Source organism: Streptomyces sp. NBC_00654, assembly GCF_026341775.1.
Taxonomy (GTDB): Bacteria; Actinomycetota; Actinomycetes; order Streptomycetales; family Streptomycetaceae; genus Streptomyces.
In genome coordinates this window covers 2,357,430-2,735,361 of record NZ_JAPEOB010000002.1, presented here as the reverse complement: position 1 = coordinate 2,735,361, position 377,932 = coordinate 2,357,430, and the positions used below count along the sequence as shown (strand labels likewise).

327 protein-coding genes, 9 tRNA genes and 18 pseudogenes (1 of these 354 running past the window's edge) are annotated in these 377,932 nt (G+C 70.9%); 193 read left to right on the top strand and 161 right to left on the bottom strand.

Going from position 1 to position 377,932, the window contains the following annotated elements; translation table 11 throughout:
* From OHA98_RS32455 to OHA98_RS32445, 3 genes are all read right to left on the bottom strand, one after another.
* On the bottom strand, window positions 1-1,861 hold a 1,861-nt coding region (locus OHA98_RS32455), incomplete at its 3' end, for a hypothetical protein (protein ID WP_266930815.1).
* A gap of 11 nt (window positions 1,862-1,872) precedes the next feature.
* Window positions 1,873-3,390 carry a hypothetical protein gene (locus tag OHA98_RS42785; protein ID WP_323179661.1) on the bottom strand — a complete coding sequence of 506 codons (1,518 nt, stop codon included), beginning with the start codon at window positions 3,388-3,390 and terminating at the stop codon, window positions 1,873-1,875.
* 125 nt (window positions 3,391-3,515) lie between these two features.
* Window positions 3,516-4,790: a DUF2637 domain-containing protein gene (locus OHA98_RS32445; protein WP_266931008.1), complete on the bottom strand. Its 1,275-nt coding sequence runs from the start codon at window positions 4,788-4,790 to the stop codon at window positions 3,516-3,518.
* Window positions 4,791-5,063: 273 nt separating this feature from the next.
* Here OHA98_RS32445 and OHA98_RS32440 point away from each other — a divergent pair, with 273 nt between their 5' ends.
* Both OHA98_RS32440 and OHA98_RS32435 read left to right on the top strand, forming a co-directional pair.
* On the top strand, window positions 5,064-5,267 hold the full coding sequence (locus OHA98_RS32440) for a hypothetical protein (protein ID WP_266930813.1): 204 nt from the start codon (window positions 5,064-5,066) through the stop codon (window positions 5,265-5,267).
* 91 nt (window positions 5,268-5,358) lie between these two features.
* On the top strand, window positions 5,359-5,583 hold the full coding sequence (locus OHA98_RS32435; RefSeq protein ID WP_266930812.1) for a hypothetical protein: 225 nt from the start codon (window positions 5,359-5,361) through the stop codon (window positions 5,581-5,583).
* Window positions 5,584-5,586: 3 nt separating this feature from the next.
* Here OHA98_RS32435 and OHA98_RS32430 read toward each other — a convergent pair whose 3' ends face one another.
* The 26 genes from OHA98_RS32430 to OHA98_RS43015 all read right to left on the bottom strand — a co-directional run bounded on the left by OHA98_RS32430 (window position 5,587) and on the right by OHA98_RS43015 (window position 19,363).
* Window positions 5,587-6,546, bottom strand: a complete 960-nt coding sequence (locus OHA98_RS32430; RefSeq protein ID WP_266930811.1) for a hypothetical protein — start codon at window positions 6,544-6,546, stop codon at window positions 5,587-5,589.
* Between the two features lie 98 nt (window positions 6,547-6,644).
* Entirely contained in the window at window positions 6,645-6,965 is a 321-nt protein-coding gene (locus tag OHA98_RS32425) for a hypothetical protein (protein WP_266930810.1), read from the bottom strand.
* Complete coding sequence (locus OHA98_RS32420) at window positions 6,962-7,318, bottom strand: hypothetical protein (RefSeq protein ID WP_266930809.1); 357 nt, start codon at window positions 7,316-7,318, stop codon at window positions 6,962-6,964. Before OHA98_RS32420 ends, OHA98_RS32425 begins: the two co-directional genes overlap by 4 nt.
* 34 nt (window positions 7,319-7,352) lie before the next feature.
* Window positions 7,353-7,559: a hypothetical protein gene (locus OHA98_RS32415; RefSeq protein WP_266930808.1), complete on the bottom strand. Its 207-nt coding sequence runs from the start codon at window positions 7,557-7,559 to the stop codon at window positions 7,353-7,355.
* Window positions 7,556-8,143, bottom strand: a complete 588-nt coding sequence (locus tag OHA98_RS32410; protein WP_266930807.1) for a hypothetical protein — start codon at window positions 8,141-8,143, stop codon at window positions 7,556-7,558. Before OHA98_RS32410 ends, OHA98_RS32415 begins: the two co-directional genes overlap by 4 nt.
* A complete protein-coding gene (locus tag OHA98_RS32405) occupies window positions 8,140-8,370 on the bottom strand; it encodes a hypothetical protein (RefSeq protein ID WP_266930806.1) in 231 nt (76 codons plus the stop codon). The genes OHA98_RS32410 and OHA98_RS32405 overlap by 4 nt, the downstream gene beginning before the upstream one ends.
* Window positions 8,367-8,870 (bottom strand): hypothetical protein, encoded by a 504-nt coding sequence (locus OHA98_RS32400; protein WP_266930804.1) that lies wholly within the window; start codon window positions 8,868-8,870, stop codon window positions 8,367-8,369. Before OHA98_RS32400 ends, OHA98_RS32405 begins: the two co-directional genes overlap by 4 nt.
* Window positions 8,867-9,799 carry a hypothetical protein gene (locus OHA98_RS32395; RefSeq protein ID WP_266930803.1) on the bottom strand — a complete coding sequence of 311 codons (933 nt, stop codon included), beginning with the start codon at window positions 9,797-9,799 and terminating at the stop codon, window positions 8,867-8,869. Before OHA98_RS32395 ends, OHA98_RS32400 begins: the two co-directional genes overlap by 4 nt.
* A 10-nt stretch (window positions 9,800-9,809) precedes the next feature.
* A complete protein-coding gene (locus tag OHA98_RS32390) occupies window positions 9,810-10,184 on the bottom strand; it encodes a hypothetical protein (protein WP_266930801.1) in 375 nt (124 codons plus the stop codon).
* Window positions 10,184-10,627, bottom strand: a complete 444-nt coding sequence (locus tag OHA98_RS32385) for a hypothetical protein (RefSeq protein ID WP_266930799.1) — start codon at window positions 10,625-10,627, stop codon at window positions 10,184-10,186. The genes OHA98_RS32390 and OHA98_RS32385 overlap by 1 nt, the downstream gene beginning before the upstream one ends.
* A 7-nt stretch (window positions 10,628-10,634) precedes the next feature.
* Window positions 10,635-10,910, bottom strand: coding sequence for a hypothetical protein (locus OHA98_RS32380; RefSeq protein WP_266930798.1), 276 nt, complete (start codon window positions 10,908-10,910; stop codon window positions 10,635-10,637).
* Window positions 10,907-11,113 (bottom strand): hypothetical protein, encoded by a 207-nt coding sequence (locus OHA98_RS32375; RefSeq protein WP_266930797.1) that lies wholly within the window; start codon window positions 11,111-11,113, stop codon window positions 10,907-10,909. The genes OHA98_RS32380 and OHA98_RS32375 overlap by 4 nt, the downstream gene beginning before the upstream one ends.
* Window positions 11,110-12,219, bottom strand: coding sequence for a DNA cytosine methyltransferase (locus tag OHA98_RS32370; RefSeq protein ID WP_266930795.1), 1,110 nt, complete (start codon window positions 12,217-12,219; stop codon window positions 11,110-11,112). Before OHA98_RS32370 ends, OHA98_RS32375 begins: the two co-directional genes overlap by 4 nt.
* Window positions 12,216-12,842 (bottom strand): crossover junction endodeoxyribonuclease RuvC, encoded by a 627-nt coding sequence (locus OHA98_RS32365; protein WP_266930792.1) that lies wholly within the window; start codon window positions 12,840-12,842, stop codon window positions 12,216-12,218. The genes OHA98_RS32370 and OHA98_RS32365 overlap by 4 nt, the downstream gene beginning before the upstream one ends.
* Window positions 12,839-13,309: a phiSA1p31-related protein gene (locus OHA98_RS32360; RefSeq protein WP_266930791.1), complete on the bottom strand. Its 471-nt coding sequence runs from the start codon at window positions 13,307-13,309 to the stop codon at window positions 12,839-12,841. Before OHA98_RS32360 ends, OHA98_RS32365 begins: the two co-directional genes overlap by 4 nt.
* Window positions 13,306-14,121, bottom strand: coding sequence for an exonuclease domain-containing protein (locus OHA98_RS32355; protein WP_266930790.1), 816 nt, complete (start codon window positions 14,119-14,121; stop codon window positions 13,306-13,308). The genes OHA98_RS32360 and OHA98_RS32355 overlap by 4 nt, the downstream gene beginning before the upstream one ends.
* Window positions 14,118-15,209: a hypothetical protein gene (locus OHA98_RS32350; protein ID WP_266930788.1), complete on the bottom strand. Its 1,092-nt coding sequence runs from the start codon at window positions 15,207-15,209 to the stop codon at window positions 14,118-14,120. Before OHA98_RS32350 ends, OHA98_RS32355 begins: the two co-directional genes overlap by 4 nt.
* 17 nt (window positions 15,210-15,226) lie before the next feature.
* A complete protein-coding gene (locus OHA98_RS32345; RefSeq protein WP_266930787.1) occupies window positions 15,227-16,054 on the bottom strand; it encodes a hypothetical protein in 828 nt (275 codons plus the stop codon).
* Window positions 16,051-16,626: a hypothetical protein gene (locus tag OHA98_RS32340; RefSeq protein ID WP_266930786.1), complete on the bottom strand. Its 576-nt coding sequence runs from the start codon at window positions 16,624-16,626 to the stop codon at window positions 16,051-16,053. Before OHA98_RS32340 ends, OHA98_RS32345 begins: the two co-directional genes overlap by 4 nt.
* Window positions 16,623-16,901, bottom strand: a complete 279-nt coding sequence (locus tag OHA98_RS32335; RefSeq protein WP_266930785.1) for a hypothetical protein — start codon at window positions 16,899-16,901, stop codon at window positions 16,623-16,625. Before OHA98_RS32335 ends, OHA98_RS32340 begins: the two co-directional genes overlap by 4 nt.
* On the bottom strand, window positions 16,898-17,380 hold the full coding sequence (locus OHA98_RS32330; RefSeq protein ID WP_266930784.1) for a hypothetical protein: 483 nt from the start codon (window positions 17,378-17,380) through the stop codon (window positions 16,898-16,900). The genes OHA98_RS32335 and OHA98_RS32330 overlap by 4 nt, the downstream gene beginning before the upstream one ends.
* On the bottom strand, window positions 17,377-17,772 hold the full coding sequence (locus OHA98_RS32325; protein WP_266930783.1) for a hypothetical protein: 396 nt from the start codon (window positions 17,770-17,772) through the stop codon (window positions 17,377-17,379). Before OHA98_RS32325 ends, OHA98_RS32330 begins: the two co-directional genes overlap by 4 nt.
* Window positions 17,773-17,851: 79 nt before the next feature.
* Window positions 17,852-18,355 (bottom strand): hypothetical protein, encoded by a 504-nt coding sequence (locus OHA98_RS32320; RefSeq protein ID WP_266930782.1) that lies wholly within the window; start codon window positions 18,353-18,355, stop codon window positions 17,852-17,854.
* Window positions 18,352-18,705: a hypothetical protein gene (locus tag OHA98_RS32315; protein WP_266930781.1), complete on the bottom strand. Its 354-nt coding sequence runs from the start codon at window positions 18,703-18,705 to the stop codon at window positions 18,352-18,354. Before OHA98_RS32315 ends, OHA98_RS32320 begins: the two co-directional genes overlap by 4 nt.
* 102 nt (window positions 18,706-18,807) lie before the next feature.
* A complete protein-coding gene (locus tag OHA98_RS32310; RefSeq protein WP_266930780.1) occupies window positions 18,808-19,008 on the bottom strand; it encodes a hypothetical protein in 201 nt (66 codons plus the stop codon).
* A gap of 28 nt (window positions 19,009-19,036) precedes the next feature.
* Complete coding sequence (locus OHA98_RS43015; RefSeq protein ID WP_353962260.1) at window positions 19,037-19,363, bottom strand: helix-turn-helix transcriptional regulator; 327 nt, start codon at window positions 19,361-19,363, stop codon at window positions 19,037-19,039.
* A gap of 303 nt (window positions 19,364-19,666) precedes the next feature.
* Here OHA98_RS43015 and OHA98_RS32300 point away from each other — a divergent pair, with 303 nt between their 5' ends.
* The gene (locus tag OHA98_RS32300) at window positions 19,667-20,041 is read left to right on the top strand and encodes a hypothetical protein (protein WP_266930778.1); all 375 of its coding nucleotides are present in this window, start codon (window positions 19,667-19,669) and stop codon (window positions 20,039-20,041) included.
* Window positions 20,042-20,238: 197 nt separating this feature from the next.
* Window positions 20,239-20,421, top strand: coding sequence for a hypothetical protein (locus OHA98_RS32295; RefSeq protein WP_266930776.1), 183 nt, complete (start codon window positions 20,239-20,241; stop codon window positions 20,419-20,421).
* Between the two features lie 74 nt (window positions 20,422-20,495).
* On the opposite strand, the gene OHA98_RS32290 is transcribed toward OHA98_RS32295, so the two are convergent.
* Window positions 20,496-21,440 (bottom strand): tyrosine-type recombinase/integrase, encoded by a 945-nt coding sequence (locus OHA98_RS32290; protein WP_266930775.1) that lies wholly within the window; start codon window positions 21,438-21,440, stop codon window positions 20,496-20,498.
* Window positions 21,441-21,582: 142 nt separating this feature from the next.
* Window positions 21,583-21,655 (bottom strand) — tRNA-Arg (locus OHA98_RS32285).
* A gap of 317 nt (window positions 21,656-21,972) precedes the next feature.
* On the opposite strand from OHA98_RS32285, the gene OHA98_RS32280 reads away from it, so the two are divergent.
* The 7 genes and pseudogenes from OHA98_RS32280 (at window position 21,973) to OHA98_RS32250 (ending at window position 30,795) form a co-directional block, all read left to right on the top strand.
* Window positions 21,973-23,616 (top strand): dynamin family protein, encoded by a 1,644-nt coding sequence (locus OHA98_RS32280; RefSeq protein WP_266930774.1) that lies wholly within the window; start codon window positions 21,973-21,975, stop codon window positions 23,614-23,616.
* Window positions 23,613-25,552 (top strand): annotated as a pseudogene (locus OHA98_RS32275) (GTPase). Before OHA98_RS32280 ends, OHA98_RS32275 begins: the two are co-directional and overlap by 4 nt.
* Before the next feature lie 89 nt (window positions 25,553-25,641).
* The gene (locus tag OHA98_RS32270) at window positions 25,642-26,112 is read left to right on the top strand and encodes a single-stranded DNA-binding protein (RefSeq protein ID WP_266930772.1); all 471 of its coding nucleotides are present in this window, start codon (window positions 25,642-25,644) and stop codon (window positions 26,110-26,112) included.
* Between the two features lie 301 nt (window positions 26,113-26,413).
* Entirely contained in the window at window positions 26,414-27,808 is a 1,395-nt protein-coding gene (locus tag OHA98_RS32265) for an LAETG motif-containing sortase-dependent surface protein (protein WP_266931007.1), read from the top strand.
* Between the two features lie 163 nt (window positions 27,809-27,971).
* Window positions 27,972-29,636 carry an energy-dependent translational throttle protein EttA gene (ettA, locus tag OHA98_RS32260; RefSeq protein ID WP_266930770.1) on the top strand — a complete coding sequence of 555 codons (1,665 nt, stop codon included), beginning with the start codon at window positions 27,972-27,974 and terminating at the stop codon, window positions 29,634-29,636.
* Window positions 29,637-29,641: 5 nt separating this feature from the next.
* Window positions 29,642-30,064 carry a thioesterase family protein gene (locus OHA98_RS32255; RefSeq protein WP_266930768.1) on the top strand — a complete coding sequence of 141 codons (423 nt, stop codon included), beginning with the start codon at window positions 29,642-29,644 and terminating at the stop codon, window positions 30,062-30,064.
* Entirely contained in the window at window positions 30,061-30,795 is a 735-nt protein-coding gene (locus OHA98_RS32250; protein WP_266930767.1) for a hypothetical protein, read from the top strand. Before OHA98_RS32255 ends, OHA98_RS32250 begins: the two co-directional genes overlap by 4 nt.
* On the opposite strand, the gene OHA98_RS32245 is transcribed toward OHA98_RS32250, so the two are convergent.
* From OHA98_RS32245 to OHA98_RS32225, 5 genes are all read right to left on the bottom strand, one after another.
* On the bottom strand, window positions 30,776-32,350 hold the full coding sequence (locus OHA98_RS32245) for an alpha/beta hydrolase (RefSeq protein WP_266930765.1): 1,575 nt from the start codon (window positions 32,348-32,350) through the stop codon (window positions 30,776-30,778). The two genes, OHA98_RS32250 and OHA98_RS32245, sit on opposite strands and share 20 nt — an antisense overlap.
* 173 nt (window positions 32,351-32,523) lie before the next feature.
* Complete coding sequence (locus OHA98_RS32240; RefSeq protein WP_266930763.1) at window positions 32,524-33,489, bottom strand: ABC transporter ATP-binding protein; 966 nt, start codon at window positions 33,487-33,489, stop codon at window positions 32,524-32,526.
* Window positions 33,486-36,353, bottom strand: coding sequence for an FtsX-like permease family protein (locus tag OHA98_RS32235; RefSeq protein WP_266930761.1), 2,868 nt, complete (start codon window positions 36,351-36,353; stop codon window positions 33,486-33,488). The genes OHA98_RS32240 and OHA98_RS32235 overlap by 4 nt, the downstream gene beginning before the upstream one ends.
* A 1-nt stretch (window position 36,354) precedes the next feature.
* The gene (locus OHA98_RS32230) at window positions 36,355-39,687 is read right to left on the bottom strand and encodes an ABC transporter permease (RefSeq protein ID WP_266930759.1); all 3,333 of its coding nucleotides are present in this window, start codon (window positions 39,685-39,687) and stop codon (window positions 36,355-36,357) included.
* Between the two features lie 145 nt (window positions 39,688-39,832).
* Window positions 39,833-40,237 (bottom strand): globin, encoded by a 405-nt coding sequence (locus OHA98_RS32225; protein ID WP_266930757.1) that lies wholly within the window; start codon window positions 40,235-40,237, stop codon window positions 39,833-39,835.
* A 159-nt stretch (window positions 40,238-40,396) separates the two neighbouring features.
* Here OHA98_RS32225 and OHA98_RS32220 point away from each other — a divergent pair, with 159 nt between their 5' ends.
* Window positions 40,397-41,389, top strand: coding sequence for a methyltransferase domain-containing protein (locus OHA98_RS32220; RefSeq protein WP_266930755.1), 993 nt, complete (start codon window positions 40,397-40,399; stop codon window positions 41,387-41,389).
* Window positions 41,390-41,405: 16 nt separating this feature from the next.
* Here the strand turns inward: OHA98_RS32220 and OHA98_RS32215 are convergent, their stop codons facing one another.
* The 14 genes from OHA98_RS32215 to OHA98_RS32150 all read right to left on the bottom strand — a co-directional run bounded on the left by OHA98_RS32215 (window position 41,406) and on the right by OHA98_RS32150 (window position 60,726).
* The gene (locus OHA98_RS32215) at window positions 41,406-42,815 is read right to left on the bottom strand and encodes an FHA domain-containing protein (RefSeq protein WP_266930753.1); all 1,410 of its coding nucleotides are present in this window, start codon (window positions 42,813-42,815) and stop codon (window positions 41,406-41,408) included.
* Between the two features lie 74 nt (window positions 42,816-42,889).
* The gene (locus OHA98_RS32210; protein ID WP_266930752.1) at window positions 42,890-44,245 is read right to left on the bottom strand and encodes a VWA domain-containing protein; all 1,356 of its coding nucleotides are present in this window, start codon (window positions 44,243-44,245) and stop codon (window positions 42,890-42,892) included.
* A 77-nt stretch (window positions 44,246-44,322) separates the two neighbouring features.
* Window positions 44,323-45,744 (bottom strand): PP2C family serine/threonine-protein phosphatase, encoded by a 1,422-nt coding sequence (locus OHA98_RS32205; RefSeq protein ID WP_266930751.1) that lies wholly within the window; start codon window positions 45,742-45,744, stop codon window positions 44,323-44,325.
* A gap of 2 nt (window positions 45,745-45,746) precedes the next feature.
* On the bottom strand, window positions 45,747-48,548 hold the full coding sequence (locus OHA98_RS32200) for a serine/threonine-protein kinase (protein WP_266930750.1): 2,802 nt from the start codon (window positions 48,546-48,548) through the stop codon (window positions 45,747-45,749).
* On the bottom strand, window positions 48,545-49,891 hold the full coding sequence (locus OHA98_RS32195; RefSeq protein ID WP_266930748.1) for a hypothetical protein: 1,347 nt from the start codon (window positions 49,889-49,891) through the stop codon (window positions 48,545-48,547). Before OHA98_RS32195 ends, OHA98_RS32200 begins: the two co-directional genes overlap by 4 nt.
* A gap of 48 nt (window positions 49,892-49,939) precedes the next feature.
* A complete protein-coding gene (locus tag OHA98_RS32190; protein WP_266930746.1) occupies window positions 49,940-50,986 on the bottom strand; it encodes a glutamate ABC transporter substrate-binding protein in 1,047 nt (348 codons plus the stop codon).
* A gap of 11 nt (window positions 50,987-50,997) precedes the next feature.
* A complete protein-coding gene (locus OHA98_RS32185; RefSeq protein WP_266930744.1) occupies window positions 50,998-52,428 on the bottom strand; it encodes a hypothetical protein in 1,431 nt (476 codons plus the stop codon).
* 332 nt (window positions 52,429-52,760) lie between these two features.
* Complete coding sequence (locus OHA98_RS32180; protein WP_266930742.1) at window positions 52,761-53,735, bottom strand: N-acetylglucosamine kinase; 975 nt, start codon at window positions 53,733-53,735, stop codon at window positions 52,761-52,763.
* Window positions 53,726-54,991: a 6-phospho-beta-glucosidase gene (locus tag OHA98_RS32175; RefSeq protein ID WP_266930740.1), complete on the bottom strand. Its 1,266-nt coding sequence runs from the start codon at window positions 54,989-54,991 to the stop codon at window positions 53,726-53,728. Before OHA98_RS32175 ends, OHA98_RS32180 begins: the two co-directional genes overlap by 10 nt.
* 2 nt (window positions 54,992-54,993) lie before the next feature.
* Complete coding sequence (locus tag OHA98_RS32170; RefSeq protein ID WP_266930738.1) at window positions 54,994-55,890, bottom strand: carbohydrate ABC transporter permease; 897 nt, start codon at window positions 55,888-55,890, stop codon at window positions 54,994-54,996.
* 3 nt (window positions 55,891-55,893) lie between these two features.
* A complete protein-coding gene (locus OHA98_RS32165) occupies window positions 55,894-56,835 on the bottom strand; it encodes a carbohydrate ABC transporter permease (protein WP_266930736.1) in 942 nt (313 codons plus the stop codon).
* Between the two features lie 7 nt (window positions 56,836-56,842).
* Window positions 56,843-58,174 (bottom strand): ABC transporter substrate-binding protein, encoded by a 1,332-nt coding sequence (locus tag OHA98_RS32160; protein ID WP_266930734.1) that lies wholly within the window; start codon window positions 58,172-58,174, stop codon window positions 56,843-56,845.
* An 83-nt stretch (window positions 58,175-58,257) separates the two neighbouring features.
* Window positions 58,258-59,463, bottom strand: a complete 1,206-nt coding sequence (locus tag OHA98_RS32155; protein WP_266930733.1) for an ROK family transcriptional regulator — start codon at window positions 59,461-59,463, stop codon at window positions 58,258-58,260.
* Window positions 59,464-59,661: 198 nt separating this feature from the next.
* Window positions 59,662-60,726 carry a mechanosensitive ion channel family protein gene (locus tag OHA98_RS32150; RefSeq protein ID WP_266930732.1) on the bottom strand — a complete coding sequence of 355 codons (1,065 nt, stop codon included), beginning with the start codon at window positions 60,724-60,726 and terminating at the stop codon, window positions 59,662-59,664.
* A gap of 328 nt (window positions 60,727-61,054) precedes the next feature.
* Here OHA98_RS32150 and OHA98_RS32145 point away from each other — a divergent pair, with 328 nt between their 5' ends.
* Window positions 61,055-61,591 (top strand): HNH endonuclease, encoded by a 537-nt coding sequence (locus tag OHA98_RS32145; RefSeq protein WP_266930731.1) that lies wholly within the window; start codon window positions 61,055-61,057, stop codon window positions 61,589-61,591.
* A gap of 46 nt (window positions 61,592-61,637) precedes the next feature.
* Here OHA98_RS32145 and OHA98_RS32140 read toward each other — a convergent pair whose 3' ends face one another.
* Window positions 61,638-64,631 (bottom strand): beta-N-acetylglucosaminidase domain-containing protein, encoded by a 2,994-nt coding sequence (locus OHA98_RS32140; RefSeq protein ID WP_266930729.1) that lies wholly within the window; start codon window positions 64,629-64,631, stop codon window positions 61,638-61,640.
* Between the two features lie 296 nt (window positions 64,632-64,927).
* Between OHA98_RS32140 and OHA98_RS32135 the strand changes: the two genes are divergently transcribed.
* From OHA98_RS32135 to OHA98_RS32110, 6 genes are all read left to right on the top strand, one after another.
* A complete protein-coding gene (locus OHA98_RS32135) occupies window positions 64,928-65,263 on the top strand; it encodes a hypothetical protein (RefSeq protein ID WP_266930727.1) in 336 nt (111 codons plus the stop codon).
* The gene (malQ, locus tag OHA98_RS32130) at window positions 65,264-67,504 is read left to right on the top strand and encodes a 4-alpha-glucanotransferase (protein ID WP_266930725.1); all 2,241 of its coding nucleotides are present in this window, start codon (window positions 65,264-65,266) and stop codon (window positions 67,502-67,504) included.
* Between the two features lie 20 nt (window positions 67,505-67,524).
* On the top strand, window positions 67,525-67,755 hold the full coding sequence (locus OHA98_RS32125) for a hypothetical protein (protein WP_266930723.1): 231 nt from the start codon (window positions 67,525-67,527) through the stop codon (window positions 67,753-67,755).
* 110 nt (window positions 67,756-67,865) lie between these two features.
* On the top strand, window positions 67,866-68,774 hold the full coding sequence (locus OHA98_RS32120; RefSeq protein ID WP_266930721.1) for a LysR substrate-binding domain-containing protein: 909 nt from the start codon (window positions 67,866-67,868) through the stop codon (window positions 68,772-68,774).
* A gap of 63 nt (window positions 68,775-68,837) precedes the next feature.
* Window positions 68,838-69,986, top strand: a complete 1,149-nt coding sequence (alc, locus tag OHA98_RS32115; protein ID WP_266930720.1) for an allantoicase — start codon at window positions 68,838-68,840, stop codon at window positions 69,984-69,986.
* A gap of 90 nt (window positions 69,987-70,076) precedes the next feature.
* Window positions 70,077-70,538, top strand: a complete 462-nt coding sequence (locus OHA98_RS32110; protein ID WP_266930718.1) for a hypothetical protein — start codon at window positions 70,077-70,079, stop codon at window positions 70,536-70,538.
* A 112-nt stretch (window positions 70,539-70,650) separates the two neighbouring features.
* Here OHA98_RS32110 and pepN (OHA98_RS32105) read toward each other — a convergent pair whose 3' ends face one another.
* The 5 genes from pepN (OHA98_RS32105) to pepN (OHA98_RS32085) all read right to left on the bottom strand — a co-directional run bounded on the left by pepN (OHA98_RS32105) (window position 70,651) and on the right by pepN (OHA98_RS32085) (window position 82,443).
* Window positions 70,651-73,227: an aminopeptidase N gene (gene pepN, locus OHA98_RS32105; RefSeq protein ID WP_266930717.1), complete on the bottom strand. Its 2,577-nt coding sequence runs from the start codon at window positions 73,225-73,227 to the stop codon at window positions 70,651-70,653.
* Between the two features lie 249 nt (window positions 73,228-73,476).
* Entirely contained in the window at window positions 73,477-74,505 is a 1,029-nt protein-coding gene (locus OHA98_RS32100) for an aspartate-semialdehyde dehydrogenase (RefSeq protein ID WP_266930715.1), read from the bottom strand.
* Window positions 74,506-74,750: 245 nt separating this feature from the next.
* Complete coding sequence (locus OHA98_RS32095) at window positions 74,751-78,053, bottom strand: S8 family serine peptidase (RefSeq protein ID WP_266930713.1); 3,303 nt, start codon at window positions 78,051-78,053, stop codon at window positions 74,751-74,753.
* Between the two features lie 303 nt (window positions 78,054-78,356).
* Window positions 78,357-79,427 (bottom strand): hypothetical protein, encoded by a 1,071-nt coding sequence (locus OHA98_RS32090; protein ID WP_266930711.1) that lies wholly within the window; start codon window positions 79,425-79,427, stop codon window positions 78,357-78,359.
* Between the two features lie 415 nt (window positions 79,428-79,842).
* Window positions 79,843-82,443 (bottom strand): aminopeptidase N, encoded by a 2,601-nt coding sequence (pepN, locus tag OHA98_RS32085; protein ID WP_266930709.1) that lies wholly within the window; start codon window positions 82,441-82,443, stop codon window positions 79,843-79,845.
* A 146-nt stretch (window positions 82,444-82,589) separates the two neighbouring features.
* Here pepN (OHA98_RS32085) and OHA98_RS32080 point away from each other — a divergent pair, with 146 nt between their 5' ends.
* From OHA98_RS32080 to OHA98_RS32055, 6 genes are all read left to right on the top strand, one after another.
* Complete coding sequence (locus tag OHA98_RS32080) at window positions 82,590-83,240, top strand: DsbA family protein (RefSeq protein WP_266930708.1); 651 nt, start codon at window positions 82,590-82,592, stop codon at window positions 83,238-83,240.
* Window positions 83,241-83,457: 217 nt separating this feature from the next.
* Window positions 83,458-84,642: a serine hydrolase gene (locus tag OHA98_RS32075; protein WP_266930707.1), complete on the top strand. Its 1,185-nt coding sequence runs from the start codon at window positions 83,458-83,460 to the stop codon at window positions 84,640-84,642.
* Window positions 84,643-85,249: 607 nt separating this feature from the next.
* Window positions 85,250-85,591, top strand: coding sequence for an RNHCP domain-containing protein (locus OHA98_RS32070; RefSeq protein ID WP_266931006.1), 342 nt, complete (start codon window positions 85,250-85,252; stop codon window positions 85,589-85,591).
* Between the two features lie 42 nt (window positions 85,592-85,633).
* The gene (locus OHA98_RS32065) at window positions 85,634-86,056 is read left to right on the top strand and encodes an RNHCP domain-containing protein (RefSeq protein WP_266930706.1); all 423 of its coding nucleotides are present in this window, start codon (window positions 85,634-85,636) and stop codon (window positions 86,054-86,056) included.
* A gap of 206 nt (window positions 86,057-86,262) precedes the next feature.
* Window positions 86,263-86,940 (top strand): hypothetical protein, encoded by a 678-nt coding sequence (locus OHA98_RS32060; RefSeq protein ID WP_266930704.1) that lies wholly within the window; start codon window positions 86,263-86,265, stop codon window positions 86,938-86,940.
* A 136-nt stretch (window positions 86,941-87,076) separates the two neighbouring features.
* Window positions 87,077-87,814 carry a VOC family protein gene (locus OHA98_RS32055; protein WP_266930703.1) on the top strand — a complete coding sequence of 246 codons (738 nt, stop codon included), beginning with the start codon at window positions 87,077-87,079 and terminating at the stop codon, window positions 87,812-87,814.
* Between the two features lie 101 nt (window positions 87,815-87,915).
* Here the strand turns inward: OHA98_RS32055 and OHA98_RS32050 are convergent, their stop codons facing one another.
* Together OHA98_RS32050 and OHA98_RS32045 are read right to left on the bottom strand one after the other, a co-directional pair.
* Complete coding sequence (locus OHA98_RS32050) at window positions 87,916-88,497, bottom strand: DinB family protein (RefSeq protein WP_266930701.1); 582 nt, start codon at window positions 88,495-88,497, stop codon at window positions 87,916-87,918.
* Window positions 88,498-88,687: 190 nt separating this feature from the next.
* Window positions 88,688-89,191 carry a hypothetical protein gene (locus OHA98_RS32045; RefSeq protein ID WP_266930700.1) on the bottom strand — a complete coding sequence of 168 codons (504 nt, stop codon included), beginning with the start codon at window positions 89,189-89,191 and terminating at the stop codon, window positions 88,688-88,690.
* A gap of 107 nt (window positions 89,192-89,298) precedes the next feature.
* Between OHA98_RS32045 and OHA98_RS32040 the strand changes: the two genes are divergently transcribed.
* A complete protein-coding gene (locus tag OHA98_RS32040) occupies window positions 89,299-89,676 on the top strand; it encodes a nuclear transport factor 2 family protein (protein ID WP_266930698.1) in 378 nt (125 codons plus the stop codon).
* 72 nt (window positions 89,677-89,748) lie between these two features.
* Here OHA98_RS32040 and OHA98_RS32035 read toward each other — a convergent pair.
* Both OHA98_RS32035 and OHA98_RS32030 read right to left on the bottom strand, forming a co-directional pair.
* Window positions 89,749-90,441: pseudogene (locus tag OHA98_RS32035) on the bottom strand (transposase); the annotation flags it as partial.
* A gap of 79 nt (window positions 90,442-90,520) precedes the next feature.
* Window positions 90,521-91,165 (bottom strand): CatB-related O-acetyltransferase, encoded by a 645-nt coding sequence (locus tag OHA98_RS32030; protein WP_266930696.1) that lies wholly within the window; start codon window positions 91,163-91,165, stop codon window positions 90,521-90,523.
* A 227-nt stretch (window positions 91,166-91,392) separates the two neighbouring features.
* On the opposite strand from OHA98_RS32030, the gene OHA98_RS32025 reads away from it, so the two are divergent.
* From OHA98_RS32025 to OHA98_RS32015, 3 genes are all read left to right on the top strand, one after another.
* Window positions 91,393-92,307 carry a DUF3626 domain-containing protein gene (locus tag OHA98_RS32025; RefSeq protein WP_266930694.1) on the top strand — a complete coding sequence of 305 codons (915 nt, stop codon included), beginning with the start codon at window positions 91,393-91,395 and terminating at the stop codon, window positions 92,305-92,307.
* Between the two features lie 160 nt (window positions 92,308-92,467).
* On the top strand, window positions 92,468-93,070 hold the full coding sequence (locus OHA98_RS32020; RefSeq protein ID WP_266930692.1) for a GNAT family N-acetyltransferase: 603 nt from the start codon (window positions 92,468-92,470) through the stop codon (window positions 93,068-93,070).
* A 209-nt stretch (window positions 93,071-93,279) separates the two neighbouring features.
* Complete coding sequence (locus OHA98_RS32015; RefSeq protein ID WP_266930690.1) at window positions 93,280-93,954, top strand: O-methyltransferase; 675 nt, start codon at window positions 93,280-93,282, stop codon at window positions 93,952-93,954.
* Between the two features lie 32 nt (window positions 93,955-93,986).
* Here OHA98_RS32015 and OHA98_RS32010 read toward each other — a convergent pair.
* From OHA98_RS32010 to OHA98_RS31960, 11 genes and pseudogenes are all read right to left on the bottom strand, one after another.
* Window positions 93,987-94,730 (bottom strand): annotated as a pseudogene (locus tag OHA98_RS32010) (DUF2071 domain-containing protein); the annotation flags it as partial.
* 57 nt (window positions 94,731-94,787) lie between these two features.
* Complete coding sequence (locus OHA98_RS32005) at window positions 94,788-95,429, bottom strand: superoxide dismutase (RefSeq protein WP_266930688.1); 642 nt, start codon at window positions 95,427-95,429, stop codon at window positions 94,788-94,790.
* 129 nt (window positions 95,430-95,558) lie between these two features.
* The gene (locus OHA98_RS32000) at window positions 95,559-96,635 is read right to left on the bottom strand and encodes a glycerophosphodiester phosphodiesterase family protein (RefSeq protein WP_266930686.1); all 1,077 of its coding nucleotides are present in this window, start codon (window positions 96,633-96,635) and stop codon (window positions 95,559-95,561) included.
* 141 nt (window positions 96,636-96,776) lie between these two features.
* Entirely contained in the window at window positions 96,777-98,264 is a 1,488-nt protein-coding gene (locus OHA98_RS31995) for an FGGY-family carbohydrate kinase (protein ID WP_266930684.1), read from the bottom strand.
* Between the two features lie 91 nt (window positions 98,265-98,355).
* Window positions 98,356-99,378, bottom strand: a complete 1,023-nt coding sequence (locus OHA98_RS31990; RefSeq protein ID WP_266930682.1) for a 2-hydroxyacid dehydrogenase — start codon at window positions 99,376-99,378, stop codon at window positions 98,356-98,358.
* The gene (locus OHA98_RS31985) at window positions 99,375-100,451 is read right to left on the bottom strand and encodes an ABC transporter ATP-binding protein (protein ID WP_266930681.1); all 1,077 of its coding nucleotides are present in this window, start codon (window positions 100,449-100,451) and stop codon (window positions 99,375-99,377) included. The genes OHA98_RS31990 and OHA98_RS31985 overlap by 4 nt, the downstream gene beginning before the upstream one ends.
* Complete coding sequence (locus OHA98_RS31980) at window positions 100,444-101,343, bottom strand: DeoR/GlpR family DNA-binding transcription regulator (RefSeq protein WP_266930679.1); 900 nt, start codon at window positions 101,341-101,343, stop codon at window positions 100,444-100,446. The genes OHA98_RS31985 and OHA98_RS31980 overlap by 8 nt, the downstream gene beginning before the upstream one ends.
* The gene (locus OHA98_RS31975; protein WP_266930677.1) at window positions 101,340-102,500 is read right to left on the bottom strand and encodes an ABC transporter ATP-binding protein; all 1,161 of its coding nucleotides are present in this window, start codon (window positions 102,498-102,500) and stop codon (window positions 101,340-101,342) included. Before OHA98_RS31975 ends, OHA98_RS31980 begins: the two co-directional genes overlap by 4 nt.
* Entirely contained in the window at window positions 102,497-103,504 is a 1,008-nt protein-coding gene (locus tag OHA98_RS31970; protein ID WP_266930675.1) for a carbohydrate ABC transporter permease, read from the bottom strand. Before OHA98_RS31970 ends, OHA98_RS31975 begins: the two co-directional genes overlap by 4 nt.
* Window positions 103,501-104,451, bottom strand: a complete 951-nt coding sequence (locus OHA98_RS31965) for a carbohydrate ABC transporter permease (RefSeq protein WP_266930674.1) — start codon at window positions 104,449-104,451, stop codon at window positions 103,501-103,503. The genes OHA98_RS31970 and OHA98_RS31965 overlap by 4 nt, the downstream gene beginning before the upstream one ends.
* A 15-nt stretch (window positions 104,452-104,466) precedes the next feature.
* Entirely contained in the window at window positions 104,467-105,906 is a 1,440-nt protein-coding gene (locus OHA98_RS31960) for a sugar ABC transporter substrate-binding protein (RefSeq protein WP_266930672.1), read from the bottom strand.
* A 146-nt stretch (window positions 105,907-106,052) separates the two neighbouring features.
* Here OHA98_RS31960 and OHA98_RS31955 point away from each other — a divergent pair, with 146 nt between their 5' ends.
* Together OHA98_RS31955 and OHA98_RS31950 are read left to right on the top strand one after the other, a co-directional pair.
* Window positions 106,053-107,477 carry an FGGY-family carbohydrate kinase gene (locus OHA98_RS31955; RefSeq protein WP_266930671.1) on the top strand — a complete coding sequence of 475 codons (1,425 nt, stop codon included), beginning with the start codon at window positions 106,053-106,055 and terminating at the stop codon, window positions 107,475-107,477.
* Window positions 107,474-108,109 (top strand): histidine phosphatase family protein, encoded by a 636-nt coding sequence (locus OHA98_RS31950; RefSeq protein WP_266930669.1) that lies wholly within the window; start codon window positions 107,474-107,476, stop codon window positions 108,107-108,109. The genes OHA98_RS31955 and OHA98_RS31950 overlap by 4 nt, the downstream gene beginning before the upstream one ends.
* A gap of 105 nt (window positions 108,110-108,214) precedes the next feature.
* Here OHA98_RS31950 and OHA98_RS31945 read toward each other — a convergent pair whose 3' ends face one another.
* A complete protein-coding gene (locus OHA98_RS31945) occupies window positions 108,215-109,636 on the bottom strand; it encodes an amino acid permease (protein WP_266930668.1) in 1,422 nt (473 codons plus the stop codon).
* A gap of 119 nt (window positions 109,637-109,755) precedes the next feature.
* Window positions 109,756-111,243, bottom strand: a complete 1,488-nt coding sequence (locus tag OHA98_RS31940; RefSeq protein WP_266930666.1) for an amino acid permease — start codon at window positions 111,241-111,243, stop codon at window positions 109,756-109,758.
* A 395-nt stretch (window positions 111,244-111,638) separates the two neighbouring features.
* Here OHA98_RS31940 and OHA98_RS31935 point away from each other — a divergent pair, with 395 nt between their 5' ends.
* On the top strand, window positions 111,639-112,232 hold the full coding sequence (locus tag OHA98_RS31935) for a biotin transporter BioY (RefSeq protein ID WP_266930664.1): 594 nt from the start codon (window positions 111,639-111,641) through the stop codon (window positions 112,230-112,232).
* A 184-nt stretch (window positions 112,233-112,416) separates the two neighbouring features.
* Here OHA98_RS31935 and OHA98_RS31930 read toward each other — a convergent pair whose 3' ends face one another.
* Complete coding sequence (locus OHA98_RS31930; RefSeq protein WP_266930662.1) at window positions 112,417-113,862, bottom strand: amino acid permease; 1,446 nt, start codon at window positions 113,860-113,862, stop codon at window positions 112,417-112,419.
* A 223-nt stretch (window positions 113,863-114,085) separates the two neighbouring features.
* On the opposite strand from OHA98_RS31930, the gene OHA98_RS31925 reads away from it, so the two are divergent.
* Window positions 114,086-114,574 (top strand): ribose-5-phosphate isomerase, encoded by a 489-nt coding sequence (locus OHA98_RS31925; protein ID WP_266930661.1) that lies wholly within the window; start codon window positions 114,086-114,088, stop codon window positions 114,572-114,574.
* A gap of 218 nt (window positions 114,575-114,792) precedes the next feature.
* Window positions 114,793-115,605, top strand: coding sequence for an Fpg/Nei family DNA glycosylase (locus tag OHA98_RS31920; RefSeq protein ID WP_266930660.1), 813 nt, complete (start codon window positions 114,793-114,795; stop codon window positions 115,603-115,605).
* Between the two features lie 107 nt (window positions 115,606-115,712).
* On the opposite strand, the gene OHA98_RS31915 is transcribed toward OHA98_RS31920, so the two are convergent.
* Window positions 115,713-116,945: a GNAT family N-acetyltransferase gene (locus OHA98_RS31915; protein ID WP_266930659.1), complete on the bottom strand. Its 1,233-nt coding sequence runs from the start codon at window positions 116,943-116,945 to the stop codon at window positions 115,713-115,715.
* Between the two features lie 105 nt (window positions 116,946-117,050).
* On the opposite strand from OHA98_RS31915, the gene OHA98_RS31910 reads away from it, so the two are divergent.
* Window positions 117,051-118,196, top strand: coding sequence for a PP2C family protein-serine/threonine phosphatase (locus OHA98_RS31910; protein ID WP_266930657.1), 1,146 nt, complete (start codon window positions 117,051-117,053; stop codon window positions 118,194-118,196).
* Between the two features lie 128 nt (window positions 118,197-118,324).
* On the opposite strand, the gene OHA98_RS31905 is transcribed toward OHA98_RS31910, so the two are convergent.
* Window positions 118,325-119,563, bottom strand: coding sequence for a cation:proton antiporter (locus OHA98_RS31905; protein WP_266930655.1), 1,239 nt, complete (start codon window positions 119,561-119,563; stop codon window positions 118,325-118,327).
* Window positions 119,564-119,802: 239 nt separating this feature from the next.
* Here OHA98_RS31905 and OHA98_RS31900 point away from each other — a divergent pair, with 239 nt between their 5' ends.
* From OHA98_RS31900 to OHA98_RS31890, 3 genes are read left to right on the top strand one after another with little or no spacing between them, the layout of a single operon-like run.
* A complete protein-coding gene (locus OHA98_RS31900; protein ID WP_266930654.1) occupies window positions 119,803-120,750 on the top strand; it encodes an ABC transporter ATP-binding protein in 948 nt (315 codons plus the stop codon).
* Window positions 120,750-123,212: an ABC transporter permease gene (locus OHA98_RS31895; protein WP_266930652.1), complete on the top strand. Its 2,463-nt coding sequence runs from the start codon at window positions 120,750-120,752 to the stop codon at window positions 123,210-123,212. The genes OHA98_RS31900 and OHA98_RS31895 overlap by 1 nt, the downstream gene beginning before the upstream one ends.
* A gap of 28 nt (window positions 123,213-123,240) precedes the next feature.
* Entirely contained in the window at window positions 123,241-123,741 is a 501-nt protein-coding gene (locus OHA98_RS31890; protein WP_266930650.1) for an HD domain-containing protein, read from the top strand.
* A gap of 111 nt (window positions 123,742-123,852) precedes the next feature.
* Here OHA98_RS31890 and OHA98_RS31885 read toward each other — a convergent pair whose 3' ends face one another.
* Window positions 123,853-125,034, bottom strand: a complete 1,182-nt coding sequence (locus OHA98_RS31885; RefSeq protein ID WP_266930648.1) for an acyltransferase family protein — start codon at window positions 125,032-125,034, stop codon at window positions 123,853-123,855.
* Window positions 125,035-125,587: 553 nt separating this feature from the next.
* On the opposite strand from OHA98_RS31885, the gene OHA98_RS31880 reads away from it, so the two are divergent.
* Window positions 125,588-125,764, top strand: a complete 177-nt coding sequence (locus OHA98_RS31880) for a hypothetical protein (protein ID WP_198953235.1) — start codon at window positions 125,588-125,590, stop codon at window positions 125,762-125,764.
* 115 nt (window positions 125,765-125,879) lie between these two features.
* On the opposite strand, the gene OHA98_RS31875 is transcribed toward OHA98_RS31880, so the two are convergent.
* Window positions 125,880-125,953 (bottom strand) — tRNA-Gly (locus OHA98_RS31875).
* A gap of 193 nt (window positions 125,954-126,146) precedes the next feature.
* Here OHA98_RS31875 and OHA98_RS31870 point away from each other — a divergent pair.
* The 5 genes from OHA98_RS31870 (at window position 126,147) to clpX (ending at window position 130,937) form a co-directional block, all read left to right on the top strand.
* Window positions 126,147-126,223, top strand: a tRNA-Pro gene (locus OHA98_RS31870).
* A gap of 150 nt (window positions 126,224-126,373) precedes the next feature.
* Entirely contained in the window at window positions 126,374-127,795 is a 1,422-nt protein-coding gene (gene tig, locus OHA98_RS31865; RefSeq protein WP_266930645.1) for a trigger factor, read from the top strand.
* A 315-nt stretch (window positions 127,796-128,110) separates the two neighbouring features.
* Complete coding sequence (locus tag OHA98_RS31860) at window positions 128,111-128,716, top strand: ATP-dependent Clp protease proteolytic subunit (protein ID WP_073723895.1); 606 nt, start codon at window positions 128,111-128,113, stop codon at window positions 128,714-128,716.
* Between the two features lie 79 nt (window positions 128,717-128,795).
* Window positions 128,796-129,479: an ATP-dependent Clp protease proteolytic subunit gene (locus OHA98_RS31855; protein ID WP_323179675.1), complete on the top strand. Its 684-nt coding sequence runs from the start codon at window positions 128,796-128,798 to the stop codon at window positions 129,477-129,479.
* A gap of 156 nt (window positions 129,480-129,635) precedes the next feature.
* On the top strand, window positions 129,636-130,937 hold the full coding sequence (clpX, locus tag OHA98_RS31850) for an ATP-dependent Clp protease ATP-binding subunit ClpX (protein WP_073723175.1): 1,302 nt from the start codon (window positions 129,636-129,638) through the stop codon (window positions 130,935-130,937).
* A 91-nt stretch (window positions 130,938-131,028) separates the two neighbouring features.
* Here the strand turns inward: clpX and OHA98_RS31845 are convergent, their stop codons facing one another.
* The gene (locus OHA98_RS31845; protein WP_266930643.1) at window positions 131,029-132,057 is read right to left on the bottom strand and encodes a hypothetical protein; all 1,029 of its coding nucleotides are present in this window, start codon (window positions 132,055-132,057) and stop codon (window positions 131,029-131,031) included.
* Window positions 132,058-132,194: 137 nt separating this feature from the next.
* Between OHA98_RS31845 and OHA98_RS31840 the strand changes: the two genes are divergently transcribed.
* The 20 genes from OHA98_RS31840 to OHA98_RS31745 all read left to right on the top strand — a co-directional run bounded on the left by OHA98_RS31840 (window position 132,195) and on the right by OHA98_RS31745 (window position 162,784).
* On the top strand, window positions 132,195-134,816 hold the full coding sequence (locus OHA98_RS31840) for a valine--tRNA ligase (protein ID WP_266930641.1): 2,622 nt from the start codon (window positions 132,195-132,197) through the stop codon (window positions 134,814-134,816).
* A 255-nt stretch (window positions 134,817-135,071) separates the two neighbouring features.
* Window positions 135,072-136,595 (top strand): folylpolyglutamate synthase/dihydrofolate synthase family protein, encoded by a 1,524-nt coding sequence (locus OHA98_RS31835; RefSeq protein ID WP_266930639.1) that lies wholly within the window; start codon window positions 135,072-135,074, stop codon window positions 136,593-136,595.
* Between the two features lie 2 nt (window positions 136,596-136,597).
* Window positions 136,598-136,948 (top strand): DUF4233 domain-containing protein, encoded by a 351-nt coding sequence (locus OHA98_RS31830; RefSeq protein ID WP_266930637.1) that lies wholly within the window; start codon window positions 136,598-136,600, stop codon window positions 136,946-136,948.
* Between the two features lie 146 nt (window positions 136,949-137,094).
* Complete coding sequence (gene ndk / locus OHA98_RS31825; protein ID WP_266930635.1) at window positions 137,095-137,508, top strand: nucleoside-diphosphate kinase; 414 nt, start codon at window positions 137,095-137,097, stop codon at window positions 137,506-137,508.
* Between the two features lie 290 nt (window positions 137,509-137,798).
* Window positions 137,799-138,818 (top strand): rod shape-determining protein, encoded by a 1,020-nt coding sequence (locus OHA98_RS31820; RefSeq protein WP_037698738.1) that lies wholly within the window; start codon window positions 137,799-137,801, stop codon window positions 138,816-138,818.
* Window positions 138,819-138,916: 98 nt separating this feature from the next.
* On the top strand, window positions 138,917-140,023 hold the full coding sequence (gene mreC, locus OHA98_RS31815; protein WP_266930633.1) for a rod shape-determining protein MreC: 1,107 nt from the start codon (window positions 138,917-138,919) through the stop codon (window positions 140,021-140,023).
* A gap of 5 nt (window positions 140,024-140,028) precedes the next feature.
* Window positions 140,029-140,691, top strand: a complete 663-nt coding sequence (gene mreD / locus OHA98_RS31810; protein ID WP_266930632.1) for a rod shape-determining protein MreD — start codon at window positions 140,029-140,031, stop codon at window positions 140,689-140,691.
* Window positions 140,692-140,752: 61 nt separating this feature from the next.
* On the top strand, window positions 140,753-142,927 hold the full coding sequence (mrdA, locus tag OHA98_RS31805; RefSeq protein ID WP_266930630.1) for a penicillin-binding protein 2: 2,175 nt from the start codon (window positions 140,753-140,755) through the stop codon (window positions 142,925-142,927).
* Window positions 142,927-144,120 carry a rod shape-determining protein RodA gene (rodA, locus tag OHA98_RS31800; protein WP_266930629.1) on the top strand — a complete coding sequence of 398 codons (1,194 nt, stop codon included), beginning with the start codon at window positions 142,927-142,929 and terminating at the stop codon, window positions 144,118-144,120. The genes mrdA and rodA overlap by 1 nt, the downstream gene beginning before the upstream one ends.
* A gap of 74 nt (window positions 144,121-144,194) precedes the next feature.
* The gene (locus tag OHA98_RS31795) at window positions 144,195-145,763 is read left to right on the top strand and encodes a CYTH and CHAD domain-containing protein (RefSeq protein ID WP_266930628.1); all 1,569 of its coding nucleotides are present in this window, start codon (window positions 144,195-144,197) and stop codon (window positions 145,761-145,763) included.
* 52 nt (window positions 145,764-145,815) lie between these two features.
* The gene (locus OHA98_RS31790) at window positions 145,816-147,741 is read left to right on the top strand and encodes a TIGR03960 family B12-binding radical SAM protein (RefSeq protein WP_266930626.1); all 1,926 of its coding nucleotides are present in this window, start codon (window positions 145,816-145,818) and stop codon (window positions 147,739-147,741) included.
* Between the two features lie 68 nt (window positions 147,742-147,809).
* Window positions 147,810-148,382, top strand: coding sequence for a GNAT family N-acetyltransferase (locus OHA98_RS31785; protein ID WP_266930624.1), 573 nt, complete (start codon window positions 147,810-147,812; stop codon window positions 148,380-148,382).
* 62 nt (window positions 148,383-148,444) lie between these two features.
* Window positions 148,445-149,425 (top strand): hypothetical protein, encoded by a 981-nt coding sequence (locus OHA98_RS31780; RefSeq protein ID WP_266930623.1) that lies wholly within the window; start codon window positions 148,445-148,447, stop codon window positions 149,423-149,425.
* A 123-nt stretch (window positions 149,426-149,548) separates the two neighbouring features.
* Complete coding sequence (locus tag OHA98_RS31775) at window positions 149,549-150,331, top strand: TIGR03936 family radical SAM-associated protein (protein ID WP_266930621.1); 783 nt, start codon at window positions 149,549-149,551, stop codon at window positions 150,329-150,331.
* A gap of 227 nt (window positions 150,332-150,558) precedes the next feature.
* Window positions 150,559-154,749, top strand: a complete 4,191-nt coding sequence (locus OHA98_RS31770) for an Rne/Rng family ribonuclease (protein ID WP_266930619.1) — start codon at window positions 150,559-150,561, stop codon at window positions 154,747-154,749.
* A gap of 330 nt (window positions 154,750-155,079) precedes the next feature.
* On the top strand, window positions 155,080-156,198 hold the full coding sequence (locus OHA98_RS31765) for a DegT/DnrJ/EryC1/StrS aminotransferase family protein (protein WP_266930617.1): 1,119 nt from the start codon (window positions 155,080-155,082) through the stop codon (window positions 156,196-156,198).
* Window positions 156,195-157,220 (top strand): Gfo/Idh/MocA family protein, encoded by a 1,026-nt coding sequence (locus tag OHA98_RS31760; RefSeq protein ID WP_266930616.1) that lies wholly within the window; start codon window positions 156,195-156,197, stop codon window positions 157,218-157,220. Before OHA98_RS31765 ends, OHA98_RS31760 begins: the two co-directional genes overlap by 4 nt.
* The gene (locus OHA98_RS31755) at window positions 157,217-158,836 is read left to right on the top strand and encodes a glycosyltransferase family 2 protein (protein ID WP_266930614.1); all 1,620 of its coding nucleotides are present in this window, start codon (window positions 157,217-157,219) and stop codon (window positions 158,834-158,836) included. The genes OHA98_RS31760 and OHA98_RS31755 overlap by 4 nt, the downstream gene beginning before the upstream one ends.
* Before the next feature lie 5 nt (window positions 158,837-158,841).
* A complete protein-coding gene (locus OHA98_RS31750) occupies window positions 158,842-160,125 on the top strand; it encodes a nucleotide sugar dehydrogenase (RefSeq protein WP_266930612.1) in 1,284 nt (427 codons plus the stop codon).
* A gap of 46 nt (window positions 160,126-160,171) precedes the next feature.
* Window positions 160,172-162,784 (top strand): glycosyltransferase, encoded by a 2,613-nt coding sequence (locus OHA98_RS31745; RefSeq protein ID WP_266930610.1) that lies wholly within the window; start codon window positions 160,172-160,174, stop codon window positions 162,782-162,784.
* Between the two features lie 103 nt (window positions 162,785-162,887).
* Here the strand turns inward: OHA98_RS31745 and wecB are convergent, their stop codons facing one another.
* Entirely contained in the window at window positions 162,888-163,979 is a 1,092-nt protein-coding gene (gene wecB, locus OHA98_RS31740; protein WP_266930608.1) for a non-hydrolyzing UDP-N-acetylglucosamine 2-epimerase, read from the bottom strand.
* A 173-nt stretch (window positions 163,980-164,152) separates the two neighbouring features.
* Here wecB and OHA98_RS31735 point away from each other — a divergent pair, with 173 nt between their 5' ends.
* Window positions 164,153-165,760 (top strand): glycosyltransferase family 4 protein, encoded by a 1,608-nt coding sequence (locus tag OHA98_RS31735; protein ID WP_266930607.1) that lies wholly within the window; start codon window positions 164,153-164,155, stop codon window positions 165,758-165,760.
* Window positions 165,761-165,845: 85 nt separating this feature from the next.
* Here OHA98_RS31735 and OHA98_RS31730 read toward each other — a convergent pair whose 3' ends face one another.
* The gene (locus OHA98_RS31730; RefSeq protein ID WP_266930605.1) at window positions 165,846-166,997 is read right to left on the bottom strand and encodes an acyltransferase; all 1,152 of its coding nucleotides are present in this window, start codon (window positions 166,995-166,997) and stop codon (window positions 165,846-165,848) included.
* Between the two features lie 81 nt (window positions 166,998-167,078).
* Entirely contained in the window at window positions 167,079-167,681 is a 603-nt protein-coding gene (locus OHA98_RS31725) for an acyltransferase (RefSeq protein WP_266930603.1), read from the bottom strand.
* 337 nt (window positions 167,682-168,018) lie between these two features.
* Here OHA98_RS31725 and rplU point away from each other — a divergent pair, with 337 nt between their 5' ends.
* The 12 genes from rplU (at window position 168,019) to OHA98_RS31665 (ending at window position 184,357) form a co-directional block, all read left to right on the top strand.
* Window positions 168,019-168,339, top strand: coding sequence for a 50S ribosomal protein L21 (gene rplU / locus OHA98_RS31720; protein WP_073723125.1), 321 nt, complete (start codon window positions 168,019-168,021; stop codon window positions 168,337-168,339).
* A 14-nt stretch (window positions 168,340-168,353) separates the two neighbouring features.
* Window positions 168,354-168,611: a 50S ribosomal protein L27 gene (gene rpmA, locus OHA98_RS31715; protein WP_124268213.1), complete on the top strand. Its 258-nt coding sequence runs from the start codon at window positions 168,354-168,356 to the stop codon at window positions 168,609-168,611.
* A 145-nt stretch (window positions 168,612-168,756) separates the two neighbouring features.
* Window positions 168,757-170,193 (top strand): GTPase ObgE, encoded by a 1,437-nt coding sequence (gene obgE, locus OHA98_RS31710; protein ID WP_266930601.1) that lies wholly within the window; start codon window positions 168,757-168,759, stop codon window positions 170,191-170,193.
* Between the two features lie 349 nt (window positions 170,194-170,542).
* Entirely contained in the window at window positions 170,543-172,042 is a 1,500-nt protein-coding gene (locus OHA98_RS31705; RefSeq protein WP_266930600.1) for a bifunctional cytidylyltransferase/SDR family oxidoreductase, read from the top strand.
* Between the two features lie 226 nt (window positions 172,043-172,268).
* Window positions 172,269-174,326 carry a hypothetical protein gene (locus OHA98_RS31700; protein WP_266930599.1) on the top strand — a complete coding sequence of 686 codons (2,058 nt, stop codon included), beginning with the start codon at window positions 172,269-172,271 and terminating at the stop codon, window positions 174,324-174,326.
* A gap of 225 nt (window positions 174,327-174,551) precedes the next feature.
* Window positions 174,552-175,790, top strand: a complete 1,239-nt coding sequence (locus tag OHA98_RS31695; protein WP_266930597.1) for a glycosyltransferase family 2 protein — start codon at window positions 174,552-174,554, stop codon at window positions 175,788-175,790.
* 267 nt (window positions 175,791-176,057) lie between these two features.
* Entirely contained in the window at window positions 176,058-178,808 is a 2,751-nt protein-coding gene (locus OHA98_RS31690; RefSeq protein ID WP_266930596.1) for a CDP-glycerol glycerophosphotransferase family protein, read from the top strand.
* A 214-nt stretch (window positions 178,809-179,022) separates the two neighbouring features.
* Complete coding sequence (proB, locus tag OHA98_RS31685; protein ID WP_266931003.1) at window positions 179,023-180,141, top strand: glutamate 5-kinase; 1,119 nt, start codon at window positions 179,023-179,025, stop codon at window positions 180,139-180,141.
* Between the two features lie 130 nt (window positions 180,142-180,271).
* Window positions 180,272-180,760 carry a hypothetical protein gene (locus OHA98_RS31680; protein WP_266930595.1) on the top strand — a complete coding sequence of 163 codons (489 nt, stop codon included), beginning with the start codon at window positions 180,272-180,274 and terminating at the stop codon, window positions 180,758-180,760.
* A gap of 80 nt (window positions 180,761-180,840) precedes the next feature.
* Window positions 180,841-182,124: a glutamate-5-semialdehyde dehydrogenase gene (locus OHA98_RS31675; protein ID WP_266930593.1), complete on the top strand. Its 1,284-nt coding sequence runs from the start codon at window positions 180,841-180,843 to the stop codon at window positions 182,122-182,124.
* A 267-nt stretch (window positions 182,125-182,391) separates the two neighbouring features.
* Window positions 182,392-183,009, top strand: coding sequence for a hypothetical protein (locus OHA98_RS31670; RefSeq protein ID WP_266930592.1), 618 nt, complete (start codon window positions 182,392-182,394; stop codon window positions 183,007-183,009).
* Between the two features lie 217 nt (window positions 183,010-183,226).
* Window positions 183,227-184,357: a hypothetical protein gene (locus OHA98_RS31665; protein ID WP_266930590.1), complete on the top strand. Its 1,131-nt coding sequence runs from the start codon at window positions 183,227-183,229 to the stop codon at window positions 184,355-184,357.
* Here OHA98_RS31665 and OHA98_RS31660 read toward each other — a convergent pair.
* Window positions 184,290-185,396: a M48 family metallopeptidase gene (locus tag OHA98_RS31660; protein ID WP_266930589.1), complete on the bottom strand. Its 1,107-nt coding sequence runs from the start codon at window positions 185,394-185,396 to the stop codon at window positions 184,290-184,292. The two genes, OHA98_RS31665 and OHA98_RS31660, sit on opposite strands and share 68 nt — an antisense overlap.
* A gap of 111 nt (window positions 185,397-185,507) precedes the next feature.
* Here OHA98_RS31660 and OHA98_RS31655 point away from each other — a divergent pair, with 111 nt between their 5' ends.
* The 17 genes from OHA98_RS31655 to OHA98_RS31575 all read left to right on the top strand — a co-directional run bounded on the left by OHA98_RS31655 (window position 185,508) and on the right by OHA98_RS31575 (window position 201,713).
* Window positions 185,508-185,660: a hypothetical protein gene (locus tag OHA98_RS31655; protein WP_198953220.1), complete on the top strand. Its 153-nt coding sequence runs from the start codon at window positions 185,508-185,510 to the stop codon at window positions 185,658-185,660.
* Window positions 185,661-185,744: 84 nt separating this feature from the next.
* Window positions 185,745-185,906, top strand: coding sequence for a hypothetical protein (locus OHA98_RS31650; RefSeq protein WP_266930587.1), 162 nt, complete (start codon window positions 185,745-185,747; stop codon window positions 185,904-185,906).
* Between the two features lie 38 nt (window positions 185,907-185,944).
* Window positions 185,945-186,562 carry a nicotinate-nucleotide adenylyltransferase gene (gene nadD, locus OHA98_RS31645; protein ID WP_266930586.1) on the top strand — a complete coding sequence of 206 codons (618 nt, stop codon included), beginning with the start codon at window positions 185,945-185,947 and terminating at the stop codon, window positions 186,560-186,562.
* A 19-nt stretch (window positions 186,563-186,581) separates the two neighbouring features.
* On the top strand, window positions 186,582-188,399 hold the full coding sequence (locus OHA98_RS31640; protein WP_266930584.1) for an LCP family protein: 1,818 nt from the start codon (window positions 186,582-186,584) through the stop codon (window positions 188,397-188,399).
* 139 nt (window positions 188,400-188,538) lie between these two features.
* Window positions 188,539-188,970 (top strand): ribosome silencing factor, encoded by a 432-nt coding sequence (gene rsfS / locus OHA98_RS31635; RefSeq protein ID WP_073765960.1) that lies wholly within the window; start codon window positions 188,539-188,541, stop codon window positions 188,968-188,970.
* On the top strand, window positions 188,967-189,620 hold the full coding sequence (locus OHA98_RS31630; protein ID WP_266931002.1) for a histidine phosphatase family protein: 654 nt from the start codon (window positions 188,967-188,969) through the stop codon (window positions 189,618-189,620). Before rsfS ends, OHA98_RS31630 begins: the two co-directional genes overlap by 4 nt.
* Before the next feature lie 116 nt (window positions 189,621-189,736).
* Window positions 189,737-189,809, top strand: a tRNA-Ala gene (locus OHA98_RS31625).
* A gap of 235 nt (window positions 189,810-190,044) precedes the next feature.
* The gene (locus OHA98_RS31620; RefSeq protein ID WP_266930582.1) at window positions 190,045-190,233 is read left to right on the top strand and encodes a hypothetical protein; all 189 of its coding nucleotides are present in this window, start codon (window positions 190,045-190,047) and stop codon (window positions 190,231-190,233) included.
* Window positions 190,234-190,236: 3 nt separating this feature from the next.
* Window positions 190,237-190,470 carry a hypothetical protein gene (locus OHA98_RS31615; RefSeq protein ID WP_073216832.1) on the top strand — a complete coding sequence of 78 codons (234 nt, stop codon included), beginning with the start codon at window positions 190,237-190,239 and terminating at the stop codon, window positions 190,468-190,470.
* Window positions 190,471-190,595: 125 nt separating this feature from the next.
* Window positions 190,596-190,668 (top strand) — tRNA-Ala (locus tag OHA98_RS31610).
* A gap of 324 nt (window positions 190,669-190,992) precedes the next feature.
* Window positions 190,993-193,866 carry a leucine--tRNA ligase gene (gene leuS, locus OHA98_RS31605; RefSeq protein ID WP_266930581.1) on the top strand — a complete coding sequence of 958 codons (2,874 nt, stop codon included), beginning with the start codon at window positions 190,993-190,995 and terminating at the stop codon, window positions 193,864-193,866.
* Between the two features lie 182 nt (window positions 193,867-194,048).
* Window positions 194,049-194,849 carry a hypothetical protein gene (locus tag OHA98_RS31600; protein WP_266930580.1) on the top strand — a complete coding sequence of 267 codons (801 nt, stop codon included), beginning with the start codon at window positions 194,049-194,051 and terminating at the stop codon, window positions 194,847-194,849.
* 147 nt (window positions 194,850-194,996) lie between these two features.
* The gene (locus OHA98_RS31595) at window positions 194,997-195,842 is read left to right on the top strand and encodes a DegV family protein (protein ID WP_266930579.1); all 846 of its coding nucleotides are present in this window, start codon (window positions 194,997-194,999) and stop codon (window positions 195,840-195,842) included.
* A gap of 728 nt (window positions 195,843-196,570) precedes the next feature.
* Window positions 196,571-197,287 (top strand): ComEA family DNA-binding protein, encoded by a 717-nt coding sequence (locus tag OHA98_RS31590; protein WP_323179657.1) that lies wholly within the window; start codon window positions 196,571-196,573, stop codon window positions 197,285-197,287.
* Window positions 197,284-200,001 carry a ComEC/Rec2 family competence protein gene (locus OHA98_RS31585; protein WP_266930577.1) on the top strand — a complete coding sequence of 906 codons (2,718 nt, stop codon included), beginning with the start codon at window positions 197,284-197,286 and terminating at the stop codon, window positions 199,999-200,001. The genes OHA98_RS31590 and OHA98_RS31585 overlap by 4 nt, the downstream gene beginning before the upstream one ends.
* A 220-nt stretch (window positions 200,002-200,221) precedes the next feature.
* On the top strand, window positions 200,222-201,106 hold the full coding sequence (locus OHA98_RS31580) for a YceI family protein (protein ID WP_266930576.1): 885 nt from the start codon (window positions 200,222-200,224) through the stop codon (window positions 201,104-201,106).
* A gap of 64 nt (window positions 201,107-201,170) precedes the next feature.
* Window positions 201,171-201,713: a hypothetical protein gene (locus OHA98_RS31575; protein WP_266930574.1), complete on the top strand. Its 543-nt coding sequence runs from the start codon at window positions 201,171-201,173 to the stop codon at window positions 201,711-201,713.
* Here OHA98_RS31575 and OHA98_RS31570 read toward each other — a convergent pair.
* Complete coding sequence (locus OHA98_RS31570; RefSeq protein WP_266930572.1) at window positions 201,710-201,955, bottom strand: hypothetical protein; 246 nt, start codon at window positions 201,953-201,955, stop codon at window positions 201,710-201,712. The genes OHA98_RS31575 and OHA98_RS31570 overlap by 4 nt on opposite strands.
* Before the next feature lie 83 nt (window positions 201,956-202,038).
* On the opposite strand from OHA98_RS31570, the gene holA reads away from it, so the two are divergent.
* Entirely contained in the window at window positions 202,039-203,025 is a 987-nt protein-coding gene (gene holA / locus OHA98_RS31565; RefSeq protein WP_266930570.1) for a DNA polymerase III subunit delta, read from the top strand.
* Between the two features lie 324 nt (window positions 203,026-203,349).
* Here holA and rpsT read toward each other — a convergent pair whose 3' ends face one another.
* Window positions 203,350-203,616 (bottom strand): 30S ribosomal protein S20, encoded by a 267-nt coding sequence (gene rpsT, locus OHA98_RS31560; protein ID WP_030077886.1) that lies wholly within the window; start codon window positions 203,614-203,616, stop codon window positions 203,350-203,352.
* 215 nt (window positions 203,617-203,831) lie between these two features.
* On the opposite strand from rpsT, the gene lepA reads away from it, so the two are divergent.
* The 4 genes from lepA to hemW all read left to right on the top strand — a co-directional run bounded on the left by lepA (window position 203,832) and on the right by hemW (window position 211,558).
* The gene (gene lepA, locus OHA98_RS31555; RefSeq protein ID WP_266930568.1) at window positions 203,832-205,706 is read left to right on the top strand and encodes a translation elongation factor 4; all 1,875 of its coding nucleotides are present in this window, start codon (window positions 203,832-203,834) and stop codon (window positions 205,704-205,706) included.
* A gap of 351 nt (window positions 205,707-206,057) precedes the next feature.
* A complete protein-coding gene (locus OHA98_RS31550; RefSeq protein ID WP_266930566.1) occupies window positions 206,058-207,947 on the top strand; it encodes a long-chain fatty acid--CoA ligase in 1,890 nt (629 codons plus the stop codon).
* 257 nt (window positions 207,948-208,204) lie between these two features.
* Entirely contained in the window at window positions 208,205-210,148 is a 1,944-nt protein-coding gene (locus OHA98_RS31545) for a SpoIIE family protein phosphatase (RefSeq protein WP_266930564.1), read from the top strand.
* A 168-nt stretch (window positions 210,149-210,316) separates the two neighbouring features.
* Complete coding sequence (hemW, locus tag OHA98_RS31540; RefSeq protein ID WP_266930562.1) at window positions 210,317-211,558, top strand: radical SAM family heme chaperone HemW; 1,242 nt, start codon at window positions 210,317-210,319, stop codon at window positions 211,556-211,558.
* A gap of 36 nt (window positions 211,559-211,594) precedes the next feature.
* On the opposite strand, the gene OHA98_RS31535 is transcribed toward hemW, so the two are convergent.
* The 3 genes from OHA98_RS31535 to OHA98_RS31525 form a co-directional block, all read right to left on the bottom strand.
* A complete protein-coding gene (locus OHA98_RS31535) occupies window positions 211,595-214,498 on the bottom strand; it encodes a hypothetical protein (RefSeq protein WP_266930561.1) in 2,904 nt (967 codons plus the stop codon).
* A 121-nt stretch (window positions 214,499-214,619) separates the two neighbouring features.
* Window positions 214,620-215,438: a DUF3097 domain-containing protein gene (locus tag OHA98_RS31530; RefSeq protein ID WP_266930560.1), complete on the bottom strand. Its 819-nt coding sequence runs from the start codon at window positions 215,436-215,438 to the stop codon at window positions 214,620-214,622.
* Window positions 215,439-215,479: 41 nt separating this feature from the next.
* Complete coding sequence (locus tag OHA98_RS31525) at window positions 215,480-216,211, bottom strand: MBL fold metallo-hydrolase (protein ID WP_266930559.1); 732 nt, start codon at window positions 216,209-216,211, stop codon at window positions 215,480-215,482.
* A 164-nt stretch (window positions 216,212-216,375) separates the two neighbouring features.
* On the opposite strand from OHA98_RS31525, the gene hrcA reads away from it, so the two are divergent.
* From hrcA to OHA98_RS31480, 9 genes are all read left to right on the top strand, one after another.
* On the top strand, window positions 216,376-217,392 hold the full coding sequence (gene hrcA, locus OHA98_RS31520; protein WP_266930557.1) for a heat-inducible transcriptional repressor HrcA: 1,017 nt from the start codon (window positions 216,376-216,378) through the stop codon (window positions 217,390-217,392).
* Entirely contained in the window at window positions 217,393-218,532 is a 1,140-nt protein-coding gene (gene dnaJ, locus OHA98_RS31515) for a molecular chaperone DnaJ (RefSeq protein WP_266930555.1), read from the top strand.
* A 131-nt stretch (window positions 218,533-218,663) separates the two neighbouring features.
* A complete protein-coding gene (locus tag OHA98_RS31510) occupies window positions 218,664-219,737 on the top strand; it encodes a nitronate monooxygenase (RefSeq protein ID WP_266930554.1) in 1,074 nt (357 codons plus the stop codon).
* Window positions 219,734-220,480, top strand: a complete 747-nt coding sequence (locus OHA98_RS31505) for a 16S rRNA (uracil(1498)-N(3))-methyltransferase (protein WP_266930552.1) — start codon at window positions 219,734-219,736, stop codon at window positions 220,478-220,480. Before OHA98_RS31510 ends, OHA98_RS31505 begins: the two co-directional genes overlap by 4 nt.
* 91 nt (window positions 220,481-220,571) lie before the next feature.
* A complete protein-coding gene (locus OHA98_RS31500) occupies window positions 220,572-221,879 on the top strand; it encodes a 26S protease regulatory subunit (RefSeq protein WP_266930550.1) in 1,308 nt (435 codons plus the stop codon).
* Entirely contained in the window at window positions 221,876-222,940 is a 1,065-nt protein-coding gene (locus OHA98_RS31495; RefSeq protein ID WP_266930548.1) for a lipopolysaccharide assembly protein LapB, read from the top strand. The genes OHA98_RS31500 and OHA98_RS31495 overlap by 4 nt, the downstream gene beginning before the upstream one ends.
* A 61-nt stretch (window positions 222,941-223,001) precedes the next feature.
* Complete coding sequence (locus tag OHA98_RS31490) at window positions 223,002-223,361, top strand: histidine triad nucleotide-binding protein (RefSeq protein ID WP_266930547.1); 360 nt, start codon at window positions 223,002-223,004, stop codon at window positions 223,359-223,361.
* 14 nt (window positions 223,362-223,375) lie between these two features.
* Window positions 223,376-224,284 carry a ribonuclease Z gene (locus OHA98_RS31485; protein WP_266930546.1) on the top strand — a complete coding sequence of 303 codons (909 nt, stop codon included), beginning with the start codon at window positions 223,376-223,378 and terminating at the stop codon, window positions 224,282-224,284.
* Window positions 224,285-224,409: 125 nt separating this feature from the next.
* Entirely contained in the window at window positions 224,410-225,402 is a 993-nt protein-coding gene (locus tag OHA98_RS31480; RefSeq protein ID WP_266930545.1) for an adenosine deaminase, read from the top strand.
* On the opposite strand, the gene OHA98_RS31475 is transcribed toward OHA98_RS31480, so the two are convergent.
* On the bottom strand, window positions 225,366-226,724 hold the full coding sequence (locus OHA98_RS31475) for an MFS transporter (RefSeq protein ID WP_266930543.1): 1,359 nt from the start codon (window positions 226,722-226,724) through the stop codon (window positions 225,366-225,368). The genes OHA98_RS31480 and OHA98_RS31475 overlap by 37 nt on opposite strands.
* A gap of 409 nt (window positions 226,725-227,133) precedes the next feature.
* Here OHA98_RS31475 and OHA98_RS31470 point away from each other — a divergent pair, with 409 nt between their 5' ends.
* From OHA98_RS31470 to era, 10 genes and pseudogenes are all read left to right on the top strand, one after another.
* The gene (locus OHA98_RS31470; RefSeq protein WP_266930541.1) at window positions 227,134-228,237 is read left to right on the top strand and encodes a carbohydrate kinase family protein; all 1,104 of its coding nucleotides are present in this window, start codon (window positions 227,134-227,136) and stop codon (window positions 228,235-228,237) included.
* A gap of 132 nt (window positions 228,238-228,369) precedes the next feature.
* Window positions 228,370-229,386: a PhoH family protein gene (locus OHA98_RS31465; protein ID WP_266930540.1), complete on the top strand. Its 1,017-nt coding sequence runs from the start codon at window positions 228,370-228,372 to the stop codon at window positions 229,384-229,386.
* A 12-nt stretch (window positions 229,387-229,398) separates the two neighbouring features.
* Complete coding sequence (gene ybeY / locus OHA98_RS31460; protein WP_266930539.1) at window positions 229,399-229,896, top strand: rRNA maturation RNase YbeY; 498 nt, start codon at window positions 229,399-229,401, stop codon at window positions 229,894-229,896.
* On the top strand, window positions 229,893-231,176 hold the full coding sequence (locus OHA98_RS31455) for a hemolysin family protein (RefSeq protein WP_266930537.1): 1,284 nt from the start codon (window positions 229,893-229,895) through the stop codon (window positions 231,174-231,176). Before ybeY ends, OHA98_RS31455 begins: the two co-directional genes overlap by 4 nt.
* Window positions 231,173-231,526, top strand: coding sequence for an MmcQ/YjbR family DNA-binding protein (locus OHA98_RS31450; protein WP_266930536.1), 354 nt, complete (start codon window positions 231,173-231,175; stop codon window positions 231,524-231,526). The genes OHA98_RS31455 and OHA98_RS31450 overlap by 4 nt, the downstream gene beginning before the upstream one ends.
* Before the next feature lie 137 nt (window positions 231,527-231,663).
* Window positions 231,664-232,293, top strand: a pseudogene (locus tag OHA98_RS31445) (XRE family transcriptional regulator); the annotation flags it as partial.
* Window positions 232,294-232,342: 49 nt separating this feature from the next.
* Window positions 232,343-232,696: a cytidine deaminase gene (locus OHA98_RS31440; protein WP_266930535.1), complete on the top strand. Its 354-nt coding sequence runs from the start codon at window positions 232,343-232,345 to the stop codon at window positions 232,694-232,696.
* 244 nt (window positions 232,697-232,940) lie between these two features.
* Window positions 232,941-234,005: a beta-xylosidase gene (locus OHA98_RS31435; RefSeq protein WP_266930534.1), complete on the top strand. Its 1,065-nt coding sequence runs from the start codon at window positions 232,941-232,943 to the stop codon at window positions 234,003-234,005.
* A gap of 104 nt (window positions 234,006-234,109) precedes the next feature.
* Window positions 234,110-235,096, top strand: coding sequence for a DUF916 domain-containing protein (locus tag OHA98_RS31430; protein ID WP_266930533.1), 987 nt, complete (start codon window positions 234,110-234,112; stop codon window positions 235,094-235,096).
* A gap of 61 nt (window positions 235,097-235,157) precedes the next feature.
* Window positions 235,158-236,132 carry a GTPase Era gene (gene era, locus OHA98_RS31425; RefSeq protein ID WP_266930531.1) on the top strand — a complete coding sequence of 325 codons (975 nt, stop codon included), beginning with the start codon at window positions 235,158-235,160 and terminating at the stop codon, window positions 236,130-236,132.
* 146 nt (window positions 236,133-236,278) lie between these two features.
* On the opposite strand, the gene OHA98_RS31420 is transcribed toward era, so the two are convergent.
* Both OHA98_RS31420 and OHA98_RS31415 read right to left on the bottom strand, forming a co-directional pair.
* The gene (locus OHA98_RS31420; protein ID WP_266930999.1) at window positions 236,279-236,545 is read right to left on the bottom strand and encodes a protealysin inhibitor emfourin; all 267 of its coding nucleotides are present in this window, start codon (window positions 236,543-236,545) and stop codon (window positions 236,279-236,281) included.
* Between the two features lie 41 nt (window positions 236,546-236,586).
* Window positions 236,587-237,663 carry a M4 family metallopeptidase gene (locus tag OHA98_RS31415; RefSeq protein ID WP_266930529.1) on the bottom strand — a complete coding sequence of 359 codons (1,077 nt, stop codon included), beginning with the start codon at window positions 237,661-237,663 and terminating at the stop codon, window positions 236,587-236,589.
* Between the two features lie 295 nt (window positions 237,664-237,958).
* Here OHA98_RS31415 and leuA point away from each other — a divergent pair, with 295 nt between their 5' ends.
* The 4 genes from leuA to OHA98_RS31395 all read left to right on the top strand — a co-directional run bounded on the left by leuA (window position 237,959) and on the right by OHA98_RS31395 (window position 242,389).
* Window positions 237,959-239,749, top strand: coding sequence for a 2-isopropylmalate synthase (gene leuA, locus OHA98_RS31410; RefSeq protein ID WP_266930527.1), 1,791 nt, complete (start codon window positions 237,959-237,961; stop codon window positions 239,747-239,749).
* 204 nt (window positions 239,750-239,953) lie between these two features.
* Window positions 239,954-240,658, top strand: a complete 705-nt coding sequence (locus tag OHA98_RS31405) for a TerB family tellurite resistance protein (RefSeq protein WP_266930526.1) — start codon at window positions 239,954-239,956, stop codon at window positions 240,656-240,658.
* Window positions 240,659-240,805: 147 nt separating this feature from the next.
* Window positions 240,806-241,552 carry a DNA repair protein RecO gene (gene recO, locus OHA98_RS31400; protein ID WP_266930524.1) on the top strand — a complete coding sequence of 249 codons (747 nt, stop codon included), beginning with the start codon at window positions 240,806-240,808 and terminating at the stop codon, window positions 241,550-241,552.
* A gap of 21 nt (window positions 241,553-241,573) precedes the next feature.
* Window positions 241,574-242,389, top strand: coding sequence for an isoprenyl transferase (locus tag OHA98_RS31395; protein ID WP_266930523.1), 816 nt, complete (start codon window positions 241,574-241,576; stop codon window positions 242,387-242,389).
* Window positions 242,390-242,501: 112 nt separating this feature from the next.
* Here the strand turns inward: OHA98_RS31395 and OHA98_RS31390 are convergent, their stop codons facing one another.
* The 4 genes from OHA98_RS31390 to OHA98_RS31375 all read right to left on the bottom strand — a co-directional run bounded on the left by OHA98_RS31390 (window position 242,502) and on the right by OHA98_RS31375 (window position 245,852).
* The gene (locus OHA98_RS31390; protein ID WP_323179655.1) at window positions 242,502-242,936 is read right to left on the bottom strand and encodes a transcriptional repressor; all 435 of its coding nucleotides are present in this window, start codon (window positions 242,934-242,936) and stop codon (window positions 242,502-242,504) included.
* Window positions 242,937-243,004: 68 nt separating this feature from the next.
* On the bottom strand, window positions 243,005-243,904 hold the full coding sequence (locus OHA98_RS31385) for a metal ABC transporter permease (RefSeq protein ID WP_266930998.1): 900 nt from the start codon (window positions 243,902-243,904) through the stop codon (window positions 243,005-243,007).
* A complete protein-coding gene (locus OHA98_RS31380) occupies window positions 243,904-244,686 on the bottom strand; it encodes a metal ABC transporter ATP-binding protein (RefSeq protein ID WP_266930518.1) in 783 nt (260 codons plus the stop codon). Before OHA98_RS31380 ends, OHA98_RS31385 begins: the two co-directional genes overlap by 1 nt.
* 152 nt (window positions 244,687-244,838) lie before the next feature.
* A complete protein-coding gene (locus OHA98_RS31375; RefSeq protein ID WP_266930516.1) occupies window positions 244,839-245,852 on the bottom strand; it encodes a metal ABC transporter substrate-binding protein in 1,014 nt (337 codons plus the stop codon).
* Between the two features lie 220 nt (window positions 245,853-246,072).
* Here OHA98_RS31375 and OHA98_RS31370 point away from each other — a divergent pair, with 220 nt between their 5' ends.
* The 3 genes from OHA98_RS31370 (at window position 246,073) to OHA98_RS31360 (ending at window position 248,241) form a co-directional block, all read left to right on the top strand.
* The gene (locus OHA98_RS31370; protein ID WP_266930514.1) at window positions 246,073-247,455 is read left to right on the top strand and encodes a glycine--tRNA ligase; all 1,383 of its coding nucleotides are present in this window, start codon (window positions 246,073-246,075) and stop codon (window positions 247,453-247,455) included.
* 125 nt (window positions 247,456-247,580) lie between these two features.
* On the top strand, window positions 247,581-247,784 hold the full coding sequence (locus OHA98_RS31365; protein WP_266930512.1) for a hypothetical protein: 204 nt from the start codon (window positions 247,581-247,583) through the stop codon (window positions 247,782-247,784).
* Window positions 247,785-248,013: 229 nt separating this feature from the next.
* Window positions 248,014-248,241 (top strand): DUF6243 family protein, encoded by a 228-nt coding sequence (locus OHA98_RS31360; protein WP_266930510.1) that lies wholly within the window; start codon window positions 248,014-248,016, stop codon window positions 248,239-248,241.
* A gap of 238 nt (window positions 248,242-248,479) precedes the next feature.
* On the opposite strand, the gene OHA98_RS31355 is transcribed toward OHA98_RS31360, so the two are convergent.
* Window positions 248,480-248,869: a hypothetical protein gene (locus tag OHA98_RS31355; protein WP_266930508.1), complete on the bottom strand. Its 390-nt coding sequence runs from the start codon at window positions 248,867-248,869 to the stop codon at window positions 248,480-248,482.
* A gap of 210 nt (window positions 248,870-249,079) precedes the next feature.
* On the bottom strand, window positions 249,080-249,232 hold the full coding sequence (locus OHA98_RS31350; protein ID WP_266931020.1) for a hypothetical protein: 153 nt from the start codon (window positions 249,230-249,232) through the stop codon (window positions 249,080-249,082).
* Here OHA98_RS31350 and OHA98_RS31345 point away from each other — a divergent pair.
* Window positions 249,180-249,851, top strand: a complete 672-nt coding sequence (locus OHA98_RS31345; protein WP_266930996.1) for a tectonin domain-containing protein — start codon at window positions 249,180-249,182, stop codon at window positions 249,849-249,851. The two genes, OHA98_RS31350 and OHA98_RS31345, sit on opposite strands and share 53 nt — an antisense overlap.
* A gap of 192 nt (window positions 249,852-250,043) precedes the next feature.
* Here OHA98_RS31345 and OHA98_RS31340 read toward each other — a convergent pair whose 3' ends face one another.
* The 4 genes from OHA98_RS31340 to OHA98_RS31325 all read right to left on the bottom strand — a co-directional run bounded on the left by OHA98_RS31340 (window position 250,044) and on the right by OHA98_RS31325 (window position 253,574).
* Window positions 250,044-251,621: an MFS transporter gene (locus tag OHA98_RS31340; RefSeq protein WP_266930506.1), complete on the bottom strand. Its 1,578-nt coding sequence runs from the start codon at window positions 251,619-251,621 to the stop codon at window positions 250,044-250,046.
* Between the two features lie 344 nt (window positions 251,622-251,965).
* Window positions 251,966-252,574, bottom strand: coding sequence for a hypothetical protein (locus OHA98_RS31335; protein ID WP_266930504.1), 609 nt, complete (start codon window positions 252,572-252,574; stop codon window positions 251,966-251,968).
* Window positions 252,562-253,320 (bottom strand): hypothetical protein, encoded by a 759-nt coding sequence (locus OHA98_RS31330; RefSeq protein ID WP_266930502.1) that lies wholly within the window; start codon window positions 253,318-253,320, stop codon window positions 252,562-252,564. Before OHA98_RS31330 ends, OHA98_RS31335 begins: the two co-directional genes overlap by 13 nt.
* Entirely contained in the window at window positions 253,317-253,574 is a 258-nt protein-coding gene (locus OHA98_RS31325) for a hypothetical protein (protein WP_266930501.1), read from the bottom strand. Before OHA98_RS31325 ends, OHA98_RS31330 begins: the two co-directional genes overlap by 4 nt.
* A gap of 103 nt (window positions 253,575-253,677) precedes the next feature.
* On the opposite strand from OHA98_RS31325, the gene OHA98_RS31320 reads away from it, so the two are divergent.
* The 4 genes from OHA98_RS31320 (at window position 253,678) to OHA98_RS31305 (ending at window position 255,581) form a co-directional block, all read left to right on the top strand.
* Window positions 253,678-254,493: a helix-turn-helix transcriptional regulator gene (locus OHA98_RS31320; RefSeq protein ID WP_266930499.1), complete on the top strand. Its 816-nt coding sequence runs from the start codon at window positions 253,678-253,680 to the stop codon at window positions 254,491-254,493.
* Window positions 254,494-254,504: 11 nt separating this feature from the next.
* Window positions 254,505-254,714: a DUF397 domain-containing protein gene (locus tag OHA98_RS31315; RefSeq protein WP_266930497.1), complete on the top strand. Its 210-nt coding sequence runs from the start codon at window positions 254,505-254,507 to the stop codon at window positions 254,712-254,714.
* A gap of 234 nt (window positions 254,715-254,948) precedes the next feature.
* Window positions 254,949-255,158 carry a DUF397 domain-containing protein gene (locus tag OHA98_RS31310; protein WP_266930496.1) on the top strand — a complete coding sequence of 70 codons (210 nt, stop codon included), beginning with the start codon at window positions 254,949-254,951 and terminating at the stop codon, window positions 255,156-255,158.
* A gap of 213 nt (window positions 255,159-255,371) precedes the next feature.
* Window positions 255,372-255,581 carry a DUF397 domain-containing protein gene (locus OHA98_RS31305; protein WP_266930494.1) on the top strand — a complete coding sequence of 70 codons (210 nt, stop codon included), beginning with the start codon at window positions 255,372-255,374 and terminating at the stop codon, window positions 255,579-255,581.
* Between the two features lie 60 nt (window positions 255,582-255,641).
* On the opposite strand, the gene OHA98_RS31300 is transcribed toward OHA98_RS31305, so the two are convergent.
* From OHA98_RS31300 to OHA98_RS31285, 4 genes are all read right to left on the bottom strand, one after another.
* Window positions 255,642-255,776, bottom strand: a complete 135-nt coding sequence (locus tag OHA98_RS31300) for a hypothetical protein (RefSeq protein WP_266930492.1) — start codon at window positions 255,774-255,776, stop codon at window positions 255,642-255,644.
* Between the two features lie 102 nt (window positions 255,777-255,878).
* A complete protein-coding gene (locus OHA98_RS31295; protein ID WP_323179653.1) occupies window positions 255,879-256,352 on the bottom strand; it encodes an ATP-binding protein in 474 nt (157 codons plus the stop codon).
* A gap of 652 nt (window positions 256,353-257,004) precedes the next feature.
* Window positions 257,005-257,631, bottom strand: a complete 627-nt coding sequence (locus OHA98_RS31290) for a hypothetical protein (RefSeq protein WP_266930488.1) — start codon at window positions 257,629-257,631, stop codon at window positions 257,005-257,007.
* 145 nt (window positions 257,632-257,776) lie between these two features.
* Window positions 257,777-258,019 (bottom strand): hypothetical protein, encoded by a 243-nt coding sequence (locus tag OHA98_RS31285; RefSeq protein WP_266930486.1) that lies wholly within the window; start codon window positions 258,017-258,019, stop codon window positions 257,777-257,779.
* An 88-nt stretch (window positions 258,020-258,107) separates the two neighbouring features.
* Between OHA98_RS31285 and OHA98_RS31280 the strand changes: the two genes are divergently transcribed.
* From OHA98_RS31280 to OHA98_RS31255, 6 genes and pseudogenes are all read left to right on the top strand, one after another.
* A complete protein-coding gene (locus OHA98_RS31280; RefSeq protein ID WP_266930484.1) occupies window positions 258,108-259,124 on the top strand; it encodes a helix-turn-helix transcriptional regulator in 1,017 nt (338 codons plus the stop codon).
* Between the two features lie 115 nt (window positions 259,125-259,239).
* Window positions 259,240-259,358 (top strand): annotated as a pseudogene (locus tag OHA98_RS31275).
* A gap of 285 nt (window positions 259,359-259,643) precedes the next feature.
* Window positions 259,644-260,792 (top strand): tRNA dihydrouridine synthase DusB, encoded by a 1,149-nt coding sequence (gene dusB / locus OHA98_RS31270; RefSeq protein WP_266930482.1) that lies wholly within the window; start codon window positions 259,644-259,646, stop codon window positions 260,790-260,792.
* 636 nt (window positions 260,793-261,428) lie between these two features.
* A complete protein-coding gene (ppdK, locus tag OHA98_RS31265; RefSeq protein WP_266930480.1) occupies window positions 261,429-264,140 on the top strand; it encodes a pyruvate, phosphate dikinase in 2,712 nt (903 codons plus the stop codon).
* 620 nt (window positions 264,141-264,760) lie between these two features.
* Window positions 264,761-265,795, top strand: coding sequence for a helix-turn-helix transcriptional regulator (locus OHA98_RS31260; protein WP_266930478.1), 1,035 nt, complete (start codon window positions 264,761-264,763; stop codon window positions 265,793-265,795).
* A gap of 195 nt (window positions 265,796-265,990) precedes the next feature.
* Window positions 265,991-266,404, top strand: coding sequence for a VOC family protein (locus OHA98_RS31255; protein ID WP_266930476.1), 414 nt, complete (start codon window positions 265,991-265,993; stop codon window positions 266,402-266,404).
* Window positions 266,405-266,495: 91 nt separating this feature from the next.
* Here the strand turns inward: OHA98_RS31255 and OHA98_RS31250 are convergent, their stop codons facing one another.
* The gene (locus OHA98_RS31250; protein WP_266930474.1) at window positions 266,496-267,659 is read right to left on the bottom strand and encodes an alkaline phosphatase PhoX; all 1,164 of its coding nucleotides are present in this window, start codon (window positions 267,657-267,659) and stop codon (window positions 266,496-266,498) included.
* A 91-nt stretch (window positions 267,660-267,750) separates the two neighbouring features.
* Window positions 267,751-268,000 (bottom strand): annotated as a pseudogene (locus tag OHA98_RS43010) (nitrite reductase (NAD(P)H) small subunit).
* 338 nt (window positions 268,001-268,338) lie between these two features.
* On the opposite strand from OHA98_RS43010, the gene OHA98_RS31240 reads away from it, so the two are divergent.
* Entirely contained in the window at window positions 268,339-269,130 is a 792-nt protein-coding gene (locus OHA98_RS31240) for a TSUP family transporter (RefSeq protein WP_266930472.1), read from the top strand.
* 139 nt (window positions 269,131-269,269) lie between these two features.
* Here the strand turns inward: OHA98_RS31240 and OHA98_RS31235 are convergent, their stop codons facing one another.
* From OHA98_RS31235 to OHA98_RS31220, 4 genes are all read right to left on the bottom strand, one after another.
* Complete coding sequence (locus tag OHA98_RS31235) at window positions 269,270-269,902, bottom strand: class F sortase (RefSeq protein WP_266930470.1); 633 nt, start codon at window positions 269,900-269,902, stop codon at window positions 269,270-269,272.
* Window positions 269,903-269,956: 54 nt separating this feature from the next.
* Window positions 269,957-270,529, bottom strand: a complete 573-nt coding sequence (locus OHA98_RS31230; RefSeq protein WP_266930469.1) for a hypothetical protein — start codon at window positions 270,527-270,529, stop codon at window positions 269,957-269,959.
* Window positions 270,530-270,904: 375 nt separating this feature from the next.
* The gene (locus OHA98_RS31225) at window positions 270,905-271,366 is read right to left on the bottom strand and encodes a DUF5990 family protein (RefSeq protein ID WP_266930467.1); all 462 of its coding nucleotides are present in this window, start codon (window positions 271,364-271,366) and stop codon (window positions 270,905-270,907) included.
* Window positions 271,367-271,513: 147 nt separating this feature from the next.
* Window positions 271,514-272,308, bottom strand: a complete 795-nt coding sequence (locus OHA98_RS31220; RefSeq protein ID WP_266930465.1) for an aminotransferase class IV family protein — start codon at window positions 272,306-272,308, stop codon at window positions 271,514-271,516.
* Between the two features lie 75 nt (window positions 272,309-272,383).
* Between OHA98_RS31220 and OHA98_RS31215 the strand changes: the two genes are divergently transcribed.
* The 3 genes from OHA98_RS31215 to OHA98_RS31205 all read left to right on the top strand — a co-directional run bounded on the left by OHA98_RS31215 (window position 272,384) and on the right by OHA98_RS31205 (window position 274,002).
* Window positions 272,384-272,998: an NADPH-dependent FMN reductase gene (locus tag OHA98_RS31215; protein ID WP_266930463.1), complete on the top strand. Its 615-nt coding sequence runs from the start codon at window positions 272,384-272,386 to the stop codon at window positions 272,996-272,998.
* Between the two features lie 75 nt (window positions 272,999-273,073).
* Complete coding sequence (gene cutA / locus OHA98_RS31210) at window positions 273,074-273,412, top strand: divalent-cation tolerance protein CutA (protein WP_266930461.1); 339 nt, start codon at window positions 273,074-273,076, stop codon at window positions 273,410-273,412.
* Between the two features lie 8 nt (window positions 273,413-273,420).
* The gene (locus tag OHA98_RS31205) at window positions 273,421-274,002 is read left to right on the top strand and encodes a gamma-glutamylcyclotransferase family protein (RefSeq protein ID WP_266930460.1); all 582 of its coding nucleotides are present in this window, start codon (window positions 273,421-273,423) and stop codon (window positions 274,000-274,002) included.
* Here the strand turns inward: OHA98_RS31205 and OHA98_RS31200 are convergent.
* The 3 genes and pseudogenes from OHA98_RS31200 to OHA98_RS31195 all read right to left on the bottom strand — a co-directional run.
* A pseudogene (locus OHA98_RS31200) lies at window positions 273,962-274,936 on the bottom strand (molybdopterin oxidoreductase family protein); the annotation flags it as partial. The gene OHA98_RS31205 and the pseudogene OHA98_RS31200 overlap by 41 nt on opposite strands.
* 22 nt (window positions 274,937-274,958) lie before the next feature.
* Window positions 274,959-275,105, bottom strand: a pseudogene (locus OHA98_RS43005) (hypothetical protein); the annotation flags it as partial.
* Between the two features lie 188 nt (window positions 275,106-275,293).
* On the bottom strand, window positions 275,294-275,989 hold the full coding sequence (locus OHA98_RS31195) for a vancomycin high temperature exclusion protein (RefSeq protein ID WP_266930995.1): 696 nt from the start codon (window positions 275,987-275,989) through the stop codon (window positions 275,294-275,296).
* A 448-nt stretch (window positions 275,990-276,437) separates the two neighbouring features.
* Here OHA98_RS31195 and OHA98_RS31190 point away from each other — a divergent pair.
* From OHA98_RS31190 to OHA98_RS31180, 3 genes and pseudogenes are all read left to right on the top strand, one after another.
* Window positions 276,438-277,370: pseudogene (locus tag OHA98_RS31190) on the top strand (sirohydrochlorin chelatase).
* 118 nt (window positions 277,371-277,488) lie between these two features.
* Complete coding sequence (locus OHA98_RS31185) at window positions 277,489-278,835, top strand: deoxyguanosinetriphosphate triphosphohydrolase (protein ID WP_266930458.1); 1,347 nt, start codon at window positions 277,489-277,491, stop codon at window positions 278,833-278,835.
* A 345-nt stretch (window positions 278,836-279,180) separates the two neighbouring features.
* On the top strand, window positions 279,181-280,440 hold the full coding sequence (locus OHA98_RS31180) for an NAD(P)/FAD-dependent oxidoreductase (protein WP_266930457.1): 1,260 nt from the start codon (window positions 279,181-279,183) through the stop codon (window positions 280,438-280,440).
* 158 nt (window positions 280,441-280,598) lie between these two features.
* Here the strand turns inward: OHA98_RS31180 and OHA98_RS31175 are convergent, their stop codons facing one another.
* On the bottom strand, window positions 280,599-281,177 hold the full coding sequence (locus tag OHA98_RS31175) for a hypothetical protein (RefSeq protein WP_266930455.1): 579 nt from the start codon (window positions 281,175-281,177) through the stop codon (window positions 280,599-280,601).
* Window positions 281,178-281,342: 165 nt separating this feature from the next.
* Between OHA98_RS31175 and dnaG the strand changes: the two genes are divergently transcribed.
* Together dnaG and OHA98_RS31165 are read left to right on the top strand one after the other, a co-directional pair.
* Window positions 281,343-283,262 carry a DNA primase gene (dnaG, locus tag OHA98_RS31170; protein WP_266930453.1) on the top strand — a complete coding sequence of 640 codons (1,920 nt, stop codon included), beginning with the start codon at window positions 281,343-281,345 and terminating at the stop codon, window positions 283,260-283,262.
* A 253-nt stretch (window positions 283,263-283,515) separates the two neighbouring features.
* Complete coding sequence (locus OHA98_RS31165) at window positions 283,516-284,598, top strand: RNA polymerase sigma factor (protein WP_266930451.1); 1,083 nt, start codon at window positions 283,516-283,518, stop codon at window positions 284,596-284,598.
* A gap of 130 nt (window positions 284,599-284,728) precedes the next feature.
* On the opposite strand, the gene OHA98_RS31160 is transcribed toward OHA98_RS31165, so the two are convergent.
* The 4 genes from OHA98_RS31160 to OHA98_RS31145 all read right to left on the bottom strand — a co-directional run bounded on the left by OHA98_RS31160 (window position 284,729) and on the right by OHA98_RS31145 (window position 290,617).
* A complete protein-coding gene (locus tag OHA98_RS31160) occupies window positions 284,729-286,654 on the bottom strand; it encodes an ABC transporter ATP-binding protein (protein ID WP_266930449.1) in 1,926 nt (641 codons plus the stop codon).
* A complete protein-coding gene (locus OHA98_RS31155; protein WP_266930447.1) occupies window positions 286,654-288,387 on the bottom strand; it encodes an ABC transporter ATP-binding protein in 1,734 nt (577 codons plus the stop codon). Before OHA98_RS31155 ends, OHA98_RS31160 begins: the two co-directional genes overlap by 1 nt.
* Window positions 288,388-288,757: 370 nt before the next feature.
* Window positions 288,758-290,203 carry an FGGY family carbohydrate kinase gene (locus OHA98_RS31150; protein WP_266930445.1) on the bottom strand — a complete coding sequence of 482 codons (1,446 nt, stop codon included), beginning with the start codon at window positions 290,201-290,203 and terminating at the stop codon, window positions 288,758-288,760.
* A 108-nt stretch (window positions 290,204-290,311) separates the two neighbouring features.
* Window positions 290,312-290,617 (bottom strand): YtxH domain-containing protein, encoded by a 306-nt coding sequence (locus tag OHA98_RS31145; RefSeq protein ID WP_266930994.1) that lies wholly within the window; start codon window positions 290,615-290,617, stop codon window positions 290,312-290,314.
* Between the two features lie 181 nt (window positions 290,618-290,798).
* Between OHA98_RS31145 and OHA98_RS31140 the strand changes: the two genes are divergently transcribed.
* The 5 genes and pseudogenes from OHA98_RS31140 to OHA98_RS31120 all read left to right on the top strand — a co-directional run bounded on the left by OHA98_RS31140 (window position 290,799) and on the right by OHA98_RS31120 (window position 292,202).
* A tRNA-Asn gene (locus tag OHA98_RS31140) sits at window positions 290,799-290,871 on the top strand.
* Between the two features lie 5 nt (window positions 290,872-290,876).
* Window positions 290,877-290,949 (top strand) — tRNA-Asn (locus OHA98_RS31135).
* Between the two features lie 223 nt (window positions 290,950-291,172).
* Window positions 291,173-291,246, top strand: a tRNA-Ile gene (locus OHA98_RS31130).
* Window positions 291,247-291,563: 317 nt separating this feature from the next.
* Window positions 291,564-291,797, top strand: a complete 234-nt coding sequence (locus OHA98_RS31125) for a type II toxin-antitoxin system VapB family antitoxin (protein ID WP_266930443.1) — start codon at window positions 291,564-291,566, stop codon at window positions 291,795-291,797.
* Window positions 291,794-292,202: pseudogene (locus OHA98_RS31120) on the top strand (PIN domain nuclease). Before OHA98_RS31125 ends, OHA98_RS31120 begins: the two are co-directional and overlap by 4 nt.
* 225 nt (window positions 292,203-292,427) lie before the next feature.
* Here the strand turns inward: OHA98_RS31120 and OHA98_RS42780 are convergent.
* A pseudogene (locus tag OHA98_RS42780) lies at window positions 292,428-292,975 on the bottom strand (transposase family protein); the annotation flags it as partial.
* 75 nt (window positions 292,976-293,050) lie between these two features.
* On the opposite strand from OHA98_RS42780, the gene OHA98_RS31110 reads away from it, so the two are divergent.
* Window positions 293,051-294,255, top strand: a protein-coding gene (locus OHA98_RS31110) for an IS3 family transposase (RefSeq protein WP_266930439.1) whose coding sequence is annotated in 2 segments (ribosomal slippage) — window positions 293,051-293,339 and window positions 293,339-294,255 — 1,206 coding nt in all. Because the reading frame shifts where the segments join, the coding sequence is not laid out codon by codon here.
* 33 nt (window positions 294,256-294,288) lie between these two features.
* Here OHA98_RS31110 and OHA98_RS31105 read toward each other — a convergent pair.
* A complete protein-coding gene (locus OHA98_RS31105; protein ID WP_266930438.1) occupies window positions 294,289-297,990 on the bottom strand; it encodes an ABC transporter ATP-binding protein in 3,702 nt (1,233 codons plus the stop codon).
* A gap of 529 nt (window positions 297,991-298,519) precedes the next feature.
* Between OHA98_RS31105 and OHA98_RS31100 the strand changes: the two genes are divergently transcribed.
* The 4 genes from OHA98_RS31100 (at window position 298,520) to OHA98_RS31090 (ending at window position 303,086) form a co-directional block, all read left to right on the top strand.
* Window positions 298,520-299,023: a hypothetical protein gene (locus OHA98_RS31100; RefSeq protein WP_266930436.1), complete on the top strand. Its 504-nt coding sequence runs from the start codon at window positions 298,520-298,522 to the stop codon at window positions 299,021-299,023.
* Window positions 299,001-299,657 (top strand): Crp/Fnr family transcriptional regulator, encoded by a 657-nt coding sequence (locus OHA98_RS43000; protein WP_353962256.1) that lies wholly within the window; start codon window positions 299,001-299,003, stop codon window positions 299,655-299,657. The genes OHA98_RS31100 and OHA98_RS43000 overlap by 23 nt, the downstream gene beginning before the upstream one ends.
* A 63-nt stretch (window positions 299,658-299,720) precedes the next feature.
* Entirely contained in the window at window positions 299,721-300,260 is a 540-nt protein-coding gene (locus tag OHA98_RS31095; protein ID WP_266930435.1) for a hypothetical protein, read from the top strand.
* A 1,530-nt stretch (window positions 300,261-301,790) separates the two neighbouring features.
* Complete coding sequence (locus OHA98_RS31090) at window positions 301,791-303,086, top strand: MFS transporter (RefSeq protein ID WP_266930433.1); 1,296 nt, start codon at window positions 301,791-301,793, stop codon at window positions 303,084-303,086.
* Between the two features lie 118 nt (window positions 303,087-303,204).
* On the opposite strand, the gene OHA98_RS31085 is transcribed toward OHA98_RS31090, so the two are convergent.
* Window positions 303,205-304,533: a carboxyl transferase domain-containing protein gene (locus tag OHA98_RS31085; protein WP_266930431.1), complete on the bottom strand. Its 1,329-nt coding sequence runs from the start codon at window positions 304,531-304,533 to the stop codon at window positions 303,205-303,207.
* Between the two features lie 37 nt (window positions 304,534-304,570).
* A complete protein-coding gene (locus tag OHA98_RS31080; protein ID WP_266930429.1) occupies window positions 304,571-306,076 on the bottom strand; it encodes an acyl-CoA synthetase in 1,506 nt (501 codons plus the stop codon).
* Between the two features lie 160 nt (window positions 306,077-306,236).
* Between OHA98_RS31080 and OHA98_RS31075 the strand changes: the two are divergent.
* Window positions 306,237-306,437: pseudogene (locus tag OHA98_RS31075) on the top strand (ThuA domain-containing protein); the annotation flags it as partial.
* A 141-nt stretch (window positions 306,438-306,578) separates the two neighbouring features.
* Here OHA98_RS31075 and OHA98_RS31070 read toward each other — a convergent pair.
* Window positions 306,579-307,790, bottom strand: a complete 1,212-nt coding sequence (locus OHA98_RS31070; RefSeq protein WP_266930427.1) for a NarK/NasA family nitrate transporter — start codon at window positions 307,788-307,790, stop codon at window positions 306,579-306,581.
* 198 nt (window positions 307,791-307,988) lie between these two features.
* Between OHA98_RS31070 and OHA98_RS31065 the strand changes: the two genes are divergently transcribed.
* Window positions 307,989-308,420, top strand: coding sequence for an Lrp/AsnC family transcriptional regulator (locus tag OHA98_RS31065; protein ID WP_266930425.1), 432 nt, complete (start codon window positions 307,989-307,991; stop codon window positions 308,418-308,420).
* A 6-nt stretch (window positions 308,421-308,426) separates the two neighbouring features.
* On the opposite strand, the gene OHA98_RS31060 is transcribed toward OHA98_RS31065, so the two are convergent.
* The 3 genes from OHA98_RS31060 to OHA98_RS31050 all read right to left on the bottom strand — a co-directional run bounded on the left by OHA98_RS31060 (window position 308,427) and on the right by OHA98_RS31050 (window position 311,875).
* Window positions 308,427-309,947 carry a GAF domain-containing protein gene (locus OHA98_RS31060; protein WP_266930424.1) on the bottom strand — a complete coding sequence of 507 codons (1,521 nt, stop codon included), beginning with the start codon at window positions 309,945-309,947 and terminating at the stop codon, window positions 308,427-308,429.
* A 230-nt stretch (window positions 309,948-310,177) separates the two neighbouring features.
* Window positions 310,178-311,215: a rod shape-determining protein gene (locus OHA98_RS31055; RefSeq protein WP_266930422.1), complete on the bottom strand. Its 1,038-nt coding sequence runs from the start codon at window positions 311,213-311,215 to the stop codon at window positions 310,178-310,180.
* Between the two features lie 222 nt (window positions 311,216-311,437).
* On the bottom strand, window positions 311,438-311,875 hold the full coding sequence (locus tag OHA98_RS31050) for a MarR family winged helix-turn-helix transcriptional regulator (RefSeq protein ID WP_266930420.1): 438 nt from the start codon (window positions 311,873-311,875) through the stop codon (window positions 311,438-311,440).
* A gap of 137 nt (window positions 311,876-312,012) precedes the next feature.
* Between OHA98_RS31050 and OHA98_RS31045 the strand changes: the two genes are divergently transcribed.
* The 4 genes from OHA98_RS31045 (at window position 312,013) to OHA98_RS31030 (ending at window position 315,174) form a co-directional block, all read left to right on the top strand.
* Complete coding sequence (locus OHA98_RS31045) at window positions 312,013-313,032, top strand: NADP-dependent oxidoreductase (protein WP_266930418.1); 1,020 nt, start codon at window positions 312,013-312,015, stop codon at window positions 313,030-313,032.
* Window positions 313,033-313,209: 177 nt separating this feature from the next.
* Window positions 313,210-313,638 carry an organic hydroperoxide resistance protein gene (locus tag OHA98_RS31040; RefSeq protein ID WP_266930416.1) on the top strand — a complete coding sequence of 143 codons (429 nt, stop codon included), beginning with the start codon at window positions 313,210-313,212 and terminating at the stop codon, window positions 313,636-313,638.
* An 81-nt stretch (window positions 313,639-313,719) separates the two neighbouring features.
* Window positions 313,720-314,550, top strand: a complete 831-nt coding sequence (locus OHA98_RS31035; RefSeq protein WP_266930414.1) for an EI24 domain-containing protein — start codon at window positions 313,720-313,722, stop codon at window positions 314,548-314,550.
* Window positions 314,551-314,565: 15 nt separating this feature from the next.
* Window positions 314,566-315,174 (top strand): LysE family translocator, encoded by a 609-nt coding sequence (locus OHA98_RS31030; RefSeq protein WP_266930413.1) that lies wholly within the window; start codon window positions 314,566-314,568, stop codon window positions 315,172-315,174.
* A 33-nt stretch (window positions 315,175-315,207) separates the two neighbouring features.
* Here the strand turns inward: OHA98_RS31030 and OHA98_RS31025 are convergent, their stop codons facing one another.
* The gene (locus OHA98_RS31025; protein WP_266930411.1) at window positions 315,208-317,190 is read right to left on the bottom strand and encodes an FAD-dependent oxidoreductase; all 1,983 of its coding nucleotides are present in this window, start codon (window positions 317,188-317,190) and stop codon (window positions 315,208-315,210) included.
* Window positions 317,191-317,686: 496 nt separating this feature from the next.
* Between OHA98_RS31025 and OHA98_RS31020 the strand changes: the two are divergent.
* Window positions 317,687-318,902, top strand: a pseudogene (locus OHA98_RS31020) (IS110 family transposase).
* A 76-nt stretch (window positions 318,903-318,978) separates the two neighbouring features.
* Here OHA98_RS31020 and OHA98_RS31015 read toward each other — a convergent pair.
* Both OHA98_RS31015 and OHA98_RS31010 read right to left on the bottom strand, forming a co-directional pair.
* Window positions 318,979-320,010, bottom strand: coding sequence for an aldose epimerase family protein (locus OHA98_RS31015; protein WP_266930409.1), 1,032 nt, complete (start codon window positions 320,008-320,010; stop codon window positions 318,979-318,981).
* A gap of 11 nt (window positions 320,011-320,021) precedes the next feature.
* On the bottom strand, window positions 320,022-320,945 hold the full coding sequence (locus OHA98_RS31010; protein WP_266930407.1) for an SGNH/GDSL hydrolase family protein: 924 nt from the start codon (window positions 320,943-320,945) through the stop codon (window positions 320,022-320,024).
* Between the two features lie 372 nt (window positions 320,946-321,317).
* Between OHA98_RS31010 and OHA98_RS31005 the strand changes: the two genes are divergently transcribed.
* Window positions 321,318-321,812, top strand: coding sequence for a DUF3145 domain-containing protein (locus OHA98_RS31005; protein WP_266930405.1), 495 nt, complete (start codon window positions 321,318-321,320; stop codon window positions 321,810-321,812).
* A gap of 69 nt (window positions 321,813-321,881) precedes the next feature.
* Here the strand turns inward: OHA98_RS31005 and fabF are convergent, their stop codons facing one another.
* From fabF to OHA98_RS30980, 5 genes are all read right to left on the bottom strand, one after another.
* The gene (gene fabF, locus OHA98_RS31000; protein ID WP_266930403.1) at window positions 321,882-323,144 is read right to left on the bottom strand and encodes a beta-ketoacyl-ACP synthase II; all 1,263 of its coding nucleotides are present in this window, start codon (window positions 323,142-323,144) and stop codon (window positions 321,882-321,884) included.
* A gap of 79 nt (window positions 323,145-323,223) precedes the next feature.
* Window positions 323,224-323,472, bottom strand: coding sequence for an acyl carrier protein (locus tag OHA98_RS30995; protein ID WP_032761948.1), 249 nt, complete (start codon window positions 323,470-323,472; stop codon window positions 323,224-323,226).
* A 63-nt stretch (window positions 323,473-323,535) separates the two neighbouring features.
* Window positions 323,536-324,537: a ketoacyl-ACP synthase III gene (locus OHA98_RS30990; protein ID WP_266930400.1), complete on the bottom strand. Its 1,002-nt coding sequence runs from the start codon at window positions 324,535-324,537 to the stop codon at window positions 323,536-323,538.
* Window positions 324,538-324,550: 13 nt separating this feature from the next.
* Complete coding sequence (locus tag OHA98_RS30985; RefSeq protein WP_266930398.1) at window positions 324,551-325,465, bottom strand: ACP S-malonyltransferase; 915 nt, start codon at window positions 325,463-325,465, stop codon at window positions 324,551-324,553.
* 89 nt (window positions 325,466-325,554) lie between these two features.
* Window positions 325,555-326,754 (bottom strand): CdaR family transcriptional regulator, encoded by a 1,200-nt coding sequence (locus tag OHA98_RS30980; protein WP_266930396.1) that lies wholly within the window; start codon window positions 326,752-326,754, stop codon window positions 325,555-325,557.
* A gap of 58 nt (window positions 326,755-326,812) precedes the next feature.
* Between OHA98_RS30980 and OHA98_RS30975 the strand changes: the two genes are divergently transcribed.
* Window positions 326,813-327,469 carry a pirin family protein gene (locus tag OHA98_RS30975; RefSeq protein ID WP_266930394.1) on the top strand — a complete coding sequence of 219 codons (657 nt, stop codon included), beginning with the start codon at window positions 326,813-326,815 and terminating at the stop codon, window positions 327,467-327,469.
* 38 nt (window positions 327,470-327,507) lie between these two features.
* On the opposite strand, the gene OHA98_RS30970 is transcribed toward OHA98_RS30975, so the two are convergent.
* Window positions 327,508-328,323, bottom strand: coding sequence for a serine hydrolase (locus OHA98_RS30970; protein WP_266930392.1), 816 nt, complete (start codon window positions 328,321-328,323; stop codon window positions 327,508-327,510).
* A gap of 128 nt (window positions 328,324-328,451) precedes the next feature.
* Between OHA98_RS30970 and OHA98_RS30965 the strand changes: the two genes are divergently transcribed.
* Together OHA98_RS30965 and OHA98_RS30960 are read left to right on the top strand one after the other, a co-directional pair.
* Window positions 328,452-328,913, top strand: coding sequence for a MerR family transcriptional regulator (locus OHA98_RS30965; protein ID WP_266930390.1), 462 nt, complete (start codon window positions 328,452-328,454; stop codon window positions 328,911-328,913).
* Window positions 328,913-329,926 carry an aldo/keto reductase gene (locus OHA98_RS30960; RefSeq protein ID WP_266930388.1) on the top strand — a complete coding sequence of 338 codons (1,014 nt, stop codon included), beginning with the start codon at window positions 328,913-328,915 and terminating at the stop codon, window positions 329,924-329,926. Before OHA98_RS30965 ends, OHA98_RS30960 begins: the two co-directional genes overlap by 1 nt.
* A 161-nt stretch (window positions 329,927-330,087) precedes the next feature.
* On the opposite strand, the gene OHA98_RS30955 is transcribed toward OHA98_RS30960, so the two are convergent.
* The 7 genes from OHA98_RS30955 to OHA98_RS30925 all read right to left on the bottom strand — a co-directional run bounded on the left by OHA98_RS30955 (window position 330,088) and on the right by OHA98_RS30925 (window position 338,059).
* A complete protein-coding gene (locus OHA98_RS30955; protein WP_266930387.1) occupies window positions 330,088-331,296 on the bottom strand; it encodes an acyltransferase in 1,209 nt (402 codons plus the stop codon).
* Entirely contained in the window at window positions 331,293-332,456 is a 1,164-nt protein-coding gene (locus OHA98_RS30950; RefSeq protein WP_266930386.1) for an alpha/beta hydrolase, read from the bottom strand. Before OHA98_RS30950 ends, OHA98_RS30955 begins: the two co-directional genes overlap by 4 nt.
* A gap of 309 nt (window positions 332,457-332,765) precedes the next feature.
* Window positions 332,766-333,455: a response regulator transcription factor gene (locus OHA98_RS30945; protein ID WP_266930384.1), complete on the bottom strand. Its 690-nt coding sequence runs from the start codon at window positions 333,453-333,455 to the stop codon at window positions 332,766-332,768.
* A complete protein-coding gene (locus OHA98_RS30940; RefSeq protein ID WP_266930383.1) occupies window positions 333,452-334,783 on the bottom strand; it encodes a sensor histidine kinase in 1,332 nt (443 codons plus the stop codon). Before OHA98_RS30940 ends, OHA98_RS30945 begins: the two co-directional genes overlap by 4 nt.
* A 116-nt stretch (window positions 334,784-334,899) precedes the next feature.
* On the bottom strand, window positions 334,900-335,868 hold the full coding sequence (locus tag OHA98_RS30935; RefSeq protein WP_266930381.1) for a DUF4429 domain-containing protein: 969 nt from the start codon (window positions 335,866-335,868) through the stop codon (window positions 334,900-334,902).
* A gap of 86 nt (window positions 335,869-335,954) precedes the next feature.
* Window positions 335,955-337,166: an alpha/beta hydrolase gene (locus OHA98_RS30930; protein WP_266930380.1), complete on the bottom strand. Its 1,212-nt coding sequence runs from the start codon at window positions 337,164-337,166 to the stop codon at window positions 335,955-335,957.
* Between the two features lie 125 nt (window positions 337,167-337,291).
* The gene (locus tag OHA98_RS30925; RefSeq protein WP_266930378.1) at window positions 337,292-338,059 is read right to left on the bottom strand and encodes a TetR family transcriptional regulator; all 768 of its coding nucleotides are present in this window, start codon (window positions 338,057-338,059) and stop codon (window positions 337,292-337,294) included.
* 134 nt (window positions 338,060-338,193) lie between these two features.
* On the opposite strand from OHA98_RS30925, the gene OHA98_RS30920 reads away from it, so the two are divergent.
* Both OHA98_RS30920 and OHA98_RS30915 read left to right on the top strand, forming a co-directional pair.
* On the top strand, window positions 338,194-339,813 hold the full coding sequence (locus OHA98_RS30920) for an MFS transporter (RefSeq protein ID WP_266930377.1): 1,620 nt from the start codon (window positions 338,194-338,196) through the stop codon (window positions 339,811-339,813).
* 188 nt (window positions 339,814-340,001) lie between these two features.
* Entirely contained in the window at window positions 340,002-340,463 is a 462-nt protein-coding gene (locus tag OHA98_RS30915; RefSeq protein WP_266930375.1) for a peptidase inhibitor family I36 protein, read from the top strand.
* Window positions 340,464-340,575: 112 nt separating this feature from the next.
* On the opposite strand, the gene aceE is transcribed toward OHA98_RS30915, so the two are convergent.
* On the bottom strand, window positions 340,576-343,317 hold the full coding sequence (gene aceE, locus OHA98_RS30910) for a pyruvate dehydrogenase (acetyl-transferring), homodimeric type (protein ID WP_266930373.1): 2,742 nt from the start codon (window positions 343,315-343,317) through the stop codon (window positions 340,576-340,578).
* A 482-nt stretch (window positions 343,318-343,799) separates the two neighbouring features.
* Here aceE and OHA98_RS30905 point away from each other — a divergent pair, with 482 nt between their 5' ends.
* The 6 genes from OHA98_RS30905 (at window position 343,800) to OHA98_RS30880 (ending at window position 348,605) form a co-directional block, all read left to right on the top strand.
* Window positions 343,800-344,237 carry a DUF3052 domain-containing protein gene (locus tag OHA98_RS30905; RefSeq protein ID WP_266930372.1) on the top strand — a complete coding sequence of 146 codons (438 nt, stop codon included), beginning with the start codon at window positions 343,800-343,802 and terminating at the stop codon, window positions 344,235-344,237.
* Window positions 344,238-344,383: 146 nt separating this feature from the next.
* Window positions 344,384-344,842 carry a peroxiredoxin gene (locus OHA98_RS30900; protein ID WP_266930370.1) on the top strand — a complete coding sequence of 153 codons (459 nt, stop codon included), beginning with the start codon at window positions 344,384-344,386 and terminating at the stop codon, window positions 344,840-344,842.
* 261 nt (window positions 344,843-345,103) lie between these two features.
* Window positions 345,104-345,679: a TerD family protein gene (locus tag OHA98_RS30895; RefSeq protein WP_266930369.1), complete on the top strand. Its 576-nt coding sequence runs from the start codon at window positions 345,104-345,106 to the stop codon at window positions 345,677-345,679.
* Between the two features lie 169 nt (window positions 345,680-345,848).
* On the top strand, window positions 345,849-346,424 hold the full coding sequence (locus OHA98_RS30890; protein ID WP_266930367.1) for a TerD family protein: 576 nt from the start codon (window positions 345,849-345,851) through the stop codon (window positions 346,422-346,424).
* Between the two features lie 70 nt (window positions 346,425-346,494).
* The gene (locus OHA98_RS30885) at window positions 346,495-347,646 is read left to right on the top strand and encodes a DUF475 domain-containing protein (RefSeq protein WP_266930365.1); all 1,152 of its coding nucleotides are present in this window, start codon (window positions 346,495-346,497) and stop codon (window positions 347,644-347,646) included.
* A gap of 224 nt (window positions 347,647-347,870) precedes the next feature.
* A complete protein-coding gene (locus OHA98_RS30880; RefSeq protein WP_266930993.1) occupies window positions 347,871-348,605 on the top strand; it encodes a Tellurium resistance in 735 nt (244 codons plus the stop codon).
* A 57-nt stretch (window positions 348,606-348,662) separates the two neighbouring features.
* On the opposite strand, the gene OHA98_RS30875 is transcribed toward OHA98_RS30880, so the two are convergent.
* Entirely contained in the window at window positions 348,663-349,649 is a 987-nt protein-coding gene (locus OHA98_RS30875) for a TerD family protein (protein ID WP_266930363.1), read from the bottom strand.
* A 213-nt stretch (window positions 349,650-349,862) separates the two neighbouring features.
* Here OHA98_RS30875 and OHA98_RS30870 point away from each other — a divergent pair, with 213 nt between their 5' ends.
* The 3 genes from OHA98_RS30870 to OHA98_RS30860 are packed head-to-tail and all read left to right on the top strand — an operon-like array spanning window position 349,863 to window position 354,506.
* The gene (locus OHA98_RS30870; RefSeq protein ID WP_266930361.1) at window positions 349,863-351,026 is read left to right on the top strand and encodes an HpcH/HpaI aldolase/citrate lyase family protein; all 1,164 of its coding nucleotides are present in this window, start codon (window positions 349,863-349,865) and stop codon (window positions 351,024-351,026) included.
* Between the two features lie 10 nt (window positions 351,027-351,036).
* Window positions 351,037-353,652 carry a phosphoribosyltransferase gene (locus OHA98_RS30865; protein ID WP_266930359.1) on the top strand — a complete coding sequence of 872 codons (2,616 nt, stop codon included), beginning with the start codon at window positions 351,037-351,039 and terminating at the stop codon, window positions 353,650-353,652.
* Complete coding sequence (locus OHA98_RS30860) at window positions 353,649-354,506, top strand: HAD family hydrolase (protein ID WP_266930357.1); 858 nt, start codon at window positions 353,649-353,651, stop codon at window positions 354,504-354,506. The genes OHA98_RS30865 and OHA98_RS30860 overlap by 4 nt, the downstream gene beginning before the upstream one ends.
* A gap of 22 nt (window positions 354,507-354,528) precedes the next feature.
* On the opposite strand, the gene OHA98_RS30855 is transcribed toward OHA98_RS30860, so the two are convergent.
* The 4 genes and pseudogenes from OHA98_RS30855 to OHA98_RS30840 all read right to left on the bottom strand — a co-directional run bounded on the left by OHA98_RS30855 (window position 354,529) and on the right by OHA98_RS30840 (window position 357,892).
* Window positions 354,529-354,750 carry a zinc ribbon domain-containing protein gene (locus tag OHA98_RS30855; RefSeq protein ID WP_266930355.1) on the bottom strand — a complete coding sequence of 74 codons (222 nt, stop codon included), beginning with the start codon at window positions 354,748-354,750 and terminating at the stop codon, window positions 354,529-354,531.
* 87 nt (window positions 354,751-354,837) lie between these two features.
* A complete protein-coding gene (locus tag OHA98_RS30850; RefSeq protein ID WP_266930353.1) occupies window positions 354,838-355,416 on the bottom strand; it encodes a DUF4383 domain-containing protein in 579 nt (192 codons plus the stop codon).
* 273 nt (window positions 355,417-355,689) lie between these two features.
* Window positions 355,690-357,066 carry a hypothetical protein gene (locus tag OHA98_RS30845; RefSeq protein WP_266930351.1) on the bottom strand — a complete coding sequence of 459 codons (1,377 nt, stop codon included), beginning with the start codon at window positions 357,064-357,066 and terminating at the stop codon, window positions 355,690-355,692.
* Window positions 357,067-357,137: 71 nt separating this feature from the next.
* Window positions 357,138-357,892, bottom strand: a pseudogene (locus OHA98_RS30840) (DUF4097 family beta strand repeat-containing protein).
* Between the two features lie 407 nt (window positions 357,893-358,299).
* On the opposite strand from OHA98_RS30840, the gene OHA98_RS30835 reads away from it, so the two are divergent.
* Window positions 358,300-358,374, top strand: a tRNA-Val gene (locus tag OHA98_RS30835).
* A gap of 216 nt (window positions 358,375-358,590) precedes the next feature.
* Here the strand turns inward: OHA98_RS30835 and OHA98_RS30830 are convergent.
* The 3 pseudogenes from OHA98_RS30830 to OHA98_RS30820 form a co-directional block, all read right to left on the bottom strand.
* Window positions 358,591-359,028: pseudogene (locus tag OHA98_RS30830) on the bottom strand (site-specific integrase); the annotation flags it as partial.
* Between the two features lie 2 nt (window positions 359,029-359,030).
* Window positions 359,031-359,222, bottom strand: a pseudogene (locus OHA98_RS30825) (helix-turn-helix domain-containing protein); the annotation flags it as partial.
* A pseudogene (locus OHA98_RS30820) lies at window positions 359,219-359,612 on the bottom strand (replication initiator); the annotation flags it as partial. The pseudogenes OHA98_RS30820 and OHA98_RS30825, both read right to left, overlap by 4 nt.
* Here OHA98_RS30820 and OHA98_RS30815 point away from each other — a divergent pair.
* The 6 genes and pseudogenes from OHA98_RS30815 to OHA98_RS30790 all read left to right on the top strand — a co-directional run bounded on the left by OHA98_RS30815 (window position 359,511) and on the right by OHA98_RS30790 (window position 363,334).
* Window positions 359,511-359,930 (top strand): hypothetical protein, encoded by a 420-nt coding sequence (locus tag OHA98_RS30815; protein ID WP_266931019.1) that lies wholly within the window; start codon window positions 359,511-359,513, stop codon window positions 359,928-359,930. The pseudogene OHA98_RS30820 and the gene OHA98_RS30815 sit on opposite strands and share 102 nt — an antisense overlap.
* Window positions 359,931-360,098: 168 nt before the next feature.
* Entirely contained in the window at window positions 360,099-361,157 is a 1,059-nt protein-coding gene (locus OHA98_RS30810; protein WP_266930349.1) for an HNH endonuclease, read from the top strand.
* 394 nt (window positions 361,158-361,551) lie between these two features.
* Window positions 361,552-361,812, top strand: coding sequence for a hypothetical protein (locus OHA98_RS30805; protein ID WP_266930347.1), 261 nt, complete (start codon window positions 361,552-361,554; stop codon window positions 361,810-361,812).
* Between the two features lie 175 nt (window positions 361,813-361,987).
* Window positions 361,988-362,116: a hypothetical protein gene (locus OHA98_RS30800; RefSeq protein ID WP_266930345.1), complete on the top strand. Its 129-nt coding sequence runs from the start codon at window positions 361,988-361,990 to the stop codon at window positions 362,114-362,116.
* 22 nt (window positions 362,117-362,138) lie between these two features.
* Window positions 362,139-362,462 (top strand): hypothetical protein, encoded by a 324-nt coding sequence (locus OHA98_RS30795; protein WP_266930343.1) that lies wholly within the window; start codon window positions 362,139-362,141, stop codon window positions 362,460-362,462.
* A 53-nt stretch (window positions 362,463-362,515) separates the two neighbouring features.
* A pseudogene (locus OHA98_RS30790) lies at window positions 362,516-363,334 on the top strand (IS5 family transposase).
* 453 nt (window positions 363,335-363,787) lie between these two features.
* Here OHA98_RS30790 and OHA98_RS30785 read toward each other — a convergent pair.
* Complete coding sequence (locus OHA98_RS30785; RefSeq protein WP_266930341.1) at window positions 363,788-364,000, bottom strand: hypothetical protein; 213 nt, start codon at window positions 363,998-364,000, stop codon at window positions 363,788-363,790.
* A gap of 189 nt (window positions 364,001-364,189) precedes the next feature.
* Here OHA98_RS30785 and OHA98_RS30780 point away from each other — a divergent pair, with 189 nt between their 5' ends.
* Genes OHA98_RS30780 through OHA98_RS30770 form a run of 3 tightly spaced genes read left to right on the top strand, consistent with a single transcriptional unit; the run spans window position 364,190 to window position 365,829 of the window.
* Window positions 364,190-364,453, top strand: coding sequence for a hypothetical protein (locus OHA98_RS30780; RefSeq protein ID WP_266930339.1), 264 nt, complete (start codon window positions 364,190-364,192; stop codon window positions 364,451-364,453).
* The gene (locus OHA98_RS30775) at window positions 364,422-364,952 is read left to right on the top strand and encodes a DUF6879 family protein (protein WP_266930337.1); all 531 of its coding nucleotides are present in this window, start codon (window positions 364,422-364,424) and stop codon (window positions 364,950-364,952) included. The genes OHA98_RS30780 and OHA98_RS30775 overlap by 32 nt, the downstream gene beginning before the upstream one ends.
* Before the next feature lie 25 nt (window positions 364,953-364,977).
* Window positions 364,978-365,829 (top strand): helix-turn-helix transcriptional regulator, encoded by an 852-nt coding sequence (locus OHA98_RS30770; RefSeq protein ID WP_266930335.1) that lies wholly within the window; start codon window positions 364,978-364,980, stop codon window positions 365,827-365,829.
* A gap of 405 nt (window positions 365,830-366,234) precedes the next feature.
* Here OHA98_RS30770 and OHA98_RS30765 read toward each other — a convergent pair whose 3' ends face one another.
* Entirely contained in the window at window positions 366,235-367,194 is a 960-nt protein-coding gene (locus OHA98_RS30765) for a nitronate monooxygenase family protein (RefSeq protein WP_266930333.1), read from the bottom strand.
* A 160-nt stretch (window positions 367,195-367,354) separates the two neighbouring features.
* A complete protein-coding gene (locus tag OHA98_RS30760; RefSeq protein WP_266930331.1) occupies window positions 367,355-368,803 on the bottom strand; it encodes an MFS transporter in 1,449 nt (482 codons plus the stop codon).
* Window positions 368,804-368,976: 173 nt separating this feature from the next.
* Here OHA98_RS30760 and OHA98_RS30755 point away from each other — a divergent pair, with 173 nt between their 5' ends.
* The 4 genes from OHA98_RS30755 to OHA98_RS30740 all read left to right on the top strand — a co-directional run bounded on the left by OHA98_RS30755 (window position 368,977) and on the right by OHA98_RS30740 (window position 370,732).
* Window positions 368,977-369,777 (top strand): helix-turn-helix domain-containing protein, encoded by an 801-nt coding sequence (locus OHA98_RS30755; protein ID WP_266930329.1) that lies wholly within the window; start codon window positions 368,977-368,979, stop codon window positions 369,775-369,777.
* 88 nt (window positions 369,778-369,865) lie between these two features.
* Window positions 369,866-370,084 carry a hypothetical protein gene (locus OHA98_RS30750; protein ID WP_266930327.1) on the top strand — a complete coding sequence of 73 codons (219 nt, stop codon included), beginning with the start codon at window positions 369,866-369,868 and terminating at the stop codon, window positions 370,082-370,084.
* Window positions 370,085-370,089: 5 nt separating this feature from the next.
* Window positions 370,090-370,434, top strand: coding sequence for a hypothetical protein (locus tag OHA98_RS30745; RefSeq protein WP_266930325.1), 345 nt, complete (start codon window positions 370,090-370,092; stop codon window positions 370,432-370,434).
* A gap of 76 nt (window positions 370,435-370,510) precedes the next feature.
* Window positions 370,511-370,732, top strand: a complete 222-nt coding sequence (locus tag OHA98_RS30740; RefSeq protein ID WP_266930323.1) for a DUF2277 domain-containing protein — start codon at window positions 370,511-370,513, stop codon at window positions 370,730-370,732.
* 11 nt (window positions 370,733-370,743) lie between these two features.
* Here the strand turns inward: OHA98_RS30740 and OHA98_RS30735 are convergent, their stop codons facing one another.
* The gene (locus OHA98_RS30735) at window positions 370,744-371,427 is read right to left on the bottom strand and encodes a DedA family protein (protein WP_266930321.1); all 684 of its coding nucleotides are present in this window, start codon (window positions 371,425-371,427) and stop codon (window positions 370,744-370,746) included.
* 199 nt (window positions 371,428-371,626) lie between these two features.
* On the opposite strand from OHA98_RS30735, the gene OHA98_RS30730 reads away from it, so the two are divergent.
* A complete protein-coding gene (locus tag OHA98_RS30730; protein WP_266930319.1) occupies window positions 371,627-372,337 on the top strand; it encodes a superoxide dismutase family protein in 711 nt (236 codons plus the stop codon).
* Window positions 372,338-372,429: 92 nt separating this feature from the next.
* On the opposite strand, the gene OHA98_RS30725 is transcribed toward OHA98_RS30730, so the two are convergent.
* The 3 genes from OHA98_RS30725 to OHA98_RS30715 form a co-directional block, all read right to left on the bottom strand.
* Entirely contained in the window at window positions 372,430-372,888 is a 459-nt protein-coding gene (locus tag OHA98_RS30725) for a DoxX family protein (protein WP_266930317.1), read from the bottom strand.
* 113 nt (window positions 372,889-373,001) lie between these two features.
* Window positions 373,002-374,672, bottom strand: a complete 1,671-nt coding sequence (locus OHA98_RS30720; protein ID WP_266930315.1) for an alkaline phosphatase D family protein — start codon at window positions 374,670-374,672, stop codon at window positions 373,002-373,004.
* 204 nt (window positions 374,673-374,876) lie between these two features.
* Window positions 374,877-375,521: an HNH endonuclease family protein gene (locus OHA98_RS30715; protein WP_266930313.1), complete on the bottom strand. Its 645-nt coding sequence runs from the start codon at window positions 375,519-375,521 to the stop codon at window positions 374,877-374,879.
* Between the two features lie 305 nt (window positions 375,522-375,826).
* Between OHA98_RS30715 and OHA98_RS30710 the strand changes: the two genes are divergently transcribed.
* Window positions 375,827-376,561, top strand: coding sequence for an ABC transporter permease (locus tag OHA98_RS30710; protein ID WP_266930311.1), 735 nt, complete (start codon window positions 375,827-375,829; stop codon window positions 376,559-376,561).
* Between the two features lie 236 nt (window positions 376,562-376,797).
* On the opposite strand, the gene OHA98_RS30705 is transcribed toward OHA98_RS30710, so the two are convergent.
* The gene (locus OHA98_RS30705; RefSeq protein ID WP_266930309.1) at window positions 376,798-377,460 is read right to left on the bottom strand and encodes an HAD-IA family hydrolase; all 663 of its coding nucleotides are present in this window, start codon (window positions 377,458-377,460) and stop codon (window positions 376,798-376,800) included.
* A 232-nt stretch (window positions 377,461-377,692) separates the two neighbouring features.
* Window positions 377,693-377,932, bottom strand: partial view of a peptidoglycan-binding protein gene (locus OHA98_RS30700; protein ID WP_266930307.1) — the 3' end only. It continues 999 nt past the right edge of the window; only the last 240 of its 1,239 coding nucleotides appear in the window; its start codon lies beyond the right edge, outside the window; it ends in the stop codon at window positions 377,693-377,695.

The following is a 377,932-nucleotide window of genomic DNA, read 5'->3' as shown; positions in this document are numbered from 1 at the left end:
CGGCGGGCGGCGTGTAGCCGAACCCGCTCGCCTCGAAGATGCCGCGCACCTCGGCGTCGAGGTCGGGGTCGCGCCCGGTCGTCTCGTCGATCTCGCCCCGGATCCGGCGCATCGTGGCGTCGGCGTCGGCGATCGCGTCCTCGCCGGTCGGCACCGGGGCGGGTGCCGTCGGCTCGGGGTCGTCCCAATCGGCGGTTGGGTCGCTGTAGCCCTCGCGTACCGGCCGCTCGGCGGGCGGGTCGGCGACAGCGGTCGCGGCGGGTGCGGCGCTGCCGTTGAACAGGTGGTCGGTGTTCTCCCACCTGCGGGCGTACGGCTCGCCCGCGGCGAGGCGGGACAGCTCGTCGAGTTCGGGCCGGTACTCGGCGGTCGCGACGACGATCTTCGCGATCTCGCTCGGCGTCATGCGGTACACGACCAGGGCGCGGGCGGGGTCGTCGAGAACCTTGATCGCGCCGGTACCTGCGACGGGCATGTCTTCCGGCGAGATCTTGTCGCCCCACCCGAACAGGTACGCGACCTCTCGCTCGTCCGACTTCATGGCGATCTTGAGGCCGGACTGCACGACGAGCTGCGGCTCTTCGAGCACATCCTGTGTCGCCCGCAGCGCCGAGGCGATGACGTTGCACGCGACAGCGCGCGCGAGTTCGACGACCTGCAGCAGCACGTCGCCGGCCTTGCGCAAGATCGGGTGCTTGCGAGCCTTCGCCGAGTACAGCTCGGCGACCTCGTCGGCGTTCGCGACGATGCCGGGCACGGCGGCCGACACCGGGATCTTGTCGTCGTCCGCCTCGATCTGCAGGTCGGCGTATCCCGGCTTCCTGGCCTTAGCGATGCGCAGCAGCGCCTCGGCCATGGCGAGCACCTTCTCGGGGGTGTCCGCGACCCAGTCGATCGGCGAGCGGCCGGGCCGTCCGGCTTTCGCCCACGCGCGCAGCCACGGCAGCGCGAGCGAGCCGCCGTTGAGGTCGATCACCCACACGAGGACGTCGACCATGCGGAGTTGCCCGGCGATCGCCACGTTCATCAGGTTCGACTTGCCCGACCCCTTGCGGCCGGTGAAGATCGCCGTCAACTGCCGGATGCACGGCGCGGCCTCGCTGCCGTCCTTGTGAATGCCGAGCTGCAGCCCGTCGTTCAGCGAGCGGGGCGAGTAGTCGTCGGGGTACATGGTCGGGCCGGCCGCGACCTGATTCGCGGTCTCGATGTTCGCGAGGAACGAGCCGCGGTCGGCCCCCTCGGTGATCTCGACCGAGCAGCCGTTCGGCAGCCGAGCGTCGCCGGCCAATCCGTCTTGGTGCCGCTGAATGTCGCGCCACGTATACCCGCCCTCGGGCAACCGCCCTTCGAGGGTCATGCCGCCGCTCGGCCACATCTCGACGCCCACGACGAGCACGCCCTCGATCCCGCTCACGCGCGAGAACCGCGCCGACCACTGCTCGGCGAGCGCCCGGTACCCGCGCATGATCCCGCTGTGCGCGGCCGCCGTGTCCTCGGCCGCGGCCGCCGCCTCGGCCCGCCGCCGCGCAGCCCGGTTGCCCGCCATGGCGGCGCCGAGCCCGACCGCGCCCGCCGCGAGGGTGGCAACGCAATTGACGGTCCACGGACCGGCGTTCAGCGCCCACGAGCACCATGCCCCCGCGCCGACCCATGCGGCCGCGCGGAGTACGAGACTGCCGCGCCCGGCGCCGGACTGCCGGCCCGCGATGTGCGAGCCGACGAGCCCGGCGCCTGCGACGCCGACACCCCACCAGGGGGACGCGCCGGCCGCGTTCGCCGCGTATGAGGCGGCGAGCGCGGAACCGGCGGCGCTGAGCGGGGCAGTGAACGGACCGTGCCCCGACTCCCAATCGATCTGCACTGTCTGCCCTTTCACAGAGAGGTGTCGGCGTTCGCGCGCACGTCCCACTCGCGCTCGCCCTTGCGCTGGTTCTGCAGGCGCTCGATGTCGACGTGATGCAGCTTCTGAAACGCGCCGGGCAGCTCGCGGGCGAGTTCGCTCGCCTTCATCTGCAGGCGGTAAATGCCCTGCATGATCTCGATGATCCGGGGGTCGAGCGGCTGCTCTTCGTGGGCGCGTGCGGTCGAGATCTTCATCGCGTTCGCGATGTGTTCGAGGGCGTCGGGCAGCTTCCCGAAGTCGCGGCCGACCTGCATCATGCCGTCGGGCGAGTAGGTCGTCGCGATGCGTTCGAGTTCCATCGCAGGTGCAAGGAAGTGGTGTCCGCCGGACATGGCGTGTCCTCCGTGAGTCGAGCGGGAACCGCCGGCGAATGCCGGGCGGCGTACGAATGTGGCGACGGGCGGCGGCGACGAGGCGACCGTCGGGCCCGTCATGGCCGGACCGCCGGCCGTACGGCGAGTTGCCCGACGCTGTCGGCGGCGCTGCCAGACGGCGCGCAGCGTGGCGAGGCCGGCGCGCACGCTGCGGTTCCACACGAACGAGGCGGCGCCCGCAATCCCGGAAAGGGCGCCGTCCCACAGCGCGCCCGCGGCACGGCCGATGCGGCGAGCAGCAGCTCGTCGTGCCGTCGCGGTGTTGCGCCACAGTGCGCGGGCGGGGGCGGCCGCCCACCGACCGGCGCGACCTATACCTCGGGCAGTGCGCGCGATGCCGCGCCCCGTGGCACGGATGCCGCGCCCCGTGTTGACCATGCCGCGACGGGCTGCGCTCGCGGCGGGGCGCACCCGCCCGAGCAGGCTGCGCGAGCGGGGCGTGCGCGTCCTGGTCGACGAGGTCGAGGGCGACGTCGAGGGCGAGGTGCCGCCCCGCTTGGGGCGCTTGTGCTTGCCCCCGCTCGTGGGCGTGGGCAGCCGGGGCGACTTGAGCCGCCCCGCGCCCCGACCGCCGAGTGAGCCGAGGGCGCCGAGGGCGCCCCGCCGGGTCCGCCCCGGTGTCCGGGGCGCCGCCCCGCCCTGCGCCCCGGCGGCCGCCCCGCGGGATCCGCCCCGACGGGGCGCCCCGCCCCGCCCCGAGGTGCCGCCCCGCCCTGCGCCCCCGGACGCCCCGCCCCGAGTACGCCCTCGGTTCGAGGTGCCCGCCCCGCCCCGAGTGCGCCCTGCGACGGCGGTCGTACGACGGCGGACGGAACGGCGGCGCTGCAGGGCGCCCCCGGCCGCGAGGGCGACGACGGTCGCGGCCGCGCCCGCCAGTCCAGCCGGGCCGGCTGCCTGATACGCGGCGGTCGCCACCATGGCCGAGGTGTTGCTGACGCCGATCACGAGCGGCTCGACCGGCACGCCGCGGCTGCGGGTGGCGCGCGGTGCGGGCTCGGTTGCAGCCTCGGCAGCCGGCTCGGGCGTGGGTACGGGCGGCGGCGCTGCGGCCGCCTCGACGGGCGGTTCGGGCGCGGCCGCGGCGGGCGCGGGCGGTGCTGCGGTGTCTGACACCGGGGTTGCTCCTTCACTGCGACTGCGGTCGTTGTGATCGAGGGGTGGGTGCGAGGGGGGTGTATCGGCCGGTCAGAGGGGGGCGGGGTCGAACTGTGACTGCAGTCGCGGTCACAGTCAGACCGTCATGTGCCGGTGAGCGCCCGCACGTTGGGCGAGCCGAGTTCGAGCAGCTTCGGGTCGTCCGCCTCGACCTCGTCGCGCAGCTTCTGCGCGTGGCGGCGGGACTTGTACGGGTAGCCGAGCGCGTGCTCGGACTGCAGCAGCTTGACGATCACGCCCTCGCCGGGCCGGCCGTTCAGCTCGGCGTACAGCGCCTTGATCTTCTTCTTCACCTCGGCTCGGGTCGGCGGCCGCTGCTCGTCGCGGGGCGCCTCGGTCTCGTCCTCGTCGGCGGGGCGCTCCGGGGCGCCCTCGTCGTGCGGGGCGGAATCCTCGGGGGCGCCCTCGCTGTCGGGGGCGCCGCCCTGCGGGGCGCCCTGGTCGTCGGGGGCGGGGCGTTCGGGGGCGCCCTCGTTCTGCGGGGTGGACTCGGCCGGGGCGCCCTCGGGTTCCGGGGCGGGGCGCTGCGGGGCGCCCTGCGCCGGGGCGGCCGGGGGCGGGGGCGGCAGCTCGGGGGCGCCCTGCGGGGCGGGGGCGATCGCCGGGGCGCCCTCCCGTTCCGGGTCGTCGAACGGGGCGGCCTCATCCCATGCCGGGTCGTACCCGCCGGCGTAGTCGATCGCCGGGGCGGGGGCGGCCGGGGCGGGCTCGGCGACGAGGGCGCCCTCGACCGGGGTGAGGGGGCGCCCGTACCGGGTGAGCCGCAGCGCGAGCACTTCCTCGAACGGCGCCTTGCTGCGCCACCTGCGCCCGTACCGGTGCCGCAGCCGAGCCCGCTCGGTCAGCCGCTCCTGTTCGAGGGCGATCACCTGCTCGTACGACCGCAGTTCCCACAGCTTCATGCGCCGCCACAGACGGAACGTCGAGATCGGGTCGAGCAGCCACCGCGACAGGCGTACCGACTCCATGTGCTTCGCGGCGCTGATGTCCGCGGCGATGCCGATCGCGTGCCGCGCCGCCTCGACGACGACCACGAACAGAATCGGGATCACGGCATGCATGCCGACGCCGATCGGGTCGGGCCACGCGGCCGCCCCGTTGAACGCGATCGTCGCGACGGTCAGCAGCCACGCGGTTTGACGCAGCAGCCCGAGCGGCATACGCAGCCATGTGAGCAGCAGATCGAGCGCGAGCAGCACGAGAATCCCGGCGTCGAGCCCGATCGGGAAGAGCAGCGCGAACGAGCCGAAGTGCTTCGCTTCCGCGAGGGTGCGAACCGCGGCGTACGAGCCGATGAACCCGATCAGGGCGATCACGGCAGCGCCGAGCGCTACGCCAGCGATGAGCTTGCGCTGCAGGGCGGTGAGCTGCGGTCGGTCACGCTCGGGTTCGGTGCGGCGCTCGCCGTTACTATCAGCCACGGATCGGCCCTCTGCTCGACAGTTGGGGGCACGGTCCGCCCCGACCACATGGCGTTCGCGGCGCCGGCCGGGGCATTCCGTTGTGCGGGTTCGACCGTAGGTGAACCTGCTTTACAGTGTCAACAAGGTTAGGGCAGGATGAGCGCCATGCCAGAGCGGGAAGAGCCGCCGACACACGGTGCGGGCGAGGGAGAACCGAGGTTGGGGAACATGTCCCAGGTTGCTGCCGAACTCGGTGTGTCGCGGCAGTACGTGCACACGTGGCGCCGTACACACGAGGACTTCCCAGCGCCCCGCCGTCGGCCCGGCAGCACCCGTGACGAGTGGGATCTCGACGAGGTGCGTCGCTACTGGGATGCGCGAGACCTACGGCCCGGCGAGCGCACCGACCTACACGCCGACGACGAGCAGTGACCCGGACCCCGCCCGATGTGGCGGGGTCTCGTCGTACCCGGACGGGGCACCTCGCGCTGCGAGCGGCGGCAGCCGGCCGGACCATGACCGTATGGACGCGCAGCGCCCCGTGATCGTGAACCCGCCCTCGCCGACCGGCGGCCGCCGCGTGCGGGTCGACGGCGAGATTCTCGGGCTCGCGCACAGCCTCGTCGACGTCGCCGAGTTCCTGCGCCGAGCCGGCCTCGAACTCGAACCGAGCGAGGTCGCCGAGTCCGGCCTGATCGAATGGCGAGGCGGCGGCCCCCAATCGTGGGGAACCGCCGCCGACGGGTGAGTGCTACGCGGCCGCGCGATCCCGAGCTGCTGCTCGCTGTCGAGCCCGGTCGTCGGCCCGCTTCCGGCGCCGAGCCGCCCCGTCGAGTTCCCGCTGCAGGGTGGCGAGCTGCGCGGGCGTCGACCACGTACGGCGGCCGCCGTCGAGCCCGACCGGCGCCGAGCAGTCCGGACCGGCACACGTCACCGCGTCGTTCTCGCCGCCGCCCGCGTGCATCGTGAGCGCGCTGCCGCAGTACGGGCACGGCCGATCCATTGTCACGGCGTACCGGTCGATAGTGCCGCCGATCGTCCGCTCGATCCGGCGCGCAGCCTCGCGGGCGACGAGCCCGATCGCTGCCCGGTGATGGTCGCGCAGCGGCATGCACGGCCCCTCGTCGCCGCGCAGCCGGCCGAGCAGCCACTCGGCCGCCCGTACCGCGCTGCGGTCGCCCATGGTGAAGTGCCACCGGGCAGGGTCGGCCTCGTCGCGTGCGGCGAGCATGGCGAGGGCGAGCCCGACCGGGTCGCCGGGGATCGGCCGGCGCAGCGCCTTGACCGTGTCGCGCTGAATCTCGGCGGCGACCTGATCGGCGATCGAGCACAGAGCGACCTCGACCGCGCGGCACGCGTCGACGACGTGCAGCCGCAACGGCACCGGGCGCTCGCCGAGCTGTCCGGGGTGCCGGTCGGGGCGCGGCAGGTGACTGCGCCCCTCGCCGACGTACTCGCAGTGCAGGCACTCGTACCGCGGCCGGCCGTGCTCGTCGGTCTTGGTGACGAGGTGCTGCGCGTGCTGCAGCAGTAGGGCGGTCTCGTCGCGGTCGTGCTCGTCGAGGGTGCGCAGGTACTCGGCCTTGCCCATGGCGGGCGGCCACGAGTCCGAGGTCTGCGAGGTGTCGATCAGGGCGCGCAAGTGGGTCCAGTGGTCGACGACGACCTGCAGGTCGTCGAGGGCGGTACGGGGGCGGGCGGTGTGCTGCATGGTGAGCGCTCCTGTGGTGCGTGGGGCGTAGGCTGATCACACCGCGAAGGGGAACGGGGCGCCCGGTGCTTGCCGGCTTGGGGCGCCCCTTCGTCGTGTCAGACCGTTCGGCGCCGCTTGTCGCGAGCCCGCCGACGGGCAGCTCGCAGTTCGCCGCGCGCGAGCACGCCGTGCCGCTCGTTCGGCTGCGAGGGCGGCAGATGGTCGACCGGGCTGTACTCGACCCGCCCCTGCGCGTCCCACACATAGTTCCGGTACCGGTGCATCCCGCGGTGCCCGCGCCGGTAGGCGCAGCGCCAATGCCGGTATCCGCCGCCCGCCTCGTCCGTGCGCGGGCAGTGATTGCAGTAGCCGCGCGCGACGGCGAGCAGATCCTGCAGGCGGTCGTGCCACACCTTCCGGTAGATGCGCAGCCTCATGACGCGCCCCTCTCTCCCTGCTCTTCGGCACTGGCCTCGGCGGGCGGCATGAACCGCGCGATCTGCCGCATTGCTCGCGCCTCGACGAGATCCCACGCCCGCGCGGCGTCGGCGAGGATCCGGCGGCGCAGCGACATGACCTCGTGGTGGGCGTTGACCGCCTCGGGCAGCGAGGTCGCCTCGGGCAAGTCGAGGCGGCGCTCGATCCGGCCGACGGCGGCACGGTCGAGGATCGCGTCGAGCCCGGCGAACTGCGGTGCGTCGAAGTGCGGGTGCTGGTGTCGCCATGCCCGGATCTCGTCGAGCGCGGCGGTCAAGTGGTCGGCCGCCGGGGCGGTAGTGGTGTTGTCCACGGGGTTCCTCACAGTCTGTGGATGGCGGGCGGGACTACAGGGGCGGGAGGTCGACGACGCTGCGGCCGATCGCGTCCGGCTTGCGCCGCCGGGTCACGGGAGTGCAGTAGCCGGCGAGCGGGTTTTTCTCGTACAGCCAGTCGAGGGCGGCCGCGAGGTCGTCGTCGGAGAGGTCGGCGAGCTGCTCGACGTCGGCCTCGTCGAGGTCGTCGAACTCGTCGGGCTCGAACTCGTCGCTCATGCCGCCTCTCCTGTACCGGTGTTGAGCCATGGGGCGAGGGCGCCGAGCACGACGTCGATGCGGGCCTCGGTCCGGTCGGCGATGCACCTGCACTGAGAGGTGCGCTCGCACTTCGGGCACGGAACGGGACGGCGTAGGGCGTGTTCGAGGACGCGTCGAACGACGAGCGGGGCGGCGCCCACCTTATCGCCCACGCCCATGGGCATGGGCAGTACCTGCTCGTCGTCCTGGTCGACGAGCACGATCTCGGTCGCGCCCTGATGTCCGTGGATGAACTCGACCGACACGCGCCCCCGGTCCCAGAACACGGCCGAGGGGTGCTCGCCGCGCCACCGGACGTTCGCGGTTCCGTCCGGCCACAGCACGCCGTCGGCGACCGACCCGTCGCCGCTCACTCCGCTCACGTCGTGATGACGGCGCAGGGTGAACCGCAGCGGCACGAGCTGCTGATCGGGGCGTACGACGCGGCGCCCGGTGAGTTCGAGGGTGGCCTCGTCGAGCAGTGCCCGCGCGGCCTCGTCGTCGACGACGCGACGGGCGAACGCGAGCAGCGCCTCGACGGCGGTCATTGGCTTCTCGGTCATGCTGCTGTCTCCCTGGTCTGTCGGTAGCGGTTGTTCACGCCGTAGCCGTTCGAGTGATCGATCTCGGCGACAGCGGCGCCGAGTTCTGCCCAGTGGCGCGCGGCGTCGGGGTCCGGCTTGCGGCGCTGCTGCTCGCGGGCGCGGCCGCGGCGGGGTCGGGGTCGGGCGCCGCCGAACGTGCCGTCGGGCACGGTCTCGGCGAGCTGCTTGTCGACGGACACCTTCACGAGGACACCTCGCATTCCTGGGGTGCGGTGCGCGCAGCCTCGCGGGCAGCCCGTACCGCCTCGCGAGCCTGCAGGTACGTGTCGTTCGGACGACCGGCGGCCGCCGGCTCGGATCCGGTGAGCAGCGCCCGCAGCTCTACCGGATCGGCGCCGCCGCGGCGTACGCCCTCGCGTTCGGCCCGCAGCGCCGCCCGGTAGCCGGGGATGTTGTCGGGGTCGAGGTGCGGGTGCGAGGTCGGCTCGAAGGTGCCGACGTGCCGGTCGAGCCGGCGGCGAGCCTCGGTGCGCCACCGGGCGGCGATGTCTTTCGGCATGACCGCCCACGCCGACTCGGCGTAGTGGTCGCCGACCGCCCGGCCGGCGAAGTCGAGGGGGACGTCGCGCAGGATCGCCGCCCACATCGTGAGCTGCGCAGCCTGCTCGGTCTCGTTCACCTTCACGACTCGGTCGTCGACGAGGGAGATCTGCGAGAGCAGTTCGAGGGTCTCGTCAAGGGTCACGACGCGGTACCTCCGTTCAGGCGCTCGCGCAGCCGGTCGAGCCCGGCGCGCTGCTGCTGTGACTTGGTCATGGGCTGCTGCGCGAAGGGGACGACGACGCCGCCCGGCCCCTGCGCCGCCTCGGTGCGCTCGTTCTCGGCCCACTGCTGCCAGCGGCCGCCGAACCCGGCGGCGCGCACCTGGTCGTCGAGCATGCGCTGCCGGAACTTGCGGGTGACGGCGTCGATCTGCTGCCCGGTGAGCTGCTCGCGGCCGCTGTCGGCGCGGGCGAGCTGCGCGGCGCGCACGTCGTCGTCGCTCGGCTGCCAGTCGGCGGCGATCTGAGAGAGAGCCGCCCGGCCGCGCATACCGCCTGCAGGTGCCTCTCTACCTTCACCCCCCTCGTGGGAGGGGAGGGGAGGGGAGGGGTTCGCGTGCGCACGAGTCCCCGAGCTGTCCCCAGGGGACGCACCGCCGCGACCTGCGTAGTCGTCATATTCCGGCGTACGGTCCGTCGACGAATCGTCGTCGAATCGTCCGCGGTTCTCGTTCAGACCGTCGGCGAATCCGCCACGGTTCGGCAGCGGATCTTGCACGGCGCGCTGCCGCCGCTTCTTCTCTGCAGCCCGCTCGCGCTTGCTCTCTACCTCGGCGCGCGACGGGTTGTACGGGGCGAGGTAGTCGTGAATGAAAAAGTCGCCGGGCGCCGGCTGCGCGCACTTCGGGTGCCTGCACGAGTGCCCGCGTTCGTGCCACAGCCCGGCAGCGACCAACTTCGCGATCTGCGGCTTCGAGCCGTACATCTTCGCGATGACGCCGGGCACGATGCCGTCGGTCAGGTGCTGTGCGGCGTAGGCGCCGCAGCGCAGCCACAACCCGAGCGCCGCGTTCCCGGCGGCGATCATCTTCGGGTGGCTGTGGGCGTTGTCGTCAACGACGAACCATGGCATCGGGGTTCTCCTATCCGAGGGTGAGCTGTCCCTCGGGAACCGAGGTCGTACGGGGGCGGCGCCCGCCTCGCCCGCGCCCGTGGGCGTGGGCGCCAGTGCCGGGGGGCGCCGTGCACTGATGGTCGATCACGTGCGGGCGGGTGCACTCCGCCTTGCGTCGGTGGCAGTCGGCCCACTGCAGGTCGGGTCCGCCCGCCGAGGTGCGTACACACCAGTCGAGCCGGTTCGGCTCGCGCAGCAACGCGGCCGCCGCGGCGGTCAGTTCGTCGGCGTCGGCGGTCACAGCGAGCGCCGCACGGTTGCCGACGAGCTGCCGCAGTACGGTGCGGCCGCAGCGGCAGCGCTCACGACGAGCGCCGCCACTGCTGCTCGGGGGGCGGGGCATCAGAACTGCTCGGCTCGGTTTCCGCCTCGCTGCGCACGCTTGCGTTCCTCGTGCACCTCGAACTCGACCTCGGTCGGCTGCTCGGCGAGCAGCGCGGCGACGGTCGCCTCGACGTCCTGCGAGCCGGGCCCGATCTCGTCGAGCGTGCCGTTCATCTTGCGCTGCCGGTACATGGCGCGCTGCACCTCGCGCAGCAGCCGTATCGTGTCGCCCTCGGTGGCGACCTCGGCGAGCTTGACCCTGAGCTTTACCTGCGGGTCTTTGTCCTCGTCGGCCGCGTGCCCGGTGTACGTCGTACTCGCGAACTCGACGACCGCGACGATCCTCGATCCGGGCGCCTCGAACAGCCCGCGGCGCAGGATCGCGGGAATCGCCTGCTGCAGCATCGCGCCGGCACTGTCGAGCTTGACCTCGACCTCGGCATCTTCGTTCAGCCTCGGCATGGGTGAGTCACTTCCTTCGCTTCTTCTTCATGGACCGCTCAAGAGCGGCGTACTGGCGTGCGCCTTCTTCTCTGACCTCGGGGATCGGGCACTCGTCGCGGCGGTGCCGGCCGTAGCGGACGGCGAGCAACTCGACCTCGGCGTATCCGACGGCGTCCTCGGCGTGCCCGCACGGGCACGTGAAGTCGCCCGAGGCGAGGCTCTTCGCCTTGTTGCTGTCGAGGCGGACCCGCAGCCCGTAGCCGGGGTGCGGGTTGCCGATGGTCGGCCCGAGCCCCTTCACGGCTGCTCGCCGCCGAGGGCGTCGACCGCCTCGTCGTCGAGCAACCCGCAGTCGCGCCAGTGCTCGACGAGGTCGCCCTGATCAGGGACCGGCGGAACCGGCCGCGACATCGCCGCGGTGATCTCGTCGGACGTCCGGCGGCGCGGCTTCACAGCCGTGCCGGGGATGGTGGGGGCGCCGGCCGCGGCGCAGCGGCGCCTCATACCGCGACCTCGACGCGTAGCTCGCTGCCGTCCCGATCGACTACCGGGCCGGCCGCGGCCTCGAACACGACCTCGGCGAGCAGTGGCGGTATCGCGTTCCCGACCTGCCTGAACTGCGAGGTGCGGGTTCCGTGGAACGGGTGCCCGGCCGGGAACGTCTGGAGAGTCGCCGCTTCCGCCAACGAAAGGTTGCGCTCCTCGATGCCGTCGCCCACCCATTTGCAACTGATCGCCGACCCGGTGATGGTGAAAGCGGGTGCGCTGATCGCGCGTTCGTACCGCTCGACGGGCTGATCGGGGCGCGACTTCCAGACTTGACCGGAGCGGAGTTTCCAGGAACGGGCCCGGCCAGTAAGGGCGTTACTCGGGCCGTCGGCCGGGAACTCGTTCCCGCCCGCCGCCCGCCCCCGCTCGTCCTTCGGCCGGTCACCGCGGGTGTTCACCACCACGCCGGGCGGCAGCCCGAGCGCCTCGGCCATCGACACCCACGGCGTCCCCCACAACCAATCGCCGCGTGCCGGGTCGTAGTGCGTCGGCTCGGGCCACACGACCTCGCGGATCCGCGAGGCGGCGAGAACCGCCCGGCGACGGGTCTGCGGCACGCCGTAGTCGGCAGCGTTCAGCACGCGCGCCGACGCCGAGTACCCCCAGCGGGTGAGCACCTCGACGTACTGCTGCCACAGCGGCAGCACGTCGGGCACCTGTTCCATCACGATCCACTCGGGGCGCAGGTCGTGATGCCACCGCATCGGCTCGGCCGCCAGGATCGACAGCTTGTCGGCGCACTCGGCCCGCAGCGCGGCGCGGGTGTCCCGGCCGTGCGCGAGGTCGTCAATCGCCTGCGCGACGACCGGCTGATCGACCTTTCCGAGCCCCTTCCCGGCGCGCGAGTACGGCGTGCACACCGGTGAGTCGACCTTGCCCGTGATCCGGTCGCGGAACGGGGCGGTCGGGTAGGCGGTCACGTCACACCGGATCGTCGGGTGGCCGGCCGCGGCACGCGTGGCGCACGCGTCGCGGTCGGTCTCCATACCGACGTGCCGCGCGCCGCGCCGCTTGAGTGCGACGGCCCAACCGCCGGGCCCCCCGAATCCCTCGACGATCATGCGGCCGCCCCCATCACGTAGCGCTGCACGTACGCGTCGGGCCAATCCGCCTTGCCGAGGGCGTCGCGCTGCGCCTGCGGCATCGAGAACCGCGGCAGCCCGCACCAGTCGTAGCCGGCCGCGCGCAGCCACCATGCGTCGGCCTGGTCGGCGCCCTCGTCGTTCTCGAACTGCGCGCCGTCGGCGAGGAACGCGGCCGCGGTCATGTCCCGTTTCGAGGCGGCGCCGTTGTCGGCGGCGTACTTCTTCAACGTCGCCGGGGCCACGTACGCCCACGGCACGTCGGCGTCGAGCAGCAGCGCTTGCACGACGCCGTGCAGGGCGGCGATCGGCTTGAGCGACCTCGGGTGCATGCGGGTCGGCAGATCCTCAATCACGGCGAGGTGCGGCCGGTGCTCGGCGATCTCGGCGATCAGGGCCCCCCGGATGTGCAGCAGCCGGCGCGGTCCGTCCTTCTGCCGGGTCCGGATCCGGAACGTCGAGCCGTCGGGCCTGCACACGCCGGTCGAGGTGATTGAGAGGTCGAGCCCGAACACGCGGAACTCGTCGGGGCTGCCGGTGCGGCGGTCGGCGAGCAGCGGCTCGTCGCCCACGGCGATCAGTCCGGGGATCGAGTGCGTCATGCCGCACCGCCCGAGCGCGGACTGATCGGGCCGTACAGGGCGCGCAGCACGCCGAGCGGCTGCACCTCGCCGTCGTCCTCGGCCCGCAGCAGCGGCTCGCCGAGCCGGTCAGTGCTGCCGTGCCACTTCCACTCGCGGTCGAACTCGTCGCCCCACAACAGCGACAGGTCCCACGAGTCCCCGCGGGGGTCGCGGTACACGCCGCGGTCGCGGTCGAGGCGGCCGCCGCGCGGGTCGGCCGGCCGGTCCTCGCGCGGCCGGTCGTGCTGCTCGGGCGCCGGGGTGCAGGGGAACGGGCCGTGTTCGGCGTCGAGCCGGTCGGCGATCCCGCGCAGCAGCTCGGCGGCGAGCGACTTGCACACGCCCGGCGTGCGCACGGTGTACGAGCCGTCGCGCTGCACCGCGACCACGATCACGGCGCTGCCGTTGCGGTCGACGTCGAATCCGATGATGTTCCGGTCGGTCATGCGGGTGCCCCTTCGGTGCTCGGCTCGACCCACGGGCGCAGCGGCCACGCGCGGTCGACGACCGCGTTCGGGTCTGTCTTCCGGAAGTGCTTTTCGAGCCCGGCCGCCTGCTCGGCCGCCCACTCGATCTGTGCGGCGTGCAGCTCGGCGAGCGAGAGATCGCGGAACGCGTAGAACCGCGGCCGCCGGATCGCTTGGATCCGCTCGGGCAAGTCACGCCACCGCGTGTGTGCGATCTCCGCGATCGAGCGGGCGATCTGTGCGGCGGCGAGTGCGTCGAACGAGCAGCCGTGCGCCGCCTCGTCGTCCCACGGCACGCCGTAGACCTGCGCGAGCGTGACGAGCTGCCGCGCCCCTTGCTGCTCGCTCGGGCGCTTGCGGAACTGGTCGGCGTGCTGGTCGAGCACGCGAGTGTCGATCACGTGCAGCGGGGTGCCGTCGAGCCGGTCGTGCAGGGTCGGCAGTTCGTACCGGCGGCACTCGCGGTCGAGCAGCGTCAAGTCGTACGACACGTTGTGCCCGACGATCGCCGAGCCGGCGAGCAGCACCTGCCCGGCGAGTTCCGCGGCGATCTCGCGTACGACGTCGCGCGCCGGGTCACCCTTCGCTCGCGCATGCTCGGTCGTGATCTTGTGTACCTCGGTCGCCTCGGCGGGGATCTCGACACCGGGGTCGGCGAGCCATTCGCCGGCCTCGGCCTCGATGCCGCCGCCGCGCGAGAGCACAGCGCCGGTCACGATCCGGTCGTTCTCGACGTCGACGCCCGTCGTCTCCAGATCGAACGCGGACCATCGGCCGAAGTGCCACGTCATCGGCGTGCCCCCGATCCGGGCTGCGCCGCCGCCGGCCATGAGGTCGCGGGCTGCGCGGTCGGCGGTTCGGTTGCGTCCTGGTCGCCCTCGCCGAGCACCTCGACGTCGTACACGCCGTCGTCGTCCGGCCCGAGTTCGTCGCCCTCGCCGCCGTCGTCCTGGTCGCCGACCTCGCCCGTCGTCGGGTCGATCCCCTTGTCGATGTCCTCGGCGATCCGCATGAGGTCGCGCGACAGCTCGTCGGACCCGTCGCGGGCGACGTGCCCGGCGCGGTTCGCCCGGTGCCACACCTCGCGCACCTCGGCGGACGTACGGCACGCGCGGGCGTCGGCGAGGTAGTCGGGCAGCTCGGCGGGCGCGGCCTCGATCGCGGGCCGATTGAGGCTTGCCGGATCGAGGGCGGCCGCCGTGCTGATCGGACCGGTAAGGGCGTGCCGCAGCTTCGGCAGCGACGGCACGATCATGATCACTTGGAACTGCTTTGTCTTGCCCTTGCGCAGTGCCTTGCGCTGCTCGATCCACATGCGGACGGGCATCATGCCCTTGCCGCCCGTCGCCTGCAGCACGGTGTCGAGCCCGCCGGCGAGCGCGTCGGCCGCGTAATACGACTTCGTCTCGATCCGCCACACGCCGAGGTCGGGAAGATCGGGCAGGAACACGCCGACGCGGGACGTCGGGCGGCACACCTCGTCGGCGGGGCGCTCGTGCCAGTCCTCGCCGTACCGCGCGAGGCAGATGCACGGGTCGCCCGACAGGCGCTCGGTCACGCCGTCGCAGCGCCGCGCGCAGCCGCCGCCCGTCCACATCTCGTTTGACTGGTCGAGCGGGTCGCCGGCGGGCAGGATCGCCCGCAGCTCGGTCGCCTCGGTGATGACCCGCCACTGCGCGACGGGCTGCCCCTGCGGGGTCCACTGCTCGACCCGGCCGCCGTACAGCTCGGCCGCGGCCGCGACGTACTCGCGCGAGTGCGACGTGAGGATGAACGTCTTGGACTTGACCGGGATCGGCCGCCCGTTCGGCTTCGGGTTGGGCCGGCTGTAGCCGGTGCGGATGCGGCCGAGTTCGGCCGCCTGCCGCTTCATGGTCATGATGCGCGATCCCATGGTCACGCTGCCTTTCGATCGGATGCGCCCGGCGCCCACGGCGGGTCGACCGCCGGATACGAGGTCGGGGCGTCATGCAGGTAGCGGGAGGTTTCGAGAGCGCCGAGGAACGCCCGGAACTGACGCCGGCCGGACGGCACTTCGATGAGCCGACGACTGCGCGTCCGCAGGTTCAGGAGCGCCGTACGGTGCACCCGCGGCGCCGGCTCGCTGCTGTCGTCCGGCAGCAGCCACTCGGGGGCGTGCCGCAGGCCGGCGAGCTGCAGCGGCTGATCGTCGTAGACCGTGCTCGCCGGCTTCTTCGCGCTCGTCTTGTAGTCGATGAGCCACAACTGCCGCCGCCGATACCGGCCGGTCGGCAGCCACACCCACAGATCGCCGGTCCCGGCGTACCCGCGCTTGCGGTTCATGACAGTCATCTCGACCGCCAACACGTCGCGCTCGAAGTCGACGCGCCACAGCCGGAACCACGCGGCGAGCTGCACCGCGTACGGCTCGACCTCGGGGTCGTACGGGTAGGGCGTGTTCAGCACGAGCGACACGGCCCGCAGGTGCACCCGCGTGCCGAGGTCGCGAGCCTTGTCGGTGTACTCCCGTGACACCGCCACGAGTTCGCGTCGCAGCGCGGTCGGCTCGGTCCGTGCTCGCCGGGCGGTCGCGATCGGGTCGGCGATGACGGCGTCGGCGGTAAGGCCGGCTGCCCACGGCACGAGCGCCGGTTTCGCGATGCTCGACAGCGCGTTCGTGACGCTGATCAGGTCCGGCCCCCCGGCGGGGTCCTGGTAGTACCGACCCCGGTCGGTCGCGACGGCCCACTTCGGGTCGGTCACCGCAGCTCACCCACCCACAGGTGCGCGTCGCCGTGCCCGTTCTTGACGCCCGCGGAGAACGCGCCGATGCGGGCGCGGTACCGGGCTCGGATGAACGACGACTCGGGCAGCGCCGACGGGCGCGGGCACTGGCACGGCAGCACGGTCGGGAACTCGCACGGGCGCGGGTGCCGTTGCTCGTGAGTGGACTCGCCCTGTTGCGGCGATCCGCCGCGGGTGTCCTTCTCACTCGGCTCGACGCTGATCTGCCAAACGGCGCCGCCGGTGTAGCCGATGGGCGAGTCGTCGTCGGGGTGCGCCCAGAACTGCCGATCGACGTCGCCGTCTTCAGTCCGCCAGTCCCAATACCGGCCGTGCGCGTCCACCTCGGCGACGTCGTCGCAGGCGGCGCGGGCGGCCTCGCGGGTCAGGTGCAAGGTCAGCGGGGCGCTGTCGTAGTCGGCGACGTACAGCGGCGAGATCGCGCGCTCGGCGTCGTACTGCGCGAGCAGCCGCTCGACGACGTGCTGCGGGTCGCGGCTGTCGGCGTAGTACACGCGCAGCGCGTGCTCGATCACGGTCCGGGCGCTCACGACTGTTCACCCGCCCCGCGGTCGTCATTGAGCAGCGCGACGAGGTACTCGGCGAGCACGCGGTCGCCGACCTCGACGACCGGTCCGGGGCAGCACGAGTACACGCTCGCGTCGACCCGCTCGTGCTCCGGGTCGGGGCACACGGGCGCGATGCACCGCGGCTCGGTCCGGCCGGTGTCGTCGTCGGCGGCGAGGCGCCACTCGGGCAGTCCGTCGAGGTCGTACTCGCGCAGGCACTCGGCGGCCGCACGGCGGGCGTTGGGGAGCGGGATCACGCGCGCTCACCCGCCTCGGCGAGCTGCGGAATGCCCCGCTCGGTACGGAACTCGGCGATCGCCTCGCCGCAGCACACGGGCTCGCCCTCGACGCTGCGCTCGTCCTGATTCGTCGAGTCGTCGGCCGCCTCGTCTGCGGTGAGCACCTCCCACCGCAACCGGCAGTACGAGCACGTGTGCGTCTCGCTGCAGGTGACGGTCACCTCGTCGACCTGCGGGCGCTGCCGCAGCTCGGCGGCGATCTCGTCGCAGCGTCGCCGGTAGTCGCCCTCGACGTCGCGGCTCACGAGGCTGTCACTCATGGACAGGGCGCCGAACCCGAGGCTGCCGAGGCGGCGCGGCAGAACCGCGACCGTGATCGGCCCGCTCGCGGCGACGAACTCGGCGAGTTCGTCGAGGCCGGTGAGCCCGAGGTCGGCGGGGCGGCGAGGCTTGAGAGTGACCATCACTCGCCACTCGTCGCGATACGTCAGCTTCACGCGGCCGCGCCCCTCTCGGTGCGCTGAGCGGCGGCCGCCCGGCGGTCGGCGAGGGACTGCAACTGCCCGGCGAGGCTGAGCGTCAGCAGCCGCTCGGCGAGGCGCCCGCACTGCCGGCCGTAGACCGGCAGTTTCGTGCGCACCTCGGCGACGAGGTCGTCGACGAGCCCCTCGAACGGCAGATCTTGCGGCCGCTCGATCAGGTGCGGGTCACGCGCCTGCATGTCGACGAGCCCGTCGAACCGGTCGAGGAACCGGTCGGTGAGCAGCGCCTCGACGACGTCGGTCACGATGCCCTGCACGAACGGCTCGACGTCGAGCGTTACGCCGGTCGGAATCGGCTCGGTCGTGATGCGGTACGGCCCGTCAACGGGCCTGTTGGTGTTGGTCATCGGGAACCCCCGGCAGAAGAAGCGAGCAGCAGAGCGATCGCGACGAGCGCGATGATCACGGCGCTGATGACGTTGTCGATCACGGCCGGACCGCCATCCGGCGACCGAGGTCGGCGAGCTGCTCGCCGTACAGCGCGGGCACGCCGACGCCGACGAGGCGGGCACGGACACCGCCGTACGTGCAGCGGACGGTCATCGACACCCCGGTCGAGTCGGCTCGCGAATCGCCGACGCCGAGGGCGTGCATCCACTGCTTCCAGTCGGCGAGTGACCTCGGGTGAACGACGAACCGCACTTCGCCGCCGACCGAGGACACGTCGGGCGTGCCCGGCATGCCGTCGATCTGCGCGCGGGCGGTGTCGGCGATCCGCTTCGCCTTGCCGCACTCGGCGAGGGCGGCGACGGCGGCCGGGCTCGGCGCGGGCCGGTTCTTACCGGGCGTCGAGAACGGGTCGGTCGACCGGGTGAGCAGTCCCAACTCGTCGAGCTGCTGCGCCGCTTCGAGGGCGGGGTCGCCCGTCGTGCCGTGCACGACGGCGGCCGCGATCGCGCGGGCTGCCCGTTCGATGTTCGTGTTCGTCATGCCGACGCCGCCCCTCGGAACTCGGCCGGCACGAACTCGTCGTGCACGAGGGGGACGTGTACGAGGATCCGAACGGTCGAGCCGTCGGCGCGCTGCGGTGTCTCGGTGCGCAGCGTCCACAGCGACGCCCCGTCGAGGGCGGGCGCGCGGTTCACGTCGCCGCCGAGGGCGTACGTCCACTGTGCGAACTGCTCGCCGTCGGCGACGACGACGTGTACGCCGTCCTCGCGAACGAGCGGCGGCCGCACGGTCGGCAACATCAGGTAGTCGATCGCCGCCTCGACCGCGACGAGCTGCGGGTCGATCTTCGGCGCTTTCGCGGAACGGAGCGGGATAGGCTGTGCGCTCAAGGCACTCGCCTCGCTTTCTGCAGTAGTTGAGTGGGGCGCGAGCCGACAGGGGTCGTTCCGGATGCCGGTCCGGGTCGGCCCCGACTTGCGTCCGGGGTGATGTCAGGCGGCGGCCGAGCCGGGGCGGTACTGCGCGAGCTGCTGCCGCGCCTCGGCCCGCTTCTTCTCCTTCGCGGCCTCGCTCTTCGCGCGGCGGGCGGCCGCCGACTTGAGGGCGAGCGCGCTGTAATGCGCCTTGCGCAGCGACTCGGCGACCTGCGTGATCTCTGCCTCGGTCGCGTCGGGGTGCTGCTCGCGCGCCATGGCGAGGAACCGCGTGTGGTGCGACGCCCTACGGGCGGCGGCGGTACGGGCCGACCGGTTCGGCGTGTTCGCCCAACTCATGTGGGCCGCGAACCTCATCTGCTGCGAACGCTCGCTCGTGTTCACTTCGAGCCCCTTCCTTCGGATGACCGCCCACGCCCATGGGCGTGGGCAGTGGGTCGTAAAAAAGAGCGTCTCGGCGTACGTCGAGCACCTCGCATATGCGGTCGGCAACGTCCTCCGTGACCGAAGGTCGTTCACCGGACAGCAGCGCGCCGATCTTGCTCTTCGAGACGCCGACGGCGTCGGCGAGCTTCCGGATATCCAGTGAGCTGCCGCCCGGCGCCCATGTCATCAGTCCGCGCAGCACGTACCTGTCGGTCAGATGCAGTCGCCGGGCATGAGCCATGGATGAGCCTCCGCTTTGCTGCCCACGATCGTGGACAACGCCAGTACAGCACATCGTTCGAGCGGTGTCCACGATCGTGGGCAGCTTATGCGGGGGTTAAGAATCAGCCGGGAATCCCCCCCGGCCCCCATAGCTGCCCCTGATCGTGGACAATGTCTGCCAAGTGAAAAAGGTTGTACGCCCTGACCTGCGAATTCGCATATTCGCCCGGTTTTGGGCGTGGACTTGTGAGCCTTGAGAGGCGGAGGGATGCCACAGCAGCGGGACGCGCTCACGGAACTCGTGAAGGCGCATGTCGGCCGAGACCGACGCATGTCGACACGCGAGTTCTCCGCTGTCGCTGTGGACCCGGATACCGGATGGTCGCCGAGCAAGAGCCTTACGGCGAAGATCATCGGTGATCAGGGGTACGACATCACGCCGCAGCTCGTCGGCGCCGTCGCGATCGGCCTCGGCCTCGACCGCGAGATCGTCGCGGCGGCGGCGCACCTGCAGGTGATCGGGTACACCGACGCCGAGCTGTCGGCCGGCGCACCCGCGCGGCTGATTCGCGCCATCGGCGCAGAGGGCGAATCGACCGATAAGGCGCAGGCTGTAGCAGATCGGTGGGACGCCGAAAAGTAAGCGCTCACCCGAACGGGTGACGCTGCCGGGAACTGCGTTTAGCTTGCATATATCTGGTGACGAGGTCACCCACTGTTGCGTGTGATACGCCCTGTGTTTACGGCTCGCCTCGTCGTAGAGTGATCAGACCTCGCGCGTGTCGAACGCCGGTTCGATTTGTGGTGCTCGTAAATCGGACGGCGGGAACAGGGGGTCACGTGACAGATGTGCGGGTTGAGCAGGTCGAACTCGACCGCGGTACGCCAGTGGTGTACCGCGACTTCGGCGGGTACGTCCGGCTCGCTCATGATCCCCAGCAGATCGACGAGGCTGCGGCGCTCGCACTCCTGTGCCTCCGTATGCCACAGCTCGTCGGGAACCTCGAAGTGCAGCGAGGCTAACCCCCCACCCTGCACAAGTACGCCCCGGTAGCCGGCTCTCGTCGACGAGCCGGGCACCGGGGCGCAGTCGTTTTTCAGCCGAGGCGGTCGGCCGGGCTGAGACGAGCGTGAGCGGAGCGGGCGCGCTCGGCGCCGGCCGACGACGCGTATCGGGACAGCATCTGCCGGGAACTCCACCCTGTGATGCGCATGAGGTCGTCCTCGTTCCCGCCGTTCACCTTCCACAAGTGTGCGAACGTGTGCCGGAATTGGTGGGGGTGGATCGGGTCGATCTCCGCCTCGGCGCACCGCCGCTTGAGCATGGTCCCCACGCCCCAGATGGTGAAGCGGTGCATCTTCTGCCCGCGGTCGCCCCACCACAGCCACATGTCCTCTTCGAGCGCCTTGCCCTTGTGCTTCGCCGCCGCCCGCAGGTACCGGTCGAGGGCGGTCGCCGCGGTCCGGCCGAACGGCACTGAACGCCATTTGTCCTTCTTCCCGAGGACGCGCAGCACCATGAGGTCGAGGTCGAGGTCGACGACCTTGCGGTCGGTGAGTTCCGACAGCCGCACGCCCGTGTCGAGGAACAGCAGCAGGATCGCCGTGTCTCGACGGTCGGCGTACGTCTTGCCCTTGCACGCCCGGAACAGCTTCACGAGGTCGGCCTCGGGGATGACGGGCACCTCGTTCTCGGTGACCGTCGGCGGTTTCATCGTCCGCATGGGGGTGCGGTCGATCTCTTCCTCGTCCGTGAGCCAGTTGAAGAAGGTTTTCAGCGCCCGGAAGTGCTGGTGTGCGTTCGCCGGCGACGTACGCGCGATCGTGGCGGCGATGTACGCCTGCACATGCTCGCGGTGCACCTCGTCGAGTTCGGACGGCGCGGGCCGTCCGGGTGTTCCTTCCTCGTCGGCGACCGGCCGATACCCGGCGTCCTGGTCGAGCAGGAACCGCGCGAACGAGTTCACGGCGTTCGCGTAGATACGAATGGTGTTGTCACTCTTGTTCTCTGACTTGAGGGCGCGCAGCCAAGAGGCAGCCATGGGCCCGATGTTGTACCGCTCATCTGCCATGAGAACACCATGTGCCCACGATCGTGGACAGTCAAGGCGCTTGGCCCGAAAGCGATGTGCATAGGTCGGGAAAAAGAAATGACCAGCGTTTCCGCTGGTCAGAAGGCGTTTGCGCCCCCGGCAGGACTCGAACCTGCGGCCAAGCGCTTAGAAGGCGCCTGCTCTATCCACTGAGCTACGGGGGCCGGGCGGTGGCCTCGACGGCCCGGAGTCCTTGATCGATCGGTTCCGTGGCCTTGCCGGGACAAGGATAGGGCTCCGATCCCCTCGACCCGGTTGCTTCACCTGCGTGGCACGATGTGGAGGTTCGGTGAAGCGAACCGATAATCGCAGGTAGGTGCGATTCATGCACCGCTTTTGGCGCCTGACGCCACGGGTGTTGTGCAGTCGTTATGCCTGCGCCCCACTCGTCCCCTCTGTCCGGAGGGTGGAACCGCCGCGCAGAGGTGTCGATACGCTTCAAAAAGGCTTCAAAATTGGGCATTCTTCGCATGTGGCGACCATGGACGCACGGCCTCAGCTCATCGACGCACTTTCCGCCCTGCGCGACCGTGTCGCCGCCGTGCGTCTTCCACTCCCGCTTCCCGGGACGGCACGCGCCCGGCAGACCCGGCTGGAACTGCTCGCGCAGCTCGACGACTACCTGGTGCCACGGCTGAAGGACCCCGAGGCGCCGCTGCTCGCGGTCATCGGGGGATCCACCGGGGCCGGCAAGTCGACGCTCGTCAACTCGCTCGTGGGATGCCGGGTCAGCGAGGCCGGGGTGCTGCGGCCCACCACGCGGACGCCGGTGCTCATCTGCCATCCGGACGACCACCACTGGTTCGCCGGGGTACGGGTGCTCCCGCAGCTGACCCGGATCTGGCTGCCGCCGGGCCAGGCCCCGGACCCGGACGGGCTCGACGACCTCGCGGCGGGCGGCGACGAGGAGGGGACCGTCCTGCGGGTGGAGACCGCGGCCAGCCTGCCGCGCGGACTCGCGCTGCTCGACGCCCCCGACATCGACTCCCTCGTCGTACGCAACCGGGTCCTCGCCGCCGAACTCATCTGCGCCGCCGACGTATGGGTGATGGTGACCACCGCGTCGCGGTACGCCGACGCCGTGCCCTGGCATCTGCTGCGTACCGCCAAGGAGTACGACGCCTCCCTCGTCACCGTCCTGGACCGGGTGCCGCACCAGGTGAGCGTCGAGGTCTCCCGGCAGTACGCGGCCCTGCTCACCCGGGCGGGCCTGGGGGAGGTGCCGCGCTTCACCATCCCCGAACTGCCCGAGTCCGCGGGCGGCGGCAGCGGACTCCTGCCCACCACCGCCGTGGCCCCGCTGCGCGCCTGGCTCACCCACCGCGCCCAGGACCCGGCCGCCCGGCAGCAGGCCGTGGGGCGTACGGCGTCCGGGGTCATCGAGTCACTGAACGTACGGGTCCCCGGGCTGGCCGGGGCCGTCGCCGCCCAGCACGCGGCGGCGGTGCGGCTGACCGGGGTGGTCGAGGAGGCCTACCGGAAGGAGGAGTCCCGGATCCGCCGGCGGCTCCAGAGCGGTGCCGTGCTGGCCGGGGACGCGCGGACCCGGTGGCGCGGCTTCCCGCTGTACAGCTCGGCCGGGGAACTCCTGGAAGCGCTGGTGGACAGCCTGGCCGCACTCCTGCGGTGCGCCGTGGCCGCCGCCGACGAGCAGATCCGTACGACCTGGCGGCGCGAACCGGCCGCCGGGCTCTTCCACTTCGAGACCGCCGGCCGGGAGGCCGGGGGATGGGGCCCCGCCGAGGACATCGAGGGCCGGATCTCCATGGCCGTACGGCGCTGGCGGCGCGTGCTCGAAGAACTGGCGGAGGAGGAGGTACGGCTGCTGGAACGTAACGCCGCACCCGACCCCGAGACGGTGGCCGCACTGCTGACGGCCGCCCTCCTCGGTGGGCGCCGGGCCCGCACCGCGGGGGAGCAGCTCGCCGAACGCATCGGCGCGCAGGGCGCGCTGCGGCTGCGGGACAGGGGCGGGGCGCTGCTCACCCGCTATCTCGACCAGGTGCTGAACGGTGAACGCGACCGGCGGCTCGCCCCGCTCGACGCGCTCGACGTAGCTCCCGAACCACAGGCCGAACTGATCGCCGCGCTTTCCCTACTGCAGAAGGAGAGGTGGCAGCGATGACTGCCGTCACGGGGCAGGGCCAGGGGCAGGACCGGAAGCGGGACCCGGCGCGGGACCAGGAGCGGGACGGGAAGCGCGAACCGGGGGGTGAGCCGGTACCGGACCAGGGGCGGCAGGACGCGGGCGGGGGACCGCGGAGCGCGGACGGGCGCTGGGACGACGGGCTCATCGCCCGGCGCGCGGCGGCCGTCGTCCCCGTGGACGCCGGGCCCGGGAGCGCGCCGGACGACGATGTCCGGCCCCAGGCCGAGGCGTATGTGACGCCGGGCGGCCCGCTGCCCACCCGGCTCGACGCCCTGCGCGAACTGGTCGGACTCTCCAGGGCCCGCCTCGACCGGGCCACCCTCGCCGAGGCGGGGCGGGTGCTGGACGAGGCCGCCGCCCGTCAGCGGCTCTCCTCCCGGCACACCGTCGTCGCCATCGCCGGAGCCACCGGCAGCGGGAAGTCGACCCTGTTCAACGCGCTCGCGGGCGCCCAGATCTCCGACACCGGGCTGCGCCGGCCGACGACCGCCTCGCCGATCGCGTGCAGCTGGACCGACGGCGCCGCCGGGCTGCTGGACCGGCTCGCGATTCCCGGGCGGCTGCGGCGCAGGCCGCAGCAGGGGTGCCTGGAGGCCGACGAGGCGCTCCAGGGGCTCGTCCTGGTGGATCTGCCCGACCACGACTCGGCGGCGGCCGGCCACCGCGAGCAGGTGGACCGGGTGCTGGCGCTGGTCGACGCGGTGATCTGGGTCGTCGACCCGGAGAAGTACGCCGACGCGGCCCTGCACGAGCGCTATCTGCGCCCGCTGGCCGGGCACGCGGAGGTCACCTTCGTCGTCCTCAACCAGATCGACCGGCTGCCCGGCGAGTCCGCCGACCTGGTCCTCGACGATCTGCGGCGGCTGCTGGACGAGGACGGCATGGCCCTGGGGGAGCACGGCGAACCCGGTGCCACCGTCATGTCCCTGTCCGCGCTCACCGGTGACGGCGTGGGCGAACTGCGCGAGATGCTCGGCCGGTTCGTCCAGGAGCGCACCGCCGCCGCGCGCAGGCTCTCCGCCGATGTGGACGCCGCCGCGGCGCGGCTGAGGCCGCTGTACGTGGCGGAGGGGCGCCCGGGGCTCGGCGAGCGGGCCCGGGAGGAGTTCGCCGACCGGCTCGCGGAGGCCGTCGGGGCGTCCGCCGCCGGACAGGCCGCGGAACGCGAGTGGCGCAGGAACGCCGGGCGGGCGTGCGGGACACCGTGGCTGCGGCTCTGGCGCTGGTACGAATCGGCCCGGCAGCCGGGCAGCCTGGACCGGATGGCGCAGGTGTTGGCGCCGCCGGAGGAGGAGCTGACCGCCAGGCAGCGGGTCGAGCAGGCGGTACGGACCGTGGCGGACGAGGCCGCCGCGGGGCTGCCCGACCCCTGGGCGCAGGCCGTGCGCGAGGCGGCGGTGAGCGGGGCGCGGGGGCTCCCGGAGGCGCTGGACGGGCTGGCGGTGAAGGCGGGCGCGGGCGGCACGGCCGCCTCGCCGGGCCGGACGGGGGCGCGGCGGACCGGGAGCCGGGCTCCGGTCCGCCGCTGGGCGTGCGCGGGGGACGGCCGCCGCGCCCGAGGTGGTGGCCCGCCGCGGTGCTGGCCCAGGCGTCGATGACCCTGCTCCAGATCTTCGGCGGACTGTGGCTGCTCGGCCAGATCGTCGGTTTCCTGGAACCGGGCCTGGTCGTCCCGGCGCTGATCATGCTGGCCGGAGTCATCGGGGGGCCGCTGGTGGAGTGGTCCTGCGCGGCGGCCGCCCGGGGACCGGCGCGGCGGTACGGGCAGGAGGCGGAGCGCCGGCTGCGGGAGGCCGCGGCGGGCTGCGGGCGGGCCCGGGTGCTGGACCCCGTGGCGGCGGAGCTGGTGCGCTACCGCGAGGTGCGGGAGCGCTACGTGGCGGTGACGGAGTTTTCCACAACCGGCCGGTAGTCCACAGGCTCCGGCACGGGTCCCGGCTTCCGTCCACCATGAAGTCAGCACGCGGAACGGCGTGATGACAGGGCAGACGGGGGACGGACATGAACGAGACCTTGGTGACCGTGGTGGGAAACGCCGCCACGGGCGTGGAGTTCCGGGAGACGGCCACCGGCCCGATGGCGCGGTTCCGGTTCGCCGCGACACCGCGCCGCTGGGACCGGGAGAAGCAGCAGTGGGCGGACGGGCACACCAGCTTCTACACGGTCTGGGCATGGCGGGCGCTCGCGTCGAATCTGGCCGGATCGGTATCGGTCGGCGAACCCCTGCTCGTACACGGCCGGTTGAAGGTGCGTGAGGAGGAGCGGGGCGGTCAGCGCCGCACCTTCGTGGACATCGAGGCCGTGGCGGTGGGGCATGACCTGGGCCGGGGGACCGCCGCGTTCCGCCGAGCGGTGCGGGCGGAGCCCACTCCGACGGCTCGTCCGGCACCCGGCGAGGGCGGCGCGGAGGGGAGCGCGGCCCCCTCGCCGGAGATCCGGGAACAGGCCGCCGAATTGGCTTCGGTGTCCTGAAACAGCAGGTGAGCGGGGTGACGGCGGCGATAACGATTCCGATTCGGAATGGTTGTCGGAGGCTGGGACGGGGGACTGTGCATGGTCCCGTTCCTTAGGATTCCCCAGTACTCACGGGGCACTTGAGTCTGCTGGCGGGGCATTCCCCACATGCGCACCCTGCGCGAGGTCCCGCCCGGAGGGGAATTCTGTGTTTTCTGCGTCTTCAGCGTCCACCTTGCCGTCCGATCCGACCGCCGTGCACCGCGGTCACGGCAGAGCGGGGCGGAGGGGGAGAGCGCATCGCCGTGGGTTCGCACGACTGGGCGCTGCGGCGCTGGTCTCCGGCCTCCTCGCGGCCGGCACCCTGGCCGGCGCGGGCGCGGCGGCGGCCGAGGTGGTACCCCAGCACCAGGGCGGCGCGAGCGCGACCCTGGACGGGCTGAAGACCTTCGACAGCGCCGTGCTCCATGTGGAGGGCCGGGACGGTCAGCCGGACCGGACGCAGCAGCTGCCCGCCGGGCTCTTCGAGATGACCGTCGACGGCGGCGGCAAGCTCAAGACGTACTGCATCGACGTGCACAACCCCACGCAGGACCAGGCGAAGTATCTGGAGACACCCTGGGCCCAGACCTCGCTGGGCGCCAACAAGAACGCCGGCAAGATCCGCTGGATCCTTCAGCACTCCTACCCGCAGGTCGACGACCTCGCGGCCCTCGCCGAGGAGGCCGGCACCGGTCCGCTCACCGAGCGGACCGCGGCGGCGGGCACCCAGGTCGCCATCTGGCGCTACTCGGACGACGCCGATGTCAACGCCTCCGACAAGCAGGCCGAGAAGCTCGCCGACTGGCTGGAGAGCCACGCCAGGAACGTCGCCGAGCCCAAGGCGTCCCTGACGCTGGACCCCGCCGCGGTCTCCGGCCGGGCCGGGCAGCGGCTCGGGCCGGTCGTGGTCCGCACCGACGCGGACCAGGTCTCCGTGGCGCCCTCCGCCGACGCCGCGGCCAGCGGCATCAAGGTCACCGACGAGGCGGGCAAGCCCGTCACCGCGGCGGCCGACGGTGCCCGGCTGTACTTCGCCATACCGAAGGACGCCGCCGACGGTTCCGCCTCGCTGACCGTCCAGACCACCACCTCCGTGCCGGTGGGCCGGGCCTTCGCCGGGTTGACCCGGAGCCAGACCCAGATCCTGGCCGGGTCCAGCGAGTCCACGGTCTCCGCGCGGGCCACCGCCACCTGGGCCGAGACGGGCGCGCTGCCCGCCCTCACCGCGAAGAAGAACTGCGCCAAGGGCGGCGTGGACATCACCGCGGCCAACCCGGGCGACGAGCCGTTCACCTTCGAGCTGGCCGGCTTCGAGCACACCATCGCCCCCGGAGCTGCCAGGACGGTCACCATCCCGGTCGCCGAGGACCAGGCGTACGACTTCACCATCACCGGCCCCGGCGGGTTCGCCAAGAACTTCAAGGGCACCCTGGACTGCGCCACCAGCGGCAGCACCAAGGACACCGAGGGCGGCATCGACGTCCAGAGCGCCAAGCAGCCCGTCCCCGCCTCGACCGGCACCAGCTCGGCCGGGATCGAGGGCGACCTCGCCGCGACCGGCGGCTCCAGCGCCACCCCGATGATCGCGGGCATCGCCATCGTCCTGGTGGTCGTCGGCGGCGGCGCGATCCTCCTCCTGCGCAGGAAGAAGACGCACACCGACGGTGAGTAGGGATGCGCGCACCGTGCGGGTGCGCTGATCAACGGCCCCGGTACGCCACCCGCGTACCGGGGCCGCCGTGTACCGGGGACCGGACGGGTTTCCTTTGGGGGATGGACGTCAGGCAAGATGGGGTGTATCTGCCCACACCTCTATTGCTGCCGGACGGTTTCTCTTGGCTGAGTTCATCTACACCATGCGCAAGACGCGCAAGGCGCACGGCGACAAGGTGATCCTTGATGACGTCACCTTGAACTTCCTGCCCGGCGCGAAGATCGGTGTCGTGGGGCCCAACGGCGCCGGCAAGTCCACGGTGCTGAAGATCATGGCGGGCCTGGAGCAGCCGTCCAACGGTGACGCGTTCCTGTCGCCCGGGTTCAGCGTCGGCATCCTCATGCAGGAGCCGAAGCTGGACGAGGAGAAGACGGTCCTGGAGAACGTCCAGGACGGCGCCGCCGAGATCATGGGCAAGCTCACCCGCTTCAACGAGGTCGCCGAGCTCATGGCGACGGACTACTCCGACGCGCTGATGGAGGAGATGGGCAAGCTCCAGGAGGACCTGGACCACGCCAACGCGTGGGACCTGGACGCCCAGCTGGAGCAGGCCATGGACGCCCTGGGCTGCCCGCCCGGCGACTGGCCGGTCACCAACCTCTCCGGTGGCGAGAAGCGCCGCGTGGCGCTCTGCAAGCTCCTCATCGAGGCCCCGGACCTGCTCCTCCTCGACGAGCCCACCAACCACCTCGACGCCGAGTCGGTGAACTGGCTGGAGCAGCACCTCTCGAAGTACGCGGGCTGCGTCATCGCCGTGACCCACGACCGGTACTTCCTGAACAACGTCGCCGAGTGGATCCTCGAACTCGACCGCGGCCGCGCCATCGCCTACGAGGGCAACTACTCCACGTACCTGGAGAAGAAGCAGGCGCGCCTCAAGGTCGAGGGCCGCAAGGACGAGAAGCGCCAGAAGCGGCTCAAGGAAGAGCTGGAGTGGGTCCGCTCCAACGCCAAGGGCCGGCAGACCAAGTCCAAGGCACGTCTCGCCCGTTACGAGGAGATGGCGGCCGAGGCGGACAAGATGCGGAAGCTGGACTTCGAGGAGATCCAGATTCCGCCGGGCCCGCGGCTCGGTTCCATCGTCGTCGAGGTCGAGAACCTCTCCAAGGCCTTCGGCGACAAGGTCCTCATCGACGACCTGTCGTTCACGCTGCCACGCAACGGCATCGTCGGCGTCATCGGTCCGAACGGTGCGGGCAAGACCACGCTGTTCAAGATGATCCAGGGCCTGGAGACGCCGGACACCGGCTCCATCAAGGTCGGCGACACGGTCAAGATCTCCTACGTCGACCAGTCCCGCGCCAACATCGACCCGAAGAAGACCCTCTGGGCCGTCGTCTCGGACGAGCTGGACTACATCAACGTCGGCCAGGTCGAGATGCCCTCGCGCGCCTACGTCTCCGCGTTCGGCTTCAAGGGCCCGGACCAGCAGAAGCCCGCGGGTGTCCTGTCCGGTGGTGAGCGCAACCGCCTCAACCTGGCGCTGACGCTCAAGGAGGGCGGCAACCTGCTGCTCCTCGACGAGCCCACCAACGACCTGGACGTCGAGACCCTGTCCTCCCTGGAGAACGCCCTCCTGGAGTTCCCGGGCGCCGCGGTGGTCATCTCCCACGACCGCTGGTTCCTCGACCGCGTCGCCACGCACATCCTGGCGTACGAGGGCGACTCCAAGTGGTACTGGTTCGAGGGCAACTTCGAGTCGTACGAGAAGAACAAGATCGAACGCCTCGGTGCGGACGCGGCCCGCCCGCACCGCGCCACGTACAAGAAGCTCACGCGAGGCTGATCGTCTTGGCTCGTCATATCTACAGCTGCCCCCTGCGCTGGTCGGACATGGACGCCTTCGGCCATGTGAACAACGTGGTCTTCCTCCGCTACCTGGAGGAGGCGCGCATCGACTTCATGTTCCGGCTGGCGCCGGGGGACGGCTCGCCGTCCTTCGCGGGCGGGTCCGTGGTGGCCCGGCACGAGATCGACTACGTACGGCCGCTGGTGCACCGGCACTCGCCGGTGACCGTCGAGTCGTGGGTCACGAAGATCGGCGCCGCGTCGCTGACGATCTCGTACGAGATCAAGGACCCCGAGCAGGTCTACGTGCGCGCGTCGACCGTTGTCGTGCCGTACGACCTGGCCGCGGAGCGGCCCCGGCGGATCTCCGCCGAGGAGAAGCTCTTCCTCCAGGAGTACCTGGCAGAGGAGCCCGCAGCAGCATGACGGTGCCCGTGCGGTCGCTGCGGTTCGCCGACCCGAGTCAGGCGGCGGATCTCGCCGCCTTCCTCGGCCGGCTGCTCCACTACGACCGGGCCGCCGCGGTCCGGTTGCAGGCGGGCGGCGGCGACGCACTGGCGGTGTTCGGCCGGCCGCCGTCGTTCGAGGTCCTCGCGATCCGGACGGCGCGGCTCGCCCGGCCCGAGACGCTCGACATCACGGTGTCGGCCGGAGAACTCCTCGAATCGCTCGACGTCGGGGAGCCGGCCGGCACCGCTGCCGGGACCGGTTCGGCGACCGGCCCCGGTCCCGGCGCGGGCGGCCTGCCCGAGGCCGTGACCGGGCCGCCCTGGACCGGAGTCCTGCCACCGCGCGGCCCCTGGCGGGAGCTGCCCGGCCTGCCGGGTCCGCTCGCCCTGCGCGCCGCGCTCACCGTCGCGGTCGCGGAGTTCCGCAGCCGCGACGAGGCGCTGCCCGAGGGGCGCCGCAACCGGGCCGAACGCGACCGCATCGGCCGGGAGATCTGGTCCCGGCCGGTCGGCGGCACGGAGCTTCCGCTGCGCGCCGTCCACGCCGCCCAGTCCCTCGGCTTCCTCCGGGCCGCCCGGGACTTCCCCGTATCGCTGCTCACCTCGGGGACCTGGCTCCGGCTGCGCACCCCGTACGGTTCCACCGCCCTGCGCCGCGAGGCGAGCGGCGGACTCGGCACCTTCGACCTCACCGTCGGCCCACGCTGACACCGCCGCCCGCGGAGCACGTGATGTCGTGTGCGGGCAGCGTGCCGTCGCGCAGGTAGTCGTTGACGGCCCGGTCGGCACAGGGGACCGGGCGCAGCCCGTCGACGCCACGGCCGTAGACCCCGTGCGAGCGGATGTCCGCCGTCACCAGCCGTGAGCCGGTCAGCCTGCGGTGCAGGGCCAACGCCCCCGCGTACGGGACGTTGTTGTCGCGCAGCGCCTGGAGCATCAGCACCGGTACGCCGTTGCCGATCCTCGTCCCGGGCTCGGCCGGCTCGGTCTCCCAGAAGGCGCAGGGAGCGATCATCCCGTTCACGAACGGTCCGAAGACGGGCTGCCGGTCCCGGCTGCGCTGGGAGTTGCGCCAGTAGGCCGCCGGGTCCCCGGGCCAGCCGCCGGACGGCCAGCCGCCGTCCCCGCACATGAACAGCGCCCCGCCCAGCATGCTGTCCGCCAGGTCCGGCGAGGCGAGCAGCTCCAGCATCGCGGCCAGTTCCGGACCGGGTTCGACCGGCTTTCCGGCGGCCGCGTCCACCAGGTCCCGTACCGTACCGGCGAGCCCCGCGTCGTACTCCTCGTGCTGGATCAGCTGCCGGAGGACGAGCCGCAGGGCCGGCGCGTCGACGCGGGTTCCGGCGATGGCCACCGGGCGGCGCTCCGCTCCGTCCACGAGCCGCTCCACCCGGGCCCGCACCTCGGCGGCCGTGCGGCCCAGCGCGTAGGTGCCGTGGTGCCGGGCGGTCCAGCCCGCCCAGGCGTCCAGGGCCTCCTCCAGCGGCTTCCCGGCCGACCGGAACAGCTCGTACTGGGTGGCCGCCGGATCGGTGCTGGAGTCCAGGACCATCCGGTCGGCCCGCCGCGGGAACAACTGGGTGTAGACGGCGCCCAGATCGGCGCCGTACGAGATGCCGTAGTACGAGAGCCGGCGCTCGCCCAGCGCCGCCCGGATCGCGTCCATGTCACGGGCGACATTGCGCGAGGAGGCGTGCGGGAGCAGCGCGGCGTTGTCCCCGTGCCGGCCGCAGCGGCGCGCGGTGTCACGGGCGGCGGCGACCGACTTCTCGAAGTCCTCGCGGGCGGAGGTGACAGGGCCCGGCGGCACGGCCGGTGCCGCCGGGGCGCAGCCGATCGGGGTGGAGTCGCCGAGGAACCGCGGATCGAAGCCGATCAGGTCGTAGCGGTCCGCCACGTCCCCCAGCGCCGGGCGCAGCCGCAGGGTGCTGTCGAGTCCGGTGCCGCCCGGTCCGCCGGGGTTGGAGAGCAGGATGCCGCGCCGCCGGGAGGGGTCCGCGGCCTTGACGCGGGAGACCGCGATCCGGATCGTACGGCCGCCGGGATCCCGGTGGTCCAGGGGCACGGTGACCTCGGCGCACTGCCCGCCCGCCGCGTTCAGCTCCTCGTACCGCTCCGGGCAGGGGGCCCAGCGGAGGCGCTGCCCGGGGGACGCGGCGGACGTCGGGGCGACGGGGCCCGGAGGCACCGCCCCCGCGGGCACCGCGCCCGCGAGCAGACCGGCCAGTCCCAGGCCGACGACGGACAAGGAGGTGACGCGCATGATGCTCCTCGGAACAGGGGGATGACCTGTCCGACGCTACGAGCGCGCGCGGGCGGTCACCATCGGGCCACCCCCTCGAACCTCCCTGGTGCCAGCCCTACTTGCCCGCGCGTGCCGGTCCCGCGTGGTCCCGTCCCGCGTGGTCCCGTCCCGTACGTGTCCGCCTCGCCGGCCTACTTGACCGGGCCCTCCGGGGCGTCCGGCCACACGCCGATGTGGTCCTGCTCCAGCTCCAGCATCACCCGGTGCTCCATGCCCAGCGCCTCGGTGTAGTCGGCGGGCAGCTGGAGGCGGCCCGCGCGGTCGAGCATCGCGTACTCCCGGGCCACCTGGGACTCCTGGCCCGTCGCCGCGTCGACCTCCGTGCGGCGCAGCACCTCGGAGGACGTACGGCCGTCCCGGATCGCGACCGTACGGCGCACCTCGCTCGCCACCGCCTGGTCGTGCGTGACGATCACGATGGATGTGCCGAGCTCCTCGTTGGCGCGGCGGAACGCGGCGAAGACCTGCTCGCCGGTGGCCGAGTCCAGTTCGCCGGTCGGCTCGTCGGCGAGCAGCACCGAGGGGCTGTTGGCCAGGGCCACCGCGATGGCCACCCGCTGCTGCTGCCCGCCGGACAGCTGCTGCGGCCGCCGGTCACGGCAGTCCTCGATGTCGAGCATCCGGAGCAACGACTCGGCACGGGCGGCCCGTTCGCGGTTGCGGCCGCCGCCGCGCAGCTGCATCGGCAGCGTGATGTTCTGGACCGCGGTGAGGTACGGCAGCAGATTGCGGGCGGTCTGCTGCCAGACGAACCCGACCACGTCACGGCGGTAGCGGAGCCGTTCCTTCGGTCCCATCGACAGCAGATCGCAGCCCGCGACCTTCGCCGATCCGGCCGTCGGCACGTCCAGGCCCGCCAGGATGTTCATCAGCGTGGACTTGCCGCTGCCGGACGCGCCGACCAGGGCCATCAACTCGCCCTCGGTGACCAGCAGATCGAGGCCCTGGAGGGCCTGCACCTCCACCCCGTCCGTGGTGAAGATACGTACCAGGCGGTCGCACGCGATCAGCGCGTCATGCCCGTACGAGGGGCGGTCCCGGCGTGTCGCCGCCCGCTGTTCGAGTTCCGCCAGAGTGGTCTCGGTGGACGACGTCATCGGGTGTCTCCTGCCCTGAGTTCGGTGATCGATCCGCGGCGGCTCGCCCACCAGGCCTGGACGCCCGCCACGGAGGCGGCGAGAACGACCACCCCGAGCGCCGGGAGCACCAGCGACCAGGGATCGGCACGCAGCGAAACGGTGAGCGGGGCGGCTCCGGCGGTGCCGGACATCGCCAGCGAGGCCAGGTCCACCCCGGGGGCCAGCAGGGTGATGGTCGCCCAGCCGACGAGCAGACCGCCGACGGCGGCCAGCAGCGCCTGCGGCATGGCCTCGAACGCGAGGAGCCGCCTGCCCTGCCGGGTGGTGAGCCCCATGGTGCGCAGCCGTGCCAGCAGCGTGGTGCGCTCCGGCGCGGTCTGGAGCAGCGACAGCAGCACGGCGAGCAGCGCGTAGCCGGCGCCCGCCGCGATGGCCGCCGTGTAGATCCGCCCGGCGCCCTCCTGCATCGGGCTGTCGACGAACGCCTCGCGCTCCACGGACCGCAGCCGGACGACGAGGTCCTTGCCCGCGTCCCGGGTCGCCGCGCGCAGCTCCTCGGCGTCCGGCTGTGAGCCCGTGACGAACAGTGCCGTGGTCTGCCGCGAGGTGAGCGAAGCGCTGTTGACGATCATGAAGTCGGTGTTGGGCACCGCCGAGGTGAGCGGCTGGACACCCACGACCTTCACCTTGAAGTCCCCGGCGAGCGCGTCGACGGCGTGCGTGCCCTTCCCCAGCCGTTCGGCCACCGACGGCGAGGCGATCACGGGGAGCACCCGGTCGCGTGAGGGATCCGTGCCCTCGGGGACCGGCGCCGCCGAGCCGGTGGCCTTCAGCCGGTGCGCGGGGAAGGACTTCAGGCCCGTGGACCGTGCCAGCCGTGCGTACGACTGGGGATCGACGCCCAGCAGGGCGGCGGTCTTCGTCTGACCGCCGTCGCCCGGGGCGGCCGGCAGCACGACGCCGAACTCGACCTGGACGGCCGCCACATCATCGACACCGTCCACCCTGCGCACCCGCTCGGCGAGGCCGTCCGGCAGCGGAAGAGGCCCGTCCGGACCGCTGATCCGCGCGTCCGCCCCGACCGCCGCCAGCGCCGCGTCGTCACGGGCGTCCCCGATCCCCGCCAGCACCGAGCCGCCGAACGCCGCCGTGGTCAGCGCGATCAGCAGCGCCAGCAACGGCAGTGTGCCGCTGGAGGAGGCGCGCCCGGCGCGGGCCAGCGACAGGAAACCGATGGCACCGCGCAGCCGGGCGACGGGGCGCGAGGCCAGCCGCAGGGGCAGCGGATAGAGCCGTACGAGGACGAGGGCCGCGATCAGCCCGACGAGTACGGGTGCCGAGCTGACCAGCAGGTCGGTGCCGCCGCCCGCGCCCGTGCCCCGGCGGCGCAGCGCGGCGACCGCGCCGATCGCCAGGACCAGCAGGGTCAGTTCGGCGATGGTGCGCCGCTGGGAGGGCCGGGCGTTCATCATGTCGTCCCGGGCGCCGTGCAGTTGCGGCCGGACGTGCTGCAACGTCGTACGGAGCGGCAGCGCGACACAGACCAGTGCGGCGGTGACTGCCGCGGCGGTCACCGCGGGCCACAGCCGGGCCTGCCCGACGGTCAGTACGGCGAGCAGCAGCCCGAGCGCCGCCGCGGGCAGCACGGTCACCGCGGTCTCCGTGAACAGGCGCCGGCCGATGCCCCGCAGGGAGCCGCCGCGCGAGCGCATCAGGGCCAGTTCGCTGTGGCGGCGTCCGCCGATCAGGGCGCCCGTCATCAGCAGGACGACGGCGGCGACCGCCCCGATCCCGACCCCGGCGACCGTCACGACGGGACCGATCGCGGACCGCATCTGCGCATGGCTGAGGACGATGTCGTCCAGCGAGGTGGTGAGCGCCGCGGTGGGGCCCACGGTCTCCCGCACGTTCAGCAGCTCCGGTCCGCTCTCCAGCGAGGCGACGGCGGACCGGAGCCCGGCCACGTCGAGCCCGGTGAGCCGCGAGGTGTCCGGAGCGATGCGCCAGTACACCTCGGGCTTGTTCATCGTGGCGAGCAGGGCGGGCGCGGCGTCCTGCGGCAGCAGCAGCGCGGCCGTCCAGAAGAACAGCGGCTCCCCCCCGCCACGCGGCGTCGGGGGCGTCGGGGTCAGCACCGGTGCCTTGAACAGCGGCTCGACGGACCAGTAGCTCTCGGCGGGCCGCAGGGGGGTGATGATGCCCGTGACGCGTACGGTCAGCGGTTCACCGGTGCGGGTGGGCACCGCGATCGTGGAGCCGACCTTGATCTTCAGGGCGGACGCCGTCTCGGCGGTGACCGCGGCCTCCACCTCCCGGCTGTCCACGCTGACATCGTCCCGGACCTTCGGCCACTGTCCGGAGCGCAGCCTGCTGTGCTTGTCGAGCGCCGACGGGGTGGCGAAGGTGAGCTTCGGGTCGAGCCCGTTGGGCCGGTCCAGCCACCGCTCGGTCGCGGCGGCGGGGTTCGTGGTGTGCACCCCGTAGGAGGACCTCGGGAGGTCGGGCCGTACCGGCTCCGGCAGCATCTGCTTCAGCGCCGTGTCGACCTCGGCCAGCCCGGCGCCCCGCACCGCGGCGTCCTGCGTGTCCGGGCTCAGATCGGGATCGGGGAGCGGCGAGGTCACTTCCAGGATGCTGCGCGCCGGTGAGGCCGAGACGATGTCGTGCCGCAGCCCCCGCGTCTCGTACGCCTCCACCGAACGCGGGAACGCGGCGGCGAGGAACGAGGTCAGCAGCACCAGCCCCGCGAGCGCCGCCGCGGCGCCCGGAGCGGTACGCAGCCGGGTACGGATCCAGGGGGCGCAGGCCGCGCCCCGTGCGACGGCCCCGGTCCTGTCCGTGCCCCCCGGGGCTCCGGGGGTCTGGTTCTGGTCGGCACTCATGTCAGTTGTCCCCCTGGTGGCGCAGCGATACCGCCGGGTCGGCGCGGCGCAGCGCGATCGCCGCTACGGTCAGCAACGGCAGCGCGGCGACCCCGGCCAGCAGTGTGGCGACCTGGCCGGCCGGCAGCTGCACCAGGACCTCGGGCACCGGCTGGGCCGCCTGCCTGGTCAGCACGATGAGTGGCACGACTGCCCTGGTCAGTGCGGCTCCGAGGGCCAGCCCGACCAGCAGCGCGATCGTGATCAGCACGCCCTGTTCGGCGGCGATCATCCGGGCCAGCCGGCGGCGCGGTGCCCCCAGGGCCCGCAGCACCGCGAACTCCGCGGACCGTTCACGCTGCGAGCCCGCCGCGCTGACCGCGAAGCCGACCGCCGCCAGCGCGGCGGCCACCACGGTCACGGCGAGGAGCGCGGACTGCGGCCCCGCCCCCAGCGGGTCGTTGACCAGGTCCTGGGCGGTCTCGTCGCGCACCTGGACCTGGGCCGGGTCGGTGTCGGGCAGCTCGCGCAGTGCGGCGGCCACCTTCGAGGAGTCACCGGGGTCCGTGCTCATCCACCACTCGGTGGGGGAGATGGTGGCACCCGCCCGTTCGGCGAGCAGTGCGGTGACGGACCGGAGGTCGAGCAGCATGCCGCCGCCGTCCTTGGCCCGGGACGCGGAGTCCCCGGATTCCGTCAGGGCGTCGGCGTCGGCGCCGGTCGTGGGCAGCTGGCGTACGGACTTCACGAGCGCCACCCGCACCACGTTCCCGGCCAGGTTGAGGTCGACCTCATCGCCCAGCTTCGCGCCCGCGGCCTTCAGATACGCGTCCGTCACGACCGCCTTGAGCGGTGCCGCCTTCGGGCGGACGGTGGCGATCCGCAGGCTGCTGGTCGCGGGGATGTACTCCGACGGTCCGTCCGCGGAGATCCCGGTGTTGTAGTCGAAGGCCGGGGCGTCCCCGGACGTCTTCGCCTCGGCCGGAACCGGACCGGGCCGCTCCTCGCCGAGTTCGTTGATCGTCGTGACGGCCTGCCAGCGCAGTCCGTCCTGCGCGCGCAGCGGCCGTTGCCCGCCATCGGCGGTCGTGGCGGCCGGCCCGCTCACGGTGAACCGGCGCTGCCGGGTGCGGTCCCCGGCCGGCTGGTCGTCGATCTCGAAGCCGGTCACGGCCAGTTCGGCCGTGGCGGCCACGGGGAGCGAGAGGGTGTGCGGCTTGCCGTCGATGGGTATCTGCCCGGCGAGTATCCGGTGCGGAAGGCCGTAGCGGTCCTCCAGCAGCACGGTGACCGTCGGCCCCGGCTCCGGCGGCCCCGCGGCCCGCTTCTTCGCGGCCCGGCCGTCGATCCGTACGTCGAACGTCAGCCGCTCGCTGCCCTTGGGCAGCAACAGCCCGGTACGGACGGTCTTCGCTGGGGCGATCGCGTCGAACAGCTGCCGCGGCTTCCCGTCGGCGAGGTCGGCGCGGATCAGCATGCCCTCGTCGGCGTGCCCGGTGTCCAGGGCGATGACCTGGCCCATGCGCTGGCCGGAAAGCTCCACCTCGGTGCGGTAGGCGGGTGCCGCCTCCCGCACGCCGGGAAGTTCCAGGTAGGTGGCGGCCTTCGCCGGATCGCCGCTGAGCCCGCCCACCATGCGGACCGAGGCGCCGGAGCGGAAGTCCGCCTGGTCGCCCTGCGAGCGGTTCCACGAGGCGCTCTGACCGATGGCCAGCATGCCCATCGCGACCGAGAGGACGAGCAGCAGCACCGGTCCGGCACCGCGCAGCGGCCGACGGCTGAACTGCCAGCCGGCCAGCGCGGCGGGCAGCCCGCGGCCGCTCGCCGCGCGGCGCTCCGCGAGCTTCGCGGCCGGGGGCAGCAGGCGCAGGGTCAGTACGGTGCCCGCGAGCAGCGCCAGCGCGGGGGCGGCCACCAGCAGCGGATCGATGCCGAGGTCCCCCTCCCGGTCACCGCTGAGCGCCCCGCCGCCGGAACCGCCGGTCTGGCGGTCCAGCTGCCAGTACGCCACCGCGGCGATCAGCAGCAGTCCGAGGTCGGCACCCGCGCGCACCGGGCCGGGGAGGGCGGCGGCGCGCGTTCTGCGGCCACCGCCGCCCGCACTGGCGGCCAGCGCGGGCGCCACCACGGCCAGTGCGCAGGCCAGCGCGACGGCGGCGGCGACCAGCCACACCGTGCCGGTGGTCGCCTCCCCGAACCGCAGCCCGATCCGCGAGAGTTCGCTGCGCTCCGCGAGCAGCCGGGTCAGCGGCCCCGCGAGCAGCGGGGCGATGACGGCGGCGGGCACCGCGAGCATCAGGGCCTCGATCGCCGCGAACGATGTGATCCGGCCACGCGAACCGCCGCGGGCCCGCAGCAGTTCGGTCTCGCCGCCGCGTTCGCTGCTCAGCAGCCGGGCCACCAGCAGCAGGGCGTACGCGGCGAGCAGTACGAGCTGCACCGCGACGATCATCAGCGTCGAGCGGGCGACGAGGAGCGCCCGGTCGGTCTGGTCGAGAACGGTGGGGAGCCCGATCCGCGCGGTGGCGCTGTTCTTGAACACCGGGGTGGCCAGCAGGGCCTTCGGCCCGTTCGTGGACGCCTCGCGCAGCGCGTCCATGGAGTCGGTGGTCACCGTCCGGAAGTCGGCCGTGGCCAGCCAGGACGTGTCGCCGGTGCTGAGCCGGCCGGAGCCGAGCAGAGCGGGATCGGTGAGCAGCGGGCCGTAGGTGGTGAAGACGACCTTGCGGACCCCGCGCCCGTTGAGCGAGTCCAGCTGCCAGTACGCGTCGGACTGGTCGGACACCTCGTACAGGCCGGTGATCAGCACCTGCTGCCGGGTTTCGCTCAGCCGGTCGGTGAGGGTGAGCCGGGAGCCCGGCTTCAGCTTCAGGATCTCGGCAGCGACACCGGGCAGGGCCACCTGTACGGGGCCCTCGCCCTTCGTGGCCACCGGCAGCCGGCCCGCGGTGAGCCGGACCCGGCTGCGGTCGAGCGCGGCGAAGTGGGTGAGGTCGGGTTCACCGCGCCGGGCGGCCGGGGCCTGGAGGTCGCGCGGCAGCGCGTACGGCCCCGAGCTCTCCAGCTTCCGTACGGTCACGGGCAGCCCGCCGAAGGTCTCGCGGGCCGCCTTGCGGGCGGCCTGCTCCGCCTGCTCGCGCTCCTGCCGGTTCTGCTGGTCCACCTGGGCGGAGACGACCAGGGAGGCGGAGGCGGCGGAGCGGTTGGTGAGCGTGTGACGCAGCGCGGCATCGCCCACGGAACCGGAGAACGCGGTGAGCGCCGCCAGCACCGATGTGGTCAGCAGCACCGCCAGGAGCGCGGCGGCGAGAAGGAGCCGGTGCGCCCTCACCCGCAGAAAGACGAAACCCGTCACCTGACCCCCCAGAACCCCTGAACCCGCACGCCCCCCGACGTCCAGGTGATGCTTTCAGAGGGCACAGGGTTATGGAAACCGCTTGCGGGGTCACCTTGATCCGATCGTGACCGTTATCCGGGGATGGAGTCCTGCATTCCGGATATCAGTCCGCAGTATTGATCATCGAGGCGGCGGCGTAGGTGAGGTATTTCCACAGCTGCTGCTCGTGTTCGGGCGCCAGGCCGAGCTCGTCGAGCGCGACCCGCATATGGCCCAGCCAGGCGTCATGAGCGGCCCGGTCGACCCGGAACGGCACGTGCCGCATCCGCAGCCGGGGGTGCCCGCGCTGTTCGCCGTAGGTCCGGGGGCCGCCCCAGTACTGGATCAGGAACAGCGTGAACCGCTCCTCGGCCGGGCCCAGATCCTCCTCCGGGTACATCGGCCGCAGCAGCTCGTCGTCCGCGACCCCCTCGTAGAAGCGGTGGACCAGGCGCCGGAAGGTCTCCTCGCCGCCGACCTGCTCGTAGAAGGTCTGCTCCTGAAGCGTGCCGTGCGGAATCTCTGTCACCCGTCCATGGTCGCAGACGCACCGGCCGAGGACCCGGGTCCTAGGACCCTTGCCCGTACACCCGCCCGTACACCCGCCCGGCCGCCCCCGACCGCAACACCCGCCGCGGAGTCCGTCGCGGTACTCGCCCCCGGAGCGCCGCCGCAGGACAGTGGGGGCATGGGCGCACACCACGAACAGTTCGCGGCCGACGTCGAGGCGGCGCGGTGGTCCCTGGCGCGGGCGGTCGCGGCGGCCGGAGCGCTCGGGGACCCCGCCTGGCGGGCCGCCTTCGAGGACGTACCGCGCCATCTGTTCGTGCCGTACTTCTACATCAGCGGGTCCCGGGGGTACGAACGGCTCTGGGGCGAGGACCCCGATCCCGCGCGGCGCGGACGCTGGCTGCGCGGGGTGTACGCGGACGCCCCGCTGGCCACCCGGATCCGGGACGGCGAACTCATCTCGTCGAGCAGCCAGCCCTCCCTGATGGCCCGGATGCTCGACGAACTGGACGTACGGGACGGGCACACGGTCCTGGAGATCGGCGCGGGCACCGGATACAACGCGGCGCTGCTCGCCCACCGGCTCGGCGACCGGGCCGTGACCACCGTCGACCTGGACCCCGAGATCACGGAGTCGGCCCGCCGCCACCTGGCCGCGGCCGGCTACCGCCCGGCGGTGATCACGGGCGACGGGGCGCGCGGCTGCCCGGCACGGGCCCCGTACGACCGGATCATCGCCACCTGCACCCTGCCGTCCGTACCGCACGCCTGGCTGGCCCAGTGCCGGCCGGGCGGACGGATCCTGGCCCCGTTCGCGACCGGGCTGATCTCCCTGCGCGTACGGGAGACGGCGCACGGCCGGTACGCGGAGGGCCGGTTCCTGCACACCCCGGCGTACTTCGTGCACCTGCGCGGTGCGCTGCCCCCGCCCGCCCGGAGCCGGCCCCTCGGCGGACTGCCGAGGGACGTGTTCGACGAGGAACTCTTCCACTTCCTGCTGACCCTGACCGAGGGCAGTCTCGATCCGCACGAAGCACTCTCCCTCTGGCGGCGCGAGCGGCGCCCCCGGAGGGAGAGGTACGGCATCACGGTCGGGCCGGACGGGCAGTGGGCCTGGCTGGACGACCCGGAGGGGCCGTACGCCTGGCCGCTCGCCGAGGTGGACCCCTGATCCGGACCGGTCCGGATCAGTCCCGGCGGACCGTGATCGTCGTCCAGGCACCGACGTGCACCTGGTCACCGTCCTGGAGCGGGACGGGGACATAGGGCTGGATCGGGTCCTCGGCACCGTTGAGCGTGGTGCCGTTGGTGGAGTTCTGGTCGACCACGGCCCAGCTCCCGTCGGGCTGCTGCACCAGCACCGCGTGCTGGTGCGAGACGCCCGGGTCCTCCGGCGGCACCGAGAGGTCGACGTCGGGCGACTCCCCGGTGCTGTGCCGGCGGCGCCCGATGGTGATCTGGTTGCCGGTGAGCGCGAGGCGCTGCTCCGGGGAGTACGCGGGCAGATTGAGCCCGGTCGCCTCGGGGCCGCTGCGCTGCATCATCGCCAGGAAGTACTCACGGTCCGGGGCGATGACGGCCGTCCAGGTGGTGGCGCCGTGAGCGGCGGGCGGCTGGTGCTGCCCCTGCTCGTGTCCCTGCCCCGGGAACTGCGGTGCTCCCTGCGGCCCCTGGGACGTCTGGGGCGTCTGCGGAACCTGCGGCTGGTATCCCTGCGGCAGCTGCGGGACGGGCGGCTGAGGTGCCTGGGGCGCCTGTGGTGCCTGTGCCTGCGGTGCCTGTGCCTGAGAGGGAGGTGACAGCATCCAGTCGTCCCCGCCGGTCTGCGGGGCCTGCGGCTGCGCGGGCGGTGCCGACTGCTGCTGGTGCGGCGGGAACGGCGAAGGCGCCGACTGCTGCTGGAACGACGGCGGGGCGGGCTGCTGCTGGAACGACGGAGGGGGCGGCGCACTCTGCTGGAACGACGGCGGAGGCCCCTGCTGGAACGACGGCGGAGGCGGCGGCCCACCCTGCCCACCGGGACAGGGCTGCCCACCGGGACCGAGCTGCCCACCGGGGCCGGGCTGCCCACCGGGGCCGCCCAGCCCGGGACCGGGCTGCTCCGACGCGAGCGGTTCGGCCGGGCGGTTCACCTGCGAGGGGCGCGAGCCCTGGTACTCGAACGGATCACGCGGCTGCTGCGGCGGTGCCGACTGCTGCTGCGGAGGCTGTGGGGGCGACGCCTGCTGCGGCGGCTGCTGGGCCTGGAAGCCGGGCGGCAGGTTGAGCCCCGGCACCGGGCTGCCGCTCTGAGCGCCGTGCGGCGGGGCGATCGGGGTGTACGAGGTCGCCGTGTTGGTGAGGAAGTTCCAGCGGCACTCCTCGCAGAACGGCGCCATCGCCTCACGCGGGGTGCGGCACTGCGGGCACAGCTCGGCGTGCACGGTCGGCTGCGAGCCAGGGCCGGGGCCCTGTGGGAAGCCGTATCCGGGCGCGGGCGGCGGGGGAGGCGGCGGCGGTACCGCGCCGGCGGGCGCACCCGCTCCGGCCATGCGGTGTCCGCAGACCTCGCACCAGTCCTCGGAACCCGACTGGTGTCCGTTCGGGCAGGTCGGCATGTCGGCGCTTCCCCCTCTCCTCGTCCGGCCCGCAGGCCGTCATGCTCATTCGGTCGCGGTGTGTTGCGCTCTCGTTACTTCTTGACGCGAACGGTCTTGGTGGAGCGCGTTTCGAGGGTCATCTCGTCCGCCTCCGCGACCTTCGCCTTCAGTCGCACAGTACCGGTCGCCGCGTCGACGACGTCGACCACCTTCGAAAGCAGTTTCGCGGTGTCCTCGTTCCCGGAGGCCGACGCGAGCTGCACCGCGCGGCCCAGTTTCGCGGTCGCGCCGTCGAAGTCGCCCGACTTGCGTGCGTCGAGCCCCTGCTGGATGACTTGTGCCAGTTCCGCCTGTCCCGTGTAGTGCGCGACCTGCGGATTGATCGACGTGGACGCGGCCATGTCGTCCGTCCACACCGCCCGTACGAGTCCCTGCGACAGGGCCTGCGGGGCGCCGCCGGAGGGGTCCGGAAGGATCAGCGAGACGCGGGCCGCCAGCATCTCCTGTCCGATTCCGGCCTGGGGGACCCGGACACACACGTGGTAGTCGCGGGACTCGTCGCCCCAGGAACCGGTGGGGTAGTCCCCGGCGCGGGGCCCCGCCCCGGTGCGCCTGCCGGTCAGATCGGCGACGGTGGGCGCCACCTGCTTCACGAACCTGATCTCGGCTCCGACGGGCGTCCAGAGCCGCAGCGCCACGTCCGCGACCTCCTTGCCCATCGCGTTCTCCATCATCTGTGTGAAGTCCGCGGCCAGGCCCGCCGGGTCGGCGACGATGTCGGCCGTTCCCAGGAGCGCGGAGGCGATGGAGGTGACCTCCTTCACCTCCCAGTCGGTGCCGACCCCGCGGGCGTCACAGGTGAAGCGGCCCGCACAGGATTCGAGGGCGGCCCGCAGGTCCTGCGGGGACTCGTGCTCGTTGCGGCCGTCGGTCAGCAGGATGCCGTGCCGGATGTCCACATCGGCGGCGGCGAGCAGCCGGTCGGTGAGCCGCAGCCAGGTGCCGATCGCGGTGCCGCCGCCCGCGCTGAGCCGGCGCAGCGCGTCCTTCGCCTGCGCCCTGGTCCGCGCGTCGGCGGTGGCGAGCCGCCCGTTGCCGGGATAGATGTCCTTGGCCACATGCGTACCGGCGACCACCGAGAACCGGGTGCCCTCGCGCAGGGTGTCGATGGCCGCGGCCGTCGCGTCACGGGCGTTGCGCATCTTCGTCGGCGGGTAGTCCATCGACCCGGAGCAGTCGACCATGATCACCACGGCGGCGTCCGCCTGCCCGGGAAGGCGCGTGGGCGAGGCCGACGCACCGCTCAGCGGTATGCCGCCGGTGGTGCCGCCGCCGGTCGAGGTGACCGTGACGATCGCGTTGACCTCGCGGCCGCCGTCGGGCAGGAACTCGTTCTGGTACACCTCGACCGAGAACTGCGGCACGTTCGACTTGGAGAAGTTGGCCATCTGATCGGCTCCTAGAGGCGGGAATCAGCCGGAGGACTGGGATGCGGCCGGAGGACCGGTGAAGCAGGAACCGGGGCTCACGCGGTGCTGTGGGCCGATCCTGCCCTCTGCGCGGGTACGGCGAACGGCAGCAGCGCCACTGTTACGTTGTCGTGGCCCCCGCCGTCGAGCGCGTGCCCCACCAGTACCCGGGCACCGTGCAGCGGCCGTGCGTACGCGTCCGGAGGTACGGCCGCGGCCATCTCCGCGGCGGACTCCGCGTAGTTCCAGAGCCCGTCCGTGCACACCACCACCAGACCCGGCCGGTCCGGCTTGAACGAGGCGGTGTGCGGCTCCAGTTCGTAGCTGTCGGCGCCGAGCCAGCCCGTGATGGCGTGGGCGCGCTCGTCCGCGTACGCCTCCGCCTCGTTCATCAGGCCGGCCGCCACCATCTGCGCGGCCCACGAGTCGTCCTCGGTGAGCCGGGCGGGCGGGTTGGTGCGGTCGTCCGGGACCCAGTAGACCCGGCTGTCACCGACCCAGCCGATCACCAGCAGACCGCCCGCCATGATCGCGCCGACCAGCGTGCAGGCCGGGGCGTTCTGATGCCGGTGGGCCTCGTGCTCCGGCACCCGGCCCGGCTCCTGGGCCAGCGCGTTGACCGCCTCCGACGCGGCGATGATCGCGTCGTGCATGGCCTGCTGGGGATGCGTACCGCGCGGCAGCGACTCCAGCAGTGCCTCGTTGGCGCAGCTCGCGGCGGCGGCCGAGGCCTCGTCGGGGCGGCTCGCGGAGGAGACGCCGTCGCAGACGATCGCGACGACGGCCGGTGAGCCGTCCGGCAGGGCGGTCGAGGACACCGCGAAGGAGTCCTCGTTGCGGTGGTGGCGCAGACCCCGGTCGCTGACCGCGGCCACCGAGCCCAGTTCCTGTTCCATGTGGTCACGCTCGCGGGGCTGCGCGTGGCCGCAGTTCTCGCAGTAGCCGTCGGTGTCCACCCGGCCCGAACGGCAGGCCACGCAGAGCTTGGTGCCCGCCGCCGGGGTGGTGGTGTGCTCCGCCGTACGGGGGTCTGGCGCCGCCAGCGCGAAGTCGCCCGAGTCGTCCGGGGGGACTGCGCCTGCCGGGCCGCCCGGGGCGTCATGGCGCACCGGGGCCGGGCCGGGGTCCGGGTCCGTGGTGGGCAGCGGCTTGCCGCCCGAGTCCGTACCGGGCAGGTCGGCCGCACGGTGCAGGGGAGCGGGCAGATCGGAGCTGTCGACCTCGGACGCCGCGGGCCAGTCCACCGCACCGGCACCCGGAGCGGCACCGGCACCCGCGTCCGGACCGGCGCCCGGGGCACCGGCCGCGGGCGCGCCCGTCACCGGCACGGCGATGGGCACCGTCGGCCGGTCGCCCGGCGGTGGGGGTACGGCCGACAGGTCGTACCCGCACGCACCGCAGAACAGGTCGCCCGACTCCAGCGGCTCCTCGCAGCCGGGGCACCTCGACAAGGAGGTCTGCTGGTGGATCTGTGACATCTTCACACCCACGTCCGGGGGCGGAAACGGTTGGCCCGCTCCACCAGTTCGATCCTCTCGTCGCCCCGCTGGGCGAGCCGGGCGAGCATCCGGTACGAGCGCTCCAGCCCGAACCGCAGTCCCCGCTCGTCCAGTTCGGTGCCGAGCAGTCTGTGTGTGCCCGGGGCACCGGCGGACGGACCGACCGGGGACGCACCGGGACTACCGGAGAGTACCCAGTCCAGTGCCTTGCCCAGTACCTCGGTCGACAACTGCTCGCGGCGCACCGGGTCCAGTCCGAAGCCGGCCAGCGCCGACACCTGGATCGCGGCGGCCGTCAGGTCCGTCAGCAGGGGTTCCCCGGGGGCACGTTCACGCAGCCGGGCCCGCACGGCGGCGACCCGTGCCGCCGTGTAGTGGATCGACGCCTCCGGCACCGACTCCAGGGTGCGCACCGACCCGGCCCGGTCCCCGGCGGCGATCTGCACCCGGGCCAGGCCGAAGGCGGCGCTGACGAAACTCGGGTCCGTCGCCCACACCAGGCGGTAGTACTCGGCGGCGTTGTCCAGCTGGCCCAGCACCTCCGCGCAGATGCCCAGCGCCAGCTTGGGCGCGGGCTCCCCGGGAAAGGCGTCGTAGACCGCGTCGAAGGACAGCGCGGCGTTCTCGTTGTCCCCGGTCACCAGCGAGGTGATGCCCCGGTACCAGACGACCCGCCAGTCGTCCGGGTGCTGCCCCTCCAGAGCGCTCAGCGTCTGCGCGGCGGAGTCCGGTTCACCCATCTCCAGCCGGGCCCGCAGCTCCCGCAGCCGGGTCTCCAGCGAGGCGGCGGGCACGGAGTGGAGCGCGGCGATCAGTTCGGCGGGCGCGGACGCCATCAGCCCGGCGAGGAAACCGGCGTTCGGGTCGGCGGTGTCGACCCGGGGCACCGGCAGCGCGAGCGAGGTGCCCCGCGCGTCGAGCCCGGGGAGCCGGACGCCCTGACCGGCGCCGGCCGCTCCCGGTGGCCGGGCCGGGCCGGCCACCGCCGTCCGGGGTGCCGGAACGGCGGCCTGGACCGGTGTGTACGGGGGCGCCTGAACGCCACCCGCGCCGTACCCGGGACCGCCGGAGCCGCCCTGCACATGGGTGAGCGGCGCCGACAGCGGCGCCGACAGCGGGGCGCCGCCCGCGGCGTGGTACCCGGGCGCCGGCGGCAGCCCCGTGGCCGGGCCGCCCGCCGGAGGCGCGCCCGCCACCGCTGTCGCGGCCGTACCCGGGGCCGGGGGCGGCGCGGCACCGGAGCCCGCGCGGCGCTTGCGCCGGCCCGGCCGCGCGCCGCCCACCGGATCGGCCCGGACGCCCAGCCGGGACACGTCTCCCGTCAGCTCGAAGAACAACTCCGTGTCCGTCACCCGGAGTTCCGTACCGAAGAGCGTCGACAGCGCCGGCCGCGGCCGTCCCGTCTGGAGTGCCACGACCTCCCGCAGCACCCCCGTCAGCTGCTCGGCCATCTCCGTCGCCGAGGCGAAGCGCCGCGCCGGATCCGGGTCGGTGGCCCGTACCAGCAGCCGGTAGAACGACTCGTACGTCCGGAACACCTCGATGTTGTCCGGGTCCGGCAGCGAGTCCACGAAGACGTTCGTGTACCCCTGGAAGTCGAAGGTGAGCACCGCGAGCGTCCGCGCGACCGTGTACAGGTCGGAGGCGACCGACGGGCCGACCTCCGCGACCTCGGGCGCCTGGTAGCCCACGGTGCCGTAGATGGCCGACTCCTCGTCGTCCATCCGGCGCACCGCGCCCATGTCGATCAGCTTGAGCTGGTCCTCGGTCTGGATCGCGTTGTCGACCTTGAAGTCGCAGTACAGCAGATTGCGGCTGTGCAGATGGCCGAGTGCCTCCAGGGCCTCGATCCCGTACGCGCACGCCTGCTCGACCGGCAGCGGGTCCCGCTTCCCGGCCGGGGTGCGGCGCTCGTTCGCGATCTCCTTGAGCGCCTTGCCGCCGACGTACTCCATCACTATGTAGCCGTCGAGCGACCCGGTCCGCTGATCGAGGTGCTCGACGAAGTTGTAGATGCGGACGATGTTGGAGTGCTCGATCTCCGCGAGGAAGCGGCGCTCCGAGATGGCCGCGGCCATCGCGTCCTGGTCACCCGTGTCCAGCAGGCCCTTGAGGACCACCCAGCGGTCGGAGACGGCACGGTCCACCGCGAGGTAGACCCAGCCGAGCCCGCCGTGCGCCAGACAGCCCGCGACCTCGTACTGGCCGTGCACGATGTCCCCGCCGCTCAGCTTCGGCACGAAGGAATAGGGGTGGCCGCACTTCGTGCAGAACCCCTCGGTGCGGCCCGGCCGCTCGCCGCGCGCCCGGCCCACCGGCGCCCCGCAGTCGGACCGGGAGCAGAACCGCTTGCGCTCGGGGACCTCGGGATTCTCCATCACGGCGGTACGCGGGTCGGGGCGCGGCACGTCCGGGACCTGCACCAGGCCCGCGCCCAGCCTGCCCCGGCCGGAGGAGCCGGACGCGGTCCCCGAGGAACGCACCGACACCGAACGGGAGGTGGAGGCACCGGACAGCGAGCGCGACAGCCGTCCGGAGACGGAGCGCCGCGAGGTCGAGGACCGTGAGGAGGCCCGTGACGAGGCGCGCGAGGCCGACCGCTGGGAACCGCTGCTGCCCCGGCCGCTCGCCCGGCCGCCGCCCGCGATGCCCGTGGCCGGCGAGGAGACCATGCCGTTCGGTGAGACGACCGGCGCCAGCCCGCAGGTGTCGCAGTACAGCTCACCGCCGCCCATGTCCTCGTAACTGCCCTCGCACGCGGGGCGCTGGCACTGCGTACTCATCGTGTATCCCCCTGTTCGCCCCGACGGTCCTCCGGTGAGGACGGCCGCTGCGGTGTCAGCAGTTCCGCGGCCGTCCGCTGGTAGCGCAGCACCGCCTGCCCGGCGACCCGCAGATCGCACGGGGCGCTCCACAGCATCCGGCGCGCGGCGTCGTACCGCTCGATCAGGAGCGGGTCCTCCGCGAGCCCGTGCCGGGCCACCTTCGCCTTGTACGCGTCGAGCCGGCCGCGCAGCTCCGCGCGGACCGCGAGCGGCGCGGTGACGGACGTCAGCGACTCCCGGGCCCGCAGCAACTCGTCCTCGGCCTCCCGCTCCAGCGACTCCAGGAGCGGCGAGAGCCGGTGCCACAGGGCATGCCTGCGGTAGTCGGACGCGGCCGCCAGCCGCTCCTGAAGAGCCGTCGGCGGGCCGCTCACCGCGGGCACCTCGGACGCGGCGATCTTCGCCAGCACCTCGCCGCGCGCCGCGCGGGCCTCGGCCAGCGTGCGGTCCGCCCGCGAGAGCACGTCCCGCAGCTGGACCAGGCGCTGTTCGGCGTCCTGCCGGACCGCGAGCACCGCCTCGATCTCCCGGCGTACGTCCTCCAGGGCGCGGGCCGCCCGGTCGTACCGGGTGGTGTCCGGGCGCCCGCCGCCGGGCGCCGCGCTGCCGGGGCCCGACAGCCAGAACGCCAGCGGGTCCGAGATCACCTGCACCCGCAGCGTGGTCAGCTCCCGGGTGATCTCCTCCAGGTCGTCGCCCGCCGGATGCTCACCGGGACGTACCCCCACCGAGTGGGCCAGTGAGCGGGTCCGGTGGAGTTCGGCGGCGAGCAGGTCTATCCGGGCGGGCAGCGCGGACCATACGGAGTCCGAGGCGACGACCATGTCCAGCGAGCGGGCGTACAGCTCGTTCATCCGGCCCACCAGCTCCTCCAGCGTGAACCGCTCGGAGAGCCGGGCCGGACCGGTGATCGAAGGAGCGGACAGCGCCGCGGTGTTCGCCACCGTGACGCCCTCCCCGCGCAGCAGTCCGGTCAGGGCGACCAGGTCGTCCCGGTTCGGGTAGCGCCTGCGGGCCCGGACCTCGCGGGCCTGGGCCAGCGCGCCGGCGTACGCGTCGAAGTACCCCCACAGCAGGGTGATCGCCTGATCGGTCGTGGCCCAGCGGTCACGGGTGACCCCGGTCAGCTCGGCGCCCTCCAGGAGCCGGCGGCCGGCATGGTCCTGGAGGGCGAGGAGCGAGGTCTCGATGGCCTCGTGCTCCGCGCCGAGCCGGGCCAGCGCACGGTCCGCCTCCTCCCGGTCCATGACCGGGCCGGGGGGCTTCCCCGCGAAGCTGGGGAAGGATCCCGCCACGCCCATCGATCACCTCTCAGCTCTCCCCGCCGGGCCCATGGGCCCGGAACGGGATCAGTTGCTCCGGTACTTGGGCGCCGGCGGCGCCTTGATCCCGGGCAGCCCGGTCTCCAGCCAGTCGCGGTACGAACGCATCCAGGGGCTGTCGTTCCCGCCCGCGCGGTAGTCGACCAGCACCTGGTTGACGCGGGCCACCAGATCGTCCGCGCCCTTCTTCGCCGCCACGCCGTAGTACTCGGTGGTGAACGGCTTGTCGCCCTTGAGGGCCACCGCCGGGTCCTGCGCCGCCTGGCCCGCCGCCAGGGCGTTGTCCGTGACGATCGCGTCGACCTCGCCGAGCTGGAGACGGACCAGACAGTCCAGCTGGTTGGGCACGGTCAGCTGGTCCTTGTCCCGCCCGGTGCCGTCGGCGTCGTCCTTGAACACCGCGCCGAAGGACTGCTTCTCCAGCGCCTCGTACGCGGTGGAGCCCTCGGCGGTGCAGACGCGCTTCCCCTTCAGCGAGGAGTCGTACCCCGTGATCGTCGAGTCCTTCGGGGCCAGGACCTGCTGCCCGGTCTGGAAGTAGGCCGTGGAGAAGGACACCTGCTCCAGCCGCTTGCAGTTGATCGTCATCGTCCGCACGACCACGTCGACCCGTTCCTGCTCCAGGGCCGTGATGCGCTGGTTGGTGGGAATGGCCCGGAAGATCACCGCGTCGCGGTCGCCCAGGATGTCCTGCGCGATGGCCCGCACCAGATCGATGTCGAAGCCTTCGAGCGAGCCGGTCTCCGGATTGCCCGGGTTGCGGTAACCCCACTGGAAGCTGTTCTGGTCGACACCGGCGATCAGCTTGCCGCGCTCGCGGATCTTCTCGATGTTCGGCCCGCTCTCCCTGGACGCGGGCAGGCTCGCCTCCGGTTCGGTGCACGCCTCCGCCCGCGCGGGCACCGCCGATGTCCGCCCCGTGCCCGCCGGGTCCGTGCCGAACGGTCCCGTACGGCCGTGGGACAGCGGCAGCAGGGTGAGCGAGGCCGTGACGGCACAGGCGACCGCCATGCCCGTCACCCCGCCCCAGCCGCGCAGTCCGCCACGCGCGGCCCAGTCCTTCGCCCCGGTCATCGCTGCCCCTCTCACCGGTACTCCGAGAGCCTGCGGTTGACGCCCACGACGACGGCCGCCGCGCCCAGCACCGCCAGCGCGGCGGCCCCGACCGGCAGCCCGCCCAGCGCGCCGCGCCCGTCCGTCGCCGACCGGGTGAACTCGCCCTGCTCATGGGCGAGCGCCTTCTCCAGCGCCGTGTCCACCTGGTGGAACGACTCGCCCGTGGTGTCCTCCGGGCCGATGATCTGCTTCAGCGCACCGTCGTAGTCGCCGTTGTCGTCGGTCGCGCGGGCCTCGCGGTGACGGGCCTGCCACTCGGTCACACTGGTGATGGCCTGCGCCACCGGCTCTCTCCCCTGGGGGTTGTCGGCGAGCTTCCCGGCCTTCTCCAACTGCGTGCCGAGCGCCTTCATGCCTGTGGTGTAGTCGGTCTCGTACTTGTCCGCGGTGCCGTCCTCGGTCAGTACGGCACCACGGGCGACCAGGGTGAGGTTCTCATTGGCGCGCGCCTTCAGGGAGCTGATCCGCGCGTTGTTGAGGACATCGAGTGACTCCTGCCCGTGAACCATCGCGGCACGCAGCTCGGTCCGTGCCACCGTGTGCCCCACCGCCGTCCACAGCAGCAGCACGGTCGCGGCGGCCGTGGCCGCCAGCAGGCCGTGGTTGAAGACCCGGTTGGTACGACGGTAGTTGCGCCGCTGGAGCCACACCAGCGCGGCCAGCACCACGACCCCGGCCACCAGGGAGAGATACGGGAACTGCCGGGCGTCGGCGGAGTCACGGCCGAGCCGCCCCGTCTCCGCCACGTACAGCCGCTCGGCGGCCGGCAGCAGTTCGTCGCTCATCTTCTGGTTCGCGTACCGGAGATAGGCCCCGCCCAGCGGCAGGCCCTGCCGGTTGTTGGCGCGGGCCCGCTCGATCAGACCGGTGTACACCGGCAGCGTTTCGTTCAGCGTGGCGATCTCGTGCCGGGACCTGGTCGTGGCGTCCGTGCCCGCCGCGGCCTTCACCAGCAGCCGCGAGGCGTCCCTGATGTCCCGCTCGTACTGCTCGTGCACGTTCCTCGGCTCCTGGGCCCCCGCCAGGAACCCGCTCGCCGCCATCGTGTCCGCGTCGGCGAGCGAGCGGTAGATGGCCGCCGCGTCCGCGCTCAGCGGCTGACTGCGGCTGACCACGTCGTCGGCGGCGGAGGCCCGGCCCGAGATCTCCATGGCCGTCACCGCCCCGAACGTCACGACCAGCAGCGCCAGTACGGCTCCGATGATCTGCAGCCGGCCGGGTTCGGTCGTCGCCGCGGCCCGCAGCCGCTCCGTCTGCCCGGTCCAGGCACCACGGCGCCGCGCGGGTACGGAAGGCTGAGCAGGCGCGAAAGGCTGAGCGGGCACGGAAGGCTGAGCGGGCACGGACGGCTGAGCCGGTGCCCGCTCCGCCCGCGAGCCCCCCATCGGCGGGTGTGTCACTCGACCTCCCCCTCGGTCACTGACGGTGGCCCGGCCCCCCGGCCGGTCGGGGAACTGGTACCCGGCCAGAAGTATGGCCGCAGGGAACGGAGTCCACATGACGAACGCCTGGATCCTGCATCGGTCCCCGCATTCGATCAGGGCGAGCGCAGCCGATCAAGACGATCACCGTAACAAGCCCCGAACATCCCCGCGAGCGACGCGGAGCGTCCCCGCGCGCACCGATCTCCCCACCAGGAACACGTCCCTGACCACTGATCGGTTCCCTCGGAGCAGTGGGGGCGTCCCCCGGCGCGAACGCTGGGAGACGCCCCCACGGAGTGCTCAGTGTGTCAGGTGTACTGGGCGCGCAGCCTCCGGTGCACCTCGGGCGCCGCACCCACATGGTCGAGACCCAGCAGCGCGGCCCCCAGGACCGGCGGCTGCGACACCACCCGGACCACCGCCTTCGGGGCGCGGGCCGCGAGGAGCCGGGCGATCCCGTCGTCCAGCTGGGGGTGGCGTGCGGCCAGCACACTGCCGCCCAGGACGACCGGCGCCTCCTCGTCCAGCAGACCGAGACGGCCCAGCGCGACCGAGGCCATCGCGACCACCTCCTCCGCCAGCCGGTTCACCACGGAGCCCGCCACCGGGTCACCGGCCGCGCTCGTGGCGAACAGCACCGGGGTGAGCTCATGGCGCCGCTCGTACGGGACCCGCCCCCGGTGCAGCGCCTCGATCAGCGCGTACATCGTGTCGAGCCCGAAGTGGCCGGGCAGTGTACGGACCAGCTCCGTGGGCTCACCGCGGCCGTCCTCGGCCCGCGCGGCGAACCACATGGCCTCCTCGGCGATCCCCGCGCCGCCGCCCCAGTCACCGGAGATCCGGCCTATCGCGGGGAAGCGGGCGGTGCGTCCGTCCGGCACCATGCCGACACAGTTGATCCCGGCACCGCAGACGACGGCCACGCCCCTGGGCTCGTCCACCCCGGCCCGCAGTATCGCGAAGGTGTCGTTGCGCACCTCCACGGTGCCGGCCCAGCCGCGGGCGAGCAGAGCCTCGGTCAGCTCCGCCTCCTCGACCGGCAGATCGGCGTTGGCCAGGCACGCGGAGACATGCCCGATGTTCCCGACACTCCCGCCGGCCGCCGCGACCGCCCGGTCCAGAATCCCGGACAGCACGTCGAGCGCGGCGGACACCCCGACGGCGGGCGGCTGGAAGCCACCGCCGCGGGCCGTGCCCAGCACGCTCCCGTCCTCGCCGATCAGTGCCACATCGGTCTTGCTGTTTCCCGCGTCGATGGCGACGACCGAGACATTCACGCCCACGCGAGGTGCTCCCGGTTGTGGGCGATCAGCCGGTCGGTGAGGCCCTCGGCGTACTCGTACTGCCCGACCAGCGGGTGCGAGAGCAGCGCCTTGAAGACCCGGTCCCGGCCGCCGCGCAGCGCCGCCTCCAGGGCGAGGTCCTCGTACGCCGTGACGTTGGCGATGAGACCGGCGTACAGCGGGTCCAGCGACGGGACGGCCAGCGGGGTGGCGCCGGTGCCGTCGATCCGGGCCTGCACCTCGATCACCGCGTCGTCCGCGAGGAACGGCAGTGTCCCGTTGTTGTACGTGTTGACGACCTGCACCGCGGAACCGGTGCCGCCGAGCAGCGAGGCCGCCAGGTCCACGGCCGCCTCCGAGTAGAAGGCGCCGCCGCGCTTGCCGAGCAGCGTGGGCTTCTCGTCGAGCGCCGGGTCCCCGTACATCTCCAGGAGTTCCTTCTCCATCGCCGCGACCTCGGCGGCCCGGGACGGCTTGGTGCCGAGCTCCCGGACGACCTCGTCGTGCGAGTAGAAGTACCGCAGGTAGTACGAGGGGACGACGCCGAGCCGGTCCACGATCGCGCGCGGCATCCGCAGGTCGTCCGCGATGGTGTCGCCGTGCTCCGCGAGCAGCTTCGGCAGGACGTTCTCGCCCTCGGAGCCGCCCAGGCGCACCCCGAGCTCCCAGGTCAGGTGGTTCAGCCCGACGTGGTCCAGGTGGACCTCGCCCGGGGTGACGTCGAGCAGCCGGGCGAACTTGCGCTGGAAGCCGATGGCCACGTTGCACAGGCCGACGGCCTTGTGGCCGGCCTGGAGGAGCGCCCGGGTGACGATGCCGACCGGGTTGGTGAAGTCGATGATCCAGGCGTTCGGGTTGGAGCGGCGGACCCGCTCGGCGATGTCGAGGACGACCGGCACCGTGCGCAGCGCCTTGGCGAGGCCGCCGGCCCCGGTGGTCTCCTGGCCGACGCAGCCGCACTCCAGCGGCCAGGTCTCGTCCTTGTTGCGCGCGGCCTGTCCGCCGACGCGCAGCTGGAGCAGGACCGCGTCGGCGTCGGCGACGCCCGCGTCCAGGTCGGAGGTCGTGGTGATCTTCCCCGGGTGGCCCTGCTTGGCGAAGATCCGCCGGGCGAGTCCGCCGATCAGTTCCAGCCGGTCGGCCGCCGGGTCGATGAGCACGAGCTCCTCGACCGGCAGGGTGTCGCGCAGCCGTGCGAAGCCGTCGATCAGTTCGGGGGTGTAGGTGGACCCGCCACCAACTACTGCGAGCTTCATGGTCAGCCCTTTACTCCGGTCAGTGTGACGCCTTCGACGAATGCCTTCTGGGCGAAGAAGAAGACGGCGATCACAGGGGCCATGACCAGTACGGTCGCGGCCATGGTCAGATTCCAGTCGGTGTGGTGCGCGCCCTTGAAGGACTCCAGGCCGTAACTGAGCGTCCAGGCGGCCGGGTTCTCCGAGGCGTAGATCTGCGGGCCGAAGTAGTCGTTCCAGGCGGCGAAGAACTGGAACAGCGCGATCGCCGCGATGCCGGGCTTGGCCATCGGCAGAACGACCCTGATCAGCGTGCGGAATTCGCCGCAGCCGTCGACCTTGGCCGCATCGAGGTACTCGTTGGGGATGGTCAGGAGGAACTGCCGCAGCAGGAAGATGGAGAACGCGTCGCCGAAGGCCATCGGGATGATCAGCGGCCAGAGCGTGCCGGACAGGTCCAGCTGCTTCGCCCAGAACAGGTACATCGGGATGATGACGACCTGCGGCGGCAGCATCATCATCGAGATGACGAGCATCAGCGACAGCTTGCGGCCGCGGAAGCGGAACTTGGCGAGCGCGTACGCCACGGGTACGGACGACACCACCGTCAGCACGGTGCCGACCCCCGCGTACAGCAGGGTGTTGCGCCACCAGGTCAGGAAGCCCGGGGTGTTGAAGACCCGCTTGTAGTTGTCCCACTCCCAGGTGTTCGGGGTGAGGTCGCGGGTCAGCGCCTGCTGGTCGCTCATCAGCGAGGTCAGCACGACGAAGACGAACGGCAGCACGAAGAAGAGCGCGGCGGCGATGCCCAGCGAGTGCACGGCGATCCAGTGCAGCAGCGCCTTGCGGCGTGCCACCCGCTCGGCGGGCGTCGGCTCGTCGGCCACCGGGGCCGCGGGCTTGTCGAGGAGTTGGGTCATGACTCAGTCACCGGCCTGGAGAAGGTTGTTGCGGCCCCGCATCAGCAGCGCGGTGAAGGTCATGGCCAGGGCGAACAGGACGAGGGCCACGACACAGGCGGAGCCGTAGTCGAAGCGCTGGAAGCCGAGGTTGTAGACGAGCTGCGGAAGCGTCAGTGTCGACTTGTCGGGATAGCCCGGCTCGAAGGACTGGCCGGAGCCGCCGATGATGCCGGAGGCGACCTTCCCGGCGACCAGGGGCTGTGTGTAGTACTGCATGGCCTGGATCACTCCGGTGACCACGGCGAACATCACGATCGGCGAGATGTTCGGCAGTGTCACGAAGCGGAACTTCTGCCAGGGCGAGGCACCGTCGAGCTCGGCGGCCTCGTACTGCTCGGTCGGCACGTCGAGCAGGGCGGCCATGAAGATGACCATCAGATCGCCGATGCCCCAGACCGCGAGCATGGTGAGCGCCGGCTTGGACCAGGAGGCGTCGTTGAACCACCCGGGCGTCGGCAGCCCCAGGTCCCCGAGGATCGAGTTGACCGGCCCCGTCCCCGGGTTGAGCAGGAAGACGAAGGCCAGCGTCGCGGCGACCGGCGGTGCGAGGTAGGGCAGGTAGAACAGGGTGCGGAAGACTCCCGTGCCCGTCTTGATCTTGGTGATCAGCAGGCCGACGCCGAGGCCGAAGACGACCCGGCAGGTGACCATGACGAGCACCAGCCAGAGCGTGTTGCGCAGCGACGGCCAGAACATGGGGTAGTCCTCGAAGACATACGTCCAGTTCGTGAGGCCGTTGAAGACCGGCGCGCCGAAACCGTCGTACTCCATGAAGGAGAAGTAGACGGTCGAGACCATCGGGTACGCGAAGAAGACGGTGAACCCGATCAGCCACGGCGACATGAAGGCCGCTGTCCGAAGGGCCGACCTGCGGCGCTTGGCGCGGAGCGTGTGCGTCGTCATCGTGCTGTTACTTGGCCTTGGCGATGTCGGTGTCGATCTGCTCGGCGGTCTTCTCCAGACCGGCCGTCAGATCCTTCACCGAGCCCTTCTCGTACTGGTAGCCGAAGTCCTGGATGGTCTGCTGGTACGTCGAGCCGTTGATGGCCCCGTCCGGGGTGTTGGACCCGGGGTGCTGGGCGATGTCCAGGAAGGTCTTGAAGCGCGGGTCGAACTTCAGGTCGGGGGAGTTCAGCGCGGCGAAGGTGGAGGGCACGTTGCGGATGCCGTTGGCGAAGTCGACGACGGCCTTCGTGTCGCTGGTCATGAACTCGACCAGCTCCCAGGCCGCGTTCTGCTTCTTGCTGGCCGGGGCGATGCCCATGATCGTGCCGGAGAGGAAGCCCTTGCCGTAGCTGTCGGCCTCGTCGTCGGCGACGGGCATCGGCGCGACACCGATCTCGAACGGCACCTTGGCGTCCAAGGCCATGCCCAGACGCCACTCGCCGTCCAGCTGCATGGCGACCTGGCCGGTGTGGAACGGGTGCTTGGAGCCCCACTCGTCACCGAAAGTGCCGCGGTACTTCTCCAGCTTCTGGTAGCCGCCGAGGTCGGCGACCAGCTTCTTCTGGTACGTGAACATCTCCGCGAACGCCGGGTCCTTGGCGACGTTGGACGTGCCGTTCTCGTCGAAGTACTTGTGGTCCCACGAGGACATGTAGTGGTCGGCGACCGTCTCGTAACCGTGGAAGTTCGGCATGAAGCCGAGCTGCTGGTAGCTGTCGCCCTTCTCGACGGTCAGCTTCTTCGCGACGCTCGCCAGCTCCGACATCGTCTGCGGCGGCGCGGTGATCCCGGCCTTCTCGAAGGCGTCCTTGTTGTAGTACAGCCCGTACGCGTCGGCGAGCAGCGGCAGGGCGCAGCGCTTGCCCTCGAACTGCGTGTAGTCCAGCAGGACCTTCGGGAAGGTCTTCTCCAGGTCGAGCTTCGACTTCTCGATGAAGGGCTTCAGATCGGCGAAGGCGCCGGACGAGCAGAACTTGCCGACATTGGCCGTGGTGAAGGACGACACCACGTCGGGCCCCTTCGAACCGCCCGCGCGCAGCGACTGGTTGAGCTTGTCGTCATTGATGTTGCCGACGACGTTGACCTTGATGTTCGGGTGGGCCTTCTCGAACCGGTCGACGTTGTCCTGGACCGCCTTGACCTCGGCGGGCGCGCTCCAGCCGTGCCAGAAGTTGATCGTGGTCTTCGCGTTCGGGTCGTCGTTCGCGGCGGACCCGGACTGGCCGGTACACGCGGAGGCGAGAACCGAGATCGCCGCGACGGCGACAGCGGTGGTGGTCAGACGGCTGGTGCGCATGACGGAACTCCCAGGGACAGGGAAAGGGGCAGGGGATGGAAGCGGGGGACAAGCGGTACGACGGGTGAGGCGGTGTGCGGGACTCAGCGAGAGGTGTCGAACACTTCGTCGCGGGTGTCGGCGAGGGCCCTTTCCAGGGCACCGCGCAGGACCGGATGCCGGTCGATCTCGCCGAGGACGAGACGGGGCCGGGACGCCGCGAGCTCGGCGAGCTCGGACTGGATCAGGGACCGCAGGAGCTCACCGCCCGAGGAGACCAGCTCACCGGAGAGCACGATCAGCCCGGGGTCGAGGACGGCGGTGACGGAGGCGAGACCGGTGGCGAGCCGCTGGGCGTACTGGCGCAGCAGCTCCGTCAGCGGCCCGTCCTGCTCGTACGCGGCGACGGCCCGCACGAGCAGGGCCGCGGCGACCTCGGAGTAGGGCTGCTGCGGGGTGTCGATGCCGAGCGACCTCGCGAGCCGGGGCAGCGCCTGGGCGCCCGCCAGCTCCTGGAAGCCACCGCTGTTGGCCTTGACGACCTGGCGTACGAGCGGAGTGCCCGGCACCGGCAGGAAACCGACCTCACCCGCACCGCCGGTGAAGCCGCGGTGCAGCCGGCCGTTGATGACCAGGGCGGCGCCGAGGCCCTCCTGGTTCCACAGCAGGACGAAGTCCTCGTCGCCGCGGGCCGCGCCGAGCCGCTGCTCGGCCACGGCCACCAGATTCACATCGTTCTCGTACTCCACCGGCATCGGCAGGAACGCGGCCAGCTCGTCCAGCAGGGTGGTGGAGTGCCAGCCGGGCAGGTGCGAGGCGTAGCGCAGCCGTCCGGTCCCGGGGTCGAAGGCCCCCGGCGTCCCGATGACGACCCGGTGCACATCGGCGCGGGTCAGCCCGGCGTCCTTGACCGCGCCGTCCAGCGCGTCGGCGACCTGCCGCACCACGCCGACGGCGCGCCGGCCGGGGGTGCGCAGCTCGAACTCGCCGACGGTCTCACCGGTCACATCGGCGACCGCGGCGACGATCCGCTGGGTGCTCACATCGAGCCCGGCCACATGGGCGGCCCGCGCGTTCACCGTGTACAGCTGCGCGTTGGGCCCGGGGCGCCCCTCGCTGGTGCCGGTGGCCACGACCAGTCCGGCCGCCTCCAGCCGCGCCAGCAGCTGGGAGGCGGTGGGCTTGGACAGACCGGTCAGCTTCCCGATCTTCGTCCGGGAGAGCGGGCCGTGCTCCAGCAGCAGGTCGAGGGCGGCCCGGTCGTTCATCGCGCGCAGGACGCGTGGCGTACCCGGTGTGGTCCCCGCCATGATCGATGCACCCGCCCTCTGTTAGGAAACTTTCCTATTCGGTGAGAGGACGGTATGGCGCAGGTCACCGCACCGTCAATGGTTCACACCCCTGTGGCAACCAAAGCGTTACCTGAAGGGTGGCCGTACCCGCCCTACGCCGGAGGGGCGCCCCGCGAACAGTCGCGGAGCGCCCCTCACCGTTCACCCGGACGGGTGCTACTTCGTGATGTTCGGCGGTGTGATCGGTGTCGCGGCCATCGACTGCGGCGAGGTGGAGGAGGCGTACGCCGACGGGGCGGCCATTCCGGCCGTCGGGTCCGGGGCCGGAGCGCCGTCCGCCTGGACGGGCAGGGTCCCGACCATCCGGATGCCGGCCTCGTCCAGGGACCGCTTGATCCGCCAGCGCAGCTCGCGCTCCACGCCCAGCGCCTTGCCCGGCATCGTCTTCGCGGTGACCCGGACCGTCATGGAGTCCAGCAGGACGGCGTCCAGCCCCAGCACCTCCACCGGGCCCCACAGCCGCTCCGACCAGGGGTCCTCCTTCGCCATGGTCCCGGCGGCGGCGGTGATCGCCGCGCGGACCTCCTCCAGGTCCTCGGTGGGACGCACCGTCACATCCACACCGGCCGTGGACCAGCCCTGGCTGAGGTTGCCGATCCGCTTGACCTCGCCGTTGCGGACGTACCAGATCTCGCCGTTGTCGCCGCGCAGCTTGGTGACCCGCAGACCCACCTCGATGACCTCACCGGAGGCGACGCCCGCGTCGATGGTGTCCCCGACGCCGTACTGGTCCTCCAGGATCATGAAGACCCCGGAGAGGAAGTCGGTGACGAGATTGCGGGCGCCGAAGCCCAGCGCCACCCCGGCCACACCGGCCGAGGCCAGCAGCGGCGCCAGATTGATCTGGAACGCGCCGAGGATCATCAGGGCGGCCGTGCCCAGGATCAGGAACGAGGTCACCGAGCGCAGCACCGAGCCGATCGCCTCGGAGCGCTGGCGTCTGCGCTCGGCGTTGACCAGCAGGCCGCCCAGCGCGGTGCCCTCCACCGCCTGGGCGCTGCGGTTCATCCGTTCTATGAGGTTGGTCAGGGCACGGCGGATCACATAGCGCAGCACGATCGCGATGGCCGCGATGAGCACGATGCGCAGACCGGTGTTCAGCCAGGTGGACCAGTTCTCCTCGACCCAGCCCGCGGCGTTGCCGGCCTGCTCGGCGGCTTCGTCCAGCGAGCCGCCCGGCCCGGGTGACGGAGCTGCGGCCAAGAGGGCTGACAGGGACACGGTGAGGACCTCCAAGGGGTACGACGGCTGAGAGCCTGGTCAACCACACTAACGAAGCCGGTGCGGCGGATCGTTGCCGTGTTCGCGGGAGAGAGACACGTCTCACCCGCGCATACCCGTTCTGTGGCCGATCGCACAATGCCGCTCCCCACTCCGGTGAAGCCGCTGTTCCGGTGGGCCGCGGCGGTGCGTCCGGGCGGGTGGTGAGGAAAATCCTCCCGGCCCGTTACCCGTACGTGGTGGCGCTCCGACCAGGCCGGAGGAGAGACTGAGACCGGATCGTCCCGGCGCGAGCCACGCGCCGCCGGCGTACAAGGAGGCATCCACCGTGCCGCACGTCCTGGTTCTCAACGCGTCGTACGAGCCGCTCGGCGTCGTACCGCTCCGCCGCGCGCTCGTCCTCGTGCTCGAAAACAAGGCGATCTGCCTGGAGGAGTCCGGCTCCCTCCTGCGCAGCGCGACCCGTGCCGTACCCGCGCCCAGCGTCGTCCGCCTCAAGCGGTTCGTACGGGTCCCCTACCGGGGGCCCGTACCGCTGACACGCCGGGCGCTGTTCGCCAGGGACGGCGGACGCTGTATGTACTGCGGCGCCGCCGCGACCAGCGTCGACCATGTCATTCCGCGCAGCCGGGGCGGACAGCACGCCTGGGACAACGTGGTGGCGGCCTGCCGCCGCTGCAACCACGTCAAGGCGGACCGGCATCTGCCCGAGCTCGGCTGGCGGCTGCGCCATGAGCCCGCCCCGCCGACCGGCCTGGCCTGGCGGATCATCGGGACCGGACACCGGGACCCGCGCTGGCTGCCGTATCTGCAACCGTTCGGCGCGGACGACGCGATGGCCCGGATCGACGGCGTTTCCGCCTGAGACCCGGGCCTTCGCCGTGCTGGACGCGCTCGGTACGGGGCGCGCCTCAGGGGCTGTCCGGAGCGACGGCGTACGCCTCCACCGACCAGAGCGAGTAGCCGTACTCGGTGGCCCGGCCGTCGCCCTGCACCCTGATGAACCGGGTGTCCTTGGCGTCCATCCGGACCGACTCGCGCCCGCCCCTGCCCTCCCGCACGGTGGCCGCCGTACGCCAGCTGCGGCCGTCCGCGGAGACCTGTATGCGGTAGCGGGAGGCGTGCGCGTCCTGCCAGCGCAGCACGACCTGGCCCAGCCGTACGGGCTCCGCCAGCTCGGTCTGCCACCAGGCGCCGTCCTCGACCGGTGAGGACCACCGGGTGGCGGGGTCCCCGTCGGAGGCCGCCGAGGCGGGGAAGTCCGGGGTCTCGTCGCCGGACGAGGACGCCGTGGCCGTACGGGCCAGATCGGGCCCCGCCGTCCGCGGGTAGGCCCGCACCGTCAGGGTGCTCTCCTCGCCGCCGAAGGTGAACGGCACCGCGTACTCGCCGGCCGGGGTGTCCGCCGGGACCGTGATGTCCACGGGGACCTCGGTCCGGGAGCCGCGCGGCACCGTCGTCCGCTTCGGGACCCGCACCTCGATGCCCTTGGGGGCCTTCGCGGTGAGCGCGCCGTGCACCTCCTCGGGCCGCTGTCCGGCCAGCCGGGCCGCCACGCGCTGCGGGCCGCCGCCGATCTCCGCGTCCGTCTCGCCGCGTGCGAGTTCGAGCTTGGCCGCCGGTTCGTCACCGAACCACGGGATCAGGTTCCGCACCTTCAGGGCGTCCGGGTCCACGCGCGGGGCGGCGGGCAGGGCCGGGCTCATGAAGGCCGGGGGAGCGTTCCGGGCGGCCCGGGGCACGGTGACGCGCACCGCGTCCGCCCGCAGCCCCTTCGCCGCCGTCTGGGTCCAGCCGGCCGCCGAGAGCCTGCCCAGGGGGCGCCAGCCCTCGCCCGGTACATGGGCCTCCAGGACGGCGTCGGTGAATCCGCCGCCCGGCTCCGTCATCGTGGTCACGGCCTCGACGGGACGGGCCCGGTTCAGCCGGACGGTGTAGCTGTGCGCGTCCCTGGTGACCGTCCCGGCCGTGCGGTCGGCACCGTTCCAGCCGTCGGCGGCCTTGCGGGCCCGGTCCAGGAAGGGGCCCAGCACACCCTTGCCGACGGTCGCGCCGCTCGCCGCGATCCTCTCGCGCAGGGGCTCCAGGGCGAGCTGCGCCCGCCAGGCGGCCGCCCCGTCCCCGCGCGCCTGCGCCTGGAGCAGATCGACGGCCAGTTCGCCCGCCTCGCCGTACCGGGCCAGCTGCTCGGTCCACGGCCGCACTTCCTCGTCCAGCCGTCCGTCCGCCGGGGCCTTCAGCCGCTCGGGGGCCTCCCGCATCACGGAGAAGGCCGCCCGCAGCTCGCGCGCCGCCTCGTCGCGCACCGTCACGTCCGCCGCACGGGACTTCCAGAACGCGGCGAGCAGCGGCCGGAGATAGGCGGACTCGTCGCCGCCGAGCACGGAGGCCGCGCTGTTGCCCGCGAGGGCCCGCAGCGCGTCCCGGGTCCGGGCGTCCCCGCCCGCCAGGTCGTCGATCGCCGCATGCCACGACTCCTGCGGCCGGTACCCCTTCGGGTTCCAGGCGAAGTCGGCGGCGGTGAACAGCGGGATGCGGGAGGCGGACGCCTGCTCCATCGCGTTGGCGAGCAGCGCGGCCGAACCGCTCGCCACCGCCGGTTCCCGGCCGGTGTACGGGCCCAGGAAGATCCGGTCCTGCGCGTAGTCGTTGACCGGGTAGTTGTCCATGGTGACCAGCGGGTGCCGGAACGCGGCACGGGCCCCGGCCAGTTCCCGCCCGGTGATGGTCCTCGGCACGACCCCGACGCCGGTCCACGCCACCTGCACCCGGTCGTCCAGCTCTGCGGCGAGCGCCGTGCGGTAGTCGGTGGCGCCGTCCTGGTAGAACTCCGTCGGCAGCACCGACAGCGGAGCCGAGCCCGGGTGACGGTCCGCCAGGTGCTGGGCCAGCGCGCCGGCCACCCGGGCCTGCGCCCTGGCCGCCGCCCGGGGGCCGCTGCCGAAGGTCTCCGCGTCCTGGTCGCAGTGCCACTCGCTGTAGCTGACGTCCTGGAACTGCAGCTGGAAGACCCGTACGCCCAGCGCCCACATGGCGTCGGCCTTCCGGGCCAGTGCCCTGATGTCACTGTCCGACGACATGCACATCGCCTGGCCGGGGGAGACCGCCCAGCCGAGCGTCACATGCTCGGCGCGGGCCTTCTGGGCCAGCGCCCTGAACTCGGCGCGCCCCTCGGCCGGGTACGGGTCGCGCCAGCGGGCCAGCCGGTAGGGGTCGTCGCCCGCCGCGTACAGGTAGCGGTTCTGCTTCGTCCGCCCCATGAACCCGATCTGCGCGAGCCGCTCCTCACGTGTCCACGGCTGTCCGTAGAAGCCCTCGGCCATGCCGCGTACGGCGGTGCCCGGCCAGTCGCGCACCACGACCCCGGCCACCGATCCGTCCCGCACCAGCTGACGCAGCGTCTGGACACCGTGGAAGAGGCCGTCCTCGCCGATGCCGTCCAGCGCGACGGTGGAGCGCCCCGCGACCTGGCCGACGGCGATCCGGTAGCCGCCCGGGGGCAGGTCGGCGCGCTCCGGCGCGCGCAGGGACCGCAGCGCGTCCAGGGCGCCCGCGCCGCCGATCCGGAAGACCGGGCCACGGCCGGGCAGGGCCTCGTGCAGGGTCCGTACCCCTGCCTGGCGCAGCACGCCGCGCAGCGCGTCCACGGCGTACGGATCGGCGTCCGCGCCCACGACGACGGTGGCCTCGGTGCCGAGCGGCACGGCCTGCCCGGCGGGCTTGATGCTCTGCGGCCGGGGCCAGACGGACGGCAGCCGCGCGCTGTCGGCGCGGTCGGGCGAGGTGGCGGCCCGCTGACCGGGTACGACGGGGGCGGCCGTCGCGGCCGGGGCGACGGCGCCGAGGAGTCCGCCGATCACGGCGACGGCGACAGCCGTCGCGTGCCTTCTGCGCCCGAACTGCACGTCGCTCTCCCCTCGTCCCACCGGTGGGCTCCGAGCCCACCACCCGGGACCGAGGGTGTCAATGTGCGTGGCTGTTCTGTCGGATATGACCGGAGTGTTGACGGGTGCGGTTCCTGATGACCTGTAGGCCTGGCTCCGACCGGCCGAAAACGCCGCATAGTCGCCGTACGGGGGAACGGAATGTGACCTACGGCACGTCGGGCTCGTTGTCATAACGCCTACGTCTCGTCCACGTCTGCTCCCGCTGGGGCTGGGTAGGCCTGCTGTGTCCTGTTCTCCACGGCCAGGAGGCCACCATGCCCGCCGCCGCGCAGCTTCTGCTCTCCGCCCTCTCCAAACAGGTCCCCGGACACGTCCCCGGACAGGTGGCCGGCCCGCCCGGCTCCGCTCCGCTCACCAGTGAACCGCCCCTGGCGGAGGTGGCTCCGCTGATCAGCGGGCCGCCGCTCGCCGATGTCCCCCGGCCGATCGGTGAATCCTCGTTCGCCGACGCCGCACCCCTGACCAGCGAGCCCCCGCTCGCCGACGCCACCCCGCTCACGAGCGAGCCACCGCTCGCCGCCGTCGCCCCTCTGACCAGCGAGCCGACCGCACCCGGCACCGCAGGGGGCATGGAGTTCCCTGGAGTCTGAATGGGCTTGTCCCGGCTCGCCGCACTGCACGGCGTCGCCACCTCCTGCTCCCCGTCCCCGGATGTCACGGTGTCCGTCCCCGACGGCACGGTCACGGCCGTGCTCGCCGCGCTGGGCGTGGACGCCGGCACCCCCGAGGACGTACGGAGATCGCTGACGGCGGCCGAATCGGCGGCGGCCTCCCGGCTGCTCCCGCCGACGGTGGTGATCTGGTCCGGCGAACCGCTGCCGCCCGCCCTCACCGAGCTGCCGCCCGGAACGATGCTGACCGTCGACCCGGAGCCCGAGCCCGGCCGGGACGACGGCCCCGCGCCGCGGCCCCTGCTGATGCGGGTGTCACGGGGGGCGGTCCGGGCCACGGACCGCCCGGACCGCCCGCCCGCCGCGGACGGGGCGGAAGCCCCACCCGTCGCGGACCGCCCGCCCGGACCGCCCGCCCCGGACCGGGCCGAGGGGCTGCCCGCGCCCTCCTGGTGGACCGACCCGCCGCTCGGCGTCCACCGCCTCACCGTCCACACGGCCGGCCTCGCCCGGGCCACCACCACGCTCGTCGTCGCCCCGCCCCGCGCCCCGCAGCCGCCCGCCCGCACCCATGGCTTCCTGGTCCAGCTCTACTCCCTGCTCTCCGCGCGCTCCTGGGGCATGGGCGACCTCGGCGACCTCGCCGACCTCGCCGCCTGGTCCGGGCGGACCCTCGGCACCGGCTTCGTCCAGGTCAACCCGCTCCACGCGGCCGTACCGGGCAGACCCTCCGACCCGTCCCCCTACCGCCCCTCCTCGCGCCGCTTCCCCGACCCCGTCCATCTGCGCGTCGAGTCGATCCCCGAATACGGGCTCGTCCAGGGCCGGACCACCCTGGACGACCTCCGCCAGGACGCCGCCTCCCTGCGCGAGGCCGTGCTGAACAAGGGCGCGCTGATCGACCGGGACGCCGTCCGTGAGCTCAAGCGGCAGGCCCTGGAGCTCATCCACGAGGTGCCGCTGACCCCCGGCCGGCGGGCCGCCTACTGCGACTTCCTGGCCGAGCACGGACAGGCCCTGGAGGACCACGCCCTGTGGTGCGCCCTCGCCGAGGTGCACGGCCCCGACTGGCACACCTGGCCCGCCGCGCTGCGCGACCCCCGCTCGCGGGAGACCGCCCACGCCCGCACCGGGCTGCTGGACCGGGTCGACTTCCACAGCAGGCTCGCCTGGCTGACCGCCACTCAGCTCGCCGACGCCCAGCGCGCCGCCGAGGACGCCGGGATGGGCATCGGGATCGTCCACGACCTGGCCGTCGGGGTGCACCCCCGGGGCGCCGACGCCTGGGCCCAGCAGGACGTCTTCGCCCGCGGGATGTCCGTCGGCGCGCCCCCCGACGCCTTCACCGCGCACGGCCAGGACTGGGGGCTGCCCCCGTGGCGCCCCGACGTCCTCGCCGCCACCGGATACGCCGCCTACCGCGGCCTGCTGCGCGGGCTGCTCCGCCACGCGGGCGCCCTGCGCATCGACCATGTGATGGGCCTCTTCCGGCTCTGGTGGGTCCCCGAGGGCCGCCCGCCCACCGAGGGCACCTATGTCGCCCAGGACGCCGAGGCGATGCTCGCCGTCCTCGTCCTGGAGGCGCACCGGGCCGGGACCGTCGTCGTGGGGGAGGACCTGGGCACCGTCGAACCCGGCGTGCGCGAGGCACTCGCCCGGCGGGGCGTGCTCGGCACCTCCGTGCTCTGGTTCGAGCGCGACTGGAACGGCACGGGCCGGCCGCTCCCGCCGGAGAGCTGGCGCCGGGACTGCCTGGCCACGGCCACCACCCACGACCTGCCGTCCACCGCGGCCCGGCTGACCGGCGACCATGTGACACTGCGCCACCGGCTCGGCCTGCTCACCCGTCCCCTGGAGCAGGAGCTGACCGAGGACGCCACCGGCACCGCCGAGTGGCTGGCACACCTCGCCCGGCTCCGGCTGCTCCCCGAGGGCGAGGGGCAGGAGGAGGCCGCCGTCCGGGCCGTCCACCGCTTCCTGCTGAGCACCCCGGCCCGCATGGTCGGCGTCTGGCTGCCCGACACGGTCGGCGACCGCCGTCCGCAGAATCTCCCCGGCACCTGGGACCAGTACCCCAACTGGCGGCTGCCCGTGGCCGATGCCGAAGGACACCCCGTCACCCTGGAGGAGCTGGCCCACTCGGCCCGACTGCACGGCCTGATGGACGTTCTGAGGCCCCGAAAGGGTCATACGGCACCCCCGGGCGCGCGTCGCTCCTAGGCGTTCGCTACGTTTGCACCGTGGACAAGAAGAACGCTATGCGCGCCGGCGCCGTCGCGGCCGGTACGACGCTGATGATGCTGCTCATGTCGTCCCCGGCGCTCGCGCTCACCCGCGATGACGGCGACGACCCGGGCCCCGGCCTGAGCGCGATGGAGACCATCGGCCTCTATGTCGTGGCGCCCATCGCCCTGTTCGTGGTGATCACGGGCCTGGTCATGGTGCTGGACAGGTCCAAGAAGCAGGCCTGAGCACTGCCGCAATCCCTGACGGGTGCGCCGCCGGTACGAGCTACCGAGCGGCGCTTCCGTGTGTCCGGGCACCGGGGCCGGCGGGCGTACCCGCCCGGTAGGTTGCGCCCATGACCCAGTGGGACGTCAAGAAGCTCCGCATCCTGCGCACCCTGCGCGACCGGGGCACGGTGACCGCGACCGCCGAGGCACTGCTGATGACCCCGTCCGCGGTCTCCCAGCAGCTCAGCAATCTGGCCGGACAGCTCGGTGTGCCGCTCCTGGAGGCCCGGGGGCGACGGGTCCGCCTCACCGACGCCGCCCACCTCGTCCTCCGCCACGCCGAGGCGGTCTTCGCCGAACTGGAGCGCGCCGACGCCGCACTGGCCGGCTATCTGCGCGGCGAGGCGGGCGAGGTCAGGGTCGGCGCGTTCTCCACCGCCGTACCCGCCCTCGTCGTACCGGCCGTCCGGCTCCTGCGCGCCGAGGACCGCCCGGCGCCGGACGTACGGGTCCGGGAGGCCGAGGCGGCGCAGGCGTACGAGCTGCTCACCTCCGGCGACGTGGACCTGGCCCTCTCCCTCGCCGCGCACGCCCCGACGGAGCGCGATCCCCGGTTCACCCTGCTGCCCCTGCTGGCCGACCCCCTGGACGTGGCCCTCCCGGCGGACCACCGGCTGGCCCGCGCTCCCGCCCTCCGGCTGGCGGACCTGGCCGGTGACCCATGGATCTTCGGCGGCTCGGGCCCCTGGTCGCAGATCACGACGGCGGCGTGCGAGGCCGCCGGGTTCGTGCCCGAGCAGGCGCACAGCGCCGCGGGCTGGACGGCGATCCTCTCCCTGGTCGAGGCGGGCATGGGCATCGCCCTGATTCCCCGGATGGCCTCGCGGGAGCGCCGGGAGGGCGTGGTGCTGCGGGTCCTGGAGGCGGACCGGCCCCGGCGGCATGTGGTGGCGGCGGTCCGGCAGGGGGCGGAACAGGGCCCGGCCGTGGCGCGGGTGCTGGAGGCCCTCGTCACAGCCGCCCGATCGTTCAGCTGAGCTGAACACGATGTGCGAAAACTTTCGATGGACCTGATGGATTCGGCGTAGGACAGTCGGCCCATGACCTTCGACGCGAGCGGGACCACATTCCAGGACACCGACCCCCATGCCCGTGACGCGGCTCCCTACGGCGGTGGCGACCCGTACGCCGACTACCGCACGGCCGGCGACCTCTCCTTCACCGACCTCGTCGACCTCGCCGACCGCCGCCTCGGCGCGGGCGTGATCGCCGCCAACGACGAGTTCTTCGCCGAGCGCGAGAACCTCCTGGTCCGCGAGCCGGCCGTCTTCGACCCCGAGCGATTCGGGCACAAGGGCAAGATCATGGACGGCTGGGAGACCCGCCGCCGGCGCGGTGCCGACGCGGCCCACCCCTTCCCCGCCCCCGGGGAGCACGACTGGGCCATCGTCCGGCTCGGCGCCCCCGGCATCATCCGCGGCATCGTCGTGGACACCGCCCACTTCCGCGGCAACTACCCCCAGCGCGTATCGGTCCAGGCCACCGCGGTCGAGGGCGCGCCCGGCCCCGCCGAGCTGCTGGGCGACGACGTGAAGTGGGACGAGATCGTCCCGCCGGCCCCCGTACGCGGCCACGCCGCCAACGCCTTCGAGATCACCGGCGGCCGCCGCTACACCCATATCCGCCTCTGCCAGCACCCCGACGGAGGCATCGCCCGCCTCCGGGTGCACGGCGAGGTGATCCCCGACCCGGCCTGGCTCGCCGCACTCGGCACCGTCGACCTGATCTCGGTCCTGAACGGCGGTACGTACGAGGACGCCTCCGACCGCTTCTACTCCTCGCCCACCCAGATCATCCTGCCCGGCACCTCCCGCAAGATGGACGACGGCTGGGAGAACCGCCGTCGCCGGGTCCGCGACTCGAACGACTGGGTCCGCTTCCGGCTGCCCGCCCAGGGCGCGGTCCGCGCGGTCGAGATCGACACCGCCTGCCTCAAGGGCAACGCGGCCGGCTGGATCGCCCTCCAGGGCCGCAACGGGGAGACGGGCGAATGGTTCGAGATCATCCCCCGCACCGCGCTCCAGCCGGACACCCCGCACCGCTTCGTGCCGCGCGCCCGGGCCGTGGTCACCCATGTCCGCCTCGACACCTTCCCCGACGGCGGAGTGGCCCGGATGCGTCTGCACGGCACGTTCACGGAGACGGGTGCGGCCGAACTGGCCCGCCGCTACGAGGAGTCGGGCGCCTGAGGGGCTACGGGGAGCCGGGCGTCCGAGGGCTTTCGGAGGACGGACTAGTCTGCCGTCGGTCCCGTTACTTCGCTCCCGTGGGGATGGCAGATGGCAGAGCTCGTACTGTGCACCGGGCTGGATCCGGACGATCCGGATTCCGTGACGCTCGTGGTGACCGCGGCCGAGGGGAGGACCCCGGGCGAGGACGCCGTCGCCCGGCTCGGTATGTACGGATACGAAGGCGACGGCTGCCTCCACTTCGTGCAGACGGACGGCTGGGCCGAGCGCCGGCTGGACGGTGAGCTGCTGACCGTGGACATCGTCGCGTACCCCGCCGTACTGAAGGGGCTGGAGGCCGACGCGGACCGGTTCCCCGAACGGGCGGCGGCCGATCCGGAGGCGCTGCGGCTGCTGCGGGTGAGCGCCCGGGTCAGTCCCGCCACCTACGCACGGGCCACGGACATCACCGCCGTACTGACGGCATCCGCCGGGACGCCGGCCGAGGAGGTCGTGGCGGAGGCCCGGTCGGGCGAGAGCCGGCCGCTGATCCTGGCACCGCGGCCCGAGTAGCCCGGGAACGGCCCGGATCACCGGGAAAGCGGCCCGAGCGGCCCGAGCGGCCCGAAACCGAAGGGGCGCCCCCCTCAGGGAGGCGCCCCTCACGTGTGCGGCGGTGCGGCGATTACGCGGTCGCCGCCTCCGCGTCCGCGGCCTGGGCCTTCAGCGCGCGCTCCACGCCCGACCGGGACTCCGACATCAGCCGGCGCAGGGCCGCGCTCGGCTCCGCCGAGGCCAGCCAGGCATCGGTGGCGTCCAGGGTGGCCTGCGAGACCTGGAGGGCCGGGTAGAGGCCCACCGCGATCTGCTGGGCCATCTCGTGGCTGCGCGAGTCCCAGACGTCCTTCACCGAGGCGAAGAACTTCTCCGTGTACGGCGCCAGCAGCTCGCGCTGGTCGGTCTGGACGAAGCCGCCGATCACCGCCTCCTGGAGGGAGTTCGGAAGCCGGTCGGACTCGACGACCGAGGCCCACGCCGCGGCCTTCGCCTCCGCCGAGGGCTGCGCGGCACGGGCGGTCGCGGCGTGGCGCTCGCCCGCCGCCGTCCGGTCGCGCTCGTACTCGGCGGCGATCTCCTCCTCGTCCAGCAGGCCGGTCGCGGCCAGCCGCTGCACGAACGCCCAGCGCAGCTCGGTGTCGATCGCCAGCCCCTCGATGGTCTCCGAGCCGTTCAGCAGGGCCTGGAGCAGGTCCAGCTGCTGCGGGTTGCGGGCGGTCGCCGCGAAGGCGCGGGCCCACGCCAGCTGGTGGTCGCTGCCCGGCCGCGCGGCCCGCAGGTGGGCCAGCGTGGCGTCCGTCCACTGGATCAGGACGGCCTCACGGGACTCCGGCGCCGCGTACAGGTCCAGAGCCATCTTCACCTGCCGGTGCAGCGACTGGACGACGCCGATGTCCGACTCCTTGCCGATGCCGGACAGGACGAGGGAGAGGTAGTCCCGCGTCGCCAGCTCGCCGTCCCGGGTCATGTCCCAGGCGGAGGCCCAGCACAGGGCGCGCGGCAGCGACTCGGTGAAGTCGCCGAGGTGCGCGGTGACGACCCGCAGCGACTCCTCGTCGAGCCGGACCTTCGCGTACGAGAGGTCGTCGTCGTTGAGCAGGACGACGGCCGGGCGGGCCGTGTCCGCCGGGAACGGGACGGCGGTGCGCTCGCCGTCGACGTCCAGCTCGATCCGCTTCGTCCGGACCAGCCTGCCGTCCGCGTCGAGGTCGTAGCAGCCGATCGCGATGCGGTGCGGGCGCAGCGTCGGCTCGCCCTTCGCGCCGGCGGGCAGGGCGGGAGCCTCCTGGAGGACCGCGAAGGACGTGACGTGACCGTTCTCGTCCGTCTCGATCTCCGGGCGCAGGATGTTGATCCCCGCCGTCTCCAGCCAGGCCTTCGACCAGGTCTTCAGGTCACGGCCGGAGGTCTCCTCCAGCGCGCCCAGCAGGTCCGACAGGCGCGTGTTGCCGAAGGCGTGCGCCTTGAAGTAGGCCTGCACGCCCTTGAAGAACTCGTCCATGCCGACGTACGCCACGAGCTGCTTCAGGACCGAGGCGCCCTTCGCGTACGTGATCCCGTCGAAGTTGACGAGGACGTCGTCGAGGTCGTTGATCTCCGCCATGATCGGGTGCGTGGAGGGCAGCTGGTCCTGCCGGTACGCCCAGGTCTTCATGGAGTTGGCGAACGTGGTCCAGGAGTGCGGCCACTTCGAGCCCTCGGCGTACGCCTGGCAGGCGATCGAGGTGTACGTGGCGAACGACTCGTTCAGCCACAGGTCGTTCCACCACTCCATGGTGACGAGGTCGCCGAACCACATGTGGGCCAGCTCGTGCAGGATGGTCTCGGCCCGCACCTCGTACGCGGCGTCCGTCACCTTCGAGCGGAACACGTACTGGTCGCGGATCGTGACCGCGCCCGCGTTCTCCATCGCGCCCGCGTTGAACTCCGGGACGAAGAGCTGGTCGTACTTGGCGAAGGGGTACGCGTAGTCGAACTTCTCCTGGAACCAGTCGAAGCCCTGCCGCGTGACGGCGAAGATCTCGTCCGCGTCGAGGTACTCGGCGAGCGAGGGACGGCAGTAGATGCCGAGCGGGACGGACTGGCCGTCCTTCTCGTAGCTGCTGTGCACCGAGTGGTACGGGCCGGCGATCAGGGCCGTGATGTACGTCGAGATGCGCGGCGTCGGGTCGAAGGACCAGACGTTGTCCTTCGGCTCGGGCGTCGCCGAGTTCGAGATGACGGTCCAGCCCTCCGGCGCCTTCACGGTGAACCGGAAGGTCGCCTTCAGGTCGGGCTGCTCGAAGCTCGCGAACACGCGGCGCGCGTCGGGCACCTCGAACTGCGTGTACAGGTAAGCCTGCTCGTCGACCGGGTCGACGAAGCGGTGCAGACCCTCACCGGTGTTGGTGTACGCGCAGTCCGCTACGACCTTCAGCTCGTTGGCGCCCGCCAGCAGGTGCGGCAGCGCGATCCGTGAGTCCCGGAAGACGGCGGCGACGTCGAGCGACTTCCCGTTCAGCTCGACGTCGTGCACCGCCGGGGCGACCAGGTCGATGAAGGACTCGGCACCGGATTCGGCGGAGTCGAAGCGCACGGTGGTGACGGACCTGTAGGTACCGCCCTCCTGCGCTCCGGAGAGGTCGAGATCGATCTCGTACGCGTCCACGGTCAGCAGGCGCGCCCGCTCCTGTGCCTCTTCGCGGGTCAGATTCGTGCCAGGCACGCGGTCATCTCCTTGGTATGCGACGTTTCCGGCCATCCTTCCACGCGGCACGCACCCCGCGCGATGTCCGTTTTCCGCCGGACATGGACGGCGGCCCGCACGGCCCCCCGAACCATGCGCGGCTCCGTATGCCGATGCGCCTGAGCACGCCGATGGGCCTGAGCACGCAGATGAGCCTGAGCACGCCGATGGGCGGCCACCGGAACCCGGTGACCGCCCATCGGCGTGCGGGACGTGAGGCGCGAAGGATCAGCCCTGGAGCTCGGCCGCCACCAGCTCCGCGATCTGCACGGCGTTCAGCGCCGCGCCCTTGCGGAGGTTGTCGTTGGAGACGAACAGCGCGAGGCCGTGCTCGACGGTCTCGTCGACCCGGACGCGGCCCACGTACGAGGCGTCCTTGCCGGCCGCCTGGAGCGGGGTCGGGATCTCCGAGAGCTCGACGCCCTCCGCGTCCTTCAGCAGCTCGTAGGCGCGCTCGACGCTGATCGGACGGGCGAAACGGGCGTTGATCTGGAGCGAGTGCCCGGAGAAGACCGGGACCCGGACGCAGGTGCCGGACACCTTGAGGCCCGGGATCTCCAGGATCTTGCGGGACTCGTTGCGGAGCTTCTGCTCCTCGTCCGTCTCGTACGAGCCGTCGTCGACGATCGAACCGGCCAGCGGCAGCACATTGAAGGCGATCGGGCGCTTGTAGACACCCGGCTCGGGGAAGTCCACGGCCTCGCCGTCATGGGCGAGCCGGTCGGACTCGGCGACGACCTTGGACACCTGGCCGTGCAGCTCGGCGACCCCGGCGACACCGGAGCCGGACACCGCCTGGTAGGTGGCGACCGTCAGCGCTTCGAGGCCGGCCTCGGTGTGCAGCGGGCGCAGCACGGGCATCGCGGCCATCGTGGTGCAGTTCGGGTTGGCGATGATCCCCTTGGGCCGGATGAGCGCCGCGTGCGGGTTGACCTCGGAGACGACCAGCGGGACCTCGGGGTCCATCCGCCAGGCGGACGAGTTGTCGATCACGACGGCGCCCTGGGCGGCGACCTTCCCGGCCAGCGCCTTCGAGGTCGCGCCACCGGCGGAGAAGAGCACGATGTCCAGGCCCGTGTAGTCGGCCGTGGAGGCGTCCTCGACGGTGATGTCCGTGCCCTGCCACTCGATCGTGGAACCGGCCGAGCGCGCGGAGGCGAACAGCCGCAGCTCGGCGACCGGGAACTTCCGCTCGGCCAGGATCCTGCGCATGACTGTGCCGACCTGACCGGTGGCGCCGACGATTCCGACCTTCACAGGAGCTCCTCTGTACGTTTGTGCGGCCCGCTTGCCGCTCCATGATGCGTATGTCCCTGCCCGCCTTGTCCAATCCATTGTCCGGCCTGCGGAATCCTGGGACACGGACCGGACATTCTGTGGCGTTCCGGCCCCGGAGGGGGAACATCTCCGGGGCCCCGGGACCGGGCGGCGTACGACGTACAGCGGGGCGGGAGCTCCCGGGAGAGCGCCCGCCCCGCTGGTTGTTCCATGGATCACACGCGTTACGGCGCGACCTTCTCGATCACGACGCTGCCGGTGCCCGCCGCGGTTCCGCGGGGGTTCACCAGCCGGACCTCACCGAAGAACTGCCGGCCCTCGGGAGCCGCTCCGGCGACCAGGACCTCGGCGCCGACCTGGGCCGAGGCGCCGTTGGCCAGGTTCACGGCCTTCGACTCGTCGACCTTGAGCGTGCCGAGCGACGGCGAGTAGAACACGTCGCGGTAGTCGTACTCGGTGGTCCCGGCCGGGACCGAGTAGCCGTCGATGACGACGGTGTACGTACCGGCGGCGGGCTTGACCAGGCTGACGGCCTCCTCGGAGCCCGCGGTGGTCGACTTGCCGACCTCCGCGCTGCCCTTGAAGACGTACAGGTCCAGGTCGGCGTTGGCGTCCGAGGTGCCGCCGATGGCGACGTCCAGCTTCTCGACGCCCTCACCGATGGTGACCGTGGTCTCGTAGGTCTCACCCGTGGAGATCGACGGACGCTCGACGTTGGCCGAACCCAGCGAACCGCCCTTGAGCTTGCCCTCCAGGGCGGCGGCGTTGTTGGTGACCGTCCAGTCCACCGCGGCCGGGCTGCCGATCTTCGCCTCGGCGATGGTCTGCACGGCCGGGTCGAAGGACGCGCCGAGCAGGCTGACATCCAGCTTGTACGGGTTGTCCAGCAGCGGCGACGTACGACGCGACTCGACCTCGATCTCCCAGACGCCGGGCTGCGGGTCCTTGTAGGACCGCACGTCCGGGCGGCAGGTGTTGGCCGGGTTCTCGTAGTTCGGGTAGCAGTAGATCGTGGCGCTGTCCTCCATCGCGACCCCGTACGGGTGCAGGGAGATGAACCGCGTCTGGCTGCCCGAACGCAGGGCGCTGAGGGCGACCTCAAGGGTCTTGGCGCCCTCCGGCACGTTCAGGAAGTACGACGTGGAGCTGTTGCGCTGCACCGAGCCGGACGCCTTGAACGCGTAACCCGGCTTCTTGAGGTCGGTGGCCACGACGACGGTGGTGAGGATCTGGTGGTCCACACCGACGGTCTTCTTGTCGTCCACCGTGAGGATCGCGCTGTGCACGCCGGCCGAGCCGGGCTTCGCCTGGACCTTGACGGTCACCGGCTTGCCGAGCGGCAGCGAGACGGTGCTCGGGCCGGTCAGCTTGAAGGTGCCGTCGTTGTTCTTCCACTTCAGCTTGTGCTTGACGTTGCGGTCCGGACCCGTGGTGCGGGTGACGGTGACGTCGTACGACTTCTTCTGGCCGGCCTTGAGGCCGCCCTCACGGTCGTACAGGCCCGTGCCGAAGCCCGGGTCCTTCAGCGCGAAGTCGATCGCGGTGTCGACCGGGGCCTTCACCGAGTACTCGTGCGCGGTGGCGCCCTTGCCGATGGCCTTCCAGGCACCGACGATGTCGATGAGACCGGCACCCTGGGCGTGCGCGGGCACTCCCTTGATGTGGGTGGCGGTGCTCGTCAGCGCGGTGCGCAGATCGGCCGGCGGCAGCTCGATGTTCTGCTGCTTCGCGGCGGACAGCAGCAGCGCGGTGGCACCGGCGACCTGCGGCGAGGACATCGAGGTGCCCTGGAGCATGGAGTAACCGGCCGGCAGGCTGTAACCCGCCTCCTTGACCGGTCCGCCCGGCAGCCAGGTCTGGGTGGTGTTGATGGAGGAGCCCGGCCCCGTGATGACCGGCGCGAAGCCGCCGTCCTCACGCGGACCGCGCGAGGAGAAGGGCAGCATGTCGTACTTCTTGGTGACGTTCGAGCCGTAGTTGGCGGCCCACGTCTCCTTGGAGATGGACGCGCCCACCGAGATGACGTGGTCGGCGAGACCGGGGTCACCGATGGTGTTGACACCCGGACCGTCGTTGCCGGCCGAGATGACCAGCTGGACGCCGTAGATGTCGATGAGCCGCTTGTAGAGCTCGGCACGGGCGTTGTTGCCGTCGTTCAGCGGCGGCAGGCCGCCGATCGACATGTTGACGACATCGACACCGCGGTTCACGACGAGGTCGATCATGCCCTCGGTGAGCGCGATGTTGGTGCAGCCGCCGGTCCAGGTGCAGGCGCGCGAGGAGACGATCTTGGCGCCGGGCGCCGCACCGTTCATCTTGCCGCCGAACAGGCCGTTGGCCGCGGTGATGCCCGCGACGTGCGTGCCGTGCGCGCCCTCGATGACACCGATGCTGACGAAGTCGGCCTTGGCGCCCGCGGCGTTGTAGACGACGTTCTTGCGGGTCTCGACGACGAACGGGATGCGCTCGACGACGTCGGTGCGCGGGTCGTCCTTGCCGAAGTAGGAGACCTGGTGCTTGTCCTTGTACGGCTTCAGGACGGTGTCGTTGGAGAAGTCCGCGTCGCTGTTCAGGTCGACGCGGGTGGTGCCGGTGACCGGGTCGTACAGCACGCCCCACGTGTCGGTGGTGTCACCGTCACGGTTGAGGTCGCCCGCCATCTCGCCGCCGAGCGTGGCGGACTCCTTGAACAGGCTGAACCGGTACGAGCCCGCGGGCGCCGAGTACGTCTTGCCCTGGGCGGTGAACGTCGGGCCGGAGACCGACTCGGTCATCCGCAGCCAGGTGCCGTCCTCGTCGTCGACCGGGTCGGTCGCGGTCACCCAGTCGACGATCTTGCGCTCGCCGGTGGTGGTCTTCTGGAGGGCCGGGTGACCGAGGTCGACGCCGGAGTCCAGGACACCGATGGTGATCCCGCGGCCGTCGGCCTTCGGGTGCTGCGCGACGAAGTCGACCGCGCCCGTCTCGAAGGACGGGTTGTACGGGTTCTTCGCCGGAGTCTTCTTGCCGGGGGCCGGGTAACTGCCCGTGGCCTTCGCCTTCTTCGCCCCGGCGGCCCGGTCGCCCGAGGGCGTCGGGTCGTCCAGCTTGATCTCCTGCTTGAGATCGATGCCGAGGACGGACGACAGCTTCGACGCCGCCTTGATCGTCGACTCGGCCGAGGCGGTCGGTACGGTCGCGCGGACATAGCCGAGCTTGTCGTACGTCTGCCCCAGCACGGACCCCTTGACGGCGTCCAGCTGCTTGGTGACCTGCTCGGTCGCACCCGGAGTGGTGGCGACCATCATCGTGACGTTCTTCTCGCCCTTGGCCTCGGCCTTGGACAGCACGTCGGCGTCGGCCTTGCCGAGCTTGTCGGTCTTGCCGCTCGTGGCGGACGGCTTGACGGCGGGGGCCGGGTCGTCGGCGGCGAAGACCGGGGCGGCACCGGAGGCGGCCAGTGCGGCCACCAGACCGGCAGCGGCCGCGATACGGGCGGCGCGTCTCGCCCCGGGTATGGAGCTGGGGGATTCCTTGGTCATCAGCATCCCTGGTATCTGAAAGAGAGAGTCCGGAATTCGGTACCGGATGACCGCTCACCCTTTCGTAAATGACAGGGGTTTGTGGAGAGTTGACGGAGACGAGAATTGGACATGGCAGAGATCCGCCAACGCGGCTGATGCGTCACGGGGGATGAATGGGGTGAAAGTCGACTCCCTGGAGCCCTGGGGCCCTGGGGCCCCGGAGCCCCGGAGCCCGCCCGCGCGGCCGGCGGCTCCCGGCGCGGAGGGATCACCATGTGCGCGGCCCGGGTTCGGCGCGGAGGGGACCATCACGTACGCGGCCGGGGTTCAGCGCGGAAGGATCATCACGTACGCGGCCGGCTCGCGGTCGGCCGCCGCCTTCAGCGCCGTACGCACCACCGTCGCCTGCTGCTCCATCGCCTCGCGCAGCTTCTTCGGGGTGACATGGACGACGGTGATCCCGAGCCCCTCCAGATGCTCCCGCCCCGTGGGGTACGCGGACCACCACGCGTCGTGCTCCTTCCGGTCCTCGGCGTCCGGCGCACCGTGCCGGGGCGCGCGGGTGTCCAGCACCACCGCGACGGCCTGGTCGGGCCAGTAGGCGTCGACCCCGCCCAGCCCCGGGCCGCCCGGCATCCGCAGCTCCACGTTCCACAGCGGGTCCGGCAGCGCCTGGTCTCGCACCATCGCGTACAGCCTCCGCTCCGCCACCGCCCGTCCCTCGGCCAGCAGCGAGTCCACGGCATCGACCACCGTCGCCCGGCTCAGCAGCTTCGCCGCGCTCAGCTCCCGTACGACCGCGGCGGGCTCGCTGTGCCCGCCCCGGACCGCTTCGGTCAGCAGCCGGCGCACGGCCGCCGCGTCCGTCAGCTCCGCCACCGCGTCGGCGAGCGCCCGCTCCACCGGCGCGACCGGCACCCCGGCGACATGCCCGGGGCCGGGCAGCCCGGCGGACCGCAGCACCTGGACGAACCGGGTCGAGCGCAGCCGCCGGGTGCGGGGCACGAGCACATCGATCCGGCGCAGTGACATCAGTGACGGGGCGGACTCGAAGCCGTACAGCGTGAGCGCCGCGAGCCCCGTGACCATCGCCGCCCCGTACCCGGACCCCGCTTGCGCGGCCGCGGCCTGCGGGGAAGCCGCCCGTCGTCCTGGGGCCGGCGTACGCCCTGCGTAGAGGAGGGCGCCGTGCAGCCGGTCCGCACCGGTGGGCGGCTCCCGGTGCAGCAGATAGACCCCCGGCAGTAACTGCTGCCAGGGGCCGCTCGGCAGACACTGCGAGGCGGCCTGTGTGGCGGACACCCCGCGCGCCCGCAACTGGGCGGTGGACAGCACGCGTTGGCGGACCTCGCGGAGGTGGTTCAGGGGGCAGGAGGAGAGCGGGGTGTTCTGGGTCATGTCCCGGGGTTTCCCGCTCGACACGGGAGCGCTAACCCCTGTTACACACCCGTCGACAATTCAGGACAACGCTGTCCTAAAGGACGGATGTTCGACGGCCGAAAAGAGCCGTGACACAGCGGATTGTGCCGGGGCGCCACGAGCGGATGTGCGAGCGTCGAACGAGCGCCCCTCGCGCACCCCTTTACACAAATCCTTCGCGCAATCCCCTCATGCGGGCTGCTCATGCCGACGCGCCCGTGCCGCCCGCTCGTGCAAGCCGCCTGCGCAACCGCCTGCGCAACCGCCCGTGCCGGCCGCCCGTGCCGGCCGCCCGTGCCGGCCGCCCGCGCAGCCTCGCGGGCAGAGACGCGCTCGCGCGGAACCCCCTGTGCATGAGGGGGTGTTGCGCGAGCGCGTCTCTGTCCCGTGCGGCTCAGGCCTTCTTGTCGCACTCCTGGGCGCGCAGCGCACGCGCCAGGTCGTCGCGGGCCTCCAGCACCAGACGGCGCAGCGCCGGTGCCGCGTCAGGGCGTGCGGCCAGCCACGCGTCCGTCGCCGAGAGTGTGGCCGGGTCGTCCTGGAGCCCCGGGAAGAGCCCCTTGACCACGTCCATGCCGATCTGGATGGAACGCTCGGTCCACACCCGCTCGATCGCCTCGAAGTACGCGGCGGAGTACGGCGCCAGCAGTTCGCGCTGCGAGGGCTGCACGAAGCCCGCGATCGTCGCCTCGACCAGCGCGTTGGACAGCTTGTCCGACTCCACGACCGCCGCCCACGCCTGCGCCTTCACCGCGGCCGAGGGCCGCGAGGCCAGAGCGCGCACCTGGTGCCGCTTGCCGGAGGCCGTGTCGTCGCGGGCCAGTTCGGCGTCGATGACCGACTCGTCGGCCACTCCGTGGGAGGCCAGCGGGGACAGGAACGCCCAGCGCAGCTCCTGGTCGACGTCCAGCCCCTCGATCCGGGCGGTGCCGTCGAGCAGCCCGCCCAGCAGCTGGAAGTCCGCCTCCGAGGTGGCGGTCGCCGCGAAGAACCGGGCCCAGGTCAGCTGGTGCTGGCTGCCCGGCTCGGCGAGCCGCAGCTCGTGCAGGGCGCCCTCGGCGAGTGCCGTGCCGCCCTCCTCGCGCCAGGCGGGAGCGGCGTAGTGCACCAGCGCAGACTGCGTCCACGCGTGCAGCATCTGGAGCACGCCGATGTCCGACTCCCGGCCGGAGAACGCCAGCACCAGGTGGACGAAGTCGCGGGCGGGCATCAGCCCGTCGCGCGTCAGGTTCCACAGGGCCGACCAGCACAGCGCCCGCGCGAGCGGGTCGGTGATGTCGCCGAGGTGCTCACGCAGGGTGGCGAGGGAGTCCTCGTCGAAACGCACCTTGCAGTACGTCAGGTCGTCGTCGTTGACCAGGATCAGCTCGGGCCGCTCGGCCCCGGCCAGTTCCCCGACCACCGTGCGCGGCCCGGCGACGTCCACCTCGGCGCGGGCGTAGCGCACCAGGTCGCCGTCCGGGTTGCGCCGGTACAGGCCCACCGCGACGCGGTGCGGGCGCAGCTCCGGGTGCGACTCCGCGGCCTCCTGGACCACGGCCAGCTCGGTGATCCGCCCGGCCTCGTCGTACGTGGCGACGGGGGTGAGCACATTGACACCCGCCGTCTGGAGCCAGGAGCGCGACCAGGCGCTCATGTCGCGGCCGGACGTCTCGGCCAGCACCGAGAGCAGGTCGCCCAGCTGGGTGTTGCCGTACGCGTGCTGCTTGAAGTAGCGCCGGGCGCCTTCCAGGAACGCGTCCCGGCCGACGTACGCCACCAGCTGCTTCAGGACGGAGGCGCCCTTGGCGTACGTGATGCCGTCGAAGTTCAGCTTGGCGTCCTCCAGGTCACGGATGTCGGCCGTGATCGGGTGGGTGGAGGGCAGCTGGTCGGCGCGGTAGGCCCAGGCCTTGCGGTTGTTGGCGAAGGTGATCCAGCCGTTGGTGAAGCGGGTCGCCTCCACCATGGAGAAGGACCCCATGAAGTCGGCGAAGGACTCCTTCAGCCACAGGTCGTCCCACCACTGCATGGTGACCAGGTCGCCGAACCACATGTGCGCCATCTCGTGCAGGATGACGTTGGCCCGGCGCTCGTAGGACGCCGAGGTGACCTTGCCGCGGTAGATGTACTCCTCGCGGAAGGTGACACAGCCCGGGTTCTCCATGGCGCCGAGGTTGTACTCGGGCACGAAGGCCTGGTCGTACTTCCCGAACGGGTACGGGTAGTCGAAGTGGTCGTGGAAGAAGTCCAGCCCCTGCTTGGTGACGAGGAAGATGTCGTCGGTGTCGAAGTGGCGGGCCAGCCCCTTGCGGCACATCGCCCCGAGCGGGATCTCCAGCTTGGAGCCGTCCTCGAAGGTACGGGTGTAGTGGTCGGTCTCGTAGTGGTACGGACCGGCGACGACGGTCGTGATGTACGTGGAGATCGGCTTCGTCTCGGCGAAGGTCCACACCTCGCCCTCGTGGGACTCCTCGGCCCCGTTGCTCCACACCCGCCAGCCCTCCGGCGCCGTCACCCGGAAGCGGTACGGAGCCTTCAGGTCGGGCTGTTCGAAGTTGGCGAAGACCCGCCGGGCGTCGGCCGGCTCGTACTGCGTGTAGAGGTAGACCTCGCCGTCCTCCGGGTCGACGAACCGGTGCATGCCCTCGCCGGTCCGGCTGTACGCGCACTGCGCGTCGACCACCAGGACGTTCTCGCCCTCGACGAGGGAGTCCAGCGCCACCCGGGTCCCGTCGAAGACGGCCGCCGGGTCCAGGGCCGTACCGTTCAGCGTCACCGCGTTGACGCTCGGCGCCACCAGGTCGGCGAAGGACGGGGTCCCGGCGCGGGCCGCGCGGAACCGGATGGTGGTCAGCGAGCGGAAGGTCCGCGGGCCGGTGCCGCCGGCCTCCCCGTCGCCCTCGTCGGGCTCACCGAGGGCGGAACGCAGGTCGAGCGCGACCTCGTATCCATCGACGGTCAGCAGCTCGGCCCGCTCATGGGCCTCGTCGCGGGACAGGTTTTCACCAGGCACGGGCACTCCTTCGTGACGCGCGTTTTGTGTCGTGTTCGAACGCCTTTGATCCTCGCATGCGGCCCGGAGCGCCGGTATCCGGGAATGGGTGAACCGCCCTGCGGTGTTCTGCCGCACAGGTGGGAACCGCCCTCTTGAGGAGAGACATGTCTGACAACAGCACGGTGAACGGCAGAACTCCGGCCGACTTCTGGTTCGATCCGCTCTGCCCCTGGGCGTGGATGACCTCGCGCTGGATGCTGGAGGTGGAGAAGGTCCGCGACGTCGAGGTCCGCTGGCACGTGATGAGCCTGGCCGTCCTGAACGAGGACAAGATCGACGAGCTGCCCGAGGAGTACCGCGACCTCCTGGCGAACCAGGCCTGGGCGCCGGTCCGCGTCGTCATCGCCGCCCAGCAGAAGCACGGCGACGCGGTCGTCGGCCCCCTCTACACAGCGCTCGGCACCCGTATCCACAACAACGGCGAGGGCCCGACCCGCGAGGCGATCGCCGGCGCCCTCAAGGACGTCGGCCTGCCCGCGGACCTCGTGGAGTACGCCGACTCCGACGCGTACGACACCGAGCTGCGCGCCTCCCACAAGGAGGGCATCGACAAGGTCGGCCAGGAGGTCGGCACCCCGGTGATCGCCGTCCCCGGCGCGGACGGCGAGCAGATCGCCTTCTTCGGTCCCGTCGTCACCCCGGCCCCGAAGGGCGAGGAGGCGGCGAAGCTGTGGGACGGCACGCTGCTGGTCGCGTCGATCCCGGGCTTCTACGAGATCAAGCGCACCCGGACACAGGACCCGATCTTCGACTGAGTCCGTCTCGCGGTCCGTTTCGCGGTCCGTGTCCGAGGGCGGGCGTTGCGGGGTTCCGGCCGGAGCCCCCGCACCACCCCGGGGCCGGCGGCGGCTGCGGGGGATAGCCCCACCAGGAACGGGCAGCTAGCGGGATCGCTCCGGGCAGCCGTGTCCGGAAATGCTGGGGGCCCGGCGACAACGCCGGGTTTCCCCACGTTTCCCCAGGAGTTGGCACGTGCGCGAGCAGGCGAGGCAGAAGTTCCGTTCTTCCGGGCGGCGGCAGCGGGGTGGCCGGCGCGGAGCCGTGTCCGCCGCGGCGGCGGTGGTCGTGGGCGTGATGACGGTGGGGGTCCTCGCGCCACCGGCGGCGTTCGCCGCCTCCCGGCCGGACGCCCCCGGGCCGGACGCCGTCCAGCAGGACCTGAACGCGCTGGTGAACACCCATGGCATGCCCGCCGCGCTGGCGAGCGTCACGGACCGCGCGGGCCACCACCGGACCTACACGGCCGGGGTGGGCGACCTGGCCACCGGGGCGGCGGTGCCCAGGGACGGTCAGGTGCGGGTCGGCAGCAACACCAAGACGTTCACGGCCGCGGTCGTGCTGCAACTGGTCGCCGAGGGGAGGATCCGCCTCGGCGACCGGGTCGAGACCTATCTGCCCGGCCTCGTACGCGGGGACGGGATCGACGGACGCCGCATCACCGTCCGACAGCTCCTCCAGCACACCAGCGGACTGCCCAACTACACCGACTACGACATCCAGCCCCGGTACTACGACCCCCGGGAGCTCGTCGGTATCGCCCTCCAGCACAAGGCCGAATTCGCCCCCGGGAAGAGCTGGAAGTACAGCAACACGAACTACGTGCTGGCCGGCCTGATCATCCAGAAGGTCACCGGCCGCCCCCTCGCCGAGGAGTTGGACCGGCGCATCATCAAGCCCCTCGGGCTGCGCCACACCTACTTCCCCGCCCCCGGCGACGTGACCATCCGGGAACCCCACCCCAAGGGTTACTACCCGCTCTCGGAGGGCGCGCCGCTGACCGACTTCACGGAGACGGACCCCTCCTGGGGCTGGGCGGCAGGCCAGCTGATCTCCACCAACTCCGATCTCAACCGGTTCTTCTCCGCGCTCCTGGACGGACGCCTCCTCCCGAAGGCCCAGCTCGCCCAGATGCGTACCAACACCCGCCCCGCCGAAACCACCTTCGGCGCCGGCGCCCGCTACGGACTGGGACTCATGAGCAAACCCCTGTCGTGCGGCGGTGTCTACTGGGGCCACGGCGGCAGCTTCCCGGGATACGAGACCCGGGGCGGCGTGACCCGCGAGGGCCGCGCCGTGAATATCGCGGTGACCACCCAGCCGACCGCCGAGGCGGACAAGGCGCTGGAGAAGGCCGTGGACACGGCACTGTGCGGCTGACCGCCGAGTAGACCGTCGGTCAAGGAAGCGTTGGCGGGCCCGGCCGCCCTCCCGGATCCGGGAGGGCGGCCGGGCCAGGAGGACATCGCGGTCCGCGAGCTGATGGCGCGCAGGACCGAGGGGTACGCCCGTCACCGCGGACACCGCTTCCGGGTTTCCCATCGTGCGCCGCATGGGGCCGTCGTCCTCCGGTCCGCCGGAGCGGACGTAATTCGGTGGAGCCGGTCCCGCGGCCGTTGCTACGGTGCTCGTACCTCCGCCGCGGTACCGACCGCAGGCGACCTCTGGGCGCACGGCGCCCTGGAAAGCAGTTGATGTATGCCCCGGCCAGTAATTCCGAGCTTCCCTCGCCGCGCCTTCCGCGCCGGGGCGACCGGGTCTGACCGCATGCCACTGTTCACGGCTTCCTGCTGACCGACTGACGCAGTACGCCGTACGCCGTCCGGCCCCGTTTTCCGCGCCCCGTCCTTTCGCGCCCGCGCTCCGTGCCCCGCACTTCGCGCCGGGTGCTTCTGAGGGTTGCTCGGTACTTCCCTGCTGCTTTGTTCCTCACCTTCGGCAAGGAGTAATCCGGGTGTCCAACGACAACCCCCAGAACCGTTCAGCCATGTCCTTCATCGACACCTTCACCTGTGTGCGCTGCGGACTGACCGTCGCCGCGCACGCGCCCGGCGGGGACCGGCGCAACCACTGCCCCAGCTGCCTGCACTCGAAGCACCTCATCGACCACGTCGAGGGCGGGCCGTCCGACTGCGAGGGGCGGATGACCCCCATCTCCATCGCGGTGCTGCGCACCGGTGACTGGATGGTCGTCCACCGCTGCACCCGCTGTGACGAACTGACCTCGAACCCGGTCTGCGGGGACGACAACCAGCTGATCCTCATGCGGATGGCCGTACGGCCGCTGGCCCAGCCACCGTTCCCGCTCGAAGCGTTCGGTGACCTGTGAACCGGGACCGAAGGCTCCGTGGGAGCGGAACGGGAGGCGACCGTGCCACGGCGTAGACCACGGCAGTCCGGGCGACAGCACCGCCCCCAGCGGCCCAAGGACGTGCTCCACGGACCGGCGGGGGTACGTGGTGACGCGTTCCGGTGCGTCGGCTGCCGGCTCGATGTGCCACTGGCGGCGCCGGGTACGGCACACCGCAACCACTGCCCGTCCTGCCTGGCCAGCCTGCACGTCGACCGGCGGACACCGGGCGACCGGGCGGCCGGTTGCGGCGGACGCATGGAGGCGCTGAGCCTGTCGGTGCGGCAGGACGGGGAGTGGACGCTGATCCACCACTGCCTTACCTGTGGGGAGTTGAGCGCGAACCGCATCGCGGGCGACGACAACGCGCTGGCTCTGATGCGGCTGGCGCTGCGGCCGTTGGCGGACGCCCGTATCCCCGTACGGGCGCTGTTCGCGCTGTGACACGGCGGGGCGCCCGGAACTCTCCGGGCGCCCCTGGGCCGGTGGGCCCGCAGCGCCCACCGAGTGTTCGCCCGATGCATGGGTCCACGGCGGGACCTGGCCCTGGCCCCGGTCTCGCCCCGCCCATGGCGTCGCCGCGCGCCTGTTCTGATCCGCGCGGATAATGGGACTGTCTCCCGAGGGGGCAAGCGGGCAAGGCGTCGTCCATGACGGCCTACTGGAAGAGGCGCCGCGCTGCCTGCGCGGTTGTTGCGTTGACGCTCGCCCTTGTCAGGAACGTCGGCACCGTGCCCCTCCAGCTCTGGAGCGACAACGGCAGCGTGATCGGTGCGCCCGCGCATCCCGCGACCCCGGCGGGTTGGGCCGCCGAAACCGCCGCCCGGCAGATCCTGCTCGGGCTGCCTCAGGGAAGGGTGGTCGTCCTGCCCGGAGAACAGGCGGTGCTGTACCAGCCACCACCCGGGTACACCGTGGATGTGGTCCCCCTCGAACTTACCCAGGAGGCCGTTTTCGCGGCGCAGTACGCCGGCTTGGCCCGGGATCTCGCCGAGCGCGACGGAGTCCAAATCGTTCCGCTCCCGCTGTACAACCGCTTGGGCAACGCCATCAACAAGTGCGCGAAAGCCGCAGCCGGTACGTGGAACGAACTGGGGCAGGAGGGGGGCGTGAACTCGCTGGCGGACATCTTCGACCAGGCGAAGGGCCTCCCCTCGTGCAAGACCGCCTACAGCATGCTCGACCCCAGCTCCACAAGCGCCGACAAGCCCTCGCTCCAGGAGAAATGGCGCAAGCAGGTCACCCGCTTCAACGTCAAGTGGAACACCCAGCTGGCGTACGACATCATCACGCGCTACGCCAGCAACCTGGGAAAGCTCTTCAGATGACATCCGCGTCCGGAGGAACGAGCCTCCTCCGCACGGTGACCAGAGAACCCGACTCGTCCTCTACGACCGCCTTGGGACTGTGCGGTTCGGATGGCCGCGACGGCCCGGGGCGGCGGCAGCTTCTAGGATCTGCGGCATGGCAACAAGACTCGTGCAGATCAATATGAAGGCCCATGACGACTCCGCGCTCGGCCGGTTCTGGGCGGAGGTACTCGGTTGGGGTCTCGACAGCGAGGGACCCGGCGTGACCAACCTCGAACCCGTGGGTTTCGCCTACCCCGACCCCGTGGCCGTCTGCATCGACATCGTCGCCCGCCCGGAAGCCAAAACGGTGAAGAACCGGGTGCACCTTGATCTGGCCACCACCTCCACCGCCCAACAGACGGAGTTGGTTGAGCGCTTGAAGGGTCTCGGCGCGAGACTCGCCGACGTGGGGCAGGGCGACGTCCCCTGGACGGTCATGGCCGACCCGGAGGGCAACGAGTTCTGCGTCCTGGAGCCCCGTCCGATCTACCAGGACACCGGGCCGATCGCCGCGGTGGTGGTCGACTGCGCCGACCCACGAGCCATGGCCCGGTTCTGGGGCCAGGCGATGGACTGGACGCCGCACGAGGTCACCGACGACCACGCGACCATGCGCTCCGCCCAAGGCGTCGGCCCCTACCTGGAGTTCCTCCGCACCCCCGACACCAAGAGCGGGTGGAACCGCGTCCACCTCGACGTCCGCCCCTACCCCGGTGACGACCTGGCAGCAGAAGAAGCCCGACTGCGCGCCCTGGGCGCCACCGATCCCGGGATCGACCAGTCCACCATCTCCTGGACGATTCTGGCCGACCCGGAAGGCAACGAGTTCTGCCTCCTCACGCCTCGCTGACCTTGAGTGGCTCCGGCCGGTTTCGGACAGCGGCGAAGACCGCGTGGCGTCAGCGCGTGCAGCCGGAGACTGGGATGGTGCCCCCGGTGATCCAGTGCACGTCATCCGCCCGGTGCGGCCGACCTGGCGGCCTGCTCGATCTTCGCGCAGTAGGCCGCACGGGCTTCCTCGTCGATCCGCTGCTCGTGTTCGGGGCGCACCCCGGTCCGGCCGTCGAGGCCCTCGCGCAGGATATCGGCGTGCCCGGCATGCCGGTTGGACTCGCCGAGGACATGGACCATGATGGCGAACAGGTTCGTCTCGGCATGGGGCTCCGGCCACCACGGCACGTGGCCGGGGGCGTCGAGGGGAAGCTCGTTGATCGTCGCGTCCGAGTGTTCCCACGTGCGCCGGTAGAACTCGATGATCTGATCGCGGGTCTCGTCCTCGGCCGCCCACAGATCGCTGCCGTTGGAGTCCTGCCACCGGGGCAGCGGTTCCGGGGAAGGGCGGTCGAAGACCTCGCCGAAGTACCCGGCCTCGACGGTGGCCACGTGTTTGACCAGGCCGAGGAGGTTGGTCCCGGTCGCTGTCAAAGGCCGGCGAGCGTCGTATTCGGACAAGCCGTCGAGTTTCCAGAGCAGCGCGTTGCGGTCCCGCCGCAGTCTCCCGTGCAGGTTCTCTTTCGCGAATTCATCGATCATGCGGCATGAGCCTGCCACGGGCTGCTCGTGGTCTCAAGATCCCGGCCTGGCCATGGCCGCCGCCCTGACCTGCACGCGTTGGAACAGCCTTGTGTCGCGTGGAGCAGGACGTGCGCTACTGCGCTGCTCAGTGGTCGGCTGCCGCGGCCCCGCCCAACGGCTCCGGGCCGCGACGGCCACACCCGGTCCGTCAGCGGCGCACCTGCAAGCACTCGTCGCCTATTTCAGCGTTGAGGCGCCCGTGGAACTCGAACGCGTGCTCCTCGGTCAGGACAACCTCGGCGCGGGTGTCGCCCTTGATGACCGTGAGACCGTGGTTGTAGATACCGGCGAGAGTCTGTGCGACCTCCAGATTTCCCTCGACAAGGACTTCGCTGCCCGAGGTGCCGAAGTTTTTCGCGCGCACATCACCGCGTAACAGGAGAAACGGTCTGAAATCCATCTCCCAGTTGGTTATCCAGTCAGTGACGGTGAGGTCGCCGTCGACGACGAGACCGCTGAAGGACGCCGAGTTGGTCGCCGTCAGTCCGGACCAGGTGTCGAGATAGGAGAAATCGAGTGACAGGTTCTCCAGAGTGACGTCGCCCGAGACGACGACGACCTCCGCGTCGTCGTCCGCTCTGCCGAGGCCGAACAGCGACCGCAGCCGGAATCGCTCATCGGCCTCTCGCAACGTGACCACCGTGATCTCCATGTCAGGCTCTCCCCTTCGTACCCTTGTGCTGTGACCGGGATGGTCCACCGTGATCGGAAGGCGGCTCGCGGGACGAGCGCACGCGCAACGGCTGGTATTACTGGGGCATGCAGGAAGAGACGGCACGCTCCGCGATCGACACGTTCATCTCCGCGTTCAACGCCTCGGACGACAGCTATGTGACTGGCCTGCTCTCCCAGGCCCTGACCTCGGACGTGGTCTTCTGGGGGCCGTTGGGTCGCAGCGAAGGAATCGCGGCGGTCGAGCGGTTCGTGCTGGACATCCGGCGCCACCCGGCGGGGACCGGCACGATGGTGCGCTGCTCAGCGGTGGACATGCCTAACGAGTGGGCCCGGTACCAGTGGGTCTTCACCACGCCGGATGGAGGCCCCCGCCTGGCGGGAACGGACGTCGTCCATCTGCGGCGGAGCCTCATCGACCAGGTCATCGTCTTTGCGGGGGAGATCGAGCCGTCCGCCTCCTGAGTCGTCCTTCTGTCGCTGTCCTTCTCGTGAACTTGTCCCCTTCGGCACTCCGGGGCTGCGGTTCGCGGTCGGTCAGGCTGCGGCGTTGAGGGGGCGTCCGCCCCAGCGGATGCCCTTCTCGCTGCGGATGCGGGCGCGTTCCTTGCGTTGGGCGGCGAGTACGTCGGGGTGGCGGGCGTTGGCGTTGCGCCAGCGCAGGTAGCGGTGCGGTGCCTGGGTTTGCGTGGGGTGGCCGCGGTGGTGGGAGTTGGCCAGGGTGAACTGCCGCAGCGGGCCGAAGTGGGCCTCGATCGGGTTGGCCCAGGATGCGTAGGCCGGGGTGAAGCGCAGCTCGACCTTGTTCTTCTTCGCCCAGCGGCGGTTGTCGGCGCCGGTGTGGGCGGAGAGGTTGTCCAGGATGATGTAGATCGGGGCGCCGTCGGGTCGGGCGGCGCGGATCGGCTTCAGCGCGGCCAGGGTGTTGGCGGTGCCCTTGCGGCGGCGGCTGACGCCCCACAGGCGGTCGTCGCCCACGGAGTAGCGGCCGTGGAAGTAGGTGACGCCGTGGGTGCGGTGGTAGGTCGCCGGAAGGCGGTCGGGGTTGCCCTGCTTCGCCCAGCAGGAGCCTGCGGTGGGCCGGATCCCCAGCGGCCCGAACTCGTCGAAGGCGAAGCCCCGGTCCGGGAAGCGTTCCAGCACCTGCTCGATCCGGTCGACCTTGGCGTCGCGATGAGGGTCGGGTGACTCCTTCCATGTCTTGGTGCGCTGGAAGGTGATGCCGCGGCGCCGGCTCGCGGAGCGTGCCAGTGGGATGCGGATGCGGCGCCCGGCCATCGCCGGGCGCCCCGTTGTCCGGGGGTGCCGCTCACGCGCCGGGCGCCGCGGCCTCCAGTTCGTCGAGGGTGCCGGACATGACGGTGCGGATGTGCTGGGTGAGGTGTTCGGTGGGCCAGTCCCACCAGGCGACCGCCAGCAGGCGCGCGACGTCCCTCTCCTCGTACCGGGTCCGGATCAGCTTCGCAGGGTTCCCGCCGACGATTCCGTAGTCCGGTACGTCCGAGACGACGACCGCCCGCGAGCCGATGATCGAGCCGTGCCCGATGCGGACACCGGGCATCACCGTGGCCCCGTATCCGAACCAGACGTCGTTGCCCACTACGGTGTCGCCCCGTCCGGGCAGGCCGGTCAGCAGGTCCATGTGCTCGGACCAGGCGCTGTCCATGGAGGGGAAGGGGAAGGTGGACGGGCCGTCCATACGGTGGTTGGCGCCGTTCATGATGAAGCGCACCCCCGTGCCCAGGGCACAGAACTTCCCGATGACGAGCCGCTCGGGCCCGTAGTGGTACAGCACATTGCGGGTCTCGAACTCCGTGGCGTGCTCGGGGTCGTCGTAGTACGAGTACTCCCCGACCTCGATCAGTGGAGAGGTCACCAGCGGCTTCAGCCGCACCACCCGTGGCTGACCGGGCATCGGGTGGAGGACGGTGGGATCGGCGGGCGCGGGGCTCATACGTGTCGCTTTCGGGTCGTACGTCGGCGGATCGGGGGAGGCGGGGACGGGAGGCAGAAGGGCGGAACGCACAGGGACGGACCGCACAGGGACCGTGCCGGCGGCACTACCCCCCCATCGTTTCAGCCCGGTGATCGTCGCGGCACGGATTTTCTCTCCGTCCGCGAACGGCCCCAGGCAGGCTGAACTCAAGTGAACCGTTTGACCGGTGGGGGGATACTGCGCGGATGAGCGCCGAAGCCCCCAGGACGGAAGCCCCCAGGACCGAAGCCCCCAGAACACGGCAGGAAAGGGCCCTTCGCCATGTCGGGCAGCTCTCGTCGGGCCCTCCTCTCGACCCGGCGCTCCGGGTGACCCTCAATTTCCACCCGGACCGTTCGATACGGGGCAGGCCGATCCTGGGCGCTCTGGCCGAGGACGGGACCTACCGCTCGCAGTTCGTCACGGGCACGAGCAACGGGGGCCTGACCGCCCACCCCGGTGGGGACCGATGGCGCTGGGAGAGCCGGATCTTCGACGGAGCGTACGACGACGCGCCCGCACATGACCGGCCCGTGTACGGAGCCCTGAACTTCCGGCACACGTCGTACGGCGCGGCACCGCGGTTCGGCTCGGCGCACTTCCGGCTGACCGTTGGGACAGCGGCGCGGACCACGTTCTGCTACCCGGACAGCCTTCTCGAACCTTCCGACTTCGGCGTCGCGGGCCGCATGCGGCTCATCGAACTGGCCCGGACCGGCGGTCGGGACGCCCTCGACGACTACATCGAGGCACAGATACACGGCCCGGTCCGGCTGGACCGTGATGTGGAGGCGCTGGTCCTGGACCCCTGCTACCGGGGTACGGCCGTCGAAGCCGCAGCGCGGCGTCTTGCCTGCCCCGTGGAGTGGCACCCCGGGTTTCGGCTCACGGTCGAGGAACTCCGCCGCCATCCCGGTTACCGAGGCCGGCCGTACGTCGATCTGGGCACGCGCCTCGCGGTCGACGGCGCACTGGATCCGCGCATCGTCGGGGACGCCGCCCGCCTCGGCCACTACGACCCGCAAGCGGTCAAGAAGGTGTGGCACTGCCTCGCGCGCTTCGGGGCGCCGCCGGAGTCGCATCCCGGCGCACGGGATGCCGGACAGCGGTCGGTGGGGTGAAGGCGACGGTCGAAGCCCGGCGCGTTCCCGTCGAGGACGTTCCCATCGAGGGCTTTCACGGCGAGGGTGCGGTCGGCCGACGGGGACCGCGGGGCGGGCCGATCTCCCGGTGTGCCGCGCCGTCCGGGAATTCTTCTGCCGCCCGGATCGTCTCACAGGTATGTCACAGCACCAGAACGACGCTTCCGTACGCCCCATCACCGACGCCGATGTCCCGACCGCGGTCGACTCCCTCACCTGGGCCTTTGCCGACTACCCCTATACGCGGTACGTGATCGCCGCGGACGACCACGAGGGCCGGATCCGGCAGTTCCAGGAGCTGTGCCTGACGCGCATCGGGATGCCGTACGGCCGCGTCTGGGTCGCCGAAGAGGGCCGCGCTGTCGCTGTCTGGGCCACTCCCGACCAGGACCCCTCGCCCGCCTTCGCCGAGATCGGCCCACTGATCGGTGAGCTCGCCGGTGACCGGGCGGCCGCCTTCGAGGCCGCGGAACAGATCGTCGCTCCCCATCGGCCCCAGGAGCCGGTGTGGTTCCTCAACACGGTGGCGGTGGCTCCGGAAGCCCAGGGACGGGGTCTCGGCAGCGCGGTGCTGGCTCCCGGCATCGAGGCGGCCGAGCGCGCCGGGCACCCGGCCTTCCTGGAGACCTCCAGTGAGCGGAACGTGGCCTTCTACGAGCGCCTCGGCTTCAAGGTCACCGCCGATGTCCAGCTTCCCGACAACGGCCTCCGCACCTGGTGCATGCGCCGGGATCCCCGCTGAGGGCGTGACCCGCGGACCAGCCGCTCGACATCCCCGTCCGCCACTCGTGCGCCTGCCACTCGTAGGTCTCTCACCCGTGCGCCTCCCACTCGTGTGTCCGCCACTCGTAGGTCCCCACCGCCGGGCCGGGAGGACACGGTGTGGCCTCGTCTAGTAGGTTCGGGTGAGTTCCCTATGGGAACTCACCCGTTACGGAGCAGGGAGAGCGCATGACGCAGGCACGGTGGACCGCGGTCGACAATTACTTCAACGGCTTGCTGGTGGGGCCCGACGAGGCTCTGGACGCCGCCGTCGAGGCGAGTGGGGCGGCGGGGCTGCCGGAGATCCAGGTCGCCCCCAATCAGGGCAAGCTGCTCAACATGATGGCCCGGCTCCAGGGGGCGCGGACCATCCTGGAGATCGGCACCCTCGGCGGCTACAGCACCATCTGGCTGGCGCGGGCGCTCCCGGAGGGCGGCAGGCTCGTGACGCTGGAGGCGGACCCGGCGTACGCCGAGGTCGCCCGCGCCAATATCGCGCGGGCCGGGCTCGCCGATGTCGTCGAGGTCCGGGTCGGGCCGGCGCTGGAGACGCTTCCCGTGCTGGCCGCCGAGGGGTACGGGCCGTTCGACGTCGTGTTCATCGACGCCGACAAGCCCAGCAACCCCGACTACCTCGCCTGGTCCGTCGAGCTGACCCGGCCGGGCAGCCTGATCATCGCCGACAACGTCGTACGCGACGGTGAGGTCGTCGACGCCGAAAGCACCGACCCGAAGGTGCAGGGAGTGCGCCGGTTCACCGAACTCGTCGCCGCCGACCCGACCCTGAGCGCCACCGCGCTCCAGACCGTGGGGGACAAGGGGTACGACGGCCTGATGGCCGTGCTCGTCACCGAGGCCGGGTAGCCGGGGCGGGGAGGGGGGAAGGGGGCTCGCGGCGACCGGTCGGCCGGGACACCCCGCATGGCCAGGACGCTGTCCAGCGTGGCGCTGCCCGCCGGGAAGCGCTCGGTGTCCTCGAAGAACGACGACCGTACCGAACGGGCCCGCCCGGCCGTGACCCGCCAGGCGGAGGTGTTCATCTCCAGTACGTCGAGACGGCGGCCGGTGGCGTTGGGCGAAAGGCCCCTGGCACCCGCGCGGAAGAAGTCCGATGCCTGTTCCAGGTCCGTGAACAGCTCGCTGCCCCGCAGCTCGTCCGCGGTCTCCACCGCGGCGTCCACCCGTACGGCACCGTCCCGGGTCGCGAACGCCACCCGTACCTCGTCGGCGGCCTCGCGCACCGTGAAGTCCGCGTGCCCGTGCTCGCCGGGGAAGATCCGGCCGCCCGCGAGGACGTTGAGCCGGGAGGCGCTGACGCGGCGCGGGATGTAGACGCCCGTTTCGGCCCCGTCCGGGCCGTCCCACTCCACGGAGATCCGGTGCGCCGCGTTCTCGCTGCGCAGTCCGAGCGGGGCCGGACTCCAGCCGGGGCGTACGCCGCCGACGTGCAGGAGGCAGATCCCGGCCACCGCCCGGCCGCGCACGAGCTGGGGGCGCAGGGGGGCGGGCAGCAGGCCCGCCGCGATGCCCGGGTCCACCCGGTAGTTCACGAGCAGGCGGCGTTCGATGACGCTGGAGAGCCGGGGGTGGGCAGAGAAGAGCCCCCGCGAGTCATGTCCTCGCGGGGGCTCCTCGTCCATCCGCCTGCCCGGGTGAAGGTTGAGAAGACGATCACGAGGCAGGACGTCCGCGCTGGATCAGGGGGCGAGCAGGAGCACGTTCACGCGCTCCTTGGCGGCGGCGTACCGCTTCGCCACGTCCTGCCAGTTGACGACGCGCCACATCGCCTCGATGAAGTCCACCTTCTGGTTCTTGTACTGAAGGTAGAAGGCGTGCTCCCAGGCGTCGAAGACCAGGACCGGGACCGAGCCCTGGCCGACGTTGCCCTGGTGGTCGTAGACCTGCTCGACGATCAGCTTGCCGCTGACGGGCTCGTACGCGAGAACGCCCCAGCCGGAACCCTGCGTGGTGGCGGCGGCCTTCGTCAGCTGGGACTTGAAACCGGCGTAGGAGCCGAACGACTCGGTGATCGCGTCGGCCAGATCGCCGACGCCGTCCGCCGCGAGGGGCTCGCCGCCGCCGTCGCCGGTCATGTTGTGCCAGTAGATCGAGTGCAGGATGTGACCGGAAAGGTGGAACGCGAGGTTCTTCTGGAGGCCGTTGATGGCGCCCCAGGCCTCCTTGTCGCGGGCCTCTTCCAACTGCTCCAGGGTGTCGTTGGCGCCCTTGACGTACGCGGCGTGGTGCTTGTCGTGGTGCAGCTCGATGATCTGCGGATTGATGACCGGTTCGAGCGCCGCGTAATCGTAGGGGAGCTCCGGGAGCGTGTACGTGGCCATGATGCGAACCCTCCGACTGCTGGAAATGCCGTCCAGTTGTTATTGCAACCTATGTGCAAGAGCAGGCTAACAGCAGGAGGGTTCGCGCGTGATCAGTCCTTCGGCCTAGGACTCAGGAGGTGGCGGGAACTATGCCCACAGGTCTTCCCGCGCTGCCGCCGCGATGTCCGGGAAGTCCGTCACCACCGCGTCCACGCCCCGCGCGAAGTGGAAGGCGTACTCGGCGAACGCGTCACCGAAGTCGTTCGGCGCGGTGCCCCGGCGGTACTGCGCGGGAAGGTACTGGTTCTCGGCGCGGAAGGTGTACGCACCGACCTTCAGACCCGCCGCGTGCGCGTCGGCCAGCAGCGTGAGCGGCGGCACCAGCGAGGACTTGTCCGGGCCGATCCAGTCCGCGTACGAGGCGATCTCCCGCAGCCCGGCCGGGGTCATCATCTCCTTGTACGTGATCCCGTGGCCGTACGGGCCGCCGCCGGTGCCGAGCGCCTGCCAGAGCGGCAGACCGAGCCGGGCTCCGGCGATCCGGTGCAGGCTGGACGGTTCGAAGGACTGGACGACGCACTCCCGGGGGGTGAGGCGGTTGCGGCGGATCACCCGGACCAGCTCCGGCTCCAGCGGCAGGCCGATCGAGCGGAAGTACGTGGGGTGCTTCGTCTCGGGGAAGACCGCGATCCTGCGGCCGTACTCCTTCGACAGCGCACGCGCCAGATCGATGACCTCCTGGAAGGTCATGATCTGCTGGCGGCCGTCGAAGACCGTGTTGCGGTTGCGGATCAGCGGAAGCCGCTCCACCGCCCGCAGCGTCCTGAGTTCGGCGAGGGTGAAGTCCTCGGTGAACCAGCCGGTGACGGCCTTCCCGTCGACCGTCTTCGTCGTGCGGCGGCCGGCGAACTCCGGGTGCCCGGCGACATCCGTCGTCCCGGATATCTCGTTCTCGTGGCGCACGATCAGGACGTGGTCCTTGGTCGGTACGAGGTCCGGCTCGATCCAGTCGGCCCCGCACCGCACACCGAAGGTGTACGCGGCAGCCGTGTGTTCGGGGCGCCAGCCCGCCGCGCCCCGGTGGCCGACGACCACCGGGCCCCGGGGCCGGTGCGGGCCGCGGTCCGTGGCGTCGGCGGTGGCGGCGGTGGCGGGCGCTGTCGCCGCCGCGGTCACCGCGGCGGTGGCCAGAAGGATCGAACGGCGGCCGGGGACAGGGGACATGGGAACTCCTCAGGTGGGCGGAAGGACCACCAAAGCGATGGGGGGTTACGGCCGGGCGGACTGGGGCTTGCCGGTTCATGTACGGCCGTGGGGAGGGGGGTCGGAGCTCCGCGGGCGTGGGGCGCGGTGTCCGCGCGGGGGTCAGCCGGTACGGGTACGGGTACGGGCGCCGGGACCTCCGTCGGCGCGTGCGTGGGTCCGGGCCTCGGCGAGCCGCGCCAGATGGTCCTCGTACGCTTTCGCGTAGAACGCCGCCCGCCGGGCGTCCGGCGTCACCACCGAGGCCGGCGCCGTCCACGACGCCGTGTCCAGCTCCACCCCGAAGCGTGCTCCCGCCGCCAGCACCGCGCCCCGGGCACCCACCTCGCCCTCCACGATCCGCACGGGCCGGCCCAGCACATCGGCGAACAGCCGCGTCCAGGCGGGCGAGCGGGTGCCGCCGCCGCACAGGGCGAGGGTGCCGGTCAGCCCCGCCGCCTCCAGGCAGTGCCGGGCGGCGAAGGCGATGCCCTCGCAGACGGCACGGATCAGATCGGCCGGGGTCGACTCCAGGGTGACACCGGTGAGTTCGGCCCGCAGCCGGGGCTCGACGAACGGCGCGCGTTCGCCGGACGGCGCGAAATAGGGCAGCACCCGGACGCCGTGAGCCCCGGGCGGTGTCGTCTCCAGCAGGGCGTCGACCTGATGGAGGCGTACGCCGGTGGTGTGCAGCACCCAGTCCAGGGCCGCCGTGCCGACCATCGCGGGCATGGCGCGCAGCCAGTGGCCCGGACGGTCGGTGGAGATGTGCAGCCCGGCCGGTTCGCCGGTCAGATCGAGACGGTCGGTGGCGACCAGCGCGGCCAGGCAGGTGCCGACGATCAGCAGACCGTCGCCGGGCCGGGTGACACCCGCGCCGAGCGCGGCGGCCGGCAGGTCGTACGGACCGTTGGACACCCGTACCCCGCTGGGCAGCAGGGCGGTCGCCACCGGGTCGCTCACCGGCGGCAGCAGCCCGGCCCGGTGGGAGAGGCCGAGCGCGGCCAGCACCTCGGGGGAGTACGCCCGGGTCACCGGGTCCAGGAACGGCATCGAGGCGTCGGAGACATCGGTCGCCCGGACCCCCGTCAGCCGCTGGAACACCATGTCCTTGCAGTACAGGGCGGTGGCCGCCGCGTCCAGGGAGGCGGGTTCGCAGCGGTCCAGCCAGGCCAGCACCGGGCCGGGGCAGCCCGGGAACATCGCGCTGCCGGTGCGCCGGTAGACCTCCTCGAAGGCGCCCGACACCAGCCAGTCGTCGACCAGTTCATGGGCGCGGCCGTCCATCCAGGAGATGGCCCTGCGCACCGGGCGGCCCGCCGCGTCCACCAGCCAGACCCCGTCGCCCTGCCCGGTGAGGCCGGTGAACGCCACCCCGTCCGGGCCCAGCGCGTCCAGGACCTCGACGACCGCCCCGTACACCTCGTCCATGTCCTGCTCGACGTGGCCGTCATGGATGTCCAGCCCCACGGGGCGGGACTCGACGGCCAGTGTGCGGCCGCGCTCGTCGAAGGCGGCGGCCTTCACCAGCGAGGTGCCGACATCGATCCCGACGTACCTGGTCCCGACGTACCTGGTCCCGACGTACTGGGTCCCGGTGTACCTGGTCACGGCGCACGACCTCCGGTCAGAGGAGTTTCGGGGAAGCCGCGTCAGCGGTGTTCCGGAGGAACCGCTTCGGCGGAGTTCTTCGGGCGAGGGCTCACAGGGCGTTGGCCGGGGGCTCGCCCCGTACGTAGCGGGCGACCTCCGCCGCCGCGATCCGGGCCGCCTTCTCCGCGACGGCACGGCTGGCGCCCGCCACATGCGGGGTCATCAGCAGGCGCGGGGTCCGGAACAGCCGTGAGCACGTGGGCGGGGGCTCCTGCTCGTACGTGTCGAGGGCCGCGGCCGCCAACTGCCCCGAATCCAGCGCGTCGCACAGCGCGCCCGTGTCCAGCAGCCCGCCCCGGGCCGCGTTCACCAGGACCGCGCCCCGGGGCAGCAGCGCCAGTTCGCGGGCGCCGATCAGATGCCGGGTCTCCGGGGTCAGCCGGGCGTGCAGCGTCAGGACCCGGGAGCGGGCGAGCATCGCGTCCAGCGACGTGGCGCGCATGCCGTGGACGTCGCCGCGCACATAGGGGTCGTACACCTCGACCTCGGCACCGAACGCGCCGAGCGCCCTCGCCACCCGGCTGCCGACCGCCCCGTAGCCGATCAGGCCGACCGGGGTGTCCTCCAGTTCGAGGCCGGCGCTCTCGTACAGGAAGTGCGTGGCGTCCCAGCGGCCCTGGGTGCGCAGGGTGTCGTGGGCCTCGGGGATGCGCCGCAGGGCCGCCAGCAGCAGCCCGACCGTGAACTCGGCGGTCGCCGCCGCGTTGCGCCCGGGGGCGAAGCAGACGCGTACACCCCGGTCCCGGGCCGCCTGCGCGTTGACGTTGACCGGGCCGCCCCGGCAGACGACGACGAGCCGCAGCGCGGGGGAGGCGGCCAGCACCCGCTCGGTGAACGGGGCCATCTGGGTCACACAGACCTCGACCCCTTCCAGGGCGCCGATCAGGGCGTCCTCGGCATCGCTGGCCTCGTCGACCTCGCCGACCCTGCCGAAGGGCTCCAGGGGCCAGGGAAGGGTGAGTTCGGTGATGTCCGCGTCCGCGGCCGCCGTCCGGCGCAGGGCCTCGGTGATCAGCGAACTGCGGACGAAATGGTCACCGGCTGCCAGAATCCTGATCGCGGGGTGGTTCATCGGAGGGCGTCTCCTGTCTCGGCGTCGAAGACATGGATGTGCTGCGGGTCGGCGGTGATCCGGACGGTGTCGTCGCGGTCGAGCCGTATCCCGGGCCCGGTCAGTACGACGACGGGACCGGCCACCCCCTCCAGGGCGAGGGTGGCGATGCCCGATTCCAGAAGGGGTTCATGGGCGGAGACCCTGGCCGGTGTGCCCGTACCGCCCAGGGTGAGGTCCTCGGGGCGGATGCCCAGGACGACCGCGCGCCCCGGGGCCGCCCGCCCGTGCGGCACGGGGAAGCGCACGGAGTCCGAGAGCCGGACGCCCCCGCCGTCCATGACCCCCGGGAGCAGATTGACCGCCGGTTCCCCGACGAAGTCGGCGACGAACACATTGGCCGGGGCGTCGTAGATCTCCTCGGGGGTGCCGAGCTGCTGGATCTCCCCGTCCCGCATCACCGCGATCCGGTCGGCGAGCGACAGTGCCTCCTCCTGGTCGTGCGTGACCAGGATCGCGGTGTGCCCGGAGTCCCGCTGGATGCGCTTCAACTCCCGTCGGGTGGAATCCCGTTCGGCCGCGTCCAGATGGGACAGCGGCTCGTCGAGCAGCAGTACGTCGGGCTCCCGGATCAGGGCGCGGGCCAGCGCCACCCGCTGCTTCTGCCCGCTGGAGAGTCCGGCCGGGCGGGCGCCGAGCAGGTCGGTGATCCCGAGGCGGCCGGCCATGGCCGCGACCCGGCCGCGGATCTCGGCCCGGCCGTACCGCCGCCGCGCCGACAGCCCGAAACCCAGGTTCTCCGCGACCGTCAACGGCGGGTACAGCGCGTAGTTCTCGAAGGCGACCCCGATGTTGCGCCGCTGCGCCGGGAGCCCCACGACGGAGGAGCCGCCGATGAGGATGTCGCCGCCGGTGACGGACTCCAGACCGGCGATCATCCGCAGCGTCGTGGACTTGCCGCACCCGGACGGGCCCAGCAGGCCCAGCAGTTCCCCGGACCGCAGCTCGATGTCGATGGCCCGTACCGCCTCGACGGCTGCCCGGCCCCGCCCGGTGTACGTCTTGCGCAGGGCACGCAGGGCCAGTTCAGTCACCGTTCATCGCCGCCTCCCGGTGCCGTGCCGATGCGGTGCCCGCGCTGCCTGCCGTGCCGACCGTGCCGCCCGGTGCGGTGCCGGCACCCGTGCTCGCGGCGGTCCCGGGGCCCGTCGCGCAGACCTCGTAGGGGACCTTGTGCTCGTCGAGGTCGCGCAGCGCCTCGGCGGACGCCCCGTCGTCCACCAGCACCAGATCGAACCGGGACAGCGGGGCGAGCCGGTGCAGCGCCACCCGCCCCAGCTTGGAGTGGTCGAGCAGCAGGACGTTACGGGCGGCCGAGTCGAGCATCGCCCGCTTCACGGAGACGATGTGCTGCTCCTGGTGGTAGGCGAAGCCGCCGGACACCGCGGAGGTGGAGGTGAAGCAGACATCGACCTGGAGGGACTGCACGGCTTCCACGCAGGAGACCCCGAGGAAGGAGGAGTGCAGGGGGTCGTAGTCGCCGCCCAGCCCCATCAGATGGATGCCCCGCTCCTGCGACAACAGCGTTATCGCTTCGAGGAAGTTGGTGACGACGGTCAGCGGGGTGATGGTCCGCAGCCGCCGCGCGATCTCCAGGGTGGAGGTCGAGTCGTCGAGCATCACCGCCATGCCCGGCTCGATGAGCCCCACCGCGCGTTCGGCGACGGCGGCCTTCTCGGCGCGCATCGTCTTCAGCCGGTAGGCGACGTTCGACTCGAAGACGCCGGACGGCTGGGCCGTCACGCCGCCGCGGAACTTGCGCACGATGCCCTGCCGTTCCAGCTCGTCGAGGTCGCGGTGGATGGTCATCAGACTGACGTCGAACCGCTCCGCCAGCTCGGCCGCGCTGACCTCGCCCTCGGCGAGGACGTACTCGGCGATGGACGCCTGACGGGGGGCGGGGCCGCGCTGCTGAAGACTGCTCATGGGCTGATCCTTCGTCCTGGTCTGTCCGGCCGGTCGGCCTCGAACAGCAGCAGTCTCGCCCGCTCCGCCCGCAGCCGCACGGGATCATCGGGACGCAGGCCCGCCGCCTCGGCGCGCGGCACGACGAGCGACAGCTGCTGTCCGCCGGCACTGACGGTGACCTCGGCCGCCCGGCCCAGCACCTCGGTGATGTAGACGGAGCCGGTGAACGCGATGACGGAGCTGTCTTCACGGCCGCTTCCGTGCCCGCCGGAACGCGCACCGGAGTCCCCTGGGCCGTGACCGTCGCCCAGCCCGATGTCCCTCGGCCGCAGACCCAGTTGGACCTCCGTTCCCGGCGGGGCGGGAACCGGCAGCGGCAGCTCGAAGGACCCGTCCGCCGCCCGGAACCGCCCCTCGGCCGCCACCGTGCCCGGCAGCAGATTGATCCGGGGCCGGCCGAAGGCGCGGGCGACGAACGTGTCGTGGGGCCGGTGCCACAGCTCCTCGCGCGTGCCGCTCTGCACCAGACGGCCGTCCCTGATCACCCCGATCCGGTCGCCGAGCGCCAGCGCCTCCACCGAGTCATGGGTGACGTACAGCGTGGTCGTGTTGCGCACCGCGCCGATCGCCCGCAGCTCGGCCCGCATCGCCTGGCGCAGCTTGGCGTCCAGGTGCGACAGCGGCTCGTCGAGGAGGAAGGCCCGCGCCGGGCGGACCAGCACCCGGCCGAGCGCCACGCGCTGCCGCTGTCCGTTGGACAGGGCCCCCACCGGCCGGTCCAGCAGGGCGCTGATCCCGAGGAGTTCGGCGGTCTCCCCGATCCGGGCCCGCACCCGGTCCGCGGGGAGGCGGTGGCGGGGCGACCGGAGCGGGGAGGCCAGATTGTCGTACGCCGTGCGGTGCGGGTAGAGCGCGTACGACTCGAAGCACATGGCCACGCCCCGGTCGTACGGCTCGACGCCCGCCATGTCCGCCCCGCCCAGCTCCACCGACCCGGACCGCGGCTCCACCAGGCCCGCGACGGTCTTCAGCGTGGTCGTCTTGCCCGCGCCCGAGGGGCCGAGCAGACAGTAGAACTCGCCCTCGGCCACCTCCAGGTCCAGCCCGTCCAGCGCGACGCTCCTGCCGTAGGACAGATGGACGGAGCGCAGGGCGATGGCGGCCGGGGCGGTCATGACTTCACCGCCCCGAAGGACAGGCCCCGCACCAGATACCGCTGGATGGTCAGTGCCAGCAGCAGCGGCGGGACCACCGAGACCAGGGCGGCGGCGGCCGTGAGGTTGTACTTGGGGCGGTCGCCGCCGAGGAAGGACAGCGCGCCTACTGTCACCGTCTGGGCGTTCGACGAGGTCAGGATGAGCGGGAAGACGAAGTTGTTCCACGCGAAGATGAACGCCAGCAGGGAGACGGCCGCGATGCCCGGTTTCACGAGCGGCAGCGCGACCTTGAAGAACGCCTGTTTACGGGTGTAGCCGTCCAGCAGCGCCGCCTGCTCCAGCTCGGGCGACAGATCGGAGAAGTACGAGCGCATGATCCAGACGATCAGCGGCAGCGTCACCAGCTGGAGGACCCACACCATACCGACGTAGGTGTCGAAGAGGCCGAGCTGCTGATAGAGCACGAACAGCGGGATGATCACGGTCAGTTCGGGGGCGAAGCGGAACGAGAGCAGGGTGAACATCAGGTTCTCCGAGCCGCGGAACCGCCAGCGGGCGGCGGCGTACGCGGCGGGCAGTCCGATCACCAGGGACAGGGCCACCGCCCCCACCGAGACGACCAGGCTGTTGACGAAGAAGCGCAGGAACGGCACCCCCTGGTCGTCCCCGGCACCGAGCACCGTGCGGTAGGAGTCGAGGGTCGGGGTGAACGAGAAGTACGTACTGAACAGCTCGTCGGCCGGCTTCAGCGACAGGATCACCATCCAGGCGACCGGGAACAGCGCGAAGACGAAGTAGAGGATCAGCGCCCCGTCCGCGGCGACCGCCGACAGCCTCCGCCCGCCGCTCCCGCCGTTCCCGCCGTTCCTGCCGTTCCCGCCGGACGGCCTCCGCCGGCCGCTCCCGCCGTTCCTGCCGGACGGCCTCCGCCGGCCGCTCCCGCCGTTCCCGCCGGACAGCCTCCGCGCTCCTGAGCCGGACGGCTTCCCCGCTCCCGCGTCGGTCCGCGGCTCGCGCTTCACTTCGGCACCTCCGCCGCACGGCTCTGAATCCGCCCCAGATAGCGCACCAGCACCATCGTCACCAGGTAGACCACCGCCCAGAGCACGATCATGTAGCTGATGCCGAACGAATAGCGCTGGAAGCGGATCGCCTCCAGATACGCCCGGATCTGGAGCACCACCGTCGAGTCGCCGGGGCCGCCCTCGGTCAGCGCGTAGATGATGTCGAAGACCTTCAGGGAGTCCATGAACCGGAAGATCACCGCGACCAGGACGTACGGCCAGAGCATCGGCAGCGTGAGCCGGCGGAAGGTGAACCACCAGCCCGCCCCGTCCACCGCGGCGGCCTCGAACGGCGACGCGGGCAGTGAGCGCAGCCCGGCCAGGGCGAGGATCGCGACGAACGGCGTGTACACCCACACATCGACGGCGATCGACGAGAGCAGCGCCCCGGTCGGGGTGTCCGTCCACTGGACCCCGCCCAGCCCGATGGGCTCCAGCAGATGGTTGACCACCCCGACCGAGGGCTGGAGCATCAGCTTCCACATGATCGCGGCGATCACCGGCGCGATCATCAGCGGCAGGATCAGGATCTTCTCCAGCACCCGCCCGACGGCGCTCGCCCGGTGCAGCAGCAGCGCCACCGACACCCCGAGCACCGTCTCCACGGCGGCCGCGCCCACCGCGTACAGCACGGTGACCCGGGCGGAGTCCCAGAACGAGGACTGGGTGAAGATCCGCCGGTAGTTCTCGAACCCCACCAGGTCCGGCTGCGGTTTGCTCGCCGCGAAGTCGAACAGCGTGTAGTAGAGGCCCAGTCCGAACGGATAGAGGATGCCGCCGGTCAGCAGCAGCGCCGGAACGATCAGGAGATACGGCCGCAGCGAGCGGCGCCACGCGGGCACCGGCCGGGCTGCTGCCGCCTCCTCGCGAGGGCCGGCCGCGGGCTCCGGGGGCGCCGATGGCATCGTCAGGGGCACCGGTCAGCCGATCTTCGAGGCCAGATCGCCCGCGAGACCGTTCAGCACGGACGAGGCGTTCTTCCCGCCGTAGATCTCCTGGAGCGCCGATGCCCAGCTCGTCGTCGCGTCGAAGAACTGCTCCTGCGGGGTGAACTGGATCTTCGTCTGGCCGACGACCGCCTCGAACGTGTCGATGAATCCAGGGATCGCCCCCATCTTGTTCCGGTACGCTGCGGCCTCGCTCACCGAGGTGCGCACCGGGTCGATGTGGTTGCCCTGGACCGCGGCCCTCAGCAGATGCTCCTTGCCGGTCGCCCACTGGAGGAACAGCCAGGCCGCCGACTTGTTGCGGCTCCTGGCGTTCATGCCCAGCGACCAGATCCACATGTTCGTCGCGAGCGAGCCGCCCGGCCCCTTCGGACCGGGGTGGAAGGCGATCTTCCCGGAGGCGGGCGAGGCCCCCTTCACCGCCTGGAAGTACGCGGCGGTGTCCGCGTCGAAGAGCATCGCCGCCTTCTTCGCACCGAGGTCGCTGGAGCACTGGTACCAGGTGTACGAGGTCCAGGACGGCGGGCCGCCCTTCCTGACCATCTCCGCCCAGTCCCGGGTGAAGGCGACCGCCTCCGGGGAGTTCATCGCGGGCTTCACCTCGTCGCCCTCGACGGTGAAGTCCTTGAGCCCGTTGCGCGCGTACATCGTCATGAAGCCGGGGTGGATCGTCGCCCAGCTCCGCGAACCGCGCACCGCGACCCCGTACATCCCCTCGAAGCCGGCCCCGGGCGCCTTGCGGGTGATCGTCCCGGCCAGCTCGCGCAGTTCGTCGAAGGACTCGGCGGGCCTCACCCCGAGCTTCTTGAACACCTCGGTGTTGTACGCGACGACGTTCGTCTCCCAGCCCCAGGGCAGCGCGTACTGCCCGCCCCGGCCGAGCGGGGCGCCCGCCTTCAGCGACCACTGGCCGGCCTGGAGCAGATTCGGGAAGAAGTCCGCCTGGTCCCATTCGGCCCCGGTCGCCGAGGAGTTGCGCATCCACGGTCCGAGGTCCTCCAGCCAGCCCGGCGGGCCGTACTGCCACACCATGTACGCGCCCAGCATGAACACGTCGTACGAGGCGCGCCCGCTGGACAGGTCGACGGTGAGCTTGTCGAAGTAGTTGTCCTCGGGGAAGACGTCGTACTCGACCTTGATGCCGGTCTTCTCGGTGAACGCCTTCAGATCGGCGATCAGGGCATCGGTGTACGGGTGTTTGTTGAGCAGTGCCTTGACGGTCCTGCCCTCGGCCCTCTTCCAGTCGAAGGAGCCGGTGATGTCATCGGCGGCGGAACCGTCGCCGCCGGTGGCGCCCCCGCCGCCGAAGCCCGTCCCGCAGGCGCTCAGCAGCGGAGCCGCGGACAACGCCGCCGCCGCGCCGAGAGCGACCAAGCGGCGCCGGTCGTGCCCGATCCTGTCCATCCGTTCCATCCGTGACCTCCACGGTCCGGCCGGAGATGCTGTTCACACGTTTCGTCGACTGGTTAACAGAGCTTGGAACACCACAAGTTGCGCGTCAATCCCTCGCGCAAGTGAAATTCTCAGTGCACAGTGAGAAGTTCACAGAGGGAGCCGATATGTGGATGGGCATCGATCTCGGCACACAGAGCGTCCGCGCGGTCATCGCCTCGGACAGCGGGAAGATCCTCGGCAGCGGATCCGCCCCGCTCACCGGCGTACGCGACGGGGTACGCCACGAACAGCTGCCGGACCACTGGTGGACGGCGGTGTGCGCGGCGGCCCGTCAGGCCCTGCGCGACTGCCCCGCCCCCCGCGCGCTCGCCGTCTGCTCCACCTCCGGCACCGTGCTGCTCACCGACCGCACCGGCCGGCCGCTCACCCCCGCGCTGATGTACGACGACGGGCGCGCGGGAGCCGAGGCGGTACGGGCCCGGACACCACCGGCCTGGGCCCTGCCCAAGGTGATGTGGCTGCTGGCGGAGTACGGGGGGAGGGACGACGGCGCCCGTGTGACCCACCAGGCCGACTTCGTGGTGGCGCGGCTCGCCGGGCATCCGCTGGCCACCGACTCCAGCCACGCGCTGAAGACCGGCTACGCCCTGGAGCGGGAGGACTGGCCGCACGGCAGACTCGCCGGACTGGGGCTGCCCGAGGGGCTGTTCCCGCCGGTGGTGCGGCCGGGGCGGCGGATCGGCACGGTGGGCGCCGCGGCGGCCGCGGAGACCGGGATCGCGGTCGGGACGCCCGTGATCGCCGGGATGACGGACGGATGCGCGGCACAGATCGCCTCGGGGGCGCTCACCATCGGCTCCTGGAACGCGGTGCTCGGCACCACCCTGGTCCTCAAGGGGGTCACCCGGGAGCCGGTCACCGATCCGACCGGGGCCCTCTACAACCACCGGGCCCCCGACGGGAACTGGCTGCCCGGCGGGGCGTCCGGGGCCGGCGGCGGAGCGCTGACCGCCGCGTTCCCGGGGGCCGACCCGGCCCGGCTGGACGAGGCGGCCGCGGCCGGGGGGCCGGGGGACGTGGTGGCGTACCCGCTGGCCGCGCACGGCGAACGCTTCCCGTTCCTCGCCCCCGGCGCCCACGGCTTCCTGCTCGGCGAACCCGCGTCGGACGCCGAGCACTGGGCGGCCCTCCTGACGGGCGTCGGCCTCGTCGAACGCCTCTGCCTCGACTACCTCGACCTGCTCGGCGCCCCCGTCCGCGGCCCGCTCACCTTCACCGGCGGCGCGGTCCGCAGCGACCACTGGAACCGGCTTCGCACCGACATCCTCGGCCGCACCGTCCGCATTCCGCACCACACCGAGCCCGCCCTCGGCATGGCCGTCCTCGCCGCGTACGGGGCAGGGGCGGCCGGCACCGTGCACGAGGCCGCGGGCCGGATGGTGCGGCTGCGCCGGACCCTGCACCCGGACCCGGCGCGTACGGCCCGTCAGCTGGGGCCGTACCTCAGGCTGGTGGACGAACTGGAACGGCGCGGCTGGCTCCCGGCCGCCCTCGCCGCACACGCCCGCACCCGAACGGAGCACCCATGACCGCGAGCCCGCCCGCCACCACCCTGCTGCTCGCCCGCCACGGGCAGACCGTCTGGCACGCGGAGAACCGCTACGCCGGAGTCAGCGACATCGCCCTCACCGACGAGGGGCGCCGCCAGGCCGGGCAGCTGGGCCGGTGGGCGGCCCGGAACCCGGTCGACGCCGTCTGGACCTCCACCGTCTCGCGCGCCATGAAGACCGCCGAGCCGGCCTGCCGGGCGCTCGGCCTCGTGCCGCTGCGCGAACACGCCCTGCGCGAGTGCGACTTCGGGACGGTGGAGGGGCGGACGCTCGCCGAGTTCGCCGCCGAGGACCCCGCGCGCGCGGAGGCCTTCCGGGCCGACCCGGTGGCACATCCGTTCCCGGGCGCCGAGGACCCCCGGGCGGCGGCGGCCCGGGGGACGGCCGCCCTGCGCCGTATCGCGGAGGGCGGCCGGGGAGGCCGGATCCTGGTCGTCGCGCACAACACCCTGCTGCGCCTGGTCCTGTGCGAGCTGCTGGGCATCCCCCTGGGCGCGTACCGCAGGGTCTTCCCGCGACTGCGCAACGCGGCGGTGAGCGAGATCAGGCTGGCGGGCGAGGGCGGCGCCGGCGCGTCGCTGCTCTCCCTGAACGTGCCGTGCGACGACTGAGACCGACCGGCGGGCGGGGGAGAGGGAACGGGGAGTGAGGGAAGGAACGGAGGGCGGGGCGGGAACGGAGGGCGGGGGCAGGAACGGGGCGGGGCCGCGCGGCGGTTATCGGGCGGTGTCCGCCGCGGCCCGCCGCTGGCGCAGCAGCCCCACGACGATCAGTACGACGGTCAGCGCACCCGTGGCCAGCAGCTGATCGCGGGTGTCCGGCTGCCGCAGCATCAGCAGGAAGATCCCGGCCATCGCGGCCAGCGCGACGATCGTCCCCACGGGGAACAGCCACATCCGTACCACCAGCTTCTGGGGCTCCTCCCGCTCCAGCCGGGTGCGCAGGATCAGCTGTGAGACGGCGATGAAGATCCACACCACCAGGATCACCGCGCCGATCATGTTGAGCAGCCACGGGAATACGTCGTCCGGCCGCCAGTAGCTGAGCAGCACGCACAGGAAACCGAAGACGGAGGAGACGAGCACGGCGGTGCGCGGCACCCCGGAGGAGATCCGGCCGAGCCGCTTCGGACCCTGGCCGCGTGCGACGAGGGAGCAGGCCATGCGCGAAGCGCCGTAGATGTTGGCGTTCATCGCGGAGAGCAGGGCGACCAGGATGACCACGTTCATGATCTCCGCGGCGCCGCTGATGCCGAGGTGGTCCAGCGCGGCGTAGAACGGGCCGACCTCGACGACCTTCGGGTCGTCCCACGGCACGAGGGTGACAATGACCGCCATGGAGCCGACGTAGAACACCGCGATGCGCCACATCGCCGTCCGCACGGCCTTCGCGACGCCCTGCACCGGGTTCTCGGACTCGGCGGCCGCGATGGTGACGGTCTCCAGACCGCCGTAGGCGAAGACGGAGGCGAGCAGCCCGATGATGAAGCCGTTGGAGCCGTTGGGCAGGAAGCCGCCGTCGCCCGTGAGGTTGGAGGTGCCGGGCGCGTCCGTGCCGGGCAGCACCCCGAGGATCGCCAGTACGCCGAGGACCAGGAAGAGCGTGATCGCGACGACCTTCAGCGCGGCGAACCAGAACTCGAACTCGCCGAACTTCTTCACGGCGGCCAGGTTCGTCCCGAGGAACATCACCATGAACAGCGCGACCCAGGCCCATTCCGGGGTGCCGGGCAGCCAGCCGGTGACGATCTTCGCGGCGCCGATGCCCTCCAGCCCCACGGCCACGCACAGGAGCACCCAGAAGGCCCACCCGGCGGTGAAGCCCGCCCAGGGGCCGATCGCGCGTTCCGCGTGGACGGAGAAGGAGCCGGAGGCCGGATTGGCGGCCGACATCTCGCCGAGCATGCGCATCACGAACATCACCAGCAGCCCGGAGATCCCGTAGGCGATGACGATCGACGGCCCGGCGGCGGCGATACCCGCGCCCGAGCCGACGAACAGCCCGGCCCCGATGACCCCGCCCAGGGCGATCATCGAGAGGTGGCGCTGCTTGAGGCCATGGGTGAGCGCGGAGTCGGCCGGTACGGTGCCGGTGGCTGCGGAGTCAGCGGTGGGGGGAGACGCGGAGGTCCGAGGCATGGACGGGCTCAGTTCGGTAGGTGAGACGTGGACGAGCCCACAGTCTGAGCACGGCCGCCGCTCACAGGGAACCGCTGTCCGCTGTACGGTCACGAGGCTCACACAAGGTGCGCACGCGCCTACTTCCGAGTAACTTCCGGGCTCTCCGGCCGGACCCTGTACTCCCGCACCACGGACACCAGCAGCACCAGAGCCGTCGCCCCGCCCGACCACAGCACCTGCGGGCGGGTGGAGCTGTCCGTCAGCATCAGCAGCAGTACGCCGAACAGCCCGAGCAGCGTCAGCCAGGTCAGATACGGGAAGCACCACATCCGCAGCGTCAGCGCCGCCGGCGCCTCGCGCTCGATCCGGGCGCGCAGCCGCAGCTGCGAGGCGGCGATCATGGCCCAGACGAACAGCAGCACCGCGCCGACCGAGTTGAGCATGTAGAGGAAGACCGTGTCCGGCCACAGCAGATTGAGCAGGACGGACACGAAGCCGAAGGCGACGGACGCCAGCACCGCGCGCCGCGGCACACCACCGCCCGTACCTCCACCGCCCGTGCCTCCACCGCCCGTACTTTTACCACCCGTACTTTTACCGCTTGCCGTATTGCCGCCGCCCGACACCTTGAGCAGCCCGCGCTGCGCCTCGCCGCGCTCGGCCAGCGAGAAGATCATCCGCGAGGACCCGTACAGATTGGCGTTCAGCGCGGAGAGGAGCGCCACGAACACCACGATGTTCATGATCTGCGCCGCCGACGGCACCCCGATCGCGTCGAGCACCTTCACATACGGGCTGAGCCCGGCCCGCTGCGCGGTCCACGGCAGCACGGTCACGATCACCAGCATCGAGCCGACGTAGAAGAAGAGGATGCGCACCACCGCGCTGCGCACCGCGCGCCCGACCGCCCGCGCCGGATCGTCCGTCTCGGCCGCCGCGATGGTCACGACCTCCAGACCGCCGAAGGCGAAGACCACGGTCAGCACGCCGGAGACCACCCCGTCCCAGCCGTGCGGCAGGAAGCCGCCCTGCCCGGTGAGGTTGGTCATCCCGACCGGATCGGTGTCCGGGAGCAGCCCGAAGACCGCCAGCAGGCCCAGCACCAGGAACAGCACGATGGCGCCGACCTTGAGGGCGGCGAACCAGAACTCGAACTCGCCGAAGTTCTTCACGGCGGTCAGGTTGGCCACGGTGAACACCACCATGAACACCAGCACCCAGGCCCACGGTTCCACGCCCGGCACCCAGCCGTGGGCGATCTGCGCGGCGGCCGTCGCCTCCACGGCGAGGACCACCACCAGCAGGAACCAGTAGAGCCACCCGGCACTGAAACCGGCCCAGCGGCCGAGCGCCCGTTCCGCGTGCACGGAGAACGAACCGGACGCGGGCATGGCGGCCGACATCTCGCCGAGCATCCGCATCACCAGCATCGCGAGCGCCCCCGCGATGAGGTACGAGACGACGATGGCCGGGCCCGCCACCGCGATCCCGGCGCCGGAACCGACGAACAGCCCGGCCCCGATCACCCCGCCCAGGCCGAGCATCGTCAGATGCCGCTGCTTCAGACCGTGGGAGAGCGGCTCGGCGGGTACGGGGGAGTGCGTGGGGGGAGGCACTTCGCGCATGGGTGCGGGTCACTCTCGGATCGGTCAGACCGACCCGGTCGGTCTTATGGGGAACCTACAGTCTCACGCCGCACGACCCCGCCCGGCGAAAGGAGCCCGCTCCGCCCCTGCCTCAGTGACGAGTCTCACGCCGACGGATGATTGTGTGCCGGTCTTTGTGCGATTCCCACCACGCGCTCGCACGCCGCTTTGTGGGCGGCTGACGGTGATCGAGCGTTAACCGGTGGGCTAACGTCAACTGCAGTCTGTCTCCACCCTGCTGTTCCACCCCGGCTGTGCCACCCCGGCGTTCCCACGCCGGTGTTCCCGCCCCGGTGTCCTCAGCACGCGTGCACCCACCGTGCTCGCGTCCACCCGGCCTGCACCCACTGCCTGCCCTCACCCGCGGAGTCCCGATGAGCACTGCTGTCGCCCCCGTCCGTTCCGGAGCGGTCCTCGCCGACCTGCTGCCCGCAGCCCGGCACCGCTACGCCGTCGACACGGCCCTGGTCGTGGGCGGCGCCGCCCTCACCGGCATCGCGGCCCAGATCGCCGTCCCGGTCCCCGGCTCCCCGGTCCCCGTCACCGGCCAGACCTTCGCGGCGCTCCTCATCGGCACCGCTCTCGGCGCCCGCCGCGGCTTCCTCTCGCTCGCCCTGTACGCGCTCGTCGGCATGGCCGGCATGCCGTGGTTCTCCGAGGGCACCTCCGGTCCGGGCGGCGCCTCGTTCGGCTATGTGCTCGGCATGCTGCTCGCCGCCACCGTGGTCGGCGGCCTCGCCCGGCGGGGCGGCGACCGCTCCGTGCTGCGCACGGCAGGCACGATGGCGGTCGGCTCGCTGATCATCTACGCGGTCGGCGTGCCGTACCTCGCGCTCTCCACCGGGATGTCGATGAGCGCCGCCGTCGCGGCGGGCCTGGTGCCGTTCCTGATCGGCGACGCCCTCAAGGCGGCGCTGGCCATGGGCGCGCTGCCCGCGTCCTGGAAGCTCATCGGGCGTCGCGGCTGACGCCCCGGGCCGCTTCGGCGGCCCCCGCGGGAGGCTCGCCGGTCGTACGGGGAAACCCGGCCGGCGAGCCTTTCGTGTGTCCGGGAGCCGTCCGTCGCCCGTCGGCGGTCACCGCGGCGGTCACCGGGTCCTTCACCACGTGGTCACGCGGCGAAGGACCCGGTGACCGCCGTCAGCCGTCGGATCACCTGTCGGCCGGCGCCTTCGCGGCCCTGTGCCCGCGCCGGTCCCGTACCAGCGAGATCGCCACCACCAGCGCCGCGACCAGCAGGGAGAGCAGCACCTGCTCGCGTCCGGTGTCGTCGGTCAGCATGTAGACGAGGACGAAGGAGATCATCGCGATCGTCGCCCAGGTCAGATACGGGAACAGCCACATCCGTACGACGAGCTTCTCCGGGGACTCGCGCAGGATGATCCCGCGCATCCGCAGCTGGGTGAAGCAGATGACCAGCCAGACGAACAGGGCGACGGCGCCCGAGGAGTTCAGCAGGAACTGGAAGACGCTGTCGGGCCACTGGTAGTTGAAGAACACCGCCACGAAGCCGAACACCACGGAGGACAGGATCGCCGTCTGCGGCACCCCGCGCTTGTTCACCCGGGCGAAGGCCTTCGGCGCGTCCCTCCGGCCGCCGAGGGAGAACGCCATCCGGGAGGCGGTGTAGAGGCCGGAGTTCAGACAGGACAGCACGGCCGTCAGCACGATGACGTCCATGACCTGGCCGGCGTGCGGGATGCCGATGGAGTTGAGGGCGGCGACGTACGAACCCTCCTCGACGATCGACGGGTCGTTCCACGGCAGCAGGGTCAGCACGACGAGGATCGAGCCGAGGTAGAAGACCGCGATCCGCCAGATCACGCTGTTGGTCGCCTTGGACACGGCCCTCTGCGGGTCCTCGGACTCACCGGCCGCCAGGGTCACGATCTCGCTGCCCATGAACGAGAAGACGACCATCAGCACACCGGTGAGGACGGCGCCGGGCCCCTCGGGGAAGAACCCTCCGCTGTCGGTGAGATGCGCGAGGCCCGACCCCGGGTTGTCCGACCCCGGCAGCAGGCCGAAGACGGCGAGCAGACCGACGACCACGAAGGCGCCGATCGCCACGACCTTGATCCCGGCGAACCAGAACTCGAACTCGCCGTACGAACCGACCGAGACCAGGTTCGTCGCGGTGAGCACGAGCATCACGATCAGTGCCCAGGCCCACTGCGGCACACCGGGGATCCAGCTCTCCAGGATCTTGGCACCGGCCGTCGCCTCGACGGCGAGCACCACGACCCAGAAGAACCAGTACAGCCAGCCGATCGAGAAGCCGGCCCAGCGGCCCAGCGCCTGGTCGGCATAGGCGGAGAACGAGCCGGAGCTCGGCCGGGCGACGGCCATCTCGCCCAGCATCCGCATCACGAAGACGACCATCAGGCCGACCAGCGCGTACGAGAGGAGGATGGCCGGACCCGCGGCGGCGATGCCCGCGCCGGAGCCCACGAACAGGCCCGCGCCGATCACCCCGCCGATCGCGATCATCGAGAGATGGCGGTTCTTCAGACCGGCCTGGAGCCCGTCGGGGGATTCCGGCTTCTCCGGCTCACCGGGCTTCTGGCCCGACTTCGCCGTCGTCGTCTGCGACGTCATGGAACGGATCCTTACGTTTGCGGTCACGCGGGTCGGCTCCCGCTCCGCACGGTGTGCGGAGGCGAGGCCACGCATTCAAGCCCGGGACCTGCCCAAAGCGGAACCCCTGATTCCGGATCGTTGACCGGATCGTTGCCCGTGTGTTCCTGCCCACACCGGCGACCTGGAGGGGTCCCGACCCCGCTGACGGTTACCCCGCGATGTTCGTGCCACACTTCGGACCATGCGCGTGTACCTCGGATCGGACCATGCCGGTTACGAACTCAAGAACCACCTCGTCGAATGGCTCAAGGCACACGGCCACGAGGCCGTCGACTGCGGGCCCCACATCTATGACGCCCAGGACGACTACCCGCCGTTCTGCCTGCGTGCCGCCGAGAAGACGGCCGCGGACCCGGACAGCCTGGGCATCGTGATCGGCGGCTCCGGCAACGGCGAGCAGATCGCCGCCAACAAGGTCAAGGGCGTCCGTGCCGCACTGGCCTGGAGCGAGCAGACCGCCGCGCTCGGCCGTGAGCACAACAACGCCAATGTCGTCGCCATCGGCGGCCGGATGCACACGGTGGAGGAGTCGACCAAGTTCGTCGAGATCTTCCTCAGCACCCCGTACTCGAACGAGGAGCGTCACACGCGCCGCATCGAGATGCTGTCGGCGTACGAGAGCACGGGCGAACTCCCCCCGATCCCGGCCCACCACCCGCAGCAGGGCTGACCAGGCCCGCGCCGCCCCACCACGTCACCGTGCCGCCGGGTCCGCCCGGCGGCACGGTCGTTCCACGACCACCGACGACACGACCGTCGACGACACGACCGTCGACGACACGACCGTCGACGACACGACCACCGACGAGACACGACCGTCGACGTCACGCCACCGACGTCACGCACCGCACAGCACCGAACCGCACCGCATCGCACAGGGAGCCGACCGTGCCCGAGGGACACACGATCCACCGTCTCGCCGCGGACCACCGGGACAGATTCGCCGGGCGGCCGGTGCGGGTGAGCAGCCCGCAGGGCAAGTTCTCCGACAGCGCCGCGCTGCTGGACGGGCACGCGCTGGACGCGGTGGACGCCCATGGCAAGCACCTCTTCCTCGGCTTCGGGGACACCGGCTGGGTCCACATCCACCTCGGGCTGTTCGGCAAGCTCGGCTTCGGTACGGCCCCGGCCCCGCCGCCCACCGACACCGTGCGGCTGCGCCTGGTCAACGAGGACCACCACGCCGATCTGCGCGGGCCCACCACCTGCGCCCTGATCACCGAGCCCGAGAAGCGCGCGATACACGACCGCCTCGGCCCGGACCCGCTGCGCACCGACGAGGACGGCGAGCGGGCCTGGCAGCGGATCTCCCGCAGCCGGATCACCGTCGCGGCCCTCCTGATGGACCAGAAGGTCGTCGCGGGCGTCGGCAATGTGTACCGCGCCGAGGTCCTGTTCCGGCACGGCATCGACCCGTACCGCCCCGGCAGGGACCTCACCCGCGAGGAGTGGGACGCGATCTGGGCCGACCTCGCGATGCTGATGCGGGAGGGCGTACGGAACAACCGGATCGACACGGTCCGCCCCGAGCACCTGCCCGAGGCGATGGGCCGCGCGCCCCGGGTGGACGACCACGGCGGTGAGGTCTACGTGTACCGCCGCACGCACCAGCCCTGCCACATCTGCCACACCGAGATCCGCACGGCCCCGCTGGCGGCCCGCAACCTCTTCTGGTGCCCGGTCTGCCAGCCGGCCGACTGAGGCGGTACGGAACCACCGCAAGCCGCCGGCCCCGTACCGCCCGGACGAGAGCCCGCCCGGACGAGAGCCCGCCCGGACGAGCCGCCCGACGGCTCGGAACCGACGGCTCAGAACCCGTGCGGCAGCCACGGCTCCACGTCCCAGGAGAACGCCGCCCCGGCCTCCGCCAGCGCCCCCGGCCGCAGCTCCCGCACCCGCCCGGCCGCCGCCAGCGAGGCCAGCGACACCCCGCCCAGATAGGCCGACCCCAACTCCCGTACCGAGAGCTCCAGGTCGGCCCCGTCCTCCGTCCGCCGGCACGTGGCCCCGCCCTCGCTGTCCGCGGTGAGGCGCCAACGCCCCGCGTTCCAGGGGCAGAACGCGTCCTCGACCTCCAGCACCACGTCCACCGGCGTCCGGTAGGTCCGCGCCTCCAGGGCCGCGCCCACCTCCACCAGCCGGACGTACAGCCCGTCCAGCACGTGTACGTCGCAGCGCCGGACATCGTCGACGAGGTGCAGGAGCGCGTCGTCCGCGGGCCGGTTGTGGCACTCGACCCTCGTCATCAGGTCGATGTCGAAGAGGAACTGCCACAGCGAGGCGTACGAGGCGGGGTCGAGCGCCCCCAGATCCCGCAGCGTCACCGTGCCGCGGGGCCCGGTCGCGCCCCAGTCGGGCTTGGTGCGGAAGGTGGCGTACCCGACGACCTCGCCGTCCCGCTCCGCCAGTACGCACTGCAACGGCGAGGCGCCCGACCGCTCCCGCTCGGGGTCGACCACCGCCGTACGGTCCCAGTTCGGCCTGCGCACGGGAGTCCCCGGGCGCCCCGGCGCCAGCCGCGCGTACACCGCCTCGCAGGCGGCCAGGGCCTCCACCGGATCCGCGTACCGCAGCCGGACCCCGTCCGAACCGGCCGGCCGGGCGAGCCGCACGTGGGAGGTCTCGATGTCCAGACGCATCTCCCGGGCGGCGGCCCCGTAGCCGAAGCGCCCGTAGATCGCGGGTTCCGAAGCCGTCAGCACGGCCAGCGGCTCACCCCAGGAACGGACGTCGTCGAGCTGGCGCCGCATCATCCCGGTGAGCGCTCCGCGTCTGCGGTGCGTCGCGGCGACGCTCACCATCGTGACCCCGGCGGCCGGGACGGCCGCCCCGCCCGGAACGGTCAGCCGGAAGCTGTACGCCCCCGTCGTCCCCACACAGTCGGCGCCGTCCCACAGCCCGAGGAACCGCTCGTACTCGGCGAGGGAGAGCCAGAGTTCCCGGGACTCCGGCGCGGAGGGCACGGCGCCGAAGCCACGCTCCAGACAGCTGAACCAGCCGTCCCATTCGGAAGGTCGCAGTACCCGGAGTTCTGTTGTCATATGCCATCCCTACCAGGGGCGCGACGGGTGGGCGACCCGATTTCGAACGCATTGTCACCGGGGTCCCCCTGCACCGGAGGCGGCCGGGTGGATAAAGTCCCCGCAATGGCCCGTCGCGGAGAAGTGGACGCGTACCTGGCCCGGTGGCGGAAGTCCGCGCACCGGGCCCGCGTCGCGCTGCGCAAATCCGGGGTCGACTACTTCCGGGGCGACGGCTCCGACTGGATCGCCCTCGCCGGCCTGCTGCTGACGATTCCGGCGATCACCTGCGCCACGGTGCTGAACCCCGTGTGGTTCGCCCCCGCCGCGCTCGTCCTGCCGATCGTCGCGGGCGGACTGCTGCTGCGGCCCGCCAGCCTGCTGGGCCTGTACGCCACGGCGGCCGCCGCCCTGATCGTGGAGGCCCTCACGCTCGGCCCGTACGAGGACGGCCCGTCCCGGGTCACCCCGGGCACCGTCCTGGTGGTCGCGGCGTGCGGGTTCTTCGGGCTGGTCCTCGCGCAGTTCCGGGCCCGGGTCGGGGTGCCGTGGCGGCGCGGCGGCACGATGCTCTTCGACCTGCGCGAACGCATCCGGGTCCAGAGCGCCCTGCCCCGGCTGCCGCAGGGCTGGCACCGCGAGATGGCGCTGCGCCCGGCGGGCGGCCAGTCCTTCTCCGGTGACTTCGTCGTCGCGGCGCGCACCAACGGCGGCCGCACCCTGGAGGCCGTACTCACCGATGTCTCCGGCAAGGGCATGGACGCGGGCTCCCGGGCCCTGCTGCTGTCCGGCGCCTTCGGCGGGCTCCTCGGCTCGCTGCCGCCGCACGCCTTCCTCCCCGCGGCCAACGGCTATCTGCTGCGCCAGGACTGGGACGAGGGGTTCGCGACCTCGATCCATCTGGTGCTGGATCTGGAGTCCGGCGACTACGAGATCCTCTCGGCCGGCCATCCGCCCGCCCTCCAGCTGCACGCGGGCAGCGGCCACTGGGAGGAGAAGGCCGCCGAGGGGCCCCTGCTCGGGGTGTACGACGGGGCGGAGTTCGACGCGGTGAAGGGCTCGCTGGCCCCCGGAGACGTACTGATGCTGTTCACCGACGGGCTGGTGGAGGCGTCCGACCGGGACATCGCCGAGGGCATCGACCGGCTGACCGGTGAGGCAGACCGCTATGTCACCACCGGCTTCGAGGGTGCCGCCTGGCATCTGATCGAGGCCTGCGCGAAGGACGTCAACGACGACCGCGCGCTGCTCCTGCTGTCCCGCCGCGCCTGATCCCCGCGCCGCAGGCCCGTGCGGGCCTGTCCGTGAACCGTACGCAAAACCGGGTATACCGCACGGGCGTCAACGCGGGGCGCCCCGTCACCGGAAGGTGCGCAATTGGGGCGCCCCACACGTTCGTCTCAGGCGGTGACCGGAACCTTGCCCGGATTCGGACCCCCGTTCCCGTCATTGCCGCCGCCTCCGGCGCCGTCCGCGTCTCCGCCGCCGCCCCGGCTCCCGGTCCGCCCGCCGGGCAGAATCCGGGCCAGCCAGTGCGAGCGTCCGGCGGCGAGCGGGGCGAGGACGGCGAGGACGAGCACATAGCCCGCGATGAACGGGGAGAGCCGTTCGTCCAGACCGGCGCCCGCCGCCATCGTGGCCAGGATCAGGGCGAACTCGCCCCGGGCCAGCAGCGTGGTGGAGATGTTCGCCGTGGCCTGCGCACCGAAGGAGTACACCTTGGCGGCGGCGAGCCCCGCGAACACGTTCATCGCCACGGTCACCGCGACAGCCGCGAGCACCGGCCACACCACGCTCGGCAGGTCGCCCGGGTTGATGGAGAGTCCGAAGGCGAAGAAGAAGATCGCCCCGAAGGCGTCCCGCAGCGGATGGACCAGCTTGAGGATGCGGCCGCCCGAGGTCGTGCTGCCGAGCATCAGGCCGACCATGAACGCGCCGATGGCGTCGGCCACACCGAACCACTCGGAGACCCCGGCGACGAAGACCGCGGCACCGAGGAAGGAGATGACGAGGAGTTCGTCGTCCTTGGTGTTGATCAGCTTGGAGACGACCTTGGTGCCGAAGCGGGCGGCCAGGGCGAGGAGCAGCAGGAAGCCGAAGGCCTTGCCGCCGTCGACGACCGCGGCCGAGAGGCTGTCCGCACCGGACAGGATCGGCTGGAGCGCCGCCAGGTACAGGGCGAGGAAGACATCCTCGACGACGATGATGCCGAGGATCGGCCTGGTCTCCGGATTGCCGACGCGTCCCAGGTCGACGAGGACCTTGGTGACGATGGCGGAGGACGAGATGCCGAGCACCCCGGCGAGGACCAGCGCCTCGGAGGTGCCCCAGCCCAGCGCGAATCCGAAGCCGAGTCCCGCGCCCACGTTCAGGGCGAGATAGGCGCCGCCGGCGAGCGCCATCTTGCGCCCGCCCGCTTTGAGGTCGTCGAGGTGGAACTCAAGTCCCAGATAGAAGAGCAGCAGCACGAGGCCGAGTGCGGAGAGCATCTCCAGCTCGTGCGGGTCGGCGACGAGAACGATGCCGGGGGTGTGCGGGCCGAGCAGAATCCCGGCCAGGATGAACAGGGGAATCGTCGGCAGGCCGATGCGGCCGCCGACACGGGCGAGGACGGCGGCGGCCAGGAAGGCGCCGCCCATGGCTATGAGCGTGTCTGCGTGTCCGATGAGCTTGGTCCTTCGTTAGGTCAAGGGCGCGTCAAGAATGCGTCAGTAATTAGTTTACCGAACGATTGACGTCGCAACTATGCCCCGTCGTATCCGCCGGGGGTGGGGCAATCCCCACCCCCGGTCCACCGGCAGCCGCCATGGCCGGTGACACCCCGTGATCCGTACGTTCGAGGTATCGATTCGGACATGGCTACGGAAGGACACACACCATGGGGCTGCGACGCACGAAGCGCATCGCGCAGGGCTCACGGGAGGCCGGGAGCTCGCGGGACGCGCGGAGCTCGCAGGCCGCACGAGGCCCGCAGGACGACCGTGGGGCGTACGGGGAGCGCGGGGAGTACGGGGAGTACGGGGAGCGCGGGGCGTACGGGGAGCACGCCCGTTCCGACGCGGCCGTCGAACTGCGCGGCGTCCGGCGGCAGTACGGGCGGGGCTCGGGCACCGTCCACGCCCTGCGCGGCATCGACCTCACGCTCCCGCGCGGCAGCTTCACCGCCGTGATGGGCCCCTCCGGCTCCGGGAAGTCGACCTTCCTCCAGTGCGCGGCCGGACTCGACCGCCCCACCGAGGGATCCGTACGCCTCGGCGGCACCGAGATCACCGGCATGAGCGAGAACAAGCTCACCGAACTGCGCCGCAGCCGCCTCGGCTTCGTCTTCCAGGCCTTCAACCTGCTGCCGTCCCTGACGGTCGAACAGAACATCGTGCTGCCCATGCGCCTCGACGGACGGCGCACCGGTTCCGCCGCGGCCCGCCGCAGCGCCGCCGACATGCTCACCCGCGTCGGCCTCGGCGACAAGGGCAACCGCCGCCCCGGCCAGCTCTCCGGCGGCCAGCAGCAGCGCGTCGCCATCGCCCGCGCCCTGGTCACCCGGCCCGACGTGGTCTTCGCCGACGAGCCGACCGGCGCCCTCGACACCACCACCGCCGCCGAGATCCTCGCCCTGCTCCGGCACGCCGTGGACAGCCTCGGCGCGACCGTCGTCATGGTCACCCACGACCCGGCGGCCGCCGCCTGGGCCGACCGCGTGCTCTTCCTCGCCGACGGAGAGATCGCGGACAGCCTGCCGCACGCCACCGCCGAGCGGATCGCGGCCCGGATGACCGCCCTCACGGCCCCCGCCCACGCGCACGCACACGCCGGAGCGGCGGCCTGATGTTCACCCCGCACCTCCCGAACGGCCTGGCCCGCGCGGCCGTCCGCTTCCGGCCTTCCTCGTTCGCCGGGACCTTCGTCGCGCTCCTGATGGCCGCCGCGATCGTCTCCGCGTGCGGCATCCTGCTCCAGACCGGCCTCACCGCCTCGGTCCCCGCCGACCGCTACGCCAAGGCCCCCGTCCTCGTCGCCGCCGACCAGCAGGCCCGCATGACGTCCGGCAGCGGCGAGGAGGCCTACGAGGCGACCGCAGCGCTCCCGGACACCGCACGACTGCCCGCGTCCCTCGTGAAGAAGGCCGCGGCGGCCCCCGGAGCGGCCGCCGCGATCGGCGACCTCACCTTCCCGGTGCACCAGGACCGCACCCCCCTCACCGCCCACGGCTGGGGGTCCACCGCGTTCACCGGTACGGAACTGGTCACCGGCGACGCGCCGGAGAGCGGCGAGGCCGTCATCGGCACCGGCATCGAGGGCCGGGTCGGCGACACCGTCACCCTGGACACCCCGGCCGGCGCACGCGAGTTCCGCGTCTCGGGCACCACCGGCACCGCCGCCACCCTCTGGTTCGCCGACCGGCAGGCCGGCGCCCTCTCCGGCCACCCCGGCACGGTCGACGCCATCGCCGTACTCGCCGCCCCCGGCACCACCCCCGACGCCCTCGCCGACGAGGTCGGCCGGGCCGTCGGCGGCGCGCACTCCGCGAAGGTCCACACCGGCGACGACCGGGGCGGCGTCGAGGACCCCGGCCTCGCGGGCGCCGAGGAACTGCTCGTCGGACTCGGCGGCTCCTTCGGCGGCGTCGCCACCATGGTCGCCGTCTTCACCGCCGCCGGTACGGTCGCCCTCTCCGTCGGTCAGCGCAGCCGCGAATTCGCCCTGCTGCGCGCCATCGGAGCCACCCCGCGTCAGCTGCGCCGCACGATCGCCACCGAATCCCTCCTCGTCGCCCCGCTCGCCGGAGCCCTCGGCACCCTGCCCGGAATCGCCCTGGCGAACTGGTGGTTCGGCCGGCTGAAGGACAAGGGCGCCATCCCCGACGCCGTACGGCTCGACATCGGCCCACTGCCCCTGGGCATCGCCGTCGCCGCCACGGTGCTCACCGCGCTGCTCGCCGGCTACCTCGCCGCCCGCCGCCCGGCGAAGATCAAGCCGGGCCTGGCCCTGGCCCGGAGCGCCGTGGAGGGCGCCCCGTTCGGCTGGATCCGTACGCCCCTGGGCATCCTCTCCCTCATCGGCGGGGGCGTCCTCGCGGGTGTCGCCGCCTCCCGGACCGGCGCCGACGCCGCCAACGCCGCGCTCGGCGTCGTCATGCTCTTCATGCTGGCCGTAGCCCTGCTCGGCCCGCTGATCGCCCGGGTCTGCGCGGGCGTCCTCGGCCTCCCGCTGCGCGCCGCGGGTGCCTCCGGGGAACTGGCCGCCGCCAACTCCCGTGCGAACGCCCGCCGGCTGGCCTCCGCGATCACCCCGATCGTGCTCGCCATGGCCTTCTCCTCGACCCTCGTCTTCATGCACACCAGCGAGAACCGGGCCGTCGAGCACCAGCAGCGCGACGGCATCACCGCCGACCACATCGTCTCCGCCCCGGCGGGACTCGCCTCCGACGCCACCGGGCGAGCCGCCGCGACCCCCGGAGTCTCCACCGCGGTCGGCCTGCTCCGCACCTCCGTCGTGGTGCCCAGCGGAAGCGGTGGCGACCGATGGCTGGCCACCGCGTCCGTCCAGGGAGTCATCGGCTCGCCCGCCGACCTGGCCGAGGTCCAGGACCTCGACATCCGTACGGGGACGCTCGCCGCCCTCCGCCCCGGCACGGTCGCCATCGACACCACCCTGGCGGACTCCGCGAACGTCGCCACCGGCGACCGGCTCGCACTGCGCCTCCCGGACGGTACGAAGGCGTCCCCGAAGGTCGTCGCCGTCTACGGCCGGGGCCTGGGCATCTCGCTCGTCACCCTGCCCGCGGCCGACCTCGGGGGCCATGTCACCTCGCCGTACGCCTCCGACGTCCTGGTCCGCGCCACCCCGGAGGCGGCGGACGCGCTCACCGCGCTGGGCACCGTCACCGACCACTCCGGCTACGCCGCCGCGCAGAACCAGCAGCGGGAGCTGAACGCCTGGGCCAACACCACCATGGCCGCCGTCCTCGGCGGATTCGCCGCGATCGCGGCCGTCAACACCCTGGTCATGACGGTCCTCGCCCGCCGCCGCGAGCTCACCGTGCTCCGCCTCGTCGGCTCCACCCGGCGCCAGGTCATGGACATGATCCGCTGGGAGGCCCTGCTGGTCACCGGCGCCGGGATCGTCCTCGGTACGGGCATCGCCCTGGCCACACTCGTCCCGATGATGAAGGGCCTGACGGGCGAGGCACCGTACATCCCGCCGATGCTGTACGGCTCGTTCGCCGCGGCGACCGTGCTCCTGGGGCTCGGGGCCTCCACCATCCCGGCCCGCGCGGCCCTGCGCTGAGACGCTGCCGGGCCGTACAGTCGGGGCCGTGCCCACCCCACAGCTGACCCTGGCCGAGATCGAGGCGATCGCCCGCACGGCCCACGCGACCCAGCGGGACAAGGCGGGGCGCCCGTACACCGAACACCTCGCGGCGGTCGCCGAGGGGGTACGGATCCGGGGCGGCAGCGACGAACAGATCGCCGCGGCCTGGCTGCACGACGCGATCGAGGACGACGCGCTCTCCGCGGGCTGGCTGGCCGGGGCGGCACTGCCGCAACCGGTCAAGGACATGGTCCTCGCCGTCACCAAACGGACCGGCGAGGACCTGTCCGCGTACACCGGACGGATCCTCGCCACCCCGGGCGCCCTGCTCGTCAAGGAGGCGGATCTGGCCCACAACGCCGACCCGGCCCGCCTCGCGGTCCTGGAACCGGCGACCCGTACCCGGCTGACAGCGAAATATGCGCAGGTACGCGGCCTGTTGGGTCTCACCGGGCCGGAATCGCCCGCCGACCGTCAGGATCAAGCCAACCCGGCGACGCACTGACGGAAGCGCCACCGCCGCACCCGCACGCCGTACCCGCAACCCGTACCCGCAACCGCGTGGGCCCGGCCGGAAACCCGGCCGGGCCCACGTGATCGCGCGACGACCGGCGCCTCAGCGCCCGGCGGCGTCCCGGCGGAACGCCCAGTCCATGTCCGGCTCCGTCGCGAAACGCAGCGCGCGCCGTACCGGCGGAGTGCACAGGAGCGTCACAGCGGCGGCGGCGACGAGGGAGACGACGACCAGCCCGGCCGGCCCGGCGAGCCACTCCTGCCGGTCGAACAGCCCCGCGTACCCGGCACCCTTGATCAGGAAGCCGTGCAGCAGATAGCCGCAGATGGTGCCGGCGCCCAGCACCGTGAACCACATGCGGCGGCGCGGCACCCAGGCCAGGAACCCGGCGGTCAGCACCAGCGCGCACCCGAACATCGCCAGGGACATCACCGCCCCCGACCACCACGGAGCGCCCAGCTCCTGCGCGCTGCTGCTGCGGTAGAACCAGCCGAGCTGCATACGCGGGGCGGCCCAGTAGGCGAAGAGCAGGGCCCCCGCGAACAGCGGCAGGGACAGCAGCCGCACCTCGCGGCGGCGGATCGTCTCGAAGTGCTCGGGCTTCATGACCAGACCGAGCACGAAGAACGGCAGGAACTGCAGAACCCTCTGGAGATCGAGGTCGTCGCCGATGTCCGGCGACACCGAGGCGAGCACGGCGATCGTCAGCGCGACGGGCAGCGGGTGCCGCAGCGCGCGCCAGATCGGCGTGGTGATCCGCCAGACGAAGAGGGCGACCAGGAACCAGGTCAGGAACAGCGGATCGAGCAGGCTGACCGCTTCGTCGGCCGAGCCGCCCGCGTACCGCTTGAACAGCGCGTACGCGGTCTCGAACAGCACGTACGGAACGGCGACCCCGGTGACCAGGCGTTTCACCTTGGCGGGGGTCATGTCGAAGGAGCGGGAGAAGTAGCCGGAGATGAGGATGAAGGCCGGCATGTGGAACGTGTAGACGACGAGGTAGAGCGCCCGGGTGGCACGGCTGTCGTCCATCACCGGTTCCCAGGCGTGCGCCACGGCGACCAGCACGATGGCCAGATACTTCACATTGTCGAAGTAGGGGTCACGTTTCTTCGAGGGTGCGGCGGACGACGCCGACGTGGACGAGGGGGTGACCGAGGGCGTGACCGGAACCGCTGTGGGGGAGGTCCGGACGGCTGTCATGGTCTGTTCGTGTCGGGGCTCCGACTCCCGGGTCGCTGGGGGGAGCGGGGCCCTCTTGAATGCGCTCGGAGCTTGGAACATCTAAGGCACCTTAGACCCGTTGATTGGCGTTCGTAAAACGACCACGAGATATCACGTGTTCCCGCCCATTCGAAAGTGAAACTACCAAAAACCGACCGTTATGACACGACTGATCCCGCTTAAATAGGGCATATCGCCGGGCAGTTGAGGTCAGTGAATTACGTCGCACTTGGCGTCGGCAAAAGCCTGTGAACGAAGTGTGGGGATACGGAAACGATCACTGTGATTCATATTCGGCCCCGTGTCCCCGGTGGTGGATTCACAGTTCGCCCACAGCGCCCGTACAGATTTCGGTGAATCCCCGGCGGTACCGCCCGTGCCGGGATCCGGAACCGGTCCCCGGATCCGCCCCGGATCCGCCCCGGACCCCGCCGAGTTCACCCGGTCCGGCTCCGAGGATGGCGGGATCCGGTCAGGTCGGTTCATCAGGCGGCAGCAACCACAGGGGAGTTGGTGGCACGATGGACGCGACGGGGCGCGCTCTGGTGCACGCTTCCGGGCCGGCAAGGCGGACCGACCGAGGGTGTGATCAGACGTGGCTATTTCACTGTCTATGGTGCTGCTGTTCGCGGTCATCCTGGTGGTGCTGATCCGTGGAGGATCGATCAAGGCCGGGCCCGCGATCGTGGCAGTGCTGTTCGGCTTCTTCCTGGCGTCGACCGGCATGGCGCCGTCGATCAACAGGTTCATGAACTCGATAGCGGACACCATCAACCAGATCAGCTTCTGACCGCGCGCCCCCGCCCGGCATCCCCGGGCGGGCGTGGCGCGTGATCCGCGGCACGCGAGCGCATGCATGCAAAAGGCCCGGTCCGACGAGGTTGTCGTCGGACCGGGCCCAGGCATGGAGCGGGCGACGGGAATCGAACCCGCGTAGCTAGTTTGGAAGACTAGGGCTCTACCATTGAGCTACGCCCGCAAGCGCCGCACCGGAGGTCGTTGCGACCTCGGCACGAAGAGCATCGTAGCGGGTCCGTGACCCGCTCCGCACACCCGTTGTCCTCCGGCTGTTGTTCCGGCCCCGCGAGGGCCGGGTCCGGGCCGGGTGCCCGGTCGCCGGGGAAAGCGGCGGATGCACCGCCCTTCTGCATGTACCCTACGTGTCGCACCGACGGGGTGTGGCGCAGCTTGGTAGCGCGTCCGCTTTGGGAGCGGAAGGTCGTCGGTTCGAATCCGGCCACCCCGACCACCGGCAAGATCGCATTGTGGGAGTCATCCCCCTTGCCGTTACTATGCAAAATGCGTGCCCGTGTGTCTGATGTACCGGGCTCGGTCCGCGAAGCCGCCTCTCGGCGGCCCAGCAGAACCCCAAGAAGTCAGCCACCAAGGAGACCGAACCGTGAAGAGCGCCGTGGAGACCCTGAACCCGACCCGGGTTCGGCTCAGCATTGAGGTGCCCTTCGAGGAGCTCAAGGACAGCCTCGACGCGGCGTACAAGAAGATCAACCAGCAGGTCACGGTGAAGGGCTTCCGCAAGGGCAAGATCCCGGCCCGGGTCATCGACCAGCGGTTCGGCCGTGGTGCGGTGCTGGAGGAGGCCGTCAACGACGCCCTCCCGAAGTTCTACACCGAGGCCGTCAACGAGGGTGAGCTGAACGTCCTCGGCCAGCCCGAGGTCGACATCACCGAGCTGAAGGACGGCGAGCTGCTGGCCTTCACCGCCGAGGTTGACGTACGCCCCGAGATCGAGATCCCGGACTACTCCGGCATCGAGGTCACCGTGGACGCCCTCGAAGTCACCGATGAGGACGTCGAGAAGGCCGTGGAGCAGCTCCGCGAGCGCTTCGCCTCCACCAACCCGGTCGAGCGCGCCGCCGCCGAGGGCGACGTCGTGACGATCGACCTGGAGGCCAAGGTCGACGGAGAGGTCCTGGAGGACGGCGTGGCCGCCGGTGTCTCGTACACCATCGGTTCCGGCGAGCTCCTCGACGGCATCGACGAGGCCGTGACCGGCCTGGAGGCCGGTGGCGAGGCCACCTTCACCTCCGAGCTGAAGGGCGGCTCCGCCGAGGGCAAGGAAGCGGAGGTCACCGTCAAGGTCACCGCCGTCGCCGCCCGTGAGCTTCCCGAGCTGGACGACGACTTCGCCCAGATGGCGAGCGAGTTCGACACGCTCGACGAGCTCAAGGCGGACAGCCGCAAGCGCCTGGAGAACACCAAGCAGTACGACCAGGCCACCCAGGCCCAGGAGCGCGTCCTGGACGAGCTGCTGAAGCTCGCCGAGGTCCCGATCCCCGAGAAGCTCCTCGCGGACGAGGTCCAGACCCGCAAGCACAACCTGGAGCACCACCAGCTCGGCCAGATGGGTCTCGACCTGGAGAAGTACCTGGAGATCCAGGGCAAGACGCTCGAAGAGTTCGAGGCCGAGACCGCCGAGCAGGCGATCAAGGGCATCAAGACCCAGTTCATCCTGGACGAGCTCGTCAACAAGGAGAAGCTGAACGTCAACCAGGAGGAGCTCACCGAGCACCTCATGCGGCGTGCGGCCTCCTCCGGCATGAGCCCCGACCAGTTCGCCCAGGCCGTCGTCGAGGGCGGCCAGGTGCCGATGCTCGTCGGCGAGGTCGCCCGCGGCAAGGCGCTCGCCGTGGTCGTCGAGGCCGCCAAGGTCACCGACACCAACGGTGAGATCGTCGACCTCGAGGACGAGGAGGCCGAGGAGAGCACCGAGGCCGCCGCCGAGGAGAGCACCGAGGCCGCCGCCGAGGAGAGCACCGAGGCCGCCGCCGAGGCGCAGTCCGCGGAGAAGACCGAGGCCTGAGTCCCGCGCTGATCGGCACCGGCCGATCGGCACGGAACGGTTCGTACGACGGGCCCCGGACGCGATGCGTCCGGGGCCCGTCGCCGTACCGGGTCCGAGGGCCGCCGTCGTATCGCCGTGCGACCACCGGAACCCTTGTGCCCACTGCGGAGCTTGCGCTCCCAGCGAACAGTTGGGGAAGCGGGATGGCGTTGTCCTACCTGCGCGTTAGGGTCCATGAATAGGAAGGGTGGGGGAGTCCCCGCCCACCCGGTACGAAGACGCTGAGACGGCCGGAGCCGTCAGAGACGAGCAGGTGGATACGTGACGAATCTGATGCCCTACGCCGCCGGAGAGCCGTCCCTCGGTGGAGGCCTCGGTGACCAGGTCTACAGCCGACTGCTCGGCGAGCGCATCATCTTCCTCGGTCAGCAGGTCGACGATGACATCGCCAACAAGATCACCGCACAGCTTCTCCTCCTTGCCGCCGACCCGGACAAGGACATCTACCTCTACATCAACAGCCCCGGCGGCTCGGTGACGGCAGGCATGGCGGTCTACGACACCATGCAGTACATCCCGAACGACGTGGTCACGATCGGTATGGGCATGGCGGCCTCGATGGGCCAGTTCCTGCTCACCGGCGGCTCCACGGGCAAGCGCTTCGCGCTCCCGAACACCGACATCCTCATGCACCAGGGTTCGGCCGGCATCGGCGGTACCGCCTCGGACATCAAGATCCAGGCCGAGTACCTGCTCCGCACGAAGAAGCGGATGGCGGAGATCACCGCCCACCACTCCGGCCAGACCGTGGAGACGATCATCCGCGACGGCGACCGCGACCGCTGGTACACCGCGGAGGAGGCCAAGGAGTACGGCCTCATCGACGAGATCATCACGTTCGCGTCGGGCATCCCGGGCGGCGGCGGCACCGGTGCCTGATCCGGTCTCCACCGGACCGGCAGCACCCACCGCGCACCTCTCGTACGCCGAGACCCCCAGCCCACAGAACGCCACCAGGATGGTGAACACCCACATGAACAACTTCCCCGGCGCCTCCGCGAGCGGCCTCTACACCGGCCCGCAGGTGGACAACCGTTACGTCGTCCCGCGCTTCGTGGAGCGCACCTCGCAGGGTGTGCGTGAGTACGACCCGTACGCGAAGCTCTTCGAGGAGCGCGTGATCTTCCTCGGCGTCCAGATCGACGACGCCTCGGCCAACGACGTCATGGCGCAGCTGCTGTGCCTGGAGTCGATGGACCCGGACCGCGACATCTCGATCTACATCAACAGCCCCGGCGGCTCGTTCACCGCGCTCACCGCGATCTACGACACGATGCAGTTCGTGAAGCCGGACATCCAGACGGTCTGCATGGGCCAGGCGGCCTCCGCCGCCGCCGTCCTGCTCGCCGCGGGCACGCCGGGCAAGCGCATGGCGCTCCCGCACGCCCGGGTGCTCATCCACCAGCCGTCCTCGCAGACCGGCCGCGAGCAGCTCTCCGACCTGGAGATCGCCGCCAACGAGATCCTGCGGATGCGTACGCAGCTGGAGGAGATGCTGGCCAAGCACTCCACCACCCCGCTGGAGAAGATCAGCGAGGACATCGAGCGCGACAAGATCCTGACCGCCGAGGACGCCCTCGCGTACGGTCTGGTGGACCAGATCGTCTCCACCCGTAAGACCACGGCCGGCGCAGCCGTCTGACGTCGGTCTTTCCCCTTGGCACAGTCCGATCGCACGGCCCGGACCGTGTGAACCGTGCCAAGGGGGGCCCGAACGGGGGGCCAGGCAAGGTACCGTCGGATAGAGGCACCAGGAGTCGCTGAACCAGGCGTCTCCCAGGCGAAGGGGAAGCACCTCGTGGCACGCATCGGTGATGGCGGCGACCTGCTCAAGTGCTCGTTCTGCGGAAAGAGCCAGAAGCAGGTGAAGAAGCTCATCGCGGGACCCGGTGTGTACATCTGCGACGAGTGCATCGATCTCTGCAACGAGATCATTGAGGAGGAGCTCGCCGAGACCTCCGAGGTGCGTTGGGAAGAGCTTCCCAAGCCTCGGGAGATCTACGAGTTCCTCGAGGGGTACGTCGTCGGGCAGGAGCCCGCGAAGAAGGCCCTCTCGGTCGCGGTGTACAACCACTACAAACGGGTCCAGGCCGGGGAGAACGGCGGCGGCGCGAATCGCGAGGACGCGATCGAGCTCGCCAAGTCCAACATCCTGCTGCTGGGCCCCACCGGCTCCGGCAAGACACTCCTCGCGCAGACGCTGGCCCGCATGCTCAACGTCCCGTTCGCCATCGCCGACGCGACGGCGCTGACGGAGGCCGGCTATGTCGGCGAGGACGTCGAGAACATCCTGCTCAAGCTGATCCAGGCGGCCGACTACGACGTCAAGAAGGCCGAGACCGGGATCATCTACATCGACGAGATCGACAAGGTCGCCCGCAAGAGCGAGAACCCGTCGATCACCCGCGACGTCTCGGGCGAGGGCGTCCAGCAGGCCCTGTTGAAGATCCTGGAGGGCACCACCGCCTCCGTGCCGCCGCAGGGCGGACGCAAGCACCCGCACCAGGAGTTCATCCAGATCGACACGACGAACGTGCTGTTCATCGTGGGCGGCGCCTTCTCCGGTCTGGAGAAGATCATCGAGTCGCGGGCCGGCGCCAAGGGCATCGGCTTCGGCGCGACGATCCGTTCCAAGCTGGAGATCCAGGCGAGCGACCAGTTCCAGGAGGTCATGCCGGAGGACCTGGTGAAGTTCGGGATGATCCCCGAGTTCATCGGCCGCCTCCCGGTGCTGACCTCGGTGCACAACCTGGACCGCGAAGCACTGCTCCAGATCCTGGTCGAGCCGCGCAACGCCCTGGTGAAGCAGTACCAAAGGCTGTTCGAACTCGACGGTGTGGAGCTGGACTTCGAGCGCGAGGCCCTGGAGGCCATCGCCGACCAGGCGATCCTGCGCCAGACGGGCGCGCGCGGTCTGCGCGCCATCATGGAGGAAGTCCTCCAGTCCGTGATGTACGAGGTCCCGTCCCGCAAGGACGTCGCCCGCGTCGTCATCACCCCGGACGTCGTCCGCAACAACGTGAACCCCACGCTGGTCCCGCGCGAGCCGCGCACGATCGGCAAGAACGACGGCGGCGGCCGCCACGAGAAGTCCGCGTAGCGGCAGAGCAGTACGACGTACGCCGAAGGGGCGCCCGGCCGGTCAACCGGCGGGCGCCCCTTCGCTGTTGCTCGGACCAGGTATATGGGCGTCAGATCTTGGTGCGCGAGGCGTTGTAGAGCTTGGCGGCGAGAGCGGCCGTCTCCTCCTGCGCCACGCCCTTGCCCGTCAGGGCGCCGCCGACGTCGATCGCGACGACGATGCCCACGGTGCTGTAGTCGGACCAGACACAGACCGGCGTGATCATCTCCTTCGGCCCGCCCGCCGCGGTGCCGTCGGCCTTGTCGTTGACCATCTTGAGGTCCTGGCACTTCATCAGCGCGCCCTCGAAACCGGCCGGCTTGACGTTCTTGGCACTGCCGACCAGGGAGACCTTCTGGCCGCCGCTGCTCCTGGACATGTCCTTCTCGGCGTTGTTGAACGCGTTGTCGACGACCTTCGCCGGGTCGGTGACCTCACCCCAGAAGCCCGTGAGCATGAGCATCTTCATGGTGAGCGGGTTCTCCTCGGAGCCGCTCTTGTACGTGGCGCCCGCCTGATTGGCGTTCTTGATGCCCATGGCCTCGGCCTTGGCCTTGTCCGACCCGGTGACGGGGCCGGAGGGCGCCGACTCCGAGCTGTCCTTCTTGTAGTCGTCCACCGCGGCCGCGGGCGTCAGCTTGTAGCCCTTGGTGGAGTCCGCCACATCGCTGTTGCTGGAACCGCCTGAGGTGAGGAAGTACACCCCGCCCGCGATGACCGCCAGTGCCACCACGGCCACGCCGATGACCAGGCCGGTCTTCTTCTTCGGCTGGGCCGGGGGGAACGGGGGCTGGCCGCCGTAGGCCTGCTGGCCGCCGTAGGGGGGCGCGGGGGGCTGCTGGCCGTACGGGCCCGGCTGCTGGCCCTGCGGGTAGCCGTAGCCCTGCGGGGGCTGCTGCGGGGGAACGCCCTGGGGGGCCTGCTGCGGGTAGCCGTAGCCGGGCTGGTCCTGCGGGGGACCCGGCGGCGGGCCCTGGGGCGGCTGGCCGCCGTACGGTCCGGGCTGCTGTCCGTACGGTCCGGGCTGGCCCTGACCGTAGGGTCCGGGCTGGCCCTGCGGCGGCTGCCCGCCGTACGGGCCCGGCTGGTTGTAGCTCATTGCGCTGTCCCCTCCAGAATGCTTATGCGTTCCGAACATCCTGGCGGAAGCGGCACTGGCATGGGGCATCGCGGATCACACCGTTACTGAACAATCCCGTTTCAGTGCAGGACTGTGACGGCCCTAAACTGTCCCCCGTGACCGAGAACACTCAGCAGCAGCCAGCCAGCAACCCCGAACTGCCGACCCAGTACGCGCCGGCCGATGTAGAGGGGAAGCTGTATGAGCGCTGGGTAGAACGCGGGTACTTCGAAGCGGACGAACACAGCGACAAGCCGCCCTTCAGCATCGTCATCCCGCCGCCGAACGTCACCGGAAGCCTCCACCTCGGGCATGCCTTCGAGCACACCCTGATCGACGCCCTCGTCCGCCGCAAGCGCATGCAGGGCTTCGAGGCGCTGTACCAGCCCGGCATGGACCACGCCGGGATCGCCACCCAGAACGTCGTCGAGCGGGAGCTCGGCAAGGAGGGCAAGTCCCGCCACGACCTGGGTCGCGAGGCCTTCGTCGAGCGCGTCTGGAAGTGGAAGAAGGAGTCGGGCGGCCAGATCGCGGGGCAGATGCGCCGCCTGGGCGAGGGCGTCGCCTGGTCCCGTGAGCGCTTCACCATGGACGAGGGCCTGTCCACCGCCGTCCAGACCATCTTCAAGCGGATGTACGACGACGGCCTGATCTACCGCGCCGAGCGCATCATCAACTGGTGCCCCCGCTGTCTGACCGCGATCTCGGACATCGAGGTCGAGTACCAGGACGACGACGGCGAGCTCGTCTCCATGACGTACGGTGAGGGCGAGGAGACCATCGTCGTCGCCACGACCCGCGCCGAGACGATGCTCGGTGACACCGCTGTCGCCGTCCACCCCGACGACGAGCGCTACCGGCACCTCGTCGGCAAGCGGATCAAGCTGCCGCTCACCGACCGCACGATCCCGGTCGTCGCCGACCACCACGTCGATCCGGAGTTCGGCACCGGCGCCGTCAAGGTGACCCCCGCGCACGACCCGAACGACTTCGAGATCGGCAAGCGCCACGACCTGCCGTTCCTCACGGTCATGGACGAGCGCGCCGTCATCACCGTTCCCGGCCCCTTCGAGGGCCTGGACCGTCTGGAGGCCCGCTCCGCCATCGTCGCCGCGCTGCGCGCCGAGGGCCGGATCGTCGCCGAGAAGCGGCCCTACGTCCACTCGGTCGGCCACTGCTCGCGCTGCAAGACCACCATCGAGCCGCGCCTGTCCCTCCAGTGGTGGGTCAAGGTCGCGCCGCTCGCCAAGGCGGCCGGTGACGCCGTCCGCGACGGCAAGGTCAAGATCCACCCGCAGGAGATGGAGAAGCGGTACTTCGACTGGGTCGACAACCTCCACGACTGGACGATCTCGCGCCAGCTCTGGTGGGGCCACCGCATCCCCGTCTGGTACGGCCCGAACGGTGAGGTCGTCTGCGTCGGACCGGACGAGGCAGCGCCCACGGGCGAGGGCTGGACCCAGGACAGCGATGTCCTGGACACCTGGTTCTCCTCCGGCCTGTGGCCGTTCTCCACGCTCGGCTGGCCGGAACGGACCGACAGTCTCGCGAAGTTCTACCCGAACTCCGTCCTGGTCACCGGCTACGACATCCTCTTCTTCTGGGTCGCCCGGATGATGATGTTCGGCCTGTACGTCAATGACGGCGTCCCGCCGTTCGAGACCATCGTCCTGCACGGCATGGTCCGCGACGAGCACGGCAAGAAGATGTCGAAGTCCTTCGGCAACGTGGTCAATCCGCTGGACTGGATGGACAAGTACGGCTCCGACGCCCTGCGCTTCACGCTGGCGCGCGGCGCCAACCCGGGCACCGACGTCCCGATCGGTGAGGAGTGGGTCCAGGGTTCGGCCAAGTTCGCCAACAAGATCTGGAACGCCACCCGCTTCGCGCTGATGAACGGCGCCACGATCGAGGGCGAGCTGCCGCCCGCCGACGAGTTGTCGGTGACCGACCGCTGGATCCTGTCCCGGCTGAACAAGACCGTGGCCGAGGTCGACGCGTTCTACGACGACTACCAGTTCGCCAAGCTCAGCGAGGTGCTGCGGCACTTCGCGTGGGACGAGGTCTTCGACTGGTACGTCGAGCTGTCCAAGACCACGTTCTTCGCGGGCGGCCGGCCGGCCGAGGTCTCCGGCCGGGTCCTCGGTGAGGTCCTCGATGTGATGCTGCGGCTGCTGCACCCCATCGTCCCGTTCGTCACCGAGACGCTCTGGACCGCGCTCACGGCCCGGGAGTCCGTGGTCATCGCCGACTGGCCGGCCGACTCCGGCTTCCGGGACGACGCGGCCGAGCGGGAGATCGAGCTGGTCCAGCAGGTCGTCACCGAGGTCCGCCGGTTCCGCTCGGACCAGGGCCTCCAGCCCGGCCAGAAGGTCCCGGCCGAGCTGACCCTGACCGGCACGGCGCTCGCCCCGCACGAGGCGGCCATCCGCCAGCTGCTGCGGCTCCAGCCCGCCGGGGACGGCTTCCATGCCACGGCGACGCTGCCCGTCGCGGGGGCCACGGTCGCCCTCGACCTCTCCGGCACGATCGACATCCCGGCCGAGCGCAAGCGCCTCACGAAGGACCTGGAGGCCGCGGGCAAGGAGAAGGCCCAGGCCAACGGGAAGCTCGGCAACGAGGCGTTCCTGGCCAAGGCCCCGGACAACGTGGTCGACAAGATCCGCGGCCGGCTGGCCAAGGCCGAGGCCGACATCGAGCGGATCACCGCCCAGCTGGCGAGCCTGCCGCAGGGATGATGACCTGAGGGCGAAGCCCCCGCACCCCCGACCGACCGGGATTGCGGGGGCTTCGTCGTACCCGGGCACGGCTCAGGACTCCCGCCGCTCGGGACCCCTGCCGCTCAGGACCCTCGCCGTTCAGGACTCCCGCGCGGCCGGACGAGGCCGGTGGGGCCGCCGGCGGAGGTCAGGACGGCCGATCCGCCCGTCGCTCCCGCGCCGACGTCGCCGGGCGCTGCGCGCGTTGTCCGTGCCCATCCGTAGACTGGTCCCGTGAGTGAGCCCCGCCCTTCAGACCGGCACGACGCGTCAGAGTCCGACGACACCTTCGCGGAGATCGTCGACGAAGCGACCCAGCGCGACCCCGACCTGGCGGTGATCGAGGCCGGGAGCCGCACCCTGCGCACCCAGTCCGGACCGCCCCAGGGCGATACCGTCCCCACCCGCCCGGCCGATCCCGAGACCGACAGGGCGCTGCACGCCGTGGAGCAGGAGCTCGCCGGCCGCTGGGGCGAGACCAAGCTCGAACCTTCGGTGACGCGGATCGCGGCCCTGATGGACGTGCTCGGCGAGCCGCAGCGCGCGTACCCCTCCATCCACATCACCGGCACCAACGGCAAGACCAGCACGGCCCGCATGATCGAGGCCCTGCTCAACGCCTTCGAGCTGCGCACCGGCCGCTACACCTCGCCGCACGTCCAGTCGATCACCGAGCGGATCAGCCTGGACGGCGCCCCGATCGAGGCCACACGCTTCATCGAGACGTACGAGGACATCAAGCCGTACGTCGAGATGGTCGACGCCCAGCAGCCCTACCGGCTGTCGTTCTTCGAGGTGCTGACCGGTATGGCGTACGCGGCCTTCGCCGACGCGCCGGTCGATGTCGCGGTCGTCGAGGTCGGCATGGGCGGCACCTGGGACGCGACGAACGTGATCGACGCCTCCGTCGCCGTCGTCACCCCGATCTCGCTGGACCACACCGACCGGCTCGGTTCCACACCCGCCGAGATCGCGGGGGAGAAGTCCGGGGTCATCAAGCAGGGTGCCACCGTCATCCTGGCGCAGCAGCCGGTCGACGCGGCGCAGGTGATGCTGAAGAAGGCCGTCGAGGTGGACGCCACCGTCGCCCGCGAGGGCATGGAGTTCGGCGTCGCCTCCCGGGAGATCGCGGTCGGCGGCCAGCTGCTGACGCTGCGCGGTCTCGGCGGTGAGTACGACCAGATCTTCCTCCCGCTGTACGGGGCCCACCAGGCGCACAACGCGGCGGTGGCGCTCGCCGCGGTCGAGGCGTTCTTCGGCATCGGCGCCGAACAGGCCCGGACGCTCGACATCGACGCGATCCGCAAGGCCTTTGCCTCGGTGCTGTCGCCGGGCCGCCTCGAAGTGGTCCGCTCCAGCCCGACCGTCGTCCTGGACGCCGCGCACAACCCGGCGGGTGCCCGTGCGGCGTCGGAGGGGATCTCCGAGGCGTTCAGCTTCTCCCGGCTGATCGGTGTGGTCGGGGCGAGCGGCGACAAGGATGTGCGGGGGCTGCTCGAAGCGTTCGAGCCGATCTTCGCCGAGGTCGTGATCACCCAGAACTCCAGCGCCCGTTCGATGGACGCGGACGAGCTGGCCGGTATCGCCGTCGAGGTCTTCGGCAACGACCGGGTCCAGGTCGAGCCGCGGCTGGACGACGCGCTGGAGGCGGCGATCACGCTCGCCGAGGAGCACGAGGAGTACGCGGGCGCCGGGGTCCTGGTGACCGGATCCGTGATCACGGTCGGCGAGGCCCGGCTGCTGCTGGGAAGGGGCTGAGGGTGCGTACGCTCTGCGCGTCGACGCTGATCGGCGAGTTCTTCGTGATCGGCTTCGCCGGTCTCGTCGCGATGAAGTCCGACGACCTGACGGCGGCCACGGTCTGGACGGTCTGCGGCATCGGCATGCTGCTGTCCGTGCTGCTGTGCGGGATGATCACCCGCCCCGGCGGTGTGCAGCTTGGCTGGGTGCTCCAGGTCGCTCTGGTGCTCAGCGGTTTCGTGGTCCCGATGATGTTCATCCTCGGCCTGGTCTTCGGCGGTCTGTGGTGGGCCTCGGTGCACTACGGCCGCAAGATCGACGAGGCGAAGGCCCGCTGGGCGGCTCAGGAGGCCACCGAGGCCCCGGCCTGACGCCGGGCCCTGGCCCCCGCCGCTTCCGGGCCCCTGGCCCGCCGCTCCGGGCCGGAGGATGACGCTGCGTAAACCCGGGCGCCGGCCCGTTCCCGTACCCCTGTAATCTCGCCTCACCGCACCCGTATGCCTGCAAGGAGCCGCACATGACTCAGCGCACCCTCGTCCTTCTCAAGCCGGACGCCGTCAGGCGTGGGCTGATCGGCGAGATCGTCGGCCGTATCGAGCGCAAGGCCGGCTGGCAGATCACCGCGCTGGAGCTGCGTACGCTGGACCAGGAGACGCTGGAGCAGCACTACGGCGAGCACAAGGGCCGCCCGTTCTACGAGCCGCTCGTCGAGTTCATGGCCTCCGGGCCCGTCGTCGCCCTGGTGGCCGAGGGCGAGCGGGTCATCGAGGGTGTCCGTGCCCTGGCCGGCCCCACCGACCCGATCGCCGCCGCGCCCGGCTCGATCCGCGGTGACTTCGGCACGATCACCCGGGAGAACCTCATCCACGCCTCGGACTCCGAGGAGTCCGCGGAGCGAGAACTCAAGCTGTTCTTTCCGGGACTTTCCTGACTTCGGATCGGCCAATCAGCGCTCATGACCTGGGGCGACCGAAGTAATTCGGTCGCCCTTCGGCATAGGGTTCGGGATCGCGGGAACGCATCCCACCGACGTAACGTCACCATGGGTGGAACGCGAACCCGTTCCGCTCACCATGGCGAAGGACCCTCGCGCTGTGTCCGTGCATACGGCACTACGATGGAAGCCTCCACGCCCGCAGCGCCAACCCTCGCCTACCGAAAAAGCCATCTCCGCTTCTTGGGAAGGCCCGACGCATCCTCATGGGGAACAAGGGGAACTCAATGTCGTTCATCGGCCGTGACATGGCTATCGACCTCGGGACTGCCAACACGCTGGTGTACGTCAGGGGGCGCGGCATCGTTCTGAACGAGCCGTCCGTCGTGGCCATCAACACCAACACCGGCGGAATTCTCGCGGTCGGCTCCGAGGCCAAGAAGATGATCGGCCGTACGCCGGGCAACATCGTTGCCGTGCGGCCTCTGAAGGACGGCGTGATCGCCGACTTCGAGATCACGGAGCGGATGCTCCGCTACTTCATCCTCAAGATCCACAAGCGCCGCTATCTGGCCCGCCCGCGGGTCGTCGTCTGTGTGCCCTCCGGTATCACCGGGGTCGAGCGACGCGCCGTCATCGAGGCATCGACGCAGGCCGGCGCGCGCCAGGTGCACATCATCGAGGAGCCCATGGCAGCGGCCATCGGCTCCGGTCTGCCGGTCCACGAGGCCACCGGGAACATGGTCGTCGACATCGGTGGCGGCACCACCGAGGTCGCCGTGATCTCGCTCGGCGGAATCGTCACTGCCCAGTCGATCCGGGTCGCCGGTGACGAGCTGGACAACGCGATCATCCAGCACATCAAGAAGGAGTACTCGCTCCTCCTCGGTGAGCGGACCGCCGAACAGATCAAGATCACGATCGGTTCCGCGTACGACATGGACAAGGACGAGCACACCGAGATCCGCGGCCGCGACCTGGTCTCGGGGCTGCCCAAGACCGTCGTGGTCTCGGCCGCCGAGGTCCGCAAGGCCATCGAGGAGCCGGTCAACGCGATCGTCGACGCCGTGAAGACGACGCTCGACAAGTGCCCGCCGGAGCTCTCCGGCGATGTCATGGACCGCGGTATCGTCCTCACCGGCGGCGGCGCGCTCCTGCGCGGACTCGACGAGCGGCTGCGCCGCGAGACGGGCATGCCGATCCACATCGCCGAGGACCCGCTGGACTCGGTGGCGCTCGGATCGGGCAAGTGCGTCGAGGAGTTCGAGGCGCTCCAGCAGGTGCTGGACGCCCAGCCCCGACGGTAGAAACTCCACGATCCGACGTGCGGACGCTGCGGCTCCGTACGTCGGATCGTTGATATACAGGCACGAACATTCCGACGAGGAAGGCACGGCCGCCGCACGTGAGGGACACACGAGAGAGCCGGCTGCTCCTGGTGCTGCTGATCGCCATCGCATTCGCTTTGATCACGGTGGATATCCGCGGCGGCGAGGAGTCACCGGTGGACGGCGCCCGGCAGGCCGCCGCAACGGTCTTCGGACCGGTCGAGAACGGCGTGGCGGCAGCGGTCGACCCGGTGGGCAACGCCATCGGTGCCGTACGGGACTCCGGCGACCGGCACGACCGGATCGCGGCGCTGGAGCGGGAGAACGCCGCCCTGAAGGCGAGGCTCGGCAGCGACGACCGCAACAACAGCCGGGTCCGCCAGCTCGACGCCATGATGAAGAACGCGGGCGCGGGCCAGTACGGCATCAAGGGCGCCGAGGTCATCGCCATAGGAGCGGCCCAGGGCTTCTCCTGGACGATCACCATCGACGCCGGGAGCAATGACGGCATCAAGCGCGACATGACGGTGCTCAACGGCCAGGGGCTGGTCGGCCGCGTCACCACCGTCGGCCCGGACACCGCGACCGTACTGCTGGCCAGCGACCCCGACTTCACCGTCGGCACCCGGATGGAGAGGACCGACGAGCTCGGCTTCGCCACCGGCCAGGGCTCCCGGCCGCTGTCGGTCCAGTTCCTCAACGGCAAGGCGAAGGTGAAGAAGGGCGACCGGCTGGTCACCTTCGGCTCCAGCAAGGACAAGCCCTTCGTACCCGGCGTCCCGGTCGGCGAGGTCGTCCGGGTCGACCCGTCCGGCGGCGATCTGACCCGGACCGTCTATGTGAAGCCGTACGTCGGGTTCACCAAGCTCGACATCGTCGGCATCGTGGTCCAGGCACCGCGCGAGGACCCCCGCGACATGGTGCTGCCGAAGAAACCCGAAAAGCCGAAGCCCACCCCCACGGTCACCGTCACCCTCCAGCCGAACGGCGATCTTGTCGACGGCGGCGGAAAGGTCGTCGGCAACATCCACGAGAAGCCCGGCACGAAACCCACGGGGAACACCACGGGCGAACAGGCCGGGAACACCGGGAACAGCACGCGGAATCCCGCCGGGAATTCCACCGCCAACGCCGACAACGCGGCGGATTCCGGCAATGCGGCAAACGACCAGGAGCAGGGCTGATTCCCATGCGATTCAACCGGACTCTGCTCTCGGTCACCCTGGTCGTGGTCGCCCTCGTCATCCAGGTCTCCGTACTCGCGCGCCTCCAGCTCCCCGGCGCCGTCCCCGACCTGCTGCTGCTCACCGTCCTCGGACTCGCCTTCGTGTACGGGCACGTCAGCGGCGCCCTCATCGGCTTCGGCGCGGGACTCCTCGCCGACCTGGCACCGCCCGCCGACCACGCCGCGGGGCGCTACGCCCTGGTGCTGTGCGTCATCGGCTACCTCGCGGGACTGGCCCGGCCCACGAACGGGCAGCTCAAGTCGGCGCTCGCCCCGATGGCCGTCGTGGTCGCCGCGGCCATCGGCTCGACACTGCTGTACGCGGGTGTCGGCGCCCTGGTCGGCGACACGGCCGCCCGCCATGTGGGGCTGGGCAGCCTGCTGTTCACCGCCGCGGTCTACGACCTGCTGCTGGCACCGTTCACCGTGCCGCTGATCATGGCCCTCGCCAGACGTACCGAGAACGACCCGCTCACCGAGTCCTCCGGCGGCGGCGATGTCGCCGCGGGGTGGCTCACCTCGGGCACCGGGCTGCGGATCGGCAGCCAGCGCGGCGGACTGCGCGTCAAGGCCGCCCGCAACCGTGCCGCACGCGCAGGAAGGATCAAGGGGGTCAAGCGACTGTGACGCCGTACTTCCCGGGGCGGGAGCCCCGTACCACCGGCCGGACCACCGCCGGGGGTGACCGGTGAGCAACATCCCCGAGACCGGCCGGACCCAGCGGGTCCAGATCCGGCTCATCGTCATTCAGGTCCTCGTCTTCTCCCTGCTGTTCACCCTCGGCGGCCGCCTCTGGTACCTCCAGATCCGCAACGGCCAGGAATACACCGACGAAGCGAAGAACAACCACGTCCAGCAGGTCGTCCAGCCCGCCGTCCGCGGCTCCATCCTCGACGCCCGCGGCGTACCGCTCGCCGACAACGAGACCCGGCTCGTCGTCTCCGCCAGCCGCACCGAGCTGATGAAGATGGAGGACAAGGGCAACAGCGTCCTCACCCGGCTCGCCGAAGTGCTGGACATGAAGCCCAAGGACGTCCTCGACAAGGTCCGGCTCTGCGACGCGAAGACCCCGCAGCCCTGCTGGAACGGCTCGCCCTACCAGCCGATCCCCGTCACCGACGAGGCCACCACCCAGCAGGCCCTCCAGATCCGCGAACGCGCCGAGGACTTCCCCGGCATCACCGCCGAGCCCACCGCCGTACGCCGCTACGCCGCACCCGGCAAGGCCAACACCGCCCAGGTCCTCGGCTACCTCTCCCCGGTCACGGACGACGAGATCACCAAGGCGCAGAACACCGACTCGCCGTACCTGCGCTCCGACCAGGTCGGCCGCTCCGGGCTGGAGCGCACCTACGACAAGGCGCTGCGCGGCAAGGCGGGCGTCACCCGCTACGAGGTCGACAACCTCGGCCGGGTCATCGGCCAGGCGGCGAACGACAAGGCGGAGCCCGGCGCGAGCGTCGTCACCTCCATCGACGCCCGGGTCCAGGCGGTCGCCGAGTACGAGCTGAACCAGGCCATGGAGACGGCCCGCAAGGAGCTCGACCGCAACACCGGGGTGAACTACAAGGCGGACTCCGGAGCCGTCGTCGTCATGGAGGCCAAGACCGGCCGCATCGTGTCCATGGCCTCCCTGCCGAACTACGACCCGAACTCCTGGGTCGGCGGCATCTCCGGCAAGGACTACGCCAAGCTCACCAGCAAGAAGTCCAACTTCCCGCTGCTGAACCGGGCCATCCAGGGGCAGGCGGCCCCCGGCTCCATCTTCAAGGTGATCTCCTCCACCGCCGCCGTCAACGCGGGATACGACTTCGACGGCAACTACCCCTGCCCCAGCTCGTACTCCATCGGCGGCCAGACCTTCAAGAACTTCGAGTCCCAGGGCTACGGCAGCATCTCCCTCGGCCGCGCCCTGGAGGTCTCCTGCGACACCGTCTACTACGGTCTCGCGCACAAGGAGTGGCAGAAGGACGGCGGCACTCTGCCGAAGAAGAACGCCAACGACTGGTTCTACCGGACGGCCCACGAGTTCGGCCTCGGCAAGGAGACCGGCATCGACCTCCCCAACGAGGTCAGCGGCCGTGTCCCCGACCGCAAGTGGAAGCAGGACTTCTTCAAGGCGAACAAGGACGCCTGGTGCAAGCAGGGCAAGAAGGGCGGGACGTACGTCGAGCAGATCGCGTACGAGAACTGCCTCGAAGGCAACAAGATGCGCGCCGGTGACTCCGTCAACTACTCCATCGGCCAGGGCGACACCCTCGTCACCCCGATCCAGATGGCGACCATCTACGCCGCCATCTCCAACGGCGGCACCCTGTACGACCCGACCGTCGGCAAGGCGATCGTCAGCGGCGACGGCAGGACCGTGCAGAAGATCAAGCCCACGTCGCACGGCAAGCTCCCCTTCACCGGAGACACGCGCGACAAAATAGACGAAGCCCTCGCGGGTGTCGCGACCCGGGGCTCGGCCGCCTGGCGCTTCGGCGGCTGGCCCCAGGACAAGATCCCGATGCACGCCAAGACCGGCACCGCCGAGGTCTACGGCAAGCAGACGACCTCCTGGTTCGCCACGTACACCAAGGACTACTCGATCGTCATGACGATCTCCCAGGGCGGCACCGGCTCCGGTGCCTCCGGGCCCGCCGTGCGCAACATCTACAACGCCCTCTACGGCCTCGACACCGCGGGCAAGCAGGACCTGAAGAAGGCACTGCTGCCCAAGCCCCAGAAGGCCCTGCCGAAGATCCAGCCCGACGGCTCGATCGACGCCCCGAGGATCAAGCCGTACGACCCGAACTCGCAGAAGCCTCCCCTCGAAGAGGGACAGCAGGCACTCGCCGGAGCACCGGGAAGGCGGGACTGATGGCCGGCGGCTTCTCCGTCTCCCGGTACGCCCCCGAACGCGGTTCCTGGGCCAAGCTCACCGCCCGGGACTCCGTCGTGCGCCGGCTCGACTGGCCGCTGCTCGGCTCGGCGCTCGCGCTCTCCTTCATCGGCTCGCTGCTCGTCTGGTCCGCCACCCGCAACCGCGACACGCTCACCCACGGCGACCCGTACTACTTCTTCTTCCGGCACGCCCTGAACACCGGCATCGGCGTCGCCCTGATGATCGGCACGATCTGGCTCGGCCACCGCACCCTGCGCGGGGCGGTCCCGATCCTGTACGGCCTCTCGGTGCTCCTGGTCATGGCCGTGCTCACCCCGCTGGGCGCCACGGTCAACGGCGCCCACGCGTGGATCATCGTCGGCGGCGGCTTCTCCCTCCAGCCCTCCGAGTTCACCAAGATCACCATCATCCTGGGCATGGCGATGCTGCTCGCCGCCCGGGTCGACGCGGGCGACCAGCTGCACCCGGACCACCGGACGGTCGCCAAGGCGCTCGGCCTGGCCGTCATCCCGATGGCCGTCGTCATGCTGATGCCGGACCTCGGCTCGGTGATGGTCATGGCCGTCATCGTGCTCGGTGTGCTGCTGGCCTCCGGAGCCTCCAACCGCTGGGTCTTCGGACTGCTCGGAGCGGGCACCGCGGGCGCGGTCTCCATCTGGCAGCTCGGGCTGCTCGACGACTACCAGATCGCGCGCTTCGCGGCCTTCGCCAACCCGGCGCTGGACCCGGCGGGCGTCGGCTACAACACCAACCAGGCCCGCATCGCGATCGGCTCCGGCGGCCTCACCGGCACCGGGCTGTTCGAGGGCACCCAGACCACCGGCCAGTTCGTCCCCGAGCAGCAGACCGACTTCGTCTTCACCGTCGCCGGTGAGGAACTGGGCTTCCTCGGCGCCGGACTGATCCTCGTCCTGCTCGGCGTCGTCCTGTGGCGCGCCTGCCGGATCGCCCGCGAGACCACCGAGCTGTACGGCACGATCGTCGCCGCGGGCATCATCGCCTGGTTCGCCTTCCAGGCCTTCGAGAACATCGGGATGACCCTCGGCATCATGCCGGTGGCGGGTCTGCCGCTGCCGTTCGTGTCCTACGGAGGGTCCTCGATGTTCGCCGTCTGGGTGGCGATCGGGCTGTTGCAGTCGATCAGGGTGCAGCGGCCGATAACGGCCTGAGACGTGCGGACACCACGCCCCGCCCTCGTCGCGGACAACGCGTCCAAAGGCTGTCCTGCCTCTAGATTCGGTACATGGCGGACTCGAAGCGTGAGATCGAGCGGAAGTACGAAGCGGCTCCCGGAACCCGGCTGCCCGACCTGACCCGCGCGGCCGGGGTCCTCGAAGTCGCCCACCGAGGCGTCCATGAGCTCGACGCCGTCTACTACGACACCGAGGACCTCCGGCTCGCCGCGGCCTCCCTCACCCTGCGGCGCCGGACCGGCGGCGACGACGAGGGCTGGCACCTGAAGTTCCCCGTCGCCACCGGCATCCGTGACGAGATCCGCGCCCCGCTCGCCGACACCCTGCCCGCCGGGCTCGCCGCACTGCTCCGCTCCCGGGTCCGGCACACCGCACTCGTCCCCGTCGTACGGCTGCGCTCCGCCCGTGACGTCCACCATCTGCTCGCCGCCGACGGCACCCTCCTCGCCGAGCTCAGCATCGACCGGGTCCGCGCCGAACGGCTCACCGAGGACGGCGGCGGCGCCACCGCGGAGTGGACCGAGCTGGAGGTGGAACTGGCCGACGACGGCGACCCCGCCTTCCTGGACGTGGTCGAACGCAGGCTGCGCGAGGCCGGGGTACACCCCTCGGCCTCCGCCTCCAAGCTGGCCAGAGCCCTCGCCGAGACCGCCCCGGCGACGACGCGCCGAGGGAGCGGGAACGGGAGCGGGAGCGGAACCGGGGACGGGCGGGGCAGCGGCCGGAAGGCACGGGCCACCGCGGGCGACCACGTCCTCGCCTACGTACGCGAACAGATCGAGGCGATCATCTCCCTCGACCCCGCCGTGCGGCGCGACCTGCCCGACTCCCTGCACCGGATGCGCGTCGCCACCCGGCGGCTGCGCAGCGCCTTCGCGACGTACCGCAAGGTGCTGGACCGCGCGGTCACCGATCCGGTGCGCGAGGAGCTGAAGTGGCTCGCCGCCGAGCTCGGCGTCGAGCGCGACCGGGAAGTCCTCGACGAACGGCTGCGCACCGCGCTCGCCGAACTGCCCCGCACCCTGTGCCTCGGCCCCGTCCGCGGCCGGCTGCGGATCTGGTCGGCGGCCCGCCGCGCCGGCTCCCGCCGCCGCACCGTCGCCCTGCTCGACGGGCAGCGCTACCTCACCCTCCTGGACTCCCTGGACGCGCTCCGCGCGGACCCGCCACTGCTGCCCGGCGCGGCCAGCAAGCCTGCCAAGGCCCTGCCCCGCGCGGTGCTGAAGGACCATGACCGCCTCGCCGCCCGCATCGGCCACGCCCTCGCGCTCCCGCCCGGCCACGAACGCGACCTGGCGCTGCACGGGGCCCGCAAGGCGGCCAAACGCGCCCGGTACGCGGGCGAGGCGGCCAGGCCCGCGCTGGGCAGGCCCGCCAAGCGGTTCGCCCGCAGGACCAAGGCCGTACAGACCCTCCTCGGCGACCACCAGGACAGCGTCGTCGCCCGCGCGGCGCTGCGCGACCTCGCGGTCCAGGCACACGCGGCGGGGGAGTCCGCCTTCACCTGGGGACTGCTGTACGGCAGGGAGGAGGCGCGGGCGGCGGCCGGTGAGAGAGAGCTGCCGGAGGTCTGGCGGAAGGCGTCCGGGCCGGAAGTGCGGGCGGATCTGAAGGGCTGAGCAGCGGGGTACGCTGGATGGTCACCCCTGCCAGCTCACGAAGGTTCGCGAGATGTCTGCCGAGTCGGTCTTCCCACAGCTCGAAGCTCTGCTCCCGCATGTGCAGAAGCCCATCCAGTACGTCGGCGGTGAGCTGAACTCCACCGTCAAGGATTGGGACAGCTGCGACGTCCGTTGGGCCCTCATGTACCCCGACGCCTACGAGGTCGGACTGCCCAACCAGGGCGTCATGATCCTTTACGAGGTACTCAACGAGCGCGAGGGCGTCCTCGCCGAGCGCACCTACAGCGTCTGGCCCGACCTCGAAGCGCTGATGCGCGAACACCGGGTCCCGCAGTTCACCGTGGACAGCCACCGTCCCGTCGGCGCCTTCGACGTCTTCGGGCTCAGCTTCTCCACCGAGCTGGGCTACACCAACATGCTCACCGCCCTCGACCTCGCGGGCATCCCGCTGGAGGCCGCGGACCGTACGGTCGACGACCCGATCGTCCTCGCGGGCGGCCACGCCGCGTTCAACCCCGAGCCGATCGCGGAGTTCATCGACTGCGCGGTCATCGGCGACGGCGAGCAGGCGGTCCTGGAGATCACCGAGATCGTCCGGGCCTGGAAGGCCGAAGGCCGTCCCGGTGGCCGTGACGAGGTGCTGTTCCGGCTGTCCAGGACGGGCGGCGTCTACGTCCCGCGCTTCTACGACGTCGAGTACCTCCCCGACGGCCGCATCGGCCGTGTCGTGCCCAACCGGTCCGGCGTGCCGTGGCGCGTGTCCAAGCACACCGTCATGGACCTCGACGAGTGGCCCTACCCGAAGCAGCCGCTGGTCCCGCTCGCGGAGACCGTCCACGAGCGGATGTCCGTCGAGATCTTCCGCGGCTGCACCCGCGGCTGCCGTTTCTGCCAGGCCGGCATGATCACGCGCCCCGTGCGGGAGCGAAGCATCACCGGCATCGGCGAGATGGTCGAGAAGGGCCTCAAGGCCACCGGCTTCGAAGAGGTCGGCCTGCTGTCCCTCTCCTCCGCGGACCACACCGAGATCGGTGAGATCGCCAAGGGCCTCGCCGACCGGTACACCGAGGACAAGATCGGCCTCTCGCTGCCCTCCACCCGCGTCGACGCGTTCAACGTGGACCTGGCCAACGAGCTGACCCGCAACGGCCGCCGCTCCGGGCTCACCTTCGCCCCCGAGGGCGGCTCCGAGCGCATGCGCAAGGTCATCAACAAGATGGTCTCGGAGGAGGACCTGATCCGTACGGTCTCCACCGCGTACGGCAACGGCTGGCGCCAGGTGAAGCTGTACTTCATGTGCGGCCTGCCCACCGAGACCGACGAGGACGTCCTCCAGATCGGTGACATGGCGGTCAAGGTGATCGCCAAGGGCCGCGAGGTCTCCGGCCAGAACGACATCCGCTGCACCGTCTCCATCGGCGGTTTCGTGCCCAAGCCGCACACCCCCTTCCAGTGGGCCCCGCAGCTCAGCGCCGAGGAGACCGACGCCCGGCTGACGAAGCTCCGCGACAAGATCCGCGGCGACAAGAAGTACGGCCGCTCCATCGGCTTCCGCTACCACGACGGCAAGCCCGGCATCGTCGAGGGCCTGCTCTCGCGCGGTGACCGCCGGGTGGGCTCCGTCATCCGCGCCGTCTACGAGGCCGGCGGCCGCTTCGACGGCTGGCGCGAGCACTTCAGCTACGACCTCTGGATGGCCAGCGCCGAGAAGACGCTGCCCGGGTTCGGCGTGGACGTCGACTGGTACACCACCCGGGAGCGTACGTACGAGGAGGTCCTGCCCTGGGACCACCTCGACTCCGGCCTCGACAAGGACTGGCTCTGGGAGGACTGGCAGGACTCGCTCGACGAGACCGAGGTCGAGGACTGCCGCTGGACCCCGTGCTTCGACTGCGGCGTCTGCCCGCAGATGGACACCAGCATCCAGATCGGCCCGACGGGCAAGAAGTTGCTCCCACTCACCGTGAAGAAGTAGCCGTGACCAGCGGTGATGCCGGCCGTCCGGGGGCTCCCGCCCGGCAGGCGCGCGAGAGGATGCCCGCCATGACCGGGCTGGGACCCGACGCCTGGCCGCCCGCCCCGATCAGGACGGAGAGGCTCGTGCTCCGCGAGTCCGAGGCCCGCGACCGTGCGGCGTTCGTCGAACTCTTCGCCTCGCCGGAGGTGGGTACCCACATCGGTGGTCACCGGCCGCGCGGCGAACTGGAACGCGCGGTGCCCGAGGTCCCCGGCCGGCGCCCCGGCCTCTTCGTGGTGGAGCTCGACGGAGCGATGATCGGCATGACCACGCTCGACCGGCGCGACGCGGAGCGCCCGGGGCACGTCCGCCCGGACGGCGGTGAGGCCGAGCTGGGCTACCTGTTCCTGCCGCGGGCGTGGGGCCGCGGGTACGCCGCCGAGGCGTGCTCGGCGGCACTGGACTGGTTCGCCGACGCGCTTCCCGGCGAGCCGGTGGTGCTCTGTACGCAGACCGCCAACGACCGCGCGATGCGTCTCGCGGCGAAGCTGGGGTTCACCGAGCTGGAGCGGTTCGAGGAGTACGGCGCCGAGCAGTGGTTCGGTGTGCGGTCGCCGGTGACACCGACCGGTCACTCCGCCCCTGCTCCCGCCGGGTGACAGCTCGGTGACGATGGCCCGGTCCGGGAAACTCCGGACCGGGCCGTCGCGTCATTCACGGCATGGAACACGGCAAGCACCAGGCACCACAGGCGTACGAGCCCGGTGAAGGCTGCCTGACCACCCTGATCAGGATTCCGGTACGGATCGTGGTCCTGGTGATCGTGCTGCCCGTACGCATGGTCCGGGACGCGCTCGCCGTCGCCTGGCGTGCCGCCGAACGGGTACTGCTGCGCCCGCTGGGCCGGGCCCTGGGCCTGCTGTTCGACACGCTCGTCGCGGTCCCGTCGGCCTGGCTGTACCGCACCGTCCTCACCCCGCTCGGCCATGGCCTGCTGTGGCTGGCCACCGCACTGTTCATCCGGCCCTGGATCGGCCTGTGGCGGTACGTGGTGGTGCCGGTGGTGCGGTACGGACTGGTCGTACCGCTGGCGTGGCTGTACGGGACGGTCCTCACTCCGGTCGGACACGGCGTCTCCTGGCTGCTCGTCATGGTGGGACGCGGCATCGCGGCCGCCGCGCGGGGCCTGGCGGCAGCCCTCGTACGGCTGGTCCTGACGCTGCTGGTCGCCCCCGTCTCCTGGCTGTACCGGCGGGTGCTCGCCCCGGTCGGCCGGGAGATCGGCGCCGCGATCGAGGTCGCCTGGCGGGTCGCCGGATACCTCTCCCGGGCCATCGGCCGGGCCCTGGCCTGGCTGGCCCGGCATCTGGTCGGCGCCCCGGTGGCCTGGGCCTACCGCTCGGTGTGCACCCCGGTCGGGCATTTTGTGCGCGACGCGGTCTGGGCCCCCGCCAAATGGGCCGCTGTGGAGGCCGGGCGGGCCGCCCGCGACGCCCTGCGAGCGGCCCGCGAGAGCGTACGGCAGGCCCGCCGGGACGCCTGGCGGGCGCTGGTCGGGGGAGGAGCGGACCCCCGGGCCGGGGAACGGGGCACGGTTGCTGCGCGTACGCTGGGCAGTGCGCAACAGACAGCGACTGTCCCCAGCGCGGCGCAGGCACCCGAGATCTCCCCGCTTGGAGCGGAAACCCTCAAGCGGGGGTGAGCCGGGGCGGGCGCCCCGGGGTCACCCGTATTTCGTGGGCGGCGCTCCACCGAGCCCGCCCCGCACCGAGGAGAAGAACCACTGGGCAAGCGACAGCCCGAAGGCCCGCCGCCCGCACCGGCAGTGCAGCGCATCCGCCTGCGCTACACCAAGCGCGGCCGCCTCCGGTTCACCAGCCACCGAGACTTCCAGCGGGCCTTCGAGCGGGCACTGCGCCGCTCCGAGGTGCCGATGGCGTACTCGGCCGGCTTCACCCCGCACCCCAAGGTGTCGTACGCCAATGCCGCCCCCACCGGCACGGGCAGCGAGGCCGAGTTCCTGGAGATCGCCCTCACCGAGGCGCGTGACCCCGATGTGCTGCGCGCACTGCTCGACGAGTCGCTGCCGGACGGGCTCGACATCACCGACGCGGTGGAGGCCCGTACCTCGGGTCTCGCCGACAGACTGACCGCGTCCGTCTGGGAGATGCGCCTCGACGGAGTGACGCCCGAGGACGCCCGCAAGGCCGTTTCCGCCTTCAACGACGCCGGGACCGTCGAGGTCCAGCGCCGGGCGAAGAACGGGATGCGGACCTTTGACGCCCGTGCGGCCGTCGCCGACCTGCAGGCTCTTGATCCACAGCCTGATAGGCCCGGGGACAAGCCCTGTGCGATACTGCGGCTGGTTGTTCGGCACGTGACACCTGCCGTGCGACCCGACGACGTCCTGTCCGGTCTCCGAGCTGTGGCCGACCTCGCGCCGCCGGTTGCCGCAGCGGTGACCAGGCTGGAGCAGGGGCTCTTCGACGAGGAGTCCGGCACGGTGACCGACCCGCTCGCGCCTGACCGCGAGGCAGCCCCGACCGCTCAACCAGCGGTCGCCCAGGCAGCCGTCGCGACGGCGCCGGAAGGTACAGGATCCGCGTAAGGCGGTCGTTGTAGCGCAGCCCTTGGACTCGGGAGCCACCTGGGTCGGGCCGCGCACTGACCAGAAGACTTTCGCCAGGCCGTGCGTACAACGCGTACGGAACCGGCGAGCCAGACATCAGCTCCCGTGCGGCGCCCGCGCCCCGGACGGCGGTACCGCGTATCAGCGGACCGTGCCGGACCGGAATCAGGCGCGGCGCCCGGGAGCGTGACGGGAGAACCGCCCGCATGAGTGAGCCGAACGAACCCGGTACGACCGGGAACACCGAAGACAACACCCCCGGGGACAAGCTGCCGCCGCGCCGCAGGCGCCGCGCGGCCTCCCGCCCCGCGGGCCCGCCCACCGCGGGCGTACCGGGCACCGAGGACAGCACGCCGGCCGTCGAGGCCGAGGTCTCCGCGAGCACGGACGCCGCGCCGGACGAGGCCGAGGCCCCCGCACCGCGCGCCCGTCGCCGTGCGACCCGTAAGGCGACGGCTCCGGCCGGTGCGCCGCAGGCCGCGGAAGCCGCTGTTGTGGCCGAGCCGGTGGTCGCCGAGGCGCCCGTCGCCGAGGTCGCTGAGGTCGTCGAGGAGGCCGAGGCTCCGGCGCCGCGTGCCCGTCGCCGTGCGACCCGTAAGGCGACGGCTCCGGCCGGTGCGCCGCAGAGCGCCGAGGCCGTGGAGATCGTGGAGCCCGCGGTGGCCGCCGAGGTCGTCGAGGAGCCGCCGGCTCCCCGCGCCCGTCGCCGTGCGACCCGTAAGGCCACCGCTCCGGCGGGTGCCCCGCAGTCCGCGGAAGCCGCTGTCGTGGCCGAGCCGGTGGTCGCCGAGGCGCCCGTCGCCGAGGTCGTCGAGGAGGCCGAGGCTCCGGCGCCGCGTGCCCGTCGCCGTGCCACGCGCAAGGCCACCGCTCCGGCCGGTGCGCCGCAGAGCGCCGAGGCCGTGGAGAGCGCCGTCGAGATCGTCGAGCCCGTGACCGCGCCTGTCGTCGAGGAGGCCGAGGCTCCCGCGCCGCGTGCCCGCCGCCGTGCGACCCGTAAGGCCACCGCTCCCGCCGGTGCCCCGCAGCCCACCGAGGCCACCGCCGAGGAACTGGCCGCCGAGACCGGCGAGAGCCTCCCCGAGGCCGTCGCCGAGGAGCTGGCCGCCGAGACCGCCGAGGTCGAGGAAGCCGCACCGCGCGGCCGTCAGCGCCGTCGCGCCACCGCCGCCGCGGGTCGGCCGGAGTTCACCGGCAAGACCGAGGAGCCCACCCGCAAGGGCCGCCGTGCCGCGCGCCCCGCCGTGGCCGTCTTCCAGGCGCCGGTCTTCGCCGAGCCGATGTTCCAGACCCCCGAGACCGCGGCCGCCGCCGCTGCCGCCGCCGGTCCGGTCACCCCGTACGACGAGATCGACGAGGCCGAGGAGGAGCTGACCGCCGAGGCCGAGACCGCCCAGCCGGCCGCGCCCGCCGAGGCCGAAGCCCCCGAGGCCGCGCCGCAGGGCGGCTCGCGCCGCCGTCGCCGCCGTCGCGGTGAGGCCGCCGAGCCCGAGCAGACCGCCGCTCCCGCCGCCCCGGTGGAGGAGCCCGTCGAGCAGCCCGCGCACGAGCAGGACGAGCCCGAGACCGGTGCGGACGCCGAGCACGAGGGCGAGGGGGACGACACCGACGAGTACGGGGACCGGCCCTCGCGCCGTCGCCGTCGTGGTGGCCGCCGCCGTCGCCGCGGTGAGACCAACGACGCGGACGACGCCGAGCAGCACACCGACGAGGCACCCGCCGACCGCTCCGACCGCTCCGACCGCTCCGAGCGTTCCGAGCGTTCCGCCGAGGACGAGCACCAGGGGCAGGACGCCGACGAGGCGGAGGACGAGGAGGACAACGACTCCTCGGCCGCCGGTTCGAGCAGCAGCCGTCGCCGCCGTCGCCGCCGCCGTCGCAGCGGTGACGCCTCCGCCGAGGCCGACAACGGTCAGGACGACCCGGAGCGTACGGTCGTCAAGGTCCGGGAGCCCCGCAAGAAGGAAGAGCGCGAGCCCGGCACCGGCTTCGACGAGGTCCAGTCCATCAAGGGCTCGACCCGTATGGAGGCGAAGAAGCAGCGCCGCCGCGAAGGCCGTGAGCAGGGCCGCCGCCGCGTCCCGATCATCACCGAGGCGGAGTTCCTGGCCCGCCGCGAGGCCGTCGAGCGGGTGATGGTCGTCCGCCAGAGCGGCGAGCGCACCCAGATCGGCGTCCTCGAGGACAACGTGCTCGTCGAGCACTACGTCAACAAGGAGCAGGCCACCAGCTACGTCGGCAACGTCTACCTGGGCAAGGTGCAGAACGTTCTGCCGTCCATGGAGGCCGCCTTCGTCGACATCGGCAAGGGCCGCAACGCCGTCCTGTACGCCGGTGAGGTCAACTTCGAGGCGCTCGGCATGGCACACGGGCCGCGCCGGATCGAGACGGCTCTCAAGTCCGGCCAGTCGGTCCTCGTCCAGGTGACGAAGGACCCGATCGGCCACAAGGGCGCCCGCCTGACCAGCCAGGTCTCGCTGCCCGGCCGCTACCTGGTGTACGTGCCCGAGGGCTCGATGACCGGGATCAGCCGCAAGCTGCCCGACACCGAGCGGTCCCGGCTGAAGACCATCCTCAAGAAGATCGTTCCCGAGGACGCGGGCGTCATCGTGCGCACCGCCGCCGAGGGCGCGAGCGAGGACGAGCTGCGCCGTGATGTCGAGCGGCTCCAGCAGCAGTGGGAGGAGATCCAGAAGAAGTCGAAGAACAGCGGCAGCTCCAACGCGCCGACGCTGCTCTACGGCGAGCCGGACATGACCGTCCGGGTCGTCCGCGACATCTTCAACGAGGACTTCTCGAAGGTCATCGTGAGCGGCGACGACGCGTGGGAGACCATCCACGGCTATGTCTCGCACGTCGCGCCGGACCTGACGGAGCGCCTGTCGCGCTGGACCTCCGAGGTCGACGTCTTCGCGACGTACCGGATCGACGAGCAGCTGATGAAGGCGCTGGACCGCAAGGTCTACCTGCCCAGCGGCGGCTCGCTGGTGATCGACAAGACCGAGGCCATGGTCGTCGTCGACGTCAACACCGGAAAGTTCACCGGTCAGGGCGGCAACCTTGAGGAGACCGTCACCAAGAACAACCTGGAGGCGGCCGAGGAGATCGTGCGTCAGCTGCGGCTGCGCGACCTCGGCGGTATCGTCGTCGTCGACTTCATCGACATGGTGCTGGAGTCCAACCGGGATCTGGTGCTGCGGCGACTGCTGGAGTGCCTGGGCCGCGACCGTACGAAGCACCAGGTCGCCGAGGTCACTTCGCTGGGCCTGGTCCAGATGACCCGCAAGCGGGTGGGCCAGGGTCTGCTGGAGTCCTTCTCCGAGACCTGCGTCCACTGCAACGGGCGCGGTGTGATCGTGCACATGGAGCAGCCGACGTCCGCCGGTGGCGGCGGTGGCAAGCGTTCCAAGAAGCGCGGCCGCGGCGGCGCGGGCCAGGAGCACGAGCACGAGCAGTACGCCGAGCACCACGAGCACGGCGCCGAGCACGCGGACGAGACCGAGGCCGAGCTGGCCGCGGAGGTCGCCGCCCCGGTGGCGCTGCCCGAGCCGGAGTTCGTCGCGGACGAGGAGCTGTACAGCAGCCCGGCCGAGGCGGAGGCCGCCGCCACGCGTGGACGCGGCCGTCGCCGTGCGACCCGCAAGGTGTCGGCCCCGGCCGGAGCGCCGAAGGCCGCCGCTCCGGCGCCGGTCGCGGAGACCGCCCCGGTCGCGGAGGCCGCTCCGGCGGAGAGCGCCCCGGTGAGCGAGGCGCAGGCCGGGCCCGAGCCGGTCGTCGAGACCCCGGTGGCCGCTGCGGCCCCCGAGGCCGAGGCGGCACCGCAGGGCCGGACGCGTCGCCGTGCGATCCGGAAGGCGTCCGCCCCGGCGGGTTCGCCGAAGCAGGCCGAGGCGGCGGAGCCGGTCCGGCCGGCCGAGCCCACCGCGGAGCCGGTCGCCGCCGAGGACCCGGTCGTCGAGGCGCCCGCGCCCGAGGTCACCGAGGCCCCGGCCGCCCCGCCGCGTGCCCGGCGCCGGGTGACCCGTAAGGTCACCGCTCCGGCGGGCTCGCCCGCGGGTGCCGAGGAGCAGGCGGTCGTGGTCGTGACCGGTACCCCCGCGTCCGGGGCACCCGCCGCCGAGGCACCTGCCGCCGACGCACCGGCTGCGGAGGCCCAGGCCGCCGAGGCGCCGGCGAAGAAGACGGCACGCAAGACCGCCAAGAAGGCGCCGGCCAAGAAGGCCGCCGCCACGAAGACGGCTGCGAAGACCGCCGCGAAGAAGACGGCCGCCAAGAAGACCACCGCGAAGAAGACGACGGCGAAGAAGGCCACGAAGAAGACGGTCGCCGCAGAGCAGTCGTCGCCTTCCGTGACCGCTTCGGCGCCGTCAGCGGAGGGCACGGAGTCCGGCAGTTGATGATTCCGTAACCGACAGTTCAACTCACGTGTCCCGCCCCGAAGCCTTCGGGGCGGGACACGTGCTTTGTTTCAGAACTGATGCAAGCACGGGTTAACGGGCCCGAAATCGCCTGAGAAATCCCTGATAATGTGACGGCGGTTGCTGGCCTGTAGCGGTTCTGAACAGAAACTACAATCGGTGACCGGCCCGGTGGCGGACAGACCGGACCCAGAATCCTCGGCAGGGCGTCGGCATTGTGCCGGTGGGGTTAGGCGCGGCCTCGTGAGACGTCCCGCACCCCAGACCTCTGCCTGTTAAGAGCTCTTGCGGTGTTCAAGGAGGACGTCCATGACGAGCATCAACGAGCAGCCGATTCCTGCTGCCCGCCCGGTCATCGGGGAAGACGAGATCGAGGCCGCGGTACGCGTACTGCGCAGCGGCCGCGTGGTGCAGGGGCCCGAGGTCGCGGCCTTCGAGGAAGGCTTCTCGGACCTGGTCGACGGCCGGCACTGTGTCGCCGTCAACTCGGGCACCTCGGCACTTCACCTGCTGCTGCTCGCCCTGGGCATCGGTCCGGGCGACGAGGTGATCGTCCCCTCCTTCTCCTTCGCCGCGTCCGCGAACGCGGTCCGCCTGGTCGGCGCCGACGTCGTCTTCGCCGACATCGAGCCCGGCAGCTTCGGCCTCGACCCGGCCGCGGTCGAGGCCGCGATCACCCCGCGCACCGCCGCGATCATGCCCGTGCACCTCTACGGTCACCCGGCGGCGATGGACAGGCTCATGCCCATCGCGGACAAGCACAAGCTCGCCGTGGTCGAGGACGCCTGCCAGGCACACGCCGCGGCGCTGAACGGGACCCCCGTCGGCGCGTTCGGCGCGGGCGGCACCTTCAGCTTCTACCCCACCAAGAACATGCACTCGCTGGAGGGAGGCATGGTCACCACCGCCGACGCGGAGACCGCCCGCACCCTGCGCCTGCTGCGCAACCAGGGCATGGAGCAGCGGTACGCCAACGAGATCGTCGGCGCCAACATGCGTATGACGGACGTGTCCGCCGCCGTCGGCCGGGTGCAGCTGACCAAGCTGGACGCCTGGACCGAGCAGCGCCGTGCCAACGCGGCGTACCTCGACGCGCACATCACCGCGCCGTGCGTCGTGACGCCGCCGGTCGCCGAGGGCGCCCGTCACGTCTACCACCAGTACACGATCCGGGTGCGGGGCGACCGGGACGCCGCGATGGCGAAGCTCACCGAGGCGGGCGTCGGCAACGCGGTCTACTACCCGACGCCGATCCACCGGCTCAAGCCCTACTGGGAGCCGGACCAGAAGGCCGGCCGCACCTGGGATCTGCCGGAGACCGAGCGGGCCGCCGCCGAGGTCGTCTCGCTGCCGGTGCACCCCTCGCTCACCGAGGGCGACCTGGCGCGCATCGCCGCCGCCGTGAACGCGCTGGGGGAGAACCTGTGAGCGCCGTACTGAAGGCCGGCCTCATCGGGCTCGGCTCCATGGGCCGCCACCACGCCCGGGTGCTCGCCGGCCTGGAGGGTGTGGACCTGGTCGGCGTCGTCGACCCGATGGGCGACAAGAACGGCTGGGCGCAGGGCGCCCCCGTCCTGTCGACCGTCGAGGAACTCATCGCCCTGGGCATCGACTACGCCGTCGTGGCCTGCCCCACCGGGCTGCACGAGGAAGTCGGCCTGCAGCTCGCCGACGCCGGTGTCTGCGCGCTGATCGAGAAGCCGCTCGCGGACACCGTGGAGGGCGCCCGCCGGCTCGTCGAGGCCTTCGAGGCGCGCGGCCTGGTGGCCGGTGTCGGCCACATCGAACGCTGCAACCCGGCCCTGCGCTCGCTGCGCAGCCGTCTGGAGGCCGGCGAACTCGGTGATGTGTACCAGGTCGTCACCCGGCGTCAGGGTCCCTTCCCGCACCGGATCGCCGACGTCGGCGTCGTCAAGGACCTCGCGACCCACGACATCGACCTGACGGGCTGGGTGACCGGTCAGACGTACAACTCGATCGCGGCCCACACCGTGTCGAAGTCCGGCCGCCCGCACGAGGACATGGTCTCCGCCGTGGGCCAGCTCTCGGACGGCACGATGGTCAACCACCTGGTCAACTGGCTGAGCCCGCTCAAGGAGCGGTTCACCTCGGTCACCGGTGAGCGCGGCTGCTTCATCGCCGACACCCTCACCGCCGACCTCACGTTCCACTCGAACGCGTCGGTGACCACCGAGTGGGAGGCGCTGCGCGCGTTCCGCGGGGTCTCCGAGGGCGACATGATCCGCTACGCCATCCCGAAGCGCGAGCCGCTGCTCGTCGAGCACGAGCTGTTCCGGGACGCCGTGCAGGGGAAGTCGTCCGACATCTGCACCCTGCGCCAGGGGCTCCGTACCGTGGAGGTGGCCGCCGCCGTGCTCGAATCGGCGTCGACCGGACTCGCGGTGTCGCTGAAGGACCTGGACGCGCCGTTCGAGGGTGTGGCCAGTTGACCGAACCGGCTGTCACCGTCGTCGTAGCCGTTTACAACACCATGCCGTATCTCACCGAGTGTCTGAATTCGCTCGTGGGACAGAGCATCGGACGGGAGCGGCTCGAAGTGATCGCGGTGGACGACGGGTCCACCGACGACAGCGGTAACGAACTGGACCGTTTCGCGGCGCTTTATCCGGATACGGTCAAGGTTATTCACCAGGAGAATTCCGGCGGGCCGGCCGCTCCCAGTAATCGGGCCCTGGACATCGCCACCGGGCGTTATGTCTACTTCATCGGTTCCGACGACTACCTCGGTGAAGAGGCGCTGGAACGGATGGTGGCCTGCGCCGACAAGCACGACTCCGATGTGGTCGTCGGCAAGATGGTCGGGACGAACGGCCGTTATGTCCACCAGAAGCTGTACACCGGGAACAATCCGGATATCAGCCTCTACACCTCGGCTCTTCCGTTCACGCTGGCCAACACCAAGCTCTTCCGCCGTGAACTGGTGGAGAAGCACGGCCTGCGGTTCCCGGAGGACCTGCCGGTCGGCAGTGACCAGCCGTTCACGATCGAGGCGTGCGTCCGGGCCCGCAGGATCTCGGTGCTCTCCGACTACACGTACTACTACGCGGTCAAGCGCGGTGACGCGAGCAACATCACCTACCGGGCCGACCATCTGGCCCGGCTCCGGTGCACCGCGAAGATCATGAAGCACACGGCCGGTCTCATCGAGCCGGGCCCGCAGCGCGACGCCGTGTTCAAGCGGCACTTCGACTGGGAGCTGTCCAAGCTCCTGCAGAAGGACTTCCCCGCCCTCGACACCGGCACCAAGCGCCTGGTGTGCGAGGGCTTGGCCGCCTTGTTGGACGAGTACTACACCGACGGCCTGCGCGACGGTACGGGGGTGACGCGACGGGTGCGCTTCGGTCTCGCCCGGCGCGGTGCCGTCGAGGAGCTCAGCCGCGCCATCGCGGACGAGACCGAGCACGGGGCCCCGCCGTTCTTCCTGGAGGGCGGGCGGGCCTTCGCCGCCTACCCTGGCTTCCGGGACGACGCGGTCGGCCTGGAGGACCGCTTCTACGAGGTGCTCGGCGAGGCGGTACCGGGCAGGCTCTCGAAGAGCACGGAGCTGGAGTCGGCCGCGTGGGAGCAGGACGGGGCGGAGCTGTCCCTCGCCCTGAGGCTGCGGCTCGGGATCATCGGTGACACGTCCTCGGCCGTGGTCGCCCTGGCGCAGGGCGCGATGCCCAAGAGCGCGGACAAGCCGGGAGCGCTGCGGATGCCCAAGGACGCCCGGTGCCCCGAGGCGGTCGGAGAGTTCGTCAGGGAGCCCGCGGGCGAGGGCCGGGGCACCCTGCTGAGCGCCCGCATCCCGATCCAGCCCGTCAAGGCGAAGCGGGGTGTGCGGGTCTACGCCGATGTGGCGGGCTCGACGTACGAGATCCCCGTGCGCACCGACGGACTGCCGATGCCACTGGCGCGGCGGTGGGGGCGGGCCGTCCCCTATCGCGTCGCCGCGAATCCGAACACCAAGGGCCGGCTCGTGATCACGACGGCCCCGCTGTGGGAGACCAGGCCCGGGATGCTGGCGCGGCTGCGCCGCAAGCTGTCCGGCCGGAAGAGGAAGTAAACCCGATGAACATCTGTGTAGTCGCGCTCGGCAAGATCGGACTTCCGCTCGCCGTGCAGTTCGCAGCCAAGGGCCACACGGTCATCGGCGCGGACGTCAACGAGAAGGTCGTCGAGCTGGTCAACGCGGCCACCGAGCCGTTCCCCGGCGAGCACGACCTGGACGTCATGCTCAAGGAGACGGTGGGCGCCGGTCTGCTCTCCGCGACGACGGACACCACGGCCGCGGTCGCCGCGTCCGACGCCGTCGTGGTCGTCGTCCCGCTCTTCGTGGACGCCGAGGGCACCCCGGACTTCGGCTGGATGGACGCCGCCACCAAGGCGATCGCCGCCGGGCTGAAGCCGGGCACCCTGGTGAGCTACGAGACCACGCTGCCGGTCGGCACCACCCGTACCCGCTGGGCGCCGATGCTGGCCGAGGGCTCCGGACTCACCCCGGGCGAGGACTTCCACCTGGTCTTCTCCCCGGAGCGGGTGCTGACCGGCCGGGTCTTCGCCGACCTGCGCCGCTACCCCAAGCTCGTCGGCGGCATCGACGAGGCGTCCGCCCGGCACGGTGTCGAGTTCTACGAGGCCGTGCTCGACTTCGACGAGCGCGAGGACCTGCCGCGGCCCAACGGCGTGTGGGACCTCGGTACGGCGGAGGCCTCCGAGCTCGCCAAGCTCGCCGAGACCACCTACCGCGACGTCAACATCGGTCTGGCCAACCAGTTCGCCCGGTTCGCCGACCGGAGCGGCATCGACGTCAAGAAGGTCATCGAGGCCTGCAACAGCCAGCCCTACAGTCACATCCACCAGCCCGGAATCGCCGTCGGCGGCCACTGCATCCCGATCTACCCGCGGATGTACCTGTGGAACGACCCGGAGGCGACCGTCGTGCGCTCGGCCCGTGAGGCCAACGCCGCGATGCCCGAGTACGCCGTGGACCTGCTGGCCGCCGCCTACGGCGACCTGGACGGCGTCGGCGTGCTGGTGCTGGGCGCCGCCTACCGCGGCGGGGTCAAGGAGACCGCGTTCTCCGGTGTCTTCGGAGTCGTCGAGGCGCTGAAGGCGCGCGGCGCGGTGCCGTTCGTCTCGGACCCGATGTACACCCCCCAGGAGCTGACCGCGCACGGTCTCGTCCCGCACGAGGGCCAGACCGTCACCGCGGCCGTCCTCCAGGCCGACCACGCCGAGTACCGCGAGCTGGCCGCCGCCGACCTGCCGGACGTCCGCGTCCTGGTCGACGGGCGGCGGACGACGGACCCGGCCCGCTGGGAAGGTGTTCGCCGCGTTGTTATCGGAGGTTGACCTAATATGTCCGGGATAGCTCAGTTTGTCGTGTAAGGATTGAAGCATGTCAACATCTGTCGCCCGCCCCAAACTTGCCGTCATCGTCGCCAACGGCATCACTGGGGACTCCCGGGTGCAGAAGACGGCGCTCGCCGCTGCTCGCGCCGGCTGGGACGTCACTCTCATCGGCCGCAGCCTTTCCAAGCACACCGAGCGCTCCTGGTTCGGACCGGTCAAGGTCGTACGTGTACCGGTCGCCGCCCATATGAAGCGACGGGTGGCGGCCCGCGCCGTCCAGGGCGGCGCCCGCGCGCATCTGACGCAGTTCGGCATCAAGGACCGTGCGGGACTGGAGCAGTTGCGTGCCGCGCACGGCACCTGGGTGCGTGAACAGACCGCCAGGATCGGGTGGTTGAGCCAGTCCACGGCCCTCGGCGGACCGGCTGCCGTCGGGCTCAAGGCCGTGGTGCGGGCCCGCCGCGGCGCGCACAAGCTGCGGCTGAAGGCCTACAAGTGGGAGCAGCGGCGCAAGCCCGAGCAGCAGCCCACCGGCGACTGGCGCAAGGACTGGCCGGCCCTGCTCGACCTGGACCTGGCATTCGGCCCCGTCATCGAGAAGCTCGCGCCGGACGTCATCCACGCCAACGACATCACCGCCATCAACCTGGGTGCCATGGCTGCCGCCCGGCTGCGGGCGAGCGGCCGCAAGTGCGCCTGGCTGTACGACGCGCACGAGTACGTCGCGGGCGTCGAGTGGCCCCAGCCGCTGATGACCACCGCCTTCCCCGCCGTGGAGAAGGAGTTCATCGGCAAGGCCGACGCCGTGGTGACGGTCTCCCCGGAGATCGCCGAGGTCATCCAGCAGGACTACGCACTGGCGAAGACGCCCCTCGTGGTCCGCAACACCCCGATCCGCGAGACCATCGGCGGCGCCGCCGGGCGCGTGTCGGTCCGGCAGGCCTGCGGCCTCGACGACAGCGTCCCGCTGCTCGTGTACTCCGGCTGGATCTCCTCCGAACGCGGGCTCGGCACCGCGGTGGAGGGTCTGGCCGGGCTGCCCGGCTACCACCTCGCGGTCGTCGCGGGCAAGCGCAGCCCGGAGCTGGTCAGACTGCTGGAACTCGCCGAGGAGACCGGCGTACGGGACCGCATCCATGTGGTTCCCTACGTGGCCCAGCACGAGGTGGCGGACTACCTCTCCACCGCGGACCTCGGTCTGATCTGTTCCCAGCGGACGATCAACTACGAGCTGTCCCTGCCGACCAAGACGGCCGAGTACCTGCACGCGGGGCTGCCGATCATCGCCAGCGATGTGAAGACCCTCAGCGCGTTCGTACGGGAGCACGGCGTCGGCGAGGTGTTCGTCTCCGGCGACGCCGCCTCGTTCGTCGAGGCCGTCACCCGTGGCATCGCCGGTGTCGCGGAGATGAAGGAGCACATCACCGAGCCCATCCTCACCGAGCTCTCCTGGGAGCATCAGTGCGAGGGCCTGATGGCGCTCTACAGCGAGATCTCGGGCCTCACCCCGCCCGCGCCCGCGGCGGGCTTCTCCTGGGGAGCCGTCGAGCGCGCCGTCACCGACACCGAGGAGGACGAGGAGCCGCGCGAGGAGCTGGAGCGGGGCTGGACGCCGCTCGGCAAGACCCCGGTCAAGCTCGGTCTGGGCCCGGCCAACTACGCCGGGCAGCTCGCCGCCTTCGCGCAGGCAGTCACCCGTGAGCGCTCCGACGTCTCGGCGGAAGTGGTCAAGCACCGCACCGCGCAGACGCACGAGTACCCGGCCGACGTCTATGTCGACGGCAAGTCCCTCAAGAACCTCGATGTGCAGCTCGAACAGGTGCAGCGGATCGTGCCGCGCTACACGCACCTCATCGCCGACGCCTTCCGCCCCGTCTTCGGCGGACTGAACGGCGACAGCATCGAGGGCGACCTGCCCGCGCTCCTCAACGGCGGGCTGAAGGTCGCGCTGCTCGCCCACGGCAGTGAGGTGCGCGACCCCGCACAGCACCGGAAGCGCAACCCGTACTCCCTCTTCCTCGACGCCCCCGAGGGCTACGAGGACAAGCTGGCGGCGATCGCGGAGCGGAACCGGCGTATCGCGCGGGAGAGCGGGCTGCCGGTCTTCGTCACCACGCCCGACCTGCTGCTGGACCTGCCGATGGCCACCTGGGCGCCGCTCGTCGTGGACGTCGAGGCATGGGCCTGCGACCGGCCGGTGATGCAGCGCGAACGCCCTGTCGTCCTGCACGCCCCCTCGGCGCGCTGGACCAAGGGCACCGACCGGGTGCTGCCGGTGCTCCAGGACCTCCACGACCGGGGCCTGATCGATTTCCGGCTGGCCGAGAAGGTCTCCTGGGCCACGGTCCGGGAGATGGTGATGGAGGCGGACATCATCGTCGACCAGTTCGCCATCGGTACGTACGGGACGTTCGCCTGCGAGGGCATGGCCGCCGGCAAGCCGGTGGTCGCCCACCTCGACAAGGAGTCGATCGCGGCGTGCGGAGTGACCCCGCCGATCGTCAACGCCACCCCGGAGACGCTGGACTCGGTCATGGAGGCGCTGCTCGCCGACCGTGAGGGCACGGCCCGGATCGGCGCCGAGTCGGCCGCGTTCGCACGGGAGTACCACGACGGCACCGCCACGGCCCGCGCCCTGGACGGTTTCCTGAGGCGCTGACCGGCACCGCGAGGACGCCCGTCTTCGCGCGAGGACATGACAGAAGGGGCTCCCCGGCCGCAGTCGGCCGGGGAGCCCCTTCTCGTACGCCGGTTGGCCTCGGTCAGCCGCGCAGCGCCTCCTCCATCAGCTCCACGACCCGTACGGCCGCGGTGCCCTCGCCGTAGGGCGTACCGCGCTCGGTCTCCGGGGCCGGGCGGGTCGCCAGCGCCGCGAACTCGTCCGCGGGCAGCTCGTGCGGGTCCGGGACGAGGACGTTCCAGCCGCCCTCCAGGGTCTCCACCCACTCCGTCTCCGGGCGGACCGTGGTGCACGCCCGGCCGAGCAGGAACGCCTCCTTCTGGAGACCGCCCGAGTCGGTGACCACACCGGCCGAGGCCACCACGGCGGCGACCAGACCGGCGTACGGCAGCGGGCGGCCGACGTGCAGGTTGCCCTGCTCCAGCTTGATGCCGTGCTCCTCGGCGCGCGCCACCAGACGCGGGTGCGCGAGCAGCGCCACCGGCACCGGAAGCGCGGCCAGCGAGGCAAGGATCGCCGACAGCCGCTCCGGGTCGTCGGTGTTGTCCGGCCGGTGGAGCGTGGCGAGCAGGAACGGCGCTGCCGGGTCGATGCCCTCGGGCAGGGCCGGTGCGGGGTGCTCCCCGGCGGCCACCGCGTCACGGATGCGCAGGCAGATGTCGACCATCACGTCACCCGCGAGCCGGGAACGCCCGGCCAGGCCCTCGTTGGCCAGGTGGCGCATGGCCTCCTCGGTGGGGGCGAGCAGCAGGTCGGCGCAGTGGTCGGTGAGGACCCGGTTGTGCTCCTCGGGCATCCGGCGGTTGAACGAGCGCAGGCCCGCTTCGAGGTGGGCGACCGGCAGGTGCATCTTCACCGCGGACAGCGCGCCGGCGACGGTGGAGTTGGTGTCCCCGTAGACCAGGACCCAGTCCGGCCGCTCGTCCTCCAGTACCTTGTCCATGGCGGCGAGCACCGCTCCGGTCTGCACCCCGTGGCTTCCGGAGCCCACGCCCAGGTGGACGTCCGGGGCGGGGATGCCGAGCCCGTCGAAGAACACATCGGACAGATCGGCGTCGTAGTGCTGGCCGGTGTGCACGATGACATGCTGATGGGACGTGCCGGCGAAGGCCGCGGCGATGGGGGCGAGTTTCACGAGCTGGGGCCGGGCCCCGACGACGCTGAGGACCTTCACGTTGTTCTTCTCCTTGGAGGCTGCCGGGCCCGTTGCGGGCCGGGTCCGATGGTACGTGGAGCCTTGCGGGGCACGGTCACCGCAGGGTCCCGGGGGGCCGGTATGCTCGCTGGCTGCGGTATGTCTGCGGCGGGGAGAAGGCCGTGACGGCGGCTATCAGGAAAGGCGCGTACATGGAGCCCGAAAGCACCACGCGGCACAAGCCCCGGGGTCGAGTGGTCATGCTCGTCGACAACGGGGTCAGGGGTGACTCCCGGGTACAGAAGGCGGCCCGGTCCGCGGCGGACGCCGGCTGGGACGTCGTGCTGTTCGGAGTCTCGCCGGACAGCGAGAAGCACTCCTGGAAGGTCGGCAGCGCCGAGGTGCGGCTGATCCCCAAGCCCACCCCGCTCAACCCGCGCCGGCACGACATGCGCCGCCCGTTCCCCCGCCGCCCGCTCGCCTACCGCTCGCCCCAGGTGGCGCGCTACCGGGTGCAGGCCGCCAAGGCGTGGCGCTCGGACCTGAGCTTCCGGCAGGCGGCCGAGAAGGCGGCCAGGGCAGGTCACCCGGGCCGCAGCGCGGGCGGCTCCAAGGCCCGTCTGCTGGTGCCGCGCGTGAGCGCCAAGATCTACAGCAAGTGGGTCGCGCTGCGCGCCCGCGAGACGACGAACCTGCAGAAGCGCCGGTCCATGCTGGACGCCTCCCTGGACCGGACCACGACCGCCGTGTGGCAGACGCTGATGAAGCAGCGCTCCTGGCGCCGTCTGATGCCGAACCTGTGGGACTTCGAGCTGGCCTTCGCCAAGCACATCGACGCGCTGAAGCCCGACCTGATCCACGCCCACGACTTCAAGATGCTCGGCGTCGGCGCCCGCGCCGCCGTGCGCGCCCGCGCGGCCGGCCGGCCCGTGAAGCTGGTCTGGGACGCCCATGAGTACGTCCCCGGCCTGCCCCCGCGGCACGGCCGCTGGCTGCCCGGCCATGTGGCGTGGGAGAAGGAGCACGCCGTGTTCGCCGACGCGGTGATCACGGTCTCCCCGGCCCTGGCGGAGCTGCTCAAGGAGGGCCACGGCCTGTCCGTACTGCCGACGGTCGTGCTGAACGCCCCGGTGCTCTCCCCGGGCGCGGACGAGGTCGCCGGAGCCGACCCCGTACCGGACCTGCGGGAGCTGTGCGGCGTCGGCGCGGACACCCCGCTCCTCGCGTACGTCGGTGGCATCAACCCGGTCCGCGGGGTCGAGACGATCATCGAGGGCCTCACCCGCATGCCGGACGTGCATGTCGCGATGGTCTCCGTGCCGCCGGGCAAGCCGTACGCGGCGACCGCCACGATCCGCAAGCTCGTCGACGAGCTGGGGGTCGGCGACCGGGTGCACTTCCTGCCGTTCGTCCCGCACTGGCAGGTCGCCGAGTTCGTGGCCCCGGCCGACGCGGCCGTCAGCCCGCTCCATCACCTGGCCAACCACGAGCTGGCGCTGAGCAACAAGTTCTTCGAGTACTCGCAGGCCAGGCTCCCGCAGATCGTCAGCGACATCCGCACGATGTCCGAGATGGTCGAGTCGACGGGCCAGGGCGAGGTCTTCCGCGCCCAGGACACCGAGGACTACGTCCGGGCGGTGAAGGCCGTGCTGGCCGACCCCGAGCGCTACCGGGCCGCCTACGACAAGCCGGGGCTGCTGGAGAAGTGGACCTGGGAGGCGCAGGCCGAGGTCCTCGACGGCATCTACAGCCGTCTGCTGCCGGACCGCCCCAAGGTGCCCGCGGCGGCCTCGGAGACCCGGACGGACGCCCACGCGTGAGCCCCTGCTCCGGCTGACCCGACACGAGAAGGGCCCCGCACCGGAAAACCGGTGCGGGGCCCTTCCTCACGCAGTCCGCACGGGGTCACAGCTTTGTACGCAGCCAGCGGACCGAGGGCCGCTCCACGCAGCGGTGCACCAGCCAGGACAGCACCAGCAGAACCAGCACGGTGACGGCCAGCGTGGGCCATGCGCCCAGGTGCCCGTGGAGGGTACGGATCAGGGCCCAGCCCAGCTCCTCGTGGAGCAGGTACAGCGGGTACACCAGCGCCCCCGCCGTGGCCAGCCAGCGCCACCGCACCCCGTCGAGCCGGTGCAGCGCCACCGCGAGCACCAGGAGATAGGAGACCGTCACCACGGCCAGGGCCACATACGGGCTGCGGTCGAACCCCAGGTCGTCCCGCAGCCGGTCCCCGTGTTCCACGAGGTCGCTCTGCATGGTCAGCCAGCTCATGCCGAGGAGCAGCCACAGCTTAAGGCCGGGCCCGAAGCGGTACATCAGGTACATGGTGATCCCGGCGACGAACAGCGAGGTGTTCAGCGCGGGGGCCAGCGTGGTGAGGAGCGGTACGGCGGGGCCCTGCTGGAGCAGCACGGACAGGATCAGCCACGACCAGCAGAAGATGTACACGCGCTGGAAGTCGATCTCCTTGATCAGCACGACCAGGAAGACCAGGTAGAAGCAGAGCTCCAGCCAGAGCGTCCAGTAGGCACCGACCATGTGCTGTGCCTTCAGGGGCACCTGGAACATCGTCAGGTTCGTCAGGGCGTCGCTGAAGCTGGGGGACTCGCGGACCGGGTCCGGCAGCAGCCGGTACAGCGCGAGGGCGACGACCACCGAGAACCAGTAGGCGGGAAAGAGCCGCAGGAACCGGGCGCGGACGAACTGCCCCGGGGTCCGGCCCCAGGCCGACAGACAGATCACGAAGCCGCTGATGATGAAGAAGAGCTGGACGCCGTAGGAGCCGTACTTGGCGAAGGGGAAGAGCCAGGGGAACAGCTCGCGGGGGCTCTCGCCCCAGTTGACCGCGGTCGCCTTGTCGATCCCCGCGAAGTGGAAGGCGAGAACGGCCAGCGCCGCCACGACCCGCAGCGCGTCGAGCGCGTAGAGCCGTGGCGCCGGGGTCCTGGGGGTGCCGCCGCCGTCACCGGAGGCGGCACCGGGGGCCGGAATCTCCGGTCGCGCCTTGTCCGGCGGGTGAGCATCGGTCTTGGCAGACAGAGAAGGAGAGTTCACTGCCTCATCCTCGGCCGAACGTGTCGCTTTCTAGGTGGAACACGTCGGATCGAGATCGAAAGGCGACCCGCCTCGCACCGGTTACGCGGCTCGCTCGCCGAGAACCCCGTCCTTCTCCTCGTACACCGCACCGCTCTGCGGGCACTCCCAGACGCCCGGCTCGCCGACGCGCTCCACCAGGCGCACCCCGCTGCGGCCCACCCAGCCGATCTGCCGCGCCGGTACGCCCACCACCAGGGCGAAGTCCGCCACGTCCTTGGTGACCACCGCGCCGGCCGCCACCATCGCCCAGCGCCCGATCCGCACCGGAGCCACGCAGACGGAGCGCGCGCCGAGCGACGCGCCCTCGGCCACCTTCACACCGACGGCCTCCCAGTCGCCGCCGCGCTTCTGGTTGCCCTCGGGGTCGACGGAGCGCGGGTTGTGGTCGTTGGTGAGGACGACGGCGGGGCCGACGAAGACGCCGTCGCCGAGCTCGGCGGGCTCGTACACCAGGGCGTAGTTCTGGAGCTTGACGTTGTCGCCGATCCGCACGCCGGTGCCGACGTAGGCGCCCCGGCCGATGACGCAGCCCTTGCCGAGGCGGGCCCGCTCACGGATCTGGGCGAGCTCCCAGACGCTGCTGCCGTCGCCGATCTCGGCGGTCTCGTCGACCTGGGCGGTGGGCTGGACCCTGTAGTTCACGCGCGTGTGCCTTCCGGAGAGCTGGTGTGCTGGGAGAGCTTACGATCCCGGGCCCCGGCGGCCGTGGGCGAGGGCGCCCTCGCCCGGCGTACGGAGCCGCTGCCGACCCGGTCCCCGGCGGCCGGGGCCCGGTTTGACCCCCCGAACCCCGCCCCGTAACCTTGACCCTCGGTGTGTTTCCGTACGCACCTACCCCTGAGCACATCCCTTCCGGACCCGGTCGGCGTTCGCGCCTTCCGTACGGGAGAGGCCGCTCATCCTTCCGGATCGTCCCGGGCCCCGGCCCGTGCGAGCGGCTGGCATCAGGGGATCCGTTCCGAGCGAAAGAGAGATCCGCGTGTACGCCATCGTGCGCAGCGGTGGTCGCCAGCACAAGGTTGCTGTCGGCGACATCGTTGAGGTTGACAAGATTCCCACCGCCCAGGTCGGCGACACCGTAGAGCTCTCTACGCTGCTCGTGGTCGACGGCGACGCCGTCACCAGCGACCCGTGGGTCCTGGCCGGGATCAAGGTCCAGGCCGAGATCGTGGACCACCACAAGGGCGCGAAGATCGACATCCTTCGCTACAAGAACAAGACCGGCTACCGCCGTCGCCAGGGTCACCGCCAGCAGTACACGGCGATCAAGGTCACCGGTATCCCCGCGGCTGCGAAGTAAGGGACTGAGGAGACATGGCACATAAGAAGGGCGCATCCTCCACTCGGAACGGGCGCGATTCCAATGCTCAGCGGCTCGGCGTGAAGCGCTTCGGCGGTCAGGCCGTCAACGCCGGTGAGATCCTGGTCCGCCAGCGTGGCACCCACTTCCACCCGGGCACGGGTGTCGGCCGGGGCGGCGACGACACGCTGTTCGCGCTGACCGCCGGTGCGGTGGAGTTCGGTACGCACCGTGGCCGCAAGGTCGTGAACATCGTTCCGCTCGCCGCCTGATCCATTTCGGCGCACGCGGAGCGACACACAGCACCTTCCGAGGGCGGATCTCAGCTTTCCCGGCAAACGGGGAAGCGGGTCCGCCCTCGGCGTGTTACGACAGAGACAATTCCGTATTTTTCCGCTGTACCTGGAGGCACCAACCATGACCACCTTCGTGGACCGCGTCGAGCTGCATGCCGCCGCGGGTAACGGAGGCCACGGCTGCGCCTCCGTCCACCGTGAGAAGTTCAAGCCGCTCGGCGGCCCCGACGGGGGCAACGGCGGGCGCGGCGGCGATGTGATCCTCGTCGTCGAGCAGGCCGTGACCACGCTGCTGGACTACCACCACAGCCCCCACCGCAAGGCCACCAACGGCCAGCCCGGTGCGGGCGACAACCGTTCCGGCAAGGACGGCCAGGACCTGGTCCTGCCCGTGCCCGACGGCACCGTCGTCCTCGACAAGGCGGGCAATGTGCTCGCCGACCTGGTCGGCCAGGGCACCACCTTCGTCGCCGGCCAGGGCGGCCGCGGCGGCCTCGGCAACGCGGCGCTCGCCTCCGCCCGCCGCAAGGCGCCCGGCTTCGCGCTGCTCGGTGAGCCGGGCGAGGACCGGGACATCGTCCTGGAGCTCAAGACCGTCGCCGACGTCGCACTCGTCGGCTACCCGAGCGCCGGCAAGTCCTCGCTGATCTCCGTGCTCTCCGCGGCGAAGCCGAAGATCGCGGACTACCCGTTCACCACCCTCGTGCCAAACCTCGGAGTGGTGACCGCCGGCGGGACCGTCTACACCATCGCGGACGTCCCCGGCCTCATCCCCGGAGCCAGCCAGGGCAAGGGGCTGGGCCTGGAGTTCCTGCGCCACGTCGAGCGCTGCTCGGTGCTGGTGCACGTGCTGGACACCGCCACGCTGGAGTCGGACCGCGACCCCGTCTCCGACCTCGACATCATCGAGGAGGAGCTGCGGCAGTACGGCGGTCTCGACGACCGGCCGCGCGTCATCGTCCTGAACAAGGTCGACATCCCCGACGGCCAGGACCTCGCCGACATGATCCGCCCGGAGCTGGAGGACCGCGGTTACCGCGTCTTCGAGGTCTCGGCCATCGCGCACAAGGGCCTCAAGGAGCTCTCGTACGCGCTCGCGGGCATCATCGCCGAGGCGCGCGCCGCCAAGCCGAAGGAAGAGGCGACCCGGGTCGTCATCCGCCCGAAGGCCGTCGACGACGCGGGCTTCACCGTGGCCGTGGACGACGAGGGCATCTACCGCGTGCGCGGCGAGAAGCCCGAGCGCTGGGTGCGGCAGACCGACTTCAACAACGACGAGGCCGTCGGCTACCTCGCGGACCGGCTCAACCGCCTCGGTGTCGAGGACGCCCTGATGAAGGCGGGCGCCCGGGCCGGCGACGGCGTCGCCATCGGCCCCGAGGAGAACGCGGTCGTCTTCGACTGGGAGCCGACCGTGACGGCCGGCGCCGAGATGCTGGGCCGCCGGGGCGAGGACCACCGCCTGGAGGAGCCGCGCCCCGCCGCGCAGCGCCGCCGGGACCGCACCGCCGAGCGGGACGACGCCCAGAAGGAATACGACGAGTTCGACCCCTTCTAAAGGAGAGGACGGCCCGCGTCCGCGTTCCGGGCGGGCCCGCCGCGCGTGACGCGTGCCGGGCCCGCCGGTCCGGCCGCCGCCGGACCCGCGCGGCTGCCCGCCCGGGGACGTACCGCACCGGAAAAATGCCTGGTGACGGCCGTTGCCCGTGCGGTAGATGTGCGGATTGCGCAACACCTCTGTGGATTCGGTCACCCCGCGTACCGGTCCGGCGGAACCCAATCTCCCTGGCCAGGCAGTGAACTGCGGGTTTCCGCACGGCATGCGGCGACCGACGTCCGCCTTGCGAGACGGTCACGGAGAGTGCGACCATCACACTGTTCCCCCGTCATAGCAAGGTAGGTCGTCTGTGTCTGTGCCGCATGAAGCCAAGCCCCGGACCACAGCAGTCGTGCTCGCCGGTGGTACCGGTCAGCGCGTGGGACTGTCGATCCCCAAGCAGCTGCTGAAGATCGCCGGCAAGGCAGTCATCGAGCACACGCTGACCATCTTCGAGAACGCCGACAGCATCGACGATGTGATCGTGCTGATGGCGCCCGGGTTCGTGCCCGACGTCGAGAAGATCGTCGCCAAGGCCGGACTGACCAAGGTCACCCGGATCATCGAGGGCGGCACCACCCGCAACGAGACCACCGAGCGCGCCATCGCGGCCCTCGGCGAGGGCCTTGCCGAGGGCGAGGACCGCAATGTCCTCTTCCACGACGCGGTCCGGCCACTGCTGTCACAGCGCGTCATCAAGGACTGTGTCGACGCGCTCGACCGCTACCAGGCCGTCGATGTCGCCATCCCCTCCGCCGACACGATCATCGTGACGCGTACCCACGGCGAGGACGGGGAGTTCATCACCGACGTCCCCGACCGGTCCCGGCTGCGCCGCGGGCAGACCCCGCAGGCCTTCAAGCTCTCGACGATCCGCAAGGCGTACCGGATCGCGGCGGGCGACCCCAACTTCCAGGCCACCGACGACTGTTCGGTGGTCCTCAAGTACCTCCCCGACGTACCGATCTACGTGGTCGCGGGCGACGAGTACAACATGAAGGTGACCCAGCCGGTCGACGTCTTCATCACCGACAAGCTCTTCCAGCTGGCCTCCACCGCCGCCCCGCGCCAGGCCGACGAGGCCGCCTACCGGGAGCTGCTCTCCGGCAAGACCCTGGTCGTCTTCGGCGGCTCGTACGGCATCGGCGCCGACATCGCCACGCTGGCCGAGCAGTACGGCGCGAAGGTCTACGCGCTGGGCCGCTCCACCACCGGTACGCACGTCGAGAACCCGGAACACGTCGATGACGCGCTCTCCAAGGCGTACGCCGAGACCGGCCGCGTCGACTACGTCATCAACACCGCGGGCGTGCTGCGCATCGGCAAGCTGGCCGAGACCGACAACACCACGATCCAGGAAGCGCTGAACGTCAACTACCTGGCGCCCGTCCAGATCGCCCGCGCCTCGTACAAGTATCTGGCGGAGACCCAGGGCCAGTTGCTGCTCTACACCTCCAGCAGCTACACCCGGGGCCGCGCCGAGTACAGCCTCTACTCCTCCACCAAGGCCGCCATGGTGAACCTCACCCAGGCGCTGGCCGACGAGTGGGCGGGCGAGGGCATCCGCGTCAACTGCGTCAATCCGGAACGGACCGCGACGCCGATGCGCACCAAGGCGTTCGGCCAGGAGCCCGCGGGCTCGCTGCTCTCCTCGGAGGCGGTGGCGCGCACCTCGCTGGACGTCCTCCTGTCCGAGCTGACCGGCCATGTCATCGACGTACGGCAGCAGGACCCGACGCGCGGTGCCGCCGAATCCTCCGGGTTCGAGCAGGCGCTGGCCTCGGTGCTTGATCGTCAAGAAGATGTGTAATAATTCTTGACAATTGTGATTTTTCGGGCCTCTGTGATCGCTTTGTGCGACCGCAGAGGCCCGAGTGCGTGAAGCCGCACCTTCACATTTCCCTCTATACGTGAATTAACCGGCACCCCCCTGGAGCAGGTTCTTCGTGATCTCGACAGCCATTCGCCTGGCCCGTGTGGGCAGCAGGTCGGAACTGGCGGCAGCATTGTTGATGGGGCTGGGATATCCCTGCGTCATGGTCGCCGCCCTTCTCCCCAACATCTGGTTCTTCGCGGCGGCCACCGCTGTCACGTACGTCACGGACTGGTACCTGCATCAGCGGGGGAGCTATCTGGTCAACCGGCTCGGCAAGGTGCGGGCCGGACTGCCCATCCGCTTCCTGCTCCGCCAGCTGATGCTCATCCTGCTGCTGGCCCGGCTGGACCTCGCGGAGGAGCCGCTGTTCTACACGGCGGTCGCCTGCTTCCTGGTCTTCTACGGACTCCAGGCCCCGCACGGCGCCCTGACGACACTGATCAAGCTGCGCCGCACCATGCCGGTCGTCACCCGCAATGTGGACCTGCACGCCGTCCGCATCCCCGACGCGCCGCCGAACACGCTGCTGCACCGTTCCGCCGAGAAGATGCTCCACCTGGACATCCCGGCCATGGCGGGCATACTGATCGCCGCCGAGACCGGCAGGGACATCGTCGGCTACGTCGGCGCCGGCATCACCCTGGTGCTGGCCGTCCTGTACAACGCGGTGCTCGTCCCGTACCTGCGCCGCGGCCGGCTGGTCCCGTCGGCCGCCGCCGTGCTCAAGGCCGTCGACACCTGGATGCGCGAGTACCAGCCCAGCGTCGTGCTCTACTTCTCCGGCTCGAACGAGTCGGCGTACCAGGGCAACATGTGGCTCGACACGATGGCGCAGGTCGAGGGACGCCCGCTGATCATCATGCGTGAGCGCAGCCTGGTGCCGCAGCTGGCCGAGACCGGCGTACCGGTGATCTGCATGCCCGCGGGCACCCACCTGATGAACCTGGACCTCTCCACCGTCCGGGTCTGCCTCTACCCCGCCAATGTCGGCAAGAACATCCACATGCTGCGGGTCCCGACCATGAAGCACGTCTTCATCGGGCACGGCGACAGCGACAAGCTGGCCAGCGTCAACCCGTACTCCAAGGTGTACGACGAGGTGTGGACCGCGGGCCGGGCCGGACGTGACCGGTACGCCCTGGCCGACGTGGGTATCCGCGACGAGGACATCGTCGAGGTCGGCCGCCCGCAGCTGGCGCCGATCAAGAGCTGGACCGGTACGACGAAGAACCCCGTCCCGACCGTGCTGTACGCCCCCACCTGGGAGGGCTGGGACGACAACCCGGGCAACACCTCTCTGCTGCTGGCCGGCGAGAACATCGTGCGGCGGCTGGTGGCCGCCGACCGGCCGGTCCGGATCATCTACAAGCCGCACCCCTTCACGGGCATCCGCAGCGCCAGGGCCAAGGCCGTCGACGCGCGGATCAAGGCCATGCTGGAGAAGGCCGCCGCCCAGCGCGCCGCCGAACCCCGCTGGGCGAAGGAGGCGGCCTCGGCCGCCGCCGGGCAGAGCGCGGCCAAGGCCGAGCTGACGCGGATCGAGGCCCGTCTCGCCGCGCTGACGGCGACCGGCCGCTCCGGCGGCGACGACGCCGAGGAGTCGCGGGTCTCGCTCGCCGACCCCGCCCGTGAGGCCGAGACGGCCGCCCTGCGGGCCGAGTGGAACGACGCCTACTGGCGTTCCTTCGGCTGGTGGGAGCACCGGACGGTGTCCGGCGCGCAGCCGAAGCTGTACGACTGCTTCAACGAGTCCGACGCGATGGTGTCGGACATCTCCAGCGTGGTCTCCGACTTCATCGCGAGCGGCAAGCCGTACGCGGTCACCGACTCCGCCGAGCTCGGTGCCGAGGAGTTCAAGCGGCAGAACACCGCCGTCCGGGCCGCCGTGATCCTCTCCAACGGTGCCGAGGAGATCGGCGAACTGCTGGCAGCGGTCACCGACCCGGCGGCGGACTCGCTGGCCGGAGCCCGCCGCGAGCTGAAGAGCTACCTCCTGGGTCCGGACGAGCCGACCTCCATGGAGCAGTTCAACGCCGCTGTGCGTGCCCTCGCCGCCAAGGCCGAGGCGCGCAACGCGGGCGTCGCGCAGCGCCTCGGTGAGCAGAGTGCGGCACTGCCCGACCGGGAGGCGGCCTCCAGCGGCGCCGGGACCGGCGAGGCGGAGGTTCTGGCCGAGGCCGGGACCACGGCGGACGCGGACGCGGTGGCCGGCCGCTGAGCGAGGCCTTCCCCGGCCCGCGGGCCAACCCCTGTTGAACAGCCGGCCAACGCCTGACCAACACCTGGCCAAACTGTCCGTGTCGGCCGAAAACGACGCAACCCCGGCAACGGCCCGTGCATCTCTCCCCCTGGAGGGATGCACGGGCCGTTCGGCATATTCATGCACATCAGGTGCGAGAGTCGGACAATTTTGCCTATATCGTGATCAAATCAACAGGTGCACATGGCCGAAATGCCGAACAGGACCAGCGAGCCCGATGTCAGCGTGATCATCGGTGCCTATGAAGCGATGCCCTACCTGATCCGCTGTCTGGAGTCCGTCGAAGCGCAGACGCTCGGCGCCGGGCGCATGGAGATCGTCGCCGTCGACGACGGTTCCACGGACGGTACGGGGGAGTATCTGGAGGAGTTCGCGGCCCGGACGGACATCCCCATGCGGGTGGTCCGGCAGCCGAACTCCGGCGGGCCCAGCGGGCCCCGTAACGTCGGCCTGGGGCTGGCCCGCGGCCGGTACGTCTTCTTCCTCGACGCCGACGACTACTTCGGCGAGGAGGCCCTGGAGCGCATGGTCGCGATGGGCGACCGGGCCGGTACGGACGTGGTCCTCGGCAAGGTCGTCGGCGTCAACCGGGGCGCGGCCAAGTCGATGTGGAAGGAGACCGTCGAGCACGCCGACCTGTACTCCTCCAACATCAAGTTCACCCTGAGCGCCCAGAAGCTGTTCCGGCGTGAGCTCCTCACCCGGCTCGGCATGACCTTCGACGAGGAGCTGAAGACCGGCGAGGACGCCCTCTTCACCATGGAGGCGTACCTGCGGGGCAGCGGTGTCTCGGTCGTCGCCGACTACACCTGCTACTACCTGGTGGGCCGTGACGACGGCAAGCACGTGACCAAGAGCGGCACCTACGTCCTGCGCTTCGACTCGGCCAGGGCGCTCATGAGACTCATCGCCGCCCATGTGCCCGCCGGGCCCCGGCGCGACGCCCTGATGGTCCGCCCGTTCGTCATCACACTGCTGCCGCAGTTCGGCCCGAAGATGCTGAAGCAGTCGGACGCGGTCCACCGGAAGAAGATGGCGCTCGCGGCCCCGCTGATGAAGGCCTACTGGACCCCCGGTCTGGCGCGCCGCCTCAAGGCCCAGGAGCGGCTCCGGCTGGTCTGCGTGGCGACCGGAAGGCTGGACCTGCTGCTCGACGTCCTGCGCTTCCTGCGGGCCAAGGAGGAGCCGGAACTCGTGCGCAGGACGGGCCCGGCCCGGCTGTACCTGGCGTATCCGCACTTCGGGGACGGTTCCGGACTGCCCGACGAGGCCTACGAGGTGACCGTGACCGAATGGGTCGGCGGCAGACGGATCGAGGCGCCGGAGCGGCGGCCCTCCGTGTCCTTCGCCCGGCGGGTGGTCCGCAAGGCCCGCAGGACGGTGCTGGCGGCACTGCGCGCACCACGGGCGCACCGCGCCTGACACCCGGCGCCCGGGGGGCCGTTCGGGCCCGGAACAGGCCCGGAACAGGCCCCGGAACGGACCTCGGGGCAGGGCCGGGGCGGCCCCCGGAACGGCCCCCGGAAATGACCCCGGGGCAGGGCCGGGACGGACCCGGGGGCGGGTCGATCCTGTGACTGGTGTCACGTCATACTGTGGGGCAACCATGAGACCGTTGTAGGCGTCTCATTTACGCCCCGTATTCCAGGGGTTCATCTCTGCACGTCCCCCCGGAAAGGCCCTCCCGCCGTGGCGTCCCTCGAAGCGATTCCCGAAGAGCTCAGCCGGCTCATGAAGTACTTCCCGGAGACCCCGGTCGAGGAGCGCCCCGCATTCCACAGCGCCGCCAAGGACTTCCTGGCACAGGCCGCCCCCAAGCTGGTCCGGAAGTTCTCGCCGATGGCCCGGGTCAAGTGGCACCTGGCGGCCAGCGGGCGCGGTGACGAGCTCGTGGGCCTGCTGCACTACGAGCGGGAGAACCCCGGCGCCTTCTCGGTACGGGGCCTGCGCCGGGCCCGCATCGAACTGCCCGGTGTGGAGAACTCCTCGCTGCCCGCCACGGTGCGCAACTTCAACCGCAGCGAGCTCCCCGTCCGCGGCAAGCTGCTGGACCTGGCCTGGAAGGACGGCAAGCTGGTCGTCCACGGGTACGCCTACATCCCCAACGTCCCCTCCGCGACGGGCAGGCGCTCGCTCCGCGTGGCCGTCCTGCGCCGCCAGGGCAGCCGCAGCACCCTGCCGCTGCGCGTGCGCACCGTCCTGGAACCCAAGGCCACCGCCGAGGCCAAGGGCGCCCTGCACAACTACGACTGGTCGGGCTTCGAGATCGGCATCGACCCGTCCCGCCTGCGCACCCGCGGCCAGTGGCAGCCGGGCACCTGGCGCCTGGGCATCGGCATCCCGCGCCCCGGCGGCATGTCCGTCGGCAGCGTGACCAAGAACAACGCGGGCGCCGCCGGACACAGCCAGGTCCATGTGCTCGACGACGGCGTACGGCTCGTCGCGGGCTTCGACCGCAACCGGCTCAAGCTCACGGTGGACGTCGTGCCCGCCGAGGTCGAGGCCCAGGAGGCGGACGCCGACACCCTCACCGTGACCCTGCGCTCCCGCGCCACGGGCAAGAAGCCCACCGCGCTGCGCATCGACCACGAGGCCACCGGATATGTGACCGACCTCCCGCTGGAGAAGGGCGCCACCGGTACCGACGGCTGGCTCCGCCACACCGCCCGGCTGTCCTTCGCGGACCTCCCGGTGGACGGGGTCACCCCCGGCCGCGCCAGGAAGTACCGCGCGCTGATCGTGTTCGCGGACGGCACCACGCGCCGCGCCACCATCGGCCGCAAGCCGGCCACCGGTGTCCACCCGCTGCCCGACGGCCTCGAATTCGCCGTCGTCACCGACGGCGCGGGCAACTTCACCCCGCAGCTGCGGTGCGTCCAGCCCGTCGTCGACGGCGTCGAGTGGTCGAGCGGCGGCGAACTGGTGCTGTCCGGCACCTACACCGGCCCCGCCGGGGCGATGAAGCTGATCCTGCGTCACACCGGCCGCAACGAGGACCGGCCGCTGGCGGCCGAGTTCGCGGACGGCCGCTTCACCGCCCGCGTCACACCGGACACCATGCCCGCGTACGAGGGCACGCTGCCCCTGCGCGCCGGGCGCTGGCTGCCCTTCCTGCGGGCCCGCACCGAGTGGGACCACACCCGCGACATCCCCGTCACGATCCGCCCCGACCTGGTCGGCACCCTGCCGCTGACGCATAGCGGCGCGCACCGCACGTACACCGTGGAGCGGCTCGACTTCGACCGGATCTTCGTGGAGTCCGGCGCGGTCCTCGCCCCCGAACTCCGCGGCGCCTACCGGCAGCGGCTGATGCGCGATGTGTACACCCCCGAGCAGCGCGAGCTGCCGCTGCGCGAGGCCGTGCTCTACAACAGCTTCGGCGGCAAGCAGTTCTCCGACTCGCCCCGCGCCGTCTACGAGGAGCTGGTGCGCCGGGGGACCGAGGTCGAGCACATCGCGATGGTCCACGACCAGCAGGTCGTCCTGCCGCCCGGCGTACGCGGCGTGGAGTGGGGCAGCAAGGAGTGGTACGAGGCGCTGGCGCGCAGCCGTTACGTCGTCACCAACGGCGGCATCCGCGAGTGGTTCGTCCGCCGCGAGGGCCAGGTCGTCGTCCAGACCTGGCACGGCACCCCGCTCAAGCGCATCGGCGCCGACCTGCTCGGCACCCCGAAGGCCAACCTGGCCTACATCGCGAGCCTGCCGCAGCGCTCCCGCCAGTACAGCCTGTTCATCACGCCCAACTCCTTCACCACCCCGATCATGACCAACTCCTTCCGGCTGGAGTGCGAGGTCCTGGAGGCGGGCTACCCGCGCAACGACGTCTTCCACGCCCCGGACCGGGTCAAGCGCGCGGCGGCGGTACGGGAGAAGCTCGGCATCCCCGCCGGCAAGAAGGTCGTCCTGTACGCCCCCACCTGGCGCGACGACCAACGCTACGGCGGACGCCGCTTCAAGCTGGACAACCAGATCGACGTCGACGCGGCCCGGCGGGAGCTCGGCGAGGACCATGTGCTGCTGTACCGCAAGCACCACAAGGTCCTCGACAGCATCCCCGGCGCCGGACAGGGCTTCGTCTGGGACGTCACGTACTACCCGGACATCGCCGACCTCTACCTGATCGCCGATGTGCTGATCACGGACTACTCCTCGGTGCTGTTCGACTTCGCCCACTCCGGGCGGCCGATGCTGTTCTTCACGTACGACCTGGAGCACTACCGCGACACCCTGCGCGGCTTCTACTTCGACTTCACCTCGCGCGCCCCGGGCCCGCTGATCAAGACCTCCGAGGACCTGGTCTCCGCGATCCGGAACATCGACGCCGTGACGGAGGAGTACAAGGAGAAGTACGCGCAGTTCCGTGTCGACTTCTGCGAGCCCTCCGACGGCCGGGCCGCGGCCCGGGTCGTCGACCGCATGCTGAGCGTCAACGACGGCTGACCCGGCTCGGACCGGCCGGTTCGCGCCGCCGGCCCCTGCCCCCGCGCCGCCCGTCCCTGTCCACCGGACGGAACGGGCGGCGCGGGGGGCCACCCCTCGCGTACTGTGCTGTGCCGGGGGCGGCCCCGGCACAGCGTCACGGCGGCCGCGGCCGGTCCGAGGATCCACCGGGCGAGCCAGAGCGAGGAAGCACGTGACAGCTGCAAGGCCGGGAGTGGCCGAAGCCCACCGGATCGTCGTCAAGGTCGGATCCTCCTCGCTCACCACGGCGGCCGGAGGACTGGACGCCGACCGGGTCGACGCACTCGTCGACGTACTGGCCAAGGTCAGGAGCGGCGGCGAACGGGAGATCGTCCTCGTCTCCAGCGGTGCCATCGCCGCCGGACTCGCCCCCCTCGGACTGGTCCGCAGGCCCAAGGACCTGGCCCGCCAGCAGGCCGCCGCGAGCGTGGGGCAGGGACTGCTCGTCGCCCGGTACACCGCCTCGTTCGCCCGCTACGGCGTACGCGTCGGCCAGGTGCTCCTCACCTCCGACGACACCAGCCGCCGTGCCCACTACCGCAACGCCTACCGCACCCTCGACCAGCTCCTGGACATGGGCGCCCTCCCCGTCGTCAACGAGAACGACACGGTGGCCACCGACGAGATCCGCTTCGGCGACAACGACCGGCTCGCCGCGCTCGTCGCCCATCTCGTCCACGCCGACCTGCTGGTCCTCCTCTCCGACGTGGACGGCCTGTACGACGGCGACCCCAGCACCCCGGGCACCTCCCGGATCGCCGAGGTCGGCGGCCCCGAGGACCTGGTGGGCGTCACGATCGGCAGCGCCGGAAAGGCGGGCGTCGGCACCGGCGGCATGGTGACCAAGGTCGAGGCCGCCCGGATCGCCACCGCCGCCGGCGTCCCGGTCGTCCTCACCTCCGCCAGCCGGGCCGCCGACGCCCTGGCGGGCCGCGACACCGGTACGTACTTCCACCCCACCGGGCGCCGCTCCGCCGACCGGCTGCTCTGGCTGGCCCACGCCTCGACCCCGCGGGGTGCGCTGACCCTCGACGACGGGGCCGTACGGGCCGTCGTCGAGCGCCGCACCTCGCTGCTGCCCGCCGGAATCTCCGCCGTGGAGGGCGAGTTCACCGCCGGTGACCCGGTGGAGCTGCGCGACCTGAGCGGCCGGCCCGTCGCCCGCGGCCTCGTCAATTTCGATGCCAAGGAAATCCCCCAACTGCTCGGACGCTCCACCCGGGATCTGGCCAGGGAACTGGGCCCCGCCTACGAACGCGAGGTCGTACACAGGGACGATCTGGTCGTTCTCGAACCCCGGCTCGCCCCCTGAAACGGCTGAAAGTCCAGCCTCGGGGCAGAGACCTTCACCAAAACCGCCCCAAGCCAGGCCTCGGACTGGTCAACTTTGTAGCGGGGACACCAGGGGTACAGCACGGCAACACATTCACAGGAGGCCGCCGGTGAGACGAGCGCGCCCGGGGGCGCCGCCCCGCGGAACGGGCAGCCGAGCCCTGACCAGCGTCGGAGCGGGGGCCGACTTCGACAGGAGCGTGGCCGCCGACCGCACCGCCGAGCAGGTACCGGTGACGGTGAAGGAGGAGCACACCCAGTCGAAGCTGTGGCACATCACGCTCTCCGTCTCGGGCACGGAGACGCCGCTGAAGGAGGTCAGACGTGGCCTGGAACAGCTGGCGCACGACCATCCCTTCCTGCTGACCAGCCGCTACGCCAACGACCACGCGGAGATCCGCTACTGGGAAGAGGCCCGCGATCTGCACGACGCGGCGGCGGTGGCCCTGCGGCTGTGGGGCGAGCACCGCTCCAGCGCCAAGCTGCCGCCCTGGGAGATCGTCGGGCTGGAAGTGATCGACCGGGAGACGTACCACCAGCGCATCGCCGAGGGCTACGGGCCGCCGCCCGCGGCCCCGGTCGGGGTGCACCCGTACTGACCGGACCACCCCTCGGGGCGGTTGTCTCGCATCACGGGATACGTGACGGATGCCCGCAGTGGGCGCACTACTCTGCGGGCATGACCACGCTTTCGCCGTACGACAACATGTCCCCGGTCGCGCAGGCCGCCTACCGGGCACGCGCCGCGGCCGCCGACATCGCGCCACTTCCGCGCTCCGCCAAGGACGACGCGCTGCTGGCGATCGCGGACGCGCTGGAGGTGCGCACGGGTGAGATCGTCGAGGCCAACGCCGAGGATGTCGCCCGTGCCCGCGAGGCCGGGACGAGCGAGGGAATCATCGACCGGCTCACCCTCACGCCCGAGCGGATCCGTGCCATCGCCGCCGACGTACGGGACGTGGTGGCGCTGCCCGACCCCGTGGGCGAGGTGGTGCGCGGTTCGACCCTGCCCAATGGCATCGACCTGCGCCAGGTCCGGGTGCCGCTCGGCGTGGTCGGGATCATCTACGAGGCCCGGCCCAATGTGACGGTGGACGCGGCGGCCCTGTGCCTGAAGTCCGGCAACGCGGTGCTGCTGCGCGGTTCGTCGTCCGCGTACGCCTCCAACACCGCGCTCGTACGGGTGCTGCGCGACGCGGTCGGCGGCTCGGGCCTCCCGGCCGACGCGGTGCAGCTGGTGCCGGGGGAGAGCCGCGACTCGGTACGCGAACTGATGCGGGCCCGCGGCCTGGTCGACGTCCTCATCCCGCGCGGGGGCGCCTCGCTGATCCGCACGGTCGTCGAGGAGTCCACGGTCCCGGTCATCGAGACCGGCACCGGCAACTGCCACGTCTACGTCGACGCCTCGACGGACCTGGACATGGCCGTCGACATCCTGGTCAACTCCAAGGCGCAGCGCCCCAGCGTCTGCAACTCGGCCGAGACACTGCTGGTCCACCAGGACATCGCCGCCGAGTTCCTGCCGCTCGCCCTGGACGCGCTGGCCGGGGCGGGAGTGACCGTGCACGCGGACGAGCGGGTGCTCGCCCACGCGGAGGGCTCCAAGGCAACGGTGGTGGCGGCGACGGCGGAGGACTGGGAGACCGAGTACCTCTCGTACGACATCGCGGCAGCGGTCGTGGATTCGCTGGACGCGGCCGTGGCGCACATCAGGCTCTGGTCCTCGGGTCACACCGAGGCGATCGTGACCACCTCGCAGGCCGCGGCCCGCCGCTTCACCCAACTGGTCGACTCGACGACGGTCGCGGTGAACGCGTCCACGCGCTTCACGGACGGCGGACAGTTCGGATTCGGTGCCGAGATCGGGATCTCCACGCAGAAGCTGCATGCCCGCGGCCCGATGGGGCTGCCGGAGCTGACATCGACGAAGTACATCGTCACGGGCGACGGCCACATCAGGTAGCCGCCCGGAGGCCGCAGAGGCCCCGGCGGCTCCCGGAGGCCCCAGAAGCCCGGGAGCTCGCGGGCCCCGGGGGCTTCGCGGGTCCTGGGCCCCGGGGCCCCAGGGCGTCAGGGCTCGTGCGGACGCGTCACCCGGGCGGGCGCACGAGCGGCATTCCGCCGGGCCCCGTGATTCTGCGGGCGTCCGGTGGGGCGGACGGGGTGGACGGGGCGGGTGAGTTTGCGGTGATCCCTGCCCAAACCGCCCCACCGGGGCTACGCTGAAGCTGTGCCGGACGACGTGGGGGGCAAGCCGTTCCCGGACGGCTGGGAGCCCGACGACGACCGCGGGGGCGCGGACGAGGACTTCGCCGCCGTGGTGTTCGACGAGGACTTCGTACGGGCCGCACCGGTCCATGAACCCACCGCGGTCGAGAGACTGCTCGCCGCCGCACAGGCACGTGCCGAGGCCGAAGCGGCCCGCTCACGCCGCGGCGTCGGCCCCATGGACGACGACCTCTACGACGACTACGGCCGGGACGGCGCGTACGGCCGCGGGAGGGCGTACGAGGACCCGCTGGACCCCGACTACGGCGACTCGGCCGACAGGGGCCCCTACGGGCGCCACGGAGGCTCCCTGCGCCCGTACCGGGGCGCCGCACGCTGGCACCGCCCGGTGGCCTGGCTGCTCGCCCTGGTCATGGGCATCGGCATGGTCGCGCTGGCCTTCACCGCCGTCTACCGCGGCTCCTCGCCCGGCCGGGGCGAACCGCTCCCGCCGCCGGTGACCAGCGGCGTGGACAAGCCCGGTGCCGCCGAACCGGGGTCCGGGAGGCCCGGTGCCGCTCCCTCCGCCTCGGCCGACTCCTCCCGTCCGGCGGTCTCCGCGGTACCGCGCACCCCCTGAACCGGCTCCCGCGGGGCCTTCACGCGTCGGCTCACCCGTTCGCCCCACCGTCTCCCGGCCAGTTGCCCCCCGCCTCCGCGTTTACGTCCGGGCCGATCGACCTACCCTGAAGATATGGCCCCTCTTCCGAGGGGGCTTCTCACTGCCGTACGCCTCCAGGCCGAAGCAGACCGTTGCACACCGATCTCGGCCGGTGGTGTGGAGATCGGGAGAAGTCATGACAGGCCGCGGAGATCCACCGGAAGGCCCGCCCGAGAATCCCGCGGGCGGCGAGGACGAGTACCGCTCCCTCGTCTTCGACGAATCGTTCGTCCGCGCTGCCCGGCTGCAGGAGTTCTCCGCCCAGGAACGGATGGGCGAGCACGCCCGCGCGGTCCGCTCCCTCCCTCCCGGACACCCTTCCCGCCCTTCCCGGAGCGGCTCCAGGGCCGCCATAGCCCTCGTCGTGCTCATCGCCCTGGCCTTCTCCCTGGCCGTCTACATCGGGTTCCGCCATCCGTACCCCCAGCCCGCCGCCCGGCGCGCCGAAACCCTGCGGTCCACCGTGGTCCCCCTCGCGCCCCGGGGCACCGTGCCGGGCGGCACCCCCGAACGCCTCTACGCGACAAGCCCCGCCGCGGAATACCCGACGGGTGCCGAGGGCATCAACTTCCCCGCGGTGCGGCGGACGCAGAACTTCTCGGACAGCCAGGTGACGGCTGCCCTGGCCACGGCCAAGGACTACCTGGTGGAGTCCTCGCTCAACCCCGACGTCCTGGGCGGTCACGCCCTGCGCCCCGTCGAGCAGCTGCTCGACCCCGACCAGACGGCCCAGTTCGAGCGGAGCATGAAGGCCCCCGCCGACGACGGACAGCACGCCGCGACCGGCTGGCTGGTGCGCTTCGACCCGGCGGACGCGGAGCTGGCGGACCCGCAGGTCCGGGTCCGGGGCACCCTCTCCTACGCCGAGGCGGAAGGCGGCACCCTGGAAGTCGTCTCGGACCACACCTTCACGTACACCCTGCGCTCCGCCGCCGGGGGATCCCACGAGACGGGCGACGCCTCCCTGTTCACCGTGCGGCGCGAGCTGCACTTCCGGTTCGACCGGGAGGACCTGCGGCTGCACCGGACGGAGCTGCGCGAGGCCTATGTGCAGGCCGGGCCGCAGTCCTGCTCGGCGGACACCGCGGGGGCGCTGCGTCCGCTGCTCGCCGGGGAACGGACGGACGACCGCGGACCGGCGGGTACCGACCCGTACACCTCGGGCCGGCCCACGGGGGCGCTGTGCGGGACGCTGGCGATCAGCTCCCCGCCGTCGCCGGCCCCTCCTCAGGGTCCTGAGGGCGGCCGGACCCCTCGGACCCCTTAGCGGGACCGCCGCCGCTGCCTCCGCCGGTGAACTTGTCGCGCAGCTTGCCGCCCAGGTCTCCCGCACCACCGGCGATGTCGCCGACGAGCTTCATCAGCGGGTCCTTGCTGGTGCGCACCGTTTCGGCGTAGTGCGAGGCGGACTCCCTGAACGAGTCCGTCACCGAGGTGTCCTTGTCCTCGTCGCGCCGCGGGTAGTGGCCGTCCATGATCCGCTGGTAGTCGCGGGTCTCCGACCACTTCTTCAGTTCGGCGGCCCGCACCGTGGTGAACGGGTGCGTCCGGGGCAGCACATTGAGGATCTTGAGCACGGAGTCGCGCAGGTCGCCGCCCTTCTCGTACTCGTCGGCCTGTGCGAGGAAGGCATCCACGTTCATCTCGTGCAGGTGATTGCCACCGGCGATCTTCATCAGACCCCGCATCGAGGCCTTGAGGTCCTGACCGACCAGCAGCCCGGCCCGGTCCGCGGACAGCTCGGACTTGCGGAACCACTCGCGCAGCGCCGTCACGATCGCCATGATCGCGACATTGCCGAGCGGAATCCAGGCCACCTTCAGCGCCAGGTTGGTGAGGAAGAGCAATATCGTGCGGTACACCGCGTGCCCCGAGAGGGCGTGGCCCACCTCGTGGCCCACCACCGCCCGCATCTCCTCCTCGTCGAGCAGCTCCACCAGACCCGTCGTCACCACGATGATCGGCTCGTCGAGCCCGATACACATGGCATTGGGCTGAGGGTCCTGGTTGACGTACATCGGCGGGACCTTCTCCAGGTCCAGGATGTAACAGGCGTCCCTCAGCATGTCGTTGAGGTGGGTGAACTGCGCGTCGCTCACCCGGACGGAGTCGGACAGGAAGAGGAGTCGCAGACTGCGCTCCGGAAGCAGCCCGCTCAGGGCCTTGAACACGGTGTCGAAACCGCTCAGCTTGCGCAGGGCGACCAGCGCCGAACGGTCCGCCGGGTGTTCGTACGCCCGGGAGGAGATTCCCGGGAATCGCGTGCGCTGCCTGCTCGGCACGTTCTCGTGACTGCTGTCGGTCATGGATGGCCCCCTGTTCGTACGAGACGTTGCCCGTCCCCCTGACAAATCCCAGCGTATGTGCTGGCGCTACGGTGTGCGGGGGGCTGTGGATAACTTTGAGGAGCGCCCGAAATGCCGCACACCGTCGCACTGCTCGCCGCCGCATCCGAGGAGCAGGGGCCGGGCAACACCCTTCGGATCGTGCTGCTCGTCTCGATCGTCGGAGCGGCCCTGCTCGCCTGGTTCCTGCTGCGCGGATACCGCAACGACGACAACAACGACTGAGTCGGCGTGAGCGTGCCCGGGGCGCCCGCATACGATGTGCCCGACGTCTTCCTTCCGACTCCCGATCGATAGGTCCTGCTGAAGATGAGCCTCACGAGCACCGCACACCAGCTGGTCACTCTCGCCTCCGAGGGGGGCGAGGGCGGCAACCACGAAAGCCTCAACCCCTACCTGACCGGTGGTGGCGCCCTCTTCGCGCTGCTGTTCCTGCTGTGGGTCACCACCCGCTTCAACCGCGACCGCTGAGGCGGGGGCGTACAACCGTGCCAGTAGGCTCTGCACGCATGGGAGAGCAGGAAGTGCCTACCGGCCGCGTCAAGCGCCGACTCGGCGTGATGGGCGGGACGTTTGACCCGATTCATCATGGACACCTGGTGGCGGCCAGCGAAGTGGCCGCCCAGTTCCATCTCGACGAGGTCATCTTCGTCCCCACCGGGCAGCCGTGGCAGAAGAGCCACAAGCAGGTCTCCCCGGCCGAGGACCGCTATCTGATGACGGTCATCGCCACGGCGTCCAACCCGCAGTTCTCGGTCAGCCGCAGTGACATCGACCGTGGCGGACCGACATACACGATCGATACGCTGCGGGACCTGCGCGAGGTCCATGGCGACGCGGACCTCTTCTTCATCACCGGCGCCGACGCGTTGTCCCAGATCCTCACCTGGCGGGACGCGGAGGAGCTGTTCTCGCTCTCCCACTTCATCGGTGTGACCCGGCCGGGTCACGTGCTCACGGATGACGGACTGCCCAAGGGAGGAGTCTCCCTCGTGGAGGTTCCGGCACTGGCGATCTCGTCCACCGACTGCCGCGGGAGGGTCGCGCAGGGGGATCCGGTCTGGTACTTGGTGCCGGACGGTGTGGTCCGCTACATCGACAAGCGCCAGCTGTACCGCGGCGAATGAGCCACGGAGAGGGGCACCGGTGAACGACCGACAGAACCCGTACGACCCGTACTACCAGCAGCCGCAGATCGTCGGCTACGACGAGTACGGGCAGCCGGTGTACCAGCAGCAGGGGCAGCAGCAGTACGACCCCTACGCCCCTCAGCAGGGCCAGGAATTCCAGCAGGGCCAGGTTCCGGACCAGGGGTACGGCTACGACCCGTACGGCCGGCCCCAACAGGCGCAGCAGCAGCCGCAGCAACCGGAACACCCTCAGTACCCGCACCAGCCGCAGCACGCCCAGCACGCCCAGCAGTACGACCCCTACGCGGAGCAGCCCCAGCAGGGACAGGCCGCCGACCAGGGGTACGGCTACGGGAACTACACCGACTACGGGTACAGCACCGCCCAGCAGCCCGTCGCGGTCGACACCGCCGAACAGTGGAACATCCCGCATCAGGGAGCCGCCCCGCCCCAGGCGCAGGCCTCGGCTCCCGCTGCCGCTCCCGTTTCCGCGCCCGCCCGGCCGGCCGAGGAACCCGCCGAGGATCCGGCACCGGAACCGGAGCCCGTGCTGCCGGAGCAGAGGCGTCCCGCCGCCGACTACCGCACCGAGCAGTTCTCGTTCATCGAGGAGCCCGACGAGGACTCCGAAGACGTCATCGACTGGCTGAAGTTCACCGAGAGCCGCAGCGAACGGCGCGAGGAAGCACGGCGCAAGGGCCGCAACCGGATGGTCGCGCTGATCGTGGTCGTCGCCCTCGTGCTCGTCGGCGGGGTCGGCTACCTCTGGTCCGCGGACAAGCTGCCCGGCCTCTCCGGCTCGGAAGGGAAGAACGGCACCACCGCCGGCCCGCAGCAGCGGGACGTCATCGTGGTCCATCTGCACGACACCAAGAAGGGCGGCACCTCCACGGCGCTGCTCGTCGACAACACCACCACGAAGCAGGGCACCACCGTCCTGCTCCCCAACTCGCTCGCCGTCGCCTCCGACGACGGCGCCACGACCACCACGCTGGGCAAGTCCGTCGAGGACGACGGCAGCACCGGCACCCGTGAGTCGATAGACAGCCTCCTGGGCACCAGGATCAGCGGTACGTGGCGGCTGGACACCCCGTACCTGGAAAACCTCGTCGAGCTGGTCGGCAACATCGAGATCGACACCGACACCGATGTGCCCGATGCCAAGAAGGGCGCCTCGCCCCTCGTGAACAAGGGCGAAGCCCAGACGCTGAGCGGTCCGATGGCCGTCGCGTACGCCACCTACCGGGGTGAGGGCGAGCCCGAGGCGAAGCAGCTGATGCGGTTCGGCGCGGTCGTACGGGGTGTGCTGCGCAAGCTCTCCGAGGACCCGAAGGCCGCGACGGTCACCGTGGAGACGCTGGCGCAGATCCTCGACCCGTCACTGCCCGAGCAGGACCTGGGCGCCTCCCTGGCCAAACTGGCGGGGCATGCCAAGGTCGGGGACTACAAGACGGAGCTCCTGCCGGTCCACGACGACGGCACCCTCTCCGACGAGGCCACGGAAAGCGTGGTCAAGGACATCCTGGGCGGCGCGGTCAAGGCCCCGGAAGAGGGCGCGCCGGTCCGGGTCGGTGTCCGGAACGCCACCGGAAACGCGGCCGCCGGCGACAGGGCCCGGGTTCAGCTGGTCAACGGTGGTTACGCCTATGTCGACGGGGGGAAGGCCGACGCCGAGGCGTCGTCCGAGGTGCTGTACCGGACCGCCGAGGACAAGGCGAAGGCGGCGGAGGTCGCCAAGACCCTGGGGCTGTCCGAGGAGGACGTGAAGCAGGGCAAACCCGCCGCGAACGCGGACGTGACGGTCGTGCTCGGCCAGGACTACAAGATCAAGTAGGAGGGCGGGGAGGGCCGGACGGCCCGGAGGCCGGCGCCCCGCGCCGGCCTTTGAAGAGCGCGGCGGCAGATCGCAGTAGGGGCTGTCGGCGGTCCGTGAGACCCTAGAGGTTGATCTGACCGCCGACGAAAGCCTGCATGTGACCGCCACGGACCGCTCCATCGAGCTCATCAACGCCGCCGCTCAGGCGGCCGCCGACCGGCTCGCGCACGACATCATCGCCTACGACGTCAGCGATGTGCTGTCCATCACCGATGCCTTTCTGCTGGCCTCGGCCCCGAACGACCGCCAGGTCAAGTCGATCGTCGACGAGATCGAGGAGCGGCTGCAGAAGGAGCTCGGCGCCAAGCCGGTGCGCCGTGAGGGCGACCGCGACGCCCGCTGGATCCTTCTCGACTATGTCGACATCGTGATCCACGTTCAGCACAGCGAGGAGCGTGTCTTCTACGCGCTCGAACGCCTGTGGAAGGACTGCCCCGAGATCGCGCTCCCCGAGGACGCCGTCAAGACCCGGGGCAAGGCCGAGGAGCACGCCCAGCTCAACGGCGGCACGGAAGGTGACCGGAGCTGAACGGCAGCAGCAGCGGCAGGGGCCGCAGGATCGTCCTCTGGCGACACGGCCAGACGGCGTGGAACCTGGAGCGCCGTTTCCAGGGCTCCACGGACATCGAACTCACCGAGACCGGCGTCGGGCAGGCCCGTCGGGCCGCCCGGCTGCTCGCCTCGCTGAAGCCGGACGCGATCGTCGCCTCGGACCTGCGGCGGGCGGCGGCCACGGCCGCTGAGCTCGCCGCCGTCACCGGCCTCCCGGTCGCCCACGACTCCGCGCTGCGCGAGACGTACGCGGGTGCCTGGCAGGGCCTGACGCACGAGGAGATCGTCGGACAGTACGGCGAGCAGTACGCGGCCTGGAAGCGCGGCGAGCCCGTGCGCAGGGGCGGCGGCGAGCTGGAGACCGAGGTCGCCGACCGGGCCGCCCCGGTCGTCCTGGAACACGCCGAGAAGCTGCCCGACGGGGGCACGCTGGTCGTGGCCAGCCACGGCGGCACGATCAGGACCACCATCGGCCGGCTGCTGGGCCTGGAAGCGCACCACTGGGAAGGGCTCGGCGGGCTCACCAACTGCTGCTGGTCCGTGCTGGGCGAGGGTGCGCGCGGCTGGCGCCTGCTGGAACACAACGCCGGCACGCTGCCCGAGCCGGTGCTCGGCGACGACGACTAGGCGGTGCCCGCAGGCCGTCCCGGGGCGGCACCGGCCGGATTTCACTTTCTGGCTGGTCACACGCTAAAGTTCTTCTTGTTCGCAGCGCGGAAACGCAGGGAAACACAGCGGACAGCGGGGCTATAGCTCAGTTGGTAGAGCGCCTGCATGGCATGCAGGAGGTCAGGAGTTCAATTCTCCTTAGCTCCACAATCAAGATCCCGTCCCTTTCAGGGGCGGGATCTTTTGCGTGTGTCCGGCGCTGCCCGTATGCCGTCGGTACCCCGGCTGCTCCCGCCCGTACCGCGACCGCTCCTACCCGCACTCCGACTGTTCCCGCCCGCCCTTCGTTCGCTCTCCGTCCGTTCGCGGGCTGACCCTCTTGCGGGGTCATGGCAGAATCGGAGCGCCGGAGGGGGCGATGGACCGATCGGGAGGGAGCGCGATGCCTGCGAGTCGCGAACAGGTCCCCGACCTGCCCGTTGTTCCCGCCCCGCCCGCCGGCTCCGTAACTCCCGAAGACCGATCCCGTCCCGGCTGCCCGTCCCCCGGTTCGTCCCACGTGGCCCAAGCGCTGGGTGGCGACGGCGGGGTCTCATACGTGTGTACGGCCTGCGGCCACAGCTGGAGCTGACTGATGGGTGCACACAGGCGTAAGTGCGACTGGTGCGGCAGCGGTACGCCCATCGTCAGGGACATGGACCCGGTGAATCCGGAGTACCAGTACTGGTGCGAGGAGTGCGCGCGGGCGCTGATCATAAAAGGCGACCCCATCGAGACCTACCGCGAGCTGGAAGGGGAGCCGATCTACGGGCGGCTCCTGGAGGAGCACTGCACCCTCAAGCGCTTCTACTCCTTCGCGACGGCCTGAACCTCCATGGCGGCCTGAGTGAAATTCGGGCATAACGGTTCAGATGGGAAACGATTTGGTGGAGGACCGGGGGGACCGTGTAATGTTCTCGATGTCGCCAAGGGAAACCGGGCGGCGGACAACAAGGGGCTATAGCTCAGTTGGTAGAGCGCCTGCATGGCATGCAGGAGGTCAGGAGTTCAATTCTCCTTAGCTCCACAGTAGGGAAGCGGGTCATCCGGATCGGGTGGCCCGCTTCTCGTTGTCGTCCCGCGCACGCCGAAGGCATCTGCGGTGACCCCGGCGGAGCCGTCCACGGGCCGGTCGCTCCCGGCGCGGCTCCGGGCCCGTGCGGTACCCTGACGCCATGCGTGCCGTACGCCTTCTGCTTAGTGAGCCGCGCTGATCAGTCCCGACCGGTGAGAATGCCTGGTCGGAATCGGCGCGGCGTCCCCTCCTGTGCGAGGGGATTTTTCGTTTCCGTAGACGCGTGTCCGTAGACGTGGACGCCGGCAGATGACGATCGATGGAGCTTTGAGGATCATGAGCGAGACGAATTCCGCAGCCGAGACGGCCGCGCCGCACCGCTACACGGCGGCGATGGCCGCCGACATCGAGGCACGCTGGCAGGACTTCTGGGACGCCGAGGGGACGTACGAGGCGCCGAACCCGACCGGCGACCTGGCGGACAACCCGGAGCTGGCCGCCAAGCCGAAGAAGTTCATCATGGACATGTTCCCGTACCCCTCGGGCGCGGGTCTGCATGTCGGCCACCCCCTGGGCTACATCGCCACCGACGTCTACGCCCGTCACCAGCGGATGACCGGCCACAACGTCCTGCACACCCTGGGCTTCGACGCCTTCGGGCTGCCGGCGGAGCAGTACGCCGTGCAGACCGGCACGCACCCGCGGGTCTCCACCGAGGCCAACATGGAGAACATGAAGGCCCAGCTGCGCCGGCTGGGCCTGGGCCACGACAAGCGCCGCTCGTTCGCGACGATCGAGGCCGAGTACTACAAGTGGACCCAGTGGATCTTCCTGCAGATCTTCAATTCCTGGTATGACACGGAGGCTGACCGGGCGCGGCCGATCGCGGAGCTGGTGGCGCAGTTCGAGAGCGGGGTGCGTGCGACGCCTGATGGGCGTGCGTGGGATGCGCTGGGCGCGGCTGAGCGTGCGGAGGTCCTGAGCGGGTACCGGCTGGCATATGCGTCGGACGCGCCGGTGAACTGGTCGCCGGGCCTGGGCACCGTACTGGCGAATGAGGAAGTGACGGCGGACGGGCGTTCCGAGCGCGGGAATTTCCCGGTGTTCAAGGCGAAGCTGCGTCAGTGGAACATGCGGATCACGGCGTATGCGGACCGGCTGCTGGATGATCTGGACGGGCTGGACTGGCCCGAGGCGATCAAGCTGCAGCAGCGGAACTGGATCGGGCGTTCCGAGGGTGCGCGGGTGGACTTCCCGGTCGACGGTGCGGGCAGTATCACCGTGTTCACGACGCGGCAGGACACGCTGTTCGGTGCGACGTACATGGTGCTGGCCCCGGAGCACGATCTGGTCGGGCGGATCGTTCCGGCCGCGTGGCCGGAGGGTACGCCGCCGGTGTGGACGGGTGGGTACGGGAGTCCGGCGGAGGCGGTGACGGCGTACCGGAAGCAGGCGGCGGCGAAGTCGGAGGTCGAGCGGCAGGCGGAGGCCAGGGACAAGACGGGTGTGTTCACCGGTGCGTACGCGACGAACCCGGTCAGTGGTGAGGAGGTGCCCGTCTTCATCGCGGACTATGTGCTGATGGGTTACGGCACCGGCGCGATCATGGCTGTCCCGGCGCACGATGCCCGGGACTTCGCGTTCGCGCGTGCTTTCGAACTGCCGATGCGGTGTGTCGTGGAGCCGTCGGACGGCCGGGGTACGGATCCGTCGGTGTGGGAGGACGCGTTCGGTTCGTCCGACGCGAAGCTGGTGAACTCCTCGAACGAGGAGGTCTCGCTGGACGGGTTGGGTGTCGTCGAGGCGAAGGCGCGGATCACCGGCTGGCTGGCGGAGCGCGGTGTCGGTGAGGGGACGGTCAATTTCCGGCTGCGGGACTGGCTGTTCAGCCGTCAGCGGTACTGGGGTGAGCCGTTCCCGATCGTGTACGACGAGGAGGGTGTGGCGCATGCGCTGCCGGAGTCGATGCTGCCGCTGGAGCTGCCGGAGGTGGAGGACTACTCGCCGCGGACCTTCGACCCGCAGGACGCGGACTCCAGGCCGGAGCCGCCGCTGTCGCGGAACGCGGACTGGGTGAACGTCACTCTGGATCTGGGTGACGGGAGGGGGCCGCGGAAGTACCGGCGTGAGACGAACACGATGCCGAACTGGGCGGGTTCCTGCTGGTACGAGCTGCGGTATCTGGATCCGTTCAACGACCGGCGGCTGGTCGACCCGGCGATCGAGGAGTACTGGATGGGGCCGGGCGAGGGCCGGCCCGGTGGCGGTGTGGATCTGTACATCGGTGGTGCCGAGCATGCGGTGCTGCACCTGCTGTACGCCCGTTTCTGGTCCAAGGTGCTGCACGATCTGGGGCACATCTCCTCCAGCGAGCCGTTCCACAAGCTGTACAACCAGGGGATGATCCAGGCGTTCGTCTACCGTGACAGCCGTGGTATCGCGGTTCCGGCCGCGGAGGTGGAGGAGCGCGACGGGGCGTTCTACTACGGGGGCGAGAAGGTCGGCCGGGTCCTGGGCAAGATGGGCAAGTCCCTGAAGAACGCGGTCACTCCGGATGAGATCTGTGCGGAGTACGGGGCGGACACGCTGCGTCTGTACGAGATGGCGATGGGTCCGTTGGACGTGTCGCGGCCCTGGGACACGCGTGCGGTGGTGGGGCAGTACCGGCTGTTGCAGCGGCTGTGGCGCAATGTTGTCGACGAGGAGACCGGTGAGGTCACGGTCGTGGACACGGAACCGGGTGTGGAGACGCTGCGTGCGCTGCACAAGGCGATCGACGGGGTCGGCCAGGACATGGCCCAGATGCGTTTCAACACGGCCATCGCGAAGGTGACCGAGCTGAACAATCATCTGACGAAGGCGGGGGGTCCGCTGTCGCGGTCGGTGGCGGAGCGGCTGGTGCTGCTGGTGGCGCCGCTGGCGCCGCATGTGGCGGAGGAGCTGTGGCGGCGTCTGGGGCATACGGGGTCGGTGGTGCACGAGGGGTTCCCGGTGGCGGACCCGGCGTATGTCGTGGACGAGACCGTGACGTGTGTCGTGCAGGTCAAGGGCAAGGTCAGGGCTCGTCTGGAGGTGTCCCCGGCGATCGCGGACGCGGAGCTGGAGGCGCTGGCGCTGGCGGATCCGGCGGTTGTCGCCGCGCTGGGCGGGGCCGGGATCCGCAAGGTCATCGTCCGCGCACCCAAGCTGGTCAACATCGTCCCCGCGTGATGACCGCGTCGCGCGGTTCGTGATGACCGCGCCGCATGGTTCGTGAGGGGCTCGGTGCACGGTCAGGGCATTCCCCTACGGGCAGGTTGGGGGTTCCGAAGGAACCCCTGGCCTGCCCGTTCCGTTTACGGTGGAGGGGGGCACCGGTACCGGCAGCCGCATCGACCTACCGAGGGGCGTTCATGGAAGCCGTGATCACGATCGTGGCGCTTCTTTTCGTCGCGTTCGTCGCGCTGGGCGTATACGCCGGTGTCAAGGCGATCGGCGCGGCCAAGCGTGGCGTGGACCGCACGATCACACAGGCGCGCCGCACGGTGGAGGACACCACCCTGCGGGCCAAGAGCTTCGGACAGGTGGGCGTCGCGGGCACACTCGCACAGCTGCGGCTCGATCTGCGCACGTCCATGCGGGCGACGCAGGACGCGCTGCAGGCGGGCCTGGCCGAGGACGCCTCGCTCTCGGAGTCGCTGGGACTGTTCCAGCGGCTCAGCGTGCACGGACGCGAGCTCGACGACGAGCTGAAGCGGCTGGAGCGCGAGCCGGACCGGGCCACGGTCGCCGCGCTGCTGCCGAAGCTGAAGGAACGCACGGAGCGGATCACGCACTCGGCGGACTCGTTGCGGTGGGCGGCGCGCGACCGCGCACAGCGGTTCAGCGAGGACGATCTGGACGCGCTGAACGCGCAGATCGACGTCGAGGCCGGAGCACTGCGGCACTGGACGGTGGAGGACCCGCAGACGCAGCACGCACAGCCCTCGCAGTCCTCCGGGCCCTCGCAGTCCTCCGGGCCCTCGCAGTCCTCCGGGACGGGCAAGGGCGCGGCCACGGGCGCGGGAGCAGGGCCCGGGAATGGCAGTACGGCCGAGGAGACCTGGCCGGGCCCGGCACACGCGGAGGGACCACAGGCGATCACAGCGCCGGACCCACGACTGCAGACGGGCTACCCCTGGCAGAAGTCGGCCAGGCCGGAGACGACCAACTGACGCGTCCGCAACGCCCGGCACGGCAGGCGGGGCCCGCGATGTCCTCGGCGGGCTGGAGTGGCAGGATGCGTTCCGGGGCGGCCCGGAACGATCAGCGGGCCGGGGCCGGGCTGCCGCGCCCCCGCCCCGGAAGGTAACCTCCGGCTCATGTCCCGCCATGTCGCGATCGTCACCGATTCAACGGCCCATCTGCCGCACCAGACGATGGAACGGCACGGCATCACCTCAGTGCCCCTGACCGTCGTCCTGGGGGATCAGGCGCTGGAGGAGGGCACCGAGATCTCGGCCCGCTCGCTGGCCCTGGCGTTGCAGAAACGGCACTCCGTGACGACGTCGCGGCCCAGCCCCGAGGTCTTCGCCGCGGCGTACCGGGCCGCGGCAGAGGCCGGGGCGACCGCGATCGTGTCCCTGCATCTGTCGGCCGAGCTTTCGGGTACGTACGACGCCGCGCTGCTCGCTGCCAAGCACGCCCCCGTGCCGGTACGCGTGGTGGACACCGGAATGGTCGCGATGGCCCTGGGATTCTGTGCCCTGGCGGCGGCGGAGACGGCGGATGCGGGCGGCAGCCTGGACGAGGCGGTCGCGGCGGCGGAGAAACGGGCCGAGGGAACCTCCGCGTATTTCTATGTCGACACGCTCGACTATCTGCGCCGCGGCGGCCGCATCGGAGCCGCACAGGCGCTGCTGGGCTCCGCGCTCGCGGTGAAGCCGATCCTCCAGCTGGACGGCGGCCGGATCGAACTGCTGGAGAAGGTGCGGACGGCGTCCAAGGCCATCGCACGCCTGGAGGAGATCGTCGCCGAGCGGGCCGGAGTGGGCTCGGTGGACATCGCCGTGCACCATCTGTCCGCGCCGGACCGCGCCGAGGCGCTGGCCGAGCGGCTGCGCGAGCGGATTCCGGGACTGATCGATCTTCACGTCAGCGAGGTGGGCGCGGTGATCGGGGCACATACAGGGCCGGGGCTGCTGGGCGTGGTGATCTCGCCGCGCTGAGGCCGCTGGGCCGGCGACTTCCGCCGAACCGGGGCCGCTGGAGGGGGAGCGGGAGCGGGAGGCGGCGCGGGAGGCAGATACACCCGGAGGAGTGGCGAGGTTATCCACAACTGGGCAGTTATCCACGGGAATCGGGGCTGCTCGGCGGGTTCGGCCGGATGTGTCTAACGTCGTGAGGCATGGCCCTTCGATCACCTCAAGCGCCCACCGTTTCCCCGCCGACTTCCGCATCTTCACCGACTTCCGCATCCCCGCCGACTTCTGTCTCCGCAATCGATCCCGGTCCTGCTCCTGGTCCCGGTCCTGCCGATGGTCCTGCTCCTGATTCCTTACGTCCTCCCGGGTTTGCTTCCGGTCCCGCCTCCGGTTCCGGTCGCGCGCGGCATGGTCCCGGCAGGGGGCCCAGTGGCGCGGCGGGCAGAGGACCCGGTGCCCGTCATGGCCGACGGCGGTCTTCGCGCGGACAAGCCGCAGCCGTTGCCGCCGCCTCGCGCCGTCGGGCGGATGCGCTGCTGATCAGCGCCTACGACGGCGCGCGCGGGCGGCCTGCGGCGGCGGACCCGGTGACGGAGACCTCGGCGCGGCCCGGACCGGAGGCGGGTCCGCGGACGCGGACAGGGGCACGGCCGTTACGGGGTTCGGCGCCTCCGGACCGCCCCGGTGCCGCCTCACCCCTCGCGCCACCCCCCGCCGGACAGGGCACGTGCCTGTCACGGCGGATGGGGGCGGTGCTCGCACTCCGCGACAGGCTGCCGCTCTGGCTGCGGCTTCGATGTGGACTGGAGCCGAAGACGTTCGCCGCGCTCGCCGTAGTGCTGGTCGGAGCCGCAGTTCTCGCCTCGGTGCACTTCTGGTCCGTCCGCCCGCAGCCCGTGCGTGCTCCCGAGCTGATGAAGGGAGGCGAAGCGGTATCGGCGGCCGTGCGGGAGCCATCGAGCTCCGACGCCGCCGCACCGCCCATGGGGACGGGCCGGGGACAGCCGGCCGCAGCCGATGCCGGTGGGCGGATCGTCGTCGATGTGAGCGGCAAAGTGCGGTGGCCGGGTGTCCGGAGCCTGCCGGCGGGTTCGCGGGTCACCGACGCGTTGAAGGCCGCCGGGGGCGTGCGCGAGGGCACGGATGTCACCGGCATCAACAGGGCGAGGGTTCTCATGGACGGCGAGCAGGTGGTGGTGGGCCCGGTCGCTTTTCAGCCCGGCTCCGGGACACCGGGCGGCGGTGGGGGTACGCCTGCCGGGCCGCCGGGGGCGACAGCGCCGGTGAGCCTGAACACGGCGAGCGCGGAGCAGCTCGAAACCCTGCCCGGGGTCGGCCCCGTCCTCGCGCAGCACATTGTCGACTACCGCACCGAGCACGGCGGTTACCGCTCCGTCGACGAACTCCGTGAGGTCAAGGGGATCGGCGACCGCCGGTTCGCGGACCTTGAGCCTCTGGTCCGGCGATGAGCGGTCGCGAGGCGGTGCCCGGGGCGGAGCCCGAGGTGCCCCCCGGGGCGGGCGTAGGCATCCACAGGGCGTCGGGGCGACGGCTGGGCATCCCGGACCCTCGGCAGGAAGGGGCGGCCGATCTGCGGCTCGTTCCGCCCGCGCTGGCGGTCTGGGCCGCTGCGGCGCTCGGCCTCGGAGCGCCGGGGCGATGGGCGGCGGGAGCGGCCGCGGTCTGCGGCGGCGTGGCTCTGGTGCTCCTGGCCATGTCGCGCCGGCCGGCTTCGGCGGGCCGGCGCGCGTCAGGTGACCGGCAGGCCTCGGGTGACCCGTCGGCGCCGGGGGACCAGCGGGGTTCGGTGGACCGGCCGGGACGGACGGGAGCCGCCGCCGCGGGAGCCGTCCTGCTGTGCGCGGCTGCGGGGGCGGCGGTCGCCGGGTTGCACGGGGCGGATGTGCGGCGGGGGCCCGTTCCCGCTCTGGCGCTGTCGCACGGGCGGGTGGACGCGGAGGTGACCATCACCTCCGATCCCCGGCAGGCCCGGCCGCAGGTCCGCGGTGACCGCAGCACCCCTGTGACACTGCTGCTCGACGCCGAGGTCATCCGGGTCACCGCTGCGGACGGTGCCGTCACCCGGGGCCGCACGCCGGTCCTCGTCATGGTCTCGCCCGGCGACGCCGTGACGCCCTGGCGGCGGCTGCTGCCGTCCACCCGGCTTCGCCTCACCGGCCGCCTCGCGCCGCCGTTGCACGAGGGGGAACGCATCGCCGCCGTACTACGGGTGGAGGGGGAGACGCCACCCCGCATCACCGGGGACCCGTCGCCTCTCCAGCGCACGGCGGGGACTCTGCGCGCCGGGCTGCGCAACGCGGCGGACGGGCTCGACGCCGACGCGCGGGCGCTGCTCCCGGGCCTCGTGGTCGGCGATACCTCCAGGGTCACGCCCGATCTGCACGAGGCGTTCAAGACCACCGACCTCACCCACCTGCTGTCCGTGTCCGGAGCCAACCTGTCGATTCTTCTCTTCTTGCTCATCGGGCCACCCGGGACCGCTCTGCGTGCCGAACGACGCGGCCTGGCACCCCGGTTGGGACTCTCTTTGCGGTCGACCGCGCTCATCGGCGGTGCCCTGACGCTCGCGTTCATCGTTGTCTGCCGCCCCGAACCGAGCGTCCTCCGCGCGGCGGCATGCGGCATGATCACCTTGCTCGCCATCGGAACGGGGCGGCGCAGATCGCTGATTCCCGCCCTGGCGGCGGCTGTTCTGCTTCTGCTGCTGTACGACCCATGGCTGGCGCGCAGTTACGGATTCCTGCTGTCCGTGCTGGCCACGGGCGCGCTGCTCACGCTCGCGCCCCGGTGGAGCGCGGCCCTGCGACGGCGACGGGTTCCGCCCCGGCTCGCCGAGGTGCTGGCCGCTGCCGCTGCCGCCCAGGCGGTGTGCGCGCCCGTGGTCGTGGTGCTCGCCTCGCGGGTCAGCCTGGTGGCGATCCCCTGCAATCTGCTCGCCGAGTTCGCCGTGGCGCCCGCGACGGTTCTCGGGTTCGCCGCGCTGGCGGTGGCCCCGGTGGCCATACCGGTGGCCGAGGTGCTGGCCAGGGTCGCGGGGTGGCCGGTCGGATGGATCGCGTCCGTGGCCCGGACCGGGGCGGGCCTGCCCGGAGCGGAGGCCGAGTGGCCCGGAGGATGGGCCGGTGCCGCGTTGCTCGCCGGGGTCACGGGCCTGGCCGTACTGTCCGCCCGGCGCCTGGCCCGCCATCCGTGGGTCTGCGCCTCCGCCGCGCTGCTTCTGGTCCTCGCGCTGCTGCGACCGGTGCCGCTGACCCGGATCCTGACCGGCTGGCCACCGCCCGACTGGGCGTTCGCGCTCTGTGACGTCGGGCAGGGCGATGCCATGGTGCTTGCCGCCGGGGAGGGCTCGGGGGTGGTCGTCGACACCGGACCCGATCCCCGGCCGGTGGACCGGTGCCTCAGAGATCTGGGGATCACCAGGGTGCCGCTGCTCGTGCTCACTCACTTTCACGCCGACCATGTCCGGGGGCTGCCGGGTGCGTTGCGCGGCCGGACCGTGGGCGCGATCCAGACGACGAGCCTCGACAAGCCACCGGAACAGGCCGCGTTTGTCCGGAGGACGGCGGCCTTGGCGGGAGTTCCGCTGGTGCGGGCCGTTCCGGGGGAGCGCCGCCGCGTGGGACCGCTCGACTGGCGCGTCCTCTGGCCGGACGGCGGCCCGGCCGGAGCGGTGCCGGCGGAGGCGGTGACGGGCGGTGCGGTGTCCAGAGGCGCGGTGTCAAGAGATGCGGTGTCAAGAGGCGTGGTGCCAGGAGGTTCGTTGCTTGGAGCTGCGGGGGTGCGCGCTGTGACGGAGGAGCCGAACGACTCCAGCGTGACTCTGTACGTCCGGGTGGCGGGAGGGCCGACGCTGCTGCTCCTCGGAGATCTCGAACCTCCGGCCCAGCAGGGGCTGTTGCGTACGTATCCGGCGTTTCCTCGGGTGGATGTCCTCAAGGTGGCGCACCACGGCTCCGCGTTCCAGGACACCGCGCTGATGCGCAGCGCACGGCCGGGGCTGGCTCTCATCTCCTGCGGCGCGGACAACCCGTACGGCCATCCGTCGGCCCGTACGGTCGACGCGCTCAGGGCCGGGGGAGCGAGGGTGCTGCGTACCGACAGGGACGGCGCCATCGCCGTGACGGGGGCGGGGAGGGAACTGCGGGCGGTGGGCCGCTCATGATGTAGCGAGTGGGGGGCACCGGCGAAAGGGGGCACTCGGTAGCGGAACAGTCAATTGGGACCTTCAGTGATTCCTCCGCACAACCCGCTCCGAGAGCTCCGTTTGCCTCGAACGTCGCATCAGTGGTCGAATGCATGCTCGTCGGCGGGCCGCTGCTCCGACAACGACGTCCTGCCGTCAGGGGCCCCGAAGTGTGAACCGTCACTGGGGTGCGTGAGAGATGTTCGGCCGTTGGCTGGGAAACAGAAGTCGGACGGGTGCCGCGCGCGGCGGAGCCCTCGCAGGGCTGGTGGTGCCCCGGGCCGCGGGCGTGCTCAGCTGTCGGGTGCTGGACCCCGTCAACGAGCCGGTGCGGCAGGCCGAGTACGTCGTGACCGACAGTGCGGGGCGCAAGGTCGTCGCCGGTGAGACCGACCCGTTCGGCACGGTCCTGGCCACTGTTCCGGCGGGCGATTACCGGCTGGCGGTCACGGCCGAGGGGTTCACGCCGTTCCACGGGGCGGCGGTTGTCTCCGAGGACGGGCACGCGAGCCTCGGTGATGTGACGCTCCAGGTGGCGCAGCCCCCGCAGCTGCCCGACCCCGGTGAGTGGGAGGTCGAGCCCAGCCACTCCCAGATCGGCTTCACGGCGCGTCATATCGGCATGGCCCGTATCCACGGCAGGTTCAACAACTTCGCCGGTGCGGTACGGATCGCCGACCGCATGGAGGACTCCGCCATGCATGTGGTCATCGATGCCGCGTCGATCGACACCAACGTCCAGATGCGCGACGACCATCTGCGCTCCAGTGACTTCCTCGATGTCGGGCGCTTCCCGACCCTGGAGTTCTACAGCGACCGCTTCGTTCACCGGGGCGGCAGCCGCTGGGGGGTCACGGGTGCGCTCACGCTGCACGGCGTCAGCCGCACGGTGACGCTGGACACCCAGTACCTCGGTGTGGGCAACGGGCTGGAGGGGGAGGTTCGCGCCGCCTGCCGCGCCACCACCGAACTGCACCGTGAGGACTTCACCCTCACCTGGCAGACGATGCTCGCCCGCGGGATCGCCGCGGTCGGCTCCAGCATCTCCATCGACATGGACATCCAGATCGTCCCCAAGGCTTGAACTGGCATATGCCAAACGGGAACCATGGTTACCAAACTCGCAGTTGGTAACTATGGTTGTCGCCATGACGGCATCGGAGATCACCGAAGCGGAACAGGCAGCCCTCGACACCGCCCTCCTGGACGCGCTCAACCCGCTCGCCTCGGCCATGCGAGCCCGAGCCACCGGGCTGCCCGAGGAGCGGATGTGGGACGCGGACCCCATCGACGTGACCCTGTCGGTTCTCGCCACCTGGAAGGTGGTGGACGCCGAGGTCAAGCGGCTGACGGCGATGGCGGCGAGGACCGCCGGCTCCTACGGCGCGAGCTATGAGCAGATGGGCGCCGCCTGGGGCATCACCCGGCAGGGTGCCCGCAAGAAGTGGCCCGATGCCATCGACAGGCCGGTGGCCGCGCGGGCGAGCACCCTCGAACTCTGCGGCGGCACCGCGGAATTGGTGCCGGACCCGGTGTCCGGCGGCTGGCGGTGGACCGGGCGGGGCGCCGACGGAACGCGCGGTGAGACCGACGACACCACGTGCCATGCCACGAAGGAGGAAGCCGCCGCCCACGCGGGCGCGTTCCTCGGCGAGCACGCGGCCGAGCGGCCCGGGACGGACACGCCCTAAGGGGCCTCCAGCCACCCCTCGTACTCCGCGGCGAACGCGTCGAGCGAGGCGGAGTCCAGCCGCCCGGCCGGGTCCTCCACGACCACCAGCCACTGGGCGTCCTCGGCGTCGTCCTCGCCGGCCAGCGCGTCCCGTACGAGCTGCGGCTCCTCACTCACCCCGAAACGGTCGGCGAGCTCTCCGGCCACTTCCTCCGCGGCATCGCGGTCGGGCAGCACCAGCACATGTCTCACATCGCTCACCTGCCCATTCTCCGGTACGGGGAGGAGTGCGCGGGACCCCGGCGGACCCGTGCTGTCGGTGGGGCGTGGGATGCTGGAACGCGATGGCCACCAGGAAGAATTCTGCCGACGATCCGCTCGCCCCCGTCACGCTCGCCGTGGGCCAGGAGGACCTCCTCCTGGACCGTGCGGTGCAGCAGGTGGTGGCGGCGGCCCGTGCCGCCGACGCCGATACGGACGTCCGCGACCTCAGCTCCGACCAGTTGCAGCCCGGCACGCTCGCCGAGCTGACCAGCCCCTCGCTCTTCGCCGAGCGCAAGGTGGTGATCGTGCGCAACGCGCACGACCTCTCCGCCGACACCGTCAAGGACGTCAAGGCGTATGTGAACGCGCCGGTCGAGGAGATCACCCTCGTCCTGCTGCACGCCGGAGGTGCCAAGGGCAAGGGCCTCCTGGACGCCGCGCGGAAGGCCGGGGCGCGTGAGGTGGCCTGCCCGAAGACGACCAAGGCGGCCGAGCGGCTCTCCTTCGTGAGGTCCGAGTTCCGGGCGCTGGGGCGTTCCGCGACCCCCGAGGCCTGCCAGGCCCTGGTCGACTCCATCGGCAGCGATCTGCGGGAGCTGGCCAGTGCGGCGTCCCAGCTGGTCGCCGATGTCGAGGGCACGATCGACGAAGCGGTCGTCGGGCGCTACTACACGGGCCGCGCCGAGGCGTCCTCGTTCACCGTCGCCGACCGGGCGGTCGAGGGCCGGGCCGCGGAGGCGCTGGAGGCGCTGCGCTGGTCGCTGTCGACCGGGGTCGCGCCGGTCCTGATCACCAGTGCGCTGGCCCAGGGAGTGCGGGCGATCGGCAAGCTGTCCTCGGCCAGGGGCGGCCGGCCCGCCGACCTCGCCCGTGAGCTGGGCATGCCGCCGTGGAAGATCGACCGGGTGCGTCAGCAGATGCGTGGCTGGACGCCGGACGGGGTCGCCGTGGCCCTGCGGGCCGTCGCGGCGGCCGACGCGGGGGTCAAGGGCGGCGGGGACGATCCGGAGTACGCCCTGGAGAAGGCCGTCGTAGCGATCGCACGGGCGGCGCGCTCAGGGCGTTAGCCGCCCCTCCCGGCCGTCCGTCGGCAGCAGCACCAGGAGCAGGAGCCGGAGCGGCAGCCACAGCAGCGACCACGCGAAAGGCGGCGCGACCACGCGAAAGGTGGCGCGACCACGCGAAAGGTGGCGCGACCACGAGGAAGGCAGCGCGACCACGCGAAAGCCCCGGTCGCCGTCCTGGGGAGGACGGGCGACCGGGGCTTCCGGTTCACGCTGTGGTGCGCCGCACCCGCGTGGCGAACGCAGGTTCGGTGTGCGGCGCGGGGTGCCGGTCAGGAGCGGGAGAGAGGGCCCGCTGGATCCGTACCGGCGTTCACATCAGAAAGCTCAGGCCTGGAGAGCGGCAACCTTGGAGGCCAGCGCCGACTTCTTGTTGGCGGCGGCGTTCTTGTGGATGACACCCTTCGAGACAGCCTTGTCGAGCTGACGGGAGGCGTCGCGGACGGCCGTGGTGGCCTTCTCGACGTCACCGGCAGCGGCGGCCTCACGGGCCTTGCGGATCGCGGTCTTGAGCGACGACTTGACGGCCTTGTTGCGCAGGCGCGCCTTCTCGTTGGTCTTGTTCCGCTTGATCTGGGACTTGATGTTCGCCACGAAAGAGCCTTTTCAGGTTCGTTGGATCTTCGATGTGCGCCACGCCGCTCGCGAGAGCCACGAGGCACAGCTGTCAACGGTACCAGTCACCCTCCGACCGGCCCAAACCGGTCCCTGCCCCGCAACCATGGGACGATGGAAGCTACGTATTGATCCGACCGACCCGACATCGACCCGAGACACGGCGTTCGGCGTCTCAAGAATCAGGACCCTGCGTGCCCGCGACTCCTATCCACGTGCCCGAGCCGAGCCGTACCGACCCGGCGCTGATCCGCAACTTCTGCATCATCGCGCACATCGACCACGGCAAGTCGACCCTTGCCGACCGGATGCTTCAGCTGACGGGCGTGGTCGACCAGCGGCAGATGCGCGCTCAGTACCTCGACCGGATGGACATCGAGCGCGAGCGCGGAATCACCATCAAGTCCCAGGCGGTCCGTCTGCCCTGGGCGCCGACCACCGCGGAGGGCAAGGGCAGCACCCATGTCCTCAACATGATCGACACCCCGGGCCACGTGGACTTCACCTACGAGGTCTCCCGTTCGCTCGCCGCCTGCGAGGGCACCGTCCTGCTGGTCGACGCGGCGCAGGGCATCGAGGCCCAGACGCTCGCCAACCTCTATCTGGCGATGGAGAACGACCTCACCATCGTTCCGGTGCTCAACAAGATCGACCTGCCCGCCGCGCAGCCCGAGAAGTTCTCCGAGGAGCTGGCGAACCTCATCGGCTGCCAGCCGGAGGACGTCCTCAAGGTCTCGGCGAAGACCGGCGTCGGCGTGGACGCCCTGCTCGACCGCGTGGTCCGGGACGTCCCCGCCCCGGTCGGCAAGGCCGACGCCCCCGCCCGCGCGATGATCTTCGACTCGGTCTACGACTCGTACCGCGGTGTCGTGACCTACGTCCGTGTCGTCGACGGCCAGCTCAACAAGCGCGAGCGCATCCGGATGATGTCCACGGGCGCCACCCACGAGCTGCTGGAGATCGGTGTCTCCTCCCCGGAGATGACCCCGGCCGACGGCATCGGCGTGGGTGAGGTGGGCTACATCATCACCGGTGTGAAGGACGTCCGGCAGTCCAAGGTCGGTGACACGATCACCTCCCTCAGCAACGGTGCGACCGAGGCGCTCGGCGGCTACAAGGACCCCAAGCCGATGGTGTTCTCGGGGCTGTACCCGCTGGACGGCTCGGACTACCCGGACCTGCGCGAGGCGCTGGACAAGCTCCAGCTCAACGACGCCGCCCTGGTGTACGAGCCGGAGACCTCCGCGGCGCTCGGCTTCGGCTTCCGCGTCGGCTTCCTCGGCCTGCTCCACCTCGACGTGGTCCGTGAGCGGCTGGAGCGCGAGTTCGGTCTCGACCTCATCGCCACCGCCCCGAACGTGGTCTACCGCGTCGAGATGGAGGACGGCACCGAGCACATCGTCACCAACCCGAGCGAGTTCCCCGAGGGCAAGATCGACAAGGTGCACGAGCCCGTCGTGCGCGCCACGGTCCTGGCCCCCAGCGAGTTCATCGGCGCGATCATGGAGCTCTGCCAGAACCGGCGCGGCACCCTGCTCGGCATGGACTACCTGTCCGAGGACCGGGTCGAGATCCGCTACACCCTGCCGCTCGCCGAGATCGTCTTCGACTTCTTCGACCAGCTGAAGTCCAAGACCCGCGGTTACGCCTCGCTCGACTACGAGCCCACCGGCGAGCAGTCGGCCCAGCTCGTCAAGGTCGACATCCTGCTGCACGGCGACAAGGTCGACGCGTTCTCCGCGGTCACGCACAAGGACAAGGCGTACGCGTACGGCGTGCGGCTCGTCGCCAAGCTGCAGAAGCTCATCCCGCGGCAGAACTTCGAGGTGCCGATCCAGGCGGCCATCGGCTCCCGGGTCATCGCCCGTGAGACCGTCCGCGCCATCCGCAAGGACGTCCTCGCCAAGTGTTACGGCGGTGACATCTCCCGTAAGCGGAAGCTGCTGGAGAAGCAGAAGGAGGGCAAGAAGCGGATGAAGATGGTCGGCAATGTGGAGGTCCCGCAGGACGCCTTCATCTCCGTGCTCTCGACGGACGAGTCGGCCGGCGAGGCCAAGGGCAAGAAGTAGCCCGCTCGTTCGTACCGATGAGTAGCCCAACGGGCCCCTGTGCCGCAGAACCCTGCGGCACAGGGGCCCGTTCGTTATGAAGCGGCGGCCCATTGCCTCTTACGCGGCGGTCCCGTGCGCCTTACCCTGATCACGACTCGTTGGTTACTCGCCAGTTAAGCAAGCGTGTCCGGACGGGACCCCTGAGCCGGACGGGACCCCCAGCCGGTACGCCGGTGCGGACGGCGCACGGCAGAACCAGCAGCACGCGCAGGACGAGAAGCAGGAACCGCAGCCAGAAGAAGAATCAGCAGAAGCAGCCGCATACCAAGAAGCCGGTCGAAGCAATGCCGCAGGCCCGGAGGACGCGTCGTGAGCGACACACAGACCTTGATCGATAACCGACCGCCCTCGGTGGCGACTCTCTTCATCGACCGCGTGGCGGCCACCCCGGACGGGGAGGCGTACCGCTACCCGGTGCCCGCGGCCTCGGGCGGGGGGCGCGACGAGTGGAAGTCGCTGAGCTGGAAGCAGGCCGCCGAGCGGGTCTACGCGATCGCCGCCGGGCTGATCGCGCTCGGGGTGCAGCCGGAGCAGCGCATCGCGCTCGCCTCCTCCACCCGGGTGGAGTGGATCCTCATCGACCTCGGCGTGATGTGCGCGGGCGGCGCGACCACCACGGTCTACCCCTCCACCAACACCGAGGAGTCCGCCTTCATCCTGGCGGACTCCGAGAGCCGGGTCCTGATCGCGGAGGACGCCGCGCAGCTGGCGAAGGCCCGTGAGGCCCGCGCCGATCTGCCCGGCCTCGGCCACGTCGTGGTCATCGACCCGGCGGGCGTCGAGCCCGCCGAGGACGACCCGGAGGGCTGGATCCTCACCCTCGCCGAGCTGGAGGCCCGGGGTGCCGAGCACCTGGCGAAGCACCCGGACGCGATCACCGAGCGGGTCTCCGCCATCACGGCCGACCAGCTGGCCACCCTGATCTACACCTCGGGCACCACGGGCCGTCCCAAGGGCGTACGGCTCCCGCACGACAACTGGTCGTACATGGCCAAGGCCACCGTGGCGACCGGTCTCATCACCGCGGACGACGTGCAGTACCTCTGGCTGCCCCTCGCGCACGTCTTCGGCAAGGTGCTCACCTCCGGCCAGATCGAGGTCGGTCATGTGACCGCGATCGACGGCCGGATCGACAAGATCATCGAGAATCTGCCGGTCGTCCAGCCGACCTACATGGCCGCCGTCCCCCGGATCTTCGAGAAGGTCTACAACGGGGTCGCCTCCAAGGCGCGGGCCGGTGGCGGAGCCAAGTACAAGATCTTCCTGTGGGCGGCAGGCGTCGCCCGGGAGTACGCGAAGGTCTCCCAGGACAACTTCCGGCGCACCGGCAAGGCGTCCGTCCCCTTCGCGCTCGGCGCCAAGCACAAGGTCGCCGACGCGCTTGTCTTCGCCAAGATCCGTGATGCCTTCGGCGGCAGGCTGCGCGCCTGTATCTCCGGTTCCGCGGCGCTCGCCCCCGACATCGGCTACTTCTTCGCCGGGGCGGGGGTTCACATCCTGGAGGGCTACGGTCTGACCGAGACCAGCGCAGCCTCCTTCTGCAACCCGGGCGAGGCCTACCGCACCGGCACCGTCGGCAAGCCGCTTCCCGGCACCGAGGTACGGATCGCGGACGACGGCGAGGTCCTGCTGCGCGGTCCCGGCGTCATGCAGGGCTACCACCAGCAGCCCGAGAAGACCGCCGAGGTCCTGGAATCGGACGGCTGGCTGCACACCGGCGACATCGGTGAGCTGTCCGTGGACGGCTATCTCCGGATCACCGACCGCAAGAAGGACCTCATCAAGACGTCCGGCGGCAAGTACGTCGCCCCGGCGGAGGTCGAGGGCCAGTTCAAGGCGGTGTGCCCGTTCGTCTCCAACATCCTGGTGCACGGCGCGGACCGTAACTTCTGTTCCGCGCTCATCGCCCTCGACGGGCCCACCATCCTCGGCTGGGCCGCCGAGAACGGCATGGAGGGCAAGTCGTACGCCGACGTGGTGGCGGCACCCGCGACGGTCGAGCTCATCGAGGGCTATGTGAAGCGCCTCAACGAGGGCCTCCAGCGCTGGCAGACCATCAAGAAGTTCCGACTGCTGCCGCGCGACCTCGATGTCGAGCACGGCGAACTGACCCCCAGCCTCAAGCTGAAGCGGCCGGTCGTCGAGCGCGAGTACAAGCCGCTCATCGAGGAGATGTACGCGGGCTCGCGCGAAGCGTGACGCCCGCGCCGCACGGCGCCGGGTGGCCGTGCGGCGGTACGCGTGTGGCGGGGGATGGCGACGGTGCGGGCGGGAACGGCAGAGTGTGTACGGGTCTGCCGCCCGTCCGGTCCGCCGCGTTCCTCTTTGTGTCGCATTACGTTCGCACGTGCTCGATTTTCTGCCCACTTCGGTAACTCGGTGCTTATGTACGCGCTCGGTCTGTCACGCTGTCGTTGTTGTCGGCGGCGTTTCGTCAGACCGGTAGGAGCCGCACCGTGGGGCCCATTCCCTTGCAGCGGGACATCGTTCACCGTCCCGGCACCGCCGGTGCCGGCCATTTCGACGACCCGCGCCTGGTCAGTTGCACGAGCCTGCCCGGAATACCTCTCGCCCCGTCCGCGGCGCGCAGGTTCGTGCGCGCCGCGCTCGCTGAGTGGACCGGGACCGGGGTGCCCGCCGCCGCGGGCTTCACCGACCGGCTGGAAGACGACGCGGTGACCGTCGCCAACGAGCTGGTCACCAACGCCGTCGTGCACGCGGGCACGACCGTCGACCTGGTCCTGCGCCTGGAGGAGGCGGACGACGAGGAGCCCGCGGCCCTGCTCCTGGAGGTCACCGACCACCACCCGGCCCGCGCGGTGAGCGGGGAGCCTTCCGGGGCCGCCGCCGGCCCGTCGCCCACCGAGCGGCCGGACCCCGCCGAGTACGGCCGCGGACTGCAGCTCGTCGCCACGCTCGCCGAAGCCTGGGGCATCACCTACCGCACCGGCCGCAAGACCGTCTGGGCCCGCCTTCCCGTCGACGGCTGGACCGCCCCGCCCTTCCCGTCCGAGGAGGACACCCTGCCGCGCGGTCTGCGGGCGGCCGAGATCCTCGCCCCCGACGTCGGGCGCGCCGAACGCGACGACGCGGGCTGGGACAGCCGGGGCGCGCTCTCCTTCCTCGCCGAGGCGTCCGACCTGCTGGCGGGCCAGCTCGACGAGGACCTCGTGGCGGCCATAGCGGGTCAGCTGCTGGTGCCCAGGCTCGCCGACTGGTGCGCCATCTGGCTGGAGAGCGAGGGCGCGGGGCCCGCCGCGGCACCCCGGCTCGCCCGCGTCTGGCACAGCGACGAGACCGGCACCGAGCCCTTGCGGACGGTGCTGGAGAAGGAGCCCCTCCGGCTGCCGGGCAGCGCCGGTTCCGGACCCGTGTCCGTGCCGTGGCCCACCGGCGGCGGCGCCTTCGAGGGGGAGCCGGCCACGGAGCCCGGCGCCCGTGACGGGGCCGCCCTCGCCTTCCGGATCACCACGGGCGGCCGCTCGCTGGGCGCCGTACTCGTCGGCCGGGAAGGCGTCGCCCGGGTGCCCGACGAGGTGGCCGCGCTGATCGAGGACTTCGTACGCCGCCTCGGCCTCGCCGTCGGTGCCGCCCGCGCCTACACCCGCCAGGCCACCATCAGCCGCATCCTCCAGCGCGGCCTGCTGCCCAGCAAGGTCGCCGAGATCCCCGGAGTCACCAGCGCACTGGTCTACGAGCCGAGCGACGACGGTGTGGTCGGGGGTGACTTCTACGACATCTTCCCGTGCCCCGGGGACCGCTGGTGCTTCGTCCTCGGCGATGTCCAGGGGAGCGGCCCCGAGGCCGCGGTCGTCACCGGGCTCGCCCGCCCGTGGCTGCGGCTCCTGTCCCGGGAGGGCTTCGGTGTCGGCGAGGTCCTGGACCGGCTCAACCGGCTGCTCCTCGACGACGCCATGGAGGCCGCCGAGGCCGCGGCCCTGATGGTCGCGGCGGCCGGCGGGCAGCAGCTCCAGGACAGCTCCCAGTCCCGGTTCCTCTCCCTGCTGTACGGGGAGATCGTCCCGCTCCCGGACGGCGGGGTGCGCTGCACCGTGGCCAGCGCGGGCCACCCGCTGCCCCTGCTGCTGCGCCCCGACGGCTCCGTGCGCCCCGCCGCCGATCCCCAGGTGCTGCTCGGCGTCGTCGAGGACGTGGCGTACGAGAGCCAGAGCTTCGACCTGGCGCCCGGTGACGCGCTGCTCTGCGTCACCGACGGGGTGACCGAGCGGCGCTCGGGGCGGCTCCTGTTCGACGACGGGGACGGGCTCGCCCGGGTGCTGTCCGGCTGCGCGGGGCTGCCCGCGGAGGCCATCGCGGACCGGATCAAACGGGCCGTCCACGAGTTCGCCGAGCTGCCGCCGGACGACGACGTGGCCCTGATGGTGCTCCGGGCCGACTGAGGACGGCCCGGGCGCCACCCGGCCTGCCCGCCGGCCCCCGGCCCGAACCCCCGGCCCGAACCCCCGACCGCGCCCGCCGGCCCCGCACCGGACGGCGGCCGCTCGGGGCGTCCGGTCGGGGCGGCCGCTCGGGGCAGCCGGTCGGGGTCGGTCCGGCGGCGAGTGACAATGGACGGTATGCCTTCCGTACTGCCCGATGGTGAGCCCGTGCCCGACGACGGGGCGCTGCCCCGCCACGCCCTGGAAGGCGCCGCCGGCCGCCCGCTCGGCTTCTACCTGCATGTGCCCTACTGCGCCACCCGCTGCGGCTACTGCGATTTCAACACCTACACCGCCACCGAGCTGCGCGGCTCCGGCGGAGCCCTGGCCTCCCGCGACAACTACGCCACGCACCTGATCGAGGAGGTCCGCCAGGCCCGCAAGGTCCTGGGCGACGACCCCCGGCCGGTGCGGACCGTCTTCGTCGGCGGCGGCACCCCCACGTTGCTGCCCGCCGCCGATCTCGTACGGATGCTGGCGGCGATCCGTGACGAGTTCGGGCTCGCGGACGACGCCGAGATCACCACCGAGGCCAACCCGGAGTCCGTCGGCCCGGCCTACCTGGCCGAGCTGCGGGAGGGCGGCTTCAACCGGGTCTCCTTCGGCATGCAGAGTGCCCGGCAGCACGTCCTGAAGATCCTGGACCGTACGCACACCCCCGGGCGCCCCGAGGCCTGTGTGGCCGAGGCCAGGGCGGCGGGCTTCGACCATGTCAATCTCGATCTGATCTACGGCACCCCCGGCGAGTCCGACGACGACTGGCGGGCCTCCCTGGACGCGGCCATCGGCGCGGGCCCCGACCATGTGTCGGCCTATGCCCTGATCGTCGAGGAGGGCACCCAGCTCGCCCGGCGCATCCGGCGCGGCGAGATCCCGATGACCGACGACGACGCGCACGCCGACCGGTACCTGATCGCGGACGAGGCGATGGCCGCCGCGGGCTTCTCCTGGTACGAGGTGTCCAACTGGGCCCGGACGCCCGAAGGCCGCTGCCTGCACAACGAGCTGTACTGGCGCGGCGCCGACTGGTGGGGCGCCGGGCCGGGCGCGCACAGCCACGTGGGCGGCGTGCGCTGGTGGAACGTGAAGCACCCGGGGGCGTACGCACAGGCCCTGGCCGAGGGCCGCTCACCCGGGGCCGGGCGCGAGATCCTCGCCGACGAGGACCGCCGGGTCGAGCGGATCCTGCTGGAACTGCGGCTGCGCGAGGGCTGCCCGCTGTCGCTGCTGAGGCCGGACGGCCTCGCGGCCTCGCGCCGGGCGCTCTCGGACGGGCTGCTGGAGACCGGCCCGTACGAGGAGGGGCGCGCGGTCCTCACCCTGCGCGGGCGGCTGCTCGCCGACGCGGTGGTGCGGGACCTGGTGGACTGAGGCCCCCCACGCCCCACGCTCCCCCGGAAGCCGCCCCTACGGCTTGCAGTCCTGCGCCGTCAGGGCCTTCGGCATACCCGCCGCCTTGCCGCACAGCACGGTCCGCACGGCGTCCGGCCCGGGGCGGACCACCTTGATGATGTTGAGGCCGTGCATGTTCTCGGAGACGGAGGCCTTGTCCCTGCTGAAGGTGATCGTCCCGGTGGGCATGTTGTTGAGTTCGACCGTGTGCAGCGTGGCCCAGGTCTCCGCGGCGCTCCTGCGGGTGTCACCGCGGGCGGCGGCGTTGTACAGGGCGGCCGTCGCACTGTAGGCCATGATGGTCTGCCCGCTGGCGAACAGCTCGTCGTCGTGCGCGGGCGTGCCCGCCGGCAGCGCCTTCAGTTCCTTGTCGGGGTGCAGGGCGCCGAGCGACCTGCGGGCATCGCCGTAGAACCCGGGGTTGCCGCCCTTGTCCAGCGGGGCCAGCGAGCTGTGGTAGAGCGTGACGTTCCTGGCGATTGCCGTGCTGTCCTCGAAGGTGCCCTTCGTCAGGTCGTCGCCCGTGAACACCGTCATGGGTTTGCCGGAGCAGCCCGTGGTCTCCGAGAGGCCCTTCATCAGGTTCGGGACGTCCTCGACGCGTCCGGCGAAGTACAGGGCGTCCGGTACCGGTTTCTGCTCGCACAGACTGGTCACCGGGCCGTTGAGGCCGGCGCCGTCGGAGATCTTGTACGTGACGTCGTCGCCGACGTCGAAGCCGGCCTTCTTGAGCATCTTCCGGCCGGCATCGCGCTGTTCGGCCGTGTACCTGTCCTTGTCGCCGTTGCGCAGGGCCCGGGACAGGACGAGTGCGTGCGGGGTGAGCTTCTTCTTCCTGAGCCTGTCGGCGATCTGCCGGGCGACCAGGCCCAGCGCGTACGCCTGTTCCTCGTCGGTCGCGGCGAGCCCGAAGTAGTTCGGGTGGGTGAGGGGCAGATCGCTGCTCGAATTGGTGGTGTCGACCAGCGCGAGCCCGGCGGTCCTGAGTATCTCGGTGGCGGTGTCGCTCTCCTGGGTGTTGCGGCCGAAGCCGACCACGCCCACGACGCTCGGGTCCCGCTCGGCCACCTCGACGATCTTCTTCACCGCGGTCATCTGGCGGAGCATGTCCTGGCCGCCGTTGGCCGTGAGGACCCGCAGTTTGACGGGCCCCCGTACCGTCTTGTTCACGGCGTGCTGGAGGAGATAGACGCCGGTGAGCTCCTCAAGTCCCTTGCGGGTGAGGCTCTCGTCGCCGTTCCTCGCGGTGAGCGGACCCGCGTAGACGGCGGTCACGAAGTTCTCACCCGGCCCGATGTCGGCGTTCTCCTCGCGGATCGCCCGCTCGATCCGCTCGAAGGTGATGCCCTTGCCCACCCCGCTCAGCCCCAGGCCGTTGCCCCGGGCGAAGAGCACCTCGGGGGACGTGGCCACCCCGACGCACTCCCTGTCGTCCCCGGATCCGCTCCAGATCGCATCCGTGTTGCGGTCGGTCAGCGGTCCGTGGCAGTACTCGTTCTGCCAGTGCACGCTCCACAGGAAGGTCCCCAGCAGACTGCCCACGAGGACGAACACCACCGCCGTCCGCGACATCAGCCACCATGCCCAGGTCCGGCCGACCCGGCAGGTGACGAGTTCCGCGTGCGCGTGCTCATGGGTCAGCTTGGCCGTGGACAGCGGCAGCCGGAGCACCCAGGCGAGCGTCGCGGCGGCGACGGGGGACTGGCCCAGGCTCAGTGTGTCGACCCAGCGGTCGTAACGGGCCCGTGCCGCCGCGGAACCCGCGGCGCTGTTCGCCGGGGGCTGCTCCGGCGGCAGCGGCGGTGTGTGCCGCATGATCTGGGCGGCCGGCAGGGAGGCCAGCAGAAGCAGCGGGTCCACCTCGCTGCGCCGTGAACGTACGTTGTTGATCGCGTTGATCAGCAGGATGCCGCCGTTGTCATGGGTGGCCCTGGGCAGGAACACCACCGGCGGGACCGTGCGCTTGCTGCGCCGCCAGTCCAGCGTGTGCGGCCGGTAGTTGTGCAGCAGGTCCTCCAGCAGCGCCTGGACCCGCAGCTCCAGATGGAACTGGCGCGCGTGCTCGACGCCCGGGTGATGGTCGTCCTGGTGCGCGTCGGCCACCCGCTCGGCGACCGCCGCCGCCCGTGCCCGGATCACCCGCCAGGAGCCGCTGGGCGAGAGGCGCGACCAGCCGTCCGACGGGTGCCCCGTACTGGACGCGGCCAGCGAGGACGTGGTCGCGAACCACCGGCTGGCCCGGCGCAGCCACAGCAGCGGCGGGGCGGCGTTGCTCAGCAGCCGTACGACCGCCAGACCGAGCAGCGAGGCGGCCGCCACCACGGCGGTCAGCAGCCAGCTGATCTCGCCGAGCACCCCGGTGAGCGCCGCGATGAAGGCGGCGCCCGCGAACGTCTCCGGCCGGACCGAGGTCCGCAGGGAGTACCACGGGTCGTTGCTCCGCGGCCGGCCGGTCCGCCAGCGCAGCTGGCCCAGCTGCTCCAGAATCCTCTCCTCGCGCCCGCGCGCCGAGCCGCCGCCGGGCTGGGAGATGACCGTCGCGGTGGCCTGCTCGATGGCGCCGAGGAGGCGTGAGCGGGGGAAGGAGAAGGGCTTGTACTGCGAGTTCTTCCGGGTCTCCCACGGTTCCTCGGTCAGTGTGCGCACCATGTCGAGCGCGGCCTCGTACGCCTTCGAGGAGTCGCCGTCGAGCAGCCGCACGGGGACCCTGCGCAGCGCGTTGGCCTCGTGGATCTGGCGCACGATCTGCTCGACCCGGTCGTCGGTCTCGGGCCCGACATCGGCGTCGGCCGCCTGGGCGACCACCAGCGGCATCACCGGCCGGTTGACCTTGTACTGGTCGATGAGGTGCTGCATCAGGTGGAAGACGGCGGAGGCCGCCTCGTTCTCCGCACTGCCCTGCCAGACCTCGCGCGTCATAGCCCCCGTGCCTCCCCGTCGCCCGCCGTGCCCCTCTTCTCTCCTCAATAGCCGACGGTACTCATGCGCCGCAGGTGTTCACCGGGATCGGTATCGGATCCTCGTCAACAACCTCGGCGCATCAGGCCGGAAGGGTGACGAAATCGATCAATTCCTCTACGCGGCCCAGGAGTTGTGGCTCAAGATCCCGATAGGAGTGCACCTTGGAGAGGATGTGCTGCCAGGCCGCACCGGTGTTCTCCGGCCAGCCCAGAGACCGGCACACCCCCGTCTTCCAGTCCTGTCCGCGCGGCACCACCGGCCAGCCGGAGATTCCCACCGAGGAAGGCTTCACCGCCTCCCAGACGTCGATGTACGGGTGGCCCACCACCAGCACATCGGCGTCCGACACCTGACCGGCGATCCGGGACTCCTTGGAGCCCGGCACCAGATGGTCCACCAGCACCCCCAGCCGGGCATCAGGACCCGGCGAGAACGCGCGCACGATCGCCGGGAGGTCGTCGACGCCCTCCAGATACTCGACCACCACGCCCTCGATCCGGAGGTCGTCGCCCCACACCCGCTCGACCAGCTCCGCGTCGTGCCGGCCCTCCACATAGATCCGCCCGGCGCGCGCCACCCGCGCCCGCGCCCCCGGCACCGCCACCGAGCCGGAGGCCGTACGCGCGGGCCGGACGGGACCGGCCGCCGACGGGCGTACGAGCGTGACCACCCGGCCCTCCAGCAGGAAGCCGCGCGGCTCCATCGGGAACACCCGGTGCTTGCCGAAGCGGTCCTCCAGGGTGACCGTGGGGCCCTGGGCCGTCTTCTCGCAGCGGATCACGGCACCGCAGAAACCGGTGGAGACCTCCTCCACGACCAGATCGGGCTCGGCGGGGACCTCCGGGGCGGGGGCGGACTTCTTCCACGGCGGGGTCAGGTCCGGCTGGTAGCTGCGCATGGCACGACGATAAGGCCGGCCGGGCCCGCCCCGGGGGTCCCTCACGACACGCCGAAGCGCTCCGCCAGCCGGTCCCGCTGCGCCCGTACGAACGCCGCGTCCACCACCGCCCCGTGCCCCGGTACGTACAGCGCGTCCTCGCCGCCGAGCGCCAGCAGCCTGTCCAGCGCGGCGGGCCAGCGGGAGGTGACCGCGTCCCGGCCCGCCTGCGGTTCGCCGGACTCCTCGACCAGATCACCGCAGAGCACCACGGCCCGCTCCCCGCCCGCGCCCGGCACCAGCGCCGCCAGATCGTGGCCGGTGTGTCCCGGTCCGGCGTCGGCCAGCAGGACCTGCCGCCCGCCGCCGAGGTCGAGCGTCCACTCCCCGCACACCTCGTGGCGCGGGGCCACCAGGACGTCCACCGCCTGCGCGGCCTCCTCCTCGGGCACTCCGTGGCGTACGGCGGAGGCGCACAGCTCCTCCGCCCCGCGCGCCAGGAGAGCGGCGAGGCCGGCCGATCCGTACACCTCGGCCCCGGCGAACACCGCGGTGCCCAGCACATGATCGAAATGGGGGTGGCTCAGTGCGACATGTGTCACTCTCCGCCCGAGCAACCCCTCCGCCTGGTTCCGCAGCTCCACCCCCTCGCGCAGCGTCGACCCGGTGTCGTAGAGCAGCGCGCCGTCCGCTCCGGCCACCAGCGCGACCGTCGCATCCCACCCCGGGAGCCGCCGCCGGCCCACTCCGTGGCCCAACCGCTCCCAGCCGAACTCTTCCCAAGAGACGTCCATACGGCGACGCTATCGGCAACGACCTGCGCGGTCCCGGGGTAGCGTGGCCGGTCGCCCTTGCCTGGGGGGCACCCCGCCCCCGTACACTGGCCGGGGGGATTGCTGGCACTCGAACGCACAGAGTGCCAGGCAGACACCGGAGACGACAGCTGGAGGTGTGCGCGATGCTCAGCGAACGCAGACTCGAAGTGCTGCGCGCCATCGTCCAGGACTATGTCGGCACCGAGGAGCCCGTCGGCTCCAAGGCGCTCACGGAACGGCACAAGCTGGGGGTCTCCCCGGCCACCGTCCGCAACGACATGGCGGTGCTGGAGGACGAGGGCTTCATCGCCCAGCCGCACACCAGTGCGGGGCGCATCCCGACGGACAAGGGCTACCGGCTCTTCGTCGACCGGCTCGCGGGCGTCAAGCCGCTCTCCTCGCCGGAGCGCCGGGCCATCCAGAATTTCCTCGACGGCGCGGTCGACCTCGACGATGTCGTGGGCCGGACCGTACGGCTGCTCGCGCAGCTGACCCGGCAGGTCGCCGTGGTGCAGTACCCCTCGCTGACCCGTTCGACGGTGCGGCACGTGGAGCTGCTCGCGCTGGCCCCCGCCCGGCTGATGCTGGTGCTGATCACCGACACCGGCCGGGTCGAACAGCGTATGATCGACTGCCCTGCGCCGTTCGGCGAGACCTCTCTCGCCGATCTGCGGGCCCGGCTCAACAGCCGGGTCGTCGGACGCCGTTTCACGGACGTCCCGCAGCTGGTGCAGGAGCTGCCGGAATCCTTCGACAGTGAGGACCGGGCCACCGTCTCCACGGTGCTCTCCGTCCTTCTCGAAACACTGGTCGAGGAGACGGAGGAGCGGCTGATGATCGGTGGCACCTCCAACCTCACCCGCTTCGGGCACGACTTCCCTGTGATGATCCGGCCGGTGCTGGAAGCACTGGAGGAACAGGTGGTCCTGCTGAAGCTGCTCGGTGAGGCAACGGACTCGGGCATGACCGTACGTATCGGGCACGAGAACGCCCACGAGGGCCTCAACTCCACGTCCGTCGTCGCGGTCGGCTACGGTTCGGGCGACGAGGCAGTCGCCAAACTCGGCGTGGTCGGACCGACCCGCATGGACTACCCCGGAACGATGGGAGCGGTACGCGCAGTGGCACGTTACGTCGGACAGATCCTGGCGGAGTCGTAAGTGGCCACGGACTACTACGCCGTACTCGGCGTGCGCCGCGACGCATCTCAGGACGAGATCAAGAAGGCATTCCGGCGGCTCGCCCGCGAGCTGCACCCGGATGTCAACCCGGACCCGAAGACCCAGGAGCGGTTCAAGGAGATCAACGCCGCCTACGAGGTGTTGTCGGACCCGCAGAAGAAGCAGGTCTACGACCTCGGCGGCGACCCGCTGTCCGCCTCCGGCGGCGCGGGTGGCGCGGGCGGTTTCGGAGCCGGTGGCTTCGGCAACTTCTCCGACATCATGGACGCGTTCTTCGGCACGGCCTCGCAGCGCGGCCCCCGTTCGCGCACCCGGCGCGGCCAGGACGCGATGATCCGGCTGGAGATCGACCTCTCCGAGGCGGCCTTCGGCACCACCAAGGACATCCAGGTCGACACGGCGGTCGTCTGTACGACGTGCAGCGGCGAGGGCGCGGCCCCCGGCACCTCCGCGCAGACCTGTGACATGTGCCGAGGGCGCGGCGAGGTGTCCCAGGTCACCCGGTCCTTCCTGGGCCAGGTCATGACCTCACGGCCCTGCCCGCAGTGCCAGGGCTTCGGTACGGTCGTGCCGACGCCGTGCCCGGAGTGCGCCGGTGACGGCCGCATCCGCTCCCGGCGCACGCTCACGGTGAAGATCCCCGCGGGCGTGGACAACGGCACCCGTATCCAGCTCGCGGGCGAGGGCGAGGTCGGCCCCGGCGGCGGCCCGGCCGGGGATCTGTACGTCGAGATCCACGAGCTGTCGCACGCGGTGTTCCAGCGGCGCGGCGACGATCTGCACTGCACGGTCACCATCCCCATGACGGCGGCCTCGCTCGGCACCAAGGTGCCGCTGGAGACGCTCGACGGCCTGGAGGAGATCGACATCAGGCCGGGCACCCAGTCCGGCCAGTCGGTTCCGCTGCACGGGCGCGGCATCACGCATCTGCGCGGCGGCGGTCGTGGCGATCTGATCGTGCACGTCGAGGTGCTGACCCCGTCCAAGCTGGACCCGGAGCAGGAGCGGCTGCTGCGCGAACTGGCGAAGCTGCGCGGCGAGGAGCGGCCGACCGGCCAGTTTCAGCCAGGTCAGCAAGGGCTGTTCTCCCGGCTGAAGGACGCCTTCAACGGCCGCTGAGCCGGTCTTGCCCTGTCACCGCACCGCCCGCCGGTCCTGTACCGGCGGGCGGTGCGGCGTACAGCGGTATACCGGTCACGCTGTCCCATGGCTGATTCGGCCCTGTGCGCCGGACATGGCACGATGCGGTCATGTCCTCCGAGTTGACCGATCTCTGCCGGTATCCGATCGTGCAGGCCCCGATGGCGGGCGGCGTCTCGTCCCCGGAGCTCGTCGGCGCCGTCGCCGAAGCCGGCGCGCTGGGCTTCCTCGCCGCCGGGTACAAGACGACGGACGGCATGTACAACGAGATCAAGCACGTCCGCAGGCTGACCGGCCGGCCGTTCGGCGTCAACCTCTTCATGCCGCAGCCCGCGCTCGCCGATCCGAGCGCCGTCGAGGTCTACTGCCAACAGCTCGCCGGTGAGGCCCTCTGGTACGAGACCCCGCTCGGCGACCCGGACACCAGCGGCGACGACGGCTACGAGGCCAAGGTCGCGATCCTCCTGGAGGACCCGGTCCCCGCGGTCTCCTTCACCTTCGGCTGCCCCACCCGCGACACGCTGGACGCCTTCGCCAAGGCGGGCACATACACCATCGTGACGGTCACCAGCGCCGAGGAGGCGCAGTGCGCCCAGTGGGCGGGCGCCGACGCCCTCTGCGTCCAGGGCGTCGAGGCGGGCGGACACCAGTCCACGCACCGCGACGACCCGCAGGCCGACAACACCGGCATCGGGCTGCTCTCCCTCGTCACCCAGGTCCGCGAGACCGTGCAGTTGCCGGTCATCGCGGCGGGCGGGATGATGCGTGGCTCCCAGATCGCCGGGGCGCTCGCGGCCGGGGCGGACGCGGCACAGCTCGGTACGGCCTTCCTCATCTGCCCCGAGTCCGGGGCACATCCGGTGCACAAGCAGTCCCTGACCAACCCGCTGTTCGTCCGGACTGCCCTGACCCGGGCCTTCTCCGGCCGTCCCGCCCGCGGGCTGGTCAACCGCTTCATCACCGAACACGGCCCCTACGCCCCCGCCGCCTACCCGCAGGTGCACTATGTGACCAGCGGGCTGCGCAAGGCGGCGGCCCGGACCGGCGACGCCCAGGGCATGGCACTGTGGGCCGGGCAAGGACACCGGATGGCACGCGAGCTGCCCGCCGGAGAGCTGATCGAACTGCTCGCCGCCGAACTGGAAGCCGCCCGGGTGGCAGTGAGCGGAAGGAGTGCCGAGTGACGGCACCGGTCTTCGTCGTCGAACGGATGCCCAGCGGGCCCGAGTTCGTCCTGGACGGTCCCGAGGGACGGCACGCCGTCTCCGTGAAGCGGCTGCACGCCGGTGAGGACGTCGTCCTGACGGACGGTCTGGGCCGGTGGGCCGAGGGCGTCGTACGGGCCGCCGAGGGCAAGGACCGGCTCCTGGTGACGGACCTCGCGACGGTCCACGAGGAGCCCGGACCCAGCCCCCGTATCACCGTCGTCCAGGCCCTCCCCAAGGGCGACCGCGGCGAGGTCGCCGTGGAGACCATGACGGAGACGGGCATCGACGCGATCGTCCCGTGGCAGGCCGCCCGCTGCATCACGCAGTGGAAGGGCGACCGCGGCCTCAAGTCCCTGGCGAAGTGGCGCAGTACGGCACGGGAGGCGGGGAAGCAGTCCCGGCGGGTCCGGTTCCCCGAGGTCGCGGAGGCGATGACGACCAAGCAGGTCGCCGCGCTGCTGGCCGCGGCGGACTTCGCGGGCGTGCTGCACGAGGACCGCGACTGCGACAGCGAACCGCTCGCCACCGCCGAACTCCCGGCGCACGGCGAGATCGTGCTCGTCGTCGGCCCCGAGGGCGGCGTCTCCCCGCAGGAACTCGCGGCCTTCGCCGAGGCGGGCGCGCGGACCTACCGGCTGGGCCGCAGCGTGCTGCGCACCTCCACCGCGGGGACGGCGGCGGCGGCCCTGCTGCTGGGCCGCACCGGACGCTGGGGCTGAGGTTCCGGAAGGGCGGAGTCCGGGGGCTTCGGGGACCGTCCCGGAAGCGACCGGGCGACGGACTGTCAGACCCGTTACGTAGGGTGAGGTCATGTCCAACGAGTCGCCTCTGATCATGAGCCTGCGCACCGCGGTCGACGCGGCGCCCGGCGACGTACCTCTGCGGCTGCATCTGGCCGAACTGCTGCTGGGCGAAGGGCAGTCCGAGGCCGCGGTCGCCCAGGCCGCCGTGGCGCTCCAGCACGCGCCGGGGGACGGGGCGGCGCGCGGACTGATGATGCGGGCGATGGGAATGCCGCCGCGGCCAGAGGCCGCGTCGCCTTCCCCCGTACCCGCACCCGCGGTAGAGGCACCCGCTCCTTCCCTCACGCCCGCCCCGTCCGTGGCACCCGCCCCCGGGTTCGACTGGAAGGCCGCGGAGAACGAGATCAAGGACGCCGTCCCGCCGCGCTTCGTGACCTCGCCGTCCCCGGAGGCACCGCTCGCCGTGGACGGCGGCGGGGACCCCTGCGACGCCGCCGCCTGGGAAGCGGAGGCACCCACCCTGCGGCTCGCCGACGTCGGCGGGATGTACGAGGTCAAGGACCGCCTCGAAGCCGCCTTCCTCGCCCCGATGCGCAACCCCGAACTGCGCAAGCTGTACGGCAAGAGCCTGCGCGGCGGACTCCTGCTGTACGGACCGCCCGGCTGCGGCAAGACGTTCATCGCCCGTGCCGTCGCGGGCGAGCTCGGTGCCCGGTTCATCTCCGTCTCGGTCAATGACGTCCTCGACATGTGGATCGGCAACTCCGAACGCAACATGCACGAGATCTTCGAGACCGCCCGCCGTCAGGCGCCCTGCGTGGTGTTCCTGGACGAGCTGGACGCGCTGGGCGCCAAACGCAGCCGTACGGCGAGCAGCGGCATGCGCAACACCGTCAACCAGCTCCTGACCGAACTCGACGGCGTCGACGGCGCGAACGAGGGCGTGTTCGTGCTCGCCGCCACCAACGTCCCCTGGGACGTGGACATCGCGCTGCGCCGACCCGGCCGGCTGGACCGCACCCTGCTCGTCCTGCCGCCCGACGCCGCCGCACGCGAGGCGATCCTCCGCTACCACCTGCGCGAGCGGCCCATCGAATCGGTCGACCTCAAGAAGCTCGTCAGGGCCACCGAGGACTTCTCCGGCGCCGACCTCGCCCATCTCTGCGAGTCCGCGTCCGAGACCGCCCTGCTCGACTCGGCCCGCACCGGCACGGTCCGGCTGATCAACATGAAGGATCTGCTGGCCGCCGCGAAGGCCGTACGGCCCTCCACCGAACCGTGGTTCGCGACCGCCCGCAACGTCGCCATGTTCGCCAACGACGGCGGCAGTTACGACGACCTGCTGGCCTACCTGAAGAAGAAGCGCCGACTGTGACCACTACGCACCCGCTCACCGAACAGGCCCACGCCCTCCACTCCCTGGGCCGTTACGACGAGGCCAAGGCACTGCTGGCACGCCGGCTGGCGGAGGACCCCCAGGACGGCAGGGCCTGGGTCCAGCTCGCCCGCTGCCATCTGAGCCTGCGGGAGTACGGGGAGGTCATCACCACGACCGGCGAGGCACTGCGGGCCGACCCCGAGGACTGGGACGCGCTGATCGTGCGGACCTACGGGCTGCGCCGTTCGAGCCGCCGCGACGAGGCGCTGGCCGCCGCCCAGCAGGCCGTCCGGCTCGCCCCCGAGTCGTCGGCGGCGCATGTCGCGCTGTCCGAGGCGATCATGGCCTGGCAGGAGCGCTGGCCCGAGGCGTTCGCGACGGCCGAGCACGCGGTCCGGCTCAACCCCGAGTACACCGGGGCGTACTACGGACTCTGGAAGGCGTCGCTGACGGTGGGCCGGGCCGACGCCCGTGAGTTCGCGGTCCGGCAGACCCTGCGGCTGGACCCGGAGGACGCCTGGGCGCTGGAGGAGTTCGCGAGCATGCAGAACGCCGCGAAGGACGTCCGGCTCCCGGCGAAGGCATCGGCGTACGCGGACGCGCTCGCCGCGGACCCGGCCTCCACGTCGCTGCGCGCCAGGCTGGACCACACCGTGTTCCGGATGCTGCGCGGCACCCGCTGGCTGGCGGTGCTCAGCCTCTGCGTCGCGGGCGTGTCGCTCGATCTCTTCCCCACCGAGGGCGAGGCCCCCAGGGAACTGCCCCTGTCCCTCGGCACCCGGCTCTACGCACTCCTGATGATGGCCGTGGCCTGGGGCCTCGGCGCCCTGCTCCGCTACCGCAAGCTGCGCTCCGGTATCCGGCTCAGCCTCCGGTCCCTCCTCAGCCGGATGTTCTGGGCGAGGCTGGTGCTCGCGCAGGCGGTGTGGGGGACGCTGCTGGCGGTCGTGATGGTCCTCGTCCCGTGGAGCGGACGCGGCGTCCCCCAGGCGCTGTTCTGGACGGGCCTCATACCGGTCCTGCTGACGATCTGGTTCGACCGGCCGCGGACCCGTTGAGCGGACCGGGGCCGGATAGCATGCGCGTGTACTGATCACCGACGAGCGAGGAGGCCCGGCCATGGCGGGAGAGCCGCAGACCGACTGCCTGTTCTGCAAGATCGTCTCGGGAGACATCCCGGCGACCATCGTCCGCGAGAGCGACACGACCGTCGCCTTCCGCGACATCAACCCGCAGGCCCCGACGCATATCCTGGTCATCCCCAAGGTGCACTACCCGGACGCCGCCTCGCTCGCCGCCGCCGAACCGGAGATCGCCGCGGACGTGCTGCGCGAGGCCGGAGCGGTCGCCGCCGACGAGAAGATCGACGGCACCGGCTACCGCCTGGTCCTCAACACCGGCTCCGGCGCCGGTCAGACCGTCTTCCACGCGCACGCCCACGTACTGGGAGGCCGCGGCCTCCAGTGGCCCCCCGGATAACGGATACACCCGCCATGTCCGCACGAGAACTGGTGGTGCTCGGCACCGCCAGCCAGGTCCCCACCCGGCACCGCAACCACAACGGCTATCTGCTGCGCTGGGACGGTGAGGGCATCCTCTTCGATCCCGGCGAGGGGACCCAGCGCCAGATGCTCCGGGCCGGTGTCGCCGCGCACGACATCAACCGCATCTGCGTCACGCACTTCCACGGCGACCACTCGCTGGGCCTGGCCGGAGTGATCCAGCGGATCAACCTCGACCAGGTCCCGCACCCCGTCACCGCGCACTACCCGGCGAGCGGGCAGCACTTCTTCGAGCGGCTGCGGTACGCGACCGCCTACCGCGAGTCCGTCCGGCTGACCGAGGCCCCGGTCGCCACCGACGGGGTGCTGGCCACCACCGACTCGTACACCCTCGACAGCCACCGGCTCTCGCACCCCGTCGAGTCCTACGGCTACCGGCTGACCGAACCCGACACCCGGCGCATGCTGCCCGACAGGCTCGCCGAGCACGGCATCCGTGGCCCGGACGTCGGCCGGATCCAGCGCGAGGGGGCACTCGGCGCGGTCACCCTCGGCCAGGTCTCCGAGCACAGGCGCGGACAGCGGTTCGCGTTCATCATGGACACCAGGCTCTGCGACGGCGTGTACACGCTCGCCGAGGGCTGCGACATGCTGGTCATCGAGTCGACCTTCCTCGACGAGGACGAACGGCTCGCCACCGACCACGGCCACCTGACCGCCGGACAGGCGGCCCGGGTCGCGAAGGAAGCGGGCGTACGGCACCTGGTGCTGACCCACTTCTCGCAGCGGTACAACGACCCCGGGCTCTTCGAGACCCAGGCCCGCGCCGCCGGGTTCGAGGGCGAACTGACCGTCGCCCGGGACCTGATCCGGGTCCCGGTGCCCACCCGGCACCTCTGATCTGAACCACGGCCCGGCACCTCTGAACCCAGCCCGGCACCCCCGGAACCCGGCCCGGAACCGGTAGAGGGAACCCGGCCCGGCACCCGGAACACATCAGCACCACCATTTGTGAGCGAGACGACGTGCACCTCCCCAAGGCAGAACTCCACCTCCACATCGAAGGCACCCTCGAACCCGAGCTGGCCTTCGCGCTCGCCGAACGCAACGGGGTGCGGCTGCCGTACGCCACCACGGAAGAGCTGCGCACCGCCTACCTCTTCGACGACCTCCAGACCTTCCTCGACCTCTACTACGCGCTGATGGCGGTACTGCGGACCGAGGACGACTTCACCGAGCTCGCCGACGCCTACCTCACCCGTGCCGCCGCCCAGGGCGTACGGCACGCGGAGATCTTCTTCGACCCGCAGGCGCACACCGCGCGCGGTGTCCCGATCGGCACCGTGATCGAGGGCCTCGGCCGGGCGCTGGAGCGCAGCGAGGAGACCCACGGCATCTCCACCCAGCTGATCCTGTGCTTCCTGCGCGATCTGTCCGCCGCGTCGGCACTGGAGACCCTGGAGGCCGCGAAGCCGTATCTGCACCGGATCAGCGCCGTCGGCCTGGACTCGGCGGAGGCCGGCCACCCGCCCGCCAAGTTCCGCGAGGTCTACGAGGCCGCCGGAGCCCTCGGGCTGCGCAAGGTCGCCCACGCGGGGGAGGAGGGCCCGCCGGAGTACATCCGGGAGGCCCTGGACGTCCTCGGCGTCGAGCGCGTCGACCACGGTCTGCGCTGCATGGAGGACCCGGAGCTGGTGCGGCGGCTGGCCGCGGACCGGGTGCCGCTCACGCTCTGCCCGCTGTCCAACGTGCGGCTGCGCGCGATCGACCTCCTGGAGGAGCACCCCCTGCGGGCCATGATGGACGCCGGGCTGCTCTGCACGGTGAACTCCGACGACCCCGCCTACTTCGGCGGGTACGTCGGAGACACCTTCCACGCGGTCCACGAGGCGCTCGCCCTGGACAACGAGCACCTGCGCACGCTGGCCCGCAACTCCTTCGAGGCGGCCTTCCTCGACCACGACGAGGAGCGCAGGGCGCGTTACCTCTCCGAGGTCGAGGCGTACGCGTTCGACTGACCCGACCCGCCCGCCGGACCGGCCGCGCGGAACGCGTTCCGGCCCAGGCGCCTGCGGCGCAGGGCGGGCACCGCGATCTCCGTGACGGCCTGTTCCGGTGAGCCGAGCTTGGGCACGGCGCCGGGCAGGCCACCGGTGGTCGCGGCGAGCAGGGCCGCCGGGGCACCGCCGCGCCGCCGGACCGAACCGGGCACCAGCGGACGCCCACCGGTGTGCAGCGCGACGGCCGTGACCGGGGCGGCCACCAGGAGCGTGGCCGCCCCCAGGATCAGGCCCATCACCGCGTACCCGGCCTGTTCGGAGAGCAGGCTGCCCAGGAGCGGGCCGCAGGCCACCCCGACCGACGAGGCGGAGCCCGCGAGGACCGCCCAGCGCCCGCGTACGTCCAGGGACGCGGCGAGGCCGATCAGATACGACAGGACCACCGGGTAGAAGGTGTTCCACAGGATCTCTCCGGCCGCGAACGAACCGAGGTCCCGCGCCGAGGAGCTGAGCACGATGCTCATCGCGATGATCATCGTGCCGAGACCGATCGGCACCGCGCGGCCGAGCCGGGCCCCCAGCACGCCGGCCCCCATCACCCCGAGCAGTCCGGCACCGAGCGCGGCGGCGAACACGGCGCCGACGGTGACCTCGGACAGTCCCACCTGCGCGACACCGATCCGGCTGCTCACTCCCCACAGGGCGTTCTGCGCCATGGACCAGATGAGCATGCCGCCCGCCAGCACCAGTCCGGAGCGCCGGTGCGGCAGCCGTCCGGAGGCCTGCGCCGGGCTCTGCTCGGCCGTGTCACCGCCGAGCCGGGCGGTGGCGGGCCAGACGAGCAGGGCGACCAGCGCGATCGAGGCGAACGGCAGCCGGTGACCGCCGCCCAGGTGCGGGATCGTCAGATAGAGCGCGCCCGCGGTGGCGGAGACGGTGAGCAGCCCGAGCGACGAGGTCCGGTGCGGGTCGCGCTGGGCGGCGATCCCGGCCGCGGCGACCGCGGTCGCCGTACCGGAGCCGAGCCCGCCGACCATCGAGCCCAGGACCACCAGCGGGACGGACCCGGCCAGCGCGGCGCAGCCGTATCCCGCCATCGCCAGGACCAGTCCGATACGCGCCGGTCTCCGCGCCCCCCACCGCTCGACGCGGCCCGCCAGGGTGAAACCGGCGGAGGCCGAACTCAGCAGCAGGGCACTGCCGACCATGCCTGCCTGGGCGGCACTCAGGCCCAGGTAGACGCTGAGCCGGCCGACGATGGTGGGGAGCAGATAGGCGGCGAGGTAACCGGCGGTGAACACGGCGACCAGGGGCCACGCGGCGCGAGGGCGCGAGGACATGGGCGTTCCTGAAGACATGCCTGAGAAGGCAGGGAGGCGATACGGGGAGGGTGAAGACAGAGGTGGAGCGCGACGGCGGAGCCGAGGGGTGAAGACAGAGGTGGAGCAGGGGAGGGCAACGCGGGGAAATGAGGGGAGATGGGGCACTCGTCGGTAATCAGGCGCCAACGGTGCTCGCGGGCCAATTTGTATCAAGTGCTCCCAGTCGACCGAAAGCCACTTCGATGTGATCTGGGTCACATGTGCGTTTATGCATTTCCGGGCCGGGTAACAGCGCATGTTTATGCAGGTCAGGGTTGCCGTGAGCAGTGCGGCGCGGACGCTCCGCTCACAGGAGCGAATCGGGCACACTGGCCGGATCGCACAGGTAATCGCAGCGACCAGATCCGCCACGGCCGGGGAGCGCACGGTGAGCACAGATATTCCAGGCATCGACCCGCTGCTGGCGCTGCGCGCCCCGCAGGATCCCGCCTGCGACGTCTTCCTGACCGGCACGGTCTTCCTCGACATCATCTTCACCGGACTGGACAGCGCCCCGGTGCGCGGCACCGAGTCCTGGGCGCGCGGCATGGGCTCCAGCCCCGGTGGCGTGGCCAACATGGCCACCGCTCTCGCCCGGCTGGGGCTGCGCACGTCACTGGCCGCGGCCTTCGGCGACGACCACTACGGGGAGTACTGCTGGGACGCCCTCGAACAGGGCGAGGGCATCGACCTGTCGATGTCGCACACCGTCCCGGGCTGGCACTCGCCGGTCACCGTCTCCATGGCCTACGAGGGCGAGCGGACGATGGTCTCGCACGGCCACGAGGCCCCGGCCCCCGCCACGGCCACCGTGCCCGGCCGGACGTTCCCGCACTGCCCGCCGCGCGCCAGAGCCGCCGTCGCCTCACTCACCCCGGGCCGCAGCGAACCCTGGGTGGCCGCCGCCGCCCGGCACGGTGCCCGGATCTTCGCCGACGTCGGCTGGGACGAGACCGGCCGCTGGGACCTGGACGGCCTGCCCGACCTGGAGCACTGCGAGGCCTTCCTGCCCAACGCCGAGGAGGCGATGCGCTACACCCGCACCGACTGCCCGCGCGCCGCCGCCCGCGCCCTCGCCGAACGCGTACCCCTGGCCGTGGTCACCCTGGGCGCGGAGGGCGCCTACGCCATCGACGCGCGGACCGGCACCGCCGCCGAGGTGCCCGCCATCGCCGTGGCCGCGCTCGACCCGACCGGCGCCGGTGACGTCTTCGTCGCCGGATTCGTCACCGGGACCCTCGCCGACTGGCCGCTGGCCGACCGGCTGGCCTTCGCCGGGCTGACCGCGGCCCTCTCGGTCCAGGAGTTCGGCGGCTCACTGTCCGCGCCGGGCTGGGCGGAGGTCGCCGCGTGGTGGCAGCGGGTGCGCACCTGCGCCGGCCAGGACCCGGTCGCGCTGGAGCGGTACGCCTTCCTTGAGGAACTGCTGCCCGCGGCCGCCCGCGCCTGGCCGCTGCGCCGGGCGGTTCCGACGATCGGCTTCCGCCAGTGAACAGGCCGTCCTGTCACGCCCGGTAAAACCTCTCGGTGTTGTCGGTGGTGAGTCGTAGGCTTGGTAATCCAGAGGTTGTCGAGCAGCGAGAACCCTGCAACGGGAGGTATGCGCAGGCCCGAGGGCCGGCCCATGACTCAGACACCCACACAGCCGCAGGCGCGTGCCCAGATCAGGATTCCGGCCGCACACCCCATGGTGATGCTCCTGGGATCGGGCGACTCGCTGCTGCGCGTGATCGAAACGGCGTTCCCGGCGGCCGACATCCATGTCCGGGGCAATGAGATCAGTGCCACGGGCGAGGCGGCTGATGTCGCCCTGATCCAGCGCTTGTTCGACGAGATGATGCTGGTGCTCCGCACCGGGCAGCCGATGACGGAGGACGCAGTGGAACGGTCGATCGCCATGCTCCGGGCGAGCGGCAACGGACAGGGAGACCCCCAGGGCGAGACACCCGCCGAGGTGCTCACCCAGAACATCCTCTCCAGCCGCGGCCGCACCATCCGCCCCAAGACCCTCAACCAGAAGCGGTACGTCGACGCGATCGACAAGCACACGATCGTCTTCGGCATCGGTCCCGCCGGTACGGGCAAGACCTACCTAGCCATGGCGAAGGCGGTCCAGGCGCTCCAGTCCAAGCAGGTCAGCCGGATCATCCTGACCCGGCCCGCCGTCGAGGCGGGGGAGAGGCTCGGCTTCCTGCCCGGCACGCTCTTCGACAAGATCGACCCGTATCTGCGCCCGCTCTACGACGCCCTGCACGACATGCTCGACCCCGACTCGATCCCGCGGCTGATGGCGGCGGGCACGATCGAGGTGGCGCCGCTGGCCTATATGAGGGGTAGAACTCTTAATGACGCCTTCATCATTCTCGACGAGGCGCAGAACACCAGCGCCGAACAGATGAAGATGTTCCTCACGCGGCTCGGCTTCGACTCGAAGATCGTCGTCACGGGTGACGTCACCCAGGTCGACCTGCCGAGCGGCACGAAGAGCGGTCTGCGGCAGGTCCAGGACATTCTGGAGGACATCCCGGACGTGCACTTCTCCCGGCTCACCTCCCAGGATGTCGTCCGGCACAAGCTGGTCGGCCGTATCGTCGACGCGTACGAGAAGTACGACAGCCGAGACAGCCACAACGGGAAGTAGTCGCAGCGCACCATGTCGATCGATGTCAACAACGAGTCCGGAACCGAGGTCGACGAGCAGGCGATCCTCGACATCGCCCGCTACGCACTCGCCCGGATGCGGATCCACCCGCTGTCCGAGCTCTCGGTGATCGTGGTGGACACCGATGCCATGGAGCAGCTCCACATCCAGTGGATGGACCTCCCCGGTCCGACGGATGTCATGTCCTTCCCGATGGACGAACTGCGTCCGCCGGCCAAGGACGACGCGGAGCCCCCGCAGGGGCTCCTCGGTGACATCGTGCTCTGCCCGGAGGTCGCGAAGAGGCAGGGCGAAGAGGCGGAGACACAGCACTCCATGGACGAGGAGCTCCAGCTCCTCACCGTCCATGGAGTGCTGCATCTGCTGGGCTACGACCACGAGGAGCCGGACGAGAAGGCCGAGATGTTCGGCCTTCAGGCGGCCATCGTCGACGGCTGGCGCGGCGAGCGCGGGCTCACCGGCGCGTCGCCCGCCCCCACCGTCTCGTGAGCGTCCCACTCATCACCGGCGCCGTACTGCTGGTCGTCGTCGGCTGGCTGGCGGCCTGCGCGGAGGCGGGCATCGCCCGCACATCCAGCTTCCGGGCGGCGGAGGCGGTCCGGGCGGGGCGGCGCGGCAGCGCCAAGCTGGCCCAGGTCGCGGCCGACCCGACCCGCTATCTCAATGTCGCCCTGCTGGTACGGGTGGCCTGCGAGATGTCCGCCGGGGTGCTCGTCACCTACGCCTGTCTGAAGGAATTCCCGGAGACCTGGGAGGCCCTGGCCGTCGCCATGGGGGTGATGGTCCTGGTCAGCTATGTCGCCATCGGGGTCTCCCCGCGCACCATCGGCCGTCAGCACCCGCTGAACACGGCGACGGCGGCGGCGTACGTCCTGCTGCCGCTGGCCAGGGTGATGGGCCCGATTCCCCAGCTGCTGATCCTCCTCGGCAACGCGCTGACGCCGGGCAAGGGTTTCCGCAAGGGCCCGTTCGCCAGTGAGGCCGAACTGCGGGCGATGGTCGACCTCGCGGAGGCGGAGTCGCTGATCGAGGACGACGAGCGCCGCATGGTGCACTCGGTCTTCGAGCTGGGCGACACACTCGTACGCGAGGTCATGGTGCCGCGCACCGACCTGGTCTGCATCGAGCGCTACAAGACGATCCGTCAGGCCCTGACGCTCGCCCTGCGCTCCGGTTTCTCGCGCATCCCGGTCACCGGGGAGAACGAGGACGACATCGTCGGCATCGTCTACCTCAAGGACCTGGTCCGCAAGACACACATCAACCGGGAGTCGGAGGCCGACCAGGTCTCCACGGCGATGCGGCCCGCGGCGTTCGTGCCGGACACGAAGAACGCCGGGGACCTGCTGCGGGAGATGCAGCAGGAGCGCAGCCATGTCGCGGTCGTCATCGACGAGTACGGCGGCACGGCGGGCATCGTCACGATCGAGGACATCCTGGAGGAGATCGTCGGTGAGATCACCGACGAGTACGACCGCGAACTCCCGCCGGTCCAGGAGCTGGAGAACGGCTGCTACCGGGTCACCGCGCGCCTGGACATCGGCGACCTCGGCGAGCTGTTCGGGATCGACGAGTACGACGACGAGGACGTGGAGACGGTCGGCGGCCTCCTCGCCAAGGCGCTCGGCCGGGTCCCGATCGCCGGAGCCTCGGCGCCGGTCGACCTGCCCGACGGCCGGAAGCTCCGGCTGACCGCGGAGTCCCCGGCGGGCCGCCGGAACAAGATCGTCACGGTGCTGGTGGAGCCCGAAGGGATGCGAGCGGAATGACACCGGAGCGGCTGAGGGCGTTCTGCCTGGAGTTCAACGCGAGCGCGGAGGAGTTCCCGTTCGGCCCGGAGACCTCGGTCTTCAAGGTGCTCGGCAAGATGTTCGCACTGAGCACGCTGGACGCCCGGCCGCTGACGGTCAACCTGAAGTGCGACCCGGACGAGGCGGTACGGCTGCGCGAGGAGCACGCCGCGATCGTGCCCGGCTGGCACATGAACAAGCGCCACTGGAACACGGTGACGGTCTCCGGTGTGCCGGACCGGATGCTGCGCGAGCTGATCGAGGACTCGTACGACCTGGTCGTGGCGGGCCTGCCGAGAGCGGAACGGCTGCGGCTGGACCGGCCGTAGACCGGGCGGACGGGGGGCGGGACACGCCGCGCGGTGGACGGGCCCGGCCCGTGGTGCGAAAGAGCCACGGACCGGGCCCGTCCGGCGATGAGGCGGCCGGGCGACTTGGCGGCGTGCGCGCCCGTACCGCCCGCGCCCGCCACAGCAGCGCCGAGCGCCGCCATCTCTACGGGCTGGCCGGGCTGAACCCGCCTCCGGCCGAGGTCGATCCCGCCCACGCGGACATGTGCGAGGGGCTGGTCCGGCTGATCGACGCCTGGATGCCCTTCCCGGCCCACATCATGGACCGCTACTGGAACACCGTCCTGTACAACGACGCGGCCGCGGCCGTGCTGGGCATGCGTCCCGGCATCGTGCAGAACTGCCTGATCGCCTTCTTCACCGATCCGGTCTACCGCTCCCGGGCCGCGACCGGCTGGGCCGCGCTCGCCCCGCAGGTCGTGGCGCAGTTCCGGGCGGCCTGCTCGGAGTGCCCGGACGACGAGGGGTTCCGGGCCGTCGTCGACGAGGCGAAGGCGGCGAGCGCCGAGTTCACCGAGCTGTGGGAGCGGCGCGACATCGCCCCGGGCGGCCAGATCCGCAAGGAACTGGTGCACCCGATGGTCGGCGTGCTGGCCGTGGAGTCCACCCAGCCGAGGGTGCCGGCCCGCCCCGACCTGGCGATCGTGCTGCACACCCCGCTGCCGGACACCGGCACGGAGCGCAAGCTCCAGTGGCTGGCCTCGCCGGAGGGCCGGCGCGGCTCGATGTACCCGGTCCCGGGATGAGGACACCCCGTCGCCGGGCCCGGGTCCGCACCCTTCGTATGCTCATGCCATGACTGAGACCACCGACCTCGGCCCCGAGGACCGCAAGATCGTCGCGCTGGCACGCAGCGCCCGCGCCCGCAACGGTGTGCCGGAGGGCGCGGCCGTACGGGACGAGACGGGGCGTACGTATGTCGCGGGCACGGTGGCGCTGGAGTCGCTGAAGCTGAGCGCCCTGCAGACCGCCGTCGCGATGGCCGTGGCCAGCGGCGCCACCTCCCTGGAGGCCGCGGCGGTCGTCTCCGCCGCCGAGACCCCGTCGGACGCGGACCGGGCGGCCGTACGGGACCTGGGCGGGCCGGACACCCCGGTGCTGCTCGCCGGACCCGACGGCACCGTACGGGTCAGGGTGACGGCGGGCTGACCCCGCGGGGGAGCGGTGCGCGGGTGCCGACGCGCGGGGGTGAGCCCACGCGCGAGGACGTGCCCACGCGCGGGATGTGCGCCCGCGCCGCCGGATGCCGGGCAGAGTCACGGGATCATGCCAGCATCTGATGGGCCATCAGTCGGTGCGATTCGTCTCCATTGACTTCTTTTCGGCCGGGCCCGTCAATGGCCCCCTGCCGGCGCGGAAGAGCCGCTGCGCCGTATCCCGCAGGAGGGCACCCGTGTTCGTACGAGCAATCAGGCGAAGATCCCCCGCCCCACGGCGCCGCTGGGCCGCCGCGCTGGGCGTCACCGCACTCGTCGTCGCCGGGACGGGGGCGCTCGGCAGCCCGGCGCTGGCCGCCGCGACGGCCTCCGCGGCGGTGGACTTCCCCACCCACTGCATTCCGCCGCCCATCGCCGGAATCCCGGCCATCGACGGCACGACCACCGCGCGGATCACCGTCGACAACGCGGCGCCGGAGGTGGGCGACACCGTCACGGTGACGTACACCGTGGCCGAGCCCGCCGCGAGCAACCCCGTCGATCTCGCGCTGCCCGCCGACATCATGACGCCGAGCGGGAAGGTCACCGTCGCCGGTGCGCAGTCCGCCGAGGTCAGCGTCGCCGGCCCGAAGAAGAACGACCCCGTTCCCGGCAAGGGAGCGTTTCCGTCGTTCTCGATGACGGGCACGTTCCTGGTCACCGCTCCCGGTGAGATCACGTTGTCGCCCGGCGACTACAACATCCACACCAGCTACATCATGGAGCTGGACACCCCCTGCACGGTGACCGATCCGCCCGCCCCCGTCGCACTGACGATCACCGCCACGGACGGCGGCGGCGGGACTCCCGGCGGCAGCCAGCGGCTCACCGCGTCCGTGCGGGCGGGCACGCTCTCCATGGTCCAGGACGGGGACGCCGTCGAGATGTCGGCGGTCGACTTCGGCCGGGGCGGCGCCTCCCGCGGCTCCCTGCGGACGGTGACGGTCGAGGACTACCGCGGCGGCCCCGCGGGCTGGTCCCTCACCGGCAGGGTCACCGACTTCCGGGGCCCCGGCGGCGCGAGCATCGGCGCCGGCGCGCTGAGCTGGACCCCGGTCTGCGCGACGAAACCGGGCAGCCCGAGCACCTGCGCGGCCGGTTCCGCGGGCACGGTCGGCGGCGCGGGCGCCACGCTGGCGTCCACCCCGGACGGGGCCTCCACCGGAGGCGAGTTCACCGTCGACGCGCGGCTCGCGCTGAACGTACCGGCGTACACCGCCACCGGCGCGTACTCCGGAGTGCTGACGCTCACCCTCACCTGAGGACGGGGCACCGATCCACCGGTGGGCGGTCCGGGAACGCACCCGGCCCGCCCACCACCATCCGCGACCCACCGCAGCCACCACCACCCTGGGGGTTCCGCCCTGTGCGCAAGCTCTCCGTACGCACGCTTCCCGCCCGCGGGCTCACCGTGCTGCTCCTGGCGGTCGCTGTCGCGGTCGCCCTGCCGCCGGCCGCCGTGCCCGGCGCCCACGCCGCCGACAACGGCAGCTGGTCCGTCTACCCGGCCGCCTCCCGTTCCGCCGTGCGGCCGTACTTCTACCTCTCCGCCGACCCCGGCGCCACGCTCACCGACCGGGTCACGGTCGCCAACAAGACCGACCGGCCGCTGACCTTCCGGCTGTACGCGGCCGACGCGTACAACACCGCCCGCGACGGCGGCTTCGCGGTCCGCGCGCAGAACGAGAAGCAGCGCTCCATCGGCGCCTGGACGAAGACCGACCGTGACCGGGTCACCGTGAAGGCGCGCGGCTCGGTCACCCTCCCGGTCACCATCACCGTCCCCGAGGACGCCGAACCCGGCGACCACCCGGGCGCCCTCGTCGCCCTCGACGAACGCGTCGACCCCGCCGGGGACGGCTCCGTCGCCGTCGGCATCCGCCAGGCCGTCGGCGCCCGGATCCATCTGCGGGTCAACGGGCCCACCATGCCCGCGCTCTCCGTCGACGACGTCCGCATCGAGCACAGCCGGCCACTGGTCCCCGGCACCGGGAAGAGCCGCGCCGTCATCTCGTACACCCTGCGCAACCGCGGCAACGTCACCCTCGACCCCCGGGTCGCCCTCAGGGCCGAGGGCCTCTTCGGCCGCACCCTGCTCGCCCGCGACCTGAAGCGGATCCCCTCGGAACTGCTGCCCCGCCAGCAGGTGCGGCTGACGGAGACCTGGGCCGGTGCGCCCCAGCTGGAATGGGGTGAGGTCCGCCTCACCGCCACCGCCCGGGACACGCGGGAGTCCGCGACCGCCTCGTACATCGCGCTTCCCTGGCTGGTCGTGGCGGCTCTGGGCGTGATCGCCGCGGCCGGTACGGGGCTGTGGACACGGGCCCGCCGGAGCCGTGCGCGTACCTCCTGAGGCGTCCGCGACAAGCCCCGCCGCGGACCGCTGTGCGGCGGGGCCGCCGGGATCGGGGAGAATGGTCGCCATGAGCGCTCGACCGAACCCAGAAGCTGCTGCGCAGCACGCGGAGAACAACGCCCCCCACCGGGCCGGCTTCGCCTGCTTCGTGGGCCGCCCCAACGCGGGCAAGTCCACCCTCACGAACGCTCTCGTCGGTCAGAAGGTGGCGATCACCTCCAACCGTCCCCAGACCACGCGGCACACGGTGCGCGGCATCGTGCACCGCGACGACGCGCAGCTGATCCTGGTCGACACCCCCGGCCTCCACAAGCCGCGCACCCTGCTCGGCGAGCGGCTGAACGACGTCGTGCGGACCACCTGGGCGGAGGTCGACGTCATCGGGTTCTGCCTGCCCGCCGACCAGAAGCTCGGCCCCGGCGACAAGTTCATCGTCAAGGAACTCGCGGGCATCAAGAAGACCCCGAAGATCGCGATCATCACCAAGACCGACCTGGTCGACTCCAAGGCGCTCGCCGAGCAGCTGCTCGCCGTCTCCCGCCTCGGTGAGGAGCTCGGCTTCGAGTGGGCGGAGATCGTCCCGGTCTCGGCGGTAAAGGACCAGCAGGTCAGCCTGCTCGCCGACCTGATCGCCCCGCTCCTGCCGGAGAGCCCCCCGCTCTACCCGGAGGGCGACCTCACCGACGAGCCCGAGATGGTCATGGTCGCGGAACTGATCCGGGAGGCCGCGCTGGAGGGCGTACGCGACGAGCTGCCGCACTCCATCGCGGTCGTCGTCGAGGAGATGCTGCCGCGCGAGGACCGTCCGGCGGACAAGCCGCTGCTGGACATCCACGCGAACGTCTATATCGAGCGCCCCAGCCAGAAGGGCATCATCATCGGCCCGAAGGGCAAGCGGCTGAAGGAAGTCGGCACCAAGTCGCGCAAGCACATCGAGGCGCTGCTCGGTACGCCGGTCTTCCTGGACCTGCATGTGAAGGTCGCCAAGGACTGGCAGCGCGACCCCAAGCAGCTGCGCAAGCTGGGGTTCTGACCCCGGCGGGGAAAGGTCCCGTGGGGGGAAGGCCCGGAGGGGAAAGGCCCTGGAGGGGAAAGGCCCCGGCGGGGTCGGAACCCGGCCGGGGAAGGTCCGCCGGGGAAGGCCCCGGCGGGCATGCCGCTGTCAGCGGAGGGCCGATCTCACGCACCCTCCTTGAGGATGCGTGAGATCAGCGTGCGCTGCGCCCCGGTCAGATCGGGGTCAGCGCAGTACACGGTCCGGTCACCGATCGTGATGCGGTACCGGAATCCGTCCGGCACTCCGGCCGGCGGGCTGTCCCGGCCGCCCGCGAGTGCCGCCTCGGCCAGGGCCTCCCACTCGGCCGCGTCCGGCCGCCCCGTGGTCTCGACCTCACGGTGCCGTGCGATGCCGGCGAATCCACCGGTCCGGCTCACCTGGATGCGCATCGGGTCCATGGGTCCTGTCTAGCCGGGGCGGGGGGAGGGACTCAAGCGGTCGGCACGCCGACTTCCGACCAGGCCTTGAGAACCGCCTCGTGCTCGTCGCCCTCCCCGAAGCGTTCGGTCGTCGCCGCCACGGTCAGCCGGGCGAATTCCGCGAAGTCCGCGCCGGCCGACAGCTCACCGCCGGTCAGCACGTCGAACCAGATCTGGCCGGCCCGCTCCCAGGCGTTGCCGCCGAGCGCGGTGGCCAGCAGGTAGAAGGCACGGTTGGGGATACCGGAGTTGAGGTGCACCCCGCCGTTGTCCTCGTCCGTCTCGATGTAGTCGTCCATCGAGGCGGGCTGCGGGTCCTTGCCGAGCACATCGTCGTCGTACGCCGTGCCCGGGGCCTTCATCGAGCGCAGTGCCACCCCGCTGACCCGGGGCGCGAGCAGCCCGGCGCCGATCAGCCAGTCGCCCTGCTCGGCGGTCTGGCCCAGGGAGTACTGCTTGACCAGCGAGCCGAACACGTCGGAGACCGACTCGTTGAGCGCGCCGGCCTGGCCCTCGTACGTCAGATTGGCCGTGTACTGCGTCAGACCGTGCGCCAGCTCATGGGCGATCACGTCGATGGCGACGGTGAAGTCCAGGAAGATCTCGCCGTCGCCGTCCCCGAAGACCATCTGCTCGCCGTCGAAGAACGCGTTGTTGTACTTCTCGTCGTAGTGCACGGAGCCGATCAGCGGCAGTCCCTTGCCGTCGATCGAGCTGCGCCCGTACGCGGTGAGCAGCAGCTCGAACGTGGCACCCAGACCGGCGTACGCGCGGTTGACGCTGGCGTCCCGAGTGGGCTCCCCGCCCTCGGCGCGGACCCGGCGGCCCGGCAGGTTCGTGCCGTGGCGGCAGTCGTACACGGTGCGGTCGGGCTTGGTGGGCACGGCTCCCGCGGTGGGCGGGGAGACGGGGGCGGCGGCCAGCGCGGCCATCCGGCGCCGGGTGCGCCGGGATCCGTCGGCCTCCAGGGTGCGGCGGGCCGGATCGGCGAGAAGCGGGTCATCGGACTGCGACAGCTTGTCGAGGAGGTGGGGCGGCACGATGGTGCAGAAGACGGGGCGGAACCCGTCGTCGGTTCGGGGCTGCATGGACAACCACTGTGGCACTTCGTGATCGCCCTGTCACTGGTTGCGACGGTGATTGACGAAATGGAGTGATGAGTCACTGTTTACCCGTCATGGATGCCCGGTCCCGCATACTGATACGGGCCGACGCCCCGGGTGTCACTCGGTTACTCTCGTCGCATCATGCGTTTCGGGCTGCTTCTCCTTAGCTGCCGCGGCGAGGGCCTGTAGTCGTAGGCCGACCCCCTCCCCGCGGAGTCTGGTGCTGCAGCGACACAGTCGGCCGTTCCCCTTGCCGGACCCCGAGGAGCCCTACGCCATGACCGCCACGAACATCTCCGGTGACGCCGATTCCGGTAATTCCGTCGGCCGCCCCACGCCCGTCACCAACGCGACGCAGCTGCAGAAGCCGTCCGGGATGCCGGTCCACAAGTACGCCGGTTACGACGCCGTGGACATCCCCGACCGCACCTGGCCCGACAGCCGGATCACCGTGGCGCCCCGCTGGCTGTCCACCGATCTGCGCGACGGCAACCAGGCGCTGATCGACCCGATGTCCCCGGCCCGCAAGCGCGAGATGTTCGACCTGCTCGTGAGCATGGGCTACAAGGAGATCGAGGTCGGCTTCCCGTCCTCCGGCGAGACCGACTTCGCGTTCGTCCGCTCCATCATCGAAGAGGGCGCGATCCCCGAGGACGTGACGATCTCCGTTCTGACCCAGGCCCGCGAGGAGCTCATCGAGCGCACGGTGGAGTCGCTGGTCGGCGCGCGCCGGGCCACCGTCCATCTGTACAACGCCACCGCCCCCACCTTCCGGCGCGTGGTCTTCCGCGGCTCCAAGGAGCAGGTCAAGCAGATCGCCGTGGACGGCACCCGGCTGGTCATGGAGTACGCCGAGAAGATCCTGGGCCCGGAGACGATCTTCGGCTACCAGTACAGCCCGGAGATCTTCACCGACACCGAGCTGGACTTCGCCCTGGAGGTCTGCGAGGCCGTCTGTGACGTCTGGCAGCCCGAGGAGGGCCGCGAGATCATCCTGAACCTGCCCGCCACCGTGGAGCGTTCGACGCCGTCCACGCACGCGGACCGGTTCGAATGGATGTCGCGCAACCTGTCCCGCCGCGAGTTCGTCTGTCTGTCGGTCCACCCGCACAACGACCGCGGCACCGCCGTCGCCGCCGCCGAGCTGGCCATCATGGCCGGCGCGGACCGGATCGAGGGCTGCCTGTTCGGACAGGGCGAGCGCACCGGCAACGTCGACCTGGTCACGCTGGGCATGAACCTGTTCTCGCAGGGCGTCGACCCGCAGATCGACTTCTCGCAGATCGACGAGATCCGCCGCACCAGCGAGTACTGCAACCAGATGGAGGTCCACCCGCGCCACCCCTACGCGGGCGACCTGGTCTACACCGCCTTCTCCGGCTCCCACCAGGACGCCATCAAGAAGGGCTTCGACGCCATGGAGGCCGACGCGGCCGCCCAGGGCAGGAGCGTGGACGACATCCAGTGGGCGGTGCCGTACCTGCCGATCGACCCGAAGGACGTCGGCCGCTCCTACGAGGCCGTCATCCGGGTCAACTCGCAGTCCGGCAAGGGCGGAATCGCCTACGTCCTGAAGAACGACCACAAGCTGGACCTGCCGCGCCGGATGCAGATCGAGTTCTCCCGGATCATTCAGGCCAAGACCGACGCCGAGGGCGGCGAGGTCACCCCGGCCCAGATCTGGTCCACGTTCCAGGACGAGTACCTGCCGAACCCGCGGAACGCCTGGGGCCGCGTACAGATCCGCTCCGGTCAGACCGTGACCGACACCGACGGCAAGGACACGCTGACCGTCGAGGCCACCGTCGACGGCGCGGACACCGTGCTCACCGGAACCGGCAACGGCCCGATCTCCGCGTTCTTCGAAGCGCTGCAGGCCATCGGTATCGACGCCCGGCTCCTGGACTACACCGAGCACACGATGAGCGAGGGTGCCAGCGCCCAGGCGGCCTCGTACATCGAGTGCGCGATCGACGGCAAGGTGCTGTGGGGCATCGGCATCGACGCCAACACCACGCGCACCTCGCTCAAGGCGGTCGTCTCCGCGGTCAACCGCGCGGCCCGCTGACGCCGTCTCCGTCCCCCCGTACGGGAGTCCGCTTTGATCCCGTAACGGTATGGTCCGCGAACCCCGTCCACCCGACCAGGGTGGGCGGGGTTCGGCCATATCCGGGGGTTGTGACCTCCGGGAGGCTGACGCCACATCACGCATGTGGCTAACATCACGTCCAACACACGGCAATGTTGCCGGAGCGTTACGGAGGTGTGCGACGTGCGGTCAGCCAAAGGACAACGCGCTCTGAGGCCGTTCATCTACGGCATCCGCACCGCCTGGGAGGCCGTCGGCGACGGCGAGTTCTTCTGCCCCGGCTGCGGAGGCGACCGCAACTACCGTCGTCTGACCGGGCGTCGGCGCTTCACCGTGCTCGGTGTGCCGCTGCTGCGGCGCGGCAGCGCGGGCCCCGTCGTCGAATGCACCGTCTGCCGGGAGCACTTCGCCACAGACAGCCTCGACCACCCCACCACCACCCGGTTCTCCGCGATGCTCCGCGAGGCCGTGCACACGGTCACGCTGGGCGTCCTCGCGGCCGGCGGCACCACCTCCCGTACGGTCCTGGACACCGCGGTCGCCACGGTGCGTGAGGCCGGACTGGACGACTGCACCCAGGAACAGCTCTTCACCATCGTCGAGGTGCTCGCCGCCGACACCGGGCACGGCCCCGGCGCCGACCCCGCGGCCGAGGCCTGCGGTGCCACCCTCGCCATCGAGCTGCACGAGGTCCTGGGCCCCCTCGCGCCGCACCTGGCCACCGCCGGGCGGGAATCGGTGCTGCTCCAGGGCGCCAGGATCGCGCTGGCCGACGGCCCGTACAGCCCGGCGGAGCGTGAGGTGCTGACCACGGTCGGCAGCGCGCTCCAGCTCTGCGCCGACGACACCGCCCGCCTCCTCGCGGCCGCCGCCCGCACGCCTTCGTAGCCGGGCCCGTACGCCCGCGTGCGTAGCCGGGGCCCGAGGCCCCCGTACGCCTTCGTAGCCCCGCCCGTACGCCCGCGCAGGGCCGTCCGCGCCCCCTCGTGGCCGCCGCCCGCCCGCCGCGCCTCCGGGGTGGGCGACAATGGGGCCATGAGCTTGTTCCGGGACGACGGCGTCGTGCTGCGCACACAGAAACTGGGCGAGGCCGACCGGATCATCACGATCCTGACCCGCGGCCACGGCCGGGTCCGCGCCGTCGCCCGCGGGGTGCGCCGCACCAAGTCCAAGTTCGGCGCCCGCCTGGAACCCTTCTCCCATGTGGACGTCCAGTTCTTCGCCCGCGGCAGCGAACTGATCGGCCGCGGCCTGCCGCTGTGCACCCAGAGCGAGACGATCGCTCCGTACGGTGGCGGCATCGTCGCCGACTACGCCCGCTACACCGCGGGCACCGCCATGCTGGAGACCGCCGAGCGGTTCACCGACCACGAGGGCGAGCCCGCGGTCCAGCAGTACCTGCTGCTCGTCGGCGGGCTGCGCACCCTGGCGCGGGGCGAACACGCACCCCACCTCATCCTCGACGCGTTCCTGCTGCGCTCCCTCGCGGTCAACGGCTACGCCCCCAGCTTCGAGGACTGTGCGAAGTGCGGAATGCCCGGACCGAACCGGTTCTTCTCCGTCGCGGCGGGCGGCGTCATATGCGGCGACTGCCGGGTGCCCGGGAGCGTCGTACCCTCGGCGGAGGCCCTCGTACTGCTGAGTGCGCTGCTCACCGGTGACTGGGAGACGGCGGACGCGTGCGAGGCGCGGCATGTCAGGGAGGGGAGCGGGCTGGTGTCCGCCTATCTGCACTGGCATCTGGAGCGCGGACTGCGCTCGCTGCGGTACGTAGAGAAGTGACACAGGGAGACTGAGAAGCTCATGGCAGTACGCGGGATCCTCGGCGGCCGTAACCGGCGCACCTACAAGACCCCCGAGCCGCACCCCTCCGGCGCGACGCCTCCGAAGATCCCCGGCGAACTGGTGCCCAAGCACGTCGCCGTCGTGATGGACGGTAACGGCCGCTGGGCCAAGGAGCGCGGTCTCCCGCGCACGGAGGGCCACAAGGTCGGTGAGGGCGTCGTCATGGACGTTCTCAAGGGCTGTATCGAGATGGGCGTCAAGAACCTCTCGCTGTACGCCTTCTCCACCGAGAACTGGAAGCGCTCGCCGGACGAGGTGAAGTTCCTGATGAACTTCAACCGGGACGTGATCCGCCGGCGCCGCGACGAGATGGACGAACTGGGCATCCGCATCCGCTGGGTGGGCCGGATGCCGAAGCTGTGGAAGTCCGTGGTCCAGGAACTCCAGGTCGCCCAGGAGCAGACCGAGGGCAACGACAGGATGACGCTCTACTTCTGCGTCAACTACGGCGGCCGCGCCGAGATCGCCGACGCCGCGCAGCGCATCGCCGAGGACGTGGCGGCGGGGAAGCTCGACCCGTCGAAGGTCAACGAGAAGACGTTCGGGAAGTACCTCTACTACCCGGACATGCCGGACGTGGACCTCTTCGTACGCCCCAGTGGCGAGCAGCGCACGTCCAACTACCTGATCTGGCAGAGCGCGTACGCCGAGATGGTCTTCCAGGACGTCCTGTGGCCGGACTTCGACCGCCGGGACCTGTGGCGCGCCTGCCTGGAGTACGCGCAGCGGGACCGCCGCTTCGGCGGGGCGGAAGAGGCGACGCCCCAGAAGTGACACCTCACAGGTGACGGACGGGAAGTGACGGGCCGGAAGTGACAGGCCGGAAGTGACAGAAAGGGGCGGGTCCGGGGTGTGGTGCACCCCGGACCCGCCCCTCGTCGGCTCGTTACGCCTTCGCCCGCGCGCACTCCGCGCAGGTCCCGAAGATCTCCACGGTGTGTGCGACGTTCACATACCCGTGCTGGGAGGCGATCGTCTCGGCCCACTGCTCCACCGCGGGTCCTTCGACCTCGACGGCCTTGCCGCAGACCCGGCACACCAGATGGTGGTGGTGTTCGCCGGTGGAGCACCGCCGGTACACCGACTCGCCCTCCGTCGTGCGGAGCACATCGACCTCGCCCGCGTCGGCGAGGGACTGCAGGGTGCGGTAGACCGTGGTCAGCCCCACCGAGTCGCCGCGGTGTTTGAGTACATCGTGCAGCTCCTGTGCGCTGCGGAACTCGTCCACCCCGTCGAGCGCCGCCGCGACGGCTGCGCGCTGCCGGGTGGACCGGCCGCGTACCGGGGCTGCGTTCGTGCCACTGATCGGCGCCGTGGCCACTGGTGCCTCCTCGTGTCGCCCGTACATGTGTCGTCGGGTCATTGTGCCAGTCCGGCCCGCTGACACGGTCAGACCGGCACGTCGTCCGTGGCCGGTCGGGCGGCCGGTACTTCCAGGGTGCACCCGTCCTCGTCCGCGGTGCTCGCGCGGGCACGCCGTTTCGCGAGCGGTGTGGCGAGCGCGGTCAGCAGGATGAACGCGGCGATGGCCATCAGCACGATCGTGGCGCCGGGAGGCACGTCCTGGTAGTAGGTCGTCACCGTTCCCGCCAGGGTCACCACCGTGCCGATGACGACGGCCAGCACGAACGTCACCTTGAACGACTTCGAGATCTGCTGCGCCGCCGCGACCGGCACCACCATCAGGGCGCTGACCAGCAGCAGGCCGACGACCCGCATCGCGACGGTGACGGTGACCGCGGCCGTGACCGCGACCAACAGGTTCAGCGCGCGCACCGGCAGCCCGGTGACCCGGGCGAACTCCTCGTCCTGGCTGACGGCGAACAGCTGCCTGCGCAGCCCCACCGTCACCAGCATCACGAAGGCGGCCAGCACGCAGATCGCGGTGACGTCCGATTCGGAGACCGTGGAGAGGGAGCCGAAGAGATACGACATCAGGTTCGCGTTGGAGCCGGTGTCGGACATGTTGATCAGCATCACGCCGCCCGCCATGCCGCCGTAGAAGAGCATGGCCAGGGCGATGTCGCCGCGGGTGTGTCCGTACCAGCGGATCAGCTCCATGACGACCGCGCCGGCCACGGCGACGGCCGTGGCCATCCAGACGGGGCTGGTGGAGAGCAGGAAGCCGAGGCCGACCCCGGTCATCGCGATATGGCCGATGCCGTCGCCCATCAGGGCCTGGCGGCGCTGGACCAGGAAGATACCGATGGCGGGGGCGGTGATGCCGACCAGGACGGCGGCGATCAGGGCCCGCTGCATGAAGGGAGGGTTCAGGAATTCCAGCATGATCAGCTCAGCAGTCCCGTCCGGACGGGCTCGGAAGCCGCGTGGGGGTGTACGTGGTCGTGGCCGGGCAGCGCGTGCTGGCCCAGGGCCTCGGGGGGCGGCCCGTCGTGCGTCACACAGCCGTCGCGCAGCACGATCGCCCGGTCGATCAGGGGCTCCAGCGGGCCGAGCTCGTGCAGGACGAGCAGGACGGAGGTGCCGGCGGCGACCTGCGCGCGCAGGGTCGAGGCGAGGATCTCCTGGCTGGCCAGGTCGACCCCGGCCATCGGCTCGTCCATGATCAGCAGCTCCGGCTCGGAGGCGAGGGCACGGGCGATCAGGACCCGCTGGTGCTGGCCGCCGGACAGGGCGCTCACGGAGTCCTTGGCGCGGTCGGTGAGCCCGACGAGCTCGATGGCCCGGTCGACGGCCGCCCGGTCCGCCCTGCCGGGCAGCCGCAGCTTCGTACGGGACAGCCGCCCGGAGGCCACGACCTCGCGGATCGTGGCCGGGACGCCGCCCGCCGCGGTGGTGCGCTGCGGTACGTAGCCGACTCGGCCCCACTGGCGGAAGCGGCGCAGCTCGGTGCCGAACAGTTCGACGGTGCCGCCGGTGAGCGGGACCTGGCCGATCACGGAGCGTACGGCGGTGGACTTGCCGGAACCGTTGGCGCCGAGCAGGGCGACGACCTCACCGCGGTGGACGGTCAGGTCGACCCCGCGCAGCACGGGGCGCGCGCCGAGGGTGGCCGTGGCGCCGCGCAGGCTGATCACGGCTTCTTTTGCGGTACTCCCGGGCTCCGGCATGAGCGCCTCCGATGCGGCTGTCGACGGGATGGATGGGACGGATGAAGCGGATGCGGTGAATAGGGCGGATGAAGCGGATGTGGTGGACAGTGCGGGTGCGGTGGACAGGGCGGGTGGGGCGGATGAAGCGCGTACGGCGGGTGTGACGTCTGTCACTTCGCGCCGAGTGCCTTCTGGAGCGCCGCCAGATTGGACTCCATGACCTCGGTGTAGTCAGCGCCCTTGGACTTGCCGGTGATTCCCTCCAGCGGGTCCAGGACGCCGGTCTTCAGCCCGGTGTCCTTCGCGAGGGTCCTGGCGGTCTTGTCGCTGGCGAGCGTCTCGAAGAAGACGGTGGTGGCCCCGCTCTTCTCCGCGACGGTGTGGATCTCCTGGATCCGGGCGGGGCTCGGCTCGGCCTCGGGGTCGACGCCGGCGATGCCCTCCTGGGTGAGCCCGTAGCGCTCGGCGAGATAGCCGAAGGCGGAGTGGGTGGTGATGAAGGTCCTGGTGGCGGTGTTCTTCAGGCCCGTCTCGAACGCCGTGTTCAGCGCGCCCAGCTCGTCGACCAGGGCGGTCGTGTTCCGGGCGTAGTCCGCGGCGTGGTCGGGGTCGGCCTTCTGGAGGGACTTCCCGACCCCCTTGGCGACCTCGGCGTACTTCACCGGGTCCAGCCAGATGTGCGGATCGGCGCCGCCCTCCTCGCCGTGGTTGTGCCCGTCGCCCTCTTCGTGCTCCCCGTGGGCTTCCTCGCCCTCGTGCCCGTGCTCCTCCTCGCCCTCGTGGTCATGGCCGCTGACCTGGGCTCCGTGGTTCTCCAGCGTGGTGAGCGTCGCGGCGTCGACGGTGTTCTTCACACCGGACTGCTTGATCGCGTCGTCCACGGCGGGCTGGATGCCCTTGAGGTAGAGGACGTAGTCGGAGTCGCTGATGGAGCCGATCTGGCGGGGGGTGAGCTCCAGGTCGTGCGGCTCGACCCCGGGCTTGGTCAGGCTGGTGACGGCGACGTGCTCGCCGCCGATCCGCTCGGCCAGGAACTGCATCGGATAGAACGACGCCGTCACTTTCAGCTTGCCGCCGTTGCTCCCGTCCGCGGCATCGGAGGCGGAGCAGGCCGAGAGGGCAGTCAGGCCGAGGGTGACTGCGCCGGCGACGGTGGCGGTGGGTATGAGGCGGCGTACGTTCATGACAGTCATTTTCAACAAAAGTGGAAACGATTGTCAACAAGGCTGATGAGATGACCGGAACAGTGCCGGAAGATCGCTGGACCCCCCACCGATTTGATCCGGGGGGTGCGCCCGCCGGTAATCTTGGGCATTCGCCCGCGCCCGATACACGAGCACCACCCCCATCGAGGCGCTCCGCGCCGCCCCTGTCCAATTTCACCGTCGTAATGAAGAGAGCACCGTGGCCGCCGACAAGATCGACACCATCGTCAGCCTGAGCAAGCGCCGTGGCTTCGTCTACCCCTGCAGTGAGATCTACGGCGGTCAGAAGGCCGCCTGGGACTACGGGCCGCTGGGCGTGGAGATGAAGGAGAACCTCAAGCGCCAGTGGTGGCGTTACATGGTCACCTCGCGCGAGGACGTGGTCGGTCTCGACTCGTCGGTCATCCTGGCCCCCGAGGTCTGGGTCGCCTCCGGCCACGTCGCCACCTTCTCGGACCCGCTCACCGAGTGCACCTCCTGCCACAAGCGCTACCGGGCCGACCACCTGGAAGAGGCGTACGAGGAGAAGCACGGCAAGCCCCCCGTCAACGGCCTGGCCGACCTCAACTGCCCCAACTGCGGCAACAAGGGCACGTTCACCGAGCCCAAGCAGTTCTCGGGTCTGCTCTCCACGCACCTCGGCCCGACCCAGGACTCCGGCTCCGTCGCCTACCTGCGTCCCGAGACCGCGCAGGGCATCTTCACCAACTTCGGCCAGGTCCAGCAGACCTCGCGCAAGAAGCCGCCGTTCGGCATCGCGCAGATGGGCAAGTCCTTCCGGAACGAGATCACTCCGGGCAACTTCATCTTCCGCACCCGTGAGTTCGAGCAGATGGAGATGGAGTTCTTCGTCAAGCCGGGCGAGGACGAGGAGTGGCAGGAATACTGGATGGAGCAGCGCTGGAACTGGTACACGGACCTGGGCATGCGCCCGGAGAACATGCGCTGGTTCGAGCACCCGGCGGAGAAGCTCTCCCACTACTCCAAGCGCACCGCTGACATCGAGTACCGCTTCCGCTTCGGCGGCAGCGAGTGGGGCGAGCTGGAAGGCGTCGCCAACCGCACGGACTACGACCTCAAGGCGCACTCCAAGGCCTCGGGCACGGACCTGTCGTACTTCGACCAGGAGGCCGGCGAGCGCTGGACCCCCTACGTCATCGAGCCGGCGGCCGGTGTCGGCCGCGCGATGCTGGCCTTCCTCCTGGACGCCTACATCGAGGACGAGGCGCCCAACGCCAAGGGCGTCATGGAGAAGCGCACCGTAATGCGTCTCGACCCGCGCCTGGCCCCGGTCAAGGTCGCCGTCCTGCCGCTGTCCCGCAACCCGCAGCTCTCGCCGAAGGCCAAGGGTCTCGCCACCGACCTGCGCAAGAACTGGAACATCGAGTTCGACGACGCGGGCGCCATCGGCCGCCGCTACCGTCGCCAGGACGAGATCGGTACGCCGTTCTGCGTCACCGTCGACTTCGACACCCTCGACGACAACGCGGTGACCGTGCGTGAGCGCGACACCATGCAGCAGGAGCGCGTCTCCCTGGACCAGATCCAGTCCTACCTGGGCGCCCGCCTGCTCGGCTGCTGACACCCGTTTCGCGCCCGGCATCCGGGCGCACGCGTGCGACATCGGCGAAGCCCCCGGTTCCGTGTACGGAGCCGGGGGCTTCGTTGCACACTGGGGCCCACGCTCCCCCCCCCCAGGAGGCACGCATGCCGTCCATGACCACGAGCAGGGTCAGCAGATGGGACCAGCACGGCCGTGAACACACTGTCCAGGTCAGCAAGTCGGGGATGCAGCGGCAGCTGATCTGCGGCACCTGCGGATGGCGCAGAGGAGCGCAGTTCCTGCCCTGGCTGAAGGCCGAGGAGCACCTGGCGGAGGAGCATCAGGCGACGGTCGATCCGACGGTCTGAACGCTCCCCACCAGGTCAAACGGTCCGCCGGGCCAATCGGCGGCCTGCCCGGACACCCCCGTGCGGCGGGAAAGCGGGTGCTGGTCACCGTTCGGCCGAGGTACGGTTCCCTCATGTCGTCGTTCTTCCAGATCTACGAGTGAGAGCGCGGCGGGCACGACCTCCCGCCGCTCACCGGATCGATTCAGATCAGTTCATTCCTGACTTCTCACCATGATGGGAGAACGCCGTGGCCAAGAGCCGCAACAACCTCCTCGGCGTCGGCGGGCAGCGCAAGAAGCTGTCCCGCGCCGAACAGCAGGGCGCGGGCCCCGCACGCAATGCCGACCGCAAGACGGCCGAGGAGAAGAAGCAGGAACTGCTGCGCAAGATGCGCGAACGCGCCGGCGCCGGCCAGGCCGACCAGTCGGACCAGCCCGCCCAGGGCCAGTCCGCGTCGTCGTCCGACGCGAGCTGACGCGCTCTCAACTCCCGTACGGGTTCCGGTAAGGAATCCGGAACGCGTTCCCGTACGAGTCTCCGTGCGGGTTCCCGTACGTCCGTGGGCCCGGAACACCTCAGGTGTTCCGGGCCCACGTCTGTCGCCGCCGGATGCCCGGCCGGCGAGCGGGGCGCTGTGCGGCAGGGGGAGCCTCAGGGGCGGTCGCCGGAGTCGATACGCCCCCGGCGGACTGCTGATGGTGAAGCGCGGGTACTCATGCCGAGTCCGCTGGGCCTCGCTTGTCCGCGACGTGGACGACGTGGAGTTCGGTGCCGTCCTGGTGGCGCTTGGAGCGTCCGAACAGTCCGACGGCGATCTCTGACCGGTCTTGAAGTTCATCAGGGCCGACATAGGTGAGGACGTCGTTGTGGTGCCCGGTGACGACCCATCCCTCGGCGTCCACGAGGTCGATCACCCCGAAGTCCCCTGCCGGAGATCCGGCATGCACCTGGCCGAACTGCTTCAGGATCTCTGTGGCCTGCTCAGCAAGCTCTCCACTGGGAGCGGTCAGGACGACACAAGTGCCCTGCTCGAAGAGCACCCAGGACTTGCGAGGGTCGACGAGAATCCGCTGCCAGACATCTACCAGTATCTGAGTCTCCATGGCGGTCATCCTGCCGCAGGGCACTGACACAGGCTGTTGACCGACTGACGCCTGGGCCGGGATGCGTGTCCATCCCCCTTGGGTGGGACAGGGCTTCCAGCCGAAATGAGCCCGGCCCGTCCCCTGTCGGCCTCCGCCGGCGGGGCGTCGGGAAACGAAACGTTGATCTGCTGGCTCGTTTGGGATTCGGGCAGGAGTTCGCCCGTCTCATCAGTTCGTCGCATCGCTGAGGATGGCATCCGGTATCGGTTCGAGGAAGGGTGATTGCGCCATGGCGGACTGGGTGAAGGTCGCGGGAAGCCTCACGGCGATTTCGGCGGGGTCGAGGACGACGGTGTGGGGGGTGAACGCGGCGAACGCCATCTACCGGTACACCAACTACGACGGCAGTCCGTGGATCAACATCCCGGGATCGTTGAGTGACATCGGTGCCGCGTCGGACGGCACCGTGTGGGGTGTCAACGCGGGAAATCAGATCTACCGGTACACCGGGGACCAGTCCACGACGAACTGGGTGGGCATCAACGGGAGCCTGGTCCGCATCGACGCGGGCTCCCGGACGAACGTGTGGGGCGTCGACTCCGCCGGGGGTATCTACCGGTACACGAACCACGACGCGAACCCGTGGATCAAGATCCCCGGATCGTTGAGCGACATCGGGGCCGCGGCGGACGGCACCGTGTGGGGCGTCAACAGTGGCAACCGCATCTACCGGTACACCGGCGACCAGGACCCCTCGGACCCGTGGGCGGACGTCCCCGGCAGCCTCAAGCGGATCGCGGTGGGCTCCCGGACCAACGTATGGGGCGTCGACCCGGCGGGCAGCATCTACCGCTACACCAACAACGACGCCAGCGGCACCAACCCGTGGATCAAGATCCCCGGTACCGCCACCGACATCGCCGCCGGCGCCGACGGCACCGTATGGCACATCAACAGCGCAGGCGACATCTACCGGTACACCGGGGACCAGCCGAGCTGATCGTCGGTTCCGTCGACAGCCGGCCGTCTCCGCTGCACCCACACCGCGAGCCGGCCCGACGCAGAGAACTCAGAACCTCACATCAGGATGGGGTGGGGCGGGGTGGGACCGGCCGGAATCGAACCAGCGTCCTCCTCCGTCAGGTAGAGGCGCGACAGCCACCGCGACTCCAGCCCCACCCCGCTCGTGATCCTAGAAACCACCCACACCCGTGCGTTCCGGCTGTCGGACTGCTTCAACCGCGTCCATGGATGTGTCCGGAGTGACTGGACCGGTCCCGTCGGTTTGCTGCTTCCTCGCGTTGATCGTGATCAGGGTGATCACCAGGCCTCCGACGAAGAGAGCGGCGGCCACGAGGAACGCGGTGGTGTATCCGTGCGTGAGGGCTGCTCCCGCCTTGTGTACCAGTCCGAGTTCGCGGGTGGCCAGGGCGTTGTAGAAGGACTCGGCCGCTCGGGGAAGTCTGGCGTCGGCCGCGTTGGTCGAAATGGTGGTGAGGACGGCGAGGCCGAGGGCTCCGCCGATCTGCTGAGCCGCGTTCAGGAGGGCGGAGCTGATGCCGGTGTCCTGGTCGGTGACGCCACTCACCGCGCCGAGAGTCAGCGGGACGAAGGTGACACCCAGCCCGAACGCGGTGATGAACATCGCGGGCATGAGGGCGGTGGCGAAGCCCGACGTGGGGGTCAGCATGTGCATCCAGACCATGCCACCCGTGGCGATGACGAGTCCCGGTGCGATCACCGTGCGCGGGGCGAACCTCGCGACGAGTTTGGAGCTGACGCCTGCCGCCATGGCCATGCCGAGGCTGAAGGGCAGGTAGGCGAGGCCGGTCTTGATCGGGCTGTAGCCGAGGATCTGCTGCATGTACAGGGTCAGGAAGTAGAAGGTGGCGAACATGCCCGCGCCGACAAAGAGCATCGTGGTGTAGCTGCCCGCCCGGTTCCGGTCCTTCCACAGGCGCAGCGGCATCATCGGGTTCGAGGTGCGCGCCTGGATCGCGACGAACGCCGCGAGCAGTACGGCAGCGGCAGTGCCCGAGCCGATGGTCAGCGCGTCCGTCCAGCCGCTCTCGCCACCCCGGACGATCGCGTAGACGAGGGCGACCAGACCGGCGGTGCCGGTGATGGCGCCGGGAACGTCGAGGCGGCCGCGGTGCCGGTCGCCGTCGCTGAGTACGCGGGTACCGGCGAGGACCGCGAGTCCTATGGGGATGTTGATGAAGAACACCCAGCGCCAGTCCAGGTAGGAGGTGAGTACGCCTCCCAGGAGCAGGCCCACGGTGGAGCCGATGCCGGCCATGCCCGCGTACACACCCATCGCGGTGTTGCGCGGCTTCCCTTCGGGGAAGGTGGTCGCTACCAGCGAGAGTGCCGCAGGCGCGGCGATCGCGGCGCTGACGCCCTGAATGACTCGTGCCGCGATCAGGAGGCCCTCGTTCGGGGCCAGGCCGCCCAGAAGGGAGGCGAGGGTGAAGGCGGCGATGCCTGTCCGGAACACTCGGCGGCGTCCGAACAGATCGCCTACCCGGCCGCCGAGGAGGAGCAACCCGCCGAACGCGAGTGCGTAGGCGTTGACCGTCCAGGCCAGGCTGGAGGAGGAGACGTCCAGGTCGGACTGGATGTTGGGCAGTGCGATGTTCATGATCGTGCTGTCGAGCACGACCATCAGCTGGGCGGCGGCGATGACGAAGAGGGCCAGGCCCAGACGGCTGTTGCCGCCTGGACCGTCCGAAGAGGCCTTCGCGGTCTTCGGCGTGGTGCTGATGGGCATGGGGCTTTCCAAGTGATCAGGGGTGCGGCCACGAGGGCCGACCACGAAGTGCGACGGCGTGCAGCCGGGCGCTCCGGTGAGGCTGGGCCTGGATGGGCGCGCCGCCTCAGGCCGTGACCGCACGGCTTCTGCGGGCCGGGGCTGAATCCATCGGGAGGGACGCAGATACCCCACCGGGGTAATGCGACTCTATACCCCCGGAGGGTATAAGTGAAAATGATTGTCCTTCCCCATGCGGGGGCGGCGCCGCTGTCCTCCCCGGGGGCACCGAGGGCAAGGGCCGACCAGGAGTTCCGCCCTCGCCCGCGTCAGGATCGCCCGCCGTCGTGTCGTGGGGTGAGGGGTTACGGGTGGTCCACGACTTTCACGCCGTGTAGTTGGCGGATGAGGAGGGAGGCGAGCATGCCGGGGTGGCGGGGTTGGTTGTAGGGGGAGAGTTGGCCGTTGTCGGTGGTGGTCCAGCCGGTGGTGGTGAGGGTGTAGAGGGTTCCGGCTACGCCGTGGGGGTGGGGTTTGCGTACGCGGAGGAGGGTGTGTTCGCCGTGGCGGAGGAAGGGGCATTGGCGGGCGGATACCCGGGCGTGTTCGGTGCAGAGCGGGGGCATGGTGGTGAGGGATTTCTCGGGCCAGGTGGGGGGTGAGTCCTGGCGTCGCCAGTCGATGAAGAGCCAGCCGTCCTTGTTGCGGTCGGCGGGCCGGGCGCAGATCTGGCAGAGGAGCTGTTCCATGCAGGTGCGCTGGCGGGTGGGGTGGAGGGAGTCGTACTGGATGTGTCCGGGGTCGTCGGATTCCTCGACGCGTACCCACAGGTTGCCGTGCTTGTCCCGGTCTTCGGGGCGTTCGTCCCGGTAGACGAGGTGGGGCCCTTTCGCGGTGAACCCGATGCCCAACGCGGATTGCAGGGTGCCCCTGTCGCTGCTCCGTGAGGCGACGTATGGGGTCAGGAGAGGCATGGTTCCTCCGCGTGGTGGGTGGTGGTCCGGGGTGGCCGGGCGGGTTGGGCAGGTTGGGCGGTGAGGGTGAGGTGGAGGCCGGTGGCGGGGTCGGTGACGGTGAGCAGGGTGGTGGAGCCGGTTTCGAGGTGGTGGAGTGCGTGGGCCTGGTGCTGGTCGGTGGTGGCCCAGGTGCGGAGTGCTGTGGGGGCGTGGGTGCTGTGGAAGGTGACCGGCCGGACGTCGTTGCTCGTGTGGGTCCAGGGGGTGGTGCCTGGGGGTATGGGCTGTCCGTGTGCGTCGGCGAGGCGGAGTGCTTGTGTGCGGAGCCAGCGCAGGGCGAGGCGTCGGTTGGGTGCGGTGGTCCGGCCGAGGGGGACGGGGTGTGGTGTGGTCCCGGTGGTCATGGTGATCTCGGCGATGTAGGTCGTGTCGGTGGTGGTTGCCGGGGTGTGGTCGCCGGAGTCGGGGCCGGGGCGGGGGTGGTTGAGATGCCGGAGCAGGTCGCCCGCCGCTTCGACGGCGTGGAGTTCGGCGGTGTGTTCCGCGTCGCGCCGGTGGATCGCGGCGTCCAGTCCGGCGAGGAACAGGGCCCGGTAGGCGGGGTCGGTCTCGATGCGTCGCAGCTCGGTGAACAGCGGCTGGGGCCGGGGTGGTTGTGGGGTGAGGGCCCGTATGATCCGGCGGGCGTACTGGCGGACGAGGAGTGCGGCGGCTCCTGCGGTGAGGGCGAGCCGGACGGGTAAGTGGGCGAAGGGCCTGGTCACAGCAGCCGGCCCTCGCTCCGGGCGTTGCGCCGTGCGTTCTCGGCCCGAAGACGCTCTATGCGGTCCACGGGGCGGACGTTCTCGGGTGCGGCTTCCCATTCCTGTCCGCCGCAGACCGGCCGGAGCGACCAGTAGGGGCCGGCGGTCCCACGGAACTCGCCCACGCGGTCGGCGCGGCTGGTGTCGACCACGAGGGTGCCGGGGGCGGGAGTGTGGGGGGTGTGTCCGTTCGGGAAACCGTCTACTGCACACACGATCGTGCCTCTCCGTAGCTGTTCCACTACCAAGGCGACCCAGCGTGACCTACTCTGACGGCACCTTCAACCTCCGCGAGATTGAATGATGGAAAGGCAACAGGTGGCGAATCGTAAGGAGTTAGACCCGGCAGCGAGCCCCCGCGCTGCCTTCGGGGAGCGTCTGCGCAGGCTGCGTGAGGAGCGTGGTTGGACGCAGGAGGAGTTGGCTCGGCGTACGGGATACTCCGCGTCCCACATTTCCGGTGTCGAAACTGGTTCCCGAACTCCAACTTCCGCGTTCACTGCAAGTGCTGACCGAGCCTTCGGGACGGGAGAAGCGCTGACCCGGCAGGGCGCGGCAACGCGCGACAGCGCGATACTCGACGGCTTCCCTGAGTTCGTCGTGCAGGAGGGGCAGGCCACAGAGATCCGGCTCTTTGAAATGGGCCTGATGCCGGGTCTGTTTCAGACTCTGGCATATGCCACTGCCGTGACCATGGGTGCAGTACGGCGCGGCGCAATCACCGAACTGCAGGCAGAGGAACGCCTTGCGCTGCTTACACGGCGTCAAGATTCACTCGCCCGTACTCCGCCGCCGCAGGTGTATGCCGTGCTCGATGAAAGCTGCATCCGGCAGCACGTGGGCGGGCCCGGGGTCATGGCGGAACAACTGGATCATCTCGCGATGATTGCTGACATGCCGAACACGGTCGTGCAGGTGGCCCCGTTCCGACTCGGCGAACGCCGCTCGCTGAACAAGCCGGTGACTCTGGTCACGATGGTGGACAGGGCACACATGGCCTACGCGGAGTCCGCACACTCGGGCCAGTTGGAACGTGACATGAGGTTCGTCGGGCCCCTGCTCACGTCCTACCATCAGCTACAGGCCGAAGCGCTATCGCAGGCTGACTCCGTGGCTCTGATCAGCCAGGTATGAAAGGGCACCTCGTGACGACCGATTCTTTCCACTGGTTCAAGTCTTCCTATAGCTCCGATGGTGGCCAGTGCGTGGAGGTTGCTACCAACCTTGCCCCCGCGTACGGCGTAGTCCCCGTCCGTGACTCCAAGGATCTGTGCGGCCCGACTCTGGACTTCCCCGCCAGCTCGTTCGCGTCGTTCGTGGCGGGTGTGAAGGCCGGAGAGTTCGGCACGGTCTGAACCCCCGGTTCTTTGCGAGCCGGACAGCCCCATCGTGCATTCGCATGATGGGGCTTCGCGCTGTCCCGGCGGCTGGCTTACGCCGTACACCGAGTCCGTCCAGTCGTGGCTACCTGGGCCGGGAACGTACTTCACTTCTGCCGGTGTTGGTTGCCTACTGTCCATGGAGGTCGGGGGGCGTTGGGCCGGACCGGCATCCGTGGCAATGATCGAACACTTGCGAAAGGGCAGCCCGTGACGACCGAATCCCCCCGTTGGTTCACGTCCTCCTACAGCAGCAACGGTGGACAGTGCATCGAGGCCGCTGCCAACTTCGCCGTGTCGCGCGGCGTGGTCCCCGTGCGTGACTCCAAGGATCTGTGCGGCCCCACTCTGGACTTCCCCGCCAGCTCGTTCGCGTTGTTCGTGGCGGGTGTGAAGGCCGGAGAGGTCGGCACGGTCTGAGCCCCCGGCTCCACGCCGAGCCGGACGGCCCCGCCGTGTCCAGCATGGTGGGGCTTCGCGCTGTCCCGATGGTCAGCTCACGCCGTACCCCGAGACCGTTCGGCGCCGGGTCAACTGCACTGGAAATGCATCCCACTTCTGTCCAAGCAGTCGGCTGACCGCCAGACTGGCGGCATTCGTGGCCGTGATTGAGCAGGTACGAAAGGGCACCTCATGACGACCGAATCCCCCCGTTGGTTCACGTCCTCCTACAGCAGCAACGGTGGACAGTGCATCGAGGTCGCTGCCAACTTCGCCGTGTCGCGCGGCGTGGTCCCCGTGCGTGACTCCAAGGATCTGTGCGGCCCCACTCTGGACTTCCCCGCCAGCTCGTTCGCGTCGTTCGTGGCAGGCGTGAAGGCCGGAGAGTTCGGCACGGTCTGAACCCCCGGCTTCTCGCCGAGCCGGACAAGCCCCATCGTGCGTTCGCATGGTGGGGCTTCGTCACGCGGCCTCCCTCGTCACGTGCTTCGGTCCCGACGACTGGTACGGGGTCGCCTGGTGCCCCTCCATCTCGTCGAGACCGGCCTCGACCCGGTCCTCAGGGCCGAGCCGGCCCCGGACGCCAACGAGTGACATCACCCGCCTCTACGGGCCGCGCCTCGTTCGGAGAGGCCAACCCGACGACTTGACCCGATAGACACGGCACAGTGGCCATGGTGGGCGCTCTCCGCGCGTTGTCTATGACAGGGGCGGATCAAACAGGTCCAGTTCGGCCGGCGTCGGGGCCTCGAACTGGCTCTGGCACTCCCTGAGCAGCTCGGCCGTCAGCACGACCGAGCCGGGCTCCTGGTTCCGGAGGGCGATGCGCCGCTCCAGTTCCGCCATCGGCACCTTGAGGTAGCGCAGTTCGACCTCGGCCCCGAGCGCGCGAGCGCGGAGCCGCTTCTCGTCGCGTTCCGGACGCTGCCAGAACCCGTTCTCCAAGATCACAACGGCTCCGGAAACCAGCAGATCCTGGGCGTGCTGCCACAGGCGACGTTCGATGCGGTCCCGGGCCTCACTGTCGAAGAGGTCGAAGCCCAGGTCCGTAAGCCATTCGTCCGGGCACAGGCGCACGGCGGACAGTTCCCGTTCCAACTTCTTGGCCACCGTGGTCTTCCCGGCACCGGGAAGACCGCACAGCAGCACCAGTCTTGATCGTCGACCGTCCATGATCACCTGCCTTTCGTCGAGCCTTCGCGGAGATCATCGCTCCTGTGGTGGTGAAGGTGAAGCGAGTTTCAAGGGCCCGCCGAGGCGGCATCCCTCAAGATCTACTTTCGGGGCCCGCCCTGGACGGCTGAGTCCGGTCTCCCGGCCGGTTGCGAGTGCCTCACCGTCGGCCGGGGCCATGCCGCAGGGCACCGGTACGGAGTCCGTGATCCAGCACGTAGAGTGCGTCGATGAGGTCGCCAAGTCGGGTTTCATGCACGGAACTTGGAGGCCCTTTTCCTCGTCCTCCCGTCCGAACTCCGGTCCATCACCCGGACAGGGTCGCGCACACGCTGACTCACCGGAGTCCCACCGTCATGCCGGACACCACCTCGGCCGACCTCGGTCCCGCGACGTCCTGGCCCGCTACCACCGGGCGATGATCGACAAGCCTGCGGACGATCTTGCTGCTGGGTACGCTGCCGACGCCGTGCACGAGTTCCCGTTTCTCGGCTTTCCGGGCGTGCCCGAGCGCTGCCAGGGACGCGAAGAGGTCCGTGCGGGCTATGGGACGGCCTGGGGCGCGAGCCCGGCACGGCAGCGGATGTGCGGACATCGATCACGACCTCACACACACGTTGGAGCCCAAGCACCCGGCCGGGCCCCACCCTCCTCACACCTCGGCAGCCGCGACACCTGCCTCCGGGCGCAGCACCGGCAGTCCGGCCCGCAGCCGTTCCAGGAACTCCGGCACGTCGATGCTTTCGTCTTCCGGGTCGACGACCTCGGCGACGAACGACTCCACAATGTTCTCGCTGCTGAAGTCCGCTTCGTCATCGTTGCCGTAGTTGTCCACCAGGAGAGCGCCGGGGGCGGAAACGCGGAGATCGTGGTCGTAGTTGATGACCCAAGGGGTCTCCACGGTGCCGGTCTCCAGGATGCCGCTGTTGTAGTCGCCGTAGACGAGATGAGTGAAGGCGCCGCTCTTGATGTAGATCTCGCAGTCGCCGCCCTCCAGGGTCTCGGCCCGGGTGGTACCGCCGACGTAGAGCCCCGGCAGAGACCCGTAGAGCGCGATGGGGCCGGACACCGTCAGATCGCCGGTGATCACCACCAGGTCCACGCCGTCCAGATTCCCGATCCCGGCGACGGCTTCGAGGAAGCCCCCCTCCAGTTCCAGATCGCCGTCGAAGAGCAGGACATGGTCATAGTCGCCCTCGAAGGAGGCGGAGAGAGCCGGAACAAGACGAGTGTCGGCCTCTGCGAAGGAGAGGCGTTCGGGTGCGGGCTTGTTGGTCATGTGGGTGACGATAGGAGACGGGTATGACAGTCCTTCCATGTCCTTGTGGTCATCCGGATCCTTATGGTCATCCGGCGCACCGCCCCGGGCCCGGGGCGGAGGCCGTTCAGCTCTCGGTGTGCTGGTCGAGCAGCGCCGCGCATTCTCACGACTCGACGCGCCGTAGCCGGTCAGCACTGTGCGGTGGCGCCGCCGTCATCCAGGTAGGCGTCGTAGATCCACACCCCGGGCTGCTTCCGTTGCCGTCCCGGATCCATGTCCAGGTGTTGCCGTAGCTGTTCACGGAGTAGCAGTCGTAGTGGACCGCGGTGCCACCGCTGACGTACCCCACCGTGGTGCAGGTCCCGTACGGACCGGTGTGTATGGCCGCGCTGGACGGGATCACCATGGTGCCCATGGGATTTCGCCGCCGGAGACGGCTCTTGCGACGTGATTCGACGTAGCCCGCAGGACGGCGAATCGGGAAAATCAGCGGCATGACCTTGCGGATTCACTTCACGGCTGCGGATCTCGCGTGCACGCGCCTGGCACCGGCGCCTCGGCCGCTGCTGGAGCTGGACATCGCGTTGCGCATCCTGCAGGAGCGGACGTACCCCATACGGTTCGGTGCCTGGCGGCAGGAGTCGTTCAAGCGTCTGTCGCCAAAGGTCCGGCTGCTCTTCGACCTGGTCTCTCCGACGGGGTTCTCGGTCGACTTCCTCACCCCCGCGGACGCCGGAAGTCCCGAGGCGGTACTGGACAAGGTGCGCGCCACTCCCCGTCGGCAGATCCGCGGGGAGATGGAGCGGTGGGCGAGCCGCCGGCGCACGGTGCCGGCCTGGACTCAGCGGCTCGGTGACGATCCTGCGGTGTTACGGCAGCTCACCGACACCCTGGAGCACGTCCATACGCAGGTGGTCGCGCCGTACCAGCCCCGGATCGATGTGCTGGCCGACGCGGACCGGGCATTGCGGATGCTGCAATTGGCCCAGGGCGGTGTGCAGGCGCTGTTGACCGGGCTGAACCCGCGGTGCGTGCGGTGGAACCCTCCGGTGCTGGAGCTGACCATGGCCTCGGGAAGCAGCGGCGACGTTCACCTCGAAGGCCGTGGGCTGCTGCTGGTGCCGTCATTGTTCGGGGCGGTTTTTCCCGCCCTGGACGACGGAGCCGAGCCCCAGCCGTTCATGACCTTTCCGATCCGCCACGACGAGCGCGTCCTCGTTCCGCCGCAGGCACAGACCGCGGCCGTACTGGCGACGATCCCCAGGGTGCTGTCCGCGCTCCTGGGACGCACCCGGGCCACGGTGTTGTGCGCGATCGCCGATCACCCCGGCTGCACCACCACGGAGCTCGCCCGCCACGCGGGCATTTCCCTCGCCAGTGCCAGCGAGCACGCCACCATCCTGCGCTCCACCGGTTTCACCGCCACCACTCGTCACCGCAACGCGGTCTTGCACACCCTCACCCCCGCCGGGACCGCGCTTCTCAACACCTCCTCCGCCCAGGCGGGTTGATCTTCATCGGCCCCCGGGCCGGCTCACCCCTCCCCGGGGAGAAATACCTCGTCCATGGAGGGCGATGTCCCTACCCTTGGTCCGAGCGGGGCTGCGCGCGTTCCCCGCAGGTCGCGGTGCCGTGGCAGAGCGGCCCATTGCGATCGCCGTGGGCGAGGTCCCCCCACGGCGAGTGACGGAGACGGGGCGGGCCTGCCCCCGATCTGTCCGCGGGTTCGAATCCCGTCGGCACCGCGACCGACCACCCGGACTCGACCGACCACCCGGACTCGGCTGAGCGCACGGACTCGGCCGACCACCTTGACTCGGCCGAGCGCACGGAACCGCCACGTCGGATCCGGGCCCACAGCAGTCGGGGGCAGGAGCCCGGTCACGCTCGGCGGTGTGACGCGGACCGCATGGGTTCGGCCGACGCTGCGATCCATGCTCGGGGCCTGCTCGGGGCATGACCGGGGCCGGGCCCGCTCGCGGCCGACCGGCCGGGCACAGCGGTTTCCCGGGGTACGGGACAATGGGGGAATGACCACGCTCGCCCCCTCGCTCCCGCAGCTCCGTATCGGCCCGCACACCGTGCAGCCGCCGGTGGTGCTCGCCCCCATGGCCGGTATCACCAATGCCCCGTTCCGGACCCTGTGCCGGGAGTTCTCCGGGGGCAAGGGGCTGTTCGTCAGCGAGATGATCACGACGCGGGCGCTGGTCGAGCGCAACGAGAAGACCATGCAGCTGATCCACTTCGACGCGAGCGAGACCCCGCGCTCCATCCAGCTGTACGGAGTGGACCCGGCCACCGTCGGCAAGGCGGTCCGGATGATCGTCGACGAGAACCTCGCCGACCACATCGACCTGAACTTCGGCTGCCCCGTCCCCAAGGTCACCCGCAAGGGCGGCGGCTCCGCGCTCCCGTACAAGCGGCCCCTGCTGCGGGCCATCCTCAACCAGGCCGTCTCCAACGCGGGCGAGCTGCCGGTCACCATCAAGATGCGCAAGGGCATCGACGACGACCACATCACCTACCTCGACGCGGGCCGCATCGCCGTCGAGGAGGGCGTCACGGCCGTCGCCCTGCACGGCAGGACCGCGGCCCAGCACTACGGCGGCACCGCCGACTGGGACGCCATCGCCCGGCTCAAGGAACACGTCCCGGAGATCCCGGTCCTCGGCAACGGCGACATCTGGTGCGCGGATGACGCGCGCCGGATGATGCGCGAGACGGGCTGCGACGGCGTCGTCGTCGGCCGCGGCTGCCTGGGGCGGCCCTGGCTCTTCGGCGACCTGGTGAGCGCCTTCGAGGGCACCGCGACGCGGCAGGCGCCGGCCCTGCGCGAGGTCGCGGACGTCATGCTGCGCCACGCGACGCTGCTGGGGGAGTGGATCGGTGACGAGACCCGTGGCGTGATCGACTTCCGTAAGCATGTGGCCTGGTACCTCAAGGGATTCGCGGTCGGTTCCGAGATGCGCAAGAAGCTGGCGATCACCTCCTCGCTGGAGGAGCTGGGCAGCCAGCTGGGCGAACTGGACCTGGACCAGCCGTGGCCGGACGGTGCGGACGGGCCGCGCGGGCGTACGTCGGGCAACAACCGGGTCGTCCTGCCGGACGGCTGGCTGAAGGACCCCTACGACTGCGCGGGCGTGAGCGCCGACGCGGAGCTGGACACCTCGGGCGGCTGAGCCCGTCCCGGCCGGTTCGGCCGTCAAGCGCCTCCGGAGCTTCGGAGCCGTCACGGACCGCAGTCATGAAGGGCAGGAAGCAGGCACCCGGTGCCTGCTTCCTGCCCTCGCTCGTTTGAGCGGCAAATTCGGCAAGGTTCGACAGGGTTCGGCGGAAAAACGTCGACGACGTGCCCTCATGGGTCATCTTGAGGGCGGGGCTCCGGCCGTTTATTGCTCTCGGTGATGTACGAGTGACCCGCTGGCATCCCTGGGGCGTCCGGATGGTGACATCTGAGCATCGCCGGTAGCGTGATTCGCGCCACTCCTGAGGAGGTGTTGGCTCAGATGAGCGCTGGGTGAGGGGGTGTACTTCTCAAATGATGGCACTGGGTGCCAAGGTGCTTTGTTTTGATCGATCGACGCATTCGTTACGCACTGTCGATGCGTGAGGCGAAAACGCGAGCTGTCCGTATTTGTTCATTCAAGAAGTGAAGGCAGTCCCCGGATCGGCGGAAGACCGTCATCACTTTCGATCTGCTGGCGGACGGGTGGTTGAGGCCGCATGACGCGCAAGTGGACGTACCCAGACACCTTCGATCTGGGTATGTTCCTCGCCGTCAGGGCAGCCACCGCGTCCTCGAGGAGTCGAGACCCGTGTCGGAAAACAAAGATCCCCAGAAGTTCGTCTACGACTTCACCGAGGGCAACAAGGATCTGAAAGACCTTCTGGGCGGCAAGGGTGCCAACCTCGCCGAGATGACCAACCTCGGGCTGCCCGTCCCTCCGGGTTTCACGATCACCACCGAGGCCTGCAAGGTCTACCTCGACAGCGGCGAGGCGCCGACGGCGCTGCGCGACGAGGTGAGCGCGCACCTGGCGGCGCTCGAAGCGCGGATGGGCAAGCGGCTCGGCCAGGCAGACGACCCGCTCCTGGTGTCCGTCCGTTCCGGTGCCAAGTTCTCGATGCCGGGCATGATGGACACGGTCCTCAACATCGGCCTCTCCGACGCCTCCGTCGTCGGTCTCGCCACCCAGGCCGGTGACGAGCGCTTCGCGTGGGACTCCTACCGCCGCCTCATCCAGATGTTCGGCAAGACCGTCCTCGGGGTCGACGGAGACCTCTTCGAGGAGGCTCTGGAGCAGGCGAAGGCGGCCAAGAAGGTCACCGTCGACACGGACCTCGCCGCGGCCGATCTCAAGAAGCTGGTCGCGAAGTTCAAGAAGATCGTCGGCGCGGAGGCGGGACGCGACTTCCCACAGGACCCGCGCGAGCAGATGGACCTCGCCATAAACGCGGTCTTCGATTCGTGGAACACCGACCGCGCCAAGCTCTACCGCCGCCAGGAGCGCATCCCCGGCGACCTCGGCACGGCCGTCAACGTCTGCTCGATGGTCTTCGGCAACCTCGGTCCCGACTCCGGTACGGGCGTCGCCTTCACCCGCGACCCGGCCAGCGGCCACCAGGGCGTCTACGGCGACTACCTCCAGAACGCGCAGGGCGAGGACGTCGTCGCCGGCATCCGCAACACGGTGCCGCTCGCCGAGCTGGAGACGATCGACAAGAAGTCGTACGACCAGCTGATGCAGATCATGGAGAAGCTGGAGACCCACTACAAGGATCTCTGCGACATCGAGTTCACCATCGAGCGCGGCCAGCTCTGGATGCTCCAGACCCGGGTCGGCAAGCGCACCGCCGGTGCCGCCTTCCGGATCGCCACCCAGCTCGTCGACCAGGGCCTGATCGGCGAGGCCGAGGCACTCCAGCGGGTCAACGGGGCGCAGCTCGCCCAGCTGATGTTCCCGCGCTTCGACGACGAGGCCGTCACCGAGCTGCTCGGCCGCGGCATCGCGGCGTCCCCGGGCGCCGCGGTCGGCAAGGCGGTCTTCGACTCGTACACCGCCGTCAAGTGGTCCCGGTCCGGCGAGAAGGTCATCCTCATCCGCCGTGAGACCAACCCGGACGACCTCGACGGGATGATCGCCGCCGAGGGCATCCTGACCTCGCGCGGCGGCAAGACCTCGCACGCGGCCGTGGTCGCCCGCGGCATGGGCAAGACCTGTGTCTGCGGCGCCGAGGACCTGGAGGTCGACACCAAGCGGCGCCGGATGACGGTGGGCGGCCGGGTGATCGAGGAGGGGGACATCGTCTCGATCGACGGTTCCACCGGCAAGGTGTACCTCGGTGAGGTACCCGTCGTACCGTCCCCGGTCGTCGAGTACTTCGAGGGCCGGATGCACGCGGGCGCCGACGACGCCGACGAACTGGTCGCCGCCGTGCACCGGATCATGGCGTACGCGGACCGGGTGCGCCGGCTGCGCGTACGGGCCAACGCGGACAACGCGGAGGACGCCCTGCGAGCCCGGCGCTTCGGCGCCCAGGGCATCGGTCTGTGCCGCACCGAACACATGTTCCTCGGCGAGCGCCGCGAGATGGTCGAGAAGCTGATCCTCGCGGACACCGACGCCGAGCGCGAGGCCGCGCTGGCCACCCTGCTGCCGCTGCAGAAGGCCGACTTCATCGAGCTGTTCGAGTCGATGGACGGGCTGCCCGTCACCGTCCGGCTGCTCGACCCGCCGCTGCACGAGTTCCTGCCCGACATCACCGAGCTGTCGGTACGGGTCGCGCTCGCCGAGTCCCGCAAGGACGCCAACGAGAACGATCTGCGTCTGCTCCAGGCGGTGCACAAGCTGCACGAGCAGAACCCGATGCTGGGGCTGCGCGGCGTACGTCTGGGGCTGGTCATCCCCGGGCTGTTCGCGATGCAGGTGCGCGCCATCGCCGAGGCGGCCGCCCAGCGCAAGAACGCCAAGGGCGACCCGCGCCCCGAGATCATGATCCCGCTCGTCGGCACGGTCCAGGAGCTGGAGATCGTCCGCGAGGAGGCCGACCGGGTCATCGCGGAGGTCCAGGCCGCCACCGGGACCAATCTGAAGCTGACCATCGGCACGATGATCGAGCTGCCGCGTGCCGCGCTGACGGCGGGCCAGATCGCCGAGGCCGCCCAGTTCTTCTCGTTCGGCACGAACGACCTGACGCAGACGGTGTGGGGCTTCTCCCGCGACGACGTCGAGGCCTCGTTCTTCACCGCGTACCTGGAGAAGGGCATCTTCGGGGTGTCGCCGTTCGAGACGATCGACAAGGACGGTGTCGGCGCCCTGGTGCGCAGCGCCGTCGCGGCGGGCCGGGCGACCCGTCCCGACCTCAAGCTCGGTGTCTGCGGCGAGCACGGCGGGGACCCGGAGTCGGTGCACTTCTTCCACGAGGTGGGCCTGGACTACGTCTCCTGCTCGCCGTTCCGTATTCCGGTGGCACGCCTGGAGGCGGGCCGGGCCGCCGCGCAGTCGAAGGGCAGCGACAGCCGCTGAGGCGGCACCGGGACCACCTCGTACGCCGAGGGCGCCCCGGACACCGCGCCCCGGACACCGACGGCTGCAGCACGGCCACCACCGACGGCTGCCGCCACGGCCGTCACCGACGACCACCACCCAGAAGCGGCGGCACCCTGTGCGGGGGTGCCGCCGCTCCATTTATGCGCCGTGCGCATAAATAGGGGGTGTGCGCCCCGCGGACGCATGTCACGCGGGCACATGCCGTGTGGAGATGTGCCGTTGGGAGTCGTGCGGTGATGTGCGATACGGCGCTCAATCCGCCCCCGCCCGATCCCATTGCTCCGTTTGGTAAGCAAAGAAAAGAGGTGGGGGACCGGGGTGCGGCCCATGGATCCCCACCCATGGGCCGCACCCGGCTTACCCCCGCCGGGCACGGAGCCGCACCGTCGCCGACCGCCGCCGAACACACAAAGCCCCCCACGGCCTTCACGTGTTCTTCCGGTGGCGCCGGATTCGTACCCGACGACGTACAGCCTTTCGGGTGAAGCGGAACGGGGCGAGGCGTTTCAACTGTGGCCGAAACCCCGTGGTGACCTCGCGTGACTGCCCGCATACCCTTTGGTGGGGGCGATTGCGGTTGCAAGGGGTGGGGAACGGTGTTGCGTATCCATGTGTCCGGGGCGGACCTTTCGAAGGTGAGGATGGCCACCAGGCCGGACGCATTATGGGAAACCATTCTCAGTTTCCATCGATTGAGAGACCGGCGCGCTTCCACGGTGTTCGGGAAATGGCGTACGGAATCCCGGGCGCGGTTGAATGGTGAAGTACACATACTGGCTGCGGTAGTTCCGCCGCGTGGCTATTTCCCGGATTTTCTGACGCCTTCCCGGGAGGGTGCGGAACCATTCGGCCTCGATGCCGGAATAGAAGCCCTGCGCGACACCCCTGTCGACCGGCTCCGCCATGAACTGGGCCTGCTGACGGCCGGGCGGCTGCGGGGCGGGCGTCCGCCGTGCGGGCGGGGCCTGCCCACGGCCGGGCGCTCGCCGGACGCTCTGCTGGAGGCCCTCTCCGCAGGCCGCACGGAACCGCTCGGCCGCCTCATAGGCGCCCTGCGCAGCTACCACCGCGCCGCCGTCGAGCCGTACTGGCCGCACATCCGGGCGAGCATCGAGGCCGACAGGGCGGTTCGCGGGCGGGCCCTGCTCGACGGGGGCACGGACGGGCTGCTGGCCTCCCTGCCGCCCATGATCCGGTGGCGCTCGCCCGTGCTGGAGGCGGACTACCCGGTCGACCGCGAGCTGCATCTGAACGGACGGGGGCTGCTCCTCCAGCCGTCGTTCTTCTGCCGGGGCACCCCGGTCGTCTACCGAGACCCCAGGCTCCCGCCCGTGCTGGTCTACCCCGTGACCCACCACGGCGCTCCGGTCTTCGCCGAACCGGGCCCGTGGCTCGGCCGGCTCGTCGGGCACACCCGCTCCGCCGTGCTCCAGGCCATCGGCAACGGCTGCACGACGAGCGAACTGGCCCGCAGGGCGGGGGTGTCCATCGCATCGGCGAGCCAGCACGCCTCCGTGCTGCGCGAGGCGGGTCTGGTCCTCACCCTGCGGCGCGGCACCTCGGTCATGCACACGCTCACCCCGCTGGGCGGATCGCTGCTCAGGGGCGGTGCCCCGTTCGCCCTTCCCTGAGCCGGGCGGAGACCTTCCCACCCGCCGGGCGGAGACCTTCCCGCCCGCCGGGCGGAGACCTTCCCGCCGCTGGGCGACGAGTTCCGCGCGGACGTAACGTGGAGCACGTCACGGCGTGACACAGCACCGCAGAGCGCGCAGTGCGCCACGGCGATACGACGGCACAGCGCCACCGAGACGAAAAGCGAGACAGCCATGCCTCAGATGATCTTCGTGAACCTGCCGGTGAAGGACCTGGAGGCGTCGAAGAACTTCTTCGGGAAGCTCGGCTACGGCTTCAACCCGCAGTTCAGCGACGAAACAACGGCCTGCCTGATCATCAGCGACACGATCTTCTTCATGCTCATCACCGAGTCGCGCTTCAAGGAGTTCACCAAGAAGGAAATCGCCGATGCGGAGAAGACGACGGAAGCCATCATCTGCCTGAGCGCCGACAGCCGCGCCAAGGTCGACGAGATGGCCGATGCCGCGCTCGCGTCCGGAGGATTCCCCGCCAACGACCCGATGGACGAGGGCTTCATGTACGGCCGCTCCTTCGAGGACCCGGACCACCACCTCTGGGAGGTCATGTGGATGGACCCGGAGGCGGTCGAAGGCCGGCAGGTCTGACCCGGCGGCCCCGAGACGCCCGGCGGCCCCGGCGGGCCCCGGCGGCCCCGGCAGGCCCCGGCGTCACGCACGGGGCCCGCCGCCCGCCGGGTCAGCCGCGGAACGGGCCCTTCACCTCGTACGTGATGCCCCCGGACGAACTCCCGCTGGTACCGCGCTGCGAGGAGAAGTAGAGCCGGGTGCCGTCCGGGGAGAAGGCGGGACCGGTGATCTCGGAGCCGGACTGGCCGGTGATCCGCAGGAACGGGGCGACGGTGTCGTCCGGCGTGATCAGACAGATCTCCATGTTGCCGCCGTCCTCCGCCACATAGAGGTCGCCGGAGGACGACCGGGTGACGTTGTCGACGCCGGTCAGCGGGGCGCCGCCGGACACCAGGGAGTCGTCGTAGGCGAGCGAGAGGGACGAGGCGTCGGCGTCGTACGCCCACACCCGGTTGTCGCCCTTGGTGGTGAACCAGCAGGTGCCCGCCGCGTAGAAGCAGCCCTCGCCCCCGTTGAAGACCTTGGCGCCGGAGACCTGGTAGCGGGTCTGGGTGGGGGACCCGTCCGGGTCGGGGACGGTCTCCCAGGTCACCGGGCCCGAGGTACCGGTGCCCGCCACGAGCACCTGAAGGGTGCCGCTCGCGAGGTCGCCCCAGGTGGTGGGGCGGAAGCGGTAGAAGCGCCCGTCGGACTCGTCCTCGGTGAGGTAGACGTAGCCGTGGTCCGGGTCGGACGCCGCCGCCTCGTGCTTGAAGCGGCCCAGCGCGGGCCGGCGCACGGCCGCGTCCACGCCCCAGGGGTCGGTCTCGTAGACATGGCCCCGGGTCACCTCCTCGCAGGACAGCCAGGTGTTCCACGGGGTCTTCCCGCCCGCGCAGTTGTTGTCGGTGCCGGACAGGATCCGGTACGCGGAGGTGACGTTGCCCGAGGAGTCGAAGCGCACGGCGCTCGCGCCGCCGCCGCTGCCCGAGGACACCTCGGCGTTGGAGACATAGATCCAGCCGGTGCCGTCGGTGTACGTCGCCCCGCCGTCGGGCGCGCTGTGCCAGGCGTACGAACTGCCGCTCACGGTCTGGCCCGAGCGGGCGATGATCCGGCTGCTGAAGCCGCTCGGCAGTTGGATGCCGTTGCCGTTGGCCGCCTGCAGCGCGCCGTACGGGCCGGTGCCCGGCTGGGCCGGGTCGGCGAGGGCGGCGCCCCGCCACAGGGTGCCGCCGAAAGCCGCCGCCGAGGTGCCGATCACGGCTGTGCGCAAGAAGGTCCGACGTTCCACGATCACTCCACGAATGTCGTGAGGGCCCGCCGGTCCGGTCGGCCCGGCGAGTCGCGCGTCAGGACAGTAGAGCGATCACGTTGACGGAGCGTCAACAACCGGTGAACGGCTCGCGGATGAGGTTCGTCCGTTCGGGCGCCACACGCACCCCGAAGACCGGTACGCGTGCCTCGTCGTCGTCCAGGCAGGCTCCCGTGGCCAGATCGAAGCGCTGCTTGAGCAGCGGAGAGGCGACGAACGGCCGCCCCCCGGGCCGAGCCGAGGAGACCGCGCGAGAGGACGTACGCCCCGGTGAACGGGTCCCGGTTGCCGATCGCGTACACACGGCCCGCCCGGTCCATGAACAGGGCGGCCTGTCCGCCGTCCGGGAGAAGGGCGGCGACCCCGCGGCCCCGGCGTCAGCAGCGCGCGCTCGCAGACCGTGAACCAGCCGGTCCCGTCCGCGAGCTGGATCACGCGGGTGTCCCGCGCCGCCCCCGTGGTCCGGTCCGTCATCAGGAGGCGGTCCCTTCGAGCGTACGGACGGCGAGTACCGGTCCCGCGAGGATGCCCAGGTCGGGCTTGATCTGATCGCGCTCCGGGACGAACCTCGCCGAGGGATCGGGGGGCGTCGGGGGCGTGTGAGGGGGCTGCCGGGGCGTGTGAGAGGGGCGGGCGGGCGTCGCTTAGTGTCGGGTACATGCCCGAGATAACACTGACCACCCTGGTACTCCTCTGCCTCGCCGCCGCCGCGGCGGGCTGGATCGACGCGGTGGTCGGCGGCGGCGGGCTGCTGCTCCTGCCCGCGCTCCTGCTGGGCCTGCCGCAGGTCCCGGCCGCCCATGTCCTCGGCACCAACAAGGCGGTCGCGATCGTCGGCACCTCGGGCGCCGCCGTGACCTATCTGCGCAGGGCGCCGGTCCCGGTGGGGACAGCCCTCCGGGTCGGGCTGATGGCCCTCGCCGGATCGATGACCGGGGCGTTCTTCGCCGCAGGGATCAGCAGCGAGGTGCTGCGGCCGGTGATCATGGTGGTGCTGCTCGGGGTCGCCGCCTTCGTGATGCTGCGGCCGTCGTTCGGTACCGCGGCCGGGGGCGACGGCACGGGAAAGCAGGTGACCCGGGCCCGTACGGTCACCGCGATCGTGCTGGTCGGCGGCGGCATCGGCTTCTACGACGGGCTGTTCGGGCCGGGCACGGGCACCTTCCTGGTGCTGGCGCTGACCGCGGTGCTCCACCTGGACCTGGTGGCCGCCTCCGGCACCGCCAAGATCGTCAATGTGTGCACCAACGCCGGGGCGCTGGCGATGTTCGCCTACCAGGGCACCGTGCTGTGGCAGCTGGCCGCCGTGATGGCCGTGTTCAATCTGGCGGGCGGCATGATCGGGGCCCGTATGGCCCTGAGCAAGGGCAGCGACTTCGTCCGCGGGGTGCTGCTGGTCGTGGTGTTCTCGCTGGTCGCCAAGCTGGGATTCGACCAGTGGACGGCATGATCCCCTTCGGTGCGCCGGCGCCCGCCCGGCCAGGTGCGCCCGCGCCCGCCCGGCCCGGTGCGCCGCGCCCTCCCGGCCAGATGCGCCCGCGCTCGCCCGGCCCGGTGCGCCCGCGCCCGCCGTCCCGCCGTGCGCGCGGTCAGCGCACCTCGGTGAGGTGCGCGTACGCGACCACGTTGCCCTGGTAGCCGGTCTCCTCCGAGAAACCGCCGCCGCAGGTGATCAGCCGCAGTGAGGCGTGCGGCGAGTCGCCGTACACCCGCTGGTCCGGGAAGCCCTCGCTCTCGTACACCTCGATCGCGTCGATCGAGAAGACGGCCGTGCGTCCGTCCTCGCGGAGGATCTCGACCCTGGTGCCCTTCTTCAGCGCCCCCAGCGCGTAGAAGACGGAGGGCCCCCGCGCGTTGTCCACGTGCCCGGCGACGATGGAGGTTCCCCTGGCGCCGGGCGGGACGCCGTCCTTGTACCAGCCGGCGATGTTGCGGTTGCCGTCCGGCGGTACGTCGAGGCTGCCGTCGGCGCCCAGCCCCAGCCGCATCATCGGCGCGTCCACGTCGATGTCCGGGATGCGGATCCGGACCGGCGCGGAGGGCCGCAGCGGTGCGGCGACGGGGGAGCCGGGCTGGAGCTGGGGCCCGGCGGCGAAGGCCTGGGCGGTGGACGGCTGGGGCGGCACCACCTGGGTGCCGGAGCCGTTCTGGACGAGCCAGATGCCGCTCAGTACGGCGATGCCCACCAGCCAGCCCTTGGCCTTCTGCGCCTTCTCGGACACGTCGTCGTCCTTGGTCGTGGCTTGCCGTTGCGGAGGGGCGGGGCCGCCCTCGTATCAGCCGCCCTGGCTGCCGTCGGGGCGGCGGCGCATCAGCCACACCCCGCCGACGGCCGCCGCGGCGAGTACGCCGACGCCCGCCGCGATCTGTGTGGTGTCGGGCCCGACACTGCCGCCGACGCCGGTCCTGACGTGCCCTGAAGGCCGCTCGTACTCGGGCTTCGCCTCCGGCCGGGTCTCCGGCGGGGTGGTGTGCTTCCCGCCCGCGATCACCTCGAAGTCGCCGGTGGCCTCCTTGCCGTTGTCGCAGGAGACCGCGATGTCGTACGTGCCGGGCTCGGTCTCGTGCGGGACCGTGAACTGGCCCACCGCGGACTCCTTGTGGGTGCCGGGGCGCATCTCGAAGTCTCCGGCCTCCAGGGAGTTCGCGTCGCCGATGCCCGAGCCCTTGGGGCCGCACGCGGTGGTGCTCACGGTGACGGTGGCTCCCGGTGCGGCGGACGCCGGGGTGATCTCCAGCCGGCCGAGGTCACCCGCGTAGGCGGACGGGGCGGCGAGGGTGAGGCCGAGTGCCATGACGGTGAGCGCGGCAGTGGCGGTGCCTGTCACGAGGCGGGCAGGACTGCGCATGGGATTCCTCCGGGCAGACGGGCGCGAGCGGGTGTGTCCTGCCTCCGACATAACGGGTGCCCCGCCGCCCATGCCTTCTGACGCCCGCTCAGCTTTCACCCGTACGGCCCGCTGCGGCGCCCCGCCCGGACGGCGTCCGCGCAGGTCGCGGCCGTGCGGCTGGGCCGATCGGTCGGGCAGCCGGTGCGCGGTGCCGATCGAGTGAGACGCGCGGCGGCGATGGGGCGCACGCCTTGAATGTGACGCAGGTCACAGGAATGTCCATGGTGGTGGCGGGAACACGTCTGACACCCCCCACGGGACGGATACCGACCGCCGCCCCCATGGCAACCGCCCTCACCCGGCCCATCCCCCCTGGGCCCGGTGGGGGCGGTGTCATGTGCCGTCCGTGGCGCTCCAGGTGATGTGCGGCGGGCGCACCCGGGCGCACAGCGGCTGCCCCTTGGCGTCGGTGAGCCGCAGCCGCGCGGTGAGGTGCCCGGTGCGGGCGGCGGCTTCGAGGACGGCCGGATCGATGTCGGCGAACAGGAGCTTGGCGCGCCGGAACATGGTGAACACGCCCGCGTCGTCCACCGTCCCCCACGAGAGATAGACGAAGCGCCCGCCCAGCCTGTTCTGGATGTACGGCCCGGTGATCTCGATGCCGTCCTCCGTGGGCGTGGCCGTGCAGTCCAGCGTCCAGGCGGCGGACGGGGCGTCGCCGGGGTGCGGGCCCAGCAGCTCGCCGGGCCGGTCCTTGCGCTGCACGCCGACATGGATGTTGTCGAAGCCGGAGAAGTCGGTGTCGGGGCCGCAGGTGCGGCCCGGGAGGTCTGAGGCCTCGATGTGGATCTGCATGCCCCCATGCTCCTGCACCGGCCGGGTCACCGGCTCGGTGTCGCAGCTCGGTGTCACCGGCTCGGGGTGGTCCCCGGGCTCAGGGGTCGCCGTCACCGGGCGGTCACCGGGCTCAGGATTCGCCGGGCGGTCCGCGGGCTCAGGGGCTCAGACGGTGTCCCAGGCGGTGCCCTCGTACACCTGGGCCAGCCGCCCCATCAGCTCCTCGTCGACCGCGAACTCCGTGTCGTCGATCCGCCGGACCGGAGCGATTCCCTGCGAGTTGGTGAGGAAGGCCGCCCGGTACGAGCCGAGGCCGTCCAGTGTCACCGGGCGCCGCACCGAGGGCCGCCCGGCCCCGGCGAGTCCGCTCTCCAGCAGGGCCATCGTGATGCCGATGAGTGCGGGCGCCTGCGGCCACACCACCGAAGTGCCGTCCCAGAAACCGATGTTCGTGATCGCGCCCTCGGTCACCACGCCGCCGGGCGCGGTCAGCAGCGCCTCGTCGAAGCCCGACCGCCCGGCCAGCAGGCCGTAGTAGGTCTGCCCGAACTCGCCGGGGCGCTTGATGTGCGGCACCACCCGTGCGTACGGCACCGACATCAGGCTCTTCGGTTCGGCGCTCATCCGGGCGGGCGGGCGCACCGTGACCATCAGCGTCGACTCCGTGTCGCCCGGTGGCAGGAAACCGTGGACCCGGGCGGAGGCGTCCCGTACCCCGGCGCCGCCCAGGGCGTGCCGGATCAGACCCCGTACGTGTTCCCCGTCCAGTGCCAGCTCGAACAGCTCCCGGCTCGCGCCGTCCAGCCGGGCGAGGTGGAGCGCGAGGCCGCGGACCTTCCCGTCCCTGATCTGCATGGCCGTGAAGTGGCCGTAGTTGAAGAAGGCCGGGATCCGCAGATCCGCCTCGGTGGCCGGGTGTCCGTCGACCTCGACGTACAGCGCCGGTGCGGGAGTTGTCATACCGCCACCGTATGCCGGACATCCGTGTCCGACGGGCTTGACCTCAACCGTGGTTGAGGCGTGATTCTCTCCGGCATGGACATCGACACCCACGTATCGACCGACACGGCCACCACCCCGCTCAAGGTGGCCGTCATTCTCGCCAGCACCCGCGACGGGCGCTTCGGACCGGTTGTCGCCAACTGGTTCCTCGCCCGCGCGGCAGATCATCCGGAGATCGAGACCGACCTGATCGACCTTGCCGAACTCGACCTCCCGTACACCCTCTCCTACCGGCCGAGCCCTGCGGGAGTTGCCCAACTCGCCAAGGTCACACCCCGGTTGGCGGCGGCCGAAGCCTTCGTCGTCCTCACCCCCGAGTACAACCACTCCTACCCCGCCTCGCTGAAGAACCTCATGGACTGGCACCACCTCGAATGGCAGGCCAAACCCGTCGCCTTCGTCTCGTATGGCGGAGTCTCCGGCGGACTGCGGGCCGTCGAACACCTCCGTCAGGTCTTCGCCGAACTGCACGCCGTCACCGTGCGCGACACCGTCTCCTTCCACAACGCGGGTGCGCTCTTCGACGACGAAGGACAGCACAAGGACCCGGCGGAGGCCGACGCGGCGGCGAAGGTGCTGCTCGACCAGGTGCTCTGGTGGGGCCAGGCCCTGCGCGAGGCCAAGGCTCGGCGTCCGTACGGCGCCTGAGCCGGTCCGGACCGACAATCGGGGGAGGCGGAGACAAGGGGGCAGAAGCCCCTCCGTGACCCGAGGAGAGCGACGATGACAGCGCCGGCATGGCTGACCGTGCTGACCACGACGGACAGCGAGGACAAGGCCCACGCCCTGGCCCGGGGCGCGGTGGAGGCACGACTCGCCGCCTGCGCCCAGATCTCCGCGCCCGTCACCTCGGTCTACCGGTGGCAGAACGCCATCGAGACCAACGAGGAGTGGCAGGTGTTCCTCAAGACGACGGCCGAACGCTACGACGAGCTGGAGGACCACATCCGGGAGGCGCACGACTACGACACCCCGGAGATCATCGCGATCCCCGTGGTCCGCGGCAGCGCCCGCTACCTCGGCTGGGTGATGGCGGAGACGGCACCCGAAACCGCCCTGTGACGGCCGCGATGAGCCTCACCGAAGCCGGCGCCGGGCCCGCCGCAGAGCTGCCGTTCTTCGTGTACGGCACGCTGCTCCCCGGCGAACCCAACCACGACCTCTTCCTCCGGGGCCGGACGACCGGGGAGCGGCGGGCCGTGCTGCCGGGCGCCCTGCTCTACGACGGGCCCGGCTACCCGTACGCCGTCGAGGGCCACGGCGCGGTCCACGGCACCCTCATCACGGCGGTGCCGGGGGTGTACGGGGAACTGCTGGGGCTGCTCGACCACCTGGAGGAGTACCTGGGGCCCGGCCACCCGCGGAATCTGTACGAGCGGGTGATCCGGACGGTCGAGTTCCCGGTGGCCGGGTTCCCAGTGGCCGGTTTCCCGGGGGTCGGGTTCCCGGAGGCCGGGGAAGCCGGGGAAGCCGGGGAAGCCGGGGACGGAGGGCCCGAGGTCCCGGCGGCGGCCGGGGAGCAGCCGGTGCGCGCCTGGGTCTATCTGGCGGCGGCGGCCGTCACCCGCTCCCTGCGCACCAGCGGCATCCTCATCCCCGACGGGCGGTGGGTCACCGGGCGGCCGCCGCCACCCGGACGGCGCACACCGTGAACTCCGGCATCCGGGACACCGGGTCGAGGGCCGGGTTGGTCAGAGTGTTGGCCCGGCCCTCACCCGCCCAGTGGAACGGCATGAAGACGGTGTCCGGCCGGATCGACGGGGTGATCCGGGCGGGCGCCACAGCCCGCCCGCGCCGCGAGGTGACCTCCACGGGGTCGCCCTCGGCCACCCCGATCCGGTCCGCGAGCCGTGGATGCGGCTCGACGAACGGACCCGGGGCAGCCGCGTTCAGCTCGGCGACCCGGCGGGTCTGCGCCCCCGACTGGTACTGGGAGACGACCCGCCCGGTGGTCAGCACCACCGGATACTCCGCGTCGGTCTCCTCGGCGGCCGGTCGGTACGTGACCGGTACGAAGGAGGCCCGCCCGTCCTCGGTGGCGAACCGCTCCAGGAACAGCCGGGGCGTACCGGCGTGCGAGGCGTCCGGGCAGGGCCAGAACCCCCCGTCCTCGGCCGCGATCCGCTCGTAACTGATGCCCGCGTAGTCGGCCGGACCGCCCGCCGAGGCCCGCCGCAGCTCGTCGAAGACCTTCTCGGGCGCGGCCGGGAACCCCTTCCCGTGCCCCAGCCGCGCCGCCAGGCCGCGCAGCACCTCCAGGTCGCTGCGCATTTCGTCCGGGGCGGTGACCGCCCGCCGCAGCAGCAGCACCCGGCCCTCCAGACCGGTGGTGGTCCCGCTCTCCTCCGCCCACTGCGTCACCGGCAGCACGACATCGGCCGGCGCCGCCGTCTCGGAGAGCACCACATCGGCGACCGCGAGGAAGTCCAGCGACCGCAGCCGTCGCTCCACATGCCCGGCGCGCGGCGCGGAGACGACCGGGTTGGAGCCCATCACCAGCAGCGCGCGCACGTCCCGCCCCAGCGCGTCCAGCAGTTCGTAGGCGCTGCGACCCGGCCCCGGCAGCGAGTCCGGGTCGACTCCCCAGGAGCACGGCGGGCGCGGTCCTGCCCTTGCCGCACAGGGCGCCCCGATTGACGGGGAAATCGGAGCGCCCCACGACCTCGGCCACCGTGCCGTCGGCGACCGGGCGCAGCGTCATCCCGCACTGGAGCGCGCAGTACGGGCAGTGGGTGGGCGTCTCGGTGCTGACCATGCGCCCAGCGTGCGAGCCGGGTACTACGAGTGCCCCGGCCTCCGGTTACGCCCCCGGTACGCACACCTCAGCCCGCCGGGGGAGGCCCGGTGAGGTCGGGGACGCGCGGCCCGGCGGGGGCGTCCGGCGGGACCTCCGACGGGGCGTCCGGTGAGGGGCATGGGGCGTCCGGTGAGGTCGGGGGGCGCTCACCGCCGGCCGGCGGCCAGTGCCTCCGCGACCCCGGTCTCCTCGGGTCCCAGGAAGTGCGGGTCGGGCCTGAACGTGGCGTCCAGGGCCGCCTTCCCCGCCGCGAGGATCTCCCGTGCCCCGCCGTAGTACCAGGTCGCGTCGCGTTTGGCGTCGACCCCGACCCCGTACGCGTCGATCCCCGCGGACTGGCACAGGGCGATGGCCCGCCGGATGTGGAAGCCCTGGCTCACCAGTACGGCCCGGTCCACGCCGAAGATCTTCTTGGCCCGTACACACGAGTCCCAGGTGTCGAACCCGGCGAAGTCGCTGACGATCCGTGTGTCCGGCACCCCGCGCGCCGTGAGGTACGTCCGCATCGCGTCCGGCTCGTCGTACTCCACCCGGCTGTTGTCCCCGGTGACCAGCACGACCTTCACCTTGCCGGTCCGGTACAGCTCGGCCGCCGCGTCCAGCCGGTGCGCCAGGTACGGCGACGGCCTGCCCTTCCACAGCCCGGCGCCGAACACCATGGCGACGTCCCGGGCCGGTGCGTCGGCCGTGGTCCGCACCCGGGCGTCGGCGGTGGTGTGCATCCAGGTCGCGGGCGCGAGCGCCACCACACAGGCGAGCATCAGCCCCTGCACCACCCGCCGCTGCGCACGCCGGGTGCGGGGCAGCGACAGCGACGACGGCAGTGGCCGTGGCAGCGACAGCCGGAACGGCCGACGAAGCCGCCCGGCCCGCTCCGGCTCACCGTTCGGCTTCCCCTCCGGCTCACCGTTCGGCTTCCCCTCCGGCTCACCGTTCGGCTTCCCCTCCGGCTCACCGTTCGGCTTCCCCTCCGGCTCACCGTTCGGCTTCTCCTCCAGACCCTCTGACCCCACCAACCCCTCCCGGCCCTCCGACTTCTCCCGTCGCTTCAGCCGTTCCGGCCACTTCAGCCGCTCGCCTCGCTCGCCTCGCATGGGAACCCCCCTGTCGATCTGGTGTGCGGTCTCCCACCTGCTCGGACGAGCAAAACGGCCAAAAGGTTCGCCGACGTGGGAAACCACGGCCCGCCGCCGCGCGCTGACACCGCCTCCGGCCCGGTCGTGAGGCGGCGGAGAAGACCCGTCACGGCCACGCAACGGACCGGCAACCTCCGTCCGGCACCATCGGCGCATGACGGAGCCCGCACCGGATTACCTTCGCGAGCCAGTGCCTCTCGACAGCACGGCGCAACTCCTCATCCGCATCACCGCACAGCTCGGCACCCAGCTCAGCCTCGTCTCCCTGAACGGAACCCGCAGGCCATGCCCCGCACCCGGCAGCCCGCCCGACCCGCCCGACCCGCCCGACCCGCCCGCGGCGGCAGCGGCGTCCGCCCCGCCCCCACCCTGGTCGTCGTCGCGCACGGCAGCCGTGACCCGCAGGCGCTGCGCACGGTCCTCGGCCTCCTGGACCGGGTACGGGACACACGCCCCGGACCCGACGTCCGGCTCGGGCACATCGAGCTGAACGAACCCCTGCTGCCCGACACACTGGCCCGGGTCGGGGCCGGCGAGGCCGTCCTCGTACCGCTGCTGCTCGGCCCGGGCCACCACGTCAAGCACGACCTGCCCCGGGCCACCGCCGCCGAGCCCGGTCTGCGGAGCCGGATCGCCGCGCCGCTCGGGCGGCACCCGCTGCTCGTCGAGGCGCTGTACGGGCGGCTCGTGGAGGCGGGCTGGCGGCCCGGGCAGTCGCAGCGCCGCCGTCGTGCTCGCCGCCGCCGGGTCCCGCGACCCCGACTCGGTGCTCGACACCCGGCGTACCGCCCGGATGCTCGGCGAACGGCTGGGCGGGGTGCCCGTGGTGCCCGCGTACGCCTCCGCCGCGAGCCCCACCGTGCCCGTCGCCCTGCGCGCGCCGGCCGCCCGGGGCCGCCACCGGGTCGCCGTCGCCTCGTACTTCACCGCGCCCGGCCGGTTCGCCGCCGCCGCGGACGCCGCACCGGGGATCGCCGCCGCCCCGCTCGGCGCGCATCCGGCGATGGTCCGGCTGCTGCTGCACCGGTACGACCGGGCGGCGGCCCACGGCGCCCCGGCGGACGAACGGACGCGGGCCTCCGCCTGACGGCACCCACCGGTCTCCCGGCTCCACCGGTCTCCCGGCTCCACCGGTCTCCCGGCCCCGCGTGTCTCCCGGGCCCGCGCGTGACCCGTTGTCGGTCCAGGTCGCTACTGTCGGGAGCATGGACGGGACACAGGGCGCACGCGGGGCACAACGGGCACACGGCACACAAGCCGCACAGGTCGTCGGAACGGGCCCGTACGGGCAGGCCGACACCGAGCGCTGGGACACCGAGCCGGACAAGCGGCCCGGCCGCACCGCCTTCCAGCGCGACCGGGCCCGGGTGCTTCACTCCGCCGCGCTGCGCAGACTGGCCGGGAAGACGCAGGTGGTGACGCCCGGCACCCGCTCCAGCGCCTGGGACGCCAGCCCCCGGACCCGGCTCACCCACTCCCTGGAGTGCGCCCAGGTCGGCCGTGAGCTCGGTGCCGCGCTCGGCTGCGATCCCGATCTCGTCGAGACGGCCTGCCTCGCCCACGACATGGGCCACCCCCCGTTCGGGCACAACGGAGAACAGGCGCTCAACGACTTCGCTTCGGACTGCGGCGGCTTCGAGGGCAACGCCCAGTCGCTGCGCCTGCTGACCCGCCTCGAACCCAAGCGCTTCGTCCGCGACACCCGGACCGGGGAGCTCGTCAGCGTCGGGCTCAATCTGACCCGGGCCGCCCTGGACGCCGCCACCAAGTACCCCTGGCCGCGCGGCGCCCACCCCACCGACCCCCGCTCCCCGAAGTTCGGGGTCTACGAGGACGACCTGCCGGTCTTCGAGTGGGCCCGCCAGGGCGCCCCGCAGGACCGCACGTGCTTCGAGGCCCAGGTCATGGACTGGTCCGACGACGTCGCGTATTCGGTGCACGACGTCGAGGACGGGCTGCACGCCGGGCACATCGACCCCAACTGCCTGTACGCCGAGCCCGAGCGGCGCGAGATCTGGGCCGTCGCCATCGGGCGCTACGTACCGGCGGACACCGAACCGCAGGAGCTCGCCGACGCCCTGGACCGGCTGCTCGACCAGGACTGGTGGCCGCACGGCTACGACGGCTCGGCCGTGGCCCAGGCCCGGCTGAAGGACGCCACCAGCCAGCTCATCGGCCGCTTCTGCCAGGCGGCCGAGACGGCGACGCGCGAGGTGTACGGCCCCGGGCGGCTCGGCCGGTACGGCGCGGAGCTGGTGCTCCCGCGCGAGGTCCGCAACGAGTGCGCGGTACTCAAGGCGGTCGCCGACCGCTATGTGATGCAGCGCGCCGAGCAGGAGGCCATCCGCGCCGACCAGCGGATCGTCATCGCGGAGCTGGCCGCCGCTCTCACCGCCCGCGCCCCGGAAGGCCTGGAGCCGCAGTTCCGGGCCCTGTACGACGCCGCGCCCGACGACCGGGCCCGCAAGCGGGTCCTGGTCGACCAGATCGCCGCCCTCACCGACGCCTCCGCCCGCTCCCTGCACGCCGCCCTCACGGCCCGTCACCGCTGAACCCGTCCACCGCGCCCCGCCACCGCCGGATCCGTCGCGCCCCCGCCTCCCGCTCCACCACCACCGGCGCCCCGCCCGGGAGTGTCCCGCGGCACTGGGGCGCGGCGACGGCCGTCGGCAACGGGCCAGGTGGTGTGCTGGGAGCCGTACCGCGCCGCGCGGGGAATTCCGGCTCCGTACGCAACCGGAGGACCCTGCTCCATGTGGTGCCGGCCCGGGTGGGCAGACTGGACCCATGGCCACTGGGTGTGACCTGAACGGGGCACACCCTCTTTCGCCATCACGCTGCGTGCGGGACGCTCGCAGGTGGCGGCGCCGCACAGCACTGCACTGAGGAGGCATCAAGTGGTCGACGCACACCGGACGTTCGTCATCATCGGCGGAGGACTCGCGGGGGCGAAGGCAGCCGAAACACTCCGATCGGAGGGTTTCAGCGGCCGGGTGATCCTGATCGGCGATGAGCGCGACCATCCGTACGAACGGCCGCCCCTGTCCAAGGGGTACCTGACCGGCAAGGAGGAGCGCGACAGCGTCTTCGTCCATGAGACGGCGTGGTACGCGGGCGCCGACATCGAGCTGCACCTCGGCCAGCCCGTCACGGCCGTCGACCGCTACGCCCGCTCCGTACAGCTCGGCGACAACACGGTCATCCACTATGACAAGCTGCTGATCGCCACCGGGGCCGAACCGCGTCGGCTCGACATCCCGGGTACGGACCTGACCGGCGTCCACCACCTGCGCCGCCTCGCCCACGCCGACCGGCTCCGCAACGTCCTCTCCGCGCTCGGCCGCGACAACGGCCACCTGGTGATCGCCGGAGCCGGCTGGATCGGCCTGGAGGTCGCCGCGGCGGCCCGGGGCTACGGCGCCGAGGTCACCGTCGTCGAGCCGGAATCGACCCCGCTGTACCAGGTGATCGGCCCCGAACTGGGCCAGATCTTCACCGAGCTGCACAGCGCGCACGGCGTCCGCTTCCACTTCGGCGCCCGCCTCACCGAGATCATCGGCCAGGACGGCCTGGTCCTCGCCGCCCGGACCGACGACGGGGAGGAGCACCCCGCCCACGACGTGCTCGCCGCGATCGGCGCCGCCCCGCGCACCGGGCTCGCCGAGGCCGCCGGACTCGAACTGGCCGGACGGGCGCACGGCGGCGGGATCGCCGTCGACGCCTCCCTGCGCACCTCCGACCCGCACATCTACGCGGCCGGGGACATCGCCGCCGTGGACCACCCGCTGCTCGGCACCCGGCTCCGGGTCGAGCACTGGGCCAACGCGCTGAACAGCGGTCCGGCCGCGGCGCGGGCCATGCTCGGCCAGGAGGTCGGCTACGACCGGGTGCCGTACTTCTTCTCCGACCAGTACGACCTCGGCCTCGAATACTCGGGCTGGGCCCCGCCCGGCAGTTACGACCAGGTGGTCATCCGGGGCGACGCGGGCAAGCGGGAGTTCATCGCCTTCTGGCTGAAGGACCGCCGGGTGCTGGCCGGGATGAACGTCAATGTGTGGGACGTCACCGAAACCGTCCAGGAGCTGATCCGGGCGGGACAGCAGCTCGACCCGGAGGCGCTGGGCGACCCGTCGGTCCCGCTGGAATCCCTGCTCTGACACCCCGCCGCGGGCACCCTGGGGCGGGCACCTGGGGCACCGGCGCATCCGGGGCAGCCTGGGGTGCCGTACGGAGGCCGTCTGGGGTGCCGTACCAAGGCCGTCTGGGGTGCCGTACGAAGCCGCCTCCCGGCGTGACGCCGATGCCGCCGGTGGCACTACTCGTACGGCTCCCAGGAGGTGTCGTCCTGCGCCCCGGGCGCCTGCGCGCACTCGACGAGGGCGGTGCCGACGAGCTGCCCGGAGGCGCGGGTCCACCGCAGTTTCACCGTGTGCCGGCCCGCCAGGCCCTCGCCCGCCGTCGCGGTCCGCTCGGCCTCCAGCCGGACCTCCCCGCCGTCGTCGTCCCGGGTGATCCGCCAGCCGGCCTCCGTCAGCCCGGACCGCGCGGCGTCGGCGGCGCCCATGGCGTCGGACTTCTCCATGCCGTCCACACGCCACCGGGCGTTCGCGCGGTACGCCCCGGCCACGGGCTCGTCGAGCTTCATCACGGTCCCCCCGTCGGGGAAGCAGTGGTCCGAACCGAGCGTGATCCCGCCCATGTCCGTACCGGGCGCGGTCAGCGAGTGGAGCCGCCGCGCGTCGGCCTTCACCACCGAGGCGGCGGTCCCGGGCGCGACCTCCGGGAAGTCCGGACCGCCGTACGCCGACCACAGCGCACCGCCTCCGGCCAGCACTCCGCCCGCGACCAGCACACCGGCCGCCACCAGCACCGTCGCGCGCCGTCTGTTCCGCATGCCCACCCCGTGTTCCCCAGGTCCGAAGGACCGTTCCGGCGCGAATCGTAGCTCCGGCGGCCCCGCCCCGACGCCGCGGGGCGACTGTTCGCGCGACTGCTTGCCCGACTGCTTGCGCGACTGCTTGCGCGACCGGTTGTCCGAGCCCACCCGTAGACTTCACTCGTGGCAGGCAGGATCAATGACGACGACGTGAAGGCGGTACGGGACGCGGTCCCGATCGACTCCGTCGTGTCCGAATACCTTCAGCTCCGCAACGCGGGCGGCGGAAACCTCAAGGGACTCTGCCCCTTCCACGACGAGAAGTCCCCCTCCTTCCAGGTCAGTCCCAGCAAGGGGCTCTTCCACTGCTTCGGCTGCCAGGAGGGCGGCGACACCCTTGCCTTCGTGATGAAGATCGACCACCTCACCTTCTCGGAGACGGTCGAGCGCCTCGCCGCCAAGGCGGGCATCACCCTGCGGTACGAGGAGGGCGGCTACAACCCCTCCCACCAGCGCGGCGAACGCATCAGGCTGATCGAGGCGCACAAGGCCGCCGCCCAGTTCTATGTGGAGCAGCTGGACAGCCCCGAGGCCGAGATCGGCCGCAAGTTCCTGGCCGGCCGCGGCTTCGACCAGGCCGCCGCCGCCCATTTCGGCGTCGGCTACAGCCCCGCGGGCTGGGACCACCTCACCCGCTATCTGCGCGGCAAGGGCTTCAGCGACAAGGAGCTGATCACCTCCGGTCTGTCGCAGGACGGCCGCCGCGGCCCCATCGACCGCTTCCGCGGCCGGCTGATGTGGCCGATCAGCGACACCTCCGGTGAGATCGTCGGCTTCGGCGCCCGCAAGCTGCGCGACGACGACAACGGCCCGAAGTACCTCAACACCCCCGAGACCTCGATCTACAAGAAGTCCCAGGTGCTGTACGGCATCGACCTGGCCAAGAAGGACATCGCCAAGGCCAGCCGGGCCGTCGTCGTCGAGGGCTACACCGACGTCATGGCCTGCCATCTGGCCGGAGTCACCACGGCCATCGCCACCTGCGGCACCGCCTTCGGCAACGACCACATCAAGATCCTGCGCCGCCTCCTGATGGACAACGGCAGCGCCCGGGTGATCTTCACCTTCGACGGCGACGCGGCCGGCCAGAAGGCGGCCCTGCGCGCCTTCGAGGACGACCAGAAGTTCGCCGCGGAGACGTACATCGCGATCGCCCCGGACAGCATGGACCCCTGCGATCTGCGCCTGGCCAAGGGCGACGAGGCGGTCCGCGACCTGGTCGAACCCCGTACCCCGCTCTTCGAGTTCGCACTGCGCCAGATCGTCCGGCGCTACGACCTGGAGACGCCGGCGGGCCGCGCCGCGGCGCTCGACGAGGCCGCCGCCGTCGTCGCGAAGATCAAGACGAGCAGTGTGCAGCGTGAGGTCGCCGTCCAGCTCGCCGGTTTCGTCGGCATCCTCGACCAGGAATTCGTCGTGCACCGGGTCGCGCAGCTCGCCCACTGGGCCCGCAAGGACCGTAACAATCGTGGCGACCGGGGTACCGGCCCCGGAGGACTGTCCCGGCCCGGGGCCCCGCAGCAGACCGTCCAGGCACCCACCGTCCCCTCCGGCCCCGCGCTCAACCTCCGCAGCCCCGCCCACCGCACCGAGCGCGAGCTGCTCAAGCTCGCCCTGCAGAAGCCCGCCCTGGTCTCCCCGGCCTTCGACGCCTACGGGATCGACGAGTTCACCGCCCCGCCGTACGCCGCCGTACGGCAGTGCGTCGCGGATGCGGGCGGCGCCGAACAGGGCCTGGCCGAGACCCGCGAGTATCTGGTCGCCGTCCTGGACGCCGCCCCCAACGACACCGTGCGCAACCTCGTCACCGAGCTGGCCGTCGAGGTCTTCCACGGCAAGTCCATCGACGAGACGTACGCCGGCATGCAGCTCGTCCAGGTCCGGCTGCGCGCCGTGGACCGCCGGATCAACGATGTCCAGGGCAGCCTCGCCCGCCTCGGCAGCAATGTGGCGCCGGACGACCTGGCGGCCGCGCAGAACGAGGTATGGGTGCTCCAGCAGTACGCCCAGTCCCTCCGCGCCAACGGCGCGGACGCCCTCTGACGTACGCCCACCACCCCACCCGGGACCGCGGAGGCCCAACCCGGTACCGCACCGGGGCAGCGCCGCCGGGCGGGCGGGTCCGTAATCGCCCGGTCACACACCGGACTCAGAAAGTCGCCGCACGCCCCTCGTAGGAGCGATGTGTCGTGCCCCACACTGGGGGCCGGTGCCTGAGTCATCGGAGCGCGATCGGTCCACCGAGGGCGGACCTCCATCCCCGCAATCCGGCAGCGATCACCTGGAGGTCGCCCCCGTGCAGACCCGGACCGTGACGACGACCGCGCATGTCCCGGCCATTCCCGCGCAGAACCGGGCCGTGCACCACCCGGAGACCGCGGTGGACCCGCCGCCGGAGCCCGAGACGGTCATGGAGGAGTCGACGGTTCCCGGGCCCCCGGAGCCGCACAGCAGACCGGAGACGGGCGGCCCGTCCTCCGATCTCTTCCGGCAGTATCTGCGCGAGATCGGCCGGATCCCCCTGCTCACCGCCGCCGACGAGGTGGACCTCGCCCGCCGCGTCGAAGCCGGGCTCTTCGCCGAGGAACGGCTCGCCAGTACCCCGGACCCCGACTCCCGGCTCGCCGTCGACCTGGACCGGCTGGTCGTCATGGGCCGGATGGCCAAGCGCCGGCTCATCGAGGCGAACCTGCGCCTCGTCGTCTCCGTCGCCAAGCGGTACGTGGGCCGCGGGCTGACGATGCTCGACCTCGTCCAGGAAGGGAACCTCGGGCTGATCAGGGCGGTCGAGAAGTTCGACTACGCCCGGGGCTACAAGTTCTCCACGTACGCGACCTGGTGGATCCGCCAGGCCATGTCCCGCGCGCTGGCCGACCAGGCGCGCACCATCCGCGTCCCGGTCCATGTCGTCGAGCTCATCAACCGCGTCGTGCGGGTCCAGCGCCGGATGCTCCAGGAACGCGGCTGTGAGCCGACCGCCGAAGAGGTGGCCGCCGAGCTCGATCTGACCCCGGAACGGGTGAGCGAGGTCCTGCGCCTGGCCCAGGAGCCCGTCTCGCTGCACGCGCCCGTCGGCGAGGAGGACGACGTCTCCTTCGGCGACCTGATCGAGGACGGCGACGCGGCCTCCCCGGTCGAGTCCGCCGCCTTCCTGCTGCTGCGCGAACATCTGGAGGCGGTGCTCTCCACCCTCGGCGAGCGGGAACGCAAGGTGGTGCAGCTGCGCTACGGGCTGGCCGACGGGCGGCCCCGCACCCTGGAGGAGATCGGCCGGATCTTCGGGGTGACCCGTGAACGCATCCGCCAGATCGAGTCCAAGACCCTCAGCAAACTGCGGGACCACGCGTTCGCCGACCAGCTCCGCGGCTACCTCGACTGAGAGCACCGGAAGCCCGGACGGACCCGCCCTGCCCCGCCCTGCCCCGCCCCGTCTCCGCCCCCGGGGACGGAGACGGAGACGGGTACGGGGACAAGGCAGGGCAGGGCAGGCCAGGGGACAGGACGGGTGGTCAGTCCACCTCGGCGAGCGCCTGCGCGAACTGGGCCGCGTACAGCCGGGCGTACGAGCCCTTGGCCGCCAGCAGCTCGTCGTGCGAGCCCTGTTCGACGATCGAGCCGTTCTCCATCACCAGGATGACGTCGGCATCCCGGATGGTGGAGAGCCGGTGCGCGATGACGAAGCTGGTCCGGCCGTGCGCGAGGCGCGCCATCGCCTTCTGGATCAGCACCTCGGTACGGGTGTCGACCGAGCTGGTCGCCTCGTCGAGCACCAGGATCACCGGGTCGGACAGGAACGCCCGCGCGATGGTGATCAGCTGCTTCTCGCCCGCGCTGACCCCGGAACCCTCGTCGTCGATCACCGTGTCGTAGCCGTCCGGCAGGGTACGGATGAAGCGGTCGGCGTGCGCCGCCTTCGCCGCCGCCTCGATCTCCTCCCGGCCGACCTCGCGCGAAGCGCCGTACGCGATGTTGTCCGCGATCGAGCCGCCGAACAGCCAGGTGTCCTGGAGGACCATGCCGATCCCGGACCGCAGGTCGGCGCGCGACATCTTCGCCACATCGACCCCGTCGAGGGCGATCCGGCCGCCCGTCACCTCGTAGAACCGCATCAGCAGATTGACCAGGGTCGTCTTGCCGGCGCCCGTCGGCCCGACGATCGCCACGGTCTGGCCCGGTTCGACGCTCAGCGACAGATCCTCGATGAGCGGCTTCTCCGGGTCGTAGCGGAACGACACCTTCTCCAGCGAGACCCTGCCGCGCAGCTCGTCGGGCCGCTCACCGTTCTCCGGGTCCGCCCCCTGTTCCTCCGCGTCCAGCAGCTCGAAGACCCGCTCGGCCGACGCGACGCCCGACTGGACCAGGTTCGCCATCGAGGCGACCTGGGTCAGCGGCATCGAGAACTGCCGGGAGTACTGGATGAACGCCTGCACATCACCGATCGACAGCGCACCGGAGGCGACCCGCAGCCCGCCGACGACGGCGACGAGCACATAGTTCAGGTTCGACACGAACATCATCAGCGGCTGCATGATCCCGCTGTTGAACTGCGCCTTGAAGCCCGCCTCGTACAGCGCCTCGTTCTGCTCGGCGAAGTCCCTCGCGGACTCCTCCTGCCGCCCGAAGACCTTCACCAGCGTGTGCCCGGTGTACATCTCCTCGATGTGGGCGTTGAGCTTGCCCGTCACCTTCCACTGCTCCACGAACTGCGGCTGCGAACGCTTGCCCACCCGCATGGCCACGACCACCGACAGCGGGATCGTCGCCAGCGCGACCAGCGCCAGCAGCGGCGAGATCCAGAACATCATGATCAGTACGCCGACGATGGTCAGCAGGGAGTTGATGAGCTGCCCCATCGTCTGCTGCATCGTCTGCGAGATGTTGTCGATGTCGTTCGTCGCCCGGCTGAGCACCTCGCCGCGCTTGGCGCGGTCGAAGTACGACAGCGGCAGCCGCGCCATCTTCGTCTGGAGGTCCTCGCGCAGCTGGAACACGATCCGGTTGATCACCCGGATCGAGATCCGGGTGGACACGAGCATCAGCAGCCCGGCAGCGACATAGATCACCAGAGCGATCAGCAGGACGTTCCCCACAGCACCGAAGTCGATGCCGTGACCCGGGGTGAAGTCCACTCCGGACAGCATGTCGGCCAGCCCGCCGCTGCCCTTGTCGCGCAGGCCCTCGATGGCCTGCTCCTTGGTGGTGCCCTCCGGCATCCCCCGGCCGACCACACCCGCGAAGATCAGGTCGGTCGCCATACCGAGGATCTTCGGACCGACCACCGAGAGTGCCACGCTCAGCACCCCGGCGGCCAGCATCAGGTACAGCGAGGACTTCTCCCGGCTGAACCTCTTCAGCAGCCGCTTCCCGGACCCCTTGAAGTCCATGGACCGCTCGGTGGGCGCTCCGGCCATCATTCGTCCGCCCGGCCCGGCCATTACGCGGCCTCCGCTTCCGTCAGCTGGGAGAGCACGATCTCCCGGTACGTTTCATTGCCGTCCATCAACTCGCCGTGGGTGCCCGATCCCACGACCCGGCCCTCGTCGAGCACCAGGATCCGGTCGGCGTCACGGATCGTGGCCACCCGCTGCGCCACGATCACCACCGTCGCCTCGGCCGTCTCCCGGGACAGCGCCGCGCGCAGCGCCGCGTCCGTCGCGTAGTCCAGCGCCGAGAACGAGTCGTCGAAGAGATAGATCTCCGGCTGCTGCACGAGCGTCCGGGCGATCGCCAGACGCTGCCGCTGGCCACCGGAGACATTGGTGCCGCCCTGCGCGATTGGCGCGTTCAGCCCGTGCTCCAGCTGCTCCACGAACTCCTTGGCCTGCGCCACCTCCAGCGCGTGCCACAGCTCCTCGTCGGTCGCGTCCGGATTCCCGTACCGCAGATTCGTCGCGACCGTCCCCGAGAACAGGTACGGCTTCTGCGGCACCAGGCTCACGGTCTTCGCCAGCAGCACCGGGTCCAGCGTCCGTACGTCCGCGCCGTCGACCAGCACCTCGCCGTCCGTCGCGTCGAACAGCCGCGGTACGAGCCCGAGCAGCGTCGACTTCCCGCTGCCCGTCGACCCGATGATCGCGGTCGTCTCACCGGGGCGCGCCACCAGGTCCACGGCCCGCAGCACCGGCTCCTCGGCACCCGGGTAGCGGAACTCCGCGCCCCGCACCTCCAGATGACCGTGCCTGCGCAGCTCCGTGACCGGGGCGAGCGGCGGCACGACGCTCGAATCGGTCTCCAGGACCTCCTGGATGCGTTCGGCACAGACCTCGGCGCGCGGCACCATCATGAACATGAAGGTGGCCATCATCACGGACATCACGATCTGCATCAGATAGGCGAGGAACGCGGTCAGCGCGCCGATCTGCATCCCGCCGCTGTCGATGCGGTGCGCCCCGAACCAGACCACGGCGATGGACGACAGGTTCACCACCGTCATCACGGTCGGGAACATGAACGCCATGAGCCGGCCGGTCGAGACCGACACATCGGTCAGCTCGGTGTTCGCCCCCCGGAAGCGCTCCTCCTCGTACGCGTCCCGGACGAAGGCGCGGATGACGCGATTGCCGGTGATCTGCTCGCGCAGCACCTGGTTCACGGTGTCCAGCCGCTCCTGCATCGTGCGGAACAGCGGCCGCATCCTCTTCACGATGAGGCTCACCGAGATGCCGAGCACCGGCACCACGGCCAGCAGCACCGCGGACAGCGGAACGTCCTGGCCGAGCGCCATGATGATGCCGCCGATACACATGATCGGGGCCGACACCATCAGCGTGAACGCCATCAGCACCAGCATCTGTACCTGCTGGACGTCATTGGTCGTACGAGTGATCAGCGAGGGCGCCCCGAAGCGCCCGACCTCCCGCGCCGAGAACGCCTGCACCCGGTCGAAGATCGACGCCCGGACATCACGCCCGAGCGCGGACGCGGTGCGCGCGCCGTAGTAGACGGCGCCGACGTTGCAGACCACCTGGACGACGCTGACGGCGATCATGAGACCGCCGAACTCCAGGATGTAGCCCGTGTCACCCTTCACGACACCGTTGTCGATGATGTCGGCGTTGAGGCTGGGCAGATAGAGGCTGGCACAGGTCTGCAGCAGCTGGAGGAACACCAGCAGTGCGATGGGTTTTCTGTACGGGCCGAGATAGGTCCGCAGGATTTTTATGAGCACGCGTGTCTCTCGGGTCGGCGGAGGGCAGAGGTCGCCCCATTTTCCCGTACGCCGTACGCAGACCGCGAACGCTTTTCCTCAAGCGCAGGTCAAAACCCGACCGCCCAGTGACCGTATTGCGACCGCACCACGATCAGGGCTCGACTGGTCCCGACCGCACCGCGATCAGGGCTCGACTGGTCCCGACCGCACCGCGATCAGGGATCGACTTGTCCCGACCGCACCGTGATCAGGGCTCCGACCGCCGCACCGCGAACGGCCCCGACCGCCGCACCGCGAACGGGCTCCCGGACCGGCCCCGGAGACGCGGCGCGGAGGCGTCAGGAGGCGCCAGGAAGCGCCCGGAGGCACCCCTGACGCGCCGCTCGCCTCAGACCCCGGTTCCGAACGCCCCGGGGTGAATCTGATCGCGCGTCGCCTCGTACTGCTGACGCACCGCCCGGCCCGCGGCCAGCTCCTCGCCCGGCTCCAGCACCTGCGCCGCGGCGCCCTGCCAGGCCGGGGGAGTACGCGGATCGAGGGTCCCCTGCGAGACCCCGAGCGCCCAGGCCGCCTGCCGCGCCGCACCGAGGGCCGCGTACTCGGCGGGCTGCGGTACGACGACCTGCGTACCGAACACCGCGGGAGCCAGCGCCTGCACGGCCGGCAGCTCGGCGGCGGCGCCCAGCAGGAACACCCGCCGCACCTCCACACCGCGGCCGCGCAGCACGTCGAGCGCGTCGGCCAGCGAGCACAGCATCCCCTCGAACGCGGCCCGTGCCAGATGCTCCGGCTTCATCGACTCCCGCCGCAGCCCGCAGAGCGTCCCCGCGGTGTGCGGCAGCTGGGGGGTGCGCTCGCCCTCCAGATACGGCAGCAGCACCAGCCCCGAGGCCCCGGGCGTCGACTTCAGCGCGAGCGCGGACAGCTCCTCCAGCCCCTCCAACCCCAGCATCTCGGCGGTCCCGCGCAGCGCGCGCACCGCGTTCGAGGTGTGCACCACCGGCAGATGCATCCCGGTGGCGTCGGCGAACGAGGTGATCATCCCGGTCGGATCGGCCAGCGCCTCGTGGTGCACCGCCATCACGGACCCGGAGGCCCCCAGCGACACCACCGCATCGCCCACCGCGACCCCGAGCCCGAAAGCCGCCGCCATCGTCTCGCCGGTGCCCGCCGAGATCAGCAGTCCCTCCGGCGTCGTCCCGGCACAGTCGGCGGGACCGAGCACCTCGGGCAGCGCCGCCTGATGTCCCAGCGCCAGCTCCACCAGGTCGGGCCGGTAGGAGCCGGTCCCCGCCGACCAGTAGCCGGTACCGGACGCCGCGCCCCGGTCGGTGGTCCGCCGGGCCGGCCGGCCCAGCAACTGCCACACCAGCCAGTCGTGCGGCTGCATGACGGCTGTGACGCGCTGCGCGTTCTCCGGCTCGGTCCGCGCCAGCCAGCGCAGCTTCGCCACCGGCTGCGCCGCCTGCGGCACGGCCCCGACGGCCTCGGCCCAGGCCTGCCGCCCGCCGAGCCCGTCGATCAGATCGGCCGCGGCGACCTGCGCCCGCCGGTCATTGCCGAGCAGCGCCGGGCGTACGAGATTGCCCTGGTGGTCCAGGGGGACGAGCCCGTGCTGCTGCGCGGACACACCGATGGCCTGCACACCTTCGAGCAGCCCGGCGGAGGCCGCCTCACCGAGTGAGAGCAGCCACGCCTGCGGGTCGACCTCGGAGGCCTTGGCCTCGACCGGATGCGCGGCGTACCCCTGCCGCAGCACGGCGCCCGTGTCCGTGTCGCAGACGACGATGTGAGTGAAGGCGGAAGAACTGTCCAAGCCGGCGACTATGCCCATACGCAGATTCTGCCGCACCCCCGGACCGTTCCCGCAACCGGCACCGATGGGCACCGACACCGGAACCGACCGGAACCGACCGGCACCGACCCGTACCGGTCCGGGACCTCAGGTGTTGGTGGTGCCCCAGTCGTCCTCCGCGCCGTTCAGACTGCTGCGCTCCCGCAGCGACCGCACCCGGTCGGCCACCGAAGCGGGCACCTTGTCCCCGACCTTCTCGCTCACCGAGTGGTACGCCTTGCCCGCGAAGTCCCGCCCGCTGCTCGCCGCGGACTCGGCGGCGTTGCGCACGGCGGGGTTCTCGGCGAACTGACGTGCGGACTTCTTCAACTGCTCATAACGCTCGCGCCCGGCTCGCGTGCCGAGCACGTAACCGAGGGCCAGTCCGGCGATGAACGTGAGCCGGTACCGCATGGCTGCCACCCTTCCTTCGCTCCGTGCGACGTGTGCAGGCCGCCTACCCGTACGCACCCGAGATCACCCCGAGCGATACCGATTGGCGGAGCACCCCCCTGCTTGCGCTAATGTATGTGTCGCAGCGAACGCGCGCCGCCCGGCAGCCGCCAGGTAGGTACGATTCGAGGCAACGCAGCAATCCCCTGTAGCTCAATTGGCAGAGCAGCCGGCTGTTAACCGGCAGGTTACTGGTTCGAGTCCAGTCGGGGGAGCGCGATCCCCTGTAGCTCAATTGGCAGAGCATTCGGCTGTTAACCGGAGGGTTACTGGTTCGAGTCCAGTCGGGGGAGCGGAACGGAAGAGGACCCTGCGGGGTCCTCTTTCGTATGCCCGCACCCGGTCCTCGCGGGGCAGGGTCGTGACACTTTCGGGTCTGCTTCGTCTCATCCGGAACCGGGCAGCACGCAGCGAAGTCCTCATGGTCAGGCGAAGTCGACCATCCGGAGCGAGAGATCGTATGACCGGCTATGCTGCGGCAGACGGTGCGCACACTTGTACGCGCCACGCCGAAACGGGGCGGTAGCTCAGCCGGTTAGAGCAGCGGACTCATAATCCGTCGGCCGTGGGTTCGAGTCCCACCCGCCCCACCGAGGAACCCCAGGCAGAATCGTTCTGACCTGGGGAAACTCGTTTCCGGGGGCATTTTGCGTGTGGCGGACGCCTCGCGGAAGTGCGGCGAACGTGAGCCTTCGCGCATCAAAGGGTCCCCTGGGCGGCTGTGGCCTGGTCTTTTGTGGTGACGCGTCGGTGGGAGCGTCGAGGGGCGGTCCCGCTGCCGTTGAGGGAGACGCCGCATCGACATCGTCCCGCCCGTGCGTGGTGGCCTGTCTGTCTCATGCGCGATGAGCTGCCGCGCGGGAATGTTGGTTATGTACATCGTGGACTCGCGTGAGGGGTGGCTGGTATGTCTGTGACCCAGGTCGCTCTTGACGATGAGGCGCTGGCCGAGGCGATGCGGCTGATGGGTGTCTCGACGAGGAAGGAGACGGTCAACGGGGCTCTGCGGGACTATGTGGCGCGCATCAAGCGGCTGGAGGCTGCCGAGAAGCTGGCCGCGCGGGGTGAGCGGGGCGAGTTCGAGGCTGCGGCTGCGGTGCATGCAGCTGCCAAGCGCGCTCGGCGGGCAGCCTTCGAGTGATTACGTACCTCCTTGACACATCCGCCCTGTGTCATCTCTTCCGTACGCCGGGGGCGTTGCGGCCCTGGGAGGGGCACATCGCCGCCGGTGTGTTCCATATCTGCGAGCTCACGAGGGTGGAGTTTCTCTACTCGGCCACGGGCCCGGCCCATCGGGACGAGTTGGCAGAAGAGCTGGATGATCTCTGCCATTTTCTCGCCGGTTCCCAAGAACGCGTGGCGCTGGGTCGAAACCGCGCAGTACAAGCTCACCCAGCGAGCGCAGCACCGTGCCGCCGGAGCCATCGACCTCTTGGTGTGTGCGACAGCGGTCCATCACGGTCACACGGTGCTCCACGTGGACAACGACTTCGCCACGGTGGCGGCGGTTCTCAAGGAAGTGCAGCAACGGGACGTACGCGCCTGACCGCTGTCCATCCCTGATCTTCGCAGAGAGCCCCGGCCAACGGGGATGCGGTGAAGAACGGGTTCCAAGGGCGCAAGTACCTCCCGGAGAACCTCCTCCAACCCGCCCCGAAACAAAGCGAGTTCATCCGCCCTCATAGCAGCAGGAAACCACCGGAACCACAGCCTGCCCAGGCACGGGAGGCGACGGCGAAGGCGGCGGTGTCGTGGTCTGGAAGGCTGTTGTTCAGGCTGTTGCGGTGCGGTCGGAGACGAGGCCGACGATGGCCTGGTAGGTGGCGGGCAGCACATCTCGTCGGTGGGTCCAACGGGTCAGTTGTTTCCAGTGTTTGTGGTCGGCGAGGGGGTGTTCAACGGTGATGCGCTTCGAGGAGTGCTGGTGGCGGGCTCGTCGGCGGGCTTCGTGGACTTCGGGCGGGCTGATCTTGTTCGCCTTCCGGGGCAAGGCCACCGCCTGGCCGGGGTGGTCACGGCGGAGCCCGAGGTAGCCGTCGTCCAGGAGCACCTCCACGTCGGAGAAGCGCCGGAAGCAGGCGTCGCTGCTTCGTTGCGTGCGACGGTCGCGTCATACATCCGTCCAGGTCGCAGGGCGTCACCCCATAACGTGCGGCCCCGGCTGTCGGCGATGACGGTGGCCTTTATCATGTTCTGCTTCTTCCTGCCCGAGACGAACGCACGCAGCCCGCCACGTTCGGCAACCGGTCAACGGACCTGGATCTCGGTGGCATCCACACGCAGCTCGATGCCCTCGGCCTGGGCATATGCGAACACATCGGGCCGTGACCCCGGGTTTTGGACACCGGAGAGACTTGGATCTTGATGGTCCAGGAGAACGGAGTCCCCGTGGGGATGAAGCACTGTCCCGCCGAGTTCAAGGCGGACGCGGTCGCGTTGTACCGGTCGAGGCCAGGAGCGACGATCAGGTCGGTCGCGGCTGATCCCGGGGTGAACACCGAGAAGCTGCGGAACTGGATCCGGGCCGCCGACGGGCGTCGGCCCGGTGCCCACTCCGCGCCGCCGGTCACCGCGTGGGCGGGCGATGGTGACGTTCAGGCGGAGCCGGCCGCCGCCCGGAAGAGGGTTCGCGAGCTGGAGGAAGAGCGCGACATTCTTCGCGAGGCGGCCCGGTATTTCGCGACGGAGACGCGCTGGTGAACCGCTGCCAGTTCGTTGAAGACCATCAGCGCCGTCACGGCGTGAAGCGGCTCTGCGGCATTCTCGGCCTCTCCCGGTCGAGCTTCTGCTACTGGCGTCGCACCGCAGCCGCGCGGACAGCCCGGCAGACCGCCGAGGCCGGGCTCGCGGCCCGGATACGCAGGGTCCACCAGGAATCCGACGGCACCTACGGAGTCCCCAGGATCACCGCCGAGCTCCGTGACGAGGGTGGCCCGGTGGTCAACCACAAGCGGGTCGCGAGGGTCATGCGGACCATCGGACTTGAGGGGGTGCGTCTGCGGCGTCGGCACCGCACCACCCTCGCGGACCAGACGGCTTCGAAGGCGCCGGATCTGATCGGCCGTGACTTCACCGCTGTCGTGGTGAACACGAAGTACGTCGGCGACATCACATGCCTGCCGGTCAGTGGATCGAAGCTGCTCTGTCTGGCGACCGTCATCGACCTCGCCTCACGCCGGCTGGCCGGGTGGGCGATCGCCGATCACATGCGCACCGAGCTCGTCATCGACGCCCTGGCGGCCGCCGAGCGAACCCGCGGCAGTCTCGACGGAGCGGTGATGCACACCGATCACGGCTCGCAATATACGAGTAGGGCCTTCGCGGAAATCTGCAGGTCAGCAGGGGTCCGGCAGAGCATGGGCGCGATCGGGTCCAGCGCGGACAACGCTGCGGCGGAAAGCTTCAACGCCGCCTTCACGAGGGAGACGCTCAAGGGTCGGAAGGCCTGGCCGAACGAGCGTGAGGCCAGGCTCGAAGCCTTCCGCTGGCTGACCCGTTACAACACCCGGCGCCGGCATTCCCGCCTCGGCCAGGGGTCTCCGGCCTCCTACGAAAACGACTTCCAACCCGCGGCAACTACCCTGGCCCAAGCGGCATAGACGTGTTCAGAATCCGAGGTCAAGGCCCGAGGCTCAATCCACCACCTGACTGTCCATGAACATGCGCCAGAGTTCGGCGTACTGTCCTCCCTCTTTCAGGAGTTCTTCATGCGTTCCGTCCTCCATCAGCCTGCCCTTGCACAGGACCACGATCCGGTCGGCGCGGGCAGCCGTGGTCAGTCTGTGGGCGACGATCAGCGTGGTGCGTTGACGAGCGAGCCGTTTGGTGGCGGCGTTGACAACGGACTCGGTTCTCAGGTCGAGTGCGGAGGTGGCTTCGTCGAGCAGCAAAATGTCCGGCGCGGCTAGCTCGGCACGTGCCAGCGCGATCAACTGCCGCTGACCTGAGGAGAGGTTGTTGCCGCCCTCGGCAACCTCGTGAAGGTAGCCGCCGGACAGAGCGGCAACCATGTCGTGTGCGCCCACGCTGCGTGCAGCCGCCTCTACCTCGACGTCCAGTGCCTGAGGTCGTCCGAACGCGATGGCGTCACGAACAGTACCCCTGAAGAGGTAGGGCTCCTGTGGCACGATACCGAGACGCTGCCGGTATCCAGTCAGGTCGAGCTTTCGTAGATCCATGCCGTCTACGCGCACCGTGCCCGAACTGGGGTCGTGGAACCGGGCAGCGAGCTTGATCAGTGTGGACTTGCCCGCGCCCGACTCGCCGACGAACGCAACGGTCTGGCCTGCTGGCACGACGAGATCGACGCCAGTGAGTGCGGTGGCGCCGTCTCCATAGCGGAAAGCGACACGCTCGAAGGCAACTTCTCCGCGCAGCTTTTCGACGAACCGGGGCTGAGCCGCGGCCGGTGTGGACGATTTCTCGTTCAACAGCTCCCGTACCCGACCGAGCGACTCGGAAGCCTGCTGGTAGCCGTCGAAGACCTGCGACAACTGCTGAACGGGGCTGAAGAAAAGGTCGATGTACAGCATGTATGCAACCAGCGCTCCTGCCGTCAGTGTGCCCGCCGCCACACGTCCGGAGGCCAGACTCAGTACTCCGACGGTGGCGAACGAGGCGAGGAGCTGCACGTACGGAAAGTAGATGGCTATGAGCCACTGTCCGCGTACCCGGGCCTGGCGGTAGTCAGCGCTGTGCCTGGCGAAGCGCTGTGCGCGGTCTGTCTCGCGCCCGAAGGACTGCAGGATGCGCAGTCCAGCAATGGACTCCTGGAGATCGCTGTTGACCACGCTGGCGTGCTCTCTCGCAAGACGGTACGCCCGCACGCTGTGTTGATGGAAGAGATACGTGCCGATGGCCAGCGGTGGGAGGACGGCGAGGACGACCAGAGCCAGTTGAGCGTCGATTGCGACGAGGGACACGAGAATGCCGATGAAGGTGAGAAACGCGACGAGGGCGGACGCCAGCCCCGTCTGAAGGAACGCGGACAGAGCGTCGAGATCCGTGGTCATCCGCGTCATGATCTTTCCCGGCATGTGCCGCTCGTAGTAGTCGAGACCGAGCCGCTGCAGATGAGCGAAGATTTTCACCCGCAGTGCGTAGAGGGCACGCTCACCGGTACGACCGGTCAGCTGGATGCTGCCCACCTGTGCGGCCCACTGACCCGCCACCACCACAAGTGCCAGGGTGGCAGCCCCCCACACCGCACCGATGGCCTGCCGCCGTACGCCTTCGTCGATGCCGTGGCGGATCAGGACGGGTAGCAGGAGGCCAGCTATGGCGTCGAGGCCGACGCAAGCCACGGCCAGGGTGAAGGGCACCCCGAGGCCTCTCAGCAGTCGGCGTATGCCGAAAGAGGACTCGGGCCGCTTGGCGGCTTCCTCGTCCAGGTTCGGCTCGGAGGCGGCAGGCGGCTGTGCGAGCGACCCGGCATCCCGGACTCCAGCGAGTGCCGGCCCCGTCAGGAGACCGGCTTGGGCCGCAGGTGTATGAATCCTCTTCCGTGCGGTGTGGCTCGCGGGCGCCCTCCACAGTTCGGGAGTGACGGCATCCCCGTGGGGCGTCTCGGTGGCTGCCTTCCGAGTATTTGATGTTTCGGGAGCGAGCTCGCCGGGGTCGTCGAGCAACCGCCGGTACTCGGCGCATTCCGCCCGCAACGTGTCATGAGTGCCGAGTCCGACCAACCGACCGCCTTCAAGGACGGCGATCCGGTCGGCCAGTTCCAGTGTGGAGCGTTGGTGCGCGATCAGCAGGACGGTGCGATCCTTCAAGACGTCGCGCAACGCCTCATGGATCTTCTTTCCGGCGAGGGGGTCGATCGCTGACGTTACGTCGTCGAGGAGTAGAACCGGCGGTAGGCCGGCAAGCGCCCGTGCGAGGACGATGCGCTGGCGCTGCCCTCCGGACAGGGTCAGTCCGTTGGGGCCGACAACAGTGTCATAGCCGTGTGAAAGGTCCGTAACGAACCGGTCCGCCTGGGCGACCCGGCCGACCGAGCGGACCTCCTCGTCGGTCTCGTCCGGTGTACGTAGGGCGATGTTCTCGCGCACAGACTCGGAGAACAGGAAGGTGTCGCTCGGGGCGTTGCCGATGGCTGCGCGCAGCGAACGCAGAGTGAGGTGCCGAACGTCGTGGCCACCCACGCGTACGATTCCACCTTCGACATCGTAGTGGCGCGACACCAGCGAAGTCAGCGTGGACTTGCCAGAGCCTGACGATCCGACCACCGCCATCGTCTCGCCGGGTTCGATCCGCAGTGAAAAGTCCTTGAAGACCGGGGCCAGGTCCGCATAGCCGAAGGTGATCCGGTCGAACTCGATGTCGGTGGGCACGCCCGACAACAGCTCTTGCGCGTCCGGTGTCTCTTCGACATCGGGCACCGTGTCGATGAGTGCGAACACCCGCTCCAGACTTGCTCTGGCCTGCTGTCCAGCCGTCAGTGTGGACGCGAGCATCTTCACGGAACCGACGAGCTGGGCGAAGTAGGTGGAGAAGGCGACGAAGGTGCCGAGCGTGATGTCGCCGCGCGTCGCCAGCCAGCCGCCGAGCGCGAGAACGCAGACCTGCCCGAGTGCAGGAACCGCCTGCAAAGCCGGGGTGTAGCGGGCGTTGAGTCGCACGGTGCTCAGTCTTGCGGCGAAGAGGCTGCGACTGGCGGAGCGCAATTTACCGATCTCCTGGCTCTCCTGGCCGAAACCCTTGACTACGCGGACGCCATCGATACTCCCGCTTACGACGGAGGCGACCGCGCCGGCCTGTTGCTGAGCGTGCCAAGTGGCCCGGAAGAGCTGAGCGTGGCCGCGGCGCGCTACCCAGGGCAGCGTCAGCGCCACGGCGAGCGCGATGAGGGTGAGCAATGGAGAGAGCGTGAGCATGACCGCGATCGCCACCACGAATAGCAGCATGTTGCCGATCAACGCGGGCAGCAGCCCCAGTTGGCGCTGGATCAGCTGAAGATCGGTGGTGCCGCAACCGATGACCTGACCGGTGGACAACTCGTCCTGACGTCTGCCGTCCAGCCGCACGAGCGACTCGTACATCTCGGTGCGCAGGTCGTGCTGGACCTCGAGCGCCACCAGGCTGGCGTAGTAGCGGCGGACGTAAGTGAGCAGATAGACCGCCATGGCGGCGGCGGCCATGAGCGTCAGCCATGGCATCAGCTGCCGGTCGCCGCCGTTGACCAGACCATCGATGACCAGCTTTGGGATCAGCGGCATGAGTGCCGTGACACACATCGTGACGATCGACGCCGTGAGTGAGATCAGAAGCCTTCTGCGGTATCGAAGGCAATGCCGCACGAGGCGTCGAGCCCAACTGGCTGTGCCACTACTCAACAGGAACCCCCCGTGTTGATCGTCCGGATGTACCTACGATCCGTGTGTAACGGTGAGTTAGTAAATCGATAGACCAACTCTGACACAAGAGCATGTGGCGATCCGCATACCATCGCGCCGGATATGGCGGTTTGGTGCAACCTTGCTCCCTCAACCCTCTTGTGAGGAGCGCTGGTTCGGTGAACATTCAGCTATTGACCCGCTCTTCATGTCGATGCAACGATGCACCAGCTGTCCGACGGGCAGTCGTTCCGTCCGGTCGAGAATCGTCACGTTCCGGTCGTATCGCTGGGCCACAGCGAGGAGAGAAGGCATGGTGCGACCAGGAGCACTCAGAGACCTACTGGCCTGGGCTGCCGGCCGTGGACAGGGGACAGAGGTCCCGCTCTGCGACGAGGAGCCACCGCAAGTGGTGTGGGAGGCGCTTGTCGCTCATCGGCTCACCGTGCGATTCGCGGAGCGAATGGCTGCGCTGGGTCCGAACAGTGGATACTCGGAAGTGCTTGCGTCCTTGCAGCCGTTGAACAGGATGATCGCCGAACGTGCCGAGCAGCACATCGCCCATGTTGTGCATCTCCAGGGCCTCGGCGCCCCCGGAACGCCGCCCCTTCTGATCAAAGGGTTTACTCCCCACGTCAACACTCGTGGACGTGTACCCCACCACCGGTCCAGCGACATCGACTTGCTGCCGCACGACCCGCAGCAGTTCATAGCGCACGCTCAGGAGCACGGGTACCAGGAATTCGCTCGCTACACAGGGTTCCACGAAGTCGGGTATCTGATCCTGGGAGATCCCGAGGACCAGGACAACCGGGTGCTGCTCGATATCCACCGAGGATTCCCCGTGTTCTCGTATGGCGACGGGCGCGGGCCGGAAAAAGCCGGTACCGACAGGTTCGACAGAGATCCCGAGGGAGACGCGCCCGCCGCGATCGCCGCGCTGATCAACTACGAGGACCTTGTGCCAAGGGGAGTCGCCAGACTCCGTTATCGCACTGGTCGACGGCCTGGTGAAGGTGGCGCAGATCAATGAGTGCGGAGTCGAACTGACGCTATCGCTGCGCGGACCAGGTGAAGTGCTCGGAGAAATGGGTGCACTGCTCGGACTGCCACGCTCGTCCACTGTCACCGCAGTTCGTCCGTGTACGGGGTTCGTTCTGCCCGCTCACGCCTTCCGCGGCTACATAGAGCGCCATCGCTTGGAGACGGTGGTGTACCAGCTGACCGTGGAACGGCTGAACAGCCACGAACGCCTGCGAGCGGACCTCGCGCATCTACCCCGCGTGGCGCGCATGGCCCGAATCGTCAGCCACCTCGCGGACGAAATCGGCCACCCGCACGGCGACGACGGCTTGGTCGTTGAGTTGGGCATAGCTCGGACGGAGCTGGCCACCATGGTGTCGATGAGCCGCTCATCAGCACTTGACGCTCTCAGCCAGCTTCAGGCGGCAGGGGTCCTCACACTCGGTCGCCGGGACCTAGTCATTAACCGTAGCCCACCTCAAGGCAGCCGCCCGGGACGAAGGACAGCTCCCCTGCGGCATCGGCTGCCAGGGCGACACAACCGATATGTGACTCGGGCCACGTCCGTACCATCCAGTTCTGGACCATCTGGTCCCCGCTGCTCCACAAAGGTGGCACTCGCCGCAATGTCGCGGCACAGCTGACGAGAGGAGCAGCAGATGTTGCCGTCATGGGAGCCGTTGTGGCCCTACCGAGCGGTACTGGCAGTGGACGCCCGCAACTTCAGCGCGCTGGACAGCAAGGGCATGCAACAGGTGAACGCCGACATGCAGCCGTTGCTGTCCGAGGCGCTCAGTGCCAGCAACGTGAGTGCTCACTGGGAGCGGCGCATGTTCGGCCAGCATGCTGGCGACAGCTACGTTGCCGGCATGGACCCGGAGATCCTGCCCGCGCTGGTGGGGTGTTTCCCTGACGCCCTCCGGCAGGCTCTGGCCCGCCGGAGAACTACTGCCCCCGCCAACACGCCCCTGCAGCTCAGGGTCAGCATCCACGTAGGGTCGCTGCCCCACACCGGACTGGGCGTACCGATGGTGCACACCCACCGGCTTCTGGACGATGAGGCACTGCGCACTCTGCTGAACCGCGCGAACCCGGAGATCACCAACACCGCAGTGATCATCTCGCAACGCGTCTATGAGGATGTTCTCGAAAGCGGCTGCCTTAACGGCGAAGCTTTGCCCGACCAGTTCATGCGGCACCTGGTGAGGGTGAAGAAGTGCAGCGAACGCTGCACCGCTTCTGATTGAGGGAGATCGAGCGGGACGCAACCGGATAGAAACAGACTCGAATGTCCGGTCTGCTGGTAAAGCTGCAGGTGAGAAGCGTCACCAGGATGGGTTCGAGTCCCACCCGCCCCACCGAGGAACCCCAGGCAGAGTCGTTCTGACCTGGGGAAACTCGTTTCTGGGGGTGCTTCGCGCCCGGCGGATGCCTCGTGGAGCGAGGCGAACGCGGATCTTCGCGCATCGAGGACGAGCCTTGAACGGCTGTGACCCGGGATGCGTGGCGAGCGACGCGTCCGCAGGAGCGTCGGGGGTACCTCCCACCGTCCTGGGCTTCGGCCCAGGGGTTCAGCGGCTGACGTGGCGCTGCCCCGGTCTTCAGGTCGCGGCCCCGTTGATGTGCTCGAACTGCGATCCGGTGGGTGTGTGATGCCCGCGGGGTGGTCGGCGCACGGGCAGCTGTGGAGGGGACGGGTGGCACGGGACTCGTTCGGGATCGAGCCGCCTGCCCCCGAGTGGGCCGTCCCACGAAGATCGGCAATGACCGGCCGGTGGGATAAGGGCCTCGCGACACGGGGGTGCGCCGGTGGCGGAGTGCCGTATCGCATGGTCGACTTGCTGCCCGCACACGACGATGATGTGCCTGTGGTTGTTTCTTCTGCCGTTGAGCGCGGTGATCGCGTCCGCACACGGGCGGAAGGTCCACCGAGGGGTTGCTGGGGGCACAGGTGTCTGCGCGACTCCGTCGATCGTCCGGTCGCGGCGAGGAGCGACGGCAGCGGTGTTCGAAGAGAACCACCTAAAGGAAAATGGTGCGTCTCCCGAACATCGCCGCAGGTCAAGAAGTGTCGACCCCGCGCCTGCGGGGATGGTCCGCTGAACCGTCGCAGTAAATACCAGATTTACTGGTCGACCCCGCGCCTGCGGGGACCAACTTCCTGACCTGTGGCCTTGTACGAGGCGACCACGTAACCGGTCACTTCACTGCCCCGGATACCAGCGGCGAACCCGCCGCTACCGCAGGGCCACGGGTACTTCCGGCGGGACGGGTCCAGCGCCAACGGCGGCAACGGGTGACCGACTCGAAGTCGGTGGCCACGGAGGCGGGTTGCATCGCCGATGCGATCCGTGTGGGTACCACGGCCAGACCCACGGCGGCGGCGACGGTTGCGCCGACCAGGCTGCGACGACTGCGGTCCGGGTGGTCGCGGCTGTGGGGAGGGGAGAAGCCGAGTGACTCCAGGTCTTGGCCCAGCACACGCGTGAGAGCCACCCTGCAGCGCGGCCCACCTACCGCACCTGACGGACGGGCACACCCACTGCCGACGAACCGACTGCGCCTGCCCCTGCCACACCTGACCGGCCCGCTCGCGGGTGGACCACATCGGAGAGCGGAATGCCGAGGGCTGCGGCGGTACGGAGTCGATCGCCGTACCTGGGCGCCGCGTGTTCCGCCGTTTCGGAGGCTGGCGGCGGGGCTGCACGGGGCTGCCCGGGGCCGGTGGGGCGTTGGGCGGGCCTCGGCGGTGGGGACGGGGGTCGCTACCATCCTCTGTGACCGAAGCGACCGAACCACCCGTACCCCGCACACGCATATTCGCCGACCTGACCCCGCTGCGTACCTCGCCCGACTACCGGCGGCTGTGGTTCGGGAACACCGTGTCCTGGGTCGGGCAGGGCATGACGGCGCTGGCCGTGTCGCTCCAGGTCTACGACATCACCGGGTCCGCGTTCTCCGTGGGGCTCATCGGGTTCTGTTCGCTCGTGCCGCTGGTGGTGTTCGGGCTGTACGGCGGAGCCGTGGCCGACACCGTCGACCGGCGCAAGCTCGGTCTCTTCAGCGCCACCGGGTCGTTCGTGCTGTCGCTGGTGCTGGTGGCCGTGGCGGTCGCCGGGGTGGAGCAGGTGGGGCTGCTGTACGCCGTCGTCGCGCTCCAGGCCGTCTGCTTCGCGCTCAACTCACCGGCCCGTAGCTCGATGATCGCCCGGCTGCTCCCGGCTGAGCAGCTGCCCGCGGCCAACGCGCTCAACTCCATGACCAGCACGACCGGGGCACTCGTCGGCCCCATGCTGGGCGGGCTGATCGTCGGCTGGTGGGGCTACCGGGCCGCGTACACCGTCGACGCCGTCACCTTCACCGCCTCCCTCTACGCGATGTGGCGGCTTCCCTCGATGCTCCCGGAGCGCGCCGAGGGCGAGGGCAAGGGCGAGGGCAAGGGCGAGGGTGGGGTGCGGAAGCGGGCCTCCGTGCTCGACGGGCTGCGGTTCCTCGGGACCCGGCCGAACCTGCGGATGACCTTCTTCACCGACCTGTGCGCCATGGTGCTCGCCCACCCGCGTGCGCTCTTCCCGGTCGTCGCCGTGGTCTGGTACGGCGGTGACGCGAAGACCACCGGGCTGCTGGTCGCCGCACCGGCGCTCGGGGCGCTGCTGGGCGGTGTGTTCTCCGGCTGGCTCGGGCGGATCCGGCGGCACGGGCTCGCGATCATGGTCGCCGTCGCCTGCTGGGGCTCGGCCGTCGCCGTCTTCGGGCTGACCCGGCAGCTCTGGCTCGGGCTCATCTTCCTCGCGCTCGCCGGGTGCGCCGACACCATCTCCATGGTCTTCCGCAACACCATGCTCCAGGCCGCCGTGCCGGACGAGATGCGCGGGCGCCTCCAGGGCGTCTTCATCGTCGTCGTGGCCGGCGGGCCGCGGCTGGGGGACTTCCTGGCCGGTTCGGTCGCCGATCTGGCCTCCCCGGCCGTGGCCATCACCGGCGGCGGCATCGCCTGCGTGGTCGCGGTCTCCCTCCTGGCGCTGCGCTGGCACGGCTTCGCCCGCTACGACGCACGGGACCCACAGCCGTAACGGACGGAGGGGAGAGGGAAGTGGATGGAGAGGGGAGGGAAGTGGATGGAGAGGGGAGGGGAGGTAGGGAGAGGAAGTGGGTTCCCGGCCGTCCCCCGGTCCTTCCCCTACCCCGTCGTCACGCCCTCCCCTCACCCACGATCGAGCGGGCAATGCCCAGTTCGACCAGGTCCTGGGGGCGCAGCCTCAGCTGGTCCGCCGTGGCGCCGGTCTCGGCCGTCGGGCGTTTCAGGATCGCCGCCGCCAGCTCCGGGGCGATGACGGAGAAGTAACTGTCTGCGGTGACATGGGTGTTGTCCGGTGCCGCGAGGGCCAGTGCGCCGCCCGAGCCGCCCTCGCCGATGACCAGGGTGGTCACCGGTACCCGGGCCGCCGCGATCGCCGCGAAGGTGTCGGCGATGGCCGCGCCCGCGCCCGCCCGTTCCGCCTCCGCGTCGTTCGCGGCTCCCGGGGTGTCGATCAGGGTGAGTACGGGTACGCCGAGCCGGTCCGCGAGCCGGATCACCCGGGCCGCCGTGCGGTACCCGGCCGGGCGGGTCGCGGTGCCGCACTGGGCGACGTACGCCACCGGCCCGTCCTCGCGCAGGCCGAATCCGCACAGCAGCCCCGCGTCCGTGCCGCCGCACCGGTCACCGCTCAGCGGCAGCAACTGGTCGAAGTAATCGTCCAGATACGCCTGGGCGTGCGGCCGGCCCGGTGCGCGGGCCTGCTCCACCGCGGCCCGTCCGGTCTCCGGGAGGCCGGTGGCCGAGAGGGCGCGCGGCAGCGGCGCGGCCGACAGGTCCTCGTGCCGGCCGAGCGCGAGCAGCCAGCGGCCCACGGTCCCGGCCAGCTCGCCCGGCGCGACGACCGCGTCGATCTGCCCCGCCGCCAGCTGGCCCTCGGCGCTGTACGCGTACGGGTCCGCGCCGGAGGGCCGCACCCGGGACCCGGCGAACCCGACCTGCGCACCAGGCAGGGCCAGCACCACATCGGCGCCCGCCCCCACCGTGGCCCAGCCGCCGCCGGTCGTCGGATCGCGCAGCACCGCGATCTGCGCCAGTCCGGCGGCACGCAGCCGGGCCGAGGCGCGGGCCACCCGCTGGAGCTGGGTCAGCGCGATCATGCCCTCCTGCATCCGGCTGCCGCCCGTGGCGACGAGCGAGACGAGCGGAACGCGCCGCTCCAGCGCCAGTGTGTACGCGGCCTCCAGCCGGTCGCCGGTGGACTGCCCCAGCGAACCTCCCAGGAAGCCGAACTCGAAGGAGATCAGCGCGCAGGGCGTCCCGCCGACCGCCCCGGTGCCGTACACGACGGACTCCTCCTCGCCGGTCCGTGCGGCGGCGCGGGCCCGTGCCTGCCCGTACCCGGACCAGCCGAGCGGCCCGTCGGCCGGGGCGGGGCGTTCGGCCGGCCGGTGCTCGTCGAAGCCGGCGGTGAGGGCGGCGATCGCCTCACGGGCGGTCATGCGGCCAGGGGCGTTCGCCTGGTCCGAACGGGGTTCCCTAGGCATGGAGGGACCTCTTCATGATCTTTCCCAGGTCATTGCGGGGCAGGGCGTCCAGGTAGCGCACGGTGCGCGGGCGCTTGTGCGGGGCCAGCTGGGCGGCCACATGGTCCGCCAGTTCCCGTTCCGCCGGGGGGGATCCGGGGTCGGACGGCACGACCCAGGCGACGATCCGCTCACCGAGGTCCGGGTCGGGTTCGCCGGTGACGGCTGCCTCGCGGACTCCCGGGTGCTCCAGCAGGGCGTTCTCGATCTCGCCCGCGCCGATCTTGTAGCCGCCGCTCTTGATCAGGTCGGTGCCCTTGCGGCCGACGATCCGGACATAGCCGTCCGGGTCCCGGGTGGCCACGTCGCCCGTACGGAACCAGCCGTCCGGGGTGTGCGCGGCGGCCGTGGCGTCGGGGCGGTTGAGGTAGCCGCTGAAGAGGTTCGGGCCGCGGACCTGGATCTCGCCGATGGCCGCGGGGGCCTCCAGTACGCTGCCGTCCTCCTCGACCAGGCGGAGTTCCACGCCGGACAGGGGCGGGCCGACCGTGCCGGGGCGGGGTTCACCGTCCGCCCGGACGCCCGTGTTCATCAGGGTCTCCGTCATGCCGTACCGCTCGATCACCCGGCGGCCGGTCGCGGCCGCGATCCGCTCGTGGTCGTGGACCGGCAGCGCCGCCGAGCCGGAGACCAGCAGCCGGGCGCCGGCGAGTGCCGCGGCGAGGCCGTCGGAGGAGGTCCGGTCGTCGAGGGCTTCCGCGAGCCGGTGGTACATCGTCGGCACGCCGAACAGCATCGTGCCCCCGTCGGACAGTTCCCGGGCCACACCCTCGGTGGAGAACCGGCCCAGGTGGCGCACCGAACCGCCCCGGCGCAGCGGGCCGAGGACGCCCAGGATCAGGCCGTGCACATGGAACAGCGGCAGGGCGTGTACGAGGACGTCGTCGCCGGTCCATCGCCAGGCGTCCTCCAGGGCGTCCAGCGAGGCGGCGATCGCCCGCCGGGGCAGGACCGCGCCCTTGGGCGGGCCGGTGGTGCCGGAGGTGTAGACGATGAGCGCCGGGGACTCGGGATCGGGCTCGGGCTCGGGGAGAGCGGACTCGGGCTCGGGGGACCCGGGCGCGGCCTCGGGGAGCGCGGGGCCCGCCGCTTCCCCGTCGGCGGCCACGTCCAGCCGCTCCAGATCCGCCAGTGCGGGCGGCAGTTCCTCCGCGGGACCGGCCAGCACCGCCGAGGGCGCGCTGTCGGCGACGATGTGCGCCAGTTCCCGTTCGCCCGTCTTCGGGTTGAGCGGTACGGCCGGTACCCCGGCCAGTAGCGCGGCCACCACCGCGACCACCGTTTCCGGCGTCGGCGTGGCCCAGACGGCGACCCGTCCCGCGCCCGCGAGCCGGGTGGCCAGGGAACGGGCGGCGGCGGCCAACTGTGCGTAGGTCAGGGAGCGTTCGCCGAACCGGACCGCCTCCCGGGAGGCCGCGGGGCCGGCGGGGTCCTGAAGCGCTGGCAGAAGTGGGATCACCCTGCGAAGCCTAAGCCGGTGAAGGGCTTCCGGTCCTCGGTCGGCCCCGAAAGGCTCGCGAACCGCCGGGAGGACGCCGGGAAGGCGCCGGACGGACCGCCGGGCGAACCGCCGGGAGGTCGCCGGGCAGATGGCTGCACGGGGCATCCGGCGGAGATAGAGCCACCCGGCGATCCAGTAGGCGAAGGTCGTCACCGAGGACCACGCCCACCCGGCGACCTCGCACCTCGACGACAACTGGACCCGGACCGACGAGTGGTACAACTACCGCACCCATCCGCGCCGGAACGTCCGGGTACTGCAGAGCCTCGACGAAAGCAGCTACACCGGGGGCGAGATGGGCGGCGACCACCCCATCACCCATGCGGTGGATCGAGCGGTCCGGCGCCCCGCCGCCGAGACGGCCCACCTCGACCGGACGGCCCACTGGGTGGAGCAGTTCACCCAGTGGCGGGCGCCGGCTCCCTCCGCGCCGCCGCTCGACGCTCCGCGGAGCGCGGTCTCAGCCTTCGCGCTGGATGTTCCGCATCCGGCCGTACGCGTACACACAGCCCGCCAGCGCCAGATCCGACAGCAGCATGAACCCGATCGAGTACGAATCCTTGGCGGTGAAGATCGCCCCCATCACCAGCGGGGGAACGAAGCCGCCGAGGCCGCCCATCGCGCCGACGATGCCGGTGACACTGCCCACCTTCGGCTGCGGTGTCACCTGCGAGACCAGGGCGAAGATACTGCCGCTCGCGGTGCCGAGCCCGGCCGCCATGACGAGCAGCGCGATCGTGCCTACCGGGTTCAGGTCCGGGTCGAAGGCCTGGACGATCGCCATCAGCGCGGCGACCAGCAACGCCACCGAGGTGACCAGCGCCGGGTGGATCCGGTCCGAGAGCCAGCCGCCGATCGGCCGGAAGATCACCGTGACGAGGGCGAACCCGGCCGCCTTGGTGCCCGCCTCGGTCGGCGACATGTCGTACCAGGTCTTCAGATACGTCGGCAGGTACACCCCGAAGGCCACGATGCCGCCGAAGCCGATCGCGTACAGCGCCGACAGCTCCCAGGTGACCCGCAGCCGGCCGGCCTGGCCGAGGCGGTGGACCAGCGAGTCGGTGGGGATCTGCCGGTCGGGCCGGTCGCTGACGAGGACCGCGGCGAGAATCGCGTACACGACCAGCGCCCCCGCGACCACGAGGAACGGCAGGTTGTCGCCGTGCTTGGCGATGCGCGGGGTGAAGTAGCCCGACAGCGCCACGCCGCCCATGCCCATGCCGAAGATACCCAGCGCGAGGCCCCGTTCGGCCGGCGGGAACCACGAGTTGACCAGCGGAATGCCGATCGCGAACGTGGTGCCGCCCAGTCCCAGCAGGAAGCCGACCGCGAGCATCGCACCGTAGGAGTCCTTCGCCGGGATCAGCAGCAGGACGGGCACGATCGTGAGCGCCGAGACGACGGGGAACATCAGCTTGGCGCCGTACTTGTCGGTGAGCGCGCCCACCGGGATACGGCCGAGCGAACCGACGATCACCGGCACGGCGACCAGGAACGACTGCTGGAACGAGCTGAGCCCGAGCCGTTCCTTGTAGTCGCCGGACATCGGCGCGATCAGGTTCCACGCCCAGAAGGTCAGCGCGAACCCGATCGTGGCCATGATGAGGTTGCGGTACGCGGCGGCGGACTGCCGGGCGGCCGGTTGGGGGGACTGCTTGACAGCGGTATCCACAGGCCAAGTCAAGGGCGGGCCGGCGCCCCGGGCCCGCTGGGGTGCTCCATGCGAGGCACTCGCCCCATCGGGCACCCCAATGGCCCCACGTCCGCAGGTGTTCCTGATCCGTGCCCCGCAACGCCCCCACCGGCATCGACAGCCCGGCGAGCCCCGCGAGCCCCGTCGCGATCCGGTGCCGACTGCGACAATCGCGCTATGGACCGGCTGGACAGGGAAATCCTCGGCATCCTCCAGGAGGACGCGCGGATCTCGTACCGAGATCTGGGCGTACGCGTCGGGCTCAGCGCCAACGCCGCGGGCGACCGGGTGCGCCGCATGCGCCGCGACGGGGTCATCCGCGGCTTCACCGTCATCGTCGACCCGGCCGCCGACACGCGTTCGGGCCTGGTCGTCTTCATCGACGTGAGCCTGCGCCTCGACACGACGAACGAGGAGTTCGAGCGTGCCGTACTGATGCTGCCCGGCATCACCGAGGTGGTGCATGTGACGGGCGGGCACGACTATCTGGTACGGGCCACCGCCGCCGATCCCGGGGCCCTGGACACACTGCTGCGGCGGCTCAAGAAGGACGCGGGCATCGCCCACTCCAACACCAGGATCGCGCTCAGGGCGGCGCCCTCCGGGTGAGCGGACTCAGAGTGGCGCCTGCCAGGTGACCGTCGTCGACCGGCCGCCGTTCTCGTCACGCCCGTCGTCCGCGACCACCAGCCGTACCGCGCCGCGTCCGTCGGGCAGCCTGGCGGTCGCGTCCACCTCCACCTCGATGGCCGACACCCCGCTCCGGCGGTGCGCGGACGCCAGCGCGCCCCGCAGGGCGGCCAGCAGCTCCCGGTCGGCGGGCTCGCCGACCAACGCGTCCACCGGGCCGGTGAAGTGCACCGAGGGCTGGAAGCCGAGCACGGCCGCCGCGCCGCCGGTCTCCCGAAGCACCCGCCCCCGGAAAGTCGCCGGGGCCTCGGCGGGCGGCTGCTGAAGCGCGAAGATGGCCGTCCGGACCTCCTGGATGGTGGAGTCCAGCTCATCGACGGCCTGGCCCAGCAGCTCGCCGGTCTCCTCCGAAGCGGCCCGGCGGCGGGTGGACTCCAGCATCATCTCGGTCGCGAAGAGCCGCTGGACGACCAGATCGTGCAGGTCCCGGGCGATCCGGTCGCGGTCCTCGTACACCGCGAGCTGCTCCCGGTCGTGCTGGGCGTCCGCCATGACCAGGGCCAGCGCCGCCTGTGAGGCGAACTGCGAGGCCAGCAGCCGGTCCACGGCCGTGTACGGGCTCTCGCCGCGCCGCCGGGGCAGCGCCAGCGTGCCGATCAGCCGGCCACCGCTCTGCAGCGGCAGCATCATGCTGGGCCCGAACCGGGACCGTACGTCGGTGGTCATCCGGGGGTCGGTCGCCGAGTCGCTGATGAAGACCGGTTCGCCGCCCAGCAGTTGCACCAGGACGGGGGAGCCGGGGGCGATGGTCGTGCCGACGATGCCCGCCGGGTCGTCCAGCGTGGAGGCGGTCACGATCTCCATCCCGCCCTCGTCGGTCGGCTGGAGGATCACTCCGGCGGACGCTCCGGCGAGCACCCGGGCCCGTTCGGCGACGATCATCAGGGAGTCGGCCGCGTTCGTGCCGGTCAGCAGCGCCGTGGTGACGGCCGCGGCCCCCTCGATCCAGCGTTCCCGCTGCCGCGCCGTCTCGTAGAGCCGGGCGTTGCCGATCGCGATCCCGGCCTGGGAGGCGAGGACCCGCAGCAGCGCCGTGTCCGTGTCGGTGAAGTGCCCGGAGCGCTTCTCGGTGAGATAGAGGTTGCCGAAGACCTCGGCGTGCACCCGGATCGGGGCACCGAGGAAGGAGCGCATCGGGGGGTGCCCCGGCGGCAAGCCGGCCGCCCGCGGATCGGTGGTCAGGTCGTCGGAGCGCAGCGGCTGCGGATCCTCGATGAGCACGCCGAGGATGCCCGTGCGGCCGTCGGGGAACCGGTCGATGTGCCGCCGTTCCTCGTCGGTCATCCCGGAGGTGAACAGCTCGGTGATCGTGCCCTCTTCGGGGTCCAGGACACCGAGCGCGCCGTAGCGCGCCTCGGTCAGCACGGTGGCGGTGTCCACGATCTGCTGGAGCGTGGCCCGCAGTTCGAGATCGCTGCCGACGCTGAGGACCGCCTCCAGCAGCATCGGCAGCCGGGGCTTCGCGGACCGCCGCGTCGCCGTCCCGGCGCCCGGCCCGGTGGCCCCGGTGGCCCCGGAAGGCTCGGCTGTTCCAGCCGTTCCAGCCGCTCCGGCTCCGGCTGCTCCAGCCTCTCCGGCAGCTCCGGCAGCTCCGGCAGCTCCGGCAGCTCCGGACTCTCCGGACTCTCCGTGCTCTCCGTGCTCTCCGCTCATGTGCGTCGCCCCCCGCAGTGTTCTCAGCCCGCCAGCGGGTTGAGGACCAGTGGACGGATCTTGCCGTCCAGCATGGCGCCCAGGCCGAGCACGGAGCAGACGTCCGGCCGTTCGGCGATGTGCACCGGCATGCCGGTCGCGTCCCGCAGCATCTGGTCCAGTCCGGGCAGCAGCGCGCTGCCGCCCACCATCATGATCCCCCGGTCCGCGAGGTCGGCCACCAGGTCCGGCGGGCAGTTCCGGAGCACCTTGCCGAGGCCGTCGAGCACCGCGGTGAGCGGGGTGTGGATGGCCTGCCGGACGGCCGCGGTGTCGACCTGTACGGAGCGGGCCAGACCGGTGGCCACGTCACGGCCGTGGATCTCGGTGACGGCGGGCCCGTGGGGGGTGAGGCCGTTGCCGCTGAGGGCCAGTTGCAGCGGGCGCACGGACTGGCTCGGCAGCATCAGCTCATGGTGCTGGCGCAGATGCTGGATCACCGCGTGATCGATGGCGTCGCCGCCGATCGGGATGCGGACGGCGGTCACGATCGAGCCGAGCGAGAGGACCGCGATCTGGGTGGTCGCGGCCCCGCACACCATGATCATGGTGGCGGTCGGCTGCTCGACCGGCAGTCCGCAGCCGACGGCCGCCGCGATCAGGGTGTCGACCAGCTCCACCCGCCGGGCGCCGAGCCCGACCAGGGTCTCCACCGCGGCGCGCTGGGCGAGCGGATCGCTGTCGTGCGGGGTGCAGGCGGCGGCGCGCAGCCGGGGCTTGCGGCGCAGTTGGCGGCGGAGCTTCTCGCCGAGCAGGTGGCGCAGCATGCGCTGGGCCATCTCGATGTCGATGACGGTGCCGCCGGAGACGGGGCGGGCCACCCGGATGTACTCGGGGGTGCGGCCGGTCATCTGCTCGGCGAGCGCGCCGACGGCGATGAGCGATCCGGTACGGGTGTTCACGGCGGCGACACTGGGCTCGTCGACGACGAGCCCGAGCCCTTTGACGTACACACGGGTCCTGGCGGCCCCGAGATCGACGGCGACATGGCAACGGCGCAGCTGGTCAAGACTGACGGTCACGGCAGGTTCTCCCGAGAGCGCTGATGTGGGGCACCGGCGGCAGCCGGTTCTCTTCGCATCGTGGCGCCCCCAGGGGCGTGGCGCGCGCTGGGATGAGCCGTTAGAGGGAACGTGACTGACGGGGCGCCAGATGGGCGCCGGGCCGGCCGGGCGGCCCCTACAGGCCCCCGTCCACGCTCGTCCCGACCCCGACCCCGACCCCGACCCCGACCCCGACCCCGCTCATGCCCCGCTCACGTCCTCGCCCAGCATCCGGCGCAGGAGATCCCGCAGCACCCTGCGCTCCGCGTCCGAGAGTCCGGCCAGCGGCTCCCGGGCGAAATGCAGCCCGTCGCGCAGCTCCCGGGCCGTGCGGGCCCCCCTCTCCGTGGGGGCGGCCAGCTTCACGCGCCGGTCGGCGGGATCGGGCCTGCGCTCCACCAGCTCCCGGGCCTCCAGGCGGTCGACGATGCCCGTCACGTTCGACGGCTCGCACTTCAGCTTCTGGGCGATCTTCCGCATGGGCATCGGCTCCAGGGAGAGCAGCCCGAGCACCCGCGCCTGCGCTCCGGTGAGCGAGTGCGTGGCCGCGGCCCGGTCGTACTCCTCGTAGTAGCGCGCCACGACGGTGCCGATGAGCTCGACGACCTCAAGGGTCAGGGGGTCTGTACGGGTGGCCATGGCTCCCAGGGTACCCATTTACTTGACAACATGAAATATCCAGGAGCATGGTTGTTTCATGTCCTGAAGCTTTTTTCCGGGCGGGGGCTTCCCGCCGGTGAGGCATTCCCGTACGACATCGAGGAGACCCCGAGCCCATGTCTGCAGCTCTTCCCACGTCCAGCCGTGAATGGCACCTTGTCGCCCGCCCGCACGGCTGGCCCAAGGCCGAGGACTTCGCGCTGCGTGAGGCCCCGGTCACCGCTCCGGCCGAGGGCCGCGTCCTCGTCCGCAACAAGCACTTCTCGGTCGACCCGTACATGCGGGGCCGGATGAACGACGTGAAGTCGTACACCCCGCCCTTCAAGCTCGACCACCCCATGGACGGCGGCGCGGTCGGCGAGGTCATCGCGTCGAACGCCGAGGGCATCGCCGTCGGTGACCACGTCATGCACGGTCTGGGCTGGCGCGAGTACGCCGAGGTGCCCGCCAAGCACGCCGTGAAGGTCGACCCCGACCTGGCCCCGCTCTCCGCCTACCTCGGTGTGCTCGGCATGACCGGCATGACCGCGTACGCGGGCCTCCTCGATGTCGCCTCCTTCAAGGAGGGCGACGCGGTCTTCGTCTCCGGCGCGGCGGGCGCGGTGGGCAGCCAGGTCGGCCAGATGGCCAGGCTCAAGGGTGCCTCGCGCGTCATCGGGTCGGCCGGTTCCGACGAGAAGGTCCGGGTCCTCGTCGAGGAGTACGGCTTCGACGCCGCGTTCAACTACAAGAACGGCCCGGTCCTCGACCAGCTCAGGGCCGCCGCCCCCGACGGGATCGACGTCTACTTCGACAACGTCGGCGGCGAGCACCTGGAAGCCGCGATCACCACGCTCAACGTGCACGGCCGCGCCACCATCTGCGGAATGATCGCCCAGTACAACGAGACCGAGCCGGTCCCCGGCCCGCGCAACATGGCGCTGATCATCGGCAAGCGGCTGCGGCTCCAGGGCATGCTCGTCAGCGATCACGCCGAGCTCCAGCCCCGGTTCGTCGAGGAGGTCGCCGGCTGGCTGGCCTCGGGCGAGCTCAAGTACAACGAGACCGCCGTCGAGGGCATCGAGAACGGCTTCGACGCCTTCCTCGGCCTGCTGCGCGGCGAGAACACCGGCAAGATGATCGTTTCCCTCGCCTGACCGCCGACGGCTCCCCGACCGGCGCCCGGCTCCCCGACCGGCACCGGGCCCGCCGACCGGCTCCCGGCCGGCTCCCGGCCCGTTCGGCAAACCCGTTGAGCACACCCACTAGTCTCATCCCAGGCCGTCGCGATCGTGGGCGCGAGTCGCGGCGCATCAGCAGGAGGAATCCTCAGCATGACCACGCAGAACATAGCCGTTGCCTACACCGCCGTCGCCACCGCGGAGAACGGCCGTGACGGCCGCGTCTTCTCCGACGACGGCAACCTCGACGTCGTCGTCAACCCGCCGAAGGCCATGGGCGGCAGCGGCGCCGGCACCAACCCGGAGCAGCTCTTCGCCGCCGGATACAGCGCCTGTTTCCAGGGCGCCCTCGGCGTCGTCGCCCGCCAGGAGAAGGCCGACATCTCCGGCTCGACCGTGACCGCCTCGGTCGGCATCGGCAAGAACGAGGACGGCGGCTTCGGCCTGGAGGTCGCGATCACCGCCTCCATCCCGAACGTCGACGCGGCCACCGCCCAGTCGCTCATCGAGAAGGCCCACCAGGTCTGCCCGTACTCGAACGCGACCCGCGGCAACATCAAGGTCGAACTGTCGGTCGCCTGACCGGTACGCCCGGCCGAGGGCCGCACTCCCGCGACGGGGGTGCGGCCCTCGTTCTTGCTGTGCGCAAGTAACCTGACGCCCATGAGTGATCTCGGGGCGGGTTTCGGCTACTTGATGAAGGGGCAGCGCTGGGCTGTCCGGCACGGACGATGGTTCGGATTCGGGCTGCTGCCCGGACTGGTCACCCTCGTCATCTACGCGGGCGCGCTGGTCGGACTCGGCTACGGCGCCGACGACTTCGTCGCCTGGGCCACCCCGTTCGCCGACGACTGGTCCTCGCCCTGGCTGGGCCTGCTGCGCAACACCCTGGTGGTGCTGGTCTTCGTCTTCGGCCTGTTCCTCGCGGTCATCACGTTCACCGCCGTGACACTGCTGGTGGGCCAGCCCTTCTACGAGTCGCTCTCCGAGGAGGTCGACCGCAGCGAGGGCGGCGATGTCCCCGAGTCCGGTCTGCCGCTCTGGCGCGAACTCTGGATCTCCGCCCGCGACTCCCTCCGCATCCTGCTGCGCGTCGCCCTGTACGGAATCGTCCTCTTCGCCCTCGGCTTCATCCCGGTCCTCGGACAGACCGTCGTCCCCGCCATCGGCTTCTGCGTCTCCGGATACTTCCTCTCCGAGGAACTCACCGGCGTGGCCCTCCAGCGCCGCGGCATGGTCCTCAAGGACCGGCTGGTCCTGCTGCGCGGACGCCGGATGATGGTGCTCGGCTTCGGCGTCCCGCTCACGCTCGCGTTCCTGGTCCCGTTCGTCGCCGTGTTCCTGATGCCGGGCGCCGTCGCCGGAGCCACCCTGATGGCCCGCGACCTCGTGGCGCCCGGGGGAACGGACGGGGACGACACCGCGCACGCGAACGCCGCCCCGGCGACGGTGACGCCTCCGGCGCCCCACCCCCACAACGCCCACGGCAGCTGAGCGGGGGCCGCGGCCATGACCGAACTGCTCGCCGTCGCCGTCATCACCGTTCTCGCCGTCATCAGTCCGGGTGCCGATTTCGCGATGGTGGTCCGCAACAGCTATCTGTACGGCCGCACCACCGGACTGTTCGCGGCGGCCGGTGTCGCCGCGGGCGTCCTGGTCCACGTCACGTACACGATGCTCGGCGTCGGACTGCTGATCGCCTCGTCGACGGCCCTGTTCACCGCGATCAAGCTGGCCGGTGCGGCGTATCTCGTCTACATCGGGGTCCGCACGTTCCTCGCCCGGGGCGATCTGGAGGTCGACCTGGAGTCGAAGCCGGAGCTGTCCCGCTTCGGGGCGCTGCGCACCGGCTTCCTCACCAACGCCCTGAACCCCAAGACGACGCTGTTCGTCGTGTCGACCTTCACCCAGGTGGTCGGCCCCGACACGGGGTACTGGCAGCAGGCGGGCTACGGGCTGTTCATGTCGCTCGCGCACTTCGGCTGGTTCGGCCTGGTGGCGGTGTTCTTCTCCCACTCGCAGCTGCGTACGGCGATGCTCCGCCGGCAGAAGGCACTCAACCGGGGCATCGGCTCGGTGCTCGTGGGGCTCGGTGTGACCCTGGGCCTCGCCCGCTGACGGCGGTCTCCTCCCAGGGTTTCCGGGCACCGGTCAGGCGCTGTTGACCTCCAGCGCGGTGCGCACGGCCGACTCCAGCGCCCCCTCGATCCACGCGGGCTTGATCGAGGTGTGGCAGCCCGCGAAGTGCAACGGCCCCTCGGCCGTGCGGACATCGGGGAACAGCTCGGTGTGCTGGCCGGGCAGGAGTACGGACGCCTCGCCGTACGCGTACGGGTCACGCATCCACGACTGGGTGCGGCCCACGCCCGTGTAGAAGACCTCGATGCGCTGCCCGTAGACCTCCTGCATCCCGGCCAGGGCGCGCGGGTAGCGCTCGTCGTCGTCCAGCGAGTCCCACTTCAGGGCGTCGTCGGCCCAGCTGTAGGAGGCGAGGACGACGCCGCCGGGGCTGCGGTCGACGGGGTAGGAGGGCTGGAACATGAAGCGGTTGGGGTTGTCGGTCACCGAGCCGCCGCCGATGACATGGGCCGCCTCGGGCTGGTTGCGGGCGGTGGCCCGGCACGCGGCGTAGTGCACGCGCTGGCCGTCCGGGACATGTCCGGGCGGTACGGCGGGGTGGGCGCCGAGCAGCGAACCGTCGGCGGGCGCGCGGCCGAGCCGGTAGGCGTCGTACAGTCCCGGGCGGACCCGCTCCAGCTGCTTCTTCCAGTCCTTCTCCTCGAACTCCCACCAGCGCATGCTGAATTCGAGGAGCACCTTGGTCGCCGCGTCGTAGTGGATCTCGGTGACGGCCCGCCGCTTGCCGTACGACATGAGCGGCCGCACCGGGATGTGGCGCAGGCCGGAGAACGGCACGGTGATGATCGCCCGGTTGCCGGTGAACGTCTCCCGCACCACCGGCCCGTCGCGTCCCTCCGAGACCGTCTCGACGCTGACCCCGTCCGGTCCATGGCTGATCCGGGTGGCCCGGCGGTCCAGCCGCACCAGGTCCTTCACCCGCCCGTACATCGCGTCGACCAGCTTGGACGTGCCGTCGGGCAGCTCGAAGAACGCCGTGTCCGGGCTGATCAGCGAGGCCCCGATGAAGCTGTGCACAAAGGCGAGATGGAGCCGCGAGGTCATGTTCTCGACCGTGCCGATGAGGTCGATGGTGCGCTCGTCGAGCCTGGCCGCCTCGGTCAGGAAGCGGAACATCGACCAGTGCCCGTACTCGTGGATCACCTCCGCCCAGCCCTTGACCAGGTTCGCGCCGTCCTTGCCGTCGATCTTCTCGCGTACGGGCGCGAAGGCCTCCCGCACGATCTGGGAGGCGGTCCTGTCCTCGAACTTCGCGGGGACCCCGAAGGAGCGGTTGACCGCCTGCGGCTTCTTCGCGTAGTCGGCGCGGCGGACCCGGAGGCCGTTGACGTGGATCCAGGTGCGGTTGGCGGCCCGGCCGTCGCCGTCCACATCGACCAGGTGGAAGCGGCGGCGCTTCAGATCGAAGCTGTCGATCAGGCCGGTGACCAGCGGGTGGCTGTCCGGGATGCGCATCGCCCCGGCCTCGGCGTACTGCTTCGGGTCGGCGAAGGGCGCCTTCGCGTTCTCGTGCCCGCCCGCGCGGAAGGTCTTGATCCGGCCGCCGACCCGGTTGCCGTTCGCCTCGATGACGGTGACCGTGTGCCCGGCCTCGCGCAGCAGATGCGCCGCGGTCAGCCCGGCCGGTCCGGCGCCGATGATCAGCACCTTCTTGGCACCGTTGCGGGACCGGGGCAGGCCCTTGCCCAGCAGGACGTCGCGGTAACGGGGGACCAGCGGCTTGTCGTTCTCGTCCCGCACCAGGATCGCGCGGGCCACGGTGAGACAGTCGGCCCAGTCGGCGCGGGGCGCCGCCGGCGCGGCCGGGGTCGCGGGGGCCGACCCGGTGGCCCCGGCCGGGGCCGCGGCGGCGGGTACGGCGCTCGTGGAGGTCGCGGCGAGGGCCGCGGCCCCGGCGGCCGCTCCGGCGACCACCCGGCGCCGAGAGGGCTTCTCCGGGGAGGAGTTGGGGGAGGAGGAGCCGGAAGTGGGGGAATCGGTAAAGGAGTTACGCATACGGTTCACCCTGGCGTCCCCGCACTGCGCCCGCGCACGAAAACGCGCCCTACCCGCTGTAAATCACCCGCAGGGGATCCTCGTCGATCTTTCTTGCTATGGCATGAGCCCTGGTCAACCCATCCGCCGAGGCGCATACCGGGGGGCGTCGCACCGTGATCCCGTGGACGCGCGCCGCGCGCACGGCGCGGCGCACCAGAGCCCGTTCGCCCCCCGCGCCCGGGTCAGCCCCCCCCGTTATGTTTTTCGCGGTCCTGCAATGGGGCCGCTGGCCTCCGGGCCCGGTATGACTGTGTCCCCTCTGTCGAACGGATGACCTGGGGGGTGGTGTCGCCGGGCCTGGGGGTGCCGTCGGAGACGCTGATGAGAGACCCGGCCACCGCCCGGTCCGGCGCAATGCCGGGCAGAGACGTGGGCGGCAGGTCTGCATAACGTGGATGCGCGAGCACGGTGCCACTGCCGAGGCCGGCACGGTCAACGACCTGGAGAGGGTGCGATGTTCGACACCGAAGGCGTGGGCGTCTTCCTCGGGATGGACGTCGGCAAGACCGCCCATCACGGTCACGGGCTCACCCCAGCCGGGAAGAAGGTCTTCGACAAGCCGATGCCCAACAGCGAACCCAAGCTGCGGGCCGTCTTCGACAAGCTCAAAGCCAAGTTCGGCACTGTGCTGGTGATCGTGGACCAGCCCGCGTCCATCGGTGCCCTGCCGCTGACCGTCGCCCGCGACGCGGGCTGCGAGGTCGCTTACCTGCCCGGACTCGCGATGCGCCGAATCGCTGATCTGTATCCGGGCGAGGCGAAAACGGACGCGAAGGACGCGGCGGTGATCGCGGACGCGGCCCGGACGATGCCTCACACCCTGCGTTCGCTTGAGCTGACCGACGAGATCACCGCCGAGCTCACGGTCCTGACCGGTTTCGACCAGGACCTCGCAGCCGAGGCCACCCGGACCTCCAACCGGATACGCGGCCTGCTCACCCAGTTCCACCCCAGCCTCGAGCGCGTGCTGGGGCCCCGGTTGGACCACCGGGCCGTCACCTGGCTGCTGGAACGCCACGGATCTCCGGCCGCCCTGCGGAAAGCAGGCCGCCGCAGACTCGTCGAGCTGATCCGGCCCAAGGCCCCGCGGATGGCGCAGAGGCTGATCGACGAGGTCTTCGACGCTCTCGACGAGCAGACCGTCGTTGTTCCCGGCACGGGCACCCTCGACATCGTGATCCCGTCGCTGGCCGCCTCGCTCGCCGCGGTCCATGACCAGCGCCGGGCACTGGAAGCCCAGATCAGCACCCTGCTGGAGGCCCACCCTCTTCATCCGGTCCTGACCTCGATGCCCGGAGTCGGAGTCAGGACCGCCGCCGTCCTTCTGGTCACCGTCGGCGACGGCACCGGCTTCCCCAGCGCCGCCCAACCTCGCCTCTTACGCCGGCCTCGCCCCGACGACAAAATCGTCGGGGACCTCGATCCACGGCGAACACGCACCCAGAGGCGGAAACCGGCAGCTCAAACGCGCCATGTTCCTCTCCGCATTCGCCTGCATGAACGCCGACCCGGCCTCGCGCACCTACTACGACCGGCAACGCGCCCGCGGCAAAACCCACACCCAAGCCCTCCTCCGCCTCGCCCGTCAACGCATCAGTGTCCTCTTCGCCATGCTCCGGGACGGCACCTTCTACGAGTCTCGAACCCCCACCGTCACCCTCGCCGCATAACCATCCCAAACAGCCTCATACCCGGCGCCACATCCTTGACGAACGACATAGAGACACCCCCCCCCCCGCGCCCGGGTCAGCGCGCCGAGAACCCGTACACGGTGCTCGACACGAACTCCTCGCCCGGCCGGAGCACCGTGCTCGGGAACTCCGGACGGTTCGGGGAGTCCGGGAAGTGCTGGGTCTCCAGCGCGATCCCGGCGCACGGCCCGAACGGCTGACCGTCGAAGTGGTCGGCGGTGTACAGCTGGAGCCCCGGCTCCGTCGTGCGGACGGTCAGCACCCGCCCCGACCACGCGTCGTACAGCTCCGCCGCGAAGGCCTCCCCTGCGGGAGCCTCCCCGGCGAAGGTCTTCGCCGGGGCCCGGTCCAGCACGAAGTTGTGGTCGTACCCCGCGCCCACCACCCGCGTCCGGCGGAAGTCGAACCGGGTCCCCGCCACCGGCGCGAGTTCGCCCGTCGGCACCGCCTCACCGTCCACCGGGGTGATGTGCCCGGCCGCGATCCGCAGCTGCTGCCCGAGCGCGCTGCCGCTGTCGGCGCCCGCCAGATTCCAGTAGGTGTGGCTCGTGAGGTTCAGCACCGTCGGGGCGTCGGTCGTCGCCCGGTACCCGATCCGCAGTGCCCCGCCCTCGTCCAGGCTGTACGTCACCGAGAGCGCGAGCCGCCCGGGAAAGCCCTCCTCGCCGTCCTCGGCGACCAAGGAGAGCTCCACCCCGTCCGGGACCTCCCTGGCCCGCCACACACGCTTGTCGAAGCCGCGCGTGCCGCCGTGCACATGGTTGCGGCCCTCGTTGCGCGTCACCCGGTGCGCCGTGCCGTCCAGGACGAACCCGGCGCCCGCGATCCGGTTCGCGTACCGCCCGACCAGCGCCCCGAGATACGGCCCCGGGAACTTCTCGTACGATGCGACGTCCGGCAGCCCGAGCGCCACCCCGGTCCGGGTGCCGTCCCGGCCCGGCACCTCGACCGACTGCACGATCGCGCCGTAGGTCAGCACGCGCACCCGCGTCCCGTCCCGCTCCAGGGTCCAGCGCCGGACATCGGTGCCGTCCGCGAGCGCGCCGAAGTCTTCCGTCCGTATGGCCGTGGGCCTGCCCGTCGTCATGATCCCGGACCCTACGCCGGAGGCTCGCCGGCCGTAACGTTGCGGTAGGCGATTTCTGCCAGCCTGGCCTGTCCGTCCCGTCCCGGGTGGAACCAGTCCCACTGGCTGAGCTGCTCACCGGTGAACCGGTAGTCGAAGACCGCCCCGCCGTCGTACCGGCAGCGCCGGTCCTTCGCGCAGACGTCGCGCAGCACGTCGTTGTACGCGACCACCCGGTCCTGCACCGCGTCCCGCCGGGCCACGTCCGCCGCGTCCATGCTGTCCGCGTCGCCCAGCATCGACTTGCAGATCCCGAGCTTCCAGATCTGCTTGCCGAGCTCGTTGGTCCGCCCGGTGGACCACAGCCGCTTGAGATCCGGCACGCTCGACACATACACCTGCGCCTTCGGCGCCGTGGCGCGCAGCTGACGCATCGACGCCTCGAACGACGCCCGGAAGTCCGCCACCGGGGTCATGACCGCGGCCGAGTCCCGGCAGGCGTCGTTGGCGCCGATCATCACGGTCACCAGCTCCGGCTTCTCCTTCGCCGCCAGCGCCATCTGCTCGGGCAACTGGGCGATCCGGGCCCCCGACACCGCGTGGTTCCAGCTGCTCGCGGCGGCCTTCGATGCGCCGAGCAGCCGCACCGCGAGACTGCGCACCCCGTCGTCCGTGCCGGTCGCCCAGGACACCTCGGGGCAGTCGGCCAGCACCGAACAGGCGTCGAAACCCCGCGTGATGGAGTCACCCACGGCCGCGACGGACGCCGGACGGCGATTCCAGTCAGGGGTGGGGGAGGGAGAGGGAGAGCCCGCGCGCGACGCGGCCGGTGTGTTTTTCGCGGTCTGATCCGGGCCACTGGTGCAGCCGGCCAGCGCGACGGCACCGAGCAACGACGCCGCCGTCAACATGACGGCCGCAGTACGCGAACGAGGGCGTATCGCACGCTCCGGCATCCCTGGTCCTCTCGGGTCATCCATTGGTTTATGCCTCTGGTCAAGCCCCCCGGCAAAGCCCGCAGCCCCAGGTCACGGGCGTGCGCGCCCTGCCGGGTGAAAGCTTGGTGATTCATGGGCCCCGGACCGACGGTACGTCACACGTCCGGCCCCGGCGCACGGTAGCTTTTCCCCGTCGAACCAGTGACGCCCAGTCCACCCGCGTACGCGTGGGGGGCTCCGGCAATTACCTCACGTCACATACTGTCCCTTTTCAGGAGATTAACTCCCGATGCTGTTTACTGATGACAACCTCGGTAACTGGCCGAAAAGAGACGGTACGGGTATGAGGCCGCTGGGGAAGGCGTACCTCGTCCCACACTGGAGGTCCCGGTGACGACACGTGGAGTCCTGTACGTTCACTCCGCACCGCGCGCGCTGTGCCCACATGTCGAGTGGGCGGTAGCGGGTGTCCTCGGTGTGCGGGTCCAGCTCGACTGGATCAGACAGCCGGCCGCCCCCGGCACCTGGCGGTCCGAATTCTCCTGGAAGGGCCGGCCCGGCACCGCCTCGCAGCTCGCCTCGGCGCTCCGGGGCTGGGATCTGCTGCGCTTCGAGGTGACCGCCGAGCCGTCTCCCACCGCCGAGGGCGAGCGCTACAGCTCCACCCCCGAGCTGGGCATCTTCCACGCCGTCACCGGCATGCACGGGGACATCCTGGTCCCGGAGGACCGGCTGCGGGCCGCACTGGCCCGCTCCGTGCGCGGCGAGAGCGATCTGGAGGCGGAGATCGCCAAGCTCCTCGGCAAGCCCTGGGACGACGAGCTGGAGTCCTTCCGGCACGCCGGGGAGGGCGCGCCCGTCCGCTGGCTGCACCAGGTGGTGTGAGAGCCGTACACGGCTGTGGCCCGCCTCCCCGGACCGGGGAGGCGGGCCACAGCCGTGTACGCGGGTGCGTCAGACCGAACGGAACGCCAGGACCACGTTGTGGCCGCCGAATCCGAACGAGTTGTTGATCGCGGCGATCGGCCCCTCGGGCAGCGGGCGCGGCTTGTCACGGACGACGTCCGCCTCCACCGCGTCGTCGAGGTGCTCGACGTTGATGGTCGGCGGGGCCATCCGGTTGTACAGCGCCAGGACCGTCGCGACGGTCTCGATGCCGCCCGCGCCACCGAGCAGGTGACCGGTCATCGACTTGGTCGCGGAGATCGCGACATGGTCGAGATCGTCGCCCAGGACCTTGCGCAGGGCCTTGATCTCGGCGATGTCACCCTGCGGGGTCGACGTGGCGTGTGCGTTGAGGTGAACGACCTCGGACGGCTTGAGGTCCGTCGAGTCGAGCAGGTTCTGCATCGCGGCGGCGATGCCGCGCCCGGTGGGCTCGGGCTGCGCGATGTGGTGGGCGTCCGCGGACAGCCCCTGGCCCAGCACCTCGCAGTAGACCCTGGCGCCACGCGCGGCGGCGTGCTCCGCGGACTCCAGGACGACGACACCGGCGCCCTCGCCGAGGACGAAGCCGTCGCGGGCCGTGTCGTACGGGCGCGAGGCCTTCTCGGGCTCGTCGTTGCTCTTGGACATCGCCATCATGTTGGCGAACGCGGCGATCGGCAGCGGGTGGATCGCCGCCTCCGTGCCACCGGCGACGACCACGTCGGCACGGCCGGTGCGGATCATCTCGACGGCGTACCCGATGGCCTCGGCGCCCGAGGCGCAGGCGGAGACCGGGGTGTGGACACCGGCCTGGGCGTTGACCTCCAGGCCGACGTTGGCGGCCGGGCCGTTGGGCATGAGCATCGGAACGGTGTGCGGGGAGACGCGGCGTACGCCCTTCTCCTTCAGCACGTCGTACTGGTCGAGCAGGGTGATCACGCCGCCGATGCCGGAGGCGATGACCGTACCCAGACGCTCGGGGCGGACCTTCTCGTCCTCACCGGCCTTACCGGTGAAGCCGGCGTCCGTCCACGCCTCGCGGGCCGCGATCAGCGCGAACTGCGCCGAGCGGTCCAGTTTGCGGGCGAGCGGACGGGGCAGAACATCGCCCGGGTCGACGGCCGCGAGGGCGGCGATCCGGACGGGCAGTTCGGCGAAACGCTCGCCTTCGAGGGGCTTGACGCCGGACCGGCCGGCCATCAGACCTTCCCAGGTCGATGCGGAGTCGCCACCCAGCGGAGTGGTTGCGCCGATACCGGTGACGACCACGGTGCGATTGGTCGGGATCACTGGAAAATCTTCTCCACGTGTAGAGGGTCGTGAATCAGCGGCGCCACCGCCGGGTGGCGACACACGAACCGGGGCTGGATCAGCCCTGGTGCTTCAGGATGTAGTCGGCAGCGTCGCCGACCGTCTTGAGGTTCTTGACGTCCTCGTCGGGGATCTTGACATCGAAGCGCTCTTCGGCGGCGACGACGACCTCGACCATGGACAGCGAGTCGACGTCCAGGTCGTCGGTGAAGGACTTGTCCAGCTGGACGTCCTCGACCGGGATACCGGCGATCTCGTTGACGATGTCGGCGAGACCGGTGACGATCTCTTCCTGGGTGGCGGCCATGTTGGCGCTCCTTCGATGGTTTTCTTCAGGGTTCGGGTGACCGGACCAAAAGGTCCGGTGTGCCTAGGGGAGGGTAACGACCGTCGCGGCGTAGACGAGACCCGCCCCGAAGCCGATGACGAGCGCGGTGTCGCCGCTCTTCGCCCGACCGGTCGCCAGGAGCCGCTCCATTGCGAGCGGAATCGAGGCGGCGGACGTGTTGCCGGTGGTTTCCACGTCACGGGCGACCGTGACGTGCTCCGGCAGCTTCAAGGTCTTCACCATCGAGTCGATGATCCGCATGTTGGCCTGGTGCGGAATGAAGACGTCCAGGTCTTCCGGTGCGATCCCGGCCGCGTCCAGCGCCTGCTGGGCCACCTTCGCCATCTCGAAGACGGCCCAGCGGAAGACCGCCTGACCCTCCTGCGTGATGGCCGGGAACTTCTCCGGACGCGTCGTGTGGAAATCGTCCCAGGCCACGGTCTGCTTGATGGTCTCGGACTTGTCGCCCTCGGAGCCCCAGACCGTGGGGCCGATGGCCGGCACCTTGGAGGGGCCGACGATCACGGCACCCGCGCCGTCGCCGAACAGGAAGGCCGTCGCGCGGTCCTCCAGGTCGGTGAGGTCGCTGAGCCGCTCCACGCCGATCACCAGGACGTACTCCGCCGAGCCTTCGACGATCATGCCCTTGGCGAGCGTCAGGCCGTAGCCGAAGCCCGCGCAGCCGGCCGAGATGTCGAAGGCGGCGGGCTTGCCCGCGCCGATCCTGTGGGCGATCTCGGTGGCGATGGCCGGCGTCTGCTTGAAGTGCGAGACGGTGGAGACGATGACCGCGCCGATCTGCTCGGGCGTGATCCCCGCGTCGGCGATGGCCTTGCCCGAGGCCTCGATGGACATCGCGGCCACGGTCTCCTCGTCGGAGGCCCAGTGACGGGTGGCGATGCCGGAGCGCGAGCGGATCCACTCGTCGGACGAGTCGATCGTTTCGAGGATCACCTCGTTCGGCACGACACGGGTGGGGCGGTAGCCGCCCACGCCCATGATGCGTGCGTACGGGGCGCCCTGGCTGGGCTTGATCTTCGACATGCTCTCGGGCTCCTTAGGCGCCCGCGTGCTCGGAGATGAGCGCGCGTGCCGCGTCGAGGTCGTCGGGTGTCTTGAGCGCGAGGGTCTTCACGCCGGGCAGCGCCCGCTTGGCGAGCCCGGTGAGGGTGCCGCCGGGGCACACCTCGATGAGCGCGGTGACCCCGAGCGCCTGGAAGGTCTCCATGCACAGGTCCCAGCGGACCGGACTGGCGACCTGGCCGACGAGCCGGGAGATGATCTCGGTGCCGGTGGCGACCGTCCTGCCGTCCGCGTTGGAGACGTACGTCACGGTCGGGTCCGAGACCTTGAGGTCCTCGGCGGCCGCCCGCAGCTTCTCCACGGCCGGAGCCATGTGGTGCGTGTGGAACGCGCCGGCCACCTTGAGCGGCACCACGCGGCGCACGCCCTCGGGCATGTCCGCGACCAGCGCGGCGATCTGCTCGGCGGTGCCCGCGGCGACGATCTGGCCGCCACCGTTGACGTTGGCCGGGGTCAGCCCCAGCTTCTCCAGGTGGGCCACCGACACGTCGGGGTCGCCGCCGAGCAGCGCGGCCATGCCGGTCTCGGTGACCGCGGCGGCCTCGGCCATGCCGAGCCCCCGGGTCCGTACGAGACGGAGCGCGGCCTCGTCGTCGATGACACCGGCGAGGGCGGCGGCGGTGATCTCACCGACGCTGTGACCCGCGATGACACCGGGGGAGGCGTCCAGGGCGGCGGCCGAGAGGAGACCGGCGGCGACGAGCAGCGGCTGGGCCACGGCCGTGTCGCGGATCTCTTCGGCGTCGGCCTGTGTGCCGTAGTGGGCAAGGTCGAGCCCGATGGCGTCGGACCAGGCCGCGATGCGGTCGGTGGCACCGGGGAGGTCGAGCCAGGGAGTCAGGAAGCCGGGCGTCTGAGCGCCTTGGCCGGGAGCGACGAGTACGAGCACCCTCACACTCTCTCTTGCGGACGGCCCGGTACGCCCGTGGGGACAGGGACGAAGAACCGTCGGGGGAATTGTTGAAGTCCAACAAAAGTCTAGGACTGAGGATCCGCCGCCGCCAAGCGCCCCAGGATGAGGGCGATTCGCAGCGTGAACGCGGAGCGCACATCGGACGGTGACCAACCGGTGACGTCGGTCACACGTCGCAGCCGGTAGCGCACGGTGTTGGGGTGAACGAAGAGCATCCTGGCGGCGCCTTCGAGGCTGCTCGCCTGTTCCAGATAGACACTCAGGGTCTCCAACAGCGCCGAGCCCGCTTCCTCCAGCGGTCTGTAGATCTCCTCCACCAATTGGTCCCGTGCGGCGGGGTCACCCGCCATCGCGCGCTCCGGAAGGAGATCGTCCGCCAGGACCGGGCGCGGTGCGTCCTGCCAGGCGGAGCACGCCTTCAGTCCGGCCGCCGCGGCCTGCGCGGACCGGGTGGCGGCGAGCAGGTCGGGCACCACGGGCCCGGCGACCACGGGGCCCGCCGCGTACGGGCCGATCAGACCCTTGGCGACCTGGAGCGGATTGTCGCTGCCGCCCGCGATGACGACCAGCCGGTTGCCCAGGACACCGGTCAGGACCTGGAGCTTGGCGTGCCGCGCGGCCCGCCGGATCGCCTCCACGGTCAGTTCGCTGTCGCCGTCGGGCGCGGTGCCCAGAATGACGCAGACGTGTTCGGGGGAGTTCCAGCCGAGCGCGGCGGCCCGGGACACGGCCCCCTCGTCGGCCTCGCCGGAGAGCACCGCGTTCACCACGAGCGATTCCAGCCGGGCGTCCCAGGCGCCCCGGGCCTCGGCGGCCTGGGCGTACACCTGGGCGGTCGCGAAGGCGATCTCCCGCGCGTAGACGAGCAGCGCCTCCCGCAGCACCGATTCGTCCCCGGGCGCGGCGACCTCCTCGATCGCGGCCTCCATGACCTCGATGGTCGTCCGCACCATCTCGACGGTCTGCCGCAGCGTGATCGCCCGGGTCAGCTCGCGCGGAGCCGTGCCGAAGACATCGGTGGAGATGGCCTGCGGGGTCTCCGGATGCCGGAACCACTCGGTGAACGCGGCGATACCGGCCTGGGCGACCAGACCGATCCAGGACCGGTTCTCCGGGGGCATGGCCCGGTACCACGGCAGCGATTCGTCCATGCGGGCAATCGCGTTCGCGGCGAGCCGGCCGGAGGACTGCTCCAGCCGTTTCAGGGTCGCGGCATGCAGGTGGGCGTCGTTCGCAGCGGGCTGCTCAGGATCGGGTCGGGGCACGTACACAAGATTGCCTTATCGGGGCAGGTGGTCGGGGGGCCGGGCTACCGTGGCACCTGTGATTTCCGTACACAGGTCCGAGAGCCGTTACGAGGGCGGGGACGCGGAGGCAGGCATCGCAACCCTGCACGCCTTCTCGTTCGGGCGTTTCTACGACCCCGACAACCTCCGCTTCGGCGCGGTCCTGGCCTGCAACGAGGAGCGTCTGGCCCCCGGCGCGGGCTTCGACGAGCATCCGCACAGCCACACGGAGATCGTCACCTGGGTCGTCGAGGGCGAGCTCACCCACCGCGACTCCGCCGGTCACGCCACCGTCGTACGCGCCGGTGACCTTCAGCATCTGAGCGCGGCCGCCGGGGTACGCCACGTCGAACGCAACGACGGGGACGTCCCGCTGACGTTCCTCCAGATGTGGCTGGCACCCCTGGAACCGGGCGGCGAACCGTCGTACGAGGTCGTCCCCGGCATCGCCGGCTCCACCCCGTACGCGCTCCCGGGAGCGGGGGCGATGCTCCATGTGCGCAGACTCGGTGAGGGCGAGCGGACGGCGGTGCCGGACGCGGCGCGTCTGTACGTGCACGCGGTACGGGGCCGGGTCGCCCTGGGCGGCGAGGAGCTGGGTCCCGGCGACGCGGCCCGGATCACCGGATCGAAGGACCTGGAAGCGGTCGCGGAGACGGCGGCGGAGCTGCTGATCTGGGAGCTGGCGGACTGAGAGCGCGTGCCGTCCGTCCCGCCGAGCGCTGCCCCCCGTTACGCCGCCAGCTCCCTCAGCACCGCGTCCGTGAACGGGGTCCACACCTCTGCTGCCCACGGGCCGAAGGCCCGGTCGGCCAGGGCGACGCAGGCCGCGCCCGCGACCGGGTCGATCCACAGGAACGTACCGGACTGGCCGAAGTGGCCGAAGGTGGCCGGGGACGAGGAAGTGCCCGTCCAGTGCGGGGACTTGGAGTCCCGGATCTCGAAGCCGAGGCCCCAGTCGTTCGGGTTCTGGTGACCGTAGCCGGGCAGGACACCCTTGAGCCCCGGGTGGACGACGGTCTGGGCTTCGAGGACCGTACGGGGGTCCAGGAGGCGGGGGGCCTGGACCTCGGCGGCGAAGCGGACCAGGTCGTCGACGGTCGAGACGCCGTCGCGGGCGGGCGAGCCGTCCAGGGTCGTCGACGTCATGCCGAGCGGTTCCAGTACGGCCTGGCGCAGATACTCCGGGAACGGGATGCCGGACGCCTTGGCGATGTGGTCGCCGAGCACCTCGAAGCCCGCGTTGGAGTACAGCCGCCGGTTGCCGGGAGGTGCCGTCACCCGGTGCTCGTCGAAGGCGAGGCCACTGGTGTGCGCGAGGAGGTGGCGCACCGTGGAGCCCTCGGGGCCCGCCGGTTCGTCCAGCTCGACCGCCCCCTCCTCGTAGGCCACGAGCGCCGCGTAGGCCGCCAGCGGCTTGGTGACCGAGGCGAGGGGGAAACGGTGCGCGGTGGGGCCGTGCGAGCCGAGGACCGTGCCGTCCGCTCGTACGACGGCCGCCGCCGCCGTGGGGACCGGCCAGGTGTCGATGAGTCGCAGGCTCTCCATGTCCCCGAGCCTAACCGGCGCCCGGGCCTCCGGAGCCCCGGGCCTTCGGGGTCCCGGGCCTTCGGGATCTTCGTGGTCCATGGTCTCCACTTGCTTAGAGCGCACTCCAAGGATTTAGCGTGGAGGTCATGACGGTGATGGAGAGCACTTCCGTACGGACGGACGCCTGCGCGGCTGCCCCGAAGGCGCACCCGCGCCCCGAGGGCCGGGACCGCTACACCATCAGCGAGGTCGTCGCCTTCACCGGGCTCACGGCGCACACGCTGCGCTGGTACGAGCGGATCGGGCTGATGCCGCACGTCGACCGCTCGCACACGGGTCAGCGCCGGTTCAGCAACCGCGATCTGGACTGGCTGAGCTTCGTCGGCAAGCTGCGGCTGACGGGGATGCCGGTCGCCGACATGGTCCGGTACGCCGAGCTGCTGCGCGAGGGCGAGCACACCTTCGAGGAGCGGCAGGAGCTGCTGGAGTCGACCCGCCGTGATGTGACAGCGCGGATCGCGGAGCTCCAGGACACCCTCGCCGTCCTCGATCACAAGATCGACTTCTATGCGGGCGCCCGTCGGGCGCCGGAGAGGACCGGTGCCTGATGACTGACAACAGGATCGCGACCACGGAGCTCGGCAGCGGCGGACCGCGGGTCGGCGTACAGGGGCTCGGCTGCATGGGCATCAGCGAGTTCTACGGGGACACCGACGAGCGCGCGGCCCGCGACACCCTCGAAGCGGCGCTGGAGGCGGGCGTCACGCTCTTCGACACCGCCGATGTGTACGGGCGCGGGGCCAACGAGAGGTTCCTCGCCCCGTTCGTCGGCGCGCACCGCGACGGGATCACCCTGGCCACCAAGTTCGGCATCGAGCGGACCGACGACCCGGTCTACCGAGGGGTGCGCAATGACCCCGCGTACGTCCGGCAGGCCGTCGAGGACAGTCTGCGCAGGCTGAACACCGAGGTCATCGACCTCTACTACATGCACCGCCGGGACCCCCTCGTACCGCTGGCCGAATCGGTCGGGGCGATGGCCGAACTGGTCCGGCAGGGCAAGGTCAGGCAGCTCGGACTGAGCGAGGTGACCGGCGCGGAACTGCGCGAGGCGCACGCCGTGCACCCGATCGCCGCTCTCCAGTCCGAGTGGTCGCTCTTCAGCCGGGACGTGGAGACCAGCGCGGTGGGGGCGGCGGCCGAACTCGGTGTGGCCTTCGTCCCGTACTCGCCGCTCGGCCGCGGCTTCTTGACCGGGGCGTTCGCCGACGCGGGCAAGGAACTGGCGGACGGCGACTTCCGGCAGGCCCAGCCGCGCTTCACCGGCGAGAACGCCCGGACGAATGCCGCGCTGCTGGAGCCCGTGCACAGGATCGCGGCGGCGCACGGGGCGACGGCCGCGCAGGTGGCCCTCGCCTGGGTGCAGCAGCGCGCCGGGGTGCACGGCCTGAGCGTGGTCCCGATCCCGGGGACCCGTAAGCGCAGCCGCCTGCTGGAGAACGTCGCGGCGACCCGGCTCACGCTGACGGCCGAGGAGCTGGCCGAGCTGGAGCCGATCGCCGGGCAGGTGGCGGGGGACCGCTACCCGGACATGAGCAGCACCTCGGCGGCGCGCGAGTAGTACCTGCCGCCGCTGCCCCGCGCCCGCCGGGCGCACCCGGGGGCGGGCTGAGGGCGCCGGGTCGTGCGGCGTCCCCGGGGGCGGGGTGAGGGCCGCCCGGTCGTGCCGCGCACCCGGGGGCGGGCTGAGGCGCCCGGTCGTGCCGCGCACCCGGCCCCCGCTCACGCCAGTCCCAGCGCGAACGCCGTGAACCCGGCCGCCAGCAGCCCCGCCACCGCGCGGCGGGCGTTCGCGGTGCGGGTGCCCGCCCGCCAGGGCGCCTCGAAGCGGCGCGCGTACCGGGCGATCAGCACCAGCAGCCCGGCGAACAGCGGCATCCACGCCAGCCGGGCCAGGATCCAGCCCATCGTGTCGGGACCGGTCGTCAGCCCCGGCACGGCCCCGGCGAACGACGCCGGGACGGCGGCCGCGAGCATCGCCGTCTGGTGCCAGCACAGGATCGTCATCGCCGACAGATTGATGACGACGACCGGTGCCCACAGCAGCGGGCGGCGCAGCAGCCGGCCGATCCGGTCCCGCAGCAGGATCGCCGCACCGCTCTGCGCGGCGGCCAGCGCCAGAACCAGCAGCGACGGCGGATGCGAGTTGGTGCGTGCCTCGCCCGGCACGCCGACCATCGACGCCGGGTAGTGGAAGGCGAGCAGCAGCGCCGCGAACAGCACACCGCCGCCGACGAGCAGGATCCGCGCGCCCCGCCTGCCGATGCGCCCCTCGCCCCAGGACACCCCGAGCTGATACGCGAAGAGCCAGCCCGGCAGGATGTTCAGCAGGCTCAGCCAGGACGGTACGGAGTCCGCGAGCGGCCCGTAGCGCAGGAAGTCCACGACGGCGACCGACGCCAGCAGCGGCACGGCCGCCCAGCCGCCCATCCTCCTCGCGAGCCGGATACAGAGAGGGGTGAGGGCCGTGACCACCGTGTAGACCCCGACGAACCAGAGCGGCTGGATCACCAGCGTCGACCCGGTACGCAGCGTGTCACCGGGCACCCCGAGCGCGTACAGCACCGGGAGCAGCGCCGCCCAGACCGCGGTCACCCCCAGTACGGGCCTGCCCAGCCGGGCCAGCCGGCCGCGCAGCCAGGCGCCGGTCGTGGACTTCCGGCGGCGGTAGGAGATCACCGAGGCGTACCCGCCGACCAGGAAGAAGATCCCCAGCATCTGGAGCACCCAGCTGACCGGGGCGAAGAACCCGAACGTGGAGAGCGGGCTCGCGTTGTGCAGGGCGCCGCCGCCGTCGAGCGTGAAACCGCCGAGCAGCCAGTGCCCGGCCGGTACGGCGAGCAGGGCCAGCGCGCGCAGACCGTCGACGGCCCGGTCGCGGTGGGCGGGGGTGCGGGCGTCGACGCGCGCCGCAAGCCGCGTGAGGCTCATCGTCCGGCTCCGTCCGGGACGGCGGTGCGTCCGGCTCCGTCCGCGACGGCGGTGCGTCCGGCCCCGTCCGGGGCGGCGTCCGCGACGGCCGTTCGTTCTGCCCCATCCGTGTTGGCGGTTCGCTCCGCTCCGTCCGCGATCGCGGCGAGGGCGCGCAGGGAATCCGTCCCGGGCACGAAGTAGCCGGTGTGGCCCTCGGCGTCCTCCGCGGGGACCCGGCGCGCCCCGAACCGCGGATCGGCCGGATCACTGCCGTGCCCCAGACCGGCGAACTCCACGTTCGGCACGTCGTCGATCCAGTCGGTGGCGTCCTTCGCCGCCCAGACCCGGGCCCGGGTGCGCAGATCGCCCACGTCGTCGGCGCGCATCCCGGGGGAACCGATGACCACCAGGTCGGTGGCGCGCAGCCGGGGCGCGGCGAGGCCGCAGACCACGGAGCCGTAGCTGTGGCAGAAGACGGCGGGCTCGGGCAGCCCGTCGGCCGTCAGCCCCTCCGCGAACCGGGTCAGCCGCTCCGCCCCGGCCTCGGCCAGGCCCCCGGTCGCGGCGTCGAGACCGACGCCCACCGGGGTGGTGTACCCGGCCCAGGCGACGACCGCGGTGCCCGCACCGCTCTGCGCGTACAGGGATCTCGCCATGCCCGCCGGAGTGCCGTACACGTCGTTCGTCCGGTCGAAGGTCCCGGCGTCGATGTCGGAACCGGGCACCACGACGGACACTCGGCGCGCCGACCGCAGGTCCCCGAACACCTCGGCGACCTGGCCCCGGCCACGCGGGTCGAACGCGAGGATCCGCCGCCCGGGGGTGGCGAGACTCCGGTACCGGGGGTCGTCGGCGGCCCTCAGGGACAGGGCGTTGGCGCGGTAGCGCAACTCCACCGGGACACCGTCGAGATTGCCGACGACGAGCGGGTGGCGCACCACCAGCCGCTGCTGCTCGGCCGCACCCAACCCCCGGAAGAACCGCGCGACTTCACCCGGAGTGGCCCGCCCCGGATCGGGCAGTTCCTGCCCCCGTGTGTGGTCCGCCCGCCAGGACGCGCTGCCCGGCGGTGGCCCGGTCACGGCCGCCTGCGCGTCCCCCGACACCCACCCCGCCGTCCCGGCCACCACGGTGGTCGCCAGTGCGACCGCGACCAGGGTCCTCGCGTATCGACGCATCTCGCCCTCCCTCTCCGGCTGTCGTACGCCGATCGGCGCGACGGAGAGGAAGGTAGGAGGACGACGGGTGAGGAGGCGTCACACCGGGGAGCCACGTGCGAAGTGATACCTGGGTAGGGGGTGTACGACATGGGGCCCGGGACCGGCGGGGCGGGGCGGGGCGGGGGGCGTACGACGGTCCGCGCGGGCTCCGGAACGGCCCGCGCGGAGGGCCGTACGGCGGTGTGGGGCCCGGCCACGCCCCCGGTGGCCTTCCCCCGCGCCACGCCCCCCGGTGGCCTTCCCGCGCCCCGCGTCCCCCGGTGACTCCTACGCCCCCGTGTCCCCCGGGGCCACCAGCCCCGACTCGTACGCGAAGATCACCGCCTGCGCCCGGTCCCGCAGGTCCAGCTTGGCCAGCACCCGGCCGATGTGCGTCTTCACCGTCTGCTCGGCCAGCACCAGCCGCGCGGCGATCTCCTGGTTGGACAGCCCCCGCGCGATCAGCTCCAGCACCTCGCTCTCGCGCGGGGTGAGCCCGTTCAGCCGCAGCGCGGGCCCGCCGCGGGACGCCCCGGACGGCCGCTGGGCCGCGAAGTCCGCGATCAGGCGCCGTGTCACGGAGGGCGCCAGCAGCGCGTCGCCCGCCGCCACCACCCGTACCGCCGAGATCAGGTCGGCGGGCGGGGCGTCCTTCAGCAGGAAACCGGACGCACCGGCGCGCAGCGCCTCGTACACATAGTCGTCCACGTCGAAGGTGGTCAGCATCAGCACCTTCGGCCGGTGCACCACACCCACCGGCGGGTTCAACAGCTCGCGGGCCGCCGCCAGTCCGTCCATCTCGGGCATCCGGACATCCATCAGCACCACGTCGGGATGCGCGTTCCGGCTGACCTCGATGCCCTGGCGCCCGTCCGGCGCCTCGCCCACCACATCGATGTCGCTCTGCGCCGACAGCAGCGCCGCGAACCCCGCGCGCACCATGGCCTGGTCGTCGACGATGATCACGCGGATGGTCACGATTCCTCCGAAGTCTGCTGTGCGGACGGGGCTTTGGCCGGGGGCAGCGGCAGCCGGGCGGCCACCCGGAATCCGCCGTCGGGCAGCGGGCCCGTGTCCAGGGTTCCGCCGGTCAACCGTACGCGCTCACGCATCCCGACCAGCCCGTGCCCGGTCCCCGTCGTCTCCAGCGGCGAACGGGCTTGCTCCGCGGGGCTGTTGACGACCAGCACCGTCAGATGACCCGCGCCCGCCGTGATGGACACCCGGGTCCGCGCCCCCGGCGCGTGCCGGATCACATTCGCCAGCGCCTCCTGCACGATGCGGTACGCCGACACGTCCACCGCCGGTGGCACCTCGCCGAGGTCCGCCGCCAGCGACAGTTCGGCCGGCAGCCCCGCCCGTACCGTCGCCTCCACCAGCTGCTGCACCCGGTCCAGGCCGGGCTGCGGAGCGCGTTCGCCCTCCGTGCCATCGCTGCGCAGCACCGACAGCAGCCGCCGCATCTCGCCCAGCGACTCCCGCGCACTGGCGGCGATGGACGTGAACTCCTCGCGCGCCTCGTCCGACAGCCCGTCGATCCGGTACGGGGCGGAGTCGGCCTGCACCGTGATCACCGACATGTGGTGCGCGACCACGTCATGCAGCTCACGGGCGATCCGGGTCCGCTCCTCCAGGAGCGTGCGCTGTGCCCGCTCGGCCTCGCTGATGGTCTCCTGCTCGGCGAGCCGGCGCTGCGCCTCGCCCCGTTCCCGTACCGCGGCCCCGATCACCAGCATGACCGCGCCGAGCATGAACACCAACAGCGCGCTGCCGTTGCTGCGCTCGGGGTCGACCCGGTGCAGCACCAGACCGGCGGCACCCGTCAACAGCCAGACACAGACCACGGTCCGCCGGGTCTCCCGCAGCCCGATCGCCAGCAGCACGAACATATAGGCGACGATCACCGGAGGGGGCCACGGCCAGATGTCCAGCTTCCCGGCCGGCTGCGCCAGGAGGACGAGCGCACCGAGGATGTCGGAGGGGAAGATGATCCACCAGGCCTGCAGGGGCCGGTGCGCCAGCATCAGCAACGGGGCGGCCTGGCCGACGGCCAGTGCTCCGGCCACACCCCCCGGTACGTCGTACCGCGTGGTCAGGACGTTGATGGTGATCGGGATGAAGCTCGCGGCGAGGGCGAGCACCACCACGTACGGAGACAGCCGCTGCCACCGTTTCGGGGCACCGGCCAGCAGCGGTGTGGGCGGATGGGACGCGTGGGACAGCCCGTGGGCGAGCTCGCGCAGATTGCGGCGGGCGGCGCTCAGCAGGCCATCGGCGGGCGGCGGCCCGGCGGGGGAAGTGGACATGGCCCGATCAGCGTAGGCAGACGACCCGGACCCCGGCGTCATACCGGGGTGCCGGACCGCCGCCCGGCCACTCATACCGGGGTACGGGGTCGGGTGGAGCCGCGCCCCGGCCGGAGCTACAGCTCCGCGAGCAGCTGCGCCTTCTTCGCGCTGTACTCGTCGTCCGTCACCAGACCCGCCTGGTGCAGCTCCCCGAGGTGCCGTATCCGCTCGGCGATGTCCGCGGGATCGCGCCGCCCGGCACCGACCAGGACCGGGGCGGGTCCGACCGGTGCGGTCTGCGATCTGCGGACGGATTCCAGTACGGCGGCGGCGAAGGGCAGCGACTCGTGGACCGGGCCGTAGCCGAGGCCGAAGAGCACCGCGGCCGGATCCTGGTCCGCACGGGCCGAATGGCCGGAAACCGCTCGGCCGGTCCCGGGTGCGGTGCCCGCCGCGGCGACGGGTCCGGCCGGGCCACAGGCCTCGCCCAGGCCGCTCGCCCCACCGTGGCCCACCGCCACCGCCGTACGGGGCACGAGCCGGAGGTAGCCGTCGAGCGCCTCGGGCGAGCGCCACTCGACCCCGCACAGTTCGGCCACCGGGAAGGTCTGGTCGCCGGCCTTCCACTTGGCGCTGGAGGCTCCGGTCCACGACCACCGGAAGGAGATCCGCTCCCCGTCGAAGCTGGCCCTGCCGTCGTACGCCTTGAAGTTCATCGGGGCCTCGGGGGCAGCGACGAGGAAGCGGTCGGCGGGCAGCCCGTCATCGGGTCCGAGCAGCGCGCGCAGCTCGTCCGCGTAGTACTCGGCGAGGACCTCCCGTTCCGCCGGAAGTACCAGGCGGTACGGGTCGCACCCGTCCTTCAGCTGTCCCGCCGCAGCCTCCAGGAGTGGATCGGCGCCCGGTCTCGGCACCGCACGAAGAACCACCGTGCCCCGCTTGCCGGGGGTCAGCGTCACCGACGACAACGCCGCATGCGGGATGCGGCGTTCACGCAAGCTCTGGAAGAGCTTCGGCGTGCGGATACCCCGTTCGAAGCGGATGAGCAAGGAGTCGGTGTCGAACTCCCAGGTGGCATGAATTCCGGCCAGCACATCACCCATGTGCCTCATCGTATGCGGCACAGCCCCGCCCGTCCCCCCTCGACGTAAGTCGTCATTCATCGGAAGGTCACCACTCCGCACGCGCGTCAGGTCTCCCGCCGACCGGAAATACCGCTGCGGCACGCGGTGTCGGCGTCCGCACAGCTGACCGAACCGTACGCGCCGACGCCGATCGCGGCGAAGTTGCTGAGACTCTCGGTGCCCGGCTCGAAATAGCCGCTGTGGCCGATCGCGTCTCCCGCCGAGACGATCCGGGCCCCGAAGTCGGGATCCACCGGGTCGGCACCGTGCCCGATCCCGCCGACCGCGAGGTACGGCACGTCCTGGATCCAGTCGTCACGGTCCCGCATCGCCCACACCCGGGCGTCGGTCTCCAACTGCTCGGCGCTGTCGGCACGCATGCCGGGGCTGCCCGCGACCGCGATGTCGGCCACCCGGGAGGGCGCCTTGTGGGCGGCGACCCCGCAGAGCACGGAGCCGTAGCTGTGGCAGAAGAGCGAGACGGCCGAGGTGCCCGGCAGCCCGCTCACCATGGCGTTGAGCCGGACCGCCCCGTCCGCCGCGAGCCGGCCGAGGGCCGCGTCCATGCCGATGCCCGCGGGGGCCGTGTAGTCGGCCCAGGCGATGACGGCGGTACGGGTTCCGGGGCGGGCGGCGCGCTCCGCCCCGTACAGCGACTGCGCCATGCCGACCGGCGCCGCGTACTTGCGCTTCGCCGTCCGCTCCAGTGTCAGCAGACTGGTGTCGACACCCGGCACGACGACCGAGACCCGTTCGGCGCGGTCGAGATCACCGAACACCTCGGCGGCACGGCCCTTTCCGGACGGATCGAAGGACAGGATCTGCCGGTCCTTCGCGAGCATCGACCGGAAGCGTTCCATCCGGCGCACGGCCTCGCCGCGGCCGTCCGGGGAGAGCGTGATGTCGTGCGTGCGCAGCCGTTCCACGGCCTGTGCCTGTTTGAGGGCCAGCCGGTTGGCGTGGTAGCGCACGGTGACCGGGACGCCGTTCAGATTTCCCACGACCAGGGGGTACTTGTCCGCCAGCGAGACCTGCTGTCCGGCGGTCAGCGTGGCGAAGAAGTGGGCCAGCCGGTACGGCGGCGCGGTGACGTCCGGCAGCGCGTGACCGGCTATCCGGTCCCGGGCCCACGAGGCGAGTGCGATCTCGCGTGGCTCGTCGGAGCGTTGATGGCGTACGGCGGTCCAGCCCGTGGTCGCCAGCATCACGAACACGACCGCGACGGCGAGCAGCGCGCGCCATGCGGTCAACGTGGGGGAGGAGTCGAAGGAAGTCACTGCTCCACACCCTAGGAGACGTGTGACGACCGCCGTTACGAGGGTGACGCACATCACCCGGCTGCGGGGAATCGGTGCCGCCGCTCCTCACGTTCCGTAGGTGCGGCCCGTACGCTCCGCCGCGCTCAGGACCCCGGACGCCGCTTCAGGCGCCCGGTTCGCGCGGCGGCGGACGCGTGGGTGTGAGGTCCGTCATGGCCGGGGGCGAGAGGTACGGCACAGTACGGACCGTGGGCGGGCGCGTCCTGTCGCCAGTCGCCCGCGAGCGCGGGGGCGAGCTGGTCCAGGTAGCACTCGGTCAGGTCGCGCAGGGACTCGACGCTCGGGTCGTGCCCCCGCCCCCACAGCTGTCCGGCCACCCGCATCACGCCGGAGAACGCCGCGACGGCCACCCTCGGCCGGGGGTCGCTCGTCACGTCGAGCCCTTCCCGTTCCGCGATCAGGCGGGCGATCCTGTCCTCCAGATCGATGCAGCGCCGCAGATGGGCGGCGAGCAGGGTCGGGTGCGATTCGATCAACTGGTAGGTCCGCATATGGAGGTCGACCGTGACGAGCTCCTCGATGGTCTCGCCGATACTGTTCCAGGCGCACAGGACGGCCCGGCGCATTGCCTCGAAAGGGGCCTCGTCGGCAGGGCGTTGACGCAACTCCGACAGGAAATGGGACTCCACCATCTCCTGGGCGGCGAAGGCGACCTCCTCCTTGCTCGCGAAGTAGCGGAAGAAGGTGCGCTGGGAGACCTCGACCGCGTCGACGATCTCGTCGACGGTGGTCCGGTCGTACCCCTGGGTGGTGAAGAGAACGAGGGCGGCATGCACCAGGGCATCGCGGGTGCGCTGTTTCTTGCGTTCACGCAGCCCTGCCGGGTGCTCGGTACGCTGCCCGTCCGTCACTTACCCGTCCTCTTTTCGCCTTTTTGTGCAGTTCAGCTTAGACCGGTCGGCCGGTCTGGCCTGTGAGTTACGTGACAGTTACTGACTTGTGAATTGGTTTGTCAACTGTCAGTGGCTGTCACTAGTCTCCCCGTATGACTAGTCAGACCACCGTCGAGAAGGCACCGCGGGAGCCGGACGACAGCGCCGTACCCGCACCGGTCAAGGGGCTTCGCGGCCACCCCTGGCTGACGCTGTTCTCCGTCGCCATCGGCGTGATGATGGTGGCGCTCGACGGCACTATCGTCGCGATCGCCAACCCCGAGATCAAAAAGGATCTCGGCGCCTCGCTCGCCGACGTCCAGTGGATCACCAACGGGTATCTGCTCGCACTCGCCGTCGCCCTCATCACCGCCGGCAAGCTCGGCGACCGCTTCGGTCACCGCCAGACGTTCCTGATAGGCATCGCCGGTTTCGCCGTGGCGTCCGGTGCCATCGGCCTCTCCAGCGAGATCGCCTTCGTCATCGTCTTCCGGGTCCTTCAGGGCCTGTTCGGCGCGCTGCTCATGCCGGCCGCCCTGGGCCTGCTGCGGGCCACCTTCCCCGCCGAGAAGCTGAACATGGCCATCGGCATCTGGGGCATGGTCATCGGCGCGTCCACCGCGGGCGGTCCCATCGTCGGCGGTCTGCTCGTCGAGCACGTCAGCTGGCAGTCCGTCTTCTTCATCAACGTACCGGTCGGCGTCATCGCGCTCGTCTTCGGCCTGGTGATCCTCAAGGACCACCGCGCCGCCAACGCGCCGCGCTCCTTCGACATCGTGGGAATCCTGCTGCTCTCGGGCGCGATGTTCTCCCTCATCTGGGGGATCATCAAGGCCGGTGAGTCGTGGGGCTGGACCGACGGCAAGACCATCGGCTTCCTCGGACTCGCGATCGTCCTCTTCCTCGTCTTCGGCTTCTGGGAGACCAAGGTCAAGGAGCCGCTCGTCCCGCTGGGGATGTTCCGTTCCATCCCGCTGACCGCGGGCGCCATCCTGATGGTGCTGATGGCCTTCGCCTTCATGGGCGGCCTGTTCTTCGTGACGTTCTTCCTCCAGGGCGTCCACGGGATGAGCCCGGTCGACAGCGGTCTGCACCTGCTGCCGCTCACCGCGATGATGATCGTCGCCTCCCCGGTCGCCGGCATGCTGATCACCAAGTTCGGCCCGCGGGTGCCGCTGGTCGGTGGCATGGTGTGCACCGCCGTGGCGATGTTCGGCATGACGACGCTGAGCGAGAGCACCGGAACCTTCGGTATGTCGCTCTGGTTCGCCCTGCTCGGCTGCGGGCTCGCCCCGGTCATGGTCGGCGCCACCGAGGTCATCGTGGGCAACGCGCCGATGGAGCTCTCGGGTGTGGCCGGAGGCCTCCAGCAGGCCGCCATGCAGGTCGGTGGCGCCCTGGGCACCGCCGTTCTCGGCGCGGTCATGTCGGCCAAGGTGAGCGCGGACTTCGCGGGCAACTGGAAGGACGCGGGCCTGCCGGGCCCGATCGACCCCAAGCTCGAAGAGGCCGCGGAGTTCGGCATCGTTCCCGCCGAGGAGCTGGCCAAGGCGCCCGGTATGACCCCCGACGTGATCGACCGGATCGGCGGGGTCATCCACGACACGTTCATGTCCGGCATGGGCCTGGCCTTCACCGTCGCGGGTGTCGTGGCCGTGGTCGCCGCCGTGGTCGCCACCTTCACCAAGCGCGGCGCCAACGCCGAGGCGGGCGCCGGAGTCGGCCACATCTGACCCGCCCCGACGGCGCGGAAGCGCCGGCACGGCACTCGTCAACACAGTGCCATGGACAGCCCCGCCGGACCTCTCCGGCGGGGCTGTCGCCTATCAGGGTGGATCGGGCCCTGCCCCCTTCCCCGGGCCTCGTCCGGCGGGTCAGGGTGCGGACAGAGGATCCGCACGACAACGGGGGTTGATCCACCATGCGTACGACCGTTCTGGCCCTGGCCGCCCTGGCCGTCACCGCGCTCGTCCCACCGGCCGCCGCCATGGTCCCGGCGGGGACCGCGCCGAAGGCCGTCACGGCGCCGAAGTCCACTACCGCGCCGAAGCCCACTACCGCGCCGAAGCCCGATGCGGCGCCGAAGGCCGCAGGAGCCGCGCTCGGCAACTGTGGGGCGGGGCAGCTCTGCCTCTGGCGGAAGCCCGACTTCACCGGCGCCCGGCAGATCCATGAGCTGTCCTCCGTCGACATCGAGAGCTGTGTCCCGCTGCCCGCCGGCGGCGAAGCGCAGTCGCTCGCCAACCGCACCGGGCGGCCCGTCACGACGTACCAGTCGGCGGAGTGCGCCGAGACGGCCGAGTTCGAGACGTACCCGGGCGGCGGCACCTGGACGCCCCGCTCCCCGTACCAGGTCAGGGCCTTCAAGATCTGGGAGAACTGACGGGGACGGGAGCGGCCCGGCACGCCGAAGGGCGGCGGGGCCACCGGCCCCACCGCCCTTCGGCACGTGTGTCCACGTGCGCCTGCACGCGCCTGCGTGTGCCTGCCTGCGCTCAGGCGTCGCCGCCCGCCGCGCCCGGATCGGCCGCGGCCACATCCAGGAGGTCGTAGCGGTCGACCGCCGTCTTCAGCGCCGAACGGTCGATCTTCCCCTCCTTCGCGAGCTCCGTGAGCACCGCGAGGACGATCGACTGCGCGTCGATGTGGAAGAACCTGCGGGCGGCACCGCGGGTGTCGGCGAAGCCGAAGCCGTCCGCGCCCAGCGACTGGTACGCGCCGGGCACCCAGCGCGCGATCTGGTCCGGCACCGAACGCATCCAGTCCGAGACCGCCACGAACGGGCCCTCGGAGCCGGACAGCTTCCGCGTGACGTACGGGACGCGCTGCTCCTCCTCGGGGTGCAGCAGGTTGTACCGCTCCACGTCCACGGCCTCGCGGCGCAGCTCGTTCCAGGAGGTCGCCGACCAGACGTCCGCCTTGACGTTCCACTCCTCGGCGAGGATGCGCTGTGCCTCCACCGCCCACGGGACCGCCACACCGGACGCCATGATCTGGGCCGGGATCTGCCCCCGCTCGCCGCTGCTGAAGCGGTACACGCCCTTGAGGATGCCTTCGACATCCACGTTCTCGGGCTCGGCCGGGTGCTGGATCGGCTCGTTGTAGACGGTCAGGTAGTAGAAGACGTCCTCGTTCTCCTCGGGCGTCCCGCCGTACATCCGCCGCAGACCGTCCTTGACGATGTGCGCGATCTCGTACCCGAAGGCCGGGTCGTACGCCACACAGCCCGGGTTCGTCGAGGCGAGCAGCTGCGAGTGGCCGTCGGCGTGCTGGAGACCCTCACCGGTCAGCGTCGTACGTCCGGCGGTGGCGCCCAGCACGAAGCCGCGCGCCAGCTGGTCGGCCATCTGCCAGAACTGGTCGCCGGTGCGCTGGAAACCGAACATCGAGTAGAAGACGTACACCGGGATCAGCGGCTCGCCGTGCGTGGCGTACGCCGAACCGGCGGCGATCAGCGAGGCCGTGCAGCCCGCCTCGGAGATGCCGTCGTGCAGCATCTGCCCGGTCGGCGACTCCTTGTACGCGAGCAGCAGATCGCGGTCCACCGCTTCGTACTGCTGGCCGAGCGGGTTATAGATCTTCGCGCTCGGGAAGAACGCGTCCATACCGAAGGTGCGGTACTCATCGGGCGCGATCAGCACGAAACGCTTGCCGATCTCCTTGTCCCGCATGAGGTCCTTCAAGATGCGGACGAACGCCATGGTCGTGGCGATCGACTGCTGACCCGAACCCTTCTTCGCGCTCGCGTACGTCTTGTCCTCGGGCAGGGCCAGTGGCTTCGACCGCACGACACGGGTCGGGACATAACCGCCCAGACCCTGGCGGCGGTCGTGCATGTACTGGATCTCTTCCGAGTCGCGGCCCGGGTGGTAGTACGGCGGGTAGCCCTCGTCCAGCTGCTTGTCCGTGATCGGGATGTGCAGCCGGTCGCGGAAGCGCTTGAGGTCCTCGACCGTGAGCTTCTTCATCTGGTGGGTCGCGTTGCGGCCCTCGAAGTTCGGCCCGAGGGTCCAGCCCTTGACCGTCTGCGCGAGGATCACGGTCGGCTGGCCCTTGTGGGCCTTGGCCGCCGCGTACGCCGCGTAGACCTTGCGGTGGTCGTGCCCGCCGCGCCCCAGGTGCAGGATCTGGTGGTCCGACATGTCCTTGACCATGTCGCGCAGCCGGGGGTCGTCGCCGAAGAAGTGCTCACGGATGTACGCACCCGTCTCGGTGGCGTACGTCTGGAACTGCCCGTCCGGCGTGGTGTTCAGCTTGTTGACCAGGATGCCTGTCCGGTCCTGCGCGAGCAGCGGGTCCCAGGTGCGGTCCCAGACCAGCTTGATGACGTTCCAGCCGGCCCCGCGGAACTGCGACTCCAGCTCCTGGATGATCTTGCCGTTGCCGCGTACCGGCCCGTCGAGGCGCTGGAGGTTGCAGTTGACGACGAAGGTCAGGTTGTCCAGGCCCTCACGGGCGGCGATGGACAGCTGTCCGAGCGACTCGGGCTCGTCCATCTCGCCGTCGCCCAGATAGGCCCACACGTGCGACTTGGAGGTGTCGGCGATACCGCGCGCCTCCATGTAGCGGTTCATCCGCGCCTGGTAGATCGCGCCGAGCGGACCGAGGCCCATCGAGACGGTCGGGAACTCCCAGAAGTCCGGCATCAGCCGCGGGTGCGGGTAGCTGGACAGGCCGTTCGGCGCCTTCGACTTCTCCTGGCGGAAGGCGTCGAGCTGCGCCTCGTCCAGCCGGTCGAGCAGGAAGGCGCGGGCGTAGATTCCGGGGGAGGCGTGCCCCTGGAAGAAGATCTGGTCGCCGCCGTCGCCCTGGTCCTTGCCGCGGAAGAAGTGGTTGAAGCCCACGTCGTACAGCGAGGCGGAGGAGGCGAAGGTGGCGATGTGCCCGCCGACCCCGATCCCGGGACGCTGGGCGCGCGAGACCATCACGGCCGCGTTCCAGCGGGTCGCGTTGAGGACCTTGCGTTCGATCTCCTCGTCGCCCGGGAAGAACGGTTCGTCCTTCGTGGCGATCGTGTTCACATAGTCCGTGCTGCGCATCTCCGGCACGGCGACGCGCTTCTCCCGCGCGCGCTCGATGAGCCGGAGCATCAGATAGCGGGCCCGCTCACGGCCTCGCTCGTCGACGGCGGCGTCGAGGGAGTCGAGCCATTCCTGGGTCTCTTCGGGATCGAAGTCCGGGACCTGGCTCGGAAGGCCGCCAATGATGATCGGGTTGCGATCGGATCCGGAAGCCACGCTGTTCCTTCGCTGTTCGGTGCTGCTCTACGGGGCCTGGTTACGGGGAACGTACCCCCGGGACATCTGCTGTGCGCCGCCTCCATCGTGTACCGCGAGGGCGTAAACGTCATCTCTACCGCGGGGTAACCGTGAGGTTCCGAACGGTCACGTCCGGGGCACGAGTAGGGGCAGCACAAGGATGGGTCGGGCCAAACCGCAACCATACGCCCAAGCCGTCCAAGCGTTCCCAAAGGCTGTTCCGCTCCGAATGCCGGATCGAAACGGCATAAGCTGAGGAAGGACGTATACGGATTGGGCGACATCGAGGGCCCCGCGGGAGACCGCCCGGAGTTGCGGCGACGTGGCAGGGAACGTCACCGTTTAGGCGGTCTCGGACGCTGGGTACTTGCGCGATTCGCCGAGCCCGTGTGGACTACGGCCAACGCCCCGCGCACGCGCGTGGCTGAAGCATTTTCCGAAACATGATCAGGAGGCAACCCGTGAGCGCGACCGCGGACCACGCGGAGGAGCGGACCAACCCGGCTGCACGCCTGGGGTTCGAGCCCGGACAAGTGGTCCAGGAGATCGGCTACGACGACGACGTCGAGCTGGAGCTCCGTGAGGGCATTGAGGCCACTACCGGCCAGGATCTCGTCGACGAGGAGTACGACGACGTCGCCGACGTCGTCCTGCTCTGGTTCCGTGACGAGGACGGCGACCTTACGGACGCGCTGGTGGATGCCATTGGTCTGCTCGAGGACGGCGGTACGGTCTGGCTGATGACGCCGAAGACCGGCCGTGACGGATACGTCGAACCGAGCGACATCAATGAGGCTGCCCAGACAGCCGGCCTCGCTCAGACCAAGAGCATCAGTGCGGGCAAGGACTGGACGGGCAGCCGTCTGGTCACCCCCAAGGGGGCCAAGGGCAAGCGCTGACCCGCTCTCTCATCACCCGGGGCCCCCGGCGGCGATCACGCCCCCGGGGGCCTTCGTACGTGCCGGTACCCCGCCCATGCGTAGGGTGGGTGCCACCCGGACGGCCCAGTCCGGTCAAGCGGTGACGTAGCGAAGGGACGCGTTCCATGGCGATCGAGGTCGGCACCCAGGCCCCGGATTTCGAGCTGAAGGACAACCACGGCCGGACCGTGAGGCTCTCGGACTTCCGGGGCGAGAAGAACGTGGTGCTGCTGTTCTACCCGTTCGCCTTCACCGGCGTCTGCACGGGTGAGCTGTGCGCGCTCCGCGATGAGCTGCCGCAGTTCGAGAACGACGACACCCAGCTCCTCGCCGTCTCCAACGACTCCATCCACACCCTGCGGGTCTTCGCCGAGCAGGAGGGCCTGGAGTACCCGCTGGTCTCCGACTTCTGGCCGCACGGCGCGACCTCGCGGGCGTACGGCGTCTTCGACGAGGAGAAGGGCTGCGCGGTGCGCGGCACCTTCATCATCGACAAGGAGGGCGTCGTCCGCTGGACCGTGGTCAACGGTCTGCCCGACGCACGCGACCTCAAGGACTACATCACGGCGCTCGCGGCGATCTGATCCCGGAAACCCGGCGATCGGAACCCGGAACTCCGGCGATCTGATCCCGGAACCCCGGCGATCGGAACTCCGGCGATCGGAACCCCGGATCCGGGAGGCTCCGGTCCCGGAACGGCGGGGCTCCGGTCCCGGAATCGCGACGCCCGGCCAAAAGCCTGTTTTGGCAGGGAACCGGTCACTAGGATCCAATCGTTGATCCGATACCAACGCACGACGGGGACGCTGGTGTCTGCCGGCCCCTGAAAACCTATGGGAGGACTCGTGGGAGTCAGCCTCAGCAAGGGCGGCAACGTCTCGCTGACCAAGGCCGCGCCCAACCTGACCGCGGTCATCGTCGGTCTGGGCTGGGATGCCCGTACCACCACCGGTGGTGACTTCGACCTCGACGCCAGCGCCCTGCTGACGAACGCCGAGGGCAAGGTCGGAAACGACGGGAATTTCGTTTTCTTCAACAACCTCAAGAGCCCCGACGGTTCCGTCGAGCACACCGGTGACAACCTCACCGGTGAGGGCGAGGGTGACGACGAGGTCGTCAAGGTGAACCTGGCCGGTGTGCCGGCCGATGTGGACAAGATCGTCTTCCCGGTCTCGATCTACGAGGCCGAGAGCCGTCAGCAGAGCTTCGGCCAGGTGCGCAACGCGTACATCCGCGTGGTCAACCAGGCCGACAACACGGAGCTGGCGCGCTACGACCTGAGCGAGGACGCCTCGACCGAGACCGCCATGGTCTTCGGCGAGCTGTACCGCAACGGGGCGGAGTGGAAGTTCCGCGCCATCGGCCAGGGCTACGCCTCGGGTCTGCGCGGCATCGCGCAGGACTTCGGCGTCAACGTCTGACCGACGCCCGGTGACAGCTCCGCCGCAGCGCTGAGCCGCCATCAGCACCAACCCGTCCGGCGCCGCACGATGTGTGCGGCGCCGGACGTGCTCAACAGGGCGCTCACGCGCCCTCACCCGGGCGTCCGAGCGTCCGGCGACATCGTCCAACGACTCGGGGAGGACACACATGGGCGTCACGCTCGCCAAGGGAGGCAATGTCTCCCTCTCCAAGGCCGCTCCCAACCTCACCCAGGTGCTGATCGGGCTCGGCTGGGACGCACGGGCCACCACCGGAGCCGACTTCGACCTCGACGCCAGCGCGCTGCTGTGCCAGTCGGGACGGGTGCTCGGCGACGAGTGGTTCGTCTTCTACAACAACCTCACCAGCCCGGACGGCTCCGTGGAGCACACCGGTGACAACCTCACGGGTGAGGGCGATGGCGACGACGAGTCGGTCATCGTGCACCTCGACCAGGTACCCGCCCACTGCGACAAGATCATCTTCCCGGTCTCGATCCATGAGGCGGACAATCGCGGGCAGACCTTCGGGCAGGTCAGCAATGCCTTCATCCGCGTGGTGAATCAGGCGGACGGCCAGGAGCTGGCGCGCTACGACCTGAGCGAGGACGCCTCGACGGAGACCGCGATGATCTTCGGAGAGCTCTACCGGTACAACGGCGAGTGGAAATTCCGTGCAGTGGGGCAGGGGTACGCGTCGGGGCTGAGAGGTATCGCTCTAGACTTCGGGGTCAACGTTTCGTAAAACCGCGCACGGCGCGGGGGAGCCCCGTACACACCTGGGGAGACCCTTACATAACACGATGGGGTAGCCAGTGGTTCTGAAAACCTTCGGCTGGTCGTTCGCGGTCACCGCGATCGGTCTGGTCGCAGCGGCGTTCTACGGGGGGTGGCAGGCATTCGGCATTGTGGCGATCCTGTCGGTCCTGGAGATCTCGCTGTCCTTCGACAACGCGGTGATCAACGCCGGAATCCTGAAGAAGATGAATGCCTTCTGGCAGAAGATCTTCCTCACGGTGGGTGTGCTCATCGCGGTCTTCGGTATGCGGCTGGTCTTCCCCGTCGTGATCGTGGCCGTCAGTGCACAGCTCGGCCCGATCGAGGCGATCGATCTTTCCTTCAACGACCCTGACAGGTACAAGGAACTGGTCACGGACGCGCATCCGTCGATCGCCGCCTTCGGTGGCATGTTCCTTCTCATGATCTTCCTCGACTTCATTTTCGAGGACCGTGACATCCAGTGGCTGCGCTGGATCGAGCGCCCGCTCGCCAAGCTCGGCAAGGTCGACATGCTGTCGGTCTGCATCGCGCTGATCGTGCTGCTGATCACGGCGCTGACGTTCGCGACCCAGGCCCACCAGCACGGTGGCGGGCACGTGGACAAGGCGTCGACCGTCATGCTCTCCGGTATCGCGGGTCTGATCACGTACCTCGTGGTCGGCGGGCTCTCCGGCTTCTTCGAGAACAAGCTCGAAGAGGAGGAGGAGCGCGAGCACGAGGCCGAGGAAGAGGCCAAGAAGGCGGGCAAGTCCGTCTCCGCGGTCGGCCTCGCGGGCAAGGCCGCGTTCTTCATGTTCCTCTACCTGGAGGTCCTGGACGCGTCCTTCTCCTTCGACGGTGTCATCGGCGCCTTCGCCATCACCAACGAGATCGTGCTGATGGCCCTCGGCCTCGGTATCGGTGCCATGTACGTCCGTTCGCTCACCGTCTACCTGGTCCGCGAGGGCACGCTGGACGACTACGTCTACCTGGAGCACGGCGCCCACTACGCCATCGGCGCGCTGGCGGCCATCCTGCTCGTCACCATCCAGTACGAGATCAACGAGTTCATCACCGGCTCCGTCGGCGTCGTACTGATCGGCTGGTCCTTCTGGTCCTCGGTCCGCCGCAACAAGGCGATCGCCGCGGCCGGCGGCGACGGGGGCGACAGCTCCGGTTCCAAGGCGGAAGCCTCCTCCGGGGTGTGACCCGGTAGGTATTGAGGAACGCTCTCTGCGGGGCGGCCCACACGGCGACGGCTCTCCGGCGAAATCCGGACCCGGCCCGGTGGCCGCCCCGCGGTCATGTGCCCCGGTGGCCGCCGTACGCTCCGCGGTGGCGGGGGGACAGCGGGGGACAGCAGGGGCAGCAGGGGTACGTGCGGGGGGCGGGGCCGGGCACCGGCCGCGCCACGATTCACATGGGGGTTGGGATGGGCTTCTTCGACGGCGTGTGGCCGGGGCGCGCAGCACAGTTCGAGTCGGGCAATTCCGCGACGAGTTCCATCGTGCTCTCCAAACGGAACGCCACGGTCTCGCTGAACAAACAGGGCGCGCTCTCCGGCAACCTCCGGGTGAACCTGTCCTGGCGGATGCGGAGCGCGGACATCTCCGGCAGGTCGGGCGAGAGCGGCTCGCTGCTGCGCCCGTTCAAGCTCTTCAAGCCCGATGTGGTCCAGGCGCACACCCAGGGCATGGTCAACGTCGACCTGGACCTCGGCTGCATGTACGAACTCCAGGACGGCACCAAGGGAGTCGTGCAGCCCCTGGGCAACCTGATAGGTGATCTGAACGCCCCGCCGTACATCAGACTCAGCGGCGACGACCGCTTCGGGGCGCCGTCGGGGGAGACGGTCTACGTCAATCTCGACCAGCGCGACCAGATCAAGCGGCTGCTGTTCTTCGTCTACATCTACGACCAGACGCCCGCGTTCGACCGTACGCACGCCAAGGTGACGCTCTACCCGGGCAACGGCCCGCGGATCGAGATCGAGCTGGACGAGCGCGCCCCGCAGGCCCGCTCCTGCGCCGTGTTCACCGTGGAGAACATCAAGGACGAGCTCATCGTGCGGCGCGAGGTGAAATTCGTCTACGGCTTCCAGTCGGAGCTGGACCGGATGTACGGCTTCGGGATGCAGTGGGGGCGCGGCTACAAAACCCGGACCTGAGCACCGGTGCCGACCGGCGGCCGGATACGCGGTCCGGGTGCGCAGCGGCCCGGCGGCTCAGGAACGGATGAACTGCGGGCCCTGCGGGGGCAGCGTGAAGTGCGGGTCCGGTGCGTGTGCGGCGGCCGCCGCGGGCTGCGGGTAGCCGTATCCGGTCGAGGCCGCCGCGGGCTGCGGGTAGCCGTATCCGGACGAGGCCGCCGCGGGCTCGGGCTGCGGGTAGCCGTATCCGGGCGCCGCGGTGGCGGGCTCGGGCTGCGGATATCCGTACGCCGGCGGGGCGGAAGCCGGTCCGGGCTGCGGGTAGCCGTACGCGGGCGGGGCGGAGACGGGCTGTGGGTAGCCGTACGAGGGCTGGTGGTGCTGGACCGTGGCCTGGGAGTCGGGGCCGAGCGGGTGGGCCGTGTGCGGCCCGTGTGCGGCCTCCCCGGGAGCGGCCGCCTGCGTCTGCCCCTCGGACTGCGCCTGTGCTTGTGCCTGCGCCTGTGCCTCCGACTCGTCGACCGAGATCCCGAAGGCGGTGGCGAGCCCGATCAGGCCGGTCGGATACCCCTGCCCGACCGCCCGGAACTTCCAGCCCTCCCCGCGCCGGTAGAGCTCGCCGCAGATGATGGCGGTCTCCTCCCCGGTCTCCGCCCTGACATCGAACACGGCCAGCGGCTCACCGTCCGCGAGTGCGGCGTCGAACAGCAGTATCTGCAGATCCCGGACCTGCTGGAAGGCCGCGCCGTCGGAGGAGGCGGCGATGACCACCTGGTCCACCGAGGGATCGAGCGCGCTCAGATCCGCCTCGATCGTGTCGGTCAGCCCATCGGCGACGCTGCGCTTGGGCAGCCGCCGTACCAGGCCGGAGGGATGCCGGGGCTGGTTGTAGAAGACGAAGTCCTCGTCGGAGCGCACGCGGCCGGAGGCGCCCAGCAGCAGGGCGGAGGCATCCACATCCGGAACCCCGGCCCCCGGGGTCCAGCGCAGCACGGCCCGTACGGCCATGGCGTCGAGGGGGACGTTCGAGCCCTTCAGCATCGCGTGCGTCATGCCCGTCATCCTGCCTGCTGGGCGCCCGTGCGGACAACGCGGGGGGCACAAATCCATGGGCCCGGCGGAGCCCGGGAGAGGCGTGACGATACCTGCCGGCGGAGGGGGGCAATGGGCGGGTAACCGGAAATTCATGCACATGGGGAACTGTTGACACCCGCCCATACGTACTATTACCGGCCATACATTCGTCCGGCCGGTCAGGCAGTTCGGGGGAAACCAATGCGTCATTTCGGGCATATCTCGCCCGCTGTCCGGGAGAGCCTGTTCCTTCGGGAGCCGTGCGAGTTCAGCGCGGACTCGCCCGCCCGGCTGCTCTCGGTCGCCCTGGGGGCCACGCTCTACTCTCCGGCCACCCGGCCCGCGCTCGCCGACGATGTGATCAAGCAGGCCCGGCGCGGCGTCGTCTCCATGGTGCTGTGCCTGGAGGATTCGATAAACGACGCCGAGGTGGCCGATGCCGAGGTGAACCTCGTCACGCAGTTCGCGGCGCTCGCCGAGGCGGCCGACGAGCTTCCGCTGCTCTTCATCCGGGTCCGCGAACCGGGTCAGATCACCGATCTGGTCGACCGGCTCGGTGCCTCGGTCCGCATGTTGTCCGGATTCGTACTACCGAAGTTCACGGAGGAACGGGGCGCGCTCTTCCTGGAAGCCCTCTCCGCCGCGGAGGCGGCCTGCGGGCAGCGGCTGTTCGCGATGCCGGTTCTCGAATCGCCCGAGCTGCTGCATCTGGAGACCCGGAGCGAGACCCTGCACGGAATCGCCCGTTCCGTGGCCAAGTACCGCGACCGGGTCCTGGCCCTGCGGCTCGGCGTCACCGACTTCTGCTCGGCCTACGGTCTGCGCCGGGCGCCCGACATGACGGCGTACGACGTCCAGATCGTCAGCGCCGTCATCGGCGATGTCGTCAATGTCCTGGGCCGGGCGGACGGCACCGGCTTCACGATCACCGGACCGGTGTGGGAGTACTTCCGCGTCCAGGAACGCATGTTCAAACCGCAGCTCCGCCGCAGCCCCTTCCTGGAGGGCCGCGCCGAGGAACTGCGTACGGCACTCATCGAGCACGACCTGGACGGCCTGCTGCGCGAGATCGGGCTCGACCGGGCCAACGGACTGCTCGGCAAGACCTGCATCCACCCCTCGCACGTGGCGCCCGTGCACGCGCTGTCGGTGGTCAGTCACGAGGAGTTCAGCGACGCCGAGGACATCCTGCGGCCGGAGAGCGGCGGCGGGGGTGTACTGCGTTCCGCGTACACGAACAAGATGAACGAAGTGAAGCCGCACCGGGCCTGGGCCGAGCGGACACTGCTGCGGGCCGAGGTCTTCGGTGTGGCGAGGGAAGACGTCGGTTTCGTGGAACTGCTGGCCGCCGGGCCGGCGAACTGAGCGTGCGTCGATGAGCGAGTGCGCGACGGGAGAAGAGGCCGTGGACGTGGTGTGGTCGGGCAGCTGGGTTGCCGAGCGACTGGGAGTCGAACTGATCGGCGACCGGGAGCTCCCGGAGATGCTGGGCCTCGCCCTGCGCCGCAACCCCAGGCGGGCGCATCTGCTCGTGTCGAACGTGCTGGGCAAGCATGTGCCGCAGCGGCCCTCGGTGGTGTACGGCGCCGGGGTCGAGCTGGGCGAGCGGGTACGGGCGCTCCTGGGTGACGCCGAGGCCGGCCGCGCGGTCGTCCTCGGCTACGCGGAAACGGCGACCGGCCTCGGCCACGCCGTCGCGGACGGCCTCGGGGCCGCCCCGTATCTGCACTCGACGCGGCGCCCGGTGGCGGGAGTGGCCAGGGCGGGCGGATTCGAGGAGTCCCACTCGCACGCCACGTCGCACCTGCTGCTGCCGGAGGACGGGACACTGCTGGCGGGCCCCGGCGCCGGGGGCGCCCCCGCACCGCTGGTCCTGGTCGACGACGAGTTCTCGACCGGCAACACCGTGCTCAATACCATCCGCGTGCTCCATGAGCTGTACCCCCGCGAGCGGTACGTCGTCGTGGCCCTGGTGGACATGCGCTCGCCCGAGGACCGCGACCGGCTGACCGCGTTCGCCGCCGAGATCGGCGCCCGCGTGGACCTGGTGGCGCGGAACTCCGGCACGGTCGGCCTGCCGGACGGAGTCCTGGAACGCGGCCAGGCGCTGGTGGCGGAGCAGGAGCAGGAGCAGGAGGCGGAGTCGGCCGCGCGGGAGGCAGCCGGCCGGGAAGCGGCGGCGACGGCTCCGGCTCTGGGTTCCGGTTCGGGTTCGGGTTCGGGTTCGGCCCAGGCTCCGGCCCGGGCTCCGGCTTCGGCTTCGGCGACAGACTCCCCGGCCCCGGCCCTGGCGCCCGCACCCTGCACCCGGATACCGCTGGACTGGCCCACCGGCGTCCCGGACGGCGGCCGGCACGGCTTCACCCCCGCTCACCGGGCGCTCCTGGAACCGGCCCTCCCCGGCATGGCGGCCCGGATCGCCGAGGCGCTGGGCGACGCCCGACGCGTACTGGTCCTCGGCTTCGAGGAGCTGATGTACGCGCCGCTGCGCCTCGGCACCGCGCTGGAGGCGCTCACCGGCGCCGAGGTGCGCTATTCGACCACGACCCGCTCACCCGTCCTGGCCGTGGACGACCCCGGTTACGCGATACGGAGCCGGCTGGTCTTCCCGGCCCACGACAACCCCGCGGACGGCCCCGGCGACCGGTACGCGTACAACGTCGCGGGGGCCGGCTTCGACGCCGTCGTGGCAGTCGTCGACTCCACCGCGGACACCCCCGAACTGCACGCCCCCGACGGCCTGCTCGCCCGGCTGGCGGCCCACACCGGCCGGGTGCTGCTCGCGGTCGTCCCCTCGTACATCCCCTCACGCGCCCCCGCGCACGCCCCCGACCGGCAGGAACCCCCCATGCTGCCCGAGCCCCTGCGTGGCCCCGACTTCTCCTCCTACGCGGCCGCCGACGTCGGCTGGCTGCTCCAGGACCTCTCGGGCACGGAGCTGGAGGCGCCCACCGAGGAGCGCGAGGAGGCGATACAGAGCGGTGGCGCGCACTACGCCGAGTCGCTGCCCGTGGAGTACCAGCCCAGCCCCGAGTACCAGGCCCTGTTCGAGGCGGCCCTGGACGCCTCGGCCGCACGCATCGCCCGAGCGGTCGGCACCGTCACCGAGACGGTCCTCGCCGAGCGCGGCCCGCGCCCGGTGCTCGTCTCCCTGGCCCGCGCCGGTACACCGGTCGGCGTCCTGATGCGCCGCTGGGCCCAGCACCGGCACGGTCTCGACCTGCCGCACTACGCCGTCTCCATCGTGCGCGGCCGGGGCATCGACGCCAACGCCCTGCGCTGGCTGGCCGCCCACCACGACCCGGCCGACGTCGTGTTCGTCGACGGCTGGACCGGAAAGGGCGCCATCACCCGCGAACTGGCCGCGGCACTCGGCGAGTTCGAGGGCTTCAACCCCGAGATCGCGGTCCTGGCCGACCCGGGCGGCTGTGTGCGCACCTACGGCACGCGTGAGGACTTCCTCATCCCGTCCGCCTGCCTCAACTCCACGGTCTCCGGCCTGATCTCCCGTACGGTGCTGCGCGCCGACCTGGTCGGCCCGCACGACTTCCACGGCGCCAAGTTCTACCGGGAGCTGGCAGGCTCCGATGTGTCCGGCCACTTCCTCGACACGGTCGCCGCCCGCTTCGACGAGGTCGTGGACGAGGTCGACGCCGAGGCCAAGGAACTCCTCGCGGCCGACCGGGCGCCCACCTGGGAGGGCTGGGGAGCCGTCGAGCGCATCAGCGAGGAGTACGGCATCCACGACGTCAACCTGGTCAAGCCGGGCGTCGGCGAGACCACACGCGTACTGCTGCGCCGGGTCCCCTGGAAGATCCTCGCCCGGCGCGGCGCGGGCGCCGACCTCGAACACATCCGGCTGCTCGCCGAACAGCGCGGCGTCCCGGTCGAGGAGGTCGATGAACTCCCGTACACCTGCGTGGGCCTGATCCACCCCCGGTACACCAAGGGAGCGACCGGCGCGGACGGCAGGGCGGTGACGGAGAAGTGACCACCGCCCCGACGCTGGTCGCCAGCGACCTCGACCGCACCCTCATCTACTCCGCCGGAGCGCTCCACCTCACGATGCCGGACGCCGAGGCGCCCAGGCTGCTCTGCGTGGAGGTGTACGACCACAAGCCCCTGTCGTACGTGACGGAGACGGCGGCCGGGCTCCTCGGCGATGTGGCCCGCTCGACGGTCTTCGTACCGACCACCACCCGCACCCGCGAGCAGTACCACCGCATCCGGCTCCCCGGCCCGGCCCCGCGCTACGCCATCTGCGCCAACGGCGGACACCTCCTGGTCGACGGGGTCTCCGACCCGGACTGGCAGGCACAGGTGGCCGGGCGGCTGGCCGAGGAGTGCGCCTCGCTCGCCGAGGTCCGGGCCCACCTCGTCGCGGCGGCCGACCCGGCGTGGCTGCTCAAGGAGCGGGTCGCCGAGGACCTCTTCGCCTACCTCGTCGTCGAGCGCGCACTGCTGCCCGAGGGCTGGGTGAAGGAACTGGCCCGGTGGGCGGACAGCCGGGGCTGGACCGTCTCGCTCCAGGGCCGGAAGATCTACGCCGTCCCCAGGCCCCTCACCAAGAGCGCCGCGATGCGGGAGGTCGCCCGCCGCTGCGGCGCCACGCTCACCCTCGCCGCCGGTGACTCGCTGCTCGACGCCGACCTGCTGCTGGCCGCCGACCGTGCCTGGCGCCCCGGCCACGGCGAACTCGCCGACAGTGGCTGGAGCGCCGCGCACGTGGACGTACTCGATGAGCGCGGAATCGCGGCGGGCGAGGAGATCCTGCGCCGCTTCCTGGGCGCGGCGAGGTCGGCGGGCTCCGGCGCGGACTCCGAGGCTCGGGGCGTGTCCGGGTAGTCCCGCCGTACGCGTCCGGGGGTCAGCCGCAGCACCCGCCGCCGCAGCAGCCACCACCGCCGCCACCGCCACCGGAGGCGGAGGCGGAAGGCGTGGCCGAACCGCCCACGGCGACGGCGGAGAGCAGCTTCACGGTGTCGTCGTGCCCGGCGGGGCAGGCGGCGGGGTCGGAGGACTCGGCCATCGGACGGCTGAGTTCGAATGTGTCTCCGCAGGTGCGGCAGCGGAATTCGTAGCGAGGCATGGCCCCAGGCTAAAGCCAACGCCGGTACGCGGCTACGCCCGAACCGGCTCCGGACGGCGCGTCCTGGCGCGTCCCCGGGCACCGCCCCTACTTACGGGCCTCGGGCATGGTCAGGGGCGGGCGCCTGAGGCGTGCCTCGTGGGCGGCCTGCTCCGGATGGCGGGCGCGCCAGTAGGGGTTGTCGTGCGGCAGCCCGCCGCTGACCCTCCCGTACATCCCGAAGAACATCAGCATCACGCCGACCACAAAGCTGAACAGCACGTTCTGGATGCGGAACGCGAGGAAGTTCAGCCCGGTGTCCAGGAGCGCGAGGTTCACGAACCCGCTGAGGATGAAGGCGATGCCCAGGACCATGTTGAGGGTCGAGGCGAAGTTGCCGCCGATGACCATCCCGGCGAAGAGCAGCAGCCCGACGCAGATGGACAGCACGCTGAGCGCACCGTTGGTGTTGAGACCCGCAACCGTGTCGCCGCCGGTGTCGAAGAAGCCGACCTTGTCGATCAGCCCGAGGATGCCGAAGGCGAGCAGCACCAGCCCGGTCAGCCCCGCGCCGATCCGGTAGACCTGGCTGAGCCGGTGGTCGACCGGCAGATGCTCGTCGAGCCGGGTGCCGGTGCGGCGCCGAACGGAATGCGGCCGTCCCGGATGAGGTGCGTGTATGGCCATGTCGCGCTCCTTCGGCCTCCATGAAGCCGGGTACTTCCAGGATCGGCCACGCAGGGAAACGGTACAAATCGGCCACCGGGTTGTGGGCCGGGGCCGACCCGGGCGGGCCAGGGCGGACGGCCCGCTGAGCCACGGAGCTGCTGAGCCACGGAGCCACGGAACCGCTCAGTCACAGAGCTGCTGAGCCACGGGCTGCTCGGCCACGGAACCGCTGAGCCACGGAGCCGCTCAGCGACGCGGCCACGCCGCCGCCGTAGGCCTCCGCTCAGCCACTCAACCGCCGGCGCCGCGCTCCTCGCGGATCTCGGAGACGACCCGGGCTGCCGTCTGCCGCACGGCTTCGGTCTCGGTCAGAAAGTGCCAGTAGTCGGGGTGACGCCCCTCAAGGCCACCGATCGCACGCTCCAGGCGTGCCACGGCGTCGTCCAGCGGCCGGGCGTGGCGCGGATCGGGCGTGTTGCGCCCGGCCATGGCCAGCCGCTGGGCGTCCCGGACGGCGAACCGGGTCCGCTGGATCTCCTGCTGCGGGTCCTTGGCCACGGCGTCCAGCCGCTGCAACCGGTCACCGGCGGCGGACACCGCCTCATCGGTCGCGTTGAGCAGGGCCCGGACCGTGCTCAGCCGGGAGGTGGCATCGGCCCAGTGCTGCTCCTCGCGCGCCTTCGCGGCCTCCGCGAGCTTCTCCTCGGCCTGCCGGACATTCACCGAGGCCTGCTCCGGGACGGGCTGGAGGTCCTGCCAGCAGGCGGCCGTGAACCGCCGGCGCAGCTCGCTGAGCACCGGCTCGACCGACCCCGCGCGTGTGGTCAGGGCCTGGGCCCGGGTGCGCAGCGACACCAGCCGCCGGTCGATCTCGGCGGCCCGCTCCGGCAGCCGCTCGGCCTCGGCACGTACCGCCTCCGCGTCGCGCAGCACCGTGTCGGCCCGCTGGAGCGTCTCCGCCACACCGTGCCGGCCGGCGCCCTGGTTGAGCTTGGTCAGCTCCGGGGCGAGGGCCGCCAGCCGGGTCGCGAGGTCGTCCGCCCGCAGCCCCGAAGCGCGTACCGCGTCCAGAGCGTTGCTGGCCCCGAGCAGCGCCTGCCGGGCCCGCTCCACGGCGGGTGCGAGCCGGGCGAGCTGGGTCTCCGCACTGCCGAGCAGGGTGCCCAGCCCCTGGGCGAAACGGTCCAGCTCGCCCTTGACCCGTACGAGGTCGTCCTTGGCCCGGGTCAGCTCGGTCCGGGCGCGGGCGGCGACGGACGGCTCCAGATCGTCCCGGTCGAGGTCGTGCGCGTCGACGGCGGTGATGTACGCGTGGCTGACCTCGTCGATACGACGTCCCAGGGCGGCGAAGTCCTCCGCCGCCTTGCGCCCGCGCGAGGAACTGTCGACCGCGGTGATCGTCTCGATGGAGATCTGGAGATCGCGCTGAGCGGTGTCCAGCTCGTAGAAGGCCTCGGCGGCCGCGTCCTTCGCCGCCTGGGCGTCGGCGCGCTGATTCTCCCCGCGCCCGCCGAACCAGCGGCGCGTACCGCCACCGGCGAACGACGCGGGCAGCGCCGCGGCGACGAGGGGCACCGGCAGCAGCATCAGCGCCAGTACGTCCCGGAACCCCTGGACGGCGGAACTCCCACCCGCTCTCGCCTGCGGCCGCGCGTGTGTCGCCGTCACATCCCTCTCCCGTGCCGTTTCGCCCTGCCCGGTACATTCTCCCACCAGGTAAGGACGAACACACGGGCCGGTTAGTTCGCGCTTCGCACGGTGACTTGTCCGTTGTCGGTGCGGACCTTCACCACATGGGTGCTGGTGTCACTGCGCGGTACGTCCACGGAGACCGTGCCGTTGTCGGTCGTGGCGTTCACGGCGTAGGCCCGGTTCCCGCAGGCAGGCCGATGGTGACGCCTCCGTTGTCGCTCACGGAGTCCACCAGATCCGGCACACCGCTGAACTCCAGCCGGACCGACCCGCTGTCCGACCGGGTGATCACGGACGTGGCGGAGATCCGCTCCGCCACGATGGACCCGTTGTCGCTGCCGAGCTTCAGCGGCCCGCGGGCATCCCGGACGACGACTCCGCCGTTGTCGGAGAAGAGCTCAAGAGGGGTGGCGAACCCGGAGGCACTGACCCGCCCGTTGTCCGCGTCCACCTTCACGGTCACATCGCGAGGCACCTTCACCCGATGCCGGGACACACAGTCGCTGCTCACGGCATCGCAGGTCACCCCCAGCGTCAGGGTGTCGCCCTTCATCCTCCAGACGGGGTCGGGCCCGCTCCCCAGCATCACCCACCCGTCGACCTGCCGTTCCACCTCCACCCGCCGCACATCGGCGGGTACGAGCTCGACACTGGAGTTCTCGGCCGTGATGCTCAGCGTCCTGCCCGTGAGCGCGAACGACTTCCGCTCGACCGGGGCATCGTCGAGATCCGGACTCCCGCAGGCGCTGAGCACCGCGGCAAGCAGGACGACCCCACCGGCCACGACGAACACCCGCCCCAGAACAGCCCCACGTGACCGCGATCCCGAACGGCCCCCAGGCGTGCCCCTGCCACCCTTGTCATTCCTGCCGCCACTGCCGCCACTGCCGGAACCGGTACGGAATTCCACGGTGATCGTTCCCCCACGATGATGCCGCCGAGCGCTGCTGCCCGAAGCGGCGCTGCTGCCGGTGCGGCCTCCACCGTATGCACCGCCACCACCGCCGAGAATCCGGACGGCCACCGTCTCCGGGGTGGGGCTATCCCCCCCCACCGCCCGGGGACGGCGTCGCCTCAGGGGCCTTGTCCTGTCGGCCCCCGGCACGGCCGGGGCCACTGCCGGCCCCTCACACCCGGACCGCGAGCCCGGAGCCGCGGAACCGTTTGTGAGCAGGCGCCCCGAGCCATGTACGCTGTTGCCTCATCCACGGGTGCGTAGCTCAGGGGTAGAGCGCTGCTCTTACAAAGCAGATGTCGGCGGTTCGAAACCGTCCGCGCCCACCAGCACGAAGGCCCCCAACCGATCATGGTTGGGGGCCTTTGACATCTACTTTTGACATCAACGGGTGTGGTCACCCACGGTCGGGTGGCTGCCGCTTCAGCATGCGGTCGAGGTGGCTCACGGCCTCGCGCTGCGTGTCCTGCACAACGTGGGCATAGATGTTCATTGTGACCGCGATCTGACTGTGCCCAAGGATCTCCATCACGACGCGGGGCGGGACGCAGCACGCGGTGGGACTCCTTGGCGGTCGCTGCGGTGGTCTGCTGCTCCAGCCGGACCAAGAAGCGTCGGACGTCGGCAACGCTCAGTGATTCGAGGTGCTTGGACCCGAGCATGGGCACGAGGTAGAGCCGAATGTGCGTCTCGTACTTCGCGTACGTCGTGCGTTTGCGGCGCGGCTTGATGATGTTGTCCAGCCAGTAGGGCAGCCACTCGGAGAGCTTCGCCGACCGTGTGTGCACCGGCACGCCTTGGTCCACCTTGGCGAGCAGGTCGCGGCGTTTGGCGTCGCATTCGGCCCAGGTCTTGCCGTAGGTGAACCTGCGGGCGCGGGTGCCGTCCGGCTGGGGGACGTAGACCGCGGCTTGGTATCGGCCGTCCTTGCGCTTGGTGATGGTGCCCGCGCCGTTGGGGTTGCGTTTGCGCTGGGGAGGCATGAGGCGGCTTCCTCGATCTCGTTGACGATGAAGTCCCGCACGGCGTCGGCGGGGATGCGTCGGGTTCGGCCAAAGGTGATCGAGGTCAGTCGGCGTGAGCGGATCAGGTCGTAGACGGTGGAGCGTCCGAGCTTGAGTCGCGCCATGACCTCCGGCACGGTCAGCAGTTCAGCGGTGGCGGTGGCGGTGGTCATGTGTCGGCCCTTTCCAGAGCGAGTTGGTCTTGCAGTTCGGCGCGGTGTTCGCGGGCGGTCTCGCGGTTGTGCTGGATGTCGCGGTGGATGGCGGCGAGCCAGGATTCGCCGGGGGTGTGCCCGTGTCCGGCGTAGGCCCAGTGGGCGAGCATGAGCGTGGTTGCTTCGGGGTGGTCGTCGGGGGCGGGGAGGCCGGGGGCGGCGCGTTGCTGGTTTGGCGCGGTAGTCGGCCCGTACCTGCCGGAGGGCGCCGAAGGTGGTGGAGTAGCGGCGGGATTTGGTGGAGAAGTGGCCGCGGAAGCCGAGCATGTGGGCCCAGTCGCGGAGTTTGCGGTCGGGGTAGGCGTGGTGGAGGTCGAGTCAGGCTTCGATCAGCCGCCGGGGGTGGTCGACGCGGGGGGTGAGGTCGACGTCGAAGCCGGCGCGGTGGTCGCCCATGGCGGCCCCGCCAGCACACGAGAACAGATACTCACGGTCACTTTTGAGTCCGAGATGGGTGATCGCAAGATCCACAGCCCTCGGATCAAGGCGGCGTATGACGCGGCAGTAGCCGCAGCGGTCGAGGCGGCCAAGGGGGAGCTGTTGGAGGGAAGCTTGAGCACTGTGCTAAGCCGAACGACGTTCGACTACCGTTGGGCAGGTGCGTCGGCGGAGTATGCCGAGATGGACGTCGACTGGGAAGAGGGCGACGCCACTGAGTCTTCGTGAGAAACCGTTTCTCAAACCGGTCTTGATCATTTGAGAAACAACTTCTGACGCCACAGAGGCAAGGTCATTCGGCCGATGGTGGCGAGGCCTCTGACGATTCGGCCCGGGGGTCTCGTCTTGGCATACAACGAGCTCGTGCCCGTCAGTGGCCGCACGTACGCTTCCGCCATGCGCAAAGGTGCGATCAACCGGGATGATGTCCTCAAGGCCGTGGCGGAATGTGACGAGTTGGGGCGCGAGCGGTTTTTGTCCGAGTACGGATACAAGCCGGCGAACGGGTATCTCCTCGTACACGAGGACCGGACGTACGACTCCAAGGCCATCGCTGGCGTAGCCCACAAGTTCGGTCAAGGCCGAGCGTTGAGGTCGGATGAGTTGATCGGGGGGCGGTCTCACGCCGCCAGGTGGCTCGCCCGACTCGGGTTCGTAATTCGCTCGTCTCGAAGCCCCGACTGGACCCGTGACGAAATCATCCTCGCCTGTGACCTGGCCATGGCTAACGCTTGGAAGCGGCTGGAGTTCGACGACCCGCGCGTGATCGAGCTGTCGGCACTGCTGCAGACCATGCCGATCCATCCTGTAGAACTACGGAGCGAGCTGTTCAGGAATCCCAACGGTGTAGCTCGCAAAACGGTCGACATCACGTCCCGACACCCGGGGTACCAGGGGAAGCCCACCAACGGCAACGCGCTTGATGTCGAAGTCATGAACGACTTCCTTGCCCGGCCGGCTGAGATGGCGGAGGTAGCCCAGCGCATCCGGCATGGCCTAGCCTCAGGCGATTTCCAGGATCTGATTCCGGGGGCCGACGACGAAGACGACTACGGTGCACCCGAGGGCAGGTTGCTGCTACGCCGCCACCGGAGCCGCGAGCGGAACAAGGCACTGCGCAAGAAGAAGATCGATGCAGTGTTGCGCCAGGGGCGCCAGCTCGCTTGTGAGGCATGCGGCTTCGACTTCGAGCGGGTCTACGGCGACCGCGGAAGCGGGTACATCGAATGCCACCACGTCGTTCCTCTGCACGAGGCCGGCGAAGGCCGCACCAAGCTCAATGATCTCGCCCTCATATGCGCCAACTGCCACCGGATGATCCACCGGCGCGCACCATGGCCGACTCCTGGGGAGCTGCGGGCCTCCATAGAGCAGAAGTACGCAGATGACAGGCGTGCAGCGGAAGCCGTGGCGCGACCGCGCAGGGCAGCCGACGAGCAGACGCCGAACCTGTGATCTGACATCAACGTTGGTGTACAACGGCAGTCCCGGAGGGCCATGGACGGCAGCCGTCACTGAGCCCGCCGTGATCATTAGCCGCCTTCAGCCGAACTTGCAACGCAGATGTCGGCGGTTCGAAACCGTCCGCGCCCACCAGCAGGAAGCACGACGAAGGCCCAGGCCGCCGGTTCCGCACCGGGAGCCTGGGCCTTGTTCGTTCCTGGCCGCAGGGGTGGGGGAGAGGTGTCGTGCCGCATGCCTCGTTCGGACTCTGCCTGCCGGACGAACTGATGTGTCCAGACGCGCCCAGCATTCTCGATGATTTAGCGAGTGGCAGGCTCAAAATGCCGACCTGTGGGACAGGTGTGAGAATGTAATTCGAGTGGTGGGCCAGAGGTGGAGGTGGACGGTGAACCCCAACGCTGATCTGACAGATACCCAGAAGCGTGCCCTCAAGGAAAATGCCGAAGATCTGGAAAAGGTAAGATCGAAGCTACGTGAGGTGCAGGAAAACGCTCGCTCTCGTCTGGAAGGCGTGGGCCTGATCAACGGATCAGGGCCTGATCTGAACTGCCTTGTCTGTATGAACTGTGACGGATTCCGGTTTAGTCGCCCTGGTGATCCCTGCCGTAATTGCGGGCATGAATTTTCCGATCACAATATAAAATAGGCCAAGGTTCCGCCTTGAGCCGGGTTCCCGTTTCAGAGGTCATCCCATTTGGCCGGGTAGGCTGCTCGCCGTGGTGGGGATCGCTGAGCGGCTGGTGCCCGACGAATTATGGGAGTTGTTCCCGTGGGCGGTGCCGTAGGCGCCGTCGCGGCCGCGAGGTGGTGGCAGACGTCGCATGGCGATCACCGAGTGGACGAAGGCCAGGGTGTGGGCCAAGCTCCACCGCCTGGTCTTCCCCGCCTTCACCAGCCTCACCTGCACCCTCATCTGCTGCCGCAGACCAAGACGACTCCATGCGTTGTGAAAGCTGCGCCATGATGGTCCGCGTGAGCAAAGAAACTACGCTTGAGGCCGCATCACGCCTGTATCAAGAGTTCATGAAATTGCCCTTTCCTTCCAGATTGGGCGGCGCGGACCGGGCCGGCTTCGACATGGTGATGCTGGACTCGGAAACCGCAGGCTGGGTTTTCACCTGGATCAAGAACGGCGGCGAGCTCGAAGCGCGAGGTCGAAGCATTCTGCTTCGCTGCATCGCCCGCCTGGACCGGGTCATACCTGTACTCAGCGAAGCGGACGACCCTGCGTACTGGCACCGCCTGCGCGAGATGGCTCAACTTGTCGCGGATTCCCCACACGTAGACACCAAATGAGATGACCTCTGAGACGGAGTCCTATGTGGTGAGGCTGGGTAGCACTGTCCAACATGGGGCAGGGGACCTGGAGTTGGATTGTTCCGGACGGGCTGTGGGAGATCGCGAGGCCTCTGACCCCGCCGTCGAGGGTGCGGCCGCAGGGCGGTGGGACGCAGGACACGCCTGATGAGACGTTGTTCGCGGCGATCGTCTATGCGCTGGTCAGCGGGTGTTCTTGGCGGGCTTTGCCGCCGTGTTTCGGGGTGTCGAAGTCGACGGTGCACCGTCGCTTCATGATCTGGTCGAGGGCCGGTGTCCGGGGCCGCCGCCATGAAGCGGTGGTGTACCGCCTCGACGACGCCGGCGTCATCGACGTCTCGCGCGTCGTGCTGGGCTCCGCGCACGTGCGGGCCGAAAAGGGGGCGAACACACAGGTCCGAGCGCTGTGGACCGGGGTAGGCCGGGTTCCGGGATGCACGTCCTGTCGGACGCGAACGGACTGCCCCTGGTCGTCGGCGTCTCCGCCGCGAACGTCCACGACAGCCTCGCCCTGAAGCCCATGGTCGCCGGCCACACCAAACGCGACACGACCCCCACCGCGGTCGGCACTTCAAGCCCCAGCGACTGCACGCGGACAAAGCCTACGACGTGCCCCACCTGCGGAAATGGCTATGGGGCAGCGCATCGGCGTCCGCATCGCACGCAATGGCATCGAGTCCAGCGAATGCCTCGGCCGTCGCAGGTGGGTGATCGAGCGGGCGATGTCGTGGCTGACCGGGTACCGCCGGCTCAGCCCCCGCTACGAGCGCCAACCCGTCGACTACCCGGCCTTTCTCGGACTCGCCACAGCCCTGTGCTGCTACAAGCGACTCGTCCGACTCACCACATAGGACACCGTCTGAGTGGTGTGGCAGTGGCACGCGCAATCAGCGCGTCGGCAGTGGTCGTGTGCGTCAGTCAGGTGCGGTCGCTCCGAGGCCCGACAGAGGGCGCTGTGTGTGTCGGCGCGTGCTTCCTCGGCCAGGGCCAGGGCATCGTCCATGTGGGACCAACCGGTCGCCGTCCGGGTCAGCTCGGCGTTGGTGATCGGTTCGCCGTGCCAGAGGAGTGTGACTCCGTGTTCCGGGCAGCGGGCCATGCCGTCCGTCTCGATGGGGAAGTCGTGGACGCCGCCGTTGTGGTGGCACTTCACCTGCGTTCCTTCCGCCAGGCGCGGCCCGGGCGTATGACCGTGGCGCAGGTGGCTCCTTTACGGCAGGCGTCGCACACCAGGGTGTGCCCGAGGTACGTCTGATACGCGAAGTCCGGCGGCTTGTGCGTGGTCCCTTGCCGGGCCGATGCCCTCACCGGGCCACCCTCCGCCCCGCGCACGCCAGCGCGTCCAGGCACTCGCGGGGGAACCACGAGTACGCAGCGCCCGCGGCGGGCCGGACCCGCTGCTCGCCCAGGTCGATACCCAGGCCGGTGCCGAGCGGGGCCGCGCACCACGTACACGCCGTACCACGCTGCTGCTGTTCCGACAGTGTGCTGATCGGCGGTAGCTGTCGCACAGCCATGGGCCCCCTGATTCATCGGAGTGGACCTCAGACCGTAGAGACCGCCTGTGCGTGCACACCAGTCATGTGCAGATCTGTGCGCACAACCCCTCTTCCAGTGGCACACGCAACAACGCGCCCTTGACCGAAGTTCCATTGTGCTCAACGGTGTTGCACACAACTGCACATCACTCAGCCGGAGGCCGCATCATGTCGCTACTGTTCATCGGGATCGATCCCGAGACCGGGGACCACGAGAGCCCCACTGTGTGGGTCGATCAGAAGAAGAAGGAACTCGTCTTCCAGGGGTGGAAGCCGGGAGCCGAACTCGAAGCCGAATGCGCGGCGTTGAAACTGCCGGGCCACGCCGCAGGGATCCCGGACACCGAGGCTGTCATCCGCATCCCCGCCAGGATGGTGGACATGATCAGGAAGGCGTGCGATGCCGTCGAACGTGCCAACGACGTTCCGTGACCTGCTGGCTGGATGCGAGCGGTCCGCCGTGCACCTCGAAATGCGTGACTCCTACGCCGTCGACTACGAGAAAGGACCGTTCGCCGAGTGGCGGGCAGGATTCCGGCACGACCCGGCAGACCCGACATCCTGGTGGCGGCCCTGGCTCGACCTTGTCGCCGACACTGTGGACCGTGGCGTGGTCATGCGTCGGGCCCGCATCGTGTCCGAGCCAGTCAGCGAGTACATCCGCTACGAACACTCCGGCACCTTCACGAACATCGCCGCCGGGGAACTAGTGCGGTGGCTGCCCCGACGCGAGACATCGGGGATCGCTCTGCCCGGCAACGATTTCTGGCTCTTCGACGACCAACTGGTCCAGTGGAACCACTTCGCCGGCGACGGCTCGTCCCAGGGCCCCGAGATCACCAGCGATCCAGCAGCGGTGAAGCTGTGCAGCGAAGCCTTCGTAGGGGTCTGGGATCGGGCTGCGCCGCACGACCAGTACGAGATCCGCTAGCGGCAGCACCCGGACAGGCCCGCACATGACCACATCCCCGTCCTCCTCCGCTCAGGCTGCGCGGGAGACCGTCGCCCTGCGGCTGCGTGACCTCCGCAGGGCTGCCGGGCTGACGGTCGTGGAGCTGGCCACCGGATGCGGCTGGCACCACTCGAAGACCTCCCGGATCGAAAACGCACGCACTGCGCCGACGGCCACGGACATCCGGCTGTGGTGCCACACTCTCGGAGTCGACGAGCAGGCGGATGACCTGATCGCGCAGTCGCTGCACGCCGAGTCGATGTACACCGAGTGGCGCCACCGCACACGCCACGGGCTGAGGCAGCTCCAGGACAGTGCCGTGGCGTTCTTCCGCCAGACCGAGCTGTTCCGTGTCTATTCTTCCTCTTTGGTCCCTGGCCTGCTCCAGACCGAGGGCTACGCGGCGGCTGTGCTCGGGATGAGTGCCCGCTTCCGCGACCTGCCCGTCGACGACAGCGCGGAAGCAGCCCGCGCCCGCGTGGAGCGTTCGCGCATCATCCACGAGCGGGGCCACCGCTTCGTCCTTCTCGTTGAGGAAGCTGTGCTGCACTACCGGATCGGGGGCGCCGACGCGATGGCCGCTCAGCTCGGTTACCTCCTCACCGCCGGAGCTCTGCCCGCGGTGTCGCTCGGCATCATCCCGGCGACCGAGCACCGCGAGCAGTGGCCGCGAGAGACTTTTCACGTCTACGACGACACGTTGGTCTCGGTCGAGCTGATCTCCGCGCAGGTCCGCATCACACAGCCCAGCGAGATCGCCCTCTACACGAAGGCGTTCGAACAGTTGCGGCAGACCGCCGTGTACGGGGCAGCGGCGCGGGCCCTCGTGGTGAAAGCCATCGAAGCCCTCGTCTGACTCCGGACGCACGAAAGTGCCCGAAGACGAAGGGGCGCTTTCATCGTCAGATGAGGCGCAGCGTGTAGCTACGTGCTCTCTGCCCTCCCGAGACGACCGGCTCGGGAGGGTGTTCAACTTGTCGGCCCTGCGGGCTGCGTGACTCACAGCACTCGAATGCGGCTGTCCTGCGGGCACATCCATTCGGACTCCAGGTATGACCCGACGAGTTCTGCACCTCATGGCCTGCGCGGCAGGACCCCGGTCTTTCCCGTGGCACGCCGCGCTGGACGCGGTCGAGTTGATGGTCGGGGACGCAGTGCAGGAACCGGCCCGAGCAGATGGCGAACTCACCGGCGGTCCGGACCATGCCCGCGCGTACGGGGACCGCAACGCGCCACGTCCGGCACTGACGGGCCGGGTGGGTCAGTCGCGCCCCGCTCGGGCCAGGGCCTCCTGGGCCTGGGTGGCCATGGTGGTGACCACGGTCTCCGCCGAGGGCAGGTCGGTGATGAGGTCGACGGCCTCGCCCGCCCAGACCGGCTGTGGGGGCACCGCGCCTCGTGCCACGCCGGCCTCGTACGCCTGACGGGCCCCGGGGTCGGCGGCGAGTTCGGCCTCCCGGCCGCGCCAGCGGTCGAGGTAGGGGTGGCCGAGGGTGCGGGCGGGGTACTTCGATGGCCACGAGGAGCCGCGTGCGATGTCCAGTACGGTGCTGAGCTCGGTGTCCTGCCCCCGCCCCGCGATGATCGACTCGGTGATCGAAGGATCGGCCAGGGATTCGGTGGTGGCCTGGAAACGGGTGCCGATGAGTGCTCCGGCGGCTCCCAGCACGAGAGCCGCCGCCACGCCGCGCCCATCCGCGATCCCGCCCGCCGCCAGCACCGGTACCGGACCCGCGAGATCCACCACGGCGGGCACGAACGGCAGAGTGGACCGCCCGCGTGCCGCTCCGTGTCCGCCGCTCTCGGTGCCCTGCGCCACGATCACATCGGCGCCCAGGTCCACGGCCTGTCCGGCCTCCTCCAGATCGGTGACCTGAAGGATCAGCAGTGCCCCTGCCCGGCGAATCCGCTCCGCGTACGGGCTCGGATCGCCGAAGGACAGCATCACCGCGCGGGGGCCGTAGCCCAACGCCGTCTCCACTGCGGCGAGATCGATCGCCCAGGTCAGGAATCCGACACCCCACGGCCTTTCGGCTTCCGCCGCGATCGGTACCTCACGCGCCAGCCATTCCGGGTCCCCGTACGCGCCGCCCAGAATCCCGAATCCGCCCGCCCGGGAGACGGCCGCCGCCAGCGCTCCACCGGCGGTCCCGCCCATCGGAGCCAGCGCGATCGGATACCGCACACCGAGCATCTTCGTGAACGCCGTGGACAACGCCATGCCCCCATCATGCCGCCCGGTCCGCAGGTCTGTCCCGCGTCTGCGCCACCACCCCGCAGCCCGCAGTCCGTGGGCTGCGGGGTGGCGCGGTTCGCCTGCGGAATCCACGAGGTCACCGACGTACCGACGTATCGATGTACCGACGGCTTCGGGCCGGCGCCTACCCGGACGGGCCCGATTGCCGACCGGAGGCCGGGGAACGGCTCTTCCTGAGCGCGGCGGTGATGAGTACGGCGCCGACCACGAGGAGCGCGGCGGCGATCCTGAGCGCGTACGAGAAGCCTTCCGTCGCGGCGTGCAGGGGGCCGTTCTCCGTGGCCAGGGCCTCGCTGCGGCGTGTGGACAGGCTGACCAGTACTGCCAACCCGACCGCACCACCGACCTGTTGGACCGAGCTCAGGACGGCCGAGCCGAGGCCGGCGTCGTCCTCGGTGGTGCCGGTGAGGGCGGCCACGGTCAGAGCGGGCAGGCTCAGGCCGCAGCCGAGGCTTGTGACGAGCAGGCCGGGCAGTACCCCCGGGACGTAACCGTCCTCCGGCGTGATGCCGGACAGCAACAGCAGTCCGACCGCGCTGATCAGGAACGACACGACGAGAGCCGGGCGCGTCCCGAGCCTGTCCACGGCGCGGGCGGAGAGCCACATTCCGGTGAGGATGCCGGCTCCGAAGGGCAGGTAGGCGAGTCCCGCCGTGAGAGGGCCGTAGCCGATGGTGGTCTGGAGATGCACCATCAGCAGGAAGGCCATTGCGTAGAAAGCGGCGGAGAACAACAGGGTCGCCCCGTTGGCGACCGCGCGGACGCGGAAGGACAGGAACGACAGAGGCACCAGTGGTTCGGCGGCGCGCGCCTCGACCGCCGCGAACGCGACCGCCAGTACCAGGGCGAGAACCAGGGGGCCGACCGCGGTCAGGTGGCCCCAGCCCGAGTCCCCGGCCCGGAGCAGGCCGTAGACCAGGGACAGTACGGCTCCGGTGCCCAGTACCGCACCGGGTACGTCGAGGTGTACCGCGCGACCGGCGCGGCTTTCCGGGACCAGGCGTGGGAGCAGTGCCAGAGCGGTGAGGGCCACCGGCAGGTTGATCAGGAAGATCCAGCGCCAGGACGTGAGCCCGGTCAGCACACCGGAGATCACCAGGCCCAGCGAGGCGCCCAGAGCCGCGATACCGCCCCAGATGCTGAGTGCCCTGGCGCGCTCCTTGTCCCCCGGGAACAGGAGCGCGATCAGCGCCAGCGAGGACGGGCTCGCCATGGCCGCTCCCGCACCCTGGACGAACCGGCCCGCCACGAGCTGCCAGGGCTCCTGTGCGAACCCGCAGAGGAGACTCGCTCCACCGAACAGCGCCACACCCATCAGGAAGACACGTCTGCGGCCCAACAGGTCCGCCATACGGCCGAACAGCAGCAACAGCCCGCCGAAGGCGAGGAAATAGGCGTTGACGACCCATGCCAGGCCGCCGGTGCCGAAGCCCAGGTCGTCCCGGATGCTGGGAAGCGCGACGCTCACCACGTTGTCGTCGAGAACGAGCATGAACTGAACGAAGCAGAGCACGACCAGCGCCGGTCCACGGCGGCCGGTGGCGGTGGCCGCCGCGCTCGGCACCGCAGTCATGCCGGGTTCCCTGTCCCGGCGGGCGGGCGGTGTGAACTGCGTGGGCGAACAAGGGGTGTTGGACGAGTTTTCGGCATGAGGGCGACGCTACGTACGGGACGCGCAGGCCTCAATCCGCTCCAGGGCCAGGGCATATCGCGTTGAGGACACGGTGAGGACATACGGTGGAGCGCATGACTGAGAGCGACATGGGGGCCGTTCCCGCCGGGGTGGGCGCGATCGTTGTCGGGAGCTTTCCGCTGGTGTCCGGGCAGTGGTTCGTCTCGCACAGTCACCCGCAGCACCAGCTTGCCTGGGCGAGGCGCGGAGTGCTCGGCGTCTCCGTCGGCGATGCCTACTGGGTCCTGCCACGCACACGGGCGCTGTGGCTGCCCGCAGGGGTCGTCCACCGGACCGGCGCGACCCGGGACGCGACACTGTGCAGCCTCTACTTCGAGCCGGACCGGTGCGCTCAGAACTGGGCGGAACCCACCCCGGTCGGTGTGGACGGACTGCTGGCCCACCTGATCGACTATCTCGGCCGGAACGACCTTCCCGACGATGAGCGGCTGCGGGGCGAGGCGGTGGTGCTGGACCTGCTGCGCCCCTTGCCGGCGACACCCATCGATGTGCCGGAGCCCGACGACGACCGGGTTCACGCGGTGGCCGAAGCGCTGCTCGCCAACCCCGCCGACCTGCGGAGTCTTGAGGCGCACGCACGGGCCGTCGGGGTGAGCCGACGCACCCTGACCCGGCTGTTCGTCCAGGACACCGGAATGAGCTTCGACCGCTGGCGCACCCATGTGCGGCTGCGGGCGGCCCTGCCGCTCCTGGCCGAGGGCCTGCCCGTCTCCCGGGTCGCGCACATCGTGGGGTACGCGACACCGAGCGCCTTCCTCGCGGCGTTCCGGCGGACGGTGGGCACGTCCCCGCGCCGCTATCTCCACGGCGAACCACCGGCCGGTGAATCCGCTGCCCGGTTCCACGACGGGTGACCGCGGACGGACCGGCCCCCGTCCCGGCCGGTGCGCGGTCCCTCCCCGCCGGGATGCGGTCCGGCTGTGCTCAAGGCACCGTGGAGGCATGGCCGGACATCCGCCCGTGATCGTTCATCCGCCTTCGCCTACCGGTGGGCGGCGAGTGACCGTGCGCGGTCAGATCGTGGGACTGGCACACGGGCGGGGCGATGTCGCCGCGCTGCTCAGGGAGGCGGGACTCGCCGCGGGTGCGGACGAGGCTGTGGAACTGGATCAGCCGGACCTGATCGAGTGGCGAGGCGGCGACCTCGAAACCTGGAGGTGATCCCCGTGAAGCTCCGACGTGCGCCACGGGGAGGCGCTTCCATCGAACCGCCTCCCGGCTACTACGCCGCGAACGGTGAGCCGCCCGACGCCACGCAGCGCGGCCTCATCCTCGACTGGGTGGTCAACCAGCGGATCGCGAGCGGGTGGCGGGTGGAGTCACGGTCCGGGGCGCAGGTGGTGCTCGTGCGCGGGCAGCCGGTGAACCATGTGCTGCACGCCATTCTGGCGGTCTTCTCCTGCATGCTGTGGAGCGTCGTGTGGCTGGGGGTGGCCGTGACGAACCGCGTCGAGCGCGTGGCCCTCACCGTCGATGCCCAGGGACACATCGTCACCGTCACCGCACCGTGAGTGCGCGGGCGCGGGAGGTCCGGGGGCGGTGAGGAGCGGCGAAGCCGTTGTCAGTGGTGCGGTACACACTGGAGGTATGTGCCGAAGCATCAAGACCCTACGTCCGCCGGCCATGCCCGAAGAGGCCACCGAGGACGACATGCGCGCCGCCGCCCTTCAGTACGTACGCAAGGTGTCCGGGTTCCGGGCGCCCGCCGCGCACAATCAGGAGGTCTTCGACCGGGCCGTCGCCGAGATCACCGCCGCCACGATGAAGCTGCTCGACGGGCTGGAGGTGCGTGGCGCCCCGCGGGCGTGACGCGACTGCTGTCAGGAGTTGGCCGGAGCCGGAGATGCCGGTGCGGTTCCCGCCGGTACCTGTGCCTGTACGGGGTCGGCCATGGCGGCCGGGCGGCGCACCACGAGTGCCGCCAGCGAGCCCGCCACGAACAGTGCGAGCACCGAGACCGCCGTGCCGAACCACGTGGCGCCCAGCCACTGACCGCCGAAGTAGCCGAGCCCCACGCTGTAGCCCGCCCAGGCCACACCGGCCAGCGCCGACCACGGCAGGAATTCCTTCGCCTTGCGGTGGGCGGCGCCCGCGCCCAGTGAGACCACCGAGCGGCCCGCCGGGGCGAACCGGGCGACGACGACGAGTGCGCCGCCGCCACGGCTGAGCGCCGCGCCGAGACGTTCCTGCGCCGTGGTGAGGCGTCGAGAGCGGGCTATGGCGCGGTCCAGCCGTTCGCCGCCCCGCCAGGCGAGGCGGTACGCGACGAGGTCGCCGAGCACCGAGGCGGTGGCCGCGCTCAGGGTCAGTACGAGCAGCGACGGCACCTGATGGGCCGCTTCCCCGGCGCCGACCGTGGTGGAGCCCGCGGCGGCCGCCGTGGCGGCGGTGATCACCAGGACGCCACTGGGCAGGAGGGGCACGAAGACGTCCAGAAGCACCGAGAGTGCGACCACCGCGTAGATCCATGGGCTGCTGGTCAGCGCGCCCACACTCTCAAGCACTTACTACTCCCCGATTTCGTGTCAACGCCGCGACGTCGCAGGGGAGCGGCAGGGGCGGCAGGGCCAGCTGTACAGCGTACGCCCGCCGTTCACCCGGAGATCGCCAGTAGTGGGTGATGTTGTGCAGCTCACGTACACCTTGGGAGGTCGCTGTCGTTAGGGCCGGAGGGAAGGGCCCGGCGAGAGCGAGGAGCAGCGGATGACGGTTCGAGCAGCGGTACGGGTGGGGCGAGCGGGAACAGCGGCGCTGGCGGTGGCCACGGCCCTGGTGCTGGCGACCGGCGGGGTCAGCGGTGCGGAGGGGGTGTCCGGTGCGGATGGTGCCCACGGTGCGGGCGGGGTGAGCCGTGCGGAGGGGATCAGCCGTGCGGAGAGGATCAGCGGTGCGGAGGGGATCAGCGGTGCGGAGGGTGCGGGGGACGGTCGTGGTCGTGCGGCGGGCGGTGACGGGACCGGATACGACATGCGGACCTCGGCCCGGTTCGCCCCGCCCGGCGCGTTCCTTCCGTCCCGTGCCCTCACGTACGACATGAACCTGGTCCCCGCGGCGGCCTGGATCGAGGTCGAGCAGCGGTCGGACGGCTCGGGCACCCGGGTCGCGGCACGGCTGCGTGGGCTCGTACCGCACCGTGCGTACGGGATGCATGTGCACACCTCCCCCTGCGGCGCCGACCCGAAGGCCGCGGGGCCGCACTATCAGCACCGGGCCTCGGAGACCGCGGACCCGGCCAATGAGGTCTGGCTCGACTTCCGGACCGATCGGCACGGGAACGGCTCGGCGCGCGCCCGGCACGGCTGGGGGTTCCGGGAGGGGGGAGCGCGGTCGGTGATCATTCACGACGTGCAGGGCGGCGCGGGGGCCCGGGTCGCCTGCTTCTCGGTGCCGTTCGGGGCGTCCGGGCGGGTGTGACGCCGGCCGGCCCCGCTCGTGGGGGCGGCCGGCGCCCGGCACCTCCCCGCCGTCGCGGAGGAGCCGGGCGCCGCACCCCGGTCGGGGTCGGGTCAGAGTGTGACGGCCGCGTGGTTGCGCGGGTGCTCCTCCCGGCGGGCGCTCTCGGCCCGTGCGGAGAACAGCCGGTCCAGGGCCACGGCACCGGGGCCCGTGAAGACCAGCAGCAGGAACGCCCAGCTGAAGAACGCCGCGGCCTCGCCGCCGTTCTGGAGGGGGAGGAACGACTGCGACTGGTGCACCGAGAAGTACGCGTACGCCATCGCGCCGGAGGCGACGAAGGCGGCGGCGCGGGTTCCGAGGCCGAGTGCGACCAGGGTGCCGCAGATCAGCTGGATGAGGGCGGCGTACCAGGTTGGCCAGGTGCCGGCCGGGGTGGCGCTGCCACTGCCCATGTGGCCGCCGAGGATTCCGAAGATGGAGGAGGCGCCGTGGCAGGCGAGGAGGAAGCCGATGACGAAACGGAACAGGCTGATCGCGTAGGGCCGTGCCTGGTTCAGGGGTTCGAGCATGGGGGGATGGCTCCTTCGGTCTGGTGGGGACGTGAACCGATTGAGCGCATCAGGTTAGGGAAACCTCACCATTACTTGCAAGTTCAACATTCGGTTGAGTGGCTGAAAATTGACTACTCTCCGGTGGTGAGTGATTGCTCCAGGACGGTCTCCAACTGCGCACCTGCGGCATTCTCTTTGGCCTGAACCAATGTCAGCGCAGCTTTCCGGCCATCCAGGGTGAGCGTCATCAACTGGTTGCCGAACCATGGCCCGCCCGACTTCCTCCAGCGCATCGGCGGGCTTCCCGTGCGACCGTGCCGCGCCAGCGCCCGGCCGAGCTGTCGCCCCGCCCGGCTCCAGCCGAAACGGAAGCCCGCTCTGATCGTCGCCGGGATCGAGTTGTGGACGGGAGAGCAGGTCAGTTGCAGGATGCGGGCGTCCGGAGGGCCGCCGGGCGTGGTGGCCGGCCACTCGGGCTCGGTGATGTATGCATGGTGCACATCGCCCGATAGCACACATACCGTCGCCGGGGCGCCCGGACCGCTCCCCGCCTTCCGCAGCAGCTCCGTCAGCAGGCGGAAGGACTCCGGGAAAGCGGCCCAGTGTTCCAGGTCGGACGCCCGGCGCAGCTTCTCCCCGAGGCGTGCCCAGCGCTCTCCGCGCTCGCCGCGGCACAGCGCGGCGTTCCAGCTCTCCGCGTCATGGATGAGTGGTGGCAGCAGCCATGGCAGCGAGCTGCCGATCAGGAGATGGTCGTACGAACCTGGGTCGGCGAGCGCCTCCTCGCGCATCCAGCGGGCCTCGTCGGCGTCGAGCATCGCCCGGCTCTGTTCGTCGAGAACGCGGGCCGCCCGGGTGTCCACCATCAGCAGCCGTACTCGGCCGAAAACACGCCGGTAGCTCCAGCGTGTGCGGGTGGGGTCGGCGTCCGCCTCGGCCGCGAAGAGCCGCAGTGGTCCGGTGCCGTCGGGGGTGGCCCGGACCGCCGCGTACAGCGGGTCCTCGGCCAGTTCGGCGGGGGAGAGGTTGCCCAGGTGCTGATAGACCCAGTACGACATCAGCCCGCTGACGATCCGCTCGTGCCACCAGGGCGTGGCCCGGATGTCCGCCTGCCAGGCGGCACTCGTGTTCCAGTCGTCGACGACGTCGTGGTCGTCGAAGATCATGCAACTGGGGACCGTGGACAGCAGCCAGCGCACCTCGGGGTCGCGCCAGGACTCGTCGTACAGGAGGGTGTACTCCTCGTAGTCCGCCACTTCGGGACCCGGCGGCTCCGCCAGGTCCCGGCGCGCGGCGATCCGGCGTCGGGTCGCCGGTGATGTCTCGTCCGCGTACACCTGGTCGCCGAGGAGCAGCAGCACGTCGGGGCGTACGGCGCCGGGGTCGGCGGCGAGGTGTGCCGCCAGGGTGTCGAGCGCGTCCGGGCCCACCGGGTCCGGCTCACCGGCGGGCGCGGAAGCCCAGCGGCAGGAGCCGAAGGAGACCCGCACGCTCTGCCGCCCGGCGTCGGCGGAGGGCGTGGTGATGGTGCTCGCCGGGAAGCGGGACTCCTCGGGCGGCCACACGCGCCGGGTGCCGAGCAACACCTCGTACGCCGTGGTCGAGCCGGGCGTCAGTCCCGTGACGACCACCAGGGCGTAGTGGTGCCCCGCGACCGCGAACGTCGGGGACGAGCCGGACGCCCCGTCCGCGCACCGCACCTCGACGGTGCACGGACGGTCGGTCTCGACCCAGACGGTCGCGCGGGAACCGGACTCCCAGTCGACGTACCGCAGCAGTGGTCCCAGGCGCAGCCCGGCCATGTGGTGCCCTCCTCGCGCCGCGCCGGGTGGTCCGGCCACGGGTGGGCCCCGTGGTGGACGGCCCGTACGGTACGGAACGACGGAGAAGGGCGTAACGGTTCCGCCGGCCTCGCCCGGCGGGTCAGCGGTCGTTCCGCCGGCCGGTCGGCGGATGGCCTGGCGGGTCAGCGGTTGTCCTGCCGGGTCGGCGGTTGTCCTGGAGGGTCAGCAGTTGTTCAGGACGGACTGCAGCGCGCTCTTCTCCGCCGAGTCGACGCTCAGGTCGTAGTAGTGCTTCACGTGCACCCAGGCGCGGGCGTAGGTGCACAGGTAGGCGCTGCGCGACGGGAGCCACTCGCCGGGGTCCTGGTCGCTCTTGGACTGGTTGACGTTGTCCGTGACCGCGATGAGCTGCGGGCGCGTCAGGTCGTTGGCGAAGGACTGGCGCTGGGCCGTGGTCCAGCTGCTCGCGCCGGAGCGCCAGGCCTCGGCGAGCGGGACCATGTGGTCGATGTCCAGGTCGGAGGCGGCGGTCCAGGTCGCCCCGTCGTACTCCGAGTACCAACTGCCGCTGACCGCCGCGCAGCTGGAGTTCTGCTCGACGTTCGTGCCGTCGCGCTCCAGCACGACCTCGCGGGTGTTGCAGGCGCCCGACTGGGTGATCCAGTGCGGGAACTTGTCCCGGCTGTAGCCGCTGGACGAGCCCTCGGTCTCCACCGTGAGCTGGCCGAGATAGGTGCGGGCGGTGGACGCGCTGACCGGCGTGGGCATGGCGGCCTGCGCGGTCGGGGCGGTGAGCAGTGCGGAAGTGGCGGCGAGGGCAGCGGATGCGACGACGACGCCGAGGCGACGCGCGTAGACACCAGACATGCGAACTCCCTTGATGTGGGGGGATGTTGGGCTGGCGACCTGGTGAAGCCCGGCCATCGTGGCGGCGCCGGGTTTCCGGGAGAAGGTCATCAGGTAACAGGGTGACGACATGCGCACGTCACATCAAGGGTTCTCGCGGATCGGTCTGACGTTCAGTCCGGAGTTTGTACTGATTGTCGTACGGTGGTTGTCCGTACGGGGGTTGCTGGGCTGGGCAGCTGCCCGTCCCTTCGCGGACGTCTCCGTGTCATGGCTGTCGTCGCGCGCCCGCCGGGGATGACGGGGCAGCCTTTAAAGTGGCCCGCGTGCTGCTTCCGGTCACCGTGACGCTCGGGGTCGTCCTCGCCGTACTCCTGGTGTTCGCCACCGCCGTCGCCGCGTGGGCCTCGCTGGGCCGTTCGCGCGAGATCGTCGTCGCCGGGCTGCGGGCCGCGGCTCAACTCGCCGCGGTCTCCCTGGCCATCGGCTGGGTGGTCCACTCGCTCGCGTCCCTGCTCGGCTTCGTGGCGCTGATGTTCGTGGTGGCGGTGTGGACCGCGGGGCACCGGATCACCGGCAATCGCGCCTGGCGCTGGGCGGCGCTGCCGATCGGTGCCGGGGTGCTGCCGGTGGTGGGCGTGCTGCTGCTCACCGGTCTCGTTCCTGTCCGGGGCATCGCGCTGATCCCGGTCACGGGCATCCTCATCGGGGGCGCGCTCACCGCGACGGTCCTCGGTGGCCGGCGCGCGCTGGACGAACTCGGCACCCGGCACGGGGAGGTGGAGGCGGGGATGGCGCTCGGGATGCAGGACCGGGACGCCCGGCTGGAGATCGCCAGGCCCGCGGCGTCGGACGCGTTGCTGCCGGGGCTCGACCAGACCCGGACGGTGGGGCTCGTCACCCTGCCCGGCGCGTTCGTGGGCATGCTGCTGGGCGGCGCCTCACCCGTGGAGGCCGGCGCCGTGCAGCTGTTCGTGCTCGTGGCGCTGATGGCGGTGCAGGTGGTGGCCGTCGCGCTGGTGCTGGAACTGGTGGCGCGCGGGCTGCTGCACCGCGACTGAGTCCGCGGGCGGGGACCGGGGCGGGCTCGGGCGGGGTGGTGCCGGGTTGCCGGGGCCCGGAGCCCGGGGGTCGAGGGCCGGGTGCCCGGGGCAGGGGGTTGCCGGGCCCCGGGCACCCGGGCTCGTCGGAGTCGCCCGGCTGCGGGGTTTGCCGGCTGCGGGGTTTCCGGGCTGCGGGGCTGCGGGGCTGCGGGTTTCAGGGCCCGCCGGGGCTTCCGGGTTGCGGCGAGCAGCCCTCAGTGGGCGCTGATGTGCAGACGGATCGTGCCGTCCGCCGCCTCTTCCACCCGGATCTGCGTCAGATCCTCGACATGGGCGTCCGGGGACAGCGCGGCGGCTCGCGGGCCGACCCCCACCACGCGCATGCCGGCCGCCCGGCCCGCCGTGATGCCTGCCTCCGAGTCCTCGAACACGATGCAGTCGGCTGCGTCGAAGCCCAGCTCGGCCGCGCCCTTCAGAAAGCCCTCGGGGTCCGGCTTGCTGGCGCCGACCAGTTCGGCGGTGACGCGGACGGCGGGTATCGGCAGGGCCGCCGCCGTCATCCGGGCCTGTGCCAGTGCCGCGTCCGCCGAGGTCACGAGCGCGTGCGGGAGCGCGGAGATCGCGGCCATGAAGGCGGGTGCGCCGCCGACCGGCACGACGCCGTCCACATCGGCGGTCTCCTCGGCGAGCATGACCTGGTTCTCCGCGTAGTTCTGCTCCATGGGGCGGTCCGGGAGCAGGGCGGCCATCGTGGCGTACCCCTGCCGGCCGTGGACCACCTTGAGCACGGCCACCGGATCGAGCCCCTGCTTCAGTGCCCAGCGATGCCAGCAGCGTTCCACTACGGCATCGGAGTTCACGAGGGTGCCGTCCATGTCCAGAAGGAGGGCTTTTGCGGTGAGGACGGTGGCCGACATCGGCTGGCTCCTGAGCGCGGGGGGCGTCGCGTGCACCCCGGTGCGAGGTGGCGCGGGTGGCGTGGGTGACGCGGATGACGTACAAGAGCGGCCCCGCCCGCCGGTCAGGGAGTGCGAGCGGAGGCCACTTTGTTCCATCACGATACAAAAAGCCGCGCCGGAATGCGAATCCCTTACTTTCGGTACCGGATCCGGCGCCACCTCGGACTCGGTCCGCCGCGCATCCCGTACGTCAGTGGCCGCCGCGCCCGCTCGTCTCCGCCTCCAGCGCGCGCCGGGTGTTCGGCCCGTACACGCCCGCAGGGTCGCCCTGGATGGCCTTGTACGACTGGTAGACGCGTACGGCGTCCTCGACCCGGCCCGTGTAGTCGGCGTCCGAGGGGCCCTGGTAGAGCCAGACCTCCTTCAGGCGGTTCTGCAGTTCGGCCACCTCGGGGCCATGGTCGCCGGGCCGCAGCGTGGGGCCCGGCGA

What these genes read in the sequence shown, in the direction of transcription:
- OHA98_RS32440 (WP_266930813.1), top strand. Translation starts at nt 5,064, where the DNA reads ATGTCCCAGGTTGCTGCCGAACTCGGTGTGTCGCGGCAGTACGTGCAC.
- OHA98_RS32435 (WP_266930812.1), top strand. Translation starts at nt 5,359, where the DNA reads ATGGACGCGCAGCGCCCCGTGATCGTGAACCCGCCCTCGCCGACCGGC.
- OHA98_RS32430 (WP_266930811.1), bottom strand. Translation starts at nt 6,546, where the DNA reads ATGCAGCACACCGCCCGCCCCCGTACCGCCCTCGACGACCTGCAGGTC.
- OHA98_RS32425 (WP_266930810.1), bottom strand. Translation starts at nt 6,965, where the DNA reads ATGAGGCTGCGCATCTACCGGAAGGTGTGGCACGACCGCCTGCAGGAT.
- OHA98_RS32415 (WP_266930808.1), bottom strand. Translation starts at nt 7,559, where the DNA reads ATGAGCGACGAGTTCGAGCCCGACGAGTTCGACGACCTCGACGAGGCC.
- OHA98_RS32410 (WP_266930807.1), bottom strand. Translation starts at nt 8,143, where the DNA reads ATGACCGAGAAGCCAATGACCGCCGTCGAGGCGCTGCTCGCGTTCGCC.
- OHA98_RS32395 (WP_266930803.1), bottom strand. Translation starts at nt 9,799, where the DNA reads ATGCCATGGTTCGTCGTTGACGACAACGCCCACAGCCACCCGAAGATG.
- OHA98_RS32390 (WP_266930801.1), bottom strand. Translation starts at nt 10,184, where the DNA reads ATGCCCCGCCCCCCGAGCAGCAGTGGCGGCGCTCGTCGTGAGCGCTGC.
- OHA98_RS32385 (WP_266930799.1), bottom strand. Translation starts at nt 10,627, where the DNA reads ATGCCGAGGCTGAACGAAGATGCCGAGGTCGAGGTCAAGCTCGACAGT.
- OHA98_RS32375 (WP_266930797.1), bottom strand. Translation starts at nt 11,113, where the DNA reads ATGAGGCGCCGCTGCGCCGCGGCCGGCGCCCCCACCATCCCCGGCACG.
- OHA98_RS32370 (WP_266930795.1), bottom strand. Translation starts at nt 12,219, where the DNA reads ATGATCGTCGAGGGATTCGGGGGGCCCGGCGGTTGGGCCGTCGCACTC.
- OHA98_RS32365 (WP_266930792.1), bottom strand. Translation starts at nt 12,842, where the DNA reads ATGACGCACTCGATCCCCGGACTGATCGCCGTGGGCGACGAGCCGCTG.
- OHA98_RS32360 (WP_266930791.1), bottom strand. Translation starts at nt 13,309, where the DNA reads ATGACCGACCGGAACATCATCGGATTCGACGTCGACCGCAACGGCAGC.
- OHA98_RS32355 (WP_266930790.1), bottom strand. Translation starts at nt 14,121, where the DNA reads ATGACGTGGCACTTCGGCCGATGGTCCGCGTTCGATCTGGAGACGACG.
- OHA98_RS32350 (WP_266930788.1), bottom strand. Translation starts at nt 15,209, where the DNA reads ATGACCATGAAGCGGCAGGCGGCCGAACTCGGCCGCATCCGCACCGGC.
- OHA98_RS32325 (WP_266930783.1), bottom strand. Translation starts at nt 17,772, where the DNA reads ATGACCAACACCAACAGGCCCGTTGACGGGCCGTACCGCATCACGACC.
- OHA98_RS32320 (WP_266930782.1), bottom strand. Translation starts at nt 18,355, where the DNA reads ATGACGAACACGAACATCGAACGGGCAGCCCGCGCGATCGCGGCCGCC.
- OHA98_RS32310 (WP_266930780.1), bottom strand. Translation starts at nt 19,008, where the DNA reads ATGGCGCGCGAGCAGCACCCCGACGCGACCGAGGCAGAGATCACGCAG.
- OHA98_RS43015 (WP_353962260.1), bottom strand. Translation starts at nt 19,363, where the DNA reads ATGACATGGGCGCCGGGCGGCAGCTCACTGGATATCCGGAAGCTCGCC.
- OHA98_RS32300 (WP_266930778.1), top strand. Translation starts at nt 19,667, where the DNA reads ATGCCACAGCAGCGGGACGCGCTCACGGAACTCGTGAAGGCGCATGTC.
- OHA98_RS32290 (WP_266930775.1), bottom strand. Translation starts at nt 21,440, where the DNA reads ATGGCTGCCTCTTGGCTGCGCGCCCTCAAGTCAGAGAACAAGAGTGAC.
- OHA98_RS32280 (WP_266930774.1), top strand. Translation starts at nt 21,973, where the DNA reads ATGGACGCACGGCCTCAGCTCATCGACGCACTTTCCGCCCTGCGCGAC.
- OHA98_RS32270 (WP_266930772.1), top strand. Translation starts at nt 25,642, where the DNA reads ATGAACGAGACCTTGGTGACCGTGGTGGGAAACGCCGCCACGGGCGTG.
- OHA98_RS32250 (WP_266930767.1), top strand. Translation starts at nt 30,061, where the DNA reads ATGACGGTGCCCGTGCGGTCGCTGCGGTTCGCCGACCCGAGTCAGGCG.
- OHA98_RS32245 (WP_266930765.1), bottom strand. Translation starts at nt 32,350, where the DNA reads ATGCGCGTCACCTCCTTGTCCGTCGTCGGCCTGGGACTGGCCGGTCTG.
- OHA98_RS32240 (WP_266930763.1), bottom strand. Translation starts at nt 33,489, where the DNA reads ATGACGTCGTCCACCGAGACCACTCTGGCGGAACTCGAACAGCGGGCG.
- OHA98_RS32235 (WP_266930761.1), bottom strand. Translation starts at nt 36,353, where the DNA reads ATGAGTGCCGACCAGAACCAGACCCCCGGAGCCCCGGGGGGCACGGAC.
- OHA98_RS32220 (WP_266930755.1), top strand. Translation starts at nt 40,397, where the DNA reads ATGGGCGCACACCACGAACAGTTCGCGGCCGACGTCGAGGCGGCGCGG.
- OHA98_RS32215 (WP_266930753.1), bottom strand. Translation starts at nt 42,815, where the DNA reads ATGCCGACCTGCCCGAACGGACACCAGTCGGGTTCCGAGGACTGGTGC.
- OHA98_RS32210 (WP_266930752.1), bottom strand. Translation starts at nt 44,245, where the DNA reads ATGGCCAACTTCTCCAAGTCGAACGTGCCGCAGTTCTCGGTCGAGGTG.
- OHA98_RS32205 (WP_266930751.1), bottom strand. Translation starts at nt 45,744, where the DNA reads ATGTCACAGATCCACCAGCAGACCTCCTTGTCGAGGTGCCCCGGCTGC.
- OHA98_RS32200 (WP_266930750.1), bottom strand. Translation starts at nt 48,548, where the DNA reads ATGAGTACGCAGTGCCAGCGCCCCGCGTGCGAGGGCAGTTACGAGGAC.
- OHA98_RS32195 (WP_266930748.1), bottom strand. Translation starts at nt 49,891, where the DNA reads ATGGGCGTGGCGGGATCCTTCCCCAGCTTCGCGGGGAAGCCCCCCGGC.
- OHA98_RS32190 (WP_266930746.1), bottom strand. Translation starts at nt 50,986, where the DNA reads ATGACCGGGGCGAAGGACTGGGCCGCGCGTGGCGGACTGCGCGGCTGG.
- OHA98_RS32175 (WP_266930740.1), bottom strand. Translation starts at nt 54,991, where the DNA reads ATGAAGCTCGCAGTAGTTGGTGGCGGGTCCACCTACACCCCCGAACTG.
- OHA98_RS32170 (WP_266930738.1), bottom strand. Translation starts at nt 55,890, where the DNA reads ATGACCCAACTCCTCGACAAGCCCGCGGCCCCGGTGGCCGACGAGCCG.
- OHA98_RS32165 (WP_266930736.1), bottom strand. Translation starts at nt 56,835, where the DNA reads ATGACGACGCACACGCTCCGCGCCAAGCGCCGCAGGTCGGCCCTTCGG.
- OHA98_RS32160 (WP_266930734.1), bottom strand. Translation starts at nt 58,174, where the DNA reads ATGCGCACCAGCCGTCTGACCACCACCGCTGTCGCCGTCGCGGCGATC.
- OHA98_RS32155 (WP_266930733.1), bottom strand. Translation starts at nt 59,463, where the DNA reads ATGGCGGGGACCACACCGGGTACGCCACGCGTCCTGCGCGCGATGAAC.
- OHA98_RS32135 (WP_266930727.1), top strand. Translation starts at nt 64,928, where the DNA reads ATGCCCGCCGCCGCGCAGCTTCTGCTCTCCGCCCTCTCCAAACAGGTC.
- malQ (WP_266930725.1), top strand. Translation starts at nt 65,264, where the DNA reads ATGGGCTTGTCCCGGCTCGCCGCACTGCACGGCGTCGCCACCTCCTGC.
- OHA98_RS32120 (WP_266930721.1), top strand. Translation starts at nt 67,866, where the DNA reads ATGACCCAGTGGGACGTCAAGAAGCTCCGCATCCTGCGCACCCTGCGC.
- alc (WP_266930720.1), top strand. Translation starts at nt 68,838, where the DNA reads ATGACCTTCGACGCGAGCGGGACCACATTCCAGGACACCGACCCCCAT.
- OHA98_RS32110 (WP_266930718.1), top strand. Translation starts at nt 70,077, where the DNA reads ATGGCAGAGCTCGTACTGTGCACCGGGCTGGATCCGGACGATCCGGAT.
- OHA98_RS32095 (WP_266930713.1), bottom strand. Translation starts at nt 78,053, where the DNA reads ATGCTGATGACCAAGGAATCCCCCAGCTCCATACCCGGGGCGAGACGC.
- OHA98_RS32090 (WP_266930711.1), bottom strand. Translation starts at nt 79,427, where the DNA reads ATGACCCAGAACACCCCGCTCTCCTCCTGCCCCCTGAACCACCTCCGC.
- OHA98_RS32080 (WP_266930708.1), top strand. Translation starts at nt 82,590, where the DNA reads ATGTCTGACAACAGCACGGTGAACGGCAGAACTCCGGCCGACTTCTGG.
- OHA98_RS32070 (WP_266931006.1), top strand. Translation starts at nt 85,250, where the DNA reads ATGTCCTTCATCGACACCTTCACCTGTGTGCGCTGCGGACTGACCGTC.
- OHA98_RS32060 (WP_266930704.1), top strand. Translation starts at nt 86,263, where the DNA reads ATGACGGCCTACTGGAAGAGGCGCCGCGCTGCCTGCGCGGTTGTTGCG.
- OHA98_RS32055 (WP_266930703.1), top strand. Translation starts at nt 87,077, where the DNA reads ATGGCAACAAGACTCGTGCAGATCAATATGAAGGCCCATGACGACTCC.
- OHA98_RS32050 (WP_266930701.1), bottom strand. Translation starts at nt 88,497, where the DNA reads ATGATCGATGAATTCGCGAAAGAGAACCTGCACGGGAGACTGCGGCGG.
- OHA98_RS32045 (WP_266930700.1), bottom strand. Translation starts at nt 89,191, where the DNA reads ATGGAGATCACGGTGGTCACGTTGCGAGAGGCCGATGAGCGATTCCGG.
- OHA98_RS32040 (WP_266930698.1), top strand. Translation starts at nt 89,299, where the DNA reads ATGCAGGAAGAGACGGCACGCTCCGCGATCGACACGTTCATCTCCGCG.
- OHA98_RS32030 (WP_266930696.1), bottom strand. Translation starts at nt 91,165, where the DNA reads ATGAGCCCCGCGCCCGCCGATCCCACCGTCCTCCACCCGATGCCCGGT.
- OHA98_RS32025 (WP_266930694.1), top strand. Translation starts at nt 91,393, where the DNA reads ATGAGCGCCGAAGCCCCCAGGACGGAAGCCCCCAGGACCGAAGCCCCC.
- OHA98_RS32020 (WP_266930692.1), top strand. Translation starts at nt 92,468, where the DNA reads ATGTCACAGCACCAGAACGACGCTTCCGTACGCCCCATCACCGACGCC.
- OHA98_RS32015 (WP_266930690.1), top strand. Translation starts at nt 93,280, where the DNA reads ATGACGCAGGCACGGTGGACCGCGGTCGACAATTACTTCAACGGCTTG.
- OHA98_RS32005 (WP_266930688.1), bottom strand. Translation starts at nt 95,429, where the DNA reads ATGGCCACGTACACGCTCCCGGAGCTCCCCTACGATTACGCGGCGCTC.
- OHA98_RS32000 (WP_266930686.1), bottom strand. Translation starts at nt 96,635, where the DNA reads ATGTCCCCTGTCCCCGGCCGCCGTTCGATCCTTCTGGCCACCGCCGCG.
- OHA98_RS31990 (WP_266930682.1), bottom strand. Translation starts at nt 99,378, where the DNA reads ATGAACCACCCCGCGATCAGGATTCTGGCAGCCGGTGACCATTTCGTC.
- OHA98_RS31980 (WP_266930679.1), bottom strand. Translation starts at nt 101,343, where the DNA reads ATGAGCAGTCTTCAGCAGCGCGGCCCCGCCCCCCGTCAGGCGTCCATC.
- OHA98_RS31975 (WP_266930677.1), bottom strand. Translation starts at nt 102,500, where the DNA reads ATGACCGCCCCGGCCGCCATCGCCCTGCGCTCCGTCCATCTGTCCTAC.
- OHA98_RS31965 (WP_266930674.1), bottom strand. Translation starts at nt 104,451, where the DNA reads ATGCCATCGGCGCCCCCGGAGCCCGCGGCCGGCCCTCGCGAGGAGGCG.
- OHA98_RS31960 (WP_266930672.1), bottom strand. Translation starts at nt 105,906, where the DNA reads ATGGAACGGATGGACAGGATCGGGCACGACCGGCGCCGCTTGGTCGCT.
- OHA98_RS31955 (WP_266930671.1), top strand. Translation starts at nt 106,053, where the DNA reads ATGTGGATGGGCATCGATCTCGGCACACAGAGCGTCCGCGCGGTCATC.
- OHA98_RS31950 (WP_266930669.1), top strand. Translation starts at nt 107,474, where the DNA reads ATGACCGCGAGCCCGCCCGCCACCACCCTGCTGCTCGCCCGCCACGGG.
- OHA98_RS31945 (WP_266930668.1), bottom strand. Translation starts at nt 109,636, where the DNA reads ATGCCTCGGACCTCCGCGTCTCCCCCCACCGCTGACTCCGCAGCCACC.
- OHA98_RS31940 (WP_266930666.1), bottom strand. Translation starts at nt 111,243, where the DNA reads ATGCGCGAAGTGCCTCCCCCCACGCACTCCCCCGTACCCGCCGAGCCG.
- OHA98_RS31935 (WP_266930664.1), top strand. Translation starts at nt 111,639, where the DNA reads ATGAGCACTGCTGTCGCCCCCGTCCGTTCCGGAGCGGTCCTCGCCGAC.
- OHA98_RS31930 (WP_266930662.1), bottom strand. Translation starts at nt 113,862, where the DNA reads ATGACGTCGCAGACGACGACGGCGAAGTCGGGCCAGAAGCCCGGTGAG.
- OHA98_RS31925 (WP_266930661.1), top strand. Translation starts at nt 114,086, where the DNA reads ATGCGCGTGTACCTCGGATCGGACCATGCCGGTTACGAACTCAAGAAC.
- OHA98_RS31915 (WP_266930659.1), bottom strand. Translation starts at nt 116,945, where the DNA reads ATGACAACAGAACTCCGGGTACTGCGACCTTCCGAATGGGACGGCTGG.
- OHA98_RS31910 (WP_266930657.1), top strand. Translation starts at nt 117,051, where the DNA reads ATGGCCCGTCGCGGAGAAGTGGACGCGTACCTGGCCCGGTGGCGGAAG.
- OHA98_RS31905 (WP_266930655.1), bottom strand. Translation starts at nt 119,563, where the DNA reads ATGGGCGGCGCCTTCCTGGCCGCCGCCGTCCTCGCCCGTGTCGGCGGC.
- OHA98_RS31900 (WP_266930654.1), top strand. Translation starts at nt 119,803, where the DNA reads ATGGGGCTGCGACGCACGAAGCGCATCGCGCAGGGCTCACGGGAGGCC.
- OHA98_RS31895 (WP_266930652.1), top strand. Translation starts at nt 120,750, where the DNA reads ATGTTCACCCCGCACCTCCCGAACGGCCTGGCCCGCGCGGCCGTCCGC.
- OHA98_RS31885 (WP_266930648.1), bottom strand. Translation starts at nt 125,034, where the DNA reads ATGTTCCAAGCTCCGAGCGCATTCAAGAGGGCCCCGCTCCCCCCAGCG.
- OHA98_RS31880 (WP_198953235.1), top strand. Translation starts at nt 125,588, where the DNA reads ATGGTGCTGCTGTTCGCGGTCATCCTGGTGGTGCTGATCCGTGGAGGA.
- OHA98_RS31860 (WP_073723895.1), top strand. Translation starts at nt 128,111, where the DNA reads ATGCCCTACGCCGCCGGAGAGCCGTCCCTCGGTGGAGGCCTCGGTGAC.
- OHA98_RS31855 (WP_323179675.1), top strand. Translation starts at nt 128,796, where the DNA reads ATGGTGAACACCCACATGAACAACTTCCCCGGCGCCTCCGCGAGCGGC.
- OHA98_RS31845 (WP_266930643.1), bottom strand. Translation starts at nt 132,057, where the DNA reads ATGAGCTACAACCAGCCGGGCCCGTACGGCGGGCAGCCGCCGCAGGGC.
- ndk (WP_266930635.1), top strand. Translation starts at nt 137,095, where the DNA reads ATGACTCAGCGCACCCTCGTCCTTCTCAAGCCGGACGCCGTCAGGCGT.
- OHA98_RS31820 (WP_037698738.1), top strand. Translation starts at nt 137,799, where the DNA reads ATGTCGTTCATCGGCCGTGACATGGCTATCGACCTCGGGACTGCCAAC.
- mreD (WP_266930632.1), top strand. Translation starts at nt 140,029, where the DNA reads ATGCGATTCAACCGGACTCTGCTCTCGGTCACCCTGGTCGTGGTCGCC.
- rodA (WP_266930629.1), top strand. Translation starts at nt 142,927, where the DNA reads ATGGCCGGCGGCTTCTCCGTCTCCCGGTACGCCCCCGAACGCGGTTCC.
- OHA98_RS31795 (WP_266930628.1), top strand. Translation starts at nt 144,195, where the DNA reads ATGGCGGACTCGAAGCGTGAGATCGAGCGGAAGTACGAAGCGGCTCCC.
- OHA98_RS31790 (WP_266930626.1), top strand. Translation starts at nt 145,816, where the DNA reads ATGTCTGCCGAGTCGGTCTTCCCACAGCTCGAAGCTCTGCTCCCGCAT.
- OHA98_RS31785 (WP_266930624.1), top strand. Translation starts at nt 147,810, where the DNA reads ATGACCGGGCTGGGACCCGACGCCTGGCCGCCCGCCCCGATCAGGACG.
- OHA98_RS31780 (WP_266930623.1), top strand. Translation starts at nt 148,445, where the DNA reads ATGGAACACGGCAAGCACCAGGCACCACAGGCGTACGAGCCCGGTGAA.
- OHA98_RS31770 (WP_266930619.1), top strand. Translation starts at nt 150,559, where the DNA reads ATGAGTGAGCCGAACGAACCCGGTACGACCGGGAACACCGAAGACAAC.
- OHA98_RS31765 (WP_266930617.1), top strand. Translation starts at nt 155,080, where the DNA reads ATGACGAGCATCAACGAGCAGCCGATTCCTGCTGCCCGCCCGGTCATC.
- OHA98_RS31750 (WP_266930612.1), top strand. Translation starts at nt 158,842, where the DNA reads ATGAACATCTGTGTAGTCGCGCTCGGCAAGATCGGACTTCCGCTCGCC.
- OHA98_RS31745 (WP_266930610.1), top strand. Translation starts at nt 160,172, where the DNA reads ATGTCAACATCTGTCGCCCGCCCCAAACTTGCCGTCATCGTCGCCAAC.
- OHA98_RS31735 (WP_266930607.1), top strand. Translation starts at nt 164,153, where the DNA reads ATGGAGCCCGAAAGCACCACGCGGCACAAGCCCCGGGGTCGAGTGGTC.
- rpmA (WP_124268213.1), top strand. Translation starts at nt 168,354, where the DNA reads ATGGCACATAAGAAGGGCGCATCCTCCACTCGGAACGGGCGCGATTCC.
- obgE (WP_266930601.1), top strand. Translation starts at nt 168,757, where the DNA reads ATGACCACCTTCGTGGACCGCGTCGAGCTGCATGCCGCCGCGGGTAAC.
- OHA98_RS31700 (WP_266930599.1), top strand. Translation starts at nt 172,269, where the DNA reads ATGGTCGCCGCCCTTCTCCCCAACATCTGGTTCTTCGCGGCGGCCACC.
- OHA98_RS31695 (WP_266930597.1), top strand. Translation starts at nt 174,552, where the DNA reads ATGGCCGAAATGCCGAACAGGACCAGCGAGCCCGATGTCAGCGTGATC.
- OHA98_RS31675 (WP_266930593.1), top strand. Translation starts at nt 180,841, where the DNA reads ATGACCACGCTTTCGCCGTACGACAACATGTCCCCGGTCGCGCAGGCC.
- OHA98_RS31665 (WP_266930590.1), top strand. Translation starts at nt 183,227, where the DNA reads ATGACAGGCCGCGGAGATCCACCGGAAGGCCCGCCCGAGAATCCCGCG.
- OHA98_RS31660 (WP_266930589.1), bottom strand. Translation starts at nt 185,396, where the DNA reads ATGACCGACAGCAGTCACGAGAACGTGCCGAGCAGGCAGCGCACGCGA.
- OHA98_RS31655 (WP_198953220.1), top strand. Translation starts at nt 185,508, where the DNA reads ATGCCGCACACCGTCGCACTGCTCGCCGCCGCATCCGAGGAGCAGGGG.
- OHA98_RS31650 (WP_266930587.1), top strand. Translation starts at nt 185,745, where the DNA reads ATGAGCCTCACGAGCACCGCACACCAGCTGGTCACTCTCGCCTCCGAG.
- nadD (WP_266930586.1), top strand. Translation starts at nt 185,945, where the DNA reads ATGGGAGAGCAGGAAGTGCCTACCGGCCGCGTCAAGCGCCGACTCGGC.
- OHA98_RS31620 (WP_266930582.1), top strand. Translation starts at nt 190,045, where the DNA reads ATGCCTGCGAGTCGCGAACAGGTCCCCGACCTGCCCGTTGTTCCCGCC.
- OHA98_RS31615 (WP_073216832.1), top strand. Translation starts at nt 190,237, where the DNA reads ATGGGTGCACACAGGCGTAAGTGCGACTGGTGCGGCAGCGGTACGCCC.
- leuS (WP_266930581.1), top strand. Translation starts at nt 190,993, where the DNA reads ATGAGCGAGACGAATTCCGCAGCCGAGACGGCCGCGCCGCACCGCTAC.
- OHA98_RS31600 (WP_266930580.1), top strand. Translation starts at nt 194,049, where the DNA reads ATGGAAGCCGTGATCACGATCGTGGCGCTTCTTTTCGTCGCGTTCGTC.
- OHA98_RS31595 (WP_266930579.1), top strand. Translation starts at nt 194,997, where the DNA reads ATGTCCCGCCATGTCGCGATCGTCACCGATTCAACGGCCCATCTGCCG.
- OHA98_RS31585 (WP_266930577.1), top strand. Translation starts at nt 197,284, where the DNA reads ATGAGCGGTCGCGAGGCGGTGCCCGGGGCGGAGCCCGAGGTGCCCCCC.
- OHA98_RS31580 (WP_266930576.1), top strand. Translation starts at nt 200,222, where the DNA reads ATGTTCGGCCGTTGGCTGGGAAACAGAAGTCGGACGGGTGCCGCGCGC.
- OHA98_RS31575 (WP_266930574.1), top strand. Translation starts at nt 201,171, where the DNA reads ATGACGGCATCGGAGATCACCGAAGCGGAACAGGCAGCCCTCGACACC.
- holA (WP_266930570.1), top strand. Translation starts at nt 202,039, where the DNA reads ATGGCCACCAGGAAGAATTCTGCCGACGATCCGCTCGCCCCCGTCACG.
- hemW (WP_266930562.1), top strand. Translation starts at nt 210,317, where the DNA reads ATGGACGGTATGCCTTCCGTACTGCCCGATGGTGAGCCCGTGCCCGAC.
- OHA98_RS31535 (WP_266930561.1), bottom strand. Translation starts at nt 214,498, where the DNA reads ATGACGCGCGAGGTCTGGCAGGGCAGTGCGGAGAACGAGGCGGCCTCC.
- OHA98_RS31530 (WP_266930560.1), bottom strand. Translation starts at nt 215,438, where the DNA reads ATGCGCAGCTACCAGCCGGACCTGACCCCGCCGTGGAAGAAGTCCGCC.
- OHA98_RS31525 (WP_266930559.1), bottom strand. Translation starts at nt 216,211, where the DNA reads ATGGACGTCTCTTGGGAAGAGTTCGGCTGGGAGCGGTTGGGCCACGGA.
- hrcA (WP_266930557.1), top strand. Translation starts at nt 216,376, where the DNA reads ATGCTCAGCGAACGCAGACTCGAAGTGCTGCGCGCCATCGTCCAGGAC.
- OHA98_RS31510 (WP_266930554.1), top strand. Translation starts at nt 218,664, where the DNA reads ATGTCCTCCGAGTTGACCGATCTCTGCCGGTATCCGATCGTGCAGGCC.
- OHA98_RS31500 (WP_266930550.1), top strand. Translation starts at nt 220,572, where the DNA reads ATGTCCAACGAGTCGCCTCTGATCATGAGCCTGCGCACCGCGGTCGAC.
- OHA98_RS31490 (WP_266930547.1), top strand. Translation starts at nt 223,002, where the DNA reads ATGGCGGGAGAGCCGCAGACCGACTGCCTGTTCTGCAAGATCGTCTCG.
- OHA98_RS31485 (WP_266930546.1), top strand. Translation starts at nt 223,376, where the DNA reads ATGTCCGCACGAGAACTGGTGGTGCTCGGCACCGCCAGCCAGGTCCCC.
- OHA98_RS31475 (WP_266930543.1), bottom strand. Translation starts at nt 226,724, where the DNA reads ATGTCCTCGCGCCCTCGCGCCGCGTGGCCCCTGGTCGCCGTGTTCACC.
- OHA98_RS31465 (WP_266930540.1), top strand. Translation starts at nt 228,370, where the DNA reads ATGACTCAGACACCCACACAGCCGCAGGCGCGTGCCCAGATCAGGATT.
- ybeY (WP_266930539.1), top strand. Translation starts at nt 229,399, where the DNA reads ATGTCGATCGATGTCAACAACGAGTCCGGAACCGAGGTCGACGAGCAG.
- OHA98_RS31450 (WP_266930536.1), top strand. Translation starts at nt 231,173, where the DNA reads ATGACACCGGAGCGGCTGAGGGCGTTCTGCCTGGAGTTCAACGCGAGC.
- OHA98_RS31440 (WP_266930535.1), top strand. Translation starts at nt 232,343, where the DNA reads ATGACTGAGACCACCGACCTCGGCCCCGAGGACCGCAAGATCGTCGCG.
- era (WP_266930531.1), top strand. Translation starts at nt 235,158, where the DNA reads ATGGTCGCCATGAGCGCTCGACCGAACCCAGAAGCTGCTGCGCAGCAC.
- OHA98_RS31420 (WP_266930999.1), bottom strand. Translation starts at nt 236,545, where the DNA reads ATGCGCATCCAGGTGAGCCGGACCGGTGGATTCGCCGGCATCGCACGG.
- OHA98_RS31415 (WP_266930529.1), bottom strand. Translation starts at nt 237,663, where the DNA reads ATGCAGCCCCGAACCGACGACGGGTTCCGCCCCGTCTTCTGCACCATC.
- leuA (WP_266930527.1), top strand. Translation starts at nt 237,959, where the DNA reads ATGACCGCCACGAACATCTCCGGTGACGCCGATTCCGGTAATTCCGTC.
- recO (WP_266930524.1), top strand. Translation starts at nt 240,806, where the DNA reads ATGAGCTTGTTCCGGGACGACGGCGTCGTGCTGCGCACACAGAAACTG.
- OHA98_RS31395 (WP_266930523.1), top strand. Translation starts at nt 241,574, where the DNA reads ATGGCAGTACGCGGGATCCTCGGCGGCCGTAACCGGCGCACCTACAAG.
- OHA98_RS31380 (WP_266930518.1), bottom strand. Translation starts at nt 244,686, where the DNA reads ATGCCGGAGCCCGGGAGTACCGCAAAAGAAGCCGTGATCAGCCTGCGC.
- OHA98_RS31375 (WP_266930516.1), bottom strand. Translation starts at nt 245,852, where the DNA reads ATGAACGTACGCCGCCTCATACCCACCGCCACCGTCGCCGGCGCAGTC.
- OHA98_RS31365 (WP_266930512.1), top strand. Translation starts at nt 247,581, where the DNA reads ATGCCGTCCATGACCACGAGCAGGGTCAGCAGATGGGACCAGCACGGC.
- OHA98_RS31355 (WP_266930508.1), bottom strand. Translation starts at nt 248,869, where the DNA reads ATGGAGACTCAGATACTGGTAGATGTCTGGCAGCGGATTCTCGTCGAC.
- OHA98_RS31350 (WP_266931020.1), bottom strand. Translation starts at nt 249,232, where the DNA reads ATGGCGTTCGCCGCGTTCACCCCCCACACCGTCGTCCTCGACCCCGCC.
- OHA98_RS31340 (WP_266930506.1), bottom strand. Translation starts at nt 251,621, where the DNA reads ATGCCCATCAGCACCACGCCGAAGACCGCGAAGGCCTCTTCGGACGGT.
- OHA98_RS31335 (WP_266930504.1), bottom strand. Translation starts at nt 252,574, where the DNA reads ATGCCTCTCCTGACCCCATACGTCGCCTCACGGAGCAGCGACAGGGGC.
- OHA98_RS31305 (WP_266930494.1), top strand. Translation starts at nt 255,372, where the DNA reads ATGACGACCGAATCCCCCCGTTGGTTCACGTCCTCCTACAGCAGCAAC.
- OHA98_RS31300 (WP_266930492.1), bottom strand. Translation starts at nt 255,776, where the DNA reads ATGTCACTCGTTGGCGTCCGGGGCCGGCTCGGCCCTGAGGACCGGGTC.
- OHA98_RS31295 (WP_323179653.1), bottom strand. Translation starts at nt 256,352, where the DNA reads ATGGACGGTCGACGATCAAGACTGGTGCTGCTGTGCGGTCTTCCCGGT.
- OHA98_RS31290 (WP_266930488.1), bottom strand. Translation starts at nt 257,631, where the DNA reads ATGACCAACAAGCCCGCACCCGAACGCCTCTCCTTCGCAGAGGCCGAC.
- OHA98_RS31285 (WP_266930486.1), bottom strand. Translation starts at nt 258,019, where the DNA reads ATGGTGATCCCGTCCAGCGCGGCCATACACACCGGTCCGTACGGGACC.
- OHA98_RS31280 (WP_266930484.1), top strand. Translation starts at nt 258,108, where the DNA reads ATGACCTTGCGGATTCACTTCACGGCTGCGGATCTCGCGTGCACGCGC.
- dusB (WP_266930482.1), top strand. Translation starts at nt 259,644, where the DNA reads ATGACCACGCTCGCCCCCTCGCTCCCGCAGCTCCGTATCGGCCCGCAC.
- OHA98_RS31255 (WP_266930476.1), top strand. Translation starts at nt 265,991, where the DNA reads ATGCCTCAGATGATCTTCGTGAACCTGCCGGTGAAGGACCTGGAGGCG.
- OHA98_RS31240 (WP_266930472.1), top strand. Translation starts at nt 268,339, where the DNA reads ATGCCCGAGATAACACTGACCACCCTGGTACTCCTCTGCCTCGCCGCC.
- OHA98_RS31230 (WP_266930469.1), bottom strand. Translation starts at nt 270,529, where the DNA reads ATGCGCAGTCCTGCCCGCCTCGTGACAGGCACCGCCACTGCCGCGCTC.
- OHA98_RS31225 (WP_266930467.1), bottom strand. Translation starts at nt 271,366, where the DNA reads ATGCAGATCCACATCGAGGCCTCAGACCTCCCGGGCCGCACCTGCGGC.
- OHA98_RS31220 (WP_266930465.1), bottom strand. Translation starts at nt 272,308, where the DNA reads ATGACAACTCCCGCACCGGCGCTGTACGTCGAGGTCGACGGACACCCG.
- OHA98_RS31215 (WP_266930463.1), top strand. Translation starts at nt 272,384, where the DNA reads ATGGACATCGACACCCACGTATCGACCGACACGGCCACCACCCCGCTC.
- cutA (WP_266930461.1), top strand. Translation starts at nt 273,074, where the DNA reads ATGACAGCGCCGGCATGGCTGACCGTGCTGACCACGACGGACAGCGAG.
- OHA98_RS31205 (WP_266930460.1), top strand. Translation starts at nt 273,421, where the DNA reads ATGAGCCTCACCGAAGCCGGCGCCGGGCCCGCCGCAGAGCTGCCGTTC.
- OHA98_RS31185 (WP_266930458.1), top strand. Translation starts at nt 277,489, where the DNA reads ATGGACGGGACACAGGGCGCACGCGGGGCACAACGGGCACACGGCACA.
- OHA98_RS31175 (WP_266930455.1), bottom strand. Translation starts at nt 281,177, where the DNA reads ATGCGGAACAGACGGCGCGCGACGGTGCTGGTGGCGGCCGGTGTGCTG.
- OHA98_RS31160 (WP_266930449.1), bottom strand. Translation starts at nt 286,654, where the DNA reads ATGGCCGGGCCGGGCGGACGAATGATGGCCGGAGCGCCCACCGAGCGG.
- OHA98_RS31150 (WP_266930445.1), bottom strand. Translation starts at nt 290,203, where the DNA reads ATGGGCATAGTCGCCGGCTTGGACAGTTCTTCCGCCTTCACTCACATC.
- OHA98_RS31145 (WP_266930994.1), bottom strand. Translation starts at nt 290,617, where the DNA reads ATGCGGTACCGGCTCACGTTCATCGCCGGACTGGCCCTCGGTTACGTG.
- OHA98_RS31125 (WP_266930443.1), top strand. Translation starts at nt 291,564, where the DNA reads ATGTCTGTGACCCAGGTCGCTCTTGACGATGAGGCGCTGGCCGAGGCG.
- OHA98_RS31100 (WP_266930436.1), top strand. Translation starts at nt 298,520, where the DNA reads ATGATCGCCGAACGTGCCGAGCAGCACATCGCCCATGTTGTGCATCTC.
- OHA98_RS31085 (WP_266930431.1), bottom strand. Translation starts at nt 304,533, where the DNA reads ATGACCGCCCGTGAGGCGATCGCCGCCCTCACCGCCGGCTTCGACGAG.
- OHA98_RS31065 (WP_266930425.1), top strand. Translation starts at nt 307,989, where the DNA reads ATGGACCGGCTGGACAGGGAAATCCTCGGCATCCTCCAGGAGGACGCG.
- OHA98_RS31060 (WP_266930424.1), bottom strand. Translation starts at nt 309,947, where the DNA reads ATGCTGCTGGAGGCGGTCCTCAGCGTCGGCAGCGATCTCGAACTGCGG.
- OHA98_RS31050 (WP_266930420.1), bottom strand. Translation starts at nt 311,875, where the DNA reads ATGGCCACCCGTACAGACCCCCTGACCCTTGAGGTCGTCGAGCTCATC.
- OHA98_RS31045 (WP_266930418.1), top strand. Translation starts at nt 312,013, where the DNA reads ATGTCTGCAGCTCTTCCCACGTCCAGCCGTGAATGGCACCTTGTCGCC.
- OHA98_RS31040 (WP_266930416.1), top strand. Translation starts at nt 313,210, where the DNA reads ATGACCACGCAGAACATAGCCGTTGCCTACACCGCCGTCGCCACCGCG.
- OHA98_RS31035 (WP_266930414.1), top strand. Translation starts at nt 313,720, where the DNA reads ATGAGTGATCTCGGGGCGGGTTTCGGCTACTTGATGAAGGGGCAGCGC.
- OHA98_RS31030 (WP_266930413.1), top strand. Translation starts at nt 314,566, where the DNA reads ATGACCGAACTGCTCGCCGTCGCCGTCATCACCGTTCTCGCCGTCATC.
- OHA98_RS31025 (WP_266930411.1), bottom strand. Translation starts at nt 317,190, where the DNA reads ATGCGTAACTCCTTTACCGATTCCCCCACTTCCGGCTCCTCCTCCCCC.
- OHA98_RS31015 (WP_266930409.1), bottom strand. Translation starts at nt 320,010, where the DNA reads ATGACGACGGGCAGGCCCACGGCCATACGGACGGAAGACTTCGGCGCG.
- OHA98_RS31010 (WP_266930407.1), bottom strand. Translation starts at nt 320,945, where the DNA reads ATGCCGGAGCGTGCGATACGCCCTCGTTCGCGTACTGCGGCCGTCATG.
- OHA98_RS30995 (WP_032761948.1), bottom strand. Translation starts at nt 323,472, where the DNA reads ATGGCCGCCACCCAGGAAGAGATCGTCACCGGTCTCGCCGACATCGTC.
- OHA98_RS30990 (WP_266930400.1), bottom strand. Translation starts at nt 324,537, where the DNA reads ATGTCGAAGATCAAGCCCAGCCAGGGCGCCCCGTACGCACGCATCATG.
- OHA98_RS30970 (WP_266930392.1), bottom strand. Translation starts at nt 328,323, where the DNA reads ATGGAGAGCCTGCGACTCATCGACACCTGGCCGGTCCCCACGGCGGCG.
- OHA98_RS30965 (WP_266930390.1), top strand. Translation starts at nt 328,452, where the DNA reads ATGACGGTGATGGAGAGCACTTCCGTACGGACGGACGCCTGCGCGGCT.
- OHA98_RS30960 (WP_266930388.1), top strand. Translation starts at nt 328,913, where the DNA reads ATGACTGACAACAGGATCGCGACCACGGAGCTCGGCAGCGGCGGACCG.
- OHA98_RS30955 (WP_266930387.1), bottom strand. Translation starts at nt 331,296, where the DNA reads ATGAGCCTCACGCGGCTTGCGGCGCGCGTCGACGCCCGCACCCCCGCC.
- OHA98_RS30950 (WP_266930386.1), bottom strand. Translation starts at nt 332,456, where the DNA reads ATGCGTCGATACGCGAGGACCCTGGTCGCGGTCGCACTGGCGACCACC.
- OHA98_RS30940 (WP_266930383.1), bottom strand. Translation starts at nt 334,783, where the DNA reads ATGTCCACTTCCCCCGCCGGGCCGCCGCCCGCCGATGGCCTGCTGAGC.
- OHA98_RS30935 (WP_266930381.1), bottom strand. Translation starts at nt 335,868, where the DNA reads ATGGGTGATGTGCTGGCCGGAATTCATGCCACCTGGGAGTTCGACACC.
- OHA98_RS30920 (WP_266930377.1), top strand. Translation starts at nt 338,194, where the DNA reads ATGACTAGTCAGACCACCGTCGAGAAGGCACCGCGGGAGCCGGACGAC.
- OHA98_RS30915 (WP_266930375.1), top strand. Translation starts at nt 340,002, where the DNA reads ATGCGTACGACCGTTCTGGCCCTGGCCGCCCTGGCCGTCACCGCGCTC.
- OHA98_RS30900 (WP_266930370.1), top strand. Translation starts at nt 344,384, where the DNA reads ATGGCGATCGAGGTCGGCACCCAGGCCCCGGATTTCGAGCTGAAGGAC.
- OHA98_RS30890 (WP_266930367.1), top strand. Translation starts at nt 345,849, where the DNA reads ATGGGCGTCACGCTCGCCAAGGGAGGCAATGTCTCCCTCTCCAAGGCC.
- OHA98_RS30880 (WP_266930993.1), top strand. Translation starts at nt 347,871, where the DNA reads ATGGGCTTCTTCGACGGCGTGTGGCCGGGGCGCGCAGCACAGTTCGAG.
- OHA98_RS30875 (WP_266930363.1), bottom strand. Translation starts at nt 349,649, where the DNA reads ATGACGGGCATGACGCACGCGATGCTGAAGGGCTCGAACGTCCCCCTC.
- OHA98_RS30870 (WP_266930361.1), top strand. Translation starts at nt 349,863, where the DNA reads ATGCGTCATTTCGGGCATATCTCGCCCGCTGTCCGGGAGAGCCTGTTC.
- OHA98_RS30865 (WP_266930359.1), top strand. Translation starts at nt 351,037, where the DNA reads ATGAGCGAGTGCGCGACGGGAGAAGAGGCCGTGGACGTGGTGTGGTCG.
- OHA98_RS30855 (WP_266930355.1), bottom strand. Translation starts at nt 354,750, where the DNA reads ATGCCTCGCTACGAATTCCGCTGCCGCACCTGCGGAGACACATTCGAA.
- OHA98_RS30850 (WP_266930353.1), bottom strand. Translation starts at nt 355,416, where the DNA reads ATGGCCATACACGCACCTCATCCGGGACGGCCGCATTCCGTTCGGCGC.
- OHA98_RS30810 (WP_266930349.1), top strand. Translation starts at nt 360,099, where the DNA reads ATGCGCAAAGGTGCGATCAACCGGGATGATGTCCTCAAGGCCGTGGCG.
- OHA98_RS30800 (WP_266930345.1), top strand. Translation starts at nt 361,988, where the DNA reads ATGGCGATCACCGAGTGGACGAAGGCCAGGGTGTGGGCCAAGCTCCAC.
- OHA98_RS30785 (WP_266930341.1), bottom strand. Translation starts at nt 364,000, where the DNA reads ATGGCTGTGCGACAGCTACCGCCGATCAGCACACTGTCGGAACAGCAG.
- OHA98_RS30780 (WP_266930339.1), top strand. Translation starts at nt 364,190, where the DNA reads ATGTCGCTACTGTTCATCGGGATCGATCCCGAGACCGGGGACCACGAG.
- OHA98_RS30775 (WP_266930337.1), top strand. Translation starts at nt 364,422, where the DNA reads ATGCCGTCGAACGTGCCAACGACGTTCCGTGACCTGCTGGCTGGATGC.
- OHA98_RS30770 (WP_266930335.1), top strand. Translation starts at nt 364,978, where the DNA reads ATGACCACATCCCCGTCCTCCTCCGCTCAGGCTGCGCGGGAGACCGTC.
- OHA98_RS30765 (WP_266930333.1), bottom strand. Translation starts at nt 367,194, where the DNA reads ATGGCGTTGTCCACGGCGTTCACGAAGATGCTCGGTGTGCGGTATCCG.
- OHA98_RS30760 (WP_266930331.1), bottom strand. Translation starts at nt 368,803, where the DNA reads ATGACTGCGGTGCCGAGCGCGGCGGCCACCGCCACCGGCCGCCGTGGA.
- OHA98_RS30755 (WP_266930329.1), top strand. Translation starts at nt 368,977, where the DNA reads ATGACTGAGAGCGACATGGGGGCCGTTCCCGCCGGGGTGGGCGCGATC.
- OHA98_RS30750 (WP_266930327.1), top strand. Translation starts at nt 369,866, where the DNA reads ATGGCCGGACATCCGCCCGTGATCGTTCATCCGCCTTCGCCTACCGGT.
- OHA98_RS30740 (WP_266930323.1), top strand. Translation starts at nt 370,511, where the DNA reads ATGTGCCGAAGCATCAAGACCCTACGTCCGCCGGCCATGCCCGAAGAG.
- OHA98_RS30730 (WP_266930319.1), top strand. Translation starts at nt 371,627, where the DNA reads ATGACGGTTCGAGCAGCGGTACGGGTGGGGCGAGCGGGAACAGCGGCG.
- OHA98_RS30725 (WP_266930317.1), bottom strand. Translation starts at nt 372,888, where the DNA reads ATGCTCGAACCCCTGAACCAGGCACGGCCCTACGCGATCAGCCTGTTC.
- OHA98_RS30720 (WP_266930315.1), bottom strand. Translation starts at nt 374,672, where the DNA reads ATGGCCGGGCTGCGCCTGGGACCACTGCTGCGGTACGTCGACTGGGAG.
- OHA98_RS30715 (WP_266930313.1), bottom strand. Translation starts at nt 375,521, where the DNA reads ATGTCTGGTGTCTACGCGCGTCGCCTCGGCGTCGTCGTCGCATCCGCT.
- OHA98_RS30705 (WP_266930309.1), bottom strand. Translation starts at nt 377,460, where the DNA reads ATGTCGGCCACCGTCCTCACCGCAAAAGCCCTCCTTCTGGACATGGAC.